The 453,464-nt window shown below is 66.6% G+C and carries 404 protein-coding genes, 3 tRNA genes, 13 pseudogenes and 1 riboswitch (2 of these 421 running past the window's edge); of the genes and pseudogenes, 188 read left to right on the forward strand and 232 right to left on the reverse strand.

Annotation, left to right across the window (positions count from 1 at the left end; all coding sequences use genetic code 11):
* Nucleotides 1-391, reverse strand: the beginning of a protein-coding gene (locus ACW9UL_RS14685; protein WP_397496869.1) for a PHP domain-containing protein. 476 nt of this gene lie to the left of the window's left edge; only the first 391 of its 867 coding nucleotides appear in the window; the start codon lies at nt 389-391; its stop codon lies off the left edge, out of view.
* Between the two features lie 117 nt (nt 392-508).
* Here ACW9UL_RS14685 and ACW9UL_RS14690 point away from each other — a divergent pair, with 117 nt between their 5' ends.
* The 5 genes from ACW9UL_RS14690 to ACW9UL_RS14710 all read left to right on the forward strand — a co-directional run bounded on the left by ACW9UL_RS14690 (nt 509) and on the right by ACW9UL_RS14710 (nt 3,945).
* Nucleotides 509-808 (forward strand): YciI family protein, encoded by a 300-nt coding sequence (locus tag ACW9UL_RS14690; RefSeq protein WP_457787459.1) that lies wholly within the window; start codon nt 509-511, stop codon nt 806-808.
* 36 nt (nt 809-844) lie between these two features.
* Nucleotides 845-1,225, forward strand: a complete 381-nt coding sequence (locus ACW9UL_RS14695; protein ID WP_021442455.1) for a hypothetical protein — start codon at nt 845-847, stop codon at nt 1,223-1,225.
* Nucleotides 1,226-1,230: 5 nt separating this feature from the next.
* Entirely contained in the window at nt 1,231-1,908 is a 678-nt protein-coding gene (locus tag ACW9UL_RS14700) for a response regulator transcription factor (RefSeq protein WP_021442456.1), read from the forward strand.
* 229 nt (nt 1,909-2,137) lie between these two features.
* Nucleotides 2,138-2,551: a Spy/CpxP family protein refolding chaperone gene (locus tag ACW9UL_RS14705; protein WP_457787460.1), complete on the forward strand. Its 414-nt coding sequence runs from the start codon at nt 2,138-2,140 to the stop codon at nt 2,549-2,551.
* A 62-nt stretch (nt 2,552-2,613) separates the two neighbouring features.
* Entirely contained in the window at nt 2,614-3,945 is a 1,332-nt protein-coding gene (locus tag ACW9UL_RS14710) for a sensor histidine kinase (protein WP_457787461.1), read from the forward strand.
* Nucleotides 3,946-3,992: 47 nt separating this feature from the next.
* Here the strand turns inward: ACW9UL_RS14710 and ACW9UL_RS14715 are convergent, their stop codons facing one another.
* Together ACW9UL_RS14715 and ACW9UL_RS14720 are read right to left on the reverse strand one after the other, a co-directional pair.
* Nucleotides 3,993-4,553 (reverse strand): nitroreductase family protein, encoded by a 561-nt coding sequence (locus ACW9UL_RS14715; RefSeq protein ID WP_122108530.1) that lies wholly within the window; start codon nt 4,551-4,553, stop codon nt 3,993-3,995.
* A 61-nt stretch (nt 4,554-4,614) separates the two neighbouring features.
* The gene (locus ACW9UL_RS14720; RefSeq protein ID WP_122108531.1) at nt 4,615-4,986 is read right to left on the reverse strand and encodes a YkgJ family cysteine cluster protein; all 372 of its coding nucleotides are present in this window, start codon (nt 4,984-4,986) and stop codon (nt 4,615-4,617) included.
* Between the two features lie 148 nt (nt 4,987-5,134).
* Between ACW9UL_RS14720 and ACW9UL_RS14725 the strand changes: the two genes are divergently transcribed.
* Nucleotides 5,135-6,589 (forward strand): TrkH family potassium uptake protein, encoded by a 1,455-nt coding sequence (locus ACW9UL_RS14725; RefSeq protein ID WP_457787462.1) that lies wholly within the window; start codon nt 5,135-5,137, stop codon nt 6,587-6,589.
* Nucleotides 6,590-6,593: 4 nt separating this feature from the next.
* On the forward strand, nt 6,594-8,048 hold the full coding sequence (locus tag ACW9UL_RS14730; protein ID WP_021442691.1) for a TrkH family potassium uptake protein: 1,455 nt from the start codon (nt 6,594-6,596) through the stop codon (nt 8,046-8,048).
* 135 nt (nt 8,049-8,183) lie between these two features.
* Here ACW9UL_RS14730 and ACW9UL_RS14735 read toward each other — a convergent pair whose 3' ends face one another.
* Nucleotides 8,184-9,185 carry an AraC family transcriptional regulator gene (locus tag ACW9UL_RS14735; protein WP_021442692.1) on the reverse strand — a complete coding sequence of 334 codons (1,002 nt, stop codon included), beginning with the start codon at nt 9,183-9,185 and terminating at the stop codon, nt 8,184-8,186.
* A 272-nt stretch (nt 9,186-9,457) separates the two neighbouring features.
* On the opposite strand from ACW9UL_RS14735, the gene ACW9UL_RS14740 reads away from it, so the two are divergent.
* A complete protein-coding gene (locus ACW9UL_RS14740; RefSeq protein WP_457787463.1) occupies nt 9,458-9,775 on the forward strand; it encodes an Mpo1-like protein in 318 nt (105 codons plus the stop codon).
* Nucleotides 9,776-10,027: 252 nt separating this feature from the next.
* Nucleotides 10,028-11,416, forward strand: a complete 1,389-nt coding sequence (locus ACW9UL_RS14745) for an adenylate/guanylate cyclase domain-containing protein (RefSeq protein ID WP_021442694.1) — start codon at nt 10,028-10,030, stop codon at nt 11,414-11,416.
* Between the two features lie 48 nt (nt 11,417-11,464).
* Here ACW9UL_RS14745 and ACW9UL_RS14750 read toward each other — a convergent pair whose 3' ends face one another.
* Nucleotides 11,465-12,499 carry a glycosyltransferase family 4 protein gene (locus tag ACW9UL_RS14750; protein WP_457787464.1) on the reverse strand — a complete coding sequence of 345 codons (1,035 nt, stop codon included), beginning with the start codon at nt 12,497-12,499 and terminating at the stop codon, nt 11,465-11,467.
* A complete protein-coding gene (locus tag ACW9UL_RS14755; protein ID WP_021442696.1) occupies nt 12,496-13,317 on the reverse strand; it encodes a UDP-2,3-diacylglucosamine diphosphatase in 822 nt (273 codons plus the stop codon). The genes ACW9UL_RS14750 and ACW9UL_RS14755 overlap by 4 nt, the downstream gene beginning before the upstream one ends.
* 134 nt (nt 13,318-13,451) lie before the next feature.
* Here ACW9UL_RS14755 and ACW9UL_RS14760 point away from each other — a divergent pair, with 134 nt between their 5' ends.
* From ACW9UL_RS14760 to ACW9UL_RS14770, 3 genes are all read left to right on the forward strand, one after another.
* Nucleotides 13,452-14,198 (forward strand): helix-turn-helix transcriptional regulator, encoded by a 747-nt coding sequence (locus ACW9UL_RS14760; protein ID WP_457787465.1) that lies wholly within the window; start codon nt 13,452-13,454, stop codon nt 14,196-14,198.
* 234 nt (nt 14,199-14,432) lie between these two features.
* Nucleotides 14,433-14,768 carry a tRNA-binding protein gene (locus tag ACW9UL_RS14765; protein ID WP_122108538.1) on the forward strand — a complete coding sequence of 112 codons (336 nt, stop codon included), beginning with the start codon at nt 14,433-14,435 and terminating at the stop codon, nt 14,766-14,768.
* Complete coding sequence (locus ACW9UL_RS14770) at nt 14,765-15,616, forward strand: DMT family transporter (protein WP_457787466.1); 852 nt, start codon at nt 14,765-14,767, stop codon at nt 15,614-15,616. Before ACW9UL_RS14765 ends, ACW9UL_RS14770 begins: the two co-directional genes overlap by 4 nt.
* A 64-nt stretch (nt 15,617-15,680) precedes the next feature.
* Here ACW9UL_RS14770 and ACW9UL_RS14775 read toward each other — a convergent pair whose 3' ends face one another.
* On the reverse strand, nt 15,681-15,962 hold the full coding sequence (locus ACW9UL_RS14775; RefSeq protein ID WP_397488530.1) for an Rdx family protein: 282 nt from the start codon (nt 15,960-15,962) through the stop codon (nt 15,681-15,683).
* 71 nt (nt 15,963-16,033) lie between these two features.
* Here ACW9UL_RS14775 and ACW9UL_RS14780 point away from each other — a divergent pair, with 71 nt between their 5' ends.
* Nucleotides 16,034-18,220, forward strand: a complete 2,187-nt coding sequence (locus tag ACW9UL_RS14780) for a patatin-like phospholipase family protein (protein WP_457787467.1) — start codon at nt 16,034-16,036, stop codon at nt 18,218-18,220.
* A 163-nt stretch (nt 18,221-18,383) separates the two neighbouring features.
* Here the strand turns inward: ACW9UL_RS14780 and ACW9UL_RS14785 are convergent, their stop codons facing one another.
* From ACW9UL_RS14785 to recQ, 4 genes are all read right to left on the reverse strand, one after another.
* Nucleotides 18,384-20,450 carry a motility hub landmark protein FimV gene (locus ACW9UL_RS14785; RefSeq protein WP_457787468.1) on the reverse strand — a complete coding sequence of 689 codons (2,067 nt, stop codon included), beginning with the start codon at nt 20,448-20,450 and terminating at the stop codon, nt 18,384-18,386.
* Between the two features lie 283 nt (nt 20,451-20,733).
* The gene (locus ACW9UL_RS14790; protein WP_021442248.1) at nt 20,734-21,165 is read right to left on the reverse strand and encodes a MarR family transcriptional regulator; all 432 of its coding nucleotides are present in this window, start codon (nt 21,163-21,165) and stop codon (nt 20,734-20,736) included.
* A gap of 136 nt (nt 21,166-21,301) precedes the next feature.
* Nucleotides 21,302-22,462, reverse strand: coding sequence for a GGDEF domain-containing protein (locus ACW9UL_RS14795; protein WP_397496880.1), 1,161 nt, complete (start codon nt 22,460-22,462; stop codon nt 21,302-21,304).
* Between the two features lie 79 nt (nt 22,463-22,541).
* The gene (gene recQ, locus ACW9UL_RS14800) at nt 22,542-24,671 is read right to left on the reverse strand and encodes a DNA helicase RecQ (protein WP_457787469.1); all 2,130 of its coding nucleotides are present in this window, start codon (nt 24,669-24,671) and stop codon (nt 22,542-22,544) included.
* Between the two features lie 166 nt (nt 24,672-24,837).
* Between recQ and ACW9UL_RS14805 the strand changes: the two genes are divergently transcribed.
* The 4 genes from ACW9UL_RS14805 to lapD all read left to right on the forward strand — a co-directional run bounded on the left by ACW9UL_RS14805 (nt 24,838) and on the right by lapD (nt 28,682).
* Nucleotides 24,838-25,425, forward strand: coding sequence for a UPF0149 family protein (locus ACW9UL_RS14805; protein WP_457787470.1), 588 nt, complete (start codon nt 24,838-24,840; stop codon nt 25,423-25,425).
* Nucleotides 25,426-25,476: 51 nt separating this feature from the next.
* Nucleotides 25,477-25,875, forward strand: a complete 399-nt coding sequence (locus tag ACW9UL_RS14810) for a YbaN family protein (protein ID WP_397496882.1) — start codon at nt 25,477-25,479, stop codon at nt 25,873-25,875.
* Between the two features lie 167 nt (nt 25,876-26,042).
* Nucleotides 26,043-26,726, forward strand: a complete 684-nt coding sequence (gene lapG / locus ACW9UL_RS14815; RefSeq protein WP_457787471.1) for a cysteine protease LapG — start codon at nt 26,043-26,045, stop codon at nt 26,724-26,726.
* A gap of 12 nt (nt 26,727-26,738) precedes the next feature.
* Entirely contained in the window at nt 26,739-28,682 is a 1,944-nt protein-coding gene (gene lapD, locus ACW9UL_RS14820; protein WP_457787472.1) for a cyclic di-GMP receptor LapD, read from the forward strand.
* A 114-nt stretch (nt 28,683-28,796) separates the two neighbouring features.
* Here the strand turns inward: lapD and ACW9UL_RS14825 are convergent, their stop codons facing one another.
* The gene (locus ACW9UL_RS14825; protein WP_084341476.1) at nt 28,797-29,138 is read right to left on the reverse strand and encodes a tryptophan synthase subunit beta; all 342 of its coding nucleotides are present in this window, start codon (nt 29,136-29,138) and stop codon (nt 28,797-28,799) included.
* Nucleotides 29,139-29,206: 68 nt separating this feature from the next.
* On the reverse strand, nt 29,207-38,686 hold the full coding sequence (locus ACW9UL_RS14830; protein ID WP_457787473.1) for a retention module-containing protein: 9,480 nt from the start codon (nt 38,684-38,686) through the stop codon (nt 29,207-29,209).
* A 382-nt stretch (nt 38,687-39,068) separates the two neighbouring features.
* On the opposite strand from ACW9UL_RS14830, the gene ACW9UL_RS14835 reads away from it, so the two are divergent.
* The 3 genes from ACW9UL_RS14835 to ACW9UL_RS14845 are packed head-to-tail and all read left to right on the forward strand — an operon-like array spanning nt 39,069 to nt 43,969.
* A complete protein-coding gene (locus ACW9UL_RS14835; protein ID WP_457787474.1) occupies nt 39,069-40,424 on the forward strand; it encodes a TolC family outer membrane protein in 1,356 nt (451 codons plus the stop codon).
* A gap of 32 nt (nt 40,425-40,456) precedes the next feature.
* Nucleotides 40,457-42,607 carry a type I secretion system permease/ATPase gene (locus ACW9UL_RS14840; protein WP_457790969.1) on the forward strand — a complete coding sequence of 717 codons (2,151 nt, stop codon included), beginning with the start codon at nt 40,457-40,459 and terminating at the stop codon, nt 42,605-42,607.
* 9 nt (nt 42,608-42,616) lie between these two features.
* Nucleotides 42,617-43,969, forward strand: coding sequence for an HlyD family type I secretion periplasmic adaptor subunit (locus ACW9UL_RS14845; RefSeq protein WP_457787475.1), 1,353 nt, complete (start codon nt 42,617-42,619; stop codon nt 43,967-43,969).
* 139 nt (nt 43,970-44,108) lie between these two features.
* Here the strand turns inward: ACW9UL_RS14845 and ACW9UL_RS14850 are convergent, their stop codons facing one another.
* The 5 genes and pseudogenes from ACW9UL_RS14850 to ACW9UL_RS14870 form a co-directional block, all read right to left on the reverse strand.
* Complete coding sequence (locus tag ACW9UL_RS14850) at nt 44,109-44,717, reverse strand: tRNA-uridine aminocarboxypropyltransferase (RefSeq protein WP_457787476.1); 609 nt, start codon at nt 44,715-44,717, stop codon at nt 44,109-44,111.
* Nucleotides 44,718-44,892: 175 nt separating this feature from the next.
* Nucleotides 44,893-45,867 (reverse strand): annotated as a pseudogene (locus tag ACW9UL_RS14855) (methyl-accepting chemotaxis protein); the annotation flags it as partial.
* A gap of 312 nt (nt 45,868-46,179) precedes the next feature.
* Nucleotides 46,180-46,458, reverse strand: a pseudogene (locus ACW9UL_RS14860) (PAS domain-containing protein); the annotation flags it as partial.
* Nucleotides 46,459-46,578: 120 nt separating this feature from the next.
* Complete coding sequence (locus ACW9UL_RS14865) at nt 46,579-47,478, reverse strand: LysR family transcriptional regulator (RefSeq protein WP_457787477.1); 900 nt, start codon at nt 47,476-47,478, stop codon at nt 46,579-46,581.
* 10 nt (nt 47,479-47,488) lie between these two features.
* The gene (locus ACW9UL_RS14870; protein ID WP_457787478.1) at nt 47,489-49,051 is read right to left on the reverse strand and encodes an EAL domain-containing protein; all 1,563 of its coding nucleotides are present in this window, start codon (nt 49,049-49,051) and stop codon (nt 47,489-47,491) included.
* A gap of 241 nt (nt 49,052-49,292) precedes the next feature.
* On the opposite strand from ACW9UL_RS14870, the gene speB reads away from it, so the two are divergent.
* The 5 genes from speB (at nt 49,293) to ACW9UL_RS14895 (ending at nt 54,593) form a co-directional block, all read left to right on the forward strand.
* Nucleotides 49,293-50,252, forward strand: a complete 960-nt coding sequence (speB, locus tag ACW9UL_RS14875; protein WP_457787479.1) for an agmatinase — start codon at nt 49,293-49,295, stop codon at nt 50,250-50,252.
* Between the two features lie 78 nt (nt 50,253-50,330).
* Nucleotides 50,331-51,725, forward strand: a complete 1,395-nt coding sequence (locus ACW9UL_RS14880; RefSeq protein ID WP_457787480.1) for a YjiH family protein — start codon at nt 50,331-50,333, stop codon at nt 51,723-51,725.
* A 117-nt stretch (nt 51,726-51,842) separates the two neighbouring features.
* Nucleotides 51,843-53,444 (forward strand): 5-guanidino-2-oxopentanoate decarboxylase, encoded by a 1,602-nt coding sequence (locus ACW9UL_RS14885; RefSeq protein WP_457787481.1) that lies wholly within the window; start codon nt 51,843-51,845, stop codon nt 53,442-53,444.
* Between the two features lie 197 nt (nt 53,445-53,641).
* Nucleotides 53,642-53,854 (forward strand): hypothetical protein, encoded by a 213-nt coding sequence (locus ACW9UL_RS14890; RefSeq protein ID WP_457787482.1) that lies wholly within the window; start codon nt 53,642-53,644, stop codon nt 53,852-53,854.
* A gap of 10 nt (nt 53,855-53,864) precedes the next feature.
* On the forward strand, nt 53,865-54,593 hold the full coding sequence (locus ACW9UL_RS14895; protein WP_457787483.1) for an MBL fold metallo-hydrolase: 729 nt from the start codon (nt 53,865-53,867) through the stop codon (nt 54,591-54,593).
* Nucleotides 54,594-54,632: 39 nt separating this feature from the next.
* On the opposite strand, the gene ACW9UL_RS14900 is transcribed toward ACW9UL_RS14895, so the two are convergent.
* Together ACW9UL_RS14900 and aceK are read right to left on the reverse strand one after the other, a co-directional pair.
* A complete protein-coding gene (locus tag ACW9UL_RS14900) occupies nt 54,633-54,767 on the reverse strand; it encodes a hypothetical protein (protein ID WP_457787484.1) in 135 nt (44 codons plus the stop codon).
* Between the two features lie 92 nt (nt 54,768-54,859).
* Complete coding sequence (aceK, locus tag ACW9UL_RS14905; RefSeq protein WP_122108552.1) at nt 54,860-56,578, reverse strand: bifunctional isocitrate dehydrogenase kinase/phosphatase; 1,719 nt, start codon at nt 56,576-56,578, stop codon at nt 54,860-54,862.
* A 211-nt stretch (nt 56,579-56,789) separates the two neighbouring features.
* On the opposite strand from aceK, the gene ACW9UL_RS14910 reads away from it, so the two are divergent.
* Nucleotides 56,790-57,680: a DMT family transporter gene (locus ACW9UL_RS14910; RefSeq protein WP_457787485.1), complete on the forward strand. Its 891-nt coding sequence runs from the start codon at nt 56,790-56,792 to the stop codon at nt 57,678-57,680.
* A gap of 67 nt (nt 57,681-57,747) precedes the next feature.
* Here the strand turns inward: ACW9UL_RS14910 and cysK are convergent, their stop codons facing one another.
* Nucleotides 57,748-58,722 (reverse strand): cysteine synthase A, encoded by a 975-nt coding sequence (gene cysK, locus ACW9UL_RS14915; RefSeq protein WP_021444876.1) that lies wholly within the window; start codon nt 58,720-58,722, stop codon nt 57,748-57,750.
* A gap of 208 nt (nt 58,723-58,930) precedes the next feature.
* On the opposite strand from cysK, the gene ACW9UL_RS14920 reads away from it, so the two are divergent.
* The gene (locus tag ACW9UL_RS14920; protein WP_122108554.1) at nt 58,931-59,776 is read left to right on the forward strand and encodes an AAA family ATPase; all 846 of its coding nucleotides are present in this window, start codon (nt 58,931-58,933) and stop codon (nt 59,774-59,776) included.
* Nucleotides 59,777-59,964: 188 nt separating this feature from the next.
* Nucleotides 59,965-61,143, forward strand: a complete 1,179-nt coding sequence (locus ACW9UL_RS14925) for a vWA domain-containing protein (RefSeq protein ID WP_122108555.1) — start codon at nt 59,965-59,967, stop codon at nt 61,141-61,143.
* 176 nt (nt 61,144-61,319) lie between these two features.
* Here ACW9UL_RS14925 and ACW9UL_RS14930 read toward each other — a convergent pair whose 3' ends face one another.
* Nucleotides 61,320-69,632 (reverse strand): peroxidase family protein, encoded by an 8,313-nt coding sequence (locus ACW9UL_RS14930; RefSeq protein WP_457787486.1) that lies wholly within the window; start codon nt 69,630-69,632, stop codon nt 61,320-61,322.
* A 566-nt stretch (nt 69,633-70,198) separates the two neighbouring features.
* On the opposite strand from ACW9UL_RS14930, the gene ACW9UL_RS14935 reads away from it, so the two are divergent.
* A complete protein-coding gene (locus ACW9UL_RS14935) occupies nt 70,199-71,662 on the forward strand; it encodes a sensor histidine kinase (RefSeq protein ID WP_457787487.1) in 1,464 nt (487 codons plus the stop codon).
* 11 nt (nt 71,663-71,673) lie between these two features.
* Here ACW9UL_RS14935 and ACW9UL_RS14940 read toward each other — a convergent pair whose 3' ends face one another.
* A complete protein-coding gene (locus ACW9UL_RS14940) occupies nt 71,674-72,342 on the reverse strand; it encodes a response regulator (RefSeq protein WP_457787488.1) in 669 nt (222 codons plus the stop codon).
* Nucleotides 72,343-72,423: 81 nt separating this feature from the next.
* A complete protein-coding gene (locus ACW9UL_RS14945; protein ID WP_457787489.1) occupies nt 72,424-84,111 on the reverse strand; it encodes a peroxidase family protein in 11,688 nt (3,895 codons plus the stop codon).
* Nucleotides 84,112-84,794: 683 nt separating this feature from the next.
* Between ACW9UL_RS14945 and ACW9UL_RS14950 the strand changes: the two genes are divergently transcribed.
* Genes ACW9UL_RS14950 through ACW9UL_RS14960 form a run of 3 tightly spaced genes read left to right on the forward strand, consistent with a single transcriptional unit; the run spans nt 84,795 to nt 89,232 of the window.
* Entirely contained in the window at nt 84,795-86,534 is a 1,740-nt protein-coding gene (locus tag ACW9UL_RS14950) for a type I secretion system permease/ATPase (protein WP_457787490.1), read from the forward strand.
* A gap of 6 nt (nt 86,535-86,540) precedes the next feature.
* Complete coding sequence (locus ACW9UL_RS14955; RefSeq protein ID WP_397496914.1) at nt 86,541-87,887, forward strand: HlyD family type I secretion periplasmic adaptor subunit; 1,347 nt, start codon at nt 86,541-86,543, stop codon at nt 87,885-87,887.
* A 1-nt stretch (nt 87,888) separates the two neighbouring features.
* The gene (locus ACW9UL_RS14960) at nt 87,889-89,232 is read left to right on the forward strand and encodes a TolC family outer membrane protein (RefSeq protein WP_397496915.1); all 1,344 of its coding nucleotides are present in this window, start codon (nt 87,889-87,891) and stop codon (nt 89,230-89,232) included.
* A 6-nt stretch (nt 89,233-89,238) separates the two neighbouring features.
* On the opposite strand, the gene ACW9UL_RS14965 is transcribed toward ACW9UL_RS14960, so the two are convergent.
* The 4 genes from ACW9UL_RS14965 to ACW9UL_RS14980 all read right to left on the reverse strand — a co-directional run bounded on the left by ACW9UL_RS14965 (nt 89,239) and on the right by ACW9UL_RS14980 (nt 91,665).
* Nucleotides 89,239-89,763: a DUF2937 family protein gene (locus tag ACW9UL_RS14965; RefSeq protein ID WP_457787491.1), complete on the reverse strand. Its 525-nt coding sequence runs from the start codon at nt 89,761-89,763 to the stop codon at nt 89,239-89,241.
* Nucleotides 89,764-89,917: 154 nt separating this feature from the next.
* Nucleotides 89,918-90,691 (reverse strand): class II glutamine amidotransferase, encoded by a 774-nt coding sequence (locus ACW9UL_RS14970; RefSeq protein WP_457787492.1) that lies wholly within the window; start codon nt 90,689-90,691, stop codon nt 89,918-89,920.
* Nucleotides 90,692-90,695: 4 nt separating this feature from the next.
* Nucleotides 90,696-91,142 (reverse strand): HIT family protein, encoded by a 447-nt coding sequence (locus tag ACW9UL_RS14975; RefSeq protein WP_397496917.1) that lies wholly within the window; start codon nt 91,140-91,142, stop codon nt 90,696-90,698.
* Between the two features lie 58 nt (nt 91,143-91,200).
* Nucleotides 91,201-91,665 carry an MFS transporter gene (locus ACW9UL_RS14980; RefSeq protein ID WP_457787493.1) on the reverse strand — a complete coding sequence of 155 codons (465 nt, stop codon included), beginning with the start codon at nt 91,663-91,665 and terminating at the stop codon, nt 91,201-91,203.
* 114 nt (nt 91,666-91,779) lie between these two features.
* On the opposite strand from ACW9UL_RS14980, the gene ACW9UL_RS14985 reads away from it, so the two are divergent.
* The 4 genes and pseudogenes from ACW9UL_RS14985 to ACW9UL_RS15000 all read left to right on the forward strand — a co-directional run bounded on the left by ACW9UL_RS14985 (nt 91,780) and on the right by ACW9UL_RS15000 (nt 96,152).
* Nucleotides 91,780-93,822 carry a S9 family peptidase gene (locus ACW9UL_RS14985; RefSeq protein WP_457787494.1) on the forward strand — a complete coding sequence of 681 codons (2,043 nt, stop codon included), beginning with the start codon at nt 91,780-91,782 and terminating at the stop codon, nt 93,820-93,822.
* 113 nt (nt 93,823-93,935) lie between these two features.
* Nucleotides 93,936-94,442 (forward strand): annotated as a pseudogene (locus ACW9UL_RS14990) (Tar ligand binding domain-containing protein); the annotation flags it as partial.
* A gap of 402 nt (nt 94,443-94,844) precedes the next feature.
* Nucleotides 94,845-95,558, forward strand: a complete 714-nt coding sequence (locus tag ACW9UL_RS14995) for a methyl-accepting chemotaxis protein (RefSeq protein ID WP_371921466.1) — start codon at nt 94,845-94,847, stop codon at nt 95,556-95,558.
* Nucleotides 95,559-95,681: 123 nt separating this feature from the next.
* Entirely contained in the window at nt 95,682-96,152 is a 471-nt protein-coding gene (locus tag ACW9UL_RS15000) for a Crp/Fnr family transcriptional regulator (RefSeq protein WP_457787495.1), read from the forward strand.
* Here ACW9UL_RS15000 and ACW9UL_RS15005 read toward each other — a convergent pair.
* Nucleotides 96,149-96,466 carry a hypothetical protein gene (locus ACW9UL_RS15005; protein WP_457787496.1) on the reverse strand — a complete coding sequence of 106 codons (318 nt, stop codon included), beginning with the start codon at nt 96,464-96,466 and terminating at the stop codon, nt 96,149-96,151. The genes ACW9UL_RS15000 and ACW9UL_RS15005 overlap by 4 nt on opposite strands.
* An 84-nt stretch (nt 96,467-96,550) precedes the next feature.
* On the opposite strand from ACW9UL_RS15005, the gene ACW9UL_RS15010 reads away from it, so the two are divergent.
* Nucleotides 96,551-96,901, forward strand: a complete 351-nt coding sequence (locus tag ACW9UL_RS15010) for a YajD family HNH nuclease (protein ID WP_122108575.1) — start codon at nt 96,551-96,553, stop codon at nt 96,899-96,901.
* A 51-nt stretch (nt 96,902-96,952) separates the two neighbouring features.
* On the opposite strand, the gene ACW9UL_RS15015 is transcribed toward ACW9UL_RS15010, so the two are convergent.
* The 5 genes from ACW9UL_RS15015 to rnd all read right to left on the reverse strand — a co-directional run bounded on the left by ACW9UL_RS15015 (nt 96,953) and on the right by rnd (nt 101,197).
* Entirely contained in the window at nt 96,953-98,185 is a 1,233-nt protein-coding gene (locus ACW9UL_RS15015) for a hypothetical protein (RefSeq protein ID WP_122108576.1), read from the reverse strand.
* A gap of 107 nt (nt 98,186-98,292) precedes the next feature.
* The gene (locus ACW9UL_RS15020) at nt 98,293-98,742 is read right to left on the reverse strand and encodes a YcgN family cysteine cluster protein (RefSeq protein WP_122108577.1); all 450 of its coding nucleotides are present in this window, start codon (nt 98,740-98,742) and stop codon (nt 98,293-98,295) included.
* Nucleotides 98,743-98,837: 95 nt separating this feature from the next.
* Entirely contained in the window at nt 98,838-99,770 is a 933-nt protein-coding gene (locus ACW9UL_RS15025) for a D-2-hydroxyacid dehydrogenase (RefSeq protein ID WP_457787497.1), read from the reverse strand.
* A 3-nt stretch (nt 99,771-99,773) separates the two neighbouring features.
* Nucleotides 99,774-100,067, reverse strand: coding sequence for a YcgL domain-containing protein (locus tag ACW9UL_RS15030; protein ID WP_021446077.1), 294 nt, complete (start codon nt 100,065-100,067; stop codon nt 99,774-99,776).
* Nucleotides 100,064-101,197, reverse strand: coding sequence for a ribonuclease D (gene rnd / locus ACW9UL_RS15035; protein ID WP_457787498.1), 1,134 nt, complete (start codon nt 101,195-101,197; stop codon nt 100,064-100,066). The genes ACW9UL_RS15030 and rnd overlap by 4 nt, the downstream gene beginning before the upstream one ends.
* 132 nt (nt 101,198-101,329) lie before the next feature.
* Between rnd and ACW9UL_RS15040 the strand changes: the two genes are divergently transcribed.
* Entirely contained in the window at nt 101,330-102,391 is a 1,062-nt protein-coding gene (locus ACW9UL_RS15040) for an SMP-30/gluconolactonase/LRE family protein (RefSeq protein ID WP_457787499.1), read from the forward strand.
* Between the two features lie 42 nt (nt 102,392-102,433).
* Here ACW9UL_RS15040 and ACW9UL_RS15045 read toward each other — a convergent pair whose 3' ends face one another.
* From ACW9UL_RS15045 to ACW9UL_RS15055, 3 genes are all read right to left on the reverse strand, one after another.
* Entirely contained in the window at nt 102,434-103,114 is a 681-nt protein-coding gene (locus tag ACW9UL_RS15045) for a spermidine synthase (protein ID WP_457787500.1), read from the reverse strand.
* 168 nt (nt 103,115-103,282) lie between these two features.
* Nucleotides 103,283-104,620: an NADP-specific glutamate dehydrogenase gene (gene gdhA, locus ACW9UL_RS15050; protein WP_457787501.1), complete on the reverse strand. Its 1,338-nt coding sequence runs from the start codon at nt 104,618-104,620 to the stop codon at nt 103,283-103,285.
* Between the two features lie 183 nt (nt 104,621-104,803).
* Nucleotides 104,804-105,610, reverse strand: coding sequence for a lysophospholipid acyltransferase family protein (locus ACW9UL_RS15055; RefSeq protein ID WP_457787502.1), 807 nt, complete (start codon nt 105,608-105,610; stop codon nt 104,804-104,806).
* 88 nt (nt 105,611-105,698) lie between these two features.
* On the opposite strand from ACW9UL_RS15055, the gene ACW9UL_RS15060 reads away from it, so the two are divergent.
* From ACW9UL_RS15060 to ACW9UL_RS15075, 4 genes are all read left to right on the forward strand, one after another.
* A complete protein-coding gene (locus ACW9UL_RS15060) occupies nt 105,699-106,553 on the forward strand; it encodes a sulfurtransferase (RefSeq protein ID WP_457787503.1) in 855 nt (284 codons plus the stop codon).
* A gap of 194 nt (nt 106,554-106,747) precedes the next feature.
* The gene (locus ACW9UL_RS15065; RefSeq protein WP_021442621.1) at nt 106,748-107,227 is read left to right on the forward strand and encodes a hypothetical protein; all 480 of its coding nucleotides are present in this window, start codon (nt 106,748-106,750) and stop codon (nt 107,225-107,227) included.
* A gap of 218 nt (nt 107,228-107,445) precedes the next feature.
* The gene (locus ACW9UL_RS15070) at nt 107,446-108,711 is read left to right on the forward strand and encodes an OmpP1/FadL family transporter (protein ID WP_457787504.1); all 1,266 of its coding nucleotides are present in this window, start codon (nt 107,446-107,448) and stop codon (nt 108,709-108,711) included.
* Nucleotides 108,712-108,774: 63 nt separating this feature from the next.
* Complete coding sequence (locus ACW9UL_RS15075) at nt 108,775-109,386, forward strand: response regulator transcription factor (RefSeq protein WP_021442619.1); 612 nt, start codon at nt 108,775-108,777, stop codon at nt 109,384-109,386.
* 6 nt (nt 109,387-109,392) lie between these two features.
* On the opposite strand, the gene ACW9UL_RS15080 is transcribed toward ACW9UL_RS15075, so the two are convergent.
* From ACW9UL_RS15080 to moaB, 25 genes are all read right to left on the reverse strand, one after another.
* Nucleotides 109,393-111,162, reverse strand: coding sequence for an ATP-binding response regulator (locus tag ACW9UL_RS15080; RefSeq protein ID WP_457787505.1), 1,770 nt, complete (start codon nt 111,160-111,162; stop codon nt 109,393-109,395).
* Between the two features lie 12 nt (nt 111,163-111,174).
* Nucleotides 111,175-112,239, reverse strand: a complete 1,065-nt coding sequence (locus ACW9UL_RS15085; RefSeq protein WP_457787506.1) for a lipase secretion chaperone — start codon at nt 112,237-112,239, stop codon at nt 111,175-111,177.
* A gap of 55 nt (nt 112,240-112,294) precedes the next feature.
* Nucleotides 112,295-113,221 (reverse strand): esterase/lipase family protein, encoded by a 927-nt coding sequence (locus ACW9UL_RS15090; RefSeq protein WP_457787507.1) that lies wholly within the window; start codon nt 113,219-113,221, stop codon nt 112,295-112,297.
* Nucleotides 113,222-113,381: 160 nt separating this feature from the next.
* Nucleotides 113,382-113,930, reverse strand: a complete 549-nt coding sequence (locus tag ACW9UL_RS15095; protein WP_457787508.1) for a glutathione peroxidase — start codon at nt 113,928-113,930, stop codon at nt 113,382-113,384.
* Nucleotides 113,931-114,196: 266 nt separating this feature from the next.
* Nucleotides 114,197-114,322 (reverse strand): hypothetical protein, encoded by a 126-nt coding sequence (locus ACW9UL_RS15100; RefSeq protein WP_256679207.1) that lies wholly within the window; start codon nt 114,320-114,322, stop codon nt 114,197-114,199.
* Nucleotides 114,319-115,524 carry an MFS transporter gene (locus ACW9UL_RS15105; protein ID WP_457787509.1) on the reverse strand — a complete coding sequence of 402 codons (1,206 nt, stop codon included), beginning with the start codon at nt 115,522-115,524 and terminating at the stop codon, nt 114,319-114,321. The genes ACW9UL_RS15100 and ACW9UL_RS15105 overlap by 4 nt, the downstream gene beginning before the upstream one ends.
* Nucleotides 115,525-115,588: 64 nt before the next feature.
* Nucleotides 115,589-115,993, reverse strand: coding sequence for a MarR family winged helix-turn-helix transcriptional regulator (locus ACW9UL_RS15110; protein WP_021445174.1), 405 nt, complete (start codon nt 115,991-115,993; stop codon nt 115,589-115,591).
* A gap of 85 nt (nt 115,994-116,078) precedes the next feature.
* Entirely contained in the window at nt 116,079-116,936 is an 858-nt protein-coding gene (locus ACW9UL_RS15115) for a hypothetical protein (RefSeq protein WP_457787510.1), read from the reverse strand.
* Nucleotides 116,937-116,996: 60 nt separating this feature from the next.
* Complete coding sequence (locus tag ACW9UL_RS15120; RefSeq protein ID WP_457787511.1) at nt 116,997-117,731, reverse strand: adenosylcobinamide-GDP ribazoletransferase; 735 nt, start codon at nt 117,729-117,731, stop codon at nt 116,997-116,999.
* Nucleotides 117,728-118,303: an alpha-ribazole phosphatase family protein gene (cobC, locus tag ACW9UL_RS15125; RefSeq protein WP_457787512.1), complete on the reverse strand. Its 576-nt coding sequence runs from the start codon at nt 118,301-118,303 to the stop codon at nt 117,728-117,730. The genes ACW9UL_RS15120 and cobC overlap by 4 nt, the downstream gene beginning before the upstream one ends.
* A complete protein-coding gene (gene cobT / locus ACW9UL_RS15130) occupies nt 118,300-119,355 on the reverse strand; it encodes a nicotinate-nucleotide--dimethylbenzimidazole phosphoribosyltransferase (protein ID WP_457787513.1) in 1,056 nt (351 codons plus the stop codon). The genes cobC and cobT overlap by 4 nt, the downstream gene beginning before the upstream one ends.
* Complete coding sequence (gene cobU, locus ACW9UL_RS15135; protein ID WP_457787514.1) at nt 119,352-119,873, reverse strand: bifunctional adenosylcobinamide kinase/adenosylcobinamide-phosphate guanylyltransferase; 522 nt, start codon at nt 119,871-119,873, stop codon at nt 119,352-119,354. Before cobU ends, cobT begins: the two co-directional genes overlap by 4 nt.
* Before the next feature lie 129 nt (nt 119,874-120,002).
* Nucleotides 120,003-121,460 (reverse strand): cobyric acid synthase, encoded by a 1,458-nt coding sequence (locus tag ACW9UL_RS15140; protein WP_457787515.1) that lies wholly within the window; start codon nt 121,458-121,460, stop codon nt 120,003-120,005.
* The gene (gene cobD, locus ACW9UL_RS15145; protein ID WP_457787516.1) at nt 121,457-122,452 is read right to left on the reverse strand and encodes a threonine-phosphate decarboxylase CobD; all 996 of its coding nucleotides are present in this window, start codon (nt 122,450-122,452) and stop codon (nt 121,457-121,459) included. Before cobD ends, ACW9UL_RS15140 begins: the two co-directional genes overlap by 4 nt.
* Nucleotides 122,445-123,353, reverse strand: a complete 909-nt coding sequence (cbiB, locus tag ACW9UL_RS15150) for an adenosylcobinamide-phosphate synthase CbiB (RefSeq protein ID WP_457787517.1) — start codon at nt 123,351-123,353, stop codon at nt 122,445-122,447. Before cbiB ends, cobD begins: the two co-directional genes overlap by 8 nt.
* A gap of 27 nt (nt 123,354-123,380) precedes the next feature.
* The gene (bluB, locus tag ACW9UL_RS15155; protein WP_397496940.1) at nt 123,381-124,034 is read right to left on the reverse strand and encodes a 5,6-dimethylbenzimidazole synthase; all 654 of its coding nucleotides are present in this window, start codon (nt 124,032-124,034) and stop codon (nt 123,381-123,383) included.
* Nucleotides 124,031-125,323, reverse strand: a complete 1,293-nt coding sequence (locus ACW9UL_RS15160) for a cobyrinic acid a,c-diamide synthase CobB (protein WP_457787518.1) — start codon at nt 125,321-125,323, stop codon at nt 124,031-124,033. Before ACW9UL_RS15160 ends, bluB begins: the two co-directional genes overlap by 4 nt.
* The gene (gene cobO, locus ACW9UL_RS15165; protein ID WP_457787519.1) at nt 125,320-125,931 is read right to left on the reverse strand and encodes a cob(I)yrinic acid a,c-diamide adenosyltransferase; all 612 of its coding nucleotides are present in this window, start codon (nt 125,929-125,931) and stop codon (nt 125,320-125,322) included. Before cobO ends, ACW9UL_RS15160 begins: the two co-directional genes overlap by 4 nt.
* Before the next feature lie 173 nt (nt 125,932-126,104).
* A riboswitch (cobalamin riboswitch) is annotated at nt 126,105-126,309 on the reverse strand.
* Between the two features lie 39 nt (nt 126,310-126,348).
* Entirely contained in the window at nt 126,349-126,669 is a 321-nt protein-coding gene (locus ACW9UL_RS15170) for a hypothetical protein (protein ID WP_021445724.1), read from the reverse strand.
* 6 nt (nt 126,670-126,675) lie between these two features.
* Nucleotides 126,676-127,335: an O-methyltransferase gene (locus ACW9UL_RS15175; protein WP_457787520.1), complete on the reverse strand. Its 660-nt coding sequence runs from the start codon at nt 127,333-127,335 to the stop codon at nt 126,676-126,678.
* A complete protein-coding gene (locus ACW9UL_RS15180) occupies nt 127,332-127,850 on the reverse strand; it encodes a C40 family peptidase (RefSeq protein WP_457787521.1) in 519 nt (172 codons plus the stop codon). Before ACW9UL_RS15180 ends, ACW9UL_RS15175 begins: the two co-directional genes overlap by 4 nt.
* A gap of 86 nt (nt 127,851-127,936) precedes the next feature.
* Nucleotides 127,937-128,545 carry a C40 family peptidase gene (locus tag ACW9UL_RS15185; RefSeq protein WP_457787522.1) on the reverse strand — a complete coding sequence of 203 codons (609 nt, stop codon included), beginning with the start codon at nt 128,543-128,545 and terminating at the stop codon, nt 127,937-127,939.
* Between the two features lie 55 nt (nt 128,546-128,600).
* Nucleotides 128,601-129,380: an NAD-dependent deacylase gene (locus tag ACW9UL_RS15190; protein WP_457787523.1), complete on the reverse strand. Its 780-nt coding sequence runs from the start codon at nt 129,378-129,380 to the stop codon at nt 128,601-128,603.
* Between the two features lie 3 nt (nt 129,381-129,383).
* Entirely contained in the window at nt 129,384-130,598 is a 1,215-nt protein-coding gene (locus tag ACW9UL_RS15195; RefSeq protein WP_397496947.1) for a molybdopterin molybdotransferase MoeA, read from the reverse strand.
* Complete coding sequence (moaB, locus tag ACW9UL_RS15200) at nt 130,595-131,134, reverse strand: molybdenum cofactor biosynthesis protein B (RefSeq protein ID WP_021445718.1); 540 nt, start codon at nt 131,132-131,134, stop codon at nt 130,595-130,597. Before moaB ends, ACW9UL_RS15195 begins: the two co-directional genes overlap by 4 nt.
* Nucleotides 131,135-131,201: 67 nt before the next feature.
* Here moaB and mobA point away from each other — a divergent pair, with 67 nt between their 5' ends.
* The 3 genes from mobA (at nt 131,202) to ACW9UL_RS15215 (ending at nt 132,305) form a co-directional block, all read left to right on the forward strand.
* A complete protein-coding gene (mobA, locus tag ACW9UL_RS15205; RefSeq protein WP_397496949.1) occupies nt 131,202-131,789 on the forward strand; it encodes a molybdenum cofactor guanylyltransferase MobA in 588 nt (195 codons plus the stop codon).
* 86 nt (nt 131,790-131,875) lie between these two features.
* Nucleotides 131,876-132,097, forward strand: a complete 222-nt coding sequence (locus ACW9UL_RS15210) for a YgdI/YgdR family lipoprotein (protein WP_021445716.1) — start codon at nt 131,876-131,878, stop codon at nt 132,095-132,097.
* Nucleotides 132,098-132,228: 131 nt separating this feature from the next.
* Nucleotides 132,229-132,305, forward strand: a tRNA-Pro gene (locus ACW9UL_RS15215).
* A 74-nt stretch (nt 132,306-132,379) separates the two neighbouring features.
* Here ACW9UL_RS15215 and ACW9UL_RS15220 read toward each other — a convergent pair.
* From ACW9UL_RS15220 to ACW9UL_RS15230, 3 genes are all read right to left on the reverse strand, one after another.
* A complete protein-coding gene (locus ACW9UL_RS15220) occupies nt 132,380-132,616 on the reverse strand; it encodes a glutaredoxin family protein (RefSeq protein ID WP_021445715.1) in 237 nt (78 codons plus the stop codon).
* 48 nt (nt 132,617-132,664) lie between these two features.
* Nucleotides 132,665-133,801, reverse strand: coding sequence for a DUF5610 domain-containing protein (locus tag ACW9UL_RS15225; protein WP_457787524.1), 1,137 nt, complete (start codon nt 133,799-133,801; stop codon nt 132,665-132,667).
* A gap of 84 nt (nt 133,802-133,885) precedes the next feature.
* Nucleotides 133,886-134,443 carry a TetR/AcrR family transcriptional regulator gene (locus ACW9UL_RS15230; protein WP_457787525.1) on the reverse strand — a complete coding sequence of 186 codons (558 nt, stop codon included), beginning with the start codon at nt 134,441-134,443 and terminating at the stop codon, nt 133,886-133,888.
* Between the two features lie 132 nt (nt 134,444-134,575).
* Here ACW9UL_RS15230 and ACW9UL_RS15235 point away from each other — a divergent pair, with 132 nt between their 5' ends.
* The 3 genes from ACW9UL_RS15235 (at nt 134,576) to ACW9UL_RS15245 (ending at nt 137,375) form a co-directional block, all read left to right on the forward strand.
* Nucleotides 134,576-135,580 (forward strand): MBL fold metallo-hydrolase, encoded by a 1,005-nt coding sequence (locus ACW9UL_RS15235; protein ID WP_457787526.1) that lies wholly within the window; start codon nt 134,576-134,578, stop codon nt 135,578-135,580.
* Nucleotides 135,581-135,722: 142 nt separating this feature from the next.
* Complete coding sequence (locus ACW9UL_RS15240) at nt 135,723-136,994, forward strand: OprD family porin (RefSeq protein ID WP_457787527.1); 1,272 nt, start codon at nt 135,723-135,725, stop codon at nt 136,992-136,994.
* Nucleotides 136,995-137,099: 105 nt separating this feature from the next.
* Entirely contained in the window at nt 137,100-137,375 is a 276-nt protein-coding gene (locus ACW9UL_RS15245) for a Rho-binding antiterminator (RefSeq protein ID WP_457787528.1), read from the forward strand.
* Between the two features lie 90 nt (nt 137,376-137,465).
* Here ACW9UL_RS15245 and ACW9UL_RS15250 read toward each other — a convergent pair whose 3' ends face one another.
* The 7 genes from ACW9UL_RS15250 to ACW9UL_RS15280 form a co-directional block, all read right to left on the reverse strand.
* Nucleotides 137,466-138,005, reverse strand: coding sequence for a DUF2058 domain-containing protein (locus ACW9UL_RS15250; RefSeq protein WP_021442159.1), 540 nt, complete (start codon nt 138,003-138,005; stop codon nt 137,466-137,468).
* Between the two features lie 182 nt (nt 138,006-138,187).
* Entirely contained in the window at nt 138,188-139,018 is an 831-nt protein-coding gene (gene mazG, locus ACW9UL_RS15255; protein WP_457787529.1) for a nucleoside triphosphate pyrophosphohydrolase, read from the reverse strand.
* 93 nt (nt 139,019-139,111) lie between these two features.
* Nucleotides 139,112-141,355 (reverse strand): GTP diphosphokinase, encoded by a 2,244-nt coding sequence (relA, locus tag ACW9UL_RS15260; protein ID WP_457787530.1) that lies wholly within the window; start codon nt 141,353-141,355, stop codon nt 139,112-139,114.
* A gap of 119 nt (nt 141,356-141,474) precedes the next feature.
* Entirely contained in the window at nt 141,475-142,827 is a 1,353-nt protein-coding gene (gene rlmD, locus ACW9UL_RS15265; protein WP_457787531.1) for a 23S rRNA (uracil(1939)-C(5))-methyltransferase RlmD, read from the reverse strand.
* A gap of 3 nt (nt 142,828-142,830) precedes the next feature.
* Nucleotides 142,831-143,742 (reverse strand): cysteine synthase CysM, encoded by a 912-nt coding sequence (cysM, locus tag ACW9UL_RS15270; RefSeq protein WP_457787532.1) that lies wholly within the window; start codon nt 143,740-143,742, stop codon nt 142,831-142,833.
* A 357-nt stretch (nt 143,743-144,099) separates the two neighbouring features.
* A complete protein-coding gene (locus ACW9UL_RS15275) occupies nt 144,100-145,434 on the reverse strand; it encodes a histidine kinase sensor domain-containing protein (RefSeq protein ID WP_457787533.1) in 1,335 nt (444 codons plus the stop codon).
* Nucleotides 145,431-146,141 (reverse strand): response regulator transcription factor, encoded by a 711-nt coding sequence (locus ACW9UL_RS15280; protein ID WP_457787534.1) that lies wholly within the window; start codon nt 146,139-146,141, stop codon nt 145,431-145,433. The genes ACW9UL_RS15275 and ACW9UL_RS15280 overlap by 4 nt, the downstream gene beginning before the upstream one ends.
* A 119-nt stretch (nt 146,142-146,260) precedes the next feature.
* Between ACW9UL_RS15280 and ACW9UL_RS15285 the strand changes: the two are divergent.
* From ACW9UL_RS15285 to ACW9UL_RS15300, 4 genes and pseudogenes are all read left to right on the forward strand, one after another.
* Nucleotides 146,261-148,992, forward strand: a pseudogene (locus ACW9UL_RS15285) (response regulator).
* Nucleotides 148,993-149,001: 9 nt separating this feature from the next.
* Nucleotides 149,002-149,997 (forward strand): 2-hydroxyacid dehydrogenase, encoded by a 996-nt coding sequence (locus tag ACW9UL_RS15290; protein WP_457787535.1) that lies wholly within the window; start codon nt 149,002-149,004, stop codon nt 149,995-149,997.
* 27 nt (nt 149,998-150,024) lie between these two features.
* Complete coding sequence (locus ACW9UL_RS15295) at nt 150,025-150,456, forward strand: hypothetical protein (protein ID WP_457787536.1); 432 nt, start codon at nt 150,025-150,027, stop codon at nt 150,454-150,456.
* A 4-nt stretch (nt 150,457-150,460) separates the two neighbouring features.
* Nucleotides 150,461-150,859, forward strand: coding sequence for an META domain-containing protein (locus ACW9UL_RS15300; RefSeq protein WP_457787537.1), 399 nt, complete (start codon nt 150,461-150,463; stop codon nt 150,857-150,859).
* Between the two features lie 191 nt (nt 150,860-151,050).
* On the opposite strand, the gene dinB is transcribed toward ACW9UL_RS15300, so the two are convergent.
* Nucleotides 151,051-152,103, reverse strand: a complete 1,053-nt coding sequence (gene dinB, locus ACW9UL_RS15305; protein WP_457787538.1) for a DNA polymerase IV — start codon at nt 152,101-152,103, stop codon at nt 151,051-151,053.
* 144 nt (nt 152,104-152,247) lie between these two features.
* Between dinB and ACW9UL_RS15310 the strand changes: the two genes are divergently transcribed.
* From ACW9UL_RS15310 to tsaA, 9 genes are all read left to right on the forward strand, one after another.
* Nucleotides 152,248-152,324, forward strand: a tRNA-Met gene (locus ACW9UL_RS15310).
* A 114-nt stretch (nt 152,325-152,438) separates the two neighbouring features.
* Nucleotides 152,439-152,515, forward strand: a tRNA-Met gene (locus ACW9UL_RS15315).
* 136 nt (nt 152,516-152,651) lie between these two features.
* Nucleotides 152,652-153,200, forward strand: coding sequence for a cytochrome b (locus ACW9UL_RS15320; protein WP_457787539.1), 549 nt, complete (start codon nt 152,652-152,654; stop codon nt 153,198-153,200).
* A 95-nt stretch (nt 153,201-153,295) separates the two neighbouring features.
* On the forward strand, nt 153,296-154,618 hold the full coding sequence (rimO, locus tag ACW9UL_RS15325) for a 30S ribosomal protein S12 methylthiotransferase RimO (RefSeq protein WP_457787540.1): 1,323 nt from the start codon (nt 153,296-153,298) through the stop codon (nt 154,616-154,618).
* Nucleotides 154,619-154,712: 94 nt separating this feature from the next.
* Nucleotides 154,713-155,087, forward strand: coding sequence for a thiol-disulfide oxidoreductase DCC family protein (locus ACW9UL_RS15330; protein ID WP_457787541.1), 375 nt, complete (start codon nt 154,713-154,715; stop codon nt 155,085-155,087).
* A gap of 263 nt (nt 155,088-155,350) precedes the next feature.
* Nucleotides 155,351-155,845 (forward strand): P-loop NTPase family protein, encoded by a 495-nt coding sequence (locus ACW9UL_RS15335; protein ID WP_457787542.1) that lies wholly within the window; start codon nt 155,351-155,353, stop codon nt 155,843-155,845.
* A 61-nt stretch (nt 155,846-155,906) separates the two neighbouring features.
* A complete protein-coding gene (locus tag ACW9UL_RS15340; RefSeq protein ID WP_457787543.1) occupies nt 155,907-156,617 on the forward strand; it encodes an rRNA pseudouridine synthase in 711 nt (236 codons plus the stop codon).
* A gap of 44 nt (nt 156,618-156,661) precedes the next feature.
* Nucleotides 156,662-156,856 (forward strand): hypothetical protein, encoded by a 195-nt coding sequence (locus ACW9UL_RS15345; protein WP_457787544.1) that lies wholly within the window; start codon nt 156,662-156,664, stop codon nt 156,854-156,856.
* On the forward strand, nt 156,853-157,551 hold the full coding sequence (gene tsaA, locus ACW9UL_RS15350) for a tRNA (N6-threonylcarbamoyladenosine(37)-N6)-methyltransferase TrmO (protein ID WP_457787545.1): 699 nt from the start codon (nt 156,853-156,855) through the stop codon (nt 157,549-157,551). The genes ACW9UL_RS15345 and tsaA overlap by 4 nt, the downstream gene beginning before the upstream one ends.
* Nucleotides 157,552-157,596: 45 nt before the next feature.
* On the opposite strand, the gene ACW9UL_RS15355 is transcribed toward tsaA, so the two are convergent.
* The gene (locus ACW9UL_RS15355; RefSeq protein ID WP_457787546.1) at nt 157,597-158,805 is read right to left on the reverse strand and encodes an ammonium transporter; all 1,209 of its coding nucleotides are present in this window, start codon (nt 158,803-158,805) and stop codon (nt 157,597-157,599) included.
* 370 nt (nt 158,806-159,175) lie between these two features.
* Between ACW9UL_RS15355 and ACW9UL_RS15360 the strand changes: the two genes are divergently transcribed.
* The 5 genes from ACW9UL_RS15360 to ACW9UL_RS15380 all read left to right on the forward strand — a co-directional run bounded on the left by ACW9UL_RS15360 (nt 159,176) and on the right by ACW9UL_RS15380 (nt 162,374).
* Nucleotides 159,176-159,493 carry an ElaB/YgaM/YqjD family protein gene (locus tag ACW9UL_RS15360; RefSeq protein ID WP_457787547.1) on the forward strand — a complete coding sequence of 106 codons (318 nt, stop codon included), beginning with the start codon at nt 159,176-159,178 and terminating at the stop codon, nt 159,491-159,493.
* A gap of 9 nt (nt 159,494-159,502) precedes the next feature.
* The gene (locus ACW9UL_RS15365) at nt 159,503-159,862 is read left to right on the forward strand and encodes a phage holin family protein (protein ID WP_457787548.1); all 360 of its coding nucleotides are present in this window, start codon (nt 159,503-159,505) and stop codon (nt 159,860-159,862) included.
* A complete protein-coding gene (locus ACW9UL_RS15370) occupies nt 159,859-160,179 on the forward strand; it encodes a hypothetical protein (RefSeq protein WP_457787549.1) in 321 nt (106 codons plus the stop codon). The genes ACW9UL_RS15365 and ACW9UL_RS15370 overlap by 4 nt, the downstream gene beginning before the upstream one ends.
* Nucleotides 160,180-160,262: 83 nt before the next feature.
* Nucleotides 160,263-161,426 (forward strand): EAL domain-containing protein, encoded by a 1,164-nt coding sequence (locus ACW9UL_RS15375; protein ID WP_457787550.1) that lies wholly within the window; start codon nt 160,263-160,265, stop codon nt 161,424-161,426.
* A gap of 48 nt (nt 161,427-161,474) precedes the next feature.
* Entirely contained in the window at nt 161,475-162,374 is a 900-nt protein-coding gene (locus tag ACW9UL_RS15380; protein WP_457787551.1) for a c-type cytochrome domain-containing protein, read from the forward strand.
* Here ACW9UL_RS15380 and ACW9UL_RS15385 read toward each other — a convergent pair.
* Nucleotides 162,360-163,022 carry an SCO family protein gene (locus ACW9UL_RS15385; protein ID WP_457787552.1) on the reverse strand — a complete coding sequence of 221 codons (663 nt, stop codon included), beginning with the start codon at nt 163,020-163,022 and terminating at the stop codon, nt 162,360-162,362. The genes ACW9UL_RS15380 and ACW9UL_RS15385 overlap by 15 nt on opposite strands.
* Before the next feature lie 20 nt (nt 163,023-163,042).
* A complete protein-coding gene (locus tag ACW9UL_RS15390) occupies nt 163,043-164,860 on the reverse strand; it encodes a multicopper oxidase family protein (RefSeq protein ID WP_457787553.1) in 1,818 nt (605 codons plus the stop codon).
* Nucleotides 164,861-165,509: 649 nt separating this feature from the next.
* On the opposite strand from ACW9UL_RS15390, the gene ACW9UL_RS15395 reads away from it, so the two are divergent.
* From ACW9UL_RS15395 to ACW9UL_RS15405, 3 genes are all read left to right on the forward strand, one after another.
* Nucleotides 165,510-166,841: a deoxyguanosinetriphosphate triphosphohydrolase gene (locus tag ACW9UL_RS15395; RefSeq protein WP_457787554.1), complete on the forward strand. Its 1,332-nt coding sequence runs from the start codon at nt 165,510-165,512 to the stop codon at nt 166,839-166,841.
* Nucleotides 166,842-166,848: 7 nt separating this feature from the next.
* Entirely contained in the window at nt 166,849-167,910 is a 1,062-nt protein-coding gene (locus ACW9UL_RS15400) for an FUSC family protein (RefSeq protein ID WP_457787555.1), read from the forward strand.
* Nucleotides 167,911-168,117: 207 nt separating this feature from the next.
* Complete coding sequence (locus ACW9UL_RS15405; protein WP_457787556.1) at nt 168,118-171,069, forward strand: HD domain-containing phosphohydrolase; 2,952 nt, start codon at nt 168,118-168,120, stop codon at nt 171,067-171,069.
* Between the two features lie 73 nt (nt 171,070-171,142).
* Here ACW9UL_RS15405 and ACW9UL_RS15410 read toward each other — a convergent pair whose 3' ends face one another.
* Complete coding sequence (locus tag ACW9UL_RS15410) at nt 171,143-171,484, reverse strand: YggL family protein (protein ID WP_122107330.1); 342 nt, start codon at nt 171,482-171,484, stop codon at nt 171,143-171,145.
* Nucleotides 171,485-171,698: 214 nt separating this feature from the next.
* On the opposite strand from ACW9UL_RS15410, the gene dacB reads away from it, so the two are divergent.
* Nucleotides 171,699-173,135, forward strand: coding sequence for a D-alanyl-D-alanine carboxypeptidase/D-alanyl-D-alanine endopeptidase (gene dacB / locus ACW9UL_RS15415; protein WP_122107331.1), 1,437 nt, complete (start codon nt 171,699-171,701; stop codon nt 173,133-173,135).
* Between the two features lie 111 nt (nt 173,136-173,246).
* Here the strand turns inward: dacB and rlmKL are convergent, their stop codons facing one another.
* The gene (gene rlmKL, locus ACW9UL_RS15420) at nt 173,247-175,424 is read right to left on the reverse strand and encodes a bifunctional 23S rRNA (guanine(2069)-N(7))-methyltransferase RlmK/23S rRNA (guanine(2445)-N(2))-methyltransferase RlmL (RefSeq protein ID WP_457787557.1); all 2,178 of its coding nucleotides are present in this window, start codon (nt 175,422-175,424) and stop codon (nt 173,247-173,249) included.
* Nucleotides 175,425-175,842: 418 nt separating this feature from the next.
* Here rlmKL and rmf point away from each other — a divergent pair, with 418 nt between their 5' ends.
* Complete coding sequence (gene rmf / locus ACW9UL_RS15425; protein WP_003244273.1) at nt 175,843-176,058, forward strand: ribosome modulation factor; 216 nt, start codon at nt 175,843-175,845, stop codon at nt 176,056-176,058.
* Nucleotides 176,059-176,138: 80 nt separating this feature from the next.
* Here rmf and ACW9UL_RS15430 read toward each other — a convergent pair whose 3' ends face one another.
* Nucleotides 176,139-177,161 (reverse strand): quinone-dependent dihydroorotate dehydrogenase, encoded by a 1,023-nt coding sequence (locus ACW9UL_RS15430; protein WP_457787558.1) that lies wholly within the window; start codon nt 177,159-177,161, stop codon nt 176,139-176,141.
* Between the two features lie 86 nt (nt 177,162-177,247).
* Entirely contained in the window at nt 177,248-177,469 is a 222-nt protein-coding gene (locus ACW9UL_RS15435) for a DUF2835 domain-containing protein (RefSeq protein WP_031302573.1), read from the reverse strand.
* Nucleotides 177,470-177,610: 141 nt separating this feature from the next.
* On the opposite strand from ACW9UL_RS15435, the gene ACW9UL_RS15440 reads away from it, so the two are divergent.
* Nucleotides 177,611-178,486 (forward strand): DUF6685 family protein, encoded by an 876-nt coding sequence (locus tag ACW9UL_RS15440; RefSeq protein WP_397497066.1) that lies wholly within the window; start codon nt 177,611-177,613, stop codon nt 178,484-178,486.
* A gap of 83 nt (nt 178,487-178,569) precedes the next feature.
* Here ACW9UL_RS15440 and recX read toward each other — a convergent pair whose 3' ends face one another.
* From recX to ACW9UL_RS15470, 6 genes and pseudogenes are all read right to left on the reverse strand, one after another.
* Nucleotides 178,570-179,031, reverse strand: a complete 462-nt coding sequence (gene recX / locus ACW9UL_RS15445; protein ID WP_397497067.1) for a recombination regulator RecX — start codon at nt 179,029-179,031, stop codon at nt 178,570-178,572.
* Nucleotides 179,032-179,042: 11 nt separating this feature from the next.
* Nucleotides 179,043-180,086, reverse strand: a complete 1,044-nt coding sequence (gene recA, locus ACW9UL_RS15450) for a recombinase RecA (protein WP_021441850.1) — start codon at nt 180,084-180,086, stop codon at nt 179,043-179,045.
* A gap of 84 nt (nt 180,087-180,170) precedes the next feature.
* Nucleotides 180,171-180,671 (reverse strand): CinA family protein, encoded by a 501-nt coding sequence (locus ACW9UL_RS15455; protein WP_457787559.1) that lies wholly within the window; start codon nt 180,669-180,671, stop codon nt 180,171-180,173.
* 501 nt (nt 180,672-181,172) lie between these two features.
* Nucleotides 181,173-181,463, reverse strand: coding sequence for a hypothetical protein (locus tag ACW9UL_RS15460; protein WP_457790971.1), 291 nt, complete (start codon nt 181,461-181,463; stop codon nt 181,173-181,175).
* A gap of 33 nt (nt 181,464-181,496) precedes the next feature.
* Nucleotides 181,497-181,812: pseudogene (locus tag ACW9UL_RS15465) on the reverse strand (ProQ/FinO family protein); the annotation flags it as partial.
* 117 nt (nt 181,813-181,929) lie between these two features.
* Nucleotides 181,930-182,544: a TetR/AcrR family transcriptional regulator gene (locus tag ACW9UL_RS15470; RefSeq protein ID WP_122108629.1), complete on the reverse strand. Its 615-nt coding sequence runs from the start codon at nt 182,542-182,544 to the stop codon at nt 181,930-181,932.
* 222 nt (nt 182,545-182,766) lie between these two features.
* Between ACW9UL_RS15470 and ACW9UL_RS15475 the strand changes: the two genes are divergently transcribed.
* The 10 genes from ACW9UL_RS15475 to ACW9UL_RS15520 all read left to right on the forward strand — a co-directional run bounded on the left by ACW9UL_RS15475 (nt 182,767) and on the right by ACW9UL_RS15520 (nt 192,017).
* A complete protein-coding gene (locus ACW9UL_RS15475) occupies nt 182,767-183,633 on the forward strand; it encodes a fumarylacetoacetate hydrolase family protein (RefSeq protein ID WP_457787560.1) in 867 nt (288 codons plus the stop codon).
* Nucleotides 183,634-183,855: 222 nt separating this feature from the next.
* Entirely contained in the window at nt 183,856-184,854 is a 999-nt protein-coding gene (locus tag ACW9UL_RS15480) for a 2,4,5-trihydroxytoluene oxygenase (RefSeq protein ID WP_457787561.1), read from the forward strand.
* 16 nt (nt 184,855-184,870) lie between these two features.
* Complete coding sequence (locus tag ACW9UL_RS15485) at nt 184,871-185,485, forward strand: malonic semialdehyde reductase (protein WP_457787562.1); 615 nt, start codon at nt 184,871-184,873, stop codon at nt 185,483-185,485.
* A 110-nt stretch (nt 185,486-185,595) separates the two neighbouring features.
* Nucleotides 185,596-186,690 (forward strand): C4-dicarboxylate TRAP transporter substrate-binding protein, encoded by a 1,095-nt coding sequence (locus tag ACW9UL_RS15490; protein WP_457787563.1) that lies wholly within the window; start codon nt 185,596-185,598, stop codon nt 186,688-186,690.
* Entirely contained in the window at nt 186,687-187,274 is a 588-nt protein-coding gene (locus ACW9UL_RS15495) for a TRAP transporter small permease subunit (protein ID WP_457787564.1), read from the forward strand. The genes ACW9UL_RS15490 and ACW9UL_RS15495 overlap by 4 nt, the downstream gene beginning before the upstream one ends.
* A gap of 7 nt (nt 187,275-187,281) precedes the next feature.
* Nucleotides 187,282-188,592: a TRAP transporter large permease gene (locus tag ACW9UL_RS15500; RefSeq protein ID WP_457787565.1), complete on the forward strand. Its 1,311-nt coding sequence runs from the start codon at nt 187,282-187,284 to the stop codon at nt 188,590-188,592.
* A gap of 24 nt (nt 188,593-188,616) precedes the next feature.
* Complete coding sequence (locus tag ACW9UL_RS15505) at nt 188,617-189,015, forward strand: YciI family protein (RefSeq protein ID WP_457787566.1); 399 nt, start codon at nt 188,617-188,619, stop codon at nt 189,013-189,015.
* A gap of 43 nt (nt 189,016-189,058) precedes the next feature.
* A complete protein-coding gene (locus ACW9UL_RS15510; RefSeq protein ID WP_457787567.1) occupies nt 189,059-189,436 on the forward strand; it encodes a nuclear transport factor 2 family protein in 378 nt (125 codons plus the stop codon).
* 145 nt (nt 189,437-189,581) lie between these two features.
* A complete protein-coding gene (locus ACW9UL_RS15515; RefSeq protein ID WP_122108638.1) occupies nt 189,582-191,087 on the forward strand; it encodes a CoA-acylating methylmalonate-semialdehyde dehydrogenase in 1,506 nt (501 codons plus the stop codon).
* A gap of 159 nt (nt 191,088-191,246) precedes the next feature.
* Complete coding sequence (locus ACW9UL_RS15520; protein WP_457787568.1) at nt 191,247-192,017, forward strand: hypothetical protein; 771 nt, start codon at nt 191,247-191,249, stop codon at nt 192,015-192,017.
* A gap of 356 nt (nt 192,018-192,373) precedes the next feature.
* On the opposite strand, the gene ACW9UL_RS15525 is transcribed toward ACW9UL_RS15520, so the two are convergent.
* Both ACW9UL_RS15525 and ACW9UL_RS15530 read right to left on the reverse strand, forming a co-directional pair.
* Nucleotides 192,374-193,303 (reverse strand): GlxA family transcriptional regulator, encoded by a 930-nt coding sequence (locus tag ACW9UL_RS15525; RefSeq protein WP_457787569.1) that lies wholly within the window; start codon nt 193,301-193,303, stop codon nt 192,374-192,376.
* A complete protein-coding gene (locus ACW9UL_RS15530; protein WP_457787570.1) occupies nt 193,191-193,556 on the reverse strand; it encodes an SDR family NAD(P)-dependent oxidoreductase in 366 nt (121 codons plus the stop codon). The genes ACW9UL_RS15525 and ACW9UL_RS15530 overlap by 113 nt, the downstream gene beginning before the upstream one ends.
* 942 nt (nt 193,557-194,498) lie before the next feature.
* On the opposite strand from ACW9UL_RS15530, the gene radC reads away from it, so the two are divergent.
* Complete coding sequence (gene radC, locus ACW9UL_RS15535) at nt 194,499-195,005, forward strand: RadC family protein (protein ID WP_457790973.1); 507 nt, start codon at nt 194,499-194,501, stop codon at nt 195,003-195,005.
* 259 nt (nt 195,006-195,264) lie between these two features.
* Here the strand turns inward: radC and ACW9UL_RS15540 are convergent, their stop codons facing one another.
* Entirely contained in the window at nt 195,265-195,690 is a 426-nt protein-coding gene (locus ACW9UL_RS15540) for a DUF6901 family protein (RefSeq protein ID WP_457787571.1), read from the reverse strand.
* Between the two features lie 10 nt (nt 195,691-195,700).
* Here ACW9UL_RS15540 and mutS point away from each other — a divergent pair.
* Both mutS and fdxA read left to right on the forward strand, forming a co-directional pair.
* Nucleotides 195,701-198,049 (forward strand): annotated as a pseudogene (mutS, locus tag ACW9UL_RS15545) (DNA mismatch repair protein MutS); the annotation flags it as partial.
* A 141-nt stretch (nt 198,050-198,190) separates the two neighbouring features.
* Nucleotides 198,191-198,514: a ferredoxin FdxA gene (fdxA, locus tag ACW9UL_RS15550; RefSeq protein WP_021441853.1), complete on the forward strand. Its 324-nt coding sequence runs from the start codon at nt 198,191-198,193 to the stop codon at nt 198,512-198,514.
* Between the two features lie 435 nt (nt 198,515-198,949).
* Here fdxA and rpoS read toward each other — a convergent pair whose 3' ends face one another.
* From rpoS to ACW9UL_RS15595, 9 genes are all read right to left on the reverse strand, one after another.
* Complete coding sequence (rpoS, locus tag ACW9UL_RS15555) at nt 198,950-199,957, reverse strand: RNA polymerase sigma factor RpoS (RefSeq protein ID WP_397488635.1); 1,008 nt, start codon at nt 199,955-199,957, stop codon at nt 198,950-198,952.
* 102 nt (nt 199,958-200,059) lie between these two features.
* A complete protein-coding gene (locus ACW9UL_RS15560; RefSeq protein WP_457787572.1) occupies nt 200,060-200,932 on the reverse strand; it encodes a peptidoglycan DD-metalloendopeptidase family protein in 873 nt (290 codons plus the stop codon).
* 47 nt (nt 200,933-200,979) lie between these two features.
* A complete protein-coding gene (locus ACW9UL_RS15565; protein ID WP_021443083.1) occupies nt 200,980-201,918 on the reverse strand; it encodes a polyprenyl-phosphate transporter in 939 nt (312 codons plus the stop codon).
* 25 nt (nt 201,919-201,943) lie between these two features.
* Nucleotides 201,944-202,579, reverse strand: a complete 636-nt coding sequence (locus ACW9UL_RS15570; RefSeq protein ID WP_177342884.1) for a protein-L-isoaspartate(D-aspartate) O-methyltransferase — start codon at nt 202,577-202,579, stop codon at nt 201,944-201,946.
* 38 nt (nt 202,580-202,617) lie between these two features.
* Nucleotides 202,618-203,367 (reverse strand): 5'/3'-nucleotidase SurE, encoded by a 750-nt coding sequence (gene surE / locus ACW9UL_RS15575; RefSeq protein ID WP_457787573.1) that lies wholly within the window; start codon nt 203,365-203,367, stop codon nt 202,618-202,620.
* Entirely contained in the window at nt 203,355-204,413 is a 1,059-nt protein-coding gene (gene truD, locus ACW9UL_RS15580) for a tRNA pseudouridine(13) synthase TruD (protein WP_457787574.1), read from the reverse strand. Before truD ends, surE begins: the two co-directional genes overlap by 13 nt.
* Nucleotides 204,410-204,883 (reverse strand): 2-C-methyl-D-erythritol 2,4-cyclodiphosphate synthase, encoded by a 474-nt coding sequence (gene ispF, locus ACW9UL_RS15585; RefSeq protein ID WP_457787575.1) that lies wholly within the window; start codon nt 204,881-204,883, stop codon nt 204,410-204,412. The genes truD and ispF overlap by 4 nt, the downstream gene beginning before the upstream one ends.
* A 74-nt stretch (nt 204,884-204,957) precedes the next feature.
* A complete protein-coding gene (gene fghA / locus ACW9UL_RS15590) occupies nt 204,958-205,800 on the reverse strand; it encodes an S-formylglutathione hydrolase (RefSeq protein WP_457787576.1) in 843 nt (280 codons plus the stop codon).
* 82 nt (nt 205,801-205,882) lie between these two features.
* Nucleotides 205,883-206,995, reverse strand: a complete 1,113-nt coding sequence (locus tag ACW9UL_RS15595) for an S-(hydroxymethyl)glutathione dehydrogenase/class III alcohol dehydrogenase (RefSeq protein ID WP_457787577.1) — start codon at nt 206,993-206,995, stop codon at nt 205,883-205,885.
* 206 nt (nt 206,996-207,201) lie between these two features.
* Here ACW9UL_RS15595 and ACW9UL_RS15600 point away from each other — a divergent pair, with 206 nt between their 5' ends.
* Complete coding sequence (locus ACW9UL_RS15600) at nt 207,202-208,149, forward strand: LysR substrate-binding domain-containing protein (RefSeq protein ID WP_457787578.1); 948 nt, start codon at nt 207,202-207,204, stop codon at nt 208,147-208,149.
* A gap of 114 nt (nt 208,150-208,263) precedes the next feature.
* On the forward strand, nt 208,264-208,578 hold the full coding sequence (locus ACW9UL_RS15605; RefSeq protein WP_457787579.1) for an HPF/RaiA family ribosome-associated protein: 315 nt from the start codon (nt 208,264-208,266) through the stop codon (nt 208,576-208,578).
* Between the two features lie 9 nt (nt 208,579-208,587).
* Here ACW9UL_RS15605 and ispD read toward each other — a convergent pair whose 3' ends face one another.
* The 24 genes from ispD to rpsB form a co-directional block, all read right to left on the reverse strand.
* Entirely contained in the window at nt 208,588-209,289 is a 702-nt protein-coding gene (gene ispD / locus ACW9UL_RS15610; protein ID WP_457787580.1) for a 2-C-methyl-D-erythritol 4-phosphate cytidylyltransferase, read from the reverse strand.
* Nucleotides 209,286-209,564 (reverse strand): cell division protein FtsB, encoded by a 279-nt coding sequence (gene ftsB / locus ACW9UL_RS15615; protein ID WP_021444007.1) that lies wholly within the window; start codon nt 209,562-209,564, stop codon nt 209,286-209,288. The genes ispD and ftsB overlap by 4 nt, the downstream gene beginning before the upstream one ends.
* Before the next feature lie 294 nt (nt 209,565-209,858).
* Nucleotides 209,859-211,148: a phosphopyruvate hydratase gene (gene eno, locus ACW9UL_RS15620; protein ID WP_021444008.1), complete on the reverse strand. Its 1,290-nt coding sequence runs from the start codon at nt 211,146-211,148 to the stop codon at nt 209,859-209,861.
* Nucleotides 211,149-211,298: 150 nt separating this feature from the next.
* A complete protein-coding gene (gene kdsA, locus ACW9UL_RS15625) occupies nt 211,299-212,144 on the reverse strand; it encodes a 3-deoxy-8-phosphooctulonate synthase (RefSeq protein WP_021444009.1) in 846 nt (281 codons plus the stop codon).
* 3 nt (nt 212,145-212,147) lie between these two features.
* Complete coding sequence (gene pyrG, locus ACW9UL_RS15630) at nt 212,148-213,779, reverse strand: CTP synthase (RefSeq protein ID WP_031303114.1); 1,632 nt, start codon at nt 213,777-213,779, stop codon at nt 212,148-212,150.
* A 151-nt stretch (nt 213,780-213,930) separates the two neighbouring features.
* Entirely contained in the window at nt 213,931-215,253 is a 1,323-nt protein-coding gene (gene tilS, locus ACW9UL_RS15635; RefSeq protein ID WP_457787581.1) for a tRNA lysidine(34) synthetase TilS, read from the reverse strand.
* Between the two features lie 58 nt (nt 215,254-215,311).
* Nucleotides 215,312-216,262: an acetyl-CoA carboxylase carboxyltransferase subunit alpha gene (locus tag ACW9UL_RS15640; protein ID WP_021442937.1), complete on the reverse strand. Its 951-nt coding sequence runs from the start codon at nt 216,260-216,262 to the stop codon at nt 215,312-215,314.
* A gap of 136 nt (nt 216,263-216,398) precedes the next feature.
* Nucleotides 216,399-219,929: a DNA polymerase III subunit alpha gene (gene dnaE, locus ACW9UL_RS15645; RefSeq protein ID WP_457787582.1), complete on the reverse strand. Its 3,531-nt coding sequence runs from the start codon at nt 219,927-219,929 to the stop codon at nt 216,399-216,401.
* Between the two features lie 70 nt (nt 219,930-219,999).
* On the reverse strand, nt 220,000-221,457 hold the full coding sequence (locus ACW9UL_RS15650) for an alanine/glycine:cation symporter family protein (protein ID WP_457787583.1): 1,458 nt from the start codon (nt 221,455-221,457) through the stop codon (nt 220,000-220,002).
* A gap of 190 nt (nt 221,458-221,647) precedes the next feature.
* Nucleotides 221,648-222,244: a ribonuclease HII gene (gene rnhB / locus ACW9UL_RS15655; RefSeq protein WP_457787584.1), complete on the reverse strand. Its 597-nt coding sequence runs from the start codon at nt 222,242-222,244 to the stop codon at nt 221,648-221,650.
* Nucleotides 222,244-223,374: a lipid-A-disaccharide synthase gene (lpxB, locus tag ACW9UL_RS15660; protein ID WP_457787585.1), complete on the reverse strand. Its 1,131-nt coding sequence runs from the start codon at nt 223,372-223,374 to the stop codon at nt 222,244-222,246. Before lpxB ends, rnhB begins: the two co-directional genes overlap by 1 nt.
* Nucleotides 223,374-224,150 (reverse strand): acyl-ACP--UDP-N-acetylglucosamine O-acyltransferase, encoded by a 777-nt coding sequence (gene lpxA, locus ACW9UL_RS15665; protein WP_021444643.1) that lies wholly within the window; start codon nt 224,148-224,150, stop codon nt 223,374-223,376. The genes lpxB and lpxA overlap by 1 nt, the downstream gene beginning before the upstream one ends.
* Nucleotides 224,147-224,587: a 3-hydroxyacyl-ACP dehydratase FabZ gene (gene fabZ / locus ACW9UL_RS15670; protein WP_021444642.1), complete on the reverse strand. Its 441-nt coding sequence runs from the start codon at nt 224,585-224,587 to the stop codon at nt 224,147-224,149. The genes lpxA and fabZ overlap by 4 nt, the downstream gene beginning before the upstream one ends.
* 46 nt (nt 224,588-224,633) lie before the next feature.
* Nucleotides 224,634-225,692 (reverse strand): UDP-3-O-(3-hydroxymyristoyl)glucosamine N-acyltransferase, encoded by a 1,059-nt coding sequence (lpxD, locus tag ACW9UL_RS15675; protein WP_457787586.1) that lies wholly within the window; start codon nt 225,690-225,692, stop codon nt 224,634-224,636.
* A gap of 2 nt (nt 225,693-225,694) precedes the next feature.
* Entirely contained in the window at nt 225,695-226,198 is a 504-nt protein-coding gene (locus ACW9UL_RS15680) for an OmpH/Skp family outer membrane protein (protein WP_021444640.1), read from the reverse strand.
* Nucleotides 226,199-226,241: 43 nt separating this feature from the next.
* Entirely contained in the window at nt 226,242-228,617 is a 2,376-nt protein-coding gene (bamA, locus tag ACW9UL_RS15685; RefSeq protein WP_457787587.1) for an outer membrane protein assembly factor BamA, read from the reverse strand.
* An 89-nt stretch (nt 228,618-228,706) separates the two neighbouring features.
* Nucleotides 228,707-230,059 carry a sigma E protease regulator RseP gene (gene rseP, locus ACW9UL_RS15690; protein ID WP_457787588.1) on the reverse strand — a complete coding sequence of 451 codons (1,353 nt, stop codon included), beginning with the start codon at nt 230,057-230,059 and terminating at the stop codon, nt 228,707-228,709.
* Between the two features lie 161 nt (nt 230,060-230,220).
* Nucleotides 230,221-231,405 carry a 1-deoxy-D-xylulose-5-phosphate reductoisomerase gene (ispC, locus tag ACW9UL_RS15695; protein ID WP_457787589.1) on the reverse strand — a complete coding sequence of 395 codons (1,185 nt, stop codon included), beginning with the start codon at nt 231,403-231,405 and terminating at the stop codon, nt 230,221-230,223.
* Nucleotides 231,402-232,217 carry a phosphatidate cytidylyltransferase gene (locus ACW9UL_RS15700; RefSeq protein ID WP_457787590.1) on the reverse strand — a complete coding sequence of 272 codons (816 nt, stop codon included), beginning with the start codon at nt 232,215-232,217 and terminating at the stop codon, nt 231,402-231,404. Before ACW9UL_RS15700 ends, ispC begins: the two co-directional genes overlap by 4 nt.
* Nucleotides 232,217-232,963, reverse strand: a complete 747-nt coding sequence (gene uppS, locus ACW9UL_RS15705) for a polyprenyl diphosphate synthase (protein ID WP_021444635.1) — start codon at nt 232,961-232,963, stop codon at nt 232,217-232,219. Before uppS ends, ACW9UL_RS15700 begins: the two co-directional genes overlap by 1 nt.
* 16 nt (nt 232,964-232,979) lie before the next feature.
* On the reverse strand, nt 232,980-233,537 hold the full coding sequence (gene frr, locus ACW9UL_RS15710) for a ribosome recycling factor (protein ID WP_021444634.1): 558 nt from the start codon (nt 233,535-233,537) through the stop codon (nt 232,980-232,982).
* Nucleotides 233,534-234,277, reverse strand: coding sequence for a UMP kinase (pyrH, locus tag ACW9UL_RS15715; protein WP_457787591.1), 744 nt, complete (start codon nt 234,275-234,277; stop codon nt 233,534-233,536). Before pyrH ends, frr begins: the two co-directional genes overlap by 4 nt.
* A 186-nt stretch (nt 234,278-234,463) precedes the next feature.
* Nucleotides 234,464-235,327, reverse strand: coding sequence for a translation elongation factor Ts (gene tsf / locus ACW9UL_RS15720; protein WP_031303281.1), 864 nt, complete (start codon nt 235,325-235,327; stop codon nt 234,464-234,466).
* A 129-nt stretch (nt 235,328-235,456) separates the two neighbouring features.
* On the reverse strand, nt 235,457-236,200 hold the full coding sequence (gene rpsB / locus ACW9UL_RS15725) for a 30S ribosomal protein S2 (RefSeq protein WP_021444631.1): 744 nt from the start codon (nt 236,198-236,200) through the stop codon (nt 235,457-235,459).
* Nucleotides 236,201-236,481: 281 nt separating this feature from the next.
* On the opposite strand from rpsB, the gene map reads away from it, so the two are divergent.
* The 7 genes from map to ACW9UL_RS15760 all read left to right on the forward strand — a co-directional run bounded on the left by map (nt 236,482) and on the right by ACW9UL_RS15760 (nt 244,557).
* Nucleotides 236,482-237,264, forward strand: a complete 783-nt coding sequence (gene map / locus ACW9UL_RS15730; protein ID WP_021444630.1) for a type I methionyl aminopeptidase — start codon at nt 236,482-236,484, stop codon at nt 237,262-237,264.
* 79 nt (nt 237,265-237,343) lie between these two features.
* Nucleotides 237,344-240,037, forward strand: coding sequence for a [protein-PII] uridylyltransferase (locus tag ACW9UL_RS15735; RefSeq protein WP_021444629.1), 2,694 nt, complete (start codon nt 237,344-237,346; stop codon nt 240,035-240,037).
* 16 nt (nt 240,038-240,053) lie between these two features.
* On the forward strand, nt 240,054-241,256 hold the full coding sequence (gene dapC / locus ACW9UL_RS15740) for a succinyldiaminopimelate transaminase (RefSeq protein ID WP_457787592.1): 1,203 nt from the start codon (nt 240,054-240,056) through the stop codon (nt 241,254-241,256).
* Complete coding sequence (locus tag ACW9UL_RS15745) at nt 241,253-241,600, forward strand: ArsC family reductase (protein WP_457787593.1); 348 nt, start codon at nt 241,253-241,255, stop codon at nt 241,598-241,600. Before dapC ends, ACW9UL_RS15745 begins: the two co-directional genes overlap by 4 nt.
* A 37-nt stretch (nt 241,601-241,637) precedes the next feature.
* Entirely contained in the window at nt 241,638-242,672 is a 1,035-nt protein-coding gene (gene dapD / locus ACW9UL_RS15750; RefSeq protein WP_397497087.1) for a 2,3,4,5-tetrahydropyridine-2,6-dicarboxylate N-succinyltransferase, read from the forward strand.
* Nucleotides 242,673-242,840: 168 nt separating this feature from the next.
* Complete coding sequence (locus ACW9UL_RS15755; protein WP_457787594.1) at nt 242,841-244,046, forward strand: aminotransferase class V-fold PLP-dependent enzyme; 1,206 nt, start codon at nt 242,841-242,843, stop codon at nt 244,044-244,046.
* 106 nt (nt 244,047-244,152) lie between these two features.
* Entirely contained in the window at nt 244,153-244,557 is a 405-nt protein-coding gene (locus tag ACW9UL_RS15760) for a SufE family protein (RefSeq protein ID WP_397488669.1), read from the forward strand.
* Nucleotides 244,558-244,792: 235 nt separating this feature from the next.
* Here the strand turns inward: ACW9UL_RS15760 and ACW9UL_RS15765 are convergent, their stop codons facing one another.
* From ACW9UL_RS15765 to tcdA, 3 genes are all read right to left on the reverse strand, one after another.
* Nucleotides 244,793-245,263: a YehS family protein gene (locus tag ACW9UL_RS15765; protein ID WP_122109824.1), complete on the reverse strand. Its 471-nt coding sequence runs from the start codon at nt 245,261-245,263 to the stop codon at nt 244,793-244,795.
* A 48-nt stretch (nt 245,264-245,311) separates the two neighbouring features.
* On the reverse strand, nt 245,312-246,142 hold the full coding sequence (locus ACW9UL_RS15770; RefSeq protein ID WP_397497091.1) for a substrate-binding periplasmic protein: 831 nt from the start codon (nt 246,140-246,142) through the stop codon (nt 245,312-245,314).
* A 101-nt stretch (nt 246,143-246,243) separates the two neighbouring features.
* Complete coding sequence (gene tcdA / locus ACW9UL_RS15775; RefSeq protein ID WP_397497092.1) at nt 246,244-247,053, reverse strand: tRNA cyclic N6-threonylcarbamoyladenosine(37) synthase TcdA; 810 nt, start codon at nt 247,051-247,053, stop codon at nt 246,244-246,246.
* A 124-nt stretch (nt 247,054-247,177) separates the two neighbouring features.
* On the opposite strand from tcdA, the gene ACW9UL_RS15780 reads away from it, so the two are divergent.
* From ACW9UL_RS15780 to ACW9UL_RS15795, 4 genes are all read left to right on the forward strand, one after another.
* Entirely contained in the window at nt 247,178-248,329 is a 1,152-nt protein-coding gene (locus ACW9UL_RS15780) for an iron-containing alcohol dehydrogenase (protein WP_457787595.1), read from the forward strand.
* 67 nt (nt 248,330-248,396) lie between these two features.
* On the forward strand, nt 248,397-249,539 hold the full coding sequence (dapE, locus tag ACW9UL_RS15785) for a succinyl-diaminopimelate desuccinylase (RefSeq protein WP_457787596.1): 1,143 nt from the start codon (nt 248,397-248,399) through the stop codon (nt 249,537-249,539).
* The gene (locus ACW9UL_RS15790; RefSeq protein ID WP_457787597.1) at nt 249,536-250,363 is read left to right on the forward strand and encodes a putative RNA methyltransferase; all 828 of its coding nucleotides are present in this window, start codon (nt 249,536-249,538) and stop codon (nt 250,361-250,363) included. The genes dapE and ACW9UL_RS15790 overlap by 4 nt, the downstream gene beginning before the upstream one ends.
* A 5-nt stretch (nt 250,364-250,368) precedes the next feature.
* Nucleotides 250,369-250,740, forward strand: coding sequence for a hypothetical protein (locus ACW9UL_RS15795; RefSeq protein ID WP_021444312.1), 372 nt, complete (start codon nt 250,369-250,371; stop codon nt 250,738-250,740).
* A gap of 196 nt (nt 250,741-250,936) precedes the next feature.
* Here the strand turns inward: ACW9UL_RS15795 and ACW9UL_RS15800 are convergent, their stop codons facing one another.
* From ACW9UL_RS15800 to ACW9UL_RS15825, 6 genes are all read right to left on the reverse strand, one after another.
* Entirely contained in the window at nt 250,937-251,146 is a 210-nt protein-coding gene (locus tag ACW9UL_RS15800; protein ID WP_031303182.1) for a cold-shock protein, read from the reverse strand.
* Between the two features lie 232 nt (nt 251,147-251,378).
* Nucleotides 251,379-252,371, reverse strand: coding sequence for a DUF4340 domain-containing protein (locus ACW9UL_RS15805; RefSeq protein WP_457787598.1), 993 nt, complete (start codon nt 252,369-252,371; stop codon nt 251,379-251,381).
* 279 nt (nt 252,372-252,650) lie between these two features.
* Nucleotides 252,651-254,480: a GldG family protein gene (locus ACW9UL_RS15810; protein ID WP_457787599.1), complete on the reverse strand. Its 1,830-nt coding sequence runs from the start codon at nt 254,478-254,480 to the stop codon at nt 252,651-252,653.
* A gap of 9 nt (nt 254,481-254,489) precedes the next feature.
* On the reverse strand, nt 254,490-255,221 hold the full coding sequence (locus ACW9UL_RS15815) for an ABC transporter permease subunit (RefSeq protein WP_397488679.1): 732 nt from the start codon (nt 255,219-255,221) through the stop codon (nt 254,490-254,492).
* Nucleotides 255,218-256,141, reverse strand: a complete 924-nt coding sequence (locus ACW9UL_RS15820; protein WP_021443703.1) for an ABC transporter ATP-binding protein — start codon at nt 256,139-256,141, stop codon at nt 255,218-255,220. The genes ACW9UL_RS15815 and ACW9UL_RS15820 overlap by 4 nt, the downstream gene beginning before the upstream one ends.
* Before the next feature lie 307 nt (nt 256,142-256,448).
* Nucleotides 256,449-257,414, reverse strand: coding sequence for an integron integrase (locus ACW9UL_RS15825; RefSeq protein ID WP_457787600.1), 966 nt, complete (start codon nt 257,412-257,414; stop codon nt 256,449-256,451).
* 169 nt (nt 257,415-257,583) lie between these two features.
* Between ACW9UL_RS15825 and ACW9UL_RS15830 the strand changes: the two genes are divergently transcribed.
* The 11 genes from ACW9UL_RS15830 (at nt 257,584) to plsB (ending at nt 267,182) form a co-directional block, all read left to right on the forward strand.
* The gene (locus ACW9UL_RS15830) at nt 257,584-257,892 is read left to right on the forward strand and encodes a chorismate mutase (RefSeq protein WP_457787601.1); all 309 of its coding nucleotides are present in this window, start codon (nt 257,584-257,586) and stop codon (nt 257,890-257,892) included.
* Nucleotides 257,893-257,977: 85 nt separating this feature from the next.
* Complete coding sequence (locus ACW9UL_RS15835) at nt 257,978-258,316, forward strand: DUF7716 domain-containing protein (RefSeq protein WP_457787602.1); 339 nt, start codon at nt 257,978-257,980, stop codon at nt 258,314-258,316.
* 82 nt (nt 258,317-258,398) lie between these two features.
* Complete coding sequence (locus ACW9UL_RS15840) at nt 258,399-259,433, forward strand: hypothetical protein (protein ID WP_457787603.1); 1,035 nt, start codon at nt 258,399-258,401, stop codon at nt 259,431-259,433.
* Between the two features lie 638 nt (nt 259,434-260,071).
* Nucleotides 260,072-260,704, forward strand: coding sequence for a DUF6988 family protein (locus tag ACW9UL_RS15845; protein ID WP_457787604.1), 633 nt, complete (start codon nt 260,072-260,074; stop codon nt 260,702-260,704).
* 84 nt (nt 260,705-260,788) lie between these two features.
* Nucleotides 260,789-261,268, forward strand: coding sequence for a GNAT family N-acetyltransferase (locus ACW9UL_RS15850; RefSeq protein ID WP_457787605.1), 480 nt, complete (start codon nt 260,789-260,791; stop codon nt 261,266-261,268).
* Between the two features lie 83 nt (nt 261,269-261,351).
* Nucleotides 261,352-262,251, forward strand: a complete 900-nt coding sequence (locus ACW9UL_RS15855) for a hypothetical protein (RefSeq protein ID WP_457787606.1) — start codon at nt 261,352-261,354, stop codon at nt 262,249-262,251.
* 16 nt (nt 262,252-262,267) lie between these two features.
* Entirely contained in the window at nt 262,268-262,750 is a 483-nt protein-coding gene (locus tag ACW9UL_RS15860; protein ID WP_457787607.1) for a hypothetical protein, read from the forward strand.
* Between the two features lie 102 nt (nt 262,751-262,852).
* The gene (locus tag ACW9UL_RS15865; protein ID WP_457787608.1) at nt 262,853-263,563 is read left to right on the forward strand and encodes a leucine-rich repeat domain-containing protein; all 711 of its coding nucleotides are present in this window, start codon (nt 262,853-262,855) and stop codon (nt 263,561-263,563) included.
* An 84-nt stretch (nt 263,564-263,647) separates the two neighbouring features.
* Nucleotides 263,648-264,037 carry a hypothetical protein gene (locus ACW9UL_RS15870; RefSeq protein WP_457787609.1) on the forward strand — a complete coding sequence of 130 codons (390 nt, stop codon included), beginning with the start codon at nt 263,648-263,650 and terminating at the stop codon, nt 264,035-264,037.
* 144 nt (nt 264,038-264,181) lie between these two features.
* The gene (locus tag ACW9UL_RS15875) at nt 264,182-264,553 is read left to right on the forward strand and encodes a hypothetical protein (protein WP_457787610.1); all 372 of its coding nucleotides are present in this window, start codon (nt 264,182-264,184) and stop codon (nt 264,551-264,553) included.
* Nucleotides 264,554-264,698: 145 nt separating this feature from the next.
* Nucleotides 264,699-267,182, forward strand: a complete 2,484-nt coding sequence (gene plsB, locus ACW9UL_RS15880; RefSeq protein WP_457787611.1) for a glycerol-3-phosphate 1-O-acyltransferase PlsB — start codon at nt 264,699-264,701, stop codon at nt 267,180-267,182.
* Nucleotides 267,183-267,427: 245 nt separating this feature from the next.
* Here the strand turns inward: plsB and ACW9UL_RS15885 are convergent, their stop codons facing one another.
* The 5 genes from ACW9UL_RS15885 to nirA all read right to left on the reverse strand — a co-directional run bounded on the left by ACW9UL_RS15885 (nt 267,428) and on the right by nirA (nt 272,559).
* Nucleotides 267,428-269,035: a malate:quinone oxidoreductase gene (locus ACW9UL_RS15885; protein ID WP_457787612.1), complete on the reverse strand. Its 1,608-nt coding sequence runs from the start codon at nt 269,033-269,035 to the stop codon at nt 267,428-267,430.
* 298 nt (nt 269,036-269,333) lie between these two features.
* Nucleotides 269,334-270,020, reverse strand: a complete 687-nt coding sequence (locus ACW9UL_RS15890) for an LrgB family protein (protein WP_457787613.1) — start codon at nt 270,018-270,020, stop codon at nt 269,334-269,336.
* Nucleotides 270,017-270,370 (reverse strand): CidA/LrgA family protein, encoded by a 354-nt coding sequence (locus ACW9UL_RS15895; protein ID WP_397498198.1) that lies wholly within the window; start codon nt 270,368-270,370, stop codon nt 270,017-270,019. Before ACW9UL_RS15895 ends, ACW9UL_RS15890 begins: the two co-directional genes overlap by 4 nt.
* 15 nt (nt 270,371-270,385) lie before the next feature.
* Complete coding sequence (locus tag ACW9UL_RS15900; protein ID WP_457787614.1) at nt 270,386-270,895, reverse strand: DUF934 domain-containing protein; 510 nt, start codon at nt 270,893-270,895, stop codon at nt 270,386-270,388.
* Nucleotides 270,892-272,559 (reverse strand): nitrite reductase NirA, encoded by a 1,668-nt coding sequence (gene nirA, locus ACW9UL_RS15905; RefSeq protein ID WP_457787615.1) that lies wholly within the window; start codon nt 272,557-272,559, stop codon nt 270,892-270,894. Before nirA ends, ACW9UL_RS15900 begins: the two co-directional genes overlap by 4 nt.
* Nucleotides 272,560-272,898: 339 nt before the next feature.
* On the opposite strand from nirA, the gene ccoG reads away from it, so the two are divergent.
* The 3 genes from ccoG to ubiM all read left to right on the forward strand — a co-directional run bounded on the left by ccoG (nt 272,899) and on the right by ubiM (nt 277,228).
* Entirely contained in the window at nt 272,899-274,311 is a 1,413-nt protein-coding gene (gene ccoG / locus ACW9UL_RS15910) for a cytochrome c oxidase accessory protein CcoG (protein WP_457787616.1), read from the forward strand.
* 204 nt (nt 274,312-274,515) lie between these two features.
* Nucleotides 274,516-275,928, forward strand: a complete 1,413-nt coding sequence (gene mapR / locus ACW9UL_RS15915; protein WP_457787617.1) for a GntR family transcriptional regulator MpaR — start codon at nt 274,516-274,518, stop codon at nt 275,926-275,928.
* 127 nt (nt 275,929-276,055) lie between these two features.
* The gene (ubiM, locus tag ACW9UL_RS15920) at nt 276,056-277,228 is read left to right on the forward strand and encodes a 5-demethoxyubiquinol-8 5-hydroxylase UbiM (protein ID WP_457787618.1); all 1,173 of its coding nucleotides are present in this window, start codon (nt 276,056-276,058) and stop codon (nt 277,226-277,228) included.
* 7 nt (nt 277,229-277,235) lie between these two features.
* Here ubiM and ACW9UL_RS15925 read toward each other — a convergent pair whose 3' ends face one another.
* Both ACW9UL_RS15925 and ACW9UL_RS15930 read right to left on the reverse strand, forming a co-directional pair.
* Nucleotides 277,236-277,889 (reverse strand): TIGR04211 family SH3 domain-containing protein, encoded by a 654-nt coding sequence (locus tag ACW9UL_RS15925; protein ID WP_021441953.1) that lies wholly within the window; start codon nt 277,887-277,889, stop codon nt 277,236-277,238.
* A gap of 225 nt (nt 277,890-278,114) precedes the next feature.
* Entirely contained in the window at nt 278,115-278,516 is a 402-nt protein-coding gene (locus ACW9UL_RS15930) for a hypothetical protein (protein ID WP_021441952.1), read from the reverse strand.
* Nucleotides 278,517-278,641: 125 nt separating this feature from the next.
* Here ACW9UL_RS15930 and ACW9UL_RS15935 point away from each other — a divergent pair, with 125 nt between their 5' ends.
* Together ACW9UL_RS15935 and ACW9UL_RS15940 are read left to right on the forward strand one after the other, a co-directional pair.
* The gene (locus ACW9UL_RS15935) at nt 278,642-279,034 is read left to right on the forward strand and encodes a YbaY family lipoprotein (protein ID WP_457787619.1); all 393 of its coding nucleotides are present in this window, start codon (nt 278,642-278,644) and stop codon (nt 279,032-279,034) included.
* Between the two features lie 59 nt (nt 279,035-279,093).
* Nucleotides 279,094-279,771, forward strand: a complete 678-nt coding sequence (locus tag ACW9UL_RS15940; protein WP_457787620.1) for a DUF4197 domain-containing protein — start codon at nt 279,094-279,096, stop codon at nt 279,769-279,771.
* Nucleotides 279,772-279,838: 67 nt separating this feature from the next.
* Here ACW9UL_RS15940 and ACW9UL_RS15945 read toward each other — a convergent pair whose 3' ends face one another.
* The 10 genes and pseudogenes from ACW9UL_RS15945 to ACW9UL_RS15990 form a co-directional block, all read right to left on the reverse strand.
* Nucleotides 279,839-280,618, reverse strand: coding sequence for an EAL domain-containing protein (locus tag ACW9UL_RS15945; protein ID WP_457787621.1), 780 nt, complete (start codon nt 280,616-280,618; stop codon nt 279,839-279,841).
* Between the two features lie 147 nt (nt 280,619-280,765).
* The gene (locus ACW9UL_RS15950) at nt 280,766-281,629 is read right to left on the reverse strand and encodes a methyl-accepting chemotaxis protein (RefSeq protein ID WP_457790975.1); all 864 of its coding nucleotides are present in this window, start codon (nt 281,627-281,629) and stop codon (nt 280,766-280,768) included.
* Nucleotides 281,621-282,526: pseudogene (locus tag ACW9UL_RS15955) on the reverse strand (CHASE3 domain-containing protein); the annotation flags it as partial. The gene ACW9UL_RS15950 and the pseudogene ACW9UL_RS15955, both read right to left, overlap by 9 nt.
* A gap of 186 nt (nt 282,527-282,712) precedes the next feature.
* Nucleotides 282,713-284,674, reverse strand: coding sequence for an acetate--CoA ligase (acs, locus tag ACW9UL_RS15960; RefSeq protein ID WP_031302567.1), 1,962 nt, complete (start codon nt 284,672-284,674; stop codon nt 282,713-282,715).
* Nucleotides 284,675-284,797: 123 nt separating this feature from the next.
* A complete protein-coding gene (locus tag ACW9UL_RS15965; RefSeq protein WP_457787622.1) occupies nt 284,798-285,793 on the reverse strand; it encodes a TRAP transporter substrate-binding protein in 996 nt (331 codons plus the stop codon).
* A gap of 74 nt (nt 285,794-285,867) precedes the next feature.
* A complete protein-coding gene (locus ACW9UL_RS15970) occupies nt 285,868-286,695 on the reverse strand; it encodes an HpcH/HpaI aldolase/citrate lyase family protein (protein WP_457787623.1) in 828 nt (275 codons plus the stop codon).
* Nucleotides 286,692-287,894, reverse strand: a complete 1,203-nt coding sequence (locus ACW9UL_RS15975; RefSeq protein ID WP_457787624.1) for a CaiB/BaiF CoA transferase family protein — start codon at nt 287,892-287,894, stop codon at nt 286,692-286,694. The genes ACW9UL_RS15970 and ACW9UL_RS15975 overlap by 4 nt, the downstream gene beginning before the upstream one ends.
* A 14-nt stretch (nt 287,895-287,908) precedes the next feature.
* Nucleotides 287,909-289,261 (reverse strand): MmgE/PrpD family protein, encoded by a 1,353-nt coding sequence (locus tag ACW9UL_RS15980; RefSeq protein WP_457787625.1) that lies wholly within the window; start codon nt 289,259-289,261, stop codon nt 287,909-287,911.
* Nucleotides 289,262-289,271: 10 nt separating this feature from the next.
* The gene (locus ACW9UL_RS15985) at nt 289,272-290,435 is read right to left on the reverse strand and encodes an acyl-CoA dehydrogenase family protein (RefSeq protein ID WP_457787626.1); all 1,164 of its coding nucleotides are present in this window, start codon (nt 290,433-290,435) and stop codon (nt 289,272-289,274) included.
* Between the two features lie 50 nt (nt 290,436-290,485).
* Nucleotides 290,486-291,313, reverse strand: a complete 828-nt coding sequence (locus tag ACW9UL_RS15990) for an HTD2 family dehydratase (RefSeq protein WP_457787627.1) — start codon at nt 291,311-291,313, stop codon at nt 290,486-290,488.
* Between the two features lie 200 nt (nt 291,314-291,513).
* Between ACW9UL_RS15990 and ACW9UL_RS15995 the strand changes: the two genes are divergently transcribed.
* Nucleotides 291,514-292,401 (forward strand): LysR family transcriptional regulator, encoded by an 888-nt coding sequence (locus ACW9UL_RS15995; RefSeq protein ID WP_397496363.1) that lies wholly within the window; start codon nt 291,514-291,516, stop codon nt 292,399-292,401.
* Nucleotides 292,402-292,634: 233 nt separating this feature from the next.
* On the forward strand, nt 292,635-293,195 hold the full coding sequence (locus tag ACW9UL_RS16000; RefSeq protein ID WP_457787628.1) for a nucleoside deaminase: 561 nt from the start codon (nt 292,635-292,637) through the stop codon (nt 293,193-293,195).
* A 111-nt stretch (nt 293,196-293,306) separates the two neighbouring features.
* Here the strand turns inward: ACW9UL_RS16000 and ACW9UL_RS16005 are convergent, their stop codons facing one another.
* Nucleotides 293,307-294,860, reverse strand: a complete 1,554-nt coding sequence (locus ACW9UL_RS16005) for a sigma-54-dependent phenylalanine hydroxylase transcriptional regulator PhhR (RefSeq protein ID WP_021443223.1) — start codon at nt 294,858-294,860, stop codon at nt 293,307-293,309.
* A 258-nt stretch (nt 294,861-295,118) separates the two neighbouring features.
* On the opposite strand from ACW9UL_RS16005, the gene phhA reads away from it, so the two are divergent.
* From phhA to ACW9UL_RS16020, 3 genes are all read left to right on the forward strand, one after another.
* Complete coding sequence (gene phhA, locus ACW9UL_RS16010) at nt 295,119-295,904, forward strand: phenylalanine 4-monooxygenase (protein ID WP_457787629.1); 786 nt, start codon at nt 295,119-295,121, stop codon at nt 295,902-295,904.
* Between the two features lie 216 nt (nt 295,905-296,120).
* The gene (locus ACW9UL_RS16015; protein ID WP_021443225.1) at nt 296,121-296,474 is read left to right on the forward strand and encodes a 4a-hydroxytetrahydrobiopterin dehydratase; all 354 of its coding nucleotides are present in this window, start codon (nt 296,121-296,123) and stop codon (nt 296,472-296,474) included.
* Nucleotides 296,471-297,667 (forward strand): amino acid aminotransferase, encoded by a 1,197-nt coding sequence (locus tag ACW9UL_RS16020; protein ID WP_457787630.1) that lies wholly within the window; start codon nt 296,471-296,473, stop codon nt 297,665-297,667. Before ACW9UL_RS16015 ends, ACW9UL_RS16020 begins: the two co-directional genes overlap by 4 nt.
* Nucleotides 297,668-297,674: 7 nt before the next feature.
* Here ACW9UL_RS16020 and ACW9UL_RS16025 read toward each other — a convergent pair whose 3' ends face one another.
* The 3 genes from ACW9UL_RS16025 to ACW9UL_RS16035 are packed head-to-tail and all read right to left on the reverse strand — an operon-like array spanning nt 297,675 to nt 299,674.
* Nucleotides 297,675-297,908: an anti-sigma factor family protein gene (locus ACW9UL_RS16025; protein ID WP_021443648.1), complete on the reverse strand. Its 234-nt coding sequence runs from the start codon at nt 297,906-297,908 to the stop codon at nt 297,675-297,677.
* Complete coding sequence (locus tag ACW9UL_RS16030; protein WP_021443647.1) at nt 297,902-298,504, reverse strand: RNA polymerase sigma factor; 603 nt, start codon at nt 298,502-298,504, stop codon at nt 297,902-297,904. Before ACW9UL_RS16030 ends, ACW9UL_RS16025 begins: the two co-directional genes overlap by 7 nt.
* Before the next feature lie 48 nt (nt 298,505-298,552).
* Entirely contained in the window at nt 298,553-299,674 is a 1,122-nt protein-coding gene (locus ACW9UL_RS16035) for a beta-ketoacyl-ACP synthase III (protein WP_031303016.1), read from the reverse strand.
* A gap of 322 nt (nt 299,675-299,996) precedes the next feature.
* Here ACW9UL_RS16035 and ACW9UL_RS16040 point away from each other — a divergent pair, with 322 nt between their 5' ends.
* Entirely contained in the window at nt 299,997-301,157 is a 1,161-nt protein-coding gene (locus ACW9UL_RS16040; protein WP_457787631.1) for a hypothetical protein, read from the forward strand.
* Nucleotides 301,158-301,217: 60 nt separating this feature from the next.
* A complete protein-coding gene (locus ACW9UL_RS16045) occupies nt 301,218-302,828 on the forward strand; it encodes an FMN-binding glutamate synthase family protein (protein WP_457787632.1) in 1,611 nt (536 codons plus the stop codon).
* A 3-nt stretch (nt 302,829-302,831) separates the two neighbouring features.
* Here the strand turns inward: ACW9UL_RS16045 and ACW9UL_RS16050 are convergent, their stop codons facing one another.
* Complete coding sequence (locus ACW9UL_RS16050) at nt 302,832-304,370, reverse strand: methyl-accepting chemotaxis protein (protein WP_457787633.1); 1,539 nt, start codon at nt 304,368-304,370, stop codon at nt 302,832-302,834.
* Nucleotides 304,371-304,571: 201 nt separating this feature from the next.
* Between ACW9UL_RS16050 and ACW9UL_RS16055 the strand changes: the two genes are divergently transcribed.
* The gene (locus ACW9UL_RS16055) at nt 304,572-305,183 is read left to right on the forward strand and encodes a LysE family translocator (RefSeq protein WP_457787634.1); all 612 of its coding nucleotides are present in this window, start codon (nt 304,572-304,574) and stop codon (nt 305,181-305,183) included.
* Between the two features lie 23 nt (nt 305,184-305,206).
* Here the strand turns inward: ACW9UL_RS16055 and ACW9UL_RS16060 are convergent, their stop codons facing one another.
* The 6 genes from ACW9UL_RS16060 to ACW9UL_RS16085 form a co-directional block, all read right to left on the reverse strand.
* On the reverse strand, nt 305,207-306,292 hold the full coding sequence (locus ACW9UL_RS16060; RefSeq protein ID WP_457787635.1) for an extracellular solute-binding protein: 1,086 nt from the start codon (nt 306,290-306,292) through the stop codon (nt 305,207-305,209).
* Nucleotides 306,293-306,294: 2 nt separating this feature from the next.
* Nucleotides 306,295-307,413 (reverse strand): agmatine deiminase, encoded by a 1,119-nt coding sequence (aguA, locus tag ACW9UL_RS16065; protein WP_457787636.1) that lies wholly within the window; start codon nt 307,411-307,413, stop codon nt 306,295-306,297.
* A gap of 96 nt (nt 307,414-307,509) precedes the next feature.
* Complete coding sequence (locus tag ACW9UL_RS16070) at nt 307,510-308,397, reverse strand: LysR substrate-binding domain-containing protein (protein WP_457787637.1); 888 nt, start codon at nt 308,395-308,397, stop codon at nt 307,510-307,512.
* 115 nt (nt 308,398-308,512) lie between these two features.
* On the reverse strand, nt 308,513-308,938 hold the full coding sequence (locus ACW9UL_RS16075; protein WP_457787638.1) for a 3-isopropylmalate dehydratase: 426 nt from the start codon (nt 308,936-308,938) through the stop codon (nt 308,513-308,515).
* 113 nt (nt 308,939-309,051) lie between these two features.
* Entirely contained in the window at nt 309,052-309,570 is a 519-nt protein-coding gene (locus ACW9UL_RS16080; RefSeq protein WP_457787639.1) for a putative adhesin, read from the reverse strand.
* A gap of 103 nt (nt 309,571-309,673) precedes the next feature.
* Nucleotides 309,674-310,111: an HIT family protein gene (locus tag ACW9UL_RS16085; RefSeq protein WP_457787640.1), complete on the reverse strand. Its 438-nt coding sequence runs from the start codon at nt 310,109-310,111 to the stop codon at nt 309,674-309,676.
* Nucleotides 310,112-310,407: 296 nt separating this feature from the next.
* Here ACW9UL_RS16085 and ACW9UL_RS16090 point away from each other — a divergent pair, with 296 nt between their 5' ends.
* From ACW9UL_RS16090 to ACW9UL_RS16105, 4 genes are all read left to right on the forward strand, one after another.
* Nucleotides 310,408-311,112 (forward strand): glutathione S-transferase N-terminal domain-containing protein, encoded by a 705-nt coding sequence (locus tag ACW9UL_RS16090; protein WP_021441944.1) that lies wholly within the window; start codon nt 310,408-310,410, stop codon nt 311,110-311,112.
* 111 nt (nt 311,113-311,223) lie between these two features.
* A complete protein-coding gene (locus tag ACW9UL_RS16095) occupies nt 311,224-312,441 on the forward strand; it encodes an MFS transporter (protein ID WP_397496361.1) in 1,218 nt (405 codons plus the stop codon).
* 66 nt (nt 312,442-312,507) lie between these two features.
* Entirely contained in the window at nt 312,508-313,065 is a 558-nt protein-coding gene (locus ACW9UL_RS16100) for a COG3904 family protein (protein ID WP_397496360.1), read from the forward strand.
* A gap of 177 nt (nt 313,066-313,242) precedes the next feature.
* Entirely contained in the window at nt 313,243-313,710 is a 468-nt protein-coding gene (locus ACW9UL_RS16105; RefSeq protein ID WP_397496359.1) for a hypothetical protein, read from the forward strand.
* Between the two features lie 66 nt (nt 313,711-313,776).
* Here ACW9UL_RS16105 and ACW9UL_RS16110 read toward each other — a convergent pair whose 3' ends face one another.
* Complete coding sequence (locus ACW9UL_RS16110; RefSeq protein ID WP_021444440.1) at nt 313,777-314,196, reverse strand: helix-turn-helix domain-containing protein; 420 nt, start codon at nt 314,194-314,196, stop codon at nt 313,777-313,779.
* Nucleotides 314,197-314,278: 82 nt separating this feature from the next.
* Here ACW9UL_RS16110 and ACW9UL_RS16115 point away from each other — a divergent pair, with 82 nt between their 5' ends.
* Entirely contained in the window at nt 314,279-314,776 is a 498-nt protein-coding gene (locus tag ACW9UL_RS16115) for a DUF2938 domain-containing protein (protein WP_397496358.1), read from the forward strand.
* A 62-nt stretch (nt 314,777-314,838) separates the two neighbouring features.
* Nucleotides 314,839-315,066, forward strand: a complete 228-nt coding sequence (locus ACW9UL_RS16120; RefSeq protein ID WP_021444438.1) for a DUF2798 domain-containing protein — start codon at nt 314,839-314,841, stop codon at nt 315,064-315,066.
* Between the two features lie 89 nt (nt 315,067-315,155).
* On the opposite strand, the gene ACW9UL_RS16125 is transcribed toward ACW9UL_RS16120, so the two are convergent.
* From ACW9UL_RS16125 to fadD2, 6 genes are all read right to left on the reverse strand, one after another.
* Nucleotides 315,156-315,896 (reverse strand): substrate-binding periplasmic protein, encoded by a 741-nt coding sequence (locus tag ACW9UL_RS16125; protein ID WP_021444437.1) that lies wholly within the window; start codon nt 315,894-315,896, stop codon nt 315,156-315,158.
* 209 nt (nt 315,897-316,105) lie between these two features.
* On the reverse strand, nt 316,106-316,639 hold the full coding sequence (locus ACW9UL_RS16130) for a DUF3087 domain-containing protein (protein WP_457787641.1): 534 nt from the start codon (nt 316,637-316,639) through the stop codon (nt 316,106-316,108).
* A gap of 47 nt (nt 316,640-316,686) precedes the next feature.
* Nucleotides 316,687-320,724 carry an ATP-dependent RNA helicase HrpA gene (gene hrpA, locus ACW9UL_RS16135; RefSeq protein WP_457787642.1) on the reverse strand — a complete coding sequence of 1,346 codons (4,038 nt, stop codon included), beginning with the start codon at nt 320,722-320,724 and terminating at the stop codon, nt 316,687-316,689.
* Nucleotides 320,725-320,821: 97 nt separating this feature from the next.
* Nucleotides 320,822-322,699 carry a methyl-accepting chemotaxis protein CtpM gene (gene ctpM, locus ACW9UL_RS23185; protein ID WP_522731730.1) on the reverse strand — a complete coding sequence of 626 codons (1,878 nt, stop codon included), beginning with the start codon at nt 322,697-322,699 and terminating at the stop codon, nt 320,822-320,824.
* A 98-nt stretch (nt 322,700-322,797) separates the two neighbouring features.
* The gene (fadD1, locus tag ACW9UL_RS16150) at nt 322,798-324,486 is read right to left on the reverse strand and encodes a long-chain-fatty-acid--CoA ligase FadD1 (RefSeq protein ID WP_457787643.1); all 1,689 of its coding nucleotides are present in this window, start codon (nt 324,484-324,486) and stop codon (nt 322,798-322,800) included.
* 402 nt (nt 324,487-324,888) lie between these two features.
* Nucleotides 324,889-326,577 (reverse strand): long-chain-fatty-acid--CoA ligase FadD2, encoded by a 1,689-nt coding sequence (gene fadD2 / locus ACW9UL_RS16155; RefSeq protein WP_021444431.1) that lies wholly within the window; start codon nt 326,575-326,577, stop codon nt 324,889-324,891.
* A gap of 182 nt (nt 326,578-326,759) precedes the next feature.
* Here fadD2 and ACW9UL_RS16160 point away from each other — a divergent pair, with 182 nt between their 5' ends.
* The 5 genes from ACW9UL_RS16160 (at nt 326,760) to codA (ending at nt 330,311) form a co-directional block, all read left to right on the forward strand.
* The gene (locus ACW9UL_RS16160) at nt 326,760-327,095 is read left to right on the forward strand and encodes a type 2 periplasmic-binding domain-containing protein (RefSeq protein ID WP_457787644.1); all 336 of its coding nucleotides are present in this window, start codon (nt 326,760-326,762) and stop codon (nt 327,093-327,095) included.
* A 117-nt stretch (nt 327,096-327,212) separates the two neighbouring features.
* Nucleotides 327,213-327,494: a transporter substrate-binding domain-containing protein gene (locus ACW9UL_RS16165; protein ID WP_457787645.1), complete on the forward strand. Its 282-nt coding sequence runs from the start codon at nt 327,213-327,215 to the stop codon at nt 327,492-327,494.
* A 63-nt stretch (nt 327,495-327,557) separates the two neighbouring features.
* Nucleotides 327,558-328,508, forward strand: coding sequence for an alpha/beta hydrolase (locus ACW9UL_RS16170; protein WP_457787646.1), 951 nt, complete (start codon nt 327,558-327,560; stop codon nt 328,506-328,508).
* Entirely contained in the window at nt 328,505-328,975 is a 471-nt protein-coding gene (locus ACW9UL_RS16175) for a MaoC family dehydratase (protein ID WP_021444428.1), read from the forward strand. Before ACW9UL_RS16170 ends, ACW9UL_RS16175 begins: the two co-directional genes overlap by 4 nt.
* Before the next feature lie 100 nt (nt 328,976-329,075).
* On the forward strand, nt 329,076-330,311 hold the full coding sequence (gene codA, locus ACW9UL_RS16180; protein ID WP_457787647.1) for a cytosine deaminase: 1,236 nt from the start codon (nt 329,076-329,078) through the stop codon (nt 330,309-330,311).
* Between the two features lie 114 nt (nt 330,312-330,425).
* On the opposite strand, the gene ACW9UL_RS16185 is transcribed toward codA, so the two are convergent.
* From ACW9UL_RS16185 to ACW9UL_RS16225, 9 genes and pseudogenes are all read right to left on the reverse strand, one after another.
* The gene (locus tag ACW9UL_RS16185) at nt 330,426-332,039 is read right to left on the reverse strand and encodes a putative bifunctional diguanylate cyclase/phosphodiesterase (RefSeq protein ID WP_457787648.1); all 1,614 of its coding nucleotides are present in this window, start codon (nt 332,037-332,039) and stop codon (nt 330,426-330,428) included.
* Between the two features lie 337 nt (nt 332,040-332,376).
* Nucleotides 332,377-332,868, reverse strand: a pseudogene (locus tag ACW9UL_RS16190) (GAF domain-containing protein); the annotation flags it as partial.
* 89 nt (nt 332,869-332,957) lie between these two features.
* Entirely contained in the window at nt 332,958-333,812 is an 855-nt protein-coding gene (locus tag ACW9UL_RS16195; protein ID WP_457787649.1) for an efflux RND transporter periplasmic adaptor subunit, read from the reverse strand.
* 14 nt (nt 333,813-333,826) lie between these two features.
* Nucleotides 333,827-334,027, reverse strand: coding sequence for a DUF1656 domain-containing protein (locus tag ACW9UL_RS16200; protein ID WP_122107507.1), 201 nt, complete (start codon nt 334,025-334,027; stop codon nt 333,827-333,829).
* Complete coding sequence (locus tag ACW9UL_RS16205) at nt 334,014-335,999, reverse strand: FUSC family protein (RefSeq protein WP_457787650.1); 1,986 nt, start codon at nt 335,997-335,999, stop codon at nt 334,014-334,016. The genes ACW9UL_RS16200 and ACW9UL_RS16205 overlap by 14 nt, the downstream gene beginning before the upstream one ends.
* A 177-nt stretch (nt 336,000-336,176) precedes the next feature.
* A complete protein-coding gene (ccoM, locus tag ACW9UL_RS16210; protein ID WP_021445694.1) occupies nt 336,177-336,293 on the reverse strand; it encodes a cytochrome c oxidase subunit CcoM in 117 nt (38 codons plus the stop codon).
* 200 nt (nt 336,294-336,493) lie between these two features.
* Complete coding sequence (locus ACW9UL_RS16215; RefSeq protein WP_178082526.1) at nt 336,494-336,655, reverse strand: hypothetical protein; 162 nt, start codon at nt 336,653-336,655, stop codon at nt 336,494-336,496.
* Nucleotides 336,652-337,251 (reverse strand): alpha-ketoglutarate-dependent dioxygenase AlkB family protein, encoded by a 600-nt coding sequence (locus tag ACW9UL_RS16220; protein ID WP_457787651.1) that lies wholly within the window; start codon nt 337,249-337,251, stop codon nt 336,652-336,654. Before ACW9UL_RS16220 ends, ACW9UL_RS16215 begins: the two co-directional genes overlap by 4 nt.
* 36 nt (nt 337,252-337,287) lie before the next feature.
* The gene (locus ACW9UL_RS16225) at nt 337,288-337,581 is read right to left on the reverse strand and encodes a hypothetical protein (RefSeq protein WP_021445691.1); all 294 of its coding nucleotides are present in this window, start codon (nt 337,579-337,581) and stop codon (nt 337,288-337,290) included.
* 163 nt (nt 337,582-337,744) lie between these two features.
* Between ACW9UL_RS16225 and rapA the strand changes: the two genes are divergently transcribed.
* Nucleotides 337,745-340,585 (forward strand): RNA polymerase-associated protein RapA, encoded by a 2,841-nt coding sequence (gene rapA, locus ACW9UL_RS16230; RefSeq protein WP_457787652.1) that lies wholly within the window; start codon nt 337,745-337,747, stop codon nt 340,583-340,585.
* A 116-nt stretch (nt 340,586-340,701) separates the two neighbouring features.
* On the opposite strand, the gene ACW9UL_RS16235 is transcribed toward rapA, so the two are convergent.
* The gene (locus tag ACW9UL_RS16235; RefSeq protein ID WP_457787653.1) at nt 340,702-341,955 is read right to left on the reverse strand and encodes an RNA polymerase sigma factor; all 1,254 of its coding nucleotides are present in this window, start codon (nt 341,953-341,955) and stop codon (nt 340,702-340,704) included.
* Between the two features lie 163 nt (nt 341,956-342,118).
* Here ACW9UL_RS16235 and ACW9UL_RS16240 point away from each other — a divergent pair, with 163 nt between their 5' ends.
* The 4 genes from ACW9UL_RS16240 (at nt 342,119) to cmoB (ending at nt 345,184) form a co-directional block, all read left to right on the forward strand.
* The gene (locus ACW9UL_RS16240; RefSeq protein WP_457787654.1) at nt 342,119-342,754 is read left to right on the forward strand and encodes a lysoplasmalogenase; all 636 of its coding nucleotides are present in this window, start codon (nt 342,119-342,121) and stop codon (nt 342,752-342,754) included.
* 80 nt (nt 342,755-342,834) lie between these two features.
* The gene (locus tag ACW9UL_RS16245; protein WP_397498237.1) at nt 342,835-343,407 is read left to right on the forward strand and encodes a hypothetical protein; all 573 of its coding nucleotides are present in this window, start codon (nt 342,835-342,837) and stop codon (nt 343,405-343,407) included.
* Nucleotides 343,408-343,475: 68 nt separating this feature from the next.
* Entirely contained in the window at nt 343,476-344,219 is a 744-nt protein-coding gene (gene cmoA / locus ACW9UL_RS16250; RefSeq protein WP_457787655.1) for a carboxy-S-adenosyl-L-methionine synthase CmoA, read from the forward strand.
* On the forward strand, nt 344,216-345,184 hold the full coding sequence (gene cmoB, locus ACW9UL_RS16255; protein ID WP_457787656.1) for a tRNA 5-methoxyuridine(34)/uridine 5-oxyacetic acid(34) synthase CmoB: 969 nt from the start codon (nt 344,216-344,218) through the stop codon (nt 345,182-345,184). Before cmoA ends, cmoB begins: the two co-directional genes overlap by 4 nt.
* Nucleotides 345,185-345,217: 33 nt before the next feature.
* Here the strand turns inward: cmoB and ACW9UL_RS16260 are convergent, their stop codons facing one another.
* A complete protein-coding gene (locus ACW9UL_RS16260) occupies nt 345,218-345,481 on the reverse strand; it encodes a hypothetical protein (RefSeq protein WP_457787657.1) in 264 nt (87 codons plus the stop codon).
* A gap of 117 nt (nt 345,482-345,598) precedes the next feature.
* Between ACW9UL_RS16260 and ACW9UL_RS16265 the strand changes: the two genes are divergently transcribed.
* On the forward strand, nt 345,599-346,483 hold the full coding sequence (locus ACW9UL_RS16265) for a LysR substrate-binding domain-containing protein (RefSeq protein WP_397498241.1): 885 nt from the start codon (nt 345,599-345,601) through the stop codon (nt 346,481-346,483).
* A gap of 64 nt (nt 346,484-346,547) precedes the next feature.
* On the opposite strand, the gene pdxJ is transcribed toward ACW9UL_RS16265, so the two are convergent.
* The 12 genes from pdxJ to rpoE form a co-directional block, all read right to left on the reverse strand.
* Complete coding sequence (pdxJ, locus tag ACW9UL_RS16270; protein ID WP_397498242.1) at nt 346,548-347,294, reverse strand: pyridoxine 5'-phosphate synthase; 747 nt, start codon at nt 347,292-347,294, stop codon at nt 346,548-346,550.
* The gene (gene recO, locus ACW9UL_RS16275) at nt 347,287-347,976 is read right to left on the reverse strand and encodes a DNA repair protein RecO (protein ID WP_457787658.1); all 690 of its coding nucleotides are present in this window, start codon (nt 347,974-347,976) and stop codon (nt 347,287-347,289) included. Before recO ends, pdxJ begins: the two co-directional genes overlap by 8 nt.
* Nucleotides 347,977-348,031: 55 nt before the next feature.
* A complete protein-coding gene (gene era / locus ACW9UL_RS16280) occupies nt 348,032-348,931 on the reverse strand; it encodes a GTPase Era (RefSeq protein ID WP_031303358.1) in 900 nt (299 codons plus the stop codon).
* On the reverse strand, nt 348,924-349,613 hold the full coding sequence (rnc, locus tag ACW9UL_RS16285; RefSeq protein WP_397488220.1) for a ribonuclease III: 690 nt from the start codon (nt 349,611-349,613) through the stop codon (nt 348,924-348,926). The genes era and rnc overlap by 8 nt, the downstream gene beginning before the upstream one ends.
* Nucleotides 349,610-349,987 (reverse strand): DUF4845 domain-containing protein, encoded by a 378-nt coding sequence (locus ACW9UL_RS16290; RefSeq protein WP_457787659.1) that lies wholly within the window; start codon nt 349,985-349,987, stop codon nt 349,610-349,612. Before ACW9UL_RS16290 ends, rnc begins: the two co-directional genes overlap by 4 nt.
* An 87-nt stretch (nt 349,988-350,074) precedes the next feature.
* A complete protein-coding gene (gene lepB / locus ACW9UL_RS16295) occupies nt 350,075-350,929 on the reverse strand; it encodes a signal peptidase I (RefSeq protein WP_122108661.1) in 855 nt (284 codons plus the stop codon).
* Nucleotides 350,930-350,935: 6 nt separating this feature from the next.
* Complete coding sequence (gene lepA / locus ACW9UL_RS16300; protein WP_021444825.1) at nt 350,936-352,735, reverse strand: translation elongation factor 4; 1,800 nt, start codon at nt 352,733-352,735, stop codon at nt 350,936-350,938.
* A 151-nt stretch (nt 352,736-352,886) separates the two neighbouring features.
* On the reverse strand, nt 352,887-354,311 hold the full coding sequence (locus ACW9UL_RS16305) for a DegQ family serine endoprotease (protein ID WP_457787660.1): 1,425 nt from the start codon (nt 354,309-354,311) through the stop codon (nt 352,887-352,889).
* Nucleotides 354,312-354,345: 34 nt separating this feature from the next.
* Nucleotides 354,346-354,801 (reverse strand): SoxR reducing system RseC family protein, encoded by a 456-nt coding sequence (locus tag ACW9UL_RS16310; RefSeq protein WP_457787661.1) that lies wholly within the window; start codon nt 354,799-354,801, stop codon nt 354,346-354,348.
* Nucleotides 354,798-355,745 carry a MucB/RseB family sigma factor regulatory protein gene (locus tag ACW9UL_RS16315; RefSeq protein WP_457787662.1) on the reverse strand — a complete coding sequence of 316 codons (948 nt, stop codon included), beginning with the start codon at nt 355,743-355,745 and terminating at the stop codon, nt 354,798-354,800. Before ACW9UL_RS16315 ends, ACW9UL_RS16310 begins: the two co-directional genes overlap by 4 nt.
* Before the next feature lie 8 nt (nt 355,746-355,753).
* On the reverse strand, nt 355,754-356,326 hold the full coding sequence (locus ACW9UL_RS16320) for a sigma-E factor negative regulatory protein (RefSeq protein WP_021444821.1): 573 nt from the start codon (nt 356,324-356,326) through the stop codon (nt 355,754-355,756).
* 30 nt (nt 356,327-356,356) lie between these two features.
* Nucleotides 356,357-356,938, reverse strand: coding sequence for an RNA polymerase sigma factor RpoE/AlgU (gene rpoE / locus ACW9UL_RS16325; protein ID WP_003245473.1), 582 nt, complete (start codon nt 356,936-356,938; stop codon nt 356,357-356,359).
* A gap of 376 nt (nt 356,939-357,314) precedes the next feature.
* Here rpoE and nadB point away from each other — a divergent pair, with 376 nt between their 5' ends.
* Nucleotides 357,315-358,937 (forward strand): L-aspartate oxidase, encoded by a 1,623-nt coding sequence (gene nadB / locus ACW9UL_RS16330; RefSeq protein WP_457787663.1) that lies wholly within the window; start codon nt 357,315-357,317, stop codon nt 358,935-358,937.
* Here the strand turns inward: nadB and ACW9UL_RS16335 are convergent.
* Nucleotides 358,900-359,358, reverse strand: a complete 459-nt coding sequence (locus tag ACW9UL_RS16335) for a protein YgfX (protein ID WP_457787664.1) — start codon at nt 359,356-359,358, stop codon at nt 358,900-358,902. The genes nadB and ACW9UL_RS16335 overlap by 38 nt on opposite strands.
* Nucleotides 359,342-359,596 (reverse strand): FAD assembly factor SdhE, encoded by a 255-nt coding sequence (locus ACW9UL_RS16340; protein ID WP_021444818.1) that lies wholly within the window; start codon nt 359,594-359,596, stop codon nt 359,342-359,344. Before ACW9UL_RS16340 ends, ACW9UL_RS16335 begins: the two co-directional genes overlap by 17 nt.
* Before the next feature lie 145 nt (nt 359,597-359,741).
* Here ACW9UL_RS16340 and ygfZ point away from each other — a divergent pair, with 145 nt between their 5' ends.
* From ygfZ to ACW9UL_RS16355, 3 genes are all read left to right on the forward strand, one after another.
* Nucleotides 359,742-360,683 carry a CAF17-like 4Fe-4S cluster assembly/insertion protein YgfZ gene (gene ygfZ / locus ACW9UL_RS16345; RefSeq protein WP_457787665.1) on the forward strand — a complete coding sequence of 314 codons (942 nt, stop codon included), beginning with the start codon at nt 359,742-359,744 and terminating at the stop codon, nt 360,681-360,683.
* Between the two features lie 45 nt (nt 360,684-360,728).
* Nucleotides 360,729-361,565 carry an HDOD domain-containing protein gene (locus ACW9UL_RS16350; protein WP_021444869.1) on the forward strand — a complete coding sequence of 279 codons (837 nt, stop codon included), beginning with the start codon at nt 360,729-360,731 and terminating at the stop codon, nt 361,563-361,565.
* 69 nt (nt 361,566-361,634) lie between these two features.
* Nucleotides 361,635-362,390 (forward strand): substrate-binding periplasmic protein, encoded by a 756-nt coding sequence (locus ACW9UL_RS16355; protein ID WP_457787666.1) that lies wholly within the window; start codon nt 361,635-361,637, stop codon nt 362,388-362,390.
* Here ACW9UL_RS16355 and tctE read toward each other — a convergent pair.
* Nucleotides 362,373-363,767, reverse strand: a complete 1,395-nt coding sequence (gene tctE / locus ACW9UL_RS16360) for a two-component system sensor histidine kinase TctE (RefSeq protein WP_457787667.1) — start codon at nt 363,765-363,767, stop codon at nt 362,373-362,375. The genes ACW9UL_RS16355 and tctE overlap by 18 nt on opposite strands.
* Nucleotides 363,764-364,435: a two-component system response regulator TctD gene (gene tctD / locus ACW9UL_RS16365; protein WP_397498255.1), complete on the reverse strand. Its 672-nt coding sequence runs from the start codon at nt 364,433-364,435 to the stop codon at nt 363,764-363,766. The genes tctE and tctD overlap by 4 nt, the downstream gene beginning before the upstream one ends.
* Before the next feature lie 1,037 nt (nt 364,436-365,472).
* Between tctD and ACW9UL_RS16370 the strand changes: the two genes are divergently transcribed.
* From ACW9UL_RS16370 to ACW9UL_RS16390, 5 genes are all read left to right on the forward strand, one after another.
* Nucleotides 365,473-366,738, forward strand: coding sequence for an OprD family porin (locus ACW9UL_RS16370; protein ID WP_457787668.1), 1,266 nt, complete (start codon nt 365,473-365,475; stop codon nt 366,736-366,738).
* 32 nt (nt 366,739-366,770) lie between these two features.
* Nucleotides 366,771-367,748 (forward strand): Bug family tripartite tricarboxylate transporter substrate binding protein, encoded by a 978-nt coding sequence (locus tag ACW9UL_RS16375; protein WP_021443499.1) that lies wholly within the window; start codon nt 366,771-366,773, stop codon nt 367,746-367,748.
* 67 nt (nt 367,749-367,815) lie between these two features.
* Nucleotides 367,816-368,259, forward strand: coding sequence for a tripartite tricarboxylate transporter TctB family protein (locus tag ACW9UL_RS16380; RefSeq protein ID WP_021443498.1), 444 nt, complete (start codon nt 367,816-367,818; stop codon nt 368,257-368,259).
* Between the two features lies 1 nt (nt 368,260).
* Nucleotides 368,261-369,781 carry a tripartite tricarboxylate transporter permease gene (locus tag ACW9UL_RS16385; RefSeq protein ID WP_021443497.1) on the forward strand — a complete coding sequence of 507 codons (1,521 nt, stop codon included), beginning with the start codon at nt 368,261-368,263 and terminating at the stop codon, nt 369,779-369,781.
* Complete coding sequence (locus ACW9UL_RS16390) at nt 369,765-370,787, forward strand: AbrB family protein (RefSeq protein ID WP_457787669.1); 1,023 nt, start codon at nt 369,765-369,767, stop codon at nt 370,785-370,787. Before ACW9UL_RS16385 ends, ACW9UL_RS16390 begins: the two co-directional genes overlap by 17 nt.
* A 94-nt stretch (nt 370,788-370,881) precedes the next feature.
* Here ACW9UL_RS16390 and ACW9UL_RS16395 read toward each other — a convergent pair whose 3' ends face one another.
* Nucleotides 370,882-371,763: an RluA family pseudouridine synthase gene (locus ACW9UL_RS16395; protein WP_457787670.1), complete on the reverse strand. Its 882-nt coding sequence runs from the start codon at nt 371,761-371,763 to the stop codon at nt 370,882-370,884.
* A 130-nt stretch (nt 371,764-371,893) separates the two neighbouring features.
* Here ACW9UL_RS16395 and ACW9UL_RS16400 point away from each other — a divergent pair, with 130 nt between their 5' ends.
* From ACW9UL_RS16400 to ACW9UL_RS16410, 3 genes are all read left to right on the forward strand, one after another.
* Nucleotides 371,894-372,565, forward strand: a complete 672-nt coding sequence (locus ACW9UL_RS16400) for a COG3650 family protein (protein WP_457787671.1) — start codon at nt 371,894-371,896, stop codon at nt 372,563-372,565.
* A 241-nt stretch (nt 372,566-372,806) separates the two neighbouring features.
* Entirely contained in the window at nt 372,807-373,814 is a 1,008-nt protein-coding gene (gene gap / locus ACW9UL_RS16405; protein WP_457787672.1) for a type I glyceraldehyde-3-phosphate dehydrogenase, read from the forward strand.
* Nucleotides 373,815-373,895: 81 nt separating this feature from the next.
* Nucleotides 373,896-375,509, forward strand: a complete 1,614-nt coding sequence (locus ACW9UL_RS16410; protein ID WP_457787673.1) for an NAD(P)/FAD-dependent oxidoreductase — start codon at nt 373,896-373,898, stop codon at nt 375,507-375,509.
* A 123-nt stretch (nt 375,510-375,632) separates the two neighbouring features.
* Here the strand turns inward: ACW9UL_RS16410 and ACW9UL_RS16415 are convergent, their stop codons facing one another.
* The 11 genes from ACW9UL_RS16415 to ACW9UL_RS16465 form a co-directional block, all read right to left on the reverse strand.
* Entirely contained in the window at nt 375,633-375,965 is a 333-nt protein-coding gene (locus ACW9UL_RS16415; protein WP_021442606.1) for a Na+/H+ antiporter subunit G, read from the reverse strand.
* A gap of 23 nt (nt 375,966-375,988) precedes the next feature.
* Nucleotides 375,989-376,258: a K+/H+ antiporter subunit F gene (locus ACW9UL_RS16420; RefSeq protein ID WP_021442607.1), complete on the reverse strand. Its 270-nt coding sequence runs from the start codon at nt 376,256-376,258 to the stop codon at nt 375,989-375,991.
* Nucleotides 376,243-376,746, reverse strand: a complete 504-nt coding sequence (locus tag ACW9UL_RS16425; RefSeq protein WP_021442608.1) for a Na+/H+ antiporter subunit E — start codon at nt 376,744-376,746, stop codon at nt 376,243-376,245. Before ACW9UL_RS16425 ends, ACW9UL_RS16420 begins: the two co-directional genes overlap by 16 nt.
* Nucleotides 376,743-378,248 carry a monovalent cation/H+ antiporter subunit D gene (locus tag ACW9UL_RS16430; protein WP_021442609.1) on the reverse strand — a complete coding sequence of 502 codons (1,506 nt, stop codon included), beginning with the start codon at nt 378,246-378,248 and terminating at the stop codon, nt 376,743-376,745. Before ACW9UL_RS16430 ends, ACW9UL_RS16425 begins: the two co-directional genes overlap by 4 nt.
* Nucleotides 378,245-378,574, reverse strand: coding sequence for a Na+/H+ antiporter subunit C (locus ACW9UL_RS16435; RefSeq protein ID WP_021442610.1), 330 nt, complete (start codon nt 378,572-378,574; stop codon nt 378,245-378,247). The genes ACW9UL_RS16430 and ACW9UL_RS16435 overlap by 4 nt, the downstream gene beginning before the upstream one ends.
* A gap of 1 nt (nt 378,575) precedes the next feature.
* Nucleotides 378,576-381,368 (reverse strand): monovalent cation/H+ antiporter subunit A, encoded by a 2,793-nt coding sequence (locus ACW9UL_RS16440; RefSeq protein WP_021442611.1) that lies wholly within the window; start codon nt 381,366-381,368, stop codon nt 378,576-378,578.
* A gap of 287 nt (nt 381,369-381,655) precedes the next feature.
* Complete coding sequence (locus tag ACW9UL_RS16445; protein WP_122108679.1) at nt 381,656-382,117, reverse strand: outer membrane lipoprotein; 462 nt, start codon at nt 382,115-382,117, stop codon at nt 381,656-381,658.
* A gap of 96 nt (nt 382,118-382,213) precedes the next feature.
* Nucleotides 382,214-383,341: a glycerate kinase gene (locus ACW9UL_RS16450; protein ID WP_457787674.1), complete on the reverse strand. Its 1,128-nt coding sequence runs from the start codon at nt 383,339-383,341 to the stop codon at nt 382,214-382,216.
* Between the two features lie 55 nt (nt 383,342-383,396).
* Nucleotides 383,397-384,764 carry a GntP family permease gene (locus ACW9UL_RS16455; protein WP_457787675.1) on the reverse strand — a complete coding sequence of 456 codons (1,368 nt, stop codon included), beginning with the start codon at nt 384,762-384,764 and terminating at the stop codon, nt 383,397-383,399.
* Between the two features lie 209 nt (nt 384,765-384,973).
* Nucleotides 384,974-386,086: a sugar diacid recognition domain-containing protein gene (locus tag ACW9UL_RS16460; protein ID WP_122108681.1), complete on the reverse strand. Its 1,113-nt coding sequence runs from the start codon at nt 386,084-386,086 to the stop codon at nt 384,974-384,976.
* Between the two features lie 107 nt (nt 386,087-386,193).
* Nucleotides 386,194-386,703: a ProQ/FinO family protein gene (locus ACW9UL_RS16465; protein ID WP_021442373.1), complete on the reverse strand. Its 510-nt coding sequence runs from the start codon at nt 386,701-386,703 to the stop codon at nt 386,194-386,196.
* 212 nt (nt 386,704-386,915) lie between these two features.
* On the opposite strand from ACW9UL_RS16465, the pseudogene ACW9UL_RS16470 reads away from it, so the two are divergent.
* A pseudogene (locus tag ACW9UL_RS16470) lies at nt 386,916-387,479 on the forward strand (LLM class oxidoreductase); the annotation flags it as partial.
* Between the two features lie 54 nt (nt 387,480-387,533).
* Here the strand turns inward: ACW9UL_RS16470 and ACW9UL_RS16475 are convergent.
* The gene (locus tag ACW9UL_RS16475; protein WP_457787676.1) at nt 387,534-387,842 is read right to left on the reverse strand and encodes a putative quinol monooxygenase; all 309 of its coding nucleotides are present in this window, start codon (nt 387,840-387,842) and stop codon (nt 387,534-387,536) included.
* Between the two features lie 73 nt (nt 387,843-387,915).
* Nucleotides 387,916-388,923, reverse strand: coding sequence for a zinc-binding alcohol dehydrogenase family protein (locus tag ACW9UL_RS16480; protein WP_457787677.1), 1,008 nt, complete (start codon nt 388,921-388,923; stop codon nt 387,916-387,918).
* Nucleotides 388,924-389,032: 109 nt separating this feature from the next.
* Here ACW9UL_RS16480 and ACW9UL_RS16485 point away from each other — a divergent pair, with 109 nt between their 5' ends.
* Nucleotides 389,033-389,923 carry a LysR family transcriptional regulator gene (locus ACW9UL_RS16485; protein WP_457787678.1) on the forward strand — a complete coding sequence of 297 codons (891 nt, stop codon included), beginning with the start codon at nt 389,033-389,035 and terminating at the stop codon, nt 389,921-389,923.
* Nucleotides 389,924-390,010: 87 nt separating this feature from the next.
* Here ACW9UL_RS16485 and ACW9UL_RS16490 read toward each other — a convergent pair.
* Nucleotides 390,011-390,304 (reverse strand): annotated as a pseudogene (locus ACW9UL_RS16490) (cation:proton antiporter domain-containing protein); the annotation flags it as partial.
* 381 nt (nt 390,305-390,685) lie between these two features.
* On the opposite strand from ACW9UL_RS16490, the gene ACW9UL_RS16495 reads away from it, so the two are divergent.
* Together ACW9UL_RS16495 and ACW9UL_RS16500 are read left to right on the forward strand one after the other, a co-directional pair.
* Nucleotides 390,686-391,426: an SPOR domain-containing protein gene (locus ACW9UL_RS16495; protein ID WP_457787679.1), complete on the forward strand. Its 741-nt coding sequence runs from the start codon at nt 390,686-390,688 to the stop codon at nt 391,424-391,426.
* A 69-nt stretch (nt 391,427-391,495) separates the two neighbouring features.
* Nucleotides 391,496-391,786 (forward strand): DUF6388 family protein, encoded by a 291-nt coding sequence (locus tag ACW9UL_RS16500; RefSeq protein WP_457787680.1) that lies wholly within the window; start codon nt 391,496-391,498, stop codon nt 391,784-391,786.
* A gap of 102 nt (nt 391,787-391,888) precedes the next feature.
* On the opposite strand, the pseudogene ACW9UL_RS16505 reads toward ACW9UL_RS16500, so the two are convergent.
* The 7 genes and pseudogenes from ACW9UL_RS16505 to dinG form a co-directional block, all read right to left on the reverse strand.
* Nucleotides 391,889-392,029 (reverse strand): annotated as a pseudogene (locus tag ACW9UL_RS16505) (AraC family transcriptional regulator); the annotation flags it as partial.
* Nucleotides 392,017-392,415: pseudogene (locus ACW9UL_RS16510) on the reverse strand (xanthine dehydrogenase family protein molybdopterin-binding subunit); the annotation flags it as partial. The pseudogenes ACW9UL_RS16505 and ACW9UL_RS16510, both read right to left, overlap by 13 nt.
* A gap of 131 nt (nt 392,416-392,546) precedes the next feature.
* Nucleotides 392,547-394,787, reverse strand: a complete 2,241-nt coding sequence (locus tag ACW9UL_RS16515; protein ID WP_457787681.1) for a putative bifunctional diguanylate cyclase/phosphodiesterase — start codon at nt 394,785-394,787, stop codon at nt 392,547-392,549.
* A 463-nt stretch (nt 394,788-395,250) separates the two neighbouring features.
* The gene (pdxH, locus tag ACW9UL_RS16520) at nt 395,251-395,898 is read right to left on the reverse strand and encodes a pyridoxamine 5'-phosphate oxidase (RefSeq protein ID WP_457787682.1); all 648 of its coding nucleotides are present in this window, start codon (nt 395,896-395,898) and stop codon (nt 395,251-395,253) included.
* Nucleotides 395,899-395,932: 34 nt separating this feature from the next.
* Nucleotides 395,933-396,586, reverse strand: a complete 654-nt coding sequence (locus ACW9UL_RS16525) for an OmpA family protein (protein WP_122108685.1) — start codon at nt 396,584-396,586, stop codon at nt 395,933-395,935.
* A gap of 72 nt (nt 396,587-396,658) precedes the next feature.
* Nucleotides 396,659-397,804, reverse strand: a complete 1,146-nt coding sequence (locus ACW9UL_RS16530) for a serine hydrolase domain-containing protein (protein ID WP_457787683.1) — start codon at nt 397,802-397,804, stop codon at nt 396,659-396,661.
* Nucleotides 397,805-397,902: 98 nt separating this feature from the next.
* On the reverse strand, nt 397,903-400,047 hold the full coding sequence (gene dinG, locus ACW9UL_RS16535; RefSeq protein WP_457787684.1) for an ATP-dependent DNA helicase DinG: 2,145 nt from the start codon (nt 400,045-400,047) through the stop codon (nt 397,903-397,905).
* A gap of 123 nt (nt 400,048-400,170) precedes the next feature.
* Between dinG and ACW9UL_RS16540 the strand changes: the two genes are divergently transcribed.
* A complete protein-coding gene (locus tag ACW9UL_RS16540) occupies nt 400,171-400,635 on the forward strand; it encodes a CopD family protein (protein WP_457787685.1) in 465 nt (154 codons plus the stop codon).
* A 127-nt stretch (nt 400,636-400,762) separates the two neighbouring features.
* Here the strand turns inward: ACW9UL_RS16540 and ACW9UL_RS16545 are convergent, their stop codons facing one another.
* The 4 genes and pseudogenes from ACW9UL_RS16545 to ACW9UL_RS16560 form a co-directional block, all read right to left on the reverse strand.
* Nucleotides 400,763-401,524 carry a collagen-like protein gene (locus ACW9UL_RS16545; RefSeq protein ID WP_457787686.1) on the reverse strand — a complete coding sequence of 254 codons (762 nt, stop codon included), beginning with the start codon at nt 401,522-401,524 and terminating at the stop codon, nt 400,763-400,765.
* On the reverse strand, nt 401,517-401,822 hold the full coding sequence (locus tag ACW9UL_RS16550) for a DUF1145 domain-containing protein (protein WP_457787687.1): 306 nt from the start codon (nt 401,820-401,822) through the stop codon (nt 401,517-401,519). Before ACW9UL_RS16550 ends, ACW9UL_RS16545 begins: the two co-directional genes overlap by 8 nt.
* A 116-nt stretch (nt 401,823-401,938) precedes the next feature.
* Nucleotides 401,939-402,670 (reverse strand): PA1041 family peptidoglycan-binding anchor lipoprotein, encoded by a 732-nt coding sequence (locus ACW9UL_RS16555; protein WP_457787688.1) that lies wholly within the window; start codon nt 402,668-402,670, stop codon nt 401,939-401,941.
* Between the two features lie 135 nt (nt 402,671-402,805).
* Nucleotides 402,806-403,159: pseudogene (locus tag ACW9UL_RS16560) on the reverse strand (OmpA family protein); the annotation flags it as partial.
* Nucleotides 403,160-403,596: 437 nt separating this feature from the next.
* Here ACW9UL_RS16560 and ACW9UL_RS16565 point away from each other — a divergent pair.
* From ACW9UL_RS16565 to ACW9UL_RS16575, 3 genes are all read left to right on the forward strand, one after another.
* On the forward strand, nt 403,597-404,094 hold the full coding sequence (locus ACW9UL_RS16565) for a DUF6231 family protein (protein ID WP_122108693.1): 498 nt from the start codon (nt 403,597-403,599) through the stop codon (nt 404,092-404,094).
* A gap of 4 nt (nt 404,095-404,098) precedes the next feature.
* A complete protein-coding gene (locus ACW9UL_RS16570; RefSeq protein ID WP_021444979.1) occupies nt 404,099-404,578 on the forward strand; it encodes a YchJ family protein in 480 nt (159 codons plus the stop codon).
* Nucleotides 404,579-404,671: 93 nt separating this feature from the next.
* The gene (locus ACW9UL_RS16575) at nt 404,672-405,787 is read left to right on the forward strand and encodes a hypothetical protein (protein WP_457787689.1); all 1,116 of its coding nucleotides are present in this window, start codon (nt 404,672-404,674) and stop codon (nt 405,785-405,787) included.
* 31 nt (nt 405,788-405,818) lie between these two features.
* On the opposite strand, the gene ACW9UL_RS16580 is transcribed toward ACW9UL_RS16575, so the two are convergent.
* Entirely contained in the window at nt 405,819-406,367 is a 549-nt protein-coding gene (locus tag ACW9UL_RS16580) for a hypothetical protein (protein WP_457787690.1), read from the reverse strand.
* A 197-nt stretch (nt 406,368-406,564) separates the two neighbouring features.
* Between ACW9UL_RS16580 and ACW9UL_RS16585 the strand changes: the two genes are divergently transcribed.
* The 10 genes from ACW9UL_RS16585 (at nt 406,565) to ACW9UL_RS16630 (ending at nt 416,935) form a co-directional block, all read left to right on the forward strand.
* Complete coding sequence (locus ACW9UL_RS16585) at nt 406,565-407,062, forward strand: LEA/WHy family protein (protein WP_178082557.1); 498 nt, start codon at nt 406,565-406,567, stop codon at nt 407,060-407,062.
* Nucleotides 407,063-407,067: 5 nt separating this feature from the next.
* Complete coding sequence (locus ACW9UL_RS16590; protein ID WP_021444498.1) at nt 407,068-407,265, forward strand: SEC-C metal-binding domain-containing protein; 198 nt, start codon at nt 407,068-407,070, stop codon at nt 407,263-407,265.
* Nucleotides 407,266-407,272: 7 nt separating this feature from the next.
* The gene (locus ACW9UL_RS16595; protein WP_021444499.1) at nt 407,273-407,737 is read left to right on the forward strand and encodes a DUF2489 domain-containing protein; all 465 of its coding nucleotides are present in this window, start codon (nt 407,273-407,275) and stop codon (nt 407,735-407,737) included.
* A gap of 122 nt (nt 407,738-407,859) precedes the next feature.
* On the forward strand, nt 407,860-410,373 hold the full coding sequence (locus tag ACW9UL_RS16600; protein ID WP_457787691.1) for a penicillin acylase family protein: 2,514 nt from the start codon (nt 407,860-407,862) through the stop codon (nt 410,371-410,373).
* Between the two features lie 419 nt (nt 410,374-410,792).
* The gene (gene nadE, locus ACW9UL_RS16605) at nt 410,793-411,620 is read left to right on the forward strand and encodes an NAD(+) synthase (RefSeq protein WP_397498278.1); all 828 of its coding nucleotides are present in this window, start codon (nt 410,793-410,795) and stop codon (nt 411,618-411,620) included.
* A 106-nt stretch (nt 411,621-411,726) separates the two neighbouring features.
* Complete coding sequence (locus tag ACW9UL_RS16610) at nt 411,727-412,830, forward strand: AI-2E family transporter (protein ID WP_122108700.1); 1,104 nt, start codon at nt 411,727-411,729, stop codon at nt 412,828-412,830.
* Nucleotides 412,820-414,340, forward strand: coding sequence for an efflux transporter outer membrane subunit (locus ACW9UL_RS16615; protein ID WP_397498279.1), 1,521 nt, complete (start codon nt 412,820-412,822; stop codon nt 414,338-414,340). The genes ACW9UL_RS16610 and ACW9UL_RS16615 overlap by 11 nt, the downstream gene beginning before the upstream one ends.
* A complete protein-coding gene (locus ACW9UL_RS16620) occupies nt 414,337-415,464 on the forward strand; it encodes an HlyD family secretion protein (RefSeq protein WP_397498280.1) in 1,128 nt (375 codons plus the stop codon). Before ACW9UL_RS16615 ends, ACW9UL_RS16620 begins: the two co-directional genes overlap by 4 nt.
* Nucleotides 415,464-416,498 carry a DUF2955 domain-containing protein gene (locus ACW9UL_RS16625; protein WP_397498281.1) on the forward strand — a complete coding sequence of 345 codons (1,035 nt, stop codon included), beginning with the start codon at nt 415,464-415,466 and terminating at the stop codon, nt 416,496-416,498. Before ACW9UL_RS16620 ends, ACW9UL_RS16625 begins: the two co-directional genes overlap by 1 nt.
* Entirely contained in the window at nt 416,489-416,935 is a 447-nt protein-coding gene (locus ACW9UL_RS16630) for a potassium channel family protein (protein ID WP_397498282.1), read from the forward strand. Before ACW9UL_RS16625 ends, ACW9UL_RS16630 begins: the two co-directional genes overlap by 10 nt.
* 111 nt (nt 416,936-417,046) lie before the next feature.
* Here the strand turns inward: ACW9UL_RS16630 and dcd are convergent, their stop codons facing one another.
* Nucleotides 417,047-417,613 (reverse strand): dCTP deaminase, encoded by a 567-nt coding sequence (gene dcd / locus ACW9UL_RS16635; protein WP_457787692.1) that lies wholly within the window; start codon nt 417,611-417,613, stop codon nt 417,047-417,049.
* A gap of 311 nt (nt 417,614-417,924) precedes the next feature.
* Here dcd and ACW9UL_RS16640 point away from each other — a divergent pair, with 311 nt between their 5' ends.
* Entirely contained in the window at nt 417,925-418,134 is a 210-nt protein-coding gene (locus ACW9UL_RS16640; protein ID WP_004423761.1) for a cold-shock protein, read from the forward strand.
* A gap of 186 nt (nt 418,135-418,320) precedes the next feature.
* On the opposite strand, the gene apbC is transcribed toward ACW9UL_RS16640, so the two are convergent.
* A complete protein-coding gene (gene apbC / locus ACW9UL_RS16645) occupies nt 418,321-419,409 on the reverse strand; it encodes an iron-sulfur cluster carrier protein ApbC (RefSeq protein ID WP_457787693.1) in 1,089 nt (362 codons plus the stop codon).
* 164 nt (nt 419,410-419,573) lie between these two features.
* Between apbC and metG the strand changes: the two genes are divergently transcribed.
* The 9 genes from metG (at nt 419,574) to ACW9UL_RS16690 (ending at nt 428,890) form a co-directional block, all read left to right on the forward strand.
* On the forward strand, nt 419,574-421,610 hold the full coding sequence (gene metG / locus ACW9UL_RS16650) for a methionine--tRNA ligase (protein ID WP_457787694.1): 2,037 nt from the start codon (nt 419,574-419,576) through the stop codon (nt 421,608-421,610).
* A 119-nt stretch (nt 421,611-421,729) separates the two neighbouring features.
* On the forward strand, nt 421,730-422,314 hold the full coding sequence (rsxA, locus tag ACW9UL_RS16655) for an electron transport complex subunit RsxA (protein ID WP_457787695.1): 585 nt from the start codon (nt 421,730-421,732) through the stop codon (nt 422,312-422,314).
* Entirely contained in the window at nt 422,311-422,886 is a 576-nt protein-coding gene (rsxB, locus tag ACW9UL_RS16660; protein ID WP_457787697.1) for an electron transport complex subunit RsxB, read from the forward strand. The genes rsxA and rsxB overlap by 4 nt, the downstream gene beginning before the upstream one ends.
* Nucleotides 422,883-425,522, forward strand: a complete 2,640-nt coding sequence (rsxC, locus tag ACW9UL_RS16665) for an electron transport complex subunit RsxC (protein ID WP_457787698.1) — start codon at nt 422,883-422,885, stop codon at nt 425,520-425,522. The genes rsxB and rsxC overlap by 4 nt, the downstream gene beginning before the upstream one ends.
* Nucleotides 425,523-425,595: 73 nt before the next feature.
* On the forward strand, nt 425,596-426,627 hold the full coding sequence (locus ACW9UL_RS16670; protein WP_457787699.1) for an RnfABCDGE type electron transport complex subunit D: 1,032 nt from the start codon (nt 425,596-425,598) through the stop codon (nt 426,625-426,627).
* Between the two features lie 2 nt (nt 426,628-426,629).
* Nucleotides 426,630-427,265: an electron transport complex subunit RsxG gene (gene rsxG, locus ACW9UL_RS16675; RefSeq protein ID WP_031302995.1), complete on the forward strand. Its 636-nt coding sequence runs from the start codon at nt 426,630-426,632 to the stop codon at nt 427,263-427,265.
* Nucleotides 427,262-427,969, forward strand: a complete 708-nt coding sequence (locus ACW9UL_RS16680; RefSeq protein WP_021443588.1) for an electron transport complex subunit E — start codon at nt 427,262-427,264, stop codon at nt 427,967-427,969. Before rsxG ends, ACW9UL_RS16680 begins: the two co-directional genes overlap by 4 nt.
* Nucleotides 427,966-428,604 carry an endonuclease III gene (gene nth, locus ACW9UL_RS16685; protein ID WP_122108708.1) on the forward strand — a complete coding sequence of 213 codons (639 nt, stop codon included), beginning with the start codon at nt 427,966-427,968 and terminating at the stop codon, nt 428,602-428,604. The genes ACW9UL_RS16680 and nth overlap by 4 nt, the downstream gene beginning before the upstream one ends.
* A 106-nt stretch (nt 428,605-428,710) precedes the next feature.
* Nucleotides 428,711-428,890: a PA3496 family putative envelope integrity protein gene (locus ACW9UL_RS16690; RefSeq protein ID WP_017677837.1), complete on the forward strand. Its 180-nt coding sequence runs from the start codon at nt 428,711-428,713 to the stop codon at nt 428,888-428,890.
* A gap of 60 nt (nt 428,891-428,950) precedes the next feature.
* Here the strand turns inward: ACW9UL_RS16690 and gloA are convergent, their stop codons facing one another.
* From gloA to ACW9UL_RS16705, 3 genes are all read right to left on the reverse strand, one after another.
* Nucleotides 428,951-429,343 (reverse strand): lactoylglutathione lyase, encoded by a 393-nt coding sequence (gloA, locus tag ACW9UL_RS16695; RefSeq protein WP_397498287.1) that lies wholly within the window; start codon nt 429,341-429,343, stop codon nt 428,951-428,953.
* A 93-nt stretch (nt 429,344-429,436) separates the two neighbouring features.
* Entirely contained in the window at nt 429,437-430,654 is a 1,218-nt protein-coding gene (locus ACW9UL_RS16700; RefSeq protein ID WP_397488149.1) for an argininosuccinate synthase, read from the reverse strand.
* 108 nt (nt 430,655-430,762) lie between these two features.
* Nucleotides 430,763-431,710 (reverse strand): flagellar protein MotY, encoded by a 948-nt coding sequence (locus tag ACW9UL_RS16705; protein WP_457787700.1) that lies wholly within the window; start codon nt 431,708-431,710, stop codon nt 430,763-430,765.
* A gap of 195 nt (nt 431,711-431,905) precedes the next feature.
* Here ACW9UL_RS16705 and pyrC point away from each other — a divergent pair, with 195 nt between their 5' ends.
* The 3 genes from pyrC (at nt 431,906) to ACW9UL_RS16720 (ending at nt 434,176) form a co-directional block, all read left to right on the forward strand.
* Nucleotides 431,906-432,952: a dihydroorotase gene (pyrC, locus tag ACW9UL_RS16710; protein WP_457787701.1), complete on the forward strand. Its 1,047-nt coding sequence runs from the start codon at nt 431,906-431,908 to the stop codon at nt 432,950-432,952.
* Nucleotides 432,949-433,623, forward strand: coding sequence for a ribonuclease T (gene rnt / locus ACW9UL_RS16715; protein ID WP_457787702.1), 675 nt, complete (start codon nt 432,949-432,951; stop codon nt 433,621-433,623). Before pyrC ends, rnt begins: the two co-directional genes overlap by 4 nt.
* 334 nt (nt 433,624-433,957) lie before the next feature.
* Nucleotides 433,958-434,176 carry a bacterioferritin-associated ferredoxin gene (locus ACW9UL_RS16720; RefSeq protein WP_021443380.1) on the forward strand — a complete coding sequence of 73 codons (219 nt, stop codon included), beginning with the start codon at nt 433,958-433,960 and terminating at the stop codon, nt 434,174-434,176.
* 207 nt (nt 434,177-434,383) lie between these two features.
* Here ACW9UL_RS16720 and ACW9UL_RS16725 read toward each other — a convergent pair whose 3' ends face one another.
* Together ACW9UL_RS16725 and pap are read right to left on the reverse strand one after the other, a co-directional pair.
* Complete coding sequence (locus ACW9UL_RS16725) at nt 434,384-435,568, reverse strand: thiolase family protein (protein WP_457787703.1); 1,185 nt, start codon at nt 435,566-435,568, stop codon at nt 434,384-434,386.
* A gap of 91 nt (nt 435,569-435,659) precedes the next feature.
* Entirely contained in the window at nt 435,660-437,147 is a 1,488-nt protein-coding gene (pap, locus tag ACW9UL_RS16730; protein ID WP_021443382.1) for a polyphosphate:AMP phosphotransferase, read from the reverse strand.
* A 105-nt stretch (nt 437,148-437,252) separates the two neighbouring features.
* Between pap and mnmC the strand changes: the two genes are divergently transcribed.
* Entirely contained in the window at nt 437,253-439,214 is a 1,962-nt protein-coding gene (gene mnmC / locus ACW9UL_RS16735) for a bifunctional tRNA (5-methylaminomethyl-2-thiouridine)(34)-methyltransferase MnmC2/FAD-dependent 5-carboxymethylaminomethyl-2-thiouridine(34) oxidoreductase MnmC1 (RefSeq protein ID WP_457787704.1), read from the forward strand.
* A gap of 140 nt (nt 439,215-439,354) precedes the next feature.
* A complete protein-coding gene (locus ACW9UL_RS16740) occupies nt 439,355-441,475 on the forward strand; it encodes a TonB-dependent receptor (RefSeq protein WP_397498292.1) in 2,121 nt (706 codons plus the stop codon).
* Between the two features lie 39 nt (nt 441,476-441,514).
* Here ACW9UL_RS16740 and ACW9UL_RS16745 read toward each other — a convergent pair whose 3' ends face one another.
* Nucleotides 441,515-442,411: a DMT family transporter gene (locus ACW9UL_RS16745; RefSeq protein ID WP_457787705.1), complete on the reverse strand. Its 897-nt coding sequence runs from the start codon at nt 442,409-442,411 to the stop codon at nt 441,515-441,517.
* 149 nt (nt 442,412-442,560) lie between these two features.
* Between ACW9UL_RS16745 and ACW9UL_RS16750 the strand changes: the two genes are divergently transcribed.
* Together ACW9UL_RS16750 and ACW9UL_RS16755 are read left to right on the forward strand one after the other, a co-directional pair.
* Nucleotides 442,561-444,447 carry a UvrD-helicase domain-containing protein gene (locus ACW9UL_RS16750; protein WP_457787706.1) on the forward strand — a complete coding sequence of 629 codons (1,887 nt, stop codon included), beginning with the start codon at nt 442,561-442,563 and terminating at the stop codon, nt 444,445-444,447.
* A 153-nt stretch (nt 444,448-444,600) separates the two neighbouring features.
* A complete protein-coding gene (locus ACW9UL_RS16755; RefSeq protein ID WP_156350864.1) occupies nt 444,601-444,807 on the forward strand; it encodes a hypothetical protein in 207 nt (68 codons plus the stop codon).
* A gap of 66 nt (nt 444,808-444,873) precedes the next feature.
* On the opposite strand, the gene ACW9UL_RS16760 is transcribed toward ACW9UL_RS16755, so the two are convergent.
* From ACW9UL_RS16760 to bglX, 4 genes are all read right to left on the reverse strand, one after another.
* Nucleotides 444,874-445,413: a cytochrome b gene (locus tag ACW9UL_RS16760; RefSeq protein WP_457787707.1), complete on the reverse strand. Its 540-nt coding sequence runs from the start codon at nt 445,411-445,413 to the stop codon at nt 444,874-444,876.
* Nucleotides 445,414-445,618: 205 nt separating this feature from the next.
* On the reverse strand, nt 445,619-448,165 hold the full coding sequence (gene mdoH / locus ACW9UL_RS16765; protein ID WP_457787708.1) for a glucans biosynthesis glucosyltransferase MdoH: 2,547 nt from the start codon (nt 448,163-448,165) through the stop codon (nt 445,619-445,621).
* On the reverse strand, nt 448,158-449,660 hold the full coding sequence (locus tag ACW9UL_RS16770) for a glucan biosynthesis protein G (protein WP_457790977.1): 1,503 nt from the start codon (nt 449,658-449,660) through the stop codon (nt 448,158-448,160). Before ACW9UL_RS16770 ends, mdoH begins: the two co-directional genes overlap by 8 nt.
* Nucleotides 449,661-449,949: 289 nt before the next feature.
* On the reverse strand, nt 449,950-452,244 hold the full coding sequence (bglX, locus tag ACW9UL_RS16775; protein WP_457787709.1) for a beta-glucosidase BglX: 2,295 nt from the start codon (nt 452,242-452,244) through the stop codon (nt 449,950-449,952).
* A gap of 179 nt (nt 452,245-452,423) precedes the next feature.
* On the opposite strand from bglX, the gene ACW9UL_RS16780 reads away from it, so the two are divergent.
* Nucleotides 452,424-453,299 carry a helix-turn-helix domain-containing protein gene (locus ACW9UL_RS16780; protein ID WP_457787710.1) on the forward strand — a complete coding sequence of 292 codons (876 nt, stop codon included), beginning with the start codon at nt 452,424-452,426 and terminating at the stop codon, nt 453,297-453,299.
* Between the two features lie 127 nt (nt 453,300-453,426).
* Nucleotides 453,427-453,464, forward strand: partial view of a DEAD/DEAH box helicase gene (locus ACW9UL_RS16785; RefSeq protein WP_457787711.1) — the 5' end (the start) only. It continues 2,593 nt past the right edge of the window; only the first 38 of its 2,631 coding nucleotides appear in the window; the start codon lies at nt 453,427-453,429; its stop codon lies off the right edge, out of view.

Here is a 453,464-nt window from a genome sequence, read left to right on the forward strand (position 1 = left end):
TGTCGCCCAACTCCTGCTGCACCGCCCGCGCGCCCTGCAACGCCCCGGGCATGCCCTTGGCCGCCAGGCGCCGGTCGATTTCCTCGGCGCGCTGCCAGCGCCCGTGGTGCAACGCCTCGATGGCCGCACGCAAAGCCGGTGCGTCGCTGGCGAAGGCGTAGCCCAGCACGTGGATGGTGGCGCCGCCCCAGGTGCAGGACAGCTCGATGCCGTTGACCAGCTGCATGTCCAGGGCCTCGGCGGCGCGGCGCGCCTCGTCCAGCCCCTCCAGGGTGTCGTGATCGGTCAGTGCCAGCAGCCGCACGCCACGCTCGAAGGCCCGGCTCACCAGCATAGCGGGGGCCAGGACGCCGTCGGAGGCGGTGCTGTGGCAGTGCAGATCGACAGTCATGGCGGCGCTTTCGTTGAGATTGATGTTTGTTATTATGCCGGCACATGCGACTTCTGGCTGCCGCCGCGCAGTAAAAAGCCTGCCCCGCTCCATGATCGACCCCATCTAAGGACTGAGATGCTCTACGCCATCATCGCCACCGACGTCGAAAACTCCCTGGACAACCGTCTGGCCGCTCGCCCCGCCCACCTCGCCCGCCTCGAGACGCTCAAGCAGGAAGGCCGCCTGCTGCTGGCCGGCCCGCACCCGGCGATCGACAGCAACGACCCGGGCCCGGCCGGCTTCAGCGGCAGCCTGATCGTCGCCGAGTTCGACTCCCTCGCCGCCGCGCAGAGCTGGGCCGACGCCGACCCCTACCGCGCCGCCGGCGTGTACGCCAGCGTGGTGGTCAAGCCGTTCAAGAAAGTGCTGCCCTGATCCCTCCCACGCTGCTTTCGCTTACAAGGAATCGCGATGCGCCCGATCCCGCTGTCCGTGCTGGCCACCCTGCTGCTGACCTGCGCCCTGGCGCAAGCCGAGGAAACACCTCCCCAGCCGCTCGCCGCGGCCACCTCGGCCGAGGCGCAGGCCGATACCCTGGAACAGCGTCTGGCGCAGAGCGAACAACTGCGTAGCGAACAGCAGGCCAACAGCGCCGCGCAGTTGCAACGGCTGCGCCAGGAAAACCAGCGCCTGCGCCTGCAGCTCAAGGAGAGCCAGGCCCGGCAGCAGCCCGGTCTGCTCAGCGAGGAGCAGACCTGGTTCGCCCTCGGCGCCGGGCTCAGCCTGCTTTCCGTGCTGGTCGGCGCCCTGCTGCGCGGCCGCCGCAAGACCCGCCGCGAGTGGATCAACTGAGCGCCATGAGCCGCTTACTGCTGATCGACGACGACCAGGAGCTGTGCGAGCTGCTGGCCAGCTGGCTGACCCAGGAAGGCTTCCAGGTCACCGCCTGCCATGAGGCCGGCAGCGCCCGCCAGGCCCTCGTCGAGCAGGCGCCGGACGCCGTGGTGCTGGACGTGATGCTGCCCGACGGCAGCGGCCTGGAGCTGCTCAAGCAGTTGCGCGGCGAACATCCGGAACTGCCGGTGCTGATGCTCTCGGCCCGCGGCGAGCCGCTCGATCGCATCCTCGGCCTGGAGCTGGGCGCCGACGACTACCTGGCCAAGCCCTGCGATCCGCGCGAGCTGACCGCCCGCCTGCGCGCGGTGCTGCGGCGTAGCGCACCGGCGCCGACCAGCAGCCAGCTGGAGCTGGGCGACCTGAGCTTCAGCCCCAACCGCGGCGTGGTCAGCATCGGCGCGCACGACGTGCCGCTGACCGTCTCCGAGAGCCGCCTGCTCGAAGCCCTGCTGCGCCAACCCGGCGAGCCGCTGGACAAGCAGGCGCTGGCGCAACTGGCCCTGGGCCGCAAGCTGACCCTCTACGACCGCAGCCTGGACATGCACGTCAGCAACCTGCGCAAGAAGCTCGGCCCGCACCCGGACGGCCGCCCGCGTATCCTCGCCCTGCGCAGCCGTGGCTACTACTACGCGCCGTAGCTTGGCGCTGAGCGCAGCGAAGCCCAACAGGGCGCCGCCCGCGGCTCCGCCCGGCGTACCCGAGGCTCCACCCGGCACCTGCAGCGCCACTCGATACCGCCACGCCCCGGTAAAGCCCACCCAACAATGCCTTTACCCAAGCTTTACCCAGGCCTGACCGCCCTTGACCTTGACCGCCGCATACTGAGCCCATCCGGTAACGACCGGTTTCGAGACAAGGAGAACCACCATGCGCAAGACCCTCACCGCCCTGCTGCTCGCCGCCACCCTGCCGACCCTGGCGATGGCCATGCCCATGCACGAAGGCGGCCCGCGCCATCACGACCGCGGCCACGGCATGTTCAAGGAGCTCAACCTGAGCCAGGAACAACGCCAGGAATTTCGCAAGCTGATGGGCGAACAGATGAAGAGCAAGCGCGAGCTCACTCAGCGCTACCTGGACAAGTTGCCGGAGGCCGACAAGCAGGCCATGCACAAGGAGCTGGAGAAGGCCCGCGCCGACCAGCACAAGGCCCTGCGCGACCTGCTCAATCCCGAGCAGCAGAAGGCCTTCGACGAACACCAGAAGAAGATGGAGGCGCGCCGCGCCGAAATGGCCGAGTTCAAGGCCTGGAAGGCCGAGAAGGAAGGCCAGGGCAACTGAGCCGACTCAACCCACGGCCCGCCGCTTCCCCGAAGCGGCGGGCTTTCGCATGAGGAATCACCGTGCGTTCACTGTTCTGGCGCATCTTCGCCAGTTTCTGGCTGGCCATCGCCCTGGTCGCCGGATTGTCCATGCTGCTCGGCCGCGCGCTGAACCAGGACGCCTGGGTTCTCAGCCTGCACCCGGGCCTCGACGACCTCGACCGCAAGTGGGTGAAACGCTATGAGCAGCAGGGCCCGCACGCCGCCCAGCAGTTCCTCGAACAGCGCAAGCAAAAATATCGCATCAACACCCAGGTAATCGGCGAGAGCGGCCAGCCGCTGGTCAAGGGCACCTTCCCGCCTCGCGCCGCCGCCTTCGAAGCCCGCCACGGCGAGGCCCGCCGCCTGCCCTGGCGTCGCCTGACCGCCGAGTACACCAGCCCGGAGAGCGGCGACAGCTACCTGTTCATCTACCGCATCCCCCACCCGGAACTGGCCGCCTGGCACCGCGGCAGCCTGTTCTGGCCGCTCAGCGCGCTGGGCATCGCCCTGGTGGTGCTGACCCTGTTCAGCCTGCTGCTGACGCTGTCGATCACCCGCCCGCTGGATCGTCTGCGCGGCGCCGTGCACGACCTCGGGCAGACCGCCTACCAGCAGAACAGCCTGGCGCGCCTGGCCACCCGTCGCGACGAACTGGGCCTGCTGGCCAAGGACTTCAACCGCATGGGCGAGCGCCTGCAGGGGCTGATCGGCAGCCAGCGCCAGCTGCTGCGCGACGTCTCCCACGAATTGCGTTCGCCGCTGGCGCGCCTGCGCATCGCCCTGGCCCTGGCCGAACGCGCCGAGGCGGCCGAGCGCGACAAGCTGTGGCCGCGCCTGAACCAGGAGTGCGACCGCCTGGAGGCGCTGATCAGCGAGATTCTCGCCCTCGCCCGCCTGGATGCCGACCTCGGCGCCGCACAACCCGTCGACCTCGCCGCAATGCTCGGCAAGCTGCAAGAGGATGCGAGCCTGACCGCCCCCGAGCAGCGCCTGCAGATCCGCCTCGAGCACAGCGCTGCGCTGCACGGCTGGCCGGATCTGCTGGAACGGGCGCTGGACAACCTGCTACGCAATGCCCTGCGCTTCAACCCGAGCGGGCAACCCATCGAGATCGAGGTCCGGCGCCAGGGCGAGCGCCTGCTGCTCAGCGTGCGCGATCACGGCCCCGGGGTGGCGGCCGATCATCTGCAGCGCCTGGGCGAGCCGTTCTTTCGCGCGCCGGGGCAGAACGGCGCCGGCCATGGCCTGGGCCTGGCCATCGCCCGCCGCGCCGCGCAGCGTCATGGCGGCGAACTGCTGCTGAGCAACCACCCGGAGGGCGGTTTCGTCGCCACGCTCAGCCTGCCGCTGCAACCTCAGGATCGCCCGTAGTCCGGATACGACCGGGCTGGTGCCAGGCTCGCCGGACGGGGAGGCTCTCAGCCGTTCCAGGCGCTGACGAAATCCTCGACCGCCAGTTCCGGCGGCCGGCGCAGCTCGCGCTCCGGGGTGCCGAGATAGAGGTAGGCGACGATCCGCTCGTCCGCACCCAGCCCCAGGCCCTTGGCCACCTGGGCGTTGTAGGCCAGGTCGCCGGTGCGCCAGACCGCGCCGATGCCCTGGGCATGGGCGGCGAGCAATATGCCGTGGGCGGCGCAACCGGCGGCGATCAGCTGCTCCTGCGCCGGCACCTTGGCATGCGCCTGCAACCGGGCGATCACCACCACCAGCAGCGGCGCCCGCAACGGCATGCCGCGTGCCTTGCTCAGCGCCTCGGCGGGCGCCTGCGCGTCGCCGGCCAGCAGCGCCTCGGCGAACAGCTCGCCCATGCGCCCGCGGGCCTCGCCTTCGACGGTGAGAAAGCGCCAGGGCCGCAGCTGGCCATGATCCGGCGCGCGCAGGGCCGCGCGAAACAGCAGCTCACGCTGCGCCGCGCTCGGCGCCGGGTCGACCAGACGGGGAACGGAAACACGGTTGAGCAGAGCGTCGAGAGCCTCCATCGGCCACCTCCGAGAATCAAAGAGGCGGCATTCTAGCAGGCCCGCGCCGCGCGACGCCGGCTCAGGCCACGCGATCGGGCGACACCACCGGCTGGATCGGCGGCGTCAGCGGCGGCAGGCCGTGGGCCTGGCGCGCCTCGTCGCAGCGCGGGTTGTGCACGCCGTTCTCCCAGGACGCGTCGAACTCGCGGCAACTGCTCGAGCGCTGTTCGTACAGGGTGCAGCGCACGCCGCAGCCGACCTCGCCGAGCAGCTGGGTGCAGCGCGCCGGTTTGCTTTCGGTGCCGCGCATGGCGACGTAGTGCGGGCTGATCTGGATGACCTGCTCGTCCGGCACGCTACCGCCGGCCGATTGGCACTCGCCCCAGAAGAAGGACACACGAAAAAACGCGCAGCAGGCACCGCACGTGAGGCAGGGATTAGCGTCGGACATTTGAGGAGGACTCGGAAACCGGCGGACGCCGGCAACTGGCGGCTATTCTATTCTCCGCCATGCGCTTGTAAAGCCCCGTCCGCGGCGGTTTACAGCCGCCCGTCCGCGGGTAGAATGGCGCCTTTTGCAACCTCCCAGAGCCCACTCCATGGCCTTGCCGACGCTGCGCATCATCGGTTTCATCATCGGCATCTTTCTCATTACTCTGGCGGTGAGCATGGTCATTCCCATGCTCACCCTGCTGATCTTCGAACACCCCGAAGACCTCAACGCCTTCCTCTGGTCGAGCCTGATCACCCTGATCGCCGGCCTGGCCCTGGTGATTCCCGGGCGCCCGCAGAACGCCCAGCTGCGCCCGCGCGACATGTACCTGCTGACCACCGGCAGCTGGAGCGTAGTGTGCTGCTTCGCCGCCCTGCCGATGATGCTCATTGCCCATATCAGCTACACCGACGCCTTCTTCGAGACCATGAGCGGCGTCACCACCACCGGTTCCACCGTGCTGGTCGGCCTGGACGACATGTCGCCGGGCATCCTGATCTGGCGTTCGATGCTGCAATGGCTGGGCGGCATCGGCTTCATCGGCATGGCCGTGGCCATCCTGCCGCTGCTGCGGGTCGGCGGCATGCGCCTGTTCCAGACCGAGTCCTCGGACTGGGGCGAGAAGGTGATGCCGCGCTCGCACATGGCCGCCAAGTACCTGCTGCTGGTCTACCTGGCCCTCACCGGGCTCGGCTTCCTGGCCTACTGGGCCGCCGGCATGAACCCCTTCGAGGCGATCAACCATGCGATGACCTCGATCTCCACCGGCGGCTACTCCACCTCCGACTCGTCCCTGGCCAACTGGCCCCAACCGGCGGTGCACTGGACCTCCGTGCTGCTGATGATCCTCGGCGGCCTGCCCTTCATGCTCTACGTCGCCTTCGTGCGCGGCAACCGCCAGGCGCTGCTGCGCGACCACCAGGTACGCGGCTTCCTCGGCTTCCTGCTGCTGACCTGGCTGGTGTTCGGCACCTGGCTGTGGCTGCACTCCGAGCACAGCTGGCTGGACGCCGTGCGCATCGTCGCGGTCAACGTCACCTCGGTGGTCACCACCACCGGCTACGCCTTGGGCGACTACACCACCTGGGGCGGCTTCGCCGTGCTGCTGTTCTTCTACCTGACCTTCGTCGGCGGCTGCTCGGGCTCCACCTCCGGCGGTCTGAAGGTCTTCCGCTTCCAGGTCGCCTACGTGCTGCTCAAGGCCAACCTGATGCAGCTGGTGCACCCGCGCGCGGTGATCAAGCAGCAGTACAACAACCACAACCTGGACGAGGAGATCGTCCGCTCGCTGATCACCTTCTCCTTCTTCTTCACCATCACCATCGGCGTGCTGGCCCTGGCCCTGACCCTGGTCGGCCTGGACTGGGTCACCGCGCTGACCGGCGCCGCCACCGCAGTGTGCAACGTCGGCCCGGGCCTCGGTCCGACCATCGGCCCGGCCGGCAACTTCGCCAGCCTGCCAGACTCGGCCAAGTGGCTGCTGACCCTGGGCATGCTGCTGGGCCGCCTGGAAATCCTCACCGTGCTGGTGCTGGTCACCCGCAGTTTCTGGAAGCACTGAGCCGATGTCCCTGTCCAGCCTGCGTATCCTCGCCTTCATCAACGGCATCTTCCTGATCACCCTGGCGGTCAGCATGCTGGTGCCGATCGGCACCCTGCTGGCGTTCGAGCAGCCGCAGGGCATCAATGCCTTCCTCTGGTCCAGCCTGATCACCGCGCTGGTCGGCGTGGCCATGGTCGCCCAGGGGCGCCCGCAGCAGACCCAGCTGCGCCCGCGCGACATGTACATGCTGACGGTGTCGAGCTGGGTGATGGTATCGATCTTCGCCGCCCTGCCGTTCCTCTTCGCCGAACGCGCCAGCATCACCGACGCCTACTTCGAGAGCATGTCCGGCATCACCGCCACCGGCGCCACGGTGTTCAGCGGCCTGGACGACATGTCGCCGGGCACCCTGATCTGGCGTTCGCTGCTGCACTGGCTGGGCGGCATCGGCTTCATCGCCATGGCCGTGGCGATCCTGCCGATGCTGCGCATCGGTGGCATGCGCCTGTTCCAGACCGAGTCCTCGGACCGTTCGGACAAGGTCATGCCGCGCTCGCACATGGTCGCCAAGTACATGGTGCTGGCCTATGTCGGCCTCAGCAGCTTCGCCGTGCTGGCCTTCTGGCTGGCCGGCATGAACCTGTTCGACGCCATCAACCATGCCATGTCGGCCATCGCCACCGGCGGTTTCTCCACCTCCGACGCCTCGCTGGGCAAATGGCAGCAGCCGGCGGTGCACTGGGTCGCGGTGCTGGTGATGGTGCTCGGCAGCCTGCCCTTCGTGCTCTATGTCGCCACCCTGCGCGGCAACTACCGGGCCCTGACGCGCGACGCGCAGGTGCGCGGCTTTCTCGTGCTGCTGCTGGGCAGCTGGCTGGTGCTGACCGGCTGGAAATGGCTCTCCACCGACCTGCACTGGCTCGACGCGCTGCGCCATGTGGCGGTGAACATCACCTCGATCATGACCACCACCGGCTTCGCCGTCGGCGACTATCACCTGTGGGGCCCCTTCGCCAGCATGATGTTCTTCTACCTGGGCTTCGTCGGCGGCTGCTCCGGTTCCACCGCCGGCGGCCTGAAGATCTTCCGCTTCCAGGTCGCCTACATCCTGCTCAAGGCCAACCTCAAGCAGCTGATCCACCCGCGCGCGGTGATCAAGCAGCAGTACAACCGCCACCGCCTGGACGAGGACATCGTCCGCTCGATCCTCGCCTTCGCCTTCTTCTACACCATCACCATCGCCGGCCTGGCCCTGGCGGTGGCCATGTGTGGGGTGGACTGGATCACCGCCCTGACCGGCGCCGCGGCCATGGTCTCCGGGGTCGGCCCAGGGATGGGCGAAGTGGTCGGCCCGGCCGGCAACTACGCCAGCCTGCCGGATCTGGCCAAGTGGCTGCTGACCCTGGGCATGCTGCTGGGCCGCCTGGAGATCCTCACCGTGCTGGTGCTGCTGCTGCCCGCCTTCTGGCGCCACTGAGAACAAGCCGTTCGGTTCCGCGGCTCCCGCCCAGGGCCGAGGCGCGCAGGCAACGGATTGCCTGGCCGAGCTGAAATCCCCTAAACCTCTATTCGCAAGGGGCGCAACCCGGATGGCATCCGGGCTACGGCCCCTTTACAGCCGCGCGCGGTACTCGCCCGGGGTTTCCTCGAACCAGCGGCGGAAGGCGCGGAAGAAATTGCTCGGGTCGGCGAAGCCGAGCAGGTAGGCGACTTCCAGCAAGGTCAGGTTGGGCTGTGCCAGGTACTGTTCGGCCAACTCGCGGCGTGTGTCGTCGAGCAGCTGCTGGTAGCTGGTGCCCTCCTCCTGCAGGCGCCGCTGCAGGGTGCGCTGCGACAGGTGCAGGGCCTGCGCCACCACCTCGCGGCGCGGCTCGCCCTGCGGCAGCAGGCGGCACAGCACCTGGCGCGCCTGGTGGGTGACGCGGCTGCCGCAGAAACGCGCCAGGTAGTCGCCGGCGAACCGGTCGTGCAACTGCGCCAGCGCCTCGTTGGCGCTGGGCAGCGGCGCCTCCAGATCGCCGCGCTCGAAGATCAGCCCGTAGTGCTCGGCATTGAACCGTAGCGGCGCCTGGAACACCTGCTGGTAGGGCGCCAGATCGGCGGGCGGCGGCCCCTGCAGGCGGATCTCGCGCGGACGGATCGGCTTGCCGGTCATCCAGCGGCAGAACGCCAGGCAGTAGGCCAGCGACGCCTCGGCGCTCTGCCGCGCCGGCGGCAGGCGGTCGCCGTGGATTGCCAGGGTCAGCGCATAGCCGTCGGGCTGGGGCAGGAAGCTCAGGTCGGCGCCCTCGCCGATGATGCGCTGGTAGCGCACCAGGCGGGTGAAGCCGTCGCGCAGGTTGCGGCTGGACATCAGCGCGTAGCCGACCACGTGGAAGGAGGCCGGACGCACCACCTGCGCCATGTTCAGGCCGATTGCCGGGTTGCCGGACAACGCCACCGCGCGCTGCCACAGGCGGGTCATGGCGTCCTGCGGAAAGCGCGCGTCGGGGTCGCTCAACGCCGCGTAATCCAGGCCCAGCTCGGCAAACAGCCTGGCGCAGTCGACGCCGCCCAGCTCCAGCGCCTGCACTATGGCCAGGGCCCAGCTGGAGGATGTGGTTCTCTCGCTCATGCTCTTGTTCTTGTAGGTTGGATCAGGCCGTCAACGCCCGGCTTGGCGGCGCAAGGATACTAAACTGGCACCTTATGTCAGTGGCCCAGGGAGACAGCCGAATTAATGTGATAGTGCACAGCGGCACCTTCCTTATACCCTTCTGCCTGCGGGAGAAGCTGGCGCGAAGCGCCGGATGAGGGCGGTGGGCATGCTGTGTGGTTCTTCATGATGTGGGGGTGCCTGTCTGGCATGCCCGAGAGACTGACGCCGACAATAACAGGAGGTGCGCCATGACCGCCCAGACCACCGAACGCTACCAGAGCTTCGCCGAGTTCTACCCCTACTACCTGCGGGAACACAGCAACCCCACCTGCCGCCGCCTGCACTACGTCGGCAGCCTGCTGGTGCTGGCGATCCTCGCCTATGCCCTGGCCACCCAGCAGTGGCTGTGGCTGCTGGCCATGCCGCTGGCCGGCTACGGCTTCGCCTGGGTCGGCCACTTCGTCTTCGAGAAGAACCGCCCGGCCACCTTCCAGTACCCGCTGTACAGCCTGATGGGCGACTGGGTGATGCTCAAGGATGCCTTTACCGGCCGCATCCGCTTCTAGCCGCACGGTTTCAGCCACCTCTTGGGGTGCGCCGCACGCACCGGCCTTCCTGTAAGCGGTGCGCACCGCGCACCCTACGGAGCTTCCCAGCAACCGCCTGCCGTTACTTTGGCGCCACTCGGCGGTCGCGCTTGGCTGACCGCCCCCCCTTGGTTATGATCCTCGCCCACCGAGCTCCTGGCTCAGGTCTTGCAGACCACTCCAGGCGTCCAGCAAGAGACGCCAGAAATCCAGCAGGGATAGTTTCAGCAGATGAAGTCAGCCACCCCCAGCCGTGTCAACGGGCTGCCGACGCCGCCGTTGCGCGAATACTATTCGCGCGTACTGGCCTATATCGCCACGGCCGCCAGCATCGCCGCCGGCACCGTCGTCGGCCACTTCGCCTACGACATCCTGTGGATGGTGCCCTACGCCCTGCTCTACCCGCACCTGGCGCACAACCTCAGCCGCCGCTTCAAACGCGACCACCCCGGGCAGACCGACCTCGCCCTGCTGTTCATCGACGCCCTGCATGCCGGCGCGGCCGCGGTGCTGCTGGGTTTTTCCAGCGTGCCCAGCCTGATGTTCCTGCTCACCCTGAGCTTCAGCGCCCTGGTCATCGGCGGCCTGCGCTACCTGGGCCTGGCCCTGCTGGTGGCCGGCAGCAGCCTGGCGCTGTGCGCCGCGCTGGTGGAAGTTCACCTCAATACCGACACCCCGACCCTGGTGGCGCTGGTCAGCATCCTCTTCGCCACCCTGTACATCTGCATCACCGCCTACTTCGTCAACCAGCAGGGCCTGCGCCTGGCCCAGGTGCGCAGCGAGATCAAGCGCGAGCAGGAAAAGGCCGCGCGACTGGCGCGCAACCTGGCCAAATACCTGTCGCCGCAGGTGTGGGAGTCGATCTTCACCGGCAAGAAGAGCGTGCGCCTGGAGACCCAGCGCAAGAAGCTCACGGTGTTCTTCTCCGATATTAAGGGCTTCACCGAGCTGTCCGAGGAGCTGGAAGCCGAGGCGCTGACCGACCTGCTCAACACCTACCTCAACGAGATGTCGAAGATCTGCCTGAAGTACGGCGGCACCATCGACAAGTTCATCGGCGATGCGGTGATGATCTTCTTCGGCGACCCCAGCAGCCAGGGTGCCAAGAAGGACGCGGTGGCGGCGGTGTCCATGGCCATCGCCATGCGCAAGCACATGAAGGTGCTGCGTCAGCAATGGCGCGCCCAGGGCATCACCAAGCCGCTGGAAATCCGCATGGGGCTCAACACCGGCTACTGCACGGTGGGCAACTTCGGCGCCGACACGCGCATGGACTACACCATCATCGGCCGCGACGTGAACCTCGCCAGCCGCCTGGAAAGTGCCGCCGAATCCGGCGAGATCCTCATCTCCCACGAGACCTATTCGCTGGTCAAGGACGTGATCATGTGCCGCGACAAGGGCCAGATCGCGGTCAAGGGTTTCACCCGCCCGGTGCAGATCTACCAGGTGGTGGACTTCCGCCGCGACCTGGGCGCCACCTCCAGCTACGTCGAGCACGAGCTGCCGGGCTTCTCCATGTACCTGGACACCAACGGCATCCAGAACTTCGACAAGGAGCGGGTGATCCAGGCGCTCAACCAGGCCGCCGAGAAGCTGCGCGACAAGGTCATTCTGTAGCTTGGCGCACGCTCGTGCAGGGGGCGCGGTGCGCACCGAGCAAACCAGCTAACGGCCGTCCGCCAGTACCTCACCCAACACCGGTTCGCCGTCGACAGAAGGCTGCAACGCCAGAAACTCCAGCGCCGAGGCCCGCCAGGACTGCGCCGCAGCCAGCTCCGCGCAACGCCCTCGGTGCAGCTCCAGCGCCGCCAGGCAGGCGCTGCGCAAATCCTCGTCCATCACCCCGCTCTGCCCTTGCAGCAGTACATCCAGCGGCCCGGCCACCGGATAGGCAGCCACCGGCGTGCCGCAGGCCAGCGCCTCCAGCATCACCAGGCCGTAGGTATCGGTGCGCGACGGGAACACCAGCACCGCCGCATCCTGGTAGGCCTCGGCCAGTTGCCGGCCATGGCGATAGCCGAGAAAGCGCACCTGCGGATAGCGCGCCTGCAACGCCTCGCGCTGCGGGCCGTCGCCGACCACGCGCTTCTCGCCGGGCAGGTCCAGATCGAGAAAGGCCTCGAGGTTCTTCTCCGGGGCGATGCGCCCGACGTAGAGAAAGATCGGCCGCGGCGGCCGCGGGCGCTCGCCGTCGACGCGAAACAGTTCGCTATCGACGCCCTTGCGCCACAGCTGCAGACGCTGCAGGCGCCAGCCGGTGAACTCCTCGCGCAGCCGCTCGGTGGTCACCAGCACCGCCTGGCTGGGGCGATGGAAGGCGCGCAGGAAGGCATAGCCCCAGCGCGGCGCGATCCACGGCCAGCGGGTGCTGACGTATTCGGGAAAACGGGTGTGGATGGCCGTGGAAAAGGCCAGGCCACGCCTGACCAGCCAGCGCCGCGCCGTCCACCCCAGCGGCCCCTCGGTGGCCAGGTGGACGCAGTCCGGACGGAAGTCGCGGATCGCCGCGCCGACCCGCCACAGGTTCCACACCAGCGGAATCTCCGGGTAGGTCGGACAGGGCACGGCGCGAAAGTCCGCCGGCGACAGCAGCTTGACCTGATGGCCCAGGCCGCGCAGCTCGCGCACCAGGGCCTGCAGGCTGGTGACCACGCCGTTGACCTGCGGCGCCCAGGCGTCGGAGACGATCAGTATCCTCATGCGCCGCTCTCGAGCACGGCGGCGGCCTGCTCCTCGCCGGCCAGACGCGCCTGCGCCTCGGCCAGGCGGTACAGCTCGATCTGTCCGTCCCAGTGCTCGATCAGCGCGGTGCAGGACTCCACCCAGTCGCCGCAGTTCATGTACTCCACGCCACCGACCTGGCGAATCTCGGCGTGGTGGATATGGCCGCAGACCACGCCCTGCAGGCCGCGCTTGACGCATTCGTGGGCGATGGCCTCCTCGAAGTCGCTGATGAAGTTCACCGCGGTCTTGACCTTGTGCTTGAGGTAGGCCGACAGCGACCAGTAGCCGTAGCCCCAGCGGCTGCGCCAATGGTTGAGCCAGCGGTTGAGGGTCAGGGTGAACTCGTAGGCCGAGTCGCCGAGAAAGGCCAGCCAGCGGTGGTAGCGGGTGATCACGTCGAACTGGTCGCCGTGGATCACCAGCAGACGACGGCCGTCGACGGTGACGTGCTCGGCCTCGTCTACCAGCTGGATATTGCCCAGCATCAGGCTGGAGTAGCGGCGCAGGAATTCGTCGTGGTTGCCGGTGACGTAGATCACCTCGGTGCCGCGCTTGCTCATGGTCAGCAGGCGGCGGATCACGTTGGTGTGCGCCTGCGGCCAGTAGATACCGCCGCGCAGCTTCCAGCCGTCGATGATGTCGCCGACCAGGTAGATGCGGTCGGCCGAATAACGCTTGAGGAAGGCCGCCAGGTGCTCGGCCTGGCAGTCGCGGGTGCCGAGGTGCACGTCGGAGATCCACAGAGTGCGGACACGTTGCTTGCGGCTGGGCTTGGCGAGCTGGGCGCTGGTCATGGGCGGGCTCCGGCTGGGTTTCGACGAGCTTGAGCGCTGGCGGTGAAAGGCTTGTGACAGGCAAAAGACCGTTCGATGACGAGGCACCAGCCCCGGACAGGCGGTACACTGCCGGCGTTGCCGAGGAAGCCGCCATGCCCCCGATCCTGTCCCTGCGTCACTACAGCCATGAACTGCTGTGCCACAGCCACGACCATGCCCAGCTGGTGTTCGGCCTGGCCGGCGAGCTGCAGTTCGAGGTGGACGGCCAGGGCAGCCGGGTACGGCGCCACCAACTGGCGGTGGTGCCGGCCGGCGCCCGCCACGCCTGCGGCAGCCCGCAGGGCAGCCAGTGCCTGGTGCTGGACCTACCGGCCAACGACTGGCTCGAACGCCAGCTCGGCCACCATGCGCGCGACATCCAGCGCCTGCTGGACAGTCCGCGAGCGCTGCAGCTCGATCCGGTTCAGGGCCAGTTGCTCGGCTGGCTTGCCAGCAGCCCGATCAACGACGCGGTGATCGCCAATCAGGGCGCCGCCCTGCTGCTCGGCAGCCTGGCCTGCGCCAGCCAGGAGGCGCGCCCGGGCGGTCTGCCGCTGGCGGCGCTGGACCGGCATATCGAGCAGCACGCCGCGCACCCGCTGCAGGTGGCCGACCTGGCGCGCCTGGCCGGGCTGTCGGTGGCGCGTTTCCACGCCCGCTTCCTGGCCGAGACCGGGCGCACGCCGATGGAACACATCCGCGACAAGCGCCTGCAGCTGGCCGAACGCCTGCTGCGCGGCAGCGACCTGGCCGTCGGCGAGGTGGCCGCGCGGGTCGGCTACGCCTCGCAGAGCGCCTTTACCGCCGCGCTCTCCCGCCACCTGGGCATGACCCCGCGGCAATTGCGCCGCAACGCGTAGGTTGGGTTGAGGCGCGCAGCGCGTAGGTTGGGTTGAGGGCGCAGCGCCGAAGCCCAACGGCGATCGCCGCGCAGAACGCCATGCGAGCGCCGGGCGCAGCGCCAGGCGCTCCCTGTTGGGCCTCGCTGCGCTCAACGCCAACCTACGAGAGTCCGACGACAAAACCCGCAATTCCTGCGACAGACAGCCCTGCGCGAGGCGCCTAGACTGCGCGTCAGTAACCAGGAGTGACCCATGCAACATATCGACTGGCAGGATTTCGAGAAGGTGGAGCTGCGCGTCGGCACCATCCGTTCGGCGCGCCCCAACGACAAAGCCGTGAAACCCGCCTACGTGCTGGAGGTGGACCTCGGCGAACTGGGCATCAAGACGTCCAGCGCCCAACTCACCGCGCATTACAGTTGCGCCGAACTGCTCGGCCGTCAGGTGCTGTGCGTGTGCAATTTCGCCCCCAAGCGCATCGCCGGGGTGCGCTCCGAGGTGCTGGTGACCGGGGTCTATGACAGTGACAACCGCGTGGTCCTGGCCGGCTTCGACAAGCCGCTGCCCAACGGCGCGCGCCTGGCATGAAGGAACGTAACGCCCTGCTGGCGATTCACCTCGGCGCCCTGCTGTTCGGCCTGTCGGGCATCTTCGGCAAACTGGCGGCGACCACGCCGAACATGATCGCCGGCGGCCGGGCGATCTTCGCCATTCTCGCCCTGGGCCTGGCCGCCCTGCTCTGGCGCAGCCGCAACGCGGTGCGCCCGAGCCTGCGCCAGTTCGCCCTGCTGGGCCTCGGCGGCCTGCTGCTGGGCGGGCACTGGGTGACCTTCTTCGAGTCGGTGAAGGTCTCCGGGGTGGCCATCGCCACGCTCGGCTTCGCCAGTTTCCCGGCCTTCACCGTGCTGCTGGAGGGGCTGCTGTTTCGCGAGCGCACCCGTCCCATCGAGTTCGCCATGGTCGCCGTGGTCTGCCTCGGGCTGATCCTGGTGACCCCGGAATTCAGCCTCGCCAGCAGCGCCACCGGCGGTCTGCTCTGGGCGGTGCTGTCCGGCTTCCTGTTCGCCCTGCTGTCGCTGCTCAACCGCGCCAGCACCCGCGGCCTCGACCCGGTGCAGGCGGCGCTGTACCAGAACATCACCGTGTTCGTCTGCTTCATGCCGCTGGTCTGGCCGCTGCTGCCCAGCGTGCGGCCGATGGACTGGCTGTGGCTGGCGATGCTCGGCATCTTCTGCACCGGCCTGGCGCACAGCCTGTTCGTCGCCAGCCTGCGCGTACTCAAGGCACGCACCACGGCGGTGATCTTCGCCCTGGAGCCGGTCTACGGCATCCTCTTCGCCTGGTGGCTGTTCAGCGAGCAGCCGACCCTGCGCATGCTGGCCGGCGGCGCGCTGATCGTCAGCGCCATTTTCGTTTCGGCGCGTATGGCGCGTTGAGGGTGACGGGCGCCTCCCGACCTACACGCCCCAGGAGTCATGGTGCGCACGGCGCCCCCTAGGGTTACCGGTCGTTATGTCCCAGGTCGCGGCCCGGGTCGATCTGGTCGCGCACCCGCTGCTTGAGCACCTTGGCCTCGGGAAAGCCGCCGTCGGCCTTGCGCTCCCAGATCTGCACGCCATCGCAGCTGATGCGAAACACCCCGCCGCTGCCTGGCTCCAGGCTGACCTTGCCCAGCTCGTCGGCGAAGGTGCTGAGCAGCTCCTGGGCCAGCCAGGCGGCGCGCAGCAACCATTGGCACTGGGTGCAATAAGTGATGACGATTTCGGGCTTGCGATCGGACATGGCAGCGGCTCTGGGATAGGGCTTGGCGCCTATAATAGCGGCCTTTCGTCCTGCCCTCGCCGGAAACCGCCATGCGCCGCCTGCTCCGTTCGCTGCTCTGCCTGCTCGCCCTGTCCAGCCTGCCCGCCCTCGCCGCCGAACGCGTCGGCCTGGTGCTGTCCGGCGGCGCCGCCCGCGGCCTAGCGCATATCGGCGTGCTCAAGGCACTGGAGGAACAGAACATCCGCGTCGATGCCATCGCTGGCACCAGCATGGGCGCCATAGTCGGCGGGCTGTACGCCGCCGGCTACTCGGTGGAGGAACTGCAGCGCCTGGCGCTGGAGCTGGACTGGCAGCAGGCGCTGTCCGACTCGCCGCCGCGCGAGGACGTGCCCTTTCGCCGCAAGCAGGACGACCGCGACTTCCTGATCAAGCAGAAACTCAGTTTCCGCGACGACGGCAGCCTCGGCCTGCCGCTGGGGGTGATCCAGGGGCAGAACCTGGCGCTGCTGCTGGAGAGCCTGCTGGTGCACCGCAGCGACACCCGCGACTTCGACCGCCTGCCGATCCCCTTCCATGCCGTGGCCACCGATATCGCCAACGGCGAGCAGGTGATCCTGCGCCGCGGCCACCTGCCCCAGGCGATGCGCGCCAGTATGTCGATCCCGGCGGTGTTCGCCCCGGTGGAGCTGGACGGCCGCCTGCTGGTGGACGGCGGCATGGTCAACAACATCCCGGTGGACGTGGCGCGGCAGATGGGCGTCGAGCGGGTGATAGTGGTCGACCTCGGCACCCCGCTCAAACCCGTGGAGCAGCTGACCACCGTGGTCGACGTGATGAACCAGTCGATCACCCTGATGACGCGCAAGAACTCCGAGGCGCAGCTGGCCACCCTGGCGGCCGACGACGTGCTGATCCAGCCGCCGCTGGCCGGCTTCGGCGTCACCGACTTCGCCCGCGCCGAGCAGATGATCGACGCCGGCTACCGCGCCACGCAGATCCAGGCCGAGCGCCTGGCCCGCCTGCAGCAGAGCGGCGGCGGCAACCCGGCGCTGGCCATGGCACGCTCGCGCGAGCAACGCACCCCGGTGATCCGCGAGATCCGCGTGGAGAACGATTCCAAGGTCGGCGACGCGGTGATCCGCCGGCATATCCGCCAGCCGCTGGGCGAGCCGCTGGACATGGACCGCCTGCAGAAGGACATGGGCACCCTGTACGGCCTGGACTACTTCGAGCGCGTGCAGTACCGCGTGACGCCGCTGGACGAACGCGGCAGCGCGCTGGTGATCGATGCGCGCGGCAAGCGCAGCGGCACCGACTACCTGCGCCTGGGCCTGAACCTGTCCGACGACATGCGCGGCGACAGCGCCTTCAACATCGGCGCCAGCTACCGCGTCAACGGCATCAACCAGCTGGGCGCCGAGTGGCTGACCCGCGTGCAACTGGGCGACCGCCAGGAACTCTACAGCGAATTCTACCAGCCGCTGGACGCCGGCTCGCGCTACTTCGCCGCCCCCTACCTGTTCGGCGAGGCGCGCAATATCGAGGCGATCCTGGACAACGACCCCATCGCCGAATACCGCCTGGAGCGCTACGGCTACGGCCTCAACCTCGGCCGGCAGATCGCCAACAACGGCGAGATCCGCTTCGGCATCGGCCAGGCCTGGGGCGAGGCGGACGTGCGCGTCGGCGAACGCGACCTGCCCAGCTTCAGCTTCAGCGAGGGCTACTACGAACTGATGTACTCCTTCGACACCCTGGACAACGTCGACTTCCCGACCACCGGCGAAGACATCGGCCTGCTGCTGCGCCAGTACGACAGCGGCCTGGGCTCGGACGAGGAGTACCGTCAGTGGCAGCTGGAGCTGAACAAGGTATTCAGTGTCGAGGCCAATACCTGGGTGCTCGGCGGGCGCTACGGGCGCACCCTGGAGGAGGCCGACGTGGTCACCTCCGGCTTTATCCTCGGCGGCGCCCAGGAGCTGTCCGGCTTCCGCCAGGACGCCCTGAGCGGGCAGAACGTGGCGCTGGCGCGGCTGATCTACTACCGCCGCCTGACCCAGCGCTCGCTGCTGCCGCTGGACCTGCCCCTGTACTTGGGCATGTCGCTGGAGCGCGGCCGCGCCTGGAACAACGACAACGCCTTCGACAGCGGCTATATCAACGCCGCCAGCATCTTCCTCGGCCTGGATACGCCGCTGGGCCCGGTGAACTTCAGTTACGGCTTCAACGACGAGCGGGAAAAGGCGCTGTACCTGAACCTGGGCAAGAGCTTCTGACGGCAGGAGCCAGTCGGCTCCCACGGGGCCGTTCTCCTCGCCCAGGGTAACCCGACTCCCAAGCTGGGCTGCCCCGGATTGCATCCGGGCCTCGACGACCAGCCCCATCAAAGACAGGGCCGCGCAGCAAGCGCGGCCCTGTCGGCGCAGCGAGTCGGGCGGATCAGGCGATTTCCGCCAGCAACTGGCGCGCGGCCTGTTTCTGCCGGTCGTCGCCCTGGTCGATCACCTCGTTGAGAATGTCGCAGGCGCTGCTCAGGTTGCCCTGCTCGATATAGGCCAGCGCCTGGTTGAGCTTGGCCATGTGCTCGGGGTTGCCGGCCAGCTGCTCGATATCGCCCTGCAGCGCCGCGGTGGCATCGGCCTCGCCGGCGAAGGCATCGAGAAAATGCTCGTCGAGCAACTCGTCCTCGCCGCCCACCACCATCTCCATCTCGCCGAAGGCGCTGACGTTCTGCACCTCCTCGTCCAGCTCGAACACCTCCGGCAGTTCCTGCAGATTGCTGGAGAACCCCGCATCGAACTCCGCCGCGGCGGCCGCCTTGGTCTTGCCGCGGGCGGCCTCGAAGGGGCTGACCATGTCCCAGTCGGCATCCAGCGGCAGGTCGTCGAGATTGAGCTGGAAGTCGGGTTCGGCGGCCGGCGGCGCCACCGGGGGCTGGCTACGGGCAGGCTGCGGCGTCTGCTGCAGGGCCGGGTGGCGAGCCTTGAGCGCATCCAGCCGCGCCGCATCGAAGCCCTCGGCACGCAGCACCGCTTCCTCGCGTTCGAAGGCGGCGCCGTCGCCCAGCTCGGCCAGCACCTCCAGCAGGCGCAAACGCAGGTCGCTGCGTTGCGGCGCCTGCGCCAGGGCCTTGCTCAGCTCGCCACGGGCCTCGCTGAAACGGCCGTAGGCGATATAGACGTTGGCCGCCTCCAGCGGGTCGACCGGTGCCGCCGGGCGCTGCTGCGGAGTCGGCGCGGGAGTAGGCGCCACGGCCGGCCTGGCGACTGCGACCGGCGCCGGCTGCAGCGGCGCCACGGGGCGCTGTGCCGGCGGCTCGACCGGCACCACCGGCGCAGCCTTGTCGCGCCGCCGCGCGGCCCAGACCAGGGCGCCGAGCAGTAACAGCAGCACCGCACCGCCAGCCAGCAGGGTGGCGAACCAGCCACGTTCGGCGGCCAGCGGCGGCTCCTGCGCCGCCTGCGGCGGTGCGCTGGCGAGCACGGCGCCCGACTCTGCAGCGGGCGCGACGGCAGCACCCTGCTCGATCAGCTCGGCCAGCTGCGCCTCCTTGAGCGCCAACTGCTCCTGCAGCTGCTGCAACTGCAGCTGCAGTTGCGCCAGGCCCTGCTGCAACTGCAGGTTCTCCGCGGCCTGGCTGGCCAGTTCCTGGTCGACCTGACGCTGCTTTTCCAGCACTTGCTGCAGGCTCTCGGCCTGCTCGGCAGCCGGCGGCGCAGCGGCCAGCGGCGCAGCGGCGGAAGCCTCGACCGCCATTGCCGGGGGCTCGACCGGCGCTGCAGCGGCGGCGGTCGTGCTCGGGCGCGCGGCATCGGGCAGCAGCAGTTCGACGCCGGCCAGCAGCCGATTGGCATCGCCGCCGGCGAAGGCGCTCGGGTTGAGCGCGTGGATGCCGTCCATCAGCGCCTGCTGCGACAGCGGGCTGCCCTGCTCGCGCAGACGCGCGGCGATCGACCACAGGCTGTCGCCGCGCACCACCGGCTGGCGATGGCCCTGGGCGGCGCTGGGCGGTTCGCTGCGCCGCACTGGAGCGGCCGCCGGCTGCGCCGCACTGGGTGCTGGCGCGGCGGCGGCTGGGCTGGGGGCAGCCTGCGCGGTGTAGGCGGCAGAGCCCGGCGGATCGAGCAGCACGGTGTACTCGCGCAGCAGCTGCCCGCCAGGACGGGCCACCTCGACGATGAAATTCAGATAGGGTTCGCGCACCGGCCGGCTCGACACCACCCGGATCACGCTGCGCGAGCCGCGCAACAGCGGGGTGAAACGCAGGTCGTTGAGAAAGTAGAAACGCTCGACGCCCGAGCGACTGAACACCTCGGCCGGCGCCAGGGCGACGCGCAGATCCTCGGCGCCGAGATCGCCGACCGCCAGCAGCTCGATCTCCGCCTCCAGCGGCTGATTGAGCGCCGAGTGCAGGGTGATCTCGCCCAGTCCCAGCGCCGGCGCCATGCCCGAATAAAGGGCGGAACCCGACGCCAAACCCAACATCAACTGACGCACCCGAGCCATGTGACCTCCAGGGTTATGCAGGCTCGAACGCCGCCTCCTCCACTTCCTGTATGAGCGTCCCGATGGCCGGGAGGCTGGCGCCCTGAACGGTAGACCGAGGTCGGGGCGACACTGTCCCTGTCGAACCCGGCTCGTGTTGCAGTATGGCTACTAATTCACAAAGTAGCGGCTTGGGCGCCAGTTTGCCGACGAAGCACATTGCCATCAAGGACAGAAAGTCAAAAACCAGGCAAGCAGCGACAATCGACCGCAATGCGGCCGAAAAATTGACACTGCAGGAGCACTACTTCAGCAGGTTGCCCAGTACCCGGGCATGCACCTGCTGGCAGCGGCGCAGGTCCTCTTCGTCGATGCCGGCGAAGACCTCCTGGCGCAGCTGGGTGGAAATCGCCTCGATCTTTTCGATCAGCGGCTGCGCCTTGGGCTGCAGGGCGATCTTCTTGGCCCGGCGATCCTCGGGCACCGCGACGCGGGTCACCAGCCCCTGGGCCTCCAGGCTGTCGAGCAGGCGCGCCAGGGTCGGCCCTTCGACGCCGACGCTCTGCGCCAACTCGCGCTGGGTCGGCATCTCGGTGAAACGGGCCAGGTGCAACAGCACCAGCCAGCGCGCCTGGGACAGGCCGAGGCCGACCAGACGACGGTCGAGTTCGGAGCGCCAGGCGCGGGACAATTGAGCGACTTGCATGGCGAAACGGTGTTGATCGGGGTAAGACATGGGGGAGCGGGCTCGTACAAAGGTCAAAAACTAATTATTAGCTAGCTAGCCATAACCGCGAGCGCAGGGCAAGCCCGGATTGTGGCCGAGCGTTTCAGGATGCGACTGAAATGCGGCCACGAGTCTCGGCCGCGGATCAGGCCACCACCTGATTGCGGCCGAAGGCCTTGGCCTCGTAGAGCGCGCGGTCGGCATGCTCGTAGAGCTGGTTCAGCTCGCCGCCGACGCTGGGACTGAGGCAGGCGACGCCGATGGACATGCTCAGCATGCTGGCGCTGTCCGAACCCTGATGGGCGATATTCAGCTCCACCAGCGCCAGGCGCAGCGCCTCGGCACGGCGCTTGGCCTCCTCGGCGCCGATGTCGAACAACAGCAGGGCAAATTCCTCGCCGCCCAGGCGCACGCCCATGTCCAGCGGACGCCGCGCGGCCTGCTCGATCAGGGCGCCGACGCGCTGCAGCGCGGTGTCGCCAGCCTGGTGGCCGTAGTGGTCGTTGTAGGCCTTGAAGTGGTCGATATCGCACAGCAGCAGTGCCAGCGACTGCCCATCGCGCTGCGCCTGACGCCACAGGCGCTCGAACTGGCGGTTGAAGCTGCGCCGGTTGTGCAGGCCGGTGAGACTGTCGCGGTCGGCCAGCAGACGCATCAGCCGGCTGATGAGAAAGTACTCGCGCGACTTGTATTCGAGCAGATAGCAGCCCACCGCCCCGATCAGGTTGCCGAACAGCAGGAACAGCACGTTGTTGATCAACCGCGGTAGCGGCAGGCCGGCCAGCCACTCGGCGCCGATATAGACCAGCAGTACCGCCAGGGCACAACCGAGCGCCTCGCTCAGACGCAGGCCGACCAGAAAATACGCCGCCATGCTCACCAGCAGCAGCCCCTCGTACGGGTAGCTGGGGTCGGCGTGGTGGGCGATGCCAACGATCACCGCAGCACCAATGCCCAGGGCGAGGATGCAGGTCATGCTCAGCGGTAATAGCAGACGGATGTGGCGCCGCTGGAGGATCAGGGCGGCGCAGGCCACCAGAATGACCAGCACCAGCACGCGCACGGCCAGAATCCAACCCAAATGGGGCGGCTGCACCAGCATCAGGTCCAGCACGCTGAGCGCCAGCCAGATGACCATCGCCGTGCTCAGCGCGATGCGCTTGAGCTCGAAGCTCTCGTCCAGCAAATGGCTGCGGTATTCGCGCTCCAGTACGCGGGAAAAACGCAGCCAGCGGAACCCCAGGCTGAGCTGGTCGGCATAGGGGCTGGGGCGGACGTCGTCGAGCCAGGCGTGATAGCTGGGCACCGTTACCTCGTCTGTTGGCGGCTTGCCCCACACCTTAGCCGTGTCATCGAGTTGCCGCCAGAATCACGACAATCGTGCGTCAGACCTCGAACTCGGCCTGCAGCGCGGCGCGTACGCAGTAGAGCACCGTCTCCTCGACCCGCCCGGCGAACAGCGGGGCGATCTCGCTCACCGCCGGCAGCTCGCCCTCGCCGTCGAGGAAGGCCTCCTGGATCTCGCCGAGCAGCTCTTCCGGCAGATCCAGCGCCTGCTCCAGCGACAGCTGCTGCTGGCCGATGGCCTCGGCCAGCAGGCTGTAGACGTTCTTCTCGCTGCAGCCGAGTTGGCCGGCGATCTGCGTCGGGGTCATGCCGGCGCGGGCCAGGCTGACCAACTCGTGACGCAGGTCGGCCACCGGCGCCGGCGCCTCCTGCGCGGCGCCGCCCAGCACTTCGAGGAAGGCCTGGCCATAGCGCTCCAGCTTGCGTGCGCCGACGCCGCTGACCTGGGCCATCTCGCTCAGCGAGCCGGGCTGGCTGCGCAGCATCTCCAGCAAGGTGGCATCGGGGAAGATCACGTAGGGCGGCACGCTGTGCTCCTCGGCCAGTTTGCGCCGCAGGCTGCGCAGCGCCTCCCACATCTCCCGTTCGTGACTGCGCACCAACTGGCTGGCGGCGCTGCTGGAGGCCTTGGCGGTCTGCGCCGGCTTGGGTTCGCGGCGCAGCTGCAAACCGACCTCGCCGCGCAACAGCGGCCTGCAGGCCTCACTCAGACGCAGGCCGCCGAAGCCCTCCAGGTCGACGTCGGCCAGGCCGCGGGCGACCAGCTGACGGAACAGGGTGCGCCACTCGACCTCGGAGAGCGCCTTGCCGACGCCGAATACCGTCAGGTGCTGATGACCGACGGCGCGGATCTTGTCGTTATCGCGGCCGAGCAGGATGTCCACCAGATGACCGACGCCGTAGCGCTGGCCGCTGCGGTAGATGGCCGACAACGCCTGGCGCGCCGGCTCGGTGGCGTCCCAGGTCTCGACGCCGTCGATGCAGTTGTCGCAATGGCCACAGGGCTGCGCCAGTTCCTCGTCGAAATAGCCCAGCAGCACCTGGCGACGGCAGCGGGTTTCCTCGCACAGGGCGAGCATGGCGTCGAGCTTGTGCTGCTCGATACGCTTGTGGCGGTCGTCGCCCTCGGAGTTGTTGAGCATCTGCTTGAGGAAGATCACGTCCTGCAGGCCGTAGGCCATCCAGGCATCGGCGGGCAGACCGTCGCGGCCGGCGCGGCCGGTTTCCTGGTAGTAGGCCTCCAGCGACTTGGGCAGGTCGAGGTGGCAGACGAAGCGCACGTTGGGCTTGTCGATGCCCATGCCGAAGGCGATGGTCGCCACCATGATCAAGCCTTCCTCGTTGAGAAAGCGCTTCTGGTGATAGGCGCGCAACTCGTTGGGCAGGCCGGCGTGATAGGGCAGCGCCGGAAAGCCCTGGCTGCTGAGAAAGTCGGCGACCTCCTCGACCTTCTTGCGCGACAGACAATAGACGATGCCGGCATCGCCCTTGCGCGCGGCGAGAAAGCCGAGCAGCTGCTTGCGCGGCTGATCCTTGGGCAGGATGCGGTAGAAGATGTTCGGCCGGTCGAAGCTCGACAGAAAGCGCTCGGCGTTCTGCAGGTGCAGTCGCTGGACGATTTCCTCGCGGGTACGCTTGTCCGCGGTGGCGGTCAGGGCGATGCGCGGCACCTGCGGGAACAGCTCGGCGAGCTGGCCGAGCTGCAGGTACTCGGGGCGGAAATCGTGGCCCCACTGCGACACGCAGTGCGCCTCGTCGATGGCGAACAGGGCGATCTCCAGGCCCTGCAGGAAGCTCAGCATGCGCGGCTGCACCAGGCGCTCGGGTGCCAGGTAGAGCATCTTGATCTCGCCACGGCGGATGCGCTCGGCGATCTCGCGCTGCTCGTCATTGCTCAGCGTGGAGTTCAGCGCCACGGCGGCCACGCCCAGCTCGTCGAGGGTGGCGACCTGATCGTCCATCAGCGCGATCAGCGGCGAGACGATCACCGCCAGGCCGTCGCGCAACAGTCCCGGCACCTGGTAGCACAGCGACTTGCCGCCGCCGGTGGGCATCAGCACCAGGGCATCGCCGCCGCCGGCCACGCGCTCGATGATCGCGGCCTGATTGCCACGGAAGGCGTCGTAACCGAATACGTCTTTGAGGATGCGCTGGGCGTGGTCGAGCATGAAGGCCTCCGAATCGAGCCGCGCATTATGCCGCAGGATTGCCGGCAACAGGGCGCCAGCCTGTCCGAAGCCGGGCTTTTGCCCTCGCCAGGCCCCGCCGCTATGGCCGCTAGGGCGGCGGTGGACTAGAATCCAGCCTCGTTTACTCCTTCAAGGTAGCCCCACGATGTCCTTCGCCGAGCAACTGTCCCGCCTGCAAGCCTTTCTCGATGCCGATGAGCTGCACGAAGAGGCGTTGGACTACGTGGCCGCTCATGGCTACCTGACCGCCCTGGCGATCTGCCCGGACCAGGTGCCCGAGCGCGAGTGGATCGACGCCCTGTTCGCCGAACCGCCGCACTACCGCAGCGAGGCCGAGCGCGAGGAGATCGAGAACACCCTGATTCACCTCAAGGCGTATATCGCCCGCCAACTGGCCGGCGAGGAAGAGCCGGAGCTGCCCTGCGAGCTGGACCTGGGCGAGGACCCGGACGACTCCGACCTGCGCGGCTGGTGCATCGGCTTCATGGAAGGCGTGTTCCTGCGCGAGGCGGTGTGGTTCGAGGACGCCGAAGACGAGGTCAGCGAGCTGCTGCTGCCGATCATGGTCGGTTCCGGTCTGTTCGACGAGCAAGCGGAGTTCGCCGAGATCGCCCGCGACCGCGACCTGGTCGACAGCATGATCGACCAGATTCCCGAGCTGCTCACCGCACTCTTCCTGCTGTGCCAGGCGCCGGAGGAAAAACCCGCGCTGCTCAAGCCCCGCCAGCACTGATCCCGCGGGCCGGGGCCAGGCGCCCCGGCCGGCGTCCGTCCGGGCCCGAAGATGCCTCGCGAAATCCAGGAAAGCCGTCACCGCGGTCTTCGCTACCTGCTGCTGGCACTGGGCTGGCTGTGCGTGGCGCTGGGGGTGATCGGCATCTTCCTGCCGGTGCTGCCGACCACCCCCTTCCTGCTGCTGGCCGCCGCCTGCTTCGTGCGCAGCTCACGGCGTTTCTACATCTGGCTGGTCACCCACCCGCGTCTGGGGCCCTGGATTCGCGACTACCTCGACGGCCAGGGCATTCCGCTCAAGGGCAAGGTCTACGCGCTGGTGCTGATGTGGGCGAGCATCGCCCTGTCCTGCTACCTGGTGCCCCTGCCCTGGGCACGCACCTTCATGCTGACCAGCGCTGTGCTGGTCAGCCTGTACATCCTCAAGCAGAAGACCCTGCCCAATCCCTGACGCCAGGCTGTTCTGACGCCCCTGCGCCCCGGCGTAGCCCGGATGCAATCCGGGAGGCCGTTCCCCCGGATTGCATCCGGGCTGCAGTCTGAATTTCGTCCCGGCCACGGGGCAAATCGCCAGCGCGTCGCCTAGACTTCAGCCGATCGAAGCGGAGATGCAGCCCCATGCGGCCACGGCAGCGCATTCAGGGATGGCAACGGCGTCTGCTGATCCTCTGGGTCGGCGGCGGGCTGTTGGCCGGCCTGGCCCTGGCCAACTGGGACTTCGCCCTGGTTCTGCGCAACGCCGAGAACCGCTACGGCAGCCTCGGCGCCGCCAAGCAGCGCATCCTCGACTGGGACGCGCTGATCAAGAGCAGCGCCGCACTGTCCGAGGCGGACAAGCTCGGCGAGGTCAACCGCTTCTTCAACCGCACCATCCGCTTCACCGACGACATCCGCCTGTGGCAGCAGAACGACTACTGGGCCACCCCCGTCGAGATGCTGGTCAAGGGCGCTGGCGATTGCGAGGACTACTCCATCGCCAAGTACTTCACCCTGCGCCGCCTCGGCATTCCCAGCGAGAAGCTGCGCATCACCTACGTCAAGGCACTGAACTACAACCAGGCGCACATGGTGCTGACCTACTACGCCAGCCCCACCGCCGAGCCGCTGGTGCTGGACAACCTGATCAACGACATCCGCCCTGCCTCGCAGCGCAAGGACCTGCTGCCGGTCTACGCCTTCAACGCCGAAGGCCTCTACCTCGCCGGTTCCAATACCCGCAAGAGCGACACCAAGAAGCTCTCGCGCTGGCAGGACATCCTGAAAAAAATGCGTGCGGAGGGCTTCGCCATCGGCGATGGCTAGGAGGAAAGATCCATGTCCCTACTCAAGCAGCTGTTTCTCGCCATCTGCCTGTTCCTGGTGGTGGCCTTCACCGGCAGCTTCATCGCCGGGGTTGAGAGCTCGCGCGAACAGTTGATCAGCCAGCTGCGCTCGCACGCCCAGGACGCCGCCACGGCGCTGGGCCTGTCGATGACGCCGCACGTGGACGACCCGGCGATGATCGAGCTGATGGTCAGCTCGATCTTCGACAGCGGCTACTTCGCCAGCATCCGCGTGGTGCGCATCGCCGACGACAGTCTGGTGGTGGAACGGCGCACCACCGTCACCCCGGAGAACGTGCCGCGCTGGTTCGTCGAGCTGGTCGACCTGCGCCCGCAGGGCGGCGATGCGCTGATCATGCGCGGCTGGGAACAGGCCGCGCGGGTCGAGGTGCTCAGCCATCCGCAGTTCGCCCTGGCCAAGCTGTGGGACAGCGCGCTGGGCAGCCTGCTCTGGCTGCTGCTGTGCGGCCTGGTCAGCGCGGTGCTCGGCGGCTGGCTGCTGCGCACCCAGCTGCGCCCGCTGGACAACATGGTGCAGCAGGCGCAGGCCATCAGCCGCCGCGAGTTCCTCACCCTGCCCCGCGTGCCCCGCACCCCGGAACTCAAGCGGGTGGTGCTGGCGATGAACCAGATGGTCGACAAGCTCAAGACGCTGTTCGCCGAAGAAGCCGCGCGCAGCGAGAAGCTGCGCGAGGAGGCCTACCAGGACAGCCTCACCGGCCTGGCCAACCGCCGCCAGTTCGACATCCGCCTGAGCAATCAGTTGGTGGTCAGCGAGCAGCATGCCGACGGCTACCTGCTGCTGCTGCGAGTCAACGACCTCGGCGGCCTCAACCAGCGTCTCGGCGGCCAGCGCACCGACGCCCTGATCGGCGCCCTCGGCGAGCTGCTCAAGCGCCTGCTGGAGGCTCCGGGGCGCAGCGAGTGGCTGGCCGCGCGCAGCCGGGGCGGCGAATTCACCCTGCTCGCCCCGGGTCTGAGCGGCGAGGACGCCGACCAGTTGGCCATCGAACTCAGCCAGGGCCTGGACAACCTGCGCCAGACCGGTGCCAGCGATTGCGATCCGGTCGCGCATATCGGTATCGCCGCGTTTCGCCCGGGCGAGGAACCCGGCACGGTGCTCGGCCGCGCCGACCAGGCGCTGGCCCAGGCGCAGAGCAATGCGGACAAATGCTGGGAACGCCTCGACGACTTCACCGCGCAGAGCGGCCAGGGCCTGCACGACTGGCGCAGCTGGATCGACGATGCGCTGAACAAGGGCAAGCTGCAGCTATATTTCCAGCCGGTGGTCGAGTGCGCCGCGCGCGAGCGCCTGCTGCAACGCAAGGTGCTGGCGCGCCTGCTCGACCCGCTGGGCGAGGCCATCGCCGCCGGGCGCTTCCTGCCCTGGATCGAGCGCCTAGGCTGGGCCGCGCGCTTCGACCTGGCGATGCTCGAACACAGCTTCGCCCACCTGGCGCTACACCCCGAGCCGCTGGCCCTGAGCCTGTCCGCCGCGACCCTGCGCGATGCGCCGAGCAAGGCCAAGCTGCTGGCCATGCTCAAGAGCCACCCCGAGGCGGCGCAGCTGATGACCCTGGAGGTGGACGAGCGTCACCTGCCACCGCCGGCAGAGCTGGAAGCCCTGAGCCAGAGCGTGCGCGAGGTCGGCTTCAGCCTGGGCCTGCAGCACTTCGGCGGCCGCTTCAGCCTGATCGGCAACCTCACCCACCTCGGCCTGGCCTACCTGAAGATCGACGGCACCTACATCCGCGCCATCGACCAGGAAAGCGACAAGCGCCTGTTCATCGAGGCGATCTTCCGCGCCACCAACAGCATCGATTTGCCGCTGATCGCCGAGATGGTGGAAACCGAGGGGGAATTGCGCGTGCTCGAGGAGCTCGGCGTGCATGGCGCCATGGGCCGCCTGATCGGTGCACCGGCGCCCTGGCAGTAGACTCCCAGGCTATCCGCCAGCGCCGGGTGGCGAAGGTAGGGACTCACGGCCCGGACGCAATCCGGGCAGGTCAGCGGGGCTCCCCGATATCCTCGGGCTGCATCCGGGCCGGACTCACACCAGATTGTGTTCGTCGTCGCCGAGCAGGCCGCTCAGGCCCTCGATCTCGGCTCGCGCGATGGCACGCTGGTCGAGCTTCTGCCGCGCCGCTTCGGGCAGGTCGGTGTAGCGGATCACGCCGCGCTCGACCAGCACGCTGACCACGTCTTCCAGCACGCGCACCAGCTCCAGGTCGGACTGCTTGAGGCTGTCCAGACGCGCCTTGACCTCTTCCTTGGCCGCCAACCAGGTCTGCAGCTCGTCGCTCTCGACCGCCAGGTTTTCCGTCATTCCCTCGAAGGGCTCGTATTCGACCCGCAGCAACCGCCCCGCAGCGTCGCGCTGTACATAGACCATGCCTGCTCTCTCCTGGCCAAAAAAACCCGCTACCTGCAAAGGTAGCGGGTCGAACGTACAAGCGCAGGTCAGACGGTATCTACATTTAACGTGCCGTCGTTAAGCATGGCCAGGATCACGCTACCGGTGTCGCCGCCGGCACCGTAGCCGCCGACGCCGCTCGCGCCGAGCAGATTGACGTCCTGCAGCACGATGGTCTGGTCCGGATTGGTGAAGTCGCCGGTTCCGCTGGTGCTGACCTTGATCGTGGTATCCAGAGCTGCGCCACCGACCCCGCCAAGGGCGCTGGAGGTGATCTCCAGATAGTTCAACAGGTTGCCGATATCGCCGACAGTGCCGTGCTCCCCGATCAGCAGGTCGGAAAGATCCAGCCGATCGCCATTGCTCGCACCGTTGAAGTTGCGGGTGAAGTTGAGCAGGGTATCGGTGCCACCATCGGCATCGCCGTTGAGCCAGAGGAAGGTGTCCTTGCCATCGCTGTTGCTAGCCGAGCCGCCGCTCATGGTGTCATTGCCGCGGCCGCCGATCAGCACATCGTTGCCACCGCCACCATAAAGGCCGTCATTGCCCAGCAACCCGCTGAGGACGTTGTTCTGCCCACCTCCAGCCAGCGTGTCGCCATGCTGGGAACCGATGAGGTTCTCGATGCTGCTCAGTACATCTCCCGCGGCGCCCCCGCCGACATTACTGCCGCCACTGGCATTGCCCGAGTTGTTGAGCGTGACGCTGACCCCGCTGGATGCATCGATGTAGCTGGCGGTGTCGTTGCCGCTCCCGCCATTCAGCTCGTCACCGCCGGCACCGCCGACCAGGATGTCGTTACCCTCGCCGCCATTGAGCGTGTCATCACCGCCATTGCCGATGAGGATATCGTCGCCGCTGTTGCCATTGAGGGTACTGCCGCTGTTGCCGTCGATGAGTATCTCGTCGAGGAAGCTCCCGTTCAGCGGACCGCCGCCGTCCACATCGACGACCGTGACCTTGGCATTGGCACTCTGGCCGCCGGCCTGGCTTTGGTAGACGAAGGACTCGCCGTCGTTAGCCGCCGAAATCGAGGTCGAGGCACTGGCCCGCGTTGCCGTCAGACCTGCCACCGAGACGATGCTGGTGATGGCCTGGATCGAGCTGTTGGGGCCGCTGTCGTTGGCCAGCAAGGCCCAGTCCGGGATATCGAAACTGCCGCTGCGCGAGACCACGAAGTCATCGCGCGCTACCATCGGGCCATCGGCCGGATCGACCGTGATGGTCAAGGTCGCCAGGTTGCTGAGGTCGCCATCTTTGTCGACCAGGACGAAGCCGACCTGCTGGCTCATGCCACTGCCGACATTCGCCGCGGAGACATAGGTGTATTCGCCGCTGGCCATGTTGACCGTCAACATGGCACCGGCAGCCAGCGCCAGGCTCAGCATCATGCCATTGACCGTGCTGCCGTCCGACCCGGTAATGGTTGGGTTGGGACCAAAATTGAAGGTGTAGGTCACGCCATTGACCACCACCGACTTGACCCGCCCGCCATCGGCGCCGAAGCCATTGACGCCATCGGTGAGGCTACCGCTGATCGGCGTCGACTGCGCGGTCTGCACCAGCACGCTCTCCAGATCGGCGAAATCGTTCACGGCAATGGCGTTGGCGTTGCTGGCGCTCGTGCCGTCGTAGGCAATCGGGTCAAGCTGGTCGTTGTTGCTGAAATTGCCGGGCGGGTTGTCGTTGACCTCTGCCGCCGGCCCCATGCCCAGGGCATAGGACTTGACCTTGTTGGCATTGAGGAAGTTGACCCAGGTGGCTTCCTCGCTGGCATTGATACCCGCACTGCCGCTCGGCTGATTGGGGATACCGTCGGAGAGGAAGTACGAGACGTTCTGCAACGGCTCGCCCGGATTATCGAGCAGCGTCAGTTTGCCTGCCGAGGCCCAAGCGGAAATCGCAGTGCTCAGCGCCGCATCGTAGTTGGTCGTAGCACTGTCGGGCGATTCCGGGAAACCGATCACCGCGGCCTTGGCCTGATCCACCGTCAGCCACAGGGTGCCGAAGGCGGAGGCGGAATTGGCGAACGTCACCAACCGCACCTTCACCTCGCCCATTGCCTCGTACTGCTCAAGCAGCTCGAGCACCGCCAACTTCGAGGCCTCCAGGCGCGACAGCCCACCAAAGTCAGCCGGGTCATTCATGCTGCCGGACACATCCAGCACGATCAGCAGGTTGGTGTTGACGTCGCCCGATGCCTCGCGGCTCTGACTGAGGTCCTGCGCCAGCGGCGAATCGTCGTCCACGGAAATTTCCAAGACGCCCTGCGCCGTCGAACCATTGCCATCGACCATCTCGTAGTCGAACTGGAAGTTCAGGTTGTTCTCCACGCTTCCGGAGAGGGGCGCGGCATGATCCAGCGGCTTGAACAGCTGGAACTGGAAGGCCCCGGTGGCCGGGTTGGTGAGCGTGACGGTAAAGACCGGCTGCCCGCCACCCACGATCTGCGCGGTCAGCACCTGACCATTGGGGCTGACCTGGTATTCGACGGCCTGGCCGCCGGAGGTGATGGTGGGCAGCCCGTCGGGCAGCCAGGTGAAGCTGCCGAAACCATCGTTGCCGTAGTCGTAGCCGAGGCTGCCGCTGGCCGTTGTCGCGGCGCCGTCGTCGTCCTCGACGCCGCCGATGATGCCGCCGGCCAGGCCCTCTTCGTCGACCAGGTCGAAGACATAGCCGCCGGAGGGCACGTCGTCGACAAAGCAGACGTCCAGCTGGGTGCTGACCACGTCGTTATCGCCATCGACGACATCGACCTGGAACGAAAGATCCAGATCAGGCGGCAGGAACTGCTGTTCCAGCGTGATTTCCTGGATGCGATAGTCGCCAGCGTTGGAGCCGAAGGTCAGCTTGATGAAGCCGCCGGACAGCGCGGCCGCAGTGCCGGTGGTGAACGCCGAATCGGCCAGATTGAAGCCGAACTGCGAACTCTCCGAACCCTGGCCGTTGTACGTACCGGCTGCCACCAGGTTGTTGCTGCCGTCGTAGGCCTGCCAGTACAGCTGATCGCCGGACGACAACTTCTGCACATCCACCACGGCCGAGTAGACCGTGGCACTGAAGGCCATATGCAGCTGTTCGCCCACGTCGATCAGGTTGTTGCCGCCGACGCCGACGCCCTGATTGGAGGGATTGACCAGGCCGTTGCCGGTTAGCGTGACCGACAAGCCCTCGCCGCTCTGTACCAAGAAAGACGGCTGCGGCTGGCCGGCCTCGATGGCCTGCAGATCGAAGTCCGCGGTGGTCACCGGGCGCGCATTGACGATGGTCAGCTCGTAGTTGTTGCCATTGCCAAGCGCATTGGGGTCGTCATAGACGGTGAGGACGAAGAACACCTCGCCACTGGCATCGCCCACCGTAGCGGTCAGCGTGGATACCCCGCCCTGCTTGACCACGGTGTAGAACAGCCCGTCAGCGGTCGGGCCGGCATTGGCGGAGAGATCGAAACCACCGCCGTCGCTGCCATAGTCGGCCTGGATGACGCCCTGGGTACTGAACCCATCGACCTCCTCGATTTCGGCGCAGTCCGGCGGCGTGACGCTGGGGCCGTCGTCCTCGAAGACGATCTTCCCGCCGATGCCCACCTTGGAGGTGGCCACGTCGTTGTCGCCATCGGTGACCTTCAGCACCGCCTCGATCTTGCCGGCCAGGTCGACCGATTCGTCATAGTCGTTCGGCGAGGTCGGGTGTTTCAGCGAGTCGTACTGCGCCACCGTGACCTTACCGGCCGCATCGATGCTCACCGCGAAGATCACGGTGCCGCTGGCACCGCCTACCCGGCCGGTGATGCTGCCGTCGCTTTCCTGGTGCAGGGTGATCGGCTGGCCGCTGGTGGTCATCAGCCCGGAGTTGGCATCCACCACGCTCAGGCTCAGTTGCACCGTCGCGCCTTCGTCATCGGAGCCGACATCGGCGGTGACCACGTTGACCAGGTTGCCGCTGGTCAAGCCAATCGGCGTGCCGTAGCCCCCCGGGAACGGGTTGCCGGACACGTCATCGTCCGCCGCCGCATTGCCATCCAGCGGATCGACGCCGAGCGACTCGTCCAGGGTCAGTTTGACCTGGCCGTTCAGGGCGAGTTTGGCGATTGGACCGTCGTCGTCAAAGCCCAGGATCGAGCCCTGGCCATCGGCCAACACTATCTTTTTCGTCGCTGTGACCGAGTCACCATCGCCATCGACCCGGGTCACGCTGTACTGCAGCCCCAGGCTCGCGCCCTGGCCGGTCAGCAACAGATCCAGCTGCTCGTCGAACGCCGTATTGTCCCCATGCCTGATGGACTCATACAGCGTGGTCTGCAGTTGCGCACCACTGCCGGTATCGACGATTGCCAAACGGAACACTACATCGCCGTCGGCGTCGACGCCGATCACATCCGCACCATCCATTTCCAGGTGGATGGCGCTGCCGCTGGTGGAAAACAGGTTGGTCGTCAGCGAAGCACCCGAGGCGATGCCGACAAAGCTCAGGCTGCCGCTCAAGCTGGATTCGCCATCGGCGCCAGCACTGCCGGTGACGCTGAACAGGCTTACCAACCCGCCATTGCCGACGTTGGTGGTGACACGCCCCAGGTAATCGTCAGGCGCGACCGGATCGTCGGTGTTGCCATCGGCCGTCTCGCCCGGAGCGGCACGCTCGGCACCGACGGTTTCGTCCAGATTCATCGACAACTGCCTGGCGGCATTGGGGCCTACGAGGTCAATGTTCAGCGTGGGCACATCGTCCTGCACGTTGATCACGAACAGGCCGCCGGCACCCTGCGGAATCTCCAGGGGGTCACCGTCGCCATCGGTGATTTTCAGCAACTGGGTAAAGTCGATGCCAAAGGCCCCGCCCGACGACCACAGCTCGTTGTCGTCACCATTTTGCAACGGATGGTCGATCGGCCCCTGCAGGGTGAAGGTGAAGTCGCCGTCGGCCTCCACCACCAGGCTGAACACCGGATAGCCGCCCGCTGCCGTAGCCGTCAGCGTGGTGCTGACCAGGTTGCCGGCGCCGTCGAACTGCTCGGTCACCAGGTAAATCAGTGGCTCGCCACCGGAGGTCAGGCCCTGGGCGTTCAACAAGTCCGCGGCAGCGCCCGAATCGACCAGGCTGAAGTCGCCAGGGCCATCGGCGCCGAAGGCCACCAGCGCAGCCAGGCTGGTCGCGCCCAGCGCGGTGCTGACCACCAGTGTCTGGCTGCCCGCATCGGGGTTGCCCTGATGGGGGTTGGTCAACTTGTCCTCATGCACCGTGCCGCCCACCGGCGCCGGGGTCTTGATCGTCCAAGTGGCCTGGATATTCACGTCGTTGTAGTCGTTGTCGCTGTCGCCGTTGTTGACGTCCTCCCAGTTCTGGTTGCCGGGCGCGACATTGTCCTGCACATGGGTCTTGCTCGCCGGGTTGAGCGCAGGGTTGTCGAACAGCACCTGGGCGCCGCCAGCGCCATTGAGTGGCAGGCCGGCGGCAACGGCCTGCCACTGGCCATCGACGAACTGGAAGCTGACCTCGGTGCCGTCGGGCACAACGTTGAAGGCGCCGTTGGGAATGATGAAGAAGCCGATGGAGTCGGGGTCCAGCCCGTGCAGGCTGATGGAGGCGCCGATCTCCAGGAAGGTGGTGTTGCCCCACACCAGCACGCCGCTGACGGGCGTGCCGTCGGCCCCCTTGATGTAGTAGCCGTAGCTGTTGAGGAAGCTGGCATCGCCGCCCTTGTAGGTCAGGGTCAGGCAGTGATCGAGGCCGCCTTCCACCAGCGCAGGCACATCGTCCTCGACATTGACGACGAACAGCCCGCCAGCCCCTGCCGGCATCTGCAGCGGGTCGCCATCACCATCGGTGGCGGTGATCAACTGGGTAAAGTCGATGCCAAAGCCCTCTGCAGACGCCCACAACTCGTCATCATCGCCATCCTGAACCGGGTGATCGATGGGCCCTTGCAGCTCGAAGCTGAAATCACCGTTGGCCTGCACCACCAGGGTGAATACCGGGTAGCCGCCGGCTGCGGTTGCCGTCAGGGTGGTGCTGAGCAGGTTGCCATCGGGGTCGTAGGCCTCGGTCACCTCGTACACCAGCGGCTCGCCACCCGAGGTCAGGTTCTGGCCACTGGCACCCAACAGGGCTTCGGCCGTCGCCTCATTCACCAGACCGAAACTACCCGGGCCGTCGGCGCCGAAGGCCACCAAAGCGGCCAGGCTGCCCGCACCGCCCGCGGTGCTGATGCTCAGTGTCTGGCTGCCGCCTTCGGCATTGCCGGTATGCGGATTGCTCAGCAGATCCTCGTGAACGGTGCCGCCCACCGCCGGTTGCTGCGGGTTGGGCTCATTGATGGTCGGCACGTCGTCTTCGATATTGATGACGAACAACCCTTGCGCCTCGGCCAGTCCGTTCAGCGGGTCGCCGTCGCCATCGGTCGCGGTGATCAACTGGGTAAAGTCGATACCCATACCGACAACCGAGACGAACAATTCGCCGTCGTCACCATCCGCCTCGGGATGATCGATGGGCCCTTGCAGCTCGAAGCTGAAATCACCGTTGGCCTGCACCACCAGGGTGAATACCGGGTAGCCGCCGGCTGCGGTCGCCGTCAGGGTGGTGCTGAGCAGGTTGCCATCGAGGTCGTAGGCCTCGGTCACCTCGTACACCAGCGGCTCGCCGCCCGAGGTCAGGTTCTGGCCACCGGCACCCAACAGGGCTTCGGCCGTCACCTCATTCACCAGACCGAAACTACCCGGGCCGTCGGCGCCGAAGGCCACCAAAGCGGCCAAGCTGCCCGCACCGCCCGCGGTGCTGATGCTCAGTGTCTGGCTGCCGCCTTCGGCATTGCCGGTATGCGGATTGCTCAGCAGATCCTCGTGAACGGTGCCGCCCACCGCCGGTTGCTGCGGGTTGGGCTCATTGAGGGTCGGCACGTCGTCTTCGACGTCGATGACGAAGCTGCCAGCGTCGAAACCGGCAGCCAGCGGGTCGCCGTCGCCGTCGGTGGCCACCAGCAGGCCGGAGAAGTCCAGCGCCAGGCTGTTGTCACCCAGGGTTTCCGAGTCGACGCCATCGGCCTCCGGATGATCCAACGGGCCCTGCAGGGTAAACAGGTAGCTGCCGTCCGGATTGACCAGCAGGGTAAACACCGGGGCGCCGCCCTCGCCGGCGGTCGCGGTCAGGGTGCTGCCGTCAGCCGAGACGGCGTAGAACAGCTCGACGCCACCCGAAGTCAGGTTCAGGTCCTGCAGGCCGATCAGCGCACCCGGGTCGATGCTCAGCTGGAAGCCGCCACGGCCATCGGCGCCGAAGTTCACCAGCGCATCCAGAGCGCCGGGCTCGCCGCTGAGCGTCAGCGTCTGGCCGCCACCCTCGGAGTTGCCGTTGCCCAGGGCATCTTCATGCACCAGGCCGCCCACGCTCGGCCGCTCGCCCGGGGCGCCGACCAGTACCGGTACGTCGTCCTCGATGTCGATGACGAAGCTGCCGGCATCGAAACCGTCAGCCAACGGGTCGCCGTCGCCGTCGGTGGCCACCAGCAGGCCGGAGAAGTCCAGCGCCAGGCTGCTGTCACCCAGGGTTTCCGAGTCGACGCCATCGGCCTCCGGATGATCCAGCGGGCCTTGCAGGGTGAACAGGTAGCTGCCGTCCGGATTGACCAGCAGGGTAAACACCGGGGCGCCGCCCTCGCCGGCGGTCGCGGTCAGGGTGCTGCCGTCAGCCGAGACGGCGTAGAACAGCTCGACGCCGCCCGAAGTCAGGTTCAGGTCCTGCAGGCCGATCAGCGCACCCGGGTCGATGCTCAGCTGGAAGCCGCCACGGCCATCGGCGCCGAAGTTCACCAGCGCATCCAGAGCGCCGGGCCCGCCGCTGAGCGTCAGCGTCTGGCCGCCGCCTTCGGAGTTGCCGTTGCTCAGCGCATCTTCATGCACCAGACCGCCCACGGTGGGCCGTTCGCCCGGTGCGCCGACCAGTACCGGCACGTCGTCTTCGACGTCGATGACGAAGCTGCCGGCGTCGAAACCACCCGCCACGGCGTCGCCATCAAAATCGGTCGCTTGCAGAATTCCGGAGAAATCCAGCGCCAGGCTGTTATCGCCCAGGGTTTCCGAGTCGACGCCGTCGGCCTCCGGATGATCCAGCGGCCCCTGCAGGGTGAACAGGTAGCTGCCGTCCGGGTTCACTACCAGGGTGAAAACCGGATTACCGCCCGCCGTGGCAACCAGAGTCGTGCCGTCGGCGGAAACCGAATAGGTCAGCGCCACGCCGTCCGAGGTCAGGCCCAGGGCGATCAGGCTGTCGAGCGCTTCGGCGCTGCCGTTGAGGGAGAAACTGCCGCGGCCATCGGCACCGAAATTGACCAGCGCATCCAGAGCGCCGGGCCCACCGCTGAGCGTAAGGGTCTGGCCGCCGCCTTCGGAGTTGCCGTTGCTCAGCGCGTCTTCGTGCACCAGGCCGCCAACGCTCGGGCGTTCGCCCGGTACGCCCTGCAGTTCCGGGGTGTCGTCGTCGACGCCCAGCGTCAGGCTGCCCAGCGCCGTGTTGCCGGCACCGTCGGTGATGCTGTAGCCGAACAGAAAGAACAGGTCGTTCTCGTCGCTGCCGCCGGGTTCCGGCGCGGCATGGTCGAGCGGAGCGAACAGGCTGAACTGGTAGGTGCCGGCCGCCAGGTCGGTGAGCTGCAGGGTGAATACCAGGGTTTCGCCGGCAAAGGCGCTGAGGGTCAGGCCATCGGCGCTGACGCTGTAAGTCAGCGAAACACCCTGCGAGCTGATCCCCAGCGCCGCCAGCCCTTCGCTGCTCCAGGCGAAGCTGCCGATGCCATTGGGGCCGAAGCTGTAGCCCAGGGTGCCGGTGACCACCGTGTCTTCGCCGGCCAGATCGTTCGGGCCACCGACAATCCCACCCGGTAGCCCCTCCTCGTCCACCGCATTGCTGGCCTCACCGGCCACGGGCAGCCCCTCGACCAGTTGAGGCGCGATATCCGGATCGACGATCGGTTCGCCATCGGGGAATTCGGGGCCGGTGCTGAGCCCTTCGGTGGGGAAACCTATTACCGGGTCGAGCGCGCCGCCGACTTCACTGAGCAGCACGAAGGAGTGACCGCCACCGGCGCCGCCTGCACCGCCACCCGCACCTGGGCCGGCGGCGGTGGCTTCGCCTTCGAGGGTCGGGTCGACGCCGGCCTCGATCGCCGCCTGCAGTTGCTCGACGTCGGTCAGGTCGCTGTCGCTGGGAACGGGAGGCGCTGCATCGGCCGTAGGAGCCTGCGAGGTAGGACTGGAGGCGAGCATCTGCTCGTCTAGCGTCAAACTACTGTCGCGCCCCAGGGTCAGTTGCTGACCGTTGCTCAGGGCTACCGCGATGGCGCCAGAGGCGCCGGTCAGGAGCTGCTCGCCCGCATAGACCCGATCGCCTTCACTGAGTGGCCGGCGCGATCCATCGCTCGCTACCGCAAAAACCTCGCCGACAACCTGACTGACGACACCAATTAGAGTAGCCATGATTCCATCCTCACTACAGCTGCCGACCACCGTCGACACGTATTGCCAAAGGGGCCAGGACACCTTTTCGAGCGTGAGGTGAGATCAAATCAGCTGACTGAAATGGAACGGCGCAAAAACCCTAAAACGCTACTGACAAAAAAATGTCACTACAGCCCGCGTCGAACTACTCCATCAGATGAATCCCCGCCCTGCCGGTGCTTGACCGTCTGTTTTAGCCACGCAAGCCATAGAAAGGCACGAAATACGCAGCTTCTAGGGTCAAACAATGTGCTGCTTTTCACAGAGAACATAAGACTTTTTCCGCATAAGGCTTGTGAAAAATTCTTCTTAGCTTCTCCAAAAGTTGTTCTTAGCTGTGATGTTACAAGCCTGAAACGGTTTATCAGGCAAAAAAGCCATTTTTCTGGCGACAGGATAAGAACATTCTTAAGGAGATACGCCAATGCGCACACTCAACCCCCTATGGAGCGCCATGCTATTGGCGGTTGCCTGCAGCCAGGCGCAAGCCATGAATCTGTCGGAAGCGATCCAGAGCACCCTGGACAACCACCCGGAAATTCATGCGGCTGCCAACAGTCGCCTTTCGTCGGATGAGGATGTGAAGTTCGCCAAGGGCGGCTATCTGCCGACCGTCGACCTGCTGGTCGGCTACGGCCGCGAACAGACCGACAGCCCCAGCACCCGCGCGCTGGGCGATCACAACAAGGAAACCCTGAATTACCGCGATGCCGAGCTGCGCCTGCGGCAGATGCTGTTCGACGGTTTCAACACGCCCAACGAGGTGGCCCGCACCGAGGCGGTGGTCAACTCCCGCGCCTATCGCCTGCTCGGCACGTCCGAGAGCCTGGCCCTGCGCACGGTGGAGGTGTACCTGGATGTGCTGATGCGCCGCGAGATGGTCGAACTGGCCCGCAACAACCTGCAGGCCCACCAGCGCATCCACGACCAGATCGGCCTGCGCAGCCAGCAGGGCGTCGGCAGCACCGCCGACCTCGATCAGTCCGAGGCCCGTCTGGCCCTGGCGCAGAACAACCTCTACACCGAGCAGGTCAACCTGGCCGACGCCGAGGCCAACTTCTTCAGCGCCGTCGGCCGCCTGCCTGATCAGCTCGAATCGCCCGCCACCATCCGCGGCAACATGCCGGCCGACCTGCTGGCCGCGCGGCAGACGGTGATGGACAACAACCCCTTCCTGAAGTCGGCGCAAGCCGACGTGAACGCCGCCGAGAAGCAGTATGAAGTGGCCAAGGCGCCCTTCTACCCGCGTCTGGACCTGGAGCTGGCGACCACCGCCGACGACAACGTGCAAGGCGACGAAGGGCACTACAACACCTGGCGCGCCGCCGTGGTGATGAACTACAACCTATTCAACGGCATGCGCGACAAGGCCCGCCTGCAATCGGCCGCGCACCAGATCAACGAGTCCATGGACATCCGCAACAACGCCTTGCGGGTGCTCAACGAGAACCTCTCGCTGGCCTGGAACGCCATGGAAAACGCCCGCCTGCAAACGCCCAAGGCCCGCGACTACGCGGACTACACGGCGCGGGTGCGCGAGGCCTACCAGCAGCAGTTCAGCCTGGGCCAACGCACCCTGCTCGACCTGCTCGACAGCGAGAACGAACTGTTCACCGCCAACCGCCGCTACAGCGAGGTACGCTTCGGCGAAGAGTTCTCGATGTACCGGGTGATTGCCGCAATGGGTGATCTGCTGCGTCAGCAACAGGTCGTAGTCCCGGCAGAAGCTGTAGCCCTCACCGAGGTGAAGAGCGAGGCGCGCCTGCCGGAAATGAAGTAGTCCCGGCGCAGGAGTAGTAGAACTTGACCACCATGGAACGGCCAGGGCCTGCCAGCGATCCGCGGCTCAGCCACGACGATCCGCTGCTCGACAGCCTGTTGATCCTCTGCCGGCTGCACGGCTGCTCGGTCAGTCGCGGCAGCCTGAGCGCCGGCCTGCCCCTGCCCGAGCAGCGCCTGACCGCCGATCTGCTGCCGCGTGCCGCCGCGCGTGCCGGGCTGCAGGGGCGCCTGCTGTTTCGCGACCTGGCCAGCATCTCCGCACTCAACCTGCCGGTGCTGCTGCTGCTCAAGGATGGCCGCAGCGCCGTGCTGCGCCAATGGGGAGCGAACGGCCAGGCGCAGATCCTGCCGTGCGAGGCCGATGGCGGCGAACAGTGGGTCGCACGCGAGCAACTGGCCGCCGAGTACAGCGGCCAGGCCTTCTTCGCCCGCCCGCGGCACGAGCTGGAGGAGGCACGCACGCCGCTGGTGCCGCGCCTCGAAGCCTGGTTCCGCGACACCCTCAAGCTGTCGCGCTGGCTCTACGCCGATGCGCTGCTGGCAAGCCTGCTGATCAACCTGCTGGGCCTGATGGTGCCGCTGTTCGTCATGCAGACCTACGACCGCGTGGTGCCCAACCAGGCCACCGCCACGCTCTGGGTGCTGGCCGTCGGCCTGCTCATCGGCACCGGCTTCGAGTTGCTGCTCAAGGTGCTGCGCGCGCACCTGCTCGATACCGCCGGCAAGAAGACCGACGTGGTGCTCTCGGCCACCCTGTTCGAGCGCATCACCGGCATGGCGATGAAGGCCCGCCCGGCGAGCGTCGGCGGCTTCGCCCAGAGCATCCACGACTTCCAGGGCCTGCGCGACTTTCTCACCGCGGTGACCCTGACCAGCCTGATCGACCTGCCCTTCTCCTTCCTGATGATCCTGGTGATCTGGCTGATCGGCGACTGGCTGGTGCTGATCCCGCTGCTGGCCTTCCCGCTCACCGCGCTGTTCGCCTTCATCATCCAGATGCGCCTGCGCGACACCGTGGAGAAGAGCCTGCAACTGGCCTCGCAGCGCCAGGCGTTGCTGATCGAAACCCTCGGCGGCCTGGAAACCCTCAAGGCCTGCGGCGCCGAGAGCGAACGCCAGCACCAGTGGGAAAAGACCCACGGCGCCCTCACCCGCCTGGACAGCCACGCGCGCTTCCTCTCGGCGCTGGCCACCAACGGCACCCTGTTCCTCCAGCAGTTCGCCGGCATGGCCACCATAGTCGCCGGGGTCTACGCGATCATCGCCGGCAACCTCAGCGTCGGCGCCCTGGTCGCCTGCTACATGCTCGGCAGCCGCATCCTCGCCCCGCTGGGGCAGATCGCCGGGCTGATCACCCGCTACCAGCAGGCGCGCCTGACCATGACCAGCACCGACGCGCTGATGGCCCTGCCGCAGGAGCGCCAGGACAAGCAGCGGCCGCTGGAGCGCACCCAGCTCAAGGGCGCCCTGGACATCCGCCAGGTCAGCTTCCGCTACCCGGGGCAGAGCGCCCCGGCGTTGAGCAACGTCAGCCTGCACCTGGCCGCCGGCGAACACCTCGGCATCATCGGCCGCAGCGGCTCGGGCAAGAGCACCCTGGCGCGCCTGATCATGGCCTTCTACAGCGCCGACGAGGGGCAGATCCTGCTGGACAACCTCGACCTGCGCCAGCTCGACGTCGCCGATCTGCGCCACCAGATCGGCTACGTCGCCCACGACCTGCCGCTGCTGGCCGGCAGCCTGCGCGACAACCTGACCCTCGGTGCACGCTACGTCAGTGACGCGCGCATGCTCGAAGTGGCCGAACTGACCGGGGTGATCGACCTGGCCCGGCAGCACCCGCAAGGCTTCGACCGCCCGGTGGGCGAGCGCGGCCAGCTGCTCTCCGGCGGACAGCGCCAGGCCGTGCTGCTGGCCCGCGCGCTGCTGCTCGACCCGCCGATCCTGGTGCTCGACGAACCCACCAGCGCCATGGACAACACCAGCGAGGACCTGCTGCGCCAGCGTCTGCACAAATGGGTGCAGGGCAAGACCCTGATCCTCATCACCCACCGCGCTTCGATGCTCAGCCTGGTCGACCGCCTGGCCGTGCTGGACAACGGCCACGTGGTCGCCGACGGACCGAAGGACGCGGTGATCGAAGCACTGCGCAAGGGCCGCGTCGGCCCCTCGCCGAGCTAGGAGGCGAGCATGGAACACAGCCTGCGCGACTATTTCGGCAGCCTGCGCCAGCGGCGCCAGGACACCGAGTTCATGCCCGAGGTGGAAGGCGCCATCCTCGAGGATTCGCCCTGGCTGACCCGCGCCACCGTCTGGGCGGTCAGCGCCTGCCTGCTCGCCGCGCTGCTCTGGGCGCATTTCGCGGTGCTCGAGGAGGTCACCACCGGCGAGGGCAAGGCGATTCCCTCGAGCAAGGTGCAGGTGATCCAGAACCTCGAAGGCGGCATCGTCAGCGAGATCTTCGTGCGCGAGGGCCAGGTGGTGAACAAGGGCGACGTGCTGCTGCGCCTGGACGACACCCGCTTCCTCTCCAACCGCGGCGAGACCGAAGCCGACCGCCTGGCGCTGATCGCCCGCCTCGAACGCCTCAGCGCCGAGGCCGAGGGCCGCGAACCGCAGCTGCCCGAGGAGATCACCCGCGATGCACCGCAGCTGGCCGAAGACCAGCTGGCGCTGTACCACTCGCGCCAGCAGCGCCTGAAAAGCGAGCAGCGCACCCTCGGCGAACAGCTGCGGCAGAAGGAGCAAGAGCTGGCCGAATTCCGCTCCAAGGCCCAGCAGTACCGTTCCAGCCTCGGCCTGCTGCAGCAGGAGCTGAACATGTCGCAGCCGCTGGTAGCCTCCGGGGCGATTTCCGAGGTCGAGGTGCTGCGTCTGCGCCGCAGCGTGGTAGAGGTGCGCGGCTCGCTGGAGGCGACCAACCTGGCCATTCCCCGCGCCGAGGCGGCTATGAGCGAGATCAAGAGCAAGATGGAGGAGTCCGAGCTGAGCTTCCGCGCCGAGGCGTTCAAGGAGCTCAACGAGCTGCGCACCGAACTGCAGAAGATCACCGCCACCAGCGTCGCCATCCAGGACAAGGTCACTCGCACTACCGTCGTGTCGCCGGTGCGCGGGGTGATCAAGCAGCTCAAGGTCAACACCATCGGCGGCGTGGTGCAGCCGGGCAACGACATGCTGGAGATCGTGCCGCTGGACGACAGCCTGCTGATCGAGGCCAAGGTGCGCCCGCAGGACGTGGCCTTCCTGCATCCCGGGCAGAAGGCCATGGTCAAGTTCAGCGCCTACGACTACACCATCTACGGCGGGCTCAAGGCCAACCTGGAGCTGATCAGCGCCGACACCATCACCGACGAGGAAGGCAACAGCTTCTACCTGATCCAGGTGCGCACCGACAAGAGCCACCTGGGCAGCGAGGACAATCCGCTGCTGATCATCCCCGGCATGGTCGCCACGGTGGATATCATCACCGGCGAGAAGAGCGTGCTGGCCTACCTGCTCAAGCCGGTGCTCAAGGCCCGCTCCGAGGCCATGCGCGAGCGTTGATCACAGCTACGCCCGGAACCCCGTAGAGCCCGCCCAGTCCTTGCCGGCGATGCCTTGCGATTTCCGGGGTGGTGACGTATGGCTGGCAAGCCCGCTCCTGCAGGCAGCGAGTGCCTGCTGGGTTCCCGCCACGCAGCGCCTACGGCTGGCGGCCGCCCTGCCCGTGATTGCGGCGAAAGGTCTCCTCGCCCATCGCCGCGATCTGCCCCTCGATCAGCGCTTCGAACGGCCGCAGCAGCGCCGCGAAGCTGCACGGGGCCTCCAGCACATCCAGCGCCGTGGCGATCGCCTCGATGGTTGACAGCGCCCCCTCGGCCGGCGCCTTGCGCAGGCGGTAGCGCGATTGCGCCCCGGCCGGCAGGGCGACCCGCGGCAAGCTCGCCAGCGCCGGATTCAGGTGCAGCAGCTTGCGCGCCTTGCGCCAGGTACCGTCGGGCACCACCAGCAACAGCGGCAGCTCGCCCTGCGTTTGGGCGGTCAGTTCGACGGCCTCCTCGCCAGGGAACAGCAGGCAGGCGCGGTAGCCCGGTTGCGCCAGGAGCTGCGGCAATTCTTCGAAGGTCTCGCCCACCCGCAGCTCGGCGTTGCGCAGGCCCAGGGCGGCCAGCCGCGCAGTATTCAGGGCGTGCGCGGTTTCGCTGGGGTGCTGCAGGATCAGCAGGCGGGTGCGGCTATCGAGTGCGGGGATCAGCGCACACAGGCAATGGCCGAGCGGGCGCAGGCAGCGGGGGCAGGTCGGACGAGGCATGCCGCGCAGTGTGCCACGAAGCGCGGCGCCAGGCAGCACAGGCGCCTAGCCCGGATGCAATTCGGGGAAGAGTCGGCGGGTTGCACCCGGGCTACCAGACGCCGACTCCGGCAAGCGGGCCCAGGGTGGACAGCGCTTCGCGGTTTTCCACCCCAGGGCATCGCCCAATCCCGCTTCAGCGGTTGAAGCGTTCCGCCAGGCTGTGCAGGTAGTCGGCCATCTGCTCCAGCTCGCGGCTGATTTCCGCGCCCTGGTGCGCCTGCCCGGCGCTGTGGTCGGAGAGCTGGGCGATGCGGGTGATCTGCCGGCTGATGTCCTCGGCGACATGGCTCTGCTGCTCGGACGCCGCCGCCATCTGCTGGCTCATGCCGGTGATGCGCGTCACCGCCGCGCTGATGCCTTCCAGCGCATCGCGCACCGACTCCACGCTCTGCATGCTGCCGCGCGAGATGTCCTCGCCCTTGCCGGCGGTGACCACCGCGCGCTCGGCGCCGGCGCGCAGGTCGGCGATGATCTGGTGGATCTGCTCGGTGGACTGGCGGGTGCGCGAGGCCAGCGAGCGCACCTCGTCGGCCACCACCGCGAAGCCCCTGCCCTGCTCGCCGGCGCGCGCCGCCTCGATGGCGGCGTTGAGCGCCAGCAGGTTGGTCTGCTCGGCGATCGAGGTGATCACGTCGGCGACGCTGCCGATGGACTGGGTGGAGTTGGCCAGCTCGTTGACCGCCTGGCCGATATCGGTCACCGCCTGGGCCATGTGGCGCATGGAGTCCAGGCTGCCGACCGCCAGTTGGCGCCCCTCCTTGGCCAGGCGGTCGGCCTCCTCGGCGGCGTGCGAGGTGCTCTGCACGTTGTGCGTCACCTCCTGGATGGTCGCCGCCATCTGGTTGATGGCAGTGGCCGACTGGTCCGTCTCGGCGCGCTGCTGGTCGAGCAGCGCGGCGCCGGAGCGCGACAGCTCGGCGGACTGCGCGGCGCGCTTCTTGACGTTGACCCCGGCATCCTCCAGGCGCGTCAAGGCGGTCTGCAGGCGCGCCTCCTCGCTGATCATGGCCATGTCCAGCAACGCCTGGGCACCGCGGTTGTCGCTGTAGGTCAGCGCCACCAGAGCGCTGGTGAAGGCCTTGGGGTGTTCGTCCAGGGTGCGGCGGATCAGCTGGCGGGTGCGGTACAGCTGGTAGGAGCCCAGGGCGAAGAGGGCGGCGAGGATAAAGCCCAGCAGCCAGGGCCCGCTGAGCAGCCAGTGCGCGCCGAGAATCACCAGACCGGCGAGGATCAGCGGCCAGGAGCGCAGCAGGTCGTAGGTCCAGGATTCCAGCTTGGGCACCGGCGGCTTGCCGGCGCGCAGTCGCGCGTAGAGCGCCTCGGCACGGCGCTTCTGCGCCTCGCTCGGCAGCGAGCGCACCGACTCGTAGCCGGCCATGCGGCCGTTCTCGTAGATTGGCGTGACATAGGCGCTGACCCAGTAGAAATCGCCGTTTTTCGCGCGGTTCTTGACGATGCCCATCCAGGGCTTGCCCTGCTTGATGGTGTCCCACATATGGCCGAACACCCCCGGCGGCATGTCCGGGTGACGCACCAGGTTGTGCGGCTGGCCGATCAGTTCCTCGCGGGTGAAGCCGCTGATCTCGACGAAGGCATCGTTGCAGTAGGTGATCTTGCTGTTGAGGTCGGTGGTGGAGATCAGGCGTTCGTCGGCGGGAAAGGTCCTTTCCCGCTGGGTGACCGGCAGATTCTGGCGCATCGAGGCATCCCTGTTCGAGTCGTGGAGGTGTTACAGAACTGTGATTAAGTACTAGCACAGGGCAATCACGGCGCCAGGCGCCGCCATTGAGCATGGCGAAGATAATCGGGCGACCCTGTTTCAGGTCTGGTTCAGTTGTGTCTTGAGCAGGTCGCGAAAGGTCTGGATCAGCGGCTCGCGCGAGCGGCCGCGGCGCAGGATCAGCGAGAACGGCGCCTGGTAGCCGAAGGTGGTGGGCAGCAGCACCTTGAGCCGCTGTTGCTCGACCCAGGGCTGCGCGTAATGCTCCGGCAGGTAGCCGATATAGGCGCCGGACAGCACCAGGATCAGCTGCGCCTCCATCGACTCCACCGTCGCCGCGCTGTGTTTGAAGCCGTGCCGCGCCAGCTCCGCCTGGCTCCAGTAGCCGCGGCCGACCATGCGCTGCTGGGTGATCACCTCGGCGGGGATGCGCCGCTGCTCGTACAGCGAATGCCGCTCGCTGCAGTACAGCCAGTGCTGCTCGCGGTACAGCGGCTGATAGACCAGGCCGTTCATCCGCGTGGAGAAGGCGCCGATGGCCAGGTCCAGGCGGTTGTCGAGCACCGCCAGCTGCAGCTCGTAGGGGCTCATCACCGACAGGTGCAGGTGCACGCCGGGATGCTCCTGGCTGTAGGCGCCGATGACCTCGGCCAACGGCAGCGCCGGATCGCTCACCGTGGAATCCAGCACGCCGAGGTTGAGGGTGCCGCGCAGCTCGCCCTTGAGCGCGGCAGAGTAGCGTTCGAACCCCTCCAGTTCGCCGAGCAGGCGCAGGGTCTCCTGGTGGAACAGCCCGCCCTTGCTGGTCAGGCTGAAACCGCCGCGACCGCGATGACAGAGCACCAGGCCGAGTTGCGTCTCCAGCTGGCTCATATAGGTGCTGATGGCCGAGGTGGACAGGTTCAGTTCCTGCTGCGCGGCGGCGAAGCCCTGGTGGCGTACCACGCAGGCGAAGATGCGCAGCAGCTTGAGATCGGGTAGCGAGGTGAGAGGCGTCATGCCAGGCAGTCTACCCCGGCAGCTGCACGGAAGCAGCCGGATCGTCCAGCGCGCAGGCGAGGAATTCGGCCGCCGGCAAGGGCCGACCGAACAGGTAGCCCTGCAGATAGTCCACCCGACGATTGCCCAGGTAGCGCAGCTGCTGCTCGTCCTCCACCCCTTCGGCGATCACCTCCAGCTGCAGCTTGGCGCACAGGTCGATCACGCTGTCGAGAATGTGCAGCGACAGGGCATCCTTGCCGATCATGGCGACGAAACTCTGGTCGATCTTCAGGTAGTCCACCTTGAGCTTGTGCAGGTAACTCAGGCTGGAATGGCCGGTGCCGAAGTCATCCAGTGCGATCTTCACGCCCATCTCGTGCAGGTCGGCGAACAGCTGATCGGTGAAGGCATCCGGCTCCAGCAGCTCGCGCTCGGTCAGCTCCAGGGTCAGTACCACCTGCCCCGGTACGAAGGCTTGGAGAAAGTTGCGGCAGTCCTCGACCAGCTCGCGGCTACGGCAATGAGCGGCTGCGATGTTGATGCCGATGTGAAACCCGCCGCCGAGTCGATCCGCCACCGGCGCCAGCAGCTCCGCCGTCTGCCGCATCAGTTCCCGAGTCATCGGCACGATCAGGCCGGAGCTTTCCGCCAAGGGAATGAACAGATCCGGGCGCACCAGCCCCTCGCGCGGGTGCTGCCAGCGCATCAGCACCTCGGCGCCTATCCACTGCTGCGAACCGCTGCGCACCAGCGGCTGGAAATAGGGAATGAATTCTCCGGCCTGCAGCGCACGACGCAACTCGATGCTGGGGGAGCTGGAGCGCGCCAGCAGCCAGTGGCTGCCCACGCCGGCCAGCGCGCCGAGCAGCCCCAGCAGCAGGTACAGCACCGGATATTGCTCGCCCATGTAGCTCAGCCGCGCACCTCCGGGAAACGCCGCACGTACCTGATAGGGATAGCGCGTCGAACTCAGCGCGACCCGAGCCACGGGGTATTCCGGCAGGCGTCCCGCTCGCACCAGTCCGCTTCGCGGCATCCACTGCTCACCCACCAGCAATTGCATGAAGGCGCCGCGATCCACCGACTGCAGCACGTTGGCCAGATAACGTCCGTCGATCGCCACCAGCGCGCCGCGCTCGTCCACGACATCGCGATAAACCAGCAACGAATGATTCGGGGTGACCGGGTTGCCCGCCAGCAGCCGCAGCCGACCGGCCACGTAGGCGGCAGAGTCGACTGGCTCCTCGAACGCGCCGAACAGCGATGAGCAGTACAGCCGTCCCCCATCCAGCAGGTTGACCGAGCGCACGAAGGGCACGGTGGCGACCTGCTCGCGCAGCACCAGCTCGACCTCCGCGCAGGGTCTGCCGACCTGCGGCAATACCTCGCCGGCGGCCTGGCTGGCATTGTCGAGCATCAGGTCGATCTGGCGCACGGCGTCGGCGGCGCTGGTGCGGCTGATGTCGCGCAGCACGATTCCGGCCTGCGCGTACAGAAACATCAGGCCGAGCACAACCGGCAGCATCCCCACGGCGAGAGAGGCGCACAGTCGCAATCGGGAACGATGGGTGCGGTAAGCGGTTAACGGCATCCAGGCCTCCTCGCCGCGAGCTCCAAAATAAGCGCGATACGCCATATGGCCGACGCGCCGTTGCACTCAGCCTAGCAGCTGTCAACGACGCGCCTGAGCGCAGGTGGAACAGTCTAGTGCCGAGCGATTAGTTTAGAAATCTCTGAACTAAGTTTTTGCCCCTGCCGATTTTTCCCGGAGCGCCGCTGACCAAGAATCCGCCCAACGATTCCTACAACCACAACAACCGTGAGGCCTTCCCATGGACAAGGTTTTTCATCAGCCCCTGGGCGGCAACGAAATGCCCCGTTTCGGCGGCATCGCCACCATGATGCGCCTGCCGCATATCCAGAAGATCGAAGAGAAACGTGAGCTCGACGTCGCCTTCGTCGGCGTGCCGCTGGACATCGGCACCTCGCTGCGCTCCGGCACCCGCTTCGGCCCGCGCGAGATTCGCGCCCAGTCGGTGATGATCCGCCCCTACAACATGGCCACCGGTGCCGCCCCCTTCGACTCGCTGAACGTGGCCGATATCGGCGACGTGGCGATCAACACCTTCAACATGGCCGAGGCCGTGCGCATCATCGAGGAGTCCTACGACGAGATCCTCGAATACGGCATCACGCCGCTGACCCTGGGCGGCGACCACACCATCACCCTGCCGATCCTACGCGCCATCCACAAGAAGCACGGCAAGGTCGGCCTGGTGCATATCGACGCCCACGCCGATGTGAACGACGAGATGTTCGGCGAGAAGATCGCCCACGGCACCACCTTCCGCCGCGCCGTCGAGGAGGGCCTGCTGGACTGCGACCGCGTGGTGCAGATCGGCCTGCGCGCCCAGGGCTACACCGCCGAGGACTTCAACTGGAGCCGCAAGCAGGGCTTTCGCGTGGTGCAGGCCGAGGAGTGCTGGCACAAGTCGCTGGAGCCCTTGATGGCCGAGGTGCGCGAGAAGGTCGGCGGCGGCCCGGTGTACCTGAGTTTCGACATCGACGGCATCGACCCGGCCTGGGCGCCCGGCACCGGCACCCCGGAAATCGGCGGGCTGACCACCATCCAGGCGATGGAGATCATCCGCGGCTGCCAGGGTCTGGACCTGGTCGGCGGCGATCTGGTGGAGGTCTCCCCACCCTACGACACCACCGGCAACACCTCGCTGCTCGGCGCCAACCTGCTCTACGAAATGCTGTGTGTGCTTCCGGGGGTTCAGCGCCGCTGACCGCCGGCTTTTATTGCTCCGTCCGGGTGCCCCGCGAGGCGCCCGGTACATCCATACAACAACAACTAGGGTGCCCAGATGAATCGTGAAGACGCCATGCCACTGCTGGACGACCAGCCACCGGCCGATACCTCCTACAACCTGCGCCAGCTGCTGATCTTCCTGATCCCCTCGCTGCTCGGCGTGCTGCTGTTCCTCACGCCCATCGTTTACGAGGAAAAGGTCACCATCGGCCTGGGCGTGATGGCCGATGCGCTGAAGGCTGGCTTGAGCGACTGGCTGCCGGCCATCGCCACCGGCCTGCTGCTGTTCTCCGCCGCCGTCGGCCTGTTCGCCAGCCTGCTCAAGCCCAAGTGGCTCACCGAGCGCCACGCCCTCAACGAGATGTTCAACCTCAGCCCGCTATGGCTCGGCCTGCGCGTGCTCGGCGCGCTGTTCGCGGCCATGACCTTCTGGCAGTTCGGCCCGGAATGGATCTGGAACGCCAACACCGGCGGCGTGGTGCTCAAGGACCTGGCCCCGGTACTGATCACCTTCTTCCTGGTGGCCGGGCTGATCCTGCCGCTGCTCACCGACTACGGCCTGATGGAGTTCTGCGGCACCCTGGTGCGCAATGTGTTCCGCAAGATCTTCGGCCTGCCCGGGCGCTCGGCCATCGACGCCATCGCCAGCTGGCTCGGCTCCGGCACGGTCGGCGTGCTGATCACCGCCCAGCAGTACCAGAAGGGCTTCTACAGCGCGCGGGAAGCGGCGGTGATCGCCACCAACTTCTCCATCGCCTCGATCGCCTTCAGCCTGCTGATTACCAGCTTCATGAAGCTCGACCACCTGTTCGTGCCCTTCTACCTCACCGTGGTGGTCGCCGGCCTGGCCGCCGCCATCATCACCCCGCGCATCCCGCCGCTGTCGTGGAAAAAGGACGAGTACATGCCAGGCGTCGGCAAGCAGATCAAGGAAGACGTGCCAGCCGGCACCTCGCTGCTGCGCTGGGGCCTGGTTCAGGCGGTCAAACGCGCCAACGCCAACCCCTCGCCGGCGCAGATGATCAAAGTCGGCGTGCACAACGTGGTGGACATCTGGCTCGGCCTGCTGCCGCTGGTGATGGCCATCGGCACGGTATCCCTGGCGATTGCCGAGTTCACCCCGATCTTCAACTGGCTGTCCGCGCCCATCGTGCCGCTGCTCGAGCTGCTGCAACTGCCGGAAGCCGCCAAGGCCGCGCCGGCCATGCTGGTGGGTTTCGCCGACATGTTCCTGCCGGCGGTACTGGGCAAGGGCATCGAGAGCGAACTGACCCGCTTCGTGGTGGCCTGCGTGTCGCTGACCCAGCTGATCTACATGTCCGAAGTCGGCGTGCTGATCATCAAGGCCAAGCTGCCGCTGAACATCCTCGAGCTGTTCATGATCTTCATCATCCGTACCCTGATCACCCTGCCGATCATCGCGCTGATGGCGCACTGGATAGTCGGTTAACAGTCCCGCAGGGCGGACATGCCAACGGCTTGTCCGCCTCTGGGCGAGTGACGGTGGACCAGGCCGCGCCCTGTCCACCCTGCATAGCGCGATCAGCGCCATTGAAGGATTCTCAACATGACCACCTGCGGCGAATTTCTCGTCAAGCAACTGGAAGCCTGGGGCGTCGACACCGTGTTCGGCATTCCCGGCGTGCACACCGTGGAGCTGTACCGCGGCCTGCCGCACAGCGGCATTCGCCATATCACCCCGCGCCACGAACAGGGCGCCGGCTTTATGGCCGACGGCTATGCGCGGGTGTCCGGCAAGCCGGGGGTGTGCTTCATCATCACCGGCCCGGGGATGACCAATATCCTCACCGCCATGGGCCAGGCCTACGCCGATTCGATCCCCATGCTGGTGATCTCCAGCGTCAACGAGCGCGCGCGCCTCGGCCTGGGCAAGGGCTACCTGCACGAGCTGCCCAACCAGCGCGCCATGACCGCCGGGGTCACCGCCTTCAGCCATACCCTGATGAGCGTCGAGGAGCTGCCCGGCGTCCTGGCCCGCGCCTTCGCCGTGTTCGAGGGCGAGCGTCCGCGTCCGGTGCATATCGAGCTGCCGCTGGACATCATCACCGCCGACGCCAGCCATATGCGCCTGGCGGCCAGGCCTAGGGTCGAGCGCCCGGCACCGAATCGCACGCTGATCCGCGACGCCGCCGCCCTGCTGAAGAACGCCCAGCGCCCGCTGCTGCTGCTTGGCGGCGGCTGCGTGGCCGCCCAGGCCGAGGCCCGCGCCCTGGCCGCCAGCCTGGACGCGCCGACCGCGCTGACCATCAACGCCAAGGGCCTGCTGCCGCCGAATCATCCGCTGCTGCTGGGCAGCAACCAGTCGCTGCTGCCGGTGCGCCAATTGGCGCTGGAGGCCGACGTGGTGCTGGCCATCGGCACCGAGCTGGGCGAGACCGACTACGACGTGGTGTTCGACGGCAACTTCAAACTGGGCGGCGCGCTGATTCGCGTGGATATCGACGCCCAGCAGCTGCAACGCAACTTCGCCCCGCATCTGGCGATCCAGGGCGACGCGCGCCTGGCCATGCGCATGCTGCTGGCCGAGCTCAACCCCTGCGAGCCCCGCGCCGACAGCCCCGGCGCCCGCCGCGCGGCCGCCGTGCAGGCGCAGCTGGCCGAGGATTTCGCCGGCTGGGGGCATTACCGTCAGCTGTTCGACACAGTGCTGGAGGTGCTGCCCGAGGCGCGCTTCGTCGGCGACTCGACGCAGACGGTGTACAGCGGTAACCACCTGGTGGAGCTGGACGGCGCACGGCGCTGGTTCAACGCCTCCACCGGCTACGGCACCCTGGGCTACGGCCTGCCGGCGGCCATCGGCGCCAAGCTGGCCGAGCCGGGCCGCCCGGTGATCAGCCTGATGGGCGATGGCGGCCTGCAGTTCACCCTGCCCGAGCTGGCCAGCGCGGTGGAGGCCGGCGTCGGCATCATCGTGCTGCTGTGGAACAACTCGGGCTACGGCGAGATCAAGCGCTATATGCAGCGCCGCGATATCGAACCGCTTGGCGTGGATATCTACACCCCGGATCTGCTGGCCATCGCCCGCGGCTTCGGCTGCGCCGCCGAGCGCGCGCGCGATCACGCGCACCTGGCCGAGCTGCTGCGCACCGCGCCGAGCGACCACCCGCTGATCATCGAAGTGCTGGAGCAAGCGCCCTTCCATCCTTGAACCACCCCGTAGCCCGGATGCAATCCGGGCTACGGCCATCAGCACAAGAACCGACGACGGCACCATCGCCCTCTAGCCGGGCCCCAGCCTGGTGGTCACCGGCATCCTCATCGGAAACTGTCAGCGTTCGTCCCAGCCGACAGCTGCGCCGCTGGGCGCTGTTGCCGCGGGCGCAGCAGGCCTGACGCAGCCCCCGTATGAACCAGCTGGTGACCTCCACGGATGGAGGAAATGCGGCAAGCCAACTGGAGCGGTGGCTGCCATCCTTCACCGATCGCCAGCAAGCTGGCTCCTACAATTATCTGATCGGCAGCAGCGAGCTCGCAGCGCGGATGCAATTCGAGGTTGATCGGTGCGCACGACCTAGCCGCCCCCGCGCCCCCGAAAAAGCCGTGCGCGACCCAGCTTGAGGAAACAGCCATGAGAATCGTCGCGCGCGATCAATGGTTCGAGGTACGCCGCCTGGATGACGGCGTGCGCCTGATCCACGAGCCCTATGTGCGGCCCTTCTACCGCTGCAACATGTGGCATGTGCAGGGCCGCGAGCGCGACGCACTGATCGACTCCGGCTCGGGCCTGGTCAGCCTGCGCGAGCAGTTGCCCTGGCTCACCGACAAGCCGCTGCTGGCGGTGGCCAGCCATACCCATTTCGACCATATCGCCGGCCATCACGAATTCGCCGAGCGCCTGGTGCACCCGGCCGAGGCCGAGATACTCGCCGCACCGACCGGCGCCAACACCCTGGCCACGGCCTTCGTCGGCGACGAAATGTTCGAGGCCCATCCGGATTGCCCGCTGTGCTACGCCGAGTATCGGGTCAAGGCGGCGCCGGCCACCCGTCTGATCGAGGATGGCGACGTGCTGGATCTGGGCAATCGGGTGTTGCAGGTGCTGCACACGCCCGGCCATTCGCCCGGCGGTATCAGCCTGTGGGAAGCGGCGACGCAGACGCTGTTTTCCGGCGACATCCTCTACGACGGCCCGCTGATCGAGGATGCCTACCATTCCAATCTGGAAGATTACGCACGCAGCCTCGCGCGCCTGCGCGAACTGCCGGTGCGTGTCGTGCACGGCGGGCACTTTCCCAGCTTCTCCGGCGAGCGCATGCGCGCACTCATGGATGCCTGGTTCGCCCGCCACGCCCTGTAAGGTGCCGCGGGGCCGCACGCACCGCCCAGGACGAAGGGATCAGCGCCGCTGGCGCGCCTCGCGGTGCAGACGCTCCTGCTCGGCCGGGTCGATTCGCAGGGGCTGGGCCCGGGGTGCGCCCCAGCCGAAGGCCAGCAGCAGCGCGTGCAGATGATGTTGCAGCTTGGCGAGCATGGTACGACCTCCTGCCAAGTTCATGAGAGACGGAGCCGGAAGGCTCCTGTACTGAGCCTAGCCCCGCCGCCGGCGAATTCAACTGATCCCGATCAAGCGACCGGGCTCTTGCGCCGGTAGGGAAACACGTCGATCACCTTGCCCTGAACAATTGCCTCCTGCAGCCCCTTCCAGTAGTCGGCGTCGTACAGGTTGCCGTGCAACTGGCTGAACAGCCGGCGCTGCTTGATATCGGCGAACAGAAAAGGCGGGAACTCCTCGGGAAACACATCCATCGGCCCCACCGAATACCAGGGCTCGGAGCTCATCTCGTCCTCGGGAAAGCGCGGCGGCGGGATGTGGCGGAAGTTCACCTCGGTGAGAAAGCAGATCTCGTCGTAGTCGTAGAACACCACACGACCGTGGCGGGTGACACCGAAGTTCTTCAGCAGCATGTCGCCGGGGAAGATATTCGCCGCCGCCAGCTGCTTGATCGCCAGGCCGTAGTCCTCCAGCGCCTCGCGCACCTGCGCCTCGTTGGCATTCTCCAGATAGAGGTTGAGCGGGGTCATGCGCCGCTCGGTCCAGCAGTGGCGTACCAGCACGGTATCGCCCTCGAGCACCACGGTGGAGGGCGCCACCTCCAGCAGCTCGGCCAGGCACTCGGGCGCGAACTTGGCCTTGGGGAAGCGAAAATCGGCGAACTCCTGGGTATCGGCCAGGCGCCCGACACGGTCGACGCTCTTCACCAGGCGGTACTTCTCGATCACCGTCTTGCGGTCGACGTTCTTCGCGTGCGAGAAGCGGTCCTTGATGATCTTGAACACGGTGTTGAAGCCCGGCAGGGTGAACACGCTCATCACCATGCCGCGCACGCCGGGAGCCATGACGAAGCGGTCGTCGCTGGTCGCCAGGTGGCCGATCAGCGCGCGGTAGAACTCCGACTTGCCGTGCTTGTAGAAGCCGATCGAGGTGTACAGCTCGGCGATGTGCTTGCCGGGCAGGATGCGCTTGAGGAAGCCGACGAACTCCGCCGGTACCGCCACATCCACCATGAAGTAGCTGCGGGTGAAGGAGAAGATGATCGACACCTCGGCCTCGTCGGTGATCAGCGCGTCGACCTGGATGCCGTGACCTTCGCGGTGCAGCAGCGGGATCGCCAGCGGCCACTGCTCGTCGCGGGTGTAGATGCGCCCCACCAGGTAGGCGCCCTTGTTGCGGTAGAGCACCGAGGAAAACAGCTCGATGCACAGCTCCGGGTCCTTGCACACCCAATCCGGTAGGCTGGCGCGCAACTGCTGCTCCAGCCGCTGCAGATCGCGCGGCAGGTCCTCGTAGGCCACGTCGAAACGGTGATCCTCGAAAATCGCCCGCAGCATGTCCGCCAGCTCGCCGGCCGGGCGGTAGCTGCGCGTCTGCGCCGCGCCGGGGTGGCTGCGCAGCGACGGCCGGGTAGTGTGGACGAACATGCAGCCGTCGCTGATCAGGTCGTGGCTGAACAGGCTGCAGAAAATCGAGTTGAACCAGGTTTCCGCCAGCTCGTCGTCGAAACGCAGGTCGATCAGGGCGATATAGGCGCTCTTCACCAGCGGCCACTGGCCGACCTCGAGCAGCACCTCGTCGAAGACCTGCTGCAGGTGGTCGCGGGTCTCGCCGACCTTGTCCTCGTACAGGTTGATGCGAGCCGCCGAGGCCCGCTGCGCTTCCTGCCACTGCGCCAGCTCGAAGCGCGCGCGGGCGCCGTCGGTGATCTGGCGAAAGTGCTCGCGGTAGTCGTCGAAGCCGTCGAGGATCAGCTGCGCGATCTCGCCGGCCGGCCATTGCTGCGCCATGGAAGTGCCTCGCAAGGAAATGAGTGAAGCGAGCTTAGCCGCAAAGCCGGCAAAACGTAGCCCGGATGCAATCCGGGGACTATCGCCCAAGTCCTCCCTAATTTCATCCGGGCGACGGGCTGGCACAGGCCTCGTTCGAAAGCGCGATGCGGATTGCCAGAACGGCGGCAGCCGGCAACACTCTCGCTCCCCACCTGCCGGATGCCCCGCCTTGCGTACCGCCGACCTGCTCCGCCTGCTGCTGCTCGCCGCCATCTGGGGCGCCAGTTTCCTGTTCATGCGCGTCGCCGCGCCGGTGCTGGGCAGCATGCCCACCGCCTTCTTCCGCGCCAGCTTCGGCGCCCTCGGCCTGCTCGCCTTTCTGCTGCTGATGCGGGTGAGCTGGGATTTTCGCGGCAAGCTCAGGGCCTGCCTGCTGCTCGGGGTGATCAACGCCGGCCTGCCGTCGGCCATGTACTGCCTGGCCGCGCTGATCCTGCCGGCCGGCTACTCGGCGATCTTCAATGCGACGACGCCGTTGATGGGCGTGCTGATCGGCGCGCTGTTCTTCCACGAGGGCATCACCACGAGCAAGGCCGCCGGGGTGTTTCTCGGCCTGCTCGGCGTGGCGGTGCTGACCCGTACCGGGCCGGTGGCCTTCGACCTCGAGCTGCTGCTGGGCGCCGCCGCCTGCCTGGTGGCCACCACCTGCTACGGCTTCGCCGGTTTCCTTACCCGCCGCTGGATCGGCCAGCAGGGCGGCCTGGACAACCGCCTGACCGCCTTCGCCAGCCTGGTGGGCGCCAGCCTGTTCCTCACCCCGCTGTTCGCCGGCAGCCTGGCGCTGCAGGCGCCGCCCAGTTGGGGCGGAGCGAATGTATGGCTGTCGCTGGCCGGCCTCGGCCTGCTTTGCACCGCCTTCGCCTACGTGCTGTATTTCCGCCTGCTGGCCGATATCGGGCCGATCAAGGCCAGCACCACCACTTTTCTGATTCCGCCGTTCGGCGTGCTCTGGGGCGCCCTGCTGCTGGGCGAGCCGCTGAGCTGGGACTACCTGCCGGGCTGCGCGCTGATCGGCGTGGCGCTATGGCTGGTGGTCAGGCCGAGCATGGCCAGAACCTGAGGCAGTGCGCACGGCGTACCCTACGAAAAAGCCGCCCGAGGGCGGCTTTGTTGTAAGGCGGTAATGACTATTGCTGCAGCTCCTGCTCGGTAAACAGCCCGTCGAACAGCATCGACGACAGGTAACGCTCGCCGGAGTCCGGCAGGATCACCACCAGGGTCTTGCCCTGCATCTCCGGCTTCTCCGCCAGGCGCACCGCGGCGACCATCGCCGCACCGCAGGAGATGCCGCAGAGGATGCCCTCCTCGCGCATCAGGCGCAGGGCCATGGTCTTGGCCTCGTCGTCAGCCACCTGTTCGACCTGATCGACCATCGCCAGATCGAGGTTCTTCGGCACGAAGCCGGCGCCGATGCCCTGGATCTTGTGCGGCGCCGGCTTGACCTCGGCACCAGCCAGGGTCTGGCTGATCACCGGCGAGCCGATCGGCTCCACCGCCACCGAGAGGATCGGCTTGCCCTGGGTCTGCTTGATATAGCGAGACACCCCGGTGATGGTGCCGCCGGTGCCGACGCCGGCCACCAGCACATCGATGGCGCCATCGGTGTCGCGCCAGATTTCCGGGCCGGTGGTCTTCTCGTGGATCGCCGGGTTGGCCGGGTTGTCGAACTGCTGCGGCATGTAATAGGTGGCAGGATCGGAAGCGGCGATCTCGGCCGCCTTCTCGATGGCGCCCTTCATGCCCTTGGCCGGCTCGGTCAGCACCAGCTCGGCGCCGAGGGCCTTGAGCACCTTACGCCGCTCCAGGCTCATCGACGCCGGCATGGTCAGCAGCAGCTTGTAGCCGCGTGCGGCGGCGACGAAGGCCAGGCCGATGCCGGTGTTGCCCGAGGTCGGCTCGACTATGCACATGCCCGGCTTGAGCACGCCGCGCTCCTCGGCGTCCCAGATCATGCTGGCGCCGATGCGGCACTTGACCGAGTAGGCCGGATTGCGCCCCTCGATCTTGGCCAGGATGGTGACCCCTTTCGGCCCCAGGCGGTTGATCATCACCAGCGGCGTGTTGCCGATGGCCTGGGCGTTGTCTGCAAAGATGCGGCTCATGTCGGAAGTCCTTGGCATGACGGGAAAAGCCTCAAGCCTATGCCTGCCGCCCGGCGCCGTCCAGCCAGCAGACCGAAAGCCGGGTGACTCGCCATTCAGTGACTGAATACCGCGTCCACGTTCACAGCCGCCGGGCCTGCGCGTTATAGTCACCGTCTGAATCTCTGCAGCGGGCCGGCCCCGCGCGTTACCGTTCGAGGATTTTCCGATGAAGTTCGAAGGCACCCAGTCCTACGTCGCCACCGACGACCTCAAGCTCGCGGTCAACGCCGCCATCACCCTGCAGCGCCCGCTGCTGGTCAAGGGCGAGCCGGGCACCGGCAAGACCATGCTCGCCGAGCAGCTGGCCGAGGCCTTCGGCGCCAAGCTGATCACCTGGCACATCAAGTCCACCACCAAGGCCCACCAGGGCCTGTACGAGTACGATGCGGTCAGCCGCCTGCGCGATTCGCAGCTCGATTCCGACAAGGTCCACGACGTTCGCAACTACATCAAGAAGGGCAAGCTGTGGGAGGCCTTCGAGGCCGACGAGCGGGTGATCCTCCTGATCGACGAGATCGACAAGGCCGACATCGAGTTCCCCAACGACCTGTTGCAGGAGCTCGACAAGATGGAGTTCTACGTCTACGAAACCAACGAGACGATCAAGGCCAAGCAGCGCCCGATCATCATCATCACCTCGAACAACGAGAAGGAGCTGCCGGACGCCTTCCTGCGCCGCTGCTTCTTCCACTACATCGCCTTCCCCGACCGCGACACCCTCAAGCGCATCGTCGACGTGCATTACCCCAACATCAGCGGTGAGCTGGTGGCCGAGGCGCTCGACGTGTTCTTCGACGTGCGCAAGGTGCCGGGGCTGAAGAAGAAGCCCTCGACCAGCGAACTGGTGGACTGGCTCAAGCTCTTGATGGCCGACAATATCGGCGAGGCGGTGTTGCGCGAGCGCGATCCGACCAAGGCCATCCCGCCGCTGGCCGGCGCCCTGGTGAAGAACGAGCAGGACGTGATGCTGCTCGAACGCCTGGCCTTTATGGCACGCCGCGCTTCTCGGTAAAAATCGGGCTGCTGCGCGTCGGCTGGCGCGCAACCCACTCGATACAGGGCTCGCGAGCTAGAGCCAGGCAAGGCGAAAACGAGCTGAACAGCGCAGCGTACTGCAGTACGTGAGCATGGGCAGCGAGCTTTCAACGCCGCATGGCCGACGCGCAGCAGCCCGGCCAGAACTGACATGAGGGCGCAGCCATGCTGCTTAATCTATTCAACGAAATGCGCGCGGCCAAGGTGCCGGTGTCGGTGCGCGAGCTGCTCGACCTGATCAACGCGCTCAAGCACAACGTCGTGTTCGCCGACATGGACGAGTTCTACTACCTGTCGCGCGCCATCCTGGTGAAGGACGAACGCCACTTCGACAAGTTCGACCGCGCCTTCGCCGCCTACTTCAAGGGCCTGGAGAACCTCGACCGACATATCGAGGCAATGATCCCCGACGAGTGGCTGCGCAAGGAGTTCGAGCGCCTGCTGAGCGACGAGGAACGCGCGCAGATCCAGAGCCTGGGCGGCCTGGACAAGCTGATCGAGGAATTCAAGAAGCGCCTCGAAGAGCAGAAGGAAAAGCACGCCGGCGGCAACAAGTGGATCGGCACCGGCGGTACCAGCCCGTTCGGCTCCGGCGGCTACAACCCCGAGGGCATCCGCATCGGCGACGCCGGCAAGCGCCAGGGCAAGGCGGTCAAGGTGTGGGATCAGCGCGAGTACAAGAACCTCGACGACCAGGTCGAACTGGGCACGCGCAATATCAAGGTGGCGCTGCGCCGCCTGCGCAAGTTCGCCCGCGAAGGCGCCGCCGAGGAACTGGATCTGGACGGCACCATCGACCACACCGCCAAGGACGGCGGCCTGCTCAATATCCAGATGCGCCCGGAGCGGCGCAACACGGTGAAACTCCTGCTGCTGCTGGATATCGGCGGTTCGATGGACGCCCACGTCAAGGTCTGCGAGGAGCTGTTCTCCGCCTGCAAGACCGAGTTCAAGCACCTGGAGTACTTCTACTTCCACAACTTCATCTACGAAAGCGTGTGGAAGAACAACATGCGCCGCACCAGCGAGCGCACCGCCACCCAGGACCTGCTGCACAAGTACGGCGCCGACTACAAGGTAGTGTTCGTCGGCGACGCAGCCATGGCGCCCTACGAGATCACCCAGGCCGGCGGCAGCGTCGAGCACTGGAACGAGGAAGCCGGTTACGTGTGGATGAAGCGCTTCATGGAGAAGTACAAGAAGCTCATCTGGATCAACCCCTACCCCAAGGACACCTGGAACTACACCGCCTCGACCAATATCGTCCGCGAGCTGATCGAGGACCGCATGTACCCCCTGACCCTGCAGGGCCTGGAAGACGGCATGAAGTTCCTGTCCAAGTAAGGGCCAGATCGGGGCATCAACAGATAACGCTAAAAGAAGCCCCAGCCAGGCTGGGGTTTCTGCTACTGGAGGCAAAGAAACTACGGAACGCCGCCCCCGCAGGCGACGTGCCGTAGCAAACCTGGCGCCGACCCTGGCCTACCGCGCGTGACCCGAACGCCAGGGATCACGCCGCCTCACGCCAGCTGGAAGTCGGCGATGGTCACGGTGGTGTGGTCGGTCACACCGACCAGGCGGATGCTGCCGCCGTCCGCACCGTTGATCGTCACCAGGGTGTCGGCGCCGGCATCAGCGATGGCAACCCGCGCCGCGAAGGTCGCCGCGGTGATCCCCAGCGCGGCGAAGTTGAGCAGATCCTGGCCACCGGCGGGGTTGGCGTCGAAGTCCATGATCCTGTCGTTGCCGAAGTTCGGCCCGAACATGAAGATATCGTTGCCACCACCACCAATAAGTCTGTCGTTGCCGGCTCCTCCATTTAGGCGATCATTGCCGGTACTTCCCTGAATAATGTTATCCAGCGCATTACCCGTGCCCGTGAACGACTCCGTGCCGTAGTACCACAGGTTCTCCACATTCGCCCCCAGCGTGTAGCTGCTCAGCGTCGTCCTCACCTGATCGATACCCTCTCCGGCAAACTCAATCACTCGGTCGCCTACATGATCGACCCAGTAGATGTCATCACCTGCACCGCCAACCATCCGGTCGGCACCCTCACGGCCATTGAGCCGATCATTGCCGGTACTTCCCTGAATAATGTTATCCAGCGCATTACCCGTGCCCGTGAACGACTCCGTGCCGTAGTACCACAGGTTCTCCACATTCGCCCCCAGCGTGTAGCTGCTCAGCGTCGTCCTCACCTGATCGATACCCTCTCCGGCAAACTCAATCACTCGGTCGCCTACATGATCGACCCAGTAGATGTCATCACCTGCACCGCCAACCATCCGGTCGGCACCCTCACGGCCATTGAGCCGATCATTGCCGGTACTTCCCTGAATAATGTTATCCAGCGCATTACCCGTGCCCGTGAACGACTCCGTGCCGTAGTACCACAGGTTCTCCACATTCGCCCCCAGCGTGTAGCTGCTCAGCGTCGTCCTCACCTGATCGATACCCTCTCCGGCAAACTCAATCACTCGGTCGCCTACATGATCGACCCAGTAGATGTCATCACCTGCACCGCCAACCATCCGGTCGGCACCCTCACGGCCATTGAGCCGATCATTGCCGGTACTTCCCTGAATAATGTTATCCAGCGCATTACCCGTGCCCGTGAACGACTCCGTGCCGTAGTACCACAGGTTCTCCACATTCGCCCCCAGCGTGTAGCTGCTCAGCGTCGTCCTCACCTGATCGATACCCTCTCCGGCAAACTCAATCACTCGGTCGCCTACATGATCGACCCAGTAGATGTCATCACCTGCACCGCCAACCATCCGGTCGGCACCCTCACGGCCATTGAGCCGATCATTGCCGGTACTTCCCTGAATAATGTTATCCAGCGCATTACCCGTGCCCGTGAACGACTCCGTGCCGTAGTACCACAGGTTCTCCACATTCGCCCCCAGCGTGTAGCTGCTCAGCGTCGTCCTCACCTGATCGATACCCTCTCCGGCAAACTCAATCACTCGGTCGCCTACATGATCGACCCAGTAGATGTCATCACCTGCACCGCCAACCATCCGGTCGGCACCCTCACGGCCATTGAGCCGATCATTGCCGGTACTTCCCTGAATAATGTTATCCAGCGCATTACCCGTGCCCGTGAACGACTCCGTGCCGTAGTACCACAGGTTCTCCACATTCGCCCCCAGCGTGTAGCTGCTCAGCGTCGTCCTCACCTGATCGATACCCTCTCCGGCAAACTCAATCACTCGGTCGCCTACATGATCGACCCAGTAGATGTCATCACCTGCACCGCCAACCATCCGGTCGGCACCCTCACGGCCATTGAGCCGATCATTGCCGGTACTTCCCTGAATAATGTTATCCAGCGCATTACCCGTGCCCGTGAACGACTCCGTGCCGTAGTACCACAGGTTCTCCACATTCGCCCCCAGCGTGTAGCTGCTCAGCGTCGTCCTCACCTGATCGATACCCTCTCCGGCAAACTCAATCACTCGGTCGCCTACATGATCGACCCAGTAGATGTCATCACCTGCACCGCCAACCATCCGGTCGGCACCCTCACGGCCATTGAGCCGATCATTGCCGGTACTTCCCTGAATAATGTTATCCAGCGCATTACCCGTGCCCGTGAACGACTCCGTGCCGTAGTACCACAGGTTCTCCACATTCGCCCCCAGCGTGTAGCTGCTCAGCGTCGTCCTCACCTGATCGATACCCTCTCCGGCAAACTCAATCACTCGGTCGCCTACATGATCGACCCAGTAGATGTCATCACCTGCACCGCCAACCATCCGGTCGGCACCCTCACGGCCATTGAGCCGATCATTGCCGGTACTTCCCTGAATAATGTTATCCAGCGCATTACCCGTGCCCGTGAACGACTCCGTGCCGTAGTACCACAGGTTCTCCACATTCGCCCCCAGCGTGTAGCTGCTCAGCGTCGTCCTCACCTGATCGATACCCTCTCCGGCAAACTCAATCACTCGGTCGCCTACATGATCGACCCAGTAGATGTCATCACCTGCACCGCCAACCATCCGGTCGGCACCCTCACGGCCATTGAGCCGATCATTGCCGGTACTTCCCTGAATAATGTTATCCAGCGCATTACCCGTGCCCGTGAACGACTCCGTGCCGTAGTACCACAGGTTCTCCACGTTCGCCCCCAGCGTGTAGCTGCTCAGCGTCGTCCTCACCTGATCGATACCCTCTCCGGCAAACTCAATCACTTGGTCGCCTACATGGTCGACCCAGAAGATATCGTCACCCGTCCCCCCCATCATTAGGTCGACTCCAACGCCACCGTTGAGGCGATCATTACCTTCTCCACCGTCAAGAATGTCATCTCCACCGAGTCCGTTCAGTACATCGTCTCCACCCAACCCAATAATATGGTCCTCCAGCGCGGTGCCGTTAAGCGTATCGGCCAGATTACCGCCCATGATCACTGCACTGGCCACAATGGCAGTGGCCACCGAGGTCAACGACTCGAAGGTACCGCGGTTGTCGGTGTAACTGACCACCACCCTCACCTGCTGGCCGGCCTGAGCCGCCGTCAGGGTGAAGCTCTGCGCGGTGGCGCCGGCGATATTGCTGAAACTATCGCCGCTGCCGACCTGCCACTGGTAGGCGAAGGTCACGCCGACCAGGCCGTCGGCATCGGCGATCTGCGCGGCGGAAACGATCAACGTCTGACCGACACTGGGCGTCGGATTGTTGAGCTGCGGCAGCCCGGTGGGCGCGTCGTTGACGTTGACCACCGGTTCGGTGACTTCGGAAATCAACGTCTCGGGGTTGCCCATATCATCGTTGAAGCTGACCACCACGCGCAGCGGCAAGCCCACTTCGGCATCGCCGGGCTGGAAGTTCTGCCCCGTGCCGACCTGCACCCACTGGCCGGCCACCAGCGCCTGCCAGGCGTAGCTGAGCACGGCAAACTGGCTGCCGTTGGGGTCGCTGACGATGGCGGCCGCCAGCAGCATCTCGTCCTCGCTGGGCGCCATGTTGCTGATGGTCACACTACCCTCGGCCGGTCGATCCACCAGCCACACCTCCCGGTCAGCGAACCGCAGAACGTCAATACTGCGCAGAGTATCGGTGCCGTCCGACACTATCCGGCGAGTAGTGTGCAGGCCATCCGGATCGAGCGGGTCGAAGGTGGTCACGGTGCCACCGCCACCGGCGAAGCGGGTATGGGCAACGGTCCAGGTGCCATCGAAGTTCTCAATGATGTCGTACTCTTCCGCCAGTCCCCAGTACACGGCGGTATCGATATCGTTCTCATCCTTGCTGTAGAGAATTTCACGGACGATATGTAGCTGCCCAGGGTTTAGCAGGCGGCTGAACATGGCCTGATCCAGCGTCAGGTTGTCCGAAGTGCCAGCCAGGATGCCGCTCTTGCCAGTGATGAGTTTGGTCATCCCGTCGGCTGTGCCAATCTCAGTGCCTGCATCGTCGCGAATGCTGATGCGCACGTTGAGCCAGGCCGCGCCGTCGATATAGTCGTCGCCGCCGCGCCCCTCGATCACATCGCTACCGCCACCGCCTAGCAGGATATTGCCGGCGTTGAAGGCAATCGCCGACTCAAGATCCGCGGCAATCAGGCTAGCCAACGCATCCGTCAGACCACTGGTGACGGTCTGCAGATCCTCGACCGAAAGGTCGGTGATCCGCGCGGCCACCACCTCGGTCAGCCCTGTGACCAGTGCTCCCAGGTTGCCCAGGCTGGCCGTGCCGCCTAGCAAGAAATCGACTTCGGCGCGCAACGCCTCGACGAGATTTCCCACCTCGGTATCCTGCGGGTTTTCCAGGAAGGCGAAGAGGAATTCAAGCTGACTCAGCGGACCCGATCCGGTATCCCCCATAAAGGACGCAAGCAGCGCATCGACCTCGGCGACGATGTCATCCAGGCGTCCGGGCGCGAGCGGCTCCGGCTTCTGAGGAACCAGGTAGTCCAGCAGCTCGCGCAATCCGTTGATGCGATCCACGCCAGCCTGGCTGAGGAAATTGTTCTCGTCCATCTGCCGCTCTGCTTCGGCGTCCGGATCGTTGGCACGATCATCGCCGCGCAACACATCGTCCAGATCCCAGCCCGACAGTGCTTCGACCTGACTGAAGCGGTCGCGCAATACCTTCAGCGGCTCGGTGTCGAACACCATCTGATTGAGATCCGAGTAGGCGGACACCGTGCTGTCCTTGTGGATCACCCAGTCGAAGCCCCACATGCCGATGTTCTTCTGGATGCCGGCGCCGGCGAACATGATGTCGTCGCCGGAGTCGGCGTCGTAGTCGGTGTCGCCCTGGCCACCGTTGAGCACGTCGTGGCCAAGGATCGGACTCTCGAAGAAGATGTCGCCGTTATCGCCGGCGATGTAGTCGAAACGTCCACCGCCTTCCACCCAGTCGTCGCCGGAACCGCCGAACAGCGCGTCGATGCCGTCGCCACCGTGGATGAAATCATTACCGGTACCACCCATGATTTCCTTGCCGTCGGTGCCGCCGATGATGAAGTCGTCGCCTTCACCGCCGAAGATCAGATCCAGCCCGTTGCCACCGTGGATCACGTCGTTGCCGGCACCGGCCTTGATGATGTCGTCGCCGCCGATGTCGGTAATGATGTCGTCGCCGTCGCCGCCCTGGATGATGTCGTTGCCGTAGCCACCCTCCAGGCGGTCGTTTCCGCCGTCGCCCCACAGGGTGTCGTCGCCGATGCCGCCGATCAGGGTGTCGTTGCCTTCGCTGCCACCCAGCACCACATGGGCTTCACCGTTGTAGCGCAGGTAGCCCTCGCCACGTTCCACCATGGGCGTCAGCGCCTGCATGATGGGATCGTCCCATACCGGGTCGGCGCCGATCTGCAGCGCCTGGTTCAGCTCGAGGATATGGTCCACCGAAGCGAACAGATCACCCGGCAGGTGCGAGGAACCCGGCCGGCCGAGGTCGGTATTGGCCATCACCAGCGAGGCGAAGGAGTTGGCCTCCAGCGCCCCCAACAGGTCGAGCCCCTGGGTGCGCGACAGATAGTAGAAGCGGTCGCCGTCCTGCAGCTTCTCCATCTGCACTTCGAAGACGAAGTTGAAGGTCGAGCCGAGCATGCCACCGAACGGCATCTTGCGCTCGGCCAGGCCGCCGATCCAGAAGTCCACCAGGTTCAGGCCGGACTCCCGCCCGGCCCAGGTTCCGCTGCTGTTGAGGAAGTCGGTGCGATCACTGGGGCTGCCGCTACCGCCCATCACCAGCAGGGTGGCGGCGGCGCGCTTGGCCTCGGCGGTATCGGCCGCGAGAATGCTCTCGTGCTGGCCGTAGGCGGCGATGAAGTTGATGATCGACGCCGGGTTCTTGATATTCAGCGCGAAGTCGGTCCAGCTGACGTAGGGCTTGAGGTTGCTGTCGCCGGTGGCGGCGAAGAACTGCTCGCGCGCGCTGTTGAGCGACGGCACGCCGGTGTCGCGGCCGCGGGCGATATTGATCGCCGCCAGGTCCAGGGGCAGCCCCACCAGGTTGTTGCGCAAGGCGCCGGTGACGAACTCGTCGATCTCGTTGCCGGTCTGCCGGGTCATGCCGCGGATGATCGAGCCGGCCATGACATCGGCATCGGCGCTGCCGAACTCGACCGGGTTGAGGAAGGCCTCAATCAGGCCGATGTCGCTGGACTGCATGTCGAAGCTCAGCCGATCCACCGTTTCGTTGAGCATGGAGTGGCCGAAGCGGTACACCACATGGGCGAACTCGGCGACGATGGCCGCGTCGATCTCGATATCCGGCTGCACCATGAAGATGTCGGTGAACGGCTGGATCTTGCGCACGAACTCCTCGAACACCAGATGCTGGTACTGCATCTCGTTGACGAAGCGCGCGGCCTGAAATAGCCGCTCGCCGTTCCAGATCAGCCCATCGGCGCTACCCGGCACCTCATTCACCGGTACCAGCAACCATTCGTTGATAAAGGCCAGATCGCCGCTGGCGAGAATAGTCTGCTTGTTGGACTCGACCAGGCGATTGTGCTCGGAGTGGAACACATGGTGCACCGCGGTCAGGCCGATGTTCTCGTTGCCGCGACCGTCGCCGGTGATGTAGTGGGCGTCGAGCAGTTCGTTGTCGTATTGCGCCAGTGTCGGCAGATTGCCAGGGCCTACCGGCAAACCGGGGTTGAAATCCGGATTCGCAACAGGCGGGCCACCCAGGCCGACTTCGTCATCGCCATCGGCCACCTTCATGGAACCATTGGAGTTGAACGGGTTGGCGCTGTGGGCAATATCGTCGAGAAAGGCATGGCCGGTACGGGCGGCACCAGCGGTGGAGATCGGGCTGTCGGGGTTGCCTTCGACCTCATAGGGCGGCGGGCCGGCCATCACCAGCTTGGGAAAACCGTTCTCGCCACGGATGAACTGACCATAGGGGTCGGTGGCCAACAGCGGCACGTTGCCGACATCGGCATCGGTCAGGTCGATGCCGAGCATCTCGCGCGCCTGCGCCTTGATGTCGGCCCAGGTGGCCAGCCCCCCGTTGGCTCCGTCGAGCATATGCCCGGTGGCTACCGGCTTACCATCGTGCAGCATGTATTCGCGCAGGAACACCTGGTGCGAGGCATGCGAGGTGTAGGTCTGGTTCTGGTCGACGAAGGGGGTGGTCTGGTTGACATGCTCGCGCACGTCGTCGGCGGTGCCCAGAATGCCATCCGGCCCCGGCTGGTTGGTGGCGCGGGTGAGGATCATAAAGTTGCTGTGCGAGCCTTCGACGTACAGCGGATCGTCCGGCTGCAGCGGGATATACACCATGCCGCTGCCCCCCTTGTTGACCAGATCCAGGCCATGGTCGAAGAACTGGCCGAACAGGCTCATCCAGGCGTTGAAAGGAGCGCTCAACCCCTCGTCCGGGGCCAGGTTGGGCACCAGCACGCTGCCGTTGTCCATGACGATGCCCAGGTTGGCCAGCAATTGATCGAGTTCGGCGGCCTTGGCCGCGGGCAGCACCTCCAGCAAGGCATCGCGAGCGTCGGTATCGCTCTGCAGTTGTGCCAGCGCAGCTGTGACGTCATCCATGGCAGACTCTGCCACTGCGGCCGAAGCGGTGGCGATCTCGCCGAGCAGCCCAGCGGCTTGCACCGCGGCATTGGTGACGGCCACGGCATCACTGTATGCGGCCAGCGCGGTCATGACGTCGCCATTGGTGTTGAACGCTTCCAGCAATGTCGCCTGGGCCAGCGCCTGATCCGCCTGCGCGGCCGCCACCAGCGCCAGCGCCTCGTCATGCGCCAGGGCATCGCTATCAGCCTGGGTCTGGGCGTCGACTACCGCCGCGTGTGCAGCCAGCACCGCTTCGGCGGAAACAAGCAGATTGGCTTCGCTGGCTTCAAGCGCCGCCAGGGTGTCCTGCTCTGCCGCCTCGGCCGCCTTCAGGGCAGCCCAGGCCGACGCCACCAGTTGCGCATCGCCAAAGACGTCGCTGGATCCGGCGTATTCCAGCGCGGCCATTATCACTGCAGGATTGTCCAGGCTCTGATCGACGATCAGGTTGCTGATCACCCGTGGCTGCGAATCCACCACATAGCCGCTGGTCTGTTCGTAGCTGGTCTGGGTGTCCGAACCGGGGAAGCCGGGGGGCGCGCCGGCGCCGTCGATACCGATTTCCGCGTCGCGGAACTCCGGCTCCAACAGGCGCGGCATGGTCTGGTCGGCCGAGCCGTAGTACTGCTGGCCAGGCACCAGGTTGTTGTAGGTGCCGTCGACCGTGCGCAGACCATAGGGCAGCAGCGGGTTGCCGACCAGGTCGTAGAGCGAGGCGCCGGCGGCGTGGGCTTCGGCGATCTTGATTTGCTGGAGGATGAATTCCAGATCGGATTGGGTTGTATTGACGGCCATTTTGTTGTGCTCCCTCGATGTGAGTGCGACTGACGAAGGCGTCAGAAAAACCACATGCATACGGCAACATTGCAACGGCGTGGCTAAGCGCAGGCAGAAGAGTGTCCGGATCGGTGCAGGGGGATCGAGCCGCAACTGGCGCTTGCTCAACCCGGGCGGCTGCGGGGCAGCAGGACGTGGCTAGGGCGGTCCATGGCAATGCCACAAGCCGGCGGTGCCGCATGAGGTCGCCGCTTCAGTGCGGCGTGGACTGCTGTCCATGTTCTTGCGCTCCGGCGCGGGTGACGCGGTGCGACGGTCGCTGTGCCCTCTCCTGCACCGCATCCCGCCGCCGACGCCACGCTTGCAATGCCCGAGGCCCACTTCCCTGAGCCCCATCAAGCTACGGCTGTAACGGCCCTCGCACCTCGGCCTGCGCGACTCGACCGACTTGACGGGAGTCGGTAACGACGTCGCGGCGACCCTGCGAGGCGAATCCTGAACTAGCTTGTTGATAGACCTCGGTAGTACGGGAACCACCGGGAGATCTTTCAGCACTTGGTTGCAAGCATCGGGGAGCGACGACGATGTCCATAGATGCAAAGGTCGAATCAAATTCGAAGACCTTGGTCGAGGCCGTCGATGGGACTTTGGTCGAATCCGCCTCGTCCTGGTGGCGCCGCCTGGGGCAATCGAACCGCTCGCTGCAGTTCGTCCTCGCCGCGGCGCTGATCCTCGGCGTGAGCATGGTCTTCGTCGGCAGTCTGGTCAGCCAGCAGATCAAGCTCGCCGCAGCGCAGAGCGCGGGCGAAGGCGCGGCTATCTACATGGAGGCCTATCTCGACGAGTATGTGCAGGAACTGGCCAGCGCGCGCAGCCTGAAACCCGAGAGCGTGCAGGCCATCGACAACCTGATGAAAGACACCTCGCTAAACAGCCATATCGTCTCGGTGAAGATCTGGCTGCCCGACGGCAGCAACGTCTACAGCACCAGCAAGCGGCCGGTCTTCTACTATCACCCGGCCGGGCCCATCGCCGAGGCCATGCAGGGCAAGGTGGTAACCCGCCTGAGCCCGCTGGAGCACGACGAGCACGCCTACGAGCGCAGCTTCAACCGGCCGCTATACGAAACCTATGTGCCGCTGCGCGAGTTCGGCAGCGGGCGGATCATCGCCATCGGCGAGTTCTACGAGCTGGAGCACGAGATCGGCAGCATCCACCAGCAGGTCTGGGCCATCATCGCCGCGGCCACCCTGGCCATGCTCCTGCTGCTTTTTCTCATCGTCCGCCGTGGCGACCGCATCATCGACCGCCAGCAGGCGATCCTGCGCCAGCAGATGCGCGAGCAGGAGGCCTTGCACCAGCAGAACGCCGCGCTGCAGCAGCGGGTCAATACCGCCAGCCGCGAGTTCGCCACCATCAACGAGCTAACCCACAGGCGCCTGGGCGCCGACCTGCACGACGGCCCGGCGCAGCTCCTGACCCTGATCCTGCTGCGTCTGGACGAGCTGGCCGAGCTTTGCCAGACCGGGGAAAACGACGCGCTGGAGACCATCCGCAGCGCCGCCCAGGAGAGCCTGCGCGAGATCCGCGGCATCTCCCGCGGTCTGGCATTGCCGGAGATCAACGAGCTGAGCCTGGACGAGCTGCTCAAGCTGGTGGTGCAACGCCATGAACAGCGCAGCGAAACCAAGGTGCAGCTCGAGCTCGGCGAACTGCCGGCGATACTGAGCCTGCCCTACAAGATCTGCGTCTACCGCCTGGTGCAAGAGGCACTGAACAACGCCTTCCACCATGCCGGTGGCCAGGGCCAGTCGGTGCGCGCCGAATGTCGGCAGGGCGTGCTGGAGGTGCAGGTGGCGGACGCCGGCGCGGGCATCGATCAGACGCGTCAGGCCGCAACGGGGTCGCACCGCTCGCGCCTCGGGCTGGCGGGTATGCGCTATCGGGTGGAATCGCTGGGTGGGACCTTCGACCTCGAATCGGCCCCCGGGCAAGGTACCCGGGTCAAGGCCAGATTCGATTTGCGCGGCGGCGATAGCCGCCAGTAGCAGTCAATGGATCAGGGCGTACTAATGCCCACATGCCAGGTCTTGCGGCTTTCCCAGTAACGGCGCACCGCCGCCACCGCCTCGACCCGATTGCGCGCATGCAGCTTCTGCATCACGTTGGTCATGTAGTACTTCACCGTCTTCTCGCTCAAGCCGAGCTTGGCCGCCACCTCGCGATTGGTCAGGCCGCTGGCGACCTCGCGGATGATCTGTTCTTCGCGGTGGGTCAGATCGGGACCGTGCTGTTCGCTGCGATGCTTGCGGAAGTTGCTCAGCAGGCGCGCCGCCAGCGCCGGGGTGATAAAGGTCTCGCCCTTGGCCACGGTACGGATCGCCTGGATCAGCTCCGGCCCGCTGACACCCTTGAGCACATAGCCCTGAGCGCCGCCCTCCAGCGCCGCGTAGGCGTCATCCTCGGACTCCGACACCGTCAGCATCAGCACCTTGACCCTGGGCTGCGCCTTGCTGATGGCGCGCACCGCGGCGAAGGTATCGCCGGGCATGTTGACGTCCATCAACAGCACGTCCGGCTGACAGCGCGCGGAGATATCCCGCGCCTCGTCGGCACAGCCGCCCTGCTCCACCACTTCAAAGTCCTCCACCCGGTTCAGGGTCGCAGCCACCCCCTGACGCAGCAACGGGTGGTCGTCGACTATGCCTACCTTGATCTTGTCGCTCATCGAATATGCTCCCCTCAAGGTTTATACCCTTGTCGCCCAGGGTGCCTGGCCGAGGCCAGGCACCCTGGACTCGCCCCTAGCTCAACCCAGCTGGAAGTCCGCCGAGGTGACCGTGGTGTGATCGGCGACGCCGACCAGGCGTATGCTGCCGCCATCCGCACCATTGACCGTCACCAGGGTGTCGGCGCCGGCATCGGCGATACTCACCCGAGCGGCGAAGGTCGCTGCCGTAATCCCCAGCGCGGCGATATTGAGCAGATCCTGGCCACCGGCGGGATTGGCATCGAAGTCCGTGATCCGGTCATTGCCGAAGTTCGGCCCGAACACGAAGATGTCGTTGCCACCACCACCAATAAGCCTGTCGTTGCCGGCTCCTCCATTTAGGCGATCATTGCCGGTACTTCCCTGAATGATGTTGTCCAGCGCATTACCCGTGCCCGTGAACGACTCCGTGCCGTAGTACCACAGGTTCTCCACATTCGCCCCCAGCGTGTAGCTGCTCAGCGTCGTCCTCACCTGATCGATACCCTCTCCGGCAAACTCAATCACTCGGTCGCCTACATGATCGACCCAGTAGATGTCATCACCTGCACCGCCAACCATCCGGTCGGCACCCTCACGGCCATTGAGCCGATCATTGCCGGTACTTCCCTGAATAATGTTATCCAGCGCATTACCCGTGCCCGTGAACGACTCCGTGCCGTAGTACCACAGGTTCTCCACATTCGCCCCCAGCGTGTAGCTGCTCAGCGTCGTCCTCACCTGATCGATACCCTCTCCGGCAAACTCAATCACTCGGTCGCCTACATGATCGACCCAGTAGATGTCATCACCTGCACCGCCAACCATCCGGTCGGCACCCTCACGGCCATTGAGCCGATCATTGCCGGTACTTCCCTGAATAATGTTATCCAGCGCATTACCCGTGCCCGTGAACGACTCCGTGCCGTAGTACCACAGGTTCTCCACATTCGCCCCCAGCGTGTAGCTGCTCAGCGTCGTCCTCACCTGATCGATACCCTCTCCGGCAAACTCAATCACTCGGTCGCCTACATGATCGACCCAGTAGATGTCATCACCTGCACCGCCAACCATCCGGTCGGCACCCTCACGGCCATTGAGCCGATCATTGCCGGTACTTCCCTGAATAATGTTATCCAGCGCATTACCCGTGCCCGTGAACGACTCCGTGCCGTAGTACCACAGGTTCTCCACATTCGCCCCCAGCGTGTAGCTGCTCAGCGTCGTCCTCACCTGATCGATACCCTCTCCGGCAAACTCAATCACTCGGTCGCCTACATGATCGACCCAGTAGATGTCATCACCTGCACCGCCAACCATCCGGTCGGCACCCTCACGGCCATTGAGCCGATCATTGCCGGTACTTCCCTGAATAATGTTATCCAGCGCATTACCCGTGCCCGTGAACGACTCCGTGCCGTAGTACCACAGGTTCTCCACATTCGCCCCCAGCGTGTAGCTGCTCAGCGTCGTCCTCACCTGATCGATACCCTCTCCGGCAAACTCAATCACTCGGTCGCCTACATGATCGACCCAGTAGATGTCATCACCTGCACCGCCAACCATCCGGTCGGCACCCTCACGGCCATTGAGCCGATCATTGCCGGTACTTCCCTGAATAATGTTATCCAGCGCATTACCCGTGCCCGTGAACGACTCCGTGCCGTAGTACCACAGGTTCTCCACATTCGCCCCCAGCGTGTAGCTGCTCAGCGTCGTCCTCACCTGATCGATACCCTCTCCGGCAAACTCAATCACTCGGTCGCCTACATGATCGACCCAGTAGATGTCATCACCTGCACCGCCAACCATCCGGTCGGCACCCTCACGGCCATTGAGCCGATCATTGCCGGTACTTCCCTGAATAATGTTATCCAGCGCATTACCCGTGCCCGTGAACGACTCCGTGCCGTAGTACCACAGGTTCTCCACATTCGCCCCCAGCGTGTAGCTGCTCAGCGTCGTCCTCACCTGATCGATACCCTCTCCGGCAAACTCAATCACTCGGTCGCCTACATGATCGACCCAGTAGATGTCATCACCTGCACCGCCAACCATCCGGTCGGCACCCTCACGGCCATTGAGCCGATCATTGCCGGTACTTCCCTGAATAATGTTATCCAGCGCATTACCCGTGCCCGTGAACGACTCCGTGCCGTAGTACCACAGGTTCTCCACATTCGCCCCCAGCGTGTAGCTGCTCAGCGTCGTCCTCACCTGATCGATACCCTCTCCGGCAAACTCAATCACTCGGTCGCCTACATGATCGACCCAGTAGATGTCATCACCTGCACCGCCAACCATCCGGTCGGCACCCTCACGGCCATTGAGCCGATCATTGCCGGTACTTCCCTGAATAATGTTATCCAGCGCATTACCCGTGCCCGTGAACGACTCCGTGCCGAAGTACCAGAGGTTCTCCACGTTCGCCCCCAGCGTGTAGCTGGTTAGCGTCGTCCTCACCTGGTCAATGCCCTCACCAGCAAACTCGATCACTTGGTCACCTACATGGTCGACCCAGAAGATATCGCCACCTGCCCCCCCCATCATGGTGTCGGCACCAGTGCCACCATTGAGATGATCGTTACCAGCTCCCCCTTCCAACGTATCGTCCCCCCCCATGCCGTTGAGGGTGTCGTCCCCATCGCTGCCCAGCATGATTTCGCTACCCGCGGTTCCCGTCAGGGTGCCGCCGAACGTCGTCATGACCATGATCCCCGCCAGCACCGCAGTAGCCGCCGACGTCAGCGACTCCAGGGTATTGCCGTTATCGGTGTAGCTGACCACCACCCGGATCTGCTGCCCGGCCTGGGCCACGGTCGGGGTGAAGTTCACCCCTGTGGCGCCGGCGATATTGGCGAAGTTGCCACCCGTGCCGGCCTGCCATTGGTAGGAGAACGCCACGCCGGCGAGACCATCGGCATCGGTAAAGGCATTGATCGCCGTGAGCTCATTGCCCAGCGAAGGCGCCATATTGCTGATCAGCACGCTGCCCACCGGCAGATCGTTCGGATCGCCACCTTGCACGACCAGGCTGGTCGGCGCCGAGAACACGGTTTCCAGCACGCCGTGGGCGTCCTTGTAGATCGCCTTGACGCGCAGGGCCAGGCCCTCGAACTCCGGCCTCACGGTGAAGGTCGGGCCGGTGGCACGGGCGGCCTCGCCGCCGATGTTTTCCGTGACGATATCGGCGAAGGTACCGTCGCCCTCAACATCCACCTGCCAGTAGTAGCTGATCGGGCCGGTGACGGCACCGTTCGGATTGCCGGCGCCGATATTATCGGCGTCGCGCACCAGCGCAGCCGAAACGCTGAGCACCTGGCCGACGCTGGGCGAGCCGTCGCTGATGCGCAGCGCGCCTTCCACCTCGGCGTTGCGTCCCGCCACCAGCACCATGGCCTGATCGTTGAACTGGATGCGCTCGATATTGCGGATCATGTCCGCGCCATCGGCGCCGACCACATCGAGGAAGCCGTCGCCGTCGTTGTCCACGCCATCCAGGCCGACGTGACGGACACCCCACAGGCCATCGCCCCACTCGATCACTTCGTATTCGGACATCAGCCCGGAGTAGACCGCCGTATCGAAGGACTGCCCGAGGTTGTTCGGGTCGACCGTGCCGGACATCAGCTCACGGACGATGACCAGTTGCCCCGGGTTGTAGGTGCCGTTGAGCATCAGCGGGATCATCGGCACCATGCTGTTGAAGGTGGCGATTTCCGGTCCCGTGCCGTCGAGGTTCTGCCGCACGCTGATGCGCACGTTGAGCCACATGTCGCCGTCGATCAGGTCGTCGCCGCCGTTACCGGCGATCAGGTCGCTGCCGTTGCCGCCGAGGATGATATTGCCCGCACCGAAGGAGGTGACCTCACCGACGGTGGTCAGCGGGTCGGCCAGCTCGTTGATGAACGCCCGCAAGCCGTCGACCATGTCCATATAGTCGTTGCTCAGCACGCTGCCGTAGGCGCCGGACAGTGCAATGGCCGTGGCGTCACGGTCGTCGCCGTTGAGGATGTCGGCATGGTGCGAGCCCGACAGCCCTTCCATGAACTCGAAGCGCGCCAGCACCGATACATCGGACGGTGCCACCGGCGTTTCGTCGAAAGCGCGCAGACGGAAGTCCACGTTGACCCCGAACGGATCGTCGCGGAAACCCGCCCAGTCGAAGCCGGAGCCGCCGACGTAGCGGTCGCCCTCGCCGCCGTTGCCGAACATGATGTCGTCGCCACCCTCGCCGTCCATGCGGTCGATGATGCCGAACTCGCCGATGAACACGTCGTGGCCGATCACGTTGTCCAGGCCGAACTCGTTGAAGTTGTCGCCGCCGTTGCCGTCGGGACCGCCCAGTTCCAGCCAGTCGTTGCCCTCGTTACCGAACTGCGCCTCGTTGCCGCGGGTGCCGAGGATGAAGTCGTCGCCCGGGCCGCCGAACACCTCGGTGGAGTCCTCGCCGGAGATGACGAAGTCCTTGCCATGGCCGGCCATCACCAGGTTGAAGCCATTGCCGGCATGGATCACGTCGTTGCCTTCGCCGGCCCGGATCACATCGTCGCCGCCCATGTCGGTGATGATGTCGTCGCCGGCCCCGCCCATGATCAGGTCGTTGCCGAAGCCGCCTTCCAGACGGTCATTGCCGGCGTCGCCCCACAGGGTGTCGTCGCCGATGCCACCAACCAAGGTGTCATTGCCGTCCGTGCCGCCGAGCACCACGTGCTCACCGCCGTTGTACTGCAGGAAGTTGGGCCCACGCATCACGTCTGGCAGCAACGGGTTGTCGCCTTCCGGATCGGCGCGGCCATCGTCGCCCAGGCCGGTGTACTGTTTGGTTTGGTCCACCTCGAGGATAAAGCCCGGGGTGGAGAAGATATCCCCCGGCAGGTGGGTGGCATTGGTATTGGCCATCACCATGCGCGAGAAGAAGTTGTTCTCCATCTCGGTCAGCATGTTCAGGCCGGCCAGACGCTCCAGGTAGTAGAAGCGGTCGGCATCCTGCAGCGCCTCCATCTGCGTCTCGAAGACGAAGTTGAAGGTGGAGCCGAGCATGCCGCCGAAGGGCATGATCTTTTCGGCCAGGCCGCCGATCCAGAAGTCGATGGCGTTGACCCCGGTAGTGGCTGCAGGCCCATGCAGGAAGGCCATGCGGTCGACACCGGCGCCATCTGCGTCGAATAGCCGTTCCTCGGCGGTTCCCTCATTGATCAACGCCGTGCCGCCGAATACCAGGGCGAAGGCCACCGCCCGTTTCTCGGCCAGGGTATTGACGTCGAGCTCCTGCAAGGCCGCATGCGTACCATAGGCGGCGATAAAGTTGACCAGCGAGGTCTGGTGTTTGAGGTTCATGGCGAAGTCGACCCAGCTGGTGTAGGGCTTCAGCTGGCTATCGCCGGTCATGTTGTAGAACTCCTGACGCGCCGCGTTGAGCGACGGCACCCCGGTCTCCCGGCCGCGGGTCAGGTTGATGGTGGCCAGGTCCAGCGGCAGGCCGAGCAGGTTGTTGCGCAGGGCCTCGGTGACGAACTCGTCGATCTCGTTGCCGAGTTGTCGGGTCATACCACGGACGATGGCACCGGCGGCCTCCTCGGCGCTGACGGTGACGAAGCCACCGTTACCATCGCTGAGCTGGTTGAAGGCCAGCGGGTTTAGGAAGGCCTCGATCAGCCCCAGTTCGCTGGAGACGAAGTTCGGGTCGAAGCGATCCACCGTCTCGGTCAGCATCGAGTGGCCGAAGCGATACACCACGTGGGCGAACTCGGCCATGATCGCCGGGTTGAGGGTGCTGTCGTAGACCTGGGTGGCGTTGAAGAACACGTCCACCTGCGGCTGCACCTTACGCGCGAACTCCTCGAACACCAGGTGCTGGTACTGCATCTCGGTGGCGAAGCGCGCGGCCTGGAACAGCCGCTCGCCGTTCCACACCAGGCCGTCCGGGCTGGTCGGCAGCTCTGTCACCGGCTCCAGCAACCACTGGTTGATGAAGTCGAGGTCGTTGGAGGCCAGCACCACGTCCTTGGTATGCGTTACCACGCGGTTGTGCTCGGCATGGAACACATGGTGGATGGCGGTCAAGCCGATATTCTCGTTGCCGCGACCGTCGCCGGTGATGAAGTGGGCATCGAGTAGCTCGTCGTCGAAGAACAGATTGGACGACACCGGGTTACCCAGATCATCGGTCAGCCCGACCGCACCATCGGCATCGGCGGTCTTCATCGCGCCCGTCTGACCGTTGATCGGGTTGGCGTTATGCGCGATATCGTCGAGGAAGGCGTGCCCGGTACGAACCACATCGTTGGGCACCGCCACGCCACCGGGACCAGCCGGCTCCAATCCTCCTCCAGTAACGAACTGCGGATAGCCGTTGGCACCGGGGATGAACTTGCCGTATTGGTCGGTGGCCAGCAGCGGCACGTTCACCACGTCGGCATCGCTCAGCACGATGCCCAGCAGGTTGAGTGCCTGAGCCTTGACCTCCGCCCAGGTCGGCAGGCCGCCGTCGGCGCCGTTGAGCAGGCGCCCGGTGGCCACCGGGCCCTCGTCGGTCATGGCGTACTCGCGCAGGAATACCTGGTGCGAGGCATGCGAGGTATAGGTCTGGTTCTGGTCGACGAACGGCGTGGTCTGGTTGACATGCACATGCACGTCGTCCGCCGTACCAAAATCGCCGTCCTCACCGGCCAGCACCGCCTGGTTGGTGGCGCGGGTCAGGACCATGAAGTTGGCCGAGCCACCCTCGATATAGAGCGGGTCATCCGGCTGCAGCGGGATAAACACCGTGCCGTTGCCGCCCTTGTTGACCAGGTCCAGACCGTGGTCGAAGAACTGGCCGAACAGGGTGAACCAGGAGTTGAAGCCGGCCGACAGCCCTTCGTCCGGCGCGCTGTTGGGGATAAACAGCGGCACCCCTTCCGGGATCGGCTGGCCGCTGAGATCCAGCAGCACGCCGTTGGCGTCCAGGGTACCCAGGCCGGCATCGACATAGGCCTGCACTGCTGCCGGGTTGGTGATGGTCTGGTCGACGATCAGGTTGGAGATGATCCGCGGATCGGCGTCCACCACATCGCGCGGCGAGGCGGGGTTGGTCGGGTCGTAGGCATAGTTGCCATTGCTGAATTCACCGCCCGGAGCTGGGCCATTGAGGTCGATGGTGTCGCCATCCGGGTCGTTGATGAAGTTCTGCGTCGTCGAGGTCGGGAACGGCTGATCCGCCGCACCGAAGTACTGCTGCCCCGGCACCAGGTTGTTGAACGAACCATCCACGGTGCGCAGGCCCCAGGGCAGGCGCGAGTTGGGGATGATGTCCATCAGATCCTCGCCGGCGGCGTGGCGCTCGGCGATGATGATCTGGTCGAGGATGAACTGCAGGTCGGAGCGGATCATGCGCAGGCCATCGCCCGGGCTGGCCACCTCGCTTTCCACCGGCAACGGGGCCGGCGGCGGCGGCAGTTGACCGCCCGCTACCGGGTCGGTGGCCGCCGAGGCCACCCGTTCCATCACGCCGTTATCGTCCTGGTAGATGGCGATCACGCGGATCGCCAGGCCGTCCAGGTTGGGGCTGACGCGATAGGAGACACCATCCTGGGTCGACGGCCGCGCGCCACCCTCTTCGACGATATCCTGGAAGATGCCCGAGCCGGCCACCGCCTCGTACTGCCAGATATAGCTGACCGGCCGGCCGTTGATCAGGCCGTTGGCATTGTCCTCGTCGCCGACGCCCGCGGCAGAGACCCGCAGCAGTTGGCCGACCGCAGGCGTGTTATCCGCCACACCGCTGACGGCATCGAGAATCTGCAGCGCGCCGGTGGGCGAGAAGTTGCCGCCCTGTTCGGTGCCCGGCACTTCCTCGACGAACACGCCGCCGACCAACACCAGGGCGCTGTCGGAAAACTGGATGCGCTCGATATTGAGCAGGCGATCGGTGCCCTCGTCGCCGACATCATCGGTGACTATGGTCATACCGCCTAGCGTGGTTACCGTGTAGTTCTCGCGCGGCCCGGCATACAGCGCGGTATCGAAGCTATCGGCGCTGTCGAGTATCTCGCGCACGATCATCAACTGCCCCGGGTTGTAAACGCCGTCGAGCATCAGCGTGATCATGTCCTTCATGCTGTTGAAGGAAGCGATTTCCGGGCCGGTCGGATTGCCGTTGGCATCCACCCCGGCACGCACGCTGATGCGCACGTTGAGCCAGCGGTCGCCGTCGATCAGGTCGTCGCCGCCACGGCCTTCCAGCACGTCGCTGCCGCCGCCGCCGAGGATGATATTGCCGCTACCGAAGGAAGTCTGCGGCGCACCGAAGAACTCGGTGAGCATCTGCTGCAGGTTGGTGATGCGGGCGATGCCCTCGGCAGTCAGCAGACTGCCCTGGGCGCCGGCCTGGGCGATCAGCGCCGCGTCGGCGTTGTCGCCGCGCAGGATATCGCCGAAGGCCGAGCCGGACAGACCTTCCACCTCGGCGAAGCGGTCGAGGATACCGGCATTGGATGGCGCCACCGGCGGCTCGACGAAGTCGTCGACGATCAGGTCGACCTTCACCCCGACCCGATCGTCCTTGTACACGGCCCAGTCGAAGCCGGAGTTGCCGTCGAAGTGGTCGGCGCCTTCGGAGCCGACCATGATGTCATCGCCGCCCTCGCCTATCACCTCGTCGAAGCCGGGGCCGCCGATGAATACGTCATGGCCGTTCACGGTATCGGTGGAGAACGGCTCCAGGTTGTCGCCGGGGGCGCCGTCCTGGGTGCCGATCTCGATCCAGTCGTCGCCTTCGTTACCGGCAGTCTGCAGGTTGCCCTTGGCACCCAAGATGAAGTCGTTGCCGGTGCCGGCGAAGACCTCGGAAACGTCCTCACCGGTAATGATGAAGTCGTTGCCATGGCCGCCGAGAATCAGGTTGAAGCCATTGCCGCCGTGGATCACGTCGTTGCCGTCGCCCCCCTTGAGCACATCGTCGCCGCCCTTGTCGGTGATGATATCGTCGCCGGCGCCGCCTTCGATCATGTCGTTGCCGTCGCCGCCTTCCAGGCGGTCATTGCCGCCGTCGCCCCACAGGGTGTCGTCGCCCAGGCTGCTGACCATGATGTCGTTGCCTGAGGTGCCGCCGAGCACCACGTGCTCGTCGCCGGTGTAGCGCAGGTAGTTGGTATCGCCCCCCGGTGTTTCCGGGTTGTCGCGAATCACCAGCGGGATCAACGGGTTGTCGCCAAGCGGGTCGGCGCTACCCAGTCCTTCGTTGAACTGCGCACCCTGGTTCACCTCGAGGATCAGCCCCGGGGTGGAGAAGATATCCGCCGGCAGGTGCACCGCATCGGTATGGCGCATCACCAGCTTGGCGAAGGAGTTGTCCTCCATCTCGGTGAGGAAGTTGAGGCCGTCCAGACGGGCCAGGTAGTAGAAGCGGTCGCCGTTCTGCAGCGCCTCCATCTGCGTCTCGAAGACGAAGTTGAAGCTGGAACCGAGCATGCCGCCGAAGGGCATGATCCGTTCGGCCAGGCCGCCGATCCAGAAGTCGATGTCGTTAACCCCGGTGCTGGCCGCCGGGCCGTTGAGGAAGGCCATGCGTTCATCGTCGGAGATCGCCCCGCCGCCGAACACTATATCCATGGCCGCGGCGCGCTTGGCCGCCAACCCGGTGGCACTGGTGATGCTGCTATGAGTGCCGTAGGCGGCAATGAAGTTGATCAACGATTCCGGGTGCTTCAGGTTCAGGGCGAAGTCCAGCCAGCTGGTGTAGGGTTTGAGCTGGCTGTCGCCGGTCATGGCATAGAACTCGGCGCGCGCCTGGTTCAGCGACGGCACGCCGGTGTCGCGACCGCGGGCGATATTGATCGCCGCCAGGTCCAGCGGCAGGCCGAGCAGGTTGCTACGCAGGGCGCTGGTGACGAACTCGTCGATCTCGTTGCCCAGTTGCCGGGTCAGGCCGCGAACGATGGCGCCGGCGGCCTCTTCGGGCGACAGGGTGCCGTTCTCGTTGAACGCCAGCGGGTTGAGGAAGGCCTCGATCAGACCCAGGCTGCTGTCGTTCTGGAAGGTCGGGTCGAGCCGGTCGACCGTCTCGGTCAGCATCGAGTGGCCGAAGCGGTACACGGTGTGGGCGAACTCGGCCATGATCGCCGGGTTGATGGTGGCGTCGTAACCGTTGGGAATGAGGAACTCGTCCACCAGCGGCTGCACCTTGCGGGCGAACTCTTCGAACACCAGGTGCTGGTACTGCATCTCGGTACCGAACTTGGCGGCCTGGAACAACCGTTCGCCGTTCCATACCAGGGTCGACAGGTCGGCCGGAATCGAATCGACAGTTACCAGCAGCCATTGGTTGAGGAAGGCCATATCGCCGTCGGCGGCGGCCTGCAGAGCCACGTCCTTGGTGTGTTCGACCAGGCGGTTGTGCTCGGCGTGGAACACGTGGTGCACGGCGGTCAGGCCGATGTTCTCGTTGACCCGGCCGTCGCCGGCCATGAAGTGGGCGTCGAGCAGCTCGTCGTCGTAGGTGCCGGCCAGGCCGTCGTTGATACCAGCCACGACGTCGTCATCGGCGACCAGCGGCGCGCCGGTCTGGCTGTTGAAGGGATTGGCCGAATGGGCGATGTCGTCGAGAAAGCCATGGCCGGTGGTCAGTGCCAGGGAGGCGTCCACCGGTGCGGCCAGGCTGGCCTCGACCAGACCGCCGGCGGTGACCAGTTGCGGCATGCCGTTGGCGCCCGGAATGAAATTGCCGTACTGGTCGGTGGCCAGCAGCGGCACCCGACCGACGTCTTGATCGTCCAGTTCGATCCCCAGCACGTCGCGAGCCTGGGCCTTGAGCACGGCCCAGGTGGCCATGCCGCCCAGCTCAACGTCGTCCTCGGTACCGAAGATGCCGTCTGCCCCAAGGTCGCGGTTGGTCAGCAGCTTGCCGGTGGCCATGGGTTGGCCGTCCACCAGCACATAGGCGCGCAGGAACACCTGGTGCGAAGCGTGCGAGCTGTAGGTCTGGTTCTGGTCGACGAACGGTGTGGTCTGGTTGACGTGCACGCGGTTGCCGTCCGCGTCCACCTCGACACTGGCGCGGGTGATGACCATGAAGTTGGTCTGTGGCGTGGCCGGGTTGTACAGCGGGTCGTCCGGCTGCAGCGGAATGAAGATGAAGCCATTGCCGCCCTTGTTGACCAGATCCAGGCCATGGTCGAAGAACTGGCCGAAGAAGGTGAACCAGGTGTTGAAGCCAGCCGAAAGCCCTTCGTCCGGCGCAGTATTGGGGATGAATAGCGACTGGCCGGCGGGAATCGCCACACCGTCAAGATCCAGCAGGGTGCCGGCCGGATAGGGGTTGCCATCCGGGTCCAGCTGATTGACACCGTCTGCCAGCGTACCCAGGCCCGCCTGGACATAGACCTGCACCGCCGCCGGGTTGCTGATGGTCTGGTCGACGATCAGGTTGGAGATGATCCGCGGGTCGGCATCGGCCACGTTGCCGGTGGCGCCGTAGTCGGTATTGGTCACCTCTCCGCCCGGTGCGCCGCCGTTCATGTCGAAGGTGTCGCCGTCCTGGTCATTGCGGAACTGCTGGTCCAGCAGCAAGAGGAACTCCTGGTCGGCGGCGCCCCAGAAGGTGCGGCCCTCCACCAGGTTGTTGTAGCTGCCATCCACGGTGCGCAAGCCCCAGGGTACCTGGGAGTTGGGCAGCAGTTCGTCCAGGCTCTGCCCCGCGGCATGTGCCTCGGCGATCAGAATCTGCTGGAGGATGAACTCGAGATCGGACTTGATGAAATTGGCCATTTCCTTCCACCTCTGATGCCCAGCAGTTGAATTCGCAAAGTCAAAGCCAAAGGAACCCGTGGCGCAGACGCAACTCACCCTCTCCAGGCGCGCATCACGCATTCGTCAGAGTGTTCCCGGGATAGAGGCCAAACGCCGCCGCGCCGACATGCTGGGATCGTCGACGTCCAATCGGTATTTGGTATGTCCCTATGCTGATGCCGGCTCAAAGCCTGGCGTCAGAAATCAGGCAGAAGGAGGCCCGTGAAACTGCGGGTCGGCGAAGTGCCCTAGCGAAGACGCCTCAGGCGTCTGGTCAAGCAAGACTCTAGTCATGGTCTTTCTCGGTATCGCTGCTGGTCTGGTGGGAACCGTGACGGTTTCTTGGCCTTTTCCAGCAAATGCACGATTAGACTTAAGTCCCAGCCCTTAGCCTTGTCAAGATACCGTCGGTCACCTCGCCGATATACGGCGTTGCGCCATAAATCTTTACTGCATAAAGATTTTTCCCAAGAAACAAAAAGAAACATGGCAAAAATAAGGCCTAGAAACGCCTTGCGCCCCGACCAAAGTCCCATCTATACCTAGGGGGCGACATTCAAGGAGACGGGAAAATGTCTCCCTGCAGGTGCACCGAGCCGCAGAGCGCCGGAACACCGTCACCCAGCAGGATGCTCAGCGAACATGCCGTGCCGGAGGGTCCCATGGGCATCCCGCAGTCCCCGCGTTCCGAGCTGGCCGAGGTGTTGTTTCGCCTGCGCCGTACCTTCTATGCCCTGGCCGCCTTCAGCGGGGTGATCAACCTGCTGATGCTGACCCCGGCCGTTTATATGCTGCAGGTCTACGACCGCGCCCTGGTCAGCAGCAACGTCACCACCCTGCTCATGCTCACCCTGCTGGTGGTCGGCCTCTATGTGCTGATGGCGCTGCTGGAGGTGGTGCGCTCCAGCGTGCTGATCCGCGTCGGCAACCGCCTCGACATGATGCTCAACAAGCGCATCTTCGGCGCCGCCTTCGAGCGCAACCTGCGCCGCGCCGGCGGCAACCCGGCGCAGGCCCTGCAGGATCTGTCGCAGGTGCGCCAGTTCCTCACCGGCAACGGCCTGTTCGCCTTCTTCGACGCACCCTGGACACCGATCTACCTGCTGGTGATCTACCTGGTGCATCCGCTGCTCGGCCTGATCACCCTGATCGGTTCGCTGCTGCTGGTGGCCCTGGCCTGGCTCACCGAGGTCAGCACGCGCAAGCCGCTGGCCGAGGCCAACCAGGCTTCGCTGGTGTCCGGCAGCTTCGCCAACAACAACCTGCGCAACGCCGAGGTGATCGAGGCCATGGGCATGCTGCCGGCGATCCGCCAGCGCTGGTTCGGCAACCACCTGAAGATCCTCGAACTGCAGACCCTGGCCTCCGACCGCGCCGCCTACATCAATGGCGCCACTCGTTTCGTGCGCGTCACCCTGCAGTCGCTGATCCTCGGTACCGGCGCGCTGCTGGCGATCCAGGGCAAGATCACCCCGGGGATGATGATCGCCTGCTCGATCCTCTCCGGCCGCGCCCTGGCGCCGGTGGAACAGGTGATCTCGGCCTGGAAGCAGCTGCTCTCCAGCCGCGCCGCCTGGGCCAGGCTGTCCGACCTACTGGCCGACTTCCCCGCGCACAAGCCGTCCATGCCGCTGCCCAAGCCGCTGGGCATGCTTCAGGTGGAAAACGCTTTCGCCAGCGCGCCGGGCTCGCCCACGCCGATCCTGCGCGGCATCAGCTTCAACCTGTCGCCCGGCGAGGCGCTGGGCATCATCGGCCCCTCGGCCTCCGGCAAGTCCACCCTGGCGCGCCTGCTGGTCGGCGTATGGCCGGCGCAAGGCGGCAAGGTACGCCTGGACGGTGCCGACCTCTACCAGTGGAACAAGGCCGAGCTGGGGCCCTGGCTCGGCTATCTGCCGCAGGACGTCGAGCTGTTCGAAGGCAGCGTCGCCGAGAACATCGCCCGCTTCGGCGAGATCGACAGCGACGCGGTAATCCTCGCCGCCAAGCAGGCCGGCGTGCACGACATGATCCTGCACCTGCCGCAGGGCTACGACACCCGCCTCAGCGCCGACGGCGGCTCGCTGTCCGGCGGGCAGAAGCAACGCATCGGCCTGGCCCGCGCACTGTACGGCGAGCCGTCGCTGATCGTTCTCGACGAACCCAACGCCAGCCTCGACGACGTCGGCGAAGCGGCGCTACTGCAGGCGCTGGTCGACCTCAAGCAACGCGGCAAGACCCTGGTGCTGATCTCCCACCGCCCCACCGTACTGAACATGGTGGACAAGGTGCTGGTGCTGCGCGAAGGCGCGGTGCAGATGTTCGGCACCCGCGACGAGGTGTTCGCCGCCCTGCGCCAGGCCAACGTGATCCCCACCGGCAAAGGGGCGCCGACCCTGGCCTCGGTGCGGGGCAAGGAGTGACATGCCATGTCCGACCTACAGTTCGAGAGCAAGAGCCTGCAGCTGGCGGACAGCCCCTGCGAAATCGACATGGACGACCGCAAGCCGAGCCGCTGGGGCCTGTCGCTGGTGCTCGCCGGCTTCGGCGGGTTCATCCTCTGGGCCCTGCTCGCGCCGCTGGATGCCGGGGTAGTGGCCAACGCCACGGTCAACGTCACCGACAACCGTAAGACTATCCAGCACCTGACCGGCGGCTCGGTCGGTGCCATCCTGGTACGCGAAGGCGACCTGGTCGCGCGCAACCAGCCGCTGATCGAGCTGGACGCCACCCGCGCCATCGCCGAGCAGGGCATGGTCAGCGCCCAATACATAGTGGTCAGCACGGTGAAAAGCCGCCTGCAGGCCGAGCGCGACGGTGCCGAGCAGGTGGAGTTCGATCCTGAACTGCTCAGCCGTTTCGCCGGCGACCCACGTCTGGATGCCTCGGTCGCCCTGCAGCAGCGCCTGTTCGCCACCCGCCGCGCGGCGCTGAGCGGCGAGGCCGAGATTCTCCGCGAGAACATCCGCGGCGCCGAGGAGCAGCTCAAGGGCCTGCGCCAGGTGCAATACTCGCGCAATTCGCAGATCAAGCTGCTCAACCAGGAACTCGACGGCGTGCGCAGCCTGGCCGCCGAAGGCTACGTGACCCGCAATCGCATGCTCGAACTGGAGCGCAACGCCGCCGAACTGAGCGCCTCGCTGGCGCAGAACGTCGCCGACAGCGGGCGTACGCGCAACCAGATCGCCGAAATCAAGCTGCGCATCCTGCAACTGGAACAGGACTTCCAGAAGGAAGTGCAATCGCAACTGACCGAGGCGCAGAAAGAGGCCGCCGCCCTCGCCGACCGCCTGCGCGCGCTGGACTACGAGGTGACCAACACGGTGATCCGCTCGCCCATCGACGGCGTGGTACTGGGGCTGTCCGCCTCCACCATCGGCGGGGTGATCCAGGCCGGCTCGCGGATCATGGACGTGGTGCCGGCCAACGAGCCGCTGCAGGTGGACGCCATGGTGCCGGTGCAGGCCATCGACAAGATGCAGCCCGGCCTGCCGGTGGACATCGCCTTCCCCGCCTTCAACCACGCGCAGACGCCGAACATCCCCGGCCGCGTGCTGACCATCTCCGCCGACCGCCTGATCGACGAGGCCAACAAGCAGCCCTACTACCTGGCCCAGGTCGAGGTGACCGCCGAAGGCATGGACAAGCTCGGCAGCAACCGTATCCGCCCCGGCATGCCGGCCACCGTGACGATCAAGACCGGCGAACGCAACCTGATGAGTTACCTGATGAAACCCCTGCTCGACCGCATTGATGGAGCCTTCAAGGAGCAATGACATGCTCATGCGTCAAACGCTGTTCGGCCTCTGCTGCCTGGCCGCCGTGCCCGTCCACGCCCTCGATCTGCTGCAGGCCTGGGAGCAGCTGCAACTGCAGGGCCCGACCTACCGCGCGGCCATCCACGAGCGCGACGCCGGCCTGGAAAACCGTGCCATAGGCAAGGCCGGGCTGCTGCCGCAGATCACCGCGCGGGCCAGCAAGAGTCGGGTCGACGGCACCCAGGAGCAGGAAAACCTGCTCGGCCAGAGCATCGAAAACGATCTGGACTACGACTCGCAGAACCTCAGCCTGCAGCTGCGCCAGCCGCTGTACAACCGCCAGAAGATGGTCGAGTACCGCCAGGGCAAGCAGCGCGCCAGCTACAGCGAGGCGGTGTTCGACGCCAAGACGCAGAACGTCGCCGTGCGCCTGGCCAGCCGCTACTTCGACGTGCTGCTGACGCGCGAGACCATCGATCTGTCGCGCGCCAAGCTCAAGGCCTTCGAGCAGCAGGTGGCCGCCGCGCAGCGCCGTTTCGACCTGGGCGACGGCACCATCACCGACGTCGACCAGGCCACCGCGCGGCGCGACCTGGCCCAGGCCGAGGTAATCGAAGCCGAGGACAACCTGGTGGTCGCCCTGCGCCTGCTGGAGGAACTGCTCGGCGACATCCCCCGACAGCTCGCCACCCTCCAGGCGGACTTTCCCACTCCGCCGCTGCAGCCTAACAACCTGCAGGACTGGCTGAACAAGGCGCGCCAGAACAACCCCACGCTGCGCGCGCGACAGGTCAACCACGGCCTCGCCGAAGAAGAGGTCAGACGCGCCAGCAGCGGCCACTGGCCGACCCTGGATCTGGTGCTGGGCTATACCGACAGCGAGAGCGACTCGATCTCCACCATCGACCAGACCAACCGCTACAACTCCATCGGCCTGGAATTCAACATGCCGCTGTATGCCGGCGGCGGGGTCAGCGCGCGGGTGCGCCAGGCCACCGCCAGCCGCGAACAGGCTGGCGAGGAGGTCAACGCCGCGCGCGAGGAAGTGTTCTCCGCCACCACCCGCGAGTTCCGCGGCGTGCAGAGCGGCCAGGCGCGCATCCGCGCCCTGGAACAGGCCGTCGCCTCCAGCGAACGGGCGCAGGACTCGGCACGCAAGGGCTTTCTCGCTGGCTCCAGCACCAACGTCGATATCCTCAACGCCGAGGAACAGGTGTTCATCGCCCGCCGCGACCTGCTCGAAGCCAAGCTGCGCTACCTGCTGGCCCGCCTGCAGCTGGCCGCGGCGGTCGGCCTGCTCGGCGAGGACGATATCCTCCAGGCCAATGCCTACCTGGGCCCGGAACTGGCGATCGGTTACTGAGTACGCTCAGCGCCAGTGACGCTGCTGGGTGCGTCGCGTCTGCCCCATGCCCAGCATCCAGGCGAGCAGCAGCGCCAGCGACTCCGCCAGCCAGGCCAGCAGCAAGGCGCAGCTCAGGCCCCAGAGCATCGCCTCGGGAGTCAGCAGCACCTGGTAGCGGTAGGCGTCGAGGGTTTCCTCGAACAGTTCGCCGTCGGCGGCCGTGACCAGGTGCCAGGCCTGGGCGTACCAGGGCCCCTGCATGGCCTGCCACTCGCGCTCCAGCAAGGCCGCGCGCTGCACCAGGTGGGCCACGCTCTGCGCGTCGCTGCGCATCACCGCATCGTCGCTGACCCGGTAGTGCGCGACCAGCGCATCCAGGTCGCCCTTGAAGAAGCGCCGCGCGGTGTCCTGAAAGCCCTTGAGGCTCTGCTGCGACTCCAGGCGATGGGCCTCGACGCGCTTGCCGTAGTCGTCGACGAAGCCCGGCACCTGCACGCCGAGCAGCAGACCGCAGGCGAACAGCACCAGGCGCAGATAGCTTCGCAACATCCTTCCCCCCTCAGAGCTTGTGAATAAATCTACTGCGCTGGGCATCTCACGTTTCGGCTGTGCTCGCAATGCTCATGTATTTCAATACACTCCGCTTGCTGCGCGCAGGCGAAACGCGACCTGCCTTCGCTCGCGACGATTTCTTCACAAGCTCTCAAGCCTTGCCGTCGGCGATACATTCGCCACGGCGCCACAGCCGCCACTCGCCCGGCTGGTACAGCGTCCATTGTTCGTTGTCGGTCAGCGGCTCGGTAGCGATCACCGTGACCACGTCGTTCGGCGTGGTTTCGGCCTGGAAATCCACCTTGAGGTCGGCGTCCTTGAGCTGCGCCGGGCCGAAGGGCGCGCGCCGGGTGATATGCGCCAGCTTGCTCGAGCAGAAGCTGAACAGCCAGTCGCCGTCGCTGAGCAGGCAGTTGAACACGCCGAGCTGGCGGTAGCTGGCGCAGGCCGCCACCAGCACCGGCAGCAGCATCTCCACCGACACCGGCTCGGGAAAGGCGCGGCGCACCCGGTTGAGCAGGTCGCAGAAGGCCGCCTCGCTGTCGGTGTCGCCCACCGGCCGGTAGAAACTGGTGGCACCGACCAGGCCGGTCAGCTGGCCGTTGTGGGCGAAACACCAGTTGCGCCCCCACAACTCGCGAACGAAGGGATGGGTATTGGCCAGGCACACCTGGCCGACGTTGGCCTGGCGGATATGGCCGATCACCACCTCGCTCTTGATCGGGTAGCGCTGCACCAGCTGCGCCACCTCCGACTCGCTGCTCGCCCGCGGATCCTGGAACAGACGCAAGCCCCGGTCTTCGTAGAAACCGATGCCCCAGCCGTCGCGGTGCGGCCCGGTGCGCCCGCCGCGCTGCATCAGCCCGGTGAAGCTGAAGACGATATCGGTGGGGACGTTGGCGCTCATGCCGAGCAATTCGCACATCGAGTCAGTTCTCCTCGCCGAGGGCACGGCGCAGTTGCTCGGCCTCGGCTTGCAGGCGTGCCTGCAAACGCCGACGGCCCAGGGGCAGGAAACGCACCAGCAGGCGCCAGAGCAGCGCCGGCAGATCGCCGCGGCGTCGCGGGATCAGGTGCAGATGCAGGTGCGGCACGTGCTGGTTGGAATCGGGGCCGTCGTTGATCAGCAGGTTGATCCCCTCGCGGCCGTAGCCCGCCGCGCGCAACGCCGCCGCCATCTTGTCAGCCAGGGCCAGCAGACGGTCGCGCACTGCAGCCGGCAGATCCTCGAGGAAGGGGGCATGGGCGCGGCTGACGATCAGCACGTGCGCCGGGCGCATGGGAAAGATATCCAGCAGGACGATGAAATCCTCGTCCCGGTACAGTTGGTGCGCCGGCAAACGGCCAGCGGCGATGGCGCAGAATACGCAGTCCATGAGGCCTCCCATCCACGATGGCCATCATGCTGACCGGCTAACCGGCCAGGCGCAAGGGTCAGAGGCGCGGTTCCAGCCGGCCGCCGCGCTCGTAGCGATGTGCCAGGCGCTCGTCGTCCTGTTCCATCAGCTCGCGCAGGGTGCGCGGGTCTTCGTCTTCCACCACAGTCTCCTCGCGGCGCCCCTGCCACCAGCGCTCGATGGGCCAGCGCACGGCGACGAAGACCAGGTAAAGGGCGAAGGCGATCAGACTGTAGAGGGCCAGGTCGGCCACCGCCCGCCAGGCGTTGTTGCCCACCTTGAGCAGCAGGTCCATGGCGGTCACCGCGATGGCCGGGGCGAACAACTCGCGCGCCGGGTCGACTATGGTCGGGCTCAGCAGCAGCACCGCCACCAGCACCCGCAACGGCTCGCGCAGGTAGCGCCACATCCAGCTGGTCATGCGCAGCCACACCAGCAGGCAGCCGAGGGCGGCGACGCCATAGGCGGCCCAGGCGAGCAGATAGTCGTTCTCGTTCATCATAAAGCGGCGATCCTGGCCTCGAAGTTGGCGGGGCTGACGGAGGGGCGCTTATGATAACGGCTTTTCCCCGGCCCGGCGCCCCTGCCGTCGGCCGCGCCGCCCTGGAGTCGTCGCATGATCGCTGCCCCCATCGCCCGCCAAGAATCCGGCGCCGATCCCTATCGCTGGCTGGAGAATCGCGATAGCGACGAGGTGCTCGACCACCTGCGCGCCGAAAACGCCTACCTGGAGGCCGAGCTGGCGCCGCAGCAGGCGCTGCGCGAGCGGCTGTTCGAGGAGATCAAGGGACGCATCCGCGAAACCGACCTGTCGCTGCCGGTGCCCTGGGGCGACTACCTCTACTTCCAGCGCACCACCGCCGGCGACGAATACCCGCGCCACTATCGCTGCCGCAAACCGGCGGACGGCTCGCTGACCCTCGACGCCGCCAGCGAGCAGCTGCTGCTCGACCCCAACGCCCTGGCCGGCGGCGGCTACCTGGCGCTCGGCGCCTTAAGCATCAGCCCGGACCAACGCCGTCTGGCCTACAGCCTGGATCGCAGCGGCGACGAGATCTACCGCCTGTTCGTCAAGGAACTGGACAGCGGCCAGATCCAGGAGCTGCCCTTCGACGACTGCGACGGCAGCATGACCTGGGCGAACGACAGTCAGACGCTGTTCTTCACCGAACTGGACGACACCCACCGCCCCTACAAGCTGTACCGCCACCGCCTCGGTGCGGATGGCGCCGAAGCGGTGTTCGAGGAGGGCGACGGGCGCTTCTTCCTACACTGCTACCGCTCCAGCTCCGAGCGCCAGCTGATCCTCCAGCTCGGCAGCAAGACCACCAGCGAAGTCTGGGTACTGGATGCCGAACGGCCGCAGGACGCCTTCGTCTGCCTGGCGCCACGCGAGGAAGGCCACGAGTACGATGTCGACCACGGTCTGCAGGACGGCGCCTGGAGCTGGCTGATCCGCAGCAACCAGAGCGGCATCAACTTCGCCCTCTACGCCGCCGACGAAGCCGCACCGCAGCGCCCGCACTGGCGTGAAATCCGCGCCCACGACCCGGCGGTGATGCTCGAAGGCGTCACCCTCAACCGCGACGCCCTGGTGCTGAGCCTGCGCGAGGGCGGCCTGCCGGTGCTGGAAGTGCAGCCGCAGGGCGCGGCCGCCTACCGGGTGCAACTGCCGGACGCCGCCTACAGCCTGCACGTGCAGGACGGCCTGGAGTTCCACAGCACGGTGATCCGCCTGCGCTACGAGGCCCTCGGCCGCCCGGCGCAGATCCGCCAGCTGGAGCTGGCCACGGGCGCCCAGCAGGTGCTCAAGCAGACCCCAGTGGAAGGCCCCTTCGATGCCGAGGCCTACGAGAGCCGCCGGCTGTGGGCCACCGCGGCCGATGGCACGCAGGTGCCGATCAGCCTGGTGGCACGTCGCGAGGTGCTCGCCGCCGGCACGCCGGCGCCGCTCTACCTCTACGGCTACGGCGCCTACGGCGAGAGCCTCGATCCCTGGTTCTCCCATGCCCGCCTGAGCCTGCTCGAGCGCGGTTTCGTCTTCGCCATCGCCCACGTGCGCGGCGGCGGCGAGATGGGCGAGGCCTGGTACCGCGCCGGCAAGCTGGAGCACAAGCCCAACACCTTCGGCGACTTCATCGCCTGCGCCGAACACCTGATAGACGCCGGCCTGACCACCCCGGTGCAGCTCGCCATCAGCGGCGGCAGCGCCGGCGGCCTGCTGATCGGCGCGGTGCTCAACCAGCGCCCGCAGCTGTTCGCCGCGGCCATCGCCGAGGTGCCCTTCGTCGACGTGCTCAACACCATGCTCAACCCGGAGCTGCCGCTCACGGTGACCGAGTACGACGAATGGGGCGACCCCAACCAGCCCGAGGTGTTCGCGCGGATCCAGGCCTACGCACCCTACGAGAACGTGCGCGCGCAGGCCTACCCGGCGATCCTCGCAGTGGCCGGCTACAACGACAGCCGCGTGCAGTACTGGGAAGCGGCCAAGTGGGTGGCACGGCTGCGTGAGCGCAAGACCGACGCCAACCTGCTGCTGCTCAAGACCGATCTGGAGGCCGGCCACGGCGGCATGAGCGGGCGCTACCAGGGCATCCGCGACGTGGCCCTGGAATACGCGTTCCTGTTCAAGGTGCTGGGCCTCGCCGAAGGCTGACCGAGCAATCAGCTTTCGTTCGCCAGCTGCGGAATCTGATCTAGGCTGAAGGCACGCTTATGGCGAAAGGCCATAAGTGTCCTTTTCCTGCCTGCCGCCAAGGAAGATCCGCCATGAAGAGTTGGAAGATTCGCACCCACCTGTTGCTGCTCGCCGGCGCCCTGCTCAGCGCCCTGCTGGCCGTCGGCCTGCTCGGCCTGCACGGGCTGAAAGCCACCGTCGGCGGGCTGCAGACCGTCTACCTGGATCGCGTGGTGCCGCTGCGCGACCTCAAGCTGATCGCCGACCTCTACGCGGTGAACATAGTCGACGCCACGCACAAGGCGCGCAGCGGCGAGCTGACCGGCCACGCCGCGCAGCAACTGATCGAACAGGCCCAGCAGCGCATCGCGCAGACCTGGCAGGCCTACCTGGCCACCGAGCTGATCGCCGAGGAACGCCGCCTGATCGAGCAGATCGCCCCGCTGATGGAGCGCGCCGGGCCGCCGCTGGAGCAGCTGCAGAGCCTGCTCGCCCGTGGCGACCAGGCGGCGCTGGAGCGCTTCGCCGGCAGCGAGCTGTACCCGCTGATCGACCCGCTGTCGGCCAAGTTCGCCGAGTTGATCGAGGTGCAACTGGTGGAGGCCAAGCACCAGTTCCAGCTGGGCGAGGCGGAGTACGCCGCCAATCTGCGCCTGAGCCTGGCCCTGCTGTTGCTCGCCCTGCTGCTGGGCAGCGCCCATGCGCTGTATTTCAGCCGCCGCCTCAGCCGCCAGCTGGGTGCCGAACCCGGCGAGCTGGAGGCGATCAGCGCGCGCATCGCCGCCGGTCGCCTGGATGGCGCGCCGGCGGACGGCCGCGCCAGCAGCGGGGTGATGAAGTCGGTGCAGGCCATGCGCCACGGCCTGCACGACGTGATCGGCAATATCGGCGAGGCCTCCGAGCAGATCGAGTGCGCCACCCTGCAGCTGGCCGCCTCCTCCGAACAGGTGCTCAACAGCGCCAATATCCAGAGCGACACCGCCGCGGCGATGGCCGCGACCATGGAGCAGCTGGCGGTGAGCATCAACCATATCGCCGAAAACGCCCAGCACACCCACGACCGCGCGCAGCAGGCCGGCGAGCTGACCGACAGCGGCCTGGCGGTGACCGGCCAGGCCATCGAAGAAATCCGCCGGGTCGCCGCCCTGGTGGCGCAGTGCTCGGCGGACATCCAACGATTGGCGGCACAATCGGGCAATATCGGCGCCATAGTCGAGGTGATTCGCGGCATTGCCGAGCAGACCAACCTGCTCGCGCTGAACGCCGCCATCGAGGCCGCGCGCGCCGGCGAGCAGGGCCGCGGTTTCGCCGTGGTCGCCGACGAGGTGCGCAGCCTGGCCGGGCGCACCGCGCAATCCACCACCGAGATCGTCGCCCTGGTCGAGGCCATCCACGGCGGCGTGCGCCAGGCGCACGGCAGCATGGCGGCGACTTGCGCGGGCGTCGACAACGGCCTGCAGCTGGTCGAACGCAGCGCCGCGGCGATGGGTGAGATCCGCCAGGCGCTGGACGAATCGCTGCAGTCGGTCGGCAGCATCGCCACCGCCCTGCAGCAGCAGCGCGCCGCCAGCGAGCAGGTGGCGCAGAACGTCGAACAGGTGGCGCAGATAGTCGAGGAGAACTCCGCGGCGCAGGGCGGCATAGTCCAGGCCATCCGCGCGCTGCAGGGCATGTCGGAGCGCCTGCAGGGGGTGATGCGCCGCTTCAGCTTCTGAGCGCCCGTGCAGGCGAGAGCGTGAACGGCCTCGAGAAACGCCGCGGCAGGCGACCAACAGCGATTGGCAACGCCTGCCGTTGCGGCTAAGGTCGCCTCCCCGCTCTCGCCATACCGCCCGACCATGCCCGACACTTCCCACCTGATCGACGCCATCCGCGACATGCTGCTGGACTGCGGCCTGTTCGACCAACTGCCGGCCGGCGACGTCCTCACCGCTGCCGGCTATTTCAGCCTGAGCAAGATCGACGAAGGCACGCTGATCTTCCGCGAGGGCGATGCCGGCACCTTCATGTGCATCCTCCAGCAGGGCGCCGTCTCGGTGCGCAAGACCAACGTCAGCGGCGAGGAGGTGGAGATCACCTGCCTGCGCAAGGGCCGCGCCTTCGGCGAAATGGCCGTGCTCGACGGCGAACGACGCTCGGCCACCTGCGTCGCGGCCAGCGACAGCGTGCTGCTGACCCTGGGCAAGGACGCCCTGGACAAGATGCTGCAGGAAGCACCCAAAGCCGCCGCCCAGGTCATCCGCGCCATCGCCGTAGGCATGTCGAAACGCCTGCGCATGGCCGACGGCCAGCTGGTCAACCAGGTCTAGTCCCGCTTCTGCCCCGGCTCGACCGGTTGACGATTGCGCTGCAGCTGCTGTTCCAGCAGCGGGATGGCCTGATCCTTCGGCGCTTGCGGCGCCAGCCGCGGCAGGCTCTGCCCCTGCGGTGGCGGTAGCAAGGGCGCCGTCCCCGGCCCCTGGCGCTGAATCGGCGCACTTTGCGGCTGACCGTAGGGTTGCGGCGTGGCGGTGCCGGGCGCGCCGGCGGCGGGCGACGTCGGCATGCGCGGCGGTTGCTGGGTCTGGGCCAGTGCGGCGGCGGCGCAGGCCAGGATCGAGGCGGCAAGTATCGAGCGACGCATGATGGGGCTCCTGATCGGCGAGCTTTCGTTCTATTCTGGCAGCATCCGAACGCCAACGTTCGCCACCCGAGCACGAGCCACGCCATGAGCACCACCAGCAAGCTGGACCAGATCCTCGCCGAGGCGCAACGGCGCCGCGAAACCAGCTACCGCGAAAAAGCCCTGAAGATGTACCCGCATATCTGCGGGCGCTGCGGCCGCGAGTTCAGCGGCAAGCGCCTGAGCGAGCTGACCGTGCACCACCGCGACCACAACCACGACAACAACCCGGAAGACGGCTCCAACTGGGAACTGTTGTGCCTGTACTGCCACGACAACGAGCATCAGCGCCAGGTCGACCTGCACTACCAGAAGGAAGAAGCCGCCAGCGCCGGCTCCGGCAGCAAGGTCACCCACAAGGCGCTGGCCGGGCTGGAGGCGCTGCTCAAGCGTTAGAGAAGCGGGGGCGGTGCCGGCTTCTCCGTAGGTCGCGCCGCCGCCTTGGTCTCAGCGCAGCAACCGCGTATCCAGCACCCGCGACGGCCCGCCCATGACGTTCTCGACGATGTCGATGAAATCCTCGGTGCTGGCCTTGTCCAGGCGCATCAGGCCGCGGGTCACGTCGTCCAGCGAACGCGGCTGCGTATTGCCCTTGGTCTTCTGGCGGATTTCCCGATCCAGCTCCTGCAGCAGCAGCACCGCGCGCGCGGTGACCGGGCCGGTGGCGCGCGCGGTGCGCAGGCTCTTCACCGGCTTGCTCCAGCGCGTCAGTTGCTCGCGCATCTTCTGGTAGCGGTCCTCGCCGATACCGCCGGCACGGCGCATCAGTTCGATGGCGTAGTACTCGGCCAGACCCTCAGTGATCCAGTCGCTACGGTCGCGCGACTGGATGCGGCTGAACACATGGACCAGCTCGTGCACCAGCGAGCTGGTGCCGTTCTCGCTGACCAGCGGCCGGTCCGCGTGCATGTAGTAGGAATTGGCCGCCGACAGGCCGCCGCGCCACATCGGGTCGCCGGCGCCGACGATCAGCAGCTTGGCCGGATCGCGCGGGAACACCGCCTGCATTTCGGGCCAGACGAAGGTCAGCAGGGTCATGATGTCCATGCGCCGCATGCCCTCGCCCACCGGCGCGGCGATGGCGACATCGGTCTCGCCGAGGCGGGCGCGGCGGGTGCCGAGTTTGCCGGCGACCAGCCAGCCGGTGGGGCGGTCGAACTTGCGCAGCGGGTTGTCGATGCGAAAGCGATTCTTGCCGATGCGCGGCCAGCCGGTTTCCACGCTTTTCCAGCCCTTGGGCAGCTCGAACTGTAGGCGCGCCACCAACTCGGTCTTGTCCTGCTGGCGCAGCACGGCGCTGGGCACCAGGTCGTCACCACGCAGCAGCGCCCAGTCCTCGGTCATCCGCGCATCGAAGCTCCCCGGCTGGCGCTCGTGGTCGATGCGCACCTTGTAGCTCAGGCGGCTCTTGCCGGCGGCCGGCTGCCAAATGCCGCGCTCGGGCTGCTCCTGCTGCCACTGGCCGTCGGCGGAAAAGTCGCTGTAGCGGCCCTCCTTGCCCAGGTCGAAGTCCAAGCTGAGCACGCGCTCGCCCTGCTCCAGGGTCAGACTGACTTCGGCCTGGTTGGTTTCGGGCAGAAAGCGCACGCGATAGTCCAAATCGACCTTATGCGTGGCCGCCCAGGTCGGCAGGCTCAGACTCAGTAACAGCAGGGACAACAAGGGGTAACGAACGGGCATCGCGCAAAGCTCCTGATGCGGTGGGAAGCGGCGATCCGATATGACCGCGACGCCCTCGGGCAATTCCATGGCTGGGCGCACAGATTTGCCACGAAGCCCGGCGCCGATCAACCGGCGCGAAAGATCAGGTGCTCTTCCCAGTCGTCTTCGGCCACGCTGTTCTCACTGAGCATGCGCCCGGACTGCGAGATGCGCTCGATATGCACCGCCTCCGGATCGCCGCAGACCAGGTGGTGCCACAGCGGCAGGTCCTTGCCCTCGCTGACCAAGCGGTAGGCGCAGGTCGGCGGCAGCCACTGGAACTGGTCGGCCTGCGCCGGGGTGAGCTGGATGCAGTCGGGCACCTGCTTGGCGCGGTTGGCGTAGTCGCTGCAGCGGCAGCTCTTGAGATCGAGCAGCTTGCAGGCGATGCGGGTGTAGTAGACGGCGCCGTCGTCCTCGTCTTCGAGCTTCTGCAGGCAGCACAGACCGCAACCGTCGCACAGCGACTCCCACTCGTCCTGATCGAGCTGGGCGAGGGTCTTGCGTTTCCAGAAGGGTTCGACTTTGGCGGCCATGGCGACAGGCAGAAGCTCGGAGGAGAAAAGCGCGGCAGTCTAGCCCGAGCGCCGGTCACGGCCAAGCGGCGGATGCCGAACGGCAGCGCTTGGGCTCAGTAGCCGCGGGCGAACGCCACCTCGCCGCGCAGCGCCTCGCCGGCCTGCCAGCGCGCCAGGTTGTCGAGAAACAGCGCGGCCATCAGCGCCGGCTCGGTGGGCGCAGCGCTGTGCCCGGTGAGCAGCAGACGCGGCGCGTTCCAGAACGGATGGCCAGGTGGCAGCGGCTCCTCGCGGCAGACGTCGATCACCGCGCCGGCCAGTTGGCCCTGCTCCAGCGCCGCCACCAGATCGGCATCGACCACCGCGGCGCCGCGCCCGGCATTGATCAGCAGCGCCTCGGGGCGCAGCCGAGCCAGCAGCTCGGCGTCGTACAGATCGCGGGTGGCCGGGGTATCGGGCAGCAGGTTGATCACATAGTCGGCCCAGGCGACCAGGCGCGGCAGCTGATCCAGGCTGGCCACCTCGACGAAGGGCGGCTGCTGGCGCGGCGCGCTGGCCACGCCGCGCAGCTGCAGACCGAAAGGCGCGAGAAACTGCGCCACGGCCTGACCGATATCGCCACAGCCGACGATCAGCGCCCGCCGCCCGGCCAGGCTGCGCGGCAGGCTGTGCTCCCAGCGCTGCGCCACTTGCGCGGCCAGACGGGCGAACAGGCGCCGTTCATGGGCCAGCAGATGGCCGAGCACATACTCGGCCATCACCTGGCCGAAGATGCCGACGGCGCGGCTCAGGCGATAGTCGCGCGGCAGGTCGGGCGCCAGCAGCGGCGTGATCCCCGCCCAGGTCGACTGCAGCCACTGCGGGCGCAGGCCCTGGCGCAGCAAGGGCACGAGCAGATCAGGCTGGCCCAGCCACAACGGGCAGTCGCCGGCCGCCGCGGCCAGCTCGACGGGGTCGACGCCGGCCAGCAGCGCCAACTCGGGCCGCGCCGCGCGAATCAGCTCGGCGTAGCGCCCGTGGTCGTGCTCGGCGATCAGCAGGCGCATGGTTCAGACTGGGTCGTTGCGACGCAGCAGTTCGTCCGGGAGGTGCTCGATGTACTCCTCCTCCGGCGGCGGCATCTGCAGGTGGTAGCCCTGCTTCTCCAGGTTCTCCAGCACCTGGGCGATGTCCTCGCGAGCCAGTTGCCGCTCGGGGCTGAGCACCAGGTCGAAGGCGTGCACCGGCGCGCCGAACACGCCAAGCAGGCCCTCCGGTACCCGGCTCAGGGCGTCGGCCTTGAGCACGTAGAGGTACATCTCGTTCTTGCGTGGGCTCTTGTAGATGGAACAGATGCGTTTCACGCGGATTCTCCTTCGGCGGCCAGGCAGTCGAGCAGCGCTTGGCCCATCAACTCCCGGCGCCAACCGCGCAGGGACTCGGGCAATTGGTAGGGACCGCTGGGGTAGCCGCTCTTCAGCAGGGCTTCCAGGGTCTTCTTGCGCAGCATCAGCTCGGGCACTATCTCTAGGCGCTCGCCCTCGCGCTGGCCGATGGCACGCAGTTTCTTCAGCAGCGCCGAAGCCTCCACCGGCAACGGCTCGGGCAGCGCCTCGGGCCACTCGCCCGGCGGCAGCGCGGCGGCCTCGCGGATCAGCGCCAGCAGGGTCTCGCCGTCCTGGCGCACGGTCTTCGGGTGCATGTCCTCGATGCGCGCCAGGGCCACCAGGTTGTCCGGCTGAGTGCGCGCCAGCGGCCACAGCGAATGCTCGCGCAGGATGCGGTTGCGCGGCTGGTTGCGCGCCCGCGCCTCGCGCTCGCGCCAGGCGCACAGCGCGCGCAGCACGGCGAGTTGCTGACGCGACAGCTTCCAGGCCAGCTTGGCCTCGCGCCAGGCCTGCTCCGGGTCGACCTCGCGGCCGAGGCCGGCGACCAGTTCGGCGCCATCCTCCAGCACCCAGGCATACTTCTCCGGCGACAGGCGGGCGGTCAGCGCCTGGTACACCTCCGCCAGGTGCAGCACGTCCTCGGCGGCGTAGCTCACCTGGGTCTGCGACAGCGGCCGCTGCAGCCAGTCGGAGCGGGTCTCGCCCTTGGGCAGCTCGATGCCCAGCAGCGCCTGCACCAGGCGCGAGTAGCCCATGGAGAAGCCCAGGTTGAGGTAGCCGGCGGCCAGCTGGGTATCGAACAGCGGCGTCGGCAGGCTGCCGGTCAGGCGCAGGAAGACTTCCAGGTCCTCGCTGCACGAATGCAGCACCTTGACCACCTGCGGCGCCTGCAGCAGCGCGGCGAAGGGCGCCCAGTCGCCGATGCACAGCGGATCGATCAGGTAGGCCCGCGCGCCCTCGCTGACCTGCAGCAGGCCGGCGATGGGATAGAAGGTGTCGACGCGCATGAACTCGGTGTCCAGCGCGACGAAGGGCAACGCCTGCCAGGCGGCGCAATGCTCGGCCAGGCTGGCGTCGTCGCGAATCCAGTGAATATCGTTAGCCACGCGGCTCTCCCGTGAAGAATGCCGCGCAGTATATATGCCCCGGCCGCCGGACGGGGCAGCGCCCTGCCACTGCGCCGGCGAACTGTGTAACCTGTGCCGCGCATCGCTTGCCCCCGACACGGAAGAACAACAATGAAGAAACTGCTTGCCCTGCTCGTCGTGCTGCTGGCCGCCGCGGCCGGCTATCTGGCCATCACCCCCAGTCCCATCGACCCGCTGGGCTGGGACGCGCCCGCCGCGCCGGCCATGACCGGCGTGCTGGAGCCCAACGACACCCTGATGAAGGCCGAACTGCTGGCCCGCGGCCAGCTGCATGGTCCGGAAGATACCGCCGTGGACGCCGAAGGCCGGGTCTATGCCGGGTTGCACGACGGGCGCATCGTCCACGTGCTGGCAGACGACAGCGTGGAGACCTTCGTCGACACCGGCGGCCGGCCGCTGGGCATGGACTTCGACGCCACTGGCAACCTGATCGTCGCCGACGCCTACGAGGGCCTGCTGAGCATCGACCCACAAGGTAACGTCAAGGTACTGACTACCGAGGCCGAGGGCCTGCCCTTCGCCTTCACCGACGACCTGGATATCGCCAGCGACGGCACCATCTACTTCAGCGACGCCTCCTCGCGTTTCCAACAGCCGGACTACCTGCTCGACCTGCTCGAGGCCCGCCCGCACGGCCGCCTGCTGGCCTATGACCCGGCCACAGGCCAGACCCGCGTGCTGCTCAAGGACCTGTACTTCGCCAACGGCGTGGCGCTGTCGGCGAACGAGGACTTCGTGCTGGTCAACGAGACCTACCGCTATCGCATCACCCGTTACTGGCTCAAGGGCGACAAGGCCGGCCAGCACGATATCTTCATCGACAACCTGCCGGGCCTGCCGGACAACCTGCAGGGCGACCGCAAGGGCACCTTCTGGGTCGCCCTGCCCACCCCGCGCAAGGCCGACGCCGACTTCCTCCACCGTCACCCCTGGCTCAAGGCGCAACTGGCCAAGCTGCCGCGCGCGCTGTGGCCGAAGGCGATCCCTTACGGCTTCGCCATCGCCCTCAACGAACAGGGCGAGATCGTGCGCAGCCTGCACGACACCAGCGGCACCCACCTGCGCATGGTCACCTCGGTGAAACCGGTGGGCGACCATCTGTACTTCGGCAGCCTGGACAACGACCGTATCGGCAAACTGCAGATTCACTGAGCATCGCAGCTGCCCAGGTCACTCACGACCTGGGCAGCCCGCTCAGACCTTCTGGGCAATCCAGATGGTATGCCGCGTGCCCCTGTTGCCATGGGCATACACCTGGACCGCTTCGCCCTTGAAGCCGGCCTTGCGCACCTTCTCCGAAAAGGCCCGGTCGGCGCTGGACGACCACACTGCCAGCATGCCCCTGGGCCTCAGCGCCTTGGCGCACTGGCGCAGGCCATCCATGCTGTACAGCCAGTCATTGCCCTTCTGAGTCAGGCCTTCGGGGCCGTTGTCGACGTCCAGCATGATCGCGTCGTAGCGCTGCTCGGCGGCCTGCAGCACCTTGGCGACGTCCTCCTGAATGATCACTGCACGCGGGTCATTCAACGGATAACCGGACTTCGCCCCGAGCGGGCCACGGTTCCACTCGACCACGCCCGGCACCAGCTCGGCCACCGCCACCTCGGCGTCAGCCCCCAGGTGCTGTAGCGCCGAGGCCAGGGTAAAGCCCATGCCCAGACCTCCGATCAGCACCCGCACCTCTGGCCGGCTCGCGATCTGCTTGCAGGGAATCGCCGCCAGGGCATCTTCCGAGCCGTGCATGCGGGTATTCATCAGCTGCCCGCCATCGCCACCGGCGATCTTGATGACGAAGTCGTCCCCATACTCGAACAGGTTCAGCGCACCATTCGTACCCGGGATCGGAGCGGTGTCGAGCAAGACAAAACGTTTCATGCAGAGCGAAGACCTGTGTAGCGAGCGTGAGGGCAGGCAGCATGCCTGAATCGGCCGGGCAGCACAGCCCCGCCAGAAACGACGAGGCCCCGCGTTGACACGCGAGGCCTCGTGACTACAGCGACGCTGCTTTCAGAGCCTTTTCAAAGTCAGCCTTTGAGCAGGTTCTCAGACCACGCCCTGCGCCAGCATGGCATCGGCGACCTTGACGAAGCCGGCGATATTGGCGCCCTTGACGTAGTTGATCCGGCCCTTCTCCTCGCCGTGGTGCACGCAGGCGTGGTGGATGTTCTGCATGATGCCGTGCAGGCGCTCGTCCACCTCGCCGGCGCTCCAGTGCAGGCGCATGGCGTTCTGGCTCATCTCCAGGCCGCTGGTGGCCACGCCGCCGGCGTTGGAGGCCTTGCCCGGGGCGTAGCAGATGCCGGCCTCGACGAACAGGTCCACCGCTTCCAGCGTCGAGGGCATGTTGGCGCCTTCGGCCACGCAGATACAGCCGCTCCTCAGCAGCGCTCGGGCATCCTCGCCGTTCAGCTCGTTCTGCGTCGCGCAGGGCAACGCGATGTCGCAGGCCAGGCGCCAGGGCCGTTGCCCGGCGAGAAACTGCAGGCCGAAGTGCTCGGCCATCTCGCGCAGGCGGCCGCGACGCTGGTTCTTCAGCTCCATCAGGTACTGCCACTGCTCCTCGTTCAGCCCGCCCTCGGCGTACAGCGTGCCTTCGGAGTCGGACAGCGAGATCACCCGTCCGCCCAGCTCCATGACCTTCTGCGCCGCGTACTGGGCGACGTTGCCGGAGCCGGAAATGGCCACGCGCTGGCCCTCGAAGCCCTGGTCGATGCGCTTGAGCATCTCCTGGGCGAAGTACACGCAGCCATAACCGGTGGCTTCGGGGCGGATCAGGCTGCCACCGTAGCTCAGGCCCTTGCCGGTGAGCACCGAGGTGAACTGGTTGGACAGGCGCTTGTACTGGCCGAACAGGTAGCCGATCTCGCGGGCGCCGACGCCGATATCACCGGCCGGCACGTCCAGATCCGCACCGATATGGCGGTACAGCTCGTTCATGAACGACTGGCAGAAGCGCATCACCTCGCCCTCGCTCTTGCCCTTGGGGTCGAAGTCGGCGCCGCCCTTGCCGCCGCCCATGGGCAGCGAGGTCAGCGAGTTCTTGAACACCTGCTCGAAGGCGAGGAACTTGAGCAAGCCCAGGTTGACCGAGGGGTGGAAGCGCAGGCCGCCCTTGTACGGGCCGATGGCGCTGCTCATCTGGATGCGGTAACCGCGGTTGACCTGCACCTGGCCGCGGTCGTCGACCCAGGGCACGCGGAACAGGATGGCGCGCTCCGGCTCGACCATGCGCTCGAGAATGCCCGCCTCGCGGTAGCGCGGATTGGCCTCGAGGAAGGGCCACAGGCTGCGCACCACTTCCTCCACCGCCTGGTGAAATTCCGGCTGATCGGGATCGCGCTGCTTCAGGCGCGACAGGAAGCTTTCAACGGACAACGACATGCGGCACCTCGACGCCAGGCAGACAGAATGCGCGGCACTCTATCAGCAGCAAAGGCACCAAAACAGATCAATATGTCGCCTTTATGAAACTATTTGGTGCGCAAAACCTATCGGGAAAACCCTCTAAAACAGTGAATTCAGAGCACCCAACAGAAAATCGCACCAGATCGACTCAGATTACGCTCACTTTTCGAGCACACAAGCAGGTGCAACGCCCGGGCTCGGCGCCGGCATCTGCGATGCGGCGCCGTAGAGCAGGCGCTCCATGCCGGCACGGGTATCGAGCATCAGCCGCGGCAGCTCGTCACGGCGGTAACGGCCGGCGTCGATCGGCGCGCCGATCAGCAGCTGCACCGACTGATCCAGGTTGAAGCGCCAAGTGCGCGCCGGCAGCACGTGCTGGATGCCGCGAATGGCCACCGGCACGATGATCGCGTCGGTATCCAGGGCCAGGTGGAAGCAGCCCTTCTTGAACGGCTGCAGGCGGCCATCCGGCGAGCGCGTGCCCTCCGGCGCGGCCCACAGGACGATGCCGCTCTCCATCATCTGCCGCGCCCGCGCCAGGTCGCGCAGCGCTTGTTCATGCTGCTGGCGGGCGATGGAGGGAAAATCGGCGGCGCGCATGGCGCGGCCGAGAAAGGGGATGCGGAACAGCTCGCGCTTGGCCAGCATGCGGATCGAACCGGGCAGGGCGACGAAGCTGGCGGGGATGTCGTAGTGGCTGGCGTGGCTGCACAGGATCAGGTAGCGGCGGCCGTCGCCGAAGTCCGGACAGGCGCCGTGCACCGCCAGGCGCATACGCACCAGGCGCAGCAGCAGCTGCGACCAGCGGCGGGTGTAACGGTCGACGCGGGCGCGGTCGAGCCGACCGACGGCTGCCAGGCCGATCACCCGCAGGCAGAAATACAGGGTCACGGCGAGCGAACCGAGCACCACGCCGACACGGCGGGCCAGGGTCGCACTCTGGGCGATGGGTTGCAGACTCAGCATAAATAGCTCCTTCTTCGCGGGAGATGGCTGCAGCGCAAAGGCTTGGCGTTATGATGCCGGCAATCGCCGCCACGACACAGGAGCCACCATGCCGCTCGCGCAACTGCTCACCCCCGCCCAGCTGCAGCAACGCCTGGGGCAAGCCGAGCTGATCCTGCTCGATTGCCGCTTCGCCCTCGACGACCCGGCCTACGGCCGGCGCAGCTATCTGGAAGGGCATATTCCCGGCGCCTGCTTCGCCGACCTCGAAGAGGACCTGTCCGGGCCGATCGTCAAAGGCGTCACCGGGCGCCACCCGCTGCCCGACCCGGCCCGGCTGAATCAGCGCCTGCGCGACTGGGGCCTGCGCGCGGGCAGCCAGGTGGTGCTCTACGACGACGGCCCCGGCGCCTTCGCCGCACACGCCTGGTGGTTGCTGTTGTGGCTGGGCAAGCGCGACGGCCTGTACCTGCTCGACGGCGGCCTGAAAGCCTGGCGCGAGGCCGGCCTGGCGCTCGACCGGCGGCAACCGACGCCCACCCCCGGCGACTTCGCCGGCCAGGCGGACGCCAGCCTGCTGGTGGACGCCGAGCAACTGACCCGGCGCCTGGGTTCGGCCGATCTGTGCCTGCTCGACGCCCGCGCCCTGCCGCGTTTTCGCGGCGACGTGGAGCCGCTCGACCCGGTCGCCGGGCATATCCCCGGCGCCCAGTGCGCGGCGTTCACCGACAACCTCGACGCCGACGGCTATTTCCTCCCCGCCGAACAGCTGCGCGCGCGTTTCGATGCCCTGCGCGGCGCGCGCCCGGCGCAAGGCCTGGTGGCCTATTGCGGCTCGGGGGTCACCGCCTGCCACAACCTGTTCGCCCTGAGCCTCGCCGGTTATCCGCTGGCGCCGCTCTACGCCGGCTCCTGGAGCGAATGGATCACCGATCAGCGGCGCCCCATCGCCACCGGCGATTGAAGCGGCTTAAGTACCAGCAGGAATATGGCAAATAACCGAAAGCCGAAAACAATTTAAAAACAGCTCTTTACAGTGAAAAGGTCGCACTAGACTTGAGGATGAGCGGCTAACCCCGCTTCCGGTGGGGCCTTTATCAGAACGACGAACAAGGCTGCCAAGCGCCCGGCCCCACCGGCACCCTTCGCGAGGATGCCATGGGAATAGCCGCCTGCGATCTCAGCCAGCACGTCATCCGCCCTACCCTGCTCTACCTGGGGCGTCACTCCGCCGTCGCCGAGGCCCTGCTGCTCGGCACCGCGGCCAGCCAGTCGGCGCTCGGCAGCGCCCTGGACGACCGTCGCGGCCATGGCCTGTACCGCATCGCCGAACAGCGCCACCTGCAGTTGTGGGACCAGCACCTGGCGCGCGACCCGGAGCTGGCCAGCCGGGTGCGTGGCCTGGCCAGCCAGCACGCCTTTCTCGCCGCGCCGCACCTGGAGCTGACGGTCAACCTGCGCTACGCCACCGCCATCGCCTGGCTGCTTATAGAAGCCGAGCAGGCCGAGCTGCCGGACGCCGACGACCTGCTCGGCCTGGCCCGCGTGTGGCGCCAGGTGTTCCAGCCGCAGGGACGGCTGTGCGACTTCATCGACGCCTGGCAGCGCTGGGTCGGTCAGTTCAGTCGGGTCGCCTAGCGGGCAGCACGCCGCACCCCGCGCAGCACAGTCACCACAGGCAGGGTGCCGAGGCGCCGCGGCAAGGCCCGAGAGCGCCGAACACAATCTGTAGCAATGTCCGACAATTCACGAAAATTGTCCGACAATCTCCCCATTTTCTCTGAACTTATGTGGCTTGGCAGGGGTCAGGAAAAACTGTAGCGTGCGCCCCCCGCCTCACCCACAGGAGTTCTCTCGTGAGCAAACGCCTCCTCAAGACCGGCCTGGCCATGGCCATCGCCGCCACCTCGAGCCACGGCCTGGCCAGCGGCTTCGCCATCAACGAACAGAGCGTCAGCGCCATGGGCACCGCCTTCGCCGGGCGTTCCTCGGCCGCCGATGACGCCACCACCGTCTTCGGCAACCCGGCCGGCATGGCCCGCCTCAAGCGCGAACAGGTCAGCGGCGGCCTGGCGGCGATCATCGCCAAGAGCGATATCGACGACGCCGAGAGCACCATCCCCGGTAGCAACGACGGCGACATGGTGCCGTTCGTCGCCGCGCCCATGGGCTATTACGTCAAGCCGCTGGACGAGCAGTGGAGCTTCGGTTTCGGCCTCTACGTGCCCTTCGGCCTGGTCACCGACTACGAGCGCAACTTCCAGGGCCGCGGCTACGCCAACCTCAGCGAAGTGCGGGTGATCACCCTGCAGCCGACCCTCAGCTACCGCTTCAACGACCAGTGGTCGGTCGGCTTCGGCCCCACCCTCAACCATATCGAGGGCCAGCTGACCTCGACCATTCCCAACCCCTTCCTGCCCAGCTCGGCGGCCGGCCAGGTAAAGGTCAAGGGCGACGACTTCGCCATGGGCTTCAACGCCGGCGTGCTGTTCGAACTGAACGCTGCCACCCGCTTCGGCCTGACCTATCACTCCAAGGTGGACTACAAGCTCAAGGGCCACACCAAGGTCGAGAGCGACGGTCTGCTGGCCGGCTCCGCCGGCAAGTACGATGCCAGCCTGGAGCTGCAGACGCCCGAGTCGGTGGATTTCTCGGTGACCCACGCCCTCGACGAGCGCTGGACCCTCTACGCCGGCAGCACCTGGACCCGCTGGAGCCGCCTGCAGGAGATCACCGTGGACAACAAGGGCGTGGCCGGCCCGTTCGCCGCCAACCTCACCACCATCACCGAGGAACAGGGCTGGCACGACACCTGGGCGCATGCCGTGGGCGCCGCCTACCAGCTCAACAAGCAGTGGGTGCTGCGCGCCGGCGTGGCCGTCGACCAGTCGCCGACCAACAATCGGCACCGCTCGCCGCGCATCCCCACCGGCGACCGCACCATCTTCAGCGTCGGTGCCGGCTGGAGCCCGAACGACGACCTGACCCTCGACCTGGCCTACTCCTACCTGATGGAAGAAGACGCCAAGATCGACCTCGACGAGCCGCTCAAGGGCTCCTACCGCGCCACCTACCGGAACAGCGCCCACGGTCTTGGCGCCCAGGTGACCTACCGCTACTAATCGGCGCCGGAGATTGGCTACACTCGCGCGGCAGAACAACAAGAAAAGCCGCGTGAGAACATCATGACTGCCCTCTGCACCACCCTGCCCGACCGCCTGCGCCTGCTGCTGGTGGACGACCACCGGATCTTCCTCGATGGCCTGGCCCTGGCCCTGGCGCCACTCGCCCGAGACCTGCAGGTGCACACCGCGCACAGCGCCGCGGAAGCCGAACAGCGCCTGCGCCAGCATTCCTACGACCTGATCCTGCTCGACCTGCGCCTGCCCGACGAACCCGGCCTGGAGCTGCTGCAGCGCTGGCTGGCACGCGGCGACGCCACCCCGGTGGCGATCCTCAGCGCTAGCGACTCGAGCCTGGATGCCCAGGCCGCGCTGGCCGCCGGCGCGCTCGGCTTCATCCCCAAGAGCGCCGATGGCAACGCCCTGCGCCAGGCGGTCACCCGCGTGCTGCTCGGCGAAACCCTGCCGGCCCCGGCCAGCGCCTCGCCGCTGACCCCGCGCCAACTGGAAATCCTCCAGCTGCTGGCCGAAGGCCTGCCGAACAAGGCCATCAGCCGCCAGCTGGGCCTGGCCGAGGACACGGTGAAAACCCACCTCAAGGCGCTGTTCGAGGTGTTCGCCGTGCACACCCGCACCGCCTGCGTCAGCGCCGCACGCCAGCGCGGCTGGCTGTAATCGGCGTCAGGCCGTTTCCTGCTCCGCCGTGCGCGGCAGCAGACTGGCCAGTACCTGGCGCAGGCGCGCCGGCAGCAGCGGCTTGCCCAGCGGCATGACGTGCGCCGGCAGGCAGCGCTCCTGCAGCTCGGGGCTCAGATCGGCGCTGATCAGCAGCGCCGGCAGCATCTGTCCGGCGGCCTCGCGCAGGCACTCGATGGCCTGCAGCCCGTCGCCCGACTCGGCCAGGCGGTAATCGCTGATCAGCAGCTGCGGAGGTTCGCGGCGCAGGGCGGCCAGGGCGCCGGCCAGGTCGGCACAGGCCTGTACGTCGCAGCCCCAGCGGCGCAGCAGGCCGGCCAGGGCCTCGCGCCCGGTGGCGTCGTCCTCCAGCAGCAGGATACGTCCGCGCAACCGCCGCACGCCGTCGCCCGCCGCCAGCGCCGACGCCGGCACCTCGGCCAGCGGCAGACGCAGGACGAAACGCGCCCCGGCGCCGGGTTGCGAGTGCAGTTGCAGCGGATGCTCCAGCACCGCGGCCAGCTGCCGCACTATGGCCAGGCCGAGGCCCAGACCGCGCTCGACATTGCGCCCGGGGTTGTCCAGCTGACGAAACTCCTCGAACACCAGCGCCTGCTCCGCCTCGCTCAAACCGCGGCCGTCGTCGCTCACCTCCAGCAGCAGCGCGCCGCCTTGCACGCGCGCGCTCAGGCTGAGCTGCCGCGCCCCGGCGTGCTGCAGGGCGTTGCTCAGCAGGTTGCGCAGCAGCCGCTCCAGCAGCAGGGGGTCGCTGCGCACGCCACAGTCGGCGCACTCCAGGCGCAGCGCCACGCCCTGCTGCTGCGCCTCCGGGGCCAGCTCGCCGAGCAGGCGTTCGAGCAGCGGGCGCAGGGCGAAGGCATGCGGCCTGGCCTGCACGCCGCCCGGCAGGGTCAGCCGGCTGTAGTCCAGCAGCGATTGCAGCAGGCGGCCGAGCTGTTCCACCGAGGCAGCCAGACGTGCGCTGATGCGCCGGGTCTGGGCATCGCCGCCTTGCTCCACCAGGTGCTGGGCGTACAGGCCCATGGCGTTCAACGGCTGGCGCAGGTCGTGGCTGGCCGCCGCCAGCAGGCGCAGCTTGCGCGCGTCGTCGGCCTCGGCGCGCTGGCGCGCCAGATCGAGCAGGCGCAGGTTGAGCCAGGCGCCGCGCTGACCGTGCTCCTGCATATAGGCACCGACCGTGCCGATCAGGTTGGCGCAGAACAGGAACATGGCCTGATAGGCCAGCTCATCCCCCGCCTCGCCGAGGCCCAGGCCGAGCCCGACGAACAGCAGGCAGAAGCCCCAGCTGCACAGGCCGATCGCCCGCAAGGACAGGCCGAGCAGCGCGTAGCCGAACAGCAGGATGAGGAACAGACCGTCGTAAGGCATCGCCACGCCCTGCTGCCAGCACAGGTGGACGATCACCGCGACGCTGACGCCGTTGCACAGGTAGGCGCCGGCGTAGACCGCGGCCGCCCGCCGCGGCGGCGTAGCCGCACGCCGGCAGTAGACGAACGCCAGCAGCACCGCGCCCAGCGCCAGCAGACGCAGCGGCAAGGCCGAGAGGCTGACGGCCAGCGGCATGGCGAAAATATCCAGCAATGCGTAGGCCAGCTGGAACAGCACCGCGGTGGCGGCGATCAGCGGCAGGCGGCGGCGAATGCGCTGCACCCGGTGCTCGGCGAACGCCTGCTCCAGCGCCGGCACGAAGCACAGCCGGCTGTAGCCGCGGCGCTGCTGGGCCAGCAGCAGGCGCTCCTGCTGCTCGACGCTCATGGGCACCGCCGCTCAGGGCTGGGGCGGCGTCTGCGACTGCTTGGCGGCGATGGCGTCATAGGTCTCCACCCGGTGTCGATCTTCGCTGGCGAACAGCAGTTCGCGCAGCCGTTGCTGCGCCTGCGCGCCATCCGCCGCGCTCAGCCCCTGGCCCTGCAACCCGGCCAGCTCGGCGCGGTAGGCCTGGTAGCGCTGCTGCCAATCGCGCTCGCGGCGCTGCTCGGCCAGCAGGCGCTGCACGGTGGGCGGATCATAGGTCATCGCCAGGAACTCGCGCACCTGTTGCTCGTCCGCGCCGTCGCGCCACAGCTGTTCGCTGCGCACCAGTTGTGCCTGGGCCTGCTCCTGGCGCAGCTCGCTGGCACGCAGCGCCTCCGGCAACTGCTGGCGCAGCTGCTCGTGCAACTGCGCGCGCTGCGCCTCGCCGAGGTCGTCGCGCTGCTGCAGCGCCAGGCTGTCCAGGGTGTAGCGGGCGTAGGCCTGCTCGGCGCCGAACAGTGCCTCCTGCGCGGCGGCCGAGAAATGCGTGCGGCGCAGGGCATCCAGGCGCTCGAAGGCCTGCTGCAGCGCCTGCAGCTGGGCCTGGGGGTCGACCTGCTGGCTGGCGTTCAGCGGCTGCTGCAACAGCGCCAGGCTGGCGCGCTTGTAGTCGAGGTAGTCGCCGAGCAGGTTGGTCAGCTGACCCAGCGCCGGCTCCTGCAAACGTGCGCCGGCATCGGCCAGCAGCGCCGCGATCGAGGCGTCGAGGCCGGAGTGGTCGACGGCGCTGAGGAAATAATCGAAGTAATCGCGCAGCGCCAGCTCCAGCACCAGATTGCCGGCGGCATCGGTCTGCAGGCGGCCGTCGACTTCGGTGCCGGCCAGGCTCGGCAGCGGCGCCGCCGGCGCCTGTGGCGTAGCGGTGGGCGTCGCCGCGGCTGCGCGCGGCACCGGCGCTGGCGCTGGCTGCTCGACGCTGGCACCGACGGGAGCGACGGAGGCGGCCGGCACGGCCTCGGCAGCCGGCCAGCGCCAATACAGGGTGAGACCGCCGGCGAGCAGCGCCGCGGCCAGGCAAAGGCTCAGGGATCGGGACATGGGCAACTCGCTGCGGGGGGGAGGGGGGGGCCGGCGGGCCCGCCGCGGGTGGGGGTCAGATGCCTTTGTTCTTCAGGCGGTTGGCGTGCTGACGATACAGCGCTACCGGCTCGGTCCAGCCGCGGATGCCGAACAGGTGGTTGATCGCATCGACGTGGTTCATGTTGTAGCTGTCGCCCAGCACCTGGCCCAGGTAGGTGGCGCAAACGCCCACCAGGCCGTCGTTCTTCTCGCTGCCGAAGGCCAGGCCGGTGAAGGCCAGGAAGGGATCGGCGGCATCGAAGACGTTGGTGTAGGCGGCGTTACCGGTCCAGGAGTAATAGCGAATGCTGTGTCCGCGCACGTTATGCACTTCCGTGGACTTGGCGCAGTAGCTACTGCTGTTCACGCCCCAGGGATGGCGGCCGTTGAGCGCGGTGGTGCCGGGGGTGGTCAGGGTGGCCAGGGCATTGAGGCCGTTCTGCGGGTTGCTGGCGCCGGACAGCAGGTTGATCAGCGAACCGAGCGCATTGGCGATGGCGTTGGCGCCGCCTTCGATGGCGCCGCCCGCCGGGATCACCCCGCGCACCACGTCGGCCACCTTGGAGCCCTTGTTGACGCCGTTGATCGAGGTCACCGAGGCCACCAGGTCGGGGCGCAGCGAAGCCGCCACCCGCGAGGTGGGCGAGCCCTGGCTGTGGCCGATGAGGTTGACCTTGCCGCCGCCGGCGGCGGCCCAGGGCACGATCTGCCGGGCCAGCTCGGCGCCGCGCTGTTCGCTGTCGTTGAACGCGGCGACGCTGGCGATATGCACCTTGGCGCCGTCGCGTTCGAGGTTCCAGGGGATGGTGTGGAAGTAGTTGACCAGCCCGCCGATGGTGTCGAAGCCGGTGATGCCGTGCACCAGCACGATCGGGTGCTTGGTCTTGGTGTAGTTGGCCTGGGCCTGGGCGGCGCCGAGCAGGGCCAGAGTGGCAAGGGCAGTGGTATAGACGCGACGCATGGGTGCCTCCGTTATTGTTCTTGTGGGCACGCCGGGGAACTGCGTCCGGCGCCGCGCCAGTCTAGGCAGGCAGCCGGGCACGGCCCATCGCCCAGATGGGTGAGAGGCTGTGCATCGGGTCTCGTTTGCTAAGACGGCAGGCGGCGCGCCTGCGGCGGGCTCAGGGCTGCGAGGCGATGGCCCGCTCGACCGCCTCGATCAGCTGCGGATCGTCCGGCTTGGTCAGGCTGGAGAAGCTGGCGAGCACCTTGCCCTGGCGGTCGACCACGTACTTGGAAAAATTCCAGCGCGGCGCCTTGCTCTGCTCGGCCAGGCCCTTGAACAGCGCAATGGCCTCGGCGCCGGTGACCACCTGAGGCTCGCTCATGGTGAAGGTCACACCATAGTTGACGTAGCAGACGGTGGCGGTCTTCTCGCTGTCGTCGGCTTCCTGACGGAAGTCGTCGGAGGGCACGCCGAGCACTTCCAGGCCCTGGCCCTTGTAGCGCTGATAGAGCGCCTCGAGGCCTTTGAACTGCGGGGTGAAGCCGCAGAAGCTGGCGGTGTTGACCACCACCAGCGGTTTGCCGGCGAACTGGCACAGATCGATGCTGTCCTTGGCCCGCAGGCGCGGCAGCTCGCCCTGCAGCAGGGCCGGACAGTCGGCGGCCAGCGCCGGCACGGCCAGGCCGGACAACAGGAGGGTACAGGCGAAGCGGCGCAGCGACATGGTGGTTTCCCTGAAGAGTCTGGTGCGGGCAGGTCGTTTAAAAACGTAGGCGAGGCAGGCAAGACAAGGCGCAACGACCAACGGGAGTAACAGCCGAAGGCTGGCCCGCAGGGCGAGTGCAACGAGTCAAACAGCCGAAAAAAGCGGAGTTTACATACTGTAAATGAGCATTTTGAGGCTGTTTTTAACGCAGTATTGCCAACGCAGGTAGTTTTTCAACGGCCTGCTATCCGGTCACGCTACTCGTCATGCGTGCCCAGGGCAACTCAGCAGAAGCTCATGCCCAGCTGCAGCAGCGCCAGGCCGCCCTGCCGCCAGCCCCACCAGGCCAGCGCCAGCAGCAGGCCCGCTGCCAGCAGCGCGGCGCCGATCAGCAGCGGCCGCGTGCTCACGCGCCGGCCTCCTGCAGACGCGCCACCGGCACCTCGCGCACCGGCCAGTTGAGGACCGCGGCCAGCAGGCTGAGGAGAATGGAGATCTGCCAGACCAGGTCGTAGCTGCCGGTGTGGTCGTACAGGTAGCCGCCCAGCCAGCCGCCGAGGAAGGAGCCGAGCTGGTGGAACAGGAAGACGATGCCGCCGAGCATGGACAGGTTGCGCACGCCGAACAGGGTCGCCACCGTGCCGTTGGTCAGCGGCACCGTGGACAGCCACAGCAGGCCCATGGCCATGCCGAACAGGTAGGCGCTCCACTGCGTCAGCGGCGCCACCAGGAACAGGGTGATCACCACCCCGCGCATCAGGTACAGGGCGCTGAGCAGGCGCGGCTTGGACATGCGCCCGCCGAGCCAGCCGGCGATATAGGTGCCGAAGATATTGAACAGCCCGACCAGGGCCAGCACCGTGGTGCCGGTCAGCGCCGGCAGATGATGGTCGACCAGGTAGGCCGGCAGGTGCACGGCGACGAACACCACCTGGAAGCCGCAGACGAAAAAACCCAGCGCCAGCAACCAGAAGCCGGAGTGGCCGGCCGCCTCGCGCAGCGCCTCGACCAGGGTCTGCTGAGGCCCTCTCGGTAGCGGCATCGGCTGCTCCTTGATCATCGCCGCCAGCGGCAGGATCAGCGCCACCAGCAGGCCGAGGGCGAGCAGCGCCGCCGACCAGCCGAGCCAGCCGATCAGCCCCAGGGTGCCGGGCAGCATGGCGAACTGACCGAAGGAGCCGGCCGCCGCGGCGATGCCCATGGCCATGCTGCGTTTTTCCACCGGCACGGCGCGGCCGACCACGCCGAGGATCACCGAGAAGGAGGTGCCGGACAGGCCGATGCCGATCAGCAGGCCGGCGCTCAGCGACAGCGACAGCGGCGAGTCGGCCAGGCCCATCAGCAGCAGGCCGATGGCGTACAGCAGGCCGCCGACCACTATGGTGCGGCGTGCGCCGAAGCGGTCGGCCAGCGCCCCGGTGAATGGCTGCGCCAGGCCCCAGATCAGGTTCTGCAGGGCGATGGCGAAGGCGTACACCTCGCGCCCCCAGCCGAACTCGGCGCTCATCGGCGGCAGGAACAGGCCGAAGCCGTGGCGGATTCCCAGCGACAGGGCCAGGATCAGCGACGCGCCCAGCAGCAGCCAGGTGGTCGAGCGCCATGCGGTGGTCATTAGGGTGTCTCCCTGGGACGGCCAGTCGCGGCCGTGAAGGCGATAAGTAAGAGCCGATACGCGATCAGGCCAGTTGTTCCAGCAGTTGCATCAGCTCGGCGCGGCGCTCCTCGCCGAGGCGTGCGTTGAGTTCGTCCTGCACCTGTTGCCAGAGCGGCAGCGCCTGCTGCAGACGCTGCACACCGGCGGCGCTGAGCAACACTTCGCGGCTGCGCTGATCGCGGCCTTCGCCGAGCTGCAGCAAGCCCTGCTCCTGCAGCACCCGCAGGTTGCGTCCCAGGGTGCTGCGATCCAGGCCCATGGCCTCGGCCAGCGCGGAAATGCTCGGTTGCCCCAGCCGCTGCACATGACGCAGCAGGGAAAACTGGGCAGCGCCGAGCCCGACCGCGGCAAGCGCGTCGTCGTAACGTCGGGTCACCCCGCGGCTGGCGCGGCGCAATTGGGTGCAGAGGCAGGTGGTCGGCAACATGGGGTGCAGGTATATACCCGCTTCGCGCCAAGACACAGACACAGTTGCCCGCTTTGTCGGCATAACAGTCCGCCAGGCGCTCCTGCTAGCGCCCGGCGGCGCGCTGCCGGTAGTAGCGGCGAAAATCCGCGGCGAAGCGCGCGTAGACCTCGTCCGGCAGCCAGCGCCGCTGCACCTGCAGCAGGCCCTGCGGCTGTGCCAGCAGGGCGACCACGGCGCGCTCCAGGCGTGCGGCCATGCGCGCGCCCCAAGCCGTGCGCGGGCAGTAGAAACCCACCGGCACCAGCGCATCGCCCTCCAGCAAGGGCACGCTGACCAGGCTGTCGCCGAGGCTGAAGCTGCGCGCCACCTCGGTGTAGACCATGGGGTACTCGAAGGCGTAGTCGATGCGCCGGTGGCTGACCATCAGCAGCAGGTTGTCGCCGGCGGTGCCGGCCGCCAGTTCGAGCAGGCGGCCAGCGGCCAGCGCCTGCTGCAGGGGTTCGCGAATGGCCGGCGGGTAGACCCGGCCGCGGGTCAGCGCGCCGCGCAGGTAGGGATTGGCCAGCAGCCAGGCGAGGCTGACCCGGCCCTCGTCCAGGGCCAGCTGGGCATAGGTCTGGCGCCGCACCAGCACATGGATCGGCGGCGACTGTAGAAAAGCGACGAAGTGTCCCAGGCGGTCACGCTCGGCGCTCTGCAACTGGCCACTGGTGCACAGCGGCTCGCCGGCCAGCAGGCGCTGCTCCAGGCGGGCGAAGGGCAGCACCTCGTAGCGAATGTGCAGCTCCGGCAGCTGCGCATCGAGCAGTTGCATGGCCTCGTAGAGCACGCCGTCGACCAACTCGCCGTCGCGCACGTTGAACACCCCGGGCAGCGGCAGCACGCCCCAGGTCAGGGTTTCACCGCGCACGCCGAGGGGCAGCAGGCACAGCAGCACGAGCATCCAGCGCAGAGCAGGCATAAAGGCAGGCAAGGTTATGGGGTGATGCCTGAAGCCTAGGTGATGCCGCGGGTTCTGCCCTCAGAACACCAGCGCCAGACTCAGCAGCACCCCACACTCGACCAGCTCCACCAGGGCACCGGCGGTATCGCCGGTGGTGCCGCCCAGGCGTTGGCACATCAGGCGCCGCAGCCAGAGGAAGACCAGTGCGGCGACCGCCAGCGCCAGCCCGCCGGCCCCGCCGAACAGCAGGCAGATGGCCAGGCCGTGGCCGGCCAGCAGCCAGGGCAGCTGGCGCCGCGGCAGCTGTTCGGCCAGCGCCTGGCCCAGGCCGCCGGCGCGCACGTAGGGCGTGGTCCACAGCAGCAACGGCAGCAGGCCGCGCGCCAGCCAGGGCAGCAGCACCAGCAGCAGGCCCTGCCCGGCCTGCAACAGGCTGACCAGGGCGGCGAACTTGAGCAGCAGCAGCAGCACCAGCACCGTCACCGCCATCGGCCCGCTGCGCGGGTCCTTCATGATCGCCAGGGTCCGCTTGCGGTCGCCGAAGCCGCCGACCCAGGCGTCGGCGCTGTCGGCCAGGCCGTCCAGATGCAGGCCGCCGCTCAAGCCCACCCACAGCGCCAGCAAGATCGCCGCCTGCAGCAACGCCGGGGCCGCGCCCAGCAGCAAGTGAGCAGCCCACAGCAGCAGACCGAGCAGCAGGCCCACGGCCGGATACCAGAGCAGCGAACGGCCGAGCTGCTCGGGCGTGGGCATGCCCGGCAGGCGAACCGGCAGGCGGGTGAGAAACTGCAGGGCGATCAGCGCCGGGCTCATGCCAGCTCCGTTAGGGCGCCCTGCCCGTCCAGCTGCAGGCGCACGCGCTGGGCGTAACCGACATTGACCTGCAGCAGCTCGTGGCGCGGCAGGCCGCGGGCGCGCGCGAGCAGCAGACGCATCACCCCGCCATGGGTGATCAGCAGCAGGCGCCGGCCGCGGTGCGCGTCGTACAGCCGCTGCAGGGCGGCGAGGATGCGCGCCTCGAAGCGCGGCAGCGGCTCGCCGTCCGGCGGGGTGAAGGCATAGGGATCGGCCCAGAAGCGGCCCAGGGCCTCGGCATCGGTCTGCATCAGCTCGGCGGCGCTGCGCCCCTCCCAGGCACCGAAGTGCAGCTCCTGCAGATCGGCGTCGAAGGCCAATGGCAGCTCATGCTGCGCCGCCAGTTCCTCGGCGAAGCGTGCGCAGCGCTGCAGCGGCGAGCTGACCAGCGCGTCCCAGGGCCCGGCGCCGGCCACCGCGGCGCGCAGCTGCGCCCAGCCGGCGGCGGTCAGGGCATCGTCGAGGCTGCCGCGCAGGCCGCCGCCCTGCTCGGTTTCGCCGTGGCGCAGCAGCTCCAGGTGCAGGCTCATGCCGGACGATCCGCCACCGCCGCCTCGGCGAAAGTCGCCATCTGCCCGTGCAGCGTGCAGGCCAGGCGCAGCAGCGGCACGGCCAACGCCGCCCCGCTGCCCTCGCCCAGACGCAGACCCAGCTCCAGCAGCGGCTCGGCGTCCAGCGCCTGCAGCACCCGGGCATGCCCGGGCTCGGCGCCGCGGTGGGCGAACAGCAGCCAGTCGCGGCAGCCGGGGTTCAGGCGCACCGCCAGCAACGCGGCGACGCTGCAGATGAAACCGTCCACCAGCACCGCCACGCCCTGCTGCGCCGCCGCCAGGTAGGCGCCGACCAGCGCGGCGATCTCGAAGCCGCCCAGGTGCACCAGCGCCTGCAAGGGCCCTGCGAGCTGCGGCCGGTGCAGGGCCAGCGCCGCCTCGATCACCCGTACCTTGTGCGCCACTCCGGCGGCGTCCAGCCCGGTGCCGGGGCCGGCCAGCTCGGCCGGCGGGCAATCGAGCAGCCAGCAGGCCAGCGCGGCGGCGGCGGTGGTGTTGCCGATGCCCATTTCGCCGCCGATAAACAGCTCGCAGCCCACCGCGCGGGCGCGCAGCAGGCTGTCGCAGCCGGCCTGCAGGCAGATCAGCGCCTGGGCATTGGTCATCGCCGGTTCGCGGGCGAGATTGCGCGTGCCGGCGCCGACATACAGATGACGCACACCGGGCAGAGTCTCCAGCGGCACGGCGGTGCCCAGGTCGATCACCTCCAGCGCGGCGTCCAGTTCGCCGGCCAGCACGCTGATGGCTGCGCCGCCGTGGACGAAGTTGCTCAGCATCTGCCCGGTCACCGCCTGCGGGTAGGCCGACACGCCCTCGGCCACCACGCCGTGATCGCCGGCGAAGATGGCGATCCACAGCCTGTCCAGCCTCGGTCGCTCGCTGCCCTGCAGCGCCGCCAGCTGGATCGCCAGGGCTTCCAGGCGACCGAGCGAGCCGGCCGGTTTGGTCAGCTGTTGCTGGCGCGCCTCGGCCTTGGCCCGCGCCACGTGATCGAGCGGCTGGCAGGGGCCCTGCCACCAGTGCAGGCTCATAGCGCCTCTCCCTTGAGGATCATCGGTAACCCGGCGACGCAGAACAGCACGCGCCGGCTGCGTTCGGCCAGGGCCTGGTGCAGCCAGCCGGCCTCGTCGACATAACGGCGGGTCAGCTCGCCCATGGGCACCACGCCCAGGCCGGTTTCATTGCTGACCAGCAGGATGCGCCCGGGCAGCTCGCCCAGGGTGTCGAGCAGCGCGTCGCGCTCGGCGGCCAGGCGCGCCTCGTCGTCCAACAGCAGCAGGTTGGTCAGCCACAGGGTCAGGCAGTCCACCAGCAGGCAGCGCTCCTCGCGCGCCTGCTCACGCAGCACACGGGCCAGCGCCACGGGTTCCTCCACCAGCGCCCAATGCGCCGGACGGCGCGCGCGGTGCTGGGCAACGCGCGCACTCATCTCGCCGTCCAGCGCCTGGCTGGTGGCGATATACACCACCTCCAGGCCGGACTCGGCCGCCAGCTTCTCCGCCAGCCGGCTCTTGCCGGAACGGGCACCGCCGAGGATCAGTTCAAGCATGTCCACTCCGTTGGGTGCGCCGTGCGCACCGTTGGCAGATCAAATACGTAGGGTGGATCGCGCTTTACCGATCCACCATTGGCAGGTGTCCAGCGATCACAGCGGTGGACGAACAAAGCGTCGTCCACCCTACGCCAGGCCACAGAGCGCCTTGAGTTGATCGGTATCCAGATGCGCCTCCACCAGATCGGCCAGGCGCTCGATATCGCGCTCGCGCAGGGCCTGGTAGTCCACCGCCTGCACCTCGCGCAGCCCGGCCCAGCGCAGCAGCGCGGCGCAGGCTTCAGGGCGCTCGAACAGGCCATGCAGGTAGGTGCCGAGCACCTGACCGTCGCCGCTCAGGCCGCCGTCGCGACGGCCATCGTCCAGGCTCACCGCGCCATTGAGGCCGGCGCCGGTGCTGACCCCGGCATGAATCTCGTAGCCGCTGACCTCGGCCTGCTCCAGGCACAGGCGGCCGCGCACGTTGCGCAATTGTTTCTCCGGCTCCAGCCGCGTTTCGAAATCGAGCAGGCCGAGGCCCTCGCTGCTGCCGGCGGCGCCTTCCAGGCCGTGCGGGTCGTGGATGTGCCGGCCGAGCATCTGCAGGCCGCCGCAGATGCCCAGCAGCTTGCCGCCGTAGCGCAGATGACGGGCGATGGCGGCGTCCCAGCCCTGCTCGCGCAGCCGCGCCAGATCGGCGCGCACGCTCTTGGAACCGGGCAGGACGATCAGGTCGGCCGGCGGCATCGCCTGACCAGGGCCGACGAAACTCAGCTGCACCTGCGGGTGCAGGCGCAGCGGGTCGAAGTCGGTGTGGTTGCTGATGCGCGGCAGCACCGGCACCACCACCCGCAACGCGTCCTCGGCCTTGGCCTGCTGGCGGGTGTCGACGGCGTCCTCGGCCTCTAGGTGGAAATCCATCAGGTAGGGCAACACGCCGAGCACCGGCTTGCCGATGCGCCGCTCCAGCCAATCGAGCCCCGGTTGCAGCAGGGCGATGTCGCCACGAAAACGGTTGATCACGAAGCCCTGGATGCGCGCCTGCTCGGACGGGCTGAGCAGCGCCAGGGTGCCGACCAGGTGGGCGAACACCCCGCCCTTGTCGATATCGGCGATAAGGATCACCGGGCAGTCCACCGCCTCGGCGAAGCCCATGTTGGCGATATCGCCGGCGCGCAGGTTGATCTCCGCCGGCGAGCCGGCGCCCTCCACCAGCACCAGCGGGTACTGCCGGCGCAGACGCTCATGGGACTGGAGTACCGCGGCCATGGCCACCTGCTTGTAGCCGTGATAGGCCAGCGCCTGCATATTGCCCACCGCGCGGCCGTGGATGATCACCTGGGCGCCGGTGTCGCTGTTGGGCTTGAGCAGCACCGGGTTCATGTCGGTGTGAGGTTCGAGGCCGGCGGCCTGGGCCTGCACTGCCTGGGCGCGGCCGATCTCGCCGCCGTCGGCCGTCACTGCCGAATTGAGCGCCATGTTCTGCGGTTTGAACGGCGCCACCGCCACGCCCTGACGCCGCGCCCAGCGGCACAGGGCGGTCACCAGGGTGCTCTTGCCGGCGTCGGAGGTGGTGCCCTGCACCATCAGGGTGGCGCCGATCATTGCCCCAGCTCCTCGGCGCATTCGCGCAGGGCCTGTTGCAGGCGCTGCCAGCCCGCCTCGTGCGGCGGCAGGCCGAAGCGCAGGCTATCGAGAAAGGGAAACAGCCGCACCAGGATGCCGCGCCGCGCCAGCGCCGCGTGCCAGTCGCCGGCCCGCGGCGGGCAGCAGAACTGGAACAGCGCGCAGCCGCCGGTGGGTGGCAGGCCGCAGTCGCGCAGCAGCGCGGCCAGGCGCTCGCCGTCGGCCTGCAGGCGCTGGCGTTGACGCGCCTGGCCGGCGCCGTCGGCCAGCAGCTGGCGCGCCAGCTGCCGCGCCGGGCCGCTCACCGCCCAGGGTCCGAGCAGCTCGGCCAATTCGTCGAGCAGGGCCTGCTCGGCGAGGACGAAGCCCAGGCGCAGGCCGGCCAAGCCGAAGAACTTGCCGAACGAACGCAGCAGGATCATTCCCGGCTGTGCGCCGTGAGCGGCCAGGCTGTGCTCGGGGGTGCAATCCATGAAGGCCTCGTCGACCAGCAGCCAACCGCCGCGCTCGGCCAGTTGCGCGTGCCAGGCGAGCAGGCGCGGCATCTCGATGCGCCGGCCGGTGGGATTGTTCGGGTTGACCAGCAGCAGCACGTCGAGGCGCGGCAGGGCGCGGTCGATGGCGCCCTCGCTGAGCTGCATCACCCGGTGCCCCTCGCGGCGCCAGGCGGCGGCATGCTCGGCGTAGGTCGGCGAGAGGATGCCCACCGTGCAGCCCTTGCGCAGGCGCGGCAAGGCCTGGATCGCCGCCTGCGAGCCGGCCACCGGCAGCAGGCTGGCCGCGCCGTAGTAGTCGCGGGCGACGGCTTCCAGGCCATCGTCCGGCTCCGGCAGGCGGGCCCAGGCCTCGGCCGCAATCGCCGGCAGCGGCCAGCCGTAGGGGGCGATGCCGGTGGACAGGTCCAGCCAGTCCTCCCGGGCGATGCCGTATTGCTGCGCCGCCGCGCGCAGGCGGCCTCCATGCTCAAGCACCCAGCACCTCCCAGAGTCCCAGCAGCGCCAGCCACAGCAGCACGCCGCCCCACACCAGATTCAGCGCCCGTTCGATATCGCGCGCCCGCGGCGGCGGCCCCTCGCCCAGTTGCGGGCGCACATGCAGCTCGCCGTGATATTCGGCCGCACCGCCCAGGCTCACCCCCAGGCTGCCGGCGCCGGCGGCCATCACCGGGCCGGCGTTGGGGCTGTCCCATTGCGGCGCCTGGCGGCGCCAGCAGCGCAGCGCCAGGGCGGTGTGGCCGAGCAGCGCGTAGGTCAGCGCCACCAGGCGTGCGGGGAGGTAATTGAGTACATCGTCGATCTTCGCCGCTGCCCAGCCGAAGCGTTCGAAGCGCTCGTTGCGATAACCCCACATGGCGTCCAGGGTATTGCTCAGGCGGTACAGCACCACGCCCGGCGCGCCGGCGACGACGAACCAGAACAGCGCGGCGAACACCGCATCCGAACCATTTTCCAGCACCGACTCGGTGCCGGCGCGGGCCACGCCGCCGGCGTCCAGCGCGGCGGTGTTGCGGCTGACCATCCAGCCGACGCGTTCGCGCGCCAACGCCAGATCGCCCAGGCGCAGCGCCTGCGCCACCGGCCGCGCGTGCTCGCCGAGGCTGCGCAGGCCGAGGGCGAAGTACAGCGCGGCGATCTCCACCGCCCAGCCGAAGGCCGAGACCTGGGCCAGCAGCCAGGTCAGCAGGGTCAGCGGCAGCACCGCCAAGCACCAGGCGCTCACCCCATGGCTGCGCCAGCCACCGCCGGCGGGGTTGAAGCGCTGCTCCAAACGATTCGCCAGGCGCCCGAAGGCCACCAGCGGGTGGCCCTGCTTCGGCTCGCCGAGCGCGGCGTCCAGCGCCACCCCGGCCAGGGTGCTGAGCGCCAGGCTCATCGCCACCGCCCGTTGCCAGTGGATAGGTCAGTCAACACGTTCTCCCCATCGATTCTCGAACAGCAGCTCGGCGAGCGGCCGCGGCCTGGCCCAGCCCTCTTCCACCAGCATCGGCTGGTCATAGAAGGCCGCGACCGGCCCCAGACAGAGCAGCGCCACCGGCTTGCTACCGGCCGGCATGCCCAGCAGCGCGGCCAAGGCCTCGGGCTCGAACAGCGACACCCAGCCCATGCCCAGGCCTTCGGCGCGGGCGGCCAGCCAGAGATTCTGAATGGCGCAGGCCACCGACGCCATATCCATTTCCGGCAGGGTGCGGCGGCCGAAGACATGCTTTTGGCGCCCGTCCATCAGCGCCACCGCCAGCAGCTCGGCGCACTCGCGAATGCCCTCGACCTTGAGCCGCATGAATTCGTCCGAGCGTTCGCCCAGCGCCTCGGCGGTGCGCACCCGCTCGGCCTCCACCAGCGCGTAGGCGGCTTCGCGCAATTGCGGGTCGCTGATGCGCAGAAAGCGCCAGGGCTGCATCAGGCCGACGCTGGGTGCGCGGTGCGCCGCCTCCAGCAGGCGTGCCAGCACCTCGGCCGGCACCTCGCCGCCGCTGAAGTGACGCATGTCGCGGCGCTCGGCGATGGCGCGATAGACCGCGGCGCGCTCAGCGGCGCTGAAGGCCTGCTCGCTCATGGGCGCAACAGCGCCGCCGCCGCCAGGGGATTGGACGGCAGGTAGAAGTGGATATAGCTGGCCGTCAACCGGCCCAGGCGATAGACCGCCTCGGCCACCGCCTTGCCGTTCGGGCAACGGCCCAGGGCCAGTGGCGCCAGCGGGCTGTCCAGGCGCGAATGGTGGTAGCTGTGGCCACGCAGCTCGCCTTCCGGCAACGTCACCTGCTGCAGGGCCAGGGCGGTCAATCGTGGTTGCAGCGCGGCGCGGCCGGCCAGCAGGCCGAGCATGCGGCCGCTGGCGCCCTGCTTGTCGGCCAGCTCGTCGAGCAGATAGAGCATGCCGCCGCACTCGGCGAGGATCGGCTTGCCGGCCTGGTGATGGGCGCGAATCGCCGCGGCCATGGCCTGGTTGCCTTGCAGCTGGGCCAGATGCAATTCGGGATAACCGCCGGGCAGGTAGAGGCTGTCCACCTGCGGCAGGCCGTCGCCCGCCAGCGGCGAGAAGAATTCGAGTTCGGCGCCCAGCTCGCGCAGCAGATCGAGGTTGGCCTGGTAGAGAAAGGCGAAGGCGCCGTCGCGCGCCACGCCGATGCGCACGCCGGCCAGCAGCGGCTCGACCACCCGCGGCGGCGGCGCGGCAAAGCGCACCGGTGCCGGCAAGGCCACCTCGGCGCTGGCGGCCAGGGCATCGGCGGCGGCATCCAGGCGCGCATCCAGGTCGGCCAGCTCCTGCGCCTGCACCAACCCCAGGTGGCGGCTGGGCAGCTCCACCGCGGCATTACGCGGCAGCGCGCCGTACCAGCGGATACTCGGCGGCAGCGCAGCGCGCAGGATCTCGCCGTGACGGGCGCTGGCCACCCGGTTGCCGAGCACGCCGGCGAACGGCAGGTCGGGCTGGAAGGTCGCCAGGCCATGGGCCAGGGCGCCGAAGGTCTGGGCCATGGCCGAACCGTCGATCACCCCCAGCACCGGCACGCCGAACTGCCGCGCCAGGTCGGCCGCCGAGGGCTGGCCGTCGAACAGGCCCATCACCCCCTCGATCAGGATCAGCTCGGCCTCGCCCGCCGCCTGCCAGAGCAGGCGGCGGCTCTCCGCCTCGCCGACCATGGCCAGGTCGAGCTGGTACACCGGCGCGCCGCTGGCGCGGGCGAGGATCATCGGGTCGAGGAAATCCGGGCCGCACTTGAACACCCGCACCCGCCGACCCTGACGGCTGTGCAGGCGCGCCAGGGCGGCGGTGACGGTGGTCTTGCCCTGCCCCGAGGCTGGCGCGGCGATCAGCAGCGCCGGGCACTGGCGCGAGGTCAAAACTCCACCCCCTTCTGCGCCTTCACCCCGGCCTTGAAGGCATGCTTGACCAGGCCCATCTCGGTCACCGTATCGGCCGCCTCGATCATCCCCGGCAAGGCGCCGCGCCCGGTCACCACCACATGCTGCGAGAGCGGCCGCGCCTGGATATCGGCGAGCACGGCAGCGAGCTGCAGATAGCCGTGCTTGAGGGCGATGTTCAGCTCGTCCAGCACCACCAGGCCGACGCCCTCGTCGTTCAGCAGGCGCTGCGCAACGGCCCAGGCCTCGCCCGCCTTGGCGATATCGCGCTGGCGATCCTGGGTCTCCCAGGTGAAGCCCTCGCCCATCACGTGGTAGCTGACTTCCTCGGGAAAACGGCGGAAGAAGGCCTCCTCGCCGGTGCTGGCGGCGCCCTTGATGAATTGCACCACGCCGACTTTGATGCCGTGGCCGAGGGCGCGGGCGACCATGCCGAAGGCGCTGCTGCTCTTGCCCTTGCCGTTGCCGCTGTGCACCAGCAGCAGGCCGTACTGGTCCTGGGCCTGGGCGATCTTCGCGTCGATCAGCGCCTTCTTGCGCGCCATGCGCGCCTGGTGCCGGGCGTCGCGATCAGCCGATTCGCTCATCGAAGTTTCCTGGTCTGCGGGCATCCGGGCGCGGGCCGCCGTGCACGACTGGCAAGCTGGCGTGGCGGCATCGTTGCGCTCCCGAACACAGTGGGCTGGACAAGGCAGGCGGAGAACGGCGCGCGCAGGCCACCGGGAAGGCGAGCCCGCACGCCAGACAACGCCCTCCGCGATGCCGTGGACTGCAGCAGGCCGGTCTCCGGGCTTGTGAGCGAGCCTCGCGGGCTAGCGCCGCGCCTTCCCATGCACGAAGCACAGTGGCAATAGAGCGGCGTTTGACTCACCTACCGTTGCGGGGGCAGCGCCGGATTCTGTACCGGCTTCCCTGTTTCACCTCGTACGCGCTTGGCGTCGGGCACCTGAAGCAAGGCGCGCAGGGTAGAGGCTGGCCGCCTCGCCCGTCAACGCCGGCGCGACTCAGTGGCGGGGGACGAAGCCGGCCGGCTTGCGCGCCAGCCACTCGACGAAGCCGCGCAAGCGCTCGTCGCCCAGCAACGCTTCGCGGCTGTTGTAGCTCAGTGCCAGCTCCTTCTCGCTGAACAGCCGGTGGATCTGGTTATGGCAGGCGCGACAGACCCAGAGCGTGGCCGTGATGCGTTCGTGGCGGGGATAGCGCTTCTGCACATAGGCCTTGTCGTGCAGGGCCTTGGGGATCAGGTGGTGACGGGTCAGCGCCACCGACCGCGCGCACAGTTCGCAGGCGTCGGGCTGGGGCGGCAGGCGGATGGCGTCGGCCACGGCGGCTCAGCGCTTGCGGCACAGGGTCAGGCCGTCGCCCAGCGGCAGCAGCGACAGCTCGACGCGCGCATCGTCCTTGAGCGCCCGGTTCAGCGCCTGAATGGCGCGGGTGTCGGCGCTGTCCGGCTGCGGCTGCAACACCCGACCGCTCCACAGGGTGTTGTCGAACAGCAGCAGGCCGCCCTGGCGCAACAGGCGCAGCGCCTGCTCCAGGTAGGTCGGGTAGTTGGCCTTGTCGGCGTCGACGAAGATCAGGTCGAAGTCGCCCTGCCCTTCACCCTCCAGCGCCGCCAGGCTGTCCAGCGCCGGGCCCATACGCCATTGGATACGCTCGGCCAGACCGGCCTCGGCGAAATAGCGGCGCGCGGTGGCGTGGTAGTCGCCGGGCAGGTCGCAGCAGATCAGCTGGCCCTGCGGCCCCATGGCATCGGCCAGGCAAATGGCGCTGTAGCCGGTGAAGGTGCCGACCTCGACGATCCGCCGCGCGCCGACCAGGCGCACCAGCAGGGCCATGAACTGGCCCTGCTCCGGGGCGATCTGCCAGCGCGCCTCGCTCAGCTGCGCGGTTTCCGCGCGCAGGCGGGCGAGCAGCGGCGACTCGCGCAGGGAGACGTCCAGCAGGTACTGGTAGAGCGCGTCGTCGAGCTGCAGGCTGCGCTGGGTCACGGATTGCGCGCCAGTTCGGGGGCGAGCACGCGCTTGGCGTCCAGATAGGCGCGCTGCCAGTAGCTGTTGTCCAGGCTGTCGAGGCGCACCGTGCCGCCCGAAGACGGCGCGTGGACGAAACGTCCCTCGCCGACATAGATGCCGGCATGGCTGACGCCGCGCCCGCCGTTGGTGGCGAAGAACACCAGGTCGCCGCTCAGCAGGGCGTCGCGGCGCACCTTGGGGCTGCGCATGGCGCTCAGCTCGCGGGTCGAACGCGGCAGGCTGATGCCGGCGGCGTCGCGGTAGACGTAGCCGATCAGGCCGCTGCAGTCGAAACCGCCGTCCGGGGTATTGCCGCCGTAGCGATAGGGCGTACCGACCAGGCCGAGGGCGCGGAACAGCACGTCATCGGCGCCGCCCTGGAACTGGCCAGTTGCTGGCGTGTAGCTGGGCTGGGGGGTGGGAGCGCGACTGCTGCAGGCACTCAGCAGCAGGGCGAGAACGAGCAGGGCAACACGGGTCGTGACGGGCATGAGCGAGGCGATCCTGAGCCTGGATGCGCCCTACTCTGCCGGCTCAGGACGAACGGCGCAACCCTGCGGGGCCGCGCCGCAAGCCATCAGGGATGACGCTTGGCGGCCTGCTCGTCGTCCACCGGGGCCAGGGCGAGGACGCGCTTGGCCTGCAGGTAGCTGCGATTCCAGTAGCTGTCGTCCAGGCTGTCGATGCGCACGCCGCCGCTGCGGCTGCTGCTGGAATGGATGAACTGATCGTCGCCGAGGTAGATGCCGGCGTGGCTGACGCGGCCACGGCCGCGGTCGTTGAACAGGATCAGATCGCCCGGCTCCAGGTCGGCGCGGGCCACCTTGGGCGCATCCAGGTTGATCAGCTCGCGGGTCGAGCGCGGCAGTTCCAGGCCGACTTCCTTGCGGAACAGGTAGCCGACGAAGCCGCTGCAGTCGAAGCCGGACTGCACCGAGTTGCCGCCGTAGCGATAGCGGGTGCCGACCAGCGAACGCCCGAGGTCGAGCAGGCTATCGGCCAGCTGCGGCATTTCGTAGGGTTTGTCGTCGATCAGCGCGGCCATCTCGTCCTCGGCAGGTTCGACCTGCTGAGCGACGGGCTTGACCGTGGGTTCGTCGAGCTGCGGCTGCGGCGCATGGCCGGCGCAGGCGGCGAGGAAGGCGATGAGTGCAAAAGGCACGAGGGGTGCGAAGCGTTTGGGCATGGGCACGACCGTGTCGGTTGAATTTACAAGTGCGCGACTATGCCCTCTATGCCGTCTATTTGCAAATTCTATCGCCCGAAATGTGACCCAGTAGTTCCGGCAAAACATCTAAGGCCCGCCCAGCCAGCCGTACATCCACCACGTCGCTGAGGTCAGTCAGCGTGGGGTTGATCTCCACGCTCAGGCCGCCGGCCTGGCGGGTACGCAGCACCGGCTCGACTATGTAGGGGAAACTGGCGCTGGTGCCGACGCTGAGCACCACGGCAAAGCCCTTGCGCAGCTCGCCGTAGAGGCTGTCGACGGCCGCCTCCGGAAGCATTTCCTCGAACAGCACCACGGGCGGACGCAACACCCCGCCGCACTGCCGACAGCGCGGCGGCAACGGCCGCTGCAGGTGCTCGGCCAATTCGCTGTCCTCGGCGCCGCAGGACTGGCAGTACAGCGGCGCCAGCTCGCCGTGGATCTCGATCAGACGCTCGCCGGGGCTGCCGGCGGCGCGGTGATAACCGTCGATGTTCTGCGTCAACACCCAGCAACCGGGCTTACGCCGTTGCAGCTCGGCGATGGCCAGGTGGCCGGCATTCGGCGCCGCGCCGAGGCAGGCCTTGCCCAGTTCGGCCAGGTACTTCCAGCACAGTGCCGGGTCGCGGCGCAGCATCGGCCCGGACAGCGCCGCCTCGATCGGCAGGCCCTCGGCGGTATGGCCGTTGTACAGCCCGCCGAGGCCGCGGTAGGTGGGCAGGCCGGAGTCGGCCGACAACCCCGCCCCGGTAATGACCAGAATGCGCTCGGCCTGCTCGATGGCCCGCGCGACTCGCCGCAGCGCCTCGTCCATGCCTTAGCCCAGGATCTCGCTGAGAGGAATGAACCGCAGGCTGTCGCCCTCCTCCAGCGTCGTCCCCTCCAGAACCTCGGCCAGCCCTTCGGCCCAGGCGGCGCTGCGCAGCACGCCGGAACTCTGGTTGGCGTAAGGCACCGCGCGACCTTGTTCCAGGCGCGCGCGCAGGTATTCGCGGCGTATGCCCGGCTTGTGCCAGGCGAATCCGGCCGGCACGACGAAGCCCAGCGGCTCGATGCGCTGCACGCCGAGACGCCGCAGCAGGTAGGGGCGCGCCAGCAGACCGAAGGTGACCAGGGTCGAGGCCGGATTGCCCGGCAGACCGATCACCGGCACGCCCTGGTAATGACCGAAGGTCAAAGGCTTGCCCGGCTTGATCGCCAGCTTCCACAGCGCCAGCTCGCCAGCCTCGCGCAGGGCCAGGCCGAGATAATCCGCCTCGCCCACCGAGACCCCGCCGGTGGACAGGATCAGGTCGACGTCGCCGAGCCTGCCGAGGGCCTCGCGCGTCAGCTCCAGGTCGTCCGGCAGGATGCCGGCGTCGACCACGGCGCAGCCCAGGCGCTGCAGCCAGGCGCTGAGCAGGCGCCGGTTGCTGTTGTAGATCTGCCCCGGGCCGAGCGCCTGGCCGGGCTCGACCAGCTCGTCGCCGGTCGACAGCACGGCGACCCGCGGCCGCCGCCGCACGCGCAGTTCGGCCGCGCCGAGGGAGGCGGCCAGACCCAGCTCGATCGGCCCCAGGCGCGTGCCGGCCGGCAGCACGCAGTCGCCGACACGGGTTTCCTGGCCGCGGGCGCGGACGTTCTGGCCAAGCCTGAGCGGCTGGCGAAAGCGCACCCGCCCGGCATCATCCAGCTCCACGTTCTCCTGCATTTCCACGCTGTCGGCGCCAGCCGGCAGCGGCGCACCGGTGAAGATGCGCGCACAGCTACCCGGCTGCAGCGGCAAGGGCGCCGTACCGGCCTGGATGCGCTGGCTGACCGGCAGCGCCTCACCGTGCCAGTCGGCCAGGCGCAGGGCGTAACCGTCCATGGCGCTGTTGTCCCAGGGCGGCAGGTCGAGTGCGGCGAGCAGCGGCTCGGCCAGCACCCGGCCATCGGCATCGGCCAGCGTGACGGTTTCCTGCTGCGCGATGGGTGCGGCCTCGGCCAGCGCCAGCAGGCGTGCCAGCGCCGCCTCCATGGGCAACAGGCCGGGCTGCTCGCAACCGCTCATCCGCGGCTCTCGCAGGCGGCCACCTGTTTCAGGTGGGGGACGAAATTGCAGGGACGATGCCGGGCATCCAGCTGCTCGCCGAGGATGCCGTCCCAGGCGGTGCGGCAGGCGTTGGTCGAACCCGGCAGGCAGCACACCAGGGTACCGTTGGCCAGGCCGGCCAGGGCGCGCGACTGGATGGTGGAGGTGCCGATATCGGCCACCGAGATCTGCCGGAACAGCTCGCCGAAGCCGTCCACCTGCTTGTCCAGCAGGCAGGCGACCGCCTCCGGCGTGCTGTCGCGCCCGGTGAAGCCGGTGCCGCCGGTGATCAGCACCACCTGCACGCCGTCGTCGGCAATCCAGCCGGCAACCTGGGCGCGGATCTTGTAGAGATCGTCCTTGAGCAGGACGCGCGCGGCCAACTGGTGACCGGCCGCCTGCAGGCGATCGACGAACAGTTGTCCCGAGGTATCGGTTTCCAGGGTGCGGGTGTCGCTGACGGTGAGCACGGCGATCTGCAGCGGCACGAACAGCGCCTCGGCCTTATGGTTCATGGCAGGCTTCCAATTGCGAGAGAATGGCCGGAGTTATATCACACCACCCGCCACCGGAGACGCCAGCATGCCCGCCTCGAACGCCCCACCACCCTGCTCCGTACTGCTGCTTGCCGGCGGCCGCGGCCAACGCATGGGCGGGCACGACAAGGGCCTGCTGGAGTGGCGCGGGCAGCCGCTGATCGCCTGGCTGCACGAGCTGGTACGCCCCTTGAGCGACGACCTGATCATTTCCTGCAACCGCAACGCCGAGCGCTACGCGCCCTATGCCGACCGCCTGGTGAGCGACCAGGACAGCGACTTCCAGGGACCGCTGGCCGGCATTCGCGCGGGCCTGGCGGCGGCGCGCCACAGCCAGCTGCTGGTACTGCCCTGCGACGCGCCGCTGGTGGATCGCCCGCTGCTCGACGCCTTGCTCGAACGCGCCGGTAGCAAACCGGCGGTGGTGCGCCAGGGGCAGTACTGGCAGCCGTTGTTCTGCCTGCTGCCGACCGCGTTGAGGGACGATCTGGAACGCGCCTGGCAGGCCGGCCAGCGCAGCCCGCAGCGCTGGCTCGACAGCCTCGCACCGACGCCGCTGGACTGCCCGCTCGACGATGCGCGCCTGGCCAACCTGAATACGCCGGAACTCCTCGCCGCCGCCCGACCCGACTGAGGCGCCGGGAAAACTCGGTGGAACTCGCACGCCGCTACTGCGTCTGAGCCTGGGTACATAGGTTGTATCACCCAAGGAGACAGACCATGACTCAACGGATCATCCCCGCCCTGCTTATCGCCCTCGGTTTCGCCGCACTGGCCGGCTGCGCCTCGCCGTCGGTGATCACCCTGAACGACGGCCGCGAGATCCAGACCGTGGACAAGCCCAAGTTCGACGAGGACTCCGGCTTCTACGAGTTCGAGCAACTCGACGGCAAGCGCGCCACCGTCAACAAGGACCAGGTGCAGACCGTCAAGGAACTCTGAATCGACGCCCCGGGCCTCCCCAGCGAGGCCCAGGCAGGCTGTGGGGTTGGCACGAAAACGGCCGCTGCGCTAAATTTTTTTCGGGCTAACCCCTTGTGCGGTAAAAGTTTTTCGGTAGAATACGGCTCATTCGGAGTGTAGCGCAGCTTGGTAGCGCGTCTCGTTCGGGACGAGAAGGTCGCAGGTTCGAATCCTGTCTCTCCGACCAAATCAAAAACCCGCCTTAACCGGCGGGTTTTTTTATGCCTGCGATTACCATCCCGCCTGCCGCCGGCCAACGCCTCAGCGAAGAAAGGCCACCACCTGCTCGCCGTCGAACGGCCAGTTCAGTTCGGCGCCGGTGTCGCAACGACGCAGCACCGGGATACGCAGGCCGTATTGTTCGACCATGCCCTCGTGCTCGGCGATATCGATCAGCTCCACCAGCAGGCCGTTCTCGACGAACGGCATGAGCAGCGCCTCGGCCACCTCGCACAGGTGGCAGCCCAGGGTTCCGAAGAGTTGGCATTCCGGCGTCATGTGCGCACCTCACTGTCGGCAAGGTGCGCAGTTTAGCACCGACGCGAATCAGCTCGCGGCCGCGCCCTCGCCGAGCTGACCGGTGAGCAGCGCCTGCAGGCCGTCGAGCAGGCTGCGGTTGAGGCTGTCGGCCTTCTCCAGGCGCGGCAAGTCGAAGCGCTCGTCGAGCGAGAAGCCGCCCTTGAGCAGGTCCTTGAGCAGGCCGCCGGCGTCCTGCGCCAGGCCTTCGGCGCTGCGCAGCGCCTCGAGCAGGCCCTGGGCATAGTTCTGCAGGTCGCCATTGACCGCGCTGGCGCCCTGCCCGGCCACGGCGCCATAGGCATCGGTGGCCTGGCGCACGCTGGTCTGGGTCAGGCGCAGGGACATCGAGGCCAGTTGCTCGCCGTCCATTTCCAGGGCCATGGCGCGGTCGAAGGCGCCGGCCAGGTCGCCGGCGTAGAACTGGTTGGACAGCTCCTGCACCTGACTGAAGAGCTTCTCCAGCGCCTTGACCTCGTCGGCATCCAGCTCGCCTTCGACGCTCACCTGCCAGCCGCCGATCTGCAGGCTGCCGGACTGGCTGCTGGCCGTCACGGCCGTGCCGCTGCCGTTGCTGGCGGCGGCGAAGCTGCTCTGCGACCAGCTGGCCGAAACCTGCGCCACGGAGATGCGCAGGCGGTCGCCGTCGCGGGTGGTAACCGAAAGGTCGAAGGTTTCCGCCAGGGCGCTGAAGCGCTCGCTGTAGCCGGCCAGGGCGAGCGAGCCCGACGCCGGTGCGGCAGCGCCGAAGCGCCGGTCGAGATCGCCGAGGCCGTCCTGGATACGCTGATAGGTATCGTCGATATCGCCGGCCACCTTGCCGGCCAGCACGCCCATGCCGTCGAGAATCTTGCGCGCTTCGGCGAAGCCCTTCTCCACGCCTTCGCGTGCCTGGCCGAGGAGTTTCTCCAGCTTGGCCGGATCGGCACCCGCCGCAGCCTCGCTCTGCAGGCGCTGTTCGATAAAGCCGAGGATGCGCCCGGCGACCTTCTCGGGAGTGAAATCGTCCTGTTTGCCACTCAGCGCGCCGGGCTGCAAACCAAGCTTGTCGGCCAAGCGGTTGGCCAGAACGGACTGCGCATCGGCCGCATTGCTGCGCGGCGACGGCGATTGAGCGGCTTGGGCGGCGCGCGAGGCGGAAGGGTTGAGCGAGGCCAGGCTGTTCATGGCAAGGTACCGGGGCAGGACATCTGCCGGGTTAACGGCCGCCGCTGCGCAAGCTTTAGTCGCACACGACCAACGGTCTGCCAGTCAATGCCCCGCCGCCTGCAGCAGGCGCACGGCCGCCGCCCGCGCCTGGCGCGCCTGATCGCCCGGGCCGTAGACATGGGCCATGCTCAACGCTCCCTCGAAGAGAAACTGCAGCTGCGCGGCGAGCGCGTCGGCATCCGTCGCCCCCAGAGCCTGCAGCGCACGACGGAAGTACTCGAGCAAGACGCGCTTGTGCGCCGCCGCCTGGCGGTGGATGGGGTGCGCGCGGTCGTGAAACTCCGCCGTGGCATGGAGGAACAGGCAGCCACAGAAATCCGCCTCGCCGAGCAGTTGCTGCAGCCCGTCGAACGTCGCCAGGATCGCCTCGCGCGGCGCCAGACCGGCCAGGGCCGCCTGCATGCGCGCACCGAGCTGCTCGTGCTGCAGCTGCAGGGCCGCGAGAATCAGCTCGTCCTTGGACTTGAAGTGCTTGTACAGGGTCATCTTCGCCACCCCGGATTCGGCCAGGATGCGGTCGATGCCGGTGCCGTGGTAACCCTCGCGGTAGAACAGCTGCAGCGCGGTGGCGAGCAGCTGTTCGCGTTTGTTCGAAGCCATGTGCAACCTCCAGAGGCGGCCATTATGCGCAAGGTGCGGCAAAGGTCGACCGCGGCGGGGAGAAAATCCTCGCTTGAAATATACAGACCTGTCTGTCTAACATCCATTCACCCCAGCCCTGTAGCATTCGCCATGACGCGGTTCGAACTCAACCTGCCCGCCAACGGTTACCAGGCGCGCTCGTTCGCCAGCCTGATCGGCCGCGCGCTGCTGCGCCGCGCTACCCCTGAACGGCGGCATGATCAGTCCCTTCCCGCCCCCAAGGACAGCGAACCTGTGCGCCGCTACCGCTACGCCTTCGCCCTGCTGCTGGCCGGCCTCGCGTTCGGCGCCCAGGCCGAGCTGCGCCTGAGCCTGGTCAAGACCTCCGCGACCACAACCCTGGACGCCTTCACCGTGGCCGGCGGCAAGTGGACGCAGAGCGCTACCGCCAACCATGTGGCGGTGCTGATCGAGCACCATGCCGCCACCCTGCTGTTCGACACCGGCCTCGGCCGCCAAGTGGACCGCCAGTTCGCCGAGATGCCCTGGCACAGCCGGCAGCTGATGCAGTACGGCGCGGTGCGGCCGGTGCGCGACCAACTGCAGCGCGACGGCATCCGCGTCGATCGCATCCTGCTGTCCCACGCTCACTGGGATCATGCCTCGGGCCTGGCCGACTTCCCCGAAGTGCCGGTCTGGGCGCCCTACGCGGAAATCGAGTTCAGCCGCATCGCCGCACCGCCGGCGATCCTGCCCAGCCAGTTCGAGCACGGCGTGCGCTGGGTGCCGTACGACTTCGCGCCGCAGCCCTTTCTCGGCTTCGCCGAGAGCCTGGATCTGTTCGGCGACGGCGCCCTGGTGCTGGTGCCGCTGCGTGGCCACACCCCCGGCTCGGTCGGCCTGTTCGTCACCCTCGAGGACGGTCGCCGCCTGTTCTTCACCGGCGACGCCAGCTGGCGCCTGGAGGGCTTCACCGGACCGCGGGAGAAGTTCTGGATCAGCCGCCGACTGGTCGATCACGACCGCGTCGCCACCACCGACGTCCTGCAGCAGGTGCACCGGCTGATGCAGCAACAACCCGAGCTAAAGGTGCTGCCAGCGCACGATGCGCTCGCCCAGCAGGCGCTGCCGGTCTACCCGCAGTGGCTGCAATAGGCGGCCAGGCGCCAGCTACCGCTCGTCCGTCCAGACTAAAGTCTTACAGTCGACTCGCCACTGAAATGCTTTATTTCACAACGCCGTAACTGGCCGGTCACATCGTGGCCGACCCAACTATAAGAACGAGGAGACAACAATAATGAGTAAGACTCCCCTCGCCCGCGCCGTGGCCCTCGCCACGCTGGGCGCCAGCCTCACCCTGCCAGGCATGGCTCAGGCCGACTTCATCGGCGACAGCAAGGCCAGCCTGGAGCTGCGCAACTTCTATATGAACCGCGACCTGCGCCATACCACCTCGGCGCAGCAGTCCAAACGCGAAGAATGGGCCCAGGGCTTTATCTTCAAAGCCGAATCCGGCTTTACCGAGGGCACTGTGGGCTTCGGCCTCGACGCCTATGCCGGTCTGGGCGTGAAGCTCGACTCCTCGGACGAGCGCGCCGGCACCAACCTGCTGCCCAATGCCTTCGGCGACGAGGGCCCGGGCGAGTATTCCGAGGCCACCGGAGCAGCCAAGGTCAAGATATCCAAGACCGTCGCCAAGGTCGGCGGCATGATGCCGAAGCTACCCAGCGTCTCTTCCAACGACGCGCGCCTGCTGCCGCAGACCTTTCTTGGCGGCCATCTGACCTCCAACGAAATCGACGGCCTGACGCTGCATGCCGGCCAGTTGAAGGAACAGAACCAGCGCGACTCCACCAATTTCGAAGACCTCAGCGTCAATGCAGGTGGCGGCATTCGCGGCTTCACGTTCAACGGCAAGGGCAACGTCGGCGATGACTTCAACTTCGCTGGTCTGTCCTATCAACTGACCAAGGACCTGACCGCCAGCTACCACTACGGCGAGCTGGAAGACCTGTACAAGCAGCACATCTTCAACCTGGTCCATGTCCTGCCGATCGCCGACAAGCAATCGCTGAAATCGGACGTGCGCTATGCACGCACCACCGACGACGGCCACAGCAATATCGACAACAAGTCCTTTGGCGCCATGTTCACCTACGCCCTGGGTAGCCATGCGTTCGGCCTGGGCTACCAGAGCATGAGCGGCGACACCGGCTACGCCTACATCAACGGCACCGATCCTTTCCTGGTCAACTATGTGCAGATCGGCGACTTCGCCAACAAGGACGAAAAATCCTGGCAAGTGCGCTACGACTACAATTTTTCCGCCTTCGGCCTGCCGGGTCTGAGCTTCATGACCCGTTACCTCAACGGCGACAATATCGACCGCGGCCCCGGCGTCTCGGACGGCAAAGAGTGGGAGCGCAACATGGACATCACCTATGTCGTCCAGGAAGGCACCTTCAAGAACCTGGGCTTCAAGTGGCGCAACGCTACCCTGCGTTCCGATGCCCTGGGCGAGCTCGACGAAAACCGCCTGATCGTCAGCTACACCATCCCGCTGATGTAAGGCCGCCTGTGAGCCCCCAAGCGCCGCGACTCCGCTTACGGAGTCGCGGCGTTTTTGCTGGTCTGGGCGTTCGCCTAGGCTCAGATCGACGCGGAGGACGATTCGATGGACAGCGACTACCAACCCCTGGCCTGCGACCTGTACGACTACCTGGAAATCGCCTGCCTGCACCGCTACCGCCTGGAGATCGAACTGCTCGACGGCACGCGCGTGCACGGCCAGGCGCTGACCACCGAGACCACGGCGAGCAAGGAGGAATTTCTGCTCCTGCGCTGCGCCGATGGCGAGCGGCGCCTGCGCCTGGATCGCCTGCTGGCGATCACCCCGCAGGACGACGGGGCGAGCTTCGGTCGGGTGCTGTTGGGCGGGGCGCGCTGCTGAGCGGAGCAAGCCGTAGGGTGTCGCGGGGCCGCCCAGGCCATGCGCACCTGCCTCACGGCATTGTCGGTGCGCACGAAGTACCCTAGGTGGTTACCACATCAGGTCGTCGGGAATCTGGTAGGCGGCGTAGGGGTCGTCGGCGTCCGGCGCTTCGACATGGGTGTTGAGCAGGACGATGCGCGAGGGATCGCGCTCCTGGATCTTCAGCGCCGCTTCGCGCGGGATCACCTCGTAGCCGCCGCCGTGGCGGACGATGGCCAGCCAGCCGTTGGACAGCTTGTTGCGCATCAGGGTGTTGACCGCCAGGCGCTTGACCTTCTTGTCGTCGACGAAGTTGTAGTAGTCGTCGCCGTCCAGCTTGGGCAGGCGCGAACGTTCGATCAGCTGCTTGATCTGCGCGGCGCGGGCCTTCTGCTCGGCTTTTTCCTGCTGCTGGCGATTGAGTTCCTGGTCGCGCGCGGCCTTCTCGGCCTGGGCCTGCAGCGCGGCCTGGCGGGCGCTGTCGTCCAGTTCGGCCTGGCCCTTGTGCGCCAGGCGCTTCTGCTTCTGCTGCTGCTTGCCAACCTGCTTGGCCTGTTTTTCGTTGACCAGGCCGGCTTTGAGCAGCTGGTCGCGCAGGGAAAGACCCATGACTAGAGATCCCGAACATGATTCAGTTGCAGCGGCGCCGAGCCCTCGGCGCCGCCGGTCGAAGGTGCCCAGCATAAGGGCTAAGCGGCCGCGGCTCCAGCCCGAAAGCACCGCGTAGCCCGGACGCAATCCGGGAACGGCGTGCCGAGCAATCCCCCGGATTTCATCCGGGCCACCTCGGTTCAGCACCCCGGCGTCTGCTTCTCGAGCTTCTTCGCCTCGCCCCACAGGGCGTCCAGTTCCTCCAGCGAGCAGCCGTCCAGGCTGCGGCCGGCCTCGCGCACGCTCTGCTCGATAAAGCGAAAGCGCCGCTCGAACTTGCCGTTGGCCGCGCGCAGCGCGCCTTCCGGGTCGACCTTGAGATGCCGGGCCAGGTTGGTGACGACGAACAGCAGATCGCCGATCTCCTCGGCCACCGCCTCGGCATCGTTCTCGCTCATGGCCTCGAGCACTTCGTCCAGTTCCTCGCGCACCTTGTCCACCACCGGCAGCGCGTCCGGCCAGTCGAAGCCGACCTGGGCGGCGCGCTTCTGCAGCTTGGCCGCGCGGCTCAGCGCCGGCAGCGCGGCGGGCACGTCGTCGAGCAAGGACAGCTGCTCGGGCGCGGCGGCCCTCTCGGCGCGCTCCTCGGCCTTGAGCTCCTCCCAGCGCTGCTTGACCGCCGCCTCTTCCAGCTTCGCCGCATCCGGTGCGCCGTACAGGTCGCCGTCGACGAACACGTGGGGGTGGCGGCGAATCAGTTTGCGGGTGATGCCGTCGACCACCCGGGCAAAGTCGAAGCGCCCCTCCTCACGGGCCAGCTGGCTGTAGTAGACCACCTGGAACAGCAGGTCGCCGAGTTCGCCCGGCAGGTGCTCGAAATCGCCGCGCTCGATGGCGTCGGCCACCTCGTAGGCCTCCTCGAGGGTATGCGGCACTATGCTCGCGTAGCTCTGCTTGAGGTCCCAGGGGCAGCCGTGCTGCGGGTCGCGCAGGCGGGCCATCAGATGCAGCAGGTCGTCGAGTCGGTACATGCAAGCTCCTGGACTGCAAGCCACAGGCTTCAAGCCGCAAGAAAGCGCCGAGTGCCGCTGTTCAGTTGCTGCTTGAAGCTTGCCGCTTGAGGCTCAATTGGCGCGGTGGCGGCGCGCCTCGATGATATTGGGCAACTGGCTGATGCGCGCCAGCAGGCGGCCGAGAGCGTCCAGGCCGGGGATCTCCACGGTGATCGACATGGAGGCGGTGTTGTCCTCCTTGTTCGAGCGGGTGTTGACCGCCAGCACGTTGAGCTTCTCGTTGAGCAGCACCTGGGTCACGTCGCGCAGCAGGCCGGAGCGGTCGTAGGCCTTGATCACGATCTCCACCGGATAGGTCTGCACCGGCGCCTCGCCCCAGCTCACCTGGATGATCCGCTCCGGCTCGCGGGCGGCCTGCTGCAGCGCCGTGGCGCAATCCTGGCGGTGGATGGTGACGCCGCGACCGAGGGTGATGTAGCCGACGATCGGATCGCCCGGCAGCGGCTGGCAGCAGCCGGCCATCTGCGTCAGCAGGTTGCCGACGCCCTGGATCTGGATGTCGCCGCGCTTGCCCGGCTTGAAGCCCTGGGCCTTGCGCGGGATCAGCTCGAGCTGCTCGCTGGCGCGCTCCGGCTCCACCAGCTGCTGGGCCAGGTTGACCGCATGGGCCAGGCGCACGTCGCCGGCGCCGAGCGAGGCGAACAGATCCTCGGCGGTCTTCAGGTTGGCCTTCTCCGCCAGCTTGTCGTAATCCACGTGCGGCAGGGCCAGGCGGCCCAGCTCGCGTTCGAGCATGGTCTTGCCGGCGGCGACGTTCTGGTCGCGGTCCTGCAGCTTGAACCAGTGGACGATCTTCGCCCGCGCGCGGCTGGTGGTGACGTAACCCAGGTTGGGGTTGAGCCAGTCGCGGCTGGGCGAGCCCTGCTTGCTGGTGATGATCTCCACCTGCTCGCCGGTCTGCAGGCTGTAGGTCAGCGGCACGATACGCCCGTTGATCTTGGCGCCGCGGCAGTTGTGGCCGATCTCGGTGTGCACGCGGTAGGCGAAATCCAGCGGCGTGGCGCCCTTGGGCAGGTCGATGGCGTGGCCGTCGGGGGTGAACACGTAGACCCGGTCCGGCTCGATGTCGACGCGCAACTGCTCGGCCAGGCCGCCGATATCGCCCAGTTCCTCGTGCCACTCGATGACCTGGCGCAGCCAGGAGATCTTCTCCTCGTAGTGGTTGGAACCGGACTTGACGTCGGTGCCCTTGTAGCGCCAATGCGCGCAGACCCCCAGCTCGGCCTCCTCGTGCATGGCGTGGGTACGGATCTGCACCTCCAGCACCTTGCCCTCCGGGCCGAGCACCGCGGTGTGCAGCGAGCGGTAGCCGTTCTCCTTGGGGTTGGCGATGTAGTCGTCGAACTCCTTGGGAATGTGCCGCCACAGGGTGTGCACGATGCCGAGCGCGGTGTAGCAGTCGCGCACCTCCGGCACCAGCACGCGCACCGCGCGCACGTCGTAGATCTGGCTGAACTGCAGGCCCTTGCGCTGCATCTTGCGCCAGATCGAATAGATGTGTTTGGCCCGCCCGCTGATGTCGGCCTTGATCCCGGTGGCCTCCAGCTCGACGCGCAGCTGGCTCATCACGTCGTTGATGTACTGCTCGCGATCGAGCCGCCGTTCGTGCAGCAACTTGGCGATCTGCTTGTACTGCACTGGCTCCAGGTAGCGGAACGACAGATCCTCCAGCTCCCATTTGATATGGCCGATGCCGAGACGGTGGGCCAGCGGCGCGTAGATGTCGAACACCTCGCGCGCCACGCGCTGGCGCTTCTCCTCGTCGGCCTCCTTGACCGCGCGGATCGCGCAGGTGCGCTCGGCCAGCTTGATCAGCGCCACGCGCACGTCGTCGACCATGGCCACCAGCATCTTGCGCAGGTTCTCCACCTGCGCCTGCGAACCGAGCACCAGGGAATCGCGCGGGTTGAGCGAGGCGCTGATCGCCGCCATGCGCAGCACGCCCTCGATCAGTTTGGCCACCACCGGGCCGAAGCGCTGGTGCACCGCGGCCAGGGTCACCTTGCCCTCGCGCACGCCGCGGTAGAGCACCGCGGCCACCAGCGAGTCCTGATCCAGCTTGAGATCGGCGAGGATCTCGGCGATCTCCAGGCCGACGCGGAAACTGGAGGTGCCCTCGACCCACAGGTTCTGCGTGGGATTGGCCTGTTGCTCGACATCGCGGGCGAATTCGCAGGCCTCCTTGAGGGCCTCGCGATCCAGCGCCGGATCGACACTCGCGGCATGGTCGAGCCAGGCCTCGAGGTTGATGCTGCCGTCGTCGTTGATCGGCTGGTGCGCTCTCACCTGAACCATCGTCTTACCTTCCCTACGGCGCGCCCACGGTGCGCCGAGCAGTCGCCGGCTTCTACGAGCCGGTCGGATTAACTGAAAGCATGCGCGTCCTGCGCATCCCTCGTGCCCTGGGCCACAGCCTAGGGTTTCTCAAACAGGGCCATGGCCTCGACATGCGCGGTCTGCGGGAACATGTCGAGAATCCCGGCACGGCGCAGGCGGTAGCCCTGCTGCGCCAGCTCGGCGGCGTCGCGCGCCAGAGTGGTCGGGTTGCAGGAGACATAGACCAGGCGCTGCGCGCCCAGCGCCGTCATCCCGCGCACCGCCTGCAACGCGCCGTCGCGCGGTGGATCGAGCAGCACCGCGGCAAAGCCGCCGGATGCCCAGGCCTCGTCGACCAGCGGCTTGGACAGGTCGGCGCGGAAAAAGTGCGCGTTGTCCAGACCGTTGCCGGCGGCGTTGGCCGCGGCGCGCGCGACCATAGCCTCAACGCCCTCCACCGCCACCACCTCGCCGGCCTGACACGCCAGCGGCAGGGCGAAATTACCCAGGCCGCAGAACAGATCCAGCACCCGTTCGCCAGGCCGCACAGCCAACCAGTCTAGCGCCTGGGCGACCATCGCCTCGTTGACCGGACCGTTGACCTGGACGAAATCCCCCGGCCGATAGGCCAGTTGCAGCTGCCAGCGCTGCAGGGCAAAGCCCAGCTCGGCGCCGGCGGCATCGGCCTGCGGCTCGCCCTCGCCATGCAGCCACAGCTGCGCGCCGTGCTCGGCGCAGAAGCCGCGCAGCAGCGCCAGATCGGCTTCGTCGAGCGGCGCGGTATGGCGCAGCAACAACGCCTCGGCGCTGCCGCTGAACAGCTCGACATGGCCCAGCGCCTGCGGCTTGCTCAGCTGCCGCAGCAGCGCCGGCAGGCCGCGCAGAATCGGCTGCAAGGGCTGTACCAGCACCGCGCAGTGGTCGATCGCGACTATCTCCTGGCTGGCCTCGGCGCGAAAGCCGACGTCCAGTTGGCGCGCCTTGGCGTCCCAGCGCACGGCGATGCGCGCGCGGCGGCGATAGGCGAATTCCGGCCCCACCAGCGGCGCCGCCCACTCGTCCGGCTGCACGCCGCCGAGGCGCGCGAGTTGCTCGGCCAGGGTGCGCTGCTTCAGGGCGAGCTGATCGGCATGGGGCATGTGCTGCAGGCTGCAGCCGCCGCAACGCCCAGCATGCGCGCAGGGCGGCTGACGCCGCGCCGCGCTGGGCGCGAGGATGCGCTCGGCGCGCGCCTCCACGGTCTGGCTGCGCGCGGCCAGTACCCTGGCCTCGACACGCTCGCCGGCCAGGGCGCCGCTGACGAACCAGGTGCGCCCGCCGTCGAAGGCGATGCCGCGACCGTCGCCGGCCTGGCGCTCGATGCTCAGTTGCTGCTTCTTGCCCACCGGCACCTGGGGGGCGCGGCTGCCGCCACTGGGTTGAAAGCGCAGGCCGGAGCTGCGTTTGGCCATGGCTTAGTGCTCTGCCGCGGGTTCGTCGTAGACGCCGGTGGACAGGTAGCGGTCGCCGCGGTCGCAGATGATCGCCACCATCAGCGCGTTCTCCACCTCGCGCGACAGGCGCAGCATGGCCGCCACCGCACCGCCGGAGGACACGCCGCAGAAGATCCCCTCTTCCCGCGCCAGGCGACGCATCACGGTTTCCGCCTCGACCTGGGCCATGTCGATGACGCGGTCGACGCGCTCGGCCTGGTAGATCTTCGGCAGGTATTCCTGCGGCCAGCGACGGATGCCGGGGATGGCCGAGCCTTCCTGCGGCTGCAGGCCGACGATCTGCACCGCCGGGTTCTGCTCCTTGAGGTAGCGCGACACGCCCATGATGGTGCCGGTGGTGCCCATCGAGCTGATGAAGTGGGTGATGCGCCCGCCGGTCTGCTGCCAGATTTCCGGGCCGGTGCCGACGTAATGGGCCTCGGGGTTGTCGCCGTTGCCGAACTGGTCGAGCACCTTGCCGCGGCCGCCGCGCTGCAGGCTCTCGGCCAGGTCGCGGGCGCCTTCCATGCCGTCTTCCTTGCTCACCAGCACCAGCTCGGCGCCGTAGGCGGTCATCGCCGCCTTGCGCTCGGCGCTCATGTTGTCGGGCATGATCAGCATCATCTTGTAACCCTTGATCGCCGCCGCCATGGCCAGGGCGATGCCGGTGTTGCCGCTGGTGGCCTCGATCAGGGTGTCGCCGGGCTGGATGTCGCCGCGCAGTTCGGCACGGGTGATCATCGACAGCGCCGGACGATCCTTGACCGAACCGGCCGGGTTGTTGCCTTCCAGCTTGACCAGCAGGGTGTTGGAGGTGTCGCCCGGCAGGCGCTGCAGGCGCACCAGCGGGGTGTTGCCGACGCAATCGGCGATGGTGGGAAAGTGCAGGGTCATGGGTCGCTCGAATCCGGACTGCCGCGAAGGGCCATCATGATACGCCTAACCCGCGACGGCATCACGCCATGCTGTCGCGCGAGACGCTACGCAGGGCGCGCGAGGCGTCCGGACTCAGAGCCTGCTCAAAGGCTCGCGAGCTAGAGCAATGCGAGGCGCTACGTTAGTAACAGCCTTCGGCTTGTCAAAACAGGCGAGGAACGGCTGGGGTCGCAGGCGACTTTACGGGCTGTAAATGAGCATTACTCGCTCCGCTCGCCCCTACGGGGCCGCACTAAAGTGCGTTAGCCACAAGCGGCTTGCCGAGCCTGTTTTAAACGCAGCAGTGCCGACGCGCAGCAGCCTTTGAACAGGCTCTCAGGCGGCCGGCAGCTGAAAATGCACGCATAGCCCGGGCGCACCGTTCTCCGCCCAGATGCGCCCGCCCTGTCCGGCGATGGCGCTGCGGGCGATGCTCAGGCCGAGGCCGAAACCGCCGTCGCCGGGGCGCGAACCGTCGAGGCGGGTGAAGGGCAGGAAGATCGCCTCCAGCTGCGTCTCGGCCACGCCGGGGCCCTCGTCGCTCAGCCACAGGTGCCAGCCGGCGCCCTCGCGGCGCCCGCCGAGACGCACCGTGCCGCCGGCCGGCGAATGGCGCACGGCGTTGCGCAGCACGTTCTCCAGGGCCTGGGCCAGGGCGTTGAGGTTGCAGTGCAGGCGACAGTCGCCCGACACCTCGTAGCGCAGTCTGTCGCCGGACCAGCCGCTCTCGAAGCGCACGTTCTCTGCCAGCACGTCCCACAGCGCGGCCAGCTCGACCTGCTCGGCGGTCAGCCGCGGGCGCTCGGTATCGAGCCAGGCCAGCTCCAGGGTAGCGGCCACCAGGCGCTGCATACCGTCGACCTCCTGCAGCACCCGCTGGCTCAGCTGCTCGGCATCCAGGCCGCTCTCGCCGGCCACCCGCAGGCGGCTGAGCGGAGTGCGCAACTCGTGGGAGACGTCGCGCAGCAGCTGACGCTGCAGCGACACCGTGGCCTGCAGGCGCTCGGCCATATGGTCGAAGGCGCGGGCCAGCTCGCCCAGCTCGTCGCGGCGTCGTGCCACGCCGCCGGCCCGCGCGCTGAGGTCGTCGGCGTGCAGGGCGTTGGCCTGACGCCGCAGTATCGCCAGGGGTGCAATGAGCAGGCGATAGAGCAGCAGGCCGAGCAGCACCGCGAGCACAGCCGGCACTATCCGCTGCAGCAGCAGGTTCCACAGTTCGAGGTGCTGGCGCGGGTTCAGCCGCTGGGGCAGGTTCATCACCAGCCGCGATTCGCCGTCGCTGAACGGCACATAGAAGGTCGGCGTACCGCCGGGTCGCCCCACCAGCCAGTCGAGGCGGCGCACGAAGTGAAGCCGCGCGCGCTCGTCCTCGTCCAACGGCTGCGACGACAGGGTGCGCTGCTGCCCGTCGACCACCACCGCCCAGACCTGTTCGCGCTCGCGCAGACGCGCCAGGAAGGCGTCGATCCCACTCGTTCCCGCATCGCGCCAGGCGGCCTCGGCCTCCTGGCCATAGGCACGCAATACCGCCTGGGTCGATGCCGGCAGACGCGAGGTGGCCTGGATGAACAGGCGCTCCAGATCGACATGCAGGCTGACCAGCAGCAGGCAGAACAGCGCCAGCGCGCCGGTCAGCTTCCACAGTAGCGAGTGCCGTCCCGGCAGCCTCATGCGCCCGCCCGCACCAGCACGTAGCCCCGGCCCCACACCGTTTCTACCCGGCCGCCGTGGTAGCCGATGCTCTGCAGCTTGCGGCGGATATGGCTGACGTGCATGTCCAGGCTGCGGTCGTGCTGGGCGTAGCCGCGGCGCAACGCCTGCTGATAGAGGAAGGGCTTGCTCAGCGCCTCGTCGCGGTGGCGCCAGAGCAGCTCCAGCACGCGGTACTCGCTGGGGGTCAGGCCCGCCCAGTGGCCGGCCAGGGCCACGTCGCAGCGGCCCTCGTCGAAGCACAGGGCGTCGGCCGATTCGCGCGGCAGCTGCTCGCGCCGCTCGTAGGCGACCCGGCGCAGGATCGCCTCGATGCGCACGCTGAGTTCGCCGAGGCTGAACGGCTTGGGCAGGAAGTCGTCGGCGCCCTGGCTGAAGCCGGCGATACGATTGGGCTCGTCGCCCAGCGCCGACATCAGCAGCACCGGCACACCGCGCCGCCGGCGCAGTTGCTGCAGGGCGTCCAGGCCATTGGTGCCGGGCAGCAGGATGTCCATCAGGATCAGGTCGAAGTCCTCGCTCTCGGCCAGACGCAAGCCCTCGCTGCCGTCGCGGCTGAGGGTGACATGATAGCCGCAGCCCAGCAGGTGGGTCTGCAAATGGCTGGCGAGCAGCGGGTCGTCTTCGACGGCGAGGATGCGGGCGGCGGGAAGGGCAGAGGACAGCATGGCGAACGACCGACAAGACGAATGCGAACAATTCTACCTATTAAACCCGGGCCACTCACCTACAGATTCCTCGCCAGCGAATCGCTACACTGCCCAGACGTCTTAGAAGGAGACCAGGCGTGTTCAAGGAACTAGGCATCAAGGGCCGCGTGCTGCTGCTCACCCTGCTGCCCACCAGCCTGCTGGCGCTGGTGCTCGGCGGCTATTTCACCTGGGTGCAGCTGTCCGGGCTGCAGGCGCAGCTGCTGCAGCGCGGCGAGATGCTGGTCGAGCACCTCGCGCCGCTGGCCGCGCCGGCCCTGCAGCAGCAGAACAAGCCACTGCTCGAACGCATCGCCCGGCAGTCGCTGGAGCACCCGGACGTGCGCGCGGTGCGCTTCCTCGCCGCCGAACGCGCGCCGCTGGCGCATGCCGGGCCGAGCATGCTCAACCCGGTGCCGAACGACCAGCCCGGGCTCAGCCGCCTCAGCGGCCAGGACGCCACGCGGTTCCTGCTGCCGGTGTACGACCAGCACCTGGCCCTCAGCGACGACGCAGGCGACGAGCACAGCGCCGCGCTGCTAGGCTGGGTCGAGCTGGAACTGTCGCACCAGGGCACCCTGCTCAGCGGCTACCGCAGCCTGTTCGCCAGCCTGCTGCTGATCGTCGGCGGCCTCGGCGTCACCGCCCTGCTGGCCCTGCGCATGAGCCGCAGCATCAACGGCCCGCTGCGCGCGATCAAGGCCGGAGTCGCCCAGCTCAAGGACGGCCACCTGGAAACCCGCCTGCCACCGTTGGGCAGCGTTGAGCTGGACGAGCTGGCTGCCGGCATCAACCGCATGGCCGAGGCCCTGCAGAACGCTCAGGAAGAATTGCAGCACAGCATCGAGCAGGCCACCGAGGACGTGCGGCAGAACCTGGAGACCATCGAGATCCAGAACATCGAGCTGGACTTCGCGCGCAAGGAGGCCCTGGAGGCCAGCCGCATCAAGTCCGAGTTCCTCGCCAACATGAGCCATGAGATCCGCACTCCGCTCAACGGCATCCTCGGCTTCACCAACCTGCTGCAGAAGAGCGAGCTGAGCCCGCGCCAGCAGGACTACCTGGCGACCATCGAGAAGTCCGCCGACAGCCTGCTCGGCATCATCAACGAGGTGCTCGACTTCTCCAAGATCGAGGCCGGCAAGCTGGTGCTCGAATCCATCCCCTTCAACCTGCGCGACCTGCTGCAGGACACCCTGACCATCCTCGCCCCCGCCGCCCACGAGAAGCAGCTGGAGCTGGTCAGCCTGATCTACCGCGACACGCCGTTGGCCCTGCGCGGCGACCCGCTGCGGCTGAAACAGGTGCTGACCAACCTGGTGAGCAACGCCATCAAGTTCACCCGCGAAGGCACCATCGTCATGCGCGCCATGGTCGAGGACGAGAGCGCCGACCGCGCCCAGTTGCGCATCAGCGTGATGGACACCGGCATCGGCCTGTCCGACGAGGACCTGCGCGCGCTGTTCCAGGCCTTCAGCCAGGCCGACAACTCGCTCAGCCGCCAGGCCGGCGGCACCGGCCTGGGCCTGGTGATTTCCAAACGCCTGATCGAGCAGATGGGCGGCGAGATCGGCGTCGACAGCACGCCGGGCGAAGGCTCGGAGTTCTGGATCAGCCTGACCCTGCCCAAGGCCCGCGACGACGCGGAAGATCTGCCGCGCGCGCCGCTGCAGGGCCGCCGCGTGGCGGTGCTGGAGAGTCACGAGCTGGCGCGCCAGGCCCTGAGCCATCAGCTGGAGGACTGCGGCCTGGAAGTGGAAAGCTTCGCCGACCTGGGCCAACTGCTCGACGCCGTGGCCAGCCAGCAGCAGCGCGAACGCCCGCTGAGCCTGGCGGTACTCGGTATCACCGCCGCCCAGCTGCCGGCCGATGCCCTCGGCCAGCGCATCTGGGACCTCGACCGCCTCGGCTGCAAGGCCCTGGTGCTGTGCCCGACCACCGAGCTAGGGCTGTTCCACGAATCGCTGCCCGATGCCTACACCCAGCTGCAGGCCAAGCCACCGTGCACGCGCAAACTGCACAAGGCGTTGATCGAACTGGCCTGTCCGCAGCGCCCGGCCAGCGAGCCCACCGGCCGCAAATCCTCTGCGTCGACGACAACCCGGCCAACCTGCTGCTGGTGCAGACCCTGCTCGACGATCTGGGCGCCCAGGTCAGCGCGGTGGACAGCGGCTATGCCGCCATCGACGCGGTGCAGCGCGGCAGTTTCGACCTGGTGTTCATGGACGTGCAGATGCCCGGCATGGACGGCCGCCAGGCCACCGAGGCGATCCGCCAGTGGGAAAGCGAACAGGGCCGCAGCGCCACGCCGATCGTCGCGCTGACCGCCCATGCCCTGGCCAACGAGAAGCGCCTGTTGCTGCAGAGTGGCATGGACGACTACCTGACCAAGCCGATCAGCGAACGCCAGCTGGCCCAGGTGGTGCTCAAGTGGACCGGCCTGAGCCTGCGCAACCAGCCCGCGGCGAAAGCCGTCGAGGTGGCCGCCAGCTCGGCACAGCCGCAGGTGCTCGACGCCGAGGAAGGCCTGCGCCTGGCCGCCGGCAAGGCCGACCTCGCCGCCGACATGCTGAACATGCTGCTGGCCGGGCTGCCCGGCGACCGCCAGGCCATTCGCCAGGCTCGCGACGCTGGCGAACGCACGGCACTGATCGAACGGGTCCACCGCCTGCACGGCGCCACCCGCTACTGCGGCGTGCCGCAGCTGCGCGCCGCCTGCCAGCGCAGCGAAACCCTGCTCAAGCAGAACGACCCGGGCGCCCAGCGCGCCCTCGACGAACTGGATGCGGCCATCGCCCGCCTAAGCGAAGCCGCGGCGCAAAGCGCCTGAGGAGCCCGCATGCGCATCTGCCTGTTCAGCAGCAAGCCCTACGACCGCGACAGCTTCCTCGCCGCCGCGCGCCCGGACGCTTGGCAGCTGCAGTTCCACGAGACACGTCTGACTGCGGCCAGCGCGGCGCTGGCAGATGGCTGCGAGGTGGTCTGCGCCTTCATCAACGACGAACTGTCGGCGCCGGTGCTGGAGCGTCTGGCCGCCGCCGGCACGCGGCTGGTCGCCCTGCGCTCGGCCGGCTACAACCATGTCGACCTCAAGGCCGCCGAACGCCTGGGGTTGTGCGTGGTGCGGGTGCCGGCCTACTCGCCGCATGCGGTGGCCGAACATGCGGTGGCGTTGATCCTGGCGCTGAACCGGCGCATCCATCGCGCCTTCAACCGCACCCGCGAGGGCGACTTCTCCCTGCACGGGCTGACCGGTTTCGACCTGCACGGCAAGACCGTCGGTGTGATCGGCGCCGGCAAGATCGGCCAGGCCTTCGCCCGCATCATGGCTGGCTTCGGCTGCAGGGTGCTGATCCATGATCCCTTGCCGCTCGCCGGGCTCGATGCCATCGGCGCGCGTCAGGTGCCGCTCGACGAGGTCATCGGCCAAAGCGATATCCTCAGCCTGCACTGCCCGCTGACCGCCAGCAGCCACCACCTGATAGACGCCGCGCGCCTGGCGCAGATGAAGCGCGGCGCCATGCTGATCAACACCGGGCGCGGCGCTCTGGTCGACACCCCGGCGCTGATCGGCGCGCTGAAGAGCGGTCAGCTCGGCTATCTGGGCCTGGACGTCTACGAGGAAGAGTCCGAACTGTTCTTCGAGGACCGCTCCGACCTGCCGTTGCAGGACGACGTGCTGGCGCGCCTGCTGACCTTCCCCAACGTCATCGTCACCGCCCACCAGGCCTTCCTCACCCAGGAGGCGCTGGCCGCCATCGCCCGCACCACCCTGGACAATATCGCCGCCTGGGCCGCCGGCAGCCCGTGCAATGAGGTCAAGGCCGGCGCGTGATAGCATGCCGGCTGATCCGGAGGACCCATGGCCGAACACGATTTCCGTTATTCCCTGCTCAATCCCCAACACACCCTCACTGAGTGCCGCGCCCTGGCGCCGGGCCGCTATCAGGTCACCGGCAACGGCGGCTCGATCCAGGCCAGCGACAGCCTGCTGGTCACCCTCAAGGGCAGCCGCGACCTGCATATGCGCCTGGAGGTAGAGAAGGTCCGCCACCTGATCAACCCGCCCGGCCAGTGGCTGGCGGTGTGCAAGGGCCCGCAGTTCAAGGAGCTGGCCATCCACAACTGGCAGGTGAACTGCGACGGCTGCGGCAAGCAGCTGGACTTCGAGTTCGCCGTCGACGCGGCCCTCGGCAAGTCGGCGCAAGCCCCCGCCGCCGAGGCCCGCATCCTCGAACTGGGCTGGCGCAACGAGGCCGGCCGGCACCTGTGCCCCGCCTGTCGGGAGGCCTGAAACCATGCATCGCGCCCTGCCCCTCGCCCTGCTCGCAGCCGCCCTGGGCGGCTGCGCCAGCGACGCACCGCAACTGGAGACCGAACGCAGCTACCGGGTGGAGTGGATCGGCGAACGCCCGCTGATCGACCGCAGCCACCTGAGCGTCACCTTCGCCGCCGACGGCCGCGCCCACGGCCATGCCGGCTGCAACCACTGGTTCGCCGGCTATGAACTCGAGGGCAATGCGCTCGGCTTCGCCCCCACCGGCAGCACCCGCAAGCAATGCGCACCGGCGTTGATGGAGCAGGAACGCCGCTTTCTCGACGCCATCGGCCAGGTGCAGCGCTGGGACTTCAACGCCATCGGCCAGTTGCAGCTGTGGCCGGCCAGCGGCAAGCCGATCCGCCTCTGGCCTGAATGACGGCGTAGCCCGGATGCAATCCGGGGCGGTTGCCCGAAGGCCATGCCCGAGTTGATTGCTGCACAGGGTCGCAGTAGCGGATTGATCCGCGAAATTCGCGGCTGAAGCGGTGCGCCGCCCGGCCGCTCCTGCAAAGGTCAGATCGGAGCATCGACAGATAGCGCGCAAAGAGCCCCCGGATTGCGTCCGGGCTACGCAAACAGCTCCAGTTGCTCCTGCCGCCCTCGCAGGTCATGCAACCTGACGCCAACGCCGAGCAGCCGTACCGGCTTGTCGCCACGCGCGAAAGCGTTGCTCAGCAACAGTCGGTAGCTCTCCAGATCGCGACTGGCGCCGGCCTGCTCCAGGGTGGTCTGGGTGAAGTCGTGGAACTTGACCTTGACGAAGGGTTTGTCCGGTCGGTAGCTGGCGTCCAGCCGCTGCAGACGCCCGTTCATCTCCTCCAGCAGCGCCGGCAGCTTATCCAGGCAAGTTTCAAGATCGGGCAAATCCTGGTCATAGGTGTGCTCGACGCTGAGCGACTGGCGACGGCTATCCACCTGCACCGCGCGCTCGTCGATGCCACGGGCCAGGCCCCACAAGCGCTCGCCGAAACTGCCGAACTCGCGCACCAGCGCCAGCTTGTTCCAGTCACGCAGATCCAGGCAGGTGCGAATCCCGAGGCGCGCCAGCTTGTCCGCGGTGACCTTGCCGACGCCATGCAGCTTGCTCACCGGCAGCGCCGCGACGAAATCCTCGACCTGATCGGGCGTAATGACGAACAGCCCATTGGGCTTGCGCCAGTCGCTGGCGATCTTGGCCAGGAACTTGTTCGGCGCCACGCCGGCCGACACCGTGATGCGCAGCTCCTGCGCCACGCGCCGGCGGATCTCCTGGGCGATGCGCGTGGCGCTGCCGGCGAAGTGCGGCGAATCGCTAACGTCGAGATAGGCCTCGTCGAGCGACAGCGGCTCGATCAGATCGGTGAACTGGCGAAAGATGCCGTGAATCTCCCGCGAGACCGAGCGATACACTTCGAAGCGCGGCTTGACGATCAGCAGGTCAGGGCACAGCTTCAGCGCATGCCGCGACGACATCGCCGAACGCACGCCATAGGCGCGCGCCTCGTAGTTGCAGGTGGCGATCACCCCGCGGCGATCCGCCGAGCCGCCCACCGCCAGCGGCCGATTGGCCAGGCTCGGGTCGTCGCGCATCTCTATGGCCGCGTAGAAGCAGTCGCAGTCAATGTGGATTATCTTGCGCACGACATCCTCGAAAGCCTTGCCCGGCCTGGCCTGGAGCCCTGAAGTCTAACAGCTGTTTGACGCTAAGCACCTGAGTTGAAAACAGTTTTCTTCAAATACACAGTTGACAGCGACGCAACCGACGGTAGAATGCCGACCCACAGACGCGGGATGGAGCAGTCTGGTAGCTCGTCGGGCTCATAACCCGAAGGTCGTAGGTTCAAATCCTGCTCCCGCAACCAAACATCGAAAAGGCCACTCTAACGAGTGGCCTTTTTGCTTTGGCAAAAATTAAAGATTTCGATCAAAAGTAATTAATCGATTGACAACACTTTAAGCAGGCGTAGAATTACCGACGCGGGATGGAGCAGTCTGGTAGCTCGTCGGGCTCATAACCCGAAGGTCGTAGGTTCAAATCCTGCTCCCGCAACCACCTTCAGAAAAAGGCCACTCAATCGAGTGGCCTTTTTCGTTTCCGCCGTTGATTTTCCTCAGCTTCCCTTAAGCCTGGCAGGCATACCCTTGCCAAGCCTGCAGAAGACGCAGGTTATCGACCGAGGAAACCCCGAATGACCTGGAAGAATACCCCATCCCGCTATGGCCGCCTGTCCATCGGCCTGCACTGGCTGATGCTGATCCTGATCGCCGCCGTCTATGCCTGCATCGAACTCAAGGGCAATTTCCCCAAGGGCAGCGAGACCCGCGAGCTGCTCAAGCAGTGGCACTTCATGCTTGGCCTGAGCGTATTCGCCCTGGTCTGGCTACGCCTGCTGGCTCGCGTGATCGCCCCGGCGCCGAAGATCGAGCCGGCCCTACCGGCCTGGCAAGCCGTACCCGCGAAACTGATGCATGTCGCCCTGTACGCCCTGATGATCGGCGCACCATTGGCCGGCTGGCTGATCCTTAGCGCCGCCGGCAAGCCCATCCCCTTCTTCGGCCTGGAGCTGCCGGCGTTGATCGGCCCGCGCAAGGAACTGGCCGGACAATTCAAGGAACTGCACGAGCTGGCCGGCACCGCCGGCTACTGGTTGATCGGCCTGCACGCCGCGGCCGGCCTGCTGCACCACTATATAAGCCGCGACAACACCCTGATCCGCATGCTGCCGGGGCGCAATTGAGGTGACGGCACCTCTGGTCAAGTGCCCGAAGCGCCGCTAGAATTGCGCACTTTTTGATCAGAGGCGCCCGCAGGCGCCCTTAGAGGTTAGCCCGCATGTCCACCGCCACACCGAAAGTCGGCTTTGTTTCCCTGGGATGCCCCAAGGCCACGGTCGATAGCGAACGCATCCTGACCCAGCTGCGCATGGAAGGTTACGAGATCGTGCCGACCTACCAGGATGCCGACGTGGTGGTGGTCAACACCTGCGGCTTCATCGACAGCGCCAAGGCCGAATCGCTCGACGCCATCGGCGAGGCCATCGCCGAGAACGGCAAGGTGATCGTCACCGGCTGCATGGGCGTGGCCGAAGACAGCATCCGCGACGTGCACCCCAGCGTGCTGGCGGTGACCGGCCCGCAGCAGTACGAGCAGGTGGTCAATGCCGTGCACGAGGTGATCCCGCCAAAAGCCGAGCACAATCCGCTGATCGACCTGGTACCGCCGCAGGGCATCAAACTCACCCCGCGCCACTACGCCTACCTGAAGATTTCCGAAGGCTGCAACCACAGTTGCAGCTTCTGCATCATCCCCTCGATGCGCGGCAAGCTGGTCAGCCGCCCGGTGGGCGACGTGCTCAGCGAGGCCGAGCGCCTGGTCAAGGCCGGCGTGAAAGAACTGCTGGTGATCAGCCAGGACACCAGCGCCTACGGCGTCGACCTCAAGTACAAGCTGGACTTCTGGAATGGCCAGCCGGTAAAGACGCGCATGCTCGAGCTGTGCGAGGCGCTGTCGGCGATGGGCGTGTGGGTGCGCCTGCACTACGTCTACCCCTACCCCAACGTCGACGACGTGATCCCGCTGATGGCCGCCGGCAAGCTGCTGCCCTACCTGGACATCCCCTTCCAGCACGCCAGCCCGAAGGTACTCAAGGCCATGAAGCGCCCGGCCTTCGAGGACAAGACCCTGGCGCGGATCAAGAAATGGCGCGAGATCTGCCCGCAGCTGACCATCCGCTCCACCTTCATCGTCGGCTTCCCCGGCGAGACCGAGGAAGACTTCCAGTACCTGCTGGACTGGCTCAGCGAAGCCCAGCTCGATCGCGTCGGCTGCTTCCAGTACAGCCCGGTGGACGGCGCGCCGGCCAACGACATGGACCTCGAGCCAGTGCCGGACGAGGTGAAGCAGGAGCGCTGGGAGCGCTTCATGGCCCACCAGCAGGCGATCAGCAGCGCGCGCCTGCAGGCCAAGATCGGCCTGGAGATGGACGTGCTGGTCGACGAAGTCGACGGCGAAGGCGCCGTGGCCCGCTCCTGGGCCGACGCCCCGGAGATCGACGGCAGCGTGTTTATCGACTCCACCGCGGTCAAGCCGGGCGACAAGGTGCGCGTGCGCATCGTCGATGCCGACGAGTACGACATGTGGGGCGAGCTGGTCTAAGCGCCTGCGCCGCCCTGCCAAGCCCCGCCCCGTGCGGGGCTTGGCGTTTCTGCCGGTCTATACTCAACGGCAGGCCCCTCACCGCTTCGCCGCCATGCCAATCAAGGTCTATTACGACGGCGCCTGCCCGCACTGCGTCGCCGACCGCCACCGCTACGAACGCCTCAGCCAGCAGGCCGCCGGCGAGGTGCAATGGCTGGATATCGGCGGCCGCGACGAGGAGCTGCGCGCCGCCGGCATCGACCCGCGAGCCGCGCTGAGCGAGCTGCATGTGGCGGACGAACAGGGGCACATCCACCGCGAGCTGGACGCCTATATCCTGCTGCTGCGCCGCAGCCCGCGCCTGCGTCCGCTGGCCTGGCTGCTCGCCCTGCCCGGCCTGCACCCGCTGCTGTCGTGGGCCTATAGGCGCTGGGTGCTACGCCGCCTGCGCCGTCAGGGCCGCTGGCCACCCACCGGAGCACACTAACCCGGACGCCCCGTGTGACACCCCCGCTGCGAGACGGCTGGCGGTCTTTACTGCACGGGTCACCGGCTTCGCGCAGCATACCGATGCCACAAGATGGTGGGCGCATCTGCACCGCCACCCAGCCAGCAAACCGAGACGCCCTGCGCCCCGTGAGTCGCCGAGCCAGCGCAGGGATCTCGCCCGGCGCTGAAGACGCGCAGTCGAGGCGACCTATCGATGACCGCTCCGGGGCTGCCTTGAGCGACGTCACTGGAGAAACAGCCATGCGTATCCTGTTGCTGGGCAATGCCGGCGCCGGCAAGAGCACACTGGCCCGGCGCCTGATCGCCGGGGGCAACGTCGCCCGCCTGGCGCTGGACGAGATCGCCTGGGACGGCGGCACGCAACGCAAGCCGCTGGACGAGAGCCGGGCGCTGCTGCTGGCCTTTATCCGCACGCATCGCCACTGGGTGATCGAAGGCTGCTATGGCGACCTGGTCGAGACCGCACTGCCTTACTGCGACGAGCTGATCTTCCTCAACCCCGGCGTCGATACCTGCATCGACCACTGCCGACGGCGCCCCTGGGAGGCGGAGAAGTTCGCCAGTGCTGCCGAGCAGCAGGCCATGCTCGACAAGCTGATCCAATGGATCGGCGATTACCCCACGCGACAGGACGAGTACGGCCTGGCGCGTCATCGTGCGCTGTTCGAGGGTTTCACCGGGCGCAAGCGCGAGTGCCAAAGCCCGTACGACTACCCGAGTTCGCCTGCCGAATAACCCCGCATACCTCTGGGCGGGGCGCTACAATGGCCGCCCTTTTCCCAGCCGAGCCCCCCGCATGAGCGAGCCCGTCCGCCTGTCCAAACGTGTCATCGAACTGCTGGGCTGTTCGCGGCGCGAGGCCGATCTGTACATCACCGGCGGCTGGGTCAGCGTCGATGGGCAGGTGGTCGAGGCGCCGCAGTTCAAGGTCGAGGGCCAGCGCGTCGAACTGCACCCCGAGGCCAGCCTCGATCCGGTGGCGCCGGTGACCCTACTGCTGCACTGCGCGGCCGACGCCGACAACGCACGCATCCCGCAGTCGCTGGCCGCCACCAACCACTGGAGCGACGACCCGCACGCGCAGCGCGTGCTGCATGGGCATTTCCTCCGCCAGGAGCAGAGCCTGCCGCTGCAGGTCGGCGCCAGCGGCCTGGTGGTACTCAGCCAGGACTGGCGCACGCAACGCAAGCTGCGCGAGGACGGCCACAAGCTGGAACAGGAATACCTGGTGGAAGTCAGTGGCGAACTGGCGTCGAACGGCCTGGAGCGTCTGAAAAAGGGCCTGCTGCACAAGGGCGTGCAGTTCCCGCCGTGCAAGGCCAGCTGGCAGAGCGAGCAGCGCCTGCGCTTCGCCCTGAAGAACCCGCAGCCGCAGCAGCTGCGGCAGATGTGCGCGGCGCTGGGGTTGACGGTGCGGAGCATGAAGCGCATCCGCATCGGCGGCGTGCCCATGGCCAAGCTGCCGCTCGGCCAGTGGCGCTACCTGGGCGAGAAGGAACGCTTCTGACAACCATGCTAGGGTTTGCCTCTCGTCTTGCGGAGACCATCGCCATGCGTACGCTGCTGCTACTGACCGCCCTGCTCGCCCTGAGCGCCGCCAGCCTGGCCGCGCCGGCGCCGTTCTTTCTCTGGCAGAGCAAGGCCGACGGCCACCTGACCTGCGCCCAGGTCAGCCCCGGCGAAGGCTGGGTGCGCTTCGCCGGGCCCTTTCGCGACGCCGGTTGCCGGGTGATCGTCAGCCCATGAGCTACAGCGTGTCGCCGATCGGCATCGTCCGCTCCTGCTTCAAGGAAAAATTCGCCATCCCCCGCCAGCCGCAGCTGGCGCCGGCCGCGCGCGGCGTGCTGGAGTTGCTGCCGCCGTTCGACCAGGGCGACGCGGTGCAGGGGCTGGAGCAGGTCAGCCATATCTGGCTGCTGTTTCTCTTTCACCAGGCGCTGGAGCAGCAGCCGCGGCTGAAGGTGCGTCCGCCGCGCCTGGGCGGCAACCAGGCGGTGGGCGTGTTCAGCACCCGCGCCACCCACCGGCCCAACGGCATCGGCCAGTCGGTGGTGCGCCTGGAGCGGGTCGAGCCGGGCCGCCTGCACCTGTCCGGCATCGACCTGCTCGACGGCACCCCGGTGCTGGACATCAAGCCCTACGTGCCCTACGCCGACTGCCTGCCCGAGGCGCGCAACGCCATGGCCGACGGTGCGCCGCAGCTGATCCCTGTGGCCTGGCAGGCCGAGGCGCTGCAGCAGGCCCAGGCACACGCCCTGCGCCTGGGCGAACCGCTGGTGGAATTGATCGAACAGTGCCTGGCGCAGGATCCGCGCCCGGCCTACCAGCAACCGGCGCCCGAGCGCCGCTACGGCGCACGCCTGTGGGACCTGGACGTGCACTGGCACTACCCCGAGCCGGGGCGCATCCGCGTGCTGGACCTGCAGCGCGTGGCGCAGTAGCGCCAAAGGGCGCGCCGCCGGCAGGGGCTGCCGGCGGCGCGAGGCTCAATCGAGGTTGATCGAACCGATCTTGTGCACCGACAGGTCGGCGCCGTTGTATTCCTCTTCCTGGCTCAGGCGAATGCCCAGCAGCGCCTTGAGCACGCCGTAGACCAAAAAGCCGCCAAGCAGCGCCACCAGCACGCCGAGCGCAGTGCCGATCAGCTGGCTGGTCAGGCTGACGCCGCCCAGGCCGCCGAAGGCCTCCAGGCCGAAGATGCCGCAGGCGATGCCGCCCCACACGCCACACAGGCCGTGCAGCGGCCAGACGCCGAGCACGTCGTCGATCTTCCATTTCACCTGGGTCGCGGTGAAGGCCCAGACGAACAAGGCGCCGGCGATGGCGCCGGTGACCAGGGCGCCGACCGGGTGCATCAGATCGGAGCCGGCGCAGATCGCCACCAGGCCGGCCAGCGGGCCGTTGTGCAGGAAGCCCGGGTCGTTGCGCCCGACCAGCAGCGCGGCGACGGTGCCGCCGACCATCGCCATCAGCGAGTTGACCGCCACCAGGCCGCTGACGCCGTCGAGGGTCTGCGCGCTCATCACGTTGAAGCCGAACCAGCCGATGATCAGGATCCACGAGCCGAGGGCGAGGAAGGGAATGTTCGACGGCGCCATGGCCACCAGCTTGCCGTCGCGATAGCGGCCGTTGCGCCGCCCCAGCAGCAGCACCGCGCCGAACGCCAGCCAGCCGCCCATGGCGTGCACCACCACCGAGCCGGCGAAGTCGTGGAAGCCGGCGCCGAAGCGTGCCTCCAGCCAGGCCTGCAGGCCATGGTTGCCGTTCCAGATCAGGCCTTCGAAGAAGGGGTAGACGAAGGCCACGATCAGCGCCGTGGCGCACAACTGCGGGCCGAACTTGGCGCGCTCGGCGATGCCGCCCGAGATGATCGCCGGGATGGCCGCGGCGAAGGTCAGCAGGAAGAAGAACTTCACCAGGCCGTAGCCATGGTTCTCGGTCAGCACCGCCGCCGGCTCGAGGAAGGTCACCCCGTAGGCGATCCAGTAACCGATGAAGAAATAGACCAGGGCCGAGATGGCGAAGTCCGAGAGGATCTTCGACAGCGCGTTGACCTGGTTCTTCTGCCGCACCGTGCCCACTTCGAGGAAGGCGAAACCGGCGTGCATGGCCAGCACCATGATCGCGCCGAGCAGGATGAACAGGGTATTGGAGCCGTGGATCAGGGTTTCCACGGCGCTGTTGATGTTTTCCATCTGCGAAGAAAACTCCGGCGTTGGGGAAAAAGCACCAAAGCAAGGCATCGACCAGCCAGAGCGCACCACAATGCAGCCGCCGGCACGCTCATGCTCACAAAAAGCGCCAGGTCGCGGCCCCATCATGGCGCCGATCGATTCTGGTTCCTTGGTACTAATTTCTTATTAATTAATAACTTAGGCTTGCGATCGGCCTTCCTGACCCAGACCGGAAAAGCCCCAACACAGGGCATCTCCGAGACTTCGCGCACCAGCACAAAGCAAGCGCTGTACCAGCCTGCTTCCTGGGCTTTTACCGACTACCCTTGCGGAACCCTGAAGTCTCACCGCACTCGTAAGCCTTAACCGCCCAATGCAGAGGACGCGCGCCATGCCCCGCAAGAACGCCACCCCGAGCAGCCAGGACGCCCTGCTGGAAGAATTCCAGGCCCTGGTCAGCGACACCGAAAAACTCCTGCAGCACTCCGCCAGCCTCGCCGGCGAACAGGCCGAGGCGCTGCGCGACGACATCCGCAACAGCCTCGGCCGCGCCCGCGAGACCCTGCACCGCGCCGAAGCCGGCCTGCGCGAACAGGGCAAGATCGCCGTGGACGCCACCGAGGACTACGTGCACAAGCACCCCTGGCGCTCGCTCGGCCTGGCGGCCGCGGTGGGCCTGCTGTTCGGCCTGCTGCTCAGCCGCCGCTGAGCGCACGCCATGAGCGACGGTCCCTCCCCGCGCCGCCTCGGCGCAGCCCTGCTCGGCCTGCTGCAGGGCCACCTGGCGCTGCTCGGCCACGAACTGGAAGACCAGCGCCACCAGGCCCTGCGCGCCCTGCTGCTGGGCGGCCTGTGCCTGGGCTTCGCCCTGCTGTTGCTGATCGGCCTGTCGGCGCTGCTGCTGATCCTCTACTGGGACAGCCACCGCCTGGCGGTGGCCGTCGGCCTGTGCCTGTTCTACGCCGCCGGCCTGCTGGCCAGCGGTGCCTGGCTGGCCCTCAGCCTACAGCGCGCCGAGCCACCCTTCGCCGCCAGCCTGGAAGAACTGCAACGCGACCGCGAGCAACTGCTGCCATGAGCTTGCCCGACCTCCCCAAAGGCGCCTCGCGCCGGCAGCTGCGCAAGGCGGTGCTGCGCATGCGCCTGGAAATGCACCGCCAGGAGCTGCGCCACGAGGCACTGCAGCTCAGCCAGCCGCTGCGCCAGGCGCGCGACTACGGCCTGCGCCTGCGCCAGGGCAGCGCACCATTTTGGCTCGCCGGCGGCGCCCTGGCCCTGGCCGGCCTGCTCGGCGGCAAGCGCGGCTGGCGCCGCTGGCTACGCCTGGCGCTGATCGTCGCCCCGCTGCTGCGACGCCGCCGCCCCGCCGCCGAGGCCCGAACGCCGCTGGTCTAGACCTGGGCTGGCCACGATCTTGCTAGATCGAGCGACCCGCCCGCCCCGGTGGCGGCCCAACGCTCGCAGCTAAGGACACCCAGGTGATCGACGGACAGCCCTTCGCCGTCTTCCAGCCCTTTATCGACACCGCCACCGGCCGCATCGCCGGGGTCGAGGCGCTCGCCCGGCTGCGTGACGCCAGCGGCCAGGCGCATTCCGCCGGCCCGCTGTTCGCCGATCCGAAGACGCCGCCGACGGCGCTGCGCCGCCTCGACCGCCAGGTGCGCGAGGAGGCCCTGGCGCGCTTTCACCAGGCGCCTGCGGACTGGTTTCTCAGCCTCAACATCTCGCCGCGCTGGATCAGCCGCCTGCGTCCGGCACAGCCGCTGCCCAGCCTGCTGCAGCTGCAGCGCAGCGGCATCGAGCCTTCGCGCATCGTCTTCGAGATCACCGAACTGGGCGGCGCCAGCCAGCGCTTGCCGGATGTGGTGGCGCGCTACCGCGAGGCCGGTGCGCGCATCGCCATCGACGACTTCGGCGCCGGCTACTCGCAGCTCGACCGGGTGCTGGCGCTGCAGCCGGACATCCTCAAGCTGGACATGCGCCTGTTCCAGGCCGCCGCCCGCGGCGGTCCCAGCGGCGAGGTGGTCAAGGCCCTGGCGCAGATGGCGGAAAAGACCGGCTGCTGGATCATCGCCGAGGGCGTGGAAACCAAAGCAGAGCTCAACTTCGCCCTGGAATGCGGGGCCCGCTACGTGCAGGGTTTTCTGTTCGCCAAACCGGCCCGCGAGCTGTTCGCCAGCGACGCCTTCGCCGGCCGCTTCGCCCGCTTGCGCGACAGCTACGTGCAGCACAAGCTGGCCGAGCGCGCGCGGCTGATGACCCTGCGCCAGCAGCTGGCGGAGCTGATGCACGAGCTGCGCCTGTGGGCCGAAAGCGGCGCGCCGGCCGCGCGCCTCCGCGCGCCGGAGCACTACCCCTGGCTGCTGCGCATCTACCAGTGCGACCGCCATGGCACCCAGCTGACCCCCAACCTGGAATGGCGCCAGCAGGCCTGGCACAGCGACGACCGCTACCTGGGCCACAACTGGTCGTGGCGCCCCTACTTCTACCAACTGCTCGCCGAAGGCTGGGAGGAACGCCGCCTGACCCTGTCCAGTACCTACCGCGACGCCACCAGCAACCAGTACTGCCTGACCGCCGGGCAGTTCATCGACCACGGCCGCCGTTTGCTGCTGGTGGATATCGACGCCGCCGGTCTTTGAATGCGCGGCTAGGCTTGAGTTAACCCCTCGACCATCGAGGCTGCACTCATGCCCGGGCTCCCCCTGCGCCTGCTCGCCCCGCTGCTGCTCAGCGCCGCCGCGCTGGCCGACGCGCCGACCTACCACGCCGACATCGCCCCGCTGCTGGCCAGCCGCTGCCTGGCCTGCCACAGCGGCGCCCAGGCGCCCTTGGGCCTGCGCCTGGACAGCCTAGAGCAGCTGCTGCGCGGCAGCCAGCGCGGCCCGGTGGTGCGCGCCGGCGATGCCGCCGGCAGCGAACTGCTGCGCCGCCTGACCGGTAGCAGCCAGCCGCGCATGCCGCTGACCGGCCCACCCTTTCTCGCTGCCGCCGAGATCGCCCTGGTCGAACGCTGGATCAACGCCGGGCTGCCGCCGGGCGACGCGCGCGCAGCCGAGCCTGCCCTCCCGAGCCCACGACCCGGCGAGGCCGTCGACTACCGCCACGTCGAGGCCATCCTGCTGCGTCGCTGCGCCACCTGCCACTCGCCCAGCGGCCTGATGGGCGCCGCCCCCGAGGGTTATCTGCTGTCGAGCTACGCGGCGACCCTGGCCAGCGGCGAGCGTGCCCGGGTGGTGCCCGGCAACCCCGCGGCCAGCGAGCTGGTGCGACGCATTCGCGGCCAGGCGCGGCCGCGCATGCCCTATGACGGCCCACCCTATCTCACGGACGCGGAAGTCGACCTGATCGTGGCCTGGATCGAGCAAGGCGCGCGCGACGCCGCCGGGCGCCCGGCGCCGCTGCCGGTGGGCGCCAAGCTGCGCCTGCACGGGCGCCTGGATGAGGCCGGCAAGCTGGACGGCCTGCCACTGCTGATCGACGCACGCTCACGCCTGGACGATGCGCCACGTCCCGGCGCCTACGTGCAGGTGCGCGGCCGCCTCGACGCCGGCGACCGCGTGCGGGTGGAACGCCTACGCCTGCGCTAGCTGCTCGGCCGACGGCTGCGACTCGCTGTAGGCGGTATGCACCATCTTGCTGTCGACGTGATTGATGGTGGCGATGATCTGCTCGGCGCCGGTCTGCGCCGGCGCCATGGTCCAGCGGTCGAGTACGTCGTTGCCGATGCGCAGCATGCCGGTGTGGGTCAGGTCGTTGAGGTCCACCACCGGGTCGACATCGTAGAAGCCCAGGGCACGGCGCAGCTGCTCGATATCGGCACGGGTGCCGGTGAGGAACTGCCAGCCCGGGCCAATATGGTGGCGCTCGACGTACTCGCGCAGGCGCTCGGGGCTGTCCTGCTCCGGCTGCAGCGTCAGCGAATACAGGTGCACGTCGCGTCCGACCCGCTCGCCGAGCATCTTCTGCACCAGGCGCAGGTTGGCGGTGGTGGCCGGGCAACTGTTGGTGCACTGGGCGTACATCATGTTGATCGCCACCACCTTGCCGCGCACCAGGTCGTCGTAGAAGCGCACCTGACGCCCCTCGTGGGTCAGCAGCGGCACGTTGGGAAAGCGTGTACCGCCCACCCCGGCCAGCGGCGCAGCCGGCTGCTGCAGGCTGCTGCCCGAGCGCCAGGCAGCCCAGCCGAACGCGGCGACGCCCAGCCCTGCCAGTACCTTTCTTCGCGTGTTCATGGCAAAAACCTCCGGCTGGCTCAGACGACATCCCAACGCAGCATCATGGCGTGGTCTTCGTGGATCAGGTTATGGCAATGCATCACGTACTTGCCCTTGTAGTCGCGGAAGCGCATCAGCACGCGGGTGGTGGCAAAGCCCTCGATGACGTAAACATCCTTGCGCCCGCGCTCGTGGATCGGCACCGTCACGTTGCGCCCATCGATCGACTTGCTGAGAATGCGCCCCTCCTCGAAGTGGATATGGATGGGGTGATCCCAACCGTCGTCGATGCTGGTCAGCTCCCAGATCTCCATGCCGCCCATGGGAATCACCGCGCGCGGCACGTTGACGTCGATGAACTGGCCGTTGATCGCCCACATGTTCTGCCTGCGCTCGAAGACGAACTTGCGCACCGGCAGCGCCGCCAGTTGGGCGGTGCTCGGCAGCGGCGGCAACGGCCGCAGGGTGCTGGGCACCCGGCTCAGATCCTGCTCCGGCGGCTCGCGATCGACCACGAACTTCAGCACCCGATCGCCGGGCGCCTTAACCTGATAGGGCCGACGGGTGTCCTCCGGGCGGTGGGTCAGGCGGTTGACCAGGTACAGCTCGGTGCCTACCGGGTAGCGCGAGAAGTCCACCACGATATCCCCACGCTCGGCCACGCCGAGACGCACGAACAGCCTATTGAGCAGTGGCTTGTCCAGCAGGTTGCCGTCGTTGGCGATATAGGTGAACGGCTGGATCACGTTGTTCGAACGGGTCAGGTAAAACTGGTAGAAGCGGCTCGGCCCGCCGTTGAGCAGACGCAGGCGGTACTTGCGCCGCGCCACCCGCAGCACCGGCTGGATCTTGCCGTTGACCACCACCTTGTCGCCGAGCACGCCCTCAGGGCTGACCTGGTCGTAGTAGAGCATGCCGTTGGGGTCGAAACGCCGGTCGCCGAAAGCCAGCGGGTAGTCGTAGGGGTGGCTGGGCAGGCGCAGGGCGGCGGGGTTGGGGTCCTTCTCGTTGCCCGAGTCGATATGGTCGAACAGCAGGAAGAAGCCGACCAACCCGCGGACGATATTGGGCGCGGTGAAGTCCAGCGTATGGTCGTGGTAGAACAGCGTGCCCAGCGCCTCGCGGTAGTCGCCGATGCCGTTCTGCAGCTCGTCGTAGCCGGCGTAGATGTTGGAGTAAAGGTGGTCCTTGAAGCCGCCCGGCGCGGTCAGGCTAGGCCCGGCCTTGGTGGCGCTGTAGTAGTCGCCGGGAAAGCCGTCGCTTTCCGAGCCGACGTGGGCGTTGTGCAGGTGAGTGCTGATCTCCGGCGTGCCGAAGCCGGTGTGGTTGCCTGGCAGGTCGTTAAAGATGCGACACAGCACAGGATGGCCGTAATGCGCATGCACCACCGGACTGAGCACGCTGAGGTCGGGTTGCTTGGCCTGGTAGGTCCAGACCGGCTGCGGCGGGTAGGCCGGGTTGAACACCCAGTTTTCGCGCTGCGCGACGTGCAGCTCGTAGTGTTCGGCCTGCGGGCCGAACTGGGCCCAGCGCTGGTGCGCCGGGCGCCCGGCCTCACCGGCGGCGATGTTGGCCAGCTCGCTGGGCGGCGGATTGAGCGTGCTGCCGTAGAGCAGCGGCGGCGCGTCGGGCAGAAACTCCTGCCAGGGGACGGTTGCCGGGCTCGGTGGAAACTCACCCGGCAACAGCGCCTCGCTGCGACTGGGCGCCAGGATCAGCGGCGCCGCGGCCAGCGCCGCGCTGCCCTGGAGAAAGCCGCGCCGCGATAACTGGCCTGGCGGCGCCATGGACGGATCGGCGGGCGTAGCGAGCTCTTGCGCCTCGCCCGGGCCCTGACTCGGTAGTACCGGTTTCATGCTGCATCTCCCCGGCGTGCGCCACTGCGCGCAGGCGTACGGCCCCGCCTGCTGGCGCAACCAACGCGCGCCGCCTGAAAATTGGGTCGACTCGACTTGGCATCCGGGCCGGAAAAGCTCTCAGCGACCGCACCGGCCGATGGCCAGGTGCGCCGGAGCGAGTCGACTCGACTCCGGCAGGGTCGGTGCGCAGGCAATCAGCAGGTAAGAGGCGGGGCGTGCAGCAGGCGCCAGAAGCGTCTGAGCCCGGCGGGCTGCATGGTACGGCACGTCGAATAGCTGTCCATGGCGTTCTCCCTAGCGGCAAACCTCGCAATCACGACGGCCAGCGCCCTCTCCTTCGCCAGCCACCGTCAAATATCCAGCAACTACAGACCTAACTTAAGTCCAATATCAACGGAGAGTCAAAGAATCGTCGCTCCTCAGAAACCGAGCGCATAGAAACAATAAACATATGTAAAAAAAGTAAATTTTCTGACGCGAAGAGCTGCAGCCCGCGCCACGCCTGGCCTGCAGCGCATCCCAGAACTGGCCAAAAGCCATCGGCCACGCCAACCGCGAGGCACTCTCGACTCGCCCGCGCCCGGCTTGCGTCGCGCGGCGCGAACGCCGAAGCTAGGGCTCTGTTCATCTCCGGCGAGGATCGGCCTTGGATTGGCACACCCTGCTCACCCGCGAACGTCTCGGCAAACCCGCTCCCAGCTCCGCGGAACTGGGCCGCAGCCCCTTCCACAAGGATCACGACCGCATCATCTTCTCCGGCGCCTTCCGCCGCCTGGGGCGCAAGACCCAGGTGCACCCGGTGAGCAGCAACGACCATATCCACACGCGCCTGACCCACTCGTTGGAAGTCAGCTGCGTCGGTCGCTCGCTGGCCATGCGCGTCGGCGAGATGCTGCGCGACGAGCTGCCTGACTGGTGCGCGCCGAGCGACCTGGGCATGGTCGTGCAGTCGGCCTGCCTGGCCCACGACATCGGCAACCCGCCGTTCGGTCACTCCGGCGAGGACGCCATCCGCCACTGGTTCCAGCAGGCCGCCGGGCGCGGCTGGCTGGACGCCATGAGCGAGGCCGAGCGCGCCGACTTTCTCAGTTTCGAGGGCAACGCCCAGGGCTTTCGCGTGCTCACCCAGCTGGAATACCACCAGTTCGACGGCGGCACCCGGCTGACCTACGCCACCCTCGGCAGCTACCTCAAGTACCCCTGGACCGCGCGCCATGCCGAGGCCCAGGGCTACAAGAAGCACAAGTTCGGCTGCTACCAGAGCGAGCTGGCGCTGCTCGAGCAGATCGCCGCCAAGCTGGAGCTGCCGCAGCTGGAGGCGCAGCGCTGGGCGCGCCACCCGCTGGTGTACCTGATGGAGGCGGCCGACGACATCTGCTACGGCCTGATCGACCTGGAAGACGGCCTGGAGATGGGGCTGCTTGAGTACAGCGAAGTTGAAGCACTGTTGCTCGACCTGGTTGGCGACGATATTCCGGAAACCTACCGTCAACTTGGACCCCAGGATTCGCGCCGGCGCAAGCTGGCGATCCTGCGCGGCAAGGCCATCGAACACCTGACCAACGCCGCCGCCGGCGCCTTCGTCGAGCAGCAGCGCGACCTGCTCGCCGGCTGCCTGCAGGGCGATCTGGTGGAACACATGCACGGTGCGGCCAAGCACTGCGTACAGAGCGCCAAATCCTTGGCGCGGGAAAAGATCTTCCACGACAAACGCAAGACCCTGCACGAGATCGGCGCCTACACCACCCTGGAAATCCTCCTCAACGCCCTCTGCGGCGCCGCCCTGGAGCAGCACGGCGGGCGCGCGCCGTCGTTCAAGCACCGACGCATCCTCGACCTGCTCGGCAACAATGCGCCCGACCCGAGCTGGCCGCTGTACCGCTCCTTCATGCGGGTGATCGACTTTATCGCCGGCATGACCGACAGCTACGCTACGGAAATGGCGAGGGAGATGACCGGGCGTTCCAGCCCGGTGTAGCGAGCATATGAAGAACCTGATCCGCAGCACTTTCACCTGGCATGCCGGGCCGCCGGCCTGGGGCCCGGCGCTGGTCGCCGGGTTCGGCTGCGCGCTGCCCCTGCTGCTCGGCCTGTTCACCGCCCACAGCGGCTTTCTCTGGGCCTCGGCCGGCGCCTTCCAGGCCGCGCAGGCCAACCCGCTGCACCGCTTCGGCATGCTGCGCATGCTGCTGCTCACCGGCCTCGGCGCCTGCAGCGCAGGCCTGGGCTTCTGGGCCGCCAGCCATCCGCTGGTCAGCCTCGGTATTTTCGCCGCCTTCGGCCTGCTGCTGGCCTGGCTGCAGCGCTTCGGCAGCGAGGCCGGCAAGCTGGGCATCGGCCTGGCCATCTGCCTGTGCCTGGGCCAGGGCCAGTTCGGTGTCGGCAATCTGCACAACCCCTACGCGGTGGCCATGCTGTTCATCCTCGGCGGGCTCTGGGTGATGCTGCTGGCCTTCGGCCTGCGCGGCCTGCACGGGCTGCGCATGTGGCCGTACATGCCGCGCTTCATCAGTATTCTCAAGGTGCTCAAGCGCCACGCCCAGCGCCTGCCGCGCCAGCAGTGGCGCCTGCATGCGCTGGCCTGCGTGCTGGCGTTCGCCGCCTCCGGGCTGATCGTCAACCTGGCCGGGCTGTCGCGCGGCTACTGGCTGACCCTGACGGTGATCACCACCCTGCAGCTGGAATTCCAGGGCAGCCTGGTACGCGCGCTGCAGGCCAGCCTGGCCAGCCTGGCCGCGGCCGGCCTGCTGATCGCCTTCGGCCACAGCCTGCAGAACCCGCCGCTGATGGTAATGACCCTGCTGCCGCTGGTGATCCTCAGCCGCGCCCTGCAGGCCAACCACTACGGCCTGTTCGTGCTGCAGACCAGCCTGTGCTTCGTGCTGCTGGCCGAGAGCCTGGCGCAGGACTGGCACCTGGCCGAGGTGCGCCTGCTCAACGCCCTGATCGGCGTCGCCCTGGCCCTGACCGTGGCCCTGCTGGTGCACGGCCTGCGCCTGCAACTGAGCAAGCCGCACAAGCTGCAACAGGGGCAGGAATCGCCGTAACGCCGACTCCTGGGGTGTCGCGGGGCCGCCTGGGCCGCGCGCACCAGGAGATCGCCGGTACGCATGGCGCCCCCTAGACCGGCCGCCGCGCCCTGGACATCGCTGCGCGGCGACACACCGGCCCGCTGGCTGCCGGCGGCCAAGCAGGCCCGGCCACTCTTCACTATGCTTGCTCTGCCCGCAGCGCCACCCAAGGAGTGAAGTGCGATGCCCAAGACCGCCGTTCCGCGCGAGCGTCGCTTCCCGTTACACGTCCATATCAGCGCCCTGTTCACCCTCCTGTTGCTGCTCACCGGCGTGGTGCTGGGGTTGTTCAACTACCAGCAGACCAGTCAGATGATCGTCTCCAGCAGTGCCAAGCTGTTCGAGCGCATCCAGCACGACGTGCAGCAGGACCTGGACAGCACCTACCGGCCGATCCGCCACCTGCTCAGCCTGCTGACCCTCGACCCGGCCACCCAGGGCGACGACCTGGACACTCGCCTGGCCCTGCTGCGCCCCTTCGTCCAGGCCCTGCGCGATAACCCCAAGCTCGGCTCGCTGTACCTGGGCTACGACGACGGCGACTTCTTCATGGTCCGCCCGCTACGCAGCGACGCCCTCAAGCAGCGCTTCGACGCCCCGCCGGGCGCCGCCTACCAGATCTGGTCGATCGACCGCAGCGCCACCGGTACCGAGGCCTACTACCTGTTCTACGACGGCTCGCTGAACCAGCTCAGCCGTCGCCAGCGCCTCAAGGAAAGCTACGACCCGCGCAGCCGCGACTGGTACAAGCGCGCCCGCGGCGACGGTGGGCAGATCACCACCGCGCCCTATGTGTTCTTCTCCACCGAGGAGGTCGGCACCACCCTGGCCCGGCGCAGCGGCCTGACCGCGGTGCTCGGCGCCGACCTGACCCTGGCCGACCTGTCCGCCACCCTCGCCGAACACCGCGTCACCCCCAACAGCGACCTGGTACTGGCCGACGCCGAGGGCAACGCCGTGGCCTACCCCGACAGCAGCCGGCTGATCCGCGTCGAGGGCGACAGCAGGCGCCTGGTCAAGGTGCGCGAGATCAACCCGGTGCTGGGCGAGCTGCTCGACGGCGAACTCAACGAGCGCGACCAGGGCACCGTGGTGCTGGCCCAGCAGCGCTGGGCCATGGCCCACCGGCATATCCAGGAAGGCGGCCCGCAGGGCCTGCACCTGGCGCTGCTGGTGCCCGAGCGCGAGCTGCTCGCCGACGCCTACCGCATCCGCTGGCAGGGCGCGCTGATCACCCTCACCACCCTGCTGTTGTGCCTGCCGCTGGGCTGGCTGGCCTCGCGTCTGGTGGTCAAGCCGCTGCGCGCGCTGGTGCAGGAGGCCGAGGCGATTCGCCGCTTCGACTTCGACCACCCGGCCAGCGGCCGCTCGCCGATCCTCGAGGTCGATCAGCTGGCGGTGTCGATGACGCGGATGAAGGACACCCTCGGCCGCTTCCTCGACATCGCCGCCAGCCTTTCCGCGGAAACCCGTTTCGACGCCCTGCTGCGCCGGGTGATGGACGCCACGGTGGCGATCAGCGAGGCGCAGGGCGGGGTGATCTACCTGCTCGACGCCGACAGCGGCCGCCTCGAACCCCAGGGCCTGGTGCTCGACGGCCAAGCCCATGGCCTGGACGAGCTGGGCCTGCAGGGTTTCGCCCTGGACGACGCGGCGCTGCCCGACTGGCTGCGCGGGCCGGCCAGCGGCGGCGCCAGCGTCGCCATGTCCCTGGGCTTCGACCAGGCCGGCAGTTTCCGCGGCCTGCTCTCGGCGCTGGACAGCCCGCGCCTGCACCTGATTGCCGCCGGCCTGCACAACCGCCAGGGCGACACCGTCGGCGTACTGGTGCTGCTGCAGCGCGACCACGGCGACGGCAACGACAGCATGTTGCGCCCGGAACGACTGGCCTTCGTCGACGCGGTGTCCGGCAGCGCCGCGCTGTGCATCGAGAGCCAGCGCCTGCTGGCCCGGCAGAAGCAGCTGCTCGACGCCTTCATCCAGCTGATCGCCGGCGCCATCGACGCCAAGAGTCCCTACACCGGCGGCCACTGCCAGCGCGTGCCGGAAATCACCCTGATGCTCGCCCGCGCCGCCGCCGACAGCGACGAGCCGGCCTTTCGCGACTACCGGCCCAGCGACGAGGAATGGGAGGCGCTGCATATCGCCGCCTGGCTGCACGACTGCGGCAAGGTCACCACCCCGGAATACGTGGTGGACAAGGCGACCAAGCTGGAGACCCTGTACGACCGCATCCACGAGGTGCGCATGCGCTTCGAGGTGCTCAAGCGCGACGCCTGGATCGCCTACTGGCGGGGCCGCGCCGAGGGTGGCGAAGAGGCCGCGCTGGCGGCGCTGCGCGACCAGTTGCTGAACGAGCTGGACGAGGAGTTCGCCTTCGTCGCGCGCACCAACCTCGGCGGCGAGGCCATGGCCGAGGCCGACCAGGCGCGCCTCAAGCAGATCGCCGAACGCACCTGGCTACGCACCCTCGACGACCGCCTGGGCGTGTCCTGGGAGGAAGCCAAGCGTCAGCAGCGCAGCCCGGCGCCCAGCCTGCCGGTGGCAGAAGCGCTGCTGGCGGACAAGGTCGAACACCTGATCGAGCGCCCGGCACAGGAGCTGATCGCGCCGGACAACCCCTGGGGCTTCAAGCTGGAGGTGCCGCCGCACAAGTTCAATCGCGGCGAGCTGCACAACCTGAGCATCGCCCGCGGCACCCTGACCGCCGAGGAGCGCTACATCATCAACCACCACATCGTGCAGACCATCCTCATGCTCGGCCGGCTGCCATTCCCCAAGCACCTGCAGAACGTCGCCGAGATCGCCGGCGGCCACCACGAGAAGATGGACGGCACGGGCTACCCCAAGCGCCTGACGCGCGACGAGATGAGCCTGCCGGCACGGATGATGGCGATTGCCGATATCTTCGAGGCGCTGACCGCGGTGGACCGCCCCTACAAGAAGGGCAAGACGCTGTCGGAGGCGCTGAACATCATGGTCGGCATGTGCAAGGGCGCGCACATCGACCCGCCGCTGTTCGCCCTGTTCATCCGCGCCGGCATCTACCGGCACTATGCCGAGCGGTTCATGCTGGCCGAGCAGATCGATGCGGTGGACGAGCAGGCGTTGCTGGAGAAGGCGGGGCTGGCCTGACGGCCGTGGCCCGGATCGGCCGAACGGCTGATCCGGGGGAGGCGGCGCCGGAGAACCCGGCGCCGAACGCGGATCACGCCTGGTTGATCGGGTTTTCCGGGTACCAGACATCCAGCAGCGGGCTGATCTCGAAGCCCTGCAGCTCGTCGCGGCCCTTCAGCCAGGCCTCGACGGCACTACGCTGCGCCTCGTCGACCGAGCCGCGCTTGGCCAGGCAGACCAGACCGTAGTCTTCGCCGCCGACGTAATCCAGGCCGTTGCCGGCGATGGCCTGAGCGAGGAACTGGTCGATGAAGGCATCGACGGTCTGGTCGTTCAGGTCGGCCTTGAAGTTCAGGGTCAGCTCGAAGCCCAGCTCCTGGAATTCATCGACACAGAGCTTCTTGCGCAGACGGCGGGAACGGTTGGTCGCCATGAAACAATCCTCAAAAGTAATAACGCGCGGCACTCTAGCAGATCGCCCGACTTGTCGCTCGCTGCCCTGCCACCTTGCGGCATAATGTGCGGCAACTTTTCCCGGCGGCTGGCTGTCGTTGACTTCAGTTATTCGAGCGCCCTCGCTCGCGGCTTGACCAACGAGCCGATCCGCCCCGTCGCAGTTGCCGCCTCAGTGCGCAAGGTTTTTCATCATGATCCAGCGGTTTCGCCAACTGGCGCTGAGCGCCCTGTTCCTGCCCCTCGCCCTCACCTGCCACGCCGCCGGCGGCGCCCTGCCGGCCAAGGTCGAGCAGGCACTGAAGGCCAACAAGATCTCCAACCACTCGCTGGCGGTAGTGACCCTGCCGTTGGCCGGCCAGGGCGGCGGCCTGCAGTTCAATGCCGACGTCTCGGTCAACCCGGCCTCCACCATGAAGCTGGTGACCACCTACGCCGCGCTGGAGCTGCTCGGCCCCAACCACCAGTGGACGACCGAGTTCTACGCCGACGGCCCGGTCAAGGACGGTGTGCTGCACGGCAACCTCTACCTCAAGGGCGGCGGCGATCCCAAGCTGAACATGGAGAAGCTCTGGCTGCTGCTGCGCGATCTGCGCCTCAACGGCGTGCGTCAGGTGCAGGGCGATCTGGTGCTCGACCGCAGCTTCTTCGTCGCGCCGCAACTGCCGGCCTTCAACGACGACGGCGGCGACGCCAACAAGCCCTTCCTGGTGGCGCCCGACTCGCTGCTGGTCAACCTCAAGGCGCAGCGTTTCATCACCCGCGCCGAAGGCGGCAAGGTCCAGGTCGCCATGGATCCGCCGATCGCCACGGTACGCATCGACAACCAGGTCAAGCTGCTCAAGGCCGGCCCCTGCCCGGCCTGGCCCGACGTGCGCTACAACGCCGTGAAGCAGTACGACGGCACCACCCTGATCGTCAGCGGCCAGCTGGCCGACGGCTGCAGCGCGCAGACCTACCTGTCGCTGCTCGACCACCCTAGCTACGCCGCCGGCGCAGTTCGCGGCATCTGGCAGGAGCTGGGCGGCAAGATCCTCGGCAAGGATCGCCTCGCCGAAGTGCCGGACAAGGCTCGCCTGCTGGTGCGCGCCTACTCGCCGGACGTGGTGGAGATCGTCCGCGACATCAACAAGTACAGCAACAACACCATGGCCCGGCAGCTGTTCCTCAGCCTCGGCGCGCAGTTTCGCACCGCCGCCGACCAGGACGACGCCATGGCGGCGCAACGGGTGATCCGCAGCTGGCTGGCACGCAAGGGCATCACCGCGCCGCACCTGGTGATGGAGAACGGCTCCGGCCTGTCGCGCGCCGAACGCATCAGCGCGCGGGAGATGGCGGCCATCCTCCAGGCCGCCTGGCGCAGCCCCTACGCCGCCGAGTTCCGCAGCTCGATGCCGCTGGTGGCGCTGGACGGCACCATGCGCAAGCGCCTGCGCCGCACCCCGCTGGTGGGCGAGGCGCATATCAAGACCGGCACCCTGAACAACGTGCGCGCCATCGCCGGTTACAGCCGCGACAGCAACGGTCAGGACTGGGCGGTGGTGGCCATCCTCAACGACCCCAAACCCTGGGGCGCCACCTCGATCCTCGACCAGGTGCTGCTGGAGACCTACAAACAGCCGAAGCGCTGAAGATCTGTGGGCGGGGCGTAGGGTGGATGACGCTTTACCCATCCACCGGCGATGCACTTATGGTGGATGAGAAGAGCGTCATCCACCCTACGCAGGCCCGACAACCTCAAGCTAGCGCGCGCTGAAACGCCAGGCGCGGTGGATCTTCGGGTTGCGGGCGAAGTCGGGGTCGAGGGTCTGCGCGCTGATTTCCTCGACCTGGTAGCGCGCCGCCAGGCCCTCGTCGAGCTGGAACTTGCGGAAGTTGTTGGAGAAATACAGCACCCCGCCGCGAGCCAAGCGCGCCATGGCCAGGTCGAGCAGCTCGACGTGGTCGCGCTGCACGTCGAACACCCCCTCCATGCGCTTGGAGTTGGAGAAGGTCGGCGGATCGATGAAGATCAGCTCGTACTCGTTGCGATCCTCGGCCAGCCAGGCCATCACGTCGCCCTGCTCCAGGCGGTGCTTGTCGGAGAAACCATTGAGCGCCAGGTTGCGCCGCGCCCAGTCCAGGTAGGTCTTCGACAGGTCGACGCTAGTGGTGCTGCGCGCGCCGCCCTTGGCCGCATGCACGGTGGCCGTGGCGGTGTAGCAGAACAGGTTGAGAAAGCGCTTGCCGGCAGCCTCGCGCTGGATACGCAGACGCAGCGGACGGTGATCGAGGAACAGCCCGGTGTCCAGGTAATCGGTGAGGTTGACCAGCAGCTTGACCCCGCCCTCGCTGACCTCCATGAACTGGCCCTGGGCGGCCTGGCGCTGATACTGCTTGCTGCCGCTCTGCCGCTCGCGGCGCTTGATCGCCACCCGGTTCTGCGCCACGCCGAGAGCCTGGGGAATCGCCGCCAGGGCGTCGAGCAGACGCGCCTGGGCCTTGTCCGGATCGATCGAGCGCGGCGCGGCATATTCCTGCACATGCACCCAGTCGCGATACAGGTCCACCGCCAGGGCGTACTCGGGCATGTCGGCATCGTACAGGCGGTAGCACTCCACGCCCTCGCGGCGTGCCCACTTGCCCAGCTGCTTGAGGTTCTTCTGCAGGCGATTGGCGAACATCTGCCCGCCTTCGGACAGGCGTGCCTGCGGCGCTGCTTCGGCCGCAGGCTCCGCCTCCTCGCGTCCGCGTCGCTCGCCGGTGACGAACTGCTCGGTCTGCACCTTGATCAGCAGCAGCTTGCAGGGCAATGCGCCGTTCCAGAAGGCGTACTGCTTGTGGCTGCGCAGGCCCATGCGCTTGCCCAGCTCCGGGGCGCCGGTGAACACCGCCGCCTCCCAGCCCAGGCAGGCCTGGCGCAGGCGCTCGCCGAGGTTCTGGTAGAGGTACAGCAGGCTGGCCTCGTCGCCCAGGCGCTCGCCATAAGGTGGGTTGCTGATCACCAGGCCCTTCTGGTTCTGGTCCGGGCGCGGCTCGAAGCTGCCCAGCTCGCCCTGATAGATCTTCACCCAGTCGGACAGGCCGGCGCGCTCGACGTTGTTGCGCCCGGGCTGGATCAGTCGCGGGTCGGCCTCGTAGCCGCGAATCCACAACGGCGGCTTGGCCAGGCCGGCGGCGGCGCGCTGCTCGGCCTCGGCATGCAGTTTCTTCCACAGCGCCGGCACGTGGCCGAGCCAGCTGGAAAAGCCCCAACGCTCGCGGCGCAGGTTGGGGGCGATGTCGGCGGCCATCAGCGCCGCCTCGATCAGGAAGGTGCCGACGCCGCACATGGGGTCGGCCAGGGCCCCGCCCTCGGCGGCGATGCGCGGCCAGCCGGCGCGAATCAGCACCGCGGCGGCGAGGTTTTCCTTGAGCGGCGCAGCGCCCTGCTGCAGGCGGTAGCCGCGCTGGTGCAGGCTGTGCCCGGACAGGTCCAGGGACAGGATCGCCTCGCCGCGCTCCAGACGCAGATGCACGCGCAGGTCGGGGTTGAGCTTGTCGATGCTGGGGCGCTCGCCGCTGCTGGTGCGCAGGCGGTCGACGATAGCGTCCTTGACCTTGAGCGCGCCGAAGTGGCTGTTGTCGATGCCCGAGCCATGGCCGCTGAACTCCACCGCCAGGCTGCCGGCCGGCTCCAGGTGATCGCGCCAGTCCACCGCCTTGACGCCCTCGTAGAGGTCGTCGGCGTTGCTCATGGAGAAGCGCGCCAGCACCAGCAGCACGCGGTTGGCCAGGCGCGACCACAGGCACAGGCGGTAGGCGGTCTCCAGCTCGGCCTGGCCACGCACGGCGGCGGTCTGCTCGCGCGCCTCCTCCAGGCCCAGTGCCTTGGCCTCTTCCAGCAGCAGGCCTTCGAGCCCCTTGGGGCAGGTGAGAACGATTTCGTAACGATCCGACATGGACTTTCCAGTGCCTATGGCAATCAGGGAGGCGCGACCTGCGCACCTCGACTCAAAATAAGTGACAAAACGTCACATCGCGACCCTTCGTCGGAATAAGCAAGCAGTCTCATTTGCACTAGCACAATGACGCCACTGCCGCCTGCAGCCAGGCCCCACGGCGCCTGGCCGGAAGACGCTGGACATATGCCCAGCGCCCTTATGGCCTCACCCTCGTTTAGGTTACGCCCTTATGACAAATCGATCATTCACAGGCCCCAGCGCATTCGTTAGAACACTACTTAAGGCTTTCGCTGCAACGGCGAGGGCATAGAAAGTTCGCCACGCCGGCAGCGAACTTTCGCAGGCAGAAGACTCTCTGCCCGGCCTTGCCACAAGGCCAACGGGACATAACAGTCAACAGTGAGGGCAACACCCTATGAGAAGACTTAAGCGTGATCCGTTAGAACGAGCTTTTTTGCGCGGCTATCAGTACGGCATCAATGGTAAATCCCGCGAACTCTGCCCCTTCACCCTGCCTTCGGTACGTCAAGCCTGGCTCAATGGCTGGCGCGAGGGCCGCGGCGACAACTGGGATGGGCTGACCGGCACCGCCGGTATTCATCGACTCAACGAACTTCACGCTGTCGGCTGATCAGGATCACTTCCGACTTCACCATGCCGACCCCCTCCGGGCGGCGGGCGCAAGCCCAGGGGCTCCTTCGGGAGCCCTCTTTATTTGCGCAATGCCGCAATGGCATCCACCGCCTCGCGAATCAGCGCCGGGCCCTTGTAGATGAATCCCGAATAGATCTGCACCAGGCTCGCACCGGCGGCGATCTTCTCCGCCGCATGCCTGCCCTCAGTGATGCCGCCGACCGCGATGATCGGCAAACGCCCGCCCAGCTCGCCAGCCAGCACCTTGACGATATGCGTGCTCTTGTCGCGCACCGGCGCACCCGACAGCCCGCCGGCCTCGTCGCCATGGGCCAGGCCTTCGACGCCTTCGCGGCCGAGGGTGGTGTTGGTGGCGATCACCGCATCCATTCCCGCCTCCAGCAGCGCCGCGGCCACCAGCGCGGTTTCCTCGTCGCTCATGTCCGGGGCGATCTTGATCGCCAGCGGCACGCGCTTGCCGTGCTGCTGGGCCAGGTCCTCCTGGCGCTGGCGCAGCGCTTCGAGCAGTGCCTTGAGCGAGTCGCCGAACTGTAGGCTGCGCAGGCCGGGGGTATTCGGCGAGCTGACGTTGACCGTGACGTAGCTGGCGTGGGCATAGACCTTGTCCAGGCAGGCCAGGTAGTCGTCCACCGCACGCTCGACCGGGGTATCGAAGTTCTTGCCGATATTGATCCCCAGCACGCCCTTGAACTTCGCCGCCTGCACCCGTTGCAGCAGGTGGTCGACGCCCAGGTTGTTGAAGCCCATACGGTTGATCACCGCCTCGGCCTCCGGCAGGCGGAACAGCCGCGGCTTGGGGTTGCCCGGCTGCGGCCGCGGGGTGACGGTGCCGATCTCGACGAAGCCGAAGCCCAGCTGGGCGAAGCCATCGATGGCGTCGCCGTTCTTGTCCAGCCCGGCGGCCAGGCCCACGGGGTTGGCGAACTGCAGGCCCATCACCGTGGTCGGCAGACTGGCCGGCGCCTTGCTCAGCAGGCGGTTGAGGCCCAGACGGCCGCCGGCGCCGATCAGGTCGATGGACAGCTCGTGGGAGGTTTCCGGGGACAGTTTGAACAGCAGCTCGCGGGCCAGGGAGTACATGGGCAGGCTTAGCTCGATAGATGAGGGTGGGCAGGCCGGCGATTATAGCCGCGCGCGGCCCACCGGCGCGAGGCGGGCACGCCGGATCAGGGCAAAGGGCGTAAGCTCAGCAGCTCGCCGGCGGTACTGAACTCCAGTACGAAGGAACCATAGATCCCCTCGTGGGTCAGATAGGGCCGCAAATGGTGGGCCGGCAAACTGACGCGGCGGCCGTCGCGGCTTTGCGCCATAATCCGGTTGGCATGGCCACGGTAGACGGCCTGCAACCGTTCGGCCGATAACGCAATATCCAGCACCAAGCTGGGCATGGAGGCACCCTCGCACATGAATGCGGCTATTTTGCCACAGACCCACCTCGCCGCCGCTGACGCGTCGCGCGGCGCCTTGCAAGCAGGAGCTGCCCGCGTCTGCCACACTGCTGTAGACGCCCTTGGAGCGACCTGCCGGCCATGAGCCTGTCCGAGCCCTCGACCCTCAGCACCCGCCTGACCGCTCTGGCCCAACGCCTGGGGCTGATCGGTCGCGGCTCGCGGCAGATATTCGCCCGGGCCAGCGCGCTGCGCCTGCCGTTCCGGGTGCTGCCGCCACCCGGGACAAGCATCTGCTGGCACGAGGGCCCGCCCCTGCAGCGCCTGGTCGACCTGCCACGCGGTGCACTCTCAGGCCCGGTGCAGGAAGACAAGGCCCAGGCCCATGCCGCCCTAACCCAGGTGGTGACGACCGAACGCCAACACCTGCAAGCCTTCGACCTGCGCCTGGTCGACGGCTTCGCCTGCAACGCGAGCAGCCAGCACGGCTACGCCAGTTTCGAGGACTATGCTGCGAGCGAGCACTGCAAGCAGGTACGCATCATCAGCTACAAGGATTTCGTCAAGACCATCAGCCAGGCCTTGCCGCGTTTTCTCGCCGGCGAGGCCGTCGAGCTGCGTCAGGCCGGCTGGCACGGTACCCGCACCTTCTGGGCGGGCGAGCAGCAGGGCGAAGCCTTCGCCGGAGCCATCGTCTATGCCCGCAGGCGCGGCCTGGAGGTGCTGCTGCCGGCCAACCTGACCCGTTACCGGCTGAGCGCCAGCGGGCTGGAAAACCTGCAGCTGCGCTACCACGTGCTGGCCATGCCGGGCGAAGCCTGGAGCGACCCGCACTTCATGGGCCTGCTGCTGGACAACGGCCTGCCCTATGCGCGCCTGTCGTTGCTGAAGACCGCCGGCGCGCCGGAATTCCTCCTGTTGCCCAAGGAACATCCCCAGGCCACCGCCCTCGGCGAAGGCCTGCGCCTGGCCGGCGCGCCCGACGTACTGGGCTATCTGCGCCAGCTGGCTCTGTAACCCGGTGACGGGCCCATTCGCGTAGGGTGCGCTGCGCGCACCGGCCATACCATCCGAGCTAGTGCGCACGGCGCACCCTGCGATCACTCGTCACCGCCACGCAGCAGACGGCCGATCATCTCCAAGGAATAACCGCGATAGGCGAGAAAGCGCCCCTGCTGGGCGCGCTCGCGAACATCGCCCGGCAGCTGGCCGCCATACTTGCGCTGCCAGGTCTCGCGCAGCTGTTCGAACCAGTCGATGCCGCTGTCGCGCAGCGCCTGGTCGATGTCGCCGCGCGCCAGACCGCGCTGGCCCAGCTCTTCGCGAATGCGCTGCGGGCCATAGCCGGCGCGGGCGCGGTAGGCGACGAAGCTTTCCAGGTAACGCGCCTCCGAGAGCAGGCCCTCTTCGGCCAAACGCTGCAACGCAGCCTCGATCAGCGCCTCGGGGGCGCCGCGTTTGCGCAGCTTGCGCGTCAGCTCTACCCGTCCATGTTCGCGCCGCGCCAGCAGATCCATGGCCGCCCGCCTGACGGCGAGCGGGTTATCCAGCACCACGGACATGCTGCGTAGGCTTAGAAGTCGACTTCGGCGTCGGCCAGGTCATCGGCCGAGGCTTTCACCGGTGCACCGCCGACCAGCAGCTTCTCGCGAACCTGACCCTCGATGGCGCGCGCCACTTCCGGGTTGTCTTCCAGGTACTTGGCCGCGTTGGCCTTGCCCTGGCCGATCTTGTTGCCCTGGTAGCTGTACCAGGCACCGGACTTCTCCACCAGGCCCTGCTGCACGCCCAGGTCGATGATCTCGCCGTTGCGGTAGATGCCCTTGCCGTAGAGGATCTGGAACTCGGCCTGGCGGAAGGGCGGCGCCACCTTGTTCTTGACGATCTTCACGCGGGTTTCGCTGCCCACCACTTCCTCACCTTCCTTCACCGCGCCGGTGCGGCGGATGTCCAGGCGCACCGAGGCGTAGAACTTCAGCGCGTTACCGCCGGTGGTGGTTTCCGGGCTGCCGAACATCACGCCGATCTTCATGCGGATCTGGTTGATGAAGATCACCAGGCAATTGGCGTTCTTGATGTTGCCGGTGATCTTGCGCAGCGCCTGGCTCATCAGACGGGCCTGGAGGCCGACGTGCATGTCGCCCATCTCGCCTTCGATTTCCGCCTTGGGCACCAGGGCTGCCACGGAGTCGACGATGATCACGTCGACGGCATTGGAACGCACCAGCATGTCGGTGATTTCCAGCGCCTGCTCGCCGGTATCCGGCTGCGACACCAGCAGGTCGTCGACATTCACGCCGAGCTTGCCGGCATAGTCGGGGTCGAGGGCGTGCTCGGCGTCGACGAAGGCGCAGGTAGCCCCCATCTTCTGCGCTTCGGCGATCACCGACAGGGTCAGGGTGGTCTTACCGGAGGATTCCGGTCCGTAGATCTCGACGATCCGGCCCTTCGGCAGGCCGCCGATGCCCAGGGCGATGTCCAGGCCCAGCGAGCCGGTGGAGATGGCCGGGATGGCCTGGCGCTCGTGATCGCCCATGCGCATTACCGCGCCCTTGCCGAACTGCTTCTCGATCTGACCCAGGGCAGCCGCCAAGGCGCGCTTCTTGTTCTCGTCCATTTGTATCCTCACGTGCTCAAGGCCTCAGCGGCCGCCGACAACTGTATAAGTAGACAGTATTATTCCACAGGGCAAGTCGCCCGCCTACCCCATTACCGGATTTTCCTCGGCCAGCAGGCGCGAAAGCCCCGCCAGTGCGGCCTCGACCGTTTGTCGGCGCACTTCGCCGCGATCACCGGGGAAGTGTTTGCACAGGCTGTACAGGCGCTCGCCGTCGCCCCAGGCCAGCCATACGGTGCCCACCGGTTTCTCTGCCGAACCGCCGTCGGGCCCCGCCACGCCGCTGACCGCCACTGCGTAGCGCGCCCCACTGCGGGCCTGGGCGCCGCGCACCATGGCCTCGACCACCTCGCGGCTGACTGCGCCGACAGTGGCGAACAACTCGGCCGGCACGCCCAGCTGCTTGCTCTTCTGTGCATTGGAATAGGTGACGTAGCCGGCCTCGAACCAGGCCGAACTGCCGGGGATACGGGTGATTGCCTCGGCGATGCCGCCGCCGGTGCAGGACTCGGCGGTGCTGACCTGGGCACCGGCGGTTTGCAACTGCCGGCCGAGCTGCGTGGCCAGATGACTGATGGAATCCATATGCTCTCCGGGGTGAAACGGGCCAGGCCGATACCCTACACTAGGCGCTTTTGCGATTTAAGCCGGACAGTCGAGACCATGACGGACCTCTCCCAGCACACCCCGATTGTGTAATTAGATTGCTGCCGCGAAGCCACTAAAACATAACAAAACACATAAAAAATCAAAAACATAGATCAATCACGCTGAGCTACGACATAGCGCGAAGCGGGCCTGAAATGGCGTGTTTTGGCGGGTGATTTACCCCAAATTTACCCCACGAAATCGCTTCGCAATCAGGAGCAAAGCGTGGCGTGTAATGTATTGAAGGCGTTTACCGCTGACACCAGCAAAAGCCTGCGCGTCCCGTTTGCTGGTAGCACCGGTGAGATCGGTGGAATAACGGTCTTACTGTTTCCTCTCACCCTGTCATGGCCTCGGGTAGCAGCGGCGCGCATTGCTGCGCCGCCGCCCCTGAGAACTGGACGTGCGAGTCACCCCGCATCCGGCTCAAGCCATTCTTCAGCACCAGAGCTTGGCACCGAACAGTTTGACAGAGCGTTTCGAGGCTCGACGGCGGGCCAGGTATTCGGCCCATGTCGGATCGAACGGATTGGCCGCTCCAGGGACTTTGACGTGGCGAGTGATTGCCGCCGTCATCGCACGAAACAGCCGAAGGCCGACAGTCTTGCCGTCGGCAGAACCTTTCGTGGAGAAGTCACCATTTCGGTCTCCGATCGTCCGGAAGTATCGCTGCTTGATCCACCATGCACTTTTGGCGGGATGCCTGCGCTTTGCCCACCTCCAGAGCATGTGCCAGATGGAATCATCGACTCGATTAAAGGTTGCTTTTGCCTGATTACGCCGTGCTTGTCCGCGCTGCCGCTTAGCCTGCTGCTTCGCATGCAGCGCCTGAGCCACCGTCACCATGCCAACTGCCTGGCCGCTCAAGTTCAAGCGCGGCGCATTCTCTGTCATGTATGCCCAGTACCGACTTCCTCAGCACCTGGTAGCGATGCCCTACTTGAGCTGTTCGCTGGATATTCCGAGCAGCTCCAGATGTTGCTCGTCATCGTTGAGAATGCCCCTTCTTCAGCGGAACCTTGGGGGCCGGATTGACCGGGAAGGCCAATGGAAAGTGCTTCTGCAGTTGCCAGATCGCCCCGCAGCGACATTGTCCACACCTTCTTCCCGTCCCGCCGGGGGCCTGTTGCCATTAGTTCGGACGCTGATCGACTTCCTGGCTGAGCACATCAGGCCATAGCCATCGACGGGCGTCTCAGGGCTCCAGGCCGTCGATGAAGATGGCGATGGCCTCGTCGATCAGTTGCTGCCGTTCCGCGCGCGAGGGGGACTCGATCAGGCCGAGCAGACACTGCAACTGGAACTTCCCGGTCAGCGCATCGAGAAAGATCACGGCCCGCCGCTCGGCACTGCCGGGCGCCACCAGGCCGGCGCCTTCGGCCCAGCTGAAGTACTCCGCGAGGCATCGGTAGGCGGTGCCCGGCGCGGCGTCGAAGAACGACCTGGCCGCCTCGGGCGCGCGCGGCGCCTCGGCGACGATCAAGCGGTGCAACGCCGTGGTGCGAGGCGCCAGCACCACATCGAGGAAGGTCTCGGCGATGGTCGCCAGGGCTGCGCGCAGGGGCTTGCGCTTGAGATCCATATGGGTCAGCGGGTTGACGATCTCTTCGCACAGTCGCGCGATGATCGCCGCGAAGAGGCCGTCCTTTCCCCCGAAGTAGGCGTAGAAGGTGCGCTTCGAACCGCCGATCCGCGCGATCAGGCCGTCCACGCTCACGCCTGCGTAGCCGTCCTCCAGGAACATCTCGGTGGCGACATCGAGAATGTGCCGTCGCTTGGCGGCCTGGCGGGGGCTTTCCAACTGGGTCATGGGCGTTTCCAAGGCTGCGGGGCGCCATAGCCTAACCCGCGCCACTCAAGGCTTCCAGCGAGCTTATTCGACGAATGAGCATAAATATCAGAATTTTTATTCCTCATGAATCTTGATTTCCCTCTTGACCGAGTGGGGTTTAGAGATCAAATTTCGCTCAAAGGGTACGGTACCGTACCGTACCCCCTCCCCCAACAAACAAGAACAACAGAGGAACTCGCCATGCGTTTCACCCAATTCCTGGAAGGGTCCCACAAGGGGCTGGCCGTCGAACTGTCCGGCAAGCTGTATGGCCTCGCGGAACAGGAGGACGGTTTTCCCGGCACGCTGCACGACCTACTCAAGGCCGGTCCGGACGCCCTAGCGGCCGCCCATCGGCGCCTGAGCCAGGCCCGCGAGCTGGACCCGGCCGCCATCCGCTACCTGCCCCCCATCGAGCGCCCCGGCAAGATCGTCTGCGTAGGGCTCAACTACGCCGATCACACCAAGGAAAGCCCGTACGAGCAGCCCACCTATCCCACCTTCTTCCCGCGCTTCTCCACCACCCTCGTCGGCCACGGCGAACCCATCATCCGCCCGAACGTTTCCGAGCAGCTGGACTATGAAGGCGAACTGGCGGTGATCATCGGTCGCGGCGGCCGCCATATCGGCAAGGCCCATGCACTGGAGCACGTCGCCGGCTACTCGATCTTCAACGAGGCCTCGGTGCGCGATTACCAGTTCAAGTCGCCGCAATGGACCATCGGCAAGAACTTCGATGCCACGGGCGCCTTCGGCCCGACCTTCGTCTCCGCCGACGAACTGCCGCCCGGCGCGCGCGGCCTCGGCCTGACCACCCGCCTCAACGGCAAGATCGAGCAGCAGGGTAACACCGCCGACCTGATCTTCGACGTCGCCGAGCTGATCGCCACCCTCAGCGAAGCCGTCACCCTGGAACCGGGCGATGTCATCGTCTCCGGCACCCCGGCCGGCATCGGCTGGGCCAGGCGCCCGATGCTGTTCATGCAGGCCGGCGATCTGTGCACGGTCGAGATCGAAGGCCTCGGCATGCTCAGCAATCCCATTGCCAACGAAGGCCCGCAGGCCTGACGACCTGCCGCGCCGTTCGCCCGAGGAAGGCTGATCGCGCCGACGCCCCTGGGGGCGCCGGCCGGCTCGACACCCGCTGACCGCCGACACCCGTTCGGACCCCGCTGCAGGGCCCGCGGGCCCGGCCGTCCCGGAAAAGAGCCAGCCCGTCCTTCCCGGTGAACGCCAGATCAACGCATTCGTTGCCGGATACCTGCCGCGCCCGGCCAAGGAGGAGCAGCCATGCTGCGCATCAAAGACATCAACCACGTGATCTACCAGCACCAGGACCTCGACGCCATCGAGCATTTCCTGACCGACTTCGGCCTGGTCGTGGCGCATCGCACCGAGCACCGCCTCTACCTGCGCGGCACTGGTCCGCTGCCCTACGTCTACATCGCCGAACGGGCCACATCGACCGGGCTCAGCGCCATCGCCTTCGCCGTGGAAAGCCTGGACGACCTGCAGACCGCCGCGCGCTTTCCCGGGGCGTCCGCCATCCAGCCGCTGGCGCATCCGGGCGGCGGGCACTGCGTGACGCTGCACGACCCGGCGGGACGCAGGGTCGACCTGGTGCACGGGATAGCAAGCGTCGAGGCGCTGCCCCAGCGCGCCGCCCTGACCCTCAACTCCGCTGAGGAAAAGCGCCGCTTCGGCGACGTGCAGCGCCCAGCCAAAGGGCCGGCCCAGGTGATGCGCCTCGGCCATGTCGCCATCGGCGTGGACGACATGGCCAGGATGCTGCGCTGGTACCGCAGCGTGCTCGGCATGCTGCCATCGGACCTGATCGTCGAAGGGGACGATGACAGCTGCCCGGCCGCCGCCTTCCTGCGCCTGGATCGCGGTAGCCAATGGACCGACCACCACACCATTGCGCTGTTCCAGGCGGGCAAGGACGTCGTCCACCACGCCTCCTTCGAGGTGCAGGACTTCGACGCCCAGTGCATCGGCCACCAGTGGATGACCGAGCGGGGCTGGAGCCCGTTCTGGGGCGTCGGCCGGCATGTGCTCGGCAGCCAGATCTTCGACTACTGGAGGGACCCCTCGGGCAACCTGATCGAGCACTTCACCGACGGCGACCTGTTCAACCACGCCTCGCCGATGAACCACATCCAGGCCTGCGATTCCAGCCTCTATCAGTGGGGGCCGCCGATGTCCGTGGAGTACTTCCTCGGCGGCTGCGGCGAGAGGGAAACCCTTGCCCCGCGCCCGGACTCCCTGCGCAAACGCAGCGTTCAGTAACCACGAGGACCACGACATGAACAACCAACGGCTTTCCGAGCAGGGCCTGGACCTGCTGTTCCGCCAGGCACGCAGCCAGAACGGCTGGCGCGACCGGGCAGTGGACGACGAGACACTGGCGGCGCTGTACGACCTGGTGCGCTGGGGACCGACCAGCGTCAACAGCTGTCCGGCACGGATCGTCTTCCTGCGCAGCGCCGCCGCCAAGCAGCGCCTGCTGCCCGCCCTCAGCCCGGGCAACGTGGACAAGGTCCTGGGCGCGCCGGTGACCGCCATCATCGGCTACGACGCCAACTTCCACGAGCAACTGCCCAAGCTGTTTCCGCACAACCCGGAGGTCCGCGACTGGTTCGCCGGGCAGCCCGAGCTGATCGAACCCACGGCCCTGCGCAACAGTTCGTTGCAGGGCGGCTACTTCATCCTCGCCGCCCGTGCCCTGGGGCTGGATTGCGGCCCCATGTCCGGCTTCGACCATCAGTTGGTCGACCGCGAGTTCTTCGCCGGCGACGGCTGTTTTCCCGGCATGCAGGTGAAAGCCAACTTCCTCTGCAACCTGGGTTACGGCGACCCCGACAAGCTGTTCCCGCGCAGCCCGCGGCTCTCCTTCGAGGAGGCCTGCCTGCTGCTCTGAGAACCCGTGCAAAGCCATTGCTTCAATCGATCCACCTGGCCCGCTGTATCGGCTGCGGCCCCGCCGCTCCCGACCACCCGCCAGGCCAACAAGAACAAAAGGAGAACACCATGTGGCATCAACCGCTGCTGTCCGTCGGCCTGACCGCTTGCCTGGTCATCGCCCAGAGCCTCCCCGCCCAGGCCGGGGAAACCTTCAAGCTGAATGTCGGTGCCAGCCACCCCACCAGCCTGCCCTGGGTAGGTGTGATTCCCGAGCACTTCATTCCCGAAGTCAATCGCCGGGTCGAGGCCCTCGGCAAGGGCTATTCCATTCAGTGGAACGAAACCTACGGCGGCCAGCTGTACAAGGCCAATGCCACGCTGAGCTCGGTCGCCGACGGGATCGTCGACATAGGCTGGGTGTTCAGCAACCTCGAAGGCTCCAAGCAGCCGCTCAGCCAGGTGACCATCTACACCCCCGCCGTGAGTGACGACCCGCAACTGGTCATGGCGGTGTTCAACGAGCTGAACGAAACGCTGCCCGCCCTCAAGGCCGAATGGGAGAAGAACAACCTGGTGTTTCTCGGGGCCTGCAGTGGCGACCCCTACCACCTGTTCACCACCTTCCCGCTCAACTCGGTGGCGGATCTCAAAGGCCGCAAGATATCGACGCCCGGCGTGCTCGCCTCATGGATGCGCGGCACCGGCGGGGTCGCGGTGCAAGGCGCACTGCCCAGCTACTACACCGACATCCAGACCGGCCTCTCCGAGGGCGCGCTGTCTCTCACCTCGGGCGTGATGGGCATCAAGCTCTATGAGGTGGCGCCCTACGTCACCAAGGTCAACCTCGGCTCGACCTACTTCGGCGCCCTTGCCATCAACAAGGACAGCTGGAAGCGTCTGCCACCAGAGGTTCGCCAGATTCTGAAAGACGTCGGCCGCGAGTATTCGCAGAAAATGGGCGAGGCCGTGCTGGGTCTGTATGCGCAGGGCATGCAGCAGATGCAGGCCAACGCGACCAGCAGCCAGCCGCCACTGGTGATCAGCGAGTGGACCCGCGAACAGCGCCTGGCCTGGATCAGCCAGATGCCCAACATTGCCGCCGAGTGGGTCCGCGACAACGAGGCCAAAGGCTTGCCCGCCCGCGAAGTGCTGAGCGCCTACATGAATGCCATGCGTCAGCGCGGGGCACAGCCGCTGCGCAACTGGGATCAGGAACTATGAGTACCTTGAATCCCCGGCAGATGGTCGCCGCGCCCGACCAGACGGCTATCGGCCATGCGGCCAAGCGCAAGCCCTCGCTCTTCGCCTGCCTGGTCGACGGCCTGAACGGCCTGGGCTCGCTGCTGATCTTCGCGATGATGCTGCTGATCTGCGGCGACGTGGGCGCACGCTGGCTGTTCAACCAACCCATTTACGGGGTCGCGGAGATCGTCTCGCTGACCATCGTGGCGATTGTCTTCCTGCAACTGGGCAGCACCCTGCGGCACCAGAGGATGGCCCGCGCGGACATCTTCATCGATGGCTTCATCGCGCGCTCACCCCGTCTCGGGCACCTGCTGCAGGCGCTGTTCAACCTGCTCGGCCTGGCCGCTTGTGGGGTCATGTTCGCGGCGACGGGGCCGCTGCTGCTCGCCGCCTGGAGCGAAGGCGAGTACCTCGGCGTCCAGGGCCTGTTCACCGCCCCGATCTGGCCGATCCGCCTGATAGTACTGATCGGCGCGCTGGTCACGGCCCTTCAATACCTGCTGCATCTCATTGCCGACTGCCGAGCCTGCCTGGTCGTCGGCAAGGCACAAGAGGAGTAACCGCGCCATGACACCTATTGAGATAGGCCTGCTCGCAATCGCCCTGATGCTGGTGGCGATCTACCTTGGCATGCATATCGGCATCGCCCTGATCATGATCTCGTTCGGTTGCGTGGCGGTGCTGCGCGACCCGGAAATCGCCACCCGCATGGTCGGCGCGGCGGTCAACGACTCGATCAGCGACTACCTGTTCGGGGTGGTGCCGCTGTTTGTCCTGATGGGCATGCTGGTGGCCATCTGCGGCGTCGGCAAGGACTCCTTCGACGTCGCCGAATGGCTGCTGCGACGGATTCGCGGTGGCCTGGGCATGGCGACTGTCGGCTCGAACGCCACGTTCGCCGCCATCACCGGCGTCAGCATCGCCTCGGCCGCCGTGTTCACCAAGATCGCCGTGCCGGAAATGATGCGCCATGGCCACACCGCGCGCTTCTCGGTGGGCGTGGTCGCCGCCAGCTCGATCCTCGGCATGCTGATTCCGCCCAGCCTGCTGCTGATCGTCTATGGCGTGCTGGCCGAAGAGTCGATCGGCAAGCTGTTCATCGCCGGCCTCATTCCTGGGCTGCTGCTGACGTTCCTGTTCTGCCTGCTGATCGTGCTGATGACCCGCTACTGGCCGAGCTTCGTCGGACAGTCGCAGGTCGCCGAGGGCCTGCGGAACACGGAGACCGTCGCCTCGGCAAGCAAGAAGGCGCTGCCCATTGCCACACTCATTCTGCTGGTGCTGGGTGGCCTGTACAGCGGCGTGTTCACCCCCATCGAAGCCGGCGCCGTGGGCGCGCTGGGGGCGTTCTGCCTGGCGCTGGCGCGGCGGCGCCTGACCCTGGCGAAATTCTGGCGGGTGCTGGTCGAGACCGGGCACGTCTCGGTGGCCGTGCTGTTTCTGATCATGGCGGCCAGCCTGTACAGCCGGATGCTGGCGATGACGGGGCTGCCGGGTGGCATTGCGGAATTGATGAGCGGCCATGCCCTCGGCCCCTACCAGTTTCTGCTCATGTACATCGCCGTGCTGCTGATCTTGGGTTGCATCCTCGATTCGGTATCCATCCTGCTGATCCTGGTGCCCATCGCGCTACCCATCGCCCAGGCCTTCGGCATGGATCCGATCTGGTTCGGCCTGATCACCGTGGTGGCGGTGGAGATCGGTCTGATCACGCCGCCGTTTGGCATCTCCGTCTACACGGTGAAAGCCGCCCTGGATGATCGCAGCATCAGCATCAAGGACATCTTCATCGGCGTGCTGCCCTTCATCGGCTGCATGTTCTTACTTCTGGCCCTGATGATCGCCATACCCGGCATCAGCACCGCACTGGTTCGTTGACCCCCCCACAAGAGAGCGCTTTATATGAACAACAAGAAAATTGACAGTCGGGAAATTGTGGAACTTTGCCGAAACAAGGGATTCCTCGCCAAGCAACTGTTCGCCATCAGCACCCATTCGGCCGGCAACCTCGACAAAGTGATGAAACATGTTGAAGAACACCTGGCTTTTCAAGTTGAACTCGAACGCGAAGGCATCATGTTTGCGGCCGGCCCGGTATTTGCCGATAACGGCAGTGCCTGGCTCGGCGAAGGGCTAGTGATCGTTCGCGCGGCATCCCTGGCCGATGCCGAACGTATCGCCGCCTCCGACCCCATGCACCGCAGCGGCGCGCGAACCTACTGCGTCCGTCCCTGGCTGGTGAATGAAGGCAGCATGACCGTGCGCGTCAGCTACTCAACCGGCCAGTGCGAAGTCCTCTGAGCCCCCTTCGACTGCGCCAGCGTGCCCATGGGAGGTGCCTGAATTGACCGAGCAAAACCTCGAACTGCTGATAACGGAGCTGGAAGCCCTGCGCCACCGGGCCATGTGCGAGGCCGACAGCGCTGCGCTGGAACAGCTCTTGGCCCCTGATCTGCTGTATATCCATTCGGATGGTACATGCGATGGCAAACAGGCCTATCTCCAGGGTCTGCGCTCACAAAAATGGCGCTACCAGAGGATCGAATGCCACGCACAGGCTGTTCGTATCGAAGGCGACTGCGGCGTGGTCAGCGGACTCATGCAGATGAATGTCGTGATCGCCGGCCAGGCCCTGGCCATGACCAGCCGCGCCCTCGGCGTCTGGGCAAAACGCAGGGAGGGCTGGCAATTAATTGCCTGGCAGGCAACTCGATTAGTTTGATGATTTAACGCTTCGCGTAATTCCAAGTCATACGAACTTGAATGACGCGCGATTGATAGCAGCCAAACAACGTTCAGTTTAAACCAGGCACTACTTGGGCAACGCCCAGTTACCTGGCCGGGACTTTATTTTTCGGAGATTACCCATGTCCACAACTTTGCAGCATTACATCGATGGCCATCTGGTCGAAGGCCGCAGCGGGCGCTTTGCCGATGTCCGCAACCCGGCAACCGGCCAGGTCAGCGGCACGGTGCCTCTGGCCACAGGCAGCGAACTCGACGCAGCGGTGGCGGCAGCCCAAGCCGCCTTCCCAGCCTGGGCGGCTACCACCCCGTTACGCCGTTCGCGGGTGCTGAACCGCTTCAAGGAGCTGCTGGAGCTAAACGCCGAAAAGCTGGCGGCATTGATTACCGCGGAACACGGCAAGGTGCATTCCGACGCCTTGGGCGAGGTGGTGCGCGGCCTGGAAGTCGTGGAATTCGCTTGCGGCGGCCCCCACCTGCTCAAGGGAGAAGTCAGCGAGAACATCGGCAGCTCGATCGACTCCCACTCGCTGCGCCAGCCGCTCGGGGTCGTCGCCGGCATCACCCCGTTCAACTTCCCGGCCATGGTCGCCCTGTGGATGTTCCCGGTGGCCCTGGCCTGCGGCAATACCTTCGTGCTCAAGCCCTCCGAGCGCGACCCGTCGGCTGCCTTGTTCCTCGCTGAACTGTTGCAGGAAGCGGGCCTGCCCGCCGGCGTGTTCAACGTGGTCAACGGCGACAAGGAGGCGGTGGACGCGATCCTCGCCCACCCCGACATCCAGGCGGTGAGCTTCGTCGGCTCCACCCCCATCGCCCGCCACATCTATGCCACCGGCGCGGCCAACGGCAAGCGCGTGCAGGCCCTGGGCGGCGCCAAGAACCACATGGTGGTGATGCCCGACGCGGATCTCGACAAGACCGCCGACGCGCTCATGGGCGCGGCCTATGGCGCCGCCGGCGAGCGCTGCATGGCGATCTCCATCGCCGTGGCCGTTGGCGATGCCACCGCCGATGCATTGATCGAACGCCTCGCCCCCCGGGTGAAGGCGCTGCGGATCGGCCCGGGCACCGACCCCCAGGCGGAAATGGGACCGCTCATCACCCGCGAGCATCGCGACCGCGTGCGCAGCTACGTCGACATCGGCGTCGAGGAAGGCGCCAGCCTGGTGGTCGATGGCCGCGAATTCCGCATGCAGCGACTGGGATTCGAGAACGGCTTCTACCTCGGCGGCAGCCTGTTCGACCAGGTCACCCCCGAGATGCGCATCTACCAGGACGAGATCTTCGGCCCGGTGCTCGGCGTGGTGCGGGTGAAGACCTACAAGGAGGCGGTCGAGCTGATCAACGCCCACCAGTACGCCAACGGCACCGCCATCTTCACCCGCGACGGCGATTCGGCGCGCATGTTCGCCCACGAGATCCAGGTCGGCATGGTCGGCATCAACGTCCCCATTCCGGTGCCCATGGCCTTCCACAGCTTCGGCGGCTGGAAGAACTCGCTGTTCGGCGACCACCACATGCACGGTCCCGAAGGCGTGCGCTTCTACACCCGCCTGAAGACCGTCACCTCACGCTGGATGAGCGGCATCCGCGGCGGCGCCGACTTCGTCATGCCGACCATGAAGTAAGCAACCGGCAGCCACCCTGCCCCCTCGGCGCCCGGAGGGTTCCCCTCCGGGCGCCAGTCAACTCGGAACCAGACCTCGATGAACACACAACAATTACAAAAACGCTTTTGCAAGGTACTGATCACTGGCACGCTCGGCTTGGCCGCGGGCGCCCAGGCCATGGACTGGAGCGACACCTTCGTCGGCTTCCGCTACGGCGAACACTTCACCGAACCCGCGGTGGGCAAGAACGTCCAGAAGGAGATCTATCAGCTCGGCCATGCCAGCGGCTATTCCCATGGCCAGCACATCTTCAATCTCGACATCCTCAAGTCCGACGCCAACGACCCGAAGAAGGACAGCGACTCCGGCGCGCTCGAGGCCTACCTCGTCTATCGCCACCAGCTGTACCTGAGCAAGGTCTTCGACCGTTCCTTCGCCTTCGGCCCGGTCAAGGAAGTCGCCTTCAGCAGCGGCTTCGAACTGAACTACAAGAACACCGACTTCTCGACCCGCAAGCGCCAGGTTCTGCTGGGCCCGACCCTGAAATTCGACGTACCGGGCTACCTGGACCTCAGCCTCTTCTACTCCATGGAGTGGAACCACTGCGGGCTGCCCGCCTGCCAGACCGAGAACATCCAGTTCGATCCCTACTACGTCGTGCACCTAGCCTGGGGGCTGCCCTTCGAGCTGCTGGACGTGCCGTTCAAGTTCCATGGCTTCGCCAGCTACAAGACGGAAAAGGGTGAGGACTACTTCCGCCGCGACACCGGCGAGGAAAGCCTGATCCGCACCGCCCTGATGGTCGATGTCGGCAAGCTGGCATTCGGCCAGAAGAACAAGCTCTGGTTCGGCCCCGGCTATGAATACTGGCGGCACAAATACGGCGCTGTTAACAAACCTGGGGTCAACACCTATGCCCCGACGTTGCATGCCGAGTGGCATTTCTAGAGCGGCAACTTCCGGGAGGTGGCGGGGATGGTGCGAGCCAGGCGCCATCCCGGTCACTCTGGCGCAAACGCTCGGAATCGCTCATGGCGGCGACGCCATCTGCGGCGACTCTGCGTGCGGAAATCGGATGCGGGTCGCCAGGCTAGGGCCAATCCAGGACAACTGACTTGGCAGCCCTGCCCCCTCATTACTCACGAACATCGCGGAAGGCCAATATAGAGCCTGGGTTTTCGAGCTTAGGCGCTAAGGCGCTCCTGTCATTGTACTCAGGCATCGAGCTCCCTCGGGCCTTAAGCGCGGCCGACTCGGAGGTGAGAGGTTGTCAACATGTAGATGACTCCTCAGCCCTGACATTTTCAACGGTTGGTGCGCTTACGAAACTGTCCCGGGGCGATGTCGAACATCTCGCGGAAGCGCCGCTGAAAATGCGAGGAGGTCACAAAACCGCTGGCAATGGCGACTTCAAGCAGGGGTTTATTAGTGTACTGCAGCAACTGACGCGCGTGGGTCAGCCGCAACTCCAGGTAGTAACGCGGTGGCGTCGCCTTCACATGTTGGCAGAACAGGCGCTTCAGATGGCGCCTGGAAATGCCCGCATACTGCGCGACCTCGTCGACCCCGATAGGGTCTTCGATATTGCTGTTCATCAGCTCCAGTGCGGTTTTCAGCGATTGCGGCAAAGTCGGGTCGATATCGATCGAAACCACGGAAACGTCAAAGGTTTCGCGCATCTTGTCGCAACTCAGCACCTCCTCCACCGCGCTCACCAGTTCCTGCCGCGTGCCGCGGCGCACCACCTTCAGCATCATGCTCAAGGAGCTGTTGGCCCCTGCGCAACTGATCCGCCGCCGGTCGACCACATGCGAATGCCCCGTCACTTTTACCTTGGTAAACAGCTCGGTCATCATCACCCAGCCATCGGGATGAAAGGCGCACTCGTAGCCGTCCAGCAGCCCCGCCTCGGCGATTAAGTAGGCGCCGTTCCACAGGCCGCCAAGCATGGCGCCGGCGGCGTCGGCCTGGCGCAGCTTGGTTCTGAGCAGGGGATCGGCCTGCAGCTGCACGCGAAAACCGCCGCAGACCAAGATCAACTGTTGCTGGCGCTCCTGCAGGTCGGCCAGACGGAAACCCACTGAAATGGCGATGCCCAGGTCGCTGGCCACCACGTCCTGGCTACCACCGACCACCAGCACCTGACCGGTGATCAACGCCGCCTCCTCGGAGGCGAGGAACACCACCGCCCCGACGACATCCTGCGGCGTGCCGGTGCGGCCGACCGGGTGCATGGCCAGCAGCTCCCCTGCGCGCGCCAATCGGATCGTGCTGAGCCTCGATGTAGGCGTTGCTCAGGTCGGAGTCGATCCAGCCCGGGGCAATGGCGTTGCAGCGCCCCCCTTCGCGGCCCAGGTCCACCGCAAGGGCGCGGGTCAGTCCATGCACGCCGGCCTTGGAGGCACAGTAGGCGGCATGCTCGGGGTTGGCGCTCAGGCCTTCGATGGAGCCGATGTTGACGATGCTGCCGCCACCGCGCTGGCTCATCTGGGACAGCAGTCAGCGGGCGAGGAACACCGGCGCACGCAGGTTGACGGCCATCATCCGCCGGTTATCAGCGCATTCTTTCCAGTCAGTAGCATGCTCGCCTCCTCAACCCGATACCGGCTTGGCCCCGGTCACTTCACTCAGGGCACCTGAGCAACCCACGAAGTGGCTCAGTTCATTTGCAGGGCCATGGTCCAACCACGGACAGTGTCGGGCGCTATGACGGGGAGTTACGGTTGGTGGGCTAGTCGGCTGATCAGTCGCGCAAGCGCCTCGATGTCGAAAGCGGTGAGCTCCCGGCATGGCAGGCCAAGCTGATCAGCAACGAGCTACCTCAATGCCGCGAACAGCCCGGCCGAGCGCATCTAGCGAAAACGTGCGGCTAGAGGAAGGACGATCATCGATCACAGAAAGGCCCTGACGCTTGCCGAAGCGAGGTGTCAGGGCTGACCTGAGCCATGGCAAATGCCAATGAAATGGCCTGTTAAAACAGGCCAGGAAGGAAGGTTCTGAGCTAATGGAGTGCATGGGGCCAGCGTCCTGCCTGTTCGCACTTCGTTAGCCCAGCGACCGGAGAGTATTTCGGTCGCAGCCATCTGCCAACCCTGCAGGATGGGCCATTGGTCACATAGCGAGATTTTTCTCCTACCTCTCACACTGGCGTTGTATGCCATGGCTGCATTTCTGCTGCTCGCCCAAAACGCCTCTGGGCGTTTTCGGTCGGGTCGATAGAGCCTGCGCGCTGCGCTTGCTGGTGGCGCCTGTGAGAGCGGTGGAATAACGGTCTTGCTGTTTCCTCTCACCCTATCACGGCGTTCTCGCCGTCAAGGGCTGCACACGCTTCGCGCTTGCGGCGGAGCCGGCTATCGCCTCCTGACTGCTGCGCTGCGCCGTGCTGGGGCCGGTTCCGGGCAATTCCGCCCGAGCAACTGGAGCATGATCATGTCGCAGCTTTCTCTCGCCTTTGACGCTTCTCTGATGATTCGTGACGAGCAAGGTCGTTATTTGCCTGCCACTGCTGAGCAGATCCTGGATGCCGCTCGCAAGGTGATCGATCAGAAGGTTCAGCGAGGCGCAGCCCTCACATCTTCGGAGATGGTTAAGGAGTACCTGATCGCGAAGCTAGGCAGTTTTGAGCACGAGGTTTTCGCAGCGCTGTTTCTGGATGCCAAGCATCGCCTGATCCAGTACGTCGAGATGTTTCGCGGCACCATCGACAGCGCCTCGGTCTACCCGCGCGAAGTGGTCAAGGAAGCACTGCGTCTGAATGCCGCTGCAGTGATCTTCTCGCACAACCACCCGAGTGGACACCCGGAGCCGAGCCAGGCGGACAAAGTGATTACGCAGCGCTTGAAAGAAGCCTTGGCGCTGGTCGATGTCCGCTCGCTAGATCACATCATCGTGGCTGGCCAGCACACGGTGTCTTTCGCCGAGCGTGGGTTGCTCTGAACCGCGGGGGCTTCGGCCCCCTTTTGCTGCGCCCGAGAGCGGCTCTAGCCCTCCTACCAGCTCATGCCAGGGCGACTGGAGCCACTTAGCGTCACGCCCGCCGCAGCCCTTACGCTGCGACATCATCCCGGATGCGACTGAGCGGCTTTCAGGTTCATGCGGTGAATCACGCTGAACAGCTGCTGCTTGAGCAGCTGATCGCCGATTCGCTCGGCGGCGCGCATAACGGCTACAGCAGCGGCCTCGTTGTGAATCGCATCTAGATATCTATAGAGGCATCAAAGTACCAAGAGAAATAGCTATCCAGATCCCCTTCGCTCTGCTCCAGGCTGTACAGGGTGTCGGCGGCGAGCAGATCCAGCAGGACCAGGCCGTTGAGGCTGGAGTCCTCGTTGCAGGCTGCCTGCAGGCGCTTGGCCATGCCCTGATTGACCTTGCGCAGGTTGCGATAGGCCTCGCGCAGGCCATCCAGCTGCCAGTCCGCGGCCAGGCCTTTCTGCGCCTTCAGGTGCTGCCCCAGCAGGTAGGTGCCGAGCACCCGGAACAGCGTCTCGTCGCTGCTGCTGAAGGGGAGATGGAACCAGGCCATAGCCTCCAGGAAACGGGTGTGCGGGCAGCCGCTGGTGGCGCCGAGCAGGCCGAGAAGCGAGCCCGCCGCGCGCTGCAGGGTGGTGTGCTGACGCATCTCGCGACCNGAAGGCTACCTGGCCAAGCTGGTCAAGCTCGGCGAGTCGGTGGTGATCTGCGAGCAGATCGGCGACCCGGCCACCAGCAAGGGCCCGGTGGAACGCCAGGTGGTGCGCATCATCACCCCCGGCACCATCAGCGATGAGGCCCTGCTCGACGAGCACCGCGACAACCTGCTGGCCGCCGTGCTCGGCGACGAGCGCCTGTTCGGCCTGGCCGTGCTGGATATCACCAGCGGCCGCTTCAGCGTGCAGGAGATCAAGGGCTGGGAAAATCTGCTGGCCGAGCTGGAACGTTTGAACCCCGCCGAGTTGCTGATCCCCGACGATTGGCCGCAGGGCCTGCCGGCGGAAAAGCGCAAGGGCTCGCGCCGCCGCGCGCCCTGGGACTTCGAGCGCGACACGGCATTCAAGAGCCTGTGCCAGCAGTTCGGCACCCAGGACCTGAAAGGCTTCGGCTGCGAGCACCTGACCCTGGCCATCGGCGCCGCCGGCTGCCTGCTGGCCTACGCCAAGGAAACCCAGCGTACCGCCCTGCCCCACCTGCGCAGCCTGCGTCACGAGCGCCTGGACGACACGGTGATCCTCGACGGCGCCAGCCGGCGCAACCTGGAGCTGGACATCAACCTCGCCGGCGGCCGCGACAACACCCTGCAGTCGGTCATGGACCGCTGCCAGACCGCCATGGCCAGCCGCCTGCTGGGCCGCTGGCTGAACCGCCCGCTGCGTGATCGCGCGGTACTGGAGGCACGCCAGGACGCCATTGCCTGCCTGCTCGACGGTTACCGCTTCGAAACGCTGCAACCGCAGCTCAAGGAGATCGGCGACCTGGAGCGCATCCTCGCCCGTATCGGTCTGCGCAACGCCCGTCCACGCGACCTGGCGCGCCTGCGCGACGCCCTGGCCGCGCTACCCGAACTGCAGCAGGCGATGACCGACCTGGAGACCCCGCACCTGCAGCAGCTGGCCTCGAGCATCGCCACCTACCCGGAGCTGGCCGACCTGCTGGCCCGCGCCATCATCGACAACCCGCCGGCGGTAATCCGCGACGGCGGCGTGCTGAAGACCGGCTTTGATGCCGAACTGGACGAGCTGCAGGCGATGAGCGAGAACGCCGGCCAGTTCCTCATGGACCTGGAAGCGCGCGAGAAAGCCCGCACGGGCCTGGCCAACCTCAAGGTCGGCTACAACCGCGTGCACGGCTACTTCATCGAGCTGCCGACCAAGCAGGCCGAATCGGCACCGGCCGACTATATTCGCCGGCAGACGCTCAAGGGCGCCGAGCGTTTCATCACCCCGGAGCTCAAGGAGTTCGAGGACAAGGCGCTGTCGGCCAAGAGCCGCGCCCTGGCCCGCGAAAAGATGCTCTACGACGAACTGCTCGAGCACCTGATCGGCCACCTGGCGCCGCTGCTCGGTAGCGCCGCGGCATTGGCCGAACTGGACGTACTGAGCAACCTGGCCGAACGCGCACTGAATCTCGACCTCAATCGCCCGTGCTTCGTCGAGGAACCCTGCATGCGCATCGACCAGGGTCGTCACCCGGTGGTCGAGCAGGTGCTGACCACGCCCTTCGTGGCCAACGACCTGAACCTCGACGACAGCCGTCGCATGCTGATCATCACCGGGCCGAACATGGGCGGTAAGTCCACCTACATGCGCCAGACCGCGCTGATCGTGCTGCTGGCCCATATCGGCAGCTTCGTCCCGGCGGCGGCCTGCGAGCTGTCACTGGTCGACCGCATCTTCACCCGTATCGGTTCCTCGGACGACCTGGCCGGCGGCCGCTCCACCTTCATGGTGGAAATGAGCGAGACCGCCAACATCCTGCACAACGCCAGCGAGCGCAGCCTGGTGCTGATGGACGAAGTCGGCCGCGGCACCAGCACCTTCGACGGCCTGTCGCTGGCCTGGTCGGCGGCCGAGCACCTGGCGCGGCTGCGCGCCTTCACCCTGTTCGCCACCCACTACTTCGAGCTGACCGTGCTGCCGGAAAGCGAGCCGGTGGTGGCCAACGTGCACCTCTCGGCCACCGAGCACAACGAACGCATCGTCTTCCTCCACCACGTCCAACCCGGGCCGGCGAGCCAGAGCTACGGCCTGGCGGTGGCGCAACTGGCCGGCGTGCCTGGCACGGTGATCGCCCGCGCGCGCGAGCACCTGGCGCGACTGGAGACCACCAGCCTGCCGCACGATCTGCCGCGCCAGGAGCCCGGCAAAGCCCAGGTGCCGATGCAGAGCGACCTGTTCGCCAGCGTGCCGCACCCGCTGCTGGAGGAATTACACAAGATCAATCCGGATGATCTGAGCCCGCGCAAGGCGCTGGAGCTGTTATATACATGGAAGACGCGCATCTAACGCAGCCGCGCGCAAGCTGCTAGAATCGCGCGCAATTTTACGACTTGCCCGGTTTACAGCCTGAGCCGCGGCCACTGAACAGAGCACCTGGCAGCCCTTCGCAGAAAGAGCCCAGGCCGCCGCCCGAGGAGAGAATCAGACATGACCTTCGTCGTTACCGACAACTGCATCAAGTGCAAATACACCGACTGCGTGGAAGTCTGCCCGGTGGATTGCTTTTACGAAGGCCCGAACTTCCTGGTGATCCACCCGGACGAGTGCATCGACTGCGCCCTGTGCGAGCCCGAGTGCCCGGCCCAGGCGATCTTCTCCGAAGACGAGGTGCCGGAGGACATGCAGGAATTTATCGAGCTGAACGCCGACCTGGCCGAAGTCTGGCCGAACATCACCGAGAAGAAGGACGCCCTGGCGGACGCCGAGGAATGGGATGGCGTGAAGGACAAGCTGCAGCACCTGGAGCGCTGAGCGCCAGGCTGAAAACACCAAGACCCGCCAAGTGCGGGTCTTCTGTTTTTCAGAGATAAAAAAAGGGGCGGCTTGCGCCGCCCACTCTTTTGTCCCTAGTCCCTTTGTTTCCCAACCCATCGTCCTGATGAATCGCTTCTTGCGATGTTCCCGATCATCGTCCTGATGACCCGTGCTTGTCCCTGAGCACGAGAGTGATATTAGTCGCTGCAGCAGCGCTCACAACCCCGGCACGGGGCACGACGGAGCGCGCCACAGCCTTTTGCCCGCAAGAATAAATCATTCAAAAACAATAACTTAATAAAAATAGAACGGCATAACGGCGAGAAGCTCGCGACCTTTCCGCACAAAGGCTGACAGCACCTGTAAGCGATGGCTTACATGGCCAGGCAGAAAAAACCCGGCCGCAGCCGGGTTCTTGATGAGCGCGCCGTCTTACTGGAACAGGGCGTCGCTGGACAGGCCGTTCTTCTCGAGGATTTCGCGCAGACGCTTGAGCGCCTCGACCTGGATCTGCCGCACCCGCTCGCGGGTGAGGCCGATCTCCTGGCCTACTTCCTCCAGCGTGCAGCTCTCGTGGCCACGCAGGCCGAAACGGCGCACCACCACTTCACGCTGCTTGTCGGTCAGGTCCGACAGCCACTGATCGATGCTCTGCGACAGGTCGTCGTCCTGCAACAGCTCGCAGGGGTCGGTCGGCCGGTCGTCGGTCAGGGTATCGAGCAGGGTCTTGTCCGAGTCCGGACCGAGCGAGACGTCCACCGAGGACACCCGCTCGTTGAGGCCGAGCATGCGCTTGACCTCGCCCACCGGTTTTTCCAGCAGGTTGGCAATTTCTTCCGCAGAGGGCTCGTGGTCAAGCTTCTGGGTCAGTTCGCGAGCCGCACGCAGGTAGACGTTGAGCTCCTTGACCACATGAATCGGCAAACGGATGGTGCGCGTCTGGTTCATGATGGCCCGTTCGATGGTCTGGCGGATCCACCAGGTCGCATAGGTCGAGAAACGGAACCCCCGCTCCGGATCGAATTTTTCCACCGCGCGGATCAACCCCAGATTGCCCTCCTCGATCAGATCGAGCAGCGACAGGCCGCGGTTGACGTAACGCCGAGCAATCTTCACCACCAGGCGCAGGTTGCTCTCGATCATGCGCTTGCGCCCGGCCGGATCGCCCTTCTGCGCCAGGCGCGCGAAGTGCACTTCCTCTTCGGGAGTAAGCAGAGGGGAGAAGCCGATTTCGTTGAGGTAAAGCTGAGTGGCGTCGAGCGCCCGGGTGTAATCGATGTACTTGTGCTGCTTGGAGGGGGTGGCGTGCTTGGTCTTGGCACGTGCGGCCGGCGTTTCCGCCTCGTCGCTCTGAACCTCGCCCAGAACGATGCCCGGCTCCATCAGGAGCAGTTCATCGTCGACGTCAAACTCCGGCGCTTCTTTTTTGATGAGAGCCATTGTTGTTGTCCCTAGCTGAGTTCGACAACAGACTCTGGCGGAACCATCCTGGCCACACCCGAGCCCGTCCCTCCTACGTGATGGGACGAGCCGGCTGGCGGATCAACGACGTGGCAGATATTGCAGCGGATCTACAGGTTTACCTTGGCGGCGAATCTCGAAATGCAGCTTCACCCGGTCGGCCCCTGTGGACCCCATCTCGGCAATGTTTTGCCCGGCCTTGACCTGCTGCCCCTCCCGTACCAACAACCTGCGGTTATGACCGTAAGCACTTACGTAGGTATCGCTGTGCTTGATGATGATCAACTCGCCGTAGCCCCGCAAACCACTCCCGGCGTACACCACTGAACCATCAGACGCAGCTAAAACAGGCTGTCCTAATTCCCCGGCGATATCAATGCCTTTATTCAAACTGCCGTTTGAGGAGAAACGCCCGATCACCGTACCCTGCGCGGGCCAGGCCCAACCGCTGGCGGAACGGGTCACCGGGGTAACCGGCGTGGTGGCCGGAGCGGTCTTGACCGGTACCGGCTTGCTCGCCTGCGAAACCGGCGCCGTGGCCAGCGGCGGGCGGCTCGGCGCCGGCTGGCTGACCACCGGCGCGGTCGCCCGCGGCACCGTCGCGGCCACCGGCTGGGCCGGCGTGGTGCGATTGTCGAAACGGATGACCTGGCCGACGCGAATCAGATAGGGATCGCGCAGGCCGTTATGGGCAGCCAGCGCCTTCCAGTCCCAGCCGAAGCGAAAGGCGATGGAATAGAGCGTGTCGCCACGCTGCACCACGTAATGGCCGCTGCGTACCGGCTGGCGCTGCACCAGCGGGGCGTTGCCCTGATGCTGCCCGCGCTCGACCACCTGCACGCCGCCCGGCGGCGGACTGGCGCAACCGGCCAGCGCACTGGCGGCGAGCAAAGCGAAAGGCAGGCGAAGGCCGGCGGCTCTGCGAATTAGCGCGTGAACGGCGGTGCGACTCACCATTTGCTCCCTGAACGATCCCGAATACGGCGGCTATTGTGCCGGATTTATTTGGCGCAACCAGTATCTCTTGGCTGACGCCCGGCCAACCACTCCAGCCCCAGCACCAGGACGATGCCGGCCAGCGCCAGCACCAGGGCCAGCAACAGCTGCGGGTCCTGGCCGCTGAGTTCGGCGAAATGCCCCGGCAGCAGGTTGTTCTGCAGCAGCGGTATCTGCTCGCCCTTGCTGTCGACGCGCCAGCTCAGGGTTTCCTTCCACGGCCAGACCTTGTTCAGCGAACCGAGCATCAACCCGGTGAGAAAGGCCAGGCTGAGGTCGCGCCAGCGTGCCAACAACCAGCTGAGCAAGCGGGCGAAGCTGAGGATGCCGACCAGGCAGCCGCCGGCGAACACCGCCAGCACGCCGATTTCCAGGTCCTTCACCGCCCCCAGCACCACCGGATACAGGCCCAGCAGCAGCAGGATGAAGCTACCGGAGATACCCGGCAGGATCATCGCGCAGATGGCGATGGCGCCGGCGCAGAACAGGCTCAGCGGGTCGCTGCCCCACTGTACCGGCGCGGCCACGGTGATCCAGTAGGCGAAGGCCAGGCCGAGCAGGAAGCTCAGCGCCCGGCTCCAGTTCCAGCGATGAATGTCGCGACCGACCATATAGGCCGAGACCAGGATCAGGCCGAAGAAAAACGACCAGACCGGGATCGGCTGATGCTCCAGCAGGTAGGTGATCAACCGCGCGAAGCTCAGCACGCTGGTCAGGATGCCGCCGAGCAGCACCAGCAAAAAGGTCGCGTTGGCCATGCGCCAGGCGTCCTTGATCCGTCCGCGCAGCAGCAGCAAGGCGGCCTCGGGGACGCTGGCGATGGAGCGCAGCAGTTCGTCGTAGATGCCGCTGATAAAGGCGATGGTGCCGCCGGAGACGCCTGGCACCACGTCGGCAGCGCCCATGGCCATGCCCTTGGCGTAGAGCAGAAAATGTTTCTTCATGGATCCTTCCAGGATGGTGCAGCGGTCAGGCCAGCGGCCCGTTGAGTAGCGGCACGAAGCGCACCGCGTCCAGCACGTGGCGGGAGAAGCCGTTCTCTTCGCGCACGATCAGCAGCAGCTGCTGCACGTCGCCGGCGCCCACCGGAATCACTAGACGCCCGCCGGGCGCCAGTTGGTCGAGCAGCGCCTGCGGCACTTCCGCGGCGGCGGCGGTGACGATGATGCCGTTGTACGGGCCCAGGGCATTCCAGCCCTCCCAGCCATCGCCCCAGCGAAAGACCACGTTGCGCAGGCTGAGTTCGGCCAGACGCTCCTTGGCGCGATCCTGCAACACCTGGATGCGTTCGACCGAGAACACCCGCTCCACCAGCTGCGCCAGCACGGCGGTCTGGTAACCGGAACCGGTGCCGATCTCCAGCACCTTGTCCAGCGGCCCGGCGGCCAGCAGCAGCTCGGTCATGCGCCCGACCATATAGGGCTGGGAGATGGTCTGGTTGTGCCCGATGGGCAGCGCGGTGTCCTCGTAGGCGCGGTGCGCCAGCGCCTCGTCGACGAACAGATGGCGCGGCGTGCGGCGGATCACCTCGAGCACTCGCGGATTGCTCAGACCCTCGTCGTAGAGGCGCTGAATCAGGCGCTCGCGGGTACGCTGGGAAGTCATGCCGATCCCGCGGCGGTGCATATCGTCCTGTCCGCGCATCAGCAGATGCCCTCCAGCCAGCCGTGCATGCTGTCGAAGGCCTCGGCGAAGGTACGGTCGAGCTGCAGCGGGGTGATCGACACGTAACCCTGCATCACCGCATGGAAATCGGTGCCCGGACCGCCGTCCTCGGCATCGCCGGCCACCGAGATCCAGTAGCCTTCCTTGCCGCGCGGGTTGACCACCTTGACCGGCGCCGCGGCGCGGGCGCGGTGGCCGAGGCGGGTCAGTTGCACGCCGCGGATGTGCTCCAGCGGCAGGTTGGGCACGTTGACGTTGAGCACGGTGCGCGGAGGCAGGTCGAGGCGCTCATGGGCCTCGACCAGCTTGCGGGCGAAATAGGCGGCGGTCGGCAGGTTGTCGGCCTGACGCGACAGCAGCGAGAAGGCGAACGCCGGCTTGGCCAGGAAGCGCCCTTCCAGCGCAGCGGCGACGGTGCCGGAATAGAGCACGTCGTCGCCCAGGTTGGCGCCCAGGTTGATGCCCGAGACGACCATCTCCGGCACCTGCTCGAGCAGACCGTTGAGGCCCAGGTGCACGCAGTCGGTGGGCGTGCCGTTGAGGCTGATATAACCGTTGGGCAACACCGTCGGGTGCAGCGGACGGTCGAGGGTCAGCGCACTGCTGGCGCCGCTCTTGTCCTCGGCGGGTGCGATCACCACGCACTCGGCATAGTCGGCCAGCGCCTGGTGCAACGCGACGATCCCGGGTGCGTACACCCCGTCGTCGTTGGAAATCAGAATTCGCATGGAGTATCCGTCTGCCCTGCTGGCACCAGATCGACGAGTTCGCGCACCACGACGGTGGCGAAACACCCGGCCGGCAGGACGAATGCAAGTTGCAGAATATCGGGCTCCGGATAATGCCACGTCAGGCCGCCTATGGGGAGGCGCAGAATGCGCCGTTCGTGCGCCATGCCCGCCTTTGCCAGCCACTCGAGCAGCGCCGGCTCGCCCGCGCCGACGCCCTGTTCGACGAGCTGCACCGCCTCCGCCGTGGGCAGCGCGCCCTCGCCCCACAGCGGGCCGGTCGGGTGCAGGTCGAGAAGCGCCAGACGCGGGTCGGCTGTCTCCGCCTCGCCGGCCATAAAGAAACTGCGGCTGCCGGTAAAGGCCAGCAGGTCGCCGACCTGCGCCTGGTTCCAACTGCCGGCGGCGACCCGCTCGGCCAGCACGCGGTTGAACAGGTAGCTGCGCGCCGCCGACAGCAGGCGCGAACGCAGGTTGCGCTGCACCGGCAGTTCCTGGCGGGCCGCATACTGCCGGGCCTCGTCGACATTGCCGCCGGCGAAGCCGAAGCGCTGCAGGCCGAAGTAGTTGGGCACACCCTGCGCGGCGATGCGCTGCAGGCGCTGCTGCAGCGCTTCGCGGTCGGCCTCCAGGGCAGTCAGACGCAGGGTGAACCCGTTGGCGGCATGGGCGCCGCGCTGCAGCTTGCGGTTGTGCCGCAGGCTGCGCAGGACGGCTAGGTCATCACCCTGCGCGGTGGCCAGGTCGGGATCGGCCTTGCCCGGCAGGTGCAGGCTGAACCACTGCCGGGTCAGCGCCTGGCGATCCTTGAGCCCGGCGTAGCTGACCGCCTTGAGCGGCAGGCCGGCGGCGCGGGCGATGCGCCGGGCGGCGTCCTCGGTGTTCAGGTCGCGCTTTTCCACCCACAGCCAGAGGTGCTCGCCCTGGCCGGTGAGCGGGATGTCCAGCACCTCGTCGACCTGAAAGTCCTCGGCACTGGCCTTGAGCACGGCGCGCCCGCAGGCCTGGCCATGGGCGCGCGGGCCCAGCAGCTGCGCCTCGTTCATGCCTTGACCAGCAGCGCCACGGCATGCACCGCGATGCCTTCCTCGCGACCGGTGAAGCCGAGCTTCTCGGTGGTGGTGGCCTTGACGTTGACCTGGTCCAGCTCCACGCCGAGATCCTCGGCGATGCGCTCGCGCATGCTCTGGATATGCGGCGCCATCTTCGGCGCCTGGGCGATGATGGTGGCGTCGACGTTGCCCACCGCATAGCCCTTGGCCCGTACCAGCCCCATCACATGGCGCAACAGCGCGCGGCTGTCGGCGCCCTTGAAGCTCGGGTCGGTGTCGGGGAAGTGCTTGCCGATATCGCCCAGGGCCAGCGCACCGAGCAGCGCATCGGCGAGCGCATGCAGCAGCACGTCGCCGTCGGAATGGGCGATCAGCCCGAACTTGTGGGGAATGCGCACGCCGCCCAGGGTGATGAAATCGCCCTCGCCGAAGCGGTGTACGTCGTAGCCATGACCGATACGCATAAAGAACAACGCCCTGAAAAAGTCAGGGCGTGATTCTACATGCACCGGCCGCCATAGGGGGCGCCGTGCGCACCCTAGGCCAAGGCTTCGGCGTGATGGCGCAGATGATCGTCGATAAAGCTGGCGATGAAGTAGTAGCTGTGGTCGTAACCCGGCTGCAGGCGCAGGGTCAGCGGATGGCCGGCCGCCTTGGCCGCCGCCTGCAGCGCCTGCGGCTTGAGCTGGGTTTCGAGAAAATCGTCGCGGTCGCCCTGATCGACCAGGATCGGCAGCCTCTCGCCGGCCTCGGCAATCAGCACGCTGGCGTCCCATTCGCGCCAGCGCGAGCGGTCCTCGCCCAGATAGAGGGAAAACGCCTTCTCGCCCCAGGGACAGTTCATCGGATTGCTGATCGGTGCGAAGGCCGACACCGAACGATAACGCCCGGGGTTCTTCAGCGCGCAGATCAAGGCGCCGTGGCCGCCCATGGAATGGCCGGCGATGCCGCGCTTGCCCGTCACCGGGAAGTTGGCCTCGACCAGCGCCGGCAGCTCCTGCACCACGTAGTCGTACATGCGGTAGTGCCGCGCCCAGGGTTCGGCGGTGGCGTTGAGGTAGAAGCCGGCGCCGAGACCGAAGTCGTAGGCGCCGTCCGCATCGTCCGGCACGCCCTCGCCGCGCGGGCTGGTGTCCGGCGCGACCAGGATCAGGCCCAGCTCGGCCGCCAGCCTGTGCGCGCCGGCCTTCTGCATGAAGTTTTCGTCGGTGCAGGTCAGCCCGCTGAGCCAGTACAGCACCGGCAGGCGGGCACCCTGCTCGGCCTGCGGCGGCAGGTAGACGGCGAACTGCATGTCGCAGCCGAGCACCTCGGAACGGTGCCGGTAGCGCTTGTGCCAGCCGCCGAAGCTCTTGTTGCTGGAAACGATTTCCAAGGTCATGGACATCTCCCTTGGGTGCGCCGTGCGCACCGCTTGATCCTGGTGCGCATGGCGCACCCTACAGGCACAGGTCGCCCTGCAGTCAGAAATGAATGACGGTACGAATGCTCTTGCCTTCGTGCATCAGCTCGAACGCTTCGTTGATCTGATCCAGCGGCAGGTTATGGGTGATAAAGGTGTCCAGCGGGATCTCGCCCTTCTGCGCCTTTTCCACGTAGCCGGGCAGCTCGGTACGGCCCTTGACCCCGCCGAAGGCGCTGCCGCGCCAGACCCGCCCGGTGACCAGCTGGAACGGCCGGGTGCTGATCTCGGCACCGGCCGGCGCCACGCCGATGATGGTCGACTCGCCCCAGCCCTTGTGGCAGCACTCCAGCGCAGCGCGCATCAGCTGCACATTGCCGATGCACTCGAAGCTGTAGTCGACGCCACCGTCGGTCATCTCGACGATGACCTCCTGGATCGGCTTGCTGTGATCCTTCGGGTTGACGAACTCGGTCATGCCCAGCTCGCGCGCCACGGCTTCCTTGGCCGGATTGATGTCGATGCCGATGATGCGCGAAGCCTTGGCCATCTTGGCGCCGATGATGGCCGCCAGGCCGATGCCGCCCAGGCCGAAGATGGCCACGGTAGAACCCTCGGTGACCTTGGCGGTGTTGAGTACGGCGCCGATACCGGTGGTCACGCCGCAGCCAAGCAGGCAGACCTTCTCCAGCGGCGCCTCCTTGGGGATCTTGGCCAGGGAGACTTCCGGCAGCACGGTGTACTCGGAGAAGGTCGAGCAGCCCATGTAGTGGTAGATCGGCTCGCCGTTGTAGGAGAAGCGGCTGGTGCCGTCGGGCATCAGGCCCTTGCCCTGGGTGGCGCGCACCGAGCTGCACAGGTTGGTCTTGTTGGATTTGCAGAATTTGCACTCGCCGCATTCGGCGGTGTACAGCGGAATCACGTGATCACCGACCGCCAGCGAGGTGACGCCCTCGCCCACCGCCTCGACGATACCGCCGCCTTCGTGACCAAGGATGCAGGGGAACACGCCTTCGCTGTCCTGGCCGGACAGGGTGTAGGCGTCGGTGTGGCAGACGCCGGTGGCGACGATGCGCACCAGCACCTCGCCGGCCTTGGGCGGCGCCACGTCCACCTCGACGATCTGCAGCGGCTGATTCGGGGCGAAGGCGACGGCGGCGCGGGACTTGATCATCTGGGCTCTCCTGAGCGTGTTGAGCGGTGGCCAGCAGTCTAGTCCAGCGCCACCCGGAAATAATTGGCGATCAGGCAAAACATTATTGCCATACAGGGATAATCAAGGTCTTCTTCTGCAGTTAGAGGCGGAGCCCGGATGCAATCCGGGAACTACCGCGCCAGGCATTCCCGGATTGCATCCGGGCTACACGAGAAGGAGAAACCATGAACCGCTGGGAAGGGCTGGACGAATTCGTCGCCGTGGCCGAGTGCGGCCAGTTCAGCGCCGCCGCCGAACGGCTGGGCCTGTCCACCTCGCAGGTCAGCCGCCAGGTCGCGCGCCTGGAGGAGCGCCTGCAGAGCCGCCTGTTCTACCGCAGCACCCGGCGCGTGGCGCTGACCGAAGCCGGGCAGACCTTCCTGCAGCACTGCCAGCGCCTGCAGGACGCGCGCGAGGAAGCCCTGCGCGTGATCAGCGACCTGACCGCCGAGCCCAAGGGGCTGCTGCGTATGACCTGCGCGGTGGCCTACGGCGAGCGCTTCATCGTGCCGCTGGTCAATCAGTTCATGGCCCGTCATCCGCAGCTGCGGGTGGAGATCGAACTGTCCAACAGCCAGCTCGACCTGCTCCACGAGGGCCTGGACCTGGCCATCCGCCTCGGCCGCCTGCAGGACTCGCGGCTGGTGGCCGCGCGCCTGGCGCCGCGGCGGATGTACCTGTGCGCAGCGCCCGCCTACTTGCAGCACTACGGCCGGCCGCACTCGTTGTCGGAACTGGCGCGGCACAACTGCCTGGTGGGCAGCAGCGAGTACTGGAGCTTCGTCGACGGTGGGCGGGAAAGCCAGGTGCGCGTGCAGGGCAACTGGCGCTGCAACAGCGGCCAGGCGGTACTCGATGCCGCGCTGCGCGGCTTCGGCCTGTGCCAGCTGCCGGACTATTACGTGCTCGAACACCTGGCCAGAGGCGCACTGGTTTCCCTGCTGGAACAGCACCAGCCACCGAACACCGCGGTCTGGGCGCTGTACCCGCAGCAGCGCCACCTGTCGCCCAAGGTGCGCCAGCTGGTCGATCACCTCAAACAGGGGCTGAGCGAACGCGCCGAGTATCGGGAGCAACAGAATGTCACAGCGCAGGGGGGAACCCCGCGCGACGGGCGCGGCCAGAGTAACTGACGCCCAGTCGGCAGCGGAAAAACCTAGGCGACGACTGCAGGACTGCAGAAAGCCAAAGCCGAGGAAGTTTTTCCGCAGCCTACTCGCGTTTCACTGCAACCGGAGGACAGCGCTATGCAAGTCATGGTCAACAGCGACAACCATATCCACGGTTCCGCCGCCCTGGCGGACAAGGTACGCGGCCGGGTGGAACTCAAGCTCAAGCGCTTCGAGGATCACCTGACCCGGGTCGAGCTGCACTTCAACGACGAGAACAGCCACAAGGGCGGCGGGCTGGACAAGCGCTGCCAGGCCGAAGCGCGACTCAAGGGCCGCGACCCGGTATCGGTCAGCCATAACGCCGACAGCCTGGAGCAGGCGCTGGAGGGCGCCATCGACAAACTCGGCACGGTGCTGGAGCGCAATATCGAGAAACAACGCCTGAGCTGAGACGCGGCGCTACTGGTTGCGCTCGGCCCAGGCTTGCTGCAACCACTGCAGATCCTCGGGGCGGGTGATCTTCAGGTTGTCCGCCCGCCCCTCCACCAGGCGCGGCGCCTGCCCGGCCCATTCCAGCGCCGAGGCCTCGTCGGTGATCGAAGCGCCCGCCGCCAGCGCGTCGGCCAGGGCGCCACGCAGCGCCGCCAGGCGGAACATCTGCGGCGTATAGGCCTGCCAGATCAGGCTGCGGTCCAGGGTCTCCAGCACCCGGCCATCGGCGCCGACGCGCTTGAGGGTATCGCGCGCCGGCACCGCCAGCAGGCCGCCGAGCGGATCCTCGGCCAGGGTGTTCAGCAGGCGGTCGAGGTCGGCGCGGGCCAGATTGGGCCGCGCCGCATCGTGCACCAGCACCCAGTCGTCCGCCCCGGCGCCGCCGGTCAGCAGCAGATCGAGACCGGCCAGCACCGAGTCGGCGCGCTCGCGCCCGCCCGCGGCGCGGCGCACCCGTGGATCGCCGGCCAGGGCCAGCTGCACCCAGTAGGGATCGTCCGCGGCCAGACAGACCACGGCGCCGAGCAGGCCGGGGTGGTCGAGGAAGCAGTGCAGGCTATGTTCGAGAATGCAGCGCCCTGCCACCTGCAGGTACTGCTTGGGGCGGTCGGTGGCCATCCGCGCGCCGACGCCGGCGGCCGGGATCACCAGCCAGAAATTCGTGGTCATTCGGTCAGCAGGTAGAGGGTCTCGCCCTCTTTGAGCATGCCCAGCTCCTGCCGCGCGCGCTCCTCCACGGTCTCCATACCGCGCTTGAGCTCCATCACCTCGGCCTCGAGGATGCGGTTGCGCTCCAGCAGGCGTTCGTTCTCGCCCTGCTGTTCGGCGATCTGCTGCTGCAGGCGACTGACCTGGGCCAGGCTGCCCTCGCCGATCCACAGGCGATACTGCAGGCCGGCCAGCAACAGGACCAGCACGATGAACAGCCAATACGGACTACGCATGGAGCGGCTCGCAGATTGAGTCATCGGCATGGTAGGGGCTGCGTTCATGCTTGAAAAGAAGCCGACTGATGAGTGACATGGGATTTCGGTACCTGCATCCGTGCATTGGTTCCAAGAGATCGACGAAGCGTCCACGAAAAAGGGCGACTCGCGTCGCCCATCTTCAAACGAAAACGATCTTGCGAGCTAGAGACCTACAAGGCAAAAACAGGCGAGGAAGCGCAGTTTACTGAAGTAAATGAGCATTCCGAGCCTGTTTTTAACGCAGTAGGGCCGACGCGCAGCAGATCGTTGTTAGCCGCGGAACTCGGCACGGCCCTTATAGGGAGCCTTGCCGCCCAGCTGCTCTTCGATGCGCAGCAGCTGGTTGTACTTGGACACGCGGTCGGAGCGGCACAGCGAACCGGTCTTGATCTGACCGGCGGCAGTACCCACGGCCAGATCGGCGATGGTGCTGTCTTCGGTTTCGCCGCTGCGGTGCGAGATCACCGCGGTAAAGCCGGCGGCCTTGGCCATCTGGATGGCTTCCAGGGTCTCGGTCAGCGAGCCGATCTGGTTGAACTTGATCAGGATCGAGTTGCCGATCTTCTCATCGATGCCGCGCTTGAGGATCTTGGTGTTGGTGACGAACAGATCGTCGCCGACCAGCTGCACCTTGGCGCCGATCTTGTCGGTCAGCACTTTCCAGCTGGCCCAGTCGGACTCGTCCATGCCGTCTTCGATGGAGATGATCGGGTAGCGCTGGGTCAGGCCGGCCAGGTAATCGGCGAAACCTTCACCGCTGAATACCTTGCCTTCGCCGGCCAGGTCGTACTGTCCGTCCTTGTAGAACTCGCTGGAGGCGCAGTCCAGGGCCAGGGTGACGTCCTCGCCCAGCTTGTAGCCGGCATTGGCCACGGCTTCGGCGATGGCGGCCAGGGCGTCTTCGTTGGAGGCCAGGTTCGGCGCGAAACCACCCTCGTCGCCCACGGCGGTGTTCAGGCCACGGGCCTTCAGCACGGCCTTGAGGTGGTGGAAGATCTCGGCGCCCATGCGCAGGGCCTCGGCAAAATTCTTGGCGCCGACCGGCTGGACCATGAACTCCTGGATGTCGACGTTGTTATCGGCGTGCTCGCCGCCGTTGATGATGTTCATCATCGGCACCGGCATGGAGTAGACGCCCGGGGTGCCGTTGAGGTCGGCGATGTGCGCGTACAGTGGCACGCCCTTGGCCTGGGCCGCGGCCTTGGCGGCAGCCAGGGACACGGCGAGGATGGCGTTGGCGCCCAGCTTGGCCTTGTTCTCGGTACCGTCGAGCTCGATCATCGCGCGGTCCAGGGCCTGTTGATCGGTCGCATCCTTGCCCAGCAGCAGGTCGCGGATCGGGCCGTTGATATTGGCGACGGCCTTGAGCACGCCCTTGCCCAGGTAACGGCTCTTGTCGCCGTCACGCAGCTCCAGCGCTTCGCGCGAGCCGGTGGAGGCACCGGACGGCGCGCAGGCGCTACCGACGATACCGCCTTCCAGAATTACATCGGCTTCCACGGTGGGGTTGCCGCGGGAGTCGAGAACCTCACGACCCTTGATGTCGACGATCTTTGCCATTGTTGTTTGCACTCCAAGGTTTGACGATAAGACTGCAGCAGCGGGCTGCGCGGGGCCGCCGTCGCCCCGTGGGGCGGGTCGGCGACACAGTCTGACTCACGGGTCAGGGGGATCTTTTCTGGGGCGGCACTTTACCGGATTGCGTGCGGTTCAGGCAGTCTCGATCGGCGGAAAACTCTTGATCAGGTCGTCGAGCTGCTTGAGCTGGGTGAGGAATGGCTCCAGCTTGTTCAAGCGCAAGGCGCAGGGGCCGTCGCACTTGGCGTTTTCCGGATCGGGGTGGGCCTCGAGGAACAGACCGGCCAGGCCCTGGCTCATGCCGGCCTTGGCCAGATCGGTGACCTGGGCGCGGCGGCCACCGGCCGAATCGGCGCGACCGCCCGGCATCTGCAGGGCGTGGGTCACGTCGAAGAACACCGGGTACTCGAACTGCTTCATGATGCCGAAGCCGAGCATGTCCACCACCAGGTTGTTGTAACCGAAGCTGGAGCCGCGCTCGCAGAGGATCAGCTGATCGTTGCCGGCCTCCTCGCACTTGCGCAGGATGTGCTTCATCTCCTGCGGGGCGAGGAACTGCGCCTTCTTGATGTTGATCACCGCGCCGGTCTTGGCCATGGCCACCACTAGGTCGGTCTGCCGCGAGAGGAAGGCCGGCAGCTGGATGATGTCGCACACCGCGGCCACCGCGGCCGCCTGATGCGGCTCGTGGACGTCGGTGATCACCGGCACGCCGAAGGTCTTCTTCACTTCCTCGAAGATCTTCATGCCCTCTTCCAGGCCCGGGCCGCGGAAGGAGGTGATGGAGGAACGGTTGGCCTTGTCGAAGCTGGCCTTGAACACGTAGGGGATGCCGAGTTTCTCGGTCACCCGCACGTATTCCTCGCAGGCCTGCATGGCCAGGTCGCGCGACTCGAGCACGTTGATGCCGCCGAACAGCACGAAGGGCTTGTCGTTGGCGATCTCGATATTGCCGACCTTGATGATCTTCTGCGCCATGCCTTAGGCCTTCTTCGCTTGCTGCGCCAGCGCAGCGTTGACGAAACCGCTGAACAGCGGATGACCGTCACGCGGCGTGGAGGTGAATTCCGGGTGGAACTGGCAGGCGACGAACCAGGGATGATCCGGCGCCTCGACCACTTCGACCAGCGCGCCGTCGCCGGAGCGGCCGGTGACCTTCAGGCCAGCCTCGGTCAGCTGCGGCAGCAGGTTGTTGTTCACCTCGTAACGGTGACGGTGACGCTCGACTATCACGTCCTTGCCGTAGCAGTCGTGCACCAGCGAACCGGCCTGCAGCTGGCAGTCCTGCGCGCCGAGGCGCATGGTGCCGCCCAGGTCGGAGCTCTCGCTGCGGGTTTCCACGCCGCCGGCGGCGTCCTGCCACTCGGTGATCAGGCCGACCACCGGATGCTGGCTGGCCAGGTCGAACTCGGTGGAGTTGGCGTCGCTCCAGCCCACCACGTTGCGCGCGTACTCGATGACCGCGACCTGCATGCCGAGGCAGATGCCCAGGTAGGGAATCTTGTTCTCGCGAGCGTACTGCACGGTCTTGATCTTGCCTTCCACGCCGCGCAGGCCGAAGCCGCCCGGTACCAGGATGGCATCGACGCCCTCGAGCAACGCGGTGCCCTGGTTCTCGATGTCTTCGGAGTCGATATAGCGCAGGTTGACCTTGGTACGGTTCTGGATGCCGGCGTGGCTCATCGCTTCGATCAGCGACTTGTAGGCATCGAGCAGCTCCATGTACTTGCCGACCATGGCGATGGTGACTTCCTTTTCCGGGTTGAGCTTGGCATCGACCACGCGATCCCACTCGGACAGGTCGGCGCCGCCGCACTCCAGACCGAAACGCTCGACGACGAAGTCGTCCAGACCCTGGGCATGCAGCACGCCCGGAATCTTGTAGATGGTGTCGACGTCTTCCAGGCTGATCACCGCACGCTCTTCGACGTTGGTGAACAGGGCGATCTTGCGCCGCGAGGAGACGTCGATCGGGTGGTCGGAGCGGCACACCAGCACGTCCGGCTGCAGGCCGATGGAGCGCAGCTCCTTGACCGAGTGCTGGGTCGGCTTGGTCTTGGTCTCGCCGGCGGTGGCGATGTAGGGCACCAGGGTCAGGTGCATCAGCATGGCGCGCTTGGCGCCCACTTCCACGCGCAGCTGGCGAATGGCTTCGAGGAAGGGTTGCGACTCGATGTCGCCGACGGTGCCGCCGATTTCCACCAGGGCCACGTCGGCATCGCCGGCGCCCTTGATGATGCGCCGCTTGATCTCGTCGGTGATGTGCGGAATGACCTGGATGGTCGCACCCAGGTAGTCACCACGGCGCTCCTTGCGCAGCACGTCTTCGTACACGCGGCCGGTGGTGAAGTTGTTGCTCTTGGTCATCGTCGTGCGGATGAACCGCTCGTAGTGCCCCAGGTCGAGGTCGGTCTCGGCGCCGTCGTGGGTGACGAACACCTCACCGTGCTGGAACGGGCTCATGGTGCCCGGATCGACGTTGATGTAAGGGTCCAGCTTGAGCATGGTGACCTTCAGGCCCCGCGCCTCCAGGATGGCCGCCAGTGAAGCCGAGGCGATGCCTTTCCCCAATGAAGAAACAACACCACCCGTGACGAAGATGTAGCGCGTCATGAAAAACCCTAGAAGTCTGCGTTTAAGCGGTCAGTGCCGCCGGGGAAAGCGAAGGAGCGCCATCAGTAGCAACAATGGCAAGCCCGCCAAGCTCCTTGAGGGAGTCGGCAAAAGCTGTAGTAAGACGGGAGCGTAGTCTACCGGAAAGGCCTTACCAGCTCAAACCTTGATCACCGATCGGCGGCGACCAGTGCAAGTGCAGATCGCCCCGCCCCGGACGCGGCGCCAGCGCCAGATTGGCCACCGCCACCAACTCGTCGCCATCGAACAGCAAGGGCAGCCGCGGACGCACGAACGCCGGCACGCGCAGCTCGTTGAGCAGGCGCTTGAGGTCGCGCCGGCCGCGCCCCGGCAGCTGCAGCGACTCGCCGCCGCGGCGATAGCGCAGGTGCCAACGCCCCGCCGGCAGCTCGCCGACAACTCGCACAGCGCCGTTGCCGGGCAGTTCGATGGCCCCTCGCGCCGCACCGCAAGGCAGATCGACAACCGTGAGTGGCTGCAACCAGTCGCCGCTGAGCCACCACAGCCGCCCATCTGCCCTATGCAACTCGCCATCGGCCAGTTTCCAGATCGGCGTCGCATCCACGCCGGCGTCACGCAGGTCATACCAGCCGGCCCAGTGATCGCTGTCCGGCAGCCGGGTCAGTGGCGCCAGCCAATGACGCAGCAGATTGCGCTGCCGCGCCTCGTTCAGCCCGGCCACCGCCTGCAAGTCCAGCGACGGCAGCGCCAGCCAGGAAAACGGCGCCCGGCCCCGCGCGGCGAGCAGATCCAGCTCGGCCAACTCGCCCAGCAGCTGCTGCGCCTCACCCAGGTGGGCGGCGCTGCGCGCCAGGCTGGCGGCCGCCTGCGGCCAACGCTCGGCGAGCAACGGCAGCACGCGGCGGCGCAGGAAATTGCGACTGAAGCGCTCATCGGCATTGCTCGGGTCTTCCACCCAGCTCAGCCCATGGGCCTCGGCATAGGCCAGCAACTCGGTACGCGGAACGTCCAGCAGCGGCCGAACCAGAGTGCCGCGGCCCAGCGGTCGAGCTACAGGCATGGCCGCCAGACCGCGCACGCCGGCGCCGCGCAACAGGCGAAACAGCACGGTCTCGGCCTGATCGTCGCGATGCTGGGCACCGAGCAGCACCTCGCCCTCGCCCAGACGCGAGGCGAAGGCGGCGTAGCGCGCCTGGCGCGCCGCCTGCTCCAGGCTGGCGCCCGGCTCGACCCGCACCGCAACGATTTCCAGGGGAATATCCAGCTGCGCGCAGCTGCGCGCGCAATGCTCGGGCCAGGCCTCGGCCGCCGGCTGCAGGCCGTGGTGGACATGGATGGCGGCTAGCGGCGGCAGCGCCTCGCGCCGGGCGAGACCGGCCAGCAGGTGCAGCAGCACGCTGGAGTCGAGGCCGCCGGAGAAGGCGATACGCCAGGCCGGTGCCGTTCGCCAGGGCTGCAACGCGGCGCGCAGACGGATATCGAGAGCAGTCATCGGCCAAGCTTAAACAACAACGGGCCCGAAGGCCCGTTGAGATGCGCGCTGAACGAGCTCAGGCGATGCCGTAGCTCATCAGGCGATCGTAACGACGCTTGAGCAGGGCGTCGGTGTCGTACTTCTGCAGGCTGGCCAACTGCTTGGTCAGCTCCTGACGGATCGACTCGGAGGCCGCTGCCGGATCACGATGAGCGCCGCCCAGCGGCTCGGCGATCACCTGATCGACGATGCCCAGATCCTTCAGGCGCTCGGCAGTGATGCCCATGGCCTCGGCGGCATCCGGCGCCTTCTCGGCGGTACGCCAGAGAATCGAGGCGCAGCCTTCCGGCGAGATCACCGAGTAGGTGGAGTACTGCAGCATGTTCAGCTGGTCGCAGACGCCGATGGCCAGCGCGCCGCCGGAGCCGCCCTCGCCGATCACGGTGGCGATGATCGGGGTCTTCAGCCGCGCCATCACCCGCAGGTTCCAGGCGATGGCCTCGCTCTGGCCGCGCTCCTCGGCATCGATGCCCGGGTAGGCGCCGGGGGTGTCGATAAAGGTGAGGATCGGCATCTTGAAGCGCTCGGCCATTTCCATCAGGCGGCAGGCCTTGCGGTAGCCCTCCGGACGCGGCATGCCGAAGTTGCGGCGTACCTTCTCGCGCACTTCGCGGCCCTTCTGGTGACCGATGACCATCACCGGCTGCTCGCCGAGGCGGGCCACGCCGCCAACGATGGCGGCGTCGTCGGAGAAGTGACGGTCGCCGTGCAGCTCGTCGAACTCGGTGAAGATGTGCTGGATGTAGTCCAGGGTGTAGGGGCGGCGCGGATGGCGCGCCAGCTGAGCGATCTGCCAGCTGGAGAGGTTGCCGAAGATGCTTTCGGTCAGCGCGCTGCTCTTGTCCTGCAGGCGGGCAATCTCGTCGCCGATGTTCAGCGCGTTGTCGTTACCGACCAGGCGTAGCTCTTCGATCTTGGCTTGCAGGTCGGCGATCGGCTGTTCGAAATCGAGAAAATTCGGGTTCATAGTCATCCGTCTTGCGTCGACGGCCAAGTGGCCGGGGAGCTGTATCCATTAGGCGCCCTACCTTAAGGGATAGGGCGCAGCGGGTCGACACCCGCAGGTGCCAATGCCAACACAAAGGGAAATTTCCCCTCTCGCGTCAGCGGTAGTGCAAAAAGACGTTGTCGCGCCCGAACTGGTCACGCAATGCCTGAATCAATGTGTCGGCCGGGTCGATGCGCCAGGCGTCGCCAAACTGAAGCAAGGCGCGTGCCTCCTCGCCGCTGTAGTCCAGGGTCACCGGGCAGGCGCCCTTGTGCTTGCCGCACAACTCGGCCAGCCAGCGCAGGCGATCGCCTTTCAGCGCCTCGCCGGCGACCTTCAGGCGCAGGCTGTCGGCCAGGCCGGTGCGCGCCTCCTCCAGGCTCATCACGCGCTTGGCGCGCAGGCGCAGGCCGCCGGAGAAGTCGTCGTTGCTCACCTCGCCCTCGACCACCACCAGCGCATCGTTCTGCAGCAGCGCCTGGTTGCTGGCGAAGGCATCGGCGAACAGCGAGGCCTCGATCCGCCCGGAGCGATCGTCGAGGGTGATAAAGCCCATCTTGTCGCCCTTCTTGTTCTTCATCACCCGCAGGTTGACGATCATCCCGGCGATGGTCTGGGTATCGCGCGCCGGCTTGAGCTCGACGATGCGCTGGCGGGCGAAGCGGCGGATCTCGCCTTCGTATTCGTCGATGGGGTGGCCGGACAGGTAGATGCCCAACGTGTCCTTCTCGCCTTTCAGGCGCTCCTTGATCGGCAGCTCGCGGGCCTTGCGGTGGTTGGCGTAGACGTCCGCCTCGGGTTCGGCGAACAGGCCGCCGAACAGGTCCATATGGCCGCTCTCGGCGCTGCGCGCGGTCTGCTCGGCGGACTGCACGGCCTCTTCCATGGATGCCAGCAACACCGCGCGGTTCTTGTCCACGCTGGCCTGGTAGGCCTTGAGCTCGTCCTGGTAGTAGGGCCCCAGGCGATCCAGCGCGCCGCTGCGGATCAGCGCTTCGAGGGTGCGCTTGTTGATGCGCTTGAGGTCGACGCGGTTGCAGAAGTCGAACAGGTCCTTGAACGGCCCGCCCTCGGCGCGGCATTCGACTATGGCCTCCACCGGCCCCTCGCCCACGCCCTTGACCGCACCAAGGCCGTAGACGATTCGGCCGTCGTCGTTGACGGTGAACTTGAACTCGGAGACGTTGACGTCCGGTGGATCGATGCGCAACTTCATGTTGCGGCACTCTTCTACCAGGATCACCACCTTGTCGGTGTTGTGCATATCCGCCGACAGCACCGCGGCCATGAACGGCGCCGGGTAATGCGCCTTGAGCCAGGCAGTCTGGTAGGACACCAGGCCGTAGGCGGCGGAGTGCGACTTGTTGAAGCCGTAACCGGCGAACTTTTCCACCAGGTCGAAGATGTTGCCGGCCAGGTCGGCATCGATGCCGTTGTTGGCGCAGCCCTCGATGAAGCCGCCGCGCTGCTTGGCCATCTCCTCGGGCTTCTTCTTGCCCATGGCGCGACGCAGCATGTCCGCACCGCCGAGGGTGTAACCGGCCATCACCTGGGCGATCTGCATCACCTGTTCCTGGTACAGGATGACGCCGTAGGTGGGCTTGAGCACCGGCTCCAGACCGGCGTACTGGTAATCCGGGTGCGGATAGGACAGCTCGGCGCGGCCGTGCTTACGGTTGATGAAGTCGTCCACCATGCCGGACTGCAGCGGGCCGGGGCGGAACAGTGCCACCAGGGCGATCATGTCTTCCAGGCAGTCGGGCTTGAGCTTCTTGATCAGCTCCTTCATGCCGCGCGATTCGAGCTGGAAGACCGCGGTGGTCTCCGCCTTCTGCAGCATGTCGTAGGTCTTCTTGTCATCCAGCGGGATGAAGTCGATATTGACCAGCTCCTCGTCCGCGGCGCCATCGCGCTTCTGGATGCGGTGGATGGTTTCCATCGCCCACTTGATGATGGTCAGGGTACGCAGGCCGAGGAAGTCGAACTTGACCAGGCCGGCCTGCTCGACGTCGTCCTTGTCGAACTGGGTCACCAGGCCGCCGCCCTCCTCGTCGCAGGCGATCGGCGAGAAGTCGGTGAGCTTGGTCGGTGCGATCACCACGCCGCCGGCGTGTTTGCCGGTGCCGCGCACCACGCCTTCGAGCTTGAGCGACATGTCCCAGATTTCCCGGGCGTCTTCGTCGTTCTTGAGGAAGTCGCGCAGCGGCTCTTCCATCTCGTAGGCCTTCTCCAGGGTCATGCCCACTTCGAAGGGAATCATCTTCGACAGGCGATCGGCCAGGCCGTAGGACTTGCCCTGGGCGCGCGCCACGTCGCGCACCACCGCCTTGGCCGCCATCGAGCCGAAGGTGATGATCTGGCTCACCGCGTTGCGCCCGTACTTGTCGGCCACGTAGTCGATCACCCGGTCGCGGCCGTCCATGCAGAAGTCGACGTCGAAGTCGGGCATGGACACCCGCTCGGGGTTGAGGAAGCGCTCGAACAGCAGGTCGTAGGCCAAAGGATCGAGGTCGGTGATCTTCAGCACGTAGGCCACCAGCGAACCGGCACCCGACCCCCGGCCCGGGCCGACCGGCACGCCGTTGCTCTTGGCCCACTGGATGAAGTCCATCACGATCAGGAAGTAACCGGGGAAGCCCATCTGGATGATGATATCCAGCTCGAAATTGAGGCGGTCGATATAGACCTGCTTCTTCGCCTGGTAATCCGGCGTGTCCTTGGGCAGCAGCACCTGCAGGCGCTCTTCCAGGCCCTCGAAGGAGGCATGCCGCAGGTAGTCATCGATGCCCATGCCATTGGGCGTGGGGAAGTCGGGGAGAAAGTACTTGCCCAGCTGCACCTCGATGTTGCAGCGCTTGGCGATCTCCACGCTGTTCTCCAGCGCCTCGGGCAGGTCGGAGAACAGCTCGCACATTTCCGCCGGGGTTTTCAGGTACTGCTGGTCGGAATAGTTGCGCGGCCGGCGCGGGTCATCCAGGGAACGGCCCTCGCCGATGCACACGCGGGTCTCGTGGGCTTCGAAGTCGTCCTGCTTGATAAAGCGCACGTCGTTGGTCGCCACCAGCGGCGCCTCGACGCGGTCGGCCAGGGCCACCGCGGCGTGCAGGTACTCCTCGTCGCCGACCCGGCTGGTGCGCTGCACCTCCAGGTAGAAGCGCTCGGGAAACACCGCCATCCACTCGCGCAGGCGCGCTTCGGCAGCGGCCTCATCGCCGGCCAGCAGGGCCTGGCCCACTTCGCCCTCGCGCGCACCGGACAGGGCGATCAGCCCCTCGGCGGCCTCCTTGACCCAGTCGCGCTGGATGATCACCAGGTCGTTGCTCTGCCCTTCGGCCCAGCCGCGCGAGACCAGCTCGGTGAGGTTGCGATAGCCCTTGGCGTTCATCGCCAGCAGGGTCAGGCGCGACAGCGGGCCGTCCTCGTCGGCGCTGGCCAGCCAGATGTCGGCGCCGCAGATCGGCTTGATGCCGGCGCCCATGGCGGTCTTGTAGAACTTCACCAGCGCGCACATGTTGCTCATGTCGGTGACCGCCACCGCCGGCATGCCGGCCCCGGCCACCGCCTTGATCAGCGGTTTGACCCGCACCAGGCCGTCGACCAGGGAGTATTCGGTGTGCAGACGCAGGTGGACGAAATTGGGGCTCATGGCAGTCCTGTGCTGAAGACGAAAACAACAAGGCCCGGATTGTACCGGGCCTTGGCTTTTAGGGCAGCGTCTATGCGCTGCGTTTGTCCCAGATGCCCGGCTCCAGCCTGGCCTGGATATCCGGATGGCGGCTGGCGTCGAAGGTCGGCAGCTGGCCGCGCTTGCGCTGCTCGTTGTAGTCGCGCGCCAGACGGATGGCCAAGCCGGAGAGCAGGAGGATGGCGATCAGGTTGGTGATCGCCATCAGGCCCATGGAGACGTCGGCGAGGTTCCAGACGAACGGCAGCGAGGCCAGCGCGCCGAACATCACCATGGCCAGTACCAGCAGGCGGAACAGCAGCAGGCCGCTGGCGTGGTTGTGCTCGAGGAACACCAGGCAACTCTCGGCATAGCTGTAGTTGGCGACGATGGAGGTGAAGGCGAAGAACAGGATGATCAGCGCCAGGAAATACTGGCCCCAGCCGCCGACCTGGCTGGTCAGCGCGTTCTGCACCAGGCCGATGCCCTCGCCCGCCTGCGGTCCGGCCAGCAGGATGATCGCCGCCGAGGCGGTGCAGATCAGGATGGTGTCGATGAACACCCCGGCCATCTGCACGTAACCCTGCGACGCCGGATGCGGCGGATAGGGGGTGGCGGCTGCGGCGACGTTGGGCGCCGAGCCCATGCCCGCCTCGTTGGAGAACAGGCCGCGCTTGACGCCGTTCATGATCGCCGCGCCGATGCCGCCGGCGGCGGCCTCGTGCAGGCCGAAGGCGCTCTTGACGATCAGGACCAAGATGCCCGGCAGCTGATCCAGGTTGAGCAGGATCAGCACCAGCGCCAGCAGCAGGTAGGCCGCCGCCATGAACGGCACCGCCAGTTCGGAGAACCGCGCGATCGAGCGCAGGCCGCCGAAGATGATCAGGCCGGTGAGCAGCACCAGCAGCGCGCCGATGGCCAGCGCGGCGACCTGCACCGGGCTGCCGGCGATGCTCAGCGTGCCCCAGTCCAGGCCGAAGGCGCCGATCAGCGCGCCGCTGATGGTATTGGCCTGCACCGAATTGAAGACGAAACCGAAGGCGATGATCAGAAAGATCGAGAACAGCACGCCCATCCAGCGCGCGCCCAGGCCGCGCTCCATGTAGTAGGCCGGGCCGCCGCGGAACTGGCCCCTGGCGTCGCGGGTCTTGAACAGCTGGGCCAGGGTCGCCTCGACGAACGCGGTGGCCATGCCGACCAGGGCGATCATCCACATCCAGAAGATCGCCCCCGGCCCGCCCAGGGTGATGGCCACTGCCACGCCCGCCACGTTGCCGGTACCGACCCGCGCCGCCAGCGAGGTGCACAGCGCCTGGAACGAGGAGATCCCGGCGGCGTCGCTCTGCCGGCTGCCGCGCAGCACGCTGAAGATATGGCCGAAATGGCGGAACTGAATCAGCCCCAGGCGCGCGGTGAAATACAGGCCGCAGCCCACCAGCAGCCAGATCAGCACCTTGCCCCAGATGAGGCCGTTGAGTAGGTCGACGACCTGATTGGCCATGTCGTGCATCATCACTCCCCTGCCGCCGCCGGCGGCTTCTACGTTGGCCCGGGATCGCCGGGGCGGATAGCGGGTCGAGGCCCGCCGGGATACTGCGCAGAGTCTAGCCTGCGCAAAGGGGCGGCACTTTGGGGGATCGCGGTTTTCATGGCTTGCGCTGAGGCGACCAATGCAGTCGGTCAGGCGACAAGGCGCGACCTCAGCGCTCCAGCAGCTCGCGTACCGGGGCGAAGGAGCGCCGATGGATCGGCGTCGGTCCGAGGCGGCGCAGCGCTTCGAGGTGGGTGGGCGTCGGATAGCCCTTGTGCCCGGCGATGCCGTAACCGGGATAGAGCAGATCCAGCTCGGCCATCTCGCGGTCGCGGCTGACCTTGGCCAGAATGGACGCGGCGGCGATGGCCGGCACCTTGGCGTCGCCGCCGACCACCGGCGCGCTAGGCACCGCCAGCTTGGGGCAGCGGTTGCCGTCGATCAGCGCCAGCTTCGGCGTCACGCCGAGCCCGGCGACCGCGCGCTGCATGGCCAGCATGGTGGCGTGGAGGATATTCAGGCGGTCGATCTCCTCCACCTCGGCGCGGGCAATGCACCAGGCCAGGGCCTTCTCGCGAATCTCGTCGAACAGCTTGTCGCGGCGCGCCTCGGACAGCTTCTTGGAGTCGTTGAGGCCCTGGATCGGCCGCGCCGGATCGAGGATCACCGCGGCGGTGACCACCGCGCCGCACAGCGGACCGCGGCCGACCTCGTCGACCCCGGCCACCAGGCCCTCGACCAGAGCGAAGTCCAATCCCAGCTGCATCAGCGACCGACCAGCTTGAGCACGGCCTCGGCCGCCTGCGCCGAGGCGTCGCGGCGCAGGGCGCGGTGGATCACGTCGAAACCCTCGGTCTGCACCTCGCCGCCGTCGATCAGCGGCGCCAGCGATTGCGCCAGGGCATCGGCGCTGGCCGCGTCCTGGATCAGCTCCGGCACCAGCAGGCGCTCGGCCAGCAGGTTGGGCAGGGAAATGTACGGACTCTTCACCAGGCGCTTGAGAATGCGGTAGGTCAGCGGCGCCACGCGATAGGCCACCACCATCGGCCGCTTGTACAGCAGCGCTTCCAGGGTCGCGGTGCCGGAGGCGATCAGCACCGCGTCGCAGGCGGCCAGGGCCTCGTGCGAGCGGCCGTCGAGCAGGGTCAGCGGCAGGTCGCGGCTGGCCAGCATCTGCTCCAGTTGCGCACGGCGTTCCGGCGTGGCGCAGGGCAGCAGGAAGCGGATGCCGGGGCGCAGCGCGCGCAGGCGAATCGCCGCATCGAGGAATAGCCCGCCGAGACGCGCAACTTCCCCGCCGCGGCTGCCCGGCATCAACGCCACCACCGGCTCGTCCTGCGGCAGGTCCAGCGCCTCGCGCGCCGCGGCACGGTCGGCCTGCGGCGGGATGGCGTCGGCCAGCGGGTGACCGACGAAGCGCACCGGCACCTGATGGGCGTCGTAGAACTGCGCCTCGAAGGGGAACAGCGTCAGCATCAGGTCGCAGGCGTCGCGAATTTTCAGCACGCGTTTCTGTCGCCAGGCCCAGACCGAGGGGCTGACGTAGTGCACGGTCTTGATCCCGGCGCGGCGCAGCTTGAGCTCCAGGCCCAGGTTGAAATCCGGCGCATCGATGCCGATGAACACATCCGGCTTGGCGGCGATCAGCTCGCGCGCCAGCTGACGACGGCGGCCGAGCAGCTCGAACAGGCGGCCGAGCACCTCGACCAGACCCATCACCGCCAGGCGTTCCATGGGGAAGGAGGATTGCAGCCCCTCGGCCTCCATGCGCGCGCCGCCGACGCCGATGAACTCGGCATCCGGGTGCCTGGCCTTGAGCGCCTGCATCAGCCCGGCGCCGAGGATGTCACCAGACGCCTCGCCGGCGACCAGCGCAATACGCAACGGCCTGCTCATCAGCGGGTGATGCCGCGGGTGGACGCCTGGATGGAGTCGCGAAATACCGCGACTTCCGGGAACTGCGCAGACAGCTCGGCCAACTCGACCAGTGCCTGCTCGACGGTCATACCCTGGCGATAGACCAGTTTGTAGGCCTTGCGCAGAGCGGCGATGGCATCACTGGAGAAGCCGCGGCGGCGCATGCCCTCGAAGTTCATGCTGCGCGCCTCGGCCGGGTTGCCGAACACGGTGACGTAGGCCGGCACATCCTTGCCGATGGCGGTGCCCATGCCGGAGAAGCTGTGCGCGCCAATGCGGCAGAACTGATGCACCAGGGTGTAACCGGAGAGGATCGCCCAGTCGTCGACCCAGACATGCCCGGCCAGCGCGGTGTTGTTGACCAGGATGCAGTGGTTGCCGATCACGCTGTCGTGGCCAATATGGGCGTAAGCCATGATCAGGTTGTGATCGCCCAGGGTGGTCTCGCCGCGATCCTGCACGGTGCCGCGGTGAATGGTGACGCCCTCACGAATGACGTTGTGGTCGCCGATCACCAGGCGGGTCGGCTCGCCCTTGTACTTCAGATCGGGGGTGTCCTCGCCTACCGAGGAAAACTGGTAGATGCGATTGTGCTTGCCGATCACGGTCGGCCCCTTGAGGATCACATGGGGGCCGATCACCGAACCCTCGCCGATTTCCACATCGGGTCCAATGATCGACCAGGGGCCGACCTGAACGCCATCCGCCAGCTTCGCCGACGGATCGATAATGGCGCGAGGGTCAATCAAACTCATAGTTTGCGTTCCGCACAGATGATTTCGGCCGAGCAGACTTCCTTGCCATCGACGCTGGCGCGGCACTCGAACTTCCAGATGCTGCGGCGATCGCTCAGGTACTTGGCTTCCAGCACCAGCTGGTCGCCCGGCAGCACCGGCGAGCGGAAACGCAGTTTGTCCGAGCCGACGAAATAGTAGAGGGTGCCATCGGCCGGCTTCACGCCCATCATCTTGAAGCCGAGGATACCGGCGGCCTGGGCCATCGCCTCGATGATCAGCACGCCCGGCATGATCGGGTGTTCGGGGAAGTGACCGTTGAAGAACGGCTCGTTGATGCTGACATTCTTATAGGCGCGAATGCACTTGCCCTCGACGTCCAGGTCCACCACACGATCCACCAGAAGGAAGGGATAGCGGTGCGGCAAGTATTCACGAATTTCGTTGATGTCCATCATGTCCGGATAAGCCTGTAAGAAAAAAGAGGAGCGCGGCCTGGCCGGCTCAGGCATCAGATGAGGCGTTCGCGCTCGGGGTCACGGCAGCCAGCTGTTTTTCCAGCTCGCGCAGGCGCTTGGCCATGTCGTCCAGCTGACGAATGCGCGCCGCGCTCTTCTTCCATTCCGCCGCCGGCTGCATCGCGGTGCCTGAAGAATAGGCGCCCGGCTCGGTAATGGAACGGGTGACCATGGTCATGCCGGTGACGAACACGTTGTCGCACACCTCGATATGGCCAACCATGCCGACGCCGCCGGCGATCATGCAGTTGCGGCCGATCTTGGTGCTGCCGGAAATCCCCACGCAGCCGGCCATGGCGGTGTTGTCGCCGATCTGCACGTTGTGCGCGATCATGATCTGGTTATCCAGCTTGACCCCGCTGCCGATCAGGGTGTCGGACAGCGCGCCGCGGTCGACCGTGGTGTTGGCGCCGATCTCGACGTCGTCGCCGATGCTCACCCCGCCGATCTGCGCGATCTTCTGCCACACGCCCTTCTCGTTGGCGAAACCGAAGCCCTCGCCACCGATCACAGCGCCGGACTGGATCACCACGCGCTTGCCGATGCGCACGTCGTGGTACAGGGTCACCCGCGGCGCCAGCCAGCCGCCCTCGCCGATCACCGAACGGGCGCCGACGACGCAGTGCGCGCCGATGCTGACACCGGCGCCAATCTGCGCGCCGGCCTCGATCACCGCATAGGCACCGACGCTGGCAGTCGGATCGACCTGGGCATCCGCCGCCACCAAGGCAGTCGCATGTACGCCGGCCGCGGCCTGCGGCTTGCGGTCGAACAGGTGCGAGAGCTGGGCATAGGCCAGATAGGGGTTGGCGACGATCAGCGCGTCACCGGCGTAGCCCTCGGCATCGGCGGCGGTGAGCAGCAGCGCGCCGGCGCGGGTCTGCGCCAGGTACTTGCGGTACTGGGCATTGGCCAGGAAGCTCAACTGCTCGGGCCCGGCCTCCTGCAAGGTGGCCAGGCCCGCGATGAGCTTGCCTTCGGCGCCGCGCAGGGTGGCGCCGAGGCGCTCGGCCAGCTGGCCGAGAGTAAAGACTACTGCCGTCATGATCAGCGCAGCTGGTTCATGCGCTCGATAACCTGGCGGGTGATGTCGAACTGGGGTTTGACATCGATCACCGCGCCACGCTCGAGCACCAGGTCGAAGTTACCCTTCTTGATCACCTCTTCCACCGCCTTGTCCAGGTTCGGCTTGAGCTTGGCCAGCATCTCGCGGTCGGCGATGGCCTTGGCTTCGTTCAGCTCCTTGGACTGGAACTGGAAGTCGCGGGCCTTCTGCTTGAATTCGAGCTCGAGACGCTCGCGCTCGGCCTGCTGCATCTTCTCGCCTTCCTTGACCATGCGGTCCTGGATGCGCTTGGCGTCGCTTTCCAGGGTCTTGAGCTTGTTCAGCTGCGGACCGAACTTCTTCTCGGCATCGACCGCGTAGCGCTTGGCCGCGTCGGACTCGAGCAGGGCCATCTGATAGTTCAGCACGGCCACCTTCATCTCGGCGAACGCCGGAGTGGCGATCAGGGCGGCGGTGAACAGAACCAGTTGAGTCAACTTACGCACAATGCACTCCTGCAACAAAACTGTTGGCTTTCGGTGAATAGGTTTAGAAGGTCTGGCCCAGGGAGAACTGGAACACCTGGGTATCGGCATCATCGGGCTTCATCACCGGCATGGCCAGGCTGAAGCTCAGGGGGCCCAGCGCGGTGATCCAGGTCAGGCCGACGCCCACAGAGCTGGCCATATTGCCGAAGTCGATATCGCAGGTGTCGCTGATGCGCTTCTGGCTGGACGTGCAGTTGGTGTCGAAGACGTTGCCCACGTCCCAGAACAGCGCGGTGCGCAGCGAGCGCTGATCCTTGACGAAGGGCATGGGGAACAGCAGTTCGACGCCGCCCTGCACCAGCACGTTGCCGCCGAACGGCAGCGGATCTTTGTCCGGATCTTCCAGGGTGCCGGGGCGCCCACCCGGGTTACCTTCGCCTCGACTCGGCGTACTACGCGGGCCCAGGCTGCTGTCCTCGAAGCCGCGCACCGAGTTGAAGCCGCCGGCGTAGTAGTGCTCGTAGAACGGCAACTCAGACGTAGAGCCGTAGCTGTCGCCATAGCCCAGTTGGGTATGGAAGCGCATGGTGTAGTTGTCGGACAGCGGGGTAAAGATCTGGCCGCGGTAGTCGAGCTTGTAGAACGACAGGTCGCTGCCCGGCAGGGTGGTTTCCAGCACCAGGCTCTGCGAATGGCCACGGTTGGCCAGCACGCCGCGGTTCAGGGTCGATTCGGACCAGCCGATGGAACCCTTGAAGTTCAGATAACGATCGCCTTCCTGCTCGATGAAGTCGAAGATCTCGTCGACGGTGTAGAGACCGGTGTCGATGCTGTCCTGCTGCACGGTCAGGCCGTAGGTCAGGCGCGAGGTCTCGCTGATCGGGTAGCCGATGCTGAGGCCGGCACCCATGCTGTCGACCGAGTAGCTGGAGACGTCGACGTCGAGTTCGTCGTAGTCGGTGGTGCGGTAGAAGGCGTTGTAGCCCAGGCTGACGCCGTCCACCGTCCAGTAGGGGTCGACGAAGCCGAAGCTGTAGCGGGTCTGGTATTCGCTGCGGGTCAGGCCGACGCTGACCTTGTTGCCGGTACCGAGGAAGTTGTTCTGGCTGATCGAGCCACCGAGGATCAGACCGGCGTTCTGGGCGAAGCCGACGCTGGCGGTGATGGAACCGGACGGCTGCTCCTCGACGCTGTAGTTGACGTCGATCTGGTCGTCGGTACCCGGCACCTGCGGGGTCTCGACGTTGACTTCCTTGAAGAAGCCCAGGCGCTCGAGACGGGTCTTGGACTGGTCGATCAGGTAGGTCGAGGCCCAGCCGCCCTCCATCTGGCGCATTTCACGGCGCAGCACCTCGTCCTCGGACTTGGTGTTGCCGCGGAAGTTGATGCGGTTGACGTAGGCGCGCTTGCCCGGGTCGACGAAGAAGGTGATCGAGACGGTGTTGTCCTCGTCGTACGCTTCCGGCACGCCGTTGACGTTGGCGAAGGTGTAGCCCTCGTTGCCCAGGCGGCGGGTGATCAGCTCGCTGGTGGTGGTCATCACCTTGCGCGAGAAGACCTGCCCTTCCTTGACCAGCAGCAGCGCGCGCACGTCCTCTTCCGGCACCTTGAGGTCGCCGGACAGCTTCACTTCGCGCACGCTGTACTTCTCGCCCTCGTCGACGTTGACGGTGATGTAGACGTGCTTCTTGTCCGGGGTGATGGACACCTGGGTAGAGCTGATGTCCATGTTGATGTAGCCGCGGTCCAGGTAGTAGGAGCGCAGGCGTTCGAGGTCGCCGGACAGCTTCTCGCGGGCGTACTTGTCGTCGTTCTTGAAGAACGACAGCCAGTTGGTGGTCTTCAGTTCGAACAGGTCGACCAGGTCCTCATCGGAGAACACGGTGTTGCCGACCACGTTGATGTGCTGGATGGCGGCGACCGTGCCTTCGTTGATGGTGATCTTCAGCGCCACGCGGTTGCGCGGCTGGGGAATCACTTCGGCTTCGATCTCGGCCGAGTAGCGGCCCTGGGCCACGTACTGGCGCTGCAGCTCGTTGCGCACGCCTTCGAGGGTGGCGCGCTGAAAGATTTCGCCCTCGGCCAGACCCGACTGGTTCAGGCCCTTGAGCAGGTCTTCGGTGGTGATGGCCTTGTTGCCCTCAATCTCGATGCCGGAGATGGAGGGGCGCTCGACCACGGTGATGACCAGCACGTCGCCATCGCGACCGAGCTGGATGTCCTGGAAGAAACCGGTCTTGAACAGGGAGCGGGTGGCGTCGACCAGCTGGCGGTCATCGACCTGTTCGCCAACGTTCAGCGGCAGTGCGCCGAACACGCTGCCGGCGGAAACCCGCTGCAGGCCATTGACGCGAATATCGGAGATGGTGAAGGACTCGGCGTGAACTTCGGCGATCATCAATGCGGACAGTACCGCAGGTAGCAGCAGACGTTTCATGAAGTCCTTTCTTATTCCAACTGACGATAAAAATCTGTCACCCAAGGCGACACTTTTTTGCAAGTACCGAGAGCGTATTTCAACGATGCTTACAGACGGCTCAGGTCGTTGACCAAGGCCAGCAGCATCACGCCGATGACCAGACTGATGCCGATCTGCATCCCCCACCCCTGAACCCGCTCGGACAAGGGACGACCACGCACCCACTCGACCAGGTAAAACAGCAGATGCCCACCGTCCAGCACAGGGATGGGCAGCAGATTGAGAACCCCCAGGCTAATGCTCAGATATGCAAGGAATTTCAGGAAATCCCCGAGCCCTGACTCAGCCGAAGCGCCCGCCACTTTAGCAATGGTTATCGGCCCGCTCAAGTTTTTTACCGAGAGCTCCCCGAACAGCATTTTCTTCAGCGAATCGAGGGTCAACAGGCTCATCGCCCAGGTCTGCCGCAGCCCTTCGACCACTCCCTCGAGCGGCCCGTAACGCACTTCGCGGAGCATCTCCGGCGGCCATTCGACGCCCGCCACACCGGCGCCCAGATAACCGCTGCGCGCCTCGCCCTCGCCGCGCGCGGCCAGGGTCAGCTCGACATCCAGCGCCTGCCCGGCACGCTCGATGCGCAGCCTGACCGTCTCGCCCGGCAGGGCGCGCACGCGGTCGACCAGTTGCTGCCAATCGGCCAAGGGCTGCTCGTCGAGCGCCAGCAGACGGTCGCCAGGCTGCAACCCGGCCGCCTGCGCCGGCCCCTTGGGATCGAGCTCGGCGAGCACCGGCTCCAGCGCCGGGCGCCAGGGGCGAATGCCCAGCGAGCCGATCGGGTCCGGCTCGTCGACACCGCGCAGCCAGTTGTCCAGCTGCAGCTGCTTGGGCGACTCGGCGGTGGAACCGGGCTCGAGCACGCGCAGGTCGAGACTGCCGCTTTCACCCAGACGGCGCACCAGCTGCAGATTGACCGCCGCCCAGCCACTGGTGGGCTCGCCGTTGACCGCGACGATTTCCTGGCCGGCCTGCAGACCGGCCGCCGCCGCCAAGCTGCCCTCCTGCACCGCGCCGATCACCGGACGCACCTGCTGGCTGCCGAGCATGGCGACGAACCAGAAGAACAGCAGCGCCAGGAGGAAGTTGGCCAACGGGCCGGCCGCGACTATGGCGATGCGCTGGCGCACGCTCTTGCGATTGAAGGATTGCTCGAGCAGCGCCGGCGGCACGTCGCCCTCGCGCTCGTCGAGCATCTTGACGTAGCCGCCCAGGGGGATGGCGGCGATGACGAACTCGGTGCCTTGGCGGTCGTGCCAGCGCAGCAATGGCGTACCGAAGCCCACGGAGAAGCGCAGCACCTTGACCCCGCAACGCCGCGCCACCCAGAAGTGCCCGTACTCGTGGAAAGTCACCAGCACACCCAGGGCGATCAGGGTGCCGACCAACATATATAACCCACTCATCTATTCTCTCCGGCTCTTAAGAGCCTGCTCAAAGCCAGCTGCGCGTCGGGCCTGCTGCGTTAAAAACAGGCTCAGAATGCTCATTTACAACTCGTAAACTCCGCTTCTTCGCCTGTTTCTGCCTTGCATGCCTCTAGCTCGCAGGCCTTGAACAGGCTCTATCAACGACGGGCGAGCCACTCGGCCGCCAGCGCGCGCGCGCGCTGATCGACCTCGAACACCGCATCGAGCGCTTCGACCGCCTGCACTGACTGCGCGTTCAAAACCGCTTCAATCATACGCGCGATATCGCTGAAGCGAATGCGTCGCTGCAGGAACGCCTCGACCGCCACTTCGTTGAGCGCATTGAGCATGGCCGGCGCGCTGCCGCCGGCCTGCGCCGCCTCGCGGGCCAAGCGCAGGCAGGGGAACCGCTGCGCATCGGGGCGCTCGAAATCCAGGCGACCGACGGCGAACAGATCCAGCGGCGCCACTCCCGAGTCGATCCGCTCGGGCCAGGCCAAGGCATGGGCGATCGGCGTGCGCATGTCGGGGTTGCCCAGCTGGGCCAGCACCGAGCCGTCGACGTAATCGACCAGTGAATGGATCACGCTCTGCCGGTGGATCACCACCTCGACCTGCTCGGGCCCCGCATCGAACAGCCAGCAGGCCTCGATCAGCTCCAGGCCCTTGTTCATCATGCTCGCCGAGTCGACCGAGATCTTGCGCCCCATCGACCAGTTGGGATGGGCGCAGGCCTGTTCCGGGGTGACCCGCTCCAGCTCGGCCAGCGGCGTTTCGCGAAACGGCCCGCCGGAGGCGGTGAGCAGGATGCGCCGCACGCCGACCGGCTGCAGGCCGCGTGCATAGTCGCCGGGCAGGCACTGGAAGATGGCGTTGTGTTCGCTGTCGATGGGCAGCAGGGTGGCGCCACTCTCGCGCACCGCCTGCATAAACAGGGCGCCGGACATCACCAACGCCTCCTTGTTGGCCAGCAGCACCTTCTTGCCCGCGCGCACCGCGGCCAGGGTCGGCTTGAGCCCGGCGGCGCCGACGATGGCGGCCATCACGCAATCGACCTCGGCAGCGGCGGCCACGGCACACAAGCCCTCCTCGCCCACCAGCACCGCGGTCGCCAGGCCGGCGCCGCGCAGGCCGCTCTGCAGCTCGTGCGCCGCGCTAGTATCGGGCACCACCGCATAATCCGGGCGATGTTGCAGGCACAGGGCCTGCAGCTCGGCCAGGCGGGAAAAGCCGCTCAGGGCGAAGACTTGGTAACGCTCGGGATGGCGGGCGATCACGTCCAGGGTGCTGAGACCGATGGAGCCGGTCGCGCCCAGCACGGTGATCCGCTGCGGCGCACTCACAGCGAACCCCAACCCGCCAGCCAGAGCAGCGCGGCGAACAGCGGAATGGCTGCGGTCAGACTGTCGATGCGATCCAGCACGCCGCCGTGACCCGGCAACAGGTTGCTGCTGTCCTTGATCCCGGACTGACGCTTGAACATGCTCTCGGTCAGGTCGCCGACCACCGAGAGCAGCACCACCAGCGCCGCACCGGCCAGCGCCAGCAGCAGGCCGCCAGCGCTCCAGCCCTGTTGCAGGCCTACCGCCAGGGTGATCAGCAGGCTGGCGGCGAGGCCGCCGTACAGCCCTTCCCAGCTCTTGCCGGGGCTGACGCTGGGCGCCAGCTTGCGCTTGCCGAAGGTCTTGCCGGCGAAATAGGCGCCGATATCCGCGCCCCACACCAGCACCATCACCGCGATGATCAGGCCATTGGCCTGCGGCCACTGCTTGAGCAGCACCAGGCCCTGCCAGGCGGGTAGCAGAATCAGCAAGCCGATCAGCAGCTTGCCGGGCAAACCGCCCCAGTAACGGCTGCTGGCGGGGTAGCCCAGCACCAGCAGGGTGGCCAGCACCCACCAGAGCAGGGCCGCGGCCAGCAGCCAGGGCGCCAGCGCCGGCGTCAGGTACAGGCCGTAAAGCAGCGCCGCGACCAGTGCGGCATAGGCGATGCGCAAAGGCTGCGCGGCGAACCCGGCCAGACGCGCCCACTCCCAGCCGCCGAGCACGACCACCGCACCGATAAACAGCGCGAATGCCGCCCCGTCGAGCAGGAAAAACCCGCCCAGGGCGATGGGCAGCAGCACCAACGCGGTGATGATTCGCTGTTTCAACATTAAGAACGCGCCTCGGCTTCCACCTGCTCGCTGGTCTTGCCGAAGCGACGCTGGCGGGTAGCGAAATCGGCCAGCGCCTTGCGCATGGCCTCGTGCTTGAAATCCGGCCAGTACAGGTCGGAGAAGTACAGTTCGCTGTAAGCCAACTGCCAGAGCAGGAAGTTGCTGATGCGGTGCTCGCCGCCGGTGCGGATGCACAGGTCCGGCAGCGGCAGGTCGCCGGTGGCCAGGCAGGTCTGGAGCAGCCCGGGGGTGATGTCTTCCGGCTGCAGGTGACCGGCCTGTACCTCGCGCGCCAGGCGCTGGGCAGCCTGGGCGATGTCCCACTGGCCGCCGTAGTTGGCGGCGATCTGCAGGGTGAAGCGGCGGTTGCCGGCGGTCAGCGCCTCGGCCTCGCGCATGGCGGCCTGCAGCTCGGGATGAAAGCGCGAACGATCACCGATGATGCGCAGGCCGATGTCGTTGTCCAGCAGCTTCTTCGCCTCGCGGCGCAGCGCACCGAGGAACAGCTCCATCAGCGCGCCGACCTCCTCGGCCGGGCGCTGCCAGTTCTCGCTGGAGAAGGCGAACAGGGTCAGCACCTCGACCCCGGCCTCGGCACACACCTCGATCACCGCGCGCACCGCGTCGACCCCGGCCTTGTGCCCGGCCACTCCCGGCAACAGGCGCTTCTTGGCCCAACGGTTGTTGCCATCCATGATGATGGCGACGTGCCGCGGCACCGCGCCCAGCTTGCTCTTGTCCATGTGGGTGTCCTGACCGTCAGACGGCCATCAAGTCGGCTTCCTTGGCCTCCAGGGCCTTGTCCACGTCGCCGACGAACTTGTCGGTGAGCTTCTGCAACTCGTCAGCGGCACGACGCTCTTCGTCTTCGCTGATTTCCTTGGCCTTGGCCAGCTTCTTCAGCTCGGCCAGGGCGTCGCGGCGCACATTGCGCACGGCGACCTTGGCGTCTTCGGCGACGCCGCGGGCCTGCTTGGTGTAACCCTTGCGGGTCTCCTCGGTCAGCGCGGGCATCGGCACGCGGATGGTGGTGCCGGCGCTGCTCGGGTTCAGGCCCAGGTCGGAAGTCAGGATGGCCTTCTCGATGGCGGCGCCGAGGCTCTTGTCGTGCGCGACGATCTTCAGGGTACGGGCGTCCTCGACGGTGATCGCGGCCACCTGGTTCAGCGGCATGTCGCTGCCCCAGGCCGGTACCTTGATGCTGTCCAGGATGCTCGGGTGAGCACGGCCGGTACGGATGGAGGCCAGATTGCGATCCAGCGCCTCCAGGGACTTACCCATGCGTTCCTGGGCGTCTTTCTTGATGTCGTTGATCATTGTGCATCCTCCTCGATCAGGGTTCCTTCGGCGCCGCCGACCACTACGTTGAGCAGGGCGCCCGGCTTGTTCATGTTGAAGACCCGCAGCGGCATCTTGTGGTCGCGGCACAGACAGATGGCGGTCAGGTCCATCACGCCCAGCTTGCGATCGAACACCTCGTCATAGGTCAGACGCTCGAACTTCTCGGCATGCGGGTCCTTGAACGGGTCGGCAGTGTACACGCCATCGACCTTGGTCGCTTTCAGTACCACGTCGGCATCGATCTCGATGGCGCGCAGACAGGCGGCGGAATCGGTGGTGAAGAAGGGGTTGCCGGTGCCGGCGGCGAAGATCACCACCTCGCCGGTCTTCAGGTGGCGCATGGCCTTGCGCCGATCGTAATGATCGGTGACGCCGACCATGGAGATCGCCGACATGACGATGGCGGGGATGTTCGAGCGCTCCAGGGCGTCGCGCATGGCCAGGGCGTTCATCACCGTGGCCAGCATGCCCATGTGGTCGCCGGTGACCCGATCCATGCCGGCGGCCGACAGGGCGGCGCCGCGGAACAGGTTGCCGCCGCCGATCACCAGGCCGACCTGCACGCCGATCCCCACCAGCTGCCCCACTTCCAGGGCCATGCGGTCGAGCACCTTGGGGTCGATGCCGAAATCTTCCGAGCCCATCAGGGCCTCGCCGCTGAGTTTGAGCAGAATGCGTTTGTAGCGAGGTTGGCGACCACTCGTCTGCTGAGCCATTGCAAGTCTCTCCTGCGGCGATATGAATGCTGTGGCGATGCCTGAGCATCGCAATTATCCGGCACTTCGACAGCGCCGACGACCGTTGGTTGAAACGGCCGCTGTTGCATTTGTCACCCCCCATTCGGCAAAGAGGCTGCACGCGCAAGCGGGCAGCCTCTCTGGGGCAACTGGTCGAACCGCCGATTACTGCTTGCTGGCAGCAACCTGGGCAGCGACTTCGGCAGCGAAGTCGGTCTCGGCCTTCTCGATGCCTTCGCCCACTTCGTAACGTACGAAGGAAACGACTTCGGCACCGGCCTTCTTCACCAGGTCACCGACCTTGACTTCCGGATCCATGATGAAGGCTTGCTCGACCAGGCTGGCCTCGGCGAGGAACTTGGCGATACGGCCTTTGACCATGTTCTCGACGATGTTTTCCGGCTTGCCGGCGATCTTCTCGGCGTTCAGCTGCAGGAAGATTTCCTTTTCCTTGGCCACCAGCTCGTCGGACACCTGGTCCGGGGTGACCACGGCCGGGTTGCTCGCCGCGACGTGCATGGCGACGTGCTTGGCCAGCTCGTCGTTGCCGCCCTTGAGGACGACCAGCACGCCGATGCGGTGACCGTGCAGGTAGGCACCGACGGTTTCGCCGGAAACGGCGGTCAGACGACGGATGTTGACGTTCTCGCCGCACTTGGCCACCAGGGCCTCACGAGCGGACTCGCGGGAAGCGATCAGCGGAGCGGCTTCGGTCAGGTTCTTCTCGAAGGCTTCGTCGATGCTTTCCTTGACGAAAGCCTTGAAGTCGTCCTGCAGAGCCAGGAAGTCGGTCTGCGAGTTGACTTCGATGATCAGGCCACGGCCGCCTTCGACGCGCACGGCGATGGAGCCTTCGGCGGCGATGTTGCCGGCCTTCTTGGCAGCCTTGATGGCACCAGAAGCGCGCATGTCGTCAATCGCCTTCTCGATGTCGCCACCGGCGGCAACCAGGGCCTTTTTGCATTCCATCATGCCTTGGCCGGTACGCTCGCGCAGTTCTTTAACCAGGGCTGCAGTAACTTCTGCCATCTTGAAAATCCTCTCGGTAGGTCTTCAACCATTCGCCCGATGAGTGGGCGATCAAATCTGTGAGTGGCAAAAAGGGGGCCTAGCCCCCTTCTTGCACAGCGCATAACGCTAACTGCTTGGCGTTACCGCTTAGCCTTCGGCGGCTTCGGCAGCCGGGGCTTCTTCGACGAACTCGTCGGTGCCGCCGCCAGCGTTGCTGCGACCACGGATCACGGCGTCGGCCATGGCACCCATGTACAGCTGGATGGCGCGGATGGCGTCGTCGTTACCCGGGATGATGTAGTCAACGCCTTCCGGGCTGCTGTTGGTATCGACGATGCCGATGACCGGGATGCCCAGCTTGTTGGCTTCGGTGATGGCGATGCGCTCGTGGTCGACGTCGATCACGAACAGCGCGTCCGGCAGGCCGCCCATGTCCTTGATACCGCCCAGGCTGCGATCCAGTTTCTCCAGATCGCGGGTGCGCATCAGGGCTTCTTTCTTGGTCAGCTTGGCGAAGGTGCCGTCCTGGGACTGGGTTTCCAGCTCGCGCAGGCGCTTGATCGAAGCACGGATGGTCTTGTAGTTGGTCAGCATGCCGCCCAACCAGCGATGATCGACGAAGGGCGAACCGCAACGAGCGGCTTCTTCGCGAACGATCTTGCCAGCGGAACGCTTGGTGCCGACGAACAGGATCTTGTTCTTGCCAGCGGCCAGCTTCTCAACGAACGACAGGGCGTCGTTGAACATCGGCAGGGTTTTTTCGAGGTTGATGATGTGAATCTTGTTACGCGCACCGAAAATGTACTTGCCCATTTTCGGGTTCCAGTAACGGGTCTGGTGGCCGAAGTGCACACCGGCCTTCAGCATATCGCGCATATTGACTTGGGACATGATAGTTCCTTGATAAGTCGGGTTAGGCCTCCACGTATCCCAGCTTCCAACCCTTGCGGGCACCCAGGAAACCGTGTCGATACGTGTGTGGGTTTAGGCTTTCGGGCATGCCGCCCGTAAAGCGGCGCGTTTTATACCACAGAAAGCAGCCGCAAGCTACCAGCCTCAGGCAGCAAATGACGCCAGGCGCCCCTCCGCCACCCACTTGCAGCGGCCTTTGGGGCTTGCGCCTCCTAGCTGCTAAGATACTCCCCTTTTCCGTTCGCGCCCGAGAGCTTCATATGACCGTCACCATCAAATCCCCCGACGAAATCGAGAAAATGCGCGTGGCCGGCCGCCTGGCCGCCGAGGTGCTGGAGATGATCGGCGAGTACGTCAAGCCCGGGGTCACCACCGACGAGCTGGATCGCATCTGCCACGACTACATAGTCAATGTGCAGCAGGCCATCCCCGCCCCGCTCAACTACAAGGGCTTCCCCAAGTCGATCTGCACTTCGATCAACCACGTGGTGTGCCACGGCATCCCCAACGACAAGCCGCTGAAAGACGGCGACGTGCTGAACATCGACGTCACCGTGATCAAGAACGGCTACCACGGCGACACCAGCAAGATGTTCATGGTCGGCAAGGTTGCCGAGTGGGCCGAGCGCCTGGCCAAGGTCACCCAGGAATGCATGTATAAAGGCATCGAACTGGTCAAGCCGGGCACCCGCCTGGGCGATATCGGCGAGGTGATCCAGAAGCACGCGGAGAAGAACGGTTTTTCCGTGGTGCGCGAGTACTGCGGCCACGGCATCGGCGCGGTGTTCCACGAGGAGCCGCAGGTGCTGCACTACGGCCGCGCCGGCACCGGCATGGAGCTCAAGGAAGGCATGACCTTCACCATCGAGCCGATGATCAACCAGGGCCGCCCGGAAACCCGCCTGCTCGGCGACGGCTGGACCGCCATCACCAAGGACCGCAAGCTGTCGGCGCAGTGGGAACACACCGTGCTGGTCACCGCCGGTGGCTACGAGATCCTCACCCTGCGCAGCGACGACACCCTGCCGCGCACCTCGGCCTGAGCCAGGGTGCGCCGTGCGCACCAAAAACCGCAACGGTGCGCCCGGCGCACCCTACGCACCTTTAGAGGAAGGCAATTGCATGCCGCAGATGGACCCCGAACTGTTTGACCGCGGTCAGTTCCAGGCCGAGCTGGCGCTCAAGTCCAGCCCCATCGCCGCGTTCAAGAAGGCCATCCGCCATGCCCGCGAGGTGCTCGACGCCCGCTTCCAGGGCGGCCGCGACATCCGCCGCCTGGTCGAGGACCGCGCCTGGTTCGTCGACCAGATCCTGCAGGAAGCCTGGAAGCGCTTCGCCTGGAGCGAGGACGCCGACATCGCCCTGCTCGCCGTCGGCGGCTACGGCCGCGGCGAACTGCACCCCTATTCCGACATCGACCTGCTGATCCTGCTCGACAGCAGCGATCACGAGATCTTCCGCGAGCCGATCGAGGGCTTTCTCACCCTGCTCTGGGACATCGGCCTGGAAGTCGGCCAGAGCGTGCGTTCGGTCGACGAGTGCGCCGAGGAGGCGCGCGCCGATCTGACGGTGATCACCAACCTGATGGAAAGCCGCACCATCGCCGGCCCCGAGCACCTGCGCCAGCGCATGCAGGCGGTGACCAGCAGCGAGCGGATGTGGCCGAGCAAGCACTTCTTCCTGGCCAAGCGCGAGGAACGCAAGGCGCGCCACGCCAAGTACAACGACACCGAGTACAACCTCGAACCCAACGTCAAGGGCTCGCCGGGCGGCCTGCGCGACATCCAGACCGTGCTCTGGGTGGCGCGCCGCCAGTTCGACACGCTGAATCTGCACGCCATGGTCGGCCAGGGCTTTCTGCTGGAGAGCGAGTACGCCCTGCTCTCCTCCAGCCAGGAGTTCCTGTGGAAGGTGCGCTACGCCCTGCACATGCTCGCTGGGCGCGCCGAAGACCGCCTGCTGTTCGATTACCAGGGGCGCATCGCCGCGCTGTTCGGCTACCAGGACGGCGACGGCAAGCGCAGCATCGAGCACTTCATGCAGAAGTACTACCGCGTGGTGATGGGCATCTCCGAGCTGTCGGACCTGATCAACCAGCACTTCGAGGAAGTCATCCTGCGCGCTGGCGAGAGCGGCCCGGCCACCCCGCTGAACAGCCGCTTCCAGGTGCGCGACGGCTATATCGAGGTGACCCACCCGAACGTCTTCAAGCGCACCCCCTTCGCCATCCTCGAAGTCTTCGTGCTGATGGCCCAGCACCCCGAGATCAAGGGCGTGCGCGCCGACAGCATCCGCCTGCTGCGCGACAGCCGCCACCTGATCGACGACGAGTTCCGCAAGGACATCCGCAACACCAGCCTGTTCATCGAACTGTTCAAGTGCCGCGAGGGCATCCACCGCAACCTGCGGCGGATGAACCGCTACGGCATCCTCGGCCGCTACCTGCCGGAGTTCGGCCACATAGTCGGGCAGATGCAGCACGACCTGTTCCACATCTATACGGTCGATGCGCACACCCTCAACCTGATCAAGCACCTGCGCAAGTTCCGCTGGCCGGAGCTGGCGGAGAAATTCCCGCTGGCCAGCAAGCTGATCGACAAGTTGCCCAAGCCCGAACTGATCTACCTCGCCGGCCTCTACCACGACATCGGCAAGGGCCGCGGCGGCGACCACTCGGAACTCGGCGCGGTGGATGCCGAGGCCTTCGCCCGCCGCCACAACCTGCCGACCTGGGACAGCGCGCTGATCGTCTGGCTGGTGCAGCACCACCTGGTGATGTCCACCACCGCGCAGCGCAAGGACCTCTCCGACCCGCAGGTGATCCACGACTTCGCCCAGTTCGTCGGCGACCAGACCCACCTGGACTACCTCTACGTGCTGACCGTGGCCGACATCAACGCCACCAACCCCAGCCTGTGGAACTCCTGGCGCGCCAGCCTGCTGCGCCAGCTCTACACCGAGACCAAGCGCGCCCTGCGCCGCGGCCTGGAGAACCCGGTGGACCGCGAGGAACAGATTCGCCAGACGCAGAGCGCGGCGCTGGACACCCTGGTGCGCGGCGGCACCGACCCGGACGACGCCGAGCAGCTGTGGAGCCAGCTCGGCGACGACTACTTCCTGCGCCACACCGCCAGCGACGTGGCCTGGCACACCGAGGCCATCCTCCAGCACCCGGCCGACGCCGGCCCGCTGGTGCTGATCAAGGAAACCACCCAGCGCGAGTTCGAGGGCGGCACGCAGATCTTCATCTACGCGCCGGACCAGCACGATTTCTTCGCCGTGACCGTGGCGGCGATGAGCCAGCTCAACCTGAACATCCACGATGCGCGGATCATCACCTCGACCAGCCAGTTCACCCTCGACACCTACGTGGTGCTCGACGCCGATGGCGGCTCGATCGGCGACAATCCCGCACGCATCCAGCAGATACGCCAGGGCCTGATCGAGGCGCTGAAGAACCCGGACGACTACCCGACCATCATCCAGCGCCGCGTGCCGCGCCAGCTCAAGCACTTCGCCTTCGCCCCGCAGGTGACCATCCACAACGACGCGCAACGCCCGGTAACCGTGCTCGAGCTGACCGCGCCGGATCGCCCCGGCCTGCTGGCGCGCATCGGCCGGATCTTCCTCGAGTTCGACCTGTCGCTGCAGAACGCCAAGATCGCCACCCTCGGCGAACGGGTCGAGGACGTGTTCTTCGTCACCGACGCCAATAACCAGCCGCTGTCCGATCCCGAGCTCTGCGCACGCCTGCAGGAAACCATCGTCCGCCGCCTGTCCGAGCCCAGCGTCCAGCCCACGCAATTTTCCATCTGATTTTCCGGAAGCCCCGATGAACCCAGCCCTCGACCAGCTCCAGCCCTACCCCTTCGAGAAACTGCGCGCCCTGCTCGGCGGCGTGCAGCCGGCCGCGGACAAGCGCGCCATCGCCCTGTCCATCGGCGAGCCCAAGCACGAGTCGCCGGACTTCGTCGCCCAGGCGCTGACCGCAAACCTCGACAAGCTGGCGGTCTACCCCACCACCCTGGGCCTGGCTGAGCTGCGCCAGAGCATCGCCAGTTGGTGCGAACGGCGCTTCGGCGTACCGGCCGGCTGGCTGGATGCCGCGCGCCACGTGCTGCCGGTCAACGGCACCCGCGAGGCGCTGTTCGCCTTCACCCAGGCCGTGGTCGACCGCAATGCCAAAGGCCTGGTGGTCAGCCCCAATCCCTTCTACCAGATCTACGAAGGTGCGGCGTTTCTCGCCGGCGCCGAGCCGCACTACCTGCCGTGCCTGGAAGCCCACGGCTTCAACCCGGACTTCGACGCAGTGCCGAGCGAAGTCTGGCAGCGCTGCCAGATTCTGTTCCTGTGCTCGCCGGGCAACCCCACCGGCGCGCTGATCCCGGTGGAAACGCTGAAGAAGCTGATTGCCCTGGCCGACGAGCACGACTTCGTCATCGCCGCCGACGAGTGCTACAGCGAGCTGTACTTCGACGAGGCCAACCCGCCGGCCGGCCTGCTCAGCGCCTGCGCCGAGCTGGGCCGCAGCGATTTTGCACGCTGCGTGGTGTTCCACAGCCTGTCCAAGCGCTCCAACCTGCCGGGCCTGCGCTCGGGCTTCGTCGCCGGCGACGCCGAGATCCTCAAGGCCTTTTTGCTGTACCGCACCTACCATGGCTGCGCCATGCCGGTGCAGACCCAGATGGCCAGCGTGGCCGCCTGGAACGACGAGGACCACGTGCGCGCCAACCGCGAGCTGTACCGCGAGAAGTTCGACGCCGTGCTGGATATCCTTGAGCCGGTGATGGACGTGCAGCGCCCCGACGGCGGCTTCTACCTCTGGGCGCGCACCCCGGGCGACGACGCCGAGTTCACCCGCGCGCTGTTCGCCGCCGAACATGTCACCGTGGTGCCGGGCTCCTACCTGTCGCGCGAGGTGAACGGCATCAACCCCGGCGCCGGGCGCGTGCGCATGGCCCTGGTCGCGCCGCTGGCCGAGTGCATCGAAGCCGCCCAGCGCATCCGCCGCTTTATCGAAGGACGCACTCCATGAGCAAGACCCTCTATGGCATCAAAGCCTGTGACACCATGAAGAAGGCCCGCACCTGGCTCGACGAGCGCGGCATCGCCTACGACTTCCACGACTACAAGAGCGCCGGCATCGACCGCGAGCGCCTGCAGCAGTGGTGCGCCGAGCACGGCTGGGAGACCATCCTCAACCGCGCCGGCACCACCTTCCGCAAGCTCGCCGACGAGCAGAAGGCCGACCTCGACCAGGCCAAGGCCATCGCGCTGATGCTGGCCCAGCCCTCGATGATCAAGCGCCCGATGCTCGATCTCGGCGAGCGTACCCTGGTCGGCTTCAAACCGGATAACTACCAAGCCGCATTGGCCTGATTCTTCACCCTCGATTTCGTTGCAAGGAAACCATCCTATGAGCACCAACCTCTTCAGCATCGCCTTCGGCGTCGGCACCCAGAACCGCCAGGGCAACTGGCTGGAAGTCTTCTACGCCCTGCCCCTGCTCAATCCGGCCGTGGAGCTGAGCGACAAGGCCGCGGCCATTCTCGGCTACCAGGGCGGCAACCAGGCCATCGCCTTCAGCAGCGCCCAGGCCGGCGAACTGGCCGATGCACTCAAGGGCGTCGACGCCGCCCAGGCCGCCCTGCTCACCCGCCTGGCCGAGAGCCACAACCCGCTGGTGGCGACCTTCCTCGCCGAAGACGCTGCGCCGACCAGCACCCCCGAGGCCTACCTCAAGCTGCACCTGCTGTCGCACCGCCTGGTCAAGCCGCACGGCCTGAACCTGGCCGGCATCTTCCCGCTGCTGCCCAACGTGGCCTGGACCAGCCAGGGTGCGGTCGACCTCGGCGAACTGGCCGAGCGCCAGCTGGAAGCGCGTCTGAAGGGCGAGCTGCTGGAGGTGTTCTCGGTGGACAAGTTCCCCAAGATGACCGATTACGTGGTGCCGGCCGGCGTGCGTATCGCCGACAGCGCGCGCGTGCGCCTGGGCGCCTACATCGGCGAAGGCACCACGGTGATGCACGAGGGCTTCGTCAACTTCAACGCCGGCACCGCCGGTCCGGGCATGATCGAAGGCCGCGTCTCGGCCGGCGTGTTCGTCGGCAAGGGCTCGGACCTGGGCGGCGGCTGCTCGACCATGGGCACCCTGTCCGGCGGTGGCAATATCGTCATCTCGGTCGGCGAAGGCTGCCTGATCGGCGCCAACGCCGGCATCGGCATCCCGCTGGGCGACCGCAACACCGTGGAGTCGGGCCTGTACATCACCGCCGGCACCAAGGTGGCACTGCTCGACGACCAGAACCAACTGGTGAAGGTGGTCAAGGCGCGCGAACTGGCCGGTCAGCCGGACCTGCTGTTCCGCCGCAACTCGCAGACCGGTGCGGTGGAGTGCAAGACCCACAAGTCGGCCATCGAACTGAACGAAGCCCTGCACGCCCACAACTGAAAAGTTGGTTTAACGCTGCTGCGCTAGCCCATACTGCGTTGCAATAAGGCTCGGACGCTCATTTACACCAGTAAACTCTGCGTCCTCGCCTTATTGCGCCTTGTCTGGCCGTCGCTCGCGACACGTTAAACCCAACTTTTAACTGCCAGAAGATCTCTGGAAGCATCCATGTCACTGATCTCCCCCTGGCGCGCCGCTTTCCCCGGCATTCTCGCCCTCGAAGCCGAGGGCCAGACCTACCTGGACAGCGCCGCCACCGCGCAGAAGCCGCAGGCGGTGCTGGACAGCCTGCTCGGCTACCTGGCCAGCGGCGCCGCCAACGTGCACCGCGCCCAGCACCTGCCGGGAGAGCGCGCCACCCGCGCCTTCGAAGGCACGCGGGACAAGGCCGCGGCCTGGCTGAACGCGGCCAGCCGCGATGAGATTGTCTTTACCCGCGGCAGCACCGAGGCGCTCAACCTGCTGGCCTACGGCCTGGAGCATCTGCTGCAGCCCGGCGACGAGCTGGTCGTCAGCGCCCTGGAGCACCACGCCAACCTGCTGCCCTGGCAGCAGCTGGCGCTGCGCCACGGGCTCAAGCTGGTGGTACTGCCGCTGGATGCCGCGGGCAGCATCGACCTGGCCCGCGCCGCCGAGCTGATCGGCCCGCGTACCCGGCTGCTGGCGGTGGCGCAGCTGTCCAACGTGCTCGGGCGCTGGCAGCCGCTGCGCGAACTGCTGACCCTGGCGCGCAGCCAGGGCGCCCTCAGCGTGGTCGACGGCGCCCAGGGTGCGGTGCACGGCCGCCACGACATGCAGGCGCTGGGCTGCGATTTCTACGTCTGCTCGGCGCACAAGCTCTACGGCCCGGACGGCGTCGGCCTGCTCTACGGCCGCGGCGAGGCGCTGGCGCGTCTGCACCACTGGCAGTTCGGCGGTGAGATGGTGCTGGACGCCGACTACCAGGACGCGCGTTTCCGCCCGGCGCCGTTGGGCTTCGAGGCCGGCACCCCGCCGGTGTCGGGCGTGATCGCCCTGGGCGCGGCGCTGGACTGGCTGGCCGGCCTCGACCAGGCCGTGATGGCCGGCCACGAGGCAGCGCTGCACGCCAAGCTGCTGGCCGGCCTCGGACTGCGCGACGGCGTGCGCCTGCTCGGCGCGCCGCAACTGGCCCTGGCCAGCTTCTGCGTCGACGGCGTGCACAACGCCGACCTGGCCCACCTGCTCAGCGAACAGGGCATCGCCGTGCGCGCCGGGCACCACTGCGCCATGCCGCTGATGAAAGGCCTGGGGCTGTCCGGCGCGATCCGCGTCTCGCTCGGCCTGTACAACGACGGCGCCGACCTGGATCGTTTCTTCGATGCCCTGGACCAGGCCCTGGAGCTGCTGCGATGACCCAGCCCCTGGGTTGCAGCGGTCGAACCGCGGCCGATGTCAGGCGCAAAATCGCGGTGCTAGCGAAATTCGCGGCTACAGCCGCTCCTACGGGATCATTGCAGCCATGAACTTGCCGACTGCAGCCCAGCACGCCCTGGAGGCCTTCGCCGCCTGCCCCGGCTGGGAGCAGCGCGCGCGCCTGCTGATGCAGTGGGGCGAGCGCCTAGCGCCGCTGAGCGAGGCCGAACGCTGCGAGGCCAATCGCGTGCATGGCTGCGAAAGCCTGGTCTGGCTGGTGGCGGAAACACACGAGGGCGCCTGGCACTTTCGCGCCGGCAGCGACGCCCGCCTGCTGCGCGGCCTGCTGGCCGTGCTGCTGGCCCGGGTCGACGGCCTGCGGGGCGAGGAACTGGCGGCGCTCGACCTGGCCGCCTGGTTCGACCAGCTCGGCCTGGCCCGCCAGCTCTCGCCCTCGCGCAGCAACGGGCTCAATGCGGTGCTGCAGCGCATGCGCGAACTGGCTGGTTAGATCCCGACATGCCGAATCAGCGTAGGGTGGGTTAGCGGCGCAAACCTTCGAACGTTCGGCCACCGCCATCGTGGTGCGCCGCGTAACCCACCAGGCGATGGATGGCGTTGCACCGATGGTGGGTTACGCCGCACCAGGCAATGGGAGTCGATCGACAGACGTAACAGGCGGCTAACCCACCCTACGAAACGCGCGTTGCCAGGGAAGACCCTACTCCCCCGATATCGTCACGCCGCTAGTCGCCCTTGCCGCGCTCGCGCAGCGTCAAGCCACGCAGGAAATTGCGCAGCACCTGATCGCCGCACTCGCGGTAGTGCTTGTGCCCGGGCTTGCGGAACAGGGCGCCGAGTTCGGCCTTGGTCATCGGCAGGTCGGCGGCCTGGAGGATGGCCTGCATGTCGTCGTCCTTGAGTTCGAAGGCCACGCGCAGCTTCTTCAACACGATGTTGTTGCTCAAGCGCGTCGCCACCGGCAGCGGCGCGCGGCTCTCGTCCTTGCCGCGCTTGTAGAACACCAGGCCTTCCAGTACATGGGCCAGCAAGGCGTCGTTGCAGGGCTGGTAGCCGGCCTCGTCGTCCTTGAGCAGGCAGGCGGAGATCTGCTCCAGGGTCACCGGGTAGTCCGCCAGTTGGCAGATCTCCACCAGCTTGGCGTCGCCGATGGCCAGCAGGTAGCGCAGGCTGCGCAGTACGTCGTTATTGGTCATTGCGGCGGTCTCAACGGAAGCGGGCGGCGATTATAGGCGCATCCGCCGTCAGTCGCGCAGCGCCTGCGCCCGGCTGGTCGGCAGCCAGGCATCGGCGTCGCCGGAATTCAGCGCCTGCTGCAGGCGCGCCAGGTCGCCGCGCTCGGCGAAATGGCGCAGGCCCGCGTTGAACAGGCGCAGCAGCCGCTCGCCCTCGGCATCGTCCTTGCGAAACAGCAGGCGCAGCGGTTCGGTGTTCAGGTGGCGCGGGTGATGGGTGATGGCGCGCCCCTCGGCGCCGGGGAACAGGCGACGCAGCATGGCGTAGCCGACCGCGCGGTCCTGCGGATGCAGGTCGATGCGACCGAGTTCCAGCAGGCGGAAGCTGGTGTCCTCCTTGCCGCTCTGCTGCACCTGCAGCAGGCCGTCCTGCTGCGCCTGGTCGAAGCGCGAGCCGTAGGAATAACCGAGGGTGGTGCCGATGCGGTAGCGCTTGAGGTCCTCGATGCGACGCCAGTCGAACGCCAGCTCGCGGCGATGGAACAGCACCACCTCGCCGCGCACCACCGGGTCGCTGCAGACCCCGTAGTTGAGGCGACTGGGGCTGCAGCTGTAGGGCATGATGGCGTCCAGCTGACCCTGCTGCAGCATCAGCACGTTGCGATCCCAGGGGTAGAAGACGTATTCGACCGCGTAGCCCGCCTCGGCGAACACCGCGCTGATCAGTCGCGCCATGGCGCCGCCATCGGCGCGGCGCTGGTCGACGTAGGGCGCCCAGTCGCCGGTGCCGATGCGCAGCTTCGGCTCGGCCGCCACCGGCAGCACGCCGCCCAGCAGCAGCGCCATGCAGAGGCTGGCGGCGAAGGGTCCACCACGCAGACGGGAAAACAGGTACGACACGGATCACCTCAACGCGCAAACACAGCGAAGCGTCCCTGCCCGAGTTCTGCCACTCCTTTTTTGTCTCAGCTTAGCCAAGCAGGCCGCCGCACAAGCCCCCGTCAGTCGCTGCGGCCACGTTCGGCCGGGCGCCGGGCACCGGCCACCAGCTTGTCCACCAGCTTGGCGGCGGCGGCCATGCCGAAGCTGGCGGTGACCATCATCACCGCGCCGAAGCCGCCGGCGCAGTCCAGCTTGACCCCTTCGCCGACAAAGCCCTTGGCCTGGCACACCGTGCCGTCCGGCTTGGGATAGCGCAGCTGCTCGGTGGAGAACACGCAGGGCACGCTATAGGTACGCCCCGGCGTGCGCGAGAAACCGTAGTCGCGGCGCAGGGTGCTGCGCACCTTGGCTGCCAGCGGGTCGTTGAAGGTCTTGTTGAGGTCGGCGAGCTGGATCTGCGTCGGGTCGACCTGGCCGCCGGCGCCGCCGGTGGTGACGATCTGGATCTTGCGCCGCTTGCACCAGGCGATCAGCGCGGCCTTGGCCGGCACGCTGTCGATGCAGTCGATCACCCCGTCGAGCTGCTCGGTGATGTACTCGGCCATCGTCTCGCGGGTGACGAAATCGGCCACCGCGTGCACCACGCAGGCCGGGTTGATGGCGCGAATGCGCGCGGCCATCTCCTCGACCTTGGCCTTGCCCACCGCGCCCTCGACGGCGTGCACCTGGCGATTGGTGTTGGTGATGCAGACGTCGTCCAGGTCGAACAGCGAGATCTCGCCGACGCCCGAGCGCGCCAGCGCCTCGGCCGCCCAGGAGCCGACGCCGCCGATGCCGACCACCGCCACATGCGCCGCGGCCAGCCGCGCATAGCCCTCGCGGCCGTAGAGCCGGGCTATGCCGCCGAAACGTTGTTCGTCTGTGTTCATCTCACCCCCTGCAGCAAGGCGCGCATTATAGGCACGGCCATGCCTGCGCCCAAGCCCGCCGGGCGGTTCGCCCGGCGGGCGGCGCAGCCGGCGCTATAGTGAGCGCAGCAGCGAGGCTTCGCCCATGCGCAACTTCAGCGTCTACAACCCGACCCGGCTGCACTTCGGCCGCGGCCAGATCGCCCGCCTGGCCGAGGAAATCCCGCCCGGCAGCCGCGTGCTGGCCCTGCACGCCGGCGCCGACATCCTGCGCAACGGCGTCTGGGCCGAGGTGGAGCGCAGCCTGCACGGGCGCCCGCTGAGCCGCTTCGCCGGGATCGAGCCCAACCCGCAGTACGACACCCTGCTGCGCGCCGTGGCCCAGGCCCGGCACGACGCCTGCGACTTCGTCCTGGCCATCGGCGGCGACGCGCCGATCGATGCCGGCAAGTTCCTCGCCGCCGCCCTGTGCCACCCCGGCGATCCGCTGCAACTGCTGTGCGGCGCGCCGATCCGCGCGGCGCTGCCGCTGGGCTGCCTGCTGACCCTGCCGATCGGCAGCGCCCTGAGCCACGCCGAGGGCCTGGTCAGCCATGCCGAACGCCAGCAGAAGCTGCCCTTCGCCAGCCCGCTGCTGCACCCGCGCTTCGCCATCGTCGACCCCGGCCTCCACCTCGACGCGCCGCGTCAGCAACTGGCGCACGCGGTGATCGAGGCGTTCGCCCGCACCTGCGAGCGCTACCTCGGCGTCGCGGCCGACGCGCCGCTGCAGGCGCGCTACGCCGAGGCCCTGCTGCTGACCCTGATCGAGGAAGGTCGCAAGTTGATGACCGATCCCGAGGACCAGGCCGTGCGCGCCAACCTGCTGTGGTGCGCGCTGCAGGCGCTCGACGGCCCCGCCGGCTGCGGCGTGGTACCGGCGGGCGGCGCGCGGCGGATCGCCCGGGAGCTGAGCGCGCTGTACCACCTGGCCCCGGCGCAGAGCCTGGCCGTGGTGCTGCCCGCGCTGCTCGCCGAATGCCGCGAGGCGCACGGCGCCAGGCTGCAGCAATACGCCGAACGGGTCTGGCAGCTGCCCGCCGGCAACGCGGAGCAGCGCATTGACGCCGCCATCGCCGCCACCGCGGGGTTCTTTTGCGACCTCGGCCTGGCCACCCGGCTGAGCGATCACGGCCTGGACGCCGAGGCGGTCCCGGAGGTGCTGGCGCAGTTGCAACGCCGCAGTCCGGGTGCCCTCGGTGAAGGCGACGAGCTCGACCCGACCGTGTGCGAACGCATCCTGCTGCGCGCCTTATGACCTGATCGGTAACGACTTTTGCTTTAAGATGGCCAGCCTTCACGCTAGCCGCCGTACCGGAGCCGCAATGACCGCCACCCTCACCCCGACCCTGGAACTCGCCTTCGACCTGATCCGCCGCCCGTCCGTGACCCCGGTCGACGAAGGTTGCCAGGAGCTGATGATGCGTCGCCTGGCCGCCTGCGGCTTCGAGGTCGAGCACATGCGCATCGAAGAGGTGGAGAATTTCTGGGCCAAGCGCGGCGGCGACGGCCCGGTTCTGTGCTTCGCCGGGCATACCGACGTGGTGCCCACCGGCCCGCTGGACGCCTGGCAGTACCAGCCGTTCGACGTACGCGTCGATGAAGACGGCATGCTCTGCGGCCGCGGCGCGGCGGACATGAAGGGCAGCCTGGCGAGCATGATCGTCGCCGTCGAGCGCTTCACCGCCGACCACCCGGACCACAAGGGCGCCATCGCCTTTCTGATCACCAGCGACGAGGAAGGCCCGGCCCAGCACGGCACCAAGGCGGTGGTCGAGCGTCTGCGCGAACGCGGCGAGCGCCTGGACTGGTGCATCGTCGGCGAACCGTCGAGCACCAGCCTGCTCGGCGACGTGGTCAAGAACGGCCGCCGCGGCTCGCTCGGCTGCACCCTCACCGTGTACGGCAAGCAGGGCCACGTGGCCTACCCGCACCTGGCGAAGAACCCGATTCATCTGGCTGCCCCGGCCCTGGCCGAACTGGCCGCCGAGCACTGGGACCATGGCAACGACTATTTCCCGCCGACCAGCTTCCAGGTGTCCAACCTCAATGCCGGCACCGGCGCCACCAACGTCATCCCCGGCGAACTGAAAGCGGTGTTCAACTTCCGCTTCTCCACCGAATCCACCGTCGAAGGCCTGCAGCAGCGCGTCACCGCTATCCTCGACAAGCACGGCCTGGACTACCACCTGGAGTGGGCGCTGTCCGGCCTGCCCTTCCTCACCCAGCCGGGCGAGTTGCTCGACGCCGTGGCCGCCAGCATCAAGAACGTCACCGGTCGCGACACCACGCCGTCCACCAGCGGCGGCACCTCCGACGGGCGCTTCATCGCCACCCTGGGCACCCAGGTGGTCGAGCTGGGCCCGGTCAACGCCACCATCCACCAGATCAACGAGCGGGTGCTGGCCAGCGACCTCGACCTGCTCACCGAAGTCTATTACCAGACCCTGGTGAAACTGCTGGCATGAGCCTGATCTGCCCCCTCTGCCAGACGCCGCTGCAGCCCAGTGACAACGGCCTGGTCTGCAGCAACCGGCACAGCTTCGACCGCGCGCGCCAGGGCTACTACAACCTGCTGCCGGTGCAACACAAGAACAGCCGCGACCCTGGCGACAACGCCGCCATGGTCGAGGCGCGCCGGCGCTTTCTCGACGGCGGTCACTACGCGCCGCTGGCCACGCGCCTGGCGGCACTGACGGCCGAGTACCAACCGGCGCGCTGGCTGGATATCGGCTGCGGCGAGGGCTACTACACCGAGCAGATCGCCCACGCCCTGCCCCATGCCGACGGTTATGCCCTGGATATCTCCCGCGAGGCGATCAAGCGTGCCTGCAAGCGCGCCCCGCAGCTGAACTGGCTGGTGGCGAGCATGGCCCGCGTGCCACTGGCGGATGCCAGCTGCGAGCTGCTGGCCAGCGTGTTCAGCCCGCTCGACTGGGCCGAGGCCAAGCGGCTGCTCGCCCCCGGCGGCGGCCTGCTGCGCATGGGCCCGACCCGCGTGCACCTGATGGAGCTGCGGCAGAAGCTCTATGACGAGGTGCGCGACTATGACGACGAGAAGCACCTGGCGCTGATCCCGTCGGGCATGCACCTGGCCCATAGCGAAACCCTCGAGTTCCCGCTGCACCTGAGCGATGCCCAGGCCCGCGCCGACCTGCTGGCCATGACCCCGCACGGCTGGCGCGCCAGTGCCGAACGGCGCGAGGCGGTGATTGCCGCGCCCTTCGAAGTTACCGTTGCCATCCGCTACGATTGGATCGTCAAAACCCAGAGCCCACGCTCTCAGGACTGAATGCCATGCGCCAACCCGATATCGAGATCTACCTGAAAGACGCCGAACGCGACGCCGTGGCGCAGTGGCTGGGTGAGGCCCTGGGCCCTTGCAGCGACTGGCAGCAGAAGGGCCAGACCTTCAAATGCAAGGCCGGCGAGGTGCCGGTGACCTGGCTGCCGAAGGCCGTGGGCAAATGGCACAGCCTGTACCTGGAAAGCGACGCCACGCCCTGGGCCGACGACCTGGCCTGCGCCCGCGCCGCCCATGCCGCGCTCGGCGTGCAGATCCGCTGCGCGCCGGGAACCTGGGTGGAAGATGAAAGCGACGAGGAAGCCGACCGCTGGATCAAGGTGGATGCCGACGGCGAAACCGAGATCGTCTGGCGTACGGAATGACAGCGGCCGCATCCGTAGGGTGCGTAGCGCGCACCGTGGCCATTCACCCAACCACCCGTTGCGCCCGGCACGATCCGTAGGGTGGATCACGCCTTATCGATCCACCGCGTGGTGGATGCAAAAAACGACATCCACCCTTGCACCATAAACGAAAAGGCCCGTCGATGACGGGCCTTTTCGTGTTTCGAGCTGGAGCTCAGACCGCGGAAACGTCTTCCGCCTGCAGGCCTTTCTGGCCCTGGGTCACGCCGAACTCGACCTTCTGCCCCTCGATCAGGGTGCGGTGGCCTTCGCCACGGATGGCGCGGTAGTGAACGAATACGTCCGGGCCGCTTTCGCGCTGAATGAACCCGTAGCCCTTGGAATCATTGAACCATTTGACGGTTCCGGTCTCACGATCTGCCATTACCCACTTCTCCAACTCGCAAATTTTTATTGTCCCGAATAGGCGCTGTGACGGCTCGGTAAAAACGTTCTGTTCATCGTTCGCCAACCCCGGCAATTGGAGCATGGAGCAGGTCAAGCGAAGGGCGTTCTTGCTGCAACCGCTGGGCCGAGTATAAAGCATGAAATGTGACTGAAAAGCACTTTTTTAGAACCGAGCGCAAACCAGACAACATCGGGGTTACAGCCGGTTTTTATCCGTTTTTCGCCAGCAAATCGCGTAATTTCTTCGCCAGCCTCTGCACCTGCTCTGCGTCCAGGCGATAGGCCCAATCGCTGCGCGCGGCCACCTCGCCGTCCTCGAATCCCTGGCGCTCGCCGAGCACCAGCCAGTGCTGCTCGCCCTGCTGGTACAGCGCGCCTTCGAGGCTCTGGCCGTCGAAGCCGGTCAGGCTCAGCCTGAGCATCGGCGCCTGCTTGAAAGCGATCTGCGCCAGCGGCGCGGCATCGGCGAAACGCAGGTTGGAGAACAGCGTGACCATGCCGTTGGCCGCGCCCTCGAAACTGAGCTGCTGGCCCTTGTCCAACTGCTCCACAGTGAAGTTGTACTGCTCGGCGTCGGGCTTGCTCAGGGTCAGCGTCTCGCCGCTGGCGTAGCGCAGCTCCAGGCGTTTGACGCTGGCGAAGGGAATGTCCGCAACGCGGCGATCCAGCCAGTCCAGCTCGCGGCTGGGCAGGTCGAGCTGCTGGTCGATCAGCCACACCTGGTCCTCGCCGGCGCGGCGCACCAGTTGCCCGTTGCCCTGCTGCGACGGGTTGCCCAGGCGCAGGCTCAACTCGGGATGGCCGTCGAACTGCAGCTGCAGACGCAGCGCCTGCTCGCCCTCCTCGCCGCTTTCCGCCAGGCCCAAGCGTGCGTGCCACTGCGCGTTGGCGGTCTTGGCCTCGACGCTGCGCGCCTCGCGCAGCGCCCGCAGCAGCTCGGCCAGGGGCTCGCGCGCGGCCGGGTAATCGGCCTTGGCCGGCACCACCCAGGCTTCGTCGCGGCGCTCGATACGCACCGCCGGCTGGCCGGGCGGCTGGATTTCCAGCGCCTGCAGGCTACCCAGATAGCCCTGCTCGGCGGCCAGCCAGGGCGTGCGTTCGAGCTGTGCAGTGCCCTGCTGCTGGCGCTGCTGCAGCGCCAGGTACCCCAGCAGGCAGAGCAGCACGATGACGATCAATGCGATCAGACCTTTGCGTCCCATGATCTCCTCACTGTTGAAAACTCGGGAGGCTCATCCTTCGGCTCCCCATCGGAGCGACAGATGCCCCCAAGGTTGAAAGCGACGAACCGTGGTGCGCCATGCGCACCGCCTCAAAAGCTTTGCTGCGAGCAGCGCACCCTACGGCCCTGGTTCGTAGGGTGGATCAGGCTTCACCGATCCACCGTTGTGGTGGATGTAAAAAGCGACAGCTACGCGCCCCGATCCACCCGACGCGCTTTAGCCGCGAAAGAATCGCCGCTAAAGCGCCTCCCACAATGCTCAGGCCCGGCGGCGCCGCCACAGCCACAGCGCCAGCACGCCGAGGGTCAGCAGTGCCGGCACCAGGGCGATATTGATCACCTTGAGCGTGCGGCCCAGCGCCTCGATATCGGCGTTGAGCTGGTAGCGCACGTCGCGCAGCTCTTTGCGGATCGCCAGCTTCTCCTGGATGAAGCGCTGCACCGCGCCCTGCTGCTCCGGGGTCAGCTCCAGCGCCTGGCTGGGGTCGTCGTTGCGCTGCAGCGCCGCCAGTTGCTGCTCGGTCTCGGCCAGGCGCGCCTGCAGCGCCTGTTCCTTCTCGCGGAAGCGCTGCTCGGCGGCGCGCTGCAACTCTTCCACCACCACGAAGGGACGGCTGAAGCGGCCGCGCGAACGCACGCTGATCAACGCCTCGGAGCCGGCCAGGTTGTCCAGCGCGTTGATCGCGAAGCTGCCGTTGTCGGCCCAGGGCTGCGGAATGCGCTGGCCGAAGAAGTCCTGCACCTGCACCCACAGGCGGTCGCTCAAGATGTCGGTATCGGCCACCGCGATCACGTTGATGGTATCGGCCTGCTTGAGGCCGTCCTTGCGCCCTTCGATGCCGTCGGGGAAGGCACTCTGCGCCGGGCCGTCGATGCGCGCGGCGATGGCGTAGCGCTCGCCGGTGGGCTCCAGCTCGCGGATCAGCTCCTCCGGATTGCTGAGCATGGCGAAACGCTGGGCGTCGAAGGGCATGGCGTATTCGGAGCTCTGCAGCAGCGGGGTGAAGCGGGTCTTGGCGCCTTCCACCGGTTCGAGGATGCCGGCGGTGGCGACGGTGATGCTCTCCAGCCCGGCGGTGGCGATGTCCTCCTGGTCCAGCGCCTGGCGCGGCAGGCTCAGCCAGGCGGCATGACGCACCGCACGCTGGCCCTGGCCCATGCTCACCGACATGGCGTAGGAGCCGTCGCCGAGCACCTTGTCCGGCACCAGACGCAGGCCCCAGGCCTGGAACAGCGGCTCCAGGTTGGAGCCCTTGTCCACCGCCATCTCGCCCGGCATGTCGCCAGTGTCGGCCTCGGCATAGGGGTCGACGAACACCATCAGCTTGCCGCCGCGCAGGACGAACTGGTCGATGGCGTACAGGGTCTGCTCGGGCAAATTCTTCGGGTGCACCAGCCACAGCACCGAGACGCTGTCGGGAATCAGGTCGACGTCGGCCCTGAGCTGCTCGATCGAAAACAGCTGGCGCACCTGCTCCAGCACCATCCATGGCGGCGTCGGCTGCCGCGCCATCATGTCGAAGCCACCGGTCATGGGCAGCCCGGAGAGCACGCCGACCACCGGCAGCTGCGGCTTGGCAAGGCTTTGCACCAGGCGGCTCAGCTCGTACTCCAGGTGTTCCTCCTGATCCAGGGCGAAGAACGGGATCACCTGGGTGTCGTCCAGCGCGTTGGTGCCGGCCAGGCCGAAGTAGATGGAGTCGCCACCCTGCTGCAGGGGGATGCCCTGCAGGCCGAACTCGGCGGCCTTGTCCTCGTCCTCGGAGAAGGGCTCGGGGTCGATGAGGTGCAGGCGGATCTTGCCGCCGGCCTGGCGCTGGTAGGCCTTGAGCATCTCCTCCACGCGCTGGGCGTAGGTGCGCAGCGCCGGCAGGTCCTTGGCCACCTTGTCCGAGTAGAAGAAGTACAGGTTGATCGGCTCGTCCAGCTCGCCAAGGATCTGCTTGGTGCCATCCGAGATGGTGTAAAGCTTCTGCTCGGTCAGGTCCAGGCGGGCGCCGCCCAGGCCGAGGCCGGCCAGTAGGTTGAAGGCGAGAAAGGCCGCCGCGATCAGCAGCAGCCCGGCGCCGGAATAGATCAGCTTTTTCATGGGCGCTCCTCAGTCGGCTTTCTTCAGGTCGATGACCACGGCGGTGGCGGTCAGCCAGGCGGCGATCAGCGAGAGGAAATACAGCAGGTCGCGCAGATCGATCACACCCTTGCTGATGGCGTCGAAGCGCACCAGGAAGCTCAGCGAGGCGATGGCGTCCACCAGCCACTGCGGCGCCCAGGCGAAGGCGTCGAGCACCATGGGAAAGCCGCTGACGATAAACAGGAAGCAGGCGCTGACCGCGAGGATGAAGGCGATCACCTGGTTCTTGCTCAGCGCCGACATGCACGAGCCGATGGCGAGATAGGCGCCGGCCAGCAGCCAACTGCCGATGTAGCCGGTGACGATGGCGCCGTTGTCCGGCTCGCCCAGGTAATTGACCGTGACGATCATCGGGAAGGTCAGCAGCAGCGCGATGCCGGCAAACACCCAGGCGGCGAGGAACTTGCCGGTGACCGCCTCGAAGCGGGTGATCGGCAGGGTCATCAGCAGCTCGATGGAGCCGGACTTGCGTTCCTCCGCCCACAGGCGCATGGCAATCGCCGGCACCAGGAACAGGTAGAGCCAGGGGTGGAAGTTGAAGAAGGCGGACAGATTCGCCTGGCCGCCCTCGAAGAAACCGCCCAGGTAGAAGGTGAACACCCCGGACAGCACCAGGAAGATCACGATGAACACATAGGCCAGCGGCGTGGCGAAGTAGCTCGCCAGCTCGCGCTTGAAGATCACCGGCAACTGGGTCATGGCTGCTCTCCCCGGGTCAGGCTGCGGAACACTTCGTCGAGCCGGCCGCGTTCCACGTTGAGTTCCTTGATGTTCCAGCCACGCTGGCCGATCAGCGCGTTGACCTGCGGGAAGATCACCTCGCCCGGCTTGGCCAGCACGCTGAAGCTGTGCTCCAGGTGGTTCTCCTCGATCCCGGCCACCCCCGGCAGCGCGGCCAGGGCATCCAGATCCAACGGCTCGGCGGCCACCAGGGTCACCGCCTGGTGGTAGCGCGAGCGGCTTTCCAGCTCCAGCGGCGTGCCGTCGGCCAGCAAGCGGCCCTGAGCGATCACCACCGCGCGGGTGCACAGCGCCGTGACCTCTTCGAGGATGTGGGTGGAAATGATCACGATCTTGTCGCGCGCCAGACCCTGGATCAGCTGGCGCACCTGATGCTTCTGGTTGGGATCGAGGCCGTCGGTGGGCTCGTCGAGAATCAGCACGCGCGGATCGTGGAGGATCGCCTGGGCCAGGCCGACGCGGCGCTTGAAACCCTTGGACAGCGTCTCGATGCTCTGCTCCAGCACCTTGTCCAGCTCCACCTGCGCCACGGCGCGCTCGACCCGCTGACGCTTCTCGGCGCCACGAAAGCCGCGCACCTCGGCGATAAAGTCGAGAAAGCCGCGCACCGTCATGTCGCCGTAGCAGGGCGCGCCTTCCGGCAGATAGCCGATCTGCCGCTGGGCCTGCAGGGTCTGGGTCTGGATATCGCAACCGAGGATGCTCGCCGTGCCGGAGCTCGGCGCGAGAAAGCCGGTGAGCATCTTCATGGTGGTGGACTTGCCGGCGCCGTTGGGGCCGAGAAAGCCCAGCACCTCCCCCGGCTGGACGCTGAACGACAGGTCGTCGACTGCCGTGTGCTGCGCAAAACGCTTGGTCAGGTTTCTTATTTCGATCATGGCCTCTCACCAGTGCGGTCAAAGCCTGGCGCGCCGCTCGTGGGCACGAGCCAGGCCTGCAAAAATGCCGGCGGAACTATAAGAAGTCGGATGCGCTGATTGCAACCGAGTGGCGCCCACGGAAATTTACCGGAGGTTACCGCCGCCCGGCGGCGCGCCCAGCAATACCTGAAATAGTCGTCGTTCCCGCGCAGGCGGGACAGCAGCTTTATCGCTGAACAGCGCTTGCGCTGGCCCGAAGGGGAATACGCCGCACCGGGACCAGCGCCTTCGCAGGTATGGCGGTAAATGGCTTTTCAGCACGCCCTCAGCGATCCAGCGGGCTCAGCACCGCCAGGCCGCCGCGATTGAGCACATGGGTGTAGATCATGGTGGTCTTCACGTCGGCGTGGCCGAGCAGCTCCTGCACCGTGCGGATGTCCTGGCCCGCCTCCAGCAGGTGAGTGGCGAATGAATGGCGCAGCGAATGCGGCGTGGCGTGCTTGATCGAGCCGGCACGCCGCGCTGCCTCGCGCACCGCACGCTGAATGGTCTTCTCGTGCAGGTGATGACGGAAGGTCCCCTGGCCGCGCGGGTCCCGCGAGCGGTTAATGGACGGAAAGACGAACTGCCAGCCCCATTCCTTGGCCGCATTGGGATACTTGCGCGCCAGGGCGAAGGGCAAGTTGGCCTCGCCAAAACCCTCGGCGAGATCGCTGCAATGCAAGCCGCGCACTTTGTCGAGATGCAACTGCAGCGGCTCGACGATACGCATGGGCAGCATGGTTACCCGGTCCTTCTGGCCCTTGCCATCGCGCACCAGAATCTCCCGCCGGGCGAAATCCACATCCTTGACCCGCAGCCGCAGCGCCTCGAGTAGACGCAAGCCCGAGCCATAGAGCAGGTTGGCGACAATCCAGCTCACGCCCTGCAGCTGCGCCAGCAAGGCCTCCACCTCGGCGCGAGTCAACACCACCGGCAGATGCTGGGGCTTCTTCGCCCGCACTATGTCTTGTAACCAGGGCAAATCCAGCTTGAGCACCTCCTTGTAGAGAAACAGCAGAGCGGCCAGGGCTTGGTTCTGCGTCGAAGCGGACACATCGCGCTTGACCGCCAGATGAGTCAGAAAAGCCTCGATCTCCGCCGCGCCCATCTCCGCCGGATGCCGATAGCGATGGAAGCGGATATAGCGCTTTGCCCACTCGGCATAGACAGTTTCGGTACGGATGGAATAGTTTCTGACTCGAATCTGCTGGCGCAGTTGATCCAGCAGCTTGGGCTTGCCGTCATCCATGTCGCGTTTCTCCCTGAGTGCTGTCGCGTTTACCGCGACCACCTTCAAGCTAGACAAGGACTTACCAGACGACAAGGAAGGTTATGCGACAGGTGTCGTGGGCAAACGCGACAGCCATGTCGCCTAATTAATAGTTAGGACTAAAACCAAAAATCGGAGTACGTCGCACATGGAAGTCAACTGCAGTTCACTTAACGAAGTTCGCGAAAATATCGACAAGATAGATCGAGAAATCGTGGCGCTGCTCGCAAAGCGCGGAGCGTTTGTCGCTAAAGCCGCATCCTTTAAAAAGACAACAGATGAAGTGAAAGCCCCCAACCGGGTAGAGCAAGTCATTTCAAAAGTCGTATCTCTCGCACAAGAGCAAGGGGCTAATACGGAAGTAGTGGAGAGCGTTTATCGCGCAATGATCTCTGGCTTCATTAACGCGGAGCTTAAAGAGCACTCACTGCTTAACCAAAATAGCGTACAACCCTAACAATAGGTTCAAACCGCTCGCTTCGCTCACTGGGACGGGCTAAAGCCCGCCCCTTAACCAAACGTTATGCGCTAAGGAGGGATCCATGGAAGGAGAAAGCAAGCCGCTAGTCTGGTGGATTAACAATCTCGCCAACATGACACGTGATATATGGCTTTGGATTCCTGATGGTACTAAATATTTGGGAGAGTCCACCCCTTGCGTCGCAGTAAGTAGCAGGAAGCTTTCACCTGAGGAACAAGATCGACAAGAAGCCGAATTAGAGCAAAGCGGTCTTCGCTGTTTTTTCCACAAAGATCAAATTGAAGATATAATCGAGAATCTTCGACAGCAGAAGCCCACCTATTCTTTAGCGGAGCTTTTTCTCGCCATCAACTTCTACTGGCAGAACGATGCCTTTATAGATATTACAGCGCATAACTAGTGGTTCAAATCGTTCGCTTCGCTCACTGGGACGGGCTAAAGCCCGCCCCTTAACCAACCGTTATACATCATAGGGGTATTGAGTGAGAACTCCGAATAACAATTATGATGGAAAGCCAACAGCATATTTAGACCACAACATTCTTGATATATTTGTAAAAAATAGAGATTTGCCATTCGCATCTGAGCTGAGAGAGAAATATCAGATTATTTATTCAGATGAAACACTCAAAGAAATCAAAAGAACAGGAGATAGTGGCTCAAAATTTCTTGAGGTTCTTGAAAGCTTGGAGGCGATGCACCTTCGAATATTCATCACTGAAAGTTTTAAAGTAACTGATAAAGCCATATTAAAAGAATCAAACCCGTTCGATGCATTTGAAGATTACTGCAAAAACATTGAGCCAGTTTATGAAGCGATGGAAAAAGCCACGGCGCAATCATTGCTTAAATTCTATGGCGGCCGTGCAGGAAGCGACTTTGATGACATCAACAGAGAGCAAATAGATTCATTCAGTCACTTAATGAACTATATCTCAGACCAGGTTGACGAGATAAAAGATTTAGTTCCTGGGATAGAAGCCGCATTCTCTGCCCACACAAAAGAAATGCAAAACAGCTTCAACGAGGCCCTTGCCCATTCAACAGCGGAGCTGCGTAAGCACATAGAAGATGAATTAAATTATTCTGGTGTTCAGACATACCGCAAACATATGAATGTCGGGCCAGTGCAGCTGAACAACATTGAACCGCCGAACGTAATAAATAAAATATGGAGCATCTATAAAACCCTTGATGGCTACAGGGAGAATAATTTCTCAATAGAGCAATTTTTAGGTATATCAAGAAACCCAATTTACAACAGAGAAATGTATTTGCACGAAAAAGTGACCTCTGTATACAACGTATTAAATATTATCGGCTACTACCCAGATTCCAAAATGAAGCATGACAGAAGATTCACTGCCGCAATGAGTGATGCGGGGCACGCCGCTATAGCTTCGTTTTCAGATTTTCTATTCTCTCGGGATGCCGCCTTCATACATAAAGCCAGAGCCGCGTATGAATATCTCAACGTCAAAACCCAAGTCATCGAAGTAATCGTTAATGACGTATAACAACTGGTTCAAACCGTTCGCTGCGCTCACTGAGACGGGCTAAAGCCCGCCCCTTAACCAAACGTTAGGTACGCCATTAAAAATGAGAGCTCCACAAGAATGAAAGGGAAAATTGTTTCATGGAGGGATGATAAAGGCTTCGGCTTCATCAGCCCTGAAGGTAAAAGCGAACAGGTTTTCTTCCACATTTCAAGCGTCAAAAAGGCAACTCGCAAGCCTGAAGTTTGAATCGCCCCGGCTTTCCTAGACACTCTCCAAGCTCTGGAAATAACGCTTTTCAAACTCCACTGGCGATAGCTGCATAGCGCTGCTGNACGCTGGTTGCTCATGGCACCTCCTGATGGGCCTCATTATGAGGCTTGAAGGTGTCTACGAAACTAGGGTCGATTCAGAGAGCAGTGTCATCACGCTGGCCTCAGCACCGTACCAGCGCTGAGGCGCTTCAAAACCGCAGAGAAAAAGGCGAAGGAACGCATGCAAGTACATCAAAAATCAAAAGCAGGTAAGGCGTCGCATCAGCGCCCTGCTGCCGTCCTTCGAACCGCTTGCCTAACAAGCGGTTCAAATCGCTCGCTCCGCTCGCTGGGACGGGCTAAAGCCCGCCCCTTAACCAAACGTTATGAACAGCAGGTAGAACTGTGATCAATTCACTACTCTCAAGGTCAGCCGAACTGGAGAGTGAGCTTTTACAATTTATCTCACTGCCGCCTTACGATAGATCTGAAAGAATCGTATCCAGCAGGGTGATGTGCAGTATCGCTTTTGAACATGCAGAAAGTGCAAAATTGCTAATAGCTACTGGGAATTTTACATCCGCCACAGGGCTAGTTCGGCTTCAATATGAAGCTCTCACAAGGGCAATGTGGCTGCTTTACTCCGCATCTGACCATGCAATCTCAAAGCTCATGTGCGAGCTCACCAATGAGTCCGCAGAAAAAGCCAACAAATTGCCCATGCTTAGCGAAATGCTCAAAAGCTTGGAAGGCAAGGCACCTCAAGAAGCATTAGATATGCTTCTTGAATTCAAGGAGTACTCTTGGAAACCCTTGAGCTCCTTCATTCACGGTGGCATTCATGCAATCAATCGCCACAGCAAAGGCTACCCCGAACCACTTTTAATTCAGATGCTAAAAATATCTAATGGCGTTTCGATAATGGTCGGCATGTTGCTCGTAATACTTTCTGGCGACCCGCGGCAAAGAGGAAAAATTCCTGCAATTCAAAAAAAATATGAAGACTGCTCTCCAGAGTATAAGAGTGGCTGCTCATAACAACTGGTTCAAGCCGTTCGCTTCGCTCACTCGGGACCGGCTAAAGCCGGCCCCTTAACCAAACGTTAGGCATCAGAATCCAATATGCGCGTCGAACAAGAGTCCCCCAATCAGCCGGATGTCATAGCTCTCATCGCAGATCTCGATGCTTATCAAGACTCTCTGTATCCGGCAGAGGCGCGTTATGCGCTCGACCTCGCGTCACTCTCCAAACCCAATGTCCTTTTTGTCGTTGCAAGAGATGAACAACACGCTGCCCTAGGCTGTGGCGCTGTCGTCATGAATGACTTATACGGCGAGGTCAAGCGCATGTATGTGCTACCCGAAGCCAGGGGCAAAGGTATTGCAAAGAAACTCATCGCCACCCTAGAGGCAAGTGCCTACGAGTCAGGCTGCAGAGAGCTCATGCTTGAAACCGGGCCATATCAACCGGAGGCACTGAGGTTCTACACAAATCAAGGCTATGCGCGTCGAGGCGCATTCGGCTCATATCCCGAGCATCCACTCAGCGTCTTCATGTGCAAGTCACTCAGTTCAGCAACCAGTGCAAGTTCTGATGCCTAACAACTGGTTCAAACCGTTCGCTTCGCTCACTTGGGACCGGCTAAAGCCGGCCCCTTAACCAAACGTTATACGTAGGCCGAGCCATGAGAAAAATCCAGAAATTATTGGCCAACTGGTTGTTCCCAAAATTCATTTCAAATGCTTGTGAATCTCGCATTCCGAGATCAGGAGCAGCCGGAGCCAATGTAAATTGTTATGTATTAGCCATAGACAATAATGAGTCTCCATTTTTCATAGCTACTGAAATTTCTGGCGACCAAATATCAGGACTGGAATGGGACGGAAACTCCTACGCGAATGAAACCACCCTTACAGTCCAAGAGATTGAAAACAAGAACCTTAGAATCACACACTATTACGGGCTTTACGAAATAACCTATAAAGGCATCTGCGATGCCGCATTCCATTACACAACCAAATGGGCTTATATAAAAATTTGGCTTCACAAAAAACTAGACTCGATCAGCCAATATTTCTTCAATAAAAAGAAATTAGTAACAAAGAAAAGAATAGAGCTATTAAAGTTTATGATGGACTCCCAGTTAGATCGCTCACACGTAGGAATCAGTTTCCATCAACTCATGACCGGTCTATATTCAATCAACTGGATCCTACATCCAGCTCGCGAAGAGCAAGAGCGCAGACTTGAGCTGTATTTAGAGTCACTAGTTAACTCAGGCGAGATATCCCAAATAAATCATGAGTACGTGGTGACTGGCAGCGCAATAAGTGCAATTGAGCGCTACGAAGAAGAAGAGCGTCGTCACACCGAAGCAGTAAAATTACAAAAAAGAATGGTTTTACTAACACTAATCTTGGTTTTTACCGCGCTAGTTCAATCCGGTGTCATCAAACTCCCCGTGCTAATTGACCTTACCCAAAAATCTCAGCAAGAGGAGTCTACGTATAACTATACGCTCAACCCCGCTCGCTTCGCTCACTGGACTCACAAAAGCTACGCTTTTGTTCGCCGGTTAGCTTAATCGTTAGGCATTTTTCATGGCATCGTTTCCGCAAATCCTCTTGAATCGACTCTGGCACTCTACTACGCCCGCACGCTATGAGCTGATTCTTGAAACCGGTGCCATACTTCCGGAGCCAAACATTCCGGATGCTTCCAGATATTGCACCGCGCAAGGGCCAAAACACTACCCGTATGTACGCACCCTAGGAGGAGTTAGTCTCTTTGATTTCACCGATTTCAACCCGGACTCGTACAGCGAAAAATATGTAGCCAGTTGGTTTACCTTTGTGCCTATGAACAATAACGGCGGTAATAAAATCTGGATTGAAATCAATCGAGAGCTAGTTCAGGAGTCATTAATTGAAGGCATCGACCTAATAGATCAATGGAAACGAAATAATGCATATGGTCATAATGTAATGCCAATAATAGAAGTCGCACACATCGGCCCAATTGACACCTCAAAATTTACTCAAGTACTCCAACACCTTGATGGTTCGTGGCAAAAAATCAGATAACGGTTCAGATCGAGGCCCAATGCCTAACAAATGGTTCAAACCGTTCGCTTCGCTCACTGGGACGGGCTAAAGCCCGCCCCTTAACCAAACGTTAGGCCCCCTATGACAATCCATCATCAATCGCAGAAAGAACGGATAGAGGCAGGGCTTGGATTTGAGTGGGACTTGTTGCCTGCGACAATTACCCGTACTTCAGACATCCCATCTAAGACGTCACATCTCAACTTCAAGCGGGTCGGTGATTCACATAAAGGGATCGGTAACTGTGACGGCTTGCACACCTTATGGGCTACGTCCGTTAATCAGGATTTCTTAGAGGAAATCTGCTTAATAAAAACGCTTGATACTCTTTACCTTTCAGGTGTTACGGCGCAAGATCTTTACGCCGTAAATACGCTGCCTAAACTTAGGCGCCTATTAGTAGTTGGAGCTTCGAAGCTGAAAGACCTGGCATGGCTTCCTACTCAGCGATCATTGAAGTATTTGGCGATTGAAAATTTAAAGTTGGTTCATGACCTTTCACCATTGTCACAGCTCGTTCAACTTCAATCCCTTGCTGTCGAAGGCAGCATGTGGACTCCAATGCGCGTTTCATGTCTAAAGCCCCTGTCCAATCTAACCCTACTGAAGGCTCTGTTCATAACAAATCTTCGGGTGGAGGACCATTCGCTTCAACCGCTCCACACTCTTGACCAACTCGAACTTTTACAGTGTGCGCGCTTCTTCCCACACGCTGAGTTTATGCGACTGTCGGCTGCGCAACCTAAACTTAACTGTAGTTGGTTTGAAGCTGAGAATTGGAAGGCAACATGAGGTCTAACAATTGGTTCAAATCGTTCGCTCCGCTCACTGGGACCGGCTAAAGCCCGCCCCTTGACCAAACCTTAGGGGGCACATATGAGAATGCGCAATGCTCGTATCGCGATAGTGCTACTCGGACTCGTATTACCTTATATGGCACGCCTGCCTCGCGGCATCGAATGGCTGCAGCAGTACACGGATACCGATATTGGTAGTTGGCTATTTTTGGGGGCGTTCAATGCCATTGCATGGGGTGCAATCCTTGCATGTAGCTTTATGTATCTCCGCCCCTGTTCACTAATTGGACCATGCTTGCTTGGCTTCGGCTTCCTAGCATGGGCGCACAACACCTTAGATCTCAGCGCAGACGCGCAAGCCGCTATCGGCCTGATCTTCATTCCTATCTATGCTCTCTTGCCAATTGCAATTGGCGGCGCAATTGGTTACGCCTTGGATCGGAGGCTACGGCGCAATGATGCCCCCTAACAATTCGTATATGGACTCTCCCCCACAAGCGGTGAGGAATAGCTTTTTGACACTGTCGTCAGCGCGGTTGCACTCGTATATCCGGCCTTGCATCGGGCATCGCCCTGGCCATTCTGTTGCTCGCGCAGAGGGGGCCAAGCGCGCATGAGGTATCTGTTGTGGCTCGACGGCGCTGCCGCCGCGCTGGCCGGCGCTCTGCTGCTGACGTTTCGCCACTGGCTGAGCGAGTTGCAGGCGCTGCCCCTGGCGCTGCTGACCCTGATCGGCCTGGTCAATCTGCTCTATGCGGCTTACTCCCTGAGCCTGGCGCGCAGCCGGCGGCGACCGCAAGCGCTGATCGTGCTGCTGGTGCTGGGCAATATGGCCTGGGCGGCGGTGTGCCTAGGGCTGGCGGCGAGCTTTGTCGGCTCGGCGCGCCCCTGGGGCCTGGCTTATCTGGTTGGCGAAGCGCTGTTCGTCGCGCTGCTGGCCGGCCTCGAATGGCGCTGGCGCGAACGCCTGTCAGTGGCCGCTTGAGCGCTCGCCTCGCCCGCGGCGGATAGCCCGCCCCAGGCGCTGCGCGTGGCCTGCAGCGCGAGAGTTTTTGCCCGCCACGCGCCCTTGCGGCACACTAGCGCCCTTCCCGAGCAATCGCTCGTTTTGCCATGCAAGCAGAGTCCGTATGACCCGTTCCCCCTTCCGCCGCCTCGCCTTCGGGGCGCTGCGCCGCCTGCTGTACCTCTGGGTACGCTCGGAAACCATCAACCAGTCCGCCTTCACCCTCAAGCTCGACCGCAGCAAGCCGGTGTTCTACGTGCTGCAGCAGCCTTCGGTGAGCGACCTGGCGGTGGTCGACCGCGAATGCAGCAAGGCCGGCCTGCCGCGCCCGGTGTTGCCGGTGGCGGTCGGGGAACACGTCGAGCCGGCGGCCTTCTTCTACCTGACGCCGGAGCCGGATTGGTTCGGCCGCCAGGACAAGCGCGGCATCTCGCCGACCCTGGATCGGGTAGTCGCCGCCCTCTCCCGCCAGGCGGTGGACGATGCGCAGATCGTGCCGGTCAGCGTGTTCTGGGGGCAGTCGCCGGATCGTGAGACCAGCGCCTGGAAGCTGCTGTTCGCCGACAGCTGGGCGGTGACCGGGCGCCTGCGCCGGCTGGTGAGCATCCTGATCCTGGGGCGCAAGACCCGCGTGCAGTTCTCCACGCCGATTCACCTGCGCGAGCTGGTCGAACAGGACAAGGGCCAGGAACGCACCCTGCGCATGGTCCATCGCATCCTGCGCGTGCATTTCCGCAACCAGAAGGCCGCGGTGATCGGCCCGGACGTGTCGCACCGGCGCAACCTGGTCAAGGGCCTGGTGCACGACCCGCTGGTGCGCCAGGCGATTGCCGAGGAAGCCGAGCGCGAGAAGATCAGCCTGGAGAAGGCCGAGGCGCAGGCGCTGCGCTACGGCAACGAGATCGCCTCGGACTACACCTACACGGTGATCCGCTTCCTCGAACTGGTGCTTTCCTGGTTCTGGAACAAGATCTACGACGGCGTCAAAGTGCACAACATCGAGGGCGTGCGCGACATCGCCCAGGGCCACGAGGTGATCTACGTGCCCTGCCACCGCAGCCATATCGACTACCTGCTGCTGTCCTACCTGCTGTTCACCAACGGCCTGACGCCACCGCACATCGCCGCCGGCATCAACCTCAACATGCCGGTGATCGGTGGCCTGCTGCGCCGCGGCGGCGCCTTCTTCATGCGCCGCACCTTCAAGGGCAACCCGCTGTACACCGCGGTGTTCAACGAATACCTGCACACCCTGTTCAGCAAGGGCTTCCCGGTCGAATACTTCATCGAGGGCGGCCGCTCGCGCACCGGGCGCATGCTGCGGCCGAAGACCGGCATGCTGGCCATCACCCTGCGCAGCTTCCTGCGCTCGCATCGCCTGCCCATCGTTTTCGTGCCGGTGTATATCGGCTACGAGCGGGTGCTGGAGGGGCGCACCTACCTGGGCGAGCTGCGCGGCGCGAGCAAGAAGAAGGAGTCGATCTTCGACCTGTTCAAGGTGCTCGGCGCGCTCAAGCAGCGCTTCGGCCAGGTCTCGGTGAACTTCGGCGAGCCGATCAAGCTGGCCGAGTTCCTCGACCAGCAGCAGCCGGACTGGCGCAGCCAGGAGCTGGCGCCGCAGTTCCGCCCGAGCTGGCTGAACGAGGCGACCAATCGCCTCGGCGAGCGGGTGGCGCGTCACCTCAACGAGGCGGCGGCGATCAACCCGGTCAACCTGGTGGCGCTGGCGCTGCTGTCGACCAGCAAGCTGGCCCTGGACGACCGCGCCCTGGCGCGGGTGCTCGACCTCTACCTGGCGCTGCTGCGCGCGGTGCCCTACTCGCCGCACACCACATTGCCGGACGGCGACGGCGCGGCGCTGATCGAGCACGTCAAGGGCATGGACCTGCTGGCCGAACAGAAGGATGCGCTGGGCAAGATCCTCTATCTGGACGAGCAGAACGCCGTCCTGATGACCTACTACCGCAACAACGTGCTGCACATCTTCGCCCTGCCGGCGCTGCTGGCGAGCTTCTTCCAGAGCAGCGCGCGGATCAGCCGCGAGCAGATCCTGCGCTTCACCGGCGCGCTCTATCCCTACCTGCAGGCCGAGCTGTTTATCCGCTGGGATAGCGACCAGCTCGAGGAAGTGGTCGACCAGTGGCTGGCCGCCTTCGTCGAGCAGGGCCTGCTGAAGATCGAGGGCGACGTGTACCTGCGCCCGGCGCCCAGCTCGCGCCAGTTCGTGCTGCTGACCCTGCTGTCGCGCTCGGTGGCGCAGACCCTGCAGCGCTTCTACATGGCCATCGCCCTGCTGCTCAACGCCGGGCAGAACGCGATCAGCGCCGAGGAGCTGGAAGACCTGTGCACGGTGATGGCCCAGCGCCTGTCGATCCTGCATGGCCTGAATGCGCCGGAGTTCTTCGACAAGAGCCTGTTCCGCCACTTCATCCAGAGCCTGCTGGACCAGGGCGTGCTGCGTCAGGACGAAGCAGGCAAGCTCAGCCACCACCCGCTGCTCAGCGAACTGGCCGAAGGCGCCGCCAAGCGCGTGCTGCCGGCGGAGATTCGCCTGTCGATCCGCCAGGTGGCGCTGGATCGCAACGAGGACGAGCCGGCAGCGCCGTGATTGTCGCGTCGTAGGGCGCGCTATGGCAGAACCCCCAGGGTGGCTGCCGCCTTTTACCTCCACCAGGGCGGTGGATCGGTGAAGCGTGATCCAGCCTACGCGCCGACCGGCAATCGCGGCTAAAGCCCCTCCCACGGCGTCCACCCCACCCGTAGGAGGGGCTTTAGCCGCCACAGGTTCGTAGGCCAAACAAAACCCGCCGTGCGCGAGGCGCAGGGCGGGTTCTCTTTACCGCGTGAAAGGCCTTACAAGGTCACCGCCGCCGGCTTCGGCTCGGCGGCCACTTGCACGTCCGGCGCCACTTCGATGTGCTGCAGCTCGAGGCGTTCGCTGCTCCACTGGCGCACGCGGTTGGTCAGCGCCAGGTCGTCGTTCAGCTTCTGCCCGTAGGACGGGATGATCTGCTGCAGGCGCGCCTGCCACGCGGGGCTGGCGACCTGCTCGGCGAAGGCCTTCTCGATCAGCTGCAGCATGATCGGCGCGGCGGTGGAGGCACCCGGCGAGGCGCCGAGTAGCGCGCTGATGCTGCCGTCGGCGGAAGTCACCACCTCGGTGCCGAACTGCAGCACGCCGCCCTTCTCGGCATCCTTCTTGATGATCTGCACGCGCTGGCCGGCCTGGATCAGCTCCCAGTCCTCGCTCTTGGCCTCCGGGAAGTATTCGCGCAGCGAGGCCATGCGGTCTTCCTGGCTGAGCATCAGCTGGCCGATCAGGTAGGTGCTCAGCGGGATGTTGTCCATACCGGCATTGGCCAGCGGCAGGAAGTTGTCGCTGGTCATGCTGCCGAACAAGTCGAGCAGCGAGCCATGTTTCAGGAACTTGGTGGAGAAGGTGGCAAAGGGGCCGAACAGCAGCACGGTCTCGTCGCCGATCACGCGGGTGTCCAGGTGCGGCACGGACATCGGCGGCGAGCCGACCGAGGCCTTGCCGTACACCTTGGCCTTGTGCTGGGCGACGATCTCGGGGTTGCGCGTCATCAGGAACTGGCCGCCGACCGGGAAGCCAGCGTAGCCCTTGGCCTCTTCGATACCTGATTGCTGCAGCAGCTTGAGCGCGCCGCCGCCGGCGCCGATGAACACGAAGCGCGCCTTGACGCTGCTCTCGGCGCCATCGTTGGCCAGGTCGGCGACCACCACGGTCCAGCTGCCGTCAGCGTTGCGCCGCAGGTCGCGCACCTCGTGTTCCAGGTGCAGGCGCGCCTGGTCCTTGGCGATCAGCGAGTCGATCAGTTGGCGGGTGATCTCGCCGAAGTTGACGTCGGTGCCGATCGCCATGCGGGTGGCGGCGACGGGTTGGCCCTGGTCACGGCCCTGCATGACCAGCGGCGCCCACTGGGCGATCTGCGCGTGATCCTCGCTGAACTCCATGCCGCGGAACAGGTTGCTGTGCTCGAGCGCGGCATGGCGCTTGCGCAGGTATTCGATGTTGTCCTCGCCCCAGACGAAGCTCATGTGCGGGGTGTTGTTGATGAAGCTCTTGGGCTTGCTCAGCACCTCGCGCTCGACCTGGTAGGCCCAGAACTGCTTGGAGATCTCGAAGGATTCGTTGATCGCCACCGCCTTGCCGATGTCGATGCCGCCGTCGGCGGTTTCCGGGGTGTAGTTCAGTTCGCAGAACGCCGAGTGGCCGGTGCCGGCGTTGTTCCAGGCGTTGGAGCTCTCGCCGGCGACGCGGTCGAGGCGCTCGTAGATGTCGATGCTCCAGTCCGGCTCCAGCTCGTTGAGGTAGGTGCCGAGGGTGGCGCTCATCACGCCGGCGCCGATCAGCAGGACATCGACGGTTTTCTCGGGCTCGCGGGGCTTGGAGCAACCGATCACGCTGAGACAGAGCAGCGTCAGCAGGATTTTCTTCATGGCACAGTCCAGTGGTGTGCACGACGGCGGGCCGTGCAGGCAAGGTTTCGGGTGGCAGCCGTATGGGCCGCCCATGGGCGATGGCCGCCGATCGGCGGCGCGGCGGGAGGAAGGGTGTTCCAGGCCTCTTGGCGGGCGTATTCCGCTCGTGCCGCCGGCAGGAGCAATATGCGTGCCGCTGAAAGGATTCAGCGCTGGATCGGGCCTCGCCGCGCACCGGGAGGCACGATGCGGTGGCGAGTTCTCGCCAAAGGCGGCGGGCCCGCGCGGCGCCGGTGGCGGGATTCCGCCCCGCGCCTCAGCTGGACAGCAGCAGGGGCAACAGCAGCGCCGTGGCGATCCCCAGCAGGCTCATGGCCAGGGCGGCGAAGGCGCCGCACTCCTCGCCTTCCTGCAGGGCATGGGCGGTGCCGATGGCATGGGCATTGATGCCGTAGCTGAGGCCTCGGGCAGCCGGGTGCTCGACCCTGGCCCAGCGCAGCAGCCAGGGGCCGAGCGCGGTGCCGATCACCCCGGTGAGCATCACCAGCACCGCCGCCAGCGAGGCGATGCCGCCGATCTGTTCGGCCACCGGCATGGCGATCGGCATGGTCACCGATTTCGGCGCCAGGCTCATCAACACCACCCAGTCGGCGCCCAGCGCCCAGCCGATGGCCAGGGTCAGCGTCACCGACAGCACGCCGCCGGCCAGCAGGGTGAGCATGATCGGCCAGAACAGCTGGCGAATGCGCTTGATGTTGTGCTGCAGCGGCACCGCCAGGGCCAGGGTGGCCGGGCCGAGCAGCCAGGCGATGGGCTCGGCGCCGGCGCGGTAGGTGGCGTAATCCACCCCGCACAGCAGCAGGGTGGCGACGATCAGCGTCACCGACACCAGCACCGGCTGCAGCAGCAGCCAGCCGCTGCGCCGATACAGCCAGGCGGCAATCAGAAAGGCCGCCAGGGTCAGGCCGATGGCGAACACCGGATGCGCGGCCAGGGCATTCATCGCTGACGCTCCTGGCGGCGGATCAGGGTCTGCAGCAGCCAGCCGCAGAACGGCACGGTGACCAGCAGCGACAGCACCAGGGCCGTGGCGATCACCGGCAGCTCGGCCAGCAGCAGCTCGCTGCTGGTCATGATCCCGGCGGCCGGCACCGCCAGCAGCAACGGCAGGTAGGGCAACAGGCCATTCGCCGCCTGCTGCAGCGGCTCGGGCACCGCGCCGCGCCACATCAGCCAGGCCGACAGCAGCAGCAGGCCGATGATCGAGCCCGGCAGCATCGGCAGCAGCCACTGGTTCAGGGCCACGCCCAACAACTGCAGCACCACCAGCCAGAACAGGCCTCGCAACATCATGATCTCGACTCCTCCTTAATTGCGCCCCCGGCGAAACAGCGGACGCGGCTCGATGGCCGAACGACCATACAACACACTGAGCCCGGCCAGGCCCTTGAGTGCATCCTCCAGCGACTTGTCGGCGCGCACGGCGAAGGCGTCGAAACCGCACTGGCGCATATGCGCCAGCTGGTCGCGCAGCACATCGCCCACCGCGCGCAGTTCGCCGCGCCAGCCCAGACGGGTGCGCAGCAGGTAGGCCTGGCTGTAGCCGCGGCCGTCGCGGAAGCTGGGGAAGTCGATGGCGATCAGCGGCAGGCTGGCGAGAAACGGCTGCAGGTCTTCCGGCTCGTCGTCCACCTGCAACAGCAGGCCGTCGGCGCTCGCCGCCCTGCCCTGCAGCACTTCGGCCGACTGCCGTTCGCGCCAGACGGCCAGCGGCAGGATCAACGGCGCCACGCCAGCGCTGTCGGCGTCATGCAGTTGCCAGGGGTCGTCGGTGACGATGCGGGCCTGGCCCTCGACCAGGCGGATCAGATTGTTCATGCCACCGCCTCCCGGGCGTAGATGCGCTCCTTGAACGGCTCCAGGCCGATGCGCTGGAAGGTGTCGAGAAAGCCTTCGTTCAGCTCGCGGTAGTCGACGTAGGTCTGCACGATGCGCTCGATCACCTCGGGCACCTGCTCGGCGGCGAACGCCGGGCCGATCACCTTGCCCAGCGCCGCCTGCCGGCCCTGGCTGCCGCCGAGGGTGAGCTGGTACCACTCGCTGCCGTTCTTGTCGACGCCGAGGATGCCGACGTTGCCGATATGGTGGTGGCCGCAGGCGTTCATGCAGCCGGAGATGTTCAGGCTGATATCGCCCAGGTCGTGCAGGTAGTCGAGGTCGTCGAAGCGCTGCTGGATGGCCTGGGCGATGGGGATCGACTTGGCGTTGGCCAGCGAGCAGAAGTCGCCGCCCGGGCAGGCGATGATGTCGGTGAGCAGGCCGGCGTTGGCGGTGCCCAGCCCGGCCGCCCGAGCCTCCAGCCACAGCGCATGGAGATCGCGCTTGCGCACGTCGGGCAGCACCAGGTTCTGTTCGTGGGCCACGCGAATCTCGCCGAAACCGTAGCGCTCGCTCCAGTCGGCCAGCGCCTCCATCTGCTCGGCGCTGACGTCGCCGGGCGGCGCGCTGATGCCGGGTTTGGTCGACAGCACCACGCTGGCGTAACCGGGCACCTGATGCGCCATGACGTTGCGCGACACCCAGCGGGCGAAGTCCGCGTCGCGCGCCAGCTGGGTGCCAAAGTCGATATCGGCATCGGCCAGCTCGGCATAGGCCGGCTTGTGGAAGGAGGCGGCGACGCGCCGGTATTCCTCATCGGTGAGCCGCGCCGGGCCGTCCTTGATCGACTGCCACTCGCGCTCCACCTCGGCGGCGAAGGCCTCGATGCCGAGCGCCTTGACCAGGATCTTGATCCGCGCCTTGTACTTGTTGTCGCGCCGGCCGTGGCGGTTGTACACGCGCAGGATGGCCTCGACGTAGGACAGGCAGTCCTGCCAGTGCAGCCCCTCGCGCAGGGTCTGGGCGATGATCGGCGTGCGCCCCAGGCCGCCGCCGACCAGCACCCGCAGGCGCAACGCACCGGCCTCGTCGCGATGCAGCTGCAGGCCGATATCGTGCACCTGGATCGCCGCGCGATCCTCGGCGGCGGCGCACAGGGCGATCTTGAACTTGCGCGGCAGGAAGAGGAATTCCGGGTTGACCGTCGACCACTGGCGAAGGATCTCGGCCAGCGGACGCGGGTCGAGGTACTCGTCGGCGGCAACGCCGGCGAAGGCTTCGGTGGTGATGTTGCGCACGCAGTTGCCGGAGGTCTGGATGGCGTGCATGTCGTGCTCGGCCAGCCAGTCGAGGATGTCCGCCACGCGCTCGAGCTCGATCCAGTTGAACTGGATGTTCTGCCGCGTGGTGAAGTGGCCATAACCGCGGTCGTAGGCGCGGGCGATATGCGCCAGCGCGCGCATCTGCTTGGCCGACAGGGTGCCGTAGGGGATCGCCACGCGCAGCATGTAGGCATGCTTCTGCAGGTACAGGCCGTTCTGCAGGCGCAGCGGCAGGAACTCCTCTTCGCTCAGCTCGCCTTCCAGGCGCCGCTGTACCTGGTCGCGGAACTGGGCGACGCGCTCGCGCACCAGCGCACGGTCATAATCGTCGTATTGGTACATGCCGGCAGGCCTCCTGATCACGGGCGTCGACTATGCCTGCCGGACGTGTTTCGAAAACAGCGCCAGAAAAGCCTAAAAAAACCAGATCAGATAAGCGAAAGAAGGCTGCGGCTTACCGGAGATTGGCGCGGCGCGATGTCGCAGGCCGAGGCCTGTAGCGCTCAGGCTGAGATCCACAGGAGCCAGAGGTGGCGTGGCCTGGAGACCTGTCAGGCAGTTTTTCCGGCGTCCACCGGCCGCATCTGATCCGCTTTTTTAACGAAAACCTGAGACTGTTTCGCAAACAGTTCGCCTCGGATCATGGCGCCAGCCTGATTAACGCCTGATGAGGGCAACGCCATGACCGAGCTGATCCCCGTGCGGGCCGTCGAGAGCATCGACCCTGCCAAACCCATCCGCCTGACGCCGGCCCAGGCCGGCGGGCCGATTCACACCCGCAGCTTCACCGGGCGCTTTCGCAACCTGCGCCTGCTCGGCGCCGGCCTGCTGTTCCTGCTGTTCTTCGGCACCGCCTGGATCGACTGGAACGACCGCCAGGCCGTGCTCTGGGATCTGGGCGCGCGTCAGTTCCATATCTTCGGCGCCACCTACTGGCCGCAGGATTTCATCCTGCTCTCGGCCATCCTGATCATCGCCGCCTTCGGCCTGTTCTTCATCACCGTGCTGGCCGGGCGCGTCTGGTGCGGCTACGCCTGCCCACAGAGCGTGTGGACCTGGATCTTCATGCGCGTGGAGCAGCTCACCGAGGGCGACCGCGGCCAGCGCATCAAGCTCGACGCCGCACCCTGGTCGCTGCAAAAGATCCTGCGCCGCGGCGCCAAGCACGGCCTGTGGCTGGCGGTGAGCCTGGTCACCGCGCTGGCCTTCGTCGGCTACTTCACCCCGATTCGCCAGCTGACCCTGGACCTGGCGACCCTCGAGGTCGGCGCCACCACGGCCTTCTGGGTGCTGTTCTTCACCGCCGCCACCTATATCAACGCCGGCTGGCTGCGCGAGAAGGTGTGCCGCGACATGTGCCCCTACTCGCGCTTTCAGAGCGTGATGTTCGACCGCGACACGCTGATCGTCTCCTACGACGCCGCCCGCGGCGAGAGCCGCGGGCCGCGCCGCAAGGACGCCGACTACAAGGCCGAAGGCCTGGGCGACTGCATCGACTGCACCATGTGCGTACAGGTCTGCCCCACCGGCATCGACATCCGCGATGGCCTGCAACTGGACTGCATCGGCTGCGGCGCCTGCATCGACGCCTGCGACAGCGTGATGGACAAGCTCGGCTATGCCCGCGGCCTGGTGCGCTACGGCTCCGAGCGCGAGCTGGCCGGCGGCAAGACCCGCTGGCTGCGGCCCAACCTGGTCGGCCATGCGGCGATGCTGGCGCTGATGATCGGCGCCTTCGCCTGGGCCCTGGCCGAGCGCCCGCTGCTGTCGCTGGACGTGACCCGCGACCGCGGCCTGTACCGCGAGAACGCCCTGGGCCAGATCGAGAACATCTACAGCCTGAAGATCATCAACAAGACCCAGCAGGCGCGCAGCTACAATATCGCCCTGGTCGAGCCGGGCGACTTCGAGCTGCATGGGCCGAGCACGCTGCATCTGGCAGCCGGCGAGATCCGCGACCTGCCGGTCAGCGTGGCCCTGACCGCCACGCGCAATGGCGCCGGCCCGCAGCACCTGCAGTTCGAGGTGACCGACCAAGCCGAGCCGGACAGCCGCGTCGCCACCCGCAGCACCTTCCTCGCCCCGCTGCGCTGAAACCTTCTAGCCCGGATGCCATCCGGGGCCGTCCGCTGCGCGGATGGCACCCGGGCTACACCTACCCTGTAGGCGCGGATTGATCCGCGATTCGCCCAGCACGCCCCACGGTCCCGCCCGAACGACTCACGAGGCCCTGCCATGTCCGCCGTTCACCCCGTAAAGTGTTCGCCCGTACCCCTTGCACCGGTGAACCAGGACAGGATGAAACGCTACGAGAAATTCGCCGACGAGATCGCCGAGCTAATCCGCAGCGGCGTGCTCGCCCCAGGCGAGAAGGTGCCCTCGGTGCGCCACGCCAGCCGCACCTACGGGGTCAGCCCGTCCACCGTGTTCCAGGCCTACTACCTGCTGGAGGATCGCGGCCTGATCCAGGCCCGCGCCCGCTCCGGCTACTTCGTCCGCGAACACGCGCAGCGCCCGCTGCACGAGCCGGAAGCGGCCGTGCGCGCCGCGCAGACCACCGAGGTGGACGTCAGCGAACTGGTGTTCTCCGTGCTCGCCTCGCTGAAAGACCCTGACACCGTGCCCTTCGGTTCGGCCTTCCCCAGCCCCGACCTGTTCCCCCTGCCGCGCCTGGCGCGCAGCATGGCACACGCCCTGCGCGAGCTGTCGCCGCACGCGGTGATCGCCGACATGACCGCCGGCAACCCCGACCTGCGTCGGCAGATCGCCCTGCGCTACATGGTCAGCGGGGTGATGCTGCCGATGGAGGAGCTGGTGATCAGCAACGGCGCCATGGAGGCGCTCAACCTCTGCCTGCAGTGCGTCACCCAGCCGGGCGACCTGGTGGCCATCGAGTCGCCGGCCTTCTACGCCTGCCTGCAGGTGCTGGAGCGGCTCAAGCTCAAGGCGGTGGAAATTCCCGTGCACCCGCGCGAAGGCATCGACCTGGCGGCGCTGACCGACAGCCTGCAGCGCCTGCCGATCAAGGCCTGCTGGTTCATGAGCAGCCTGCAGAACCCGCTCGGCGCGAGCATGAGCGAGGCGAAGAAACAGGCGCTGTACGAGCTGCTGGTGCGCCACCAGGTGCCGCTGATCGAGGACGACGTCTACGCCGAGCTGTACTTCGCCAGCCAGCCGCCCAAGCCGGTGAAGAGCTTCGACCGCGAAGGCCTGGTGATGCACTGCGGCTCGTTCTCCAAGAGCCTGGCACCCGGCTACCGGGTCGGCTGGGTGGCCGGCGGGCGCTACGCCGAGCAGATCGCCCGGCTCAAGCTGATGACCACCATCTCGCCCTCGGTGCCGGCCCAGGCGGCCATCGCCGACTACCTGCAGCACGGCGGCTACGACCGCCACCTGCGCAAGCTGCGCCACGCCCTGGAAATGCAGCAGGGCGCCATGCTCGCCTCCGCCGCCCGGCATTTTCCCGCCAGCACGCGGGTGACGCGGCCGGCCGGCGGTTATTTTCTCTGGTTCGAATTCCCCGAACGGTTGGACTCCCTGCAACTGCTGCGCCTGGCGCTGGCCCAGGGCATCAGCCTGGCGCCGGGACCGATCTTCTCCGCCAGCCAGGGCTTTCGTCACTGCGCCCGCCTGAACCACGGCCACCCCTGGGACGCGCGCAGCGAACAGGCCATGGAGGTGCTCGGCCGGCTGGTGGCGGGGTTGCTCTGACAAGCGACCATGTTCCGTAGCCCGGATGTTGTTGGCCGAACACAGCTCGGCATGACCCGGGACAATATTTGCCGCCACGCCCCCGCCTAGACTCACTCGCTCCCGAATCCGCACGGAGCGCAGCAGCATGACCTTCGATGTCGCCATCATCGGCGCCGGCCCGGCCGGTTTGTGCCTGGCCCGCGCCCTGTCCGGCCAGGGCCTGGCCGTCGTGGTGCTGGAGCGCCAGGCCGAGCAGGCGCTGGCAGCGCCGGCCTTCGACGGTCGCGAGATCGCCCTGACCCAGGCCTCGCAGGCGCTGCTCGAACGCCTCGGCCTGTGGGCGCGCCTGCCGGCCGAGGCCATCGCCGTGCTGCGCGACGCCCAGGTGTTCGACGGCCCCTCGCTGTTCGCCCTGCAGATCCGCGCCGAGCAGGCCGGCGCCGAGCGCCTCGGGCATCTGGTGGCCAACCAGGCGATCCGCCGGGCCGCCTACCAGGCCGTGGGCGAATGCGCCGATGTGCAATTGCGCTGTGAGGCGAGCGTGCGCGCCATCTGCCAGCGCGAACGCGAGGTGGAGCTGGTTCTTGAGGACGGTCAGTTACTGAAAACCCGTCTGCTGGTGGCTGCCGACAGCCGCTTCTCGGAGACCCGCCGCCAGCTCGGCATCGGCGCCCAGCTCAAGGACTTCGGCAAGAGCATGCTGGTGTGCCGCATGCAGCACGAGCGCGATCACCAGCAGGTGGCTTGGGAGTGGTTCGGCTACGGCCAGACCCTGGCCCTGCTGCCGCTCAATGGCCGCCAGTCGTCGGTGGTGCTGACCCTGCCGCCACGGCAGATCGAACGCCTGCAAGGGCTCGACGAGACGGCCTTCGCCCGGGAGATGGAACGGCGCTTCGAGCGCCGCCTGGGCGCCATGCGGCTGGTCAGCAGCCGCCACGCCTACCCGCTGGTCGGCGCCTACGCGCGGCGCATGGTGGGCCGGCGCTGCGCGCTGATCGGCGACGCCGCCGTGGGCATGCATCCGGTCACCGCGCATGGCTTCAACTTCGGCCTGGGCAGCGTGCAGCGGCTGAGCGAACTGCTGCTGGCCGCGCAGCGCAAGCGCCAGGACCTCGGCGCAGGCGATCTGCTGGCGCGCTACGAACGCCGGCAGCGCCTGGCCACCTGGCCGCTGTACCAGGCCACCAATCTGCTGGTGGAGCTGTACACCGACGACCGCCTGCCCGTGCGCCTGCTGCGCGGCGCCGGGCTGCGCCTGGCGCAGGGGCTGCGGCCGTTGCAGAGCGGCATCGCCCGGCACCTGACGGCGCGCACCTGAGCCGGGCTCAGAACCACTGATCGTTGCGCTTGCGCTTGACCCGCAGCATGGTCGGCAGGATCAGCCCGAGCAGCAGCCCGGCGCCGGCGATACCGCCGCCGTAGACCATGTAGCGCATCAGCACCTGCTGCTGCTCCTCGCCCAGCTGCGCCTGGGCATCGCGCAACTCGGCGCGGGCCGTGGTCAACTCGCTGTCCAGCGCGCTGCGGGCTGCCTGCAGCTCGTCGATCAGTTGCTTGCGCGAGTCCAGGGTCTCCTGCATGCCCTGCACGCGGGCCTTCCAGGCGTCGTCGATGCCTTTCAGCTCGGCGGACAACTCGGCCACCTGCTGCTCCAGCTGCGGCAGGCGCTCGGCCTGGCCGGGCACGGCCTGCAGGTCGCGGCTGGGAATCCACACGGCGTTGCCGTTCTCCGCGCGCACCTGGCTGTAATCGCCCTGGCTGCGCAGCAGCTCGACCTTCTGCCCGGAACTCAGCGTGCCGACGATGCGGTAACCGTCGGTCGGCCCGCTGCGCACGTAGGTGTTCAGGCTGTCGCTGACCCAGCGCGCATTGCCGGCCTCCTCGGCCTGCGCCGCAGGGGCGAGCGCCAGCAGACCGCCGAACAGACAGGCGGCGAAGGGTCGAGTCGAAATAACGGGGAAATGACGGGATAGGGACATGGGCGATCTTCACGTGGCGACGAAAACGAAGCCCGCCGGGCGGGCGCGGTGCGAGGTCGGCCACAGGCAGCGCCATGGGCTGCAGCGGAGGTACCGGAGGCGCGCTGAGGAGGCCTTCAGCCAGCCGGCCAATGGCCACCCGCGCCGCCCCGGCGGGCCGACAGGAGAAAGACCGGGGCGAGCGCCGTGAGTTCACTCGCGCGCCTGGAGGCGAGACGGGTGGCCTCAGCTGTCGCGAAACAGATCGTGCGCATCGAGCAGGCGCCAGGCGATCTCCGGACGCTTTTCCAGGGCGCGGCGGATCGCCGCCGGGATCGCCTGGCGGGTCTTGCGGCACAGGCCTGGCTGCTCGTCGAAGCGAAAGCCGATGCCGCGCATGCTGCGCACCTCGCCATGGCCGGGAGCGATATGCAGGCCAATGCCGAGCTGCTCGAACATGCGCTGCTGCAAGCGCTCGAGTTCCTCCAGGCTCTGCAGGTTCTCCAGGCGCTCGAGCAGGCGCTGCTCCTCCTGACGGGTGAGCAGCAGGATGCGCGTGTCGGCGCCCGGCGCGTCCAGCAGCTGTTCGCGCCGACAGTCGCAGACGCCCGCTGGGCAGGGATGACGAAGCGGTGGCAGGGAAGTCATGGGCTAGGATCATAGCCAGCCGCGAATGCCGTTGCCCACTGCCGCGTCGTGCAGGGCGATGGCCGGGCCAGGCAACCTCTCGCCGTCGCCGGGGTCTGAGAGCCCTGATCAACCAAGGAGCCACCATGCAACGCCTATCCCTGCTGCTCTGCAGCACCCTGCTCGCCGCCTGCAGCAACAGCGTCGAAATGCACCGCCTCAGCGGCGAAGTCTTCTACCTGCAGCGCAGCGCCCTGCCGCCGCAGGCCACCCTGGAGGTCAGCCTGCTCGACGTGTCGCTGGCCGACGCACCGGCCAAGGTGCTGGCCCGTCAGGCCGGGCCGGTGGCCGGCCAGGTGCCGCTGCCCTTCAGCCTCGCCTACGACCCGACGCAGCTGCAGCCCGGCCATCGCTACGCGGTCAGCGCGCGCATCGAGGCGGACGGTCGGCTGCTGTTCATCACCACCGAACAGCACGGCGTCACCCTCGACGGCAGCGACCCGCAGCCGCTGCGCATCCGCGTCGACGCCGTGCGTTGAGCAGGCCCTGCAGCAGCCGTTAAGCTGACCCCACTCTCACCCGCACAAGGAAGACCACCATGCTTCGCCTCACCACAGTCGCCGCCGGCCTGCTGCTCTCGGCCAGCGCCTTCGCTCTGTCCCTCTCCGACCTGAGCCAGCAGGACGCCAGCGGCGGCCTCAAGGACGCGCTGATCCAGGGCGCCCAGGTGGCGGTCAAGCAGCTCGGCACGCCCGGCGGCTTCAGCGACAACCCGGACGTGCGCATCGAGCTGCCGGGCCACCTCGGCAAGGCCGCCAAGACCATGAAGATGATGGGCATGGGCGCCCAGGTCGAGCAGCTGGAGGCGAGCATGAACAAGGCCGCCGAAGCCGCCGTGCCGCAGGCCCAGGCGCTGCTGGTAGACGCCGTGAAGAAGATGACCCTGACCGATGCCAAGGCGATTCTCGCCGGCCCCGCAGACTCCGCCACTCAGTACCTGAACCAGAGCAGCCGCGAGCAGATCCGCGCCAAGTTCCTGCCCATCGTCAAGCAGGCCACCGACCAGGTCGGCCTGGCCCAGCAGTACAACGCCTTCGCCGGTCAGGCCGCGGCCTTCGGCGTGGTCGACGCCAAGAGCAGCACGGTGGAAGGTTACGTTACCGAGCAGGCGCTCAACGGCCTGTTCGAGATGATTGCCGTGCAGGAAGCGAACATCCGCCAGAACCCGGCCGGCGCCGCCACCAGCCTGGCGAAGAAGGTATTCGGCGCGCTCTGATCGCCGCCTGCCGCGACAACGCCCCGCTCGGCCCCCGGCCGGCGGGGCGTTTTGCCTGGTGACCAGCTCAGGGCCGGCTGAGCGCGCCGAGCTGCGGCCGGGCAAACAGGTAGCCCTGCATGTAGCGGATGCCCAGTTCGATCAGCGCATCGCGCTCGCCGGCGCTTTCGATGCCCTCGGCGATGATGCGGATGCCCAGCCGCCGCGCCACCAGGACGATGCCGGCGACTATCGCCTGGCGCACCGGGTCCTGGTCGATGCCGCGGGTCAGCACCATGTCCAGCTTGAGCACGTGCGGCTGGAAGGTGGCCAGCAGGTTGAGCCCGGAGTAGCCGGCGCCGAAGTCGTCGATGGCGGTGGTGAAGCCCTGGCGGCCGTATTCGGCGAAGATCCGCTTGAGGTGCTCGGCATCGTGGATCTGCTCGCCCTCGGTGACCTCGAACATCAGCCGCTCGCGGGGGAATTCGAAACGCCTGGCCGCCTCCAGCGTCGCGCGGATGCAGGTCTCGGCGCGGTACACCGCATTGGGCAGGAAGTTGATGCTGAGCAGGCAATCGGGGATTTCGTGCAGGCCGAGACGAGCCGCCTGCTCGATGGCCTTGACCCGGCAGGCCTGGTCGAAGCGATAGCGGTTGCCATCGTTGACCCGCCCGAGAATCTCCCCCGCCGACTCGCCGTTGACACCGCGCACCAGCGCCTCGTAGGCGAAGGGGCGCCGCTCCTCGACATCCAGAATCAGCTGAAAGGCCATGGTGAAGTCGAACCCCAGCGCCTCAGGGTTGCGGCACTCGGCGCAGCCGAGCGGGCGAAAGGGTTGGGGGAAGAAACTCCGGCTGTCACTGTTCATGGGAGCATCCTGGTCAGGGGCGAAGACCACCGTTGGCGCGGGCCCGTCGCGGGAGCCCGGCACTTCGTAACTGACAAAAGCGCAACGCCTCGGCTCGGGCGGCGAACCGCCGCGGCCGACGGACGAAGGATAGCCTGCTCCGCGCCATCAGAGCCGGAAGGAGGCCACCTGTTTTTCCAGGGACAGCGCCAGCTGCTGAAGGGCCTGCGCAGTACGCGAGGTGTCCGCCACCGCTTCGCTGTTCTGCTGCGACATCTGCGCGATGCGCTCGACGTTGCGCGCCACGTCCTGGCTGGCCACGGTCTGCTCGCGCAGCGCCAGGGAAATCTGGTCGACCACGCCGACCACGCGCCCCGAAGCTTCGCGGATGCTGACGATGGCGTTGCCGGCCTGGCTGGCCTGCTCCACTCCGCTGCTGACCTGCTGCACGCCGACCTCCATGTTGCCCACCGCATTGCGCGTGCCGTTCTGGATCTTCTTGATCATTTCGGCGATCTCCTGGGTGGAATTGGCCGTGCGTTGCGCCAGCAGGCGCACCTCGTCGGCCACCACGGCGAAACCGCGCCCCTGCTCGCCGGCCCGTGCCGCCTCGATGGCCGCGTTGAGCGCCAGCAGGTTGGTCTGGTCGGCGATCTCCTTGATCACGTTGACGATGGAGGAAATCTGGTCCGAGTGCTGGCCCAGCTCGCCGATCTGCGCGGCCGCGCCCTGCACGGTGTCGGCGATGCGCTGCATGCTCGACAGGGTGTGCTGGATCACCGTGCCGCCTTCCGACGACTGCCGACCCGACTCGCTGGACAGGCTGTGGGCCTCGTTGGCGTTGTCGGCGACATGGTTGATGCTGACGGTCAGCTCCTCCACCGTGGCGGCCATGCTGGACGCCGCGTGGGACTGCTCCTGAGTGGACACCGACAGCTGGCTGGCGGCGCTGGAGAAGTTCTGTGCGGCGCCGACCAGCTGCTCGGCGCCGCTGCGGATCTGCCCGATCATCTCGCGCAGGCGCTCCTGCATGGTGGCGAAGGCGTCCAGCAGCACGCCGATCTCGTCGCGGCCGGCGCGCTCGATGCGCGTATCGAGACGCCCCTCGGCGATGCTGCGCGCCACGTCGACGACCGGCTGCAGACGTCCGGCGATGCTGCGCGACAGGGCAAAGGCAACGCTGATGGCGAGCACCGCGGCAATCAGCCCGCCGCTCAGCAGAATTGCCAGCGACGACGACTTGGCCGCTTGCATGGCGAGGTTGCGCTGCGCAAGCAGGCCATTTTCCTCGGCCTGCAGATCGGCCAGCAGCTGGCGCATGGCGTCCATCTTGGCCTTGTCGCGCCCCGCGCTGATCTGCGCGATGACCGCCTCCATCGACTGCGCACCGGCCACCACCTGGCGGCGTAGCTCGACATTGCCGTGGATGTCCTCGCGCGCCCACTGATCGTGCAGGGCCTGCAACTGGCTCAGGCGCTGCTGCTGCTTGGGGTTGTCGGCGGTCAGACGGCGCAGTTGCGCGAGGTGCTGCTGAAAGCTGCGCTCGCCCTCGTTCAGCGGAGCGAGAAACTGCTCGCCGCCGGTGATGGCGAAACCGCGCATGCCGGTCTCGATATTGATCAGGCTGGTCAGCAGCGAGGCCGACTCGTTGAGCACATCGTAGGTGTGGATATTGCGCTTGACCGAGCTGTCGACCTCGGCAAAACCGCGCCAGGTCGACAACACCAGAATCAGGATGATCAGCAGAACGACGCCGAAACCCGCATACAGCTTCTGGGAAATGCTGAGATTGGCAAACATGGAGACCTCTGAGTCGCAAGGGGCAGACAGTGCGCCGGGGCTGACGGCCTTCGGCAACGCTCGGAGCGCCGGCAGGAAACGGCATCCGTGGCGATGGCCAGCGCAAAATGGCATAGCGCCATTATGCATATCGATACAAAAACTGTACAAGATATTCTCTATGTACAACTTAGACCCTATCTATCACGCCCCCTGGCAGGTCCGCACCAAGCCTTCGCCGCCCCTGCCAAAGCCGCTGGCGAAGGCCAGCCCCGCCCAAAACGAAAGCCCCGCCGGGCTTGTGGCCGGGCGGGGCTTTCGGGTTGCCGTTGCCGATCAGGCGCAGGCGGCTTGCATCTGCCGATGCGTGTCGATGAGGTGCTGCACCACGCCGGGATCGGCCAGCGTGGAGATGTCGCCGAGGGCATCGTATTCGGCGGTGGCGATCTTGCGCAGGATACGGCGCATGATCTTGCCCGAGCGGGTCTTGGGCAGGCCCGGCGCCCACTGGATCACGTCCGGAGTGGCGATCGGGCCGATTTCCTTGCGCACCCAGTTGCGCAGCTCCTGACGCAGCTGCTCGCTGGCCTCCTCGCCGGCGTTGAGGGTGACGTAGACGTAGATGCCCTGGCCCTTGATGTCGTGCGGCACGCCGACCACGGCGGCCTCGGCGACTTTCGGGTGGGCGACCATGGCGCTTTCCACCTCGGCGGTGCCCATGCGGTGCCCCGAGACGTTGAGCACGTCGTCGACCCGGCCGGTGATCCACCAGTAGCCATCCTCGTCGCGGCGCGCGCCGTCGCCGGTGAAGTACATGCCCTTGAAGGTGTTGAAGTAGGTGTCGACGAAGCGGTCGTGGTCGCCGTACAGGGTGCGCGCCTGGCCCGGCCAGGAGTCGATGATCACCAGGTTGCCTTCGGCCGGCCCTTCGATGATGTTGCCCAGGTTGTCCACCAGGGCCGGCTGCACGCCGAAGAACGGCCGCGCGGCGGAGCCCGGCTTCATCGCGTGGGCGCCCGGCAGCGGGGTCATCAGGCAGGCGCCGGTTTCGGTCTGCCACCAGGTGTCGACGATCGGGCAGCGGCTCTGGCCGACGTTCTCGTAGTACCAGTGCCAGGCCTCGGGGTTGATCGGCTCGCCGACCGAACCGAGCAGGCGCAGGCTGGAGCCGTCGGCGCCGGCCACGGCGGCCTTGCCCTCGGCCATCATGGCGCGGATCGCGGTCGGCGCGGTGTAGAGGATGTTGACCTTGTGCTTGTCGACGATCTTGGCCACGCGGGTGACGTCCGGGTAGTTCGGCACGCCCTCGAACATCAGGGTGGTGGCGCCGTTGGCCAGCGGGCCGTAGATCAGGTAGGTGTGGCCGGTGACCCAGCCAATGTCGGCGGTGCACCAGAACACCTCGCCCGGGCGGTAGTCGAACACCCGCTCGTGGGTCAGCGAGGCATATACCAGGTAGCCACCAGTGGTGTGCAGCACGCCCTTGGGCTTGCCGGTGGAGCCGGAGGTATAGAGGATGAACAGCGGCTCCTCAGCGCCCATTTCCTTCGGCGCGCAGACGCTGCCGGCGACCTTCATCAGGTCTTCGTACCAGATGTCGCGATGCTGGTTCCACTTGATCGCCGAGCCGGTGCGCTTGGCCACGATGACCTTCTGCACGCTGTGGGTTTCCGGGTTGGTCAGCGCGTCGTCGACATTGGCTTTCAGCGGCACCTTCTTGCCCCCGCGCACGCCTTCGTCGGCGGTGATCACCACCTTCGACTTGCAGTCGATGATGCGTCCGGCCAGGGCCTCCGGCGAGAAGCCGCCGAACACCACCGAGTGGATGGCGCCGATGCGTGCGCAGGCCAGCATGGCCACCGCCGCCTCGGGGATCATCGGCATGTAGATGGTCACCACGTCGCCGCGGTGCACGTCCTGGCCGCGCAGGGCGTTGGCGAACTTGCACACCTGCTCGTGCAGCTGGCGGTAGGTGATTTCCTGGTGCTCGGCCGGGTCGTCGCCTTCCCAGATGATCGCCACCTGATCGCCCCGCTCTTCCAGGTGACGGTCCAGGCAGTTGTAGGAGACGTTGAGGGTGCCGTCGGCGAACCACTTGATGTCGACGTGGTGGTCGTCGAAGGAGGTCTGCTTGACCTTGGTGTAGGGCTTGATCCAGTCGAGGCGTTTGCCCTGCTCGCGCCAGAAACCGTCGGGGTTGACCACCGACTGTTGGTACATGGCCTTGTAGGTGGCCTCGTCGGTCAGGGTCCTGGCGGCCGCTTCCGGGCTCACGGGATAAAGAGACGCAGCACTCATGGATATACCTCGATGGCGAGTTGTTTTTTTATGCTGCCTTTTGTATCCCCCGACCCTTCGTGTGGCCATTCGACCATGGTCTTACCGCTCTAAGACCATGGTCTTGCGGCAGTTTTTCAGGTGTCAGGGGCGGTTCGACGCCTCGGCAGCCTGGATCAGCTCGGCGCCGATCTCGCCCTCGAACTTCTTCCACACCGGGCGCATGGCCTCGCGCCACTGCGCGCGCTGCGCCGGGGTCAGCTCGATGATCTCGGTGGTGCCGGCCGCGGCGATGGCCTGCTTGGCGCTCTGGTTCAGCGCATCGGCCTGGCGGTTCACCTCGACGGTGACCTCGGCCATGATCGCCTCCAGCTCGCCGCGCACGTCATCGGGCAGGCCCTTCCAGAAACGGGTGTTGGTGATCACCATGTAGTCGATCAGGCCATGGTCGGACTCGGTCATGTACTTCTGCACCTCGTGCACCTTCTGGCTCTGGTAGTTCGACCAGGTGTTCTCGGTGCCGTTGACCACGCCGGTCTGCAGGCCCTGGTAGACCTCGGCGAAGCTCATCTTGCGCGGGTTGGCGCGCACCGCCTTGAACTGCTCCTCGAGCACTGCCGAGGCCTGCACGCGGAACTTCAGACCGCGGGCATCCTTCGGCTCATGCAGCGGCTTGTTGGCGGACATGATCTTCAGACCGTTATGCCAATAGGCCAGGCCGGTGATGTTCTTGTCCTCCATGGAGGTCAGCAGCGCACGGCCGGCCGGGCCGCCCTGGAAGCGATCGACCGCGGCCATGTCGTCGAACAGAAACGGCAGGTCGAAGATCTGCACCGGCTTGGCGTACTGCTCGAACTTGGCCAGCGACGGCGCCAGCAGCTGCACGTCGCCGAGCAGCAGCGCCTCCATTTCCTTGCCGTCGCCGAACAGCGAGGAATTGGGGTAGACCTCCACCTTGACCCGGCCCGGCAGGCGCTCTTCGGCCAGCTGTTTGAACAGTAGCGCGCCCTGGCCCTTGGGCGTGTTGTCCGCCACCACATGGGCGAACTTGATGAGGATGGGTTCCTCGGCAGCCTGAACCAGCCCGGCACAGGAGAGGATGGCAGCGCAGGCGAGCGCCTTGGCGGTGAGTTTGAACATGACGTTACCTCGTTGTTGTTGTAGGTCGGTACGTGGGGCGAAGGGGCCGGCGACGCAGCGCCGCCGGCCGGTGTTCAGGCCGGGCTCTCGCCGGCGCGTTGCAGCAGACGACGGGCACGACCCAGCACCGGGGCGTCGACCATCTGGCCGTCGACCACGAACACGCCCTCGCCGCTGCTGGCCGCCGTCATCACGCGGCGGGCCCAGGCCAGCTCCCGGTCCGTCGGGCGCAGGGCGTGGTGGACGATCTCGACCTGGGTCGGGTGGATGCACAGCAAACCGTCGAAGCCCATGTCGCGCGCGTCACGCGCGGTACGGGCCAGACCGTCGCGGTCCTCGATGGCGGGGAACACGCTGTCCAGCGGCGCGGCCAGGCCTGCCGTGCGCGAATGCAGCAGCAAGGCATAGCGGGCCTGGTCGAGGATGCGCTCGGCCGCCGCGCTGCCGCTGCTCAAACCAAGATCCAGGCCCAGGTCGAGGGCGCCGAAGGACAGGCGCTCGACGCCCTCGCCGCGGGCGATTTCCGCCAGCGCCAGCAACCCCGCCGCACTCTCGATGATCGGCCACACCGGCTTGCCGCAGGCCGCCACCCGTGCGACCTGCGCAGCACTTTCCACCTTGGGCAACAGCACGCCGACGACACCGGCATGACGGCCGCAGAGTTCGATATCGGCGCCGTGCCCGGCATGTTCGGGGGCGTTGATCCGCACCAGCAGCCGCGCTTCAGGGTTGGCCGTGAGAAAGGCATCGAGATGGGCCCGCGCCTCGACCTTCAGGCTCTCCTGCACGGCGTCTTCCAGATCGACGATGACCGCGTCGGCACCCACGGCCAGCGCCTTGGGAATGCGCTCCGGGCGGCTCGCCGGTACGAACAGGGCGCTGCGGATCACGGAATGGCTCATACGGCCCCCCGCTGATGCAGGCGCTGGATATCGCCGGCGCCGTAGCCCAGCTCGGCGAGCAGCGCATCGGTGTGCTGGCCCAGCGCCGGGACGGCATCCATGCGCGGTTCGAAGGCGCTGTTGCGCCCCGGCGGCAGCAAGGCCGGCAGGCTGCCGCTGGGGCTGTCGACCTGGCGCCAGCGCTGGCGCGCCTTAAGCTGCGGATGGGCCCAGACGCCAGCCATGTCGTTGACCTGGGCATTGGCGATCTGCGCCTGCTCCAGGCGTTCGATCACCTGCGCCGCGCTCAGGCGGGAGAAGGCCTCGACGATGATGGCGCGCAGCTCGGCGCGGTTGGCCGAACGCTTGAAGTTGGCGGAAAAGCGCTGGTCACCGGCCAGTTCCGGCTGCTCCAGCACCTTGGCGCAGAACGCCTGCCACTCGCGCTCGTTCTGCAGGCCGAGCATCACCGTACCGCCATCGCCGGCCGGGAACGGGCCGTAGGGATAGATGGTCGAGTGCGCGGCGCCGGCGCGCGGCGGCGGCGTGGCGCCGTCGTAGGCGTAGTACAGCGGGTAGCCCATCCACTCCACCAGGCTTTCCAGCATCGACACGTCGACGCGGCTGCCGACGCCGGTCTTGCCGCGCAGCATCAATGCCGAGAGCACGCCGGTATAGGCGTACATGCCGGCGGCGATATCGGCGATGGAGCAGCCGGCCTTGGCCATCTCCTCCTCGCCCGGCCCGCCGGTGACGGAGAGAAAGCCGCCCTCGCTCTGGATCAGCAGGTCGTAGGCCTTCTTCTGCTCGTACGGGCCGCCCTCGCCGTAGCCGGAGATGTCGCAGACGATCAGCTGGGGAAAGCGTTCGTGCAGCGCCTCGAACGCCAGGCCCATGCGCGCCGCGGCGCCGGGGGCGAGGTTCTGCACCAGCACGTCGGCGCCGGCCAGCAGGCTGTCCAGCACCTGCATCGCGTCGGCCTGCTTGAGGTCGAGGGTCAGGCTCTCCTTGGAGCGGTTGGTCCAGACGAAATGCGAGGCCAGGCCGCTGACCCGCTCGTCGTAGCCGCGGGCGAAGTCGCCGCTGCCGGGGCGCTCGACCTTGATCACCCGCGCGCCCAGGTCGGCGAGCTGACGGGTGCAGAACGGCGCGGCGATGGCGTGTTCCAGGCTGACCACGGTGATGCCATCCAGTGGCCGGGGTTGTTGTGCGTTGTTCATGTCCGCGTCCTCGGTCAGGCCAGCTGGCTCAGGTCATCGGTCTGGCGCAGGCGCCAGACCTGCTCGATCAGCACACCCGCCTCGTCGCTGCTGCGTTTGCCGGCGAAGGCCAGCAGGCGGCGGAACTTGTCTTCCAGCTCGGCGCGGCTGAGGCTGTTGCCCGGGTCGCCCTTGGGCTCGTCGATGGCGCCGCGCAGGGTGCGGCCATCCGTGGTGATCACCTCGATGCGGCCCAGCCAGCGTTGCGGGTAGGCCACATCCACCTCCGGGTCCAGGCGCATCTGCACCTTGTCGCGAAATGCCGCGACGTCGGCGTCGGTCAGCGACAGCTTCTCGAACTCGGTGAGCTGCGCCTTGCCATGCACGGCGATCAGACCCAGCACGGTGCCCATGGAGAACTTGGCCTGGTGCACGGTCTGCGGCACCTGCACACGGCCGAGCACGTCGATGGCGCCCTGGTGCACACGGGCGATGACGCGCTGGATCTGCTCGTGGCGCAGGCCTTCGCGCTGCATCAGGTCGAGCAGCGCGTCAGCCGCGGGATGGGTGTGGCGGCAGGAGGCGTGGAACTTGAACGAGGTTTCCACCAGCGCCCAGCGCCGGCCGAGGCGATCCGACAGCCTGCTCGGGTCGGCGTCGCGGGACATGCCGGCGGCCATGCCCTGCTCGCCTTCGAGGATGTTCTGCGCGCCGGTCAGGCCCTGCTCGGTGAAGTAGGCGGCCAGCAGGCCATCGGCCGCCGCCTTGGCAGTGTGCAGCTGCTTGGAATCGGCGGCGTCGCGCAGGAATTCCCACAGCCCGGCGGCCTGGGTGCCGGCGTTGCCGAGCAGATGGACGAACTGCTGCTGGTCGAAGTCAAGCAGCTTGCCCACCGCCACGGCGGCGGCCAGGGTGCCCACCGTGGCCGTGGTGTGGAAGATGCGGTAGTGCGAACGGCCGAGGAATTCGCCGATGCGGATGCCCGCCTCGTAGCCGGCCACCGAGGCCAGCAGCAACTCACGCCCGGACTTGCCGAGATCCTGCGCCGCCGCCAGGGCCGCCGGGAACACCACGGTGGCTGGGTGCAGCACCGAACTGTTGTGCAGGTCGTCCTGCTCCACCAGGTGCGAGGAGGCGCCGTTGACCAGCGCGGCGAAGTACGCCGAGGTGCCCCGGCCATTGACCAGGATGCGCGCCGGGCCGTCGGCCGGGCCCATCTGCTGCGCATAGGCCTCGAACAACGGAATGGGCCGGGCGCCCTCGCTGGCCAGGGCCGAGCCCAGCCAGTCGAGAAACAGGTCTTCGCTGCGATCCAGCACGTGCGCGGGGATCTGCTCGTAAGAGAGGTCGGCAAGAAAGGCCGCAAGCTTCTGAGTATCTGCGCTCATAACTTGCTCCTCAGAAGCTGCGCGGCAGCTCGAGCAGGTGCTCGGCCACGTACGACAGGATCAGGTTGGTGGAGATCGGCGCCACCTGGTACAGGCGGGTTTCGCGGAACTTGCGCTCGACGTCGTATTCGTTGGCGAAACCGAAGCCGCCGTGGGTCTGCAGGCAGGCGTTGGCCGCCTCCCAGCTGGCCTTGGCCGCCAGGTACTTGGCCATGTTGGCCGCCGCCCCGGCGTTACGCCCGGCGTCGTATTCCTCGCAGGCGCGCCAGCGCATCAGGTCGGCGGCCTCGATCTCGATATGCGCCTCGGCGATGGGGAACTGCACGCCCTGGTTCTGGCCGATGGGCCGGCCGAACACCACGCGGTCGCGGGCGTACTGCGCGGATTTCTCGATGAACCAGCGGCCATCGCCGATGCACTCGGCGGCGATCAGTGTGCGCTCGGCGTTGAGCCCGTCGAGGATGTAGCGGAAACCCTTGCCCTCCTCGCCGATCAGGCTGCTGGCGGGAATCTCCAGGTTGTCGAAGAACAGCTCGTTGGTCTCGTGGTTGACCATGTTGGCGATCGGCTGCACGGTCAGGCCGTTGCCGATGGCTTCACGCAGGTCGACCAGGAAGATCGACATGCCTTCGGACTTGCGCTGCACCCCGGCCAGCGGCGTGGTGCGCGCCAGCAGGATCATCAGGTCGGAATGCTGCACGCGCGAGATCCACACCTTCTGCCCGTTGATCACGTACTTGTCGCCCTGGCGCACGGCGGTGGTCTTGATCTTGGTGGTGTCGGTGCCGGTGGTCGGCTCGGTCACGCCCATCGATTGCAGGCGCAGTTCACCGCTGGCGAGTTTGGGCAGGTAGTGGCGCTTCTGCTCCTCGCTGCCGTTACGCAGCAGGGTGAACATGTTGTACATCTGCCCGTGGATGGTGCCGGAGTTGCCGCCGCAGTGGTTGACCTCCTCGAGGATCACCGAGGCCTCGGCCAGGCCCAGGCCGGAGCCGCCGTACTCTTCCGGGATCATCGCCGACAGCCAGCCGGCCTCGGTCATGGCGCTGACGAAGGCCTCGGGAAAGCCCTTCTCCTCGTCGATCTTGCGCCAGTAGTCGGCGGGGAATTGCGCACAGAGGGCGCGTACGCCTTCACGGATGGCGTTGAGTTCTTCGTTGTGGTTGGGGTTCATCTCAGGTCCTCGGTCAGCCATGGCCCGCTTCGCATTCGGGCCAGACGAAATCAGTCGAATTGCACTTCCGCGCGCTGCGCCAGGCCGGCCTGGTCACCTGCCCACAGCTCGGCCTGGCCGGCCGCGCCGATGCGCCCACCGACCTCGAACGGCTGCGGCGAAATCAGCGGGCGCAGGCCGCGGTAGGCGAAGCGGCGCAGACGCGCCTGCGGGTTGGCGCGGCAGAAGGCGCGCAGGTTGAGCGTGGCGATCAGCGGGCCGTGCACCACCAGGCCGCCGTAGCCTTCGGTCTCGGTGACATAGGGCCAGTCGTAATGGATGCGGTGGCCATTGAAGGTCACCGCGCTGTAGCGAAACAGCAGCGTGCTGCTGGGCGTGACGGCCTCGCGCCAGTCGCCGGCCACCAGCGGCTCGCCACTGCTGGCCTTGGGTGGGCTGGGCTCGCGGTAGACGATGTCCTGCTCCTCGCGGATGGCCAGCTCACCGTCCTGCAGGTAGTCGTGCTGCAGGGTGACGAACAGCAGCGCGCCGGTACGGCCGTGCTTTTCCTCGATGTGCTTGATGGTCGACACCCGGCTGGCTTCGCCACCGACGCGCAGCGGCTGGATGAACTCGACGCGGCCGCCGGCCCACATACGATTGCGGTTGTCGGCCGGCGGCAGAAAGCCGCCGCGCGCCGGATGACCGTCCTCGCCCAGGCCGCTCTCGGCAATGGGCTCCTGGAAGAAGGCCCAGTGCCACAGCGGCGGCAGCGCCTCGCCATGGGCCGGCGTAGCCTCGCCGAGAGTGGCGGCAATGCGCTTGACCAGGTTGCGGCTGAGTTGATCGTGGGCCTCTTCGCTACGGCCGATCCAGGCAGAGAAAGCAGAGTCACTCATGGGGCAGGTTCCAGCTCGGTTCTTGTGTGAGCTGGAGCATGCGACGCCGCCTGCGTTCAGAGAATCCGCATTTATTTAAACCAGCGTTCGGATATGCTTAACGCCAATCCTGTAGGAGCCCGCTTGCGGGCGATGCTTTACAGATCGCCAGTGATCGCCCGCAAGCAGGCTCCTACGAATGACCTTAGGAAATGGCCACCATGCATTTCGATCTACCCGACCTGCGCCTATTCATCCATATCGCCGAATCGCCCAGCCTGACCCAGGGTGCGCGCAAGGCCTTCCTCTCGCCGGCCGCCGCCAGCGCGCGGATCAAGGCACTGGAAAGCCAGCTCGGCAGCCGCCTGCTCTATCGCGACAGCCGCGGCGTCGAGCTGACCCCGGCCGGCCAGCGCCTGCTGCAGCATGCGCGGCTGATCATGCGCCAGGTGGATTACCTCAAGAGCGAGTTCACCGAATACGGCACCGACGCCGCCGGGCATATCCGCATCTTCGCCAATACCACGGCGGTGACCGAATTCCTCCCCGAAGTGCTGGCCGGTTTTCTCGCCGAACGCCCGGGCGTCACCGTCGACCTGCAGGAGCGCCTGAGCCGCGACATCGTGCGTGGCGTGCTGGATGGCGCGGCGGATCTCGGCATCATCGCCGGCCCGGTGCAGGCGCCGGGGTTGCAGGTGCTGCACTTCAGCACCGACCGCCTGGTGCTGGCGGTGCCGCTGGGCCACCCGCTGGCCGAGCGGCAGACGGTCAACCTCGGCGACACCCTCGCCTACCAGCATATCGGCCTGCACGAAGGCAGCACCTTGCTGAGCTTCCTGCGTGAACAGGTGGAAAGACTCGGCGGCACGCTGGCGCTGCGTATCCAGGTATCGAGCTTCGAGGCGATCTGCCGGATGATCGAGGGCGGCGTCGGCATCGGCATCATCCCCGAGTCGGCCGCACGCCGGCACAGCCGCACCATGCAACTGGCCATCCTGCAGCTGGACGAAGCCTGGGCGGTGCGCGAGCGCAGCATGCTGGTGCGCGAGCTGGATGCCCTGCCGGGCAGCGTGCGGGCGCTGATCGATCGCCTGAATCAGGGCGTCTAGAGCGGGATCAGCGAGCGGATCCGGGATAAAAAAAGGGCGACCCTGAGGTCGCCCGCCCATTCAAGGCATTCCTCGAAAGGAATGCGGAAACGCTTGCACCCAAATCACGCAGGATGATCGGGACGAGCGCAGTGTCGCCGCAGCGGGCAGTGGCGCCTATTGCACCAAGGTCGTAGGGCAGCAGCGACCTTGGGGGCGGCCATAATGTCCGTCGAATTGCGAGGAAAAGCCCCATGAAGCCAGAGCATCTCGCCCTGCTGCAGCAGGCGCCAGCCGTTACCCGTGCCGACGATACCTGGGCCAGACTGTGCTGCGAGCAGGCGCTGCTGGCATTGGAAGAAGGCTGTTACGCGGTCGGCGCAGTGCTGGTCGATGACGCCGGTGAACTGCTGTGCAGCGGCCGCAATCAGGTGTTCGCCGGGCATTACGCCAGCGCCGCGCATGCCGAGATGCAGGTGCTCGATCAGCTCGAAGCCGAGCACCCGCAGCTCGACCGCAGCGGCCTGACCCTCTACGTCAGCCTCGAGCCCTGCCTGATGTGCCATGGCCGCATCCTGCTGGCCGGCATCCGCCGCGTGCGCTACCTGGCGCGCGACCGCGACGGTGGTTTCGCCGCACGCCCGCCACGCCTGCCGCGTGCCTGGGCCAATCTGGCTTCGCGCCTGTGCGTGGCGCAGGCCGCAGCCGACCCTTACTGGATCGAGTTGGCCGAACGGATGATCGATCGCCTGCAGGACCGCCGGGCCATGCGCGAGCGCGTGGTCGCAGCCTGGCACGGCGGCCGAGTGGATTAGACGCGTATCGCTGTCGCGACATCGCAGGGTGCGCCGTGCGCACCAAAGCCGTGGGCACCCACCGGACCAGTGGGATGTCGGTGCGCGCGGCGCACCCTACGCCCCTTCCCCCTACTCCTTGCCCAACCCATGCTGGCGCAGCTTGTTGGCGATGGTGGTGTGCGACACGCCGAGGCGCTTGCCCAGTTGGCGGCTGCTCGGATGATCGTGGTACAGCCGCTCCAGCACCGCCTTCTCGAAGCGCCCGAGGATGTCGTCGAGGCTGCCTTCCACCGAGAACTCGCCCAGGGGCTGCGGCGCGCCGTAGTCCGGCAGGCGGATGTGCTCGGCCTTGACCGTGCCACCGTCGCACAGCGACACCGCCTGGAACAGCACGTTCTCCAGCTGCCGCACGTTGCCCGGCCAATGGTAGTGAGCCAGCTTGTCCAGCACCGCCGGCGCCAGCTTGGGCAGCGCGCAGCCGATCTGCCGGCTGGCCTGGTCGAGGAAGTGCTCCACCAGCGGCGTCAGCCCATCCAGGCATTCGCGCAGCGGCGGAATATGCAGCGAGAGAACGTTCAAGCGGTGATAGAGGTCCTGGCGAAACTCGCCGCGGGCGCACAGCTCGGACAGGTCGACCTGGGTGGCGCAGATCACCCGCACGTCCAGATAGACCTCCTCGTCGCTGCCGACGCGGCGGAAGCAGCCGTCCTGCAGAAAGCGCAGCAGCTTGGCCTGCAGGCGCGGGCTCATCTCGCCGACACCGTCGAGAAACAGCGTGCCGCCGGCGGTCAGCTCCAGCAGGCCGAGCTTGCCTTCCGGGCGCGCGCCCTCGAAGGCGCCGGGGCCGTAGCCGAACAGCTCGGTCTCGGCCATGGACTCCGGCAGCCCGGCGCAGTTGAGCGCCATAAAGGGCGACTGGCCGCGCGGGCTGGCCAGGTGGCAGGCACGGGCCAAGAGCTCCTTGCCGGTGCCGGTCTCGCCCTCGATCAGCAGCGGCGCGTCCAGCGGCGCCATGCGCCGCGCCTCCTTGACCACCGCGGCCATCACCTTCGAGCTCTGGAAGATGCTGTCGAAGCCGCGCAGCTCCTGCTTGCGCACGTGGTAGATGCGCTCGCCGACCCGGTCGGCGCGGTGCAGGGTCAGCACCGCGCCGGCCAGCGCCTCGCTGTCGTCGTGCTCGTTCTGCAGCGGGGCGATATCGGCGAGGAACACGTCGCCCTTGATCTTCACCCGCAGGCCGTTGATCCGCGCCTTGTTGGCGCGCACCAGCTCGGGCAGGTCGAAGTCCTCGGCGTAGCGCGACAACGCCATGCCCGGCACCTCGTCGACGCGCACGCCGAGCAGCTGCGCGGCGCTGCGGTTGGCCGCCACTATGCTGCCGGCCATGTCGATCGACAGCACCGGAAAATCCAGCGCGCCGAGCAGCGCATTGAGCTCCAGGTGGCGCCGCTCGCTGGGCATCAGGCCGACGCGCTTGACGCCGAACACCCCGGGGATGGCCTCGAATTTGGGCCGCAGCGACTGGAACTGCAGGTTGATCAGGTTCGGGCAGTGCAGGTAGATGGCGTTGCCCTGCTCGCCGCCGACTTCGCCGCGGGCGACGTTGATGCCGTAGTCGACCAGCAGGTTGAGGATGTCGCGCAGGATACCGACGCGGTTCTGGCAGTGGACTTTGATACGCATGGCAAGGCTCGTGTCTGTCTTGTTATGGGCCGCCGCCGGGGAAAATCGACGCGGGCGGCGTAATTTCCGTCAAGAATATGTGACAGCCTAGCGCAGCGACAAGGCGATAGTCGGCGATTTCGCCGACACCGTAATCCATTCTTTACGGGTTAGCCCGTTCCACTGCCGCCCCTCCCCCTGCCCGCCCCTGCCCCTGTCCACGCACTCGGGTTACTTCTTTGTCCAAGACAAGAACAACAGCCCCCGCAGGAGGCATCGATGAAAGGCACGCAGTACCTGGCCCGGGAACCGGACGACAGCGGTTTTATCCACTACCCCGACGCCGAGCACCAGGTGTGGAACACCCTGATCACCCGCCAGTTGAAGGTGATCGAAGGCCGCGCCTGCCAGGAATACCTGGACGGCATCGAACAGCTCGGCCTGCCGCACGAGCGCATCCCCCAGCTCGGCGAGATCAACCGGGTGCTCGAGGCCAGCACCGGCTGGCGCGTGGCGCGGGTGCCGGCGCTGATCCCGTTCCAGACCTTCTTCGAGCTGCTGGCCAGCAAGCAGTTTCCGGTGGCCACCTTTATCCGCACCCCGGAAGAATTGGACTACCTGCAGGAGCCGGACATCTTCCACGAGATCTTTGGCCACTGCCCGCTGCTGACCAACCCCTGGTTCGCCGAATTCACCCACACCTACGGCAAGCTCGGCCTGCAGGCGAGCAAGGAAGAGCGCGTGTACCTGGCGCGGCTGTACTGGCTGACCATCGAGTTCGGCCTGGTCGACACCCCGGCCGGCCGGCGCATCTACGGCGGCGGCATCCTCTCCTCGCCGAAGGAGACCCTCTACGCCCTGTCCGACGCGCCCGAGCACCAGGCCTTCGACCCGCTGGAGGCGATGCGCACGCCCTACCGCATCGACATCCTGCAGCCGCTGTATTTCGTCCTGCCCGAGCTCAAGCGCCTGTTCGAGCTGGCCCACCAGGACATCATGGCGCTGGTGCACCAGGCCATGCGGATGGGCCTGCACGCGCCGAAGTTTCCGCCCAAGGCGGCCTGACCATCCTGTAGGTTGGGTTGAGCCGGGGAGGCCCAACATTGCGTTAGCCGAGCAATGTCGAGCGGAGCGCTACGCGCTCCCTGTTGGGCTTCGCAAGCTCAACCCAACCTACGCTCACCCTGGAACTCTGGGGCGAGTAGCCCGGATGAAATCCGGGATCGCCCGTAGACATGACCCCGGTTTTCATCCGGGCTAAAAAAAATCAGGAGAAAACCCATGAGCCTTGCCCAAGCCCAATGCGAAGCCTGCCGCGCCGATGCGCCGAAGGTGTCCGATGAAGAACTGGCCGAACTGATCCGCGAGATCCCGGACTGGAACATCGAGGTACGCGGCGACCATATGGAGCTGGAGCGCGTGTACCTGTTCAAGAACTTCCGCCACGCCCTGGCCTTCACCAATGCGGTGGGGGCCATCGCCGAGGAAGTCGGTCATCACCCGGCCCTGCTCACCGAATGGGGCAAGGTCACCGTCACTTGGTGGAGCCACGAGATGCGCGGCCTGCACCGCAACGACTTCATCATGGCCGCGCGTACCGACCTGCTGGCCGCCGCAGCCGAGGGTCGCAAGTGAGCCATTTCGCCAGCGTCGCCCGGGTGCCGGGCGACCCGATCCTGAGCCTGATGGAGGCCTATCGCCTGGACCGCCACCCGGCCAAACTGGACCTGGGCGTCGGCGTGTACAAGGACGCCCAGGGCCTGACGCCGATTCCGCGCGCGGTCAAGCTGGCCGAGCAGCGCCTGCTCGACAGCGAGACCACCAAGACCTACGTCGGCGGCCATGGCGATGCGGCCTTCGGCGAGCGCCTCAGTCAGTTGGTGCTGGGCGCGGATTCGCCGCTGCTGGCCGGCCAGCGCGCCGGCGCCACCCAGACGCCCGGCGGCACCGGCGCCCTGCGCCTGGCCGGCGACTTCATCCGCCACTGCCTGCCGGGACGCGGCATCTGGCTGAGCGACCCGACCTGGCCGATCCACGAAACCCTGTTCGCCGAGGCCGGGCTCAAGGTCGGCCACTACCCCTACGTCGGCGCCGACAACCGCCTGGACGTGGAGGCGATGATCGCGGCGTTGGCCCACCTGCCCAAGGGCGACGTGGTGCTGCTGCATGCCTGCTGCCACAACCCCACCGGCTTCGACCTCGGCCCGCGCGACTTCAAGCGCGTGCTGGAGGTGATCAAGGCGCGCGAGCTGCTGCCCTTGATCGACTTCGCCTACCAGGGCTTCGGCAACGGCCTGGAGCAGGACGCCTGGGCGGTGCGCCTGTTCGCCGCCGAGCTGCCGGAGCTGCTGATCACCAGCTCCTGCTCGAAGAACTTCGGTCTGTACCGCGAGCGCACCGGCGCGCTGATCGTCTGCGCTGGCGATGCCGGCAAGCTCGTCGATATCCGCAGCCAGCTGGCCTACCTCGCCCGTAACCTGTGGTCGACGCCGCCGGCCCACGGCGCCGCGGTGGTCGCCGAGATTCTCGGCGACGCCGAGCTCCGGAGCCTGTGGCAGGATGAACTGGAAGCCATGCGCCTGCGCGTCGCCAGCCTGCGCCGCGGCCTGGTCGAGGCGCTGGCGCCGCACGGGCTGAGCGAGCGCTTCGCGCATATCGCCGAGCAGCGCGGCATGTTCTCCTACACCGGCCTGACGCCTGTGCAGGTGCAGCGCCTGCGCGAGGAGTTCAGCGTCTATATGGTCGGCAGCGGCCGCGCCAACGTCGCCGGGCTGGATGCCGGCCGCCTGGAGCAGTTGGCCAGCGCCATCGCGCGGGTCTGCGCTTAGAGCCTGTTCAGTCCGCCTTGCGCCGCGCCTCGGCCAGGCGCGCGGCCAGGGCGTCCAGTTCGGGCACCGCGGCGTCGGGCAGCTGGCGCAGCACCGCCTGGGTCAGTTTCAGCTGGCGAATGAAACGCCGGCAGCGCACGCACATGGCCAGGTGCGCGCGCACCGCCAGGCGCTGGCGCAGGCTCAGCTGGCCGTCGAGAAAATCGCTGGACTGGGCCACCAGTTCCTTGCAGTTCAGCATTGCCCGGTCTCCTCGAAATGCTCCAGGGTGGCGAAGACTTTCAGGCGCGCGCGATGCAGCAGCACGCGGACATTGGAGAGCGAGATGTCGAGAAGATTACAGATCGCCTCCAGCTCCAGGCCCTGACGCTCGCGCAGCACCAGCACGCTGGCCTGCAGTTCGGACAGGCTGGCCAGGGTCTTGTCCAGGCACTCGCGCAGCTCGCGCTCGGTCAGCAGGGCCTCGGGGCTGTCCTGGTGCCAGGCATGCGGCGCCAGCAGCCAGTGGCCGTCGTCGGAGAAACGCTCCTCGCCGACGCTGCCGTGCGGGCCCGGCAGGTCGTCGAGCAGCACCTCGCGCCGATTGTGCTTGAGGCGGGTCTTGGCGGTATTGGCGGTGATGGTCAGCAGCCAGGTCTTCAGGCTGGCACGGCCCTGGAAGCCCTCCAGGCTGCGCACCACGGCGAGCCAGGCGTCCTGTACCACCTCGTCGGCATGGCGACTGCCGACTATGGCGTAGGCCACCGCGCGCATCGCCCCCTGGTAGGTGGCGACCAGCTCGCGGTAGGCCTGCTGCTCGCCGGCCAGTAGACGCTCCAGCAGATCGCCGTCCGTCATGGCTCTCCCCGAGGGTGCGCCGCGCACACCGCAGCCGTGTTGGCAGGATCAGCGCTTGCGCAGGATCACGCTGCCGATGGAATAACCGGCGCCGAACGAGCTGAGCACGCCGAGGCTGCCGCTGGCCAGGTCGTCCTGATGCTTGTGCAGGGCGATCACCGAACCGGCCGAACTGGTGTTGGCGTAGGTGTCGAGGATCACCGGCGCCTCGTGGGGCTCGGCGTCGCGGCCGAGCAGCTTGCGCGCGATCAGCAGGTTCATGTTGAGATTGGCCTGGTGCAGCCAGAAGCGCTTGACGTCGCCGACGTTGAGCTGGTTTTCCGCCAGGTGCGCGGCGATCAGCTCGGCGACCATCGGGCAGACGTCCTTGAACACCTTGCGGCCTTCCTGGACGAACAGCTTGTCGCGGGCACCCACGCCCTCTTCCGCGGCGCGGTTGAGGAAGCCGAAGTTGTTGCGGATGTTGTTGGAAAACTGGGTCAGCAGCTTGGTGCCGAGGATGTCCCACTGATACGGGGAGGTGGCCAGGTCGGCCCGCTCGATGATCACCGCGGTGGCGGCGTCGCCGAAGATGAAGTGGCTGTCGCGGTCGCGGAAGTTCAGGTGGCCGGTGCAGATTTCCGGGTTGACCATCAGGATGGCCCGCGCCTGGCCGGTCTGCACCGCGTTGGTGGCGGCCTGGATGCCGAAGGTGGCCGAGCTGCAGGCGACGTTCATGTCGTAGCCCCAGCCGTCGATGCCGAGTGCGGCCTGCACTTCGATGGCCACCGCCGGGTAGGCGCGCTGCAGGTTGGAGCAGGCGACTATCACCCCGTCGATATCGGCGACGGTCTTGCCGGCGCGCTCCAGCGCCTGCTTGGCCGCGGCCACGGACATCTCGCAGAGGATGCCCCAGTCCTCGTTGGAGCGCTCGGGGATGCGCGGCACCATGCGTTGCGGGTCGAGGATGCCGGCCTTGTCGATGACGAAACGGCTCTTGATCCCGGAGGCCTTCTCGATGAAGGCACTGCTCGACTCGGTCAGCGCCTCGACCTCGCCGCGGGCGATGGCCTCGGCGTTGTCGGCATTGAATTGCTGCACGTAGGCATTGAAGGATGCCACCAGTTCGTCGTTGGAAATGCTGTTGGCCGGGGTGTACAGGCCGGTACCACTGATCACGACGTTATGCACGGTCATTCCTCTTGTTCTCGACCGCAAGCAGCGGCCGGTTATGCGCTGAACCTTGGCCAACAGGGCCAAGTGGTAAAAAGGCTGGCCGAACGCTGCCACGTTCTGCTACTGGCCGCTGAGTTTGCCACAGGCACAGGGCCTTCGTCCGCTCTGCTGACAAGCGTTTAGCGGACAATAGAACGGCTATTGAGGCAAAGATGAGCACAACGGGCCATGGCGCACACAGCGGCGCCAAGCGCGGGGCGCTCACCCGTTTGGGCGATTCGAAATTGTCCGACAATCTATAGGCTGCTGGCACTTCATAACAATAAAAGGTCCCGCCATGCGCCAGTTCCTCTTGCTGCTCGTACTGGGCTTCTCTTCCCTGACCCAGGCCGCCGTCGGCGTCTTCCCCGACAGCACCTTCCAGAACCTCGATCATGGTCTGTACTGGTTCGGCTACGGCGACAGCTGGCAGAAAGCCGTGCCCGGCCAGAGCAATGCCTATTTCAGCAACAGCAAGCCCACCGTCATCTACATCCACGGCTGGCAGAACGGCGCTACCCAGAGGAAGGACCGCGAAACCTTCAACCGCAAGGATGCCGGCGGCCCGGACCTGGACCTGGCCCATGCCTGGCTCGTCGCCGGCTACAACGTCGGCATCCTGTACTGGAACCAGTTCGCCGACGAGGGCGAGGTGAAGGACGCCGAAGCCAAGATCTGGAGCGCCAGCGGCCCGCGCGGCATGCGCTGGCGCAACAGCAGCGGGGTCTACAGCAGCGGTCCGAACAAGTCGGCCGGCGACCTGCTGTTCGATCACTACAAGGCCAACCTGGCCAGCTACAGCGGCAACAACATCCGCCTGCTCGGCCACTCCCTGGGCAACCAGCTGGCCATCGTCCTGACCAAGAAAATCAGCGATGCGGTCAGCGCCGGCAGCCTCAACAGCCGCCTGCTGCCGAAGCGCGTGGCCCTGCTCGACCCCTTCTATTCCAATCAAGCCAAGAGCTGGCTGAACAATCGCTGGGTCGGAGAAGTGTGCCGCAGCTACGTCAGCGAACTGAAAGGCAAGGGGGTGATCTTCGAGGCGTACCGCACCTCGGCGGTGACCAGCACGGTGTTCGTCGGCGACGCCAATACCGGCCTGATGAACATGACCGCGTTCACCGAACTCAAGCCCTGGTACTTCAACGCCACCCAGCAGACCGAGAAGCACAATGCAGCCGTCTGGCACTACCTCTGGTCATTCAGCTTCAACCCGCCGCCGATCAGCGGCAGCAGCAACCAGGCCGCCTCGGCGCGCACCGCCGACAGCCGCATCGGCACCTTGATGAACGGCAGCACGAAGCTGGTGCACGACCTCGGCGCCTACACCAAGGAGCCTTCGGACGACAACTTCAAGAGCGTCAACCGCTGCCCCCCCCGCCCCCTGCCGACAGGCAGGGGGTTGCCTGGAACGCGCGCGATGGCCCGGCGCAGCCACCGCGATGCACATCGGACTTGACCCGGACTGGCGCCAGGCGTCTAGAGTGAAGCTTTGCGCCATCAGGACGCCGGAGCCCACATGAATCTCTCGCTACTCAGCCGCTACGCCTTTTTCGCCTTCTGTGTGCTGTTCACCCTGGCCAGCCTGCCCTTTCTCCAGCACGAATGGCTGTGGCCCTTCACCCTGCTCGCCGCCGCACTCAGCCTGATCGGCATCGGCGACCTGCTGCAGACGCGCCAGGCGGTGCGGCGCAACTACCCGATCCTGGGCAATATCCGCTACCTGGTCGAGGGCATCCGCCCGGAGATCCGCCAGTACCTGCTCGAAGGCGACAGCGAGCAGCTGCCGTTTTCCCGCGCGCAGCGCTCGCTAGTCTACGCGCGGGCCAAGAACGAGGGCGCCGACAAGCCCTTCGGCACTTTGAGCGACGTGTACCAGAACGGCTTCGAGTTCATCAGCCACTCCATGCGCCCGGCGCCGCTGAGCGACCCCTGCAGCTTTCGCGTGCCGATCGGCGGGCCGCAGTGCCGCCAGCCGTACTCGGCGTCGCTGTTCAACGTCTCGGCGATGAGCTTCGGCTCGCTCAGCGCCAATGCCATCCGTGCGCTGAACCAGGGCGCCAGGCTCGGCAACTTCTACCACGACACCGGCGAAGGCAGCATCAGTCCCTACCACCGCGAGCACGGCGGCGACCTGGTGTGGGAGCTCGGTAGCGGCTACTTCGGCTGCCGCACCGACGACGGCCAGTTCGACCCGGAGCGCTTCGCCGCCCAAGCCTGCGATCCGCAGGTGAAGATGATCGAGATCAAGCTCAGCCAGGGCGCCAAGCCCGGCCACGGCGGCATCCTGCCCAAGCACAAGGTCACCGCGGAAATCGCCAGCACCCGCGGCGTGCCCATGGGCCAGGACTGCATCTCGCCGTCGCGCCACAGCGCCTTTGCCACCCCCATCGAGCTGCTGCAGTTCATCGCCAGGCTGCGCGAACTCTCCGGCGGCAAACCGGTGGGGTTCAAGTTCTGCCTGGGCCATCCCTGGGAGTTCATGGCCATCGCCAAGGCCATGCTGGAGACCGGCATCCTGCCGGACTTCATCGTGGTCGACGGCAAGGAAGGCGGCACCGGCGCGGCGCCGCTGGAGTTCACCGATCACCTCGGCGTGCCGCTGCGCGAGGGCCTGCTGTTCGTCCACAACACCCTGGTCGGCTGCAAGCTGCGCGACCAGATCAAGCTCGGCGCCAGCGGCAAGATCGTCAGCGCCTTCGACATCGCCCGGGTGCTGGCCATCGGCGCCGACTGGGCCAACTCGGCGCGCGGCTTCATGTTCGCCATCGGCTGCATCCAGAGCCAGAGCTGCCATACCAACAAGTGCCCGACCGGCGTGGCCACCCAGGACCCGCTGCGCCAGCGCGCCCTGGTGGTCGAGGACAAGGCCCAGCGGGTGCACAACTTCCACCGCAACACGCTCAAGGCGCTGGCCGAGATGCTCGCCGCCGCCGGCCTCGAGCACCCGGCGCAGATCGATGCCAAGCACCTGGTGCAGCGCATGTCCGCCACCGAGATCAAGCTGTTCGCCCAGCAGCACGTGTTCCTCGCCCCCGGCGAGCTGCTCGGCGGGCAGATCGGCGGCGAGTTCTACGAACGCATGTGGCGGATGGCGCGGGCCGACAGCTTCGAGCCGGCGCCGGCCTGAGGCTCAGGCCGGCTGCAAGCGATAGCCTTCGGCGCTGGCGACCACCTCGACATCGGCGACCACCGGCGCCGCGCCGCTGACATGGAATTCGCTGCACAGCTGGCCCAGATTGCCGGCCAGCTGCTCCAGGCGCTGGCTGTCGTGCGCCACCTCCTGGGCATCGCGCGCGGTGTCGTCGGCGATGCTGCGCACCTGCTGGATCAGCCGCCCCACCTCGCTGGTCGCCGCCAGTTGCTCGCGGGTCGACACGCCGATGGACTGGATGGCCTCGATCGAGCGGTGCACGTTGCCCAGCAGGTCGACGGTCTGCTCGGTGTAGCCGACGCAGCGCGCCACCCCGGCGTGGCTGGCCTGCATCGCCGCCACCGCCCGCGCGCTGCCTTGCTGCAGGCTGGCGATCAGCTCGCGAATCTCGCCGGTGGCCTGCTGGGTGCGCCGCGCCAGCTGGCGCACCTCGTCGGCGACCACGGCGAAACCGCGGCCCTGTTCGCCGGCACGCGCCGCCTCGATGGCGGCATTGAGCGCCAACAGGTTGGTCTGCTCCGCCACCGCGCCGATCACCTCGAGCACCCGGCCGATCTGCTGGCTACTGTCGGCCAGGGCCTGCACCACCTCGGCGGCGCCCTGCAGGTCGCGCTCCAGTTCGAGAATGCCGGTCTGCGTGGCGCCGATCGCCTGCGCCCCGGCGCTGGCGTCGCGGTCGGCCTGCTGCGCGGTGTGCGCGGCCTGCTCGGCATCCGCCGAGACCTGCACCACGGCCTGGGTCAGCTGTTCGATGGCGCCGCCCATCTGCGCGGTGGCCCCCAGCAGGGCCTCGGCGCACTGGTTCAGCTCGGCGGTGGAGCGGCTCAGGTGACGGCTGGTGTCGTGCAACTCGCCGCCGGCGGCGACCACCCGGCTGACCAGTTGATCGAGCAAACCGAGAAAGCGGTTGAAGCGCTGCGCCAGGCGATTGCCGGCGCCGCTGCGGTAGGCCAGGTCGACCGGCTCGCCCTCGCGCAGCAGGTGCGCCGAGGTGCGCTGCAGGTCCTCGCTGGCCGCCGCCTCGCGCGCACCGTGCACGGCCAGTACCAGCAGCACCAGGGTTTCCGCCACCACGTAGGCGGCGTGGATGAAGATCACCGGCCAGCCGCCGTCGCCGCGCACCACCCAGACCTCGGCGCCGCCCTGCTGCAGGGCGAAGAACGCCACGTGATGCACGGCGATGACCGCGGCCGCGCAGAGAATCGGCAGCCAGTCACGGTAATAGAGCAGAAAGGCCAGCAGCACGAAGACGCTGAAGTGCATCTCCAGCATGCCGTGGCTCTGCTGGATATGCAGCGCGGCCAGCACCATGAAGGCCACGCCCATCAGGCAGCGGTAGGCGCGGCTGCCGCCGATCAGCCGGTACAGCAGGCTCAGGCTCGAGGCCGTGCCGCCGCCGATCACCAGCGCGGCGGCCCAGGTGTCGTGCCAGAAGGCCAGGCCGAAGGCATACAGGGTGATGAGCCAGAGCACCCCGAGCATCAGGCGGTCGGCTTGCAGATGGAATTGGCTGAACATGAGAAGCCTCCCTGGCAGGCACGCGAATGGGGCGATTTATTCTAATTGGCGACTGAAATCTAGCACGCTTGTGCAATAAAGCGACGACAGACACGAGCAAAGTGCCACTACAGCAAACCTTCACGCCCTGCCGCCCTCCCTTTACCCGCTACGCGCGCTGGGCCAGACTCGCAGCACCTTCCCGCCGCCCTGGATCGCATCATGGCCCTGCATACCTGGTTGCTGTTTCTCGTCGCCGTGATCGGCCTGTCGCTGACGCCCGGCCCCAACGGCCTGCTGGCGCTGACCCACGGCGCGCTCTACGGTCACCGCAAGGCCAGCTGGACGGTGTTCGGCGGCGTGCTCGGCTTCGCCCTGCTGATGGCCCTGTCGATGTTCGGCCTGGCCGCCCTGCTCAAGGCCTCCGCCGACGCCCTGCTGGTGCTCAAGTGGATCGGCGGCGCCTACCTGATCTGGCTCGGCATCCAGCTCTGGCGGGCGCCGGCGCTGCACCTGACGGTCGCCGACCAGGGCGCGCAGAAACCCGTCGCCGCGCTGTTTCGCCAGGGCCTGCTGGCGGCGCTGTCCAACCCCAAGGTGATCCTGTTCTTCGGCGCCTTCCTGCCGCAGTTCCTCGACCCGGCGCGCAGCCTGTGGCAACAGTTCGCGGTGATGGCGCTGACCTTCGCCCTGGTCGAAGGCCTGGTGGAATACCTGCTGGCGCGCATGGCGCAGCGCATCCGTCCCTGGCTGGAGCGCAGCGGCCGCGGCTTCAATCGCGGCTGCGGCGGCCTGTTCGCGCTGATGGGCGCCGCCCTGCCGCTGAGCCGCTGAGCCGCTGAGCCGCTGAGGGGCCGCTACTTGCCCGATTTCAGCCGACTGAAGGCGCGGGTCAGGGCGCGGTTGAACTCGTGGCCGTTGTCGTTCTTGCTGTACAGCGTGGCGCGCAGCTCGGCCGGCGGGTAGGTGCCGGGGTCGGCGAGCAGCGCCGGGTCGACGAAGGCGTCGGCCGCCGGCACCGCATTGGCGTAGTAGATGCTGTTGCTGATGGCACCGATCACCTTGGGGCTCATCAGGTGATCCATCAGCGCCAGGCCGGCCTCGGGGTGCGGCGCATCCGCCGGGATGACCATGGCGTCGAACCAGATCAGCGCGCCCTCGCGGGGGATGCGGTAGCTCAGTCGGTAGTCCTTACCGGCCTGCTCGGCCTGCGCCGCGGCGATGGCGACGTTGCCGTTCCAGGCCATCGCCAGGCAGGTGTTGCCGTTGGCCAGGTCGCTGATATTGCGGTCGTTGTCGAAGTAGCGGATATGCGGCCTGACCTTGGCCAGGTGGGCCTCGGCGGCCTTGAGGTCATCGAGGTTCTGCCGGTTGATATCCAGCCCCAGGTAGCGGAAGGCGGCGGCGAACACCTCGTTGGGGTCGTTGAGCAAGCTCACTCCGCAGTCGGCGAAGCGCGCCACCACGGCCGGGTCCATAAGCATCGCCCAGCTGCCGGTCGGCGCGTCGCTCATGCGCGCAGCGATGGCCTCCTGCTGGTAGCCGAAGCCGGTGGTGCCCCAGACGTACAGCCCGGCGTAACGGTTGCCCGGATCGAACGCGGCCATGTGCGCGGTGAACTCCGCATCCAGCCCGGCGAAGTGCGGCAGGCGCGACTTGTCCAGCTCCTGCAGCGCGCCGCTGGCGATGGCCCGGCTCAGGTGCTGGCCGGCGGTCAGCACCAGGTCGTAGCCGCTGCCGCCGGTGAGCAGCTTGGTTTCCACGGTTTCCAGCGAATCGAAGTGGTCGACCACCACGCGGATGCCGGTCTTGGCCTCGAAGGACGCCAGGGTGTCCGGCGCCAGGTACTCGTTCCAGATATACAGATTGACCTGCTTGGCGGGCTCCGCCGCCTGCGCGGCGGCGGACAAGCCGAGGGCTATGCAGAGTGCGGACAGACGCATGGCTACACCTCCTGGCGCTGGGGCGCGGCGTATTGCGGCATGGTGATGCAGGCGACGTTGCCGCCGCCGAGGAGGATCTCCCGCGAGTTCTCGATGCCGAGGATGCGGTGCCTGGGGAACAGCTCGGCCAGGGTGGCCTGGGCGATGCGGTCGTTGGCGTCGCCGAACAGCGGCAGGACGATGGCCGAGTTGCCGGCGTAGTAGTTGATGTAGGAGGCGCAGATCTGCGTGCCGGCCTGACGGGTGTGGGTGGCGTCGTCCTGATCCAGGCCCTCGGCCTCGGCCGCCGTCCACTCCAGCACGCTTGGCTGCGGCAGCTTGTGCACCTCCAGCGCGCGGCCACGGGCGTCGCGGGTGCTGCGCAGGATGTCGTAGGCCTCCTGGTAGATTTCCCACTGCGGGTCGCGGCGATCGTCGGTCCACTGCATCACCACCACGCCGGGGCGGACGAAGCAGGCCAGGTCGTCGATATGGCCGTCGGTTTCGTCGAACTTGCAGCCGCGCGGCAGCCAGATCACCTGCTCGGCGCCCAGGTAATCCTGCAGGCGGCGGGTCATCTCGTCCTGGCCCAGGTGGGCGTTGCGGTTGCGGTTGAGCAGGCACTGCTCGGTGGTCAGCAGGGTGCGCTGGCCATCGCTCTGGATGCCGCCCATCTCGGCGATAAAGGGGGCGCGGTAGCGCTCGAGGCCTTCGATCTCGAGGATCTTCTGGGCGATCTGGTCGTCCTTGTCCCAGGGGTAGTAGAGGCCGCCATCGAGGCCGCCGTAGGCGTTGAACTCGAAGTCCACACCGCGCACCTCGCCGCTCTCGTCGTTAACCAGGAAGGCCGGGCCGCTGTCGCGGAACCAGGTGTCGTTGCAGGTCATCTCGACCACCCGCACCTGGGCCGGCAACTGGCGGCGGGCGTTGGCGTACTGGGCCGCCGAGGCGCACACGGTGACCGGCTCGCTGCTGGCGATGGCGCTGACGATCTCGACCCAGACCTTCTGCGCCGGCTTGCCGCCGTTGCGCCACACGTCCGGGCGCTCCGGCCAGCCGAGCCAGCAGCGGGCCTTGGGTTCGAATTCACCGGGCAGGCGGAAGCCGTCGGCCTTGGGCAGGGAGGTCAGGGTACGGGCCATTGCTAGGTACTCGTCGGTGGCTGGAGATGAGCCGACAGTACCCGCGGCAGAGCGGCCGCGACCAATGACGATTATCGCGGGATAGCTGAATTCAATTCACAGGTCGACCAGCTGATCGGTGAACCACTCGATGAACTGTGCCACCGCCGGCTTGTCCAGACGCAGGCGTTCGCAGACCAGCGCGTATTGCCCCAGCGAGGCCACCTGGGCGGCGAACGGGCGCACCAGGCGACCGCTAGCCAGGTCCTCGGCACTGGTCAGGTTGTCGCCGATGGCCACGCCCTGGCCGCGCGCGGCGGCCTCCATGGTCAGCCCGGCATGGCCCAGGTAGAGATGGCGCGCCGGCTGGATGTCGCCGGCGTGGGTGGTCAGCCAGGCGGTCCAGGTCTTGCCGTCCTGGTCGTCGTGCAGCAGGCAGTGGCGGGCCAGGTCGCGCGGGTGCTTGAGCGGCAGCTGGTTGAACAGGCCGGGGCTGCACACCGGGAAGAACTGCAGGGTCGGCAGCGGCCGCACGAAGTAGGCGCTGGCATCCTCGGGGCCGGTGCCGTAGGTGATCGCCAGGTCGATCTCGGCACCGGGCAAGGGCGCCTCCAGTGGCTGCTCGTGCAGGTGCAAGGTGATCTGCGGATAGCGCTCGGTGAAATCGGCCAGGCGCCCGACCAGCCACTTCTGCGCCAGCTCCACGGTCACCGCGATGCGCAGCTGCGCCTGCGAGCCGGGGTCGCGCAGCTCGTCGCAGGCCTCACCGATCAGCTCGAAGGCCTGCTGCAGGCTGTGCAACAGACGCCGCGCCTGCGGCGTCGGCCGCACCTGACGGCCCTCGCGCTGGAACAGCGCGGTACCGAGTTGCTCCTCCAACTGGCGAATCTGGTGGCTCACCGCGCTGTCGGTGACGCACAGCTCGGCGGCGGCGCGGCCGAAGTGGGCGTGGCGCGCGGCGGCCTCGAAGGTACGCAGGGCGGTGAGCGAAGGCAGGCGGCGCATGGCGATCCCGGTTCCGGCAAAAAGCGGCATCCTGGCTCAGGCGCGCACAGCCGACAAGCCATGCGCAGCGGAGCCGCGACGATGCCCGGGGCGCACCCTACCCACGCAAGCTCCGTCAGGGCTTATCCGGGCGGATATCGAAGCCGCCCTTGTTCTGGCTGACGATACGGAAGGCATGGCTTTCGCCGGCCTTGACCGGCACCGCCAGCTCGCGCAGCAGGCGGCCCATGCTGCACAGGGTGTCGTCCTGCTTGTCCAGGGTGATGCCCACCACGCGGGTGCCGGGCCGTACCTGGAAGGTCGCCACCTCGCCGACACCGATGCGCGCGGCGACCTGGCGATCCACTTCGATGGCCACGTAGCAGCCGCCGCCCAGCATGCCGAAGTCGCGATTGACCACGATCTGCGCGCTGCCCGCGCGGGCCTCCTGAAAGGCCAGCAGGCGCTCGGCCGGCACCGGGCGGACATGTTCCGGGTCGCCGCGAAAGGACGAACAGCCGGCCAGCAGCAACAACGGCAGAGCGATAAGAAGCGAACGCATGAGGCCCTCCATGGGCGCGGTGGATGCCGCCTGAGTATTGGCGCAGGCAGGCGGCAGCTCAAGTGCCAAAACCCGCTCACCGCTACTCGCCGGCAGGCGCCACACCGCGGCGGCTATTCGCTCAGCAGTTCGCCACCGTCCAGCAGCGTATCGGCCATATGGATCACGTTGCGGCAGGCTGCCCAGTGGCAGTTCCTGCCGCGGTAGTTGTACAGCAGGTCCTCGAGAAACACGCCCTTGGTCTGGCCCAGGCCGGGTTGCTTGACCGTGGCCAACCGCGACAGGGCTCGCGCCTCGCCCAGCTTCAGGTTGTCCGGAGCGAGCAGCACGTAGTTGCGCACCTGATCGCCCGCCTCGTAGGTTTCGGGCAACGCCAGTTGCTTGTCACGCATGGATTTGCACATGCCGGACAGGCCATTGGTGACGTCGACCAGCTTGCCGATATCGTTGTCCAGGGTGTCCAGCCCGTGGAACTGGGCGTGACCGTCCGAGCACCAGAAGGTGATAGTGGTGCCCTCCGGCACCCGGATGTGTTTCGGCCGTTGCTTGTAGACCCTGCAATAACCGCCGTGCCCGGCGAAGACCATGATGTTGCGCAGGAACACGTCGTCGTGCATTTCCGCCAGTTTCATGGCTCGGTCCCTCGAAGAAGTGGATGACACTGCTTGAACCCAGTCGCAAGCGACCGGGTCAAGCTAGCAGTCCACTCCCCTGCGCGCCACGCAGGCCGTCGCCTCAGCCGTGCAAGCGCTTGACCAGCCGCGCCTGCAGCGCTTCCAGCTCAGCCGGATCGGCCTTGTTCGCCGCATGGATGCCCAGTTGCTCGCCGGGGAAGCGCGGGATCACGTGCATATGGATATGGAACACCGTCTGCCCGGCCGGCGCGCCGTTGAACTGCGCCACCTGCACCCCGGCCGGCTCCAGCTCCTCGACCAGGGCGCGGGTGAGCTTCTGCACCACGGCCATCACCTTGGCCAGGCTGGCCTCGTCGATCTCGAGGATATTGCGCGCGGCGGCGCGCTTGGGAATCACCAGGCTGTGGCCGTAGGACTGCGGGAACAGGTCGAGGAAGGCCAGCACCTCGTCGTCTTCGTAGAGCTTGTAGCAGGGCGCTTCGCCGCGAATGATCTGGGCGAAGATGTTCTGGGGATCGTAGGTACCGTGCAGACTCATGCCGATGGGCTCCGTGCCGGGTGGAGGAAAGCTCGCACCATACCGCCTAGCCCGCTCCCAGGAAACCGGCGCTTCACCGCCGTATGGCTCGCGTCCCCATGTCCCGCCTCGCCGGCGCGCAAAAACCGGCGGTTGACCGGCGCAACGCTGGCGCCCATACCCGGCCCGAGCATCGGGAACCTGCCGGCATCGCCCGGGTCGATGGGCATTAGCAGCAGGATCGATTTCCCTCGCCCACACCCTGCGTGTTCTGATCGCCGGCATCCCGTCGCCGTCCCATCCGCCATGGAGTTCACATGACCGACCTCGCCCAGTTCCCCATCACCCGCAAATGGCCCGCCCAGCACCCCGAGCGCCTGCAGCTCTACTCGCTGCCCACGCCCAACGGGGTCAAGGTGTCGATCATGCTGGAGGAAACCGGCCTGGCCTATGAGCCGCATCTGGTCAGCTTCGACAGCAACGACCAGTTCAGCGAAGCGTTTCTCTCGCTCAACCCGAACAACAAGATTCCCGCCATCCTCGACCCCGTTGGTCCGAACGGCGAGCCGCTGGCATTGTTCGAGTCCGGCGCCATCCTGCTCTACCTGGCGGAGAAGACCGGCCAGCTGCTGCCGCAGGCTGCCGGTGCGCGCTATCAGGCGATCCAGTGGCTGATGTGGCAGATGGGCGGCGTCGGCCCGATGTTCGGCCAGCTCGGCTTCTTCCACCGCTTCGCCGGCCGCGACTACGAGGACAAGCGTCCGCGCGACCGCTACGTGGCGGAGAGCAAGCGCCTGCTCGGCGTGCTCGACCAGCACCTCGAAGGCCGCGACTGGATCATGGGCAGCGAATACAGCATCGCCGATATCGCCACCTTTCCCTGGATACGCAACCTGGTGGGCTTCTACGAGGCCGGCGAGCTGGTCGAGTTCGAGCGCTTCGCCAACGTGCGCCGCGTGCTCGAGGCCTTCCTCGCCCGCCCCGCCGTACAGCGCGGCCTGAACATCCCCGCGCGCGGCTGACGCCCCCCGAGTTCGACGAAAGCGCCGATCTAGAGCCATTACCAATCCCCCGACGCGCTGTCGGGGGCCTATAATGCGCCGGCCGTTTGCCCTCCCCGCCCAAGGTTATTCATGAACGACCACGCCGCCACCGCCGCGACCAACCTGTCGCCTGGCGCGATCCTTCTCATTCAACTCGCCCTGGCCCTCGGCGGCTTCGCCATCGGCACCGGCGAATTCGCCATCATGGGCCTGATGCCCAACGTCGCCGCCGACCTGGGCATCAGCGAGCCGCAGGTCGGCCACGTGATCAGCGCCTACGCCCTCGGCGTGGTGGTCGGCGCGCCGATCCTCGCCCTGCTCGGTGCGCGTCTGCCCAGGCGCATCCTGCTATTGCTGCTGATGGGCTGCTTCGCCCTCGGCAACTTCGCCAGCGCCCTGGCCCCGGACTACCTGTCGCTGATGCTGTTCCGCTTCGTCGCCGGCCTGCCGCATGGCGCCTACTTCGGCATCGCCATGCTGGTGGCGGCGAACATGGCGCCGCCGCACAAGCGGGCCAAGGCGGTGAGCCGGGTGCTGGCCGGTCTCACCGTCGCCATCCTGATTGGCAACCCGCTGGCCACCTGGCTCGGCCAGGGCCTGAGCTGGCGTTATGCCTTCGCCCTGGTCGGGGTGATCGCCATCACCACCATCGCCATGGTGGCGATCTTCCTGCCGACCGATCGCAACGAGCAACGCTCCAGCCCGATCGGCGAGCTGCGCGCCTTCAACCGCGCGCCGATCTGGCTGGCCATGGCCATCGGTTCGATCGGCTTCGCAGGGATGTTCTGCGTGTTCGCCTACATGGCGCCCACCCTGCTGCAGGTGACCGGCGTGCAACCGGGCTGGATTCCGCTGGCGATGGCGCTCTTCGGCGCCGGCTGCATCGTCGGCAACAGCGCCGGCGGCTGGCTGTTCGACCGCCTGCGCTTCAAGGCGGTGGCCTGGATCCTGCTGTGGAGCGCGCTGGTGCTGCTGTTGATGCCGCTGGCAGCGCAATCGGTGTGGAGCGTGGCCCCGGCGATCTTCGCCCTGGGCACCATGATCGCCCTCGGCCCGGCGCTGCAGACCCACCTAATGGACGTGGCCACCGGCGCGCAGACCCTGGCCGCGGCCTCCAACCACGCCGCCTTCAACATCGCCAACGCCCTCGGCCCCTGGCTCGGCGGCCTGGCCATCGGCGCCGGCCTGGGCTGGACGGTCACCGGCTATATCGGCGCGGCCACCGCCGTGCTCGGCCTCGGCCTGTTCGCCTGGGCCTGGCAGGTGCAGCGGGTCGCGACGGCGCCCGCCGAGCCGGCGGCGAGCTAGCACGGCGCGCCAGCGGCAGGTATCTTCTGTCGCCAACGCCAACCGCCCTTGCCCATCGAGTCGCCCATGAATCCGCGCCTGCTTCGCCCCCTCCTCCTCTGCAGCCTCGCCCTCGCCGCGCTCGGAGCGCAGGCCCGGGTCGAGGTCGCGGCGCGGGACGGCCTGCTGGCGGCGAAGATTTCCGAAGAGATCGCCCCCGGCGACTACGAGAAACTGCTGCAGGGCCTGCGTGCCCATCCGGGCAGCTACAGCCGCAAGATCGTCCTGCTCGACAGCATCGGCGGCAGCGCCCCGGAGGCGATGCGCATGGGCCGCCTGCTGCGCGAGACCGGCTTCGAGGCGCTGGTGCCGTCCGGTGGGGTCTGCCAGGGCAGTTGCGTCTACCTGCTGGCGGCCGGCAAGCGCAAGATCGTCAAGGGTCACGTCGCCCTGCGTCGCCCGCCCTTCGCCGCCGGCGACTCGGCCCAGGCGCAGGCCGCCCACGGCAGTCAGCCGTTCAGCCCGGCCGCTTACTTGCGCGAAATGGGCGTCGATATCGGCCTGGCCGAAGACATCTACCGCGCCGCCCCCGGCCAGTTGCGCCTGCTGAGCAGGGACGACCTGGCGCGCTACAGGTTGCACTGAGGCGCCCAAAACCACTGCCGCCCAGGCAGGGAGACCACTCGCCCCGCTCCAGCAGCGACGGGACAGGCGAGGCGCACTGCCGCATATCGCCACGCCGGGAGCAACGCGCGGACAGCGACTAGGCTGCATGACGGGCCCATGCCCTGTCTCCGTTCCCCCTACAAGGAGGTACCCGCGATGGTTTCAGCCCTGATTCAGAACGTCGCCCTCAACAACCATTCGCCGGCCGGCGGCATGCTGCCCTACCACCAGAACTGCGTGGCCATGGCCTTCTCCCGCACCCTCGGCATCGGCGTCAACGCGGCGGTCAACCTGTTCATCGCCAGGGGTTGGGTGGGCAGCGCCAGCGCACTGCAGTACGACAACGCCATCGCCACCATCGTCGCGCAGCTGCCGCTGGCCAACGTCGCCCTGGACGAGTCCTGGCTGTCGCTCAAGCCACGCCTCAGCACGCTGGCGGATGGCCGCTACTTCGCCGTCAACTCGGGAGCCAACAACTTCGGCGGCACCGGCATCGGCCATGCCTTCGCCATCGTCAAGCACGGCAGCTGGGGCACCGCTGCCAACAACTCGGAGAAAACCGACAGCAACTACGGCAGCAGCATCGCCGGCTCGAGCAAGATCAGCCTGTGGGGGCCGGCCTAGGCTGGACCCGCTACGCCCAGGCCCTGCGCGCCGGGGTCATGGCTGCGACGCAGCGCAGACAACGCACTAGCGTGCTTTCTTCCTACCGGTCTTGCGCGCATGGGCGCCGGCGGCGGCAGCCTTGAGCAGGCGCTGGAAGGTCGGGCACTCGGCGTGGCTCGGCGCCGGGCAGGCCGCGGCATGCCGCAGCCCCCGGCTCATGGCGCGCAGACGCTTGATGCTGGCGTCTATCTCGTCGGCCTTGGCCAGTAGCGCCTGGCGATCGATTTGCGGCTCGCCATGGCTGGTCAGCATGTTGCGGATCTCGTCCAAGCTGAACCCGGCGGACTGGCCGAGGGAGATCAGCGCCAGCTGATCCAATACCTGCGCGGCGAAACGGCGCCGCTCGCCCTGCCGGTTGAGCACCCGCAGCAAGCCCTTTTCCTCGTAGAAACGCAGCGTCGATGCTGGCAGACCGGAACGCCTGGCGACTTCGGCGATATCCATGCACACCCCTTGACTTCAAGTTCACTTGAACTTGTAGCCTCACATCGAAGCCAGCAATGGTCAACCCGAGTGAGGCCCCAAAATGAACCCGTTACTGCACGATCTCTTGCCGATATTCGCCATAGGCGCCGGCGCCACCCTGGTGATGGACGCCTGGTTGCTGCTCCTGCGGCGCCTGGGCATCGCCACCCTGAGTTTCGCCCTGGTCGGTCGCTGGGTCGGCCACCTGCTGCGCGGCCGGGTCCGCCACGCCGCCATCGCCAAGACGGCGCCGGTTCGCGGCGAACTGGCGCTGGGCTGGCTCGTCCACTACGCCACCGGCATCGTCTTCGCCGTCCTGCTGCTGGTTCTCACCGGTCCGGGCTGGGCTGCGCGTCCCTCACTACTGCCGGCCCTGGCGCTGGGCCTGGTCACCGTGGCCGTGCCGCTGCTGCTGATCCAGCCGGCGATGGGCGCCGGCATCGTTTCGCGCCACACGCCGACGCCGCTGAAGAACTGCCTGAAAAGCCTGGCCACCCATGGCGTGTTCGGCCTCGGCCTGTACCTGAGCGCCAGTCTGCTGGCCGCGCTACCGGCCTGAGCCACACCTTCGCCCCAACCCCGCCGAGCCTGCGTGCCGGCACCACCACTGGAGAACGTTCGATGATTTCGCCGAAATACGCCCCCCTGCTGTTCGCCCTGATCCTTTCCGGCCTGATGTCGCTGCTGGTCTCGGGCATCGCCACCCTGCGCGCCACAGGACTGGCGCCGCAGTTCGCAACACTCTGGCTGAGCGCCTGGCTGACGGCCTGGCTGTTCGCCTTCCCTACCGTGCTGCTGGTGGCGCCGCTGACCCAGAGGCTGGTCAGGGTGCTGGTGACCAGCAAATAGCCGGTTGCGCCCGGGAGGGTCGGCGCCAGATGTCGTGATCGCCCTTATCGGGCCATGCCCGACAGGGCAGCGCCGATGGCCGCGCGCACTCAGGGGCCCAGGTAGCGCTGTTCGATGCGGGTGTAGCTGCCGTCCTCCACCAGCCTGCGCAGGACGGCGGCGTAGTTCTGCACGAACTCGGGCTGCACGCTCTTCCTGCTGAAGGCCACCTCCGCCGCGTCGCTGGACACCACCACGGCGGTCGGGCGGATATGCTCGCTCAGCCCCAGGCTCTGCAGTTCGAAACGGCCAGAATGTTCGTCGGCGATCAGGCCGTCGATGCGTCGCCGGGCGACCATCTGCCAGAGGTTCAGACGAGTGGCGTTGAGCACCACGCGGCTGGCGAAGGCCTCGTCGGCCATCAGCGTCTGGTAGTCCGCCCCGTAGGACACGCCGATCTGCGCGCCGAGGCGCAGCGGCGTGTCGCGCAGTTGCAGCAGGTTATCCAGCGGCCAGCGCTGCGCCGCATCGCGGCGCAGGAAGAGGATATTGCGCGACGGCTCGAGAATGACGCCGGAGAAGTGCGCGTAGGCCTCGCGTTCCGGCTTGCGGAAGGCGCCGGGCAGGACGTCGAGGCGGCCCTGCTCCAGCTCCAGCAGCGCCCTGGCCCAGGGCAGGCGTACCAAGCGCGCCTGGCAGCCCAGGCGGGCGAACACCGCGCGATTGAGGTCGATATAGATGCCGCCGACCGAGCCGTCCTCCAGCTCCATGCTGAAGGGCGGGTCGTGATCCCAGCGCAGCGACAGTTCGCAGTTCGCCCCGGCCAGCCCCGGCAACAGCGTAAGCAGCAACAGGAAGCGGCGCAGGGCACCTGGGCGAGCCAGCGGGGGACGAACTGCAGATAGCGTCAAAGGCGACTCTCGGGACTACAGGGGACCGATATGCCCGAGTCTAGGGAAAGCGCGGGTGGATGGCAAAGCGCCGTGGCCAGCGCGTGCGGCGACGCCGACGAGACGTCGTCGCGTCAGGCTGAACCTGGGGATAACGCCCGTAGCGGCTCTTAGCGCGTGGCCGCGAAGCCCTTTACCCGCTCCAGCCAGGCCGGGTCGAGGCGGTTCTGCTCCAGTTCCAGCCCCTGCGCCTGCATGGCTTCGCAGTGCGCGTCGATCTCGCGCACCATCTGGCTCAGCTCGCTGGAGTTGCCGTCGAGCTGGTGCATCTGGGTCAGACCCAGGTGGTAGAAGCGCAGCAGCTTCATCGCGCTGGCGTCGCCCTGGGCCACGCCGGCTTTTACATGGTGCATGACATTGGTCACGCGCATCAGGCTGCGCTTGAGCCGCCAGCCGTACACCGCCGCCGCCATCAAGGGCCGCGACCACAACTGCAGGCGCACCAAGGCGACGGTCAGGCCCAGGCCGGCCAGCACCCCGAGCAGGTTCCAGCGGAAATTGTCGCCGCCGGGCGTGCCGAACAGCTGGGTGCTGGCGGTGGCGCAGAGCATGGCCAGCGTCAGGAAGATGACCGCGATCAGCAGCGTGCTGCGGCGGGTCTGCTGGCGGTAGTGCTCGGGATCGATGGGGGTGATTTCGAACATGACTGACAACTCTCGACTGTGATTGGGCGGGCTCTGCCCTCTCGGCATCAGGCCTCGACCTGACTCCACTGCTTGCTCAGGCGCTTGTCCGACACCGCCATCTTGGTGCCCAGCTGCTGGGCAAACAGCGACACGCGGTATTCCTCCAGCATCCAGCGATACAGCGTCAGCTCGGGGTCGCGCTTGCCTTCCTGGGCGTGCTTGGCCGCACGCGCCTGGTACTGCTGCCAGTAGCCGCTCAGCTCGCCGGTCCACACGCGGTCGCGCTGCACCTGGGCGCCGACCTTGTCCAGGCGCTGTTCGATGGCCTTGAGGTAACGCGGGATTTCCTTGAGCCACTCGCCCGGTGTCTCGCGCACGAAACCGGCATAGACCAGGTTCGCCAGCTGCTGTTTGATGTCGTTGAGCGCCATGGCCTGGGCCAGGTCGATCTTGCCCTTGAAGCGCTTCTGCAGGCCATGGTGCAGCTTGAGGATCTCCAGCACCTGGCGGGCGATGCGTTCGGCGTGGGCGGTCCAGTCGCCGCGCTTGCGCTCGGCCAGTTGCGCCAGGGCGGCGCCGTCGCGCGGCAGGCTGGCTTCGCCATCGAGGATGCAGGCGTCCAGGCTGGCCAGCAGGATGTCTTCGACCAGCGCCTCGACGCGGCCGATCTCGCGGTAGAGCAGGCCCAGTTCGGTCAACCCCGGCAGCTTGCCGCGGAGGAACTTGGCCTGCTCGGCCAACTGTTGAAGGAGCAGACGTTGCAGGGCGCGGCGGTGCTGGAAGTCGGCTTCGGCCTGGGTCGGGAAGCGCCCTTCCTTGACCACACCCGCCTCCTCCACCAGCGCCGGGTAGACGGTCATGGAGAGGCCGGCGATCTTCTGCTGGGCCTTCTCGGCGACCTCGGCGAAGGCCTTGGCCTCCACCGCTTTCGGCTTGTCGCTCTGCTGCGGGATGGCCAGCGCGGCCTGGCTGGCCTCGGCGAAACGCGCGGTCAACTCGGCCAGGTCGCGGCCTTCGCCGAGGAACTTGCCGTGGGCGTCGACCACCTCGATGTTCATCTTCAGATGGTTTTCCAGCCCGGCGGCGGCCTCGGCCCAGGCCTCGTCGGAGACCCGCACGCCGGTCATGCGCAGCAGCTCCTGGCCCAGCGCCTGCGGCAGCGAGCCCTGGCCGAACACCAGCTTGTCCAGCGCCGCGCCGACGAAGTCCGGCACCGGCACGAAGTTCTTGCGTAGCGCCTTGGGCAGACCGCGCACCAGGGCGATGCACTTGGCTTCCAGCAGCCCCGGCACCAGCCATTCGAGGCGCTCGGGTTGCAGTTGCGGCAGCAGCGGCGCCGGCACGCGCAGGGTCACGCCGTCGCGCGGATGGTTGGGCTCGAAGTGGTAGCTCAGCGGCAGTTGCAGCTCGCCGATGCGCAAATTGTCCGGGTACTGCGCGGCGGTGACGTCCTTGGCGTCGCGCGCCAGGGCGTCCTCCTCGCGCATGATCAGCAGCCCGGCGTCGGCGGCGCTGCCCTTCTTGTACCAGGCCTCGAAACTGGCGGTCTGGTAGATGTCCTGCGGGATGCGCGCGTCGTAGTAGCCGAACAAGGTCTCTTCATCGGCGAGGATGTCGCGGCGGCGCGACTTGGCCTCCAGCTCGTCGAGGCGTTCGAGCAACTGGCGGTTGGCGGTCAGGCAGCGCACCCGGCTGTTGATCTCGCCGCGCACCAGGCCCTCGCGAATGAACAGCTCGCGCGAAACCACCGGGTCGATGGGGCCGTAGTGCACCGGGCGGCGAGCGACCACGATCATGCCGTACAAAGTGACCTGCTCGAAGGCCACCACCTGGCCGCGCTTCTTCTCCCAGTGCGGCTCCAGATAGTTCTTCTTCACCAGATGGCCGGCCAACGGCTCGATCCAGTCCGGCTCGATCCTGGCCACCATGCGGGCGAACAGCTTGGTGGTTTCCACCAGCTCGGCGGCCATCACCCAGTTGGGCTTCTTGCGCCCGATCACGCTGGACGGGTGAATCCAGAAGCGCCGCTGGCGCGCGCCGAGGTAGTCGCCGTCCTCGGTCTTCTGGCCGATCTGGCTGAGCAGGCCAGCGAGGATGGCCTTGTGCACCGCGGCGTAGTTCTTCGCCCGCACCGCCGCCTCGCTGACCTCGGCCTGCTGGCGGGCGATGGCGTTGACGCGGGTGTCCTTGGTCGGTTGCGGGGCCTTGCTGTCCGCCGGCTGTGGTTCGCGGCTGAGGCCGCTCCGACCGATTCCGCGTTCGCCTTCGAGCTTCAGCTCGCGGACGATCAGCACCAGCTGGCGGTGCGCATCGCGCCATTCGCGCAGGCGCATGTAGTTGAGGAAGTTCTTCTTGCACCAGCTGCGCAGCGGGTTGGCGCCCAGCGCCTGACGCTGCTCCTCGAAACCGCGCCAGAGGTTGATCAGCGCGGCGAAATCCGAGTCCACGTCCTTCCACTGCGCGTGCGCCTGGTCGGCGGCCTGCTGGCGGTCCATCGGCCGCTCGCGCGGATCCTGCACCGATAGAGCGCTTGCGACTATGAGGATTTCCTCCAGGCTGCCCTGCCTGGCGCCTTCGAGCACCATGCGGCCCAGGCGCGGGTCGATGGGCAGCCGCGCCAGCTGGCGGCCGATGGGCGTCAGCTGGCTTTCGCGATTGACCGCCGACAGCTCCTGCAAGAGGTTGAAGCCGTCGCTGATGGCCTTGCCGTCTGGCGGCTCGATAAAGGGGAAGTCCTCGATGCTGCCCAGGCGCAGGTGCAGCATCTGCAGGATCACCGCCGCCAGGTTGGTGCGGAGGATTTCCGGGTCGGTGAATTCCGGGCGGCCGAGGAAATCCTCCTCGCTGTACAGACGGATGCAGATGCCCGGCTCGACCCGCCCGCAACGGCCCTTGCGCTGGTTGGCGCTGGCCTGCGACACCGGCTCGATGGGCAGGCGCTGCACCTTGGCGCGGTAGCTGTAGCGGCTGATACGCGCGGTGCCGCTGTCGATCACATAGCGGATGCCCGGCACGGTCAGCGAGGTTTCCGCCACGTTGGTGGCCAGCACTATCTTGCGTCCCGGCATGGGCGCGAAGATCTTCTGCTGCTCGGCCGGGGTCAGCCGCGCGTACAGCGGCAGCACCTCGGTGTGGCGCAGGTTGGCCTTGCGCAGCACTTCGGCGGCCTCGCGGATCTCGCGCTCGCCGGGCAGGAACACCAGCACGTCGCCGGGGCGCTTGCCGACCTCGCGCTCATGGGCGGCGATCTCGTCCAGCGCGGCGAGGATACCCTGGTCGATGGTCAGGTCGTCGAGCAGGCGCTCGCCCTCCTCGTCCACCTCGGCCGCCAGCGGCCGGTACCAGGTGTCCACCGGGTAGGTGCGGCCGGACACCTCGATGATCGGCGCGTCGTTGAAATGCTTGGAGAAGCGCTCCAGGTCGATGGTCGCCGAGGTGATGATCAGCTTCAGATCCGGGCGACGCGGCAGCAGGGTCTTCAGATAGCCGAGGAGGAAGTCGATGTTGAGGCTGCGCTCGTGCGCCTCGTCGACGATGAGGGTGTCGTACTTTTCCAGAAAGCGGTCGTGCTGGGTCTCGGCCAACAGGATGCCGTCGGTCATCAGCTTGATCAGCGTGCTGTCGCTGCTCTGATCCTCGAAGCGCACCTGGTAGCCGACCAGCTCGCCCAGCTTGGTGCCGATCTCCTCGGCCACCCTTGTCGCCACGCTGCGCGCGGCCAGGCGCCGCGGTTGGGTGTGACCGATCAGGCCGTGCACGCCGCGGCCCAGCTCCAGGCAGATCTTCGGCAACTGGGTGGTCTTGCCCGAGCCGGTCTCGCCGGCGATCACCACCACCTGGCTCTTTTCCAGCGCGGCCTTGATCTCGTCGCGCTTGGCGGCGATCGGCAGTGCGTCGTCGTAGCGCATCGGCGGTATGCTCCGCTGGCGCGCCAGCGCCTTGGCGCAGGAGGCCTGGAAGCGCTCCAGCCACTGCGCCAGCTTGGCCTCGTCCGGTTTTTTCTGCAGCTCGTGCAGTTGCCGGCGCAGGCGATGGCGGTCGGCCTGCAGGGCCTGGTCGAGATTCTTGTGCAGTTGGTCGAAGCTGGGGCTGGCGTCGGTCATGGGGGCCGTGCTGGGCGAGTCGTCTGGGAGGCAGCCGCGGATTGTCGCAGATTTGCCCCGGCCAAGACGACCGCCGTCGACGCCACGGACAGCCGCGTCAGATCTGGAACTGCCCCACCAGGCGCCGCAGGCGTTCGCCCAGGCCGTTGAGGTCGCGGGAGGTCTGCGCGCCCTCAACGGCGTCGTTGGCCACGCCGTCCACCGCCACGGCGATCTGGTGCACGCTGCGGTTGATCTCCTCGACCACCGCGGTCTGCTCCTCGGCGGCACTGGCGATCTGCGCGTTCATCGAGTTAATGGTGCCGATCAACTGGGCGATGGCATCCAGCGAGGTGCCGGCGCGAGTGGCCTGCTCGCGGGTGCTGTCGCCCATCTGGGTGGCGCGCTGCATGGTGGTCACGGCCTCGTCGGTGGTGTTCTGCAGGCGGTCGATCATGCCCTGGATCTCACCCGTACTCTGCTGGGTGCGACTGGCCAGGGCGCGCACCTCGTCGGCGACCACGGCGAAACCGCGCCCCGCCTCACCAGCGCGGGCGGCTTCGATGGCGGCATTGAGCGCCAGCAGGTTGGTCTGGTCGGCGATGGCGCGGATCACTTCGAGCACGCTGACGATGCCCTGTACGTCCTGGCGCAGGGTTTCCAGCGATTCGCTGCTGGCGCGTACCTCGCTCACCAGATGATGGATGGACTGCACGCTCTGATCGACCACGCGCTTGGCCGACTGGCCTTCGGCGTCGGTATCGCGCGCCGCCTCTGCCGCGCGCTGGGCGCTCTGCGCCACTTCATGGGCAGCGGCGGACATCTCGTTGATCGCCGTGGCGACCTGATCGGTCTCGTGGCGTTGCCGCTCCATGGCCTGCTCGGAGCGCTGCGCCTGGCTGGCCACGGCGCCGACCAGTCCGGACAGGCTGCCGGTGGTGCCGGCCACCTGTTGCACCAGCAGGTGAATCTTCTCGACGAAGCGGTTGAACGAGGCGGACAGCTCGCCCAGCTCGTCGCGACTGGCGACCGGCAAGCGATGGGTCAGGTTGCCGTCGCCGGCGGCCATGTCGTCGAGGTTGGCCTTGATCAGCTGCACCGGCCGGGCGATCGACGCCGCCAGCGGCAGGGCCAGTAGCGTCAGCACCAGCAGCAGGCCGACGGCCGAGCCGATCATCACCAGCAACAGGCGGTCGGTGCTGCGCTGGAACTCGTCGCGGGCCAGTTGCACGTCGCGCTCGACGCCATCGAGGTTGACCGAGGTGCCGAACACCAGCTTCCACTTCGGCAGGTAATGGGCATAGCCCACCTTGGCCACCAGTTCCTGGCTGTCGCCGAGCACGAAGCTGTAGTCGACGTAGTGGCTGTTATCCATGCCCGCCCGCACCAGCTCGCGGATGGCGTAGATGCCATTGGGGTCGCGGTAGCCGCTGAAGTCCTCGCCGATCTTGTCGTCGGTGTTGCCCTGCAGCACCCGGCGGGTGCCGGTGTCGTAGCCCCAGAAGTAGCCGTCGACGCCGTAGGACAGGCGCTTGAGCACCTGCACCGCCTCGTCGCGCGCCGCCAGGTCGCCGTCGGCCGAGGCCTGGTACAGCGGGGCGATGGCATTCAGTGCCAGCTCGACGTACTGCTTGATCTCGCTCTTGCGATCCTCCACCAGCTTGGCGCGAGTCTGCGCCTCCTGCTGGGCGGCCAGGTTGTCGAGCACCACCATGGCGATGCTGGAGAGCAGCAGGGTCAGCAGACAGATAGGGCCGAGGGCCAACAGCAGGACTTTGGAGCGCAAACGCAGTCGGGCGAGCATGGTCACGGCACCTTGCAACATCAGGGGGTTAAGGGAGTGGCATATTGCCGATATTCTGGCGTCAGAAAAATAGAGAAACACAAAAACTGGTCGGACCAGCCGTAAAGTCGTCGGGGAAGATTCAGGTCGGCGCGGCGTGACCGCGCCTCGAATGGCCGTTACCGGGCGCAACAAACAATTGCCAGGAGCCATTTTTGGCGTCGCCTGCGACGGTCTCGCAGGGGGGGCGCCAGGGATGGCGGGCAACAAAAAACCCGCCGCAGCGGGTTTTTCGGGTCAGCTCGGGCGAATCACTTCTTGCCCAGCTTCTTCAGCTCTTCGTCGCGCAGCTCGCGGCGCAGGATCTTGCCGACGTTGGTGGTCGGCAGCACGTCGCGGAACTCGACGGCCTTGGGCACCTTGTAGCCGGTGAGGTTGGCGCGCATGTGCTCCATCACCTGCTCCTTGGTCAGGCTCTCGCCCGGCTTGACCACCACGAACACCTTGATCGCCTCGCCGGATTTCTCGTCCGGCACACCGATGGCGGCGCACTGCAGCACGCCCGGCAGGGTCGCCAGCACGTCTTCCAGTTCGTTCGGGTAGACGTTGAAACCGGACACCAGAATCATGTCCTTCTTGCGGTCGACGATGCGCAGGTAGCCGTCTTCCTGGATCAGGCCGATGTCGCCGGTCTTCAGCCAGCCGTCGGCGTCGAGGATCTCGTCGGTGGCTTCCTGGCGCTGCCAGTAGCCCTTCATCACCTGCGGGCCCTTGACGCACAGCTCGCCGATCTCGCCGATGGCCAGTTCCTGACCCTCGTCGTTGATGATCTTGCACAGAGTCGAAGGCAGCGGAATGCCGATGGTGCCGAGCTGGATGGCGCTGAACGGGTTGACCGTGGCCACCGGGCTGGTTTCGGTCATGCCGAAGCCTTCGCAGATGGCGCAGCCGGTGACTTCCTTCCAGCGCTCGGCGGTGGCCAGCTGCAGGGCCATGCCGCCGGAGAAGGTGGCCTTCAGGCTGGAGAAGTCCAGCTTGCGGAACTCCTCGTTGTTGCACAGGGCAACGAACAGGGTGTTGAGGCCGACGAAACCGGTGAAACGGTACTTGGCCAGGTCCCTGACCACCGCCGGCAGGTCGCGCGGATTGGTCAGCAGGATGTTGTGGCCGCCGATCAGCATCATCGCCATGCAATGGAAGGTGAAGGCGTAGATGTGGTACAGCGGCAGCGGCGCGATCAGCACCTCGCAGCCTTCGTCCAGGTTGGCGCCCATCAGCGCCTTGACCTGCAGCATGTTGGCCACCAGGTTGCGGTGGGTGAGCATGGCGCCCTTGGCCACGCCGGTGGTGCCGCCGGTGTACTGCAGCACGGCGATATCGGCGTTGCTCGGGTTGGCTTCGTTGAAGCTCTGACCGCGGCCCTTGGCCAAGGCGTCGTTGAGCTTGACCGCCTGCGGCAGGTTGTAGGCCGGCACCATCTTCTTCACGTGCTTGATCACGGCATTGACCAGCAGGCGCTTGAAGGTCGGCAGCATGTCGCCGACTTCGGTGACGATCACGTGCTTGACGCCGGTCTTGGGCACCACCTGCTCGGCCAGGTGGGCCATGTTGGCCAGGCAGATCAGCGCCTTGGCGCCGGAGTCGTTGAACTGGTGCTCCATCTCCCGCGCGGTGTACAGCGGGTTGGTGTTGACCACCACCAGGCCGGCGCGCATGGCGCCGAACACCACCACGGGGTACTGCAGCACGTTGGGCAGCTGCACGGCGATGCGGTCGCCGGGCTTGAGGTCGGTGTGCTTTTGCAGGTAGGCGGCGAAATCACCGGAGAGCTGGTACATCTCGCCGTAGGTGATGGTCTTGCCCAGGTTGCTGAAAGCAGGCTTGTCGGCGAAGCGTTGGCAGGACTCCTTCAGCACCGCGAGGATGTTCGGGTACTGGTCGGGATTGATTTCGGCAGCAACCCCAACGGGATACTTGTCCTTCCAGAAGTTTTCGGTCATGGAAGCCCACTCCTAAGCAACAGCTGATCTTCACCGCGCGCAGGCGGTTGTTTGTTGTGTGTTTAGCTCGCTTTTCCACGGGCCAGGCGCCCCGAAAGCGCGCCGAGAGTAGCAGCTTTGCCAAAGGCCGACCAGCACCCAACCTGGGCCGCGCAGTTATAAAAGTGACTAGAATAGACCGACCAGTCACAAGCAGTTCACCCCGCCTGAAAACCAGGCAAAGCCTCTAGTTCGCCTATTGCAGCGCACATCGCGATGTCTTGGGCGGGCGCGAAGGGGGATTGCGCTCGACGAAAGGCGTCCGAGCCTCATCCGCTCGGTTACCAAATCACCACAAATGGAATGCCGTCACGGCATGGAAGGCGGGAGCTCCTCCGCCGGAACGACGGAGGAGCTTGCGGCTCAGGCGATGTCGCGCAGTTCGCGACGCAGGATCTTGCCCACCGGGGTCATCGGCAGGGCGTCCTTGAGCACGATGTGCTTGGGCACCTTGTAGCCGGTGAAGTTTTCCTTGCAGTAGGCCTTGAGCTCCTCGACCGTGACGCCGCCGTCGCGCGGCACCACGAACAGCTTGACCACCTCGCCGGATTTCTCGTCCGGCACGCCGATGGCCGCGCAGCTGGCGACTTTCGGGTGGGCCATGACCACGTCCTCGATCTCGTTGGGGTACACGTTGAAGCCGGAGACGATGATCATGTCCTTCTTGCGGTCGACGATGCGCACGAAGCCGTCCGGGTCGATCACCGCGATGTCGCCGGTCTTGAACCAGCCCTCGGCGTCGAGCACCTCGGCGGTGGCTTCTTCGCGCTGCCAGTAGCCCTTCATCACCTGCGGGCCCTTGATGCACAGCTCGCCGCGCTCGCCCAGCGGCATCTCGTTGCCGTCGTCGTCGATCACCTTGAACGCCGTGCCCGGCACCGGGATGCCCACGGTGCCCAGGCGCGCCTTGTCGCCATAGGGGTTGGTGCTGGCCACCGGCGAGGTCTCGGTGAGGCCGTAACCTTCCACCACGGTGCAGCCGGTCATCGCCTGCCAGCGCTCGGCGGTGGCCTTGACCAGGGCGGTGCCGCCGGAGTTGGTAACCTTGAGGTTGGAGAAGTCGAGGTTCTTGAACTCGGGGTGATCCATCAGCGCGACGAACAGGGTGTTCAGCCCCAGCAGCGCGGAGAACTTCCACTTGCCCAGTTCCTTGACGAAGCCGGGAATGTCGCGCGGGTTGGTGATCAGCACGTTGTGGTTGCCGTTGACCATCATGCACATGCAGTTCGCGGTGAAGGCATAGATGTGGTACAGCGGCAGCGGCGCGATCATGATCTCCTGGCCCTGCTTCATCAGCGGCTTGCCGTCGTCGCCGAGCTGCGACAGGCAGGCGTCGACCTGCAGCATGTTGGCCACCAGGTTGCCGTGGGTGAGCATGGCGCCCTTGGCCACCCCGGTGGTGCCGCCGGTGTACTGCAGCACGGCGATGTCGTCATGGCTGGCCTTGACCGGGGTCAGCGCCTGGCCGTGGCCCTGCTTGAGCACCTGCTTGAAGGCGATGGCCTGGGGCAGATGATAGTCGGGCACCATCTTCTTGACCTTCTTCACCACGGTGTTGACCAGCCAGCCCTTGAGGCTCGGCAGCAGGTCGCCCATCTTGGCTTCGATCAGGTAATCGATCTCGGTGTCCGGCAGCACTTCCTGCACCAGCTTGCCGAACATGTTGAGGTAGACCAGCGCACGCACGCCGGCGTCCTTGAACTGGTGGCGCATCTCGCGCGCGGTGTACAGGGGGTTGGTGTTGACCACGATCAGCCCGGCGCGCATGGCGCCGAACACGGCGATGGGGTACTGCAGCACGTTGGGCATCTGCACCGCGATGCGCTCGCCCGGCTTGAGGTCGGTGTGCTTCTGCAGGTAGGCGGCGAAGGCCGCGGACAGGCGATCGAGCTCGGCGTAGGTCAGGGTCACGCCGAGGTTGCTGAACGCCGGGCGGTCGGCGAACCTCTTGCACGAGCGCTCGAACACCTCGATGACCGACTTGTAGCTGGCCAGGTCGATGTCGTTGGGCACGCCGGCCGGCCGTTTGTCGCTCCAGAAATCAGGTTGCATTGTTGTTGTCCTCTTCCCCTGAAATGGTCTGGCCCGCGCTGCGGGACTGCCCGGAAAGTAGCAGCTCGGCGCCATTGCGCAAATAGCTCGAAGGCGTCATTGATGGGCTGAATCTCGCAGCCCACCCGGCACTTTCGTTGCGCAACATCTATGATGAGCGCTCCAGCCCGAACTCGACCTCGATGCCGCCACTCGCCCTACTCGCCTGCCTGCTCCTGCTGACCTGCGCCCTGGCCCAGGCCGAGCCCGGCCCGCGCCTGGCCACCCTGGAGTACCCGCCCTACGCCTCGCAGCAACTGGACGACGGCGGCAGCATCGTCGCCCTCACCCGCCGCGCCTTCGCCCTGCGCGGCTACGCGGCGCACATCGATTTTTTGCCCTGGGCGCGGGTGCGCGCCGAACTGCGCAACGGCACCTACCAGGGCGCGCTGGCGCTGTGGCCCAGGGAGATCGGCGAAGAAGGCCTGATCGCCTCGCGCCCGCTGTTCTACAGCGAACTTGGTCTGTTCGTCCGCTAGGGCCACGAGCTGCGCTTCCAGCGCCTGCAGCAGCTGGCCGGGCAGAAGCTCGGCATCGTCCGCGGCTACGGCTACCCGCAGCGCATCCTCGACGCCGGGCTGACGCTGGAGGAAGCGGTGGACGACATCAGCAACCTGCGCAAGCTGCACGCCGGGCGTTTCGACCTGGTGCTGCTGGAGCGCCGGGTCGGCGAATACCTGATCGCCGGCGACCCGCAACTGCACGGCCAGCTGCGCTGGCACGGCCGCGCCCTGGAGCGCATCCCGTTGCTGGTGGGCTTCGTCCCGGCGCAGCCGGGGCAAACCGACTGGAGTGCGATCTTCGAGCAGGGCCTGCGCGACCTGCATGCCAGCGGCGAATACATGCAGATCCTGCGGCGCCACAGCGCCAATCCCTGACAGGCTTTGCGCCGCACGGTGCGCGGTGCACAATGCGGCCAACTTCCGGCACAAGGATTCGCCATGCGCCACGACGCATTCACCCTGAACGCCAGCGATGGCCAGCCGCTGCAGGTCAACCACTGGCATGCCGAGCAGCCGCCGCGGGCGGTGGTCATGCTCGCCCACGGCATGGCCGAGCACAGCCTGCGCTACGCGCGCCTGGCCGAGGCGCTGGTGGCGGCGGGTGTGGCGCTCTATGCCCTGGACCAGCGCGGCCACGGCCAGAGCGCGGCGCACGGCACACTCGGCCACTACGCCGACGAAGGCGGCTGGGACAAGGTGGTAGGCGACCTGGCCACCCTCAACCACCATATCCGCCAGCAGCATCCGCAGGCACCGATCTTCCTGCTCGGCCACAGCATGGGCAGCTACATCGGCATGGCCTACCTGATGGGTCACAGCTGCAGCCTGCAGGGCGCGGTGCTGTCCGGCTCCAACTACCAGCCCGTGGCGCTGTACCGCATCGCGCGGCTGATCGCCGGCTTCGAGCGCTGGCGCCTGGGCCCCAAGGGGCGCAGCAAACTGATCGACTGGCTCTCCTTTGGCTCGTTCAACAAGGCGTTCAAGCCCAACCGCACCGCCTTCGACTGGCTCAGCCGCGACCCGGCCGAAGTGGACAAGTACGTCGCCGACCCGCTGTGCGGCTTCGTCTGCACCACCCAGCTGTGGTGCGACCTGCTCGACGGCCTGCAGCAGATCACCCCGCCGGCCAACCTGGCGCAGATCGACGCCGACCTGCCGCTGCTGGTGATCGGCGGCGCGCGCGACCCGGTCAGCGACGGCAAGCGCCTGGGCCACCTGGCGAATGCCCTGCGCCAGGCCGGCATCAAGGACGTGCAACTGAAGATCTACCCCGAGGCCCGCCACGAGCTGCTCAACGAGAGCAACCGCGACGAGGTCACCGTCCACCTGATCGACTGGCTGCAGCAGGCGCTGAGCCACAGTCGGCAACCTCGCAAGGAGTCCCCATGACCCAGGTCACCAATATCCCCTATGCCGCCCTTGAAGTCGGCCAGCAGGCCAGTTTCGAGAAGCGGGTGGAAGAACGCGACGTGCAGCTGTTCGCCGCCGTTTCCGGCGACAACAACCCGGTGCACCTGGACGCCGCCTTCGCCGCCGAGACGCTGTTCAAGGAGCGTATCGCCCACGGCATGTTCAGCGGCGCGCTGATCAGCGCGGCGATCGCCTGCCGCCTGCCCGGCCCGGGCACCATCTACCTCGGCCAGCAGCTCAAGTTCACCCGCCCGGTGAAGCTCGGCGACAGCCTGACGGTGCAGCTGGAAGTGCTGGAAAAGCTGCCGAAGAACCGCGTGCGCATCGCCACCCGCGTGTTCAACCAGGACGGCAAACAGGTGGTCGACGGCGAAGCCGAAGTGCTCGCCCCGGCCAGCGAGCAGACCGTGACCATGCCGGCCATGCCGCAGGTGAGCATCGGCTGACGGCCTGCCAAATGCCGGGACCCGGTGCCGAGCCCCTGCTCGGCACCTTCTGCGCCACCCTCAGCCGCCAGGCTGACCGCCGCCCCTGGAGCCCGCCCCTATGATCATCCACAATGCCCGCCTGCGCGGCCGCGACGGCCTGCAGCGCATCACCCTGGACGGCGTGCGTATCGCCGCCATCGACGCCCAGCACGCCCCGAATCCCATCGCAGAAGGCGACCTGGACGCCGCCGGCAACCTGGTCGTGCCGCCCTTCGTCGAACCGCATATCCACCTCGACGCCACCCTCACCGCCGGCGAACCGGCCTGGAACCTGAGCGGCACGCTGTTCGAGGGCATCGAACGCTGGGCCGAGCGCAAGGCACTGGTCACCCATGAAGACACCAAGACCCGCGCCAAGAAGACCATCGATATGCTGGTCGACCATGGCATCCAGCATGTGCGCACCCACGTCGACGTCACCGACCCGACCCTGGCCGCGCTCAAGGCCATGCTCGAAGTGCGCGAGGAAACCCGCCACCTGATCGACCTGCAGATCGTCGCCTTCCCGCAAGAAGGTATCGAGTCGTACGCCAATGGCCGCGCGCTGATGGAGGAGGCGGTGGAACTGGGCGCCGACGTGGTCGGCGGCATCCCGCACTTCGAGAACACCCGTGACCAGGGCGTGGCCTCGATCAAGTTCCTGATGGATCTGGCCGAACGCACGGGCTGTCTGGTGGACGTGCATTGCGACGAGACCGACGACCCCAACTCGCGCTTTCTCGAAGTGCTGGCCGAAGAAGCCCGCGTGCGCGGCATGGGCGCGCGGGTCACCGCCAGCCACACCACGGCCATGGGCTCCTACGACAACGCCTACTGCTCCAAGCTGTTCCGCCTGCTGAAGCTTAGCGGCATCAGCTTCATCTCCTGCCCCACCGAGAGCATCCACCTGCAGGGCCGCTTCGACAGCTACCCGAAACGCCGCGGCTTGACCCGCGTGGCGGAGATCGACCGCGCCGGGATGAACGTCTGCTTTGGCCAGGATTCCATCATCGACCCCTGGTATCCGCTGGGTAACGGCAACATCCTGCGCATCCTCGAAGCCGGCCTGCACATCTGCCACATGCTCGGTTACGAAGACCTCAAGCGCAGCCTGGATCTGATCACCGACAACTCGGCGCGCGCACTGAACCTGGGTGAAGGGTATGGGCTGGAAGTGGGCCGTCCGGCCAACCTGCTGATCCTCTCGGCGCCGGACGATTATGAGATGGTGCGCAGTCAGGGCCACGCGCTGGTATCAATCCGCCACGGCAGGGTGCTGATGCGCCGCACGCCGGCGAGGGTCGAACGGGCCTGATGCTTGGCTGAAGGGGCGGCCACGCCGCGCTGCCGCTGAAGCGGTCTCGGCCGCGAAACCGATGCCGAGCCTCGCTGCGCCCCACGGGAAATACGCCGGTCGTACGGGGCTTGCTCAGTGCCAGGCCGACAGGGCTTCCCAGGCGCGGAACTTGTCGCCGGGCAGCGGCTGGCTGATCGAGAAGCCCTGGGCAATGTCGCAACCGAAGTTGCCCAGACGGGTCAGGGTCTCCTGGTTCTCCACGCCTTCGGCAACCACCTCGAGGTCGAGGTTGTGCGCCAGCTCGACGATCGAGCGCACGATCTTCGCCGAGTCATCGTCGTCGCTGAGCATGCGGGTGACGAAGGACTGGTCGATCTTCAGCGAATCCACCGGCAGCTTCTGCAGGTAAGCCAGCGAGGAATAGCCGGTGCCGAAGTCGTCGATGGTCAGCCGGGTGTCGAGGTTCTTCAGTTGGGTCAGGGTCTCCAGCGCCGCGACCGGATCTTCCATCAGCGCGCTTTCGGTCAGCTCGAATTCCACCCAGTTCGGCTCGGCGCCCCAGGTGGCGAAGGTGCCGCGAATGCGTTCGAGCAGCTTGGGATCGCGCAGGTCGTGGGCCGACAGGTTGACAGAAACCGGTCGCTCGTCGCCTTCCTCGCGCCAGGCGTAGCTCTGGCCCAGCGCGGCATCGAGCACCCAGTAGGTGAGCGGGGTGATCAGCCCGGCGCTCTCGGCCAGCTTGATGAAGTCGTTGGGCGGCAGCAGACCATGCTGCGGATGCTGCCAGCGCACCAGGGCCTCGCTGCCGCACACCTTGTTGGTAGCGATCTGCAGTTTCGGCTGATAGTGCAACAGCAGCTGGTTGCCGTCGATCGCCCGGCGCAGTTCGCTCATCAGGGTCAGGTGCTGGGCGCATTCGCGGTCCATCCCGCCCTGGAACAGCGCATAGCCGGTGCTGGAACGCTTGGCCTGATCCATGGCGCTGGCCGAGCGGCGGATCAAGGCGTCCGGATCGGTGCCGTGACCGGGATAGAGGGCGATGCCGATGCTGGCGCGGGTATCGAGCAGCAGCCCGCTCAGGTCGATCGGTTCGTACAGCGCCACCAGGATCTTCTGCGCCAGTTGCGACGCCTGCTCGGCGCCGCCGCTGGGCATCAGCACAGCGTACTCGCTTTCGCCGATGCGCGCCAGCCTGTTGCCGGCGCCCACCGCCTGTACCAGGCGGGCGGCGATGGCCTGCTGCAGGCGGTCGCCTTCGCGATAGCCGAGGGTTTCGTTGATCGCCTGGTTGCGCCCGACCTCCAGTTGCAACAGACCGAGCGCCCGGTGTTCCTGCTTGGCTTCGGCGATCGCAGCTTCCAGCAACTCGCGCAGGCGCAGGCGGTTGGGCAGGCCGGTCAGCTCGTCGGCATAGGCCATGCGCCTGATGGTCGCCTCGGCCTGCAGCGCCCGATCGCGGGTGCGCAGGGTGGCGATGCCGAAGCCCAGGTCGTTGGCGGTGGCGAACAGCAGCTCGACCTCCTGCTCGTCGAAGGTGTCGCTCGCCGCGGCCATGATCACCAGCTTGCCGATCAGCCGGTCGTCCACTCGCAGCGGCAGCACTATGGTCGCCGCGAAGCCGTGCTCCTTGGCCTCGTCTCTCAGGAACCCGTCCACCGGCTCCTCGGGTAGGTTGCGTATGACCAGTGGCCGGCCGCTCTCGAGCCGGGCATCGACATCGCTGGATGTAGGCTTGGCCCTCGGCACTGGCGGCCCAGGCCTCGGCCCGCGCGAGGAAGCCGTGATCGTCGCCGGCGTAGGCGACCTGGCGTACCGGCTCGGCGGGGTCTTCCTGGCGATAGGCGACCCAGGCCAGGCGGTAGCCGCAGTCGACCACCAGTACCCGACAGACTTCCTTGAGCAGCGCGGATTCGGCGTCGGCGTGGATCAGCGCATGGTTGACCGCCACCCGCGTCGACAGGGCGCGATTGAGGCGCTGGATCTCCTGCTCGGCCTGGATGCGACGCGCCTTGCCGCGCAGGGTCTCGAGGCCGAAGGCCAGGTCCTCGGCGGCCTCGCTGAGCAACGCCATTTCCTGCGGGCCGAAGGCATCGGGTTCCGGCGCGCCGATGCCGAGGGCACCGAAGATCCGCCCTTCGACCCGCAGCGGCAGCGACATCACCGAGGCGATGCCGTGCTGGATGGCGCCTTCGCGCCAGGGCGCGGTGTTCGGGTCGGTCAGCAGGTTGTGGGTCAGGCTCAGCTGGCCGGTGCGGATCGCGGTGCCGGAGGGGCCGTGGCCGCGTTCGTTGTCGCCCCAGGAGATATTCAGCGAGTCGATGTAGGTCCTTTCGACCCCGGCATGGGCCAGCGGAGTGACGGTTTGCGCCGGATCGTGCTCGGCGCGGCCGACCCAGGCCAGGCGGTAACCGGCCTGCTCGACTATGACCCGGCAGATCTCCTGGAGCAGGCTGGCTTCGTTTTCGGCGCGCAGCAGCGCCCGGTTGCAGCCGCTCAAAGTGCGCAACGCACGGTTAAGGCACAGGTGTTCCTGGTGGGTGGAACGCGACGTTGGCACGGCTTGCCTCCGACTCATGCACGACCTGGCTTGAGTATAGAGCTGCCGTCCGGGCACCGGGTTCCGCTGGCCGGACGGTACGCGGTGGCCGCCGGCGTCGCCCCAGGCTACTGCGCCACCCGCACGCTGGCAGTCATTCCCGCACTGAGCAGCAGGCCCTCGGGCAGCTCGTCGAGCTTGATCCGCACCGGAATCCGCTGCGCCAGGCGTACCCAGTTGAAGGTCGGTTCGACGTCGGCCAGCAGCTGGCCGTCCGGGCTGGCGTTGCGGTCGGTGATGCCGCGGCTGATGCTCTCCACCTCGCCGCGCAACGGCTGGTCGCCGCCCATCAGCCAGATGTCCACCGGCGCGCCGACGCGGATGCGCGGCAGCTTGGTCTCCTCGAAATAGGCCTGGATATAGAACGACGCCTCGTCCACCAGTGCCAGCACCGGCTCGCCGGCCTTGACATAGTTGCCTTCGGCCAGGCGCAGATTGGTCACCTGGCCGGCGCGCGGTGCACGCACCTCGCTGCGCGCCAGGTCCAGCTCGGCGGATTTGACCGCCACCTGCGCCTGACGATACTCGCCGCGGGCGATCTCGGCGCTGATCTGGGCGTTGTCGCGCAGCTCGGCGCTGATCGCCTGCGGCCCCAGGCGCACGCGACGGCTGGCCTCGTGCTCGCGCAGCAGCAGTTGCTGGCGCCGCGTCTCGGCCACCGCCTGGGCCTGTTCCAGTGCCACCTGATAGCGCTCGCGATCCAGGCTCAGCAGCAGCTCGCCGGCCGCCACCCGCTGGTTGTCGCGCACCTTCAGTTGGGTGACCCAGCCGGTCAGATCCGGGGCCAGGGTCACCACCTCGGCGCGCACCCGCGCGTCGCGGGTCCAAGGCGAATACAGGTAGTGCTGCCACAACCAGGCGCCGGCCAGCAGGGCCGCCGCCACCAGGCTCAGGGTGAGGCCGAGGCGAATGCTCGCACGCATGGACATCTCCTTCATCAACTCAACACGGCGACCAGCGCCGCCAGCACGCAGACATATAGGGCACAGTCGAACAACGCCTCGTGCCAGATCCAGCGCGCCACACCGAGCCGCTGCAGGGCCAGGCGCAGCGCGCCGGTGAGCAGCAGCGCCAGCAGCGCATAAAGCAGCATGGGGCTGAGCAGCACCCCACCCAGCGCCCATTCACGCAAGCCCATGGGCTTCTCCTTGTTGCCCGCACCAGTGCTGCCAGCCGCCGTGCAGCTGCAGCAGGGCCGCCTCGGCCAGACGCCGGTCGATGCTCGGCGGCGCGCCGCGCAGGGCCTGGAGCAAGTCGTCCAGCGCGGCATCGAGGGCAGCGCCCCGCGACGGCGCCGGGCCGAGCAACAGCTGTCGGCGCAGGTGATCGAGAAAATTCGTTTCGGCCAGGCCCAGCGCGCGGTCGCCCGCAGCCAGGCAGGCGCGCAGGTGCAGCAGCTCGTCGCCCAGGTCCAGGCTGGCGATGCCGTCGTCCCAGCGGCTGCGGCTCTGGCTGGGCAGCGCCGGGTAGTGCCGCGCCAGTTGCAGCAGGCGGTCGGCCATACGCCCGCCGAACCAGCTCTCGGCCCCGGCCAGCGGCTGACGGGTGAGCCGGGCCAGGTCCTGCAGGGTCGCGCGCAGCAGACGGCGGCCATGCCAGGTCGGGCTGCGCAAGCCGATCAGGTTGAACGCCAGCACCGCACAGCCGACGCCGATCAGCATGGCCAGCGCCTCGTTGAGGAAGAAGGCGACGTCGTACTGCATGTCGTTCTGCGGCGCGCAGAGCACGATGAAATGCAGGCTGAAGGAGGTGGCGGTGGCGCCCAGCGCCGGCTTGGCCATGCCCAGGGCGCCGAAGAACAGCGGCACGCCGAGGGCCAGGCAGAGCATGGCGAAGCCGTTGAGCTGCGGCAGCAGGATCTGTCCGACGACGAATGCCAGCGGCAGCGCATAGAAGATCCCGCGCATGAACAGCAGGCCGATCTGCGCGGCGTTCTCGCGGCTGGCGAACAGGCTGCAGACCACGCAGCACAGCAGCAAGGCGCCGCTGGCGGCGGTCCAGCCGCTGGCCAGCCAGAACGCCGCCAGCGCCAGGAAGGCCAGGGCGCTGCGCGCGCCATAGACCGCGGCGGTCTGCCAGTCGCTGTGCCAGGACAGCGCCGGCGACGCCTGCCCGCTCTCGCCGCGTTCCACCGCCGCCAGCGACTGGCTGGCGGTATCCAGGCGCAGCGCCAGCAACGCCAGGCGCTCCAGGCACAAACGCTGCGCCGCGCTGAGCGTCGGCGCCTCGGCGGCCTGGCGCAATTGCTCGGCCAGCGCCGACACCTGCTGCGCCTGCGCCGCCGCCAGCTGCTCGCCTACCCGCTCCAACCAGGGCGCCAGGGCGTGGCGCTCGGCCTCGCTCAACTGCCGCCACTGGCGCGCCACGCCGCGTGCCAGGCGCAGCAGGGTGAGCAGATCGCGACTCAGCGCGCGCAGGGCACGGGCGCGCTGGCGGCCGCGAGCGCCCTCGAACCAGGCGTGCTCGCGTTGGGCATCCACCGCGACGATACGCCCCAGCACCTCGAGCAGGCCCTGACGCGCCATGGCCTCGCCGACCAGTGCCGAGGCCGCGGCGTTCACCCCGGCCTGCCAGGCGCTGCGTGCCTGCTGCACCAGCTGGCGCTCGACCCGCTGCGGACAGAGCACCGCGCTGACTGCGGTGGCGCAGACAATCCCCAGGCAGATTTCCGTGCAGCGCGCCACCGCCTGATCGAACACCGTCAGCGGCGCGTCGATGGCCGGCAGGCCGATGATCGCCACGGTGTAGCCGGCCAGCACGAAGGCATAGCTCCAGGCGCTGCGCAGCATGCTCGAGGCGGCGGTGCACAGCCCCAGCCAGAACGCCAGGGCGAGCAGGAACAACCAGGGCGCCTGGGCGAACAGCGCCATCAGCAGCACCGCCATGACGGTGCCGACCAGGGTGCCGAGCAGGCGCGCCAGGCCCTTCTGCACCACCATGCCGGACAGCGGCTGGGCGACGATAAAGGCGGTCATCAACGCCCACTGCGGCTGCGGCAGATCGAAACGGAAGGCGAACCACAGCGCCAGGCCGCCGCCCAGCAGGGTCTTGATCGCAAACTGAAGGGCCTGGGCGCTGGGCGCCACAAAGGCCAGCAGGGCATCGCGCATGGAATCGGCTTCAAGGACTGGGCGAGGAAAGCGTAGACGAGCGTCATAGCGCCCTACGAAACAAGCTAATTATTAGCTAGCTACGTAGTTTGCGTCCAGCTCCGCCCGCCGCACGCCCATAAAAAAGGGCGACCGAAGTCGCCCGAATTGCCTTGCGTGCCCTGTAAACCGAAAAGATCAGCTTGGCTTGCGCTTGTGCGAATCCTTCCAGATGAAGTAACCGACCCCGCCGAAAAAGGCGACCATCAGAACAACCGTGCCGACTCCGGCGAGAACCACTGTATCGACGAACATGGCTGCCTCCTGTTGTGCCTGCCTGTCTGGGATGACTGCACCTTACCAGCGGCGGCGGGAGGACAATTGATCTGGGTCAATGCGCGACGGCGGCCGCCGCCCCGGAGGCGGCAACACTGATCCAGGTCAAGCAATCGAGGGGCACGGAGCGAGCGGACACGGCGGCAGCGCCGCCCAGGACGGCAAAGGGGCAGGAGGCTTCAGCGTTTTTTCGGCTTGCCCTTGGACTTCTTCTTCGCCTTGGCCAGCGGCAGGGCCTGCTCGAAGGCCTGGCGCATCTCGTCGAGACGCTTGTCGTTGAGGTCGTGGATGCGCTTGCCGCGTTCGGCGGCGAAGTCGATCAGCTTGTCGTCGTTGCTCATAGCGGAAACCGGATCAGGCGGAAGGTCAGGTTCAGACGCGGCGCGCAGGGCTGGCGCGTCTTCGCCACTTGGTGCTGCCAATGATGCTGGGTCGGCCCGCGCATGACCAGTAGCGAGCCGTGTTCCAGCATCAGCGAATGGCCGATACGCGTGCTGCCGACCCGGCGCAGGTCGAAGCGCCGGCTGCCGCCGAGGTTGAGCGAGGCGATCAGCGGATTGCGCCCCAGCTCGGCTTCGGCATCGCTGTGCCAGCCCATGGAATCCTGGCCATCGCGGTAATAGTTGAGCAGCACGGCATTGAGCGGCTGGCCTACGGCCCTCACGATCTGCCGGCGAATCTCATCGAGCAACGGCGTCCAGGGCAGCGGCTGGTGAAGCTTGCCGGAATAGCGATAGCGCGCCTCGGGCTCGCCGTACCAGGCGGTCAGGCGCGGCACCCGGTGGTAACGGCCATGGATGAACAGCTCCGGCTGCTGCCAGGGCGTCTCGTCCACCAAGGCGGCGAGCCAGGCATCGGCCACGGCGGCGTCGACCCAGCCCGGCTGGTAATCCAGCTCGGCATCGGCCAGCTCGGGCAAGGGATCGGCAAACAGCATGATCAGACTCGGAGAAAGACACAGGCGGCCAGTCTGTCAGACTTCCACATCCACCCATAATCCCTGGCGCGGCAGATCGCCCAGCGCCTGCTCCACCTCCTCCGGCTCGGCCGCAGCCAGCTGTTCGGGGGTGTAGCCGCGGCGCTGACGGCGGCGCTGCTCTTCGCGCAGCAGCTCCTCGGTTTCCTGCGGGTGGCGCTTGTCCAGGTTCAGCGCGCTTTCCTTGGCGCTGGCCTCGGCTGGCGTCACCGGCGGAATCTCGGGCTTGGGCTTGATAACGTCTTGCGAGGCAGTGACCGGCACCAGGCTGTGGGGGATAGGTGGTAACACGTAATCGCACCTCCTTTGGTCAGGCTGTCGGCCCCGCAAGCCGCGACTTTAGGCGGTGCTCGCTACACTTTCGACTGAGTCGAACGGCATAAGTGCCATGGCCGCTTTGGCCCGGGCAGCGCATCCGTTACCATAGCCGGCTTTTTCACGCGGGGAGACAGGCATGCAGTATCAACCGGGGCAACGCTGGATCAGTGACAGCGAGGCGGAATTGGGGCTGGGCACCATCCTCGCCGAGGACGGCCGCCTGCTCACCGTGCTCTACCCGGCCACCGGCGAGACGCGCCAGTACGCCACCCGCAACGCCCCGCTGACCCGCGTGCGCTTCGCCCCGGGCGACGAGATCACCCATTTCGAGGGCTGGAAGCTCACCGTACAGGAAGTCGAGGACATCGACGGCCTGCTGGTCTATCACGGCCTCAACGGTCAGCACCAGAGCGTCACCCTGCCGGAGACGCAGCTGTCGAACTTCATCCAGTTCCGTCTGGCCAGCGACCGCCTGTTCGCCGGGCAGATCGACCCGCTGGCCTGGTTCGCCTTGCGCTACCACAGCCTGGAACACAACAGCCGCCTGCTGCAATCGTCGCTGTGGGGCCTGGGCGGCGCGCGCGCCCAGCCGATCGCCCACCAGCTGCACATCGCCCGCGAAGTCGCCGACCGCATCGCCCCGCGCGTGCTGCTGGCCGACGAGGTGGGCCTGGGCAAGACCATCGAGGCCGGCCTGGTGATCCACCGCCAGCTGCTCTCCGGCCGCGCCGGCCGCGTGCTGATCCTGGTGCCGGAGAACCTGCAGCACCAGTGGCTGGTGGAGATGCGCCGGCGCTTCAACCTGGACGTGGCGCTGTTCGACGCCGAGCGCTTCATGGAAAGCGACGCCAGCAACCCCTTCGAGGATTGCCAGCTGGCGCTGGTCGCCCTGGAGTGGCTGAAGGACGACGAAAAGGCCCAGGACGCGCTGTTCGCCGCCGGCTGGGACCTGCTGGTGGTCGACGAAGCCCACCACCTGGTCTGGCACCCGGAACAGGCCAGCGCCGAGTACTCGTTGGTCGAGCAACTGGCCGAAGTCATCCCCGGCGTGCTGCTGCTCACCGCCACCCCCGAGCAACTCGGCCAGGACAGCCACTTCGCCCGCCTGCGCCTGCTCGATCCGGCACGCTTCCATGATCTGGAGGCCTTCCGCGCCGAGAGCGGCCAGTACCGCCCGGTGGCCGAGGCGGTGCAGGAGCTGCTCGACCACGGCAAGCTCAGCGCCCAGGCGCGCGACGCCATCGGCGGTTTCCTCGGCGACGAGGGCCGCGAGCTGCTGGACGCCATCGACGGCGGCGACGAAGCCGCCCGCGCGCGCCTGGTGCGCGAGCTGCTGGATCGCCACGGCACCGGCCGTCTGCTGTTTCGCAACACCCGCGCCGCGGTGCAGGGTTTCCCCGAGCGCGAGCTGCACCCCTACCCGCTGCCCTGCCCGGTCGAGTACCTGGAATTGCCGGTCGGCGAGCATGCCGAGCTGTACCCGGAAGTCGGCTACCAGGCCCAGGACGAGGTGGACGAGGAGCAGCGCTGGTGGCGCTTCGACCCGCGCGTCGAGTGGCTGATCGACACCCTGAAGATGCTCAAGAAATACAAGGTGCTGGTGATCTGCGCCCACGCCGAGACCGCCCTGGACCTGGAAGACGCCCTGCGCGTTCGCTCCGGCATCCCGGCCACGGTGTTCCACGAGGGCATGAGCATCCTCGAGCGCGACCGCGCCGCCGCTTACTTCGCCGACGAAGAATTCGGCGCCCAGGTGCTGATCTGCTCGGAGATCGGCTCCGAAGGCCGCAACTTCCAGTTCGCCCATCACCTGGTGCTGTTCGACCTGCCGGCCCACCCGGACCTGCTCGAACAGCGCATCGGCCGTCTCGACCGCATCGGTCAGAAGCACCGTATCCAGCTCCATGTGCCCTACCTGGAGAACAGCCCGCAGGAACGCCTGTTCCAGTGGTATCACCAGGCGCTGAACGCCTTCCTCGCCACCTGCCCCACCGGCAACGCCCTGCAGCACCAGTTCGGCCCGCGCCTGCTGCCGCTGCTGGAAAGCGGCGACGACGGCCAGTGGCAACAGTTGATCGACGAGGCCACCGCCGAGCGCATTCGCCTGGAAGGCGAGCTGCACAGCGGCCGCGACCGTCTGCTGGAACTCAACTCCGGTGGCGCCGGTGAAGGCGAGGCGCTGGTCGAAGCCATCCTCGAGCAGGACGACCAGTTCAGCCTGCCGATCTACATGGAAGAGCTGTTCAACGCCTTCGGCATCGACAGCGAAGACCACTCCGACAACGCCCTGATCCTGCGCCCCAGCGAGAAGATGCTGGACGCCAGCTTCCCGCTCGGCGACGACGAGGCGGTGACCGTGACCTACGACCGCGACCAGGCCCTGGCGCGCGAGGACATGCAGTTCCTCACCTGGGAACACCCCATGGTGCAGGGCGGCATGGACCTGGTGCTGTCCGGCTCGATGGGCAACACCGCGGTGGCGCTGATCAAGAACAAGGCGCTCAAGCCCGGCACCGTGCTGCTGGAGCTGCTCTACGTCAGCGAAGTGGTCGGCCCGCGCAAACTGCAACTGGGCCGCTTCCTGCCCCCGGCCGCCTTGCGCTGCCTGTTCGACGCCAATGGCAACGACCTCGCCGCCAAGGTCGGCTTCGAAACCCTCAATGACCAGCTGGAAAGCGTGCCGCGCGCCAGCGCCAACAAGTTCGTCCAGGCCCAGCGCGACGTGCTGACCAAGCAGCTCAACGACGCCGAAGCCAAGGTCATGCCGCGCCACGTCGAGCGCGTGGCCGAGGCCAAGCGCCGCCTGATCGCCGAGTTGGACGAGGAACTGGCGCGCCTGATCGCCCTGCAGGCGGTCAACCCCAGCGTGCGCGACAGCGAGATCGAGGCCCTGCGCCAGCAGCGCGAGCAGAGCCTGGCGATGTTCGACAAGGCTGCCCTGCGTCTGGAAGCGATTCGCGTGCTGGTGGCCGGTTAAGTGCTGAAAAGCCCCTCTCCCTCTGGTAGAGGGTTCAATGCCCGCCCCCTGTTATGCCTGTCCGGGCGACGAACTGTGGCAAATGGTGCGCACAGCCTAGGCGGCCCCGCGCCCCCCTAGGGCATGTCGCCCGCCTCGCGTGCCTCTAACTCCTCCAGCCTCTTCTGCAGAAACTGCCGATCCGGCCCCTGCTGCGCCAGCGCCAGGGCCTGGCGGTAGGCGGCACGCGCCTGTTGGCGGCGGTCCAGGCGGCGCAGCAGGTCGGCGCGCGCGGCATGGGCCAGGTGGTAATTGTCCAGTTCGCCGGCTGCCAGCAGCCGGTCGACCTGCGCCAGCCCCGCCTCGGGGCCGTCGCGCATGGCCAGGGCCACCGCGCGATTGAGCTCGATCACCGGCGAGGGCGTCAGGCGCAGCAGTTCGTCGTACAGGCCGACGATCTGCGCCCAGTCGGTCGCCTCCAGGCTCGGCGCCTCGGCATGCACCGCAGCAATGGCGGCCTGCAGGCTGTAGGGGCCGAAGCGTCGCGAATGCAGCGCCTGCAGCACCAGCGCCTCGCCCTCGGCGATCAGCTCGGGGTTCCACAGACCGCGATCCTGCGCCTCGAGCAGAATCACCTCGCCATCGACGCCGCTGCGCGCGGCGCGGCGCGACTCGTGCAGCAGCATCAGCGCCAGCAACCCCTGCACCTCCGGCTCGGGCAGCAACTCCGCCAGCAACCGCCCCAGGCGAATGGCCTCGTCGGACAGCTGACTGCGGGTCAGCGAATCGCCGGAGCTGGCGAAGTAGCCCTCGTTGAACACCAGGTAGACCACCCGCAACACCGCCTCCAGGCGCTCGGGTAGCTCGCTGCGCCCCGGCACCTCGTAGGGAATCCTCGCCTCGCGGATCTTGCTCTTGGCGCGAACGATGCGCTGGGCCAGGGTCGCGGGGCTGGCAAGAAAGGCGCGGGCGATCTCCTCGGTGGTCAGGTCGCACACCTCGCGCAGGGTCAGCGCCACCTGGGCATCGCTGGCCAGCGCCGGGTGGCAGCAGGTGAAGATCAGGCGCAGACGGTCGTCTTCGAGCAGCTCGCCCTCCTGCAGCGGCGCCTCGTCGGGCAGCTCGGCCTGCTCGTCGAGCGGCTGGAAACGACGCTGGCGGCGCAGGTTGTCGATCGCCTTGAAGCGCCCGGTCGACACCAGCCAGGCGCGCGGATTGGCCGGCACGCCCTCCTGCGGCCACTGTTCCACCGCCACGCGAAAGGCCTCGTGCAGCGCCTCCTCGGCCAGGTCGAAGTCGCCCAGCAGGCGGATCAGGGTCGCCAGCACGCGGCGCGACTCCTCGCGATACAGGCGTTCGATCAGGGCGCCGATCTCGCTGGGTGTATCCATTGCAACGGCCTCCATGGCGACGACGAGGCTCAACAATGCCCGCTAAGCGGGCAATGGTCGAGCGGCGGCACGATCCGCCACTCAGCCTGGCACGCTGCGCATTGGCAGCGCCACGCCTGCCCGGCATAGTGCCGGCCATTCGATCATTGGATGGAGCCTCACTATGCGCTGGTTGTTGCTCGGCTTGGCGGGAGCCGTGATCTTTCTCTACGGCCGGATCAGCGGCGATGCGCAACTGAGCCTGCTGACCAAGGGCATTCCGGTGATCGCCCTGCTGCTCTGGCTGCGCCAGGCGCCGGCCGGCACCTACCGGCGCTGGATCGGCATCGGCCTGCTGTGCTCCCTGGCCGGCGACATCCTGCTGGACTGGCCGGGCGATCTGTTCGTGTTCGGCCTCGGCGCCTTCCTCCTCGGCCACCTGGCCTACCTGCGCGCCTACTTCTCCGACACCCGCCGCCCGGCCCTGCCCGCCCTGCTGCTGGCGCTCGGCGCCGGCGGCGCGATGTTCGCCGTGCTGGCCGGCAGCGGCCTGGGCCCGATGTTGATTCCGGTGGCCTGCTACGCCCTGGTCATCAGCCTGATGCTGTGGCGCGCCCTGGCCCGCCTCGGCAACCCCGAGCTGCAGCCGCGCTCGACTTATCTGGCCGCCGCCGGCGCGGCGCTGTTCGTGCTGTCCGACAGCCTGATCGGCATCGATCGCTTCGTCGCCAGCTTCCCCGCCGCGCCCTACGCCATCATCCTCAGCTACTGGGCCGGCCAATGGGGCATCACCGCCTCGGCCTTCGCCCGCCGCGCCTGAGCTGTTACGCCGATGAAACAGCAGGACGGCGATAAATCGACTATAGGAGTTACAGGGCAGTCCACTTCAGGGTGAGCGATATGGCAGGGTGCGTGCGGGTAGTCGGCCTGGTGTTGGTATCGGTTGCGCTGGTGGGCTGCGGCAGCCTGTTGCCCAGCGAGCGGGCCGAATCGCTGTCGCCCTTCGGCGACTACCTCGACGCCGAGATGCGTTACTCGCAGGCGGTGCCGGGGCTGACCGACCGCGCCGACCTGTTCTCCCTGGGCTTCGACCCGCTGGCCCATGGCAACGGCAAGATGCTCTCGTTCATCGATGTGCGGCTGATGTTCGTCCAGCCCAACGTGCCCATCGCCTACCTGCCGGACGGCCTGGTGCGCTGCCTGGAGGCCAAGGACCGCTGCGTCGGCTACGCCTTCGAGTTCACCAAGACCGATACCCAGCGGGTCGGCAGCTTCTGGGCCGACGTGCTGAACTTTCGCAAGAACCGCGAGCTGCAGGGTTGGGTGTTCCGCGCGGTGTTCGTGCTGGTCGACGACAAGCTGGTGCACAAGGTCAGCAACGGCGAGCCGAACATCCGCCGCCTGGAGGTCAAGCGCAATCCGCTGGGCCCGTTGCAGGGCGCCGGCGAATTCTTTTCCGACCAGTTGAAGTAGTGCCTGTTCAGCCCGGCCGCGCTCTTGGCTAAAATGCCGGCCTTTTCCGCTGCCCGTTGCGACCGCCCGTGAGCCAAGAACCCGACCGTCTATTCGCCCAGCCGCTGGCCGAGGTGCCTGATTTCGTCTTCAACGAGGACGTGGTGCGGGTGTTCCCCGACATGATCAAGCGCTCGGTGCCCGGCTACCCGACCATAGTCGAGAACATCGGCGTGCTCGCCGGCCAGTTCGCCCAGCCACACACTGTGCTGTACGACCTCGGCGCCTCGCTCGGCGCGGTGACCCAGGCGCTGCGCCGCCACGTGCGCGTCGATGGCTGCAGGGTGATCGCGGTGGACAACTCGCCGGCCATGGTCGCGCGCTGCAGCGAGTACCTGCACGCGCAGGACGCCATGTTCCAGGAACTGCTGCCGGCGGAAGTGATCGAGGCGGACATTCTTGCCTTCGAGCTGCAACCCGCCTCGCTGGTCACGCTCAACTTCACCTTGCAGTTCATCCCGCCGGAGCGGCGCCTGGAGCTGCTCACGCGCATCCGCCAGGCGCTGCTGCCGGGCGGCGCGCTGATCCTCTCGGAAAAGCTGCGCTTCGAGGACGCCGCCGAGCACGACCTGCTCACCGAGCTGCACGTCGCCTTCAAGCGCGCCAACGGCTACAGCGAACTGGAAATCGCGCAGAAGCGCAGCGCCATCGAGAAGGTGATGCTGCCGGACAGCCTCCAGCAGCACCGCGAACGCCTGCTGGCCGCCGGTTTCAGCCAGGTGGTGCCCTGGTTCCAGTGCCTGAACTTCGCCTCGCTGGTGGCCCTGCCATGATGCGCGATCTGGACCTCGACGCCCTACAGGCGCAACTGGCCGGCACCCCGCTGCAGGACTGGGCAGCCGATCTACCCGGCCAGCTCGACGCCAAGCTAGCCATCGGTCACGGCGACCTAACGCGCTGGTACGGCGCCGTGCAGGCGCTGCCGTCACTGACAGTGAGCGAAGTGGAGCTGGCGCAGCGCTTCGCCCTCGGCGGCGCCTGCGACGAGGCCTGCCGCGCGCAATTGAAGACTGCACTGCAGGGGTTGATTCCCTGGCGCAAGGGGCCGTTCGAGCTGTTCGGCGTGCACATCGACACCGAGTGGCGCTCGGACTGGAAATGGCAACGCGTCGCCCCCCACCTGGATCTGGCCGGCAAACGCATCCTCGACGTCGGCTGCGGCAACGGCTACTACATGTGGCGCATGCTCGGCGCCGGGGCTGGCAGCGTGGTCGGCATCGACCCCAACTGGCTGTTCCTCTGCCAGTTCCTGGCGATGAAGCGCTACCTGCCGGAGCAGCCGGCATGGCACCTGCCGCTGGCCTTCGAGGAGCTGCCGGCCAAGCTGCAGGGCTTCGACACGGTGTTCTCCATGGGCGTGCTGTATCACCGCCGCTCGCCCATCGACCACCTGCTCGACCTCAAGGACGCGCTGGTCAAGGGCGGCGAACTGGTGCTGGAAACCCTGGTGGTCGAGGGCGACGCCGAACAGGTGCTGGTCCCCGAAGATCGCTACGCGCAGATGCGCAACGTCTGGTTCCTGCCCTCGGTACCGGCGCTGCAGCGCTGGCTGCGCCGCGCCGGCTTCGAGGACGTGCGCTGCGTGGACGTCAGCACCACCTCGGTGGACGAACAACGCGCCACCGAGTGGATGCGCTTCCAGTCGCTACCGGAATTCCTCGACCCGGCCGACCACAGCCGCACCGTCGAAGGCCTGCCGGCGCCGACTCGCGCCGTGCTGATCGCGCGCAAGCCGTAGCCCCGGTGCGCCACGCGCACCGCCAGATAGGCCCTACCGACCACGCAACCAGCACGCCCGCCGCTGCGCGATCAGCCGTAGCGGTTCGCTCGCCCCCTGCTCCACCACGCCGCGGGCACTGCCCAGGCGAATCCGCCCCTCGGCATCCTGCGCCAGCAGACGGCGCATGCGCCGACGCCAGCACCAGGCGCCGATCCAGTCGGCGATGGCGTTCTGCAGATCCAGCGGCCACATGGCCGGCATATAGAACTCGGGCATGGCTGGACGCGACTTGTCGCACTCGTTCGAACCTTTCATGGCCTTTCCTCCTGTTCACTACCGGCTTCTAGCCGGGCTTGCGAGCAGGATGAAACGCGCCTATCGTTCAAACAAACGACAAATATCAAACCATGAGTTAATTATTATTTAACGATCATGAACACGGCAGCCCCCATCTCCCTGCCGCTGCTGGAAAGCGATGTGCTGCGCACCTTCGTCGCCATCGCCGACAGCGGCAGCTTCACCCGCACCGCGGCGCAGGTGTTTCGCAGCACGGCGGCCGTCAGCCTGCAGATCAAACGCCTGGAGGAAAGCCTCGGCCAGCGCCTGTTCGTCCGCGAGGCCAGGCGCGTGCGCCTGACCGCCGAGGGTGAGCTGCTGCTGGGTTATGCCAGGCGCCTGCTCAGGCTCAACGAGGAGGCGGTGGCGCAGTTTCTCCAGCCGGCGCTGAGCGGCCGGGTCTGCCTGGGCATCCCGAACGATCTGAGCACCCGCGTGCTGCCTGGCGTGCTGACCAGCTTCGCCCGCAGCCATCCGGCCGTGCAGGTGGACGTCTGCGTGGGACGCAGCGTGGATCTGGTGGCGAAACTGGAGCTGGGCGAACTCGATCTGTGCCTGATCGAGACCGGCAATCAGGGCCTGGACGATACGCTCGGCGTGGTGGTCCATACCGAGCCGCTGGTCTGGGCAGGTCGCGACGGCGGCCTGGCGGTACAGCGCTCACCGCTGCCGCTGGCCCTGGCCAATCCCGGCTGCGCCTGGCGCCGTGCGGCGCTGGACGCCCTCGACCGGATTGGCCTGGACTATCGCGTGGCGTACTCCTGCGATCAAAGTGCGGGGCAGGAAGCGGCGATGATCGCCGATCTGGCGATAGCCCCCTTCCCGCGCGGTATGGTCCGGCCGCCGCTACGTCGCCTGGGCGAGGAGCACGGCCTGCCGCCGCTGGACGACTACCAGATCAGGCTACTGCGCGGCACTCAGGCCAACGACACCATCGAGGCACTCGCCACGCAGGTGATTCAGGCGTTTACGCAAAGCTGAACGGCGCGCATCGGATACGGGGCGGTGCGCATGGCCTAGGCGGCGCCGCGACGCCCTGCAGCGGCTAACCGCGATTGGCCGCCGCGACGATCAGCGCCTTCATCTCCGCCACCGCCTGCTTGAAGCCGACGAACAGCGCATGGGCGACGATGGCATGGCCGATGTTCAGCTCGTTGATCCCGGCAATCGCCGCCACCGCCTCGGCGTTGTGGTAGTGCAGGCCATGCCCGGCGTTGACGATCAGGCCATGCTGCAGGCCGCAGGCGACGCCGTCGCGGATGCGCGCCAGTTCGCGGGCGGCTTCCTCGGGGGTGTGGGCATCGGCGTAGCGCCCGGTGTGCAGTTCGATGGCCGGCGCACCGACGCGCCGGGAAGCCTCGATCTGCCGCGCCTCGGCGTCGATGAACAGCGACACCTCGCAGCCGGCGCGGGAAAGCCGCTCGACCGCGGCGGCGATGCGCGCCTCCTGGCCGGCCACGTCGAGGCCGCCTTCGGTGGTCAGCTCCTGACGGGTTTCCGGCACCAGGCAGACGTGCGCCGGGCGGATCTGCTCGGCGAAGTCGAGCATGAAGTCGGTGACGCCCATCTCGAAGTTCATCCGCGTCTGCAGCACCTCGGCGAGGATCCTCACGTCGCGATCCTGGATATGCCGGCGATCCTCACGCAGGTGCACGGTGATACCGTCGGCGCCGGCCTCCTCGGCATCCAGCGCGGCTTTCACCGGATCGGGGTAGCGGGTGCCACGGGCCTGGCGCAGGGTGGCGACGTGATCGATGTTCACGCCTAGCAGGATTCGGTTGGCGTCAGTCACGCTTGGGCTCCTTGAGCGTCATGAAGAGTTCGCGGCTGACCAGCGGTCGGCCGCCCAGATGGGGTGCCAGCGCCTGACGCATCAGGCGCTTGGCCGCGGCCAGGGCGCCGGGGGCGCTCCAGTCGGCCTCGGCCATGGCCAGCAGGTCGCGGCCGTGAAATACGCCGGGCTGCAATTGCGCCACCGGCACCAGGCCGGCGTCCAGCTGCCAGCGGTACAGGCCGTCGGGCGCGACCAGCGCGCCCTGCTGGTCGCGATCCAGGGCGAAACCATAGCCCAACTCGTCCAGCAGGCGCCATTCGAAGGCACGCAGCAAGGGCTCCAGCGGCCGGCCGGCGGCCAGCGCCTGCAGCGTCAGGGCGTAGTGATCGAGCATCCGCGGGTGCGGGTCTTCGGCCGGCAGCAGGCGGATCAGCAATTCGTTGAGGTAGAGCCCGGAGAACAGCGCCTCGCCGCTCAGCAGCAGCGGAATGCCGGCGCTTTCCAGACGCCCGACCGTCTTCAGCTCGCCACGCCCGCGCAGCTCCAGCTCCAACGGGGCGAACGGCCGGGCGATGCTGCCGGCCTTGCCGCGCGCGGCGCGCAGCACGGCGCGCAGGCGCCCCTGGGGGGTGAAGAAATCCACCAGGGCGCTGCTTTCCTTGTACGGACGGCTATGCAGGACGTAGGCGGCGTGGCTCATCGGCGTGGCCGCCTGGGTACTCTATGACGGGCACCGATGGTGCGCACGGCGCGGTCTACTCCAGGTAGCCCAGCGAGCGCAGCGCGCGCTCGTCGTCGGACCAGCCACCCTTGACCTTGACCCAGAGGTTGAGCATGACCTTGGAGTCGAACAGCACCTCCATGTCCTTGCGCGCCTCCTGGCCGATGCGTTTGATGCGCTCGCCCTTGTCGCCGATGATGATCTTCTTCTGCCCGTCGCGCTCCACCAGGATCAGCGCATGGATATGCAGAATGCGCCCTTCCTGCTTGAACTCCTCGATCTCCACGGTGATCTGGTAGGGCAGTTCGGCGCCGAGCTGACGCATGATCTTCTCGCGCACCAGTTCGGCGGCGAGGAAACGGCTGGAGCGGTCGGTGATCTGGTCTTCCGGGAAGAAGTGCTCGCCTTCCGGCAGGCGCTCGGCCACCAGCTGCTCCAGGGTGTCGAGGTTGCTGCCCTGCTGCGCCGAGATCGGCACCACTTCGGCGTTCGGCAGCTGCTGCTGCAGCCATTGCAGGTGCGGGATCAGTTCGGCCTTTTCCTCGAGGCGGTCGACCTTGTTCACCGCCAGGATCACCGGCCCCTGCACGTACTGCACGCGCTCGAGCACCATCTGGTCTTCGTCGGTCCAGCGCGCGCGGTCGACCACGAAGATCACCACGTCGACGTCCTTGAGCGCCGAGGCCGCGGTCTTGTTCATGTAGCGGTTGAGCGCCTTGTCGCTGTTCTTGTGCAGGCCGGGGGTGTCGACGTAGACCGCCTGGATCTCGCCCTCGGTCTTGATTCCGAGCATGTTGTGGCGCGTGGTCTGCGGCTTGCGCGAGGTGATCGCCAGCTTCTGCCCGAGGATATGGTTGAGCAGCGTCGATTTGCCCACGTTGGGGCGACCGACGATGGCGACATAGCCGCAGCGGCTCACAGGTGCATCAGTCATTGCCGTTCTCCACCCCGAGGGCGATCAGTGCCGCAGCCGCGGCGACCTGCTCGGCGATACGCCGGCTGCCGCCCTGGCCCAGGGTCTTTTCATTGAGCAGGGCCACCTGGCACTCGACCATGAAGGTACGGCAGTGCGGCTCGCCCTGAATGTCCACCACCTCGTAACGGGGCAGTTCGCAGGCGCGCGATTGCAGAAACTCCTGCAGGCGCGTCTTCGGGTCCTTGTTGGTGTCGACCAGCGTCAGGCCATCGAGCTCGCCGGTCAACCAGTCCAGCACGCGCTCGCGCGCCGCATCCATGCCGGCATCCAGGTAGATGGCGCCGATCAGCGCCTCCAGGGCATCGGCGAGGATCGACTCGCGACGGAAACCGCCGCTTTTCAGCTCGCCCGAGCCCAGGCGCAGGTACTCGCCCAGCTCGAAGCCGCGCGCCAGCACGGCCAGGGTCTCGCCCTTGACCAGGCGCGCGCGCAGGCGCGACAACTGGCCCTCGCGCGCCTGCGGGAAGCGCTCGAACAGCGCCTCGCCGGCGACGAAGTTGAGGATGGCATCACCGAGGAATTCCAGGCGTTCGTTGTTGCGCCCGGCGAAACTGCGATGGGTCAGGGCCAGGACCATCAGGTCCTGGTCCTTGAAGCTGTAACCGAGCTTGCGCTCGAGGCGGGACAGGTTGGAACTCACGGCATGCGTACACGAAATTCTTTGTCGAAGTTCGCCACCAGATCGAGGTTCTCGATCAGCGGCTCGCGTTTCTCATACTTCAGGTGGACCAGGAACTCGTTGTTCTCCACCTTGACCTTGAGCACGTCGCGCAGGTTCAGGTCGCGGATGTTGTTGACCTGCATGCCCTTGCTGACATAGTTGTAGAAATCGCCGACGGTGCGCACTTCCTGCGCGGCGTCGGTTTCCACCGAGGTGATGATCTTTTCCATCGACATGTAGTCGAGGTAGTGCGGCATCATCTTGAACGCCGTGCTGGCGAAGAACGCCACCACGGCCAGTACCACCAGCCAGCCCAGGATGGACAGGCCCTGCTGCGAACGCGCGAAAGTCATGTGTATCCCCAATAGACGGTCTTGTTTGGAGCCTTGCGGCAAGACTATTTATAGCCTGCGGCGCTGCCGAAAGCAGCGCGCCAGTGCTCAATGAATCAGGCCGACACGGGAGAAATTGGGCAGGTTGCTGGTCTTGGGCTCCGGCCAGCTCATCCAGATGGCGAAGGCCTTGCCGACGATATGATCGTCCGGAACCATGCCCCACAGCGCCTGCGGGATCTTGCGGTCGCGCCAGTAGCGGCTGTCGTTGGAGTTGTCGCGGTTGTCGCCCATCATGAAGTAGTGCCCTTGCGGCACCACCCACTCGCCGCCGGGTTCGCGGCGCATGCGGCTCATTTCCTTGCGGATGGTGTGCTGCACCTGGCCCAGGCGCTCCTGATAGAGCATCGCGCTGCCCAGGCTGCCGGCTTCTTCGCCGAGCAGTTTCTCCGCGACCGGCTCGCCGTTGATCAGCAGACGCTTGCCCTGGGTGTACTGGATGCGGTCGCCGGGCAGGCCGACCACGCGCTTGATGTAGTTGATGGTCGGGTCGCTGGGGTAGCGGAACACCATGACGTCGCCGCGCAGCGGGTTGTCCACCTCGATCACCTTGGTGTCGAGCACCGGCAGGCGGATGCCGTAGGCGAACTTGTTGACCAGGATGAAATCGCCCACTTCCAGGGTCGGCTTCATCGAGCCGGAGGGAATCTGGAACGGCTCGACCAGGAAGGAGCGCAGCACCAGGACGATGGCCAGCACCGGGAAGAACGACTTGCCGTACTCGACCAGCAAGGGCTCCTTGCTCAACCGCTCCAGCACGCGCTCGTCGGGCTCGTCGACGCGCCCCTGATAGGCGGCGATGGCCGAGCGCCGGCGCGGCGCCAGCAGAACCAGGTCGACCAGAGCCAGAAAGCCGCAAACGGCGACCGCGATAACCAACAGGAGCGGGAAATTGATCGACATAGAGCCTTAGCTATCCAACCTGAGCACGGCAAGGAAGGCTTCCTGTGGGATTTCCACGTTACCGACCTGCTTCATGCGTTTCTTACCAGCCTTCTGCTTCTCCAGCAGCTTTTTCTTACGGCTGACGTCGCCGCCGTAACACTTGGCCAGTACGTTCTTTCTGAGCGCCTTGACCGTGGTCCGCGCGATGATCTGGCCGCCGATGGCGGCCTGGATCGCCACGTCGAACATCTGCCGCGGGATCAGTTCCTTCATTTTCTCGGTCAGTGCACGGCCCTTGTAGGCCGCATTGTCGCGATGCACGATCAAGGCCAGGGCATCGACCTTGTCGCCGTTGATCAGCACGTCCAGCTTGACCAGGTTGGCCGACTGGTAGCGATCGAAATGATAGTCCAGCGACGCATAGCCGCGGCTGGTCGACTTGAGCTTGTCGAAGAAGTCCAGCACCACCTCGTTCATCGGCAGGTCGTAACGAACCTGAACCTGAGAACCGAGGAACTGCATGTCGCGCTGTACGCCGCGCTTCTCGATGCACAGGGTGATGACGTTGCCCAGGTGCTCCTGCGGCACCAGGATGGTCGCGGTGACGATCGGCTCGCGGAAGTCGGCGACGGCCGAGACATCCGGCAGCTTGGACGGGTTGTCGACGGTGATGGTTTCCCCGGTCTTGAGCTCGAGCTCATAGATCACGCTCGGCGCGGTGGTGATCAGGTCCAGGTCGTATTCGCGCTCCAGGCGCTCCTGGATGATTTCCATGTGCAGCATGCCGAGGAAGCCGCAACGGAAGCCGAAGCCCAGCGCGTCGGAGCTTTCCGGCGCGTATTGCAGCGACGAGTCGTTGAGGGTCAGCTTCTGCAGGGCATCGCGGAAGTCCTCGAAGTCGTCGGAGCTGACCGGGAACAGGCCGGCGTAGACCTGCGGCTGGATTCTCTTGAAGCCTGGCAGCACCTCGACCTCGGGGGTCGAAGACAGGGTCAGGGTGTCGCCCACCGGCGCACCATGAATGTCCTTGATGCTGGCGATGATGAAGCCCACTTCACCAGCTTTCAGGTCAGCAGTGGCGGTGTGTTTCGGGGTGAAGACGCCGACGCTGTCGACCAGGTGCACCTTGCCGGTGGACTTGACCAGGATCTTGTCACCTTTCTTGACGCGGCCCTGACGCACGCGCACCAGCGAGACCACGCCGAGGTAGTTGTCGAACCAGGAGTCGATGATCAGCGCCTGCAACGGCGCTTCGATATCCCCGGTCGGCGCCGGAATGGTCTGCACCAGGCGCTCGAGCACCTCGTCCACGCCCATGCCGCTCTTCGCGCTGCAGGCCACGGCGTCGGTGGCGTCGATGCCGATGATCTTCTCGATCTCGTCCTTGACGCGATCCGGGTCGGCCTGGGGCAGGTCCATCTTGTTCAGCACCGGCATGACCTCGAGGCCCTGCTCGATGGCGGTGTAGCAGTTGGCCACCGACTGCGCCTCGACGCCCTGACCGGCATCGACCACCAGCAGCGCACCCTCACAGGCCGCCAGGGAGCGGCTGACCTCATAGGTGAAGTCGACGTGACCGGGGGTATCGATGAAGTTCAGCTGGTAGGTCTTACCGTCCCGCGCCTTGTAGTGAAGGGTAACGCTGTGGGCCTTGATGGTGATGCCGCGCTCACGCTCCAGATCCATGGAGTCCAGGACCTGAGCCTCCATTTCACGTGCAGCGAGGCCGCCGCACATCTGGATGAAACGGTCAGCCAAGGTGGACTTGCCGTGATCGATGTGGGCAATGATGGAAAAATTGCGGATATGACTCAGGTCACTCACAGATCAACACTCGAAGAAGGCACAGGCAAGACGCTTGCCGAAAATAGCCGCGGATTGTACCCGATCCCTCGCGACCGCGTCACGTGCGCACCGCACTGGTGCAGATACGCAGAAGGGCGCCCGAAAGCGCCCTTCTTCAGCGTTGCCCGGATTACTCCGCCAACTTGAAGGTGATAAAGCTGGCGCGCCCCTGGCGCAGCACGCGCATCGACACCGAACGGTTCTTCGGCAGCTCCTGCGCGACCTTGGCGAAGGTGGCGGTGGAGTCGATGGCCTGGTTGTTCAGGTGGGTGATCACGTCGCCCGGACGCAGGCCGATCATCGCCGCCGGGCCGTTGAGCACCTCCTTGACCACCACTCCCCCCTTGAGGTCGAGACCCTTCTTCTGCTCGGCGGTCAGCTCCACCACGCTCACGCCCAGGCGGTTGTTGCTGCGTTCGCCGCCCGGCGTGCCGGCGGCCGCCAGCTCCTGCCCCTCTTCCGGCAGGGTGCCGATGGTGAGCCTAAGCTTCTTGCGCGAGCCTTCACGCACCACGTCCATCTCGGCCTTCTCGCCCGGCTTGAGGCCGCCGACCAGATGCGGCAGGTCGGCCGACATGACGATGGGCTTGCCGTTGAGGCTGAGGATCACGTCGCCGACCTGCAACCCGCCCTTGTCCGCCGGACCGTCCTCCAGCACCTGGGCGACCAGCGCGCCGGCCGGCTTGTCCAGACCGAAGGATTCGGCCAGGTCCTTGTTCACTTCCTGAATCACCACGCCGAGCCAGCCGCGGGTGACCTTGCCGTCCGCCTTGAGCTGGTCGGCCACCTGCAGCGCCACTTCCATGGGAATGGCGAAGGACAGCCCCATGAAGCCGCCGGAGCGGGTGAAGATCTGCGAATTGATGCCGACCACTTCGCCCTGCAGGTTGAACAGCGGACCGCCGGAGTTGCCGGGGTTGATCGCTACGTCGGTCTGGATGAACGGCACGTAGCTGTCGCTCGGCAGGTTGCGGCCCTTGGCGCTGACGATGCCGGCGGTCACCGAGTGGTCGAAGCCGAAGGGCGAGCCGATGGCCAGCACCCACTCGCCGACCTTGAGTTCGTCGGACTTGCCCAGGCGCACGGTGGGCAGATTCTCGCCCTCGACCTTGAGCAGAGCCACGTCGCTGCGCGGGTCGGCGCCGATAAGTTTGGCCTCCAGCTCACTGCGGTCGGACAGGCGCACGATGATTTCATCGGCATCGGCGACCACATGGTTGTTGGTCAGCACATACCCGTCGGCGGAGATGATGAAGCCCGAGCCGAGCGACTGCGCCTCGCGCTGGCGACCGCCGCCGGGGCCGCGCGGCACCTGGGGAATGTTGCGCTCGAAGAACTCACGAAACATCGGCGGCAGGCCTTCCAGGTCGGGCATGCCCGGCTGAATGCCGGCCACCCGCTCCGGCACCTTCTGCCGGGTACTGATATTGACCACCGCCGGCGAGGCTTCCTCCACCAGTTCGGTGAAGTCGGGCAGGCTGGCCTGGGCCAGCAGACTCTGCCCCCAGAGCAGGGCAACCGCCAACAGCGGCGCAACGGATCTGAGCTTTCTCATCGACTACGACTCCCCATATGGAACGCAAACACTCTCAACTCGCCGCCGGCCCACCGGCCAGCAGCGCACGCAGGACAACGGGTTGCAAGGCCGGATCGTCGGCGACGCGCGACGCGCGCCAGCGCACCAGCAGCCAGGTGGCGAATAGACCGGCAAGAGCACCGAGGATGACCCAGGGCTCGCTCAGGCCAAGGCCGTCGGCCAGCAGGGCGGCGCCCAACAGGCCGAGCAGCGGCAACAGATAGACCAGCAGCGAGCTGCGCACCAGCAGGTCTTCGCGCACGCCGATCACCACGGCGTCGCCCACCGCAAGCTGCAACTGACAGAGGGCGCGTACATAACCACGCTGGCGGCCGACGCCGAGACGCTCCATCAGCCCCTGACCGCAAGCGGCATTGGCCGAACAGCTGGAACAGGTGCTCTTGCGCAGAGTCTCGACCCAGACCGCGCCGGGCTCGACCGCCACCACGCGACCCTGTTCCTCGATCATTGACTGACCTGTTCGGAGGCCCCGGCACGCATTGACAGGGCGATACGCTCGGCGGTGCCCAGGGGGATCTCGCCGACCACGGTGACCATCACGTCGCCGGCCTCGGTGGCCATACGCCGCGATACCGCAACGGTAGGACCGAGCTGGCTGCGTGCGTCTTCCACCACCGCCCCCTGCAGGGGCTCGAGAAAGACCGAGAAACGCGCCAGGCCGTCGCCGTACATCAGGCAGGCGACCGCCTCGTCGGAGGCAGGACTGCGCCGCAGCTGGGCGGCGTTGAGGGTGAAACCGGGAGGCAACCAGTCCGAACGCCAGCTGCCTTCGGCCACCTGATCGACCGAACGAAAGCGTACCGGACGGCAGCGCGAACTGGGCTGCAGGACACCCGCTTCGGGGGCCGCGGTCTGCAGCTGGGTGAACTGGAAGCGCTCCAGCAACTGACCCTTTTCGTTGAGCAGCAGGGATTTCAGCGGCAGACCGGTTTCCTGGTCCAGGTGCAATTCGAAGCCGTAGCGATGCTGGTCCTTGGGTGCCAACACCAGCACCACGGCGTTGCGTCCGGCGATGCGCGACTGGCCGGCGACGCGGATGTCGTACCAGTTGCCCAGTTGCTCGGCGTCCAGATGGCGCGCCGGCCAGGCCTGGGCGTCGCCGACCTGGTCGGCCAGCGCGCCGCTGACGCATTGGGTCTGGCCGTCGACCTTGAGCACTTCCTGGGCCGGGCCGTCGAGCTGCAGCAGGCGTTCGTGGATCGAGCCGCCCTCCTCTACCCGACGCCACACGCTGTGGGTGGAGAAACTGCCGTTGCGCTCGTAAACGAAGGTGCCCTGAAAGCTCTGCCCACGCTCGGCTTCGGCGAGGCGCTTGAGCCAATCTTGTGCATCAGCGGCATGGACCGGCAACGCCAGCCAGCCGCTGAGAAGTAAGAGAGGGATCGCGCGCATGTGACTCCTTAGCGGTTTTCCAGGCTGGCGGCTCGCGCATAAGGCAAGGCGGTCTCACCGGCACTCATCGCCGCCTGCTGCGTGTGCTGGCGCAGGTAGGTCGGCAGGCGCTGCTCATGCCAGCCGGCGGTGCCGGGCTTGGCGGCTTCGCTCGACGCCTCGCCGCTGCTGTATCCGGCCAGCAGCGCCGGCCCTTGCACCTGCGGCACAGAAAGCGTCGGCGCAGCGTCCTGCTGGGCCAACTGGCTGCCACTCAGTTCGTCCTGGTTGTACAGGCGCACGCCGGCGAGCACTGCAACGGTCACCGAAGCAGCCACCGCGAGACGACCGACACTGCGCCACAGCGGCGCCTTGCGCACCGGCACGACCTCGTCGGCCAGCGCCGCCGAGACCGCCGCGGCGATATCCAGGCGCGGCTCCAGCAATTCCCTGTGCATGGCCGCACGGGCGATCTGGTAACGCGACCAAGTGCCACGCAGCTCGCCATCCTCACTGGCCGCGAGCACACGCCGCAGCTCCAGTTCGTCCGCTTCGTTATCCATCACCGCGGACAGCGATTCCTGCAGGGTTTCACGACTCATGGTGTTCCTCTCTTGGCTGTCGCCGCTGCCTCAGGCTTCCTGCAACAAAGGTTGCAGAGATTTATCAATGGCCTCACGCGCACGGAAGATCCGCGAACGCACGGTACCCACCGGACACTGCATGACGCTGGCAATGTCCTCGTAACTCAGACCTTCGAACTCGCGCAGGGTCAAAGCCGTGCGCAAGTCGTCCGGCAGCTGGGCGATGGTTCGATGCACCGTGGCCTCGATCTCGTCGCGCAGCAATGCCCGTTCCGGTGACTCGATGTCCTTGAGGGCGTGGTCGCCGTCGTAGAACTCCGCGTCATCGCTACTGACATCACTATCTGGCGGCCGCCGACCGCGGGACACCAGATAATTCTTCGCCGTGTTGATGGCGATGCGGTACAGCCAGGTATAGAACGCGCTGTCACCGCGAAAGTTTCCAAGCGCCCGGTACGCCTTGACGAAGGCTTCCTGGGCAACGTCCTGAGCCTCGTGGGTGTCGTGCACGAATCGCACGATCAAACCGAGGATCTTGTGCTGATACTTCAGCACCAACAGATCGAAGGCGCGCTTGTCGCCGCGCTGCACTCGTTCGACCAGTTGCTGATCATCTTCCTGGGTTAGCATGCACTCTCCTCATGATGCTTGGAGGAGGCTTGCGCCCCTGAGCGAATCAGCCTGCCAAGATAGACTCGGGCCTCGCGCAAAAGTTCTCCCCTCCAAGCAAGCTTCCCGCAGAGTCTGTTTTTCCCTCTGCCGGAGCGGCGCCAACGGGACGCATCCCGCTCGCGCGAATAATTTATCGCCACACGTTTTCCCAATTGATCGACGGTTTGACCGAAGATCGAGCGGGCACGCGCCGGCGCTCTCCCTTATATGGGCGACCCTGTATGGAACCTTAACGACTAAGAAAGTTCCCGAGCACTGCGGTCGGTCATAAGCTGGCTATTGTGCCGCCGACCCTCTCTATATACTAGGGCTCGCATTCCCGCGGAATTCGGACATGAACCAACACTTCCAGCACGACGTTCTGGTCATCGGCAGCGGCGCCGCCGGCCTGACTCTCGCCCTCACCCTGCCCGCCCAGCTGCGCATCGCCGTGCTGAGCAAGGGCAACCTGGCCAATGGCTCGACCTACTGGGCGCAGGGCGGCGTGGCGGCGGTGCTGGACGACACCGACACCGTCGAATCCCACGTCGCCGACACCCTCAATGCCGGCGCCGGCCTGTGCCGTGAAGACGCCGCGCGCTTCACCGTGGAGCACAGCCGCGAAGCCATCCAGTGGCTGATCGACCAGGGCGTGCCCTTTACCCGCGACGACCAGACCGCGCGCGAAGACGGCGGCTTCGAATTCCACCTGACCCGCGAGGGCGGCCACAGCCACCGGCGCATCATCCACGCCGCCGACGCCACCGGCGCGGCGATCTTCAACACCCTGCTGGAACGGGCTCGCCAACGGCCCAACATCGAGCTGCTGGAACAGCGCGTGGCGGTCGACCTGATCACCGAGCGCAAGCTCGGCCTGCCTGGCGAACGCTGCCTGGGCGCCTACGTGCTGGATCGCGCGCGCGGCGAGGTGGACACCTTCAGCGCGCGTTTCGTGATTCTCGCCACCGGCGGCGCGGCCAAGGTCTACCTCTACACCAGCAACTCCGACGGCGCCTGCGGCGACGGCATCGCCATGGCCTGGCGCGCCGGCTGCCGGGTGGGCAACCTGGAATTCAACCAGTTCCACCCCACCTGCCTCTACCACCCGCAGGCGAAGAACTTCCTGATCACCGAGGCGCTGCGCGGCGAAGGCGCCCTGCTCCGCCTGCCGAGCGGCGAGCGCTTCATGCCGCGCTTCGACGAACGCGGCGAGCTGGCCCCGCGCGACATAGTCGCGCGCGCCATCGACCACGAGATGAAGCGTCTCGGTATCGACTGCGTCTACCTGGACATCAGCCACAAGCCGGCGGAGTTCATCAAGAATCACTTCCCCACCGTCTACGAACGCTGCCTGGGCTTCGGCATCGACATCACCCAGGAGCCGATCCCGGTGGTGCCGGCGGCGCACTACACCTGCGGCGGCGTGGTGGTCGACCAGCACGGGCGCACCGATGTACCCGGCCTGTACGCCATCGGCGAAACCAGCTTCACCGGCCTGCACGGCGCCAACCGCCTGGCCAGCAACTCGCTGCTGGAATGCTTCGTCTACGCCCGTTCGGCCTGCGCCGATATCGTCAATCAGCTCGACCAGGTGGCGATGCCGGCCGACCTGCCCGGCTGGGACGCCAGCCAGGTCACCGACTCGGACGAGGATGTGATCATCGCGCACAACTGGGACGAGCTGCGGCGCTTCATGTGGGACTACGTCGGCATCGTGCGCACCAACAAACGCCTGCAGCGCGCCGAGCACCGCGTTCGCCTGCTGCAGGGCGAGATCAACGAGTTCTACAGCAACTACAAGGTCAGCCGCGACCTGATCGAGCTGCGCAACCTGGCGCTGGTCGCCGAACTGATGATCGAGTCGGCGATGCGCCGCCACGAGAGCCGCGGCCTGCACTACACCCTGGATTACCCCGAGCAGTTGGCCGAGGCGCGCGACACTATCCTGACCCCGGCGCAGCCCAGCGCCGGCGGCTGAACTTCAGGCGCAGACGCAGGCGCCTGTGCAGCTCGCGCGGCAGCGCATCGCGGGGAATGCACAGACCGCGACTGAAACGCTCGCCCGGCCGGCGAAAGCGCAGCACCACCGCCAGCGGCAAGGCCAGGCTATCGGGGCGCAACTGCACCGGCTGCCAGCCCTGCGCCGCGCTCCACAGCTGCCAGCCGAGGGCGTCGCGACGCAGCCCACGCACGGCATGGGGCGAAGACAGCAGGATATGCCGCGGCAGCACCCAGGCGGCATGCGCCAGGCACAACGCCAGCGCCAGAACCTTGCCCCACAGGGGCACGGCGGCCAGCCAGGGCGCCAGCAGAGCCAGCGCCAGGACGACCAGATAGAGCCTCAGCAGCCCGCGCGAGGGCTGCCAATGGCACTCGAACACCTCACTGAGGTTGGACACGGTCCAGGATCATGCGCACCATGCGCTTGAGGTCGGCGTCTTCCGGCTCGCCGCGCTGCATGAACCAGCCGAACATGTCCTGATCCTCGCACTCCAGCAGCTTGCGATAGCGCGCCCGGTCGTCGGCATCCAGGTTGGGGTAGACCTCCTTGACGAAGGGCACCAGCAGTACGTCCAGCTCCAGCATGCCGCGACGGCTGTGCCAGAACAGACGGTTGAGTTCGGTTGCATCGACCATGGAACGGCTCCTTGAAAGAGGCCGGCAGTATAACGGTGAAAAGTCTCGCTGTTGACCCGAAGCGACGACCGCGCCCGCTGACAAGCGCCTATCGCGCCCTCTATGATGACGCCCCTGTCTTTTCTCCAGCGACTCGATTCCCACCATGGCCGATAGCGCGTACTTCACCCTCCTCGACCACGAAGGCCTGCTCGCCGTGCGCGGCGCGGATGCCAGCAAGTTTCTCCAGGGTCAGCTGACCTGCAACCTCGACTACCTGTCCGCCACCCAGTCCAGCCTGGGCGCCCGCTGCACGCCCAAGGGGCGCATGCTGTCGAGCTTTCGCATCGTCCCGGTGGACGGCGGCTACCTGCTGGCCATGGCGCGCGAGCTGGTCGCGGCGCAACTGGCCGACCTGCAGAAGTACGCGGTGTTCTCCAAATCCAAACTGAGCGACGAAAGCGCCGCCTGGGTGCGCTTCGGCCTGGCCGGCGGCGACACCCTGCTGGCCGAGCTGGGCCTGGAGCTGGGCGCCGAGCGCGATGCCCTGGCCAGCGCCGGCGAGCTGCTGGCCGTGCGCCTCGGCGACGGCCGCGCCGAACTCTGGGCGCCGGCCGCTGCCGCCGAAGGCCTGCACAGCCGACTGGCCGCCGCGCTGCCGCAGGCGCCGCTCAACGACTGGCTGCTGGCCCAGGTGCGCGCCGGCGTCGGCCAGGTGTTCGGCGCCAGCCGCGAGCTGTTCATTCCGCAGATGCTCAACCTGCAGGCCCTCGGCGGCGTCAGCTTCAAGAAGGGCTGCTACACCGGCCAGGAAATCGTCGCGCGCATGCAGTATCTGGGCAAGCTCAAACGGCGCCTGTACCGCCTGCGCCTGAGCGGCACGGACACGCCGGCCGTCGGCGTCGAGCTGTTCTCGCCGGTGCACGGCTCCAGCGTCGGCAAAGTGGTGCTGGCCGCCCAGGCGGGCGATGCCGTTGAGCTGCTCGCCGTGTTGCAGGAAGATGCCGTCAACGATGGCCGTCTCCATCTCGGCAGCGGCGAAGGGCCGACGCTGACTTTGCTCGATCTGCCTTATCAGCTGGATGCCGACCAGGAAATCCAGCGCTGACTAAACTGCCTGGCGCCGCATCGGATCGCCTAAGAGAGCCCATTGATGAGCAAGCTTGCCGAAAGAGTCCAACAGGAACTGATCCACGCCATCGAGAACGACGAGCTGGTGCTGCCCACCCTGCCCGAGGTGGCGCTGAAGGTGCGCGAGGCCGCGGAAGATCCGGATATCGGCATCCCGCAGATCAGCAAGGTGATCGGCAACGACGCCGCGCTCACCGCGCGCATCATCAAGGTGGTCAACAGCCCGCTGCTGCGCACCAACAAGGAAATCACCGACCTGCAGATGGCGGTCAGCCGCCTGGGCATCAACTACACCTGCAACCTGGCCACCGGCCTGGCCATGGAGCAGATGTTCCAGGCCACCAGCGACGTGGTCGACCGCAAGATGCGCGAGGTGTGGAACAAGAGCACCGAGATCGCCGGCATCTGCCATGTGCTGTGCCGCCACTACACCCGCCTGATGCCGGACCAGGCCACCCTCGCCGGCCTGGTGCACCAGATCGGCGTGCTGCCGATCCTCACCTACGCCGAGGAACACAACGAACTGCTGGCCGACTCCATCAGCCTCAACCACGTGATCGAACAGATCCACCCGATCATCGGCGACAAGATCCTGCGCACCTGGGAGTTCCCCGAGCCGATCGCCATGGTGCCCAGCCAGTACCTGAACTTCGCCCGCGACTCGGCCAAGGTCGATTACGTCGACATCGTCCAGGTCGCCACCCTGCAGAGCTACCTGGGCAGCGAGCACCCCTACACCCAGCTGGACTGGAGCACGGTGCCGGCCTTCGCCAAGCTCGGCCTCGACCCCAACGTCGACATGCAGGCCGACGAAGACCTCTCCGCCGCCATGGAAGCGGCGATGAGCATGCTGCAATAAAAGCGTCGCGGCGCGGCTGACAATCTGCCTCTAGACTCAAGCCCACAGTTGCGTCGGAAGCCGTCACGCATGCGCCTCGTCCTTTTCCTCTGCACCCTGCTGTTCGGTAGCCTGCAGGCCGCCGAGCCGCTGCGCCTGACCAACGGCGAGTGGCCGCCCTACCTGAGCGAGCGCCTGCCGCATCACGGCGTGGCCTCGCGCATCGTCGCCGAAGCCTTCGCCCTGCAAGGCATCGAGGTGCAGTGGGAATTCCACCCCTGGGCACGCTCGCTGAAACTGGCCGAACAGGGCCAGCGCGACGGCAGCGCGGTGTGGCTGTACAGCGCCGAGCGCGCGCAGCGCTTTCATATCAGCGACCCGGTGGTGGAAAGCGGCTATTACCTGTTTCACCGCAAGAGCCGCGCCTTCGACTGGAGCGCGATCGACGACCTGCGCGGCCTGCGCATCGCCACCACCCGAGGCTACGACTATGGTGAGGCCTTCCAGCGCGCCGAGACGGCCGGCGAACTCGAGGTGGTACGCCTGACCAGTGACGAACAGGGCCTGCGTCACTTGCTGGCCGGCCGCACCGACCTGTTCCCCATCGACAAAGTGGTCGCTTTCGACATGCTGCACCAGCATTTCAGCGCCGCCGAGCGCGCCCGCCTGAGCTTCCACCCCAAACCGCTGCGCAGTGACAGCCTGCACCTGCTGCTGTCGCGCGAGGTGCCCGGCAACGCCGAGCGCATCGCGCGCTTCAACCGCGGCCTGGCGCAGCTACGCGACAGCGGCAAGGTCGCGCAGTACCTGCTGGAGATCCAGCAGCCGTTAAGCCTCACCCCCTAACGGGAACTCCACCCGCACCCGCAACCCATGCGGCCGCACCTGGTGCAGGCTGATCTGCGCCTGGTGCGCGCGGCAGATCTCGCCGACTATGGCCAGCCCCAGGCCGGCGCCGCTGCCCTGCGCGCCGCGCCGGTAGAAGCGCTCGAAGACCTTCTGATGCTCGTCCTCGGGAATCCCCGGGCCGTCGTCCTCCACCTCCAGGAGCGCCGGGGCCAGCACCCGCAGGATCAGGTTGCCGCCGGCCGGGGTGTGCGCCAGGGCATTGTCGATCAGGTTGTTGAGCAGCTCGTTGAGCAGGGTCGGCTCGCCGTCGATCCACACCGGCTGCTCGGCCTCCAGGGCCAGGGCGACGCCGCGGGCATGGGCCAGCGGCGCCATCGCCAGACCCAGCTCGCGCGCCAGCTGGCTGAGGTCGATGCGCTGCGCGCCACCCTCGGCGATGGCCCGCGCGCCGCTTTCGATACGCGCCAGCGACAGCAGCTGGTTGGCCAGCTGGGTCAGGCGATCGCCCTGCTGCGCCACCTGCTCCAGGGTGTCGCGCCACGCCTGCGGTTGCTCGGCGCGCAGGCCCAGGGCGATGCGCGCCTTGAGCGCCGCCAGCGGCGTGCGCAGCTCGTGGGCGGCGTCGGCGATAAACTGCGACTGGCGCTCGAACAGCCCGCGCAGGCGCTCGTTGAACTGGTTGAGCGCCTCCACCAGCGGCAGCACTTCGCGCGGCAAGCCGGCATCGGGCAGCGGCTGCAGGTCGTCGCTGGCGCGTTCGGCCACCGCCCGGCGCAGGGTCTCCAGCGGGCGCAGGGCCAGACTCACCGCCAGCCACACCAACAGCAGCGCGCTGACCGACAGCAGGCCCATGCGCCACAGGGTGCCGACCAGCAGTTCGCGGGCCATGCGCTCGCGCGCGCCCTGGGTCTCAGCCACACGAATTTCCGCCATACCGTTGAGCTGCGGCTCGCTGACCGGCTGCAGCAGGCTGACCACGCGCACGCCCTGGCCGCGGTACTCGGCGTCATAGAAATGCGCCAGCGCCGGGTAGTCGTCGGTACGCCGGGTGCCGGGCGGCGCCGGCGGCAGGTCCTCGTAGCCGGAGACCTGCTCACCGCGATGACCGAGCACCTGGTAGTAGATGCGCCCGGCGCTGTCGTAGGCGAAGGTGTCCAGCGCCACGTAGGGGATATTGGCCCTGAGCCTGCCATCCTCGGCGTACAGGCCGTCGGCCACCGCCCGCGCCGAGGCCAGCAGGGTGCGGTCGTAGGCGGTGTCGGCGGCGCGCCGGGCGCTCCAGTAGGCGCTCAGGCTGCTCAGTAGCAGGATCAGCGCCAGCAGCAGCGCCAGGCGCCGCAGCAGGCGGCCGCGCAGGCTGGCGCCGCGGCTCATGCCTCGATCGCCTCCAGCAGGTAGCCGAGGCCGCGGAAGGTGACGATGCGCACCGCACGCCCTTCGAGCTTCTTGCGCAGGCGGTGGACGTAGATCTCGATGGCGTCGGCGCTGGCCTCCTCGTCCAGGCCGAATACCTGAGCGGCCAGTTGCTCCTTGCTCATCACCCGTCCGGGGCGGGCGATCATCGCCTCCAGCACTGCCTGCTCGCGAGCGGTCAGGCTCAGCGCCTCGCCGTCCAGGCTGAAGCGCCGCGCGCCGAGGTCGTAGACCAGCGTGCCGCAGCGCTGCAGCTGTTCGCCGCCGAGCACGCTGCGGCGCAGCAGGGCCTTGACCCGTGCCTCCAGCTCGGACAGCTCGAAGGGCTTGGCCAGGTAGTCGTCGGCGCCCAGGTTGAGGCCGTGCACCCGGTCCTTGACCTCGCCGCGCGCGGTGAGCATCAGCACCGGCAGGGTCTGGCCACGGTCGCGCAGGCGCGCCAGCACGGCGAAGCCGTCGAGCCGGGGTAGGCCGATATCGAGAATCGCCAGGGCGTAGTCCTCGCTGGACAAGGCCAGGTCGGCGGCCACCCCGTCGTGCAGCACGTCCACCGTCCAGCCGGCGCCCTTGAGCGCCTGGGCCACGCTTTCCGCCAACTGCGGATGGTCTTCGACCAGCAGAATCCGCACCGCCACCTCCGCCTGCAGCATCGTTCGAGGCGCGCAGTGTAGCGCCGTTGCGGCTGCTGTGAATTGCCGAGATGCCAGCAGGAGGCCCGCCTGCGGACCGTCGCAGGCGACATCAAAAAACGCTCCAGGCGTTTCTGGGTTCTTCCCGTAGTTTGGGGAAAGCGCTGATTGACACCGGACTGGCAAGTTGGTGTGCGTATCGCTGACTGACTTAGCACTACCCATCACCGCGTCTGCTGAACGTCTGGGTTGCGCCCCTTACGGGCGCCACACCTTTCTTGCTTGCCCAAGAAAGGTGTGCCAAAGAAGGGCACCCGGCATCCGGGTTTCGCTGCGCGAAACTTCCCTCGTCCCGGTGCCGCTCCGGGGGCCGGCTTACAAGGGCCGTCCCTGGCCCTTTAAGCCTCTCGCCGCATCCATGCGGCTCGTCCCCCTAGGCAACACCTCCACTCGGCCTCCTGACGGGACCGGGTCGCGAGCTTGCGAAATCTCCGAAAGATCAAACTCGGCGGTGTTTGGAGTTTGGCTTTTGCTCTTCAGCTGCGATGGCACAGACGACGCCCAAGTCCCCTTCAGGAGGCCGAGTGGAATCGCCGTGGAAGGGGTTGAGCGGCATGGATGCCGCGAGAGCCGCGATGGGCCAGGGATGGCCCTTCGCGGCGTGCCCCTGGAGCGGTGATGGAGGGAGGGAACCCCGGCATAGCCGGGGCCGGATGGTGGGGTGCCCTTCTCTTTGGTTACTTTCTCTTGGGCAAACAAGAGAAAGTGACTCGCCCGTGAGGGGCGAAACCAGAACGCAAGTTCGACACGTTAATGAACCTATTCCAGAAGTAGAGAGCGCCGCGATCAGAAAGCACCAACTTGCCAGTCCGGTGTCAAACCTATCCCCCGCGGAAACACGAAAACCTTTTTTCACCCCTGAAAGCCTGGCGAAAGCTTGCCCCCCTAGCATCGACCTCACGGTGGCTCGATCCACCTGCTCGAGCGACCCCGCAGTGGTGCGAGGTCGCGACAAAAACAAGAATGGAGACCACAAGATGCACGCAGCCTCACGTCAGGCCCTGCCACCTGTCCGCCTGCTCTGCCTGGCCATCGCCGCTGCCGGCGGCGCCCCCCTCGCCAACGCCGCCTTTATCGACGACAGCACGGCCAGCCTGACCGCCACCAACATCTACCTCAACCGCGATTTCCGTGAAGGCACCGGGCAGAACAAGCGCGAAGAATGGGGCCAGGGTTTCTGGCTCGACGTGCAGTCCGGCTACACCGACGGCAGCGTCGGCTTCGGCGTCGACGCCATGGGCCTGCTCGGCGTCAAGCTCGACTCCGGCGGCGGCCGCACCGGCACCGACCTGCTGCCGGTGCAGGACGACGGCGGCACCCCGGACGAGTTCAGCCGCCTGAGCCTGACCGCCAAGGTCAAGGTCTCCGCCACCGAGCTGCGCTATGGCTCGCATGTGCCCGAGCTGCCGGTGGTCAAGGCCAGCGACAGCCGCCTGCTGCCGCAGGTGTTCGAGGGTGGTCTGCTGACCTCCTCCGAGCTGGACGGCCTGACCTTCACCGGTGGCCGCCTGGACAAGGTGATCGACCGCGCCTCGACCAACTCCGAAGACCTGCTGCTCAACAGCAAGAACCGCCGCTTCGCCGCCGGCATCGCTGCCGATCACCTGGATCTGCTCGGCTTCGACTACGACTTCGGCCAGGGTTTCAGCGGCCGCTACTTCTACGCCGAGCTGGACGACATCTACCGCCAGCACTTCGTCGGCCTGCTGAGCAAGCACCCGCTCGGCGCCGGCACCCTGAGCAGCGACGTACGCCTGATGCTCAGCGACGACACCGGTGCGGCCAACGCCGGCAAGGTCGACAACCGCGCCTTCAACGCCATGCTCAGCTACGGCATCGGCAGCCACAAGTTCGGCCTGGGTTTCCAGGACATGAGCGGCGACACCGGCTATGCCTATATCGACGGCAGCGACCCCTACCTGGTCAACTTCGTGCAGATCAACGACTTCGCCAACGCCGACGAGCGCTCCTGGCAGGCCCGTTACGACTTCAGCTTCGCCAACCTCGGCCTGCCCGGGCTGAGTTTCATGACCCGCTATATCAAAGGCAGCGACGCGCAGATCGCCGGCTCGGACGACACCGGCGGCGAATGGGAACGCGACATCGAGTTCAAGTACGTGGTGCAGAGCGGCCCGCTCAAGGACCTCTACCTGCGCCTGCGCAACGCCAGCTTCCGCTCCGATTTCGCCCGCGATGCGGACGAGAACCGTGTCATCGTCGGCTACACCCTGCCGATCTGGTAACCCACAATAAGATTCGCGAGGAGAACCCCATCATGAAATCTGCCCTGACCCGTGCCGCCCTGACGGTTTCCTGCCTGGCCTTCGCCGGCCAGCTGCTGGCCGCCGAGCCCAAGCGCCCCGAATGCATCGCCCCGGCCAAGCCCGGCGGCGGTTTCGACCTGACCTGCAAGCTGGCCCAGAGCGGCCTGAAAGACAGCGGCCTGCTCAAGGCGCCGATGCGCGTCACCTACATGCCCGGCGGCGTCGGCGCGGTGGCCTACAACGCCGTGGTCGCCCAGCGCGCCAAGGATCCGGGCACGATCACCGCCTTCTCCTCGGGCTCCCTGCTCAACCTGGCCCAGGGCAAGTTCGGCCGCTACGACGAGAACGCCGTGCGCTGGCTGGCCGCCATCGGCACCGACTACGGCGCCATCACCGTGCGCGCCGACTCGCCCTGGCAGAACCTCGGCGACCTGGTCGCGGCACTGAAGAAAGATCCGACCAGCGTGGTGTTCGGTGCCGGTGCCACCATCGGCGGCCAGGACTGGATGCAGACCGCGCTGATCGCCCGCGCCGCCGGCATCGATCCGCAGACCCTGCGCTACGTGGCCTTCGAGGGCGGCGGCGAAACCCTCACCGCCATGCTCGGCGGCCACGTCCAGGTCACCTCCAGCGGCCTCGGCGAAGTCACCCCGCAGCTGGCCGCCGGCAAGGTGCGCATCCTCGCCGTGCTGTCCGACGAGCGTCTGCCGGGCAAGCTGGGCGACATCCCCACCGCCAAGGAGCAGGGCTTCGACATCAGCTGGCCGGTGATCCGCGGCTTCTACATGGGCCCGCAGGTCAGCGACGAGCAGTTCGCCTGGTGGCAGGGCCAGTTCGAGCAGATGCTCGCCCGCGACGACTTCGCCACCCTGCGCGAGCAGCGCGACCTGTTCCCGCTGGCGCTGACCGGCGACGAGCTCAACGCCTTCGTGCTCAAGCAGGTGCAGGAGTACAAGGCGCTGGCCGGCGAGTTCGGCCTGGTTCAGTAATCCGCCTGCACAACCCGCCCCCGGCCCGTCCGCTCCCCGGGCCGGGGCGCTCCCGAGGTAACCCACCATGTACGTTCGTCTGTTCTCCGCGATCTGGCTGCTGCTGTGCGCCTGGCTCGCCGTCCTCGCCTGGGGTTTCCAGGCCCCCTTCGCCTACGACCCGGTCGGCCCGCGCGCCTACCCGCTGCTGCTGCTGGCCCTGATGGGCGTCGGCAGCCTGTGGCTGGTGTACAAGCCGGGCATGCTCGAGCAACGCCTGAACCTTTCCGCCGCGGCGCGCAGCGCCCTGTGCGTGCTGGTGCTGCTGGCCTATGCGCTGACCTTCGAGTCGCTCGGCTTCGTGCTCAGCACCGCCCTGGCCACCTTCGCCCTCGGCCTGCTGTTCACCGGCCGCCCCCTGCCCTGCGCCGTCAGCGCAGTGCTGATGGGCGTGCTGCTGTACGTGTTGTTCGATCTGCTGCTGGACGTGCCCCTGCCGCTCGGCCTGCTTGAAGCCTTCGTGGAGAGCTGAAATGGAAACCCTTAACTTCCTCATGCAGGGCTTCGACGTCGCCACCCGCCCGACCAACCTGCTGGTGGCGCTGTTCGGCGCCTTCGTCGGCACCGTTGTCGGCCTGCTGCCCGGTCTCGGCCCGATCAACGGCGTGGCGTTGCTGCTGCCGCTGGCCTTCGCCCTCGGCCTGCCGCCGGAAACCGCGCTGATCCTGCTCGCCGCCGTGTACCTGGGCTGCGAGTACGGCGGACGCATCTCCGCCATCCTGCTCAACGTGCCGGGCGACGCCGCGGCGATCATGACCACCCTCGACGGCTACCCGCTGGCGCGTCAGGGCAAGGCCGGCATCGCCCTGTCGCTGTCGGCGGTCAGCTCCTTCATCGGCAGCATCATCGCCACCTGCGGCGTGGTGCTGTTCGCCCCGCTGCTGGCGAAATGGGCGGTGGCCTTCGGCCCGGCCGAGTACTTCGTGCTGATGATCTTCGCCATCGCCTGCCTCGGCGGCATGGTCGGCGACAAGCCGGTCAAGACCCTGATGGCGGCGCTGATCGGCCTGGCCCTGGCCACGGTCGGGGTGGACTCGACCACCGGCGTGTACCGCTTCACCTTCGACAGCGTCAGCCTGTCCGACGGCATCCAGTTCGTCATCGTGGTGATCGGCTTCTTCAGCGTCAGCGAGATCCTGCTGATGCTGGAAAAGACCCATGGCGGGCAGAAGGCGGTCAAGGCCAGCGGGCGCCTGCTGTTCAACTTCAAGGAGTTCTGCCTGAGCTTCTGGACCATGATCCGCAGCGCCCTGGCCGGCTTCGTCATCGGCACCTTGCCCGGCGCCGGTGCGACCATCGCCAGCGCCATGACCTACATGACCGAGAAGCGCCTGGCCGGCAGCAAGGGCCGTTTCGGCGACGGCGACCTGCGCGGCCTGGCCGCCCCGGAAGCGGCCAACAACGCCTCGGCCTGCGGCTCCCTGATCCCCATGCTGACCCTCGGCGTGCCGGGCTCGGGCACCACCGCGGTGATGATCGGCGCGTTGACCCTGTACAACATCACCCCCGGTCCACTGCTGTTCGAGCAGCAGCCGGACGTGGTCTGGGGCCTGATCGCCTCGCTGTTCATCGGCAACGTCATCCTGCTGGTGATGAACATCCCGATGGTCGGCCTGTTCTCGCGCATGCTCAGCGTGCCGAACTGGGTGCTGGTGCCGGCGATCACCGTGGTCAGCATGGTCGGCGTCTACGCGGTGCACAGCACCACCTTCGACCTGGTGCTGATGATCGTGCTCGGCGTGTTCGGCTACATCCTGCGCAAGCTGGACTTCCCGCTGTCGGCGCTGATCCTCGGCTTCGTCCTCGGCGAGCTGATGGAAGACAACCTGCGCCGCGCGCTGTCGATCTCCGCCGGCGACCTGGGCATCCTCTGGGGCAGCCCGATCACCCTGGTGCTCTGGGCGCTGGTGGTGCTGATGCTGGCCCTGCCGGGCATCCGCTGGCTGCGCCGGCGCAAGCAGGTCAAGGCGCAAGCCGATGCGGCTACCGCCTGATCTGTGGGTGACGCCGCTGGCCGGTGCGGCCGGCGGCTACCTGGCCAGCCTCGCCGGCTGGCCTTTGCCGTGGATGGTCGGATCCTTGCTGGCGGTGATCGCCCTGCGCTGCATCAGCAACCGCGCCTTCAGCGAACTCCCCGGCGGGCGCAAGGCCGGCCAGTGGCTGGTGGCCAGCGGCATCGGCCTGCACTTCACCAGCGAGGTGCTGGCGCAGGTCGTCAGCCACCTGCCGATCATAGTCGGCGGCGCCTGCGTCACCCTGCTGCTGAGCCTGATCGGCATCGCCATCCTGCGCCGCGGCGGCGTCGACCGCGCCACCGCGTTCTTCGCCAGCATGCCCGGCGGCGCCAGCGAGATGGTCAACCTGGCGCTGCGCCACGACGCCCAGCCGGCGCGCGTGGCCGCCGCCCACAGCCTGCGCCTGCTGCTGGTGGTACTGCTGATTCCGGCGCTGTTCACCTGGAGCCTGCCGGCCGTCGACGCCCCGCCGGCGGCACAGGTGGACTGGGCCTGGCTGCTCGTCCTGCTGGCCGCCGGCGCGGTGCTGGCGTTGCTGTGGACGCGGCTGAAACAGCCCAACCCCTGGATGCTCGGCCCGCTGACCGCCTGCGCCGTGGCCAGCGCCAGCTTCGATCTGCACCTGGGCCTGCCGTCGGGCTTCGGTCAGTTCGGCCAGTGGCTGATCGGCTGCGCCCTGGGCTGTCACTTCGACCGCGCCTTCTTTCGCAGCGCGCCGGGCTTTCTCGCCCGCGTACTGCTGTTCACCCTGCTGGCCATGCTCGCCGCCGCTCTGCTCGGCGAAGCGCTGGGCTGGCTGGCCGGCGAGGATCGCCTGTCGCTGATGCTGGGCATGATGCCCGGCGGCATCACCGAACTGTGCCTGACCGCCGAGGCGCTGCAGCTGGCGGTGGCGCTGGTCACCGCCCTGCAGGTGCTGCGGCTGTTTCTGGTGATGTTTCTCGCCGAGCCCTTATTCAAGCTCTGGTGCAAGAGCCACACTTAGCCCGCCTTGTGCGGGCTTTTTTTATGATGCTTCTGGTGCGCACGGCGCACCCTACGACTACACCGTTCCGTAGGGTGCGCCCTGCGCACCAGGGCTACCACTGCAACTGCAATTGGCTCTCGAACTCACGTGCTTGCCCGCTGAGCGGGTCGACGAAGCGCAGGCCGCGCGCCAGCAGCTTGAGCGGCTTGGCGTAGTCGTCCGGCTGGCCGCGGCTGTCGTGCAGCTCGGGGTAGAAATCGTCGCCGACGATGGGCGCGCCGAGCCCGGCCAGGTGCACGCGCAGCTGGTGCTTGCGCCCGGTCACCGGCGACAGGCCGTAGCGCCACAGCGCGCCGCGGCGCTCCAGCACCTCGATGCGCGTCTCGCTGTTGGCCTCGCCCGCTACTTCCTGCATGCGAAAGAACGGCTCGCCCTCGATCATGCGCGAGCGATGCACATGGGGAAACTGCAGCTGCGGCAAGGCCGGGGCTATGGCCTCGTAGCGCTTTTCCACCGCACGCTGGCGAAACAGCGCCTGGTAGCGGCCGCGGCTGCTCGGCTCGACCGAGAACAGCACCAGCCCGGCGGTGAGGCGGTCGATGCGATGGATCGGCACCAGCTCGGCATTGCCGGTCAGCCTGACCAGCCGCGCCAACAGGGTCTGCTCGACGTACTCGCCGGCCGGCATCACCGGCAGGAAATGCGGCTTGTCCGCCACCAGCAGGTGCGTGTCCTGCCACAGCACGCGCGCCTCGAAGGGAATCGGCGTCTCCTGCGCCACCTCGCGGAAGTAGCGCACCTTGAGCCCGACCCGATAGGGATGCTGCGGGCCCAGCGGCGCACCTGCCGCATCCAGCACCCGGCCGCGGGCCATGCGCTGCAGCCAGGTGGCGCGGTCGATGGCGGGAAAGTGATCGCACAGACAGTCGAGCACCGTCGCCCACTCGCCCTGAGGCAGGTGCAGGGTGCTGGGACGCATGGCAGGGCTGGACATGGCAGAACCAACTCGGGGGCAACGGCTGATCCGGCGCATTAGGCCGCAGCCCGCGCGCGCCGTCAAAAGCAAACGGCTTGAGCCGGCGCACGCCTGTGGCTAAGGTGGCGGCTTCCGTTCGGAGGCCTTCATGTCGATCACCCGCACCCTGCTCGCCAGCTTCGCCCTGCTGCCCCTGCTCACCGCCTGCCAAGTCTACACCGGCAAACCCGAGGGCCCGCCGCCGGCCACGCGCCTGCAAGGCCAGTTGCAGGCTCAGGGCGGCCAGCTGTTCTTCACCCCCTGCCAGGAGCAGCGCCGCTTCGCCCTGGTCGACAGCGGCAACACCGGCGTCACCCGCGCAGCCGCCGAATTGCTGGCCGACGGCCAGACCGCGCTGTTCGCCGACCTCGCCGGCCGGCTGGGCGGCAGCCAGGGCAACGGCAGCGAGGGTCGTTTCGAGGTCAGCCAGCTGTACCGCATCCAGGGCGAAGGCCATGGCTGCGACGACCTCAACTTCAAGCGCCTGACCCTGCGTGCCAGCGGCAACGAGCCGTTCTGGCAGGTGGAGGTCGGCGGCAAGGGCCTGGTGCTCAACCGCCCCGACCAGCCGCCGCTGGCCCTGCCCTACCTGGAAGAGCAGCTGCCCGAAGGCCGCCTGAATTTCAGCAGCGAGGCCAACGGCCGCCGCCTGGAGCTGTGGGTGGCGCCGCAACGTTGCGTCGACGGCATGAGCGGCGCGGTCAGCCACCTCAGCGCCGAACTGCGCCTGGACGGCCAGGTGCAGCGCGGCTGCGCCCACTTCGGCGGCGCGCGCAACTGAGCCCAGCCGCGTAGGCGCCGGCTTGCCGGCGATCCCTGGCGGCCACCCCCGCGGGCCGTCGTAGGCGACTGAAACATCACTCCCGGAATTTTTTGGTGGCCTGCCGTCCCTGGCGGCCACCCTTCGGGCCGTCGCAGGCGACGTCAAAAATCACTCCCGGTGATTTTTTGCCACAGTCCTGCGCGGCAGGCTCGCCAACTGGCTCCTAAGCTGCACAGAGCAAAGCCGGAAGGAGACCGCCATGCTACGAGTAGCCCTGAACGGATACGGGCGCATCGGCCGCGCCCTGCTGCGCGCCCTGGTGCAGCGCGATCTGCAGCAACGCATCGGCCTGATCGCGATCAACGACCTCGGCGACCACGCCACCCTCGCCCACCTGACCCGCTTCGATTCGACCTTCGGCCGCTTCCCCGGCGCGGTCGAGCTGCAGGGCGACCAGTTGCACCTGGCCGGCCAGTCGATCCACCTGCTCAGCGAGCGCGAGGCCTTCAACTTGCCGTGGAACCGCCTTGGCGTCGACCTGGTGCTGGAGTGCTCGGGCAAGTTCAAGAAACGCGCCCAGGTCGAACAACACCTGACCGCCGGGGCCCAGCGCGTGCTGCTCTCGCACCCGCTGGAAAGCGCCGACCTGACCGTGGTCTACGGCGTCAACCATGAGCTGCTGGGCAATCAGCAGATCGTCTCCAACGCCTCCTGCACCACCAACTGCCTGGCGCCGCTGGCCAAGGTGCTGCACCAGGCCGTGGGCATCCGCCAGGGCCTGATCAACACGGTGCACGCCTACACCAACGACCAGAACCTGCTGGACAAGGCACACAAGGACCTCTACCGCGCCCGCGCCGCGGCGCTGTCGATGATTCCCACCAGCACGGGCGCGGCCAAGACCATCGGCCTGGTGCTGCCGGAACTGGCCGGGCGCCTGGACGGCCTGTCGGTGCGGGTGCCGACGCCCAACGTATCGCTGCTCGACCTGACCTTCACCGCCGAGCGGCCGACCAGCCGCGAGGCGATCAACGCCGCGCTGCAGGCCGGGGCGGCGACGCTGCCGGCCGGGGTGATGGAGTGCAACGCGCTGCCGCTGGTGTCCAGCGACTTCAACGGCTACCCGCTGTCCTGCGTGGTCGACCTCAACCACACCCGGGTGCAGGACGAGCTGGTCAAGGTGCTGGCCTGGTACGACAACGAATGGGCCTTCGCCAACCGCATGCTCGACGTGCTGCTGGCCTGGCCGCTGCCGCAGGCCGGCTGACGACCTGCGGGCGGCGATCCTGTACAATCGCCGGCCTTTTTCACTCTGCCGGATCGCCACCGGCCCTGCGGGATACTCGCCATGATTCGCCTGACCGAACTGAAACTGCCCCTCGACCACGCCGAAGACGCCCTGCGCCCGGCCATCGTCCAGCGCCTGGGTATCGACGACGCCGAGCTGCTCGATTTCAGCGTATTCAAGCGCAGCTACGATGCGCGCAAGAAATTCGGCGAGATGCCGTTCATCTACACCCTCGATTGCGAGGTGAAGGACGAAGCCGCCCTGCTCGCCCGCCTGGCGCACGACAAGCAGGTCGGCCCGGCGCCGGATATCGCCTACAAGCCGGTCGGCCAGGCCAAGGCGCCGCTGGATGAGCGCCCCCTGGTCGTCGGTTTCGGCCCCTGCGGCATCTTCGCCGCGCTGATCCTGGCCCAGGCCGGTTTGCGCCCCATAGTGCTGGAGCGCGGCAAGGAAGTGCGCCAGCGCACCAAGGACACCTGGGGCCTGTGGCGCAAGAACCAGCTCAACCCCGAGTCCAACGTGCAGTTCGGCGAGGGCGGCGCCGGCACCTTCTCCGACGGCAAGCTCTACAGCCAGATCAAGGACCCGCACCACCACGGGCGCAAGGTGCTGCAGGAGTTCGTCAAGGCCGGCGCGCCGGACGAGATTCTCTACGTCAGCAAGCCGCATATCGGCACCTTCCGCCTCACCGGCGTGGTCGCCACCATGCGCGAGGAGATCAAGGCCCTGGGCGGCGAGGTGCGCTTCCAGCAGCGCGTCAGCGACCTGCTGATGGAAGACGGCCAGCTCACCGGCGTGATGCTGGACAGCGGCGAGCAGATCCTCAGCCGCCACGTGATCCTCGCCCTCGGCCACAGCTCGCGCGACACCTTCCGCATGCTGCATGCCCGCGGCGTATACCTGGAGGCCAAGCCCTTCTCGGTGGGTTTCCGCATCGAGCACCCGCAGTCCTTGATCGACCGCGCGCGCCTGGGCAAGTACGCCGGCCATCCCAAGCTCGGCGCCGCCGACTACAAGCTGGTGCACCACGCCAGCAACGGCCGCTCGGTGTACAGCTTCTGCATGTGCCCGGGCGGCACCGTGGTCGCCGCCACCTCCGAACCGGAGCGGGTGGTCACCAACGGCATGAGCCAGTATTCGCGCAACGAGCGCAACGCCAACGCCGGCATAGTCGTCGGCATCACCCCCGAGCAGGACTATCCGGGCGGCCCGCTGGCCGGCGTCGAACTGCAGGAGCGCCTGGAATCCCACGCCTACGTGCTCGGCGGGCGCAACTACGAGGCGCCGGGGCAACTGGTCGGCGACTTCATCAAAGGCCAGCCGTCGACCGCCCTGGGCGAGGTCACACCCTCGTACAAACCGGGGGTCAAGCTGGGCGACCTGGCGCCGTCGCTGCCGGACTTCGCCATCGAAGCCATCCGCGAGGCGCTGCCGGCCTTCGCCAAGCAGATCAAGGGCTTCGACCTGGCTGACGCGGTGCTCACCGGCATCGAGACGCGAACCTCCTCGCCGGTGCGCATCACCCGCGGCGACGACCTGCAGAGCCTGAATCTCAAGGGCCTGTACCCGGCTGGTGAAGGCGCGGGCTATGCCGGCGGCATTCTTTCCGCCGGGGTCGACGGCATCCGCGTGGCCGAAGCGGTGGCGCGCGATATGCTCGGGCTAAAGCCTTAACGCCTCAGACAGCACAGGGTCGCACCGCGGCGATGGCCGCGAGGTGACTGCGTACGGGCAAATGGTTCCAGGCATTGGGCCCGTGCGCGAGGCGCGGGCCGCTCGGCTATGGATCCCGCTCAACTACTGTTCCCAGGGCCGCCCGCGGGTCTGCTCGCTGAGCGGCAGCTTCTGCTGCAGCGCCGCCTTGGCCAGCATATGGGCGCTGACCGGGGCGGTGATGAAGAGGAACAGGGTGATCAGCAGTTCGTGCAGGCTGAGGCCGTTGCCGCGGCTGCCGAAGTAGATCAGCGAGGCGATGACCATGCCGCCGACGCCCAGGGTGGTGGCCTTGGTCGGTCCGTGCAGGCGCATGAAGAAATCCGGCAGGCGGTACAGGCCGATGGCACCGACCAGGGCGAACAGGCTGCCGAGCAGCAGGAACAGGGCGACCAGGCCTTCGATCAGGGTGTCCATGCAGCAGTCTCCATAGCAGGTCGTTATTCGATGATATCGCCGCGCAGCAGGTACTTGGCCACTGCCACGGTGCCGATAAAGCCCATCACCGCGATCAGCAGCGCCGCCTCGAAATAGAGGTCGGAACCGAGCCAGATGCCGAACAGCACGATCAGGGCGATGGCGTTGATGTACAGGGTGTCCAGGGCGAGGATGCGGTCCGGCATGTCCGGCCCCTTGATCAGGCGCGCCAGGGTCAGCACCAGGGCCAGGCCCATGATGGTCAGGCAGATCGGGATCACGTAGGCGAGCATGCGAACACCTCCAGCAGCGGCGCTTCGTAACGGGTCTGGATGCTGCGCACCAGCTCTTGTTCGTCGTCGACATCGAGGCTGTGCACCAGCAGCATGCGCTTGTCGTCGCTGAGGTCGGCCGACACCGTGCCGGGGGTCAGCGAGACGATGCTGGCGAGCATGGTCAGCGCCAGCTCGTCGCTCAGCTGCAGCGGCACCTCGACGAAGGCCGGACGCAGGCGGCTGATCGGGCCGAGGATCAGCTTGGCCACCTGCAGGTTGGCGACCACGATGTCGAGCAGCACGCGCAGCAGGAACAGGCTCAGCTTGAGCGGCTTGCGCACCCGCGGCGGGTTGATCCAGAACACCTGGGTGACCAGCGGGATCAGCCAGCCTAGGAAGGCGCCGAGCAGCCAGTGGCCGAGGCCGAAATCGTTGACCAGCAGCAACCAGACGAACAGCAGGCACAGGCTCAGCAGGGGGTGGGGCAACCAGCGGCGCGCCTTCATGACGCACCTCCGCTCTGCAGGATCATGCGGTAGCTCTCCAGGTCGTGCAGTTGCGCCACCGTGGCGGCGAGGTACGTCAGCACCGGCTGCGCCAGCGCCACCAGCAGCGGCCCGGTCAGCAGCAGGCCGGTGGCGGCCAGCAGACGGCCCTTGTCCAGTTCGGCACTGTCCAGCTGGCTCAGGCCAACGCGCCAGAACAGCGTGCTGCCGGCGCGGCTGAGGCTGACCAGGGTGACCAGGCCGCCGATCAGCACCAGCGGCCAGAGGAACAGCCCCTGCCAGCCGGGGCCGACCGCCTGCAGCAGCAGCAGCTTGCCGAGGAAACCGGACAGCGGCGGCAGACCGGCCACGGCGATGGCGCCGACGAAGAACAGCGCGCCGAGCAGATGCGGGTTCTGCAGTGCCGCGCCCTGCACCAGCTGGCCGCCCTTGACGCCGCGCTGGCGGGCGATCAGGTCGGCGATCAAAAACAGCGCGCCGGCCATCCAGGTGCTGTGGATCAGGTAGAACAGCGCGGCCTGCAGCGCCTCCGCGGTGCCCAGGGCGATGCCGGCCAGCAGGGTGCCCACCGACACCACCACCAGGTAGGCCAGCAGCCCCTGCAGGCTGGTGGCGGCGAAGGCGCCGATCACCCCCAGGCCCAGGGTCAGCAGGGCCAGCGGCCACAGCCACTGCAGCGCCATGTCGGCCAGTTCGCCGGCGTTATCCCCGAAGATCAGGGTGTACACCCGCAGGATCGAATACAGGCCGACCTTGGTCATGATCGCGAACAGCGCCGCCACCGGCGCCGTGGCCGCGGCGTAGGCCTTCGGCAGCCAGAAATACAGCGGCAGGAAGGCCGCCTTGAGGCCGAACACCACCAGCAGCAGCATGCCGGCGGCGCCGATCAGCGCCGCCTGGTCGTGGTCGGCCGCCGCCACCCGCTCGGCCATGTCGACCATATTGAGGGTGCCGGTGATGCCGTAGAGCACGCCGACGGCGATCAGGAAGAAGGCCGAGCCGACCAGGTTGAGCACCACGTAGTGCAGGCCGGCGCGTACCCGGTCCTTGCCGCCGCCGTGCAGCAGCAGCGAGTAGGAGGCGATCAGCAGGATCTCGAAGAACACGAACAGGTTGAACAGGTCGCCGGTGAGGAAGGCGCCGTTGATGCCCAGCAGCTGGAACTGGAACAGCGCGTGGAAGTTGCGCCCGCGCTCGTCGTCGCCGCGCATGGCGTAGAGCACGGCGAACAGCGCCAGCACCGCGGTGACCAGCAGCATCAGCGCGCTGAGGCGGTCGAGCACGAGGATGATGCCGAACGGCGGCTGCCAGTTGCCCAGGGCGTAGAACTGGATGGCGCCCTGGTCGGCCTGCAGCAGCAGGTACAGGCTGACCGGCACCAGCAAGGCGGTGGCGCTCACCGAGGCCAGGCGCTTGAGCGGCATGCTCAGGCGCGCGGCGAACAGCAGCAGGCTGCCGACGAACAGCGGCAGCAGAACGGGCAGGATCAACGCATGGTTCATCGATGAGGCTCCCGGCCATCGACATGGTCGGTGCTCAGCTCGCCGACGCTACGCAGCGCCAGGACCACGACGAAGGCGGTCATGGCGAAGCCGATGACGATGGCGGTGAGCACCAGCGCCTGCGGCAGCGGGTCGGCGTAGTGGCTGCCCTGGCCGATCACCGTGGAGGCGCCGCCCTGCAGGCGGCCCATGGCGAAGAGGAACAGGTTGACCGCATAGGAAATCAGGGTCAGGCCCATCACCACCGGAAAGGTGCGGGCGCGCAGCAGCAGGTAGACGCCGCTGGCGGTGAGAATGCCGAGCGCTACGGCAAACAGTGCTTCCATTTCAGAGTACCTCCTGTCCGGGCTTTTCCTGGGTCAGCTTGCCCAGGTTGGCGAGGATGAGCAGGGTCGCCCCGACCACGGTCAGGTACACGCCCAGGTCGAACAGCATGGCGGTGGCCAGTTCGATCTCCCCCACCAAGGGAATGTGGAAATGGCCGAAGGCCGAGGTCAGGAACGGCCGGCCGAACAGCCAGCTGCCGAGGCCGGTGGCGGCGGCGATCAGCACCCCGGCGCCGGCCATGCGGTGGTAGTTCAGCGGCAGGCGCGACTGGGTCCACTGCACGCCGCTGGCGACGTACTGCAGGATCAGCGCCACGGCGGTGACCAGACCGGCGATGAAGCCGCCGCCGGGCAGGTTGTGGCCGCGCAGGAAGATGAACACCGAAATCAGCAGCGCCATCGGCAGCAGCACCCTCGACAGGGTGGCGAGGATCAGCGGGTGGCGGTCGCGCGCCCAGCTGCGCCCCTGGGCGTCGGCATTGGGCTGGAACAGGCGCAGGCCGTCGAGCATGGCGTAGATGCCGACGCCGGCGATGGCCAGCACGCTGATCTCGCCGAGGGTGTCGAAGCCGCGGAAGTCCACCAGGATGACGTTGACCACATTGGTACCGCCGCCGCCGGGCACGCTGTTCGCCAGGAAGTAGCTGGCGATGCTGTCGTAGGGACGGGTGAGCACGGCAAAGGCGAGCATGGCGATCATCACCCCGCTGCCGATGGCCAGACTGAAGTCGCGCAACGCGCGCAGGCTGCTGGACTCGACGCGGGTCTGCGCCGGCAGGAAGAACAGCGCCAGCATCAGCAGGATGATGGTCACCACCTCCACCGACAGCTGGGTCAGCGCCAGGTCCGGCGCCGAGTAGCGGGCGAAGGCCAGCGCCACCATCAGGCCGACCACGCTGAGCATCAGCAGCGAGACCAGGCGCTGGCGGTGGAAGATCACCGTGACCAGCGCGGCCAGGGAGAGGATACCCAGGCCGAGCGCGGTGATGCCGTCCACCGGGCTCAGCGCCACCGAACCGTTCAGCTGCGGCAGCGGGCCGAGGCCGAGCACCACCACCAGCACGCCGGCGCCGAGCAGGCAGGCCAGGTAGCGCTGCAGCGAACCGTTCTCCAGCCACTGGGTCAGCGCCGTGGCGGCGCCGAACAGGCTGACCACCACGCGCTCGAACATCAGCTTGGCGTCGACGCTGGGCATCCCGGCGTACCAGCGGAACAGCGGCTGACGCAGGGTGTAGATGAGGATGCCGCCGACCGTGGCGATCAGGCTCATGATCAACGGCAGGTTGACCCCGTGCCAGATCGCCAGGCTGTACTCCGGTAGCGTGCCGCCAAGGGTGGCCGAGGCCGCCGTGGCCAGCAGCGGCGCCACGGTGTAGGCCGGCAGCATGCCCACCAGCAGGCAGAGGAACACCAGAATCTCCACCGGCACCTTCATGTAGCGCGGCGGCTCGTGCGGCGGGTACTTGGGCAGGTTGATCGGCTCGCCGTTGAAGAACACGTCGTGGATGAAACGCAGCGAATAGGCCACCGAGAACACCCCGGCGAGGGTCGCCGCTGCCGGGATCACCCAGCTGAAGCTGCCCAGCAGGTGCTGGTGGAGGGTCTCGGTGAAGAACATCTCCTTGCTCAGGAAGCCGTTGAGCAAGGGCACCCCGGCCATCGCCGAGGCCGCCACCATCGCCAGCACCGCGGTATGCGGCATGTACTTCCACAGGCCGTTGATGCGCCGCATGTCGCGGCTGCCGGTCTCGTGGTCGATGATCCCCGCGGCCATGAACAGCGAGGCCTTGAAGGTGGCGTGGTTGATGATGTGGAACACCGCGGCGACCGCCGCCAGGTGCGAGTCGAGGCCGAACAGCAGGGTGATCAGGCCCAGGTGGCTGATGGTCGAGTAGGCCAGCAGGCCCTTGAGGTCGTGCTGGAACAGCGCCATGCCGGCACCCACCAGCAGGGTCGCCAGGCCGGTCAGGCTGACCAGGTAGAACCACCACTCGGAGCCGGCCAGCGCCGGATACAGGCGCGCCAGGAGGAACACCCCGGCCTTGACCATGGTCGCCGAGTGCAGGTAGGCCGACACCGGGGTCGGCGCCGCCATCGCATGCGGCAGCCAGAAATGGAAGGGGAACTGCGCCGACTTGGTGAACACGCCGAGCAGCACCAGCACCAGCGCCAGCGGGTACAGCTCGTGGGCGCGGATCGCATAGCCGGCGGCGAGCACCTGCGACAGCTCGAAACTGCCGACGATATGGCCGATCAGCAGGATGCCGGCGAGCAGCGCCAGACCGCCGCCGCCGGTGATCGCCAGGGCCATGCGTGCGCCCTTGCGCGCCTCCGAGCGCGAACCCCAGAAACCGATGAGGAGGAACGACGACAGGCTGGTCAGCTCCCAGAACACCAGCATCAGCAGCAGGTTTTCCGACAGCACCACGCCGAGCATGGCGCCCATGAACAGCAGCAGGAAGGCGAAGAAGCGCCCCATCGGCTCGCTCTTGGCCAGGTAATAGCGGGCGTAGAGGATCACCAGCAGGCCGATGCCAAGGATCAGCAGGGCGAACAGAAAGCCCAGGCCATCCAGGCGCAGGCTGAGGTTCAGCCCCAGTTGCGGCAGCCACTCCAGCTTGACCCGCAGCACCTCGCCGGCGAACACCGCCGGCTGCTGACTGAACAGCAGCACCAGGGCGAGCAGCGGCGCCAGGGCGGCGGCCACGGCACAGGCGGAACGCCCCAGGCGGTCAGCCAGCACCGGCAGAAACAGTCCCAGAAATGGCAAGGCGACAATCAGCGCAAGCGCCATCGGCAAAAACCCCTTATGCAAGCCCGCCGGGCTTGCAGAACCCGGCGGCGTGAATTGGAGTCGCAACTCCCCTGACGGTATTCGATTCCTGACCGAGCGGTCGAGCTAAGTCATTGTCGTGACACGAATAAGCGCCGATTATCCATACCTATCGACACATCGTCATGCATTGAATTATTACTAAACACACGCGCGGCGCGCCAATCGCCCAGCCTCGTGGCAGCGGCCCGTACGGGCCACAAAAAAGCCGGAGCAACCTGGGGCTGCTCCGGCTCGTACACTGCACCTCAGTGAGTGACGCGGCTGGTGCCGTTGACGGTCATGATGCGCACGCGCTCGCCGACGCGGAAGATCTGGTTCGGCTCGACCTCCTGCACATAGGCGCGCAGGGTGCCGTCGTCTTCGCGCACGGTGATCTCCACCCCCTGAGTGCGGGTGATGCCCTCCTCGGCCGCGGCGCCGAGCAGGCCGCCGGCCACCGCCCCGATCACCGCCGCCACCGCACTGCCGCGGCCGCCGCCGACCGTGCTGCCGCCGATACCGCCGATCACCGCACCGGCGCCGGCGCCGATCGGCGTCTTGGTGCCTTCGATCTTCACCGGACGCAGCGACTCGATGGTGCCCATGCGCACCGTCTGCACGGTCCGGGCCTCGTCGCGGCTGTAGGTGTCGCCGGTCAGGCTGGACGCACACCCGCCGAGGGCCAGCAACGCGGCAAGCGAGGTAATGAGCAGAGTGGGTTTACGCATAGCAGTTCCTCCAGAAGTTTCTCAATCCATTAGACGCCGCGTCCACGCAGCTGTCACGGCCGTGACTCAACAATAGCCGATTCGGACAGACGCAGTTCAGCTAAGACGCCACAGCCTGGCGATGTCCACCGCCCGCGCCTCGAGTTCCACGGCGGCGCCATGCATGGCCTGCTCCAGCGAGATCGGCCCCGGGGCGAGGCTGAAGGCCGCCTCGATACCGGCCTGGTACAGCGCCTGGTAGCCCTCGCCGAGGCTGCCGGCCAGGGCGATCACCGGCACCCCGGCGGCGCGTGCCACTCGCGCCACGCCCACCGGCGTCTTGCCGTGCAGGGTTTGCGCGTCCATCCGCCCTTCGCCGGTGATCACCAGGTCGGCGCCGGCCACCGCCTCGGCCAGCCCGGACAGCTCGGCGACCAGTTCGATGCCGGGGCGGAAGCTGGCCTTGAGCAAGGCGCGGGCGGCGAAGCCGAGGCCGCCGGCCGCGCCGACGCCGGGGAACTGCGCATGATCCTCGCCCAGGGTGGCGGCGACGATGCGCGCGTAACGCCCCAGCGCGGCATCCAGCTCGGCGACCTGTGCCGACGTCGCGCCCTTCTGCGGGCCGAACACCGCCGAGGCGCCGCGCGGTCCGCACAGTGGGTTGTCGACGTCGGCAGCGACCTCGACCTGCGCCTTCAGCAGGCGCGCGTCCAGGCCGCTCAGGTCGAGCTGATCGAGCGCCGCCAGGGCCGCGCCGCCGGGCGCCAGCTCGCGTCCGGCGACGTCGAGAAAGCGTACGCCGAGGGCCTGCAGCAGGCCGGCGCCGCCGTCGTTGGTGGCGCTGCCGCCGAGGCCGAGGATGATCCGCGTGGCGCCGGCGTCCAGCGCCTGCAGAATCAGCTCGCCGGTGCCGAAGCTGCTGGCCAGGCGCGCATCGCGCTGCTCGCGCGGCACCCAGTGCAGGCCGCTGGCGGCGGCCATTTCGATCACCGCGGTGCCCTGCCCGAGCCAGCCCCAGTGCGCCGCCACCGGCGCGCCCATGGGCCCGCGTACCCGGCACTCGCGGCGCTCGCCGCCGACCGCGGCGAGCAGCGCGTCCACCGTGCCCTCGCCGCCGTCGGCCATCGGCCGCAACAGGCATTCGGCATCGGGGAACACCTGCTGCCAGCCGCGGGCGATGGCGACGGCCACTTCGGGTGCGCTGAGGCTCTCCTTGAAGGAGTCCGGGGCGATGACGATTTTCATGATGGCTAACCTCGACGGAGGCGGACGGCCGCCGGCCGTCCGCCGATAGAGCGGATTACAGCAGAACCAGGCTCAGCAGCCAGACGGTGAGCATGCCGGCCAGCCCCTGGATCAGGGTGGCCAGGGTCTGCGCACGGTAGGCGGTGGCCACCTTCATGCGGCTGAACTGGGTCACCACCCAGAAGAAGCTGTCGTTGGCGTGGGACACGGTCATGGCGCCGGCGCCGATGGCCATCACGGTCAGCACCCGGCCCATCTCGCTGTCCAGGCCGAGGTTGGCCAGCAGCGGCGCGACCATCGCCGAGGTGGTGACCAGCGCCACGGTGGACGAGCCCTGCGCGGTCTTCAGCGCCGCCGCCACCAGGAACGGCATGAACAGGCCAATGCCCAGGGCCGACAGGCTGTCGCCCAGGTAGCCGGTCAGCGCGGTGGCCTTGAGCATGGCGCCGAAGGCGCCGCCGGCACCAGTGATCAGGAGGATCGGCGCGGCGGCCTTGAGGCCGTCGGCCACCTGGTCGTGGAACTGCTGACGCTTGTCCTCGCCCTTGAGCAGGGTGCAGGCCAGCGCCAGGCCTACCAGCAACGCCGCCACCGGCTGGCCGAGGAAGCTCAGCAGGTCGAACAGCACACCCTCGCCGAGCGGCTTGCTGGGGAAGGCGGCGAGCGAGCCGAGGCAGATCAGCGCGATCGGCACGAAGATCGGCGAGAACGCCTGCCAGGCGCTGGGCAGCTTGCCGTAGCGGGCCTTGAGCGCCTCGAAGTCGACGTCGTCGGCGAGCAGTTCGCTGGGCGCTTCCTCCAACAGCTGATGGTCGTCCTGCTTGAGGTAGCGGTTGGCCCAGAGCATGCCGGCGCAGGCGGTGACCGCGGCGACCAGCAGGCCGACCAGGATCACCAGGCCGAGCGAGGCCTCCAGGCCCAGGTTGCCGGCCGCAGCGATCGGCCCCGGGGTCGGCGGGACGAAGGTGTGGGTGGCGTACAGACCGGTGGCCAGGGCCACGCTCATGGCCACCACGGAGACCTTCATGCGCGCTGCCAGGGCGTTCTTCAGCGAGTTGAGGATGACGTAGCCGGAGTCGCAGAACACCGGGATCGACACCAGGTAGCCGATGATCGACAGGGTCAGGGTGGGAAAGCGCTGACCGAGCAGGCGGATCACCGTCTCGGCCATGGTGATGGCCGCGCCGCTGCGCTCGAGGATCACCCCGATGACGGTGCCGAGCACGATGACGATGCCGATGTAGCCGAGAATGCCGCCGAAGCCGGCGGCGATGGTCTTGAGAATTTCGCCGGCGGGCACCTGATAGGCGAAACCGGCGATCAGCGCGGCTGCCAGCAGGGCGAGAAATGGATGCAGTTTCAAACGGGTGGTGGACAGCACGATGAACGAGATCAGTGCCACCAGGATCAGGACCAGGCCCATGACCAGTCTCCTCATTGTTGTTATGGCGGGCGCGAGGCCCGGACGGGAATGCCGACAGGCGCGCCATTGTGGCTCAGCCCGCCCCGCCCAGACCCTGTGCGCAAGCACCAAAAGCCCGACCAGCAAACACCCCGACCTGTGCAGGCGCACAAGAGCGGTTCCCTGACTACCTCGCCCAGCAGCCTAGCAGCGACACCGGCACGGCGCTTTCAGCCCTCGCCCGGCTCCAGCAGCCCGAGGCCGAGCGACAGTTGCAGGCGCTGGTCGAAGCGGTTGAGGTCCAGGCCGCTGAGCTCGCCGATGCGCTCCAGGCGATAGCGCAGGGTGTTGCGGTGAATGCCCAGGGCCTGGGCGCAGGTCTGCACCTGGCCGTCGTGGGCGCACCAGGCCTCCAGGGTGGCGCGCAGCGTGCCCTGGGCGTCCTGCGCCAGCACCCGGCGCAGCGGCGCCAGCCAGCCCTGCAGCAGCCAGCTGTGGCGCTGGGCGTAGAGCAGAGTCGGCAGGCGCAGTTCGTCCAGGCGCAGCAGACGCCTCTCGGGAAAGCGCGCCTGACCGTAGGCCTGCAGGTCGCGCAGCGCCAGGCTGGCCTGGCGCAGGGCCGCCAGGTCCTGCAGCGGATCGCTGAGCGCCAGCGATTGCACGCCCCACTCGCGCTCGTCGGCCTGGACCAGCCAGGCGCGGTCGTCACGGCTGGCGCTATGGGGCCGGCACCAGAGCAGTTCGCGCCGCCCCAGCGGCGCCACCAGGTGCTCGCCCTTGCCGCCCAGGGCGGCGAGCAGGCGCGCCTGACGCGGCAGCGGGTCGCCCTCCTCGCTCAACCGCAGCAGGCACATCTGCCGCGGCCAGGCGAGCTGCAGCGCCAGGCGCTCGGCCTCGACCTCGAGGCTGGCCAGGCTCTGCTGCGGATCGAGCAACTGGCGCAGCCAGGCCTCCTGCTGGTGGCGCTGCCAGTGGCGCTCGGCCTGCAACACACGGTGCTCGACCAGCATCTCGGCGGCCATGCGCACCAGCTCGGCGTAGGGCCGCACGAGCTCAGGGTCGCCGGTGATGCCGAGCACGCCGATCAGCCGTTCGCCATGCAGCAGCGGCAGATTGACCCCGGGTTTGACGCCACGCAGGCAGGCGGCGGCCTGGGCGTCGATCTCCACCACGCGGCGGTTGGCCAGCACCAGCTGCGCGCCTTCGTGACGGGTGTGCAGGCGACTGGGATCGCCGCTGCCGATGATCATGCCCTGGGCATCCATCACGTTGATGTTGTGCGGCAGGATGGCCATGGCGCGGTCGACTATGTGCTGCGCCAGGGTGGAGTCGAGTTCGAGCATGCGGGCGGCCTCGCGGGGAAGGCCGCCATTGTAGGCCGATCAGCGGCCCTCACGATGCGGCCATCCAGACGCAAGTGAGTCGAAACGCCATCAGGCTGCCAGAGGGCTTACTCCGCGCTTGGCTGCGCAACGCTCTCGACGGCCTTGTCGTCCGCTGGCGCTTTCGCCTTGGCCTGATTGCGCCGTGCTTCGGCACGTTGCCGCCTGGCCTGCTGCCTGGCATGCAGCGCCTGCGCCGCCGTCACCACGCCAGCAGGCTGGCCTTGCAGATCCAGACGCGGCGCATTTTCCGTCATGGCAGCCCAGTAGCGACCGCCCCGGCACCAGGCGGCAATACCCAGCTTGAGCTGCTCACCGGTGATGCCGAGCAACTGCAGATGCTGCTCGGCATCCTTGAGAATGCCCTCTTTCAGCGGCACCTTGGGTGCCGGATTGACCGGGAAAGCCAAGGGGAAGTGCTTCTGCAACCTCCAGATCGCCTCGACGGTAGGATCCTGCTCGCGTGGCTTGGCTTTCTGCGGCGCCTTGCGCTTTTGCGGCTTCGCGCTTGCGGTCTTTATCTGCTCTTTTTCAGCCCGCAGGCGGTCACGTAGCTCAGCTAATTGTTCAAAACCCATCGTTCGGTTCGCATTGTCCTGGTTGGTTCGTGGCGCAAAGGTATCTTATGTGCTCGTTTCTTACAGCCTTATTGGCGGCTGGCGTGCCCGGCGGTAGGTGATGGACAGGCCGCAGAGACTTATGGAGGGCGGTTTTCGGCCAGGAGCGGACACTCGGATGTGCTACGAAACCAGGAGGGGGATTCAGCTGATCATTGGGATTCTTTGTGGAATCGGCTTTTGATGTCGATCCCGAAAGGCACGGAGAAATCTTTCGAGAGCACTACGAGGTGATTCGCCGAGCCCACAGCACCCGCTTTGAACCCATCCAATGGAGCGATGGTGAACTGCGGGGCGCAGACCTTGTTCCGAAACCCACAACCCAATTCATTCCAATGCTCGTGACCGGGAATAGTCGCCAGTCGCTGGATTGGATTGCGCGCGAAAGCACCGGATGGATCAACTATCCACGTATGCCGAACATGCAGCGACTGATCGTGGAAGATTGGCGGCAGGAGGTCGTAAAGCAGTGCGGCTCCGCTTATAAACCCTTCACTCAGTCGCTTTACATCGACCTCGATGAGAACCCGTCCACGCAGCCCACGCGCATTCATTTGGGGTTCAGACTCGGACGCTACCACCTCCGTTTTTTGTTGGAGTCGCTTGAGGAGATGGGGGTGGACCACGTTATTCTGAACCTCAAGTACGGAACGCGCCCTGCCGCGCAAGTCATTGAGGAACTGGGTACTCACCTCATTCCGGAATTCGGTGTACAGCCGCATCCTCGCGCGAATTGATGCGCCGGCCGCTTTCACGCCGGCCCAGGTGATGGGGTTCAACAGGTTGAATGATCAGGCCGATACCTGCTCAAGGAATATCAGTTGCAACGGCTCTTTCAGCAGCTCATCTGCCTTGGCGGCAAAGCGCTGAAAGTAAGGCATCGAAACATGCGCATCCAGCGCCGCCTGATCCCTGAAGGCCTCGCGCATGTAGAACGTGCCCTGCTCGTCACGCTGCTCGAACAACACATAATCGAGATTGCCCGGCTCTGCGCGGGTCGGCTCTATCAGCGCCAGCAATTCTTGTTTCAACGCCAGTTCTTTGCCTGCCTTGGCCTTGAGCACGGCAATTGATACCAACACGTTACTGGACGTATTCATCGTCAACTCTCCAACATAAAAACGCCGCGGGCGGTTCAACGGGCCCGCAGGCGAGCCCGTCTGATGAGTGAATTCAGAAACCTTCGAGAACGATCTTGCCCCGGGCCTTGCCGCTTTCGATCAGCGCATGGGCACGCCGCATGTTTGCCGCATTGATCGCACCAAAGTGCTCGCCCACGGTAGTTTGCAGAACACCTTGGTCAATCAGGGCGCTGATCCGATTGAGCAGGTGATGCTGATTAATCATGTCCGGGGTTTCGTACAGCGAGCGGGTGAACATCAGTTCCCAATGCAATGACAGCGACTTGCGCTTGAGCGGCATCACATCGAGGCTTTCGGGATCGTCAATCACACCCAGACGCCCCTGTGGCTTGAGCACGTCGATCAGTTGTGCGAAGTGCTGTTCGGTGTGGGTCAGGCTGGCGACATAGTCGATCTCCGGCACGCCGAGCGCTTGCAACTGTGCGAGCAGTGGCTGGCTGTGATCGATCACGTGATGCGCGCCCAACTGCCGCACCCAATCAGCGGTTTCCTGGCGTGAGGCGGTACCGATGACGGTAAGACGGGTCAACTGTCGGGCCAGTTGCACCAGTATCGAACCGACGCCGCCAGCCGCTCCAGTGATCAGCAGGCACTTGCCTTCCCCCGAACCCTCGACGACACCCAGCCGATCAAACAGCAACTCCCAGGCCGTGATCGAGGTCAACGGCAACGCTGCCGCATCGGCGGCACTCAATGAACGAGGCTTGTGCCCGACGATCCGCTCATCGACCAAATGGAATTCGCTGTAGCTGCCGGTGCGGGCAATCGAGCCGGCATAGAACACTTCATCGCCCGGCTGAAACAGCGTCACTGCAGAGCCGACCTCGCGGACAATGCCCGTGGCGTCCCAACCGAGGATTTTCGGTTCTTTTGTGAAAGTTCCAGCGCGCACCTTGGTATCGACCGGATTCACTGATACCGCGCGAACTTCGACCAGCAGATCCCGAGGGCCAGGCGTGGGCAGCGGGAGACTGATGTCGATCAATGCTTGTGGATCGTCGATGGGCAACGCGTGTTGGGTAAAGCTGATGGCTTTCATGGAGACTCGCTGTCGAAGGGTTGATGCATTCACTTGCGGCCATCTTCGACTTCCCATGTGCAAAGAAAAACAAGCAGAATGCGCCAACACTTTCACTTCAGGAGTGAAAATGATCCGCATCGATGATCTTGGTTTATTCGTCCGCAGCGCCGCGCTGGGCAGTTTCACCGCAGCGGCGCTGGAGGCTGATCTGCTGCCGGGTCAGGTCGCCGCCGCCATCAAACGTCTGGAGCGCGAACTGGACGTGCGCCTGTTCGCCCGTACTACTCGCAGCCTGCGATTGACTGCCGAGGGCGAGCAATATCTGCCTACCGCCCACTCAGTGCTAGAGACGCTGAAGCAAGGCAAGGAAAACCTGCGTGGTGAGAACGCCACACTGCGGGGCGTGCTGCAAGTGACAGCGCCGTCCGATCTGGGGCGCAACATACTGCTGCCGTGGCTGACGCTGTTCCGCCGTCAGCATCCTGAATTGACCTTGCGTTTTTTCCTGTCGGACCAGATGGCCAATCTGTTTCGCGACCCGGTGGACGTGGCGATTCGATACGGCCCGAATGAAGACGCCAACTACGTGGCACTGCCGCTTGCACCCTGGAACCAGCGGGTGCTGGTTGCCTCGCCGGAGTATGTGCAGCGCTGCGGTTCTCCCCAAACGCCGGATGACTTGAGCAAGCATGCCTGCCTGCTCTACCTGCAAAATGGCCGGGTCTACGACAAGTGGAACCTGGGCGGGCAAACCGTGCAGGTTTCGGGGCCACTGTTCAGCGATGACGCCGATGTCGTGCGGCGCTGGTCATTGGAGGGTGAAGGTATTGCCTACAAATCCTGGCTGGATGTCAGTGCAGATATCGCCGCAGAGCGTCTGCTTGTGCTGCTACCGGACTATCCGGGCGAAGCGTCACCGTTGAGTCTGGTGTGCCCGCATCGCAAGCAGATCAGCCCTGCGGTTTCTCAGCTTCACACGTGGCTGCGTAGCCAGTTCTCTGCTCTGCAGCACAGTTGAACCGATACGGTGCTTGATGCTCACTGAGCATCCCGCGCTTCATGGTTCGGCGGTTCGATACGCTCGATGTTTCCCAGTACCAACGCTCGCCCGGACTTGGGCCAATACCCGAAACAGCGGATTGAGCAGCCACAATCCGATGGCCGCCAGTGCGCCCAAGGACAGGGCGGCGATACCTATGCGCAGCCAAAGGGGTGAAGTGGGTTCATGCACCAATTCAGTGGGCGCCAGAAATGCCGCCACCGCCAGTAACGGCACTATCAACAGGTCTTCAAACAGCAAAATGGACACGATGCGCTGCCCCCTCGGCTCTGTTATGTCACCGCGTTCCGAGAGGACTCGCATAACCAAGGCCGTGGATGTGAGTACAAAACCGGCCGCAGCTTCTCCCTCTCCGCACCGCAAAGGGCCGCTAGTCATCCTTTCATTTGCACCGATGGCGTGGGCATGGCTTGAATCCTGGCAATCGTAGCGCCACGCGGCCCCACCGACTTCGCCTTAAGTACAAGCGCTTTACTGGATAACCCTCAAATACACCTGATACGGTTTTCTTTCGATCAACTGAGCCTTTTTCGCCAGACAACAGTCTATAAAATTTATACCCAATGCTCTTTCGAATAACAAAAAATCAGCCAACTAACTTTGGCTCTTGGGCGCATTGACGCGCTCAAGAACTTAGACCATCCCAGGATCAACAATAGAACCCTATTTATCATAAATATATGAGGCAAGTAGTTTTTCACTTGACTTGGAGATGGTACCGTGCGAAAGCTTGGCTTGGGCTTCCTGGTAACTGGCGTTCTTGGGCAGCTATCAGCGCTACTTTGGACCTACACCTCCACAGAACCAACCTGTCAAAATAACGTCGACAATTCATACGCCCAGCGAAAAGTGACAGAGCTCGAACAATCGCTCGATGACACCGCTAATAAAGTTGCGACAGCGCCCGATAGAAAAGCTTCCGACGGGCTCGCGCTGCTTGTGGAAAACGAGTCCCCCATACCCGACTCAACGGCGGCTGAAGCCGTAAAGTTTTTGATCGAACCAGGCGAAGACCCAGTACCCGCGCTGTCTTCGCTGCCCACACATGCACACAAATGGATGATTATTTTCAGCGGTCTGGTCACGTTTACCGGCCTGCTCCTGGCGGCATACACCCGCCAAAAAAGCACTGACCCGCAATGGCACGTCTTTCGCGCGGCGCCGGGCTCACTGGTCACGCTGGACCGCCCGTGTTTGACATGCGGAGGTTTAATTCCCCACGTTGCAAACGACTCTTCAGCCACGCCTGCATCGGGCCTGTGGGTGATCGAAATAGCGCTGAACGCCCCCAGCCGTCATCGCGTCACAAAAGCCATTAAGCAACTGGAATTGCGGGTAGCACGAAAAGAAAACAACTTTGTCGTCGTCGGCCCGTATAAACAGAAGCAAGACGCCGCTCGAGTCGTAAAAGAGTTGAGTGAACGTCATGGCATTAGAGGATGGATGATGGAGGGCGATTGACATTGCCCAATTGAGCCCCAGGCCGAGCCCGAACAAACGAGTAATTTTTTATGGCAGAGGAATGCATTCATGTTAGCGACGAAGCTTAGAGCGGAACGCGCTCTGCAGAATTTCCTGGCTGCCAACTTATGGCTTCAACTTGAACTCAACAAGCTGAACTACCGTCTCGCTGAAAACTTCGGATTATCGCTGGAAGAATATCGCCTGAAACTTCTGCAGGCAGCATTTGAAGCAGAAGCAGACGCTCGCGGCTGCGATTACTGGGATTTTATTCTGCAGTGGGCTGCCGACACTAAGGAAGAGCTTGAATTGATGCGCGAAGAACGCATGAAGGAAATTTACGACTTTCTGGGCGATTAATATACGCTAAAACTTTCGTAGCCTATGCGAGCCGCTAACGTCAATATAAACCCAACGTCATCGACAGGATGACTGCCCCAATACCTCCGCCCTCTTCTCGGTTCAAATCGCCGCGTAACAATCCATTACACGACAATACTGCCTGGGTGAAGCTCCGATGTGCGGACGCGCAAATCGTGTGAAATGACCTTGCTCGGAGAAGCCGAGACTCTCCGACAACAGCTCCAAGGCTCCACTGCGCTCTCAAGCCAGGCGGCCAGATAGCGGCTCTCAGCGATCACCACGGCCACCGGCTCTCCAACGTAGCGCACCTTATCGACGGCGACGCACCAGTGCTCCATCGGCTGACGTACACCCACCGGAATCGGCAGCGCCCAGCGTTTGACCTCTTCACCGACCGGCATGCCGTGCGCGCCTTTCATCAGCAGCGCTGTGGAAACGTCCACCGAGGTGATCCGTGCATGAGCGCGGGGTGATCGGATGATCGCCGCGTGTAGCGTTCCAGGAGGGATCTTCGCGTCATCGGCATAGCAGCCGAGGCCGCGCAACAATGCGGCGTCCTCGACACGGGCCTGGCGGGCGCCGATGTGGCCGGCCGGGCTTTCGGTAGCGGGCTGGAAGCTAGTCATTTTTCCCGGCTCGTGTTGTTTTGCAACAAGATAGCGTTAGAGCCGAGTGGGTGAGAAAGGCACAGGGAGCGCCTTGCCGAAGGAGACGGGGTTCCGCGCTGAGATCTGAAAATTGCCTTAGCGTCTGATTTTCAGGACTGGGCCCCGACAGAATTGCCGATCCGGGATGGAACGCCGGAATGGCTCAGGAAAGCTTCGATTTCTGCAAAAGGCATCGGTTTGGCAAAGTAATATCCCTGAAAAATATCGCAGCGACTGCCCTTCAGGAACTCCACCTGAGCAGCCGTCTCCACGCCTTCGGCGACCACCGTCAGACTGAGGTGATGGGCCATGGAAATGATCCCCTGGGTGATTGCTGCATCGTGATGGTTGGTGGCGATTTCCTGGATGAACGAGCGGTCAATCTTAATCTTGTCGATGGGCAAGCGCTTAAGGTAGCTGAGGCTGGAAAACCCGGTGCCGAAATCATCGAGCGCTATGCACACCCCCAACGCCTTGAGCCGGTGCAACGTGTCGATTGCCTGTTCAGCGTTATGCAGCAGAATCGACTCAGTGATCTCCAGCTCAAGCTGCCAGGCGCTAAGTCCATGTTTGCTCAGCACTGCTTGGATACACTCGACGAACTGGCCACGCTGGAAATGCATCGGCGAAATATTCACTGCCATCGAAACGCCCGTGATGCCCTGCTCACCCAGCTGGCGTAGCTGTGCGCAGGCCGTATCGAGTACCCAAAGGCTCAGCGAGATGATCTGACCACTGTCCTCTGCCACCGGCACAAACACCGCGGGTGAGATAAATCCTTTCTCCGGATGCTCCCAGCGCAGCAACGCTTCGATCCCGACCACCCGACCGGTGCACGCGTCTATCTGCGGTTGATAGTGCAGCTTGAACGACCGAGTTTCGATAGCCTTTTGCAGATCATTGCGCAGGCTCACATGCTCGCAAACGTGCTGATTAAGATCGCTGGCGTACCATTGAAAGTTGTTGCGTCCTTGCTGTTTGGCTTTGTACATGGCCATGTCAGCCTGCTGGATCAGCTGCATCGGCTGCTCGATGTGACCATCGCTCAGGGTGATACCGACACTTGCACTCACGTGCAGATCCATGCCCTGGATGCAGTAGGGTCTGGAAATGCTGGCCATCAAGCGCTCGGCCACCGCTACAACGTCCTCGTCACGAAGCAGGTCCGGCAGCAGCACGATAAGTTCGTCACCGCCCATGCGCACGATGGTATCGCCGGGACGAACCTGCTGGGTCATACGCTGCGCGACCTCAATCAGCACCAGATCGCCGAAGTAGTGCCCGATCGAATTGTTAATCGATTTGAATCCATCCAGATCAATGCACATCACCGCCAGGCGACGCTTACGCCGACGACTGATGTGACAATCCTGAATAAGTCGGTCTTCAAGCGAAACACGGTTAAGCAAGCCGGTCAGCCGGTCATGGCTGGCGTTGAAGCTCAATTGACGCTCGTAATGCTTCTGCTCGCTGATGTCCCGGGCAATGCCTAATACCCCGACGATACCTCCGCTGACCATGATCGGCAGGTTAGATATGTCCATCGTTAGCAATTTTTCACTCTCGTCGAGAACCCGTGCCTCGAAGCGCTGAGGCGCTCCGGCGCGGGCTGCGGAAAAATGCTGGCTGACCCGTTGCAAGTCTTCTTCGAGTACCAGATGGGAAAAGTGATAACCAATGAAATCGGTTGCAGTGTGCGGTTTCAGCTTCAGGCCTGCTGCATTCACACTCTGGATGTTGCCGGCCAGATCGAGGGCGAACACCGGATTGGGGTTGTAGGTGAACAATGAACGAAAACGTTGTTCGCTTTCCTCCAGACGTTGCCTGTCACGTTCATGGCGGATCGCAATGACTGCCAGTTGGGCTGCAGAAGCCAGTCGTTGAATCTGCGCCTCATCCGGCGCATGGACGCGGTTCTGATACAGGGCAAAAGTGCCCAACACCTTTCCTTGAGGGGAGAGCAAAGGCACCGACCAGCAGGAACGCAGGTTATGCCCCAGCGCCAGGCTACGGAAACGCTCCCAGCTTGGGTCGCGGGCGATGTCTTCGGTGACCACAAGCTCGCGTCGGAACGCTGCGGTGCCGCAGGTTCCTTCCTGTGGACCAATGGCCATTCCATGAATCGCCTCGCTGTACTCGGCCGGCAGGCTGGGCGCCGCGCCGCTCAGCAAGTGTCTGCCCTCGGCATCTGTGAGCAGGATAGAGCAGAAGGTTTCGGGGGCCTCAGCGTCGAGCATCTGGCAAATGGCAATGAGTATGTCGCCCAGATGATGGTCGGTCGCGATCATTCCGAGAATCTCAGTTTGCGATTCGGGGAATGTCTTGCTGTGAGAGTTAGGACGAGTATTCACGGTGGTTCCTGAAGACTCTCGAGGTCGTCCGGTCTTCAGAGAGCCTGAAATAGTGAGGCGGCCGATCACTGTCCACTAGTGGTCGGACTCGCACTCTATAGAGCACCGACCACGCAACAAAAGGCTCAGATCCAGGATAAAAAACGACATCAGATTGCCGGCGTTTGGCTGACTTCGCTTTTCTCGAATCGCGGCAATTTCTCGGCCAACTACGTCCACCACCTGTGCGGCATCGCGTTCGCGATACGGAGATCCCCCTACCGGCACTGGGTGTAAGCCAGCACCGGTAGAGGTTCCCAGAGACAAAGTAGAGGTACTTGCCAAGGGCTGCTATTGGCCGAAAGCGGCCATCCTCAAAACAACCTCAAAGCATCCCGCCCCAAGGCGAGCGGGTTGCTGTTCAGAAGGCGCTTTAGAAACCAGCAAGCCATTGCCCGGCGCGCTCGCCATACCGGCCTGCCTATCAGGGCGCCAGGCGCTCGCGCAGCCAACCCTCGCCCTGCAGGCGGTAGTTGAGGCGGTCGTGCAGGCGGCTCGGGCGGCCCTGCCAGAATTCGATGCGCTCGGGCAGCAGGCGGTAGCCGCCCCAGTACGGCGGGCAGTGCGGCGCCTGGTCATGAAAGCGCCGCTCGGTCTCGGCCAGCAGCCCTTCGAGCTCGTCGCGCCCGGCGATCACCCGGCTCTGCGGCGAGGCCCAGGCGCTAATGCGGCTGCCCAGCGGACGGACCTGGTAGTAGGCGTCGGACTCGCCGGGGGTGACCCGTTCCACCCGCCCTTCAATGCGCACCTGGCGCTCCAGGCTGGGCCAGAAGAAGGTCATCGCGGCGAACGGACGCGCCGCCAGCTGGTGCCCCTTGGCGCTGTCGTAGTTGCTGAAGAAGGTGAAGCCGCGCTCGTCCAGGCCCTTGAGCAGCAGCACCCGGCAGTGCGGGCGGCCCTCCTCGTCCACCGTGGCCAGAGTCATGGCATTGGGTTCGACCGGCAGTTGCTCGGTCTTCACCGCCTCGGCGAACCATTGGTGGAACAGGGCGAAGGGTTCCAGCGGGGCCTGGGCTTCGCTCAGGCCGTCGCGGGTGTAGTCGCGGCGCATATCGGCCAGCGTCTGGGTCATGGCAGTTCCTCACGATGGGGAAATGCCGCCAAGCTTACTCCGACTTGCTGCTTTTTCCTTGATCTACGGCAGCCACCTTGGGTCCGGCGGCGGGGTCTGCCTTGGCCGGCCGGCTGTACTTGGCGATCAGCCCATGCATGGTGTCGCGCGAGGTCAAGAGGATTTCCACGCGGCGGTTGAGGGCACGGCCGGCGGCGCTATCGTTGGCCGCACGCGGCGCATCGGAACCGAGGCCCAGCACCTGCAGGCGGTTCTGCTTGAGGCCGCTCAGGCGGAAGATCGAGGTCACGGCGCGCGCACGCTGGTCGCTCAGCTCGCGGTTGCGGCTGGCATCGCCGCTGCTGTCGGCATGCCCGAGCACCACCACCGCGACGTCTTCGTCGGCTTCCAGCAGCTTGGCCACGCGGGTGATCGGGCCGAGGCTGACCGGCAGCAGCATGTGCGGGCGGTCCGGGTTGAACGAGCCCTGCACCGGGGCGGTGACCACCAGCAGGTTCTCGCGCCGTTCGAACTCGAAGTGGCTGCCCTTGACCGCCTCGCGCAAGCGCGGCTCGTACTCGTCGAGCCAGGCGCGGGTCACCTGCGGCGGCGGCATGACCGCCGCTTTGGCGACTTCCTTCTTTTCCGAGCCGGCGCAACCGGCGATCAGCAGGCAGCAGGTGAAAGCGAAGATCTTATTGGCGCGCATGAAGCCCCCAGGTTCTAACAGTCAAAGCGGATTTATTCACAACTTATGTTGCCGGGCAGTGTAGACCGGCCGTTACAGGCATTGCGCCAACTCGCGCGCAAGTTTCTGCGCACGCGGGTCCATCAAGACGAACGGTCCCAGATTGTTGGTGACGAAGCCGAATGCCACGTCGCGCTCCGGGTCGGCGAAACCGCTGGAGCCGCCCGCGCCGGGATGGCCGAAGGCGTAGGGCCCCATGCCGTAGGTGGCGTTGCCCAGTTGGGGCTGGTCGAGCATGCAGCCGAGGCCGAAGCGGGTACTGGTGAGCAGCGTGCGGTCCTCGCCGACACAGTGCTCACGGGTCATTTCGCCGAGCAGCTCGCCATCGAGCAGGCTGCCGTCGAGCAAGCCGGCGTAGAAGCCGGCCAGGCTGCGCGCGTTGCCGTGGCCATTGGCCGCCGGCTGCTGCATACGCCGCCACTCGGGCTTGTTGGTGCTGGTCATGATCGACGGCGGGTTGGTGAAGGCGCGCGTGCTCAGCGCCGTCGGTTCGCTCATCATCACCTTGAGCAGGCGCTGCGCCGCGGCATCGCCGAGGTTGCCCTTGCCGCGGGCGATATGGGCGACGCGATCGAATTCGCTGTCAGCCAGGCCGACATGAAAATCCAGCCCCAGCGGGCAGGCGATGCGCGCGGCGATGCTGTCGCCGGGCCCGCACCCTTCGACGCGGCGGATCAGCTCGCCGATCAGCCAGCCATAGGTAATGGGTGCGTAGCCATGGCCCTCGCCCAGCGGCCACCAGGGTTCTTCGGCGGCCAGCGCGGCGCTCATGGTCGGCCAGTCGTACAGCGCTTCGGCCGGCAGCATCTGATGCAGCGCCGGCAGGCCGGCCTGATGGCAGAGCAGGTGGCGCAGGGTGATGCGCTGTTTGCCGGCGGCGGCGAACTCGGGCCAGTAACGCGCCACCGGCGCGTCCAGCTCCAGCTTGCCCTCGCCGACCAGTTGCAGGGCGACCACGGCGGCGAAGGGTTTGGTGCAGGAGAACAGGTTGGCGATGGTGTCGCTGTGCCAGGCCTGCTGGCCGTCCTTGTCCATCACCCCGGCCCACAGGTCCACCACGGTCTCGCCGCCGATCTGCACGCAGAGCGCGGCGCCGCGCTCCTGCGGGTCGTCGAACAGCGCGGCGAAGGCCTCCTTCACCGCTTCGAAGCGCAAGTCGAAATAACCCTGAACCTGCACGCCTGACTCCTAGCTCACTGAATTGCCGCGCATTGTTCCAGCCCGCGGGCGCCTTGGGAACCGCTGGCAATCGGCAATCAGCCCGCAGCCCGCGGGCTTCAGTGAATTTCCCGACGAAAGGGCGGCAGCGCGTTGAGAATCGCCTTGCCGTAACGCTGGGTGACCACCCGGCGGTCGAGCAGGGTGATGGTGCCGCGGTCGGCCTCGGTGCGCAGCAGGCGGCCGCAGGCCTGGACCAGACGCAGGGAGGCGTCGGGCACGGCGATTTCCATGAAGGGGTTGCCGCCGCGCGCCTCGATCCACTCGGCCAGCGCCGCCTCCACCGGGTCGTCCGGCACGGCGAAGGGAATCTTGGCGATCACCACGTGCTCGCAATAGGCGCCGGGCAGGTCGACCCCCTCGGCGAAGCTGGCCAGGCCGAACAACACGCTCTCCTCACCGGAATCGACCCGCGCCTTGTGCTTGTTCAGGGTCTCCTGCTTGGACAGGTTGCCTTGGATGAACACCCGCTTGCGCCAGTCGCGGTCGAGGCCGTCGAACACCTCCTGCATCTGCTTGCGCGAGGAAAACAGCACCAGGGTGCCGCGACTGCCCGCCACCAGGCCGGGCAACTCGCGAACGATGGCCGCGGTGTGCGCCGCCGCCTCGCGCGGGTCGGCCTTGAGGTCGGGCACCCGCAACACGCCGGCATCAGCATGGTGGAAGGGGCTCGGCACCACGGCGCTGACCGCCGCCTTGGGCAGGCCGGCGCGCATGCGGTAGCGGTCGAAGGTGCCCAGGGCGGTCAGGGTGGCCGAGGTCACCAGGGCGCCATGGGCGACGTTCCACAGGTTGCGCCGCAGAGTCTCGGCGGCGAGGATCGGGCTGGCGTTGACCTCGATGTCGAACAGCGCGCCGCCATCGGCCAGGGTCAGCCAGCGCGCCATCGGCGGGCTTTCCTCGGGGTCTTCGGCGGTGAAGGCCAGCCACAGTTCCCAGTTGCCCTTGGCCCGCGCCAGCAAGCTGCCGAACAGCGGGTACCACTCCTCGGCCTGGTGGCTGGCGATGCCGTTGGCACCCTCGCCGTCCATGGCCTCCTTGAGCAGTTCGGTGACGCCGGTGAACAGATCGTTGAGCTTGGAAAAGCCCTTCTTCAGCTCCAGGCCCAGCTCACGCAGGTGCTCGGGGACCACGCCGCCGACGAAGCGGTGACGCGGGCGCTCGCGGCCTTCCATGTCCTCGCCGGCCTTGAAGTCGGCGAGCTGCTCGCAGGCGGCGAACATGAACTGCTGCTGGGTCTTGAGCTCGCGGGCCAGCTCCGGCACCTGTTCGATCAAGCGGCCGAGATCGCCCGGCAGCGGGTTCTGCGCGAGCAGCTTGGTCAGGTTCTTGTCGATCTGGGTCAACCAGTCGGCGGTGGAACGAAGGCGGGTGAAGTGGGCGAAGTGGCCGATGGCCTTGTCCGGCAGGTGGTGGCCCTCGTCGAACACGTAGATGGTCTCGCGCGGGTCGGGCAGCACGGCACCGCCGCCGAGGGCCAGGTCGGCCAGCACCATGTCGTGGTTGGTGACGATCACGTCGACCTTGCCCATGCCTTCGCGGGCCTTGTAGAAGGCGCACTGCTGGAAGTTCGGGCAATGGCGGTTGGTGCACTGGCTGTGGTCGGTGGTCAGCTGCGACCAGCGGCTGTCCTCCAGCTCCTCGGGCCAGCTGTCGCGGTCACCGTCCCACTTGTTGCCGGCCAGCTTCTCGATCATCGCGGTGAACAGCTTCTGGCCCTGCTCGTCGACATCGATGCGAAAGCCTTCCTCCTCGAACAGCTGGGCGGTGGCGCTCTGCGCGGCGCCGTCCTGCAGCAGGTGGTCGAGCTTGGACAGACACAGGTAGCGGCCACGGCCCTTGGCCAGGGCGAAGCTGAAATTCAAGCCGCTGTTGCGCAACAGGTCCGGCAGGTCCTTGTGCACGATCTGCTCCTGCAGGGCGACCGTGGCGGTGGCGATCACCAGGCGCTTGCCGGCCGCCTTGGCGGTAGGAATGGTGGCCAGGCTGTAGGCCACCGTCTTGCCGGTACCGGTGCCCGCCTCCACCGCGACCACGGCGGGCTCGCCCAGGCGCTTGCCCTCGTCGTCGGTCTTGATCGCGCCGAGCACCTTGGCGATCTCGGCGATCATCAGGCGCTGGCCATAGCGCGGCTTGAGCGACTTGGCCTCGAGAAAGCGGGAATAGGCGCCCTGGATCTGGGACTTGAGTTCGGTGCTGAGCATGGGATCTAGGGCGAAAAAGGCTGGATAAATTTTCAGTGTTTGAGCATCGGCCGCTATCATAGCGCGCTAATCGCTTCGGCGCAGATTCCATCGCGCCGCCCCTGCCTCGACCGGAGACGCCGCATGACGCCTTACGCCCCGCTCTACACCCTGCACCTGTTGGCCGCCCTGATTTGGGTCGGCGGCATGTTCTTCGCCTGGATGATCCTGCGCCCGGCCGCGGTTCAGGTGCTGGAGGCGCCGGCGCGGCTGCGCCTGTGGCTGAGCGTGTTCCAGCGCTTCTTCGTTTGGGTGTGGGCGGCGGTGCTGGTGCTGCCGGTCAGCGGCGTGGGCATGCTGCACCTGGGCTACGGCGGTTTCGATACGGCGCCGCGCTACGTGCACATCATGATGGGGCTGTACCTGGCGATGCTGGCGCTGTTCCTGCGCATCCAGGCCCTGCAGCTGCCGGAACTGCGCCGCGCGGTGGAAGCCGAGAACTGGCCGGCCGGCGGCGAAGTCCTGGGCAGGATTCGCAAGGTGGTGGGCAGCAACCTGCTGATCGGCCTGCTGCTGGTGAGCATCGCGGCGCTACGGCCGGGCTTCTGAGGCGAGCCGGCGCCCCCGCGCGGGATCGCCGGGCCAAGCCCTGCAGGCTGCCTGTTGGGCTTCGCCGGGCTCAGCGCCAACCTACCCATCGGCGCGCATCGCGCACCGGGCGGGCAGAGGCGCGCGGCTAGAAGCGCACCACCTGCAGTTCGCCTTCGCGCCCCGGGCTGCCTTGCCGGCCGGGCTGGCCTGGCTGGCCGTCGGCGGCGCCATCGACGCTGTACAGCAGACAGCCCTTGCTCGCACCACCGCGCCCGGCCTTGCCGCCGACGCCGGGCACACCGCCGGCGCCGCCATCGAGCAGCACCTGGATGCTCTCCAGCGATGCCGCCTCCGGTACCTCCAGGCGCACCCGGCCGCCCGCGGCGCCGGGTTTGCCGTCGCCGCCGTTCTGGCCGTCGTGGCCATGGCTGGCGCGCCCCCAGGTGCAGCCGCCGGCCTGGCCGTTGGCGCCGTCCAGGCCGCGATAGCCCGGCGCCCCGCGACCGCCGCGCACGTCCAGGGTCAACGACTGGATACTGGCCTGCTGCAGGCGCAGGCTCAGCTCGCGTCCCGCCGTGGCCGGCTTGAGCACCCCACCCGGCGCGCCCTGAGCGCTGATCCAGACGTCCGCAGCGACCGTCGCCTGGAGCACCTCGAGACGCAGCGGCTGCTCGCCGGGGGCGATGCCGATGCGCGCCGCGGGCCCCAGATGCAGTTCGCCGATATGCAGCTCAGTGACGCCGGCCGGAATCAGCAGGGTGCCCTGCTCGGCCACTTCCAGGCGTGCCAGCTGCAGCCGCGCCTCGGTCGCGGGCAGGCGCAACAGGCTGTGGGAAGCGACGCTGAGGTGGTTTTCGGCCCAGGCCGAAGCGCTGGCGAGGCACAGCAGCAGGGCCAGGTTACGCATGGGCCACCTCCTCGCCGCCGAGCAGCGCCGGCTCCTGCTCCGGCATGGCCGATTGCAGGGCAAGCAGGTGGAACACGCCGAACAACAGGATCTGCACGCGATCCTGCCAAGGGTTGGTGCGCCCCTTGAGCAGGGCGACGAACAGCCAGAGTTCCAGGCCATGGATCACCAGCAGCAACGCCGCCAGCAGATAGAGCAGTTGCTCGAAGGGGCTGCCCAGCCATTTCGCCAGGGCCGCGCCGAATGCCAGCCAGAACAATCCGGCCAGCGCCTTACCCAGCATCGTCAGTGCTTGCATCCCCGCCCTCGCCTGCTCTTTTTCTAGTTGTGCCGCACCTTAACCGCTTGCCTCCCGCATGACCAGAGCCGGAAAAACACGGGGGCCTTGCGGCCCCCATTGGTAACACCGCACCGCTAGCGCGACACGTGCAGCTCGACGCGCCGGTTCTCGGCCCGCCCGGCATCGCTGCCGTTGTCCGCCACCGGCTGACTCTCGCCGCGGCCTTCGGTGCTGACCTTGCCGGCCGGCACGCCCTGGGCGATGAGGAAATCCGCCACGCTGCGCGCACGCCGCTCGGACAGGCCCTGGTTGTAGGCATCGCTCCCCACCGAGTCGGTATGCCCGACCACCCGGACGCTGACCAGGTTGGCGCCGGTCAGGCGCGTGGCGACGTCGGCGAGCAAACCGCGCGCCTCGCCGGTCAGCTCGGCCGAATCGAAGGCGAACAGCACGTTGCCCAGATCGCTAAGGACGATGACCTCGGCCTGCGGCGTCTCCATCGGCGGCGCCTCGGCGACGCTGGCCGGGTACTGCGGCAACGGGCAGCCGTTATGGCCGACCGCGGTACCGGCGGGGGTGTCGGGACAGCGGTCGCGGCGGTCGAATACGCCATCGCCGTCCTCGTCGCCGTCCTGCGCGTAGCAGACGATGGTACCGAGCAGCGCACCGGCGACCGCGCCGCCTGCTGCCCAGGTGGAACTCTCGATTGCACCCAGGCCGCCACCGGCCAAGGCACCAATCGCACTGCACAGGGGCCAGTTCCCCTGGTTGAGCGGCGCGTCTCCCGTACTGGAAGTCGTGGCACAACCGGAAAGAACACTGCTGACCAAGAGAAGGGGGATAAACCTGGGAAGGTTCGCTCTCATGGCGGGGTTCTCCTGTGTTACCGGCCTTATGCCGGTATCACTGGAGTAAAGACGGCCGCCCCCCGCTGCACAAGAAAGCCCGCACTGCCCAGGCAACCCTGGACAGCGCGGGCTCGGTTGCCACGCGGGGTCGGCTCAGGGCTGAGCTTCGACCTCGGCTTCCACCCGGCGGTTGATCGCACGCCCCTCGCTGGTGGCGTTGTCGGCCACCGGGCGGCTTTCGCCATAGCCCACGGCCTGCACGCGACCGGACTCGACCCCGTACTGGTTGACCAGCACGTCACGCACCGCACCGGCACGGCGCTCGGACAGCCCCTGGTTGTAGGCATCGCTACCCACCGAGTCGGTGTGTCCTTCGACCACGGTGCTGGTCTGCGGGTATTGCTTCATGAAATCGGCCAGGGCTTTGATATCGCCATAGCTCTCTTCCTTGACCTGGGCCTTGTCGAAGTCGAACTTGACGTCCAGCTCGACCCGCACCGCCTCGGCCGGTTCGGCCACCACGACCTCCTCGACCACCACTTCCTCGACCACGGCAACCTGCTCCTCGGCGCCATGCACCCAGCAGTAGGCAGCGGCCATGCCGGCGCCGAGCACGGCGCCGCCACCGGCCCAGGTGGAACTTTCGATGGCCCCCAATGCCGCGCCGCCAACGCCGCCCACCGCCGCACAGGTGGGCCAGTCGGACTTCTGCAGGCCGGCACAGCCGGTCAACAGGGTACTGGCCAGAATCAGGGGTACAGCTTTCCTTGTGATGCTCATACTTTAGGTCTCCAATGTTCATCGGCCCATAACCGACTCAAGAGTAGTAAAGACAGGAGTTATGCAATCCGCCAGCTATAGAAGGCATAGCGCATAATTTCTCCTCGCTCTAGGCCGATTGCCGGCGCCACGTTAGTCTTTGCCGCCCTGTTCGAGGATGTTCGATGACTGCCAGCCCCTCTTCCCGTACCCCGCAGCAGGCCCTGGCCGCCCTGCTCGCCCGCTATACCCCGGAGAAACTGCTGTTGGTCGGGGCCAGCGAACTGCCCGCGCTGAGCGCCTTCCACGGCGCTCACCCGCAGTGCCGGGTGGCCACGGCGCCGGCCGCCGCCCTGCCGGCCGAGCTGGCCGCCCAGCGCTTCGACCTGGCGCTGCTGGTCGACTGCCTGGAACACCTGAGCAAGCGCGACGGTCTGCAACTGCTCGGCGGCATCCGCAACCTCAACGCCAGCCGCGTCGCCGTGCTGGTCGACCTGCAGGCCGCAGACTGGCGGGAAACCGATTTCTTCGCCCTGGCCATGCAGGCCAGCGAGCAGTTCCAGCGCGAAGGCCAGACCCTGCACCTGTTCACCTACGACCTGCTCGACTACAAGCAGGTGCCGGACTGGCTGAACGCCAAGTTCTGGGCCAACCCGGAAAACTTCGGCAAGTACTGGTGGTAACGCCATGAATCCACTCGACCCCGTTTGCCCCTGCGGTAGCGGCAACCCCCTCGGCCACTGCTGCGGCCCCTACCATGCCGGCACCGCCGCGCCCAGCGCCGAGCTGCTGATGCGCTCGCGCTACAGTGCCTACGTGCTGGGCCTGGTGGACTACCTGGTCGCCACCACCCTGCCGGCCCAGCAGAGCGCGCTGGATCGCGCCGCCATGGCCGCCTGGAGCGCGCAGAGCACCTGGCTCGGCCTGGAGGTGGAAAGCAGCGAGCTGTTCGGCGGCCAGCCCGAGCATGCGCAGGTTTGCTTCGTCGCCCGCTGGCACGACGCGCAGGGCGAGCACAGCCACCGCGAACGCTCGGCCTTCGTGCAGGTCGGCGGGCGCTGGTATTTCCTCGACCCGAGCGTGCCGCTGAAAGCCGGACGCAACGATCCCTGCCCCTGCCGCAGCGGACAGAAGTTCAAGAAATGCTGCGCCGGCTACCTGGGTTGAACGCACGCACCTGACGCCTGCGGCCTTTTCTGCTTGAGTTGTGGGCGCCCGCCGGCACGTTGCCGGGCGCGGACGCTCAACAAGGAGAAGGGCATGCACAAGCAAAGTGGTGTGGCGATCATCCTGGCCAGCCTGCTGTTCGGCTGCGCCAGCCAACCGTCCGGACAGCAGGGGGAGCGCCTCGATCTGGGCGACAGCGCGCGCGTCAGCCGCCTGTTCGCCTATCCCAACAACTGCAGCGTGATCTGCTACCGCGACTGGACGCTGGAGCAGACGGTGCAGCATTACCTCGAACAGAGCCTGGCGCGCGACGGTTACGCCGACGCCCGGGTGACCATCCAGCGCCAGGGCGAGCGCCTCTACGCCGACTTCGCCGGCACGCCCAAGGGCTACGGGCAACCGCTCAAGCAACTGCTCGACGCCGGCGACCTGGCCTACGATGGCGCCAACCAGCTCAACCGCGACGGCAAATGGCAGTACGACTGGTACTTCTTCCTGCCCCTGGGCATGGCCCTGGACAACCGCAAGAGCGTCGAGCTGCTGCATTTCCCCCCGGACTATTCGCTGACCCAGGCGCAGGACTACCTGCGCTCCAGCACCACCGATCGCTGGGCCGCGCTGCTGGTCAGCAACGGCGTGCCGGCGACGCAGACCCCGGCCTACCAAACCATCGTCGATATCGCCCCGATCGCCGCGCCGGCCAACGCCGGCAGCGCCCTGCAAGGGGTCTACGGTTATTTCAACGACTACCAGCAGCGCATGGTGCGCGAGCTGAGCGCCGGCAAGGGCGGCGCCAGCCTGCCCATGGTCGCCTTCGGCAGCCCGGTGCGCGACTGGGTCAAGCAGCAGTATGGCGTGCAGCTGGCGGTGCTCGGCCTCGGCCGGATCGAGGCCGCACCGGGGCAGCAAGTGTCGGTGCTGGGCGCCAACCACCCCAGCTATATCTGGTACGCCGCCGATCCGGCCAACAACCAGGGCAGCCAGGCCAAGGCCGATGCCACCGGCATCCGGGTCATGGGCCAGGATCTCAGCGCCGCCTGCTGGCAAGCCGGCATGGGCCGGCAGCCCGCCGGCGATCCGCAGCAGACGCTCGCGAGCTGCACGCAGAAATGGCAGGTCACCGACCAGTTGCAGACCTGCGAGCTGTTCTACGTCTCGGTGCGCAAGCTCAAGCCCGAAGACGCCGAGGCCAAGTGCCAGGCGAGCTGAAACGACCGGGCCCGCAGTGGCGGGCCCGGTGTCATTCCTGCAGTTTCAGGTGCGAGGTATCCGGCGGCGGCGCGGCCGGGGCAGCCTTGGCCTGGCCCATGTCGCTGCCTACCGGCGCCAGGCTGAACTGCGACAGATCGACCTGCGGTGCGGCGGCCTCGGGCTTGGCGTCCTGCAGATCGGCGCCGACCGGTGCGATGCCGAAATCCGGCGCGTCCACCTCGCTGAAGGCGGCCATGTATTCGTCGCGCGGCGCCACCCGCAGGCGGCCGCCAGTGGCACTCGCCAGCGGCGCGGCAGGCACAGGCTCGGCGGCGGGCGGCGGCGCCAGTTCCACCTCCTCCACCGGCAGGTCCATAGCCACCACCTCGACCCGCGCGCCGGCGCGCTCCAGGGTGGCGCGATACTTCTCCGCCCCGGCGGCATCGAGGTTGTTCTTGATCACGATGCGCCGCCCGGAAAACAACTGGGCGATGCGCTGGGCATCGGCCTGGAACAGCTTGGCCAGATTGGCCTTGACCAGCTCCGGTTGGGCGCCCGACACCAGTTGCCCGGAGAAGGCGATCTCGTAGCGACTCATGGTCACACTCCTGTCCTATTCGGCCCTCAGTATGGCGCAGGTTTTTTGACGCTAACACCGCAGGCGTCTCATCCACCGCTTTTCGGCCGACTTGGGCAGAAACCTGCGGCAACCTCGCGGCAAAAAATAATGATGGAGTGCCCAGGTTGCAGCCGAGCGGTTGCTTGTTACACTGGGGGCGTTATTGGGGGTATGACATGCTTTCTCAGGCGCAAACGATAAGAATTATCAGCCTATTGATGTTTTTTGGCCTGTTCTCGGGCCTCGCAGGATGCTCCACCTGGATGACAGGTGGTTTCAAGGACCCGGACGTCCAGCTCATCAAAGTTGATGTAATCAAGGCCAGGCTGCTCGAACAGGAGTTCCGCCTGCGCTTTCGCATCGACAATCCCAACGGCGTCAGCCTGCCGGTGCGCGGCCTCGACTACGCCGTGCACCTCAACGAGATGAAACTCGCCGAGGGCTATTCCAACGAGTGGTTCACCGTGCCCGCGCACGGCCACCACACCTTCGAGGTGCCGGTGCGCACCAACCTCTGGCGCCACGTGCGGCAGATCGTGAAGATGCTGGAGAAACCCGACGAGCCGATCCGCTATCGCCTGCAGGGCGAAGTGAAAACCGGCATGTTGTTCGGACGCAGCGTGCACATGTCGCGCAATGGCGAGATAATTCCCGGCGATTTCATCCCGGAGTAACCGCCATGAGCAACCAACCCCACGTCCACGGCCCCGACTGCAACCACGATCACGACCATCATCACGATCATGACCACGTCCACGGCCCGCATTGCAACCACGGCCATCAGGAGCCGGTGCGCAACGCGCTGAAGGACGTCGGCCGCAACGACCCTTGCCCCTGCGGCAGCCAGAAGAAGTTCAAGAAATGCCACGGCGCCTGAAGCCCCGATGAATGCGCCGACCCTCGCCCTGCTGCTCGCCGGTCTGCTGCTGATCGCGGCTCTGGCCGCCTATGCCTGGCATCTCTGGCGCCGCGTCTGGGCGCAGCAACGCAGCCAGGCCGCCGCCCAGCAGGAGCGCCAGCAGCGCCTCGGCGGCGACCTGACGATTCTCGCCGGCAGCCTGCTCGACGAGCAGTTGCCGCTGATCGAAGGCGCCATCCGCATCAAGGTGCTGCTGGACAACTACGACAGCGAACTGAGCCGCGACAGCCGTTGCCAGGTGTTCCACCTGCTGTTCGAGGCCACCGCCGAGGTGCCCACCCATGGCGCCTGGAAGGCGCTGGACAAGCACGAGCGGCGGCGCTTCGAGAAGCGCTTCAACGAGCTCGAGCTGCAGCACAAGGCCGCCGCCCGTACGGCCGCCCGCTGGTTGCTCGACGAAGGGCTGAAGAGCGCTCGGCGAAACGCCTGAACCCCCTCTTGCCAGGCTCTGCGCCCCTCATTACCGTGGCGACTTCATGGCCGATCGGCAGCGATCGGCCCGTCGCGCGCAGCCGCCGCACCCCGACCTATTGCCTGCCAAGGAATTTCGCCATGCGCACGCTGGCCTGCCTGACCCTTGCCGCCTCGCTGACCGGCCTCGCCGGCTGCCAGTCCCTGCTCAACAGTCGCTATGCCGACAGCGTGCCGCCGACGCGCGGCGTGGAACGCATCCAGGGCCTGGCGGAAAGCGCCTCGATCCGCCGCAACGCCCTCGGCATGCCGCTGATCGAGTCGGGCACCTTCCACGATGCGCTGTTCGCCCTGGGCTACGTGCATGCCGGCGACCGCCTCAGCCAGATGGTCGGCATGCGTCTGCTGGCAGAAGGGCGCCTGGCGGAAATGGCCGGCCCCGGCGTGCTGGAGATGGACAGGTTCATGCGCGCGGTGAACCTCAAGCGCAGCGCCGAGGAGCTCTATGCCGGCGCCTCGCCGCGGCTGAAACGCTTCTTCGAGGTCTACGCGCGCGGCGTCAACGCCTACATGTTCCGCTACCGCGAGCGCCTGCCGATGGACCTGGCCGAGTCCGGCTACCGGCCGGCCTACTGGAAGCCGGAAGACTCGGTGCTGCTGTTCTGCCTGCTCAACTTCGGTCTGGCGGTCAATCTGCAGGAAGAGATCGCCGCGCTGGTCATGGCCCAGCAGGTCGGCGCCGACCAGCTGCCCTGGCTGCTGCCGATCTACCCCGACGAGGCGCTGCCGTTCGACGAGGCGCAGAAGCTCGCCGGCCTCGACCTCAAGGGCCAGCTGCCCGGCCTGCAGGCCGTCGGCCAGGCCGCGGCGCAGATCGCTGCGCAGCACATGCTCGGCGTCGCCGCCTCGAACAACTGGGCCATCGCCCCCGAGCGTACGCGCGGCGGCAAGAGCCTGCTGGCCAACGACACCCACCTGCCGCTGGCGATGCCCTCGCTGTGGAATTTCGTGCAGATCCGCTCGCCCAAGTACCAGGCGGCCGGCATCTCGCTGGCCGGCGTGCCGGCCGTGGTCGCCGGCTACAACGGCAAGCTGGCCTGGGGCATGACCATGGTCATGGGCGACAACCAGGACCTGTTCCTCGAACGGGTCAAGCGCGAGGGCGGCCGCCTGCTGTACCTGGCCGACGGCCAGTGGCTGCCGGCCGGCGAGCGCCAGGAGACCTTCTTTATCAAGGGCCAGCGGCCGATCCGCGAGACGCTCTACGAGACCCGCAACGGGCCGCTGCTGAACTCGGTGCTGGGCCAGCGCAAGCACGCGCTGCAACCGATGCGCCTGGAGAGCGGCTACGGCCTGGCGCTGAAGACCACCCAGTTCGAGCGCGACGCCAGCCTCGATGCCTTCTTCGACCTGTCCCGCGCGCAGTCGGTGGACGCGGCCTTCGAGGCCACCCGCGAGATCCGCGCCATGCCGCTGAACATCGTCTTCGCCGACGCCCAGCACATCGGCTGGCAGGTCACCGGGCGCTACCCGAACCGCCGCGAGGGCCGCGGCCTGCTGCCCTCGCCCGGCTGGGACGCACGCTACGCCTGGGACGGTTTCGCCGACCCGATGCTCCACCCCTACGACCAGGACCCGCCGCAGGGCTGGCTGGGCAGCGCCAACCAGCGCAGCGTGCCACCGGGCTACGGCATGCAGCTGTCCAGTTCCTGGTACTACCCCGAGCGCGCCGAACGCATCGCCGAACTGGCCGGCAGCGGCCAGCATGACGGCCGCAGCATGATCGCCATGCAGTACGACCAGACCTCGCCCTTCGTCGCCAAGCTGCAGGCCATGTTCAACGACCCGGGCATGCAGGGCCCGCTGCGCGACGCCATCGCCGCCCTGCCGGCCGCCCAGCGCCCGCGCGCCGAGGAAGCCCTGCAACGCCTGCTGGCCTTCGACGGCAGGTTGGCCGCCAGCTCCGCCGATGCGGCGATCTACGCCGCCTTCCTGCATGAAAGCGCGCGGCAGACCTTCCTCGACGAACTCGGCCCGGACAGCAGCCCGGCCTGGCAGGCACTCGTGCAGACCGCCAACACCTCCTACTCGGCGCAAGCCGACCATCTGCTCGGCCGCCCCGACAGCCCGTTCTGGAACGACCTGCGCACCCCGCAGCAGGAAGACAAGCCGGCCATCCTCGCGCGCAGCCTGGCCGCCAGCATCGAGCTGCTGGAAAGCCGCCTGGGCCAGGAGCGCAGCGCCTGGCAATGGGGCAAGCTACACAGCTACGCATGGGTCACCGAGACCACCCGCCTGGCGCCCTATATGAGCGCCAGCCAGCGCGCCAGCATCAATGCGCTCAAGAGCTACCTGGACCGCGGCCCCTACCCGGCCGGCGGCGACCACAGCACGCTCAACGTCTCGGCCTATGCCTGGGGCCAGGACTTCGACACCTGGCTGATCCCGGCCATGCGCATCGTCGTCGACTTCGCCGCCGCCGAGCCGCTGCGCGGCGTCAACAGCTCCGGCCAGTCGGGCAACCCGGCCAGCCCGCACTATGCCGACGGCATCGAGGCCTGGCTCAAGGGCGGCTACATGAGCTTCCCGTTCCGAGCGGAGAACCTGGACAAGGTCTACGGCAACCAGCGCCTGCTGCTGATGCCGGCCAGGTGACGACCGTTCGTCGGGTGGCGCTGAACCTTTCCGTCGGCGCCTCACTCTGACTATTCGACTTACTCCATAGATCATCGTTTAAGGCGCCTCTGGCGCCTTTTCTTTTGCCTGCGCAAAAGTCGCAGCCAAAAGATGGCCTTTTTACATCATCGAATTGAACTTACCGCCAACGCCGGGCTCAGAACCTGTGCATCGATTGAAAGCTCCTGGCGCCTCTGGCGCCTATTTTTTTATGGCCTGCCATCCCTGGCGCCCCCTACGGGCCGTCGCTGCGCGACGTTGAAAATGCCTCCCGGGCATTTTTTGTCCGCTCCTCGCGCCCGTCGCTCTCTAGCCTGCACTTTTCCCCTGGATCGACGTAAGCTCTAGCGCTTTCCGTTTCCCGCTTTGCAGCGCCGACCCGCATCAAGGAGCCCGAGATGAGCAACCGCCAAGCCGAAATCGCCGCCGCCCTGGAGGTGGTGCCGCCCTTTGCCGACGAAACCGCCTTGGTCGCCGAGATCGAACGGCGCAAGGCCTTTATCAAGCAGTGCCTGCGCAACTCGGGGCTGAAGGTGCTGGTGCTCGGTATCAGCGGCGGCGTCGACTCGCTGACCGCCGGGCGCCTGGCGCAGTTGTCGGTGGAGGAGCTGCGCGCCGAAACCGGCGATTCGGCGTACCGCTTTATCGCCGTGCGCCTGCCGCACAACGCCCAGCACGACGAGCACGACGCCCAGGACTCGCTGAAATTCATCCGCGCCGATGAAGAGGACACCGTCAATATCGCCAGCAGCGTGCTGGGACTGGGCGAGCAGGTCACCCACCTGCAGAAACTGACCGACGCGCGCCGCGACTTCGTGGTCGGCAATATCAAGGCACGCATCCGCATGGTCGCCCAGTTCGCCATCGCCAACGCCAACAACGGCCTGGTGATAGGTACCGACCACGCCGCCGAGGCGGTGATGGGGTTCTTCACCAAGTTCGGCGACGGCGCCTGCGACCTGGCGCCGCTGTCCGGCCTGGTGAAGCATCAGGTACGCGCCATCGCCAAGCACCTGGGCGCACCGCAGCACCTGGTGATGAAGACCCCGACCGCCGACCTGGAAGAACTGCGCCCGGGCAAGCCGGACGAGGAAGCCCATGGCGTCAGCTACGCCGAGATCGACGCCTTCCTGCACGGCGAAAGGGTCAGCGAGGCGGCCTATGCCACCATCGTCCGCACCTTCGATGCCACCCGCCACAAACGCGAGCTGCCGCTGGTGCCCTGAGTGACTGCGCCGCGGGCTGGAATGCCCGCGGCAGGCTACGCTTTTTTGAAGTAACGGCCCGCCCCTAGTCGCGCGGGCTCGAGCCACTTCAGCAGGGGTACGCCGCATGTCGCCGAACGCCACGCCAGAACGGATCTTTAACCGTACCCTGCTCGACACCCTGATCCGCGCTGGCATGATCGCCGCCCTGGTGGTGGCCTGCTTCGAGGTGTTCAGCCCCTTCCTCAGCCTGATGTTCTGGGCGCTGATTCTCGCCGTCACCCTCTATCCGTTGCACAACCTGCTCAAGCCCCGCCTGGGCCGCAGCGACAGCCGTGCCGCCACCTTGATCGTGATCCTGGCGATCGCCGTCCTGCTGATCCCCATCTACCTGCTCGGCACCTCGCTGACCGAGTCGGTGCAGGTGGCAATTGCCACGGTCAAGTCGGGCGCCGTGCATATCCCGCCGCCACCGGATGCGGTCGCCCAGTGGCCACTGATCGGCAAGCAACTGCATGGCTTCTGGGCACAGCTCGCCTCCGACCTGACCGGCGTCCTGCAACGCCTGGCCCCGCATCTCAAAGACATGACCCTGGGCCTGCTCAGCAGGCTTGCCGGGGTGGGAGTCGGCATGCTGGTCTTCATCGCCGCGCTGATGATCGCCGGCATCATCATGGCCTACGGCGAAAACGGTCATCAGAGCGCCCGCCGCATCTCGGCGCGGATATTCGAGCCGGGTCGCAGCGATCAGCTGGTCGAGCTGTGCACAGCCACCATCCGCGCCGTGGCCCAGGGCGTGATCGGCATCGCCTTCATCCAGATGCTGCTGATCGGCGCCGGATTCATCTTCATGGGCGTTCCCGGCGCCGGCCTGCTGGCCCTGGCCGTCTTGCTGCTGGGGATCATGCAGCTGCCGGCCACGCTGATTACCCTGCCGGTGATCGCCTTCGTCTTCTTCAACGAAGGCGCCACCCTGGCCAGCATCGTCTTCGCCATCTACGTGTTCGTCGCCGGCCTCGCCGACAACGTGCTCAAGCCGCTGCTGCTCGGCCGCGGCGTGGACGTGCCGATGCCGGTGGTGCTGGTCGGCGCCCTGGGCGGCATGGTCAGCGGCGGCATCATCGGCCTGTTCATCGGCCCGGTGCTGCTGGCGGTGGGCTACAAACTGTTCTGGCAATGGGTCGACACCCCGCCCGCCAGCAGCGCGGCTGGCCCGCGGGATGGCGATTAAGCAGCGCCGCGCCTGGGCATTGCTGGCCGCAGCCAGCCTGGCTGGCTGCGTGCGCCTGGGGCCGGACTTCCAATCACCGCGGCAGGCCTGGATCGACCACTGGGACAGCCAGGCGCTGAACGCGGCCAGCCAACAGCACCCGCAGCCGGACAACCGGCAATGGTGGACGCAGTTCGACGACCCGCTGCTCGAGCGCCTGATCGCCGAAGCGGACGTCCACAACCCCAACCTGCGCATCGCCGCCCTGCGCATCATCGAGGCCCGCGCCCAGCTCGGCATCGCCCGCAGCGGGCGCTACCCGCAACTGCAGCAGGCCAGCGCCGACGCCTTCTACCTGGACCGCAACCAGTACGGTGGCGACACCGAGCTGGACAGCAGTGCCTGGCAGTACGGCGCCGGCTTCGACATCGGCTGGGAGCTGGACTTCTGGGGTCGCTACAGCCGCGCCATCGAATCCGCCGATGCCAGCTACTTCGCCGCCCGGGCCAACTACGAGGATGCCCTGGTGCTGCTGCGTGCCCAGGTGGCGCAGACCTACTTCGCCCTGCGCACCGCCGAGGCGCGCCTGGGCATCGCGCGCGACAACGCCAGGCTGCAGAAGCGCAGCCTGGAGATCACCGAACGCCTGTTCAACAGCGGCAACAGCGACGAACTCGACCTGCAGCAGGCCAAGACCCAGTACCTGGGCACCCTGAGCAGCGTGCCCGAGCTGGAGGCCCAGGCGGCGCAGACGCGCAACGCCCTCGCCGTGCTGATCGGCCAGCCGCCGGGCAGCCTGCCCGAGCTGAGCGCGCAGACCGGCCTGGTGCCGCTGGTCGACCAGGCCCTGCTCGACGACGTGCCGGCCAACCTGCTGCTGCGCCGCCCCGATGTACGCGCCGCCGAACTCCAGGTGGCCGCCCAGTCCGCCCTGATCGGGGTGGCCGAGAGCGACCTGTACCCCTCGCTCAGCCTGCTCGGCAGCATCGGTTGGTCGGCCAGCAGCCAGGCCGGCAGCCCCGATACGGTGAGCCTCGGCGCCGGCCCCAGCCTGACCTGGAACCTGTTCGACCACGGCCGCCTGCGCAACAACGTGCGCGTGCAGGATGCGCGCCTGCAGCAACTGATCGAGGCCTACCGCGACCGCGTGCGCCAGGCCGCGCGCGAAGCCGACGACGCCGCCACCGGCCTGAGCAAAGCCCTGGAGCGCGAGCGCATCCTGCGCGAGGCCGCGTTCTCGGCCCAGCGCTCGCTGACCCTGGCCAGCGCCCAGTACCGTGAGGGCTACTCCGACTTCCAACGGGTGCTGGACGCCCAGCGCGCCCTGTTCGCCCAACAGGATGGTTATCTGGTGGCGCGCAGCGCCGCACTGAGCAACCTGATCGACCTCTATCGCGCCCTCGGCGGCGGCTGGCACAGCAACCAGCCGTTGCTCGACAGTGCCACCCGCGAGCAGATGCGCCAGCGCACCGACTGGGGCGAGCTGCTCGACGAGCAATCACCACCGTCCGCCCAGGCAGCCACGCCATGATCGACAGCCCGGAAACCACCGACCAGCCAGCCGCCAAACCCGCGGGCAAGGAGCAAGATCCCAGCCGCCGCGGGGTGCAGATCACCCTCGCCGCGATCGGCCTGACCCTGGTCTGGTACCTGCTGGCCGACCGCTTCACCCCCTATACCCAGCAGGCGCGGGTGCAGGCCTACGTGGTCGCGGTGGCACCGGAGGTGGCCGGGCGCATCCAGCGGGTGCTGGTCGGCAACAACCAGACGGTCGAGGCCGGCCAGGTGCTGTTCGAACTCAACCCGCAGCCCTACGAGATCGCCGTGGCCAAGGCCCGCGCGGAGTTGGAAAACATGCGCGGCCAGGTCGGCGCCAGCACCGCCGCCATCGACTCGGCCCTGGCCTCGCAGCGCGCCGCCGAGGCCGGCGAGCTGGAAGCCAGGCAGGATCGCGAGCGTCTGGAACGCCTGTATCGCGAAGACCCCGGGACCATCTCCCTGCGCCGCCTGGAAATCTCCCGGGCCAATTTGCAGCAGGCCATCAGCCAGGTGGCCGCGGCCCGTGCCGAAGTGCAGCGCGCCCGCGAAAGCGAGGGCGGTAGCGGTGCGGACAACGCCCGCCTGCGCAGCGCCGCCGCGGCACTCGAGCAGGCCGAGCTGGATCTGAGCAAGACCCAGGTACGCGCCGCCTCCGCCGGGCTGATCACCGACCTGCGCAGCGAAGTCGGCCAGTATGCGGCGGCCGGCAGCCCGCAGATGACTCTGATCGGCCTCAACGACCTATGGATCAGCGCCGAGATGAGCGAGAACAACCTCGGCCACCTGCAGCCCGGCACGGCGGTTGCCATCGTCCTCGACGCCCGCCCCGGGCATGTCTATCGCGGCCGTGTGCGCAGCATCGGTTACGGCATCAGCGTCGGCCAGAGCACCCCGCCCGGCAGCCTGCCGACGGTGGAGAACAGCCGCGACTGGCTGCGCGCGGCACAACGCTTCCCGGTGATCATCGAGTTCGCCGAGGGCGAACTGGGCGACTACCAGGGCCTGCGCGTCGGCGGCCAGGCCGAGGTGATGGCCTTCCCCAGCGAAGGCAACCCGCTGAACCTGCTCGGCCGCGCCTTTCTGCGCGTGATGAGCTGGCTGTCGTTCGCCTACTGATGGCCGGCCCGACCGATCCGCGCCCGCAGCGCGCCCTGCGCCTGGCCTGCGGGGTGGCCTGTGGCACCGTGCTGGGCTTCGGCCTGGGCCTGCCGCTGCCGTTTCTCACGCCGGTGCTGGTGCTGCTCCTGCTGGCGATGAGCAACCAGCCGCTGACCCTCAGGGCCGGCCTGAGCCTGGCCCTGGTGGCCGCCCTGACCTGCGGCAGCGGCCTGCTGCTGAGCCCGCTGCTGCGTCACTCGCCGTTCAGCGGCGTGCTGCTGGTGGCACTCGGCCTGTTCTTCAGCTTTCGTTTCGCCCTGCGCGGCGGCAATGGCCTGCTGTCGACCTTGCAGGTCATCGGCCTGACCCTGATTACCGCTGCCGGCACCAGCTCCATGGCGCTCGGCCAGGAAGTGGTGATCGCGCTGATCAAGGCCGTGCTGCTGACCACCCTGTGCGTGGCGATCGGCCACTGGCTGTTTCCCGACCCCGCAGGACTGCCGCCCGCGGCCAAGCCGGCGGCCATGGGTCAGGCGCGTTCCGAGTGGATCGCCCTGCGCGCCATGCTGGTGGTGCTGCCGGCCTGGCTGCTGGCGCTGATCGACCCCGCCAGCTACATACCGCTGGTGATGAAAGCGGCCAGCCTCGGCCAGCAGGTGTGCGGCACCAGCGCCCGCGACGCCGGCCGTGAACTGCTCGGCTCGACCCTGCTCGGCGGCGCGCTGGCCATAGCCTTCTGGGCACTGCTGAGCATCCTGCCGCACCTGTGGCTGTTCTTCCTGCTGATGCTGCTGTTCATCCTGCTGCTGGCGCGGCGCCTCTACCAGTTGGTGGCCAACCGCCTGAGCCCCGGCTTCTGGCTGAACAGCGCGATGACCCTGATCATCCTGCTGGGCCAGTCGGTGCAGGACAGCGCCCTCGGCAAGGATGTCTACAGCGCCTTCGCCATCCGCATGGGCCTGTTCGTCCTCGTCACCCTGTACGCCTGCGCGGCGGTTTACCTGATCGACCGGCGCGTCACCATGCCCTCTGAGGAAAAGCCATGCTCCTGAACCTGCTGATCGGCCTGCCCATGACCATGCTGTGCCTGCTGCTGCAGGCCGTGATGGTCGCCCTCAGCCTGCGTCGTTATATCGACTATCGGCATGGCCTGAGCCGGCCATCGCTCGGCAGCACCATCCTGACCCTGAGCCTGGTGATGCTGTTCATGCTGTTCGGCAACTTCCTGCAGATGAGCATCTGGGCCGGGCTGTACGTCGTGCTCGGCGAATTCGAAACCTTTGCCCAGGCCCTGTACTTCTCCGGCGTGACCTTTTCCACCCTGGGTTACGGCGATCTGGTGCTCTCCCCGCCGCGGCAGCTGCTGAGCGCACTGGAGGCGGCCAACGGCATCCTCATGTTCGGCGTCTCCACGGCCGTGCTGACTGCCGCACTCGGCGACGTGCTCAAGCACTACGCCCAGCAGCGCAAGACCGCACAGGAGCCCTGAGGCACTGCGCCGGCTGGCAAACGGCTAACCGCTCGTCGCCAGCCGCTTATCGAGCGGGGCAAAGACGAAAAAGCCGAGCAGAGGCTCGGCTTTTTCGGATGCAGCGGCCATTCAGGCCTTGGGCAGGGTCACGCCCAGCTGGCCCTGGTACTTGCCGCCGCGATCCTTGTACGACACCTCGCAGGCCTCGTCCGACTGCAGGAACAGCATCTGCGCCACGCCCTCGTTGGCGTAGATCTTCGCCGGCAGGGTGGTGGTGTTGGAGAACTCCAGGGTCACGTGGCCTTCCCACTCCGGCTCCAGCGGCGTGACGTTGACGATGATGCCGCAGCGCGCATAGGTGCTCTTGCCCAGGCAGATGGTCAGCACGTCGCGCGGGATGCGGAAGAACTCCACGGTGCGGGCCAGGGCGAAGGAGTTCGGCGGGATGATGCAGACGTCGCTCTTCACGTCGACGAAGCTCTTCTCGTCGAAGTTCTTCGGGTCGACGGTGGCCGAGTTGATGTTGGTGAACACCTTGAATTCGTCGGCGCAGCGCACGTCGTAGCCGTAACTGGACACGCCGTAGGAGATCAGCCGCTCGTTGCCTTCGGTGCGCACCTGGCGCTCGACGAAGGGCTCGATCATGCCGTGCTCGAGAGTCATGCGGCGAATCCACTTGTCCGATTTGATGCTCATGGCGAGGTGTCCTGAATGGGCGGTGGCGAAAAAAGTGAGCGCATCTTACCGACCCCGGCGCCCCGCTTCAAAGGCTGTCGACCGGCGTCACGACCGGCCGCCGCGAGTTATTTGCAAGAAAGACGCACGCAGCATTCGCACTCGACGATAAAAACACGTATGGTGTGCCCACTGTGCTGCATGTGTCACCGCGAATCGCTACTAGATGCCTAGATCTCGATCCAAACATCGTCCGACTCCTAGTACTCGTTGCACTCAGTCCCGGCCTGGGCTTTTCCAGGGCTGTTATTACTTTTGTTAGGAGACATCACATGTCCAATCGTCAGACTGGCACCGTTAAGTGGTTCAACGATGAGAAAGGCTACGGCTTCATCACCCCGCAATCCGGTGACGACCTGTTCGTACACTTCAAAGCCATCCAGAGCGATGGTTTCAAGAGCCTGAAAGAAGGCCAGCAAGTGACTTTCGTGGCCACCCGTGGTCAGAAAGGCATGCAGGCTGAGGAAGTTCAGGTTGTCTAACCTGAGCTGACCCGCTTGAAAAGAGCCCCGCCTAGTGCGGGGCTTTTTTATGGCCAGAAGAAATACCGGCCAATGGGAGACGACTGCAGGAATGCCAGAGGAGGCATGGCGATTCAGATCAGCCCCCCCTCCCGCCCCTCGGGCACCCTCTCCCATAAATGGGAGAGGGTCATCAGAAGGCCGCTTTCAGTCGTCGCTGATCTCGATGCTCGGCATCGCCGGCTGGCCGGCCTGGGCGATGCGCGCGCCGACCTTACGCGCCAGGTCCTGATAGATCATGGCGATCTGGCTTTCCGGATCGGCGATGGTGGTCGGCTTGCCGTCGTCGGCCTGCATACGGATGGCCATCGACAGCGGCAGGGACGCCAGCAGCTCGACACCGTATTGCGCCGCCAGCTTCTCGCCGCCACCCTCGCCGAACAGGTGCTCGGCATGGCCGCAGTTGGAGCAGATGTGCACGGCCATGTTCTCCACCACGCCCAGCACCGGAATATGCACCTTGCGGAACATCTCCACGCCCTTCTTGGCATCCAGCAGGGCCAGGTCCTGCGGCGTGGTGACTATCACGCTGCCGGCCACCGGCACCTTCTGCGCCAGGGTCAGCTGGATGTCGCCGGTACCCGGCGGCATGTCCACCACCAGGTAATCCAGGTCGTTCCAGGCGGTCTGGGTGATCAGCTGCAGCAGCGCGCCGCTGACCATCGGCCCGCGCCAGACCATCGGCGTGTTGTCGTCGGTGAGAAAGGCCATGGACATCACCTGCACGCCATGCGCCTCGAGCGGCACGAACCACTTCTGTTCGCGCACCTGCGGCCGCGTGCCTTCGGCGATGCCGAACATGATGCCCTGGCTCGGTCCGTAGATATCGGCGTCGAGAATGCCCACCCGCGCGCCTTCGCGGGCCAGGGCCAGGGCCAGGTTGGCCGCGGTGGTGGACTTGCCCACCCCGCCCTTGCCCGAGGCCACGGCGATCACGTTCTTCACCCCGGCCAGTGCCGGCACCTGGGCCTGGCCCTGGTGCGACTCGATCAGGCAATCGACCTTTACCTGCGCACTGTCGACGCCATCGAGGTTCTCCAGTGCCATCTGCAGCATCTGCGCCCAGCCGTTCTTGAACAGCCCGGCGGCGTAGCCCAGCTGCAGACGCACATTGACCTGGCCACCCTGGATCTCGACCTCGCGCAGGCAGCCGGCGCTGACCGGGTCCTGGTCCAGGTGGGGGTCGGTGAACCGACGCAGACAGGCTTCGACCGCTTCGCGGGTGACGGCACTCATGCAAGAACTCCAAGAACAAGGCAGGGCAGAAACAGGCGCCCATCATAGCAGCAGCGCCATCGGGCGATGGAGCACGGCGCTTTTCCGTGGCGCAGGTAGCTTGAAGCTTGTCGCTTCCCTTATAGTTGCCGACTTCCCTCGTTTTACCAGTGCAGCCGATCACCATGACCGAAGCCCGCAAGATTCTCGTTACCAGCGCCCTCCCCTACGCCAACGGCTCGATCCACCTCGGCCATATGCTCGAGTACGTGCAGACCGACATGTGGGTGCGCTTCCAGAAACTGCGCGGCAACCAGGCGATCTACGTGTGCGCCGACGATGCCCACGGCTCGGCCATCATGCTGCGCGCCGAGAAGGAAGGCATCACCCCCGAGCAGCTGATCGCCAATGTGCAGGCCGAGCACACCGCCGATTTCGCCGACTTCGGCGTGGACTTCGACAACTACCACTCGACCCACTCGCAGGAGAACCGCGAGCTGTCGGCGGCGATCTACCTCAAGCTGCGCGACGCGGGGCATATCGCCACCCGCTCGGTGACCCAGTACTTCGACCCCGAGAAGGGCATGTTCCTCGCCGACCGCTTCATCAAGGGTACCTGCCCCAAATGTGCGGCCGAGGACCAGTACGGCGACAACTGCGAGAAATGCGGCGCCACCTACGCCCCCACCGAGCTGAAGGACCCGCGCTCGGCGATCTCCGGCGCGGTGCCGGTACTCAAGGACTCCAAGCACTTCTTCTTCAAGCTGCCGGACTTCGAGGCCATGCTCAAGCAGTGGACCCGCAGCGGCAGCCTGCAGGAGGCGGTGGCCAACAAGATCGCCGAATGGCTCGACGGCGGCCTGCAGGAATGGGACATCAGCCGCGATGCGCCCTACTTCGGCTTCGAGATTCCCGACGAGCCGGGCAAGTACTTCTACGTCTGGCTGGACGCACCGATCGGCTATATGGCTAGCTTCAAAAATCTTTGTGCGCGCCGCCCGGAGCTTTCCTTCGACGCCTTCTGGAACAAGGATTCGACCGCCGAGCTGTATCACTTCATCGGCAAGGACATCGTCAACTTCCATGCCCTGTTCTGGCCGGCCATGCTCGAAGGCGCCGGCTACCGCAAGCCCACCGCGGTCAATGTGCACGGCTACCTGACGGTAAACGGGCAGAAGATGTCCAAGTCACGCGGCACCTTTATCAAGGCGCGCACCTACCTCGATCACCTCAACCCCGAGTACCTGCGTTACTACTACGCCAGCAAGCTGGGCCGCGGCGTCGATGACCTCGACCTGAACCTCGAGGACTTCGTGCAGAAGGTCAACTCCGACCTGGTCGGCAAGGTGGTCAATATCGCCAGCCGCTGCGCCGGCTTTATCCACAAGGGCAACAATGGGGTGCTGGTCGCCGCCAATCCCGAACCGGAGCTGTGGGCCGCCTTCCAGGCCGCCGCACCGAGCATCGCCGAGGCCTACGAGGCGCGCGACTTCTCCCGCGCCATGCGCGAGGTCATGGCCCTGGCCGACCGCGCCAACGCCTGGATCGCCGACAAGGCGCCCTGGGCGCTGAACAAGGTGGAAGGCAAGCAGGCCGAAGTGCAGGAAATATGCGCCCTGGGCGTCAACCTGTTCCGCCAGCTGGTGATCATGTTGAAACCCGTGCTGCCGAAACTGGCCGCCGACGCCGAAGCCTTCCTCAATGTCGCCCCGCAAACCTGGGCCGACCTGGCGCTGCCACTGGCCAACCACCAGCTCAACCCGTTCAACCCGCTGCTGACCCGTATCGAACCCACGAAGATAGACGCCATGATCGAAGCCTCCAAGGAAGACCTGGCCGCAGAAAGCGCCAAACCGCAAGACAACGGCGAGCTGACCAAGGACCCGCTGGCCGCCGAGATCGCCTTCGACGCCTTCGCCGCCGTCGACCTGCGTATCGCCCTGATCGAGAAGTGCGAGTTCGTCGAGGGCGCCGACAAGCTGCTGCGCCTGTCGCTGGATATCGGCGACGCCAAGCGCAACGTGTTCTCCGGGATCAAGTCCGCCTACCCGGACCCGAGCAAGCTGGAAGGCCGCCTGACCCTGTACGTGGCCAACCTGGCGCCGCGCAAGATGAAGTTCGGCATCAGCGAAGGCATGGTGCTGGCCGCCGGTCCCGGCGGCGAGGAAATCTACCTGCTCAGCCCGGACAGCGGCGCCAAACCGGGCCAGCGCGTCAAGTAAGCGCCAGCTAGGCTTATAGGCGTCGAACAAGCCGGCCAATGCCGGCTTGTTTGCTTATGCACGCTTCCCGATAATAAGCGCCCTTTTTCTATGGCCTTTTCGAGCACAACGGCAACCCGATGACCGAACTCGTCCTGATCATGGTCAGCGCCATCCTGGTCAATAACTTCGTGCTGGTGCAGTTCCTCGGCCTGTGCCCCTTCATGGGCGTGTCGAAGAAGATCGAGACGGCCATCGGCCTGTCCCTGGCCACCACATTCGTCCTGACCCTGGCCGCCATGTGCAGCTACCTGGTGCAGCAGTACGTGCTCAGGCCGCTGGACCTGGAGTTCCTGCGCACCATCAGCTTCATCCTGGTGATCGCGGTGACCGTGCAGTTCACCGAGATGGTGGTGAACAAGACCAGCCCGCTGCTGTACCGCGTGCTGGGCATCTTCCTGCCGCTGATCACCACCAACTGCATCGTTCTCGGCGTGGCCCTGCTCAACGCCAACAAGGCCGAGTTCACCTTCGTCACCGCCACCGCCAACGGCTTCGCCGCCGGCCTGGGCTTCTCCCTGGTGCTGGTGCTGTTCGCCGCCATGCGCGAGCGCATCGCCATCGCCGACGTGCCCAAGTCGTTCCAGGGCGCGGCCATCGGCATGATCACCGCGGGCCTGATGTCGTTGGCGTTCATGGGCTTTACCGGGTTGATCAAGCTATGAACCTGGTTCTCGTCGCCGTCCTCGCCCTGCTCGGCCTGTGCCTGCTGGCCGGCGCCATCCTCGGTTTCGCCGCGGTGCGCTTCAAGGTCGAGGGCGACCCCATCGCCGAGCAGATCAACGCCCTGCTGCCGCAAACCCAGTGCGGCCAGTGCGGCTACCCCGGCTGCAAGCCCTACGCCGAGGCGATTGCCGGCGGCGACAAGATCAACAAGTGCCCGCCCGGTGGCGAGGCGACCATCCAGGCCCTGGCCGACCTGCTGGATGTCGAGCCCGAGCCGCTGGATGCGGTGGAAGGCGAAAAGCCGCAGATGGTCGCCTATATCCGCGAGGCCGAATGCATCGGCTGCACCAAGTGCATCCAGGCCTGCCCGGTGGACGCCATCGTCGGCGCAGCGCGGCAGATGCACACGGTGATCGTCAGCGAATGCACTGGCTGCGACCTGTGTGTCGAGCCCTGCCCGGTGGACTGCATCGACATGATCCCGGTGGGCAGCACGGTGCAGACGTGGAAGTGGGACAAACCGTTGGCCCCCGGCCAGCTGATCGCCAGTGACCGGGAGCAGGCGGCATGAGTGCGCAGGAAAAGATCTGGGCCATCCCCGGCGGCATTCACCCGGCCGAGCGCAAGGAGCTGTCCAACCGCACGCCGATCCAGCCGGCACCGCTACCCAAGCGCTTGACCCTGCCCCTGGGCCAGCATATCGGCGCCGCCGCCGAGCCCTGCGTGGTGCTCGGCCAGCGGGTGCGCAAGGGCGAGAAGATCGCCGAGGCCAATGGCTTTGTCAGCGCGCCGCTGCATGCGCCCACCTCCGGCACGGTCAGTTTTATCGGCCCGCAGCCCTACCCGCATGTCTCCGGCATGCTGGCGCCGGCCATCGTCATCGACAGCGACGGCCTGGACGAGTGGATCGAACTGACCCCGCATCCCGACTACCGGCATATGGACTCCGCCGAACTGCTGGCGCTGATCCGCGACGCCGGCATCAGTGGCCTGGGCGGCGCGGGCTTCCCCACCGCGGTGAAGCTCACCGCGCGGCCGACGCAGAAGATCCACACGCTGATCATCAACGGCACCGAGTGCGAGCCCTATATCACCGCCGACGACTTGCTGATGCGCGAACGCGCAGCTGAGCTGGTTTCCGGCATCGATATCCTGGTGCAGCTGATCCAGCCCGAGCAGGTGCTGATCGGCATCGAGGACAACAAGCCCGAGGCCATTGCCGCGGTGCGCGGCGCCTGCAGCGAGCGCAGCTACCAGGTGCGGGTGTTCCCCACCAAGTACCCCTCCGGCGGCGAGAAGCAGCTGATCCAGATCCTCACCGGTGTCGAGGTGCCATCGGGCGGCCTGCCGGCCGATATCGGCATACTCTGCCAGAACGTCGGCACCTGCGTGGCCGTGCACGAGGCCGTGGTGCACGGCAAGCCGCTGATCTCGCGCATCACCACCCTCACCGGCGAGGCCCTGGCGCGCCCGGGCAACGTCGAGGCACTGCTCGGCACCCCGGTCGGCGAGCTGCTGGAATTTGCCGGGCTCGACCGGAGCAAGCTCAATCGCCTGATCATGGGCGGACCGATGATGGGCTTCACCCTGCCCAGCCTCGAAGTACCGCTGATCAAGACCGCCAACTGCCTGCTGGCCAGCACCGCCGCCGAGCTGCCGCCACCTCCGCCGGCCATGCCCTGCATCCGCTGCGGCGAATGCGCCGAGGCCTGCCCGGCCAGTCTGCTGCCGCAGCAACTGCACTTCTTCGCCCTGGGCCAGGAGCACGAGCAGCTCAAGGCGCACAACCTGTTCGACTGCATCGAATGCGGCGCCTGCGCCTACGTCTGCCCCTCGAGCATCCCGCTGGTGCAGTACTACCGCGCGGCCAAGGCGGAAATCCGCGAACTGGAACAGAAGCAGCTCAAGGCCGAACACTCCAAGCAGCGTTTCGAACAGCGCCAGGAACGCCTGCGCCGCGCCGAGGAGCAGAAGGAAGCCGAGCGCAAGGCCCGCGCCGAGAAGGCCGCCCGCGCCAAGGCGGCGCAGGCCGAGGCGCCTGCGGTAACGACAGCCGCGCCGGCCGATGAGGCGCTGAAGAAACTCAAGATCGAAGCCAGCATGGCCCAGGTCGCGCTGAAGAAGGCGGAAAAACAGCTGGCCGCCCACGACACGCCCGAACTGCAGACTCAGGTCAGCGAGCTGCGTGCCGCTGCCGAAGCCGCACAGCAGGCCCTGGCCGACGCGCAGGCGGCTGCCCCTGCCCCGACGCCCAAGCCGGCCGGTGACGAAGCGCTGAAGAAAGCCAAGATCGAAGCCGCCATGCTCAAGGCCCAGTTGCGCAAGCTGGAAAAGATCGAGGCCCGGGACGACGAGCAGCAGGCCGAAACCGCCCGCCTGCGTCAGCAACTGGAAGAAGCCGAGAAGACCCTGGCCAGCCTGGAAACCCAGGCGCCCGCCCCCGCCGCCAAACCGGCCGGCGATGAAGCGCTGAAGAAGGCCAAGATCGACGCCGCCATGCTCAAGGCGCAGCTGCGCAAGCTGGAAAAGATCGAGAGCCCGGACGACGACCAGCAGGCCGAACTCGCCCGTATGCGCCAGCAGCTGGAAGCCGCCGAGAAGGCCCTGGCCAGCCTGGAAAGCCAGACGCCCGCCCCGGCCGCCAAACCCGCCGGCGACGAAGCGCTGAAAAAGGCCAAGATCGACGCCGCCATGCTCAAGGCGCAGCTGCGCAAGCTGGAAAAGATCGAAAACCCGGACGACGACCAGCAGGCCGAACTCGCCCGCCTGCGCCAGCAGCTGGAAGCCGCCGAGAGGGCCCTGGCCAGCCTGGAAAGCCAGGCGCCCGCCCCCGCCGCCAAGCCGGCCGGCGACGAGGCGCTGAAAAAGGCCAAGGTCGAGCTGGCGATGAAGCGCGCCGAACTGAAGAAGGCCGAGAAAGCCGGCGCTGACGAAGCCGGCCTGCAGCCGCTGCGCGATGCCCTGGTTGCCGCCGAGCAGGCCCTGCACGCCGCCGAGACGGCCTCGGACAAGCCGGCGCCGGAGCTGGTACGCCGCGAACGCCCCGGCGTGGACGAAACGCTGAAAGCCCTGAAAACCGAAGTGGCCTTCGCCCGCGCCGACCTGCGCAAGCTGGAGCGCGACGACAACGCCGCCAGCGAGGCGCTGGAACAGGCCCGCACGCGCCTGGCCGAGGCCGAACGCCAACTGGCCGAATACCAACCCTGACATCCGCCCCGGACGCAATCCGGGGACAAACACCACACCCGACAGCGCAGCGACAGCAACGACCGGAGCGCCAATGGCCCTGCCCCGCATCACATCGCCCCACGCCAAGGGCAGCAATCGCACCCAGCAGGTCATGCTGCAGGTGCTGCTGGCCACGGTGCCGGGCATTCTCGCCCTGACCTGGCTGTTCGGCGCAGGCACCCTGTTCAATCTGGCCCTGGCCAGCCTGTTCGCCCTGGCGTTCGAGGCGGCGATCCTGGCCGCGCGTCAGCGTCCGCTGGCGTTCTTCCTCAAGGATTACAGCGCCCTGGTCACCGCTGTGCTGCTGGCCCTGGCGCTGCCGCCCTACGCGCCCTGGTGGCTGACCCTGGTGGCGGTGGGTTTCGCCATCGTCTTCGGCAAGCAGCTCTACGGCGGCCTTGGGCAGAACCCCTTCAATCCGGCCATGGTCGGCTACGTGGTGGTGCTGATCTCCTTCCCGGTGGAAATGACCAGCTGGCCGGCCCCGCACGGTGTCGATGCGCTGGACGGCCTCAAACACATACTCGGTATCGCCAGCCTGCCCGATGGCTGGACCCAGGCCACCGCGCTGGATGCCCTGAAGGTGAACAAGAGCCTGACCATCGACGAGCTGCGCGCCGCCAACCCGGCCTTCGGCCATTTCGGCGGCGCCGGCAGCGAGGCGGTCAACCTGGCGTTCCTCGCTGGCGGCCTGTACCTGCTGCACAAACGCCTGATCACCTGGCACGCACCGGTGAGTATGCTCGCTGCGCTGTTCGTCATGAGCCTGCTGTTCTGGAACGGCAGCGGCTCGGATTCCAACGGTTCGCCGCTGTTCCACCTGCTCACCGGCGCCACCATGCTCGGCGCCTTCTTCATCGTCACCGACCCGGTTTCCGGCGCCACCAGCAATCGCGGGCGTCTGGTATTCGGTATCGGCGTCGGCGTACTGGTCTACGTGATCCGCACCTGGGGCGGCTACCCGGACGCGGTGGCCTTCGCCGTGCTGCTGATGAACCTGGCGGCGCCGACCATCGACTACTACACCCGGCCGCGCAGCTACGGCCACCGCAAGCCCAATAGCGGCTTCAAGCTGGGAGAATGAGCATGCTGCCGGAAATCAGCCGCTCGATGCTGAAGAACGCCCTGGTGCTGGGCCTGTTCGCCATCGCCACCGTCGGCAGCGTGGCCCTGTTGCAACAGGCCACCGCCAGCCGCATCGCCGCCGCCGAGCGCGAGGCGCAGGTGCGCGCCCTGGGCGAGATCCTGCCGGCCGGTAGCTACGACAACCACCTGCTGGACAACCGCATCGAGGTCAACGCCCGCGAACTCGGCCAGCGCAGCCCGCAGTCGGCCTACCTGGCGCTCAAGGACGGGGCGCCCAGCGCGCTGATCCTGCCGGTCACCGCCCCGGACGGCTACAGCGGCGCCATCCACCTGCTGGTCGGCATCTTCGCCGACGGCCGCCTGGCCGGCGTGCGCGTGCTCGGCCACAAGGAAACCCCGGGGCTGGGCGACAAGATCGAACTGGCCAAGAGCCAGTGGATTCGCAGCTTCGACGGCAAATCCCTGAGTAACCCCGGCGCAGAGGGCTGGGCGGTGAAGAAGGATCGCGGCGAGTTCGACCAGTTCGCCGGCGCCACCATCACCCCGCGCGCGGTGGTCAAGGCCGTGCACGGCGCCCTGCAGTATTTCGACGCACACCGCGCCCAGCTGCTGGGCCTGGCGGAGGACGCGCAATGACCAGCTACCGCGAGATCACGATCAACGGCCTGTGGAAGAACAACCCGGCGCTGGTGCAACTGCTCGGCCTCTGCCCGCTGCTGGGAGTGAGCAACTCCACGGTCAACGCCCTCGGCCTGGCGCTGGCCAGCGCGGTGGTGCTGGTGTGCTCCAACACCGCGGTGTCGCTGGTGCGCGGCGTGGTCAACACCGCCGTGCGCCTGCCCGCCTTCGTGATGATCATCGCCGCGCTGACCACCTGCATCGAGCTGCTGATGCAGGCCTTCACCTACGAGCTGTACCAGATCCTCGGCATCTTCATCCCGCTGATCACCACCAACTGCGTGATCCTCGGCCGCGCCGACGGCTTCGCGGCGAAGAACGCGCCGCCGCGCGCCGCCTACGACGGCCTGATGATGGGCCTGGGCTTCGGCGCGGTGCTGGTGCTGATTGGCGCCGCCCGCGAGCTGCTCGGCACCGGCGCCCTGCTGGCCAACATGCACCTGCTGTTCGGCCCGGTTGCGGCCGACTGGCAGATCACCCTGGTCAGCGACTACAAGGGTTTTCTGCTGGCCATCCTGCCGCCGGGCGCCTTTATCGTCCTCGGCCTGCTGATCGCCGGCAAGAACCGCATCGACCAGGTATTGGCCGAGCGGGCCAAGGCCGCCGCCCCCGAGGCGCCCGCGCCAAGCCGTCGCGTGCGAGTGACCGGAGTGATCGAGTGAACGCTGCCAAACGCCTGGAAATCTTCCGCCGTCTGCACGAGGACAACCCGGAGCCGAAGACCGAGCTGGCCTACAGCACGCCCTTCGAGCTGCTGGTAGCCGTCACCCTGTCGGCCCAGGCCACCGACGTCAGCGTCAACAAGGCCACCGCCAAGCTGTTCCCGGTAGCCAACACCCCGGAGGCCATCCATGCGCTGGGTGTCGAAGGGCTTAGCGAGTACATCAAGACCATCGGCCTGTACAACAGCAAGGCGAAGAACGTCATCGAGGCCTGTCGCATCCTGATCGAGAAGCACGGCAGCCAGGTGCCGGACAACCGCGAAGACCTCGAAGCCCTGCCGGGCGTCGGCCGCAAGACCGCCAACGTGGTGCTCAACACCGCCTTCCGCCAGCTGGCCATGGCGGTGGACACCCATATCTTCCGGGTCAGCAACCGCACCGGCATCGCCCCCGGCAAGAACGTGCTGGAGGTGGAGAAGAAGCTGCTCAAGTTCGTGCCCAAGGACTATCTGCTCGACGCCCACCACTGGCTGATCCTGCATGGCCGTTACGTCTGCACCGCGCGCAAACCGCGCTGCGGCGCCTGCCGCATCGAGGATCTGTGCGAGTACAAGGCGAAGACCTCGGACGATTGATCGACCATTGATCCGGGCGATCATCCGATTGAAAAAATCTTTTTTACCCGCTCTATTTTTGCCGCTATAAGGTGCGCAAATGGCCCCGGAGCCTGGAGTGGAACATATGAGCACTGACAAAGAAGACCTCGAACTGGACGAAGACTTTGTCGCGGAAGAATCGGACGATGCCGAGCCTGCGGTGGAAGTCGCCAAGACCAACCTGACCAAGCGCCGCATCATCGACAACTTCCTCGAAGAGCGACGCCTGCACAAGCAGCTGGCCGAGTACGACTTCGACATCTGACGGTCGAGTCGGATAAAAAAGCCCCGCACAATGCGGGGCTTTTTCGTGGCGGCGATAACCTCAGTCCTTGCGCGACGGCGACAGCAGCTCGATCTTGTAGCCGTCCGGATCTTCCACAAAGGCCAGGATGCTCGAACCGTGCTTCATCGGCCCCGGTTCGCGGGTGATCTTGCCGCCGCGCGAGCGGATGTCCTCGCAGGCCTTGTAGACGTCGGCCACTTCCAGGGCGATATGGCCGTAGCCGGTGCCCAGCTCGTAGCTGTCCACGCCCCAGTTGTGGGTCAGTTCGATCACGCTGTTGTGCGCCTCGTCGCCGTAACCGACGAAGGCCAGGGTGAACTCGCCGTCCGGGTAGTCCTTGCGGCGCAGCAGGGTCATGCCCAGCACTTCGGTGTAGAAGGCGATGGATTTGTCCAGGTTGCCGACGCGCAGCATGGTATGCAGCAGTCTCATCAGGTTTCTCCTCAACGATTGGCCGTGATCTCGGCCCTAAAAAGAAACCCCGGCTCGTGGCCGGGGTTCCTCTGACACGGTGCAAGCAGTCTATCAGATCAGCTTACGGCCCTTGCCGGCGGCGATGCGCATGCGCAGGGCGTTGAGCTTGATGAAGCCGGCCGCGTCCTGCTGGTTGTAGGCGCCGCCATCTTCTTCGAAGGTGGCGATATTGGCGTCGAACAGCGAGTCGTCGGACTTGCGGCCGGTGACGATGACGTTGCCCTTGTACAGTTTCAGGCGCACCACGCCGTTCACGTTGGCCTGGGAGGCGTCGATCATCTGCTGCAGCATCAGACGCTCCGGGCTCCACCAGAAACCGTTGTAGATCAGGCTGGCGTATTTCGGCATCAGCTCGTCTTTCAGGTGGGCCACTTCACGGTCGAGGGTGATCGACTCGATGGCGCGGTGGGCGCGCAGCATGATGGTGCCGCCGGGCGTCTCGTAGCAGCCGCGCGACTTCATGCCGACATAGCGGTTTTCCACGATGTCCAGACGGCCGATGCCGTTCTCGCCGCCGATGCGGTTCAGCTCGGCCAGCACCTGAGCCGGGGTCATGGCCTTGCCGTCGATGGCGACGATGTCACCGGCCTGGTAGGTCAGCTCGATATAGGTCGGTGCGTCCGGAGCTGCCTCAGGCGAGACAGTCCATTTCCACATGTCTTCTTCGTGCTCGGTCCAGGTGTCTTCCAGCACGCCGCCCTCGTAAGAGATGTGCAGCAGGTTGGCGTCCATGGAGTACGGCGACTTCTTCTTGCCGTGGCGCTCGATCGGGATGGCGTGCTTCTCGGCGTAGTCCATCAGCTTCTCGCGCGACAGCAGGTCCCACTCGCGCCAGGGGGCGATGACCTTCACGCCCGGCTTCAGTGCGTAGGCGCCCAGCTCGAAGCGCACCTGGTCGTTGCCCTTGCCGGTGGCGCCGTGGGAGATGGCGTCGGCGCCAGTCTCGTTGGCGATCTCGATCAGGCGCTTGGCGATCAGCGGACGGGCGATGGAGGTACCCAGCAGGTACTCGCCTTCGTAGATGGTGTTGGCGCGGAACATGGGGTAGACGAAATCGCGGACGAACTCTTCGCGCAGGTCGTCGATGTAGATTTCCTTGACGCCCATTGCCTGGGCCTTGGCACGGGCCGGCTCGACCTCCTCGCCCTGGCCGAGGTCGGCGGTGAAGGTCACCACTTCGCAGTTATAGGTATCTTGCAGCCACTTGAGGATCACCGAGGTGTCCAGGCCACCGGAATAGGCCAGAACTACCTTTTTGACGTCCGCCATGCCATCACTCCACGGGTTGTACGGTAAAACCCGTGATTCTACTGACCCTGCGGGCCAATTTACAGGGGCGCGACAGCTTGTGACGACGAAGCGACGCCGTTTTTCGCCTCAGGACGGCGTGCTGCCGGCCGGATCGGCCGGGGCGCTCGGCGCAGCGTCAGGCGCCGTGCTCGGCGGCGCGACCTCGGCCGGCGGCAGGCGATCCAGGCGCAGGGTGGCGCGGCGGTTCTTGGCGCGGTTGGCCTCGTTGTTGTTGGGTACCAGCGGGTAGCGCTCGCCATGAAAACGCAGGGTGATCTGCTCCACCGGCACGCCGCCGGCCACCAGGTACTCCTGCACCGCCAGGGCGCGCCGGCGCGACAGGTCGCGGTTGGTCAGGCGGTTACCGCTGTTGTCGGCGTGGCCGTCGATCTGGAAGCTGTTGATGCTGGGGTCGGCCTTGATGAAGTCGAGGACGATGTCCAGCTTGGCGCGGGCCATGGCGTCCAGCTCGATACCGCCGCCGGGAAAGCCGATCTGCGCCTGGCGGATCTGCTCGAAGTTGACCGGCAGCAGCTTGGCGGTGCAGGCCTGGTAGTCCTCGTAGGCCTTGTGGAACTTCACCGGCAGCAGGCGCACCTCGAGGCTGTCGCCGCCGTTGAGGGTGCGGTGGCGTACCAGCGGGCTGCGCCCTTCCAGCAGACCGGTCAGCAGCCGCGCGCCCTGCTCATGGGAGCTATTGAACGGTACCTCGCCGTTGCCGACGCTGACCACGCCCAGGTGGATGTCGCCGCGCCCCGGTTGCCAGGGCGCTGCCGCCGCCAGCAGGGTCGCCGAGCCGGCGCCGAGCCAGCGTTCACGCGCCTTGAGGCGGAAGGTCACCTGCTCGCCGGCACGGCGCACGAACTCGCCGCTGCCGAACTGGCTGATCGGCTGGCTCAGGCGGCACTCGAACTGATCGCCCTCGACCTTCCATTCCACCTGTTCCAGGCGGGTCTGAAAGCTGACGGCGTGCGCCGGCAGGCTCAGGGCCAGGCCGGCCAGCAGACAGGGAAGGACAAGACGGGGCTGGCGCACGACGGGCTCCACGAATACACGGTTCTCCCTAGGTATCGGTGCCTTGGCGAAAAACTGTAGGGGCGAATTGCTTCGCGCACCGCTCGTGTCGGCACGCAAAATCCGCCGGCGCGACGTCGTCCGTCCCGCCCACAGCGCATTTTCCGGCGGTTTCCGGTAGCATTCCGCTCACGTTTTACCCGCCTGGAAGCTCCCATGTCCGACCGCCTGACTCTCCTGCGTCCCGATGACTGGCACATTCACCTGCGCGATGGCGCGGTGCTGCCGCACACCGTCGGCGACGTCGCGCGCACCTTCGCCCGCGCCATCATCATGCCCAACCTGGTACCGCCGGTACGCAACGCCGCCGAGGCCGACGCCTATCGCCAGCGCATCCTGGCCGCACGCCCGGCCGGCAGCCGCTTCGAGCCGCTGATGGTGCTCTACCTCACCGACAACACGAGCCCCGAGGACGTGCGCCAGGCCAAGGCCGCCGGCTTCGTCCACGCCGCCAAGCTGTACCCGGCCGGCGCCACCACCAACTCCGATTCGGGCGTGACCAGCATCGACAAGATCTTCCCGGTGCTGGAAGCCATGGCCGAGGTGGGCATGCCGCTGCTGGTGCACGGCGAGGTGACCCGCGCCGAGATCGACGTGTTCGACCGCGAGAAGGCCTTTATCGACGAGCACCTGCGCCGTGTGGTCGAGCGCTTCCCCACGCTGAAAGTGGTGTTCGAGCACATCACCACCCGCGACGCGGTGCAGTTCGTCGAGGCCGCGCCGGCCAACGTTGGCGCCACCATCACCGCCCATCATCTGCTGTACAACCGCAACCACATGCTGGTCGGCGGCATCCGCCCGCACTTCTATTGCCTGCCGATCCTCAAGCGCAACGTGCACCAGGAAGCCCTGCTCGACGCCGCCGTCAGCGGCAGCCGCAAGTTCTTCCTCGGCACCGACTCGGCGCCGCACGCCAAGCACGCCAAGGAAGCCGCCTGCGGCTGCGCCGGCTGCTACACCGCCTATGCCGCCATCGAGCTGTACGCCGAGGCCTTCGAGCAGCGCGGTGCACTGAACAAGCTGGAAGGCTTCGCCAGCTGCCACGGCCCGGACTTCTACGGCCTGCCGCGCAACAGCGACTCGATTACCCTGGTGCGCCAGGACTGGACCGCCCCGGCCAGCCTGCCGCTGGGCGAGCAGACGGTGATCCCCCTGCGCGCCGGCGAAACCCTGCGCTGGAAGCTGCTGGAGGGCCAGGCGTGAGCGAAGAGCATTACGACGACGAACTCGATCCCAGCCTGCCGTCCGGCCCGCGCACGCCCATGGCGGCGCGCTTTCGCGGCTACCTGCCGGTGGTGGTGGACGTCGAGACCGGCGGTTTCAACTGCGCCACCGACGCCCTGCTGGAGATCGCCGCAACCACCATCGCCATGGACGAGAGCGGCTTCCTCTACCCGGATCACACCCACTTCTTCCGCATCGAGCCGTTCGAAGGCGCCAATATCGAGGCGGCGGCGCTGGAGTTCACCGGGATCAAGCTGGATCACCCGCTGCGCATGGCGGTGAGCGAAGAGCACGCCCTCGGCGAGATCTTCAAGGGCCTGCGCAAGTCGATCAAATCGGCCGGCTGCAAGCGCGCCATCCTGGTCGGCCACAACAGCAGCTTCGACCTGGGCTTCCTCAACGCCGCGGTGGCCCGTTGCGGCATCAAGCGCAACCCCTTCCACCCCTTCTCCAGCTTCGACACCGCCACCCTGGCCGGCCTCGCCTACGGCCAGACCGTACTGGCCAAGGCCTGCCAGACCGCCGGCATCGAGTTCGACGGCAAGGAGGCGCACTCGGCGCGCTACGACACCGAGAAGACCGCCGAGCTGTTCTGCGGCATCGTCAACCGCTGGAAGGAAATGGGCGGCTGGGACGAGTTCGACCACTAAGCCGTTGCGCGGCAATCAGTCCCCACCAGAAACCGGCCTCGCGCCGGTTTTTTTGCCGATGCCCCATCGCGTCTGGCCGCCCGGCCTCGCAGGCTGCAGCCCAGTGATGCGCACCACCCGCCCCGACCACTCGACCCTTTTGCCGGCTGCCGGCCGGCGCCAGGCGCAGTCAAAAACTCTTCCGGATTTTTCCTGGCCGCGGCCGCCACGGCGGCAACCGTTCGTCAGCCAGCCAGGTCTCTAGTGCGGGCATTTGCAAGAGTTCTTTGACAAGCATTCTCATTAACATTAGTATCCGTCGCATCAAACAGATCCACCAAGACGAGCCTTGCTTATGTACGTCTGCCTCTGTGAAGGTGTCACCGATACGCAAATCCGCGACGCGGTCTATGAAGGCTGCTGCAGCTACCGTGAAGTGCGCAGCACCCTTGGCATCGCTAGCCAGTGCGGCAAGTGCGCCTGCCTGGCCAAGCAGGTGGTCCGCGAAACCATCGGCGAAGTGCAGAGCAGCCAGGCCGCCCTGGCCTACCCCGCCGGCTTCGTCGCTGCCTGAGTCAGCCCGCTCGCATAAGAAACCGGATCGGCGATCCGGTTTTTTTATGCCCTGCCATCCCTGGTACCCCCGCCAAGGCCGCTGAAAACGCGCACCCGTAGCCCGGATGCAATCCGGGGCAGGCGTCCCGATTGCATGCGGCATACGCCAGGCCAATAAAAAACCGGATCGAGGATCCGGTTTTCGTTGGGGCGAAGAACCTTGGACTCAGCGATAAGCCTCGAACAGCCCCGTCGCCCCCATGCCGCCGCCAACGCACATGGTAACGATGCCGTAGCGCAGCTGGCGGAGCTGCAGCTCGCGCACCAGATGGCCGACCTGGCGCGAGCCGGTCATGCCGAAGGGGTGGCCGATGGAGATGGAGCCGCCGTTGACGTTGTACTTGGCGTTGTCGATCTCCAGCTTGTCGCGGCAGTACAGGCACTGCGAGGCGAAGGCTTCGTTGAGCTCCCACAGGTCGATGTCGTCGACCGTCAGGCCTTTGGCCTTGAGCAGCTTGGGCACCGAGAACACCGGGCCGATGCCCATCTCGTCGGGCTCGCAGCCAGCCACGGTGAAGCCACGGAAATACGCCTTGGGCGTCAGGCCCAACTCGAGCGCTTTCTCCAGGCTCATCACCAGGGTCATGGAGGCGCCGTCGGAAAGCTGCGAGGCATTGCCGGCGGTGACACTGCCGGCCGGATCGAAAGCCGGCTGCAGCGCGGCCAGGGATTCGAGGCTGGTGTCCGGGCGGTTGCAGTCGTCCGCCTCGACCACGCCGTCGACGATCCGCTTCTCGCCGCTGGCCTTGTCCTCGACCTGGTACTTCACCGCCATCGGTACGATTTCGTCGGCGAACAGCCCCTCGGCCTGGGCGCGCGCGGTGCGCTGCTGGCTCTGCAGGGCATAGGCGTCCTGGGCCTCGCGGCTGATGCCGTAGCGGTTGGCGACGATCTCGGCGGTCTTGCCCATGGGGTAGTAGATGCCGGGATTTTCCTGCTGCAGCAGCGGGTTGAACAGCTTGTCCATGTTCATGCTTTTCAGGGTCATGGTGATGGACTCGACGCCACCGGCGACGATGATCTCGCTGCAGCCGGACGCCACCTGGTTGGCGGCGATGGCGATGGCCTGCAGGCCCGAGGAGCAGAAGCGGTTGAGGGTCATGCCCGCCACCGGGTTGCCCAGGCGCGACAGCACCGCGACGTTGCGGCCGATGTTCATGCCCTGCGCGCCCTCGTTGGAGCCGGCGCCGACGATGCAGTCGTCGACCTGCTTCGGATCGATGCCGTTGCGCACCAGCAGCGCGTCGACGCAGTGGGCGGCCATGTCGTCCGGCCGGGTCAGGTTGAACTTGCCGCGGAAGGACTTGGCCAGGCCAGTCCGCACGCTGTCGACTATCACCACTTCACGCATGACGCACCTCGTTGTTATTGGATGGCGGATATGGCGAAGATAAATCCGTCCGATCCCGGGGCGCGACCATCATTGATCCGGCGTATGCACCTCAATCCTTGGCGAAGGCCGCCTCGATCGCCTGGTTGATGGTGCGCAGCACCTTGACCCGGGCAAAGCGCTTGTCGTTGGCTTCCACCAGGGTCCAGGGGGCGATCTCGGTGCTGGTACGGTCGACCATGTCGCCCACCGCGTCGGCGTATTGCGGCCACTTGTCGCGGTTGCGCCAGTCTTCCTCGGTGATCTTGAAACGCTTGAAGGGGATCTGCTCGCGCTCCTGGAAGCGCGCCAGCTGAGTGTCCTGGTCGATGGACAGCCAGAACTTGACCAGGATCGCCCCGGCGTCGCTCAGTTGCTCCTCGAAGTCGTTGATCTCGCCGTAGGCGCGCAGCCAGTCGGCCTCGCTGCAGTACCCCTCGACCCGCTCCACCAGCACCCGGCCATACCAGCTGCGATCGAAGATGGTGAACTTGCCGCGCGCCGGGATATGCCGCCAGAAGCGCCACAGGTAGGGCTGGGCGCGCTCTTCCTCGGTGGGCGCGGCCACCGGCACGATGCGGTACTGGCGCGGATCCAGCGCGCCGGTAACGCGGCGGATGGCGCCGCCCTTGCCGGCCGCGTCGTAGCCCTCGAACACCGCGATCAGCGCGTGCTTGCGCATGCGTTTGTCGCGCATCAAACCGGACAGACGCGCCTGCTCGACGGTCAGTTGCTCCTTGTAGTCGTCCTTGTCCAGCGCCTGGGTCATGTCCAGGCTGGCCAGCAGAGCGCTGCTGTCCAGGCTCGACACCAGCGGCGCGGCATGCGGCTGGCGCTGCGCGCGCTGCTGGCTGGCCAGCGCCGCCTGCAGCCCCTCGAGGAGGATGCGCCCGACGGTCAGGCTGCGGTAATACTCATCGACCCCCTCGACCACGTACCAGGGCGCGTAGTCGCGGCTGGTGCGGCGCAGCACACGCTCGCCGTAGTGGACGAACTTGTCGTAGGTCTTCGACTGCTGCCAGTCCAGCGGGCTGATGCGCCAGCTGTGCAGCGGGTCGTCCTTGAGCGCCTCCAGGCGCGCCTTCATATGCTGCTTGGACAGGTGGAACCAGAACTTGAAGATCAGCGCGCCCTCGTCGCAGAGCATGCGCTCCAGGCGCTCGGCGCCATCGATGGCCTGATCCAGCACGGCGTCCTTGAAGCGCCCATGCACCCGGCCCTGAAGCATCTGGCTGTACCAGTTGCCGAAGAACACGCCGATGCGCCCCTTCGGCGGCAGCTGACGCCAGTAGCGCCAGGCCGGCGGCCGGGCCAGTTCCTCGTCGGTCTGCACGTCGAAGGTGCTGACCTGGATCAGCCGCGGGTCCATCCACTCGTTGAGCAGCTTGACCGTCTCGCCCTTGCCGGCGCCCTCGATGCCGTTGATCAGCACGATCACCGGAAAGCGCGCCTGCTGCTTCAACTCGTACTGCGCCTCCAGCAGCGCCTCGCGCAGCGCCGGCTCTTCGGCTTCGAACCTGGCTTTATCGATGCTGCGGCCGATTTCGGCGGATTCAAACATGCGGCAACCTCCCTGGAATGATCACCACAGCGTAACGGATGATGCCCGCCTTTGCCCGTCGGCGCGGCGCGGTAGAATCGCCGCACGATCCAGCGGAACCCCTCCATGTCAGAACCTCATCACGCCCAGCTCGACTGGGACGAACGCGGCCAACCCCTGTCGCGTCACTTCGGCGACGTCTACTTCTCCCGGCAAGACGGCCTGGAAGAGACCCGCTACGTCTTCCTCGCCAACAACGACCTGGCGGCGCGCTTCGCCGCCCTCGGCAACGGCGAGTGCCTGTGCATCGGCGAAACCGGCTTCGGCACCGGGCTGAACTTCCTCTGCGCCTGGCAGCTGTTCGAACAGCAGGCGCCGGCCGGTGCGCGCCTGCACTTCGTCAGCGTGGAAAAGTACCCGCTGCAACTGGCCGACCTGCAGCGCGCCCTGGCCCTGTGGCCGGAGCTGGCGCCCCAGGCCGAGCAATTGCTGGTGCAGTACCGCGCCATTCACCCCGGCTACCAGCGCCTGCTGCTGGCCGATGGCCGCATCGCCTTGACCCTGCTGATCGGCGACGCGTTGGAGCAGCTGGCGCAACTGGATGCACGCATCGACGCCTGGTTCCTCGACGGCTTCAACCCGGCGAAGAACCCGCAGATGTGGACGCCCGAGCTGTTCGCCGAACTGGCGCGGCTGTCCGCTCCCGGCGCGACCCTGGGCACCTTCAGCAGCGCCGGCGTGGTGCGCCGGGCGCTGAACGACGCCGGCTTCCGGATGAAACGTGTACCCGGCCTGGGCAAGAAATGGGAGGTACTCAAGGGGCGCTTCATCGGCGCCACGGGAGACGAGACCAAACCCTGGTTCGCCCGTCCTCCCCGCCCGGCGCGGGACAAACACGCGGTGGTGATCGGCGCCGGCCTGGCCGGCTGTGCCACGGCCGCCAGCCTGGCCGCACGCGGCTGGCGGGTAAGCCTGCTGGAACGCCACGGCGAGGTGGCCGCCGAGGCCTCGGGCAACCCGCAGGGGGTGCTCTACCTCAAGCTCTCGGCCCACGGCACGGCGCTGTCGCAACTGATAGTCGCCGGCTTCGGCCACACCCGGCGCCAGCTCGAACGCCTGCAACGCGGCGCCGACTGGGACGCCTGCGGCGTGCTGCAACTGGCCTTCGATGCCAAGGAAGCCGCGCGCCAGGCCAAGCTGGCCGCGGCCTTCCCCAGCGAGCTGCTGACACCGCTGACGCGCGAGCAGGCCGAGGCCCTGGCCGGCATCGGCCTGCCGGCCGGCGGCCTGTTCTACCCGGACGCCGGCTGGGTGCACCCGCCGGCGCTATGCCGGCTGCTGGCCGCGCATCCTTCGATCGACCTGCTGACGCACAGCGAGGCGCTGGAGCTGCGGCGCCATGACGACCAGTGGCAGGTGCTGGCAGGCCAGCAGGAGCTGGCCCGCGCGCCGGTGCTGGTGCTGGCCGCTGCCGCGGAAATCCGCCGATTCGCGCAGAGCGCCGGCCTGCCGCTCAAGCGCATCCGCGGGCAGATCAGCCGTCTGCCGGCCAATTCGGCCAGCCGCGCCCTGCGCACCGTGGTCTGCGCCGACGGCTATGTCGCTCCGCCACGCGACGGCGAGCACACCCTGGGCGCCAGCTTCGACTTCCACAGCGACGACCTGGCGCCCAGCGTCGCCGAACATGCCGGCAACCTCGAGCTGCTCAAGGACATTTCCAGCGATCTGGCCGAGCGCCTGCAGGCCGAGCAGCTCGACCCGGCGCAGCTCGAAGGCCGCGCCGCCTTCCGCTGCACCAGCCCGGACTACCTGCCCATAGTCGGGCCGCTGGCCGATGCCGAGGCCTTCGCCGAACGCTACGCGGTGCTGGCCAAGGACGCCCGCCAGGTGCCGCAGGCGCCCTGCCCCTGGTTGCCCGGCCTGTACGTCAACAGCGGCCACGGCTCGCGCGGGCTGATCACCGCGCCGCTGTCCGGCGAGCTGATCGCCGCCTGGCTGGAAGGCGAACCCCTGCCGCTGCCGCGCGCGGTGGCCGAGGCCTGTCACCCCAACCGCTTCGCCCTGCGCCGCCTGATCCGCGGCGAGTAAGTCCCTTCCTGGCGCCTTCCCGCGACACTGCGTCGCGGAGCTGGTGGCTGCTCGCCGAAAAATACCTAATGAAACAAATTCGTATTTACATTATCTTTACAAGCTCTTTCTAACCCCTCCTGCCGTATCGGAGCCGTCGCATGCACCGCAAGACCCGCCTCTGCCTCGCCATCAGCCTCGCCTGCCTGGGCAGCAGCGCCCTGGCCGAAGATAACCGCGAGCAACAGCTCGAACTGGACGCCATGACCATCAGCGCCACCCGCGGCCACAGCCAGGTGGGCAAGACGCCGCAGAAGATCACCGTCATCAGCCGCGAGCAGATCGAGCAGCAACTGGCGATCACCAGCGACCACGGCCAGGTGCTGAGCAACCTGATTCCCTCCTACTCGCCGAGCCGGCAGAAGCTGAGCAACGCCGGCGAGACCTTCCGCGGCCGCGCCGCGCTGGTGATGATCGACGGCGTGCCGCAGTCCACGCCGCTGCGTGCCGGCGGCCGCGACGGCTACACCATCGACCTGGCGATGGTCGAGCGCATCGAGGTGATCCACGGCGCCAGCGCCGAGCATGGCCTGGGCGCCACCGGCGGCATCATCAACTACGTCACCCGCCGGCCCCAGGGTGGCAGCCTCAGGCAGCACGCCGGCGTCAGCCTGGAGGCGGGCGACGACTTCGACGGCGACGGCCTGGGCTACAAGCTGGACTACCGCGTCGAAGGCAACCAGGGCAGTTGGGACTACCTGGCCGCCATCAGCGGCCAGACCCGGGGCATGTTCTACGACGCCGACGGCGAGCTGATCGGCGTCGACGACACCCAGGGCGACATCATGGATTCCACCAGCAGCGACCTGCTGGTCAAGCTCGGCTACTGGTTCGACGCCGAGCAGAACCTCGAACTGATGGTCAACCGCTTCCAGCTCGAGGGCGAGCACGACTACGTCAACGTGCCCGGCAACCGCGCCGCCGATGTGCCGACCACCTCGCGCAAGGGCCAGCCGCCGGGCAAGGCGCCGCAGAACGAGGTGCTGGCCACCAGCCTGACCTACAGCAACGCCGACCTGGCCGGCAACCAGTTCACCGCCCAGCTGTACAGCCAGCGCTTCCGCGCCCGCTACGGCGGCAACATCCTGCCCAGCTTCCAGGACCCGGCCATCGCCCCGGTCGGCACCCTGTTCGACCAGTCGCAGAACGAGTCGGACAAATACGGCGGCAAGCTCTCGCTGAGCCGCGACGACATGTTCGATGGCCTGCTCAAGCTCACCGGTGGCCTGGACTTCCTGCAGGACACCACCAGCCAGATGCTGATTGCCACCGACCGCGAGTGGGTGCCGGAAACCGTGTTCAACAACCTCGCGCCCTTCCTCCAGGCCGAGGTGCGTGCCCACGAGCGCCTGACCCTGCACGGCGGCGTGCGTCACGAGTTCGCCAAGCTGGAGGTCGATCCGTTCCGCACCATTGCCTCCACCACCACGCCGCCGGGCGGCGTATCCGTCGAGGGCGGCGAACCGGACTTCGAGGAAACCCTGTACAACGTCGGCCTGGTGTTCCAGGCCAGCGACTGGGCGCAGGTCTTCGCCAACTACTCGGAAGGCTTCGGCATGCCCGACGTCGGCCGCGTGCTGCGCGGCATCAACCAGCCCGGCCTGAGCGTGGACAGCTTCCTCGACCTGCAGCCGATCGTCACCGACAACCGCGAGATCGGCCTGCGTCTGAACCATGGCCCCTTCGATGCCGAAATCAGCTACTTCGAATCCGACTCCGACCTCGGCTCGCGCCTGGAGAGCGTCGGCGGCGTGTATCAGGTGCGTCGCGAACGCACCGAGATCGACGGCATCGAGGCCAGCGCCGGCTGGCAGATCGACGCCGTGCATCGTCTGCAGGCCAGCTACGCCAAGCTCAACGGCCAGTCGGACACCGACGGCGACGGCAAGGTGGACACCGATCTGGACGGCGCCAATATCGCCCCCGACCGCTACGGCATGAGCTGGCAGGCCAAGTGGAGCGACAAGCTCAACACCCGGGTGCAGGCCAACCACTACGCCAGCCGCAGCTTCGACACCCCCGGCCTGGACTTCGACGGCTACAGCCTGGTGGATGCCTCGGTCGGCTACCGCCTGCCGGTGGGCGAAGCCAGCCTGGGCGTGGAGAACCTGCTCAACCGCGACTACATGACCTACTACGCGCAGGCGGCCAGCACCCGCAACGACCAGTACTTCGCCGGCCGTGGTCGCACCTTCACCCTCGGTTATCAGCTCGACTTCTGAGTCGCCCAGCGACGGCCGCGCCAGGCGGCCGTCGCTGACTCAGGCGGTGCGCGCCGCTGCCAGCACCGCCTTGGGTTTGCGAAACACCAGCACGTTGCCCAGCATCACCAGCGCCAGGCCCAGCAGCGCCGGGGCCGTCCACTGGTAGCCCTCGACGAACACCGAGATATTCAGCGCCACCACCGGGAACAGCACGGTGCAGTAGGCCGCGCGCTCCGGCCCCATGCGCCCGACCAGGGTCAGGTAGGCGGTGAAGCCGATCACCGAGCCGGGAATCGCCAGGTACAGCAGCGAGCCGATATAGCGCGCGTTCCATTCGAAGGCGAACGGCGTACCGCTGACCAGGCAGATGCCCACCAGCATCAGCGCGCCATAGAGCATGCCCCAGGCATTGGTGGTCAGTGGCTTGAGCCCGACCTTCTGCTGCAGGCTGGAAAGCATGTTGCCGGCGGAGAAGAACAGCGTGCCGAGCAGCGCCAGGCCGATGCCCAGCAAGCTCTCGCGGCTGGTTTCGTGGCCGGCCAGCTCCGGCCAGAACAGCAGCGCCAATCCGGCCAGCCCCAGCGCGCCGCCGAGCAGCACGTTGGCGGCGATGCGCTGCCGGAAGAACAGCCGCGCGTTGAGCGCGTTCCACAAGGTGGCGGTGGAGAAGATCACCGCCACCAGGCCGCTGGGTATCCACTGGCTGGCGGTGTAGAAGCAGAGGAAATTGAGGCAGAACAGGCACAGCCCCTGCACCAGGCAGATCGCCTGGCCGCGCCGATCCAGCGCCTGCAGCCGCCCGCTGAGCCAGAGCAGGGCGAACAGCACCGCGGCGGCCAGGGCGAAGCGGTAGGCGATGGAGGCGGCGACGGCCACCTCGCCCATCTGGAACTTGATGGCGATCCAGGTGGTGCCCCAGATCAGCACGGTAAGCAGGTAAAGCGACAGATTCATCGAGCATCTCCCATGACTGCCGCCAGTCTGCGGCCAGCCCACGGGGCGCGCTTGCATAAAGTTGCGCTTTTAAACCTGCGCCATCACTGCCTGCCATCGCCGCCCAGGCTTTATCATGCGGGCTTTGCCAATCAGGTCATTCCCTCCGCATGCTGTCCGCCGTCGCGCGCTACCAGAAACTGCTGTCCAGCGCCCTCGCCCGCTACTTCCCCCGCACCACCGCTTACCTGCGCGCCGAGCGTGAGGCCGCCCAGCCGCGCCAGCCGGCACGTAAACCGGCGAAGAAGAAAACCGCCGGCGGCAAAGCCGGCAAGCGCCAGCAAAAGGCCGACAAACCCGGCCCCGCGGGTATCTACCCCGCTGCCAGGCTCAAGGTGGACGATGCGCAGATCCAGGCCATGCGCCAGCGCGTCGCCGAGGCGGTGCGCGCCGGGCTGATCGGCGCCCCCTCGGACGAGCAATGGGCGATGATCCTCTGCCGCGCGCCGCTGACGCGCATCTTCGCCGGCGCCGGCTCGGGCAAGTCCAGCACCCTGGTACTGCGCGTGGTGTTCATGCTCTGCCACCTGCATATCGACCCGGCGCGGCTGACGGTGATTTCCTTCACCAACGCCTCCTGCGCCGAGCTGCGCGAACGCCTGCAGCGGCTGCTGGACTTCTGGCGCTACCCGCACGATACGCGCCAGTGCGTGCGCACCTTCCACTCGGCGATGGCGACGCTGGCCAAGGAAGAGCTGGGCAACCCGCGCTGGTTCGAGCAACTCGACGAACCCGGCGAGGAACCGGACAACCCGCTGGCCGGCGGCCGCCTGCGCCCGGCGCAGCAGCGCCTGCTCAAGCAGGCCTACCAGAGCGCCTATGCCGCGGACGCGCGCTTTCGCAGCCTGGTGCATCGCCTGCTCAGGCTGCCCGCGCCGCAGGAGCCGCCGCAGGGCAAGCCCAAGGCGCCGCTGGACGCCTGCAAGCTGGCCGGCGAATTCGCCGCGCAGCCGCTGTTCGAGCTGCTACACAGCCAGGCCGGTTTCGCCGAAAGCCTGGGTCTGCGTCTCGACCGTCTGGACATCAAGGCGCTCGACTGCGGCGCGCGCGAGCGCGACTTCATCGAGGCCATGCAGCTGTTCCACGGGCACTTCGACGCCCTGCTGCAACGCCAGGGGCTGATGAGCTTCAACGGCGCCTTCCAGCGACTGAGCGAACGCCTGCAGCGGGACGGCGGCAAACCGGGCCAGGCCCTGCTCGCCCTCGGCCATCTGCTGATCGACGAATTCCAGGACATCTCGCCGCAGATCCTGCAGTGGCTGCAAGCCGTACACAGAGCGCTCGCCCGACATGGCGAGACGCTCAGCCTGATGGCCATCGGCGACGACTGGCAGTCGATCTACGGCTGGCGCGGCAGCTCGCCGGAGCTGTTCATCGAGTTCGACCGCCACTTCCCCAGCAAGGGCCGCGGCAAGAGCACCACCCTGCTATTGAGCACCAACTACCGCAGCGTCGAGGCGGTGATCCGCGACGGCGAACGGGTACTGGCCGGCGTGGCACGCAAGCAGGACAAGACCAGCATCGCGCACAAGGCCATGCAGCCGGGCGATCACGGCGTCAAGCTGATCCAGCGTTTCGAGCTGGCCAGCGGCATGCCGCGCCTGCTCGCAGACATCGGCGCGCAATGCGCCCACGTCGCCACGCGCGCCAACGCCGACCGCACCGCCGTGCTGCTGCTGAGCCGACGCAACGAGCCGCTGCAACAGATCCGCGCGCAGCTGGACAAGCAACTGCCGGTCAAGACCATGACCATCCACCGCGCCAAGGGCCTGCAGGCCGAGGTGGCGATCATCCTCGACGACTGCCTGCCGGCGGAGCCACACCCGCTGCGCAACGCCCTCTACGCCCACTGCGGCTTCTTCGCCGGCAGCTACGATCAGGCCATGCAGGACGAGGCCCTGCGCCTGGCCTACGTGGCCATCACCCGCGGGGTGAGCCGGGTGCTCTGGTATACGCGCAAGGCGCAGGGGGCGACGCGCTCGCTTCAGGGCGGCTGAGCCGACGCTGAGCAATGCGCCGGGACTTTTTCGCCGGCAAGCAAGAATTGCCTGGAGCAGCTCCTGACGTCGCCCGCGACAGCCCCGAGGCTTGCCGCCAAGGCCGGTTACTACTCCTGCAAAACCGGCATCTCCGCCATCCCTGGCGGTCAAATGGCAGGCAACAAAAAATCGTCAGGAACGATTTTTGACGTCGCTTGCGACGGCCCCAAGGGTTGCCGCCATGGATGGCAGGCAACAAAAAACCCGCCGAAGCGGGTTTCTTCCCAACCATCCGACATCCTGTCGGTGGCCATCCGGGCCTGGTCATCGTCCTTGATCCTCAGCGATCCGTCGCTGCAGGGGATGGGTGTAGATTAAGGCGCCAGCCGGGGTGGCGACAGCGGCCAATGCCGCCGGCGCGTGTAAGACATTGGCTATAGCGCCTCAGCGCGCCCGCCCGATCATCCGCCCCAGCGCGTCTGCCTCGCCCTGGCGGCGATGGACCAAGGCCATCGCCGCGTGGCCGAGGATCAGCGCCAGCAGCAGCCAGCCGAGGTTGCCGTGCAGCAGGTTGGCCGGGGCCATCAGCCATTCGATCTTCGGCCCGCTGAAACCGGCCATCAGTTCGATGCCGAAGGCGCTGAACTGGCGTCCGGAGCCGTACTGGCGCAGCAGCGCGAGCAGCGGCACCAATAGCATCAGCGCATACAGCGCCAGGTGACCGAACCGCGCCATGGCGTTGAGCGAGGCCGGCCGCCGGCTGCGGTTGGCCAGCGCCCAGAGCAGACGAACCAGCACCAGCGCCATCAGCAGCACGCCGGTGGGTTTGTGCGTGGCCCAGGCGAACTCGTCGAGGCTGGATTCCGCCAGCAGCAGGTGAACGAGGGTGGTGAAGAATTGCCAGCCCAACAGGGCGGCCATGCCCCAGTGCAGGATGCGGCTGACCAGGCCGTAGTGCTGGGCGGAGTCGTGGAGTGACGACATCGTGGTTCCTCTCGAATGTCAGAAGCGGGTGAACACAGACTCAGGCAACAACCCGGCGCAGCGCCTTGACCTCAAGCAAGGCCGACGGCCGGGGCCATTACCGACCCGGTTCGGCGCACAGGGTGCCGCATGTCGCAGACCGCCGACCGCCGACCGCGCCCAGATGTAAACAACTGTGTCGACGCCCGGCGCACCGGGCGCCGGCTCAGCGCTCGCGCAGCGCGGCGTGGGCGTCTCGCCAGGCCTGCAGCCGGGCATCCTGCCAGATGCGCGCATGCAGGCGCGCCATGCCGTCGGGGTCGTTGAGCAGGCGCCAGCGGGTCGCCTCGACGCTGCCATGCGGGCCGGCGGCGAGGATTTCCGCGAGGCGTGCCTCGCGCAGCGCCTCGGCCGCCGGCACCACCTTGGCGTGGCGGGCCCGGGCCATGGCGCAGACCAGGGCGTTGTACAGCGGGTCGACCGCCGCGCGCAGGAAGCCCTGCTGCAGCGCCCGCGCACTGTTCAACCGTTCGTACTCGGCGGTGCTGCGCAGCTCGCGCGGCACCTGGTGTTCCTCGGGGATGAGGAACAGTCCGGCGCGGCGGGTGGCCAGCCCCGGCGCGGTACGACTGGTCAGCACCGAGACCAGCGGCGAAAGGATCAACGACACCACGATGGGCGTCAGCCACCAGAGAAAATCCGGGTTGAGCCAGGCCACCAGGGCGGTCCAGGCGACGCCGATCAGCACCTGCGAGCCGTGCCGGCGCAGCGCCTCGCTCCAGGGCGTGGCGTCGTCGACGCGCTGCGGCGAATTCCACTGCACCGACCAGCCGAGGAACGCGGCGGTGACGAACAGACTGTGGAACAGCATGCGCACCGGCGCCAGCAGCACCGAGCAGAACGCCTCCAGCAGCATCGACAGCAGCACCCGCAGGCGCCCGCCATAGGCCTCGGCGCCCTGGATCCAGATCAGCAGCACGCTGAGCAGCTTGGGCAAGAACAGCAGAATCATGGTCGCGGAGAACAGCGCGATGGCCTCCTCCGGCTGCCAGCGCGGCCACAGCGGGTAGAGCTGGTTGGGCTGCAGGAAGTACTCCGGCACCATCAGCGTGTGGATCGCCAAGAGGCCGGTGGACAGAAGCAGGAACAGCAGCCACAAGGGCGCCGACAGGTAGGACATGACCCCGGTGAGGAACACCACGCGGTGCACCGCGTGCATGCCGCGCACCAGGAACAGGCGGAAGTTCATCAGGTTGCCCTGGCACCAGCGGCGGTCGCGCTTGAGTTCGTCGAGCAGGTTCGGCGGCAGCTCCTCGTAGCTGCCCGGCAGGTCGTAGGCGATCCACACCCCCCAGCCGGCGCGGCGCATCAGCGCCGCCTCGACGAAGTCGTGGGAGAGGATCGCCCCGGCGAAGGCGCCGGTGCCCGGCAGCGGCGCCAGGGCGCAGTGCTCGATGAAGGGCTGGATGCGGATGATCGCGTTGTGCCCCCAGTAGTGCGACTCGCCGAGCTGCCAGAAGTTGAGCCCGGCGGTGAACAGCGGGCCGTAGACGCGGGTGGCGAACTGCTGCATGCGCGCGTAGAGGGTGTCCATGCCCGAGGCCTTGGGCGCGGTCTGGATGATGCCGGCGCCGGGGTTGGCCTCCATCAGGCGCACCAGGCGGGTCAGGCATTCGCCGCTCATCACGCTGTCGGCATCGAGCACTACCATGTAGCGGTAGTTGCTGCCCCAGCGCCGGCAGAAGTCGTCGATGTTGCCGCTCTTGCGCTTCACCCGCCGCCGACGACGGCGGTAGAAGATATGGCCGAAGCCCTCCACCTCGCGGCACAGCTCCAGCCAGGCCTGTTGCTCTGCGACGCAGATATCCGGGTCGTTGCTATCGCTCAGGACGAACAGGTCGAAATGCTCGAGCTGGCCGGTTTCGCGCAGCGACTCGAAGGTCGCGCGCAGGCCGGCGAAGACCCGCGGCACGTGCTCGTTGGCGATTGGCATCACCAGCGCGGTGCGCGCCTGCGGCGAGATCGTCTCGTCGCCGCAGCTGCTGGCCGAGATGCTGTAGCGGTCGCGCCCCTTGAGCAGCTGGAAGAAGCCCATCAGCGCGGTCCAGAAGCCCATCGACACCCAGCAGAACAGCAGGGCGAACAGCGCCAGGATGCTGGTCTGTACCACGTACGGCAGGATCTGCCGCGCCGACTCCTGCCACGGCTGCTCGAACACCAGGCCGAGGTCGACCAGCGACCAGCCCTGGTAGGGCAGCACCGACTTCATGTACCAGGTGGCGACCAGCGTCTGCACCAGCATCAGCAGCAGCAGGGCGCCGCGCCGCACGGCGGCGACATGCCGCCAGTGCGCCTCACTGAAATCCTCGGCCTCGCGGGTGCGCGGCCGCGGCGCCGGCTTGTCGCCCCGCAGCCAGCGCCAGCCGCGCCGCAGGATGTTGGTCTGCCAGGGCTCGGGCAGCATGCGCGTGCGGCGGATCGGCGGCGTCGATTCGATGCTCGGCCGGCCCTGGTGATCCTTGACCAGGCGGCAGCCGCGCTCGAGCGCATCCGGCCAGCCGAGGGCCAGGCGCGCCGGCACCGACTCGAGCAGCTCGCGGGTTTCCCCGGCGGGTTGCGGCGCGGCCTCGCCCGGCGACTGCAGCGCATGGTGCAGTGCCGCCAGATCACCGCCGCCGGCCAGGCCGCGCGCCAGCGCCTGCTGCCGCTCGGCGTCGAGCGACAGTTCGTCGAGGTAATGGCGGATCAGCGTCGAATCGGAGAAGTCATTCATGGGCAGGCAGCTGGTAGCTCCAGGTTTCCGACAGGTTTTTGCCGTCCTCGACCAGCGCGGCACGCATTTCCACCGGCCGCGTCGGGTCCTTGACCTTGACCCGCAGCGTCAGGCGCCAGCCCTTGCTCACAGGGTTGTGGCGCAGGTTCTGCTCCACCAGCTCGGCGTTGTCGTCGATGCTGACCTGCGGCATGACCGGCGCCTCCGGCGCGCGCTCGGCCAGCGCCGGACCGACGAAGTCCACCAGCAGCGCGGTGCTGCCATCGGGGTGGCGGATCAGGTTGGCCTGCTTGACGTCGCCCTCGGACAGCCGGGTCTGTTCGACCCGGGCCAGTTGCGGGACGCGCAGCGCGGCCAGGTCGCCGCCGAAGTGCAGGCGGTAGGCGAAGTTCAGCGCCTCGCCCGGGGCCGGCTGCTGCGCGGGATGCCACAGGGCGACGATGTTGTCGTTGGTTTCGTCGGGGGTGGGGATCTCCACCAGTTCGACGTGCCCGGCACCCCAGTCGCCGAGCGGCTCGATCCAGGCACTGGGACGCAGCTCGTAGCGGTCGTCGAGATCCTGGTACCGGGCGAAATCGCGAGCGCGCTGCAGCAGACCGAAGCCACGCGGGTTGTCGATGCGATAGCTGCTGACATTGAGGCGCTTGGGGTTGTTCAGCGGACGCCACAGCCACTCGCCATTGCCGGCGTGGATGGCCAGGCCGTCGGAGTCGTGCAGCTCGGGGCGGTAGTTGGGACGCGGCCAGGGCTGGTTGGCGCCGTACAGGTACATGCTGGTCAGCGGCGCGATGCCGAGCTTTTCCACCGGCTCGCGCAAATAGACCCTGGCCTCGACGTCCAGCACGCTGGCGCGCCCCGGCCTGATCTCCATGCGGTAGGCGCCGGTGGCGCGCGGCGAATCGAGCAGCGCGTAGAGCACCAGGCTGCGCCGGTCCGGCTGCGGTTGCTCGATCCAGAACTCGGTGAAACGCGGAAACTCTTCACCGGAGGGCAACGCCGTGTCGATCGCCAGGGCGCGCGCCGACAGACCGAACACCTGGCCCTTGCCGACGATGCGGAAGTAGCTGGCACCGAGCACGCTCATCAGCTCGTCCTGCTTGTCCGCGCCGTTGAGCGGATGCATCACCTTGAATCCGGCGAAGCCCAGGTTCTCCAGCTCGCCGGCCTGCACCGGCAGGTCGGCGAAGTCGAACATGGCCGGCTCGTAGCGGATCTCGCGAGTGCCCGCAGCGGTGATCTCATTGATCTTCACCGGCAGGTCGAAGTGCATACCCTGGTGGAAGAAGTACAGCTGGAACGGGGTCTTGCCGTCGCGCCAGTGCGCCTGGTCCTCGCGAAAGCGCAGCTTCTGGTAATCGGCGAACTTCAGTTCGCGCAGCGCCACCGGCAGACGGCTCTGCGCCACGCTGTACTCCTGGCCGGCCAGGGCCTGGGCCTTGACCGCCACGTCCTCCAGTTCGAATGCCCCACTCTGCGCAGCCCACAACAGCCCCATCAGAGCGCCGGCCAGCTTGGCGGCCTTGCCCCAACGGTTATGACAAGGACCTCTCATCGACACATAGCCTCCAGGGCGACAGGTACCGACACGCGACGGCCGGCCCCGGGGGCGCCGCCGCATGAAGTTGAAATCGGGCAGGGAGTGCGTGGACGACGCGAGCGCGATGCAGACGGCCAACCGAACGGCGGCGCCCGCACGCACGGATCTGTTCTGCGCATTGTCAGCAGATCGCGCTGTCCGGCATAGATGCCCGCCCAGGTATATGTTTGCCTCCTCGGGCCGCCTCTCAGTCGGGCGGCAATAGCTCGAAACGGGCCTCCCGTACCTGCGCCGAATCCAGCCCGAGCTGCACGCGAAACGCCCCTGGTTCGCTGACCTGGCGCAGGTTGGCGTCGAAGAAACGCAGCATGCTTTCATCGATCTCGAAACGCACCTCGCGCGTCTCCCCCGCTTGGAGCTTGACCCTGCGAAAATCCTTGAGTTCCTTCACCGGTCGAATCACCGAGGCAACCTCGTCGTGCAGATACAGCTGCACCACGCTGCTGCCGGCGCGCGGACCGGCGTTGCTGAGCGTCGCGCGGACCTCGATCTTCTCGCCCGCACGCATGCGCATGGCCGACAGCTTCGGCGCGGACAATTCGAAGCGGCTGTAGCTCAGGCCGTAGCCGAAGGTATAGAGCGGGCCGTTGGCGGCCTCGAAGTATTGCGAGGTGTAGTTGCCGGGACTGCCCTCACGGTACGGGCGGCCCAGGCGCAGGTGGTTGTAGTGGCTGGGAATCTGCCCCACCGAACGCGGAAAGGAGATCGGCAGCTTGCCCGCCGGGTTGTGCTCGCCGAACAGCACCTCGGCGATGGCGTGGCCGCCTTCGATGCCGCTGTACCAGGTCTCGAGGATGGCGTCGGCGTTGGCCTGCTCCCAGCCCAAGGCCAGCGGCCGGCCGTTCATCAGCACCAGCACCAGCGGTTTGCCGGTGGCCTTGAGCGCGCGCAGCAGCGCCTGCTGGCTGTCCGGCAGGTCCAGGCGGGTACGGCTGGAGGATTCGTGCGACATGCCGCGCGACTCGCCCACGGCGGCGACTATGACGTCGGCCTGGCTTGCCACGCGCAGCGCTTCCTCGAGCATGGCCTGGGGGCTGCGCGGGTCCTGCTCGATCTCCGGCCGGTCCCAGTTGAGGCGGTTGAGGTACTCGACCACCCGCGCGTCGTCGGTGACGTTGGCGCCACGCGCGTAGAGCAGCTTGCCGCGCTCGCCCAGCGCGGCCTGCATGCCCTGGAGCAGGGTCACAGCCTGCTCGGCGCGGCCGCTGGCCGACCAGCTACCGAGCATGTCGACCGGCGAATCGGCCAGCGGACCGATCAGGGCGATGCGGCCGCCCTTGCGCAGCGGCAGGGTGTCGTCGCGATTCTCCAGCAGGACCAGGGCATCGCGCGCGATCGCGCGCGCCGCGGCGCGGTGCAGACGGCTTTCGGCGCTGACCTCGGCCGGATCGTCGGCGGCGCGGCCGATGCGCAGGAAGGGGTCATGGAACAGGCCCAGGTCGTACTTGGCGCCGAGCACCGCGGCCACCGCCTCGTCGATGCGCGCCTCGTCCACCTCGCCGTCACGCACCAGGCCGGGCAGCTCCTCGAGGTACAGATCGTCGGCCATGCTCATGCCGACGCCGGCATTGATCGCCAGCCGCACCGCCTCGCGGCCGTTGGCGGCGACGCCGTGGCGCATCAGCTCGGAAATGGCGCCGTGGTCGCTCAGCACCACGCCGCGAAAGCCCCACTCGCGACGCAGCAGGTCGCGCAGCAGCCAGGCGTTGGCCGAAGCCGGCACGCCGTTGATCGCATTGAGCGCCACCATCACCCCGCCGGCGCCGGCCTCCAGCGCCGCCCGGTACGGCGGCAGGTAATCCTGGTACATGCGCAGCGCGCTCATATCGACCACGTTGTAGTCGCGCCCGCCCTCCACCGCGCCGTACAGGGCGAAGTGCTTGACGCTGGCCATGATGCGCTGCGGATCGCTCGGCGCGGCGCCCTGGAAGCCGCGCACCATGCGTGCGGCGATCTGCGAGACCAGCTGCGGGTCCTCGCCGAAGCCTTCGGAGGTGCGCCCCCAGCGCGGGTCGCGGGAAATGTCCACGGTGGGCGCGAAGGTCATGTCCAGGCCGTCGGCACTGGCTTCCAGCGCCGCGATGCGGGCGCTGTTCTCGATGGCCTCGAGGTCCCAGCTGGAGGCCAGACCGAGACCGATGGGAAAGGTGGTGCGATGGCCGTGGATCACGTCGTAGGCGAAGAACAGCGGGATGCCCAGGCGGCTGCGCAGCGCGGCCTGCTGCATGGGCCGGTTGTCCTGGCGGGTCACCGAGTTGAAGGTGCCGCCGATGCGCCCGGCGGCAATCTCCTCGCGGATGCGCTCGGCGCTCATGTCGCCGCCGATGCTGATCAGGCGCAGCTGGCCGATCTTCTCCTGCAGGCTCATGCGCGCGATCAGCTCGCTGATCAGCACGTCGCGCTCGGCCACCGGCGGCGCCGCGAGGAGCAGGCCGGGAGCGGCGATCAGGGTGGCAAACAGCAGGTGGCGCAGGCGTTTCATCGAGGTCGGCATCCGGGCACGAGGACTGGGCAAAATTGTCGCCACGATACTCCGACTCCACGAGGCGCGCGCCGGGGGCGGGGAAAAAATTCGCGCTTGCACAAAGTTGCGCTTTTTCTCCCCCGGGGGCTGGCGAGGCGGCAGCGGCGGCGTAGCATGGCGGCATCAGGGGGACGGCGATGGCGCAACTCGATCACTTGCAGGTATTTCAGAGCATGAGCCGCTCGGCCAATGCGCGCCTGCACGCCCTCGCCGAGCTGGGCCACGGCCTGGCGGTGGCGCGCTGGAGCAATGCCCACGACGCCCGCGACTACCTGGCGCCCAGCCATCACACCCTGTCCTGCTACCTCGCCGGCGGCACCGGCACCTTCCGCCGCGAGCGGCCGGGCGCCAAGGGCGCACCGGACAAGCTGTGCATCCTGCCGGCCGAGCACCAGTCGGCCTGGATCATCAACGGCGAGATCCAGCTGGCCCACCTCTATGTAGACCAGGAGCGCTTCGCCCTCGGCGCGGTCGCCCTGCTCGATCGCGAACCGCGCAGCCTGCAGCTGGAGGAAGCGACCTTTCTCGACGACGCCGCGCAGGCCGCGCGCTTTCGCCGGCTGTGCGCACTCGACTGGCGGGAGCCGGGCGAGCGCCTGCTGGCCAGCAGCCTGGCCCACGAGCTGCTCAACCACGCCCTGCTCACCCAGGTCGGCCTGCGCCAGGGCCTGCGCCTGAAGGGCGGCCTGGCCCCTGCCCTGCGCAAACGCCTGCGCGACTTTATCGAGCAGCACCTGGCCGAGCCGCTGCCGCTGGGCCAGCTGGCCGCGCTCTGCGCGCTGTCGGAATACCACTTCGCGCGCATGTTCCAGGCCAGCTTCGGCCTGCCGCCGCACCGCTACGTGCTGGCCCGGCGCCTGGCGCGCGCCTGCCACTTGCTGCGCCAGTCGGCGCTGCCGCTGGGCGAGGTCGCCCTGGCCTGCGGCTTCGCCAGCGCCAGCCACTTCAGCAATCGCTTCCGCCAGGCCCTGGGCGCGACGCCGGGGCAGTACCGCGCCGCCTTCGAGCCCTGAGCCGACTGCACGTCGGCAATCGCCTCGCGGCGTCTGCTAATCGCGCCGCGGCTGTGCGAAAATCTGCGGCTTTGCATTGCCGCGGCCGAGTCATGCGCCTATCACCTGCGTCCCCGGGGTTTCGCTGATGCCCCTGGATATTCACCAGCTGCGCCAGGAGGACTG

The organism is Pseudomonas sp. PL-6 (assembly GCF_054110165.1).

Bases quoted from the DNA above. Each gene is read 5' to 3' on its own strand.
- ACW9UL_RS15865 (WP_457787608.1), top strand. From the start codon at position 262,853: ATGACAATCCATCATCAATCGCAGAAAGAACGGATAGAGGCAGGGCTT.
- ACW9UL_RS14980 (WP_457787493.1), bottom strand. From the start codon at position 91,665: ATGATGAACGAGAACGACTATCTGCTCGCCTGGGCCGCCTATGGCGTC.
- ACW9UL_RS15080 (WP_457787505.1), bottom strand. From the start codon at position 111,162: ATGAGCGTCGAGCAGCAGGAGCGCCTGCTGCTGGCCCAGCAGCGCCGC.
- ACW9UL_RS15095 (WP_457787508.1), bottom strand. From the start codon at position 113,930: ATGTCGCTGCGCCGCTTCGCCTGTACCCTCCTGTTGTCCGGCCTGGCC.
- lapD (WP_457787472.1), top strand. From the start codon at position 26,739: ATGTCCCTACTCAAGCAGCTGTTTCTCGCCATCTGCCTGTTCCTGGTG.
- ACW9UL_RS15640 (WP_021442937.1), bottom strand. From the start codon at position 216,262: ATGAACCCGAATTTTCTCGATTTCGAACAGCCGATCGCCGACCTGCAA.
- fadD2 (WP_021444431.1), bottom strand. From the start codon at position 326,577: ATGCAACCTGATTTCTGGAGCGACAAACGGCCGGCCGGCGTGCCCAAC.
- ACW9UL_RS15565 (WP_021443083.1), bottom strand. From the start codon at position 201,918: ATGAAGAAACATTTTCTGCTCTACGCCAAGGGCATGGCCATGGGCGCT.
- ACW9UL_RS15940 (WP_457787620.1), top strand. From the start codon at position 279,094: ATGCTTCGCCTCACCACAGTCGCCGCCGGCCTGCTGCTCTCGGCCAGC.
- ACW9UL_RS15210 (WP_021445716.1), top strand. From the start codon at position 131,876: ATGACTCAACGGATCATCCCCGCCCTGCTTATCGCCCTCGGTTTCGCC.
- dapE (WP_457787596.1), top strand. From the start codon at position 248,397: ATGACCGCCACCCTCACCCCGACCCTGGAACTCGCCTTCGACCTGATC.
- ACW9UL_RS16120 (WP_021444438.1), top strand. From the start codon at position 314,839: ATGATTTCGCCGAAATACGCCCCCCTGCTGTTCGCCCTGATCCTTTCC.
- moaB (WP_021445718.1), bottom strand. From the start codon at position 131,134: ATGAACCATAAGGCCGAGGCGCTGTTCGTGCCGCTGCAGATCGCCGTG.
- ACW9UL_RS15480 (WP_457787561.1), top strand. From the start codon at position 183,856: ATGCTGCGCATCAAAGACATCAACCACGTGATCTACCAGCACCAGGAC.
- ACW9UL_RS14870 (WP_457787478.1), bottom strand. From the start codon at position 49,051: ATGCCGTTAACCGCTTACCGCACCCATCGTTCCCGATTGCGACTGTGC.
- ACW9UL_RS15245 (WP_457787528.1), top strand. From the start codon at position 137,100: ATGGACAGCGACTACCAACCCCTGGCCTGCGACCTGTACGACTACCTG.
- ACW9UL_RS15570 (WP_177342884.1), bottom strand. From the start codon at position 202,579: ATGACTTCCCAGCGTACCCGCGAGCGCCTGATTCAGCGCCTCTACGAC.
- ACW9UL_RS14850 (WP_457787476.1), bottom strand. From the start codon at position 44,717: ATGCCTCGTCCGACCTGCCCCCGCTGCCTGCGCCCGCTCGGCCATTGC.
- ACW9UL_RS16315 (WP_457787662.1), bottom strand. From the start codon at position 355,745: ATGCGCGCGATCCCTCTCTTACTTCTCAGCGGCTGGCTGGCGTTGCCG.
- ACW9UL_RS15065 (WP_021442621.1), top strand. From the start codon at position 106,748: ATGGGAATAGCCGCCTGCGATCTCAGCCAGCACGTCATCCGCCCTACC.
- ACW9UL_RS15935 (WP_457787619.1), top strand. From the start codon at position 278,642: ATGCAACGCCTATCCCTGCTGCTCTGCAGCACCCTGCTCGCCGCCTGC.
- ACW9UL_RS14965 (WP_457787491.1), bottom strand. From the start codon at position 89,763: ATGTTGCGAAGCTATCTGCGCCTGGTGCTGTTCGCCTGCGGTCTGCTG.
- ACW9UL_RS16045 (WP_457787632.1), top strand. From the start codon at position 301,218: ATGAATCTCTCGCTACTCAGCCGCTACGCCTTTTTCGCCTTCTGTGTG.
- ACW9UL_RS15330 (WP_457787541.1), top strand. From the start codon at position 154,713: ATGCCAATCAAGGTCTATTACGACGGCGCCTGCCCGCACTGCGTCGCC.
- ACW9UL_RS14750 (WP_457787464.1), bottom strand. From the start codon at position 12,499: ATGAGGATACTGATCGTCTCCGACGCCTGGGCGCCGCAGGTCAACGGC.
- ACW9UL_RS15650 (WP_457787583.1), bottom strand. From the start codon at position 221,457: ATGCACGACATGGCCAATCAGGTCGTCGACCTACTCAACGGCCTCATC.
- ACW9UL_RS16245 (WP_397498237.1), top strand. From the start codon at position 342,835: ATGGCAGGGTGCGTGCGGGTAGTCGGCCTGGTGTTGGTATCGGTTGCG.
- ACW9UL_RS15190 (WP_457787523.1), bottom strand. From the start codon at position 129,380: ATGGACGAGGCGCTGCGGCGAGTCGCGCGGGCCATCGAGCAGGCCGAG.
- ACW9UL_RS15410 (WP_122107330.1), bottom strand. From the start codon at position 171,484: ATGGCGACCAACCGTTCCCGCCGTCTGCGCAAGAAGCTCTGTGTCGAT.
- ACW9UL_RS15010 (WP_122108575.1), top strand. From the start codon at position 96,551: ATGAGCACCACCAGCAAGCTGGACCAGATCCTCGCCGAGGCGCAACGG.
- ygfZ (WP_457787665.1), top strand. From the start codon at position 359,742: ATGGCCGATAGCGCGTACTTCACCCTCCTCGACCACGAAGGCCTGCTC.
- ACW9UL_RS15605 (WP_457787579.1), top strand. From the start codon at position 208,264: ATGCAAGTCATGGTCAACAGCGACAACCATATCCACGGTTCCGCCGCC.
- rpoE (WP_003245473.1), bottom strand. From the start codon at position 356,938: ATGCTAACCCAGGAAGATGATCAGCAACTGGTCGAACGAGTGCAGCGC.
- rsxA (WP_457787695.1), top strand. From the start codon at position 421,730: ATGACCGAACTCGTCCTGATCATGGTCAGCGCCATCCTGGTCAATAAC.
- ACW9UL_RS15800 (WP_031303182.1), bottom strand. From the start codon at position 251,146: ATGGCAGATCGTGAGACCGGAACCGTCAAATGGTTCAATGATTCCAAG.
- ACW9UL_RS16690 (WP_017677837.1), top strand. From the start codon at position 428,711: ATGAGCACTGACAAAGAAGACCTCGAACTGGACGAAGACTTTGTCGCG.
- tsf (WP_031303281.1), bottom strand. From the start codon at position 235,327: ATGGCAGAAGTTACTGCAGCCCTGGTTAAAGAACTGCGCGAGCGTACC.
- ACW9UL_RS16205 (WP_457787650.1), bottom strand. From the start codon at position 335,999: ATGCGCGATGCCCTGCTGGCCTTTGTGGCGCCCAGCGCCCAGGCCCTT.
- truD (WP_457787574.1), bottom strand. From the start codon at position 204,413: ATGAACGAGGCGCAGCTGCTGGGCCCGCGCGCCCATGGCCAGGCCTGC.
- ACW9UL_RS16750 (WP_457787706.1), top strand. From the start codon at position 442,561: ATGCTGTCCGCCGTCGCGCGCTACCAGAAACTGCTGTCCAGCGCCCTC.
- gdhA (WP_457787501.1), bottom strand. From the start codon at position 104,620: ATGTCGTTGTCCGTTGAAAGCTTCCTGTCGCGCCTGAAGCAGCGCGAT.
- ACW9UL_RS15230 (WP_457787525.1), bottom strand. From the start codon at position 134,443: ATGGCTTCGAACAAACGCGAACAGCTGCTCGCCACCGCGCTGCAGCTG.
- ACW9UL_RS16105 (WP_397496359.1), top strand. From the start codon at position 313,243: ATGGTTTCAGCCCTGATTCAGAACGTCGCCCTCAACAACCATTCGCCG.
- ACW9UL_RS16525 (WP_122108685.1), bottom strand. From the start codon at position 396,586: ATGCGCGCCAATAAGATCTTCGCTTTCACCTGCTGCCTGCTGATCGCC.
- ACW9UL_RS16465 (WP_021442373.1), bottom strand. From the start codon at position 386,703: ATGGGTTTTGAACAATTAGCTGAGCTACGTGACCGCCTGCGGGCTGAA.
- ACW9UL_RS15435 (WP_031302573.1), bottom strand. From the start codon at position 177,469: ATGCCCAGCTTGGTGCTGGATATTGCGTTATCGGCCGAACGGTTGCAG.
- ACW9UL_RS15390 (WP_457787553.1), bottom strand. From the start codon at position 164,860: ATGAAACCGGTACTACCGAGTCAGGGCCCGGGCGAGGCGCAAGAGCTC.
- nadB (WP_457787663.1), top strand. From the start codon at position 357,315: ATGAACCAACACTTCCAGCACGACGTTCTGGTCATCGGCAGCGGCGCC.
- ACW9UL_RS15110 (WP_021445174.1), bottom strand. From the start codon at position 115,993: ATGTTGCCGACCACCTGCCTCTGCACCCAATTGCGCCGCGCCAGCCGC.
- frr (WP_021444634.1), bottom strand. From the start codon at position 233,537: ATGATCAACGACATCAAGAAAGACGCCCAGGAACGCATGGGTAAGTCC.
- bluB (WP_397496940.1), bottom strand. From the start codon at position 124,034: ATGAGCGAGCAGGCCTTCAGCGCCGCTGAGCGCGCCGCGGTCTATCGC.
- ACW9UL_RS15790 (WP_457787597.1), top strand. From the start codon at position 249,536: ATGAGCCTGATCTGCCCCCTCTGCCAGACGCCGCTGCAGCCCAGTGAC.
- ACW9UL_RS15795 (WP_021444312.1), top strand. From the start codon at position 250,369: ATGCGCCAACCCGATATCGAGATCTACCTGAAAGACGCCGAACGCGAC.
- ACW9UL_RS16585 (WP_178082557.1), top strand. From the start codon at position 406,565: ATGCTTTCTCAGGCGCAAACGATAAGAATTATCAGCCTATTGATGTTT.
- ACW9UL_RS16670 (WP_457787699.1), top strand. From the start codon at position 425,596: ATGGCCCTGCCCCGCATCACATCGCCCCACGCCAAGGGCAGCAATCGC.
- ACW9UL_RS16095 (WP_397496361.1), top strand. From the start codon at position 311,224: ATGAACGACCACGCCGCCACCGCCGCGACCAACCTGTCGCCTGGCGCG.
- ACW9UL_RS15195 (WP_397496947.1), bottom strand. From the start codon at position 130,598: ATGAGCGGTTGCGAGCAGCCCGGCCTGTTGCCCATGGAGGCGGCGCTG.
- ACW9UL_RS14950 (WP_457787490.1), top strand. From the start codon at position 84,795: ATGGGCATCCCGCAGTCCCCGCGTTCCGAGCTGGCCGAGGTGTTGTTT.
- relA (WP_457787530.1), bottom strand. From the start codon at position 141,355: ATGGTTCAGGTGAGAGCGCACCAGCCGATCAACGACGACGGCAGCATC.
- ACW9UL_RS16340 (WP_021444818.1), bottom strand. From the start codon at position 359,596: ATGGTCGATGCAACCGAACTCAACCGTCTGTTCTGGCACAGCCGTCGC.
- pyrH (WP_457787591.1), bottom strand. From the start codon at position 234,277: ATGGCTCAGCAGACGAGTGGTCGCCAACCTCGCTACAAACGCATTCTG.
- ACW9UL_RS16410 (WP_457787673.1), top strand. From the start codon at position 373,896: ATGATTCGCCTGACCGAACTGAAACTGCCCCTCGACCACGCCGAAGAC.
- ACW9UL_RS16115 (WP_397496358.1), top strand. From the start codon at position 314,279: ATGAACCCGTTACTGCACGATCTCTTGCCGATATTCGCCATAGGCGCC.
- kdsA (WP_021444009.1), bottom strand. From the start codon at position 212,144: ATGGCGCAGAAGATCATCAAGGTCGGCAATATCGAGATCGCCAACGAC.
- fdxA (WP_021441853.1), top strand. From the start codon at position 198,191: ATGACCTTCGTCGTTACCGACAACTGCATCAAGTGCAAATACACCGAC.
- ACW9UL_RS15355 (WP_457787546.1), bottom strand. From the start codon at position 158,805: ATGGAAAACATCAACAGCGCCGTGGAAACCCTGATCCACGGCTCCAAT.
- ACW9UL_RS15250 (WP_021442159.1), bottom strand. From the start codon at position 138,005: ATGGGTCTTTCCCTGCGCGACCAGCTGCTCAAAGCCGGCCTGGTCAAC.
- ACW9UL_RS15850 (WP_457787605.1), top strand. From the start codon at position 260,789: ATGCGCGTCGAACAAGAGTCCCCCAATCAGCCGGATGTCATAGCTCTC.
- ACW9UL_RS15040 (WP_457787499.1), top strand. From the start codon at position 101,330: ATGAAGAAACTGCTTGCCCTGCTCGTCGTGCTGCTGGCCGCCGCGGCC.
- pyrG (WP_031303114.1), bottom strand. From the start codon at position 213,779: ATGACGCGCTACATCTTCGTCACGGGTGGTGTTGTTTCTTCATTGGGG.
- ACW9UL_RS15185 (WP_457787522.1), bottom strand. From the start codon at position 128,545: ATGCCCAAACGCTTCGCACCCCTCGTGCCTTTTGCACTCATCGCCTTC.
- ACW9UL_RS16055 (WP_457787634.1), top strand. From the start codon at position 304,572: ATGGCCCTGCATACCTGGTTGCTGTTTCTCGTCGCCGTGATCGGCCTG.
- ACW9UL_RS15600 (WP_457787578.1), top strand. From the start codon at position 207,202: ATGAACCGCTGGGAAGGGCTGGACGAATTCGTCGCCGTGGCCGAGTGC.
- recX (WP_397497067.1), bottom strand. From the start codon at position 179,031: ATGTCCGTGGTGCTGGATAACCCGCTCGCCGTCAGGCGGGCGGCCATG.
- ACW9UL_RS15365 (WP_457787548.1), top strand. From the start codon at position 159,503: ATGAGCGACGGTCCCTCCCCGCGCCGCCTCGGCGCAGCCCTGCTCGGC.
- ACW9UL_RS15515 (WP_122108638.1), top strand. From the start codon at position 189,582: ATGTCCACAACTTTGCAGCATTACATCGATGGCCATCTGGTCGAAGGC.
- cmoB (WP_457787656.1), top strand. From the start codon at position 344,216: ATGATGCGCGATCTGGACCTCGACGCCCTACAGGCGCAACTGGCCGGC.
- ACW9UL_RS15045 (WP_457787500.1), bottom strand. From the start codon at position 103,114: ATGAAACGTTTTGTCTTGCTCGACACCGCTCCGATCCCGGGTACGAAT.
- eno (WP_021444008.1), bottom strand. From the start codon at position 211,148: ATGGCAAAGATCGTCGACATCAAGGGTCGTGAGGTTCTCGACTCCCGC.
- ACW9UL_RS14715 (WP_122108530.1), bottom strand. From the start codon at position 4,553: ATGGAGGCTCTCGACGCTCTGCTCAACCGTGTTTCCGTTCCCCGTCTG.
- ispD (WP_457787580.1), bottom strand. From the start codon at position 209,289: ATGACCACGAATTTCTGGCTGGTGATCCCGGCCGCCGGCGTCGGCGCG.
- ACW9UL_RS14810 (WP_397496882.1), top strand. From the start codon at position 25,477: ATGCCTCGCGAAATCCAGGAAAGCCGTCACCGCGGTCTTCGCTACCTG.
- ACW9UL_RS16680 (WP_021443588.1), top strand. From the start codon at position 427,262: ATGACCAGCTACCGCGAGATCACGATCAACGGCCTGTGGAAGAACAAC.
- ACW9UL_RS16350 (WP_021444869.1), top strand. From the start codon at position 360,729: ATGAGCAAGCTTGCCGAAAGAGTCCAACAGGAACTGATCCACGCCATC.
- ACW9UL_RS16570 (WP_021444979.1), top strand. From the start codon at position 404,099: ATGAATCCACTCGACCCCGTTTGCCCCTGCGGTAGCGGCAACCCCCTC.
- ACW9UL_RS16500 (WP_457787680.1), top strand. From the start codon at position 391,496: ATGTTAGCGACGAAGCTTAGAGCGGAACGCGCTCTGCAGAATTTCCTG.
- ACW9UL_RS15140 (WP_457787515.1), bottom strand. From the start codon at position 121,460: ATGATCGGCGCCACCCTGATGGTGCAGGGCACCACCTCCGACGCCGGC.
- ACW9UL_RS14880 (WP_457787480.1), top strand. From the start codon at position 50,331: ATGAATCGTGAAGACGCCATGCCACTGCTGGACGACCAGCCACCGGCC.
- ACW9UL_RS16040 (WP_457787631.1), top strand. From the start codon at position 299,997: ATGCGCCAGTTCCTCTTGCTGCTCGTACTGGGCTTCTCTTCCCTGACC.
- ACW9UL_RS14790 (WP_021442248.1), bottom strand. From the start codon at position 21,165: ATGTCTTACCCCGATCAACACCGTTTCGCCATGCAAGTCGCTCAATTG.
- pdxH (WP_457787682.1), bottom strand. From the start codon at position 395,898: ATGACCCAGACGCTGGCCGATATGCGCCGCGACTACACCCGCGACGGC.
- ACW9UL_RS16565 (WP_122108693.1), top strand. From the start codon at position 403,597: ATGACTGCCAGCCCCTCTTCCCGTACCCCGCAGCAGGCCCTGGCCGCC.
- ACW9UL_RS15875 (WP_457787610.1), top strand. From the start codon at position 264,182: ATGAGGTATCTGTTGTGGCTCGACGGCGCTGCCGCCGCGCTGGCCGGC.
- ACW9UL_RS15345 (WP_457787544.1), top strand. From the start codon at position 156,662: ATGCGTACGCTGCTGCTACTGACCGCCCTGCTCGCCCTGAGCGCCGCC.
- ACW9UL_RS14995 (WP_371921466.1), top strand. From the start codon at position 94,845: ATGGAGCAGCTGGCGGTGAGCATCAACCATATCGCCGAAAACGCCCAG.
- ACW9UL_RS15455 (WP_457787559.1), bottom strand. From the start codon at position 180,671: ATGGATTCCATCAGTCATCTGGCCACGCAGCTCGGCCGGCAGTTGCAA.
- ACW9UL_RS16450 (WP_457787674.1), bottom strand. From the start codon at position 383,341: ATGAAAATCGTCATCGCCCCGGACTCCTTCAAGGAGAGCCTCAGCGCA.
- ACW9UL_RS16170 (WP_457787646.1), top strand. From the start codon at position 327,558: ATGCGCCACGACGCATTCACCCTGAACGCCAGCGATGGCCAGCCGCTG.
- ACW9UL_RS14690 (WP_457787459.1), top strand. From the start codon at position 509: ATGCTCTACGCCATCATCGCCACCGACGTCGAAAACTCCCTGGACAAC.
- dinG (WP_457787684.1), bottom strand. From the start codon at position 400,047: ATGCTCAGCACCGAACTCAAGTCCCAGATCCAGGGCGCCTATTCCCGC.
- ACW9UL_RS14825 (WP_084341476.1), bottom strand. From the start codon at position 29,138: ATGGTCTATGTACAGCGCGACGCTGCGGGGCGGTTGCTGCGGGTCGAA.
- dapD (WP_397497087.1), top strand. From the start codon at position 241,638: ATGAGCACCAACCTCTTCAGCATCGCCTTCGGCGTCGGCACCCAGAAC.
- surE (WP_457787573.1), bottom strand. From the start codon at position 203,367: ATGCGAATTCTGATTTCCAACGACGACGGGGTGTACGCACCCGGGATC.
- ACW9UL_RS15115 (WP_457787510.1), bottom strand. From the start codon at position 116,936: ATGCCTGCTCTGCGCTGGATGCTCGTGCTGCTGTGCCTGCTGCCCCTC.
- cobO (WP_457787519.1), bottom strand. From the start codon at position 125,931: ATGAGCGAATCGGCTGATCGCGACGCCCGGCACCAGGCGCGCATGGCG.
- ACW9UL_RS15475 (WP_457787560.1), top strand. From the start codon at position 182,767: ATGCGTTTCACCCAATTCCTGGAAGGGTCCCACAAGGGGCTGGCCGTC.
- ACW9UL_RS15385 (WP_457787552.1), bottom strand. From the start codon at position 163,022: ATGAACACGCGAAGAAAGGTACTGGCAGGGCTGGGCGTCGCCGCGTTC.
- ACW9UL_RS15540 (WP_457787571.1), bottom strand. From the start codon at position 195,690: ATGCGTCAGCACACCACCCTGCAGCGCGCGGCGGGCTCGCTTCTCGGC.
- ACW9UL_RS14695 (WP_021442455.1), top strand. From the start codon at position 845: ATGCGCCCGATCCCGCTGTCCGTGCTGGCCACCCTGCTGCTGACCTGC.
- recQ (WP_457787469.1), bottom strand. From the start codon at position 24,671: ATGCTCGACCACGCCCAGCGCATCCTCAAAGACGTATTCGGTTACGAC.
- ACW9UL_RS14720 (WP_122108531.1), bottom strand. From the start codon at position 4,986: ATGTCCGACGCTAATCCCTGCCTCACGTGCGGTGCCTGCTGCGCGTTT.
- ACW9UL_RS15950 (WP_457790975.1), bottom strand. From the start codon at position 281,629: ATGCAGGAGCGCCTGCGCGAGATGATCGGGCAGATCCGCAGCGGCGCC.
- ACW9UL_RS15985 (WP_457787626.1), bottom strand. From the start codon at position 290,435: ATGAACCCCAACCACAACGAAGAACTCAACGCCATCCGTGAAGGCGTA.
- bglX (WP_457787709.1), bottom strand. From the start codon at position 452,244: ATGAAACGCCTGCGCCACCTGCTGTTTGCCACCCTGATCGCCGCTCCC.
- dapC (WP_457787592.1), top strand. From the start codon at position 240,054: ATGAACCCAGCCCTCGACCAGCTCCAGCCCTACCCCTTCGAGAAACTG.
- rlmKL (WP_457787557.1), bottom strand. From the start codon at position 175,424: ATGTCGGATCGTTACGAAATCGTTCTCACCTGCCCCAAGGGGCTCGAA.
- phhA (WP_457787629.1), top strand. From the start codon at position 295,119: ATGAAAGGCACGCAGTACCTGGCCCGGGAACCGGACGACAGCGGTTTT.
- apbC (WP_457787693.1), bottom strand. From the start codon at position 419,409: ATGAGTGCCGTCACCCGCGAAGCGGTCGAAGCCTGTCTGCGTCGGTTC.
- ACW9UL_RS15400 (WP_457787555.1), top strand. From the start codon at position 166,849: ATGAAGAACCTGATCCGCAGCACTTTCACCTGGCATGCCGGGCCGCCG.
- gap (WP_457787672.1), top strand. From the start codon at position 372,807: ATGCTACGAGTAGCCCTGAACGGATACGGGCGCATCGGCCGCGCCCTG.
- ACW9UL_RS14920 (WP_122108554.1), top strand. From the start codon at position 58,931: ATGAAGTTCGAAGGCACCCAGTCCTACGTCGCCACCGACGACCTCAAG.
- tsaA (WP_457787545.1), top strand. From the start codon at position 156,853: ATGAGCTACAGCGTGTCGCCGATCGGCATCGTCCGCTCCTGCTTCAAG.
- ACW9UL_RS15530 (WP_457787570.1), bottom strand. From the start codon at position 193,556: ATGAGCCAGCGCGGTGGCGGCAGCATCGTCAACATCGGCTCCATCGAA.
- hrpA (WP_457787642.1), bottom strand. From the start codon at position 320,724: ATGACCGACGCCAGCCCCAGCTTCGACCAACTGCACAAGAATCTCGAC.
- ACW9UL_RS16435 (WP_021442610.1), bottom strand. From the start codon at position 378,574: ATGGAAGCACTGTTTGCCGTAGCGCTCGGCATTCTCACCGCCAGCGGC.
- ACW9UL_RS14725 (WP_457787462.1), top strand. From the start codon at position 5,135: ATGGCCTTGCCGACGCTGCGCATCATCGGTTTCATCATCGGCATCTTT.
- ACW9UL_RS14775 (WP_397488530.1), bottom strand. From the start codon at position 15,962: ATGTCCGATCGCAAGCCCGAAATCGTCATCACTTATTGCACCCAGTGC.
- metG (WP_457787694.1), top strand. From the start codon at position 419,574: ATGACCGAAGCCCGCAAGATTCTCGTTACCAGCGCCCTCCCCTACGCC.
- dcd (WP_457787692.1), bottom strand. From the start codon at position 417,613: ATGAGCATCAAATCGGACAAGTGGATTCGCCGCATGACTCTCGAGCAC.
- ACW9UL_RS16060 (WP_457787635.1), bottom strand. From the start codon at position 306,292: ATGCGTCTGTCCGCACTCTGCATAGCCCTCGGCTTGTCCGCCGCCGCG.
- ACW9UL_RS16005 (WP_021443223.1), bottom strand. From the start codon at position 294,860: ATGCGTATCAAAGTCCACTGCCAGAACCGCGTCGGTATCCTGCGCGAC.
- ACW9UL_RS15460 (WP_457790971.1), bottom strand. From the start codon at position 181,463: ATGCTCTGGAGGTGGGCAAAGCGCAGGCATCCCGCCAAAAGTGCATGG.
- ccoG (WP_457787616.1), top strand. From the start codon at position 272,899: ATGACCGAGCTGATCCCCGTGCGGGCCGTCGAGAGCATCGACCCTGCC.
- ACW9UL_RS15320 (WP_457787539.1), top strand. From the start codon at position 152,652: ATGACCTGGAAGAATACCCCATCCCGCTATGGCCGCCTGTCCATCGGC.
- ACW9UL_RS15055 (WP_457787502.1), bottom strand. From the start codon at position 105,610: ATGCTGAGTCTGCAACCCATCGCCCAGAGTGCGACCCTGGCCCGCCGT.
- ACW9UL_RS15825 (WP_457787600.1), bottom strand. From the start codon at position 257,414: ATGGATGACGGCAAGCCCAAGCTGCTGGATCAACTGCGCCAGCAGATT.
- ACW9UL_RS14945 (WP_457787489.1), bottom strand. From the start codon at position 84,111: ATGGCCAATTTCATCAAGTCCGATCTCGAGTTCATCCTCCAGCAGATT.
- cbiB (WP_457787517.1), bottom strand. From the start codon at position 123,353: ATGAGCCTGGCGCTCAGCACCCTGGCCGGGGTGGCGCTGGACGCCGCG.
- ACW9UL_RS14895 (WP_457787483.1), top strand. From the start codon at position 53,865: ATGAGAATCGTCGCGCGCGATCAATGGTTCGAGGTACGCCGCCTGGAT.
- ACW9UL_RS16760 (WP_457787707.1), bottom strand. From the start codon at position 445,413: ATGTCGTCACTCCACGACTCCGCCCAGCACTACGGCCTGGTCAGCCGC.
- ACW9UL_RS16265 (WP_397498241.1), top strand. From the start codon at position 345,599: ATGAACACGGCAGCCCCCATCTCCCTGCCGCTGCTGGAAAGCGATGTG.
- acs (WP_031302567.1), bottom strand. From the start codon at position 284,674: ATGAGTGCTGCGTCTCTTTATCCCGTGAGCCCGGAAGCGGCCGCCAGG.
- ACW9UL_RS15930 (WP_021441952.1), bottom strand. From the start codon at position 278,516: ATGACTTCCCTGCCACCGCTTCGTCATCCCTGCCCAGCGGGCGTCTGC.
- ACW9UL_RS15830 (WP_457787601.1), top strand. From the start codon at position 257,584: ATGGAAGTCAACTGCAGTTCACTTAACGAAGTTCGCGAAAATATCGAC.
- ACW9UL_RS14930 (WP_457787486.1), bottom strand. From the start codon at position 69,632: ATGGCCGTCAATACAACCCAATCCGATCTGGAATTCATCCTCCAGCAA.
- bamA (WP_457787587.1), bottom strand. From the start codon at position 228,617: ATGAAACGTCTGCTGCTACCTGCGGTACTGTCCGCATTGATGATCGCC.
- ACW9UL_RS15970 (WP_457787623.1), bottom strand. From the start codon at position 286,695: ATGAGCCATTCCGTGATCCGCAGCGCCCTGTTCGTACCGGCGAGCCGC.
- ACW9UL_RS16400 (WP_457787671.1), top strand. From the start codon at position 371,894: ATGTCGATCACCCGCACCCTGCTCGCCAGCTTCGCCCTGCTGCCCCTG.
- ACW9UL_RS14975 (WP_397496917.1), bottom strand. From the start codon at position 91,142: ATGGACTGCGTATTCTGCGCCATCGCCGCTGGCCGTTTGCCGGCGCAC.
- ACW9UL_RS15815 (WP_397488679.1), bottom strand. From the start codon at position 255,221: ATGACCCAGTTGCCGGTGATCTTCAAGCGCGAGCTGGCGAGCTACTTC.
- ACW9UL_RS16475 (WP_457787676.1), bottom strand. From the start codon at position 387,842: ATGAATACGTCCAGTAACGTGTTGGTATCAATTGCCGTGCTCAAGGCC.
- tctE (WP_457787667.1), bottom strand. From the start codon at position 363,767: ATGAGCCGCGGCGCCAGCCTGCGCGGCCGCCTGCTGCGGCGCCTGGCG.
- ACW9UL_RS15890 (WP_457787613.1), bottom strand. From the start codon at position 270,020: ATGAATGCCCTGGCCGCGCATCCGGTGTTCGCCATCGGCCTGACCCTG.
- ACW9UL_RS15085 (WP_457787506.1), bottom strand. From the start codon at position 112,239: ATGTCCCGATCCCTGAGCCTTTGCCTGGCCGCGGCGCTGCTCGCCGGC.
- ACW9UL_RS15495 (WP_457787564.1), top strand. From the start codon at position 186,687: ATGAGTACCTTGAATCCCCGGCAGATGGTCGCCGCGCCCGACCAGACG.
- ACW9UL_RS16625 (WP_397498281.1), top strand. From the start codon at position 415,464: ATGGCCGGCCCGACCGATCCGCGCCCGCAGCGCGCCCTGCGCCTGGCC.
- ACW9UL_RS14740 (WP_457787463.1), top strand. From the start codon at position 9,458: ATGACCGCCCAGACCACCGAACGCTACCAGAGCTTCGCCGAGTTCTAC.
- ACW9UL_RS15235 (WP_457787526.1), top strand. From the start codon at position 134,576: ATGACGCGGTTCGAACTCAACCTGCCCGCCAACGGTTACCAGGCGCGC.
- ACW9UL_RS16130 (WP_457787641.1), bottom strand. From the start codon at position 316,639: ATGTTCGAAATCACCCCCATCGATCCCGAGCACTACCGCCAGCAGACC.
- ACW9UL_RS15240 (WP_457787527.1), top strand. From the start codon at position 135,723: ATGAGTAAGACTCCCCTCGCCCGCGCCGTGGCCCTCGCCACGCTGGGC.
- ACW9UL_RS15965 (WP_457787622.1), bottom strand. From the start codon at position 285,793: ATGTTCAAACTCACCGCCAAGGCGCTCGCCTGCGCTGCCATCCTCTCC.
- ACW9UL_RS14865 (WP_457787477.1), bottom strand. From the start codon at position 47,478: ATGACGCCTCTCACCTCGCTACCCGATCTCAAGCTGCTGCGCATCTTC.
- ACW9UL_RS14735 (WP_021442692.1), bottom strand. From the start codon at position 9,185: ATGAGCGAGAGAACCACATCCTCCAGCTGGGCCCTGGCCATAGTGCAG.
- plsB (WP_457787611.1), top strand. From the start codon at position 264,699: ATGACCCGTTCCCCCTTCCGCCGCCTCGCCTTCGGGGCGCTGCGCCGC.
- ACW9UL_RS15755 (WP_457787594.1), top strand. From the start codon at position 242,841: ATGTCACTGATCTCCCCCTGGCGCGCCGCTTTCCCCGGCATTCTCGCC.
- ubiM (WP_457787618.1), top strand. From the start codon at position 276,056: ATGACCTTCGATGTCGCCATCATCGGCGCCGGCCCGGCCGGTTTGTGC.
- ACW9UL_RS16445 (WP_122108679.1), bottom strand. From the start codon at position 382,117: ATGCGTAAACCCACTCTGCTCATTACCTCGCTTGCCGCGTTGCTGGCC.
- lpxB (WP_457787585.1), bottom strand. From the start codon at position 223,374: ATGAGCAGGCCGTTGCGTATTGCGCTGGTCGCCGGCGAGGCGTCTGGT.
- ACW9UL_RS16590 (WP_021444498.1), top strand. From the start codon at position 407,068: ATGAGCAACCAACCCCACGTCCACGGCCCCGACTGCAACCACGATCAC.
- ACW9UL_RS14785 (WP_457787468.1), bottom strand. From the start codon at position 20,450: ATGGCTCGGGTGCGTCAGTTGATGTTGGGTTTGGCGTCGGGTTCCGCC.
- ACW9UL_RS16420 (WP_021442607.1), bottom strand. From the start codon at position 376,258: ATGCTCGCCTACGTGATCCCGATCTGCCTGACCATCATGGGCCTGGCC.
- dacB (WP_122107331.1), top strand. From the start codon at position 171,699: ATGATCCAGCGGTTTCGCCAACTGGCGCTGAGCGCCCTGTTCCTGCCC.
- rapA (WP_457787652.1), top strand. From the start codon at position 337,745: ATGCAGTATCAACCGGGGCAACGCTGGATCAGTGACAGCGAGGCGGAA.
- ACW9UL_RS16290 (WP_457787659.1), bottom strand. From the start codon at position 349,987: ATGACTTTCGCGCGTTCGCAGCAGGGCCTGTCCATCCTGGGCTGGCTG.
- tcdA (WP_397497092.1), bottom strand. From the start codon at position 247,053: ATGAACACAGACGAACAACGTTTCGGCGGCATAGCCCGGCTCTACGGC.
- recA (WP_021441850.1), bottom strand. From the start codon at position 180,086: ATGGACGAGAACAAGAAGCGCGCCTTGGCGGCTGCCCTGGGTCAGATC.
- ACW9UL_RS16070 (WP_457787637.1), bottom strand. From the start codon at position 308,397: ATGCGCCGCCTGCCTTCGCTCACCGCCCTGCGTACCTTCGAGGCCGCC.
- ACW9UL_RS14765 (WP_122108538.1), top strand. From the start codon at position 14,433: ATGCAACATATCGACTGGCAGGATTTCGAGAAGGTGGAGCTGCGCGTC.
- ACW9UL_RS14705 (WP_457787460.1), top strand. From the start codon at position 2,138: ATGCGCAAGACCCTCACCGCCCTGCTGCTCGCCGCCACCCTGCCGACC.
- map (WP_021444630.1), top strand. From the start codon at position 236,482: ATGACCGTCACCATCAAATCCCCCGACGAAATCGAGAAAATGCGCGTG.
- ACW9UL_RS14805 (WP_457787470.1), top strand. From the start codon at position 24,838: ATGTCCTTCGCCGAGCAACTGTCCCGCCTGCAAGCCTTTCTCGATGCC.
- fabZ (WP_021444642.1), bottom strand. From the start codon at position 224,587: ATGATGGACATCAACGAAATTCGTGAATACTTGCCGCACCGCTATCCC.
- ACW9UL_RS16200 (WP_122107507.1), bottom strand. From the start codon at position 334,027: ATGGGCTTGCGTGAATGGGCGCTGGGTGGGGTGCTGCTCAGCCCCATG.
- ACW9UL_RS15490 (WP_457787563.1), top strand. From the start codon at position 185,596: ATGTGGCATCAACCGCTGCTGTCCGTCGGCCTGACCGCTTGCCTGGTC.
- ACW9UL_RS14745 (WP_021442694.1), top strand. From the start codon at position 10,028: ATGAAGTCAGCCACCCCCAGCCGTGTCAACGGGCTGCCGACGCCGCCG.
- aguA (WP_457787636.1), bottom strand. From the start codon at position 307,413: ATGGCCCGTACCCTGACCTCCCTGCCCAAGGCCGACGGCTTCCGCCTG.
- ACW9UL_RS15060 (WP_457787503.1), top strand. From the start codon at position 105,699: ATGCCGCTCGCGCAACTGCTCACCCCCGCCCAGCTGCAGCAACGCCTG.
- rlmD (WP_457787531.1), bottom strand. From the start codon at position 142,827: ATGGCCAAACGCAGCTCCGGCCTGCGCTTTCAACCCAGTGGCGGCAGC.
- mapR (WP_457787617.1), top strand. From the start codon at position 274,516: ATGAAACGCTACGAGAAATTCGCCGACGAGATCGCCGAGCTAATCCGC.
- lpxA (WP_021444643.1), bottom strand. From the start codon at position 224,150: ATGAGTTTGATTGACCCTCGCGCCATTATCGATCCGTCGGCGAAGCTG.
- ACW9UL_RS16480 (WP_457787677.1), bottom strand. From the start codon at position 388,923: ATGAAAGCCATCAGCTTTACCCAACACGCGTTGCCCATCGACGATCCA.
- ACW9UL_RS16755 (WP_156350864.1), top strand. From the start codon at position 444,601: ATGGCAGGCAACAAAAAATCGTCAGGAACGATTTTTGACGTCGCTTGC.
- ACW9UL_RS14890 (WP_457787482.1), top strand. From the start codon at position 53,642: ATGAACCAGCTGGTGACCTCCACGGATGGAGGAAATGCGGCAAGCCAA.
- recO (WP_457787658.1), bottom strand. From the start codon at position 347,976: ATGAGCCACGCCGCCTACGTCCTGCATAGCCGTCCGTACAAGGAAAGC.
- nadE (WP_397498278.1), top strand. From the start codon at position 410,793: ATGAGCAACCGCCAAGCCGAAATCGCCGCCGCCCTGGAGGTGGTGCCG.
- ACW9UL_RS16740 (WP_397498292.1), top strand. From the start codon at position 439,355: ATGCACCGCAAGACCCGCCTCTGCCTCGCCATCAGCCTCGCCTGCCTG.
- ACW9UL_RS16090 (WP_021441944.1), top strand. From the start codon at position 310,408: ATGACCGACCTCGCCCAGTTCCCCATCACCCGCAAATGGCCCGCCCAG.
- ACW9UL_RS14780 (WP_457787467.1), top strand. From the start codon at position 16,034: ATGCGCCGCCTGCTCCGTTCGCTGCTCTGCCTGCTCGCCCTGTCCAGC.
- ACW9UL_RS15855 (WP_457787606.1), top strand. From the start codon at position 261,352: ATGAGAAAAATCCAGAAATTATTGGCCAACTGGTTGTTCCCAAAATTC.
- pap (WP_021443382.1), bottom strand. From the start codon at position 437,147: ATGTTTGAATCCGCCGAAATCGGCCGCAGCATCGATAAAGCCAGGTTC.
- mobA (WP_397496949.1), top strand. From the start codon at position 131,202: ATGCCCGCCTCGAACGCCCCACCACCCTGCTCCGTACTGCTGCTTGCC.
- ACW9UL_RS15990 (WP_457787627.1), bottom strand. From the start codon at position 291,313: ATGAGTGACTCTGCTTTCTCTGCCTGGATCGGCCGTAGCGAAGAGGCC.
- ACW9UL_RS16415 (WP_021442606.1), bottom strand. From the start codon at position 375,965: ATGGACACCCTGATCGAAGGCCTGGTCGCCCTGTTCCTGCTGCTCGGC.
- mazG (WP_457787529.1), bottom strand. From the start codon at position 139,018: ATGTACCGACTCGACGACCTGCTGCATCTGATGGCCCGCCTGCGCGAC.
- ACW9UL_RS16430 (WP_021442609.1), bottom strand. From the start codon at position 378,248: ATGAACCATGCGTTGATCCTGCCCGTTCTGCTGCCGCTGTTCGTCGGC.
- ACW9UL_RS16595 (WP_021444499.1), top strand. From the start codon at position 407,273: ATGAATGCGCCGACCCTCGCCCTGCTGCTCGCCGGTCTGCTGCTGATC.
- ACW9UL_RS16485 (WP_457787678.1), top strand. From the start codon at position 389,033: ATGATCCGCATCGATGATCTTGGTTTATTCGTCCGCAGCGCCGCGCTG.
- ACW9UL_RS15090 (WP_457787507.1), bottom strand. From the start codon at position 113,221: ATGCGTCGCGTCTATACCACTGCCCTTGCCACTCTGGCCCTGCTCGGC.
- ACW9UL_RS15075 (WP_021442619.1), top strand. From the start codon at position 108,775: ATGACTGCCCTCTGCACCACCCTGCCCGACCGCCTGCGCCTGCTGCTG.
- ACW9UL_RS15700 (WP_457787590.1), bottom strand. From the start codon at position 232,217: ATGTTGAAACAGCGAATCATCACCGCGTTGGTGCTGCTGCCCATCGCC.
- ACW9UL_RS15945 (WP_457787621.1), bottom strand. From the start codon at position 280,618: ATGAACAGTGACAGCCGGAGTTTCTTCCCCCAACCCTTTCGCCCGCTC.
- cobC (WP_457787512.1), bottom strand. From the start codon at position 118,303: ATGAGCCTGCACCTGGAGCTGCTGCGCCACGGCGAAACCGAGCAGGGC.
- ACW9UL_RS16580 (WP_457787690.1), bottom strand. From the start codon at position 406,367: ATGAGTCGCTACGAGATCGCCTTCTCCGGGCAACTGGTGTCGGGCGCC.
- ACW9UL_RS15485 (WP_457787562.1), top strand. From the start codon at position 184,871: ATGAACAACCAACGGCTTTCCGAGCAGGGCCTGGACCTGCTGTTCCGC.
- ACW9UL_RS14900 (WP_457787484.1), bottom strand. From the start codon at position 54,767: ATGCTCGCCAAGCTGCAACATCATCTGCACGCGCTGCTGCTGGCCTTC.
- ACW9UL_RS15595 (WP_457787577.1), bottom strand. From the start codon at position 206,995: ATGATCAAGTCCCGCGCCGCCGTCGCCTTCGCCCCGAATCAGCCGCTG.
- ACW9UL_RS15020 (WP_122108577.1), bottom strand. From the start codon at position 98,742: ATGGCCGCCAAAGTCGAACCCTTCTGGAAACGCAAGACCCTCGCCCAG.
- ACW9UL_RS15440 (WP_397497066.1), top strand. From the start codon at position 177,611: ATGAGCCTGTCCGAGCCCTCGACCCTCAGCACCCGCCTGACCGCTCTG.
- ACW9UL_RS15520 (WP_457787568.1), top strand. From the start codon at position 191,247: ATGGACTGGAGCGACACCTTCGTCGGCTTCCGCTACGGCGAACACTTC.
- ACW9UL_RS16160 (WP_457787644.1), top strand. From the start codon at position 326,760: ATGCCGCCACTCGCCCTACTCGCCTGCCTGCTCCTGCTGACCTGCGCC.
- rseP (WP_457787588.1), bottom strand. From the start codon at position 230,059: ATGAGTGGGTTATATATGTTGGTCGGCACCCTGATCGCCCTGGGTGTG.
- ACW9UL_RS16550 (WP_457787687.1), bottom strand. From the start codon at position 401,822: ATGCAAGCACTGACGATGCTGGGTAAGGCGCTGGCCGGATTGTTCTGG.
- rsxC (WP_457787698.1), top strand. From the start codon at position 422,883: ATGAGTGCGCAGGAAAAGATCTGGGCCATCCCCGGCGGCATTCACCCG.
- ACW9UL_RS15430 (WP_457787558.1), bottom strand. From the start codon at position 177,161: ATGTACTCCCTGGCCCGCGAGCTGCTGTTCAAACTGTCCCCGGAAACC.
- rpsB (WP_021444631.1), bottom strand. From the start codon at position 236,200: ATGTCCCAAGTCAATATGCGCGATATGCTGAAGGCCGGTGTGCACTTC.
- nirA (WP_457787615.1), bottom strand. From the start codon at position 272,559: ATGTACCAATACGACGATTATGACCGTGCGCTGGTGCGCGAGCGCGTC.
- ACW9UL_RS14960 (WP_397496915.1), top strand. From the start codon at position 87,889: ATGCTCATGCGTCAAACGCTGTTCGGCCTCTGCTGCCTGGCCGCCGTG.
- ACW9UL_RS16015 (WP_021443225.1), top strand. From the start codon at position 296,121: ATGAGCCTTGCCCAAGCCCAATGCGAAGCCTGCCGCGCCGATGCGCCG.
- ACW9UL_RS16540 (WP_457787685.1), top strand. From the start codon at position 400,171: ATGACGCCTTACGCCCCGCTCTACACCCTGCACCTGTTGGCCGCCCTG.
- rnhB (WP_457787584.1), bottom strand. From the start codon at position 222,244: ATGCAGCTGGGATTGGACTTCGCTCTGGTCGAGGGCCTGGTGGCCGGG.
- ACW9UL_RS16380 (WP_021443498.1), top strand. From the start codon at position 367,816: ATGTACGTTCGTCTGTTCTCCGCGATCTGGCTGCTGCTGTGCGCCTGG.
- rimO (WP_457787540.1), top strand. From the start codon at position 153,296: ATGTCCACCGCCACACCGAAAGTCGGCTTTGTTTCCCTGGGATGCCCC.
- ACW9UL_RS15870 (WP_457787609.1), top strand. From the start codon at position 263,648: ATGAGAATGCGCAATGCTCGTATCGCGATAGTGCTACTCGGACTCGTA.
- ACW9UL_RS15805 (WP_457787598.1), bottom strand. From the start codon at position 252,371: ATGGGACGCAAAGGTCTGATCGCATTGATCGTCATCGTGCTGCTCTGC.
- speB (WP_457787479.1), top strand. From the start codon at position 49,293: ATGGACAAGGTTTTTCATCAGCCCCTGGGCGGCAACGAAATGCCCCGT.
- ACW9UL_RS15105 (WP_457787509.1), bottom strand. From the start codon at position 115,524: ATGACCACCGCATGGCGCTCGACCACCTGGCTGCTGCTGGGCGCGTCG.
- ACW9UL_RS16355 (WP_457787666.1), top strand. From the start codon at position 361,635: ATGCGCCTCGTCCTTTTCCTCTGCACCCTGCTGTTCGGTAGCCTGCAG.
- ACW9UL_RS16600 (WP_457787691.1), top strand. From the start codon at position 407,860: ATGCGCACGCTGGCCTGCCTGACCCTTGCCGCCTCGCTGACCGGCCTC.
- ACW9UL_RS15810 (WP_457787599.1), bottom strand. From the start codon at position 254,480: ATGAAAAAGCTGATCTATTCCGGCGCCGGGCTGCTGCTGATCGCGGCG.
- ACW9UL_RS15220 (WP_021445715.1), bottom strand. From the start codon at position 132,616: ATGACGCCGGAATGCCAACTCTTCGGAACCCTGGGCTGCCACCTGTGC.
- ACW9UL_RS15015 (WP_122108576.1), bottom strand. From the start codon at position 98,185: ATGCCCGTTCGTTACCCCTTGTTGTCCCTGCTGTTACTGAGTCTGAGC.
- fghA (WP_457787576.1), bottom strand. From the start codon at position 205,800: ATGACCTTGGAAATCGTTTCCAGCAACAAGAGCTTCGGCGGCTGGCAC.
- ACW9UL_RS14970 (WP_457787492.1), bottom strand. From the start codon at position 90,691: ATGTGCGAATTGCTCGGCATGAGCGCCAACGTCCCCACCGATATCGTC.
- ACW9UL_RS15980 (WP_457787625.1), bottom strand. From the start codon at position 289,261: ATGAGCGCAGATACTCAGAAGCTTGCGGCCTTTCTTGCCGACCTCTCT.
- ACW9UL_RS15820 (WP_021443703.1), bottom strand. From the start codon at position 256,141: ATGATCGAAATAAGAAACCTGACCAAGCGTTTTGCGCAGCACACGGCA.
- ACW9UL_RS16545 (WP_457787686.1), bottom strand. From the start codon at position 401,524: ATGCGTAACCTGGCCCTGCTGCTGTGCCTCGCCAGCGCTTCGGCCTGG.
- ACW9UL_RS14760 (WP_457787465.1), top strand. From the start codon at position 13,452: ATGCCCCCGATCCTGTCCCTGCGTCACTACAGCCATGAACTGCTGTGC.
- era (WP_031303358.1), bottom strand. From the start codon at position 348,931: ATGACTGATGCACCTGTGAGCCGCTGCGGCTATGTCGCCATCGTCGGT.
- gloA (WP_397498287.1), bottom strand. From the start codon at position 429,343: ATGAGACTGCTGCATACCATGCTGCGCGTCGGCAACCTGGACAAATCC.
- aceK (WP_122108552.1), bottom strand. From the start codon at position 56,578: ATGGCGCAGCAATGGCCGGCCGGCGAGATCGCGCAGCTGATCCTCGAC.
- ACW9UL_RS16610 (WP_122108700.1), top strand. From the start codon at position 411,727: ATGTCGCCGAACGCCACGCCAGAACGGATCTTTAACCGTACCCTGCTC.
- ACW9UL_RS15735 (WP_021444629.1), top strand. From the start codon at position 237,344: ATGCCGCAGATGGACCCCGAACTGTTTGACCGCGGTCAGTTCCAGGCC.
- pyrC (WP_457787701.1), top strand. From the start codon at position 431,906: ATGTCCGACCGCCTGACTCTCCTGCGTCCCGATGACTGGCACATTCAC.
- codA (WP_457787647.1), top strand. From the start codon at position 329,076: ATGATCATCCACAATGCCCGCCTGCGCGGCCGCGACGGCCTGCAGCGC.
- ccoM (WP_021445694.1), bottom strand. From the start codon at position 336,293: ATGTTCGTCGATACAGTGGTTCTCGCCGGAGTCGGCACGGTTGTTCTG.
- ACW9UL_RS15370 (WP_457787549.1), top strand. From the start codon at position 159,859: ATGAGCTTGCCCGACCTCCCCAAAGGCGCCTCGCGCCGGCAGCTGCGC.
- rpoS (WP_397488635.1), bottom strand. From the start codon at position 199,957: ATGGCTCTCATCAAAAAAGAAGCGCCGGAGTTTGACGTCGACGATGAA.
- ACW9UL_RS16320 (WP_021444821.1), bottom strand. From the start codon at position 356,326: ATGAGTCGTGAAACCCTGCAGGAATCGCTGTCCGCGGTGATGGATAAC.
- ACW9UL_RS15500 (WP_457787565.1), top strand. From the start codon at position 187,282: ATGACACCTATTGAGATAGGCCTGCTCGCAATCGCCCTGATGCTGGTG.
- ACW9UL_RS15360 (WP_457787547.1), top strand. From the start codon at position 159,176: ATGCCCCGCAAGAACGCCACCCCGAGCAGCCAGGACGCCCTGCTGGAA.
- tilS (WP_457787581.1), bottom strand. From the start codon at position 215,253: ATGACTGCTCTCGATATCCGTCTGCGCGCCGCGTTGCAGCCCTGGCGA.
- ACW9UL_RS15025 (WP_457787497.1), bottom strand. From the start codon at position 99,770: ATGCGCCTGCTGATCGCCGAGCACGACCACGGGCGCTACGCCGAGCTG.
- ACW9UL_RS15895 (WP_397498198.1), bottom strand. From the start codon at position 270,370: ATGATGTTGCGAGGCCTGTTCTGGCTGGTGGTGCTGCAGTTGTTGGGC.
- ACW9UL_RS16700 (WP_397488149.1), bottom strand. From the start codon at position 430,654: ATGGCGGACGTCAAAAAGGTAGTTCTGGCCTATTCCGGTGGCCTGGAC.
- ACW9UL_RS15275 (WP_457787533.1), bottom strand. From the start codon at position 145,434: ATGAGGCTGCCGGGACGGCACTCGCTACTGTGGAAGCTGACCGGCGCG.
- ACW9UL_RS16310 (WP_457787661.1), bottom strand. From the start codon at position 354,801: ATGATCGAGGAACAGGGTCGCGTGGTGGCGGTCGAGCCCGGCGCGGTC.
- ACW9UL_RS16260 (WP_457787657.1), bottom strand. From the start codon at position 345,481: ATGAAAGGTTCGAACGAGTGCGACAAGTCGCGTCCAGCCATGCCCGAG.
- ACW9UL_RS14840 (WP_457790969.1), top strand. From the start codon at position 40,457: ATGGAACGGCCAGGGCCTGCCAGCGATCCGCGGCTCAGCCACGACGAT.
- ACW9UL_RS15005 (WP_457787496.1), bottom strand. From the start codon at position 96,466: ATGCGTCGCTCGATACTTGCCGCCTCGATCCTGGCCTGCGCCGCCGCC.
- ACW9UL_RS16075 (WP_457787638.1), bottom strand. From the start codon at position 308,938: ATGCGTTCGCTTCTTATCGCTCTGCCGTTGTTGCTGCTGGCCGGCTGT.
- ACW9UL_RS16175 (WP_021444428.1), top strand. From the start codon at position 328,505: ATGACCCAGGTCACCAATATCCCCTATGCCGCCCTTGAAGTCGGCCAG.
- ACW9UL_RS14885 (WP_457787481.1), top strand. From the start codon at position 51,843: ATGACCACCTGCGGCGAATTTCTCGTCAAGCAACTGGAAGCCTGGGGC.
- ACW9UL_RS16385 (WP_021443497.1), top strand. From the start codon at position 368,261: ATGGAAACCCTTAACTTCCTCATGCAGGGCTTCGACGTCGCCACCCGC.
- ACW9UL_RS15835 (WP_457787602.1), top strand. From the start codon at position 257,978: ATGGAAGGAGAAAGCAAGCCGCTAGTCTGGTGGATTAACAATCTCGCC.
- ACW9UL_RS16555 (WP_457787688.1), bottom strand. From the start codon at position 402,670: ATGAGAGCGAACCTTCCCAGGTTTATCCCCCTTCTCTTGGTCAGCAGT.
- lepB (WP_122108661.1), bottom strand. From the start codon at position 350,929: ATGTCGATCAATTTCCCGCTCCTGTTGGTTATCGCGGTCGCCGTTTGC.
- ispF (WP_457787575.1), bottom strand. From the start codon at position 204,883: ATGCGTATCGGTCATGGCTACGACGTACACCGCTTCGGCGAGGGCGAT.
- ACW9UL_RS15995 (WP_397496363.1), top strand. From the start codon at position 291,514: ATGCATTTCGATCTACCCGACCTGCGCCTATTCATCCATATCGCCGAA.
- ACW9UL_RS15760 (WP_397488669.1), top strand. From the start codon at position 244,153: ATGAACTTGCCGACTGCAGCCCAGCACGCCCTGGAGGCCTTCGCCGCC.
- ACW9UL_RS14935 (WP_457787487.1), top strand. From the start codon at position 70,199: ATGTCCATAGATGCAAAGGTCGAATCAAATTCGAAGACCTTGGTCGAG.
- ACW9UL_RS15380 (WP_457787551.1), top strand. From the start codon at position 161,475: ATGCCCGGGCTCCCCCTGCGCCTGCTCGCCCCGCTGCTGCTCAGCGCC.
- ACW9UL_RS16640 (WP_004423761.1), top strand. From the start codon at position 417,925: ATGTCCAATCGTCAGACTGGCACCGTTAAGTGGTTCAACGATGAGAAA.
- ACW9UL_RS15000 (WP_457787495.1), top strand. From the start codon at position 95,682: ATGCCCGACACTTCCCACCTGATCGACGCCATCCGCGACATGCTGCTG.
- ACW9UL_RS16370 (WP_457787668.1), top strand. From the start codon at position 365,473: ATGCACGCAGCCTCACGTCAGGCCCTGCCACCTGTCCGCCTGCTCTGC.
- ACW9UL_RS16025 (WP_021443648.1), bottom strand. From the start codon at position 297,908: ATGCTGAACTGCAAGGAACTGGTGGCCCAGTCCAGCGATTTTCTCGAC.
- ACW9UL_RS14845 (WP_457787475.1), top strand. From the start codon at position 42,617: ATGGAACACAGCCTGCGCGACTATTTCGGCAGCCTGCGCCAGCGGCGC.
- uppS (WP_021444635.1), bottom strand. From the start codon at position 232,963: ATGGACAAGAGCAAGCTGGGCGCGGTGCCGCGGCACGTCGCCATCATC.
- ACW9UL_RS14835 (WP_457787474.1), top strand. From the start codon at position 39,069: ATGCGCACACTCAACCCCCTATGGAGCGCCATGCTATTGGCGGTTGCC.
- ACW9UL_RS15780 (WP_457787595.1), top strand. From the start codon at position 247,178: ATGCGCAACTTCAGCGTCTACAACCCGACCCGGCTGCACTTCGGCCGC.
- ACW9UL_RS14925 (WP_122108555.1), top strand. From the start codon at position 59,965: ATGCTGCTTAATCTATTCAACGAAATGCGCGCGGCCAAGGTGCCGGTG.
- ACW9UL_RS16235 (WP_457787653.1), bottom strand. From the start codon at position 341,955: ATGGATACACCCAGCGAGATCGGCGCCCTGATCGAACGCCTGTATCGC.
- ACW9UL_RS15295 (WP_457787536.1), top strand. From the start codon at position 150,025: ATGGCCGAACACGATTTCCGTTATTCCCTGCTCAATCCCCAACACACC.
- rmf (WP_003244273.1), top strand. From the start codon at position 175,843: ATGAGAAGACTTAAGCGTGATCCGTTAGAACGAGCTTTTTTGCGCGGC.
- ACW9UL_RS14730 (WP_021442691.1), top strand. From the start codon at position 6,594: ATGTCCCTGTCCAGCCTGCGTATCCTCGCCTTCATCAACGGCATCTTC.
- rsxG (WP_031302995.1), top strand. From the start codon at position 426,630: ATGCTGCCGGAAATCAGCCGCTCGATGCTGAAGAACGCCCTGGTGCTG.
- ACW9UL_RS14955 (WP_397496914.1), top strand. From the start codon at position 86,541: ATGTCCGACCTACAGTTCGAGAGCAAGAGCCTGCAGCTGGCGGACAGC.
- fadD1 (WP_457787643.1), bottom strand. From the start codon at position 324,486: ATGACCGAAAACTTCTGGAAGGACAAGTATCCCGTTGGGGTTGCTGCC.
- ACW9UL_RS14770 (WP_457787466.1), top strand. From the start codon at position 14,765: ATGAAGGAACGTAACGCCCTGCTGGCGATTCACCTCGGCGCCCTGCTG.
- ACW9UL_RS16220 (WP_457787651.1), bottom strand. From the start codon at position 337,251: ATGCTGTTTGCCGATCCCTTGCCCGAGCTGGCCGATGCCGAGCTGGAT.
- ACW9UL_RS15885 (WP_457787612.1), bottom strand. From the start codon at position 269,035: ATGAAGAAAATCCTGCTGACGCTGCTCTGTCTCAGCGTGATCGGTTGC.
- ACW9UL_RS16620 (WP_397498280.1), top strand. From the start codon at position 414,337: ATGATCGACAGCCCGGAAACCACCGACCAGCCAGCCGCCAAACCCGCG.
- ACW9UL_RS15280 (WP_457787534.1), bottom strand. From the start codon at position 146,141: ATGCTGTCCTCTGCCCTTCCCGCCGCCCGCATCCTCGCCGTCGAAGAC.
- ACW9UL_RS16770 (WP_457790977.1), bottom strand. From the start codon at position 449,660: ATGGGGCTGTTGTGGGCTGCGCAGAGTGGGGCATTCGAACTGGAGGAC.
- ACW9UL_RS15900 (WP_457787614.1), bottom strand. From the start codon at position 270,895: ATGAACAATCTGATCCGCCTGGTCGAGGGCCAGGCCCGCATCGTCACC.
- ACW9UL_RS15340 (WP_457787543.1), top strand. From the start codon at position 155,907: ATGAGCGAGCCCGTCCGCCTGTCCAAACGTGTCATCGAACTGCTGGGC.
- ACW9UL_RS15470 (WP_122108629.1), bottom strand. From the start codon at position 182,544: ATGACCCAGTTGGAAAGCCCCCGCCAGGCCGCCAAGCGACGGCACATT.
- ACW9UL_RS16575 (WP_457787689.1), top strand. From the start codon at position 404,672: ATGCACAAGCAAAGTGGTGTGGCGATCATCCTGGCCAGCCTGCTGTTC.
- ACW9UL_RS16460 (WP_122108681.1), bottom strand. From the start codon at position 386,086: ATGCTCGAACTCGACTCCACCCTGGCGCAGCACATAGTCGACCGCGCC.
- ACW9UL_RS16455 (WP_457787675.1), bottom strand. From the start codon at position 384,764: ATGGGCCTGGTCCTGATCCTGGTGGCACTGATCTCGTTCATCGTGCTG.
- ACW9UL_RS16085 (WP_457787640.1), bottom strand. From the start codon at position 310,111: ATGAGTCTGCACGGTACCTACGATCCCCAGAACATCTTCGCCCAGATC.
- ACW9UL_RS16425 (WP_021442608.1), bottom strand. From the start codon at position 376,746: ATGAAGGCGCGCCGCTGGTTGCCCCACCCCCTGCTGAGCCTGTGCCTG.
- ACW9UL_RS15765 (WP_122109824.1), bottom strand. From the start codon at position 245,263: ATGACCAATAACGACGTACTGCGCAGCCTGCGCTACCTGCTGGCCATC.
- ACW9UL_RS16440 (WP_021442611.1), bottom strand. From the start codon at position 381,368: ATGGCGCTTGCGCTGATTGTCGCCTTGCCATTTCTGGGACTGTTTCTG.
- mnmC (WP_457787704.1), top strand. From the start codon at position 437,253: ATGTCAGAACCTCATCACGCCCAGCTCGACTGGGACGAACGCGGCCAA.
- ACW9UL_RS16240 (WP_457787654.1), top strand. From the start codon at position 342,119: ATGCGCTGGTTGTTGCTCGGCTTGGCGGGAGCCGTGATCTTTCTCTAC.
- ACW9UL_RS14755 (WP_021442696.1), bottom strand. From the start codon at position 13,317: ATGACCAGCGCCCAGCTCGCCAAGCCCAGCCGCAAGCAACGTGTCCGC.
- ACW9UL_RS16080 (WP_457787639.1), bottom strand. From the start codon at position 309,570: ATGAAACTGGCGGAAATGCACGACGACGTGTTCCTGCGCAACATCATG.
- ACW9UL_RS14985 (WP_457787494.1), top strand. From the start codon at position 91,780: ATGATCGCTGCCCCCATCGCCCGCCAAGAATCCGGCGCCGATCCCTAT.
- ACW9UL_RS16725 (WP_457787703.1), bottom strand. From the start codon at position 435,568: ATGCGTGAAGTGGTGATAGTCGACAGCGTGCGGACTGGCCTGGCCAAG.
- ACW9UL_RS16050 (WP_457787633.1), bottom strand. From the start codon at position 304,370: ATGTTCAGCCAATTCCATCTGCAAGCCGACCGCCTGATGCTCGGGGTG.
- ACW9UL_RS16110 (WP_021444440.1), bottom strand. From the start codon at position 314,196: ATGGATATCGCCGAAGTCGCCAGGCGTTCCGGTCTGCCAGCATCGACG.
- rsxB (WP_457787697.1), top strand. From the start codon at position 422,311: ATGAACCTGGTTCTCGTCGCCGTCCTCGCCCTGCTCGGCCTGTGCCTG.
- ACW9UL_RS15300 (WP_457787537.1), top strand. From the start codon at position 150,461: ATGCATCGCGCCCTGCCCCTCGCCCTGCTCGCAGCCGCCCTGGGCGGC.
- ACW9UL_RS16615 (WP_397498279.1), top strand. From the start codon at position 412,820: ATGGCGATTAAGCAGCGCCGCGCCTGGGCATTGCTGGCCGCAGCCAGC.
- lapG (WP_457787471.1), top strand. From the start codon at position 26,043: ATGCGGCCACGGCAGCGCATTCAGGGATGGCAACGGCGTCTGCTGATC.
- radC (WP_457790973.1), top strand. From the start codon at position 194,499: ATGTCGCAGCTTTCTCTCGCCTTTGACGCTTCTCTGATGATTCGTGAC.
- ACW9UL_RS14940 (WP_457787488.1), bottom strand. From the start codon at position 72,342: ATGAGCGACAAGATCAAGGTAGGCATAGTCGACGACCACCCGTTGCTG.
- ACW9UL_RS15180 (WP_457787521.1), bottom strand. From the start codon at position 127,850: ATGCCCGTCACGACCCGTGTTGCCCTGCTCGTTCTCGCCCTGCTGCTG.
- ACW9UL_RS16630 (WP_397498282.1), top strand. From the start codon at position 416,489: ATGCTCCTGAACCTGCTGATCGGCCTGCCCATGACCATGCTGTGCCTG.
- ACW9UL_RS16000 (WP_457787628.1), top strand. From the start codon at position 292,635: ATGAAGCCAGAGCATCTCGCCCTGCTGCAGCAGGCGCCAGCCGTTACC.
- cobU (WP_457787514.1), bottom strand. From the start codon at position 119,873: ATGCTTGAACTGATCCTCGGCGGTGCCCGTTCCGGCAAGAGCCGGCTG.
- ACW9UL_RS16720 (WP_021443380.1), top strand. From the start codon at position 433,958: ATGTACGTCTGCCTCTGTGAAGGTGTCACCGATACGCAAATCCGCGAC.
- ACW9UL_RS16390 (WP_457787669.1), top strand. From the start codon at position 369,765: ATGCGGCTACCGCCTGATCTGTGGGTGACGCCGCTGGCCGGTGCGGCC.
- ACW9UL_RS15120 (WP_457787511.1), bottom strand. From the start codon at position 117,731: ATGAGCCCGGCGCTGATCGCCCTGCAGTTTCTCACCCGCCTGCCGGTT.
- ACW9UL_RS15225 (WP_457787524.1), bottom strand. From the start codon at position 133,801: ATGAACAGCCTGGCCTCGCTCAACCCTTCCGCCTCGCGCGCCGCCCAA.
- ACW9UL_RS15505 (WP_457787566.1), top strand. From the start codon at position 188,617: ATGAACAACAAGAAAATTGACAGTCGGGAAATTGTGGAACTTTGCCGA.
- cobT (WP_457787513.1), bottom strand. From the start codon at position 119,355: ATGAGCCTGCACTGGTGGCAGGGCCCCTGCCAGCCGCTCGATCACGTG.
- ACW9UL_RS15290 (WP_457787535.1), top strand. From the start codon at position 149,002: ATGCGCATCTGCCTGTTCAGCAGCAAGCCCTACGACCGCGACAGCTTC.
- ctpM (WP_522731730.1), bottom strand. From the start codon at position 322,699: ATGGCTCCTGGCAATTGTTTGTTGCGCCCGGTAACGGCCATTCGAGGC.
- mdoH (WP_457787708.1), bottom strand. From the start codon at position 448,165: ATGAATGACTTCTCCGATTCGACGCTGATCCGCCATTACCTCGACGAA.
- ACW9UL_RS15925 (WP_021441953.1), bottom strand. From the start codon at position 277,889: ATGTCCCTATCCCGTCATTTCCCCGTTATTTCGACTCGACCCTTCGCC.
- ACW9UL_RS15525 (WP_457787569.1), bottom strand. From the start codon at position 193,303: ATGCACCCGGTCGGCCGCACCGGCACGCCGCAGGATGTCGTCGGGGCG.
- ACW9UL_RS15335 (WP_457787542.1), top strand. From the start codon at position 155,351: ATGCGTATCCTGTTGCTGGGCAATGCCGGCGCCGGCAAGAGCACACTG.
- ACW9UL_RS16745 (WP_457787705.1), bottom strand. From the start codon at position 442,411: ATGAATCTGTCGCTTTACCTGCTTACCGTGCTGATCTGGGGCACCACC.
- ACW9UL_RS14700 (WP_021442456.1), top strand. From the start codon at position 1,231: ATGAGCCGCTTACTGCTGATCGACGACGACCAGGAGCTGTGCGAGCTG.
- ACW9UL_RS16375 (WP_021443499.1), top strand. From the start codon at position 366,771: ATGAAATCTGCCCTGACCCGTGCCGCCCTGACGGTTTCCTGCCTGGCC.
- cysK (WP_021444876.1), bottom strand. From the start codon at position 58,722: ATGAGCCGCATCTTTGCAGACAACGCCCAGGCCATCGGCAACACGCCG.
- ACW9UL_RS16780 (WP_457787710.1), top strand. From the start codon at position 452,424: ATGGCGCAACTCGATCACTTGCAGGTATTTCAGAGCATGAGCCGCTCG.
- ACW9UL_RS16100 (WP_397496360.1), top strand. From the start codon at position 312,508: ATGAATCCGCGCCTGCTTCGCCCCCTCCTCCTCTGCAGCCTCGCCCTC.
- ACW9UL_RS16195 (WP_457787649.1), bottom strand. From the start codon at position 333,812: ATGCGTGCGAGCATTCGCCTCGGCCTCACCCTGAGCCTGGTGGCGGCG.
- cysM (WP_457787532.1), bottom strand. From the start codon at position 143,742: ATGACCCTGCACTTTCCCACCATCGCCGATTGCGTCGGCAACACCCCG.
- ACW9UL_RS16395 (WP_457787670.1), bottom strand. From the start codon at position 371,763: ATGTCCAGCCCTGCCATGCGTCCCAGCACCCTGCACCTGCCTCAGGGC.
- ACW9UL_RS16030 (WP_021443647.1), bottom strand. From the start codon at position 298,504: ATGACGGACGGCGATCTGCTGGAGCGTCTACTGGCCGGCGAGCAGCAG.
- ACW9UL_RS16215 (WP_178082526.1), bottom strand. From the start codon at position 336,655: ATGAGCAACGACGACAAGCTGATCGACTTCGCCGCCGAACGCGGCAAG.
- ftsB (WP_021444007.1), bottom strand. From the start codon at position 209,564: ATGCGTAGTCCGTATTGGCTGTTCATCGTGCTGGTCCTGTTGCTGGCC.
- ACW9UL_RS15745 (WP_457787593.1), top strand. From the start codon at position 241,253: ATGAGCAAGACCCTCTATGGCATCAAAGCCTGTGACACCATGAAGAAG.
- dnaE (WP_457787582.1), bottom strand. From the start codon at position 219,929: ATGAGCCCCAATTTCGTCCACCTGCGTCTGCACACCGAATACTCCCTG.
- ACW9UL_RS16305 (WP_457787660.1), bottom strand. From the start codon at position 354,311: ATGAGAAAGCTCAGATCCGTTGCGCCGCTGTTGGCGGTTGCCCTGCTC.
- ACW9UL_RS15975 (WP_457787624.1), bottom strand. From the start codon at position 287,894: ATGAACAACGCACAACAACCCCGGCCACTGGATGGCATCACCGTGGTC.
- ACW9UL_RS15405 (WP_457787556.1), top strand. From the start codon at position 168,118: ATGCCCAAGACCGCCGTTCCGCGCGAGCGTCGCTTCCCGTTACACGTC.
- ACW9UL_RS15860 (WP_457787607.1), top strand. From the start codon at position 262,268: ATGGCATCGTTTCCGCAAATCCTCTTGAATCGACTCTGGCACTCTACT.
- lpxD (WP_457787586.1), bottom strand. From the start codon at position 225,692: ATGACGGCAGTAGTCTTTACTCTCGGCCAGCTGGCCGAGCGCCTCGGC.